This is a genomic window from Massilia oculi (assembly GCF_003143515.1).
GTDB lineage: Bacteria > Pseudomonadota > Gammaproteobacteria > Burkholderiales > Burkholderiaceae_D > Telluria > Telluria oculi.
The window spans coordinates 3,693,547-4,154,919 of record NZ_CP029343.1 but is presented as its reverse complement, the minus strand read 5'-3'; the positions used below and the strand labels follow the sequence as shown (position 1 = coordinate 4,154,919).

Sequence of the window (461,373 nt, the reverse complement as noted above, 5' to 3'; positions counted from 1 at the left end):
ATTGATCATCGCCTCCCCCGATAGTGGACTTATTTCTATTTAAGTTCTTAACTGGCTACTCCTGGCCCCTAGCGACCGTTCTTAAGAATAACATTCTTGCCAATTTGAAAAACTCACAAATTCTCACTCCGCAGCCTGGCTCGGTGTATATCGCCCCCTGGGGGATATAGGTAGCAGAATTGAAACCAACTATTGTCCGCCCCCGACTCAGCTGCTATGGGCGCCGTCTGGGCCGATGCAGCTTGAACCGTTTGTTGAGGGGTAATCCCCCCACAAAAAGAGCGCGATCAAAAGTAGAATTTTCTACTTGGGACACAGAAAGCTCTACATGAAGACGTCCCGTTTTACCGACAGCCAGATCATTGCCATGCTCAAGCAGGCCGAAGCCGGCAGCCCCAGTACCGGAGCTGTGCCGCGAGCACGGCATCAGCAACGCCACGTTCTACAAGTGGCGCTCCAAGTTCGGCGGCATGGACGCCTCGCTGATGGCACGCATGAAGGAGCTGGAGGAGGAAAACCGGCAGCTCAAGAAGATGTACGTCGAAGAGCGCCTGAGGGCTGAGATCGTCGGGGAGGCGCTCACAAAAAATCTATGGTCACCCTCCTTTTTGCAACCCTGATTTTTGTATGCAGTAGTGGCTTGCTCAAATCTATCCGGCGTCATTTTGAAGACTTGCTCCGCGCCATGATGAGAATTCGCGCCTGTCGGTCCTAAAAAGTGGTTCGGCTTTGCAAAGCCGTTTTTTTGTTCAGGGTATCCGTCAGGCCGGTGTGCCGTTCACGTCATCCAATTTCAGCAGTCGCAAAACCAGGTAGGTGTTGATAAGCAAACTCAAGAGGTCAAGTTTGTGGAACTTGGCGAAGAACTCGATCAACTGCTTACGGTTGAATTTCATGCGCAGCAGGGCTTTACCGTGCCGATCCTGGCCGTGCACATGGAAGCTGTGTTTGCCGAGATCTATGCCGATGAGCGTAACGTCTTGCATGATGACCTCCGTTCAGAAAGGACGAAACCCTCTAAGCATAGTAACTTTTAGGGTGGAGGGTGACCATCTCATTAATGGTAGCGCCATCTCAGCGGCGGGAGATGGCGCAGTGGGCCGTGGCGCAGCGGTCAGCCACGATTAACCTGGCTTGCCGAGCGTTTGGCATCAGCCAGACCTGATAGCGCTACAAGGCGAAGCTGGACGAGGAGAACAACGTCATCGCCGACTGGCTGGTGCGGCTGACGAACAACCAGCGCAACTGGGGCTTCGGGCTGTGCTCCCTGTACCTGCGCAACGTCAAGGGATTCAAGTGGAACCATAAGAGGGTCTACAGGATCTACCGCGAACTCGAGCTAAACCTACGGATCAAGCCGCGCCATCGTCTGGTGCGCGAGAAGCCACTGCCATTGGCCGTGCCGACCGCATTCAACCAAAGCTGGTCGATGGACTTCATGCATGACCAGCTTGCCGACGGCCGCAGCATCCGCCTATTCAACGTCATCGATGACTTCAATCGTGAAGGCTTGGGAATCGAGGTCGACTTCTCGTTGCCATTCGAACGCGTTATCAGATCATTGGACCGGATCATCGAAAGGCGCGGCAAACCGGAGGCGATCCGCTGCGACAACGGCCCCGAATATATCAGCGCCATGACGTTGGCTTGGGCCGCCAGGCACGGCATCCGCATCGATTTCATCCAGCCAGGCCAGCCTCAGCAAAACGCCTACGTCGAGCGATACAACAGGACCGTGCGCTACGATTGGCTGGCGCACAACCTCTTTGAAACGCTCGACCAAATCCAGGAATTTGCCACCCGCTGGCTGTGGACCTACAATCACGACCGGCCCAATATGGCGCTCGGCGGCATCACACCAAAACAGAAACTTGCACTTGCCGCTTAACCTTTACTTTTAGCGCGCTCTAAAAATGGGGGGATTACCCCTTCGCTCGACAGGTTGGATGACTTGGCGAGCTACTTGAAGGTTTCGCTCTCTTCTTTTGGGGACAGCGCGAAATCCTAAGCCTTTGGTGAGCTATTCGGAGAGGCCGTCAAGGACCTCCCCCTTCGTGAGAAGGAGTTCGTCTACGGCTTTGCCGTGCAGTATGCGCAGCACTGGCGCGCTGGTAAGAAGAAGTAACGCCTGCCTCCTCCGTCGTTATCTTAGAATCAATTAGTTAATATATGCACGAAGCTTTAGCTGATTCGACGCACATAGTATTTCGTGTCGGTTGTTTAACTTGGAGGTAGGCTGAAGTGATATCCTTCCTGAGTACCGATTTTCTCTACATGTGATTTCAAAAAAAAATATCCCGGGACAATTTCTAACAAATTACTGCAACGTATTTCCTCATTCTCATGCATTTACATAGTCTGACTTTAAAAAATATTCGCCAGTTCAAGCAACGCACTTTTGTATTTCGACCTGGTTTCAACCTGCTTGTAGGTGAGAATGGAGCCGGTAAGACAACGATCCTTCGTAGCTTGCTTGCAGCATTGGGGAGCGCACAGCAAATGGGAAGGCGTCCTAGATTAGAGGACAGTGACATTCGATTGCGCACTCGTTATGCCGAAATCAAGGCAGTAATTCGCCACAAAAATAACAGACTTGAGGATTTTCAATTCCAAAAAGAGCTTTGGGAACCGGCTAAACGCTCAGCTCCCAGAGCAAAACTACCTCTAATTTTGCTCTATTCTTCAAACGAAGCGATCTGTTCGGCCCTGAAGGTGAAGTCTTCTAAGCACTCGCGAAACTTCGATAGAAATCCGTCTCGCCGTAATGAAGAATTTCTTTATGCTTCAGAGAGATATGCCTTCCAAGAGCCTGTTCCAGAAAACGAGCGGCGTTTCGGAAATAGCGGATGGGTGAGAGATTTTGTTGGAAAAATGATGTCTAATTTCTCAGCTGACATGAGCCAATTCTATTGGAGATTCGAGCCCTATGATTGTTCCCTAGTGCCGGAAAAAGATATATCAGAGAATTTTCCATTAGATACCGAACTACAAAATCTGGCTCGCGCTTTTGCGATGCGCTGGTTTGAGGAAGAGTCGGAACATCGAAAATTGCCATATGTCTGGCCCGATCAAGAAAAAATCGTACTTGCGCCGGATTTTTATAGTAAAAAGCGAAGCTCTAGAGATTTACCAAACCTCCGCGACATTTGGAGAGGTATGAAAATTTCCGCGCCGGAACGAAAATTTCTAGAATCGTGTTCGTTGGAGGTAAAGCTTACACCGCGAATCATGATTCAGCGCAAAATCGGCACGCTCAGCCTCAATCAACTTTCCGATGGCGAACAGAGGCTGTTTTCACTATTTGTCGATATCGCGAGACAACTCTCGATCAATGACCCTAACAGTGGCTTTGGCGAAGGCGAGGCAATTATTCTTATCGATGAAGTCGACGTACACCTCCATCCGAAATGGCAACGCCGCATAGTACCTGCATTGGAGGACTTGTTCCCTAACTGCCAATTCATCGCCACTACTCACTCTCCGTTTGTAATTCAAGCGACACGTCGCCAGCAAATCACACCTATAGACCCTAATTCAACAGCACACTTAAGTGGCGGCAATAGCATTGAAGATATAGCTGAGGAAATTCAAGGTGTTCCGGTGCCTCAACGGAGCGTTCGAGCTGAAAACTTAAATACAGCAGCGAACCGATATTTTATGCTTCTTGAGAAACAGTCAACTGGCAAGCAACGGGTCTCCCGCGCCGCGTTGCGTACCGCCGAACAGTCTTATCGAGAGGCAAGCGAACCATTTACCTCAGATCCTGCGATACATGCATTTCTTAAACTTATGACAGTAAAGGGTAGAGATCAATGAGGCCGGTTACCCGGGTGGCAGCACCGAATACTTATGCGAAGTACCAAGAAGCAATTGGCGATCTGGAAGACTGCTTTGGCTACTACTGCAGTTACTGTGAACGTCGCTTCCCTGCTCTTTTAGCTGTGGAACATGTATCTCCGAAGAGCTTAGATCCTCTGCGTGAGACTGACTGGACGAACTTTCTTCTTGGCTGCGTCAATTGCAACTCAGCCAAAGGTAATAAACCAACAAACGACCAAGATTTTATTTGGCCAGATAAAGATAATACTTTAATGGCCATCGAATATAGGGCTGGTGGGATAGTAGCCACTTCCCCGACGCTAGCTCCTAGAATCAAGAGAAAGGCAACCTCCCTAATAAACCTCGTAGGACTAGATCGCCACCCTGGTCAACCTAAGAATAAGCGGCCTAAAGACCGCGATAAGCGTTACTTGGAACGTGAAGAAAAATGGAAGCTGGCTCAAATAATGCGCGCTACTCTCGCGCGCAACGATAATATAGATTTTAGAGAAACACTCGTTCATCTGGCCAAAGAATCGGGTTTTTTCAGTATCTGGATCGATGCCTTCCACGACGATCCAGACATGCGCCGTCGATTAGTAGAAGCTCATGTAGGAACCGCGAAAGACTGTTTCAAAGGTGACTGGTCTCTGGCAGCGAGACCCGGGGGGAAAATCTAGCGGCTGCGAATCTGGTGCTGGACGACTTACGTGTAACAATAGGACTCCGGTCGATCGACGGTCCCGCTCTCTTATCTGGTCCACTTCTGGTCCCATTCAGGCAGCACAAGCGCCAACGGATATGACGTATAATGAAGGAACTGAGGGGTAATGATCAAATCTCTCTGTAAATCCTAACGGACTTTTAATCCGTTGGTCGCGTGTTCGAGCCACGCACGGCCTACCACGAATTACCAGGAAGCCCACGCATTTCGGTGCGTGGGCTTTTTGCATTCCGGTCCCTCCCTGCGTTCCTGGAGGGCGGCCTGCCCTAGCCGAACCTAGCATCGGTTTGCTGGAGCAGGTACGCCCCTCCCCCGGACCACGGCATGCAATAGCCGGACAGTGGCCACGCGACAGCGTCATGCGAACATCCCCCCGCGCGCAATTAATGTTAAAGTATTTACAACTCTTTGAATACTGTCCCATCGTGAAAGCCATCTCCAAATTCTTCGAACTCGGCTACATCCTGATCGTCGCCATGTTCTTCTCCTGCGGCATCGGCCTGATCGTCCTGGCGGGCGTCGAAATCTGGAGCGCCCTGAACCCTGCCTCCGACACCTCGGCACGCGACCGCTTCGACCTGATCCTCGAATGCATCGGCATGCTGACCATCTCGGTCGCCGCGCTGGGACTGGGGCAAACCGTGCTGGAAGAAGAAATCCAGCGCGAAGCCAACATCAGCTCGCCAACCCGCGTGCGGCGCTTCCTGTCGCGCTTCCTGATCGTGGTCGTGGTGTCGCTGTCGGTCGAATGCCTGATCGGCGTGTTCCAGTACGTCCATGGCAGTCCGCAATATCTGCCGCATGCGGCGGCGATCGGCCTGGCCGCCGCCGCCCTGCTCGCCACCTGGGGACTGTTCGTCCGCCTGAACACCAGCGCCGAGGAACTCGAACCGCACGCCATGCACGATGTGCAGGCCGAAGACAAGGAAATCGAAGGCGAGGACGTCAAGGAAGACGGCAAGCGCCATGCGGCCGACACCGGCCAGGATTATCACGGCGACATCGAGACGCCGAACAAGGCGCCGACGCGGGAACCGACGCCGACTTCTCCGCGAGAATCGAAATGATGATTCAAAGCACTTGGCAAGGCCGGCCAAGTACCGCTATAATCTCGTCTTCTTCGGGTCGTTAGCTCAGTTGGTAGAGCAGCGGACTTTTAATCCGTTGGTCGCGTGTTCGAGCCACGCACGGCCTACCAGAGATTCAGACAACAACGCCAGCCTTCGGGTTGGCGTTGTTGTTTTCACTTTCCGAACGCCATGCCCCAGACGATCGCCAGCGCCGTTCAGCACGAACTGGTCATCAAGAAAAGCCGCTTCATCGCCTGCGTGCAGCCGATGCCGGACCGCGCCGGGGCGGTCAAGATCGTGGCCGAGCTGCGTGCCCGGCATCCGGGCGCGGCCCATGTGTGCTGGGCCCTGCTGGCCGGCGGCCAGTCCGCCGCGATCGATGACGGCGAACCCAGCGGCACCGCGGGCCGCCCCATGCTCGACGTCTTGCGCCATCAGGACCTGGAAGGCGTGCTGGCCACCGTGGTGCGCTACTTCGGCGGCGTCAAGCTCGGCGCGGGCGGACTGGTGCGCGCCTACACCGACAGCGTGGCCCAGGCCCTGTTGACGGCGACCAAGGTCCCGATCATCAAGCTGCGCCAGTTGCGCTGCACCGCCCCTACGCGTTGGAAGGCATGCTGCGGCGCGAGCTCGACGGCGCCGGCGCCAGCCTCGATGCGGTCGAGCACGGCGACGACGTGCGCTTCACCTTCAGCCTGCCGGCAGACGCCGCCGATGCGCTGCGCGCCCGCCTCGACGATGCCGGCCACGGCCGCATCGACTGGCCGTCCGACGCCGGGGACGAGGACGGGGCCCAGGCCTGAAGCCATTCCGGCGCCCTATACCCGTCATCACGACACGAAAGCGGACGCATCCGCCTACTGCCGGTATAGTGCCAGACCCGGCCGCGCATACGCTTCGGCCGGCTTTCCTCTTTCCACCCCGAACAACAACATTCCCCCGTGATCAAGAAAAGCCTACTACCACTCGCCCTTGGCGGCTTCGGCATCGGCATGACCGAATTCGTCATGATGGGCATCCTGCCCGATATCGCCAGCGGCCTGCACATCACCATCCCGCAAGCGGGCTACCTGATCACCGCCTACGCGCTGGGCGTCGTGGTCGGCGCGCCGACCCTGGTCAGCCTGGTGGCGGGCCGCCCGCCGCGCAGCGTGCTGGTCTGGTTCATGCTGATGTTTGCCATCTTCAATGCGATGTCGGCCTTCGCGCCGAACTTCGAGATCATGATGGTGTCGCGCTTCCTGGCCGGCCTGCCGCATGGCGCCTTCTTCGGGGTCGGCGCCGTCGTGGCCAGCCGCCTGGCCGACGAGGGCCGTACCGCCGCCGCCGTCGCCACGATGTTCACCGGCCTGACCCTGGCCAATGTGCTGGGCGTGCCGCTCGGCACCTGGATCGGCCACGTCATCGACTGGCGCCTGGTGTTCCTGATCGTGGCCGTGATCGGCGTGCTGACCATGCTGAGCCTGCGCCAGTGGGTGCCGCACATCGAACCGGTCAAGCGCACCGGCATCATGCAAGACCTGCGCATCTTCCGCCACCTCGACCTGTGGCTGGCGCTGGGCATCGTCTCGATCGGCACCGGCGGCTTCTTCGCCTGGTTCAGCTATATCGCGCCATTGCTCACCGATGTCACGCGCTTCGATTCGACCACGATCCCCCTGATCATGACCGCGGTCGGCGTCGGCATGACGGTCGGCGTGCAGTTCGGCGGCCGCCTGGCCGACCGCGTGCACCCGCTGCCCGCCCTGCTGATCCTGATGATGTCGATGACCGCTCTGCTGCTGTGCAATGGTTTCCTGGCGGAGTCGAAGCTGGCGATGGTCGTGCTGGCCTTCCTGACCGGCGCCAATGCGCTGGCGATCGGGCCGCCGATCCAGCTGTTGCTGATGGAGCACTCGCGCGAAGCCGAGATGCTCGGCTCTTCGCTGGGCCAGTCCGGTTTCAATATCGGCAATGCGCTGGGCGCCTTCCTTGGCGGCGTGCCGCTGACGCTGGGTTATGCCTACACGGCGCCGCAGTGGGTGGCGGCGGCCCTGGCGCTGTGCGGCGTGGGATTGACGGCGCTCATGCTGGCGCGACACCGCACGCAGACGCGCATGCTGGCGGCCGGCTGCACCTGATTGGAAAATGAAAAACGGCGGCTCCCGGCCGCCGTTTGTCCTTCATGAAAACCGCTTCAGGTGCGACGGCGCCGCAGTGCGATTCCGCCAAGCAGCCCCGCCATCATCAGCATCAGGGTGCCCGGCTCGGGCACCTCTGCCGGCGGCTCGACCGGCGGATCGTTCTTGACCAGTTCGAAGCCCGGGACGTCGACCGGCTTCCAGTAGTTTTCGGCATCCACCTGGACGCTTGAATTCCAGGCATCGGCGATCACCTGGCCCTTGACGACGCCATTGCCGGGAACGACCGTCGCATACGGCGCCAGCACGCTGCCGAGGATGCCTTTTACGTCGACCGTCTCGGCCTCGTAGAAATTAAACAGCACGTTGTAGCCGCTCAGCGGCTGCATGCCGCCATTGAAACCGCCGTGCTTGCCACTGATATTGAAGATCAGCGTCTGGTTCGCGGTCAGGCCGGAGAGCACCCAGTTATTCCCGCCACTCAAGAAATCGGCAGAGACATTGAATATGTCCACGCCGCCCTTGCCGCTGCCGATGAGCTTGTTGGCACTGTACTCGCGCTCGACCCGGCCCGTAGCGTCGACCAGGCTCAGTCCGGCGGCGATATCCTTGAATTGCTTTGTTGCCGAGGAAAAGTCCACTGGATTGACCGCCGAACGCGGCGGGGTGGCGGCGCTCTGCATGGTCACGGTACCGCCGGCATACACCGGACCGTTGTGGATGCTACCGCTCGTCAGCGAGATATCGCCGCCTGCGACGATCGAATAACCGGCATAGGCCGCCTGGTTCTTGAGATTGACTGCGTAATTCTGGATCGTGACGTTACCACCAGAAACGATCGACCCTTCGACGTCGCTCGAGATCGCCTTGAAGTCGCGCGCCGTATAGACGTTCGCGCCGCCCATGATCGCTCCCAGATCGATGACGCCTGCCTGGGCAACCGTGCTGGCCAATGCCACACCTAACAATACCGCAAGCTTGATCATGAAAATTCCACTTGGAAATTAATAATGATCAATATTATCATTTCCGCACCGTTGTTTGGTTGCAGGAAAGATACGTCTCTCGGTAAATCTATCGAATGATCACACCAGCGCGATGTCGCCCATCGCCTTCGCGGTCTCGGCCGCTTCATCCAGGATCTCTTGCAGCGTGAATTCGTCGAACACGAAATCGAGCGCGCTCTCGCCATGTTCCGGCAAGTTGGCGCGGCGGCTGTCGAGGGGCGACGCCACCGGCGCATACTGGTTCGCAAGCAGCAAGGTATCGAGCAAGGTACCCGGCGGCATATTCATCCAGCCGCCGCGCATGTCGGCGATCGCTTCCGACACCGCCGGCGGAATCGACAGTTTCTTCATCACCTCGGCACTGACCACGTCTTCGCACAGGGCGCCCCAGTTTTCGGGATCGTCGTCCAGCAGGCCGGGAAATTCGTCGGCCCGCGCCAGCAGGTAGAAGGCGCCGACCTCGTGCACGATGCCGGCGAACAGGGCGGTATCGGGATTGACGCCGGTGACGCGGCGCGCCAGCGAATGGGCAATCGAGGCGACGTGGGTCGTGTGCGCCCACAATTGCTCTGCCTTGGCGCGCAGGCCGGGATCGTTGATGCGGTTGCCGAATTGCCGCACGACCAGGCTGGCCACCAGGGCCTGCAGGCGCCGGTAGCCGATGCGCGCCACGGCGGCACGGACATTGGTCACCGGCGTCGCGCTGCTGCCGCCGAAGGCGGGCGTGTTGGCGATGGCGACCGTACGCGCCGCCAATTGCGGTTCGGCCAGCACCAGGCGGATCGCCTCGTCGATATGACAATCCGGGTCGTCGAGGGCGAGCTGCAGGCGCAGCACGGCATTGACGCTGGTGGGGAAAGTGATCTCACCGCGAACGGCCTGCGCCGCGATGTATCCGAATGCTTCAAGTTTATTCACGTCGGCAATTATAGCCCCGGCCGGATGCCGGACCGGGGGCCACGGCGGCCCCATCCCCGCCGGCTACCTAAACTGTGGCGCGTCATCCACACCGCATATGCATGAGCCGGATGCAATCAGGCCAGCATTACTTGACCTTGATTGCGCTCTTGACGTTGGTCACGCCATCCACACCCTTGGCCACTTGCATGGCTTTATCGGCTTCGGCCTTCGATTCGACGAAGCCGCTCAGCATCACCACCCCGCCTTCGGTGTCGACGTTGATTTCCATGCCCTTCAGGACGGGATCGGTCACCAGGCCGGCCTTGACCTTGGCGGTGATGGTGCCGTCCGAGGCCACGCGGGCGGTCTTCGCGCCGGCGCGCTCGGTGGCGTTTTCCACCTTGTGGGCGGCATTCGACGCCATTTCCCTGGTGCGGTCGAAGGCGGCCGCGGTCTTTTCCTTCATGGTGGCGACCGCTTCCCGGGTGTTGGCGGAGACGGCCGCGCCGGTGGTGGCGGCCACGTTGGTGGCGGTGGTGACGTTGCCGCGCCGGTCGACCACGCAGGCGGTGCGCGCATCGCCGGTCATCTGTTCGCACTTCTGGACGGCGGCGGCCGTCGCCGGATCCTTCGAGTCGATGCTGCTCACCAGCTCGCCACTGCTGCTGTGGCCGACGGCGCGGTCGATATTGCGGTCGTCCAGGCGGGCCAGCGCGGCATCGCGGATCGAGCCGGCGGTGGCCTTGCAGCGGTCCTTGTCGCCGGCCGCGGTGGCGTCGCACTGGGTGTCGGCCAGCGCATGCTCGGCGCGGATCACCTTGGCGCGCGCGTCGCGCAGATTGCCGCCAGTCGTATCGTATCTGGTATAGGCATCGAGTTCGGCGCGCGCCTGGACCAGCTTCGCCTCGTCTTCGCACACTTCCTCGGCATTGCCCTTCATGGCGTCGCACTTGGTCTTGGCAGTGCGGTAGTCGGCGGCGGCCTTGTCCATCGCGGCGCGATGGGCGTCCTTGTCGACGGGGGCGGCGCTGGCTGGAGCAATGGCGACGGCCGACACGGCGGTCGCGATCAGGGTGGCGATGAGGGTTTTCATGGTCGGATTCCCTTGCATGCGTTGTTAGGATGGCATCCATTAAACGCCCCGCTCCGTTCAACATCTGTGCGACAACGTACCTTGCCCGGACAAACCGGATTGCGATACCTGTCTCCAAATATTCACGCCGTAAACGCAAGAACGTCGTACCGCCTTCGCGGAAACGACGTTCGGATGCAGTCACACGCGTTACCGCGCGCGCGCGGCAACGCGATCAGCGACGATTACTTGGCCTTGTTGGCATCGCGCGCAGCGTCGCGAGTGGCCTTGGCCTGGTCTTCGCATTTGTCTTCGGCATCACCTTTCAACGCATCGCATTTTTCGTCGGCCAGCTCGTACTCTGCATCGATGACTTTGTCGCGTGCCTTGCGCACGTTGTTGCCGGTATTGTCATGCTTCATGGTTGCATCGAGCTCGGCTTTCGCGCGAGCCAGCTTGGCCTCATCTTCGCAGATGTCTTCGGCATTGCCGCTCATGGCGTCGCACTTGTCCTTGGCAACACGGTAGTCGGCCTTGGCCTTGTCCATTGCCGTCTTGTGGGCATCCTTGTTGGTCTGTGCCGCGGCAGGAGCGATGCCGATGGCGGCGACGGCGGCGGTGGCGATCAGCGTGGCGATGAACGATTTCATGTCGAGTCCCTCTATTGAGTTATTGGTGTACTCATTAGACGCCTGTACTGACGAGCACTCTGTGCGTCATCGAACACTTATAAAAAAATCAATTAACCTTATGCGGACGATAGCATCGTCGGCGCCCAGCCGCCATCAGTGGCTCAGCAGTAACCCCGCGCGCCATATTGCATCGGCGGCCTCGAACGGCGACAGGCGGCTGTCGAAGTGGCGGCCGTTGCCGGCCAGCCTGACCCAGGCGCGCGTGTCGTGGCCGCTGCCCGGCACCGCGACACCGGCGCGCACCCCGCGCAACCAGTCGTGCACGCGCGCGTATTCTCCCGGATGGGTGCGCTGGATCCAGGCCAGCGCCACCAGGTCGGCGAAACCTTCCTCGCGCCGGGTGTCGCGCATCGCCTTCGCGGCCGCCAGCAGTGCGGGATCGTGCGAGGTCTGGTCGCCCGTTTCGACGAAGCCCGCCGGCAGCAGATGCCATTCTCCCTGGGCATAGCGCCAGCAATGCGCCAGCTCGTGCGCGGCCATGGCTTCGATCAGCAGCGCCTGCTCGTCGGCAGGGACGTCGGCCAGCACCTTCTCGGCCTCGGGATTGCCGCGCATCGACAGCACCAGCTTGCAGCGGCCCTTGTCGAAGCCCATCGCCAGCGGCACCGCGCCGGCCGGCGCCCGCGGCTGGACGACGATGTCGACCGGCAGGGAGATCGATGTCGAGTACTCCAGCACGGGGGCGGCGGCGCGCAGCCAGCGCGATTCCTGGGACGTGAGTTGCGCCGTGAGCTGGGATGCGTGGGAGGGAAGCGAAGCGGATGCGGCAAGGACGGCGGCCGCATACAGGAGAGTCGTGTACATGGTGCTACTCCGGGGATGAGCGAAATTCCTATTGGAAATTCTAGCCCCGAACTGCTCACTGCTCTCAGGAAAATATTTCTGTATGTTCAAAAAGGCAAGGGCCGCAATGAGCGGCCCTTTTCGCGATCAGGCGGTCAACGCCGGCCGCGTCCGCCCAGCCGGCAAGGCCTGCGCGGCGGCGCCGTCGAGACGGAAAATGCTCACCAGCTGCGCCAGGCGCTCCGCCTCATCTTCCAGCGAAACCGCGGCCTGGCTGGCCTGCTGCACCAGTTCCGCGTTCTGGCGCGTGGCGTCGTCGATCTGGCCGATCGCACCGTTGACCTGCTCGATGCCGGCATTCTGTTCCGCGGACGCATGGCTGATCTCGGCCATGATGTCGGTCACGCGCTTGACGCCGGTAACGATCTCGTCCATCGTCGCGCCGGCCTGGTCCACCAGGCGCGCGCCGGCATCGACCCGCTCGACCGAGCTGCCGATCAGGACCTTGATCTCCTTGGCCGCCGCCGCCGAACGCTGCGCCAGGTTGCGCACCTCGGTCGCCACCACGGCGAAGCCGCGGCCCTGCTCGCCGGCGCGGGCCGCTTCCACCGCTGCATTGAGCGCCAGGATATTGGTCTGGAACGCGATGCCATCGATCACGCCGATGATGTCCACGATCTTCTTCGACGATTCATTGATCGCCGCCATCGTGCCCACCACCTCGGCCACGACCTTGCCGCCGCGCTGCGCCACTTCGGAGGCCGATTCTGCCAGCATGTTCGCCTGGCGCGCATTGTCGGCATTCTGGCGCACGGTGCCGGTCAGTTGCTCGACCGAGGCGGCGGTCGCCTGCAGGGTGCCGTTCTGGCGCTCGGTGCGGCTGGCCAGGTCGCGGTTGCCGTCCGCGATCTCGGTCGACACGGCGCCGATCGCCAGGGTGCCGTTGCGCACTTGTGCCACGATGCGCACCAGGCTGTCGCGCATGCCCTGCATCGCGAACAGCAGGCTGCCGCGGTCGCCAGGGCGGGTGACGATCTCCACGCCCAGGTCGCCGCTGGCGATGGCGCTGGCGATCGAGGCCGCATAGTCCGGCTGGCCGCCGAGCTGGCGCAGCAGGCCGCGGCTGATGTACCAGGCCGCCGCCGAGCCGGCCGCGATCGCGCCCGCGCACAGCAGCGCCATCCACCCGAAGAAGCCGTTGGCCATGCGGCGCGCCTCGGCGGCCGCCTCGTTGCTCAGCTTTTCCTCGAGGTCGATCAGGCGGTTGATGCTGGCCAGCCAGGCAGTGAAGGCCGGCGCCGCCTCTTGCGCCAGCAGCGCGTTCGCCTCGAGGAGCTGGCCGGCCGCGTGCAACGCCACCACGCGCGCGATCAGCGGCTTGGTGCGGCTTTCCTGGGCCTTGATCGCGGCCAGCGCTTCCTTTTCTTCCGGCAGGATGTCCTTGCGCTCATTGAACAGCGCGTCCAGCGGGCCGGCCGAGCGCGCATAGTTGTCGTCCAGCGTGCCGATCAGGGCGATCGGCGCGCTGGCGCCGGCCGCGTCCGCCGCCAGCGCCACGTCGCGCAAGGCGATCGCGCGGTCATGCACGCTGCCGCGGAAATTGATGGCGTGGCGTTGCTTGACTCTGTTGACTTCGTTGATATGGTTGAGAACGCTCTCGATCCGGCCCACGCGGTTCACGGCCAGCGCGACGAGTGCGATCATCAACAGGAAAACGGCGCCGTAGCCGATTGCCAGGCGGGCGCCGATGGTCAGGTTCTTGGTCTTCATGTTGGCTACAAAATCGGTGAATTAATCAAAAACAAACAAGTGTTTCCGTTTGACAATCATCCGACTATAGCATGGCAATCTAAACCTTGCTTACAGGCATCTTACTATCGTGCGTGACCTACTTCAGCAGGCTCTCTGCCGTCACGAACGCCGGCCGGATATCGTTCGGCACCGTCTTCAGCTTGTCGAGCGCCCTGCGCACCTCGGGACGGATCACCACGTATTGGTCCATCATCGCCTTGGCGCGCGCATGGTCGCCGGTGGCCTCGATGGTCAGGAATTCGCGGTCCAGGTCGATCACGGCCCCCTTGATCTTCTTGAAGTCGACCGAGAAGGTGCCGTCGTCGTGGGCGACGAAGCCGCCCTTGTCGAGCAGGTAGTTGACCTGGATCGCCATGCCGCGCGCGTGCGAAGAGCTCAGGCCGAAGTGCAGGGTGCGAAAGCTCGAGGCCAGGAAGGTGTTGTACAGCTTGCGCTCGGCCGCCGCGCCCTGCCCCAGCGTGTCCTTCAGCAGCCCCTTGTCCATCATGTACTGCAGCGCCCACAGGCCGGTGATGTCGGCCTTGGCTTCCTCGATGGTCGAATAGGTTTCCTTCAGGTCCTGGCGCGGGGTCGAGTCCCTGCCGTCCTTCTTCGTGTGGTGCGGTCCCAGGCCGTGCATGATCTCGTGCGCCAGGATGTGGGTGAAGAAGGAATCGAAGTCCAGGTCCTTCTGGTCCGCTGGCTTGAGCACGTGCTTGCTGATCGGGGTGAGCGTCGACGCGAACTTCGCCTGCTGCACGTTCTTGAGCATCACGCGCTTGGAGCCGCGCTCGCGGATCACGCGCTCGTCGTTCGGCAGGTTGTAGGCCGCGGTCTGCACGCCCATATTGCCGTCGCCGGCGCCATAGACCTCGTTGACCACCACCATCGGCGCGATGGCGCCGACCTTCGGGTTGCGGTACTGCTTGTCCAGCGGGAGGTTGTCTTCGAGTTCCTGCAGATGCTTGCCGAAGAAGTCCAGCTTCGCCGTTTCCTTCGGATCGCGGATGCTCACATAGGCTTCGAAGGCGGCCTTGTAGCCAAACAGCTCGTCGTTATAGGTTTCGTAGGGCCCGATGGTCACGTCGACCGGCGAGTCGAGGTCCATCCAGGCGAAGTCCGAGGCCAGGTAGTCGTTGGACAGAAAGGCGTCGGCGCGCAGGCTCAAAAATTTCTTGAGCGAGGCGTTGTCGGTGGATGCCGCCGCGTCGCGCAGCAGCTTCGCCAGCTTTTCCAGTTCGGGGCGGTACTCGTCCGAATATTTCACGGTGCGCAGCTTGCCGTCCGGGCCGGTGCGGATGACGGTGAAGAACCACTGCGCCTCTTTCTTCTGCTCCGGCGCCAGGCCGTTCATCCAGTTCTCGAGCGACGCCTTGGCAGCGCCTTCCGGATAGAAGTTGGCGCCCTCGGGCTTCTTCGCCGGAATCCTGATGCCCGCATACTCGGCCGGCATGAACGAGGCATTGTTGTCGAGGTTCGACCACGGGCCCTTGTTGAGCCAGAAGGCGTCCAGGCGCGCGCGGCCGAGCGGCGTGGTGTCGTTCTTGAGCGCATTCCACAGCGCCTCGTTGTGGGCCCAGCGCTGGCGCAGCTGCAGCGTGTCGATGATCCTGGCCGCTTCGATCAGCAGGGCGATGGCGGCGCGGTCGCCTTTCGACAAGTGCGGCACATCGGCGCGCAGCTCGACCGGCGCGAAGCGTTTCGACATGGCTTGCAGCTGGTCGGCGCTGGCGGCCGTCGGCGCCGTTTGCGCGTACGCAGCCGGGGCAACAGCGGCGCCGATCGCGGCGCACAGCACGAGTGGTGCGAGGATGGTTTTCATGGTCTCTCGGGTCGTGGATGACAACCGCACCATTATCGCACCGTCGCCAGCGCCTCCCCCTGCTCCCAACCGCCGCCGAGCGCGCGCGCCACCGCCACCGTCGCCAGCAGGCGCTGGGTGCGGATCTGGGCCGCGGCGCGGTCCGCCGCCAGCGTGCTGCGCTGGGCGTCGGTCACGTCGAGATAGGTCGACACGCCGCGCTCGTAGCGCGCCTGCGCCACCAGCAGCGCGCGCGCCGCGGCCTGTTGCGACCGGGCCTGCACATCGCCCTGTTGCTGGCGCTGCTGCAGGTCCGACAGCGCGTCTTCCACCTCGCGCAGCGCCGTCAACAACTTCGTCCGATGGTTGGCCAGCGCCTCGTCATAGCGTGCCTGGGCCAGCGCCAGGTTGGCGCGATTGCGTCCGCCATCGAAGATCGGCAGCGACAGCGCCAGCGGGCCGGCCGAGAACTGGCGCGCGTCGCCGTTCGTCAGGTCGTTCAGGCTTTGCGAGGCGTAGCCGAAATTCCCGGTCAGCGACAGCGCCGGATAGAAGGCGCCTTCGGCCACGCCGATCTGCGCATTGGCCGCCTTCAGTTGCGCCACGCTGGCCGCCAGGTCGGGCCGCTGGCCCACCAGACTGGCCGGCAGGCCGACGGGAATCGCGGGCGGCTGCGGCAGTTGCGCGGCCGTGGTATCCATCTGCGCCGCCAGCAAGGGCGCACTGGGCGTGCTGCCCACCAGCGTGGCCAGCGCATGTTCCACCAGGTTGCGCTGGCGCTGCACCTCGTGCAGGTCGGCTTCGGCGTTGGCGCGCTCGATGCGCGCGCGCGACACGTCCAGTTCGTTCGACAGGCCGGCATTGAAGCGGGCCTCCACCAGTTCCTGCGACTCGCGGCGCGTGGCCAGGGCGCCCTCCAGGATCGCCCGCTCGGCGTCCAACCCACGCAGCTGCCAGTACGACGAGGCGACCTGGCTCGACAGCAGCAGGATCACGCCGTCGCGGTCATCCTGCGCCGCCAGCGCCTGCGCATCGCTGGCCTCGACGACGCGGCGCACGCGGCCCCACAGGTCGAGCTCATACGACAGCGAGGCGCCGACGCTGTAGTTATTGCCCTCGATCGAGCGGCCGCCCAGGGCCAGGCCCTGCGAGGTTTCGGCCGAGGTGCGGGCATTCGACACACCGGCGCCGACCGAGACGCCCGGCAGCTGGCCGGCGCGCACCACGCCGAGTTGCGCCTGCGCCTGCAGCAGGCGCTGGGCCGCTGCCTGCACGCCCGGATTATCGCGCAGCGCGCGTGCCTCGAGGCTGTCGAGGGTGGCGTCATGGAATACGGTCCACCAGGCGGCCGGCAGGCGCGCGCTGTCGCTGCCCGCGTCGAGATGGCGGAACGCCGTTTGCGCAGGCGCGTCGGGCGCCTTGAAATCCGGGCCGAGCGTGGTGCAGCCGGCGAGCAGTGCGCCGATCGCGATGACGGTGGCGAGAGGTTTGAACATGGTTGGTCTCTTCATTCGATTCAGTATCAATGGACGCATCAATGGACACATCAATGGGCGCCTGAGCCGCCACCCGGCGACTTGACCTTGTCGGCCATCCAGATCGCCGCGATACAGCCGAGCAGGATCATGCCGATGATCCAGAAGCCGTCGTTATAGGCCATCACATAGGCTTCGCGCCGCACCAGGCGGTCGACCACGGCCAGCGCTTGGGTTGAGGCGCTGGCGGGATCGATGCCCTTGGCGATGAAGCCCTGGGTCAGCATATCGAGGCGTTCCTGGGTCGCGGGCGCATAGCTGGAAACCGCTTCGCCCAGGCGCGCCGAGTGGAAGTGTTCGCGGTTGGTGAGCGAGGTCGCCAGCAGCGCGATGCCGATCGAGCCGCCCAGGTTGCGGGTCATGTTGAACAGGCTCGAGGCCGAGCCCATGTCGCGCGGCTGCAAGCCCGACATCGCGAAGTTCGACAGGGTCAGCATCACGAAGGGCTGGCCAATGGCGCGCACGACCTGCGTCCACATCAGCTGGTCGTAGCCGGTGGTGGCGTCCATGAACGAATTCATGATGCACGAGATGCCGAACATGAACAGGCCGAAGCTGCACAGGATGCGGTTGTCCACTTTCGAGGACAGCCTGGCCGCGAACGGCATCACCAGCAATTGCGGCAGGCCGACCCAGGCGATCACTTCGCCGATCTGCATCGGCGTATAGCCGGCGATCTGGCCCAGGTACAGCGGCAGCAGGTAAGAGGAACCATACAGGCCCATGCCGATCACCGCCGACAGCGTGGTCGCCACCAGGAAGTTGCGCTGGCCGTAGAGGCGCAGGTTGACGAACGGTTCCGGCTTCGAGAAGCTCAGCGCCACCCAGCCCAGGAGGCCCGTGAGCGACAGCGCGGCGAAGGCCACGATGAAACTCGAATCGAACCAGTCCTTCGAATTGCCCTCTTCCAGGAAGATCGTCAGGCAGGCCAGGCCCATCGCCATCAGCGCGATGCCCAGCCAGTCGGCCTTCACCAGCGTCCTGAGGTTGGCCTTCTCGGGATGCAGGCCCCAGGCCATGCCGGCGATCAGCAGCACGCCCGGCACCCAGTTGATGTAGAAGATCGACGGCCAGCCATACAGCTCCGACAGGTAGCCGCCCAGGGTCGGACCCATGGCCGGCGCCAGCGTCGCGGTCAGGCCAAAGATGGCCATGCCGGTGGCGCGCTTCGACGGCGGCAGCAGCGTCATCACGAGGGTCATCGCCATCGGGATCAGCGCGCCGCCGGTGAAGCCCTGCAGCATGCGGAACACGATCATGCTTTCCAGGCTCCAGGCCGCGCCGCACAGGGTCGAGAACACCAGGAACAGCGCGGTGGTGCCGATCATGTAGTTGCGCACGCCGAAAGCGCGCGTAAACAGCGCCGTCAGCGGGATCACGACGATTTCGGCGCACAGGTAGGCGGTCGAGATCCACGAGCCTTCTTCCTGCGTGGCCGACAGGGTGCCGAGGATGTCGCGCAGCGAGGAATTCGTGATCTGGATGTCGAGCACCGCCATGAAGGCGCCCAGCATGCCAGCGGCGATCGCGATCCAGGTGCGCAGGTCCACCGGGCCGCGCAAGGCCGCGGCGCCGTTTGCAGGCGCGCCGGGGACTGCCCCCGAGGTCGGGCCGACTGCGGCGGGTTTGCTCAGGGTCGTCATGGCAAGCGCTTAGTGGACGGCCGCGGTCTGGGTCGGCTTGACGTCCTGGCCCAGTTCCACCTCGGCCACCACCGACATGCCGGGCACCAGGCGGCCGGCGTATTTCTTCACGTCCTGCGGATCGAGCGTGATCTTGACCGGCACGCGCTGCACGATCTTGGTGAAGTTGCCGGTCGCGTTATCGGCCGGCAGCAGCGCGAACTGGTTGCCCGAGGCCGGGGCGAAGCTGTCCACGCGGCCCACCAGATGATGCTCGGGCAGCGCGTCGACGTCGAGGCTGACCTGTTGTCCCGGCGCCAGGCCGGCGAGCTGGGTTTCCTTGAAGTTGGCGACCACCCACACGTTGTCCTCGACCACGGCCAGCATCGCCTGGCCCGGCTGCACGCGGGCGCCGACTTCGACGCTGCGGCGGCCGACGCGGCCGTCCACCGGCGCCACGATGCGGTTGTAGGCCAGCTGCTGCTGCGCTTCCTTCCACTGCGCCTGCAACACCTTCACCTGCGCCTTGAGCACGTCGCGGCCCGCCTCGGCAGCGCCGATCTGGGCTTGCGCCGCCGCGGCGTTGTCGCGGCGCGCGGCCAGGTCGGCCACGGCGGCGTCGCGCGCGGCGCTCGAGGCATCCACCTCGGCCTTCGAGACCGCCTTCATGGTCTCGTTGTACAGCTGGCCGAAGCGTTCGGCATCCTGGCGCGCCCGCAGCAACTGGGCCTGGGACTGCTTGACCTGGGCGCCGGCGGCGGCGGCCTGCGCGCGCACCTGCTCTATCTGGGCCTCGGCCTGCTTGAGCTGCTGCTGCACGCTGGCGATCTGGGCTTCGATCTGCTCGACGCGCACGGCATGGTCGACCGGATCCAGCTCGGCGATCACGTCGCCCGCCTTCACCAGCTGGTTGTCGTCCACCGCTACCCGCGTCACCACGCCGGCCACGCGCGACGACACCTGGTGCACGCGCCCGGTGACGTAGGCATTTTCGGTCTCGACGAAGTGATGGCTGCGGTACCACATGCGTCCGCCAGCACCGATCGCGGCCAGCGCGATCAGGCCGACCACCACCAGCACACGCTTGTTGGGCCCGCTCTTGCCGGGTCCGCTGCCTGGCGCCCCGCCCGCTGGGGTTTGTGCCGCGGGCGCCTGCCCTGCCGTGCTGTGCATCTCTGCCATGGAAAAGCTCCGGAAAAATGAAATGAAATGGATTCATCGCATTATTTGCCAGCAATACGCGGAAGTCAAGAAAATGAAACGGTTGCGTTTCATTTTGGTTTGCACTAGAGTCCTTGCCATGAGCAAAGCACAGAATGAAACAGTGGCGGCCGTCAAATCCGCCGGACGTCCGAAGGCGTCGGAAGTCGAGGCCCGCACCCAGGAATTGATCCACGCCGCGGGCTGCCTCATCCTGCGCCATGGCTATACCAAGGTCAGCCTGGAAGCCATCGCCCGCGAGGCGCGGGTGGCGGTGCGCACGATCTATGTGAAATTCGGCGGCAAGGCCGGCCTGCTCAGGGCTGTGCTCGCCTCAAGGCGCGAACGCCTGTTTGCCGGGCACGACATGGACGTCGACACCCGGCCGCTGCGCGCGATCGTCGACGACTTCGCGCGCAGCTTCTACGATTTGCTGGTCGACCCGGATACGATGGCCATGCAGCGCGTGGTGATCGCCGAAGCCGGCAGCAATCCGGAACTGGCCGAGGCTTTCTATGAAGGCGGGCCGCGCCTGACGCGCGAGATGCTGTACCGCTTCTTTTCGCGTCCGGACATCCGCAGCCAGTTGCGCGACGACGTGCCGCTGGAATTGCTGCCGACCCACCTGATCGGCTGCATCTGCGGCGATCCGATCGGGCGCTTCCTGTTCCCCGATACGCAACCGTCGCGCGAGGAAGCGCGGCGCGAGCTGGCGGCGCGTCTCGAGCTGTTTTATGCCAGTGTGCTGAAGAATTGTTAAATGATTGTCAAGTCACGAGACTAAGTGCGGCATCGCACGGACACAAGGGATGATTTTGTGGCAATCTGTAAGCCTTCACAGAGGGTGTCGTGAATATCAATAACAGCGGTGTGACCGCGAGGAGAAAGCATGAGCAAGTCGTCCAGATACGAATGGCGTGATCAACAGGCATCGCTGCAGGAACGCATGAAGAACTTCATCGAAAATCCCGGCGCCGACCAGATGGAAGCGGTCATCGCTGAAATGCGCACCTATGCCGCCGCCGCCAAGGCCGGCACGATCGATATCCCGGAGCGCTTTGTCAGCTTCGGCTGAAGCAAAATCGCCTTCATCGCAATGCCGCCTGGCGCAAGCCGGGCGGCATTTTTTATTTCCAGGGCTCTTCAGACGGTCGACACCGGCACTGGCCTGGCCTGCTCTTCCACGTCGTGCACGCGCGTGAGCAGGTGCACCTTGCGCGGCGCCCGGTGGCGCTCGTGCAGTTCGCGGGTCAGCACCTCGACCCGGCGCGGTCGCAGCGCCACCTGCTGCGGATCGACGGTGCCGATCGCGCCCGGCACGTACTGGCTGAACTGCGAGGCCAGCAGCTGGGAAACCGTGCCCGTAATGGTCGCCGGCGCGCCATGGACCGTGGTATGGAGTTCGAAACAGCGGGTTTCCGGTAACACGTAGACGGTCCCGACGTACTCGTTGCAGTGCTCGTCCATCATGCCCTCCTGAGCTGAACACGGACGCGGCAAGTCAGCTTGCCGCCGCATTCCCTCATCATAGGCTTTTGGCAGGCGCTGGCAAGCGGCGCACGCGGGCATGGCAACTGGCGCCACACGCCTGCAACTCGCGCCGCCAGGCGCCGCTTCGTCGCAAACCGCGGCGGACTCCGGCTTGCGCTTCCAGAATGGCCCTGACGACCACGCGACCGGAGACTTCCATGAACCGCCTTGCCCTTCTGCTTGCCCTGCTGTCCAGCGCTGCCGCCAGCCACGCCGCCGACCTGTCGATCCAGGTCGACGGCGCGCGCGGCGCCGGCGGCAGCGTGAAGATCGCCCTGTTCGACAGCGCCGACCGCTTCCTCAAGCGCCCCTTGCACAGCGCCAGCGCGCCGGTCCGGAATGGCGGCGCCACGTTCGCGCTCAAGGACCTGGCGGCCGGCCAGTACGCCATCGCCGCCTACCATGATGCCAACGACAACGACAAGCTGGACCAGAACATGATGGGCGTCCCGGTCGAAGCGACCGGTTTCAGCAACGATGCGCTGGGCAATATGGGCCCGCCGGCGTTCGAGGCCGCCCGCTTCGCGTTGCCGGCCAAGGGCGGCGCCACCCACATCACCCTGCGCTGAGGCCAGCATGGACCGCCGCTCCTTCCTGCATGCAGGCGCCGCCCTCGGCGCCCTCGCCCTCGCACCAGGCGCCCGCGCCGACGAGGCCACCTACCAGCGCTTCCACGCCGCCCTGGCGCGCGACCCGTCGCTGGCGGTCTACGCCAACCAGGCCGGCAGCCAGGGAGGCGATGCCGTCATCAAGGGCCGCCTACCGCGCGACCTGCGCGGCACCTTCTACCGCAACGGGCCGGGCCGCTTCGAGCTGGGGGGCGAACGCCATCACCACTGGTTCGACGGCGACGGCTTCGCCCAGGCCTGGACCGTGGCCGACGGCAAGGTGCGCCACCGCGGCCGCTTCGTCGAGACCCAGCGCTACGCCGAAGAAAGCGCGGCCGGCCAGTTCCTGTATCCGGCCTTCGGCACCCTGGTCACGCGCCGGGGCGTGCGCGACAACGACACCATGAACGCCGCCAACACCAACCTGCTGCCCTACGACGGCCGGCTGTATGCGCTGTGGGAAGGCGGCTCGGCGACCGAACTCGATCCGGAGTCGCTGGCCACGCGCGGGCTCAAAACCTGGAGCGACGACTTGCGCGCGATGCCGTTCTCGGCCCACCCCAAGCTCGATCCGCAGGGCGGCATGTGGAACTTCGGCACGCTGCCCGGCGCCAACCGGCTGGCGCTGTACCAGATCGGCGCCCAGGGCCAGGTGCTGCGCACCGCCCTGCTGCCGGCGCCGCAACTGGCGCTGGTGCACGACTTCGTCATCAGCAGCAAGCACCTGATCTTCGTGGTGCCGCCCTATGACCTGAAAAAGGATCCCGGCCTGAGCTTCGCCGAACGCCACGCGTGGGCCGGCGGCGCCCGTGGCGCGCGGGTGCTGGCGATCGCCAAGGACACGCTGGCGCTGCGCCAGGTATTCGAGCTGCCGCCCCATATGGTGTTCCACTTCGGGAATGCCTGGGAAGACGGCGACTGCACCCGCTTCGACGTGGTGCTGCACGAGGGCGATGCGCTGGCCGAGGTGGGCAGCGTGATGCATGGCGAGCACACGCCGCCGCGCAGCCGCACGGTGCAGGTCACGCTGGACTATGCCAGCGGCCAGGCGCGCACCGAGCGCCTGTTCGGCACCAGCGAATTCCCGCGCGTGATGCCGCAGGTGGCGATGGCGCGCCACCGCCGCCTGGCCCTGTTGGGCGCCAGCGGCGCCTCGCCCGGCCTCAGGCTCGACAGCGTCAACCTGGTCGATACGGATAGCGGCAAGGTCGATGGCTACGTCTTCGGCGCCGGCTGGCAGGTGGAGGAACACGTGCTGGTCCCGCGCCGCAACGCGCGCTCGGAGACTGACGGCTACCTGGTCGGCGCGGCCCAGGACTTGCGCGCCAGGCAGACCGTGATGACGGTGTTCGACGCCGCCGGCGTCAAGGATGGTCCCGTGGCGCTGGCGCGACTTCCCTATCGCGCGCCGCACTGCTTTCATGGTAATTTCTTAACAGCATGAATACAGCTCCCCCGACCCTGGCGCGCAGGCGCGGCCACCCTCTGGAACTATTCCCGGTGTTCCGGCGCTGGCCGCGCTCGACGGTGCGCGACCTGCTCTACACCGCGTTGTGGAACTCGCTGATCGCGTTGGGAATAGCGGTAGGCTTGACGACCTTCGGCAACTGGCGCGCGCCTTTTCTCACCTTGTTCAGCTATAGCCTGCTGGCATCGCAATGCGTCGGCTTTCCCATCCATGGTGCGCTACGGATGCTGGAAAAGATGGTGCCGCCGACCACGGGCCGGCTCAATGCGCGCCTTCTCGACCTGGCCGCGATTGCGTTGTGCGCCGCCCTTGGCCTCGCTGTCTCGGGCGCCATCCTGCGCGGCACATTACCCAGTTTGACTACCAGTGCACTTGGCGAACAGCTGACCTTCGGCCTGGTCATCGGCGCAGGTATCCTGGCTGTGTTGGTCGCCGGCGAGCGCCGCATCGAACGCCAGACCCTGGCGGCGCGCCAGCATGAACAGATGGCGACCACGGCGCGACTGCTGGCTGAAGCCCAGCTACGCGCACTGCAGGCCCAGATCGAGCCGCACTTCCTGTACAACACGCTGGCCAATGTGGTCAGCCTGATCGACAACCAGCCGCTTGATGCGAAACGCATGCTGGAACGCTTCATCGACTACCTGCGCGCCAGCCTGGCCGCCAGCCGCGCCGGCAGCGCCACGCTCGGCGCCGAGCTGGATCTCGCTGCAAGCTATCTCGACGTGCTGGGCGTGCGCATGGGCCGGCGCCTGCGCTGGCGCATCGAGGCGATTGATGCCTGCCGCGCCCTGCCCATTGCGCCGATGCTGATCCAGCCGCTGGTGGAGAACGCCGTCATGCACGGGCTGGAGCCCAAGGTGGAAGGCGGCGAGATCGTGCTGCGCGCGGCCGTCGATGAAGGCGTGCTGCGGGTCGAGGTGCGCGACAGCGGGCGCGGGCTGGTGGCCGCGCCACCGCGGCCCGGCGGCGGTGTCGGCCTGTGCAACCTGCGCGAGCGCGTGCGCCAGCTGCATGGGCCAGGCGCGCGCCTGGAGCTGCTCGACAATCCCGGCGGCGGCGTGATCGCGCGCCTGCTGCTTCCCCTTTCACGGACCGAGGTGACATCATCGACCGCTGCCTTGCCCTGATCGCCGACGACGAGCCGCATCTGCTCGACTATCTCGCCACCCAGCTGCGCGAGGCCTGGCCCGGGCTCGAGGTCGTAAGCGCGCCGAACGGCATCGAAGCGCTGCGCCTGATCGACGAGCTGGGGCCGCAGGTGGTCTTCCTCGACATCCAGATGCCGGGCCTGACCGGGATCGACCTGGCCGCGCGGCTGTGCGCCGGCGGCAATCCGCCGCGCGTGGTGTTCACCACCGCCCACGAGCATTACGCGGCCCAGGCCTTCGAGCACGAGGCCTTCGATTATTTGCTGAAACCGATACGCCAGGAGCGGCTGGCGCGCACCGTCGAGCGGCTGCGCGCCGCGCTGTCGGCGCCGGCTCCGGCGCCCGCGTTGCCGGCGGATGCGCTGCAAGCGCTATTGCGCCAGCTGGGTGCCGGCGTTCCCGCTGCCCCTGCCGCGCCGGCGCCGCTGCAATGGATCCGCGCCGCGGCGGGCCAGGAAACGCGCCTGATTGCGGTCGAGGAAGTGATCTACTTCCAGAGCAACGACAAGTACACCAGCGTGTTCCTGCCGGATGGCGAAAGCCTGATCCGCACGCCGCTGCGGCAATTGAAGGAACAGCTGGACCCGCAGCAGTTCTGGCAGATCCACCGCGGCGTGATCGTGGCGGCGCGCCACGTTGCCGGCACGCGCACCGACTTTCGCGGGCGGCTGTACGTGAAGCTCAAGGGACGGGAGGAACAGCTGGTGGTAAGCCGCAACTACATGGACGTATTTCGGCAGATGTAAAAAAACAACAGCGGGGTCAGGTCTGACATTCGGACACAGGCTCTACAACACCGGTGTACGAATATCAGCTTTTGACCCAGCTGTTGCTTGATGAATGCTGAGGCCGTGTCCGAATGTCAGACCTGACCCCAGCTTTTTGCGGCTTAGCGCTTCTTCGGCGGCGGCAAATCGGTGCAGACGCCTTCGTAGGCCTCCGCCGCCATGCCGATCGACTCGCCCAGGGTCGGGTGCGGGTGGATGGTCTTGCCGATGTCCACGCCGTCCGCGCCCATCTCGATCGCCAGCGCGATCTCGCCGATCATGTCGCCGGCATTGGTGCCGACGATGGTGCCGCCGACGATGCGGTGCGTCTCGGCGTCGAACAGCAGCTTGGTGAAGCCTTCGTCGCGGCCGTTGGCGACCGCGCGGCCGCTGGCGTTCCACGGGAAGTGGCCCTTCTCGACCTTGATGCCCTTCTGCCTGGCTTCATCCTCGGTGAGGCCGACCCATGCCACTTCGGGATCGGTGTACGCGACCGACGGAATGACCTTGGCGTCGAAGTGGGTCTTCTTGTCCAGGGCCGCTTCGGCCGCCACGTGCGCCTCGTGCACCGCCTTGTGCGCCAGCATCGGCTGGCCCACCAGGTCGCCGATGGCGAAGATGTGCGGCACATTGGTGCGCATCTGGCTGTCGACCGCGATGAAGCCGCGATCGCTCACCGTCACGCCGGCCTTGTCGGCGGCGATCTTCTTGCCGTTCGGGCTGCGGCCCACGGCCACCAGCACCAGGTCGTACAGCTGCGGTTCCGGCGAAGTGGCGCCCGCTTCGGCCGCTTCGAAGGTGACCTTGATCCCTTCCGGCAGCGCTTCCACGCCGACGGTTTTCGTTTTCAGCATGATGTTGTCGAAGCGGTGGGCATTGAACTTCTGCCAGACCTTGACGGCCTCGCGATCAGCGCCCTGCATCAGGCCGTCCATCATCTCGACCACGTCGATGCGCGAACCCAGCGACGAATAGACGGTCGCCATTTCCAGGCCGATGATGCCTCCGCCGATGACCAGCATCTTCTTCGGCACCTGGCGCAGCTCCAGCGCGCCGGTCGAATCGACGATGCGCGGATCTTCCGGCACGAACGGCAGCTTGACGACCGACGAACCGGCCGCGATGATCGCCTTCTTGAAGGCGACGACCTTCTTGCCGCCATCGGGACCGGTGACTTCGATGTGGTTCGGGCTCAGGAACTGGCCCACACCCTGCACCACATTGACCTTGCGCGCCTTGGCCATGAAGGCCAGGCCGCCGGTCATCTTCTTGATCACGCCATCCTTGTGCGCGCGCAGCTTGTCGATGTCGACCTGCGGCTTGGCGAACGAGACGCCCAGGTCCGCCATGTGCGCGGTTTCATCCATGATGTGCGCCACGTGCAGTAGCGCCTTCGATGGAATGCAACCGACGTTCAGGCACACGCCGCCCAGGGTCGCGTACTTCTCGACCAGCACGGTGTTCATGCCGAGGTCGGCGGCGCGGAAGGCGGCCGAATAGCCGCCAGGGCCCGCGCCCAGCACCATCATCTCGCATTCGATGTCGACCTGGCCCGAGTAGCTCGACGCATTCGGCGCAGGAGCGGCAGCGGCCGGAGCAGGCGCCGGCTTGGCTGGCGCTTGCGATTCGGTCGGCGCGGCTGGCTTTTCGGCTGGCTTTTCGGCCGGCTTCTCGGTAGCTTTTTCAGCCGCAGGCGCGGCAGCGCCGGAGCCCGACTCTTCCACCGTCAGCAGCAGCGTGCCTTCATTGATCTTGTCACCGACCTTGACCGCGATGTCCTTCACCACGCCCGCGTGGGTCGATGGGATCTCCATGCTGGCCTTGTCCGATTCGACGGTGATCAGGGACTGGTCGACCTTGATCGTGTCGCCGGCCTTGACCATCAGCTCGATCACTTCGACGTCCTTGAAGTCGCCGATGTTCGGGACTTTCACTTCAACAGTGCTCATCTGGGCGCTCCAATCACAGAAGGGTCTTGCGCAGGTCGGCCAGCACGTCGGCCAGGTACGCGGCGAAGCGCGCGGCGCCGGCGCCGTCGATCACGCGGTGGTCGTACGACAGCGACATCGGCAGCATCAGGCGCGGCTGGAAGCTTGATCCGTCCCAAACCGGCTTCATCGCCGACTTGGACAGGCCCAGGATCGCCAGTTCCGGCGCGTTGATGATCGGCGTGAAGTTGGTGCCGCCGATGCCGCCCAGCGACGAGATGGTGAAGGTCGCGCCCTGCATCGCGGTCGGCGGCAATTTGCCTTCGCGCGCCAGGCCCGACAGCTCGCCCATCTCGGTGGCGATCTGCGAGATGGTCTTCTTGTCCGCATCCTTGACGACCGGGACCACCAGGCCGTTCGGGGTGTCGGCCGCGAAGCCAATGTTGTAGTACTGCTTGGTGATCAGGGCCGCGCCGTCTTCCGACAGCGACGCGTTAAATTGCGGGAACTTCTTCAGTGCCGCGACGCTTGCCTTGATCACGAAGGCCAGCATGGTCAGCTTGACGTTCGATTTCTGCTTGGCCAGCGCGGCGTTCGAATCGACGCGGAACTGTTCCAGGTCGGTCACGTCGGCTTCGTCGAAGTGCGTCACGTGCGGGATCATGACCCAGTTGCGGTGCAGGTTCGGGCCCGAGATCTTCTTGATGCGCGACAGCGGCACGGTTTCGGTCGGACCGAACTTCGAGAAGTCGAGCGATGGCCATGGCAGCAGGTTGATGCCGCCGATGCCGGCGCCCGAGCCGCCTGCAGCCGCTGGAGCCGCGGCCGGCGCAGCCATCACGCCCTTGACGAAGTTCTGCACGTCCTGCTGGGTGATGCGGCCTTTCGGGCCGGTGCCCGGCACGCGACCCAGGTCGACGCCCAGTTCGCGCGCGAACTTGCGGATCGATGGCGAGGCGTGGGCTTTCGAGCCGGTCACGCCTGGCGCTGCAGCTGGAGCAGCAGCAGGTGCTGGCGCCGATGCTTGCGCCGGCGCGGCTGCGGGCGCTGCGGCAGGTGCAGGTGCAGGTGCAGGCGCTGCAGCAGGAGCCGCGGCAGCAGGCGCGCCACCAGTCGCTTCCACGACCAGCACAAGCGAGCCCTTGGCGACCTTGTCGCCGACCTTCACTTTCAGTTCTTTCACCACGCCGGCATGGCTCGACGGGATCTCCATGCTGGCCTTGTCCGATTCAACCGTGATCAGCGACTGGTCGACCTTGATCGTGTCGCCGACCTTGACCATCAGTTCGATGACTTCAACTTCCTTGAAGTCGCCGATGTCCGGTACGGTCACGTCGACCGGGCCAACCGACGCCGCAGGGGCGGCAGCGGCCGGCGCTTCGGCAGGCTTGTCAGCCGGTTTTTCGGCGGCGGCAGGTGCGGCTGCAGGCGCAGCGGCAGGCGCTTCGACCGCGCCGCCGGCTTCCTCGAGCAGCAGCACCAGCGAACCCATGGCGACCTTGTCGCCGACATTTACCTTGATCTCTTTAACTACGCCGGCATGGCTCGATGGAATCTCCATGCTCGCCTTGTCGGATTCGACGGTCACCAGCGACTGGTCGACCTTGATCGTGTCGCCCGGCTTGACCATCAGTTCGATGACTTCGACTTCCTTGAAGTCGCCGATATCGGGGACTTTGACTTCCACAACGCTCATAGTGTTAGCTCCGTTATTGTTCGTTTGCCTTGCAACCGCCGTTCCCGGGAACGGCGGCGGCGAGCATTACTGGGTCACCGGATTCGGCTTGTTCTGGTCGATGCCGTACTTGGCGATCGCCTGCGACACGATGGCGCGGTCGATCTTGCCTTCGTCGGCCAGGGCGCGCAGGGCGGCGACCGTGACGTAGTAGCGGTTCACTTCGAAGAACTCGCGCAGCTTGACGCGCGAATCCGAGCGGCCGAAGCCGTCGGTGCCCAGCACTTTATAGGTGCGGTCCTTCGGCATGAAGGCGCGGATCTGCTCGGCGAACATGCGCATGTAGTCGGTGGTCGCGACGATCGGGCCGCTGGTGTTTTGCATCAGCTCGGTCACGTACGGCACGCGCTGCGGCTGCTCCGGATTGACCATGTTCCAGCGCTCGGCGTCCTGGCCGTCGCGCGCCAGCAGGGTCAGCGAAGGCGCCGACCACACGTCGGCGGCGATGCCCCAGTCGTTCTTCAGCAGCTCGGCGGCGAACATCGATTCGCGCAGGATGGTGCCGCAGCCGATCAGCTGGACGCGGTTCGAGGCTTCCTTGTCACCCTCCTGCAGCAGGTACATGCCCTTCAGGATGCCCTCTTCCTGGCCCGGCTTCAGGCCCGGATGCGGGTAGTTCTCGTTCATGATGGTGATGTAGTAGAACACGTCTTCCTGTTCTTCCACCATGCGACGCAGGCCGTCCTGGATGATGACGGCGACTTCGTGACCGAAGGTCGGGTCATACGGCAGGCAGTTCGGCACGGTCGCGGCGATCACGTGGCTGTGGCCATCTTCGTGCTGCAGGCCTTCGCCGTTCAGCGTCGTGCGGCCGGCGGTGCCGCCCATCAGGAAGCCGCGCGCACGGATGTCGCCGGCCAGCCAGACCAGGTCGCCCACGCGCTGCATGCCGAACATCGAGTAGAAGGTGTAGAACGGGATCATCGTGCGGTTGTTCGACGAGTACGAAGTCGCCGCCGCGATCCACGAGCTCATGCCGCCCGCTTCGTTGATGCCCTCTTGCAGGATCTGGCCTGCCTTGTCTTCACGGTAGTACATCACCTGGTCGCGGTCGACCGGCTCGTACAACTGGCCCTGCTGGTTGAAGATGCCGATCTGGCGGAACAGGCCTTCCATGCCGAAGGTACGCGATTCGTCGACCAGGATCGGCACGATGCGCTGGCCGATGCTTTCGTCCTTCAGCAGGCTGGTGATCACGCGCACGTACGACTGGGTGGTCGAGATCTCGCGGCCTTCCGCGGTCGGCTCGAGCACGCCCTTGAAGCTTTCGAGCTTCGGCACGGTCAGCTGCTCGTCGGCCTTCTCGCGGCGCTGCGGCAGGTAGCCGCCCAGGGCCTTGCGGCGCTCGTGCAGGTACACCATCTCGGGCGCGTCGTCGGCCGGCTTGAAGAACGGGATGTCGGCCAGCTTGTCGTCGGGGATGGCGATGTTGAAGCGGTCGCGCATGTCGCGGATCGCCTGGTCGTCCAGCTTCTTGGTCTGGTGGGCGGTGTTGCGCGCCTCGCCCGACTTGCCCATGCCGAAGCCCTTGACGGTCTTGACCAGCAGGACGGTCGGCGTGCCCTTGTTCTCTTGCGCGTTCTTGAACGCGGCGTAGATCTTGTGCGGATCGTGGCCGCCGCGGGTCAGGCGCCAGATGTCGTCATCGCTCATCTTCGAGACCATCTCGAGCAGCTTCGGATGCTTGCCGAAGAAGTGCTTGCGCACGTAGGCGCCGTCCTTGGCCTTGTAGTTCTGGTATTCGCCGTCGACGGTTTCCATCATCACGCGCTGCAGGATGCCTTCCTTGTCCTGGGCCAGCAGCGGATCCCACTGCGAACCCCAGATGACCTTGACGACGTTCCAGCCGGCGCCGCGGAAGTCGGCCTCGAGTTCCTGGATGATCTTGCCGTTGCCGCGCACCGGACCGTCCAGGCGCTGCAGGTTGCAGTTGACGACCATGACCAGGTTGTCCAGCCGCTCGCGCGCGGCCATGCCGATCGCGCCCATCGATTCCGGCTCGTCCATCTCGCCGTCGCCGCAGAAGACCCAGACCTTGCGGTTGTCGGTCTTGGCGATGCCGCGCGCGTGCAGGTACTTCAGGAAGCGCGCCTGGTAGATCGCCATCAGCGGACCCAGGCCCATCGACACGGTCGGGAACTGCCAGAAGTCCGGCATCAGTTTCGGGTGCGGGTACGAAGACAGGCCCTTGCCGTCGACTTCGCGGCGGAAGTTCAGCAGCTGTTCTTCGGAGAGGCGCCCTTCGAGGAAGGCGCGCGCGTAGATGCCGGGCGACGAGTGGCCCTGGATGTACAGCAGGTCGCCGCCGTGGTCTTCGGTCGGGGCGTGCCAGAAGTGGTTGAAGCCGGTGCCCAGCATGTTCGCCAGCGAGGCGAAGGACGAGATATGGCCGCCCAGGTCGCCGTCGGCGCGGTTGGCCTTGACGACCATCGCCATCGCGTTCCAGCGCATCCACGAGCGCAGGCGCTCTTCGTATTCGAGATTGCCCGGCGAATTCTGGTTCAGGTGGGCCGGGATGGTGTTCACATAGGCGGTATTGGCCGAGAACGGAACGTGGGCGCCGCGGCGGCGCGCCAGGTCCACCAGGCGCTCCATCAGGTAATGGGCGCGTTCGGTCCCTTCATGTTCGATCACCGCTTCCAGCGCATCGAGCCATTCCTTGGTCTCGATCGCGTCCGGATCATTGGCGGCTTGCGCGGTCAACTGGTCGAGTTGAGCTGACATGTCATGCGTCTCCTAGAGTGGTGCGCCCCGACCCGATCCCTGCGCAGGCTGGCGGCGAGTAGTGAATTTTCAGACTAACTTTTTGATAAACCAATGGATTCTACCAGTGGATTTTGGCATTTTCAAATTGCGATATGCGATTTCACAATGCAAAATGCTATGCTGCAAGTGCACAATTTTTATAGGGAAACACTGCATTTCCAATCAACGGACATCGTATACCGAAGCACATCCGGAACGGCGGAAAACGGGCCATTTATAGGCTGAACGGAGGAGATTGCATGCGTGGGTCGTATAATTCTGTTTTTGCCCAGCGACGAGCCTTCACCATGCCTGCACAACTGATCGACGGAGTTCTCCTTTCCAAACAACTGCGCGAAGATATCGCCGCGCGCGCCGCCACACTCGCCGCCGCCGGCATGCAGCCCGGCCTGGCGGTCATCCTGGTCGGCGAAGACCCGGCCAGCCAGGTCTATGTGCGCAACAAGGTGAAGGCCTGCGGCGACGTGGGCTTTCATTCGGTACTCGAGAAATACGAGGCCGACCTGTCCGAGCAGGCCCTGCTCGACCGCATTGCAGCATTGAACGCAGATCCGGCCGTCCACGGCATCCTGGTGCAGATGCCGCTGCCCAAGCACATCGACCCGTCGAAAGTCATCGAGGCCATCTCGACCGCCAAGGACGTGGACGGCTATTCGGTGCTGTCGGCCGGCGAGCTGGTCGCCAACCTGCCGGGCTTTCGCCCGTGCACCCCGTATGGCTGCATGAAGCTGATCGAGACCACCGGCATCGACCTGCGCGGCAAGCACGCAGTGGTGATCGGCCGCTCGAACACCGTCGGCAAGCCGATGGCCCTGTTGCTCTTGCAAGCCAACGCCACCGTCACCATCTGCCATAGCGCAACGCCGGACCTGGGCTACCACACCCGCCAGGCCGACGTGATCGTGGCCGCCGTCGGCCGCCGCAATACCCTCACCGCAGAGATGGTCAAGCCGGGCGCGATCGTGATCGACGTCGGCATGAACCGTGACGACGCGGGCAAGTTATGTGGCGACGTCGATTTCGCGGGCGTGTCCGAAGTGGCATCGCACATCACGCCGGTGCCCGGCGGCGTCGGTCCGATGACGATCACGATGTTGTTGATGAATACCCTCGAGTCCGCGGAGCGCGTGCACACCAGCGGCCAGCCGCCAGCGGGGCAGGCGTCGGGCATGGAACCGAAGCCAGGCTTGGCGTAAGCCGGTCATGGCGCCATGGCCGCTGATTGGCTGCTGACTGGCCATGGCATCTGCACGAGCGTTCGGCGTACCAGTGATTAACGATATGGAAGGACTACGATGACGACCGCTACCAATCCCCTCCTCGACTTTTCCGGCCTGCCGCGCTTCGACGCGATCAAGCCCGAACACGTCACGCCCGCCATCGAGCAGCTGATCGCGGAAGCGAACGCCGTGGTGGCCCAGCTCGAAGCCCCGGTCACTGATGTCACCTGGGACACCCTGGCTCCGCTCGACGACGCCAGCGAACGCCTGGGCCGGGCCTGGGGCGTGGTCGGCCACCTGAACCACGTGGTGGACACGCCCGAGCTGCGCGCGACCTATAACGAGAACCAGCCGAAGGTCGTGGAGTTCTCTACCTCCATCGGCCAGAACGAGGCGCTGTTCGCCAAGTACAAGCAGCTGCGGGACGGCCCGCATTGGGACAGCCTCAATCCTGTGCGCCAGCGCATCGTCGAAAACGCCCTGCGCGACTTCCGCCTGGGCGGCGCCGAACTGCCGGAAGATAAAAAGCCGCGCTTCGCCGAGATCCAGGAACAGCAGTCGCAACTGTCGACGCGCTACTCGGAAAACGTGCTGGACGCGACCAACGACTACAAGCTGGTGGTCGAGAACGAAGAAGAACTCGCCGGCCTGCCCGACGATGTCAAGGCAGCGGCCAAAGCCGCCGCCGAGCGCGACGGCAAGGGCGGCTGGCAGTTCACCCTGCACTTCCCGTCGTACTTCCCGGTGCTGCAGTTCGCGGACAACCGGCAGCTGCGCGAAAAAATCTACCGCGCCAGCGCCACCAAGGCGTCCGACGCCGGCATCATGTTCACCGAAGTCGAGAAGTGGGACAACTCGTCGAACATCGTCAACCTGCTCAAGCTGCGCAACGAAGAGGCGCGCCTGCTCGACTACGGCAGCTTCGCCGACGTCTCGCTGGTGGCCAAGATGGCGCAGAGCCCCCGGCACGTGATCGAATTCCTCGAAGACCTGGCGCGCCGCGCGCGTCCGTACGCCGAGAAAGACCTGCTTGAACTGCGCGAATTCGCGCGCACCGAGCTTGGCATCGATGATCTGCAGTCCTGGGACGTCACCTATGCCTCCGAAAAGCTGCGCGAGAAGCGCTATGCCTTCTCGGCCCAGGAAGTGAAGGAGTACTTCCCCGAACACAAGGTGCTGCAAGGCCTGTTCGGCGTGATCCGCCAGCTGTTCGAAGCCGAAGTCATTCCCGAGGACGCTCCCGTGTGGCACCCGGACGTGCGCTTCTACCGCATCGAGCGCAATGGCCAGCTGGTCGGCCAGTTCTACCTCGATCCGTATGCGCGCGCCGGCAAGGCGCAGGGCGCCTGGATGAACGATGCGCGCGGCCGCCGCCTGCTTTCTGGCGGCACGGTGCAGACGCCGGTCGCCTACCTGGTCTGCAATTTCACGCCGCCGGCGATGGTGGACGGCGTGCTGCAGCCGTCGCTGTTCACGCATGACGAAGTGACCACGCTGTTCCACGAATTCGGCCATGGCCTGCACCATATGCTGACCGAAGTCGAAGAACTGTCGGTGGCCGGCATCTCGGGCGTCGAATGGGATGCGGTGGAGCTGCCGTCCCAGTTCATGGAAAACTTCTGCTGGGAGTGGGACAAGCTGCAGCAGATGACGGCGCACTACAAGACCGGCGAGCCGTTGCCGCGCGCGCTGTACGACAAGATGCTGGCGGCGAAGAACTTCCAGTCCGGGATGCAGACGCTGCGCCAGGTCGAGTTCTCGCTGATCGACATGCACCTGCATTACGATTTCGATCCGCACAACCAGGAAGTGCAAAGCCTGGTCGACGACATCCGCCGCAACTTCGCCGTCATCACGCCGCCGTCGTTCAACCGCTTCCAGCATTCGTTCAGCCATATCTTCGCGGGCGGCTACGCGGCCGGCTACTACAGCTACAAATGGGCCGAGGTGCTGTCCGCCGACGCTTATGCCGCGTTCGAGGAAGCCGTCGAAGGCGGGGCCGACCTGTTCGAGACCGGACGGCGCTTCCACCGCGAGATCCTCGCCGTGGGCGGCTCGCGTCCGGCGCTCGAATCGTTCAAGGCCTTCCGCGGCCGTGAACCTTCGATCGACGCCCTGCTGCGCCATAGCGGCATGAATGCCTGAAGAATAAAAGAACTGCACCGGAGGGCGAAAGCCCTCCTCTTTTCAGTGATGACATGACCCGGATCGACTTCCACACGAATATTCCCGATAAGCTTTCCTATGCCTGCCGGCTGGCGCGCAAGGCATATGGCGCGCGCGCCAAAGTCGTGGTGCTGGCAGAAAGCACTGAACAGGCCGAGGCATTGAATGCGGCGCTGTGGAACGTGGGGGATACCGATTTCATTCCACACGTGCTGGCCAGCGATCCGCTGGCGCCGCAAACGCCGATCGTGATTACCGATAATGAAGACGCGACGCTGCCGCACCACGATATGCTGGTGAACCTCACGCGCCGCACGCCGAACAATTTCGCGCAATTCGCGCGCGTGTTCGAAATCATTTCGCTCGATGAAGACGATGCCGCCGAGGGACGCAAACGCTATGTCGCATATAAAAGGCAATCCTATCCATTGACCCACTTCGTCGCAGGACAGACATGAACCCGGATCCCGCTTTCGATGCCAGCATTCCCGTATTGACCGAGGTCGTCGCCGACTCGTCGGCGCCAGTGGCGTCCAGCGCTCCCGCTGCTGCCGCGACCGTCGCCGTCGGCGCCAGCGACGACGACGCCCAGTCCCCGGAAGCACTGGAACGGCGGGCCGCCGACCGCTGGAGCGGCGAGCAGTGGAGCGTCATGGAACGCCGTCTCACCGAACGCGTGCTGCAGCAATTGCAGGGCCGGATCGATTTCGTGCTCGAACAGGGTCTGCGCGACGGTATCGTCGTAGCAGTGGATAAAGCGATGGCGGGTTTTTCGGCCGACATTCGCACAAGCCTGCATCAATCGCTGGGCGAGGTCGTGAGCCGCGCCGTTTCACAAGAAATTGCCCATCTCAAGACCTTGGGAAAATAACCCCATATGCATTGGCGGTTTGCCATGGATTTGATTCGAAATCACCCCGCGCACGATTGTCATTCAACTTTGACGATTAAATAGTAAAATCCCTGCGCGGCACTTCGAAACGAATCGAATCACCTAATCAAGGATGAAACAAAATGGCAAACATCGATCTGTCGGGTTATAACCTCGCCGAGCTGAAGGGTCTTCAATTCGATATCGAAAAGGAGATCAAAAACCGCCAGCAGCAAGACGTCAAGAAAGCGCGCGAGCAGATTCTCGAGATCGCCCAGAATATGGGAATCTCGGTGGAAGAATTGCTGGCCAAGGGCACTGGCAAAAGCAAGAAAGCGGGCAGCGGCGCCAAGGTGAATCCCCAGTATCACAACCCGGCCGATAATTCCCAGACCTGGACCGGCCGCGGCCGCCAGCCAAAATGGGTAGTCGAGGCGTTGGGTAAAGGCAAGTCGCTGGACGACCTGCGCATCTGATCCTTTCTGGGTAATTCGTGGGGTGGACCGGGGCGCGTAGCCGGCGCAACCGTCCACCCCACGTGCATTTAAGCATCCTCTCTTAGGTCTCGTGAAACGAACTTCCCTCCTCGCCGCGCTCGTGGGCGCCGCCGTCCTGGCCATCGGCACGGCCATCTACTTTACCGACACCATCGAACGACGCCCCGGCGCCCTGGCCATCCTGACGCCGCCCGTTGCGAAGACCACGCCATTCTGGCCGGCGCGCGTGAGCCTGCTGGCGGGCGACGGCCGCGACGGCGTGATCGACGGGCCGGCCAGCGCCAGCCGCTTCAGCGATCCCTATGGCGTGGCCATCGGCGCGCGCGGCGTGGTGTACGTCGCCGACGGGGGCGAAGCCAACCGCATCCGCCTGATCCAGCCCGACGGCGCGGTCTCGACGCTGGCCGGCGGCCAGGAAGGTTTTGCCGACGGCATCGGCGCGGCGGCCGCCTTCCACACCCCGTCCGCCCTCGCGCTCGACCATGAAGGCAATCTGTACGTGGCCGACACCGGCAACCATGCGATCCGCAAGGTGACGCCCGACGGCACGGTGACCACGGTAGCCGGCAGCGGCAGCCCCGGCTACCTGGATGGCGTTGGCCGTGCGGCCCAGTTCAACGGCCCGGTCGGCATCGCGGTGGACGATGCCGGCATCGTCTACGTGGCCGACACCTACAACGACCGCATCCGCCGCATCGCGCCCGACGGCACGGTGACGACGCTGGCCGGCAATGGCAAACCCGGCCTGCTGGACGGCGCGTTGCCGGACGCCGGCTTCGACACCCCGAGCGCGCTGGCGGCCGGCCGCGACGGTACGCTGTATGTGGCCGATACCGGCAACCACGCGGTGCGCCGCATCAAGACCGACGGCACGGTCGACACGCTGGCGATCCCGCTCGAAGGCGAGGTCCGTCCGCCGCTGCGGCGCCCGGCGGGCCTGGCGCTCACGCGCGACGGCTACCTGTACATCGCCGCCAGTTCCGGCGGCCGCATCCTGCAACTGACGCCGGATGGCGAGATGCGTCCGCTGCAGGACGTCGACCGCCCACTCGAACCGAACGGCTTCGGCAGCGACGGCACGGTCCAGCTGTACGGCCCGCGCGGCATCGCGGTCGGCCGAGACGGCAGCCTGGTGGTGGCCGACGCCAGTGCCCATCGCGTGCACCGGCTGGCGCCGCCGCGCGAGGGCGAAGCCGCGCCGGTAGTGGCGCGGCCGGCCCTCGTCACGCGCACCGAGCCGATGCCGTGGCCGGTCGGTCCCCAGGACATGGTCCATGAAGTCGTCGGCGTGATGGGCGAGGTGCGCGGCGCCTACAACGGCGACAGGCGCCACCATTTCCACGCCGGCCTGGACGTGCGCGCCGACGTCGGCGCGAAGGTGCTGGCGGTATTCCCGTCGAAAGTGACCGACCCGCACGCCAACTGGGGCTTCAACACGCTCAGCGAAGGCCTGAGCGTGGGCCCGCTCTCGTACATCCACATGCGCGTCGGCCGCGACCCGCAGGGCCGGCCGCTCGATCCGCGCTTCCAGGTCCTGCGCGACGCCAAGGGCAAGGCCGAACGCGTGCGGGTGCCGCGCGGCACCCGCTTCGCGGTGGGCGATGCGCTCGGCACCATCAATGCCATGGCCCACGTCCACCTGGATTACTACCAGGGCGGCACGGTGGTCAATCCGCTGACCCTGCCGTTCACGGGGTTTACCGACACCGTCCCGCCGTTCATCCAGCGCATCGCGCTGTACGACGGCGCCGGCAAGCGCATCACGGCGAAGAAGGGCCAGCCGATCCGGTTGAACCGCAGCCTGGGCGACGTACAAGTGGTCGTCAACGCCTACGACCAGGTGAACGGCAACCTGGCGCGCCGCAAGCTCGGCCTGTACAAGCTGGGCTACCAGCTATTGCAGGCCGACGGCACGCCCCTGCCCGGCTTCGGGCAGCCGGTCATCACCCAGGTCTTCGACCGCCTGCCGCGCAACCAGGATGCCGTCAAGGCCGTCTACGCGCCGACCAGCGGCATCACGGTCTATGGCAGCAAGTCGACCCAGTTCGACTACGCGCTCAACAACCGCCTGCAGGACGGCGAGATCGAGACCGGCAGCTGGCGCATCGGCGAGCTCGCGCCCGGCCGCTACACGCTGCGCATCCACGCCGCCGACTTCGCCGGCAATCTGGCGCAGGAGGGGCGCGACCTGGCATTCGAAGTAGTTGAGTAACAGGCAGAGGCGGTGAAACTCACCGCCAGCATCTTCAACGGCAGCCAGATACAGGCGCGGATGGTCATGTCTCGCTCGGGCCGTCCGACGTCGTCATCATGTTGTCCTGTACCGACCATCGGCGCGGCGCGCCTGAAGGCGCAGAACATCGCGCGCGGCATCGGCGCCAGGCTGGGGCCGGCGAACGGCGTGGCGCTGGCGCCGCTCAAGAACCTGTCGAACGCCATCGGAATGGCCACTGCCGGGCGGCGTTACAGCCCGGTTTCCACGCCAGGCGATCCGCTGCTGGTGACGGTACGGAAGCTGGTGCAGGGCGTGGACGTGATCTACCGGATCGGGAAGTGATCGGGAAGTGGTCGGAAAGTAATAGGAAAGTAAGTCTGCAAGCGAGCATCAACGCGTCGGCGCCGGCCCGTGCCCGATCTTCATGCGCAGCAGCCGGTACGGCTTGGCGCGCAGGTCCTTGCCGTCGTTGAAGCCGGCCTGGCGGTGCAACTGGTTGGCGGTGACGTACAAGTAGCCATCCGGACCGGCGGACAGCGTATCGGGCCACAGCAGCTCGGGGCTTTGCGCGATGGTGCGCCAGCTGCCGTCGGCTTCCAGGCGGCGGATCGCATTGTTCTCGTAGTCGGTCGCATACAGGTTGCCGGCGGCATCGGTCTCCAGCCCGTCCGACGCGCCTTTCTCGCCCAGGTCGCGCACGGCCAGCGCCAGCGCCGCCTCGCTGACCGCCGGATCGCGCAACAGGCGCGTGGCCACCGCGTAGCCATGACGGCTGGAGAGCGGACTGAAATACAGGGTTTCACCGTCGGGCGAGAGCGCGATGCCATCCGACGCCACCCGGAACGGCGCGGTCCTGCCATCGGCCGCACGACTCTGCACCACCCGGCCTTCCACGCGCGGCACGAAGCGCGGGTCGGCCGAGGTGGAGCGATCCCCTTGTAGACGGCGCTGCGCCTTGCCGGTGGCCAAGTCGAGCACGATGATGGCGCCCGGCCCGCTCAGGGACGAATCGGTGACATAGGCCACGCCCTCGCGGCCGACGCGGAAATCGAAACGCACGTCGTTGACGTAGGTGCTCGGCAGGATCACTTCGGGCGGAAACACCACGGTCCTGACCACCTTGTCGGTCTTCAGGTCGACCGCCACCAGCTTGGCGCCGCCCAGCCTCGGCGCGGCGAAGCCCGGTGCGGCGGTGTCCAGGATCCACAGGCGACCCTGGCCATCCGCGACCACGCTTTGCACGCTCTCCAGGCCGCGGGCCGGATCGCCCGGATCGGCGCGGTTGATGGCGGCGTCGGGATACGGGACAGGCCTGCCGTCGCGGATTTCCGCCACCGTATAGGGCATGTCATCGCCCCAGCGCGGGAAGTTCACGAAGATACGGCCGCCTCCTGCCACCGTGACGCCGGTGGGCATCGGGCCGTGGAAGGCGGCCACGCGTTCGAGCTGGCCGATGGTCGGCACGGGCGCGGCGGCCGGCGCCGCCTGGGCCGCGCCCGGGACGGCGATGGCGATCGCGATGGCGGCGCACAAGCGCGCGAAAGTATTTGGATGCATCATGTCATTCTCCTGTCATGTGTCGGCGAGCTGGACGGTTCCCCGGCGTATGATCGATCTGTCCAGCTCGTTGTCAGGAGAAGCATAGGATTTCTCGTGGCAGCGAAACAGCCAGCGGAGTGGGTAGCACTTTCACGCTTGCAGTGAAAATCGACACAGATTTCTTTGCGATCCGCCTTGCCGCTGTGCTTCCCTACCGTGAAAGGAACCAGCATGAGTAAGCAACAAAAAGCAAAACCGGCGCCGGAAGGCAAGGAGGCGGCGATCGCGCCGACCGAACAGCAAGTCCAGCAGCAGACCGCACCGGTGGCGCCATCCGAGCCCCAGCAGGATCAACCTTTGCCGAAGGACGAGCCGATCCGCCCGGTCAAGGCCGAACCGGTGCGCCTGCGCGGGCGCATGACGCTGGAAGACGCCTTCCAGTCCATCGGCCTGAATTGCGTGCGCCAGATCGAAGCGAACTTGCCGGGCGTGCTGAAGCAAAACGTCGAAAGCCTGCACCAGATGCGGGTCGGCCTGCGCCGCCTGCGCGCGCTGCTTGCCATGTTCGAAGACCTGGCCGCGCCGCCGGTCGCCCTGCATGCCGACATCGAATGGCTGTCCGGCGAACTGGGACCGGCGCGCGACTGGGACGTGCTGGCCGACTCGACCCTCGACCGGGTCCAGGGCTTCGACGCGACGGCGCTGCGCCAGGCCGCGCACGAGCGCGCGAACGCACATCACGCGCACATCCTGAACGTGCTGCGCGAGCCGCGCTATGCCGAGCTGATGACGCAGCTGAACGAGTGGCTCGGCGAACGCCGCTGGCGTCCCGACGCCACGCTGGACAAGGATTCACCCCTGGCCGAGCGCGCCGCCAGGGCCGCCCTGCCCCTGCTGCGCAAGGCCGAGAAGCGCCTGGCCAAACGCATCGACGGCCTGGACGAGGGCGACGCACCTGGCCGTCACCGGGTGCGCATCGCCGCCAAGAAGGCGCGCTACGCGGCCGAATTCTTCCGCGACCTGCTGCCGGCGCGCCGCGTCAAGCGCTACGTCGGCCACCTCGAAAAGCTGCAGGACCGCCTTGGCCTCCTGAACGACATGGCGGTGGCCGACCAGCTGCTCGAGGAACTCAAGGGCGGCAACAGCCAGGTCGCCAGGCAGGCCTCCTACGTGCGCGGCTACATGGCCGCCAGCAGCGAGGCCGGCACCCAAGGTCTGTCAAAGACGCTGGCGGATGTCGCCAAGCGTCGCATCACGCGCTGAACGACCCTGTCCTTAGCGCTTTCCGAAGAGCGCGATTTGCTGTGACGCTGCCCTGCAATTCACGACTGCGGGGCCGCGACATTACCGCAGTCGCTGCCCAGCCATTTGCCCGAGCCGGTGGTTTTCTGGGTCACCGTCATGCCGTTCGGACCGGCCACGGTGGCAGTCGAGTCGAAGGTATAGGCGGTCTCACTGGGGGTCTTCACCACGGCGTCGATCTTCATTTGCGGCTGCGTGCACTGCATGCTCACATTCATGCCGCCGGCGGTGGGGGTCGCGTTCCTGGTGCAGCCGTCAGGACCTTTTTTACCAAATACGTCGAACTTCGCGATGTCGTCTTTCGTGATGCACTGCTTGGTGCGCACGCCATCGTCGGTGAATTCCGTGCCACCGGCGCCCAGCCTTTTTTGTATTTCCGCGCGCTGGGCCGGCGACATCGAGGCCATCTGGCTCTTCATCAATGCGACGACACCGGCCATCTGATTGCCCCCTCCCTGGCCGGGCAGGGTCATGTCGATCTGCCACAGTCCAGGCTTGATGTTGACTTGCTGGGCGAACGCATTCGCTGCGCACAAGGTTGCCATGCTCAATGCAATGCTGGCGGTCCGAATCAGTCTCATGGTCGCTCCTCGTGAGTGGGCCACCAGTGTAGCCGACCTGGCTCTGCAGCCGCGCGCACAGTGCGGCGGTCGTATTCCAGGCGTGGTCAGCACGCCCGCGAATGCGCAAACAGAAAGCGCGCCATGCTCACGCAGACGCGCTCCTATCGCATGTCCCCATCCCATCAGGGTCAGTGTCAAATTAATTGGCAATTTCCCTAAAACCTTACGAATCAATTGGGGTCGGAGTCGAATTATTGAACAATTTTCCCGCGCCGGCTGTCGTCCCAATGGCGCGTTGCCATACCAGTCCGCCACAGTTTGACTTTGCACAAGCGATCGTCAGGCTGATTTGATTTCGCCCAAAGCAATCATGCTCTGCCTAGGGAGCTACGTCTTCACGGCATCTGAAATCAACAGCGCCCTTCGTTTGCGGAATAAGTTGTCAAAGAATTCGACGCTGACCCTCATTAATTCGTAAGGTTTTGTGGAAATTGTCGATCAAATCGACACTGACCCTCCTGGGACGGTCGTCGATGAATTGCGGTTCGTGCTTGGCCTGGACAGAGGCCGGCGGCCTGCCGGCAGTTGTAATGCGCTGCGCGATCCCGCACAAGGACTGAAGCCGGGTCGTAAACGACAAAGCGCGCCCCGCTCACGCAGGCGCGCTTTTTTCGGATAAGGCGTGACGCTTACTTGGTCGCCAGCACCCACTTGACCAGCGAACGCGCCTCGGCCTCGCTCACCTGCGGATTGGCCGGCATCGGGATCGGGCCCCAGGTGCCCGAACCGCCTTTCAGCACCTTCTGCACCAGCTTGTCCTCGGCGCCCTTCTGGCCCGCGTACTTTTCCGCGACGTCCTTGTAGGCAGGACCGACCAGCTTGGTGGCGACGGTGTGGCAAGCCATGCAATTCTTGGCCTTGGCCAGGTCGGCCTGGGCGAACGCACCCGACGACGCGAAAGCCGACAGCACCACACACAACATCAGGGACCGCTTCATTTGTTTCTCCGAGTTTATGACTGATTGGATTCTACCCCCTTTCCCAGCAGGGCAAGAAGGCCGATACACTCTGTAACGCGATCGCCACGTTTACCAATATCCTGTAACAAGAAAATAGCAACTTTTGCCCTTAGGCATTCTTTTCTTTGTAAAATGTGAGCCCTGAAGAAGCTTTTTACATCATGCCACTCATCCTCTTGATCGTCGCCCTGGCCGCCCTGCGCTTCTTCGAGGTCTGGCGTTTTGCCGAACTGTCCTGGTGGGTCATTGCCGGGCTGTTCGTACTCGCCTTTATCTGGTTCGAATACATCGAAAAGATGCTCGGGCTCGACAAGAAAAAGGATCACGAGCTCCAGGACAAGCGTCGCAACGACCGCGTGAAGAAGACCCTCGACAAGCGCCGCTGAACCGCCCCAGCAGATCCATTCGGTCCTGTGATACATTGGATATATCACAGTATCGTTCAATCATCCCCCATGCATCCCGAACTGCGCCAGCTGCGCCATTTCGTCACCGTGGCCGAAGAGCTGCATTTCGGCCGCGCCGCGCGCCGACTGCACATGACCCAGCCGCCGCTGTCGCAGAGCATCGCCAACCTCGAAGAACTGTTCAAAGTCCCGCTGTTCGTGCGCAACCGGCGCATGGTCGGCCTGACCGCGGCCGGCGCCGCCCTGCTGCCGGAAGCGCGCCGCATCCTGGAGGAGGCGGCCGCGCTGCCCGAGCTGGTGCGGCGCGCGGCCAGCGGCGAAGCGGGCCGCCTCGCCCTGTCCTTCGTCTCGACCGCCGGCCTGGGAATGCTGCCCGACGTGCTGCGCCGCTATCGCGCCGCCTATCCGGCCGTACGCCTGGTGCTGCAGGAAGCGACCTCCGACGTCCAGTTCGACGAGCTGCTCTCCGGTCGTATCGACGCCGGCTTCGTGATTCCGCCGCAGCCGGGCGCCGCGGACGTCATGGCCGACGGCGCCCTGGACTACCTCAAGATCGTCGACGAACCGCTGGTGCTGTGCGCGCCGAGCGGCCTGGCGGCGCTGCAAAAACCGGGCCCGGTGCGCCTGCGCGACCTGCCGCCGCTGCCGCTGGTGATCTTCCCGCGCACGGTGGCGCCCAGCCTGCACGATGCGATCCTGGCCTGCTTTCGCGCGGCCGGCGTGCTGCCCACCATCGGCCAGGAAGCGATCCAGATGCAGACCATCGTCAGCCTGGTTTCCGGCGGCATGGGCTTGGCACTTGTGCCACAATCCGTGTCGAACCTGATGCGTCCCGGCGTAGAATACCGTGCCCTGATCGATCCGGCGCCGCTGGCCGAAACCGGCCTGGCCTGGCGGCGCGACAACGATTCGCCCGTGCTGAGGGGCTTCCTGGAATGTTTGAAGAATTGAAGAGAGACTGACTATGCTGATTCATCCGCAGCCGGACCCGATCGCGATTTCGCTCGGCCCGGTGCAAATCCACTGGTATGGCCTGATGTACGTGGTCGCCTTTGCCCTGTTCATCATCCTGGGCCGGGTGCGCATCCGCATGCCACACGTGGCGGCGCAGGGCTGGACCCGCGACGACCTGGACGACATGCTGTTCTACGGGATGCTGGGCGTGATCGTGGGCGGCCGCCTGGGCGAAGTGCTGTTCTACCAGCCGCTGTACTTCCTCGCGCACCCGCTCGAGATCTTCATGATCTGGAAGGGCGGCATGTCCTTCCACGGCGGCTTCCTGGGCGTCCTGATCGCGATGTCGCTGTGGGCGCGCAAGCGCAAGCGCAACCTGCTCGACGTCTACGACTTCATCGCGCCGCTGGTGCCGCTCGGCTACGCCGCCGGCCGCATGGGCAACTTCATCAACGCCGAGCTGCCTGGCCGGCTGGCCGATCCGAACCTGCCGTGGGCCATGCTGTGGCCCGGCGTGGCCGGCCCGCGCCATCCGTCGCCGCTGTACCAGGCGCTGGTCGACGGCGTGCTGGTGTTCGTGATCCTGTGGCTGTTCGCGCGCAAGGCGCGTCCACGCCTGGCGGTCGGCGCCATGTTCACCCTGCTGTATGGCTGCGCGCGCTTCTTCACCGAGTGGTTCCGCGTGCCGGACTGGGAAACCACCGTGTTCGGCCTGCCGATCACCTCGGGCCAGGTGCTGTCGCTGCCGATGATCGTCGCCGCGCTGGTCATGCTGGCCTGGGCCTATCGCCAGGCGCCGGGCCGGCCTGTGACGGCCTAGCGTGAGCGAGCGCACAGAGCGCTCACTCTCTCCTCCCCGACAATGGGGCTCCAAGCAACGGAGCCCTCATGAATCGACCCAGGCGCAGGCGGCATATCGGATGGTGGCTGCTCCTCGCGGCCATCGTCGTATTGATGGGCATCGCCTTCGCCATCATGTGGCGCCCCGCGCTGGCGCCGCAGAACACCATCCCCTCCTTCGACCAGGCACGCATCGAGCGCGGCGCCAATCTCGCCCACCTCGGCATGTGCGCCTCGTGCCACACGGCCGACTTGTCGCGCCCCTTTGCCGGCGGCAAGCCGATGGAGACGCCGTTCGGCACCGTCCACAGCACCAATATCACGCCCGATGCCGACACCGGCATCGGCGCCTGGAGCCCTGGCGCTTTCACCAGGGCCATGCGCGAGGGCGTCTCGCGCGACGGCCACCTGCTCTATCCGGCCTTCCCCTACAACCACTACGTGCGCATGACGCAGGCCGACATCGACGACCTGTACGCCTGGTTCATGACCCGGCCCGCGATCACCTCCCCGGCGCGCGACAACGACATGACCTTCCCCTTCGGTTTCCGGCCGCTGGTCGGTTTCTGGAACGTGCTGTACCTGAATGATGCGCCGTGGCGGCCCGACCCGCGCCAATCTGCCGAGTGGAACCGCGGCGCCTACCTGGCCGACGCCGTCGCCCACTGCGCGGCCTGCCACACGCCGCGCACGAAGCTGGGCGGCCCGGATCTGAAGCGCCAGCTCGACGGCGGCGAAGCCGAGGACTGGTACGCGCCCGCCCTGAGCGCGACATCGCCGTCACCGCTGCCGTGGACGCGCGCGCAGCTGCAGGCCTACCTGCGCACCGGCATGGCCGAGGATCATGCGGTCGCCGGCGGACCGATGCAGGACGTGGTGATGCACCTGGCCCAGGCCGATGAAGGCGACGTCGCCGCGCTGGCAGCCTGGACCCACAGCCACCTGTCGCAGGCGCCGCCGCGCGCGACGCCGGCGCGGCGCGATGGGCCGCTGCCCCAACCCGTTGCCGACGATCCCGACCTGTCGCGCATGCGCCTCGGCTACGAGCTGTACGCCAATGCCTGCGCGCGCTGCCACGACGTCGGCCGCGCCCCGAGCTCGGGCACCGCCCTGCCCCTGCAGAAAGCGATCGCCCTGTACGACCCCGACCCGCGCAGCCTGATCCACATCGTCGACACCGGCATCCTGCCGCCGGATGGCGAGCCGGGGCGCTGGATGCCCGGCTTCGGGGCGATCCTGAGCATTGAACAGGCCGGCGCGCTGGCCGCCTACCTGCGCAAGTACGGCGCCGGCCAGCCGGCCTGGCCGGAACTGGACGAGCAAGTGAGCAAAGCGAGAGCACCATGACGACCTACCGCCTGCAGGTGAACGGCAAGCGCCATGCCGTCGATATTGACCCCGACACCCCGCTGCTGTACGTGCTGCGCAACGAGCTGGCCCTGAACGGCGCCAAGTTCGGCTGCGGCCTGGGCCAGTGCGGCTCCTGCACCGTGATCATGGACGGCAAGCCCGTGATGTCCTGCCTGGTTCCGGTGTCCAGCGTCGGCGCGCGCGCCGTGCGCACCGTCGAAGGCCTGGGCGACAGCGACAAGCCCGGCGTACTGCAGCAGGCCTTCATCGACGAGCAGGCGGCGCAATGCGGCTACTGCATCGCGGGCATGATCATGCAGGCCACCGCGCTGCTCGAACGCGAACCGAATCCCAGCGACGCCCGGATCCGCGCCCACATGGCGCCCAACCTGTGCCGCTGCGGCACCCATATGCGCATCCTGCGCGCGGTGCGGCGCGCGGCGGACCGGCTCGCCGCGGGAGGCGAGCGATGAGCCTCGACCAGGGTCGGCGCCGCTTCCTGGCCGCGGGCGGCGCCTTGACGCTGACATTCGCCATGCCCGCGTGGTCCGCGCAGGATGCATTACCGAAAAGCCTCGACAAGACGCCCTGGCTCGACGCCTGGATCCGCATCGGCGCCGACGAGCGCATCACGGTCTTCACCGGCAAGGCCGAGCTGGGACAAGGCATCAAGACCGCGCTGCTGCAGGTCGTGGCAGACGAGCTGCGCATCGCACCCGGGCGCCTGACGCTTGTGACGGCCGACACCGCGCGCACGCCGGACGAAGGCATGACCGCCGGCAGCAACTCGATGAAGGACAGCGGCGCCGCGCTGCGCCATGCGGCGGGCCAGGTGCGGATGCGCCTGGGCGAACTGGCGGCGGCGCGCCTTGGCGCGCCCGCGGCCGGCCTGGCATTGAAGGATGGCGCCTTCGTCGCCCCTGACGGCCGTCGCGCCAGCTTCGGCCAGCTGGTAACCGGCCAGGAATTGCACCTGCGCGCCACGCCGCAGCCGGCGCCGCCCGCGCCTGGCGCAAAGACCGCGATCGGCCGATCGCTGTCTCGCGTCGACATCCCGGCCAAGGTCACGGGCGGACCCGCCTACGTGCAGGACCTGCGCCTGCCGAATATGGTGCATGCACGCGTGGTGCGTCCACCCGCGCAGGCGGCGACCTTGATCGAGTTGGATACGGCCGCCGTCATGCGCCTGCCCGGTGTGTTGAAAGTCGTGCGCGACGGCCGCTTCCTGGCCGTGATCGCGGACGGCGAATACCGCGCCGTGAAGGCCGCCGCGCTGCTCGCGCGCGCCGCGCGCTGGGAGACGCCGGCCGCGCTGCCGGTGTATCCCGACATCGAAGCGCTGGTGATGGCGCAGCCGGCCGAGCCAACGACCATCCTAGAACGGGGCGCGCGGGCGCCGGAGGGCATGCACTTCAAGGCCACCTATACCCGCCCCTTCCAGCTGCACGCTTCCATCGGCCCATCCTGCGCGGTGGCGCAGCTGGTGGAGAACCGCTACACGGTCTGGACCCACTCGCAGGGCGTGTTCCCGCTGCGCAGCGCGCTGGCCGAACTGCTGGCGACCCGGGAGGATGCGATCCGCTGCATCCACGTCGAGGGCGCGGGCTGCTATGGCCACAACGGCGCCGACGACGTGGCGGCCGACGCCGCCCTGCTGGCGCGCGCCTTCCCGGGCCGGCCGGTGCGGGTGCAATGGATGCGCGAGGACGAACACGGCTGGGAGCCGTTCGGCGCGGCGATGGTGGCGCAGGTGGCGGCCACGCTCGGTCCCGACGGCCGCATCACCGACTGGCAGTACGACGTCTTCACGCCTTCGCACAACACCCGCCCCGGGAAGGCCGGCAACCTGCTGCCGGCGACGCATCTGGCCAAGCCGTTCACGCCGCCGGTGCCGAAACCCAGCCCGCAGCCGGAAGGCAGCGGCGACCGCAATGCGATCCCCTATTACCGGCTGCCGAACGCGCGCGTGACCCACCACTTCCAGCCGAAGGCGCTCCTGCGCACCTCGGCCATGCGCGGCCTGGGCGCCTATTGCAATGTGTTCGCGATCGAGAGCTTCATGGACGAACTGGCGCGTGCGGCGAAGCTCGACCCGGTCGCTTTCCGCCTGCGCCACCTGGAAGATCCGCGCGCCATCGACGTGGTGAAGCTGGCGGCGGCGAAGTTCGGATGGGAAGGCTACAACAGGACTGCGCGGCGCGGCCGCGGTTTCGCCTTCGCCCGCTACAAGAACCTGGCGTCGTATTGCGCGCTGGCGGTCGAGGTGGAAGTGGCGCGCGAAACCGGAATGGTCCGCGTGACGCGCGTATCGAGCGCCGTCGATTGCGGCGAGATCGTCAACCCTGACGGCGTGCGCAACCAGATCGAGGGCGGCGTCATTCAGTCGGCCAGCTGGACCTTATTGGAACAGGTGCGCTTCGACGCCGAGCGGGTGCTCACCGTGGACTGGGCCTCGTACCCGATCCTGCGCTTCGGCCAAACGCCGGAGAAAATCGATGTGCACCTGATCGACCGCCCCGGCCAACCCTTCCTGGGCACCGGCGAAGCGGCGCAAGGCCCGGCCGCTGCGGCGATCGCCAACGCGGTGTTCGATGCCTGCGGCCTGCGGATGCGCGACCTGCCGCTGGATCGCGCGCGGGTCAGGAATGGCTAGTTGAACGCCTTCCAGAACATATAGGCCGCCAGCGCATACAGGATCACGGCGAAGATACGCTGCAGCTGGCGCACCGGCATCTTGTGCGCGGTGCGGGCGCCGAGCGGCGCCATGGTCACGCTGGCCAGGACGATGATGGCCAGCGCCGGCAGGTAGACGAAGCCCAGCGACCATGCCGGCAGGCCCGGCTCGCCCCAGCCATAGAACATATTCGACAGCGTGCCCGAGAGCGCGATCGGGAAGCCCAGCGCCGCGCTGGTGGCGACCGCGTTATGAATGCGCACATTACAGCGCGTCATGAACGGCACCGAGACGAAGCCGCCGCCGGCGCCCACCAGTCCCGACAGGATCCCGATCAGGCCACCGGTGGCGAACATGCCGGCCCGGCCCGGCAATTCGCGCGCCGCCTTCGGCTTCTTTCCGATCAGCATCTGGGTGGCCGAGAAGGCGACGAAGCAGCCGAAGAAAAAGGCCAGCACCGCGGTATTCATCTGCTTGCCGATCCAGGGTCCGATCCAGGAGCCGATCAGGATGCCCGGCGCCAGCAGGCGCACCACGGGCCACAGCACGGCGCCGTGCTTGTGGTGGGCGCGCACCGAGGACATCGAGGTAAACAGGATGACGCCGAGCGCGGTGGCGATCGCCATGTGGACCACGAGTTCGTCGGCGAAGCCGCGCGCGGTGAAGATCATCGTGATGAAGGGCACCAGCACCATGCCGCCGCCGATGCCGAGCAGGCCGGCCGCGAAGCCGCCGAAGGTGCCCATCGCCAGCAGGGCCAGGATCAGCCAGGGATCCATTCAGGCCTCCCTGGCGCGCACGAGCTCGACGACCGCATCCCATTCGGATCTGGTGACCGGCGAGATCGACAGCCGGCTCCCCTTCTGCAGCAGCACCATGCTTTCCAGCGCGGGAATGGTGCGCATCTCGGCCAGCGGCAGATAGCGCCCCGCCTCCCGCGCGCGGACGTCGATCGAGATCCAGCGCGGTGTTTCGTGGGTGGCTTTCGGGTCGTGGTAATGGCTGGCGGGGTCGAACTGGGTGGCGTCGGGATAGGGTCCGCTCGCGATCTCGGCCAGCCCGGCCACGCCGGGCACGGCGCAGCTGGAGTGATAGAACAGGACGCCGTCGCCGACGGCCATCGCATCGCGCATGAAGTTGCGCGCCTGGTAGTTGCGCACGCCGAACCAGGCCACGGTCTGGCCGGGTGCGGACAGGACGTCGTCGAAACTGACTTCGTCCGGTTCGGATTTCATCAACCAATAGCGCATCGCGCCGTTCTCCCTGCAAGGCGCCGTCACGATTGACGCGCGCACAAAAAAAGCGGCTGCGTACAAAGTGCGCAACCGCTTGTGTGTCCTAGCCCCGCCAGTGCCGTTTTTGCCGGCATCCTGAACCAAAACGGTTCAAGGCGGTCACGGTCAGATCAATTTCGGGTTCGTCAAACGAGTGACGCTCACTCCCATCGAACTTGTTCCACGACCTATGCGTAAGAATGGTTCAAGGAATATATGGCAAATCTCGAACACCGCAGGGTAGAGCGCAGTTTACTCTTTTGAAGCGGCATGTCAAACGGATTCGGCTTGTCAGAAAAGATTTTCCTGGGGTGCCAGCGCCTTGTCGAGCACGGTATGCATCGCTTCCAGCTTTTGCTTGACCTCGAGGATCGACATGTCCGACAGCGGCCCCTGTGGCGACTTCACCGACAGGAATTCCGCGGCCACGCTCAGCGCGGCCATGACGGCGATGCGGTCGGTGCCCCGCACCTTGCCCGAATCGCGCAGCTGGCACATCTTGCCGTCGAGGTAGGCTACGGCCTCGCGCAGCGTGCGCTCTTCGCCGTCGCGGCAGGCCAGGCGGTAGGGCTGGCCCATGATGGTGACGTCGAGATGGATCATCGTGCTGCCTCACTATTGCCTGGTGCGCCGCTCGCCGCGCCGGCCGAATCGCCGGCGGCCTCGTCTTGCCCGCCCTCTTCGCCTTCCTCGGCCGGTGGCTTGGGCAAGCCGTCGAGCAGGGCCTCGACCCGGCGCTGGGCCTCGACCAGGCGCTCCTTGAACGCCAGGTTCTCGGCGCTGAGCAGGGTATTGGCCTGGCGCAGCAAATAGTTCTCGGCGCGCAGCGACTGGGTCAGCTGGGCGAGCCGGTCGATTTTGTCTGAGAGGTCTTGGAATTCGGAAATCATCCGACACTATAGGATCGAGATGGATTTTCCGTCAACCGAATCACGCTGCGGTGCGACGAAGCAGGTCCCGGCGGCCCTGCCGCGATGGCCTGGCGTGCGGCAGGAAAGCGCCAGGCAGTGTACGCTGCCCGCCTCTTGTCTGTTCTGTATGTGTCGGCAAGAGATGCCAAAAACACATTGCGCTAGCGTTGGTTGGTTTGCGTTTGCTCAGACGCACAAAACTATTTAGCGATCTTGCCGCTTGAAATGGCAAATTATCGTCCCTATAATTAGCACTCGTTAGTAGAGAGTGCTAACAACTCTTTGCAGACCGCCCCGGTGCTTGATACCCAGGCCGCGGCGGTGTCAAAAAAACGCTAGTTAAACCACTGAATATTAAGGAGTTTTGCATGAACCTTCGTCCTCTGCACGATCGCGTAATCGTCAAGCGCCTCGACCAGGAAACCAAGACTGCGTCTGGCCTGATCATCCCTGATGCCGCGGCAGAGAAGCCAGACCAAGGCGAAGTCCTCGCCGTCGGTAACGGCAAAGTGCAAGACAACGGCCAGGTTCGCCCGCTGGAAGTCAAAGTCGGCGACCGCGTGCTGTTCGGTAAGTACTCCGGCCAGGCCGTCAAGGTCAATGGCGAAGAACTGCTCGTGATGCGCGAAGAAGACATCATGGCCGTCGTCCAGCAGTAATTCCCTGACCCCATTCACGAAAACATTCGGAGAAATAACAAATGGCAGCTAAAGAAGTAGTGTTCGGCGACGCAGCGCGCGCCAAGATGGTCGAAGGCGTCAATGTCCTGGCCAACGCAGTCAAGGTCACCCTGGGCCCGAAAGGCCGCAACGTCGTGCTCGAGCGCTCGTTCGGCGCCCCGACCGTCACCAAGGATGGTGTCTCGGTCGCAAAAGAAATCGAACTGAAAGACAAGCTCCAGAACATGGGCGCGCAGATGGTCAAGGAAGTCGCTTCCAAGACCAGCGACAACGCCGGTGACGGCACCACCACCGCGACCGTGCTGGCACAAGCCATCGTGCGCGAAGGCATGAAGTTCGTTGCCGCCGGCATGAACCCGATGGACCTGAAGCGCGGCATCGACAAGGCCGTCGCAGCGACCGTCGAAGAACTGAAGAAGATCGCCAAGCCAACCACCACCTCGAAAGAAATCGCGCAAGTCGGCGCGATCTCGGCCAACTCGGAAACCTCGATCGGCGAGCGCATCGCTGAAGCGATGGAAAAAGTGGGCAAGGAAGGCGTCATCACCGTGGAAGACGGCAAGTCGCTGAACGACGAGCTGGACATCGTGGAAGGCATGCAGTTCGACCGCGGCTACCTGTCGCCGTACTTCATCAACAACCCGGACAAGCAAGTCGCCGTCCACGAGCAGCCGTTCATCCTGCTGTGCGACAAGAAGATCTCGAACATCCGTGACCTGCTGCCGGTGCTGGAGCAAGTCGCCAAGGCCGGCCGTCCGCTGGTCATCATCGCCGAAGACATCGAAGGCGAAGCGCTGGCGACCCTGGTCGTCAACAACATCCGTGGCATCCTGAAGACCGTCGCCGTCAAGGCCCCTGGCTTCGGCGACCGCCGCAAGGCCATGCTGGAAGACATCGCCATCCTGACCGGCGGCCAGGTCATCGCCGAAGAAGTCGGCCTGACCCTGGAAAAGGTCACCCTGGCGGAACTGGGCCAGGCTTCGCGCATCGAAGTCGGCAAGGAAAACACCATCATCATCGACGGCGCCGGCCAGGCTGAATCGATCGAAGGCCGCGTCAAGCAGATCCGCGCCCAGATCGAAGAAGCGACCTCGGACTACGACCGCGAAAAACTGCAAGAGCGCGTGGCCAAGCTGGCCGGTGGCGTTGCCGTGATCCGCGTCGGTGCAGCCACCGAAGTCGAGATGAAAGAGAAGAAGGCACGTGTCGAAGACGCGCTGCACGCAACCCGTGCTGCCGTCGAAGAAGGCATCGTGCCAGGCGGCGGCGTGGCCCTGCTGCGCGCCCGCGCTACCCTGGACGTCAAGGGCGACAATCCTGACCAGGACGCCGGCATCAAGATCGTCCTGCGCGCCATGGAAGAGCCACTGCGCATGATCGTCCAGAACGCTGGCGACGAGCCATCGGTCGTGGTCGCAGCCGTCCTGGCCGGCACCGGCAACTACGGCTACAACGCCGCCAACGGCACCTATGGCGACATGGTCGAAATGGGCGTGCTGGATCCAGCCAAGGTCACCCGTTCGGCCCTGCAAAATGCAGCGTCGATCGCCGGCCTGATGCTGACCACCGACTGCATGGTCTCGGAAGTCGTCGAAGACAAGCCAGCCGGCGGCATGGGCGGCATGGGTGGCATGGGCGGCATGGGCGGCATGGACGGCATGATGTAATTCATCCGGTCGCCTGGCGCGCCGCGGCAACGCCGGCGCGCCAGTCCTCCACGACAAAAAGCCCGCGAGGTTCACGCCTCGCGGGCTTTTTGCCGTGCAGCGCACCGGAAAACCGGGTGTGGTGAATCAGCTCCTGGCGGCCGGTCTCTTGCGGCGCAGCCACAGCATGGCCGCGAAGGCCACGCCGCCCAGCCATAGGGAACCTGGCTCCGGCACTTCGACCGGATCGTTCGGCTCGACGTCGGTGTCGTCCGGAGGGCCACCTGGCGTGCCGGGAATGCCGGGAATGCCGGGAATGCCGGGATTCCCCGGAGTGCCCGGAGTACCAGGCGTACCAGGCGTATCGGGGCCGTTCGGCGTGCCCGGCACGCCCGGCGTGGCTGGCAGCTCCGGATTGGGTCCCGGGCCGGGATCGGGGTTCGGGACGGTGCCGGTGTCCGGCGTCGGATTGGACGGGGTTGAGGCGCCGGGCAGGCTGCCGCCAGGACTGTCGCCGCTGCCGGTATTGCCATTGCCGGCGCCGCCCGGCGTCGGGGTGCTGCCGCCAGGCGTCCCGGTCGAAGGCGTCGTCGCACCATCGCCGCTGCCGCCGCCCAGCGTGCCGCCGTTCGACACGCCGGATCCATACCTTGCGGGCGCGCTGCCCATGAGGCTGGACAGGCGCGGCTGCGCGGCCGGAGCGGCGCCCGCCAGCAGGCCGGCGCCGTTCGGGAACACCTCGGTATGATAGCGCTGTCCCGCGGAGGGATCGTCGTCGAGCCCCTCGATGCCGGCCGCCACGGCCATCAACCCGCCGCCATCCTCGGCGACGAAGGAATCGAGTTCCGACTCGGTCGGCCCATGGGCTTCGACCGGATACATCGGCACGTCGGAAATCCGGTTTGCGCAGCGCGCCCGCATCTCGTTCCTGCCGTCCGTGAACAAGGTTTCTCCAGGCGCCAGCATGAGTTTCTTGCTGGTCCAGTAGACCTGGTTTCCCTTGCGGTACGACACGTAGACGGCGCGCGGCGCGGTGACGGTGACAGCGCGCGCGTTGGCGACGTCGAAGTCCGCATAGTGCGCCGCCACCACGCGATCGGTCCTGATGACGCGCGCCAGCTCATGCCTGTCCGCCACGCCGCCCGGGATGATCGAAAACGGGTAGATGCGACGTGCGGCGCCCTGCCCGGCGGGCGCGGACGCGACCGGCGTTGCGACCGCGGCGGGATTGGCGCCGAAGTGCGTGACCTCGCCGCCCTGGCGGTCGAGATTCGGCCAATCGATGTCCAGCGGCGGCGCAAGCACGCCCGCCACGCCGACGGCGACGCCGAGTACGGCGAGGGCGACCAGCCGCTTCTCGCGTTGCGACGATTTTTCGAGACGGTGGGCGTAGGTGGCGCGGCGGCGGTCCATACAATGCTTCAGGTAGGAGTGATCCTACAGCGTAGCATTATTTCTATGAATAAATTTGCTTTCTGAAGTGAAAAAGTTGATTTCGTGGCGTAAACACCGAATTACTTTCTGTGTGGAAATATTGAATCACAGGGATGCTGGCCCACCCGACAACATCAGTTTCTGGCCGGAATTAGCCGACGCTGGATGCCGGCTGTGTTGCCGCTAAAACACCCATGGTTTACCATGACCACCTGCCTTCATGAGACCCGCCATGTCCACACGCACCGCATCTTCTCCCCCCTTGCGCCTGACCATCGCCGCACTGATGCTGTGCTGCGCCGTTGCCGGCTGCAAGCGCGCCGGGCGGGAAGCACCATTGACGCCCGCGCCCGCCGAGCCCACGGTCCAGGCGCCCGCGCACACGAAGCAGGACGCGATGACTTCGCTGCTGGCGCTGCCGGAACTGCAGGCCTGGTCGCGCCAGATCGAACAGCGCAGCCAGGGCAAGGCGCACGGCGCCGTGATCGAAGACGATCCGGTCCCGCGCGAAGTCAACGGCAAGAAGTATTACCAGCTGAGTTTCGTCGAGAACCGCGCCGAGAATGCGCACCGCCGCGAGAGCTTCCTGGTGGCCCAGGACGGCAGCGAGATCCTGGTCGACGACACCGATTCGGACACCCTGCTCAGCCTCCAGGAATGGCGTCGCACCATCGAGCGCGTGGACCTCAAGAGCGCCAACTGACGGCGCCCCGCCGGCGATGCCGGCGAATCGTCAGCTGTCCAGGTGCGAGATGAGCAGCCGGCGCGGATCCTTCCCCGCCTCCGGCCCATGCTGGCCGTCGACCGAAATCCCCACCGCCATGATGTCGATCAGCAGCAGCTGCAGGATGCGCGAGATCATCGACAGGAAGCTGGTGCTGTCCTCGCTGTGATCGACCGCCAGGCACACGCTGGCCTTGCGCGCCAGCGGCGACTGGCTGTTGCTGATGGCGATCACGTCGGCGCCGGCGGCGCGTGCGATGTCCACCGCCTGCAGCAGCTCCGGCAAGCCGCCCGAATTCGATACCGCGATCACCACGTCGCCCGGCCCCAGCAGCCCCGCTGCCAGGGTGAACAGGTGGGCGTCGCCATACAGCGCGGTCGGGATCCTGAAACGGAAGAATTTGTGCTGCCCGTCCAGCGCCACCGCGCGCGAGTTGCCCAGCGCGTAGAACTCGACGCGGCGCGCGCGGCTCACCAGTTCGATCGCGCGATCGAGCGAGCGCACGTCGAGCTGATCGCGGAAACGCAGGATCGCCGACACCGTGTTGTCGATCACCTTGGCCGACAGGTCGTGGGTGCTGTCGCTCATGCGCACCTGGCTGTGGCGCACGGGGATCGCGCCGGTCAGGCTGCTCGCGAACTTGAGCTTGAATTCGGCCAGGCCCTGGAAGCCCAGCGAGCGACAGAAGCGGATCACGGTCGGCTGGCTCACGTCGGCCAGGCGCGCGATCTCGGCGATCGGCTCGTTCAGCACCGTGCGCGGATGCTCGAGCACGAGCGTGGCCACGCGCGCCTCGGCCGGCGACAGTTCCTCGCGCAGCTGCCCGATGCGTTCCATCAGCGTGTTGGCGCCGCTGCGGCCGCGCAGGTGCTCGGCCAGGATGGTCGCCACGCCATGGAAGGCGGGGTTCGGCGTGGTGATCACATAGGTCGGGATGTCCGCCAGGTAGTCCGAAAAACGCCCCTTCGCCTCGAACCGCGTGCGGAACGGCGAGCGCGCGAACCATTCGCCGAGACGCGGCACGATGCCGCCGCCGATGAAGATGCCGCCGAAAGCGCCCAGGGTCACCGCCAGGTTGGCGGCGGCGCCGCCCAGCATGCCGCAGAAGCATTCGAGCGTTTCCAGGCACAGCGGATCGTCGGACTCGAGCGCGCCGGACACGATGGCGGCCGCGCTGCGCGCCACGGCGTCGACGCCGTTGCGGTCGGCCAGCGCGCGGTAGATGACTTCCATGCCGGGGCCCGAGATCAGTCGCTCGTTCGACACGTGCGGCCACTCGCGCCAGGCGTATTGCAGGATCGCGAACTCGCGCTCGTCGGCCGGCGCGAAGTTGACGTGGCCGCCCTCGCTGCCCAGGGTGACGAAGCCGTCCGCGGTCGGGATCCCGCCCGACACGCCCAGGCCGGTGCCCGGTCCCAGCACGCCGATGACGGCGCCCGGCACGGGCGTACCCGGACCCACCTGCATCAGGTCCTCTTTGGCGAAGCCCGGCAGCGCGGTGGCCAGCGCGGTGAAATCGTTGACGATCAGGAGGGTCGACAGGCCCAGCTCGCGCCGCACCGCATCGGTGGAGAACTCCCAGGCGCGGTTGGTCATGCGCACGTAGTCGCCATTGATCGGGTTGGCGACCGCGAACGCGCCGTGGTTCAGCCGCACATTCTCAGGGGCCGCATGATCGCGCAGGTAATGGCGCAGCAGCGGGACGATGCCCTCGAAGTCGTCGCAGCGCAGCACCTGGACCGAGCGGAACACGCCCGGCGCGGTCTGCAACGCGAAGCGCGCATGGGTCGCGCCGATGTCGGCCAGCAGGCGCGGTCCGTCGGCGAACGCCGTGCGCGCGAACTTTTCAGGCTCCTGCCCCTGCTGGGTATCCATCAACCCTCCGCGCGGACCAGGCCGAACCAGGCGCCGTACGGCGGCAGGGTCACGCGGCCGCGCTGGGCTTCGCCGGCCAGGCCCGCGACGGCCATGTGGTCGGCGCCTTCGGTCGCCGGCCAGTCGAACGTCACTTCCGCGGTCGACAGGTTGAACGCCGCCAGCACGCTGCGCTCGCCCTCCAGGTCGCGGCGCAGGGCCAGCACCGGTTCCGGCGCGTCGATGAAGGCGATCTCGCCGCGCGTCAGCTGCGGCATGGTGCGGCGCAGGGCGATGAAGCGGCGCTGGAAGTTCAGCATCGAATCGGGGTCCTTGTCCTGCAGGTCGACCGCGGCGGCGGCGTGCGAAGGCTCAACCGGCAGCCAGGGCGTGCCCGCGGTGAAGCCGGCATGCGGCGCGCCGGCCTGCCATGGCATCGGGGTGCGACAGCCGTCGCGGCCCTTGAACTCGGGCCAGAAGGTGATGCCGTACGGGTCTTGCAGCAGTTCGAACGGGACGTCGGCTTCGTGCAGCGCCAGCTCGTCGCCCTGGTACAGGCAGGGCGTGCCCTTGAGCGAAAGCTGCATCGCCAGCACCATCCTGGCGAAACCGGCGGTGGCTTGCGGGCCGCCCCAGCGCGTCATCACGCGGATCGCGTCGTGGTTGCCGACCGACCAGGAGGCCCAGCCTTCCTCCACGCGCCGTTCGAAGTCTTCCACCTGCGCGCGGATATGGGCGGCCGTGAACACCGGCGTCAGGAAGTTGAAGCTGTAGGCCATGTGCAGCTTGTTCCCGCCCGCCATGTACTCGTTCATCTGGGCCAGCGCGTCGTCCGAGCTGATCTCGCCGATCGAGACCGCGCCGAATTCGTCCAGCTGGGCGCGCAGCTGCTCCAGGAAGGCGATGTTCTCGGGCTGGGTCTTGTCGTAGATGTGGGCCTGCATCCCGTACGGGTTCACGTCGGTCACGGTCGAGGTGTCGCGCACCAGCGCCGGCGGATTGCTGCGCAGCTGGCGGTCGTGGAAGTGGAACACGCAGGCGTCCAGGCGCACGCCGTCGACGCCGCGCTCGAGCCAGAAGCGCTGGGCCGCCAGGTGGGCCCTCTGCACCTCCGGATTATGGAAGTTCAGCTGCGGCTGGCTCACCAGGAAGTTGTGCATGTAGTACTGCTTGCGGCGCGTATCCCATTGCCAGGCCGAGCCGCCGAACACCGACAGCCAGTTGTTCGGCGGGTTGCCGTCCGGGAGCGGATCGGCCCAGACATACCAGTCCGATTTCGGATTGTCGCGGCTGGAACGGCTTTCCACGAACCAGGGGTGGCTGTCGGCGGTGTGCGACATCACCTGGTCGATCATGATCTTCAGGCCCAGGCCATGGGCCTTGGCGACCAGGCGGTCGAAGTCGGCCAGGTTGCCGAACATCGGGTCGACGTCGCAGTAATCGGCGATGTCGTAGCCGAAATCGCGCATCGGCGACTTGAAGAACGGCGACAGCCAGACGATGTCCACGCCCAGGCTCGCGATGTAGTCGAGCTTCTCGGTGATGCCGGCCAGGTCGCCGATGCCGTCGCCGTTCGTATCGAGGAAGCTGCGCGGATAAACCTGGTAGATGATGGCGTCGCGCCACCAGTTCGGATTCGTCGTGGTCGGGATCTGGGTCATGGCTGGTCCGTGGTTTGGAATTCTAGGCAATATACAGGACGCAACAAAACTTGACAATTCCGGAAGTTTTCCGAAAATTCGCAATTTATCGTTACAATTCAACGACTTGAAACATCGAAAACGTTTCCAGCGCCGCCATCGCCGTAACTAAACTACGTCGATATGTTTCTCGTTTGTTTCACAACAATATTTTTATTGCAAAGAGATACCCCCTCGTCATAGCATCGCGTCTGTTTGACATTTCAAGGAAGCGGTCGATGACTGATCTAGCAAAACCAGGTTCCGGGCGAATGCCGCGGCAGATTCCCTACATCATTGCCAATGAAGGCTGCGAGCGCTTCAGCTTCTACGGGATGCGCAACATCCTGACGCCCTTCCTGATCACGACGCTCCTGATGTTCCTGCCGGAAGACATGCGCACCGGCGAAGCCAAGCACGTGTTCCACACCTTCGTGATCGGCGTCTACTTCTTCCCGCTGCTGGGCGGCTGGCTGGCCGACCGCTACTTCGGCAAGTACAACACGGTGTTCTGGCTCAGCCTCGTATACTGCGCGGGCCACGCCTGCCTGGCCATCTTCGAGGACAACGTCAACGGCTTCTACTTCGGCCTGTTCCTGATCGCGCTCGGCTCGGGCGGCATCAAGCCGCTGGTGGCGTCCTTCGTCGGCGACCAGTTCGACCAGACCAACAAGGACAAGGCGAAGATCGTGTTCGACGCCTTCTACTGGATCATCAACTTCGGCTCCTTCTTCGCTTCGCTGCTGATGCCGCTGCTGCTGCGCGACTACGGTCCGGCCTGGGCCTTCGGCGTGCCCGGCATCCTGATGTTCATCGCCACCATGGTGTTCTGGAGCGGCAAGAAGAAATACGTGCACGTGCCGCCGTCGCCGCCGAACCCGCATTCGTTCATGCAGGTGGCGAAGACGGCCCTGCTGGCGCGCGAACCCGGCCAGGGCCGGCCCGGCCTGAACGTCGCCCTGATCGGCGCCGCGGGCGCCGTGGTCTCGCTGGCGATGTCGGTGCAATGGGGCTTCGTGATCGGCGCCTGCACCGCACTGGTGCTGCTGATGGCCTTCGGCGGCATCGGCGCCTCGATGCAGCTGGACCGCGCCCGCGGCCTGCATCCGCAAGAAGCCGTGGACGGCGTGCGCGCCGTGCTCCGCATCCTGATCGTGTTCGCGCTGGTGACGCCGTTCTGGTCGCTGTTCGACCAGAAGGCCTCGACCTGGATCGTGCAGGCCAATGCCATGACCACGCAGGTCAGCATCTTCGGCTGGAGCTTCGACGTGATCCCTGCGCAGATGCAGGCACTCAATCCGCTGCTGGTGATGATCCTGATCCCGTTCAACAACTTCGCCCTGTTTCCGCTGCTGCGCAAGTTCGGCATCGAGCCGACGCCGCTGCGCCGCATGACGACAGGCATCGTGCTGTCGGCCGCCGCCTGGATCGTGGTGGGCAACCTGCAGGTCGCGCTCGACGCCGGCGACGCCGTCTCGATCGCCTGGCAGATCGCCCCGTATGCGCTGCTGACCCTGGGCGAGGTGCTGGTCTCGGCGACCGGCCTCGAATTCGCCTACAGCCAGGCCCCGGCCTCGATGAAGGGCGTGATCATGGCCTTGTGGTACCTGGCCGTCACCGTCGGCAACCTGTGGGTGCTGATCGTGAACGCGAGCGTCAAGAACGAGGCGGTCGAAGGGTATATCGCCAGCTCGGGCGTCGGCGTGATGGCGTTCCAGATGTACTTCTTCGCGGCCTTCGCGCTGCTGTCGGCGCTGGTGTTCGGCTGGTATGCGACGCGCTACAAGATGGTCGATCATTATCGCGGCAACGCGGCGTAATTTGCGGGATGGGCGGCTGCGCCGCCCATGCTCCCTCTTAACTCCCTCAATGCGGTGGTCCTGCACCGGCGCCTGAACGCGTCGGCGCAAGACCCGCCAACCCACCATGAACAAACTCCAACTTGCCCTCGTCGCGGCATCGCTGTCCTCGACCGCCTACGCTGCGGTTCCACTTGAAGCGTGCAATGGCGCCGGCTTCCAGGAAGTCCTGCAAGCCAACGTCGAGCAACTCGACGCGCGCGCCGTCTGGCTCGACAAGCGCCTGGTGCGCTGGCCCGGCGCCGCCGCCGACGGCGTCTATCGCCTGTACCACTCCCCTGCCGCATCGATCGTCGCCAAACCAGGCGGCAAGGTCGCCGGCGCCGCCGGCTCGCTGAAGCTGGACATCTCGCCCACCGCCGTCCCGCAGGCAGCGGCCGAGCGATTCAAATGGGTCGCCACCGGCCCGACCCTGCGCGTGGCGGACGGCGACCTGTCGCGCCTGCCCGCCCTGCACCGCGAACAGCTGGTGCTGGTGCAGGAAGACGCGCACGGCGCCGTTATCTCCGCCACCCGCATCCAGTCGGCCAGCGCGCTCGACGAGCTGTACGCCGCCGCCGAAGCCATCCCTGACCTCGGCGCCACGCCAACCGCCAAGAAGACGGAGTTCAAGCTGTGGGCGCCGACCGCGCGCCAGGTGGCGGTCTGCACCTATGACGGCCCGACGGCCAGGGCGAACGCCGTGCACGCGATGAAGCTCGACGAAAGGACCGGCGCCTGGTCGGCCAGCCTGCCGCGCGACCTGGCGGGCACCTATTACCGATACGCGGTCGACGTCGTCGTGCCCGGCGCCGGCCTGGTGCGCAACCTGGTCACCGATCCGTATTCGGTGAGCCTGAACGCGGATTCGAAGCGCAGCTACATCGCCGACCTCGATGCGCCGAACCTCAAGCCGCGCGGCTGGGACGACACCCGTGCGCCGGCCACGGTGCAGGCCCCGACCGACATGGTCATCTACGAGCTGCACGTGCGCGACTTCTCGCTGATCGACGAGACCGTGCCCGCGCCCAAGCGCGGCAAGTACACCGCCTTCTCCGAGACGAACTCGAACGGCATGAAGCACCTGCGCGCGCTGGCGAAGGCCGGCCTGACCGACGTGCACCTGCTGCCGGTGTACGACATCGGCAGCATCCCGGAAATCGGCTGCGCACTGCCGCAGCCGTCCGGCGCGCCGGATGGCGAAAGCCAGCAGGCGCTGATCGGCAAGACCGCGCACACCGACTGCTTCAACTGGGGCTACGACCCGCAGCATTTCAATGCGGTCGAGGGCAGCTATGCCAGCGACCCGCAGGATGGCGCGCGCCGCATCGTCGAGTTCCGCGAGATGGTGATGAACCTGCATAAGGCAGGGCTGCGGGTCGGCACGGACGTCGTCTACAACCACACCTTCATCGCCGGCCAGGAAGAAAAATCGATCCTCGACCGCGTGGTGCCGGGCTACTACCACCGCCTGGACGAGAAAGGCGGCATCGAGACCTCGACCTGCTGCTTCAACACGGCCACCGAGAACACGATGATGGCCAAGCTGATGATCGACTCGTCGGTGCTGTGGACCCGCCACTACAAGATCGATTCCTACCGTTTCGACCTGATGGGCCACCAGCCGCGCGCGGCGATGGAGCGCCTGCAGAAGGACGTGAACGAAGCCGCCGGCCGCCATGTGCAGCTGATCGGCGAGGGCTGGAATTTCGGGGAGGTAGCCGACGGCGCGCGCTTCGTGCAGGCCTCGCAGCTGTCGCTGAACGGCACCGGCATCGGCACCTTCAGCGACCGCGCGCGCGACGCCGTGCGCGGCGGCTCGCCTGGCGACTCGGGCGAGGCCGTCATCCGCCAGCAGGGCTATATCAATGGCCTGGTGTATGACCCGAACGCGCTGGGCGGCGCGGCCAGGCCCGCCGATCTGCTGCGTACGGCCGACATGATCCGCGTCGGCCTGGCCGGCTCGGTGCGCAGCTTCCCGATGCAGACCTTCGACGGCAAGGTGCGCCAACTGCAGGACATCGTCTACGGCGGCGGCCAGCCGGCCGGCTATGCGAGCCAGCCTTCCGAGGCGGTGAATTACGTCGAGAACCACGACAACCAGACCCTGTACGACATCAACGCGCTCAAGCTGCCGGTGGCGACCAGCGCAGCCGAACGCGCGCGGGTGCAGGTGCTGGGCATGGCGATCAATGCCTTCAGCCAGGGGGTGGCCTACTACCACGCCGGCATCGACGTGCTGCGCTCGAAATCGATGGACCGCAACAGCTTCAATTCGGGCGACTGGTTCAACCGTCTCGACTGGACCTACCAGGATAACTTCTTCGGCACCGGCCTGCCGCCCGCCGCCGACAATGCCAGGGACTGGCCGCTGTTCAAGCCGCTGCTGGCCAATGCCGCCTTGAAGCCGGCGCCCGCCGACATCGCGTTCGCGCGCGACGCCTTCCGCGACCTGCTGCGGATCCGCGCCAGCTCCACGCTGCTGCGCCTGCGCAGCACCGAGGACATCAATGCCCGCCTGCGTTTCTTCAACACCGGTCCGGAGCAGGTGCCGACCGTGCTGGCGGCCTGGATCGACGGCCAGGGCTATCCCGGCGCGAACTTCGCCGGCCTGGGCTACCTGGTGAACGTGGACAAGAAGGCGCACACCATCGACGCCATGCTCCTGCGCGGCAAGAAGCTGCGCCTGCATCCGGTGCATACCGCGACTGGCGCGGCGGACCAGCGCGCGCTCGAGGCGCGCTTCGACGGCGCCCGCGGCACCATTACCGTGCCGGCGCGTACCGCCGTGGTGTTCGTGGAGTAGAGTTGGCCGGGGCGCGCAGCCGGCTTCGCCGCCGACCCCAGGGGTCAGGCGGCGTCGAGCGCCAGCGCGTCAGCCAGCCTTGCGATGGCAAAGGTATTGCGGCCCATGCCCTTGGCCTCGTACAGCGCGCCGTCAGCCAGCTCGCTGATCGCCTGCGCCGTGACGCCCGGCGCGTCGGCCAGGCCGACGCCGATGGTGGCGCCCACGGGAATCGCATGGTTGCCGACCACAAACGGCGCTTCCATTGCCTGCATGATCTTCTTGGCCACCAGCTCGACGTCGCGCGGCGAGCCGACTTCGTCGAGCAGCACCGTGAATTCGTCGCCGGCCAGGCGCGCCACCAGGTCGGAGCTGCGCACCACGTTGCGCACGCGGCGCGCGAACTCCACCAGCACCATGTCGCCCACCGCATGGCCGTGGCTGTCGTTGATCTGCTTGAAATGGTCGATGTCCAGGTACAGCAGGGCAAAGGCGCGCTCGCGCTGCGGCGCGCGCTGCACCGCCGCCTGCAGCGCCAGCTCGAACTGGCGCCGGTTCGGGATGCCGGTCAGCGCGTCGGTGTGGGCCAGCGCGTGCAGGTTACGCTCGTGCATGCGCGCCGCGGTGGCGTCGGTGGTCAGGATGTAGACGCCGATCACCTTGCCATCGCGTAGATGCGGCAGGAAGGTCGTGTGCACGATGCGGATGTGCTTCTTGCGCACGATGTCGTGCTCGCACTGCGAAGCCTTGCCTTCCCAGGCATCCCTCAGCGCTTCCTGCTGCTGCGACCAGTATTCCTCGCCGAAGGCCTCGACCATGGTCTGGCCCACCACCTGATCGGACGCCTTGCCCAGCCAGGACTGGTGCACCGCGTTGGCGAAAACGTAACGGTGGTCCTGGTCGAGATGGGCGATCAGCACCGGCAGGTTGTCGGTGATGGTGCGCAGGCGCTCTTCGCTCTCGATCAAGCGGTCTTTCGAGGCCTTCAGTTCGGTGATGTCCTTCATCGCCACCACCGCGCCGAGGGTCTTGCCCTGGGCATTGCGCAGCGGCCGGCCGCTGGCCATCAGCGTATAGGGATCGCGTTTGCTCGGCGCGATCACCATCGCGCCGTCGCGCACCACCTCGCCCTTGAGCGCGCGCACCAGCGGCACCTCGTCCATCGTCAGCGGCGTGCGGCCGTCGGCGTGGTAGAGCGAGTAGTACTGCGACCATTCGCTTGGCGCGACCGCCTTCAGGTCGAGGCCATGGAAATCGCGCGCGGCGCGGTTGAACAGCGTCAGGCGGCCGTCGGCGTCGCAGGCGACCACGCCGACGTCGATCGATTCCAGCACCGCGTCCAGCAGCTCCTGCTTTTCTTCCAGCTGCTGGCGGATGCGCATGGACTCGGCCACGCGCTCTTCCAGCTCGGCGGTGCGGGCGGCGATGCGGGCTTCGAGTTCGGTGTTGAGCGACTTGAGCGCCTGCTCGGCGAGCATGCGCGCCATCACCGCCTTCATGTGATTCAGTTCGGTTTCGACCAGCACGGCCAGGTCCTCCAGCACCTGGCGCTCCTCGGCGCTGAAGCCGCGCGGGACGCGATCGATGATGCATAGCGTGCCCACCGCCTGGCCATCGCTGTAGACCGGCTGGCCGGCATAGAAGCGGACGTGCGGCTCTCCCGTCACCAGCGGATTGTCGGCGAAGCGCGGATCGCACGCCGCGTCTTCCACCACCAGCAGTTCGCGCGCCTGCACCGCATGGCTGCAGAACGAGATCGAGCGCGGCATCTCCTGCGCTTCGAGCCCGGCCCGCGACTTGAACCACTGGCGCTCGGCATCGACCAGCGACACCAGCGCGATCGGCACGCCGAAGGTCATCGCGGCAAGCCGGGTGTACCGGTCGAAGCGCGTTTCCATGGGCGTGTCGAGGATTTGAAGCGCGGCCAGCGCGGCAAGGCGGGCCTGTTCGTTGTGTGCGTAGGTGACGATGATGGTGCTCTTCCAAATACCGGTTCAGGGGCGGCGGGTCGAGGCCGGGACGATCGTGGAGCGCCGGGGATGGGGACGTCCATGGCCGAATCTTACATGGGGTTCCTAGTGGAAACTACTGTTTCCACTGCGAGCGTTGCGTGGCGTAGACGCTTTTACGCACGGCCCTGTCAAACGTCAATACGATCTGCTGTCAAAAGGAATTATCAAATGAAGCTAATGTTTCCTTAGTGCATCTATTGCAGCACGCCCGGTCGCCGGATCGTCGCTGAATACCGCGTCCACGCCCGCTTCGAGATAAGCGCGAATCTCTTCCGCCGCATCGCCGCGCTGGCTGGGCGAGGCGGCAGGCGCGGCGCGCAAGCCGGTCGGCAGGAAGGGATTCTCGGGCCGCATGGTCCACACGTGGACCGCCAGCCCGGCGCCGCGCGCATCCTGGACAAAGCGGGTCGGCATGCCCAGCGCGCCGGCCGCGTCGCGCGGGATGACGATGGTCTTGTACGGCGCCACCACATCGGCATAGCGCGCGATGGCGCGCAGTCCGTCCGGCGTGATCATGTCGGCATAGGTCAGGCCGCTGCCGTCCTCGATCGCATCGTGGGGCGCGCCGCTCGGACCGACCAGTTGCACCAGGCGGTAGCCGGCCATCGTGCGTAGTTCCTTCAGGTTGCCGGTTTCGAAAGACTGGATGAACACGGCCGCATCGCGACCGCGGTAGCCGTTCGCCTCCAGCAGGTCCACCAGGCGCCGCTCGAGCGGCAGGCCGATCGACTTGAAATAACTTGGGTGCTTCAGCTCCGGGACCAGGCCGATGGTCTTGTTGCGCGCATGGCTCTCGCTGTCGACCAGGTCGATGATTTCCTGCAGTGTCGGGATCGCGTTCTGGCCGTCGTATTTCACGTTGCCCGGCCGGTTGGCGGGAATACGCTCGCGGGCGCGCAGATGTTTGAGTTCGGCCAGGGTGAAGTCTTCGGTGAACCAGCCGCTGACCACGACGCCGTCGATGGCCTTGCTGGCCTTGCGGTGCGCGAATTGCGCCAGTTCAGCAACGTTGGTGGTGCCGGATATCTCGTTCTCGTGGCGCGCCACCAGCACGCCGTCGCGGGTCGCCACCAGGTCGGGCTCGATGCTGTCGGCGCCGTCCTCGATCGCCTTGCGGTAGGCGGCCAGCGTGTGCTCGGGACGCAGGGCCGATGCGCCGCGGTGGGCGATGACGCTGGGCGAAGTGGGCCAGGCCGGGCCCGGATTCTTCAGGTCGTGGCTGGCGCAGCCGGCCGCCAGCAGCGCGACGAATACGCAGCCGAGGATGCGCGGGGATGGTGGGTGCCACATGGGCTGTCTCCAGTTGCCTGACTTGTCCGCATTGTCACGGCGCGCCGTGACAATGCCATGACAGAGTTAGATATCCAGGTGCGAGATCAGCAGCCGGCGCTGCTCGATGTCGTTCTGGCTACCCTGGCTGCCCTCCCCTTGCGCCCCAAGCGAGATCCCGACCGACATGATGTCGATCAGCAGCAGCTGCAGGATGCGCGAGATCATCGACAGGAAGGTGGTGCTGTCCTCGCTGTGGTCGACCGCCAGGCACACGCTGGCCTTCTTCGCCAGCGGCGACTTGCTGCTGGTGATGGCGATGACGTCGGCGCCTTGCGCGCGCGCGGTGTCGACCGCCTCCAGCAGGTCGGGCAGCTGGCCGCCGGTGGAGATCGCGATCACCAGGTCGCCCGGTCCCAGCAGGCCGGCGGCCAGGTTCAGCAGGTGCGAATCGCCATACAGCGCGGCCGGGATGCGGAAGCGAAAGAACTTGTGCTGGCCGTCCAGCGCCACCGCGCGCGAATTGCCCATCGCGTAGAACTCGACCCGGCGCGCGCGCCGCAGCAGCTCGATCGCGCGGTCGATCGCATGCACGTCGAGCGCGTCGCGGAACTTCAGGATCGCCGACACCGTGTTGTCGATCACCTTCGCCGACAGGTCGTGGGTGCTGTCGGTGACGCGCACCTGGCTGTGGCGCACCGGGATGGTGCCGGTCAGGCTGCCGGCGAATTTCAGCTTGAACTCGGCCAGGCCCTGGAAGCCCAGCGAACGGCAGAAGCGGATCACGGTCGGCTGGCTCACATCGGCCAGGCGCGCGATCTCGGCGATCGGTTCGGACAGCACCTTGCGCGGATGGTCGACCACCAGGCTCGCCACGCGCTGCTCGGCCGGCGACAGTTCGTGGCGCAGTTGCTGCACGCGGTCCATCAGCGTGTTGGCGCCGCTGCGGCCGCGCAGGTGCTCGGACAGGATCGCGGAGACGCCGTACAGGGCCGGGTTCGGCGTCATGATGACGAAGGTCGGGATCTGGGCGATGTAGTCGGTGAAGCGGCCCTTGGCCTCGAAGCGGGTCCGGAACGGAGAACCGGCGAACCACTCGCCCATGCGCGGCACGATGCCGCCGCCGATGAAGATGCCGCCGAAGGCGCCCAGGGTCACCGCCAGGTTGGCGGCGGCGCTGCCCAGCATGCCGGCGAACGTTTCCAGCACCTCCAGGCACAGGGCGTCGCCGCCGTCGAGCGCGCCGCCCATGATGTCCGCGGTGCTGCGCGCTGGCGCCTCCACACCGTTCCTTTGCGCCAGCGCGCGGTAGATCAGTTCGATGCCCGGTCCCGAGATCAGGCGCTCGTTCGAAACGTGCTTCCATTCGCGCCAGGCATATTGCAGGATCGCGAATTCGCGCTCGTCGCTCGGCGCGAAATTGACGTGGCCGCCCTCGCTGCCCAGGGTCACGAAGCCGTCGATGGTCGGGATCACGCCCGACACGCCCAGGCCCGTGCCGGGACCGAGCACGCCCGACACCGCATGCGTCTGCGCCTGCCCGCCGCCCACCTGCAGCAAGTCCTTCGGCTGGAAGCCGGGCAGCGCCATCGCCAGCGCGGTGAAGTCGTTCACGATCAGGAGTGTCGACAGTCCCAGCGCGCGGCGCACCTCGTCGGTCGAGAACTGCCAGTCGCGATTGGTCATGCGGATGAAATCGCCGCTGATCGGATTGGCCAGCGCGAAGGCCGCGTGGCTGATGCGCTGGTTGGGATGCTCGGCCAGGTAGGCGTGCAGCAGCGGGACGATGCCGTCGTAGTCGTCGCAGCGCAGCACGGTGACCTGGGAGAGGACCCCGGGCGCGGTCTCGAGACCGAAACGCGCATGGGTCGCGCCGATGTCTGCCAGCAGGCGCGGGCCGTCGGCGAAGGCGGCGCGCGCGGGTTTCAGTTTGGTGTCTGGGTCAACGGTCATCGTGCAAGGATACCATTGAACGAATTACAAGAGAATGGGGCCGGCGGCCGCTCCCGCAGCGCCGGCCAGGCATGGTCAGGCGGCCGTCAGCGCACCAATCCTTCCACCAGCGCCTTGTGGAACTTCACCGGATCCTGCATCTGCGGCGCATGCCCCATCTCGGGGAAGGTCACCAGCGTCGAACCCGGAATCGCCTCCTTCGTCTTCTGCGCCAGCACCGTGTAGTTACCCAGCTTCGGACGGATCGCGGCCGGCGCCGCGTCCTTGCCGATCGCCGTCGTGTCCTTCAGTCCCATCAACAGGAAGGTCGGCACTTTGACGAGCGGGAACTCGTGGACCACCGGCTGCGTATAGATCATGTCGTAGATCAGCGCCGAATTCCAGGCCACGATTTCCTTGCCCTTGCCGCGGTACATACCGGCCAGCATCTGCACCCACACCTCGTACTCCGGCTTCCACTGGCCGTTGTAATAAGTGGTGCGCTCGTACTCGCGCACGCGTTCGGCCGAGGTCTTCAGCTCGCGCTCATACCATTTGTCCACGCCCAGCGACGGCACGCCGAGGTTTTTCCAGTCTTCCAGGCCGATCGGGTTGATCATCACCAGCTGGTCGGTCAGCTCCGGATACATCAGCGCATAGCGCGTGGCCAGCATGCCGCCGGTCGAGTGACCGATGACGATCGCCTTCTTCACGCCGATCGACTCGAGCAGCTTGCGGGTATTGTCGGCCAGTTGCTGGAAGCTGTACTGGTAGTGTTGCGGCTTGGTCGACTTGCAGAAGCCGACCTGGTCGGGCACCACGACACGGTAGCCGGCCTGGGTCAGGGCCTTGGTGGTGCCGTCCCAGGTCGCGCCGCAGAAGTTCTTGCCGTGCATGAGCACCACCGTGCGGCCGTTCGGCCTGGCCGGCTTGACGTCCATATAGGTCATCGAGAGATCGACGCCCTGCGACTTGAACCGGTATTGCTGCGTCGGTTCGGGGTACTTGAACTCTTCCAGCTCGGGACCATAGACCGGCTCGGACGCGGATTGGGCGAACGCCTGGACCGGCAGCAGCGCGAGGGCGAAACTCATTCCCGCGGCAGCGCGGGCAATGCGTGTAAAGACTGGCATGGCAATCTGTGCAAAGTCGACGGAGTCACCAGTCTAACCCGGATCGCCACTGATTCGATATGCAAGAAAGTCAGGCCAGCAAGGCGCGCATTGCGGGCACCGACAGCGGCGCCGCCTGCGCGTGCTGGAAGCGCTGCAGCACCTCCTCAATCGCCGGCGCCGGCTGCGCGCGGCTGAAATACCAGCCCTGCACGCAGTGCACGCCGCGCTCGGCCAGCCAGGACAGGTCGGCCTCGTCCTCCAACCCCTCGCACAGCAGCTCGGCGTCGAACACGGCGGCGATGCCCTGGATCAGGGCGAACACGCCGGCGGTGCGGGCGTCGCTCGCCACGCCGTGCACGAAGCGACGGTCGGCCTTGAGGCGGTCGAAGGGGAAGCTGTTGAGGGCATCGAGATTCGAATAGCCGGTGCCGAAGTCGTCGACCGCCACCCGCACCCCGAGCGCGCGCAGCGCCGACACGCGCTGGTGCAGCAGTTGCGGCGAATCGAGCAGCAGGCTTTCGGTGACCTCGAATTCGAGCAGATCGCCCGGCACGCCGGTCGCCTCGAGGATGTCGGCCAGGCGCGCGAAGATCTGGGAATGCATCAGCGAAGCGCGCGAAAAATTGAGCGCCACCGGCGGCACTACGCGGCCGCGCGCGCGCCATCCCATCAGGTCTTGGCAGACCAGGTCCAGCACGTGCATGTCGAGTTCGAAGATGCGGCCCGAGCTCTCGGCCTGCGGCACGAACATCGCCGGCCCCACCAGGCCATACACCGGATGGCGCCAGCGCACCAGCGCCTCCAGTCCGATCAGGCGCCCCTGGGCGACGTCGACCTGCGGCTGGTAATGCACTTCCAGGCGGCCGAAGCGCAGCGCGCCGCGGATCGCCTCGCGCAGCTCGTAGCGCAGGCGCGCGCGCGCCATCAGCGCCGCGTCGTACTCGTGCACCGCGCTCGCGCCCTGGTGCTGGCGGATCGTGGACGCCGCGATATCCGCGGTATCGAGCAGGCCGCCGGCGTCTTCCTCGCACGGAAGCGCCTGGCGTCGCAAGCCGATGCGCGCGTGCAGCGTGTGCATATTGCCCGGCTCGACCTCGAACGGCTGGTCGATGGCGGCGCACAGCCGCTGCACCCAGGCCGGCTCGTCCTGCGGCGGCGACAGCAGCGCGAACGCGAACTGGTCGGCGCCCAGGTGGCCGAACAGCGCGCCGTCGACCCAGCCTTCGAGACGCTTGCCCATCAGGCGCAGGATGCGGTCGCCCGTCTCGCGCCGGAACAGCTCGTTCACCTGGCGGAATCCGATCAGATCGACCAGGCCGACCGTGACCGTCTGCCCATCGCGGCCGGCCAGCAGGCGCTGCAACTGATGCAGGAATACCGCGCGGTTGAACATGCCGGTCACCGGATCGCAGTAGCGCAGCTCCAGCATGTCGACCACGATGCGGCCCATCAGCCGCAGCTGCTCGGCCTGGGCGGCGTCGAGGGTGCGCGGCACGGTGCTCATTACCCACAGATTGCCCAGCAGGTGCTCGCTCTCGCTGCGCAACGGCACGGCGGCGTAGTGGCGGTAGTGCGGCGCCCCGGCCACCAGCGGATTGGCGGCGAAGCGCGGATCGAAGCGGGCGTCTTCCACCTCGAACCAGTCGTTGCCGTCCGCGACCGCGCGATCACAGAAGGAACCGGCGCGCTGGACGTAACTTTCCCTGATGCCGATATGCGAAGGCAGCCATATCTGCGACTTGAACATCAGGCTGATGCCGCCGATGCCGGCGCCGGTGGCCTGCACCGCCAGCCGCGTGATGTAATCGAGCTTGGGATCGGGCGAAGCGGTCAGGCGGGCATGCGCATCGCCTGCCTGCGCCAGCCGACGCGCCGTGCCCCGTACCGGGCGGTAGCTCATTCCTGCTCTTGCATTGCTGCCCATGCTCGCTCCCCCTTCCGCGCCAGCGCACATCAGCGGCGCGCCACGGCCGCGCGCTCGGTCGGCGCGCGGTTCCGTAAAAATTGACTGTGTTGCCAGCTTAGCAGTCTTCGAACGCAGGCAGCGGCCGCGCGGCTGGGAATTCCGCGCGGCAGGATTCATGCAACAGGCATGGGTCGACTGCTCAATCCTGGGCGATCAGCGCCACCGGCGCGGCGGTGTCGAAGCGCACCTGGCCGCCCTTGACCACGGCGGTCTTGCCGGTGTACCAGTCACGCACCGTGGCGCCGTCGTGGAACACGCCGCCGACCTGGATCGTGGCCGGCTGGCCGCCCGGCAGGTCGAGCGCCACCACCACGCGGTCGCTCACGCCGCTGCGTTCCCAGGTGCGCTTGAAGGTGTAGGGGCTGTGGCTGATCATCTGGTGCACGCCGGCGCCGACGGCCGGGTGGGCGGCGCGGAAGCGTCCCAGGCGCGCCCAGTGCGCGCGGATGTCGGCCACACGGTGCATGCCGCGCCCGGCGTTCGTTTTCAGCTCGTCCCAGTTCATGAACGAGCGCAGGGTGGCGTCGCCCTCGGCGCCTTCGACGCGCAGGATGCGCGCGGTCTCGTCGCCGTAGTAGATCTGGGCGGCGCCCGGCGCCAGCAGCAGCTTGTTGGCCGATTCGAACGGGCGCTCGCGCAGCGGATCGAAGGGGCTGCCGTCGTCGTGCGAGCTGATGTAGTTCAGGACCGAATAACCCTTCATCTCGCCTTGCAGGATCTTCGAATAATCCGAGAAGATTTTTTCGTAGGGCTGCTTGGCGTCGCTGCGCAGGCTGAAGCTGATCATGCTGTCGAAGCCCTGGTCCAGGTAATCGACGAAGTCGCCGCCGCCCAGGTCGAACTTGCGCGCGTGCTTGATCTCGTAGTTGTAGACCTCGGACACCATCCAGAACTTGTCATCGCCCAGGCGCTGCTTCGGATTGGCGCGCTTCCAGTCTTCGAAGGCGAGGCTGGCTTCCTGCTTGAGTTCCTTCCACAGGCCAGGCTCGGTGTGCTTGACGGTGTCGGCGCGGAAGCCATCGATGCCGTACTTGCGCACCCAGTCCGCATGCCATTTCATCAGGTAGTAACGCGGCGCGCGCGGATAGCCGGTGCGCTTGAAGAAGTCGTCCAATTCCCTGACTTCGCGCTCGTAGCGCCCTTCCTTCTTCCATTTCGCCACCAGGTGCGGCGGCAGCTCGACGCTGGCATTGCTGCCGGTGAGGAAGTCCGGCAGGTTCGCCACCAGCGTGCAATCGATCGTGGTGCGCGCATCCTTGTAGGTGCACTGCGGACCGGTGCGCACCCACGATGCCGGCCACACCGGATCCTGCGGCGTGACCGGGCCGGTGTGGTTCATCACCACGTCGAACACGATGCGGATGCCGTTCGCGTGCGCCGTGTCGACCAGTTCCTTCAGTTCGGCCTCGGTGCCGAAGGCCGCGTCCAGCGCGGTGAAGTCCTTCGCCCAGTAGCCGTGGAAGCCATAGCTCTTGCCGGTGCCCTCGTCGGTCGAGCCGTGGATCTGCTCGACGACCGGCGTGAACCAGATCGCGTTCACGCCCAGGTCGGTGAAATACCCTTCCTTGATCTTCGCCGTGATGCCGGCGATGTCGCCGCCCATGAAGCCGCGCATGACTGCTGCGTCGTCCTTGCGGCCATACGCCTTGTCGTTGGCCGGATTGCCGTTGTTGAAGCGGTCCGTCAGCAGGAAGTAGACGGTCGCGTTTTCCCAGACGAAGGGTTTTCCGGCAGGCGCTTTCGTCTGTGCGGTGGCAGACGAGGCGGACGACAGCGCGCCGAAGGCGATCAACATGGAGGCGGCAAGGACGGGTAATTTCATGCGGTTTCCTGTGTGGTTGGTTGGGTGTCAGGTGATGACGGTGGGTTCGCCCCGGCCGGTACGCTGGCGCAGGCCCGATACGCTCTCGGCCACGCCGATCAGGCCCTGCAAGGCTTGCTGGGTGTCGAGGTCGTGGCGCGCCGGATCGGCCTCGAAGCGTTCAAGGTAGAGGCGGACGGTGGCGCCTTCGGTGCCGGTGCCGGACAGGCGCAGCACGATGCGCGAACCGTCGCTCATGATGATGCGGATGCCCTGCCTGCTGGCGACCGAGCCGTCGACCGGATCGGCATATTCGAAGTCGTCGGCCTGCGCCACGTGGTGGCCGTCGAGCGTCTGGCCCGCCAGCTCGGGAAGGCGCGCGCGCAGCGCGTCCATCATGGCGGCTGCTGTCGAGGCGTCGACCGCCTCGTAATCGTGGCGCGAATAATAGTTACGGCCGAAGCGGGCCCAGTGCGCGCGCAGGATCTCCCCGACCGACTGGCGGCGGGCGGCCAGCAGGTTAAGCCAGAACAGCACGGCCCACAGGCCATCCTTCTCGCGGATGTGGATGGAGCCGGTGCCGTAGCTTTCCTCGCCGCACAGGGTGGCCAGGTTGGCGTCCATCAGGTTGCCGAAGTACTTCCAGCCGGTGGGCGTCTCGAAGCAGGAGATGCCGAGCGCCTCGGCCACGCGGTCGGCCGCTTGTGACGTCGGCATCGAGCGGGCGATGCCGGTGATGCCGTTCGCGTAGCCCGGCGCCACGGTGGCGTTGGCGGCGATGATGGCCAGGCTGTCCGACGGCGTGACGGCGATGCCGCGGCCCACGATCATGTTGCGGTCGCCGTCGCCGTCCGAGGCGGCGCCGAAGTCCGGCGCATCCGGCGCCGCCATCGCCGCGATCAGGTCGGCCGCATTGACCGGGTTCGGATCGGGATGTCCGCCACCGAAGTCTTCGAGCGGATGGCCGTTGACCACGGTGCCGGCGGGGGCGCCCAGCAGGTCTTCGAGTACCGCCTTTGCGTATGGTCCCGAGACCGCGTGCATGGCGTCGAAGCGCATCCGGAAGCCGCTCGCGAACAGCGCGCGGATCGCATCGAAGTCGAACAGGCGCGCCATCAGCCCGGCGTAGTCGGCCACCGGGTCGATGACCTCGATCGCCATGTCCTCGATGCGGGTCGTGCCCAGCCGGTCGAGGTCGACCGGCGGCGCATCGCTGATGCGGTAGGCGCCCAGCGTCCTTGTCTGTTCGTAGACGGCGTCGGTGAACTTCTCGGGAGCCGGGCCGCCGTTCTCGATGTTGTACTTGATGCCGAAGTCGCCATCCGGGCCTCCCGGGTTGTGGCTGGCCGACAGCACGATGCCGCCATGGCAGGCGTGCTTGCGGATCACGCAGCTCACGGCCGGCGTCGACAGGATGCCGCCACGGCCCACCAGCACCTTCTGGACGCCGTGCGCGGCGGCCATGCGCAGGATGGTCTGGATCGCCTCGCGGTTGAAATAGCGGCCGTCGCCACCCACCACCAGATGACGGCACTTGCCCTCGCCCAGGGTCAGGAAGATGGATTCGACAAAATTCTCGAGGTAGCCGGGCTGCTGGAACTCGAACACCTTCTTGCGCAGGCCCGAGGTGCCGGGACGCTGCCCGGCGAACGGGGTGGCCGCGACGGTCTGGATGGTCATGCTGTGCTCCTGTCTGGGTAAGTTTGCGCTCACATAGGCACCCCAGGCCGGATCTGGCCGGGGCGAATATGTTAGTAAAACATTACGATACGACAGCCGCAAAAATGACGGCGCGCGTGGGCGGGTTGTGAGCGCAATCCGCGCGGATCAAGCCTTGGAGACCGGCGCCGCCTTGTCGGTGACGAACAGGGTCAGCACCGCCGCGACCAGCATGCAGCCGCCGCCCAGCATCAGGGTCAGCACCGCGTGGCCGCCGAACAGGTACTTGGTGGCGCTGCCCAGCAGCAGGCCGCTGACGATCTGCGGGATCACGACGAAGAAGTTGAACAGACCCATGAAGTAACCCATCCGCTTGGCCGGCAGGGAGCCGGCCAGGATCGCGTACGGCATGGTCAGGATCGAGGCCCAGGCGATGCCGATGCCGATCATCGGCAGCACCAGCGTTTCTTTATCGGTGATCAGGAAGACGCTGGCCAGCGACAGGCCGCCGATGACCAGGCAGGTCGCGTGCACGATCTTGCGCGAGGTCATGCGGGCGAACACCGGCAGGATGAAGGCGGCCAGCGCGGACACGCCGCTGTACACGGCGAACATGATGCCGACCCAGTTGCCGGCGTCCTGGTAGGCGGCCGACTGGGCGTCGACCGTGCCGTAGACGTTGTCGGCGATCGCGGTGCCGGTATAGATCCACATCGCGAACAGCGCGATCCAGGTGAAGAACTGCACGAAGGCCAGCTGCACCATGGTGCGCGGCATCTTGCCGAAGCCGCCCAGGATCTCGACGAACATCGTTCCCACGCCGCGCGAAGCCTTGCGCTCCTTGTGGAAGGCTTCCAGGTCGGGTGGCGGCAGCTCGTCGGCGAACAGCACGGTCCAGCTCACGGCCAGGAAGAATACCAGGCCGCCGGCGTAGAACGAGTAGCGCACGGTGTCCGGGATCGTGCCGCCGACGGCGGCGTTCGAGACACCCATGCTTTCGAAGAAGGTCGGCAGGAGCGAGGCGATGACGGCGCCGCAGCCGATGAAGAAGGTCTGCATCGCGTAGCCGGCGGTCTGCTGGGCCGGATCGAGCTTGTCGCCCACGAAGGCGCGGAACGGCTCCATCGACACGTTGATGGCCGCGTCCAGCATCCACAGCACGGCGACCGCCATCCACAGCGCGGTGGAGTTAGGCATCAGGAACAGCGCGATCGCGGCCAGTACCGCGCCGACGAAGAAGAAGGGACGGCGGCGGCCCCATTTCGGGTGCCAGGTATTGTCGCTCAGGTAGCCGATGATGGGCTGGACCAGGAGACCGGTGACCGGCGCGGCCAGCCAGTACAGGGCCAGGTTGTCCGGATCGGCGCCGAGGGTGGCGAAGATGCGGCTGGTATTGGCGTTCTGCAGCGCGAAGCCGAACTGGATGCCGAAGAAACCGAAGCTCATGTTCCACAGCTGCCAGAACGACAGGCGCGGCTTCCCCACGGTCGATTGCATATCCATTGTGTGTCCCCAATCTGGCCCGGCTGGCGGGCTTCTCTCTTGTGTGAGTGCACGGCCGCTCGCTGAAGAGCATGCCGTCGGTGCCTTGTGCAGGATGCGGTGCAGGACCGGAAGGGACGAAAAAAGACGACTACAGTCCGGCCAGCGTATCTGTAGCAAAATAACATGGTGGTTTCTGAGTGTCAATCGTGGCGTTCCCATAGCGGGAACGCCACGACGACTCAGGGTGAATACTCGATTTTGTAGTCAAACAACAGCGAGAGCCATTGTTTGACCTGAAAATTATGCCTGACCCTTGCGGTGCGGCTTCTTGCCGGCCGGCTTTTCGCCGAGGCGACGCTCGACGCCCTTGGCGGCATACGGCTTCTTGGCCGGCGGCGTGGCCGGGGTGTCGCCGTCACGCGTAATGGCCAGCTGGCGGCCCGCGACCCAGATCGTCTTCAGGTGCTCGACCAGGTCCTTCGGCATGTCGTCCGGCAGGTCGAGGGTACTGTAGTCGTCATAGATCTCGATGCGGCCGATATGCTTGGACGGGATGTTGGCTTCGTTGGCGATCGCGCCGACGATATTGCCCGGCTTGGCGCCATGGGCAAAGCCGACTTCGATGCGGAAGGTCGCCATGCCCGGTTCGGGATCGCGCATCACGCGCTCTTTCTTGAAGCCCGGTTCGCGCGCCGGACGGGCTGGACGCTCTTCCCAGTCGCCACGCGGTGCGCGCGGCGCGCGCTCCTGGGCGCCGCCACCGAACTCGCGCTGCGACGGCACGAACTCGGGACGCGCTTCGCGATCGGGCTTTTGCAGGAGCAGCGGCTCGTCGCCGCGCGCCAGCTTGGCCAGCGCGGCGGCGATATCGATCGCCGGCACGTTGTCGTCGCGCTCGATGTCTTCGATCAGCGAACGGAACACTTCCAGGCCGCCTTCGGCCAGGGCCGTGCGGATCTGGTCCTTGAAGCGGGTAATGCGCACTTCGTTGACCACCTTGATGGTCGGCAGTTCGAGCGGCGCGACCGGCTGGCGGGTGGCGCGCTCGATGGCCTTAAGCAGGCCACGCTCGCGCGGGGTGATGAACAGGATCGCGTCGCCGCTGCGCCCTGCCCGGCCGGTGCGGCCGATGCGGTGGGTGTAGCTCTCGGGATCGGACGGCACGTCGTAGTTGATCACGTGGCTGATGCGCTCGACGTCGAGGCCGCGCGCGGCGACGTCGGTCGCCACCAGGATGTCGATCTTGCCGTTCTTGAGCTGCTCGATGGTGCGCTCGCGCTGTTGCTGGGCCATGTCGCCATTGATGGCGGTGGCCGCGAAGCCGCGCGCCTGCAGTTTGGTCGCCAGCTCTTCGGTGCCCAGCTTGGTGCGCGCGAAGATGATCATGCCGTCGAACGGCTCGGCTTCGAGGATACGGGTCAGCGCGTCGAGCTTGTGCATCCCGGCCACCAGCCAGTAGCGCTGCTTGATATTGTCGGCGGTGCCGGTCTTGGCGGCCACGGTCACTTCGGCCGGATCGCGCAGATAGGTCTTGGCGATGCGCTTGATCGCCGGCGGCATGGTGGCCGAGAACAGCGTGGTCTGGCGGCCTTCCGGGGTTTGCTGCAGGATCTGCTCGACATCGTCGATGAAGCCCATGCGCAGCATTTCGTCGGCTTCGTCCAGCACCAGGGTGGTCAGCTGCGACAGGTCGAGCGAGCCCTTCTCGATGTGGTCGATGACGCGGCCCGGGGTGCCGACCACCACGTGCACGCCGCGGCGCAGGCTCGACAGTTGTGGGCCATAGCTCTGGCCGCCGTAGATGGGCAGCACGTGGAAGCCCTTGATATGGGCGGCATAGCTCTGGAAGGCTTCGGCGACCTGGATCGCCAGTTCACGCGTCGGCGCCAGCACCAGCGCTTGCGGCGCCGTTTTCTTGACGTCGATATTCGACAGGATCGGCAGCGCGAAGGCCGCGGTCTTGCCGGTCCCGGTCTGGGCCTGCCCCAACACGTCGCGCCCTTCCAGCAGCAAAGGAATGGTGGCAGCCTGGATCGGCGACGGCGTTTCGTAGCCGACGTCTTTCAATGCTTTCAGGACAGGCGCCGAAAGATTGAGGTCGGAAAACGATGGGATTGGGGTGTCAGACATAAAGAAGTTGCTCTTAAATAAGTAGAAACGAAAGCGATAGTTTACACCGTCGCCCCGCGCAAAGCGCTAAATAGGACGATGCATGGACTAAACAGGCGTGGATTATGGGGCCAAAACCACAAAATCCGAAAAAACAAAAAGCCCCTGCAAGCAACACCTGCAAGGGCTGGCAGCTGCCGCGGTCTGGCGGCGTGCCCATATTGAACCGCGATACTTACAGCTTGTAGTTCAGGCCGAGCAGCATCTGGCGGCCATACTTGCTGTAGCCGCGCGGACGGTCTTCGGTGCCGGCGTAGCTGCGGAAGGCGGTGTCGGTCAGGTTATTCACCTGGAACAGCACCGACAGGCCCTCGATCTGCTTGAAGTCGTAACCCAGCTGCAGGTCGACCACTTTATCAGCTTTCACGTAGGTCAGCTCGGTCGCACCGCCGATGCCGCCGATTTCACCCACGAAGTCGCTGCGGTAGCGCTGGCTGACGCGGGCCGAGAAACCGTCCTTCTCGTAGTAGGCGGTGACGTTGAACACGCGCTTGGACAGGCCCGGCAGCGGGATGTTGACGCCGCTGAAGCGCTGGTCGAGGATCGTGATCTGGCTGTTGGTGAACGAGGCATTGGCGGTGACGCCGAAACCGTCGAGCATCGGATGCAGCATGTCGAGCGGCGCCGAGACGGCGAACTCGAGGCCGCGGATGCTGCCGCCCTCGCCGTTGCGCGGCTGGGTCAGCGTGCCGATGTTCGTGGTGGCGCCTTCCAGGCGATACTCCGAGAAGTCGCGCGGCATGGTCACAGTATAGATGTACGAGGACAGATCCTTGTAGAAGCCGGCGGCCGAGATATAGCCCTTGTTGCCGAAATATTTTTCGTACGACAAGTCAGCCTGCTTGGCGCGCCATGGATCGAGCTGGGCGTTGCCGCCGTTGCCCCATGGGGTGCCGGTGGTCTGCGCGGTCAGGCCCACTTCCAAGGCGGCGTTCAGCTGGTTCAGCTTGGCGCGCGCCATGGTCTTGCCGGCGCCGAAGCGGATGAACTGCTGGTCGGGCAGGCTCCAGGCCAGGTTCAGGCTCGGCAGGTAGTCGGTGTACTTCTTGCCGTCGGTCAGCGGCACCAGGTCGGCGAACGGCCAGGCGCGCAGCGTGTTCGCGGTCGAGCTCTGGTCGGTCTCGATCACCTGGATGCCGATATTGCCGCGCAGCGGCATTGCCATCAGTTCGGTGTCGATGTTCAGCTTGGCGTAGCCGGTCTTGACCTTCTCTTCGATCGACCAGTTCTTGGTCGCGCCCCACGGCACCAGGATCGCCGGGGTGAATGGACCGAAGTTATTCGCCAGCACGGCGTCGATGTCCCAGCTCAGCGAGTTCTGGAGCGCATACAGGCCCTGCGAACCGTTGAGCACGTTAGGTGCGAAGGTGCCGTCGCCAAGCTTCGAGAAGCCGGTCTCCAGGTGTTCCTTGTCCTTCTCGCGCTTGGAGTGGTTGTAGCCCACTTCCAGGCTGCTGAACGGACCGTCGGCGAACTTGCGCTCGACGCTGACGCGCAGCGCGGTCATCTTGTCGGTCATGTTCGGGGCGTTGACGTAGCCTTCGCCGAACTGGCCGCCGATGGCGATCTGCGACGGGTCGTCGTAGACGCCCGACAGCGACAGTTGCGGGATGGTGCCGCCGTTGTAGCTGTAGCCCAGGGTCTGGCGCGCGGCGCGGCCGGCGTTGATCTCGACCAGCTGCTCCTTGTGGTCGGCCTTGGAACGGCTGATGTCGATGACGCCGACCCAGTCGCCGTTGCTGTAGCGGTTGTTCCAGCCGAAGGCGGTCAGCTTGTCGTCGCGCGTCATGCGGTTGTTGCGCACCACCGGATTGACGTTGTTGGCGGTGCCGGCGATCGCGGTGCCGTTGACCACGGTGGCGTTCGAGAAGCGCACTTCGCCGTCGTCCTTCAGCGGCATCTCGATGCCGCGGCGGATTTCTTCCTGGTCGAAGCGCGAGTGATAGACGTCGAAGGTCGAGCTGAAGTTACGGTTCGGACGCCATTCGAGCACGCCCATCAGGCCGTCGCGCACCTGGTCGCCGGTGATGGCCATCGACTTCATGCCCTTCGGCACCTTGACGGTCGTGCCCGGCACTACATTGGTGTCGTCCACCCAGTCCCAGGTCTCGAACTGCTGGTGCACGTTCGGCTTGTCCTGGCGCGCATAGCCGATCGCCACGCCGAGCGTGCGGTCGGCGAACTGGTCGATGTAGGAAGCGCTGATGCGGCTGCCGGTGTCCGGCGAGCCGGCGCTGACCGAGCCCTTCGAATTCTTTTCGCCACGCACGTTGACGCTGATGGCGCGCTCGCGCAGCGACAGCGGCTTGATGGTCTGCAGGTCGACCGTGCCCGACAGGCCCTGGCCGATCACGCTGGCGTCGCCGGTCTTGTACACGGTGACGGCGTTGATCAGTTCCGATGGGTACTGGTCGTATTCGACGGTGCGGTCCGAGCTGGTGGTGACCTGCTCGCGGCCGTTGAGCAGCGCGGTCGACAGGTCGCCCGAGGTGCCGCGGATGCTGATCGACTGGGCCTGGCCGTTGACGCGCTGGGCCGACAGGCCCGGCAGGCGAGCCAGCGACTCGGCGATCGACACGTCCGGCAGCTTGCCGATGTCTTCCGAGGAGATGGCTTCGACGATGCCGGTCGATTCGCGCTTGACGGCGATCGCATCTTCGATCGCGCGGCGGATGCCGGTCACGGTCACGGTGGTCACCGGCGCGTCCGGATTCAGGGTGGCGGCTTCACCCGTGCTGGCGGTCTGCGCCTGGGCGCTGCCGGCCAGGACCGTGACAAGGATGGCGCAGCCGGCGGCAACCGGGCTCAGCTGGAATGCGGCACGCTTGGTGGCGATGTTTTTCATGTGTCCCCTCAGATAGAACGATATGGTCCCGACGTCACCTGCTCAGACCGGGATCGGCTTTTTTGCGACAAAATCAACGTTGGTCGGAATTTTGTATTAAAACTAGATGCACTGTCAACGGGAGTTATTTAGAGCAACGATTCGGCGATGGATTTCGCTAATACATTGTAATTTAACGGTTTTTTCGTTGTTTAAGAGAGACAAGGCAATACAGCGCCTCTGTAGTCGGGCTACAAATGCTCTAAAAACCGGCACGTCCTTACTGAAATGCACCATCGTGGTGCGCTTCCTGTAGTAAATCATTCAGATCGATGACAACGGGGCCGGCAGACTGAAAATTTGCTACATCGATAAGTTGAGCGGACTGATGCGGCCATACAACAGACGAAAAAAAGCCGCCTCATGGGCGGCCGTGCGGCGGAGTTGGCGAGGCGGCTAGGATTTCCTGGCGGCGCAATGCTTCGCAATGTAATCGTCATGCGACGGCATCACGTCCACGCATTTGCGAATCACGTCGCGCACGCTGGCCATGTAGTCGGCGATATCCGCCTCGGACTGGGTGTCTGCCAGCGGGTGGTAGCCGTCGATCGGCATGTTCTGCCCTTCGAACACCTGCAGCCAGCCCACTTCCGAGAACAGCTCGTTATCGACCCGCACCACCTTGCCGCGCGACTTGTACAGGTCCATCTTCTGGCGCAAGGTCTCCGGGATCGCCATGTTCGCGCATTCGGTCCAGTAGGCCGAGTCGGTGCGCTGGTTCAGGTGGTAGTGCAGGATGATGAAGTCGCGCACGCGCTCGTACTCGAAACGCGACTGGCGGTTGAACTCGATGCGGTCGACGTCGCTGAAGCGGCGGTCCGGGAACAGCTCGACCAGGCGCGCGATGCCCGACTGGATCAGGTGGATGCTGGTCGACTCGAGCGGCTCCAGGAAGCCGCCCGACAGCCCGAGCGCCACCACGTTGCGGTTCCAGGCCTGCTTGCGCATCCCGGTCTGGAACTTGATCAGGCGCGGCTCGGCCAGCGCGCGGCCGTCGAGATTGGCCAGCAGCGTGGCCGCCGCCTCGTCGTCGCTGATGAAGCGGCTGCAATAGACGTGGCCGTTGCCGGTGCGGTGCTGCAGCGGGATGCGCCACTGCCAGCCCGATTTGTGCGCGGTGGCGCGGGTGAACGGCGTGATCGCCGGCGCCGACTCGCAGGGCACGGCCAGCGCGCGGTCGGCCGGCAGCCAGCCGGTCCAGTCCTCGTAGCCGGTCTCGAGCGCCCCCTCGATCAGCAAGCCCCGGAAACCCGAGCAGTCGATGAACAACTCGCCTTCGATGCGCTGGCCGCTTTCGAGTTCGACCGCATCGACGAAGCCGTCCGGCTCGCGCAGGGTGGCGCGCGCGATCTTGCCCTCGATGCGCGTGACGCCGCGCGCCTCGGACAGTTTTCTCAGGTATTTCGCGTACAGGCTGGCGTCGAAGTGATAGGCGTAGGCGATGTCGGCCAGCGGCGAATTGGGTACGTCCGTGCGCGCCGGCATGAACTTGCCGGCCTTGGCCGCCATGCGCGTGATCGAATATTCCTCGAGCGGCGCGGCCAAGCCTAGCCCCCGCATCTTGTGCCAGTACTGCTCGAACGGCACGGTGGCCAGGTCCTGGCCCATGCGGCCGAAGCCGTGCATATAGCGCTCGCCCAGCTTGCCCCAGTTGACGAACTCGATGCCCAGCTTGAAGCTGCCCATCGTCTCGCGCATGAACTCGTTCTCGTCGATGCCGACCACGCGGTTGAAGCGCTGGATCATCGGGATCGTCGCCTCGCCCACGCCGACGATGCCGATCTCGTCCGACTCGACCAGCCGGATATTGTAGCGGCCGTTCAGCATGCTCGAGAGCGCCGCCGCCGTCATCCAGCCGGCGGTGCCGCCGCCGACGATCACGATGTCCCTGATTGCCTGGTTTTCCATATTATCTATTCCTGCCGTCTCTTCCAAGAAAAACAACCCCCGGGGCCGAAGGCCGCGAGGGTTGCATTGTAGTCCTGCCCGCCTTAGAACCTATCCCGGCAGGTGAGAGTCGTTCCTGCCGCGCCTGGCAAACGTGCGCTGTGCTGCTCACGCTCGCCATGCATCGGCATGAACTTCCTCCCACCTACCGGCACAGGTTCTCAGAACTTGTAGTTGGCGCCGAACTGGTAGGTGCGGCCGTACTCGACGCGGCGAGTGACCGAATCGCGGTTCTCCGTGTATTCCTGGTACGGCGCGTTGTTCCAGTTGTTGGCCTGGGCGAACACCGACAGCCCCTTGGCGAAGCCCTTCTGGATCTCGTACGACACCTGGAAATCGACGATGGTCTCGCCCTTGACGAAGGTGTACTGCAGCGTGTCCGAGAAGTCCGGCGACTGGCCCAGGAAGTCCGAACGCTTGCGCGCCGCGGCGGCGACCTGGAAGCCGTTCTTTTCGTAGTACAGGCGCAGGTTGCTGACCTTGCGCGACAGGCCCGGCAGCGGGATCGACTGCGCCGGCACCTGCACGTTGCCGAAGCCCAGGGCCGGCAGGTCGATCTTCGAGCGGGTATCCGAGTGGTTGGCCAGGATGCCGAAGCCGTCCAGCCACGAGCTCACCATTTCCAGCGGAATGTTCACCGCCAGCTCGTAGCCACGGATGCTGCCGCCCTCGCCGTTCTCAGGACGGTTCAGCACGCCGATGGTCGAACCGGCGAATGGACCGGTGGTCGGCAGCGGGGTGGTCGACGTGACCCATGGCGCGAAGTCGTATTCGGCCGGGGTGCGCAGGATGAAGCTGTCGAGCTTCTTGTAGAAGCCGGCGACGCTGACGTAGCCCTTCTTGCCGAAGTATTTTTCGTACGACAGGTCGAACGACTTGGCCTTGAACGGTTCCAGCATCGGGTTGCCGCCGCCGCCGCTCAGGAAGGGATTGGCCACGCCGGTGTTGACGCTGAAGCCGAGACCGCCGCGCAGGTCGTCCAGGGTCGGACGCGACAGCACTTGCGCCACGCCCATGCGCAGCAGCTGATCGTTCTTCAGGTCGAACGACAGGTTCAGGCTCGGCAGCACGTCCCAGTAGTCGTGCTCGCCGACGGCGCGCACGACCGGGCAGGTGTCGGCGGTCTCGCCGGTGCAGTTGCCGCTGTTGTAGCCGCCGCCCATCTGCTTGGTGTGCACGAACTGGGTGCCGACGTTGCCGCGGTATTCCAGGCCGAACAGTTCGCCGTTCAGGTTACCCATGACATAGGCGGTCTGCACGGTTTCCTTGACGTCCCACATCTTGGTGAGGATGTCGGCATTGACCTTCGGCGCCAGCTCGTACACGGTGCCCAGCGAGCCGAGCGGGTTCCAGGTGGCGATCGGGATGCCGGTGGTGCCGGCGGTGTTCGCGGACGCGCCTGGCATCGGCACGGCGCCGAAGCGGTCGCCGCCGATGATCATCAGGCGACCCTCGTCGCCCGAACGGGTCTTTTCGCGGTCGGTGTAGTTGTAGCCGAACTGGATCGCCGAGACCGGGCCCCACTCGAGGTCGCGCTTGGCGTTCAGGCGGATCGATTTCAGCTTGTCGTCGATGTAGGGCTGGGCCAGGTAGCCGGCCTGGGCCAGCGGATTGTCGGCCGTACCCGACCAGCCGTTGACGTCGGTCAGCCGCGCGACGTTCGGATCGGCGTAGTTCAGGCCGGTACGCCACGCGATGTCGGTGAAGTTGCCGCCGTTGAAACCGGTCCACGAGATCGTGTCCAGGTTGGCCGCATTGCCCGGCAGGCCGGCGGTGGTCTCGTAGCGCGAGCTCAGCTTGGTCGCCTTGGACCAGGTGATGTCGGCGCTGGTGTCCCACTCGCCCACGCGCAGCTCGTTCTTCCAGCCGACGGTCTTGAGGTCGTCCTCGGCCGCTTCGATGTGGTTGCGCACCACGGCCTTGTAATTGGTCAGGGTGCCGCTGGTGGCCACGCCGTTCTGCACCACGACGTTCTGCAGCACGCCGGCCGGGTCGTACAGGCCCGAGGTGTTGGCGCCGACCGCGCCCTCCAGGCCGCTGCGCTTGAAGCCGGTTTCGCCGGCCGAATAGAACAGGTCGACCGTCGAGCGGAAGTTGCGGTTCGGACGCCATTGCAGCGAGGCGAAGGCGCCGTCGCGGTTGTGGTAGCCGGTTTCGGTGTCGGCGGTGAAGCCCAGCGGCACGCGCACGTTCTGGCCGTTGTACGGCAGCTCGGCCACGCTGCCGCCCCAGGCGTCGTACTTGCGCTGCTCGCCGCCGGTCTCGTCGTACGAGGTCAGGCCGACCGCCACGCCGATCGTGCGGTTGGCGAACTGGTCGATGTACGACAGCGAGAAGCGGTCGCCGTCGCCTTCTTCGGCGGTGCGCACGCCCAGGCGGCTCTTCTTGTAGTTGACGGCGATGACGCGCTTGCCGAAGTCGAGCGGCTGCACGGTCTTGAGGTCGATGGTCGCGGCCAGGCCCTGGCCGATCACGCTCGCGTCCGGCGTCTTGTAGATCACCACGCCGCCCATCAGCTCGGACGGGAACAGGTCGAATTCAGGATTGCGGGCGTTGCCGGTCGAGGCCATCTCGCGGCCGTTGAGCAGGGTGCCGTTGAAGCTCGGCGACAAGCCGCGCACCGAGATTTCGGAAGCGCGTCCCGAGCCGCGGCTGCGCTGGGCGGTCACGCCCGGCAGGCGCGCGATCGATTCGGCCACCGAGGAATCGGGCAGCTTGCCGATGTCTTCGGCCGAAATCGCTTCGACGATGGAATTGGAATTGCGCTTGACCGAGATCGCCGCCTCGATGCCCTGGCGGATGCCGGTCACGGTGACGGTGGAGACGCTCGGCGTCGGCGCCGGGGTGGCGATGACTTCGCTGGTGGCGGCGGCGGTCGGGGTATTCGGTGCGACGGCGGTCTGCTCTTCGCTGCCCGATGCCTGCGCGAAGGCCTGGCCAGCCAGCGCCGACAGCAGGACGGCGCAGCCCGCGGCGAACGGGTTCAACGGGAATGCGGTACGCGCCGGCTTGCCGGCGCGCCTGGTGGCGGTAGCTTTCATGTGTCTCCTCGGTGAAAGGCGATTACCTGCGGCGCGGCGTTGCCGCTGCCGGGGTCATTGCCTCGACAATTTTTATCAGCTTCGACAGAACGCCTGTACTAAAACTAGATGTTGCAATCGAAAAACTGTGTGTATCGACAATAATGGCAGGTTTCGTAAAAAACAGTATCGCGCGCGTTGTAGCTGAGCTACAGAAATGTGCATATTCGTCCACGTGGTAAGGAATTTCGTGCCGTTTCTGAAGGAAACCTTAAGATTCAGCGATGAATTGTCCGTGTAGTTCCACTAGAGACGGTCGAGGTGTATTGATTGTTAGCGCCCGTTTTCTTTGGTACTCTTTCGCCAACACAACAACACTTCGCGTCCTATCCGTATTCATCCTGCATGGATTTGTAGTCTTACTACCTGAGCAGGTGACAACGGCAGCGGCGCCCAATAATCATGAGACAACTCCTCGCCAGCATCGTGCTTGGCGGCGCTTCGCTCGCCGTCCACGCCCAGACTCCCGACATCGCCCGCATGGAGCCGCCGTTCTGGTGGGCCGGCATGCAGCACGCCCAGGTGCAGTTGATGGTGTATGGCGACAAGATCGCCGATCTGGACCCGTCGCTGGCGTATCCGGGCGTGCGCATCGCCTCGGTGACCCGCACCCCGAACCGCAACTACCTGTTCATCGACCTGGCGCTCGACCCGAAGGTCAAGCCCGGCAGCTTCGACATCGCCTTCAAGGGCGCCAACCGCACGGCCAGCTATACCTATCGCCTGCTGGAACGCGAAGCCGGTTCCGCCGAGCGCCAGGGCTTTTCCAGCAAGGATGCGATCTACCAGATCATGCCGGACCGCTTCGCCAACGGCGACCCGTCCAACGACAGCGTCGAGGGCATGCCCGATAAACTCGACCGCAAGGGCGGCCTGGGCCGCCACGGCGGCGACATCAAGGGCATCATCGACCGCCTCGACTACGTCGCCGGCATGGGCTTCACCCAGCTGTGGCCGACGCCTCTCGTCGAAAACAATATGCCGGGCTACTCCTACCACGGCTACGCGGCCACCGACCTGTACAAGATCGACCCGCGCTACGGCAGCAACGAGGACTTCAGGCGCCTGTCGCAGGAAGCGAAGAAGCACGGCATCGGCATCATCCAGGACGTCGTGCTGTCGCACATCGGCAGCCAGCACTGGTGGATGAAGGACTTGCCGGCGCCGGACTGGATCAACTACAACGACAAGTTCGTGCCGACCCAGCACTACCACACGGCGGTGCAGGACCCATATGGCTCCAAGGAAGACGCCGACAACTTCACGCGCGGCTGGTTCGTCAAGAGCATGCCCGACATGAACCAGTCCAATCCGCAGGTAGCGAACTACCTCATCCAGAACAACATCTGGTGGATCGAGTATGCGGGCCTGTCCGGGCTGCGGATCGACACCTTCGGCTATTCCGACAAGGCCTTCCTGGGCGAATACACGAAGCGCCTGATGGCCGAATACCCGAACCTGAACCTGGTCGGCGAAGAATGGAGCACCAAGGTGCCGGTGGTGGCCTACTGGCAGCGCGGCAAGCAGAACTTCGACGGCTTCCAGGCCTACACGCCAAGCCTGATGGACTTCCCGGTGGCCGAGGCGATGCGCCGCGCGCTGGCCGATAAAAAAGGCGGCAACGTCTTCACCGACGTCTACGAGACGCTGTCGCTCGACTACCTGTATCCCGAGCCGGGCAACCTGGTTCTGTTCGCCGACAACCACGACATGTCGCGCATCTACAGCGAAGTGGGCGAAGACTTCGACAAGTACCGCATGGCCATGATCTTCATGATGACGGCGCCGCGCATCCCGCAGTTCTACACGGGCGACGAGATCCTGATGACCAGCGCCGTCGGCGAGCGCAACGACGCCACCTACCGCACCCCGTTCCCGGGCGGCTGGGCCGGCGACAAGGTCGATGCGTTTGCGGGCGGCGGACTCACGACCAGGCAGCGCAATGCACAGGACTTCGTGCGCAAGCTGGCCAACTGGCGCAAGGGCCAGTCGGTCATCCACAACGGCAAGATGATGCATTACGGCCCGCAGGACAACACCTGGGTCTACTTCCGCTACAACGACGACAAGAAGGTGCTGGTCGCGTTTAACAACAACGGCAAGGAAAAGGCGCTCGACGTCGACCGCTTCCGCGAGATGCTTTCCGGCGTGGCCGGCGGCACCGACGCGCTGACCGGCAAGACCTATGACTTGCGCGAGAAGTTGACGCTTCCCGCACGCGCCGCCATCGTCCTCGAGCTGGACGCGCCACGATGAAGCGCCATGCCATCGCCCTGGCCGCCCTGCTCTCCTGCGGGTCTGTCCTCGCCCAGAACGTCGACGGCCTGTACGTGCGCGGCGCCTTCAATGGCTGGGGCACCGCCAGTCCGCTGGCGGCCAGGGGCGATGGCATCTACCAGGCCGACGTCGAGGTCATGCCCGGCAACCACGCCTTCAAGCTGGGGACCAGCGACTGGGGCGCCGAGTGGGTGATCGACCCGGACAAGAGCACGAGCGTCAAACCGGAAACCGATTACCGCCTGGAGCGGCAGTCCGGTCCCGAGACCTTCCTGTTCGTGCGCCAGCCCGGCACCTACCGCTTCACGATCGATGCGCGCGATCCTGCAAAGCCCGTGCTCAAGGTGACGCGCATCGCCGACACCCAGCGTGGCGCCGGCCCCGATCCGCATGCCGGCCACGCGGCCCAGGCAACCCAGCAATGGCCGACCTGGGACGGCAAGGTGGAAACCGTGCGCTACTCGACGCCGGATGCGAACGCGCGGCTGCGCCACTACGTCCAGTCGAGCACCATGCTGCTGCGCGACCCCGGTCCGCAGCACGTCGACTACGCCGAAGAAGAAGGCCTGCCGCGCGTACGCAGCGGCAACCTGGCCTTCGATGCCCTGTTCGCCATGGCGGGCCGCGAGATGCGCCAGAACTCCGTCAGCCAGATCAACGACGGCAACTACAACGGCGGCAATGCGATCGACTGCGCGTGCTTCGCCACCGGCGAGAAATGGGCCTATGTCTGGACCCGCGACCTGTCGTACGCGGCCGACCTGGGCCTGGCCCTGCTCGACCCGCAACGGGTGCGCAATTCACTGGATTTCAAGCTCTCGGGCTGGCGGCCTGGCATCACCGCCGCCCCGCAGATCCCGGGCACGCCGGACGGCCTGCAGATCGTGCAGGACACCGGCAGCGGCGGCAGCTGGCCGGTCAGCACCGACCGACTGACCTGGGCCCTGGCGCTTGATGCAACGCTGCGCACCCTGCCCGCTTCCGAACGCACGCCGTTCGCCGCGCGCGCCTTGAAGGCGCTGTCGAACACGATCGAGATCGACCGCGTGGCGGCCTTCGATCCAGTGTCCGGCCTGTACACGGGCGAGGAATCCTTCCTCGACTGGCGCGACCAGACCTATGCCGCCTGGATCCCGGGCGACCTGGCCTCGATGGCCAGCTCGAAAGCGCTGTCGACCAACGTCGTCTACTACCAGGCCCTGAATCTTGCGGCCAAGCTGGCGCGCGAGCACAACGATGACGACAAGGCTCGGCGCTACGCGCGCTGGGCCGCGGAACTGAAACAGGCGATCAACGCGCGCCTGTGGTTGAAGGAAGAAGGCATGTACAGCAGCCTCACCGCCGGCCACCTGGACGACGCGCCGCTGCACAAGTTCGACTGGCTGGGCCAGGCGCTGGCCATCGTCAGCGGCGTGGCCGACGAGAGCCAGGCGCGCTCGATCCTGGCGCGTTATCCGCATGGCCCGCTGGGCGCGCCGATGATCTGGCCGCAGCAGATCGGGGCGCCGGTCTATCACAACCGTTCGAGCTGGCCGTTCGTGACCGCCTACGGCCTGCGCGCAGCAAGCCGGGGCAAGAACACGGCGGTGGCCGACGCGGCCTACGCTGGACTGATGCGCGGCGCGGCGGTGAACCTGTCGAATATGGAGAACCTCGAGTGGCTGTCCGGCCAGCCGCTGCTGCTCGACGAGAACAATCCGGGCTTGAGCGGTCCGGTGATCAACTCGCGCCGCCAGCTATGGTCGGTGGGCGGCTATCTCGGCATGGTGGTCAGGAATGTGTTCGGCGTGGAGACGCTGGACGACGGCATCGCGCTGCGTCCGTTCATCACGTCGACACTGCGCCGCGAAACCTTCGGCGCCACGAACGAGATCGCGCTGCACGACCTGCGCCTGCACGGCAAGCGCATCGACGTCCGCCTGAAGCTGCCTGCCGTGAGCGAGAAGGATGGCTATTACGCCGTCGAGCGCATCGTCCTGAACGGGAAGCGGGTCGGCGACACCATCCGCCTGAGCGACCTGGCCGACGGCAACCGCATCGAGATCACGCTCGGCAAGCTGGTGGCCGGCCAGCAGGACATCCGCCGCGTCAACGCCAATCCCTATGAGGAAGCGAGCGCCGTCTTCGGCCCGCGCGAGCCGACCATCGACAGCCTGGCGCGCGCAGCCTCGGGCCCCGTCACCTTGCAGATCGGCGCCAACGGCAATGCCGCCAACGTGAGCTACCGCGTCTACCGCGACGGCAAGCTGGTGGCCGACAAGCTGCCGGCCGGGGCCTGGGTCGATCGCGAGGCCGGCGCCGCCTCCTGCTATGCGGTCGAGGCGCTGTACACCGATAGCGGCAACGCCAGCCACCACAGCCAGCCGCGCTGCGTCGACGTGGGCATCGAGATTCCCGTGACCGATGCGCGTGTTCACGCGAACCTGAAGGCGACGGCCCCCGACGCGCGCTTCACCCAGCCGCACCTGAAGAACTGGGGCAAGCCGGGCGACCGCTTTGCCGTCGATGGCATCCGCATCGAGCGGGCGGGCGATTACCGGATCCAGGTGCGCTACCACAACGGCGCCAACCAGGTGAACCTGGGCATCAGCGGCGGCGTCAAATGGCTGGCGTTGAAGGATGGCAGCGGCCGTGTCGTGGCCCAGGGCGTGATCCAGCTGCCGCATGCGCCGCTGCTGCAGAAGGACACGCCGAGCGTGTATTCGACGCCGCTGGCGGCGCGCATCGAGGTGGGCGACGAGGTGGGCAACGAGGTGGGCAACGAGGTGGGCAACTACCGTCTCGAAATGACGGACTTCTACAATATGAGTTATCTCGACAGTAACCGCAGCTTCACCGGCGCCGGCGGCGCCGCGCCGTCGAACCGGTTCGACATTTATGGCGTGCGGTTGTTGCGGGTGAAATAAGTCAGGCCGTTTCGAGCGTGCCCTTGACGGGACGCGGTGTGCCGCGCCCCTTCCCGGACACCAGCAGCTTGAGCCGCCCTTCGAGCACCCGGAATTCGAAGGGCGTCGCCATCTTGCTCACCTCGCCGTCAGCCGCCACCTTCAGACGCTTGCGTCCATAGAGCGACGGCGTGCGCACCGTCATGCTCTTGAACGCGAAGGCGATCACGTCGTCGCCCGCGCCGAGCTTGCCGAAAGCGCCGCGGATCAGCAGCCCCAGCAGCCCGAGCTTGCCCATCGGCTTGGGCGCCAGCGCCACCAGCTGCCCCTCTTCCACCGCCTCGGTCAGGTCTTCCATGCCGACCTGCTCCATCTGCAGACGATTGTTACCCACGAACAAGGTCGTGGTGCGCAGACGTTTTTCCTTGCCATCGAGTTCGAGCGTGATGCGCAGGTGGCGGTGGGGCCGCAGCGCCATCTTGATCGCCGACAGGAAGGCCACGACGCGGCTGCGGCCATATTCGCGCTTGTCGTGCTCGCGCTCCTCGAGCAGCGCCGGATACAGGCCCACGCTGGCATTGACCAAAAAGATCTTGTTGTTGAGCATGCCGATCTGTACCGGCCTCACCTCGGCACGCAGCATCGCGTACACCGCCTCGGCCAGGTCTTCCGGGATGCCGTGGGTGCGGCCGAAGTAATTGAAGGTACCCTGCGGCAGTACGCCGAACAGGCAGCCGGCCAGCACCGCCTGGTGCGCGACCGTGTTGATGGTGCCGTCGCCGCCGGCCGCGACCAGCACGCCATTGCTGGCGACCGCCTTGCCGGCCATCTCGCGCGCGATGTCTTCCAGCCGATCAGGCTTGTCGACCACCTCCAGGTGGCAGACCCGGCCCGACCTGTCCATGACCTCGCGGATCGTCGAGATGCGCTCTTCGGTCTCGGAATGCCCGGAACCGGCATTCAAGACAATGTAGAAATGGGCGTCTGGCGGCAGCTCGTCGGGTGGCATCGGTGTCGTTTCGGTCAGCAGGCGTTGGGGATGGCGCCATCGTACCACCGTCAATACCCGCACAAGGTGCGCTACTCAACCTTCGAGGTCGGCCAGGTAGACGTCGACCTCCGGCTGGCCTGGGGCCAGGCAGGCGCGGCGTTCCAGGCGCAGTCCCAGGCGCCGCAGGAGCGCGATCGAGGCCGCGTTGCCGGGAGAGACGATCGCCGCCAGGCGCCGGATGCCCATCCGCGCCGCAAGGCGCACCACCGCCTGCCCCGCCTCGAAGGCGTAGCCGCATCCGCGGTAGTCGGGCAGGAAGGCATAGCCGATGTCGACGTGCTCCAGGGTATCTCGCTTGACCAGGCCACTCAAGCCGATCGGAGCGCCATCCGCCAGCCGCTCGACCAGGTACAGCGAATGGCCGTGTTTCTCCTGCATGGCGATCGGTCCCTCGCGCAGGCCGCTGCGCGCGGCGTCGACGCTGCGCAGCTTGCGGTCGCCGATATGCTCGATGAAGGCGGGGTCGTTCGCCAGCGCCAGGTAGAACGGGGCGTCGTCCTCGGTGACGAGGCGCAGGCGCAGGCGGTCGGTGGTGAGGATCTCGGTCATGGCCGGGATCATATCGCGCTTATGCGGTCGTTTTCACTACTCGTCCGCGGTCGGCCAGTGGTCGGGGTCTTGCAGCAGCTGGTACATCACATAGGCGTCGACATAGCCCAGGCGCTTGTGGCGGAAGGCCTTGGGCAGCGTGCCGACGATGGAAAAGCCCAGTTTCTTCCACAGCCCGATGGCGGCGGCATTGGTGCTGACCACGTGGTTGAACTGCATCGCCAGGAAGCCCAGGCTGCGCGCTTCGACCAGGCTGTGTTCGCCCATCAGGCGGCCGATGCCCGCGCCTTGCGCCGACTGGCTGACCATATAGGACGCGTTGGCCACGTGGTGGCCGCGTCCGGCCTGGTTCGGCACCAGCCGGTACATGCCCAGCACGCGCCCCGCCGGGCTCACGGCGACGAAGCTGTGCACGCCCTGGCCCAGCCAGTAATGATGGCCGGCCTCGCGCGACGTCGCGGTAGTGAAGACATAGGTTTCACCGGCCACCACGTGGGCACAAAAAATGGTCCAGATCGCCTCGAAGTCGGCTTCAACGGCGGGACGGATTTCAATATCTCTCACAACAATCAGTATGCAAATGCCAGAACCCGGCGGTCAGTTATTTTGCCTGAAAACTCACAAATAATCACGGAGCGTCCTGGTTTGCCAGATTGTTGCCCTGAGGCAGCCGGAAGTCGACGCCATCGGGGCGCCCGTCGAGATAGAGGCGGCTGGCGGCAGGCGGCGCCTCGGCCACCACCCGGCCGCGCCGCAGCACGACGCGGCGCGCCGCACGCAGGCGGATCGCCTCGACCGGCGAGCTTGCGTCGAGGATCACCAGGTCGGCATGGCAGCCTGGCGCCAGGCCATAGCCTTCGAGGCCGAGGATGCGCGCGGGCGTCGCGGTGATCGCCTCGAAGCAGGCCTGCATCGCCTCCAGCCCGGTCATCTGCGCCACGTGCAGGCCCATGTGCGCCACTTCGAGCATGTCGCCCGAGCCCATGCCGTACCAGGGGTCGAGCACGCAGTCATGGCCGAAGGCGACATCGACGCCGGCCGCCATCAGCTCGGGTACCCGGGTCATGCCGCGCCGCTTGGGATAGGTATCGTGGCGGCCCTGCAGGGTGATGTTGATCAGCGGGTTCGCGATCGCCGCCACCCCGCTTTCCGCGATCAGCGGCAGCAGCTTGCTCACGTAATAATTGTCCATCGAGTGCATCGAGGTCAGGTGCGAGCCGGCCACCCTGCCCTGCAGGCCGAGGCGCTGGGCCTCGTGCGCCAGCGTCTCGATATGGCGCGACAGCGGGTCGTCGCTCTCGTCGCAGTGCATGTCCACGCGCAGGCCGCGTTCGGCCGCGAACTCGCACAGCAGTCGCACCGACTCGGCCCCTTGCGCCATGGTGCGCTCGAAATGGGGTATGCCGCCGACCACGTCCACGCCCATGCTGATCGCGCGCTTCAGGTTGTCGAAGGCGGTCGGGCTGCGCAGCAGGCCATCCTGTGGAAATGCCACCAGCTGCAGGTCGAGATACGGCGCCACCCGGCGCTTGACTTCCAGCAGGGCTTCCACCGCCAGCAGGCGGTCGTCGCAGACGTCGACGTGGCTGCGGATCGCCAGCAGGCCGCGCGCCACCGCCCAGTCGCAATAGCGCAGCGCGCGCTCGACCAGGGCGTCCTGGGTCAGCGCCGGCTTCAGCTCGCCCCACAGCGCGATACCTTCGAGCAAGGTGCCGCTGCGGTTCACGCGCGGCAAGCCGTAGCTGAGCACCGCATCCATATGGAAATGGGCGTCGACAAAGGGTGGGCTGACCAGGTCGCCGGCGGCGTCGATCTCGCGTGCGCCCCGGGCGGGCAGCCGCGGTGCGAGGACGGCGATGCGCCCGTTGGCGATGCCGATGTCGATGCCTTGCCGGCCGTCGGGCAGCGTCGCATTGCGAATCACGAGGTCCATGTCATCTCCTGTTGATCGGCAAATTGTAGCAATTCAGGAACATGGTCTTTGAGAAAAATCAAACAATGCTGCGATGCAATATTACCCTTGATAAATAAGCTATCTTTGTGCGTTGCAACACCCGCAAATCGTGGGTACACTGGCCGATATTGCAGCGCGCCATACTTGACCGATAGGAAATCCAATGACCTCACTTCCCGAGCAATTGTCCGCAGCATCTACCAGGCAACTGAGCGCCCAGTGGGATGCGCAGTTTCGCTTCTTTCATACCTTCGCCACGCAGACGCTGGACAATGCCAGCCGCATCATGTCGCTCAACCTGTCGGCCTCGCGCGATTCGGTCGAGCGCTCGTCGCACACCCTGCGCCAGCTGATCGAGGCGACCCAGCCGCGCGACCTGCTGGTGCTGCGCACCCACGCCGAAGAACAGGTGCGCAGCCTATTCAACTACGGCCGCGAACTGTTCAACATCACCGCCAATGCCCAACCGGTCGCCTTGCGCACGATCGCGCACGAGGCGCCGGGCGCGCCGCTGACGCTGGCCGCTCCTGTTTCTGCACCGATCGAGCAGGCCGCGACCGTCGCCGCTGCCGCGACGACGGCCACGATCGACGCTGCCGCCGACACCGGCGCCAAGGTCACCGAGGCGGTCCAGGCTGCGGCGGCGCCGGTCGTGCAGGCGCAACCGCCAGCGCCGGCCGAGCCGGTCGTCGTCCAGGAAGGACCGGCGATCGTGAGCGCGGACGAGATCCAGGCGACGATCGGCGACGATCCAACCCCGGTCGCCAGGCCCAAGCCGATCGCCAGGGCCGCCGGCAAGGGCGCCCCGAAAGCGGCCACCGCGCCGCATCCGATGGCGGCCCCGGTCGAGGACAAGGATTCGGCCACCGTCACCCGCATCGACACCCCGCCAAAGCGTCGAAAGTAAGCACATCAACAGCGCCGGATAGGCAAAACGACTACACTAGCGGGCTCTGGCCCGCTTTTTTTTCGGGCGCATTTCCAAGGATTTCGAATGAGTTTGTCCAGGCTGATCGGCGGCTTCGTGCGCCGGCATTGGCAATCCTATGCCTCGTCGGCCGCCATGCTGGTCGGCGTCGCGATCTGCACCGTCCTCATCCCACGCAAGGTCGGCGCCATGGTCGACGCCCTTGCCGCCAACCGTCTCGGGCAGCACGACCTGCTGCTCGGGATCGCCGAACTGGCCGCGCTGGGCGTGGCGATCTACGTGCTGCGGGTCTGCTGGCGCATCCGGCTGTACTCGGCCGCCTACAACCTGGGCGTCGAGCTGCGCACCCGCTTGTACGCGCGCCTGGCGGCGCAGGGCCCGGCCTTCTACCAGCGCCAGCGCACCGGCGACCTGATGGCGCTGGCCACCAACGACATCGACGCCATCGAGATGGCGGCCGGCGAAGCCTTGCTGGCCGCCTTCGACGGCACGCTGACCCTGGTGATGGTGCTGGGGATCATGATGCTGGGCGTCGACTGGCGCCTGGCCCTGGTCGCGCTGCTGCCGTTCCCGCTGATGGGCCTCGCGTTCTGGTACATCTCGACCCATATCCACACGGCCGAAGGCGATGCGCTCAAGTGCTTTTCAAAGCTCAACGACCACGTGCAAGAGTCGCTGTCCGGCGTGCGCACCCTGCGCGCCCTGGGCCTGGAAGGACGCAGCGCCAGCCAGTTCGGCGAGCTGGCCGGCAAGGCCGCGCAAGCCAGCCTGACGGCGCAGAAATGGGAAGCCGCCTACGAGCCGGCGGTCGGCCTCACGCTCACTGCCGCCACCGGCCTCACGCTCGGCCTGGGCGGCTACCTGGTGTGGCAGGACGAACTCACGGTGGGCGCCCTGACCAGCTTCACGATGTACCTGGGCCAGCTGATCTGGCCGATGTTCGCGGCCGGCTGGGTGCTGACCCTGATCGAACGCGGCCGCGCCGGCCTGGCGCGCCTGCAACCGCTGCTCGACGCCCCGCTCTCGGTCGAGGACACCGGCGTCATCGAACAGGTCGGCCAGGGCGCGCTGGTGCTGGACAAGGTCACCTTCGCCTACGGCGGACAAGGCAATCCGCAACAGCCGGCGCTCGACGGTGTGTCGCTGCGGCTCGAGCCGGGCCAGACCCTGGGCCTGGTCGGCCCGACCGGTTCCGGCAAGTCGACCCTGCTGCGGGTGCTGCTGCGCCAGGCCACGCCGCAGGCCGGCCGCGTCGAATGGGCCGGCCAGCCGCTCGACGCCTATCGCCTGTCGGCCCTGCGCAGCGCGACCAGCTGGGTGCCGCAAGAGTCCTTTTTGTTCTCGGCCTCGATCGCCGAGAACATCGCGCTGGCCCGTCCCGGCGCCTCGCGCGCCGAGGTGATCGCGGCGGCGCAGATGGCCGACATCCACGACGACATCCTGCGCTTCCCGCACGGCTACGACACCCCGGTGGGCGAAAAAGGCATCACGCTGTCGGGCGGCCAGCGCCAGCGGGTCGCGATCGCGCGCTCGCTGCTGGCCGCCAGTTCCCTGCTGCTGCTGGACGACGCCCTGTCGGCAGTCGACACCGGCACCGAGACCCGCATCCTCGAACACCTGGCCGAGCTGCGCCAGGCGCAGCCCGGACGCGCCGCCATCATCGCCAGCCACAGACTGTCGGCGGTGGTCGCGGCCGACCACATTATCGTGCTCAAGGCCGGCCGCGTGGTCGAAGCGGGCACCCACGATCAACTGCTCGCGCTGGATGGCTGGTATGCCAGCCAGTGGCGTTACCAACAACTGGAGGCCAGCCTCGATGCCATCTGACGCAAGCACGGACAAGTCCGTCGAACGCGGCGAATTGCGCCACCAGGCGAAGCTCGCCACACGCCTGCTGCGGCGCGCCGCAGCGCCCGAGACGCGCCACCTGGTCGTCGCCACCTTGTGGCTGATCCTGGCCGCGGCATTCGAGGTCCTGGGCCCGCTGCTGGGCAAGGCCCTGATCGACGACCACCTGCTGCCGCGCGACCTCGACTGGCCGCGCATGGCGCTGCTGCTGGGCGGCCTGGTCGTCACCGGCTGGATCGCGAGCTGGGTGCGCTACCTGCAGCTGATCCGCCTGTCGGGCCTCGCGATGCGCTCGGTGCAGCGCCTGCGCGAATGGGTCTATGGCCACGTGCTGCGCCTGCCGATGGCCTTCTTCGACCGCGCCATCACCGGCCAGTTGGTCAGCCGCGTGACCAACGACACCGAGGCGGTCAAGACCCTGTACATCCAGGTCCTGTACGTCATGCTCGACAACTCGATCGTCCTGATCGGCACCATGATCGCGATGGCCTGGCTCGACTGGCGCCTGATGCTGATCGTCCTGACCCTGGTGCCGGCGGTGGTGGGCATCGTCTGGCTCTACCAGCGCCTGTCGGCGCCGGCGGTCACGCGCGCCAGGGCACTGCGCAGCGACATCAATGCCCAGATGGCCGAGTCGATCGGCGGCATGAGCGTGCTGCAAGCCAGCAATGCCGAAGTGCGTTTCGGCGAGCGCTTCCTGGGCACCAACCGCAACCACTACACGGCGCGCTTGGCCGAGCTGCGCGCCAACGCCTTCCTGCTGCGGCCCGCGCTCGACCTGCTCAACGTCGCCCTGCTGGCGCTGGTGATCTTCGCCTTCGGCCAGCGCGAGGTCGGCGCGGTCGAGGTGGGCGTGCTGTATGCCTTCGTCAGCTACATCGCGCGCGTGGTGGAGCCCCTCATCCAGATCACGATGCAGTTCAGCGGCCTGCAGCAGGCGGTGGTGGCGGCGGCGCGCGTGAACACGCTGCTCGACGAAGCGGGCGCGCCGGAACACGATCCCAGGCGCGCGCACGACGAAAGCGCCTTCTCGGCGACCGCGCCGGCGGTGCGGGTACGCAACGTGGAATTCGCCTACGTGCCGGGCCAGCCGGTGCTGCACGACCTGTCGCTCGACGTGCCGCAAGGCGCCTTCTTCGGCATCGTCGGTCACACCGGCAGCGGCAAGTCGACCCTCCTGTCGCTGCTGCTGCGCTACTACGTGGCCGACAAGGGCACCATCGAGATCGGCGGCCTGCCGCTGGCCGGCATCGGCAACGAGCGTTTCCGCAACGAGGTCGGCCTGGTGCCGCAAGACCCCTTCATCCTGGCCGCCACCGCGCGCGAGAACATCGACATGGGCCGCGGCCTTTCCTTCGCCCGCCTGCAGGCCGCGGCGCGCGCGGCCCACGCCCACGACTTCATCGCCGCGCTGGAAGACGGCTACGAGACCCAGCTGGGCGAAGGCGGTTCGCGTTTGTCGTCCGGCCAGAAGCAGCTGATCGCGATCGCGCGCGCGCTGGCGGGCGAGCCGCGCATCCTGCTGCTGGACGAGGCGACCTCGCGCATCGACAGCGCCACCGAGCAGATCGTGCAGGAGGCGTTGGAAGAATTGCGCGGCAAGGTGACCATCATCGCCATCGCGCACCGCCTGTCGACCATCCGCGAGGCCGACCGTATCATCGTGCTCAATCACGGCAAGATCACGGAAGCTGGACCGCACGAGGAACTGATGCGGATCGAGGGCGGCTTGTATCAGCGGCTGTATCTGTTGCAGCAGATCGCGGTGTAAGTCCTGGGCGGTGTTGGCGGCTGTGGGGTGGACGGCGCCGTCCACCCCACAGCCCGGATTCACATCCTGCTCCAGTTGAAACAACCAGCCGGCGCACCGCTGCCGCTCACCTCTTGTCCCGGCGGCGGCGTCGCGCATCCCCCGCCGCCCTGGCGGCGCAGCCAGCGCCAGCCGAGCAGCAACGGCACGACGCCGAACGCGACCCCAGCCAGAGCAAAGCCGGCGCGGATGGCGGTCGCACCGCCGCGCACAACATTCTGGTGCGCGATTTTGGCTGTTGGTTACACCAGATCGGCCACATTCAGTTTTTTTACTCGACAAGTGGTTCACTCCTGTTTGCCTGGATCACCGGGCTTACCGGACCGCTCACCCTGCCGCCGCGCCAATGTCCTCGATTCGCCTGTGTCTTTTTTGTGACATTTGAAGAGAAAGTGAAATTTCTGCTTTGCAACAGCCATATAATGGTCCAAACAACTTCCGCCGGACCGCCCGGCGCGACGAGAAACGGCATGTTCGCTGTCCTGCATTGCGCATTCGCGCCTTCCCGCTCCCTCGCGCTGGCCCTGGCATTGTGCGCGGCGTCGCCGCTGGCCTTTGCCAGTGACGGCCTGCCGCTGGACCAGCGCATCGCGGATATCCGCGAACTCAATCGCTTCGTGCCCGAGCGCGCGCTGCCGAAGCTGGAAGCGCTCGAGCAGGAAGCCCGCAACGCACCGCTCACGCAACGCATCGAGTTCCTGAACCAGCTTGCCATGGCGCGCCACGGCCTCGGCCACCATGGGCAGTCGTTCACGCTCGCCAACGAGCTGATCGCCCTGGGCCGCGAATACGATCATGCCGGCGCGCTCGCCAAGGGCCTTCTGATGCAAGGGTATTCGGCCTTTGCCCAACATCGTCCGAGCGAAGCGCACCGCCTGGTCTGGGAAGCGGAAAAGCTGGCCAACACCACCAACGACATCGACCTGCGCGTACGGGCGGCGATTTCGTCGGGCGAATCGCATGCCGAGGAAGGCAATCTGCCACGCGCCCTCGAGCGCCTGCAGTCGGCGGCCGCACTGGCGCGCAGGCATGGCGAGCCGGTGCACGTGGTCATGGCGCTCAATTCGCTGGTGCGCCTCTACTCCCAGATGCGCGAACCCGAAAAGGGCTTTGGCCTGCTGGACGAGGCGCTCGCCGCCGCCCGCAAGGCGAATTCGCCGGGCCGCATGGCGACCATCCGGAACGCCGAGTACTGGCTGGCGATCGATACCGGCCAGCGCGAACGCGCGCTGCGCGCGTTGCAGGAAGGACTGGCGCTGGAACGCTCGATTGGCGCCACCAAGCGGGTCGCGGTGTCGCTGATCAACCTGTCCGACTTCTATCTCAAGACCGGCGACTTCAAGCACGCGGCGAGCTACGCCGAACAGGCGGTGGCGGCGACGCGTCCGCTGAACGACCGCAAACTCGATGCGACCGCTCACCTGAACCTGGGCCAGGCCTATCTGGGCACCGGCCGCCTGGCCGACGGCAAGCGCCAGATCGAGCTGGGCATGGCCGGCTACGAGGAAATCGGCGACAAGCCGGAACTGCAGAACGCCCTGGTCGAATACGGCCTCGCGCTGGAGCGCGTCGGCGACCTGCCCGGCGCGCTGCAAGCCTATCACCGCGAACGCAAGATCTCGAACGAGCTGTTCGAGCGGCGCCGCCAGCAGGCGATGCTCGACCTGCAGGAAAAGTACGAGGGCGACAAGAAGCAGCGCCAGATCGAGCTGCTGCGCAGCGAAAACCTGATCAAGTCGACCGAGATCGACAACCGACGCCTGCAGCAGCGCGTGTGGTGGCTGCTGGTCGCGGTGTTCGCGCTGGCGGCGACCGTGGTGGGTCTGTTGTACCGCAAGGTGCGCCAAGCGAACGCCCAGCTGCATGAAAAGAACCGCGAACTCAAGCAGCAGAGCGTGCGCGATCCGCTGACGGGGCTGTACAACCGTCGTCACTTTTTGGAATACATGCGCACGCCGCCGGCGGCGCGCGCACCGGACGATGCGCCGGGTGGCGCCTTGTTCCTGCTCGACGTCGACCACTTCAAGAACATCAACGACACCTATGGTCACGCGGCGGGCGACGCGGTGCTGACCACGATCGCGGCGCGCCTGTGCGAGATCCTGCGCGAGACCGACATGATCGTGCGCTGGGGCGGCGAGGAATTCCTGGCCTACCTGCCGACGGCGCCGGCCGGTAAATCAGGACTGGACGAGGTGGCCGAACGCATCCTGGCCGGCATCGGCGCGACCGTCGTCGACCATGGCGGCATGGCCCTGAGCGTGAACGTGTCGATCGGCCATGCGCCCTTCCCGCTCGCGGTGGGCAAGCAGGAGCTGGCATGGGAACGGGTGGTGAACCTGGTGGACATGGCGCTGTACCTGGCCAAGTCGCACGGACGCAACCGGGCGTATGGCGTGCGCGGCTTCGCCGACGACAGGCTGACCAGCATCGATGCGATCGAGCAGAACCTGGAGCATGCGTGGCGTGCGGGGCAGGTCGATCTGTCGGTCGTGATGGGAGAGCGCGACCTGCCGCGCGCCGTGAACGGCTGAGCGTTCGCAGCGCGCTGGACGTACGCCTTAGAAACCGTACTGCAGGCCCACCGACACGACGTCGGCCTTGGCGCCCGCTTCCTTCTTCCTGCCATAGCGCTCGTATTCGCCGAACAGCGACACGTTCGGGGCCAGGGCATACTGCACGCCCAGCGCCGCGTAGGCGCCGGTGTCGCGATCCGTGTAGCTGTCGCCCATGAGCGAGAACTTGGTTTCGTTATAGGAGGCGCCCAGCTTGCCATAGGCCGAGAGCTCGGCGTTCACGGGCATCGTGTATTTCGCCGCAATATAGGTGCGCGAGCTCTTCACCTCTGCCGTCGTGAATCCCGACCCTGAGAACGCGTTGATGTCCTCATTGCCGAAGCGCGAGTGGCCGGCTTCCAGCGCCCAGTTCTGGTCGATGTTGTAGCCGCCGAACAGCTTGCCGCCGGCCTGCCAGTCATCGCTGGACTGGTTCTTGACGCCGGACACTGCTGCGCCGATATAGGCGCGCGACGCCGGGCTGACGTCGGCGACGCTGGTCTGGGCCTGTGCGGAACCAATGGCGGCCAGGCTGGCCGCGAGCGTAATGATCAGTTTGTTCATGATGTCCTCTGGTCTGGTTCGCAATTCGTCATTGAATTGCGTATCGGAAAGGTAGCATCAATGCCAACTCGACATGAACCGCGGATGCGTAAGCGGTTGTAACGAGTTTCAGTCCGCTTCGCCGGCAGGCCTGCTGCTGCTGCGACTTGTCATGCGGATGCGTGCCGTTTGCCGCATGAACCGGGCAGAAGCCACGTATGCATTGGGTTACTTCTGGATACAACTTGGCGTCGATGACGCCGTTCGATGCCCGTGCCAATCCCCCAGCCCCCGCTGGGACGACGGATGCCACCGTCCGGCTGGCGATCACCATGTGCGTGGGATCGGGCGTGTTCGCGGTGCGGTAGCCGGTGAAGACCTGGCCTTTCGCCAGCGGTCCGGGCGGCTTTCGATCGGCGATCAGCCTGCGCGCCGCCCCGTTCGCGATCGCCACCACCGCGATCGGGCGGGCGCCGCCGACATCGCCCTGGGCGAATGCCGGCAGCGACAGGGAGGCCAGCAGCCCGAGGACGGTGCAGAGCACGCGTGCATTGGCGCCCGTGGTCGATCTTCTCACCTCCATTTGGCGACGTCGAGGACGGCCTGTGCAAAGTCCCGAGGCGCTTCCTGCGGCAGGTTATGGCCGACACCATTGGCGATGTGGCGGTGTTCGTACTTCTTCAGGAACTTCCTGGCGTAGTTCTTCGGATCGGGATGCGGCGCCCCGTTGGCCTCGCCCTCCATCGTGATGGTCGGCACCGCGACGTCGGGGAACGTCGCCAGGCGCCGCTCAATGTCTTCGTATTGCGGCTCGCTCGGCGCCAGGCCCAGGCGCCAGCGGTAGTTGCTGATCGAGATGGCGACGTGGTCCGGGTTGTCGAGCGATCTGGCGGAGCGGGCGAAGGTCGCGTCGTCGAACTTCCACTCGGGCGACGCCAGTTCCCAGATCAGGCGCGCGAAGGCATGCGTGTTTTCGCGATAACCGCGTTCGCCGCGCGGGGTGGCAAAGTAATACTGGTACCACCATTGCAGCTCGGCCTTCGGCGCCAGCGGCACGATATTGCCTTCCTGGCTGCCGATCAGGTAACCGCTGACCGAGACCAGCGCATTGAAACGCTGCGGCCACAGTGCGGCCAGGGTGGTGGCGATGCGGGCACCCCAGTCGAAGCCGGCGACGATGGCGTGCTCGATCTTGAGTGCGTCGAGGAAGGCGACGGCGTCGGCCGTGAAGCTGGCCTGCTGGCCATTACGCAGCGTGTCCGGCGACACGAAGCGCGTGCTGCCGTAGCCGCGCAGGTGCGGCACGATCACGCGATAGCCGGCCGCGGTCAGGATCGGCACTACATCGATGAAGGCGTGGATGTCGTAGGGCCAGCCGTGGAACAGCACGATCGGCGTGCCGGTAGGCGGTCCGGCATCGACATACCCGACGTCGAGCACGCCGGCGCGGATCTGGCGGATGTCGGTGAAGGTGTTGCTGGCAGGGGAAATCCCGCTGCCGGCGCCTGGCCTGGCGCCGGCAGGCGCCGCCTGCGCGGCGCCCATCAGGCTGGCTTGAAAGGCGGCGATGCCCAGCGCCGCGGTGCCCAGGAAGTCCCTGCGTTTCAGGTTGGTATTGTCGTTCATGACGTTCTCCTGGGATTACAGCGACATGCCGCCGATGGTCCGGCTGGCGCCCGTCATATGGCCCGAATCCGGGCCGGTCAGGCAGGCCACCAGCGCCCCGATCTCGGCCGGCCGGCCGACGCGCTTCACCGGGATCAGGGGCGTGATCGTCTCGAGCATGTCGGCCGTCATGTCGGTCGCGATCGGGCCGGGCTGGATGTTGCCGATGGTGATGCCGCGCTCACCGGTCAGGGCGACGCCGGCGCCGGCGCCGCGCGAGCCGACGGAGACGAGTGCGATCCTGTGTTGTGCGGTGCTGGTGTTCATGGTGATTCTCCTTCGCGGGTTGGACTGCCTGGGTTGTGAATGCATGACGCCATTAAAAGGCCGTCACGTCTCTCCACTGTGTCTGGAATGACTCCTTACGCAATGGCGTGTGTACCGCCCGAGGCTGGATACACCGGGATACAAAAACTGCTACGCGGCTTCGGCCAGCAGGGCCTGGATCCTGGCTTCGGTCTCCCGGTAGGCCCCTTCGCCGAAGTGCGTGTAGACGATGCGTCCGCGCTTGTCGATCAGGTAGACGGCCGGCCAATACCGGTTCGAATAGGCTTCCCAGGTGGCGTAGCGGTTGTCCTGGGCCACCGCATACGGGATGCCGAAGCGCTTGATCGCGGACTGCACGTTCGCGGTCGAGCGTTCGAACGGGTACTCGGGGGTATGCACCCCGACCACGACCAGGCCCTGGTCCTTGTACTTCTCGTGCCAGCGCTTCACATGCGGCAGCGTGCGGATGCAGTTGATGCAGGTGTAGGTCCAGAAGTCGACCAGCACGACCTTGCCGCGCTAGCCCTGCATGGTAAGGGGCTGCGAACCCAGCCACTTGTCGATGCCCGTGAATTCGGGGGCGGTCTGGCCCCTGGCGATCGGCGCGCCATGGGACGAGGCGGCGTTGAAGAAGGTGGCGCCGGCGAGCAGCATGGTGAGCAGGCATTTCATGATGGTTCCTTTCAGAGCGAGATGAAGTTGGCGAGGTGGGCGTACAGCAGGACGTCGTACTGGAAATGGATGGCGGCGGCGGTGGCCAGGATCAGCGCGCCGAACAGTTGCTGCAGGCGGTCGGCGTGGCGCGCCACGGCGCGGATCCGGGTGCGGACGAACTGGCCGCCGTAGGCGATGACGAGCATCGGGATGCCGGCGCCGATGGCGTACAGCAGCAGCAAGCCGGCCGAGCGGCCGAGATCCTGGGCCTGGGCCACCAGCACCAGGATGGAGGCCAGCACCGGGCCGGCGCAGGGCGTCCAGACGGCGCCCAGCGACATCCCCAGCAGCAGTCCTCCGAGGTTGCCGGCGCGCTCGGCGCCGCCGGCGGGCATGGCGCGGCTCACCAGGGCGCTCAGGTGGTTCATCAACCACCTCATTAGCCCGACATACGGCGCCTTCCACAGCATCGCCACGCCCAGCATGGCCAGGATGGCCAGGCCCACGTAGCGCAGGGTTTCATGGGCCAGCACGACGTGCTGCGAGGCGCTGGCCAGCAGCATGCCGAGCGCGGCGAAGGAAATGACGAAGCCGGCCACGATGAACAGCGGGCGCGTGTTGCGCTGTCCTTCGGTCCGGTCTTGCAGGGTGCCGCCCAGGACGATGGGCAGGATGGGGAGCACGCAGGGCGAGGCGATGGTCAGCACGCCGCCGAGCAGGGCGAGCGGTGCGTCGATGAGAGCGGTCATGGTACGGTCCTCCTGTTGGAATGACCGTATTGGACCGCCGTGGCGTATCCCGGATGTGTCGGGAATGGGCGTTCTTGCAATGTACTGTACCCGGTCCGGGGCCAGATACATTGGCATACAAAAGCAGGCGGCATTTGCGATATAAAGACGGCACTGCTACTGTCGAACAGACCTTCTATCCGGTGCCGACCATGGAACATACCGACCATATCCTGATCGTCGACGACGACCTCGAGATCCGCGAACTGCTCGCCAGCTATCTGGAAAAACAGGGCATGCGCGCTTCCACCGCCGCCAACGGCCGCCAGATGCGCGCGCTGATGGAACAGCACCAGTTCGACCTGGTGATCCTCGACCTGATGCTGCCGGGCGAGGACGGCCTGACGCTATGCCGCGACCTGCGCGCCGGCAAATGGCGCGCGTTGCCGATCCTGATGCTGACTGCGCGCGACGAAGAGACCGACCGCGTGGTGGGGCTCGAGATGGGCGCCGACGATTACCTGACCAAGCCGTTCGCGGTGCGCGAGCTGTTCGCCCGCATCCGCTCGGTGCTGCGCCGCGCGCGCATGCTGCCGCCGAACTTCGAGGTCAAGGAACCGGGCCGGTTCCTGGCGTTCGGCGACTGGCGCCTCGACACCGTCGGCCGTCACCTGCTGGATGCTCAGGGCACGATGGTGGCCCTGAGCGGCGCCGAATACCGCCTGCTGCGGGTCTTCCTCGAGCATCCGCAGCGCGTGCTGTCGCGCGACCAGTTGCTGAACCTGACCCAGGGCCGCGACGCCGACCTGTTCGACCGCTCGATCGACCTGCTGGTGAGCCGCCTGCGCCAGCGCCTGCGGGACGATGCGCGCGAGCCGCGCTACCTCAAGACCCTGCGCAGCGAAGGCTATGTGTTCTCGTGCGCGGTCGAGGTGGCGGACGGTCCGGCATGAGCGCTCCCCTCCCGCGCTGGCCGCGCACCCTGTTCGTGCGCCTGGTGCTGATCCTGTCGCTCGGCCTGGCGCTCGCGCATGCGCTGTCCTATGTCCTGATCATGAGCGAGCGGCGCGAAGCCACGGTGGGGCTGATGCTCGGCTACCTGGAGCAGGACGTCGCCAGCTCGGTGGCCCTGCTCGACCGCTTGCCAGGCGCCGAGCGCGCCGCCTGGCTGCCGCGCCTGGAGCGCCGCACCTACAGCTTCTCGCTTGGCCCCGGCGACCTGGGCCATCTGCCCGACACCGCGCATGCGCGCCGCATCGCCGAGGCCTTCATGGATGCCATCGGCAAGCAGTACCAGGTCACCGCGCGGGCCGTGCCGGGCCATCCGGACCGGGTGCAGGCGACCGTCATCCTGGGCGATGGCACGCCGCTGACGATCGACATGCGGCCCGCCGGCCTGCCGGTGTCGAACTGGCTGCCCGCCGTGCTGCTCGGCCAGCTGATCCTGCTGGCGGCCTTCACCTGGGCCGGCGTGCGGCTGGCGACCCGTCCCCTGGCCCGGCTGGCCGACGCCGCCGACAGTCTCGGGCCCGATCTGAAATCCGAGCCGTTGCCCGAGTCCGGTCCCCAGGAAGTCACGCGTGCGGCGCGCGCCTTCAATGCGATGCAGGCGCGCATCGCCGGCTACATGAGCGAGCGCACCCAGATCCTGGCCGCGATCTCGCACGACCTGCAGACGCCGATCACCCGCATGCGCATGCGCGCCGACATGCTGGACGACGCGGTCCAGCGCGACAAGATGAACCGCGACCTGCGCGAGATGGAGGCGCTGGTCAAGGACGGCGTGGCCTATGCGCGCACCCTGCACGGCACCCTGGAAGCGCCGTGCCGTATCGACGCCGACGCCCTGCTGTGCAGCCTGGTCGGCGACTACCAGGACGCGGGGCGCGCCGTGACCCTGCGCGGCAAGGCCGGCGCTTCCATGGCGACCCGTCCCCACGCGCTCCGGCGCATCCTCGGCAACCTGGTCGACAATGGCCTCAAGTATGCGGGCGCGGTCGAAGTCAGTGTCGGACAAGCTGCGGCCGGCAAGCTCGCGATCCTGGTGCGCGATTTCGGCCCCGGCATTCCCGACGAAGAGCTGGAAAAGGTGTTCGAACCGTTCTACCGCCTGGAAGCCTCGCGCAATCGCGATACCGGCGGCACCGGGCTGGGCCTGGCGATCGCGCGCCAACTGGCGGCCACGCTGGACGGCACGCTGGATCTGGCGAACCATCCCGAAGGCGGGCTGGAAGCCAGGCTGGTGATCCGCGACCTAACCTAGGCCTGACCGGCGGCAAGCGGCACGGTCAGGCGCACCGTCGTGCCGCGGCCGGCTCTGCTATCGAGGGTGAGCTGCCCGCCGATCTGGGCCGCCCGCTCGCGCATCCCGACCAGGCCCCAGTGCCCATCGCGCCTGCCGGCCCGCAGCACCGCCTCCGCAATGCCGCCGCCGTCGTCGGCCACCTCCAGCGCCAGCCGGCGCCGGCCATACGTCAGGCGCACGTCGATGCGCGTGGCGCCGGCGTGGCGGAAGGCATTACGCATCGCCTCGCGCGCGATCTCGGCGACTTCCTCGGCCAGCGCCGGCGCCAACGACATGGCGCTGCCGTCGACCTCGAAGCCAACCGCCACCCCGCGATGGTCTTCCTGCAGCCTGCGCAGGGCGTCGTCGATCACGCAGTCCAGGGTGACGTCGTCGCCCATGCGCAGTTCCTGCAGCCGGTCGCGGCCCTCGGCGATGGCCTGGTCGGCTTCGTCCAGCACCTGTTCGAGCCGGGCGCGGGCCCGGTCTTCATTCGGCATGGCGCGCACCACGGTGTCCAGGCGCAGGGCCAGCGCCTCGACCGTCTGCAGGAACGAATCGTGCAGGGTGCGGGCAATGCGTTCGCGCTCGGCGGTGCGCATCCGCAGTCGCTCGGCCACGCGCCGCGTCAATTGGCGCACGCGATAGCGGTACAGCAAATAGCCCAGCGCCAGCGCCGCCAGCGCGCACGCGACCTGGAACGGACGGCTTTCGAACAGGGTCGGCGCGATCTCCAGCTCGAGGACCGCGGTGTTGGGGCTGGCCACGCCGTCCTCGTTGCGCGCGCGCACCTGGAAGCGGTAGGCGCCTGGCGCCACGTTGGTGTACCAGGCGGCGCGCCGGTTGCCGGCGTCCTGCCAGTCGCGGTCGACGCCGTCCAGGCGATATTCGAAGCGCAGGCCGTCCGGCCGGCGCAGGCCAAGCGCGGTGAACGTGATGCCGAAGTCGTTCGATCCCGCCGGCAGGGACAGTGCTCCGGCAGCGGCAATGGCCACGCCGTCGGCCTCGGCGCCGAGGATCGCGACCCGCGGCGCGTGTCCGTTGCGCGACGAAGGCTTGTTGTCGATGCTGACCACGCCGCCCGACGTCACCAGCCAGATGCGCCCTCCTCCGTCGGCCATCGCGGTGGGCATGCGGATCTCGGTCATCGCCTTGCCGGTGTAGCCGTCCTGCACGCCGAACTGCCGGTAGCGCAGCGGCAGGCCGGGGTCGGCCATGCTGCGCCGCCAATCCTGGGCGCGTACGTGCACCGCGCCACCGGCCCCGTTGAGCCAGCGGTCACCGTCGGGCGTGACGTGCATGCCGGTGACGTTGCGCAGCACGTCCGGATCCTGGGCGCGCAAGAGCTGGACCCGGCCGTCCTTGAGCACACCCATGCCGCGCGCGCCGCTGATCGTGACGTCGCCTTCGGCGAAGATGCGTGACGCCATGCCGACCGCGGACGCTTCGTACACCTGCCTGACGCCGTTGTCGTAGAACACCAGTTTACCGTCGCCCAGGCCCAGCCACTGCTGGCCCGGTCTGGCGCCCGCCGTCGACACGCTGATCCTGGGCGGCAGCGGAAAGGCGCTGCGCGGCAGCCACTTGCCATCGACCAACCCCATCAGGCCGGTCGGAACCGAGAATATCCACAACACCTTGCCGTCGTGCCCCATGCCGCCAAGGCGCAACGCGGCCGGCTTACCGTCCGGCCCCGACGGAAACGGTATCCGTTCGACCGCGCCGCGATAGCGCACCTCGATGCCATGCGTCCCGGCCAGCATCAGCGCGCCCCGGTGATCGTTGGCGACCATCGTCGCATGCCGCCCGCGCTCGACTTGCGGCGCACGGCCTGGCGCGATGCGCCACAGGGAGCCGTTGCTGCGGTCGGCGGCCCAGACCACGCCATCGGCGTCGCGCGCAAGGGTGAAATAGTAGCCCGCCCCCGATAGCGGCGAACGATGCACCCGCTGCTCGCGGAAGCGGTCCAGGCCATGCTGCGTCGCGATCCAGACATTGCCCTCGAGGTCTTCGAGGATGTACTCGGGATCGTCGCCCGACAAAGGCGGGGAAGCGACGACATCGCCCTCGCCCAAGCCAGCGTCGAAGGCGGCATCCGGCAGCGCGCCGGCGCCATAGCGCAGGCGCAGTTCACGGCCGGCGCCGAGCGACCACAGCGTGCCGTCCCGGTCGAACAGGGCCGCGGGCCGCACCTCGGTGCGATTGAACCCTTGCGGCGGCGGCAAAACGCGGCCATCCGGCGCTCCCGGCAGCAGCGACATCCGGCCCCCGTTCGCCAGCCACAGCCGGCCGTCGGGCGACATCGCGAAGAATCCGCCATGCATGGCGATGCGCATGAAACGGCCACGCTGACGGTCCAGGCGCCAGGCGCCTTCACGGTCCGACACCCACATCTGCCCATACTGGTCGAGCAGCATATTGTGTACGCCGCCCGCCTCCGGCACGCCGTCGAACGGGACCGGCTGCCAGCGCTGGCCGTCGAAGCGGTGCACCCCGTTTTCCGCGCCGGCCCAGATGCTGCCATCGACATCGACCGCCGTGGACAGGATCTGGCCGAGCGGTTGCCCGGCGACGGGGAGGTCTTCCAGGCGGCCGTCCGGATGCAGCATCGACATGCCAAAGCCGGCGTAGGTGATCGTCAGCCTGCCGTCGCGCTCCGCTCCCAGAGCATAGATGCGGTCGCGGGGCAGCATGCCGCGCTGAGGCAGCTCCACGCGCGTGAAACGCAAGCCGTCGAAGCGGTACAAGCCATCGTAGGTGCCAAGCCAAAGCCAACCGTCGCGCGTCTGTGCCATTGACGTGATCTGTGCCGGCGCGCCATCGAGCGCGGTCCAGCGGGTGTGATGGATATTGGCCAAGCCGACCTCGCGGTCCAGTGCCCGTGCCGGCAGGCCGGATGACAACAACAGGCACAGGGCGCCGACGCTCTTGAACAGGTCTAACGGCAAGGATATGCGGCGCATGGCTTCCAGGCGATTCCAACTTGTGGTAGCAGAATTTAATACCGGAAATATACCTCATGCGTGGGATATGCAGGGCAAATGATGGACGACGACTTCGCGACTTCACGACTTCGCGACTTCGCGACTTCGCCTCGCCAGGATGCGCGCTCGCTCACCACCTGGAGTCAACCATATTCCGCCTTCGTGCCGCCCTATCCTGCGTCAGCCTGGCCCTCACCCGGGCCGCGCCGCGGTGGTCCGCATCGCTACGACGCCATCGTGCTCGACTGGATGATGCCGCGCATGGCTGGCGATGACGCCGGTGCGGCGCAAGGCGGTCGACGGCGACGCGCCGCGCAAGCTGCACGAACTGCCGCCGGCCGCGACCGCGCCGCTGGCGCGCATCGAATCGACCGCCGAGAACCTCACCGGGATCATGGCGGCGCTGCTGTTCCTGTCGCGCGAGGATGGCAAGGCGCCGCTGGAAACCACCCGGCTCGATGCGCTGGTGCTGACGCTGATCGACGACCACCGGCATCTACTCGATGGCAAGGACGCGCACTTCATCGTCGAAGCTTTGCCCCGCCCCGACCGTGAACAGCCGGGAAGCGATCGTGCGCATCGTGGTGGGCAATCTGATGCGTAACGCGGCCGAGAACAGCTACCAGGGCGCCATCCGCGTCAAACTGGTTGAGGGGCGCCTGAGCATCCAGGACAGCGGCGCAGGCTTCGACACGGTGGCCGCGGCCCGGCACCATACGCAGGCGCTCCGAAAGTCGGCCAAGCAGGGTGGCGGCCAGGGTCTGGGATTGTTCCTGACGCGCCGGGTGTGCGAGCGCTTCGGCTGGACCCTGACGATTTCATCCAACCCCGCGCACGGCACGCCCGCGGAAATGACCTTTACTTAGTCGTCTTCCTTGATCTCATCGGCTTTTTCCTGGATCTTCTCGCCCGCGCGTTCCACCGACTTGCCGACTTCCCCGGTCGCGCGCTCCAGGCCACGGCTGGCTTCCTCGGTCGCGTCCCTGACCTTGTCGCGCGCCTCGTCGACCGCATCGTCGACCCTGGCCAGTTCGTCCTTCACCGAATCGGTCACCCTGGCGCTGGCCTCGTCCATCGCCTTGCCGATGCGTTCCGCCGGGCCGGCGCCGTCCTCGTCGCGGCTGCAGCCGGCCAGCGCCATGAGCATCACCGGCACCAGCAGCGCCCCGGTCATGGTTGCTTTCATTCCTTACTCCTTGCGGTTTTCTCAACGCTTTTCATGATACACCGCGTCATCCCGCCTGGTCAGCCGCCGCGCTTCGGATCAGCCAGCGGATGGCTGCGCCGGCGCCGCTCCTCGCGCGTGCAGGCGGCGGCTGCGGCATTGAGCGCATCCTGCACCTTGCGCAACTGCTCTTCGCTGGCGCGCGTCGTGCGCAGCGCGATCAATTCGTCCTGCGCCTGTTTCGGCTTGCATTCCTTGGCCAGGGCGATCGCCGCGCTCATGCGACGTTCGATGCGCGCCTGGGTCGGCTTGGTCAGCATCCAGGCCAACCACAGGATACCGAGGGCGATCAGCCACCAGCGCAGGCGGATCGGTTTGCGTGCCGGCGCGGTCGACCGGGGCGCAGCGCTCGGGCGGATCGGTGGCGGCACTGGCGGCACTGGCGGCACTGGCGGCCTGGGCGGCGGTGGCGGTGGCGGTGGCGGTGGCTGAATTGGCGCCGCAGGCGCCGGAACAGGCGCCGGCGGCGGGACGACGACCGGCTCCGGCCGTTTCGCCAACTCCGGCGCCGGGGAAACGAGCGGCGCGGCGACGGGCCGCTGCGCCGTGCCGCACCACGGACAGAAATCGACCCGGCGCGGAAAGGCGCGTCCGCAGCCGACGTTCACGCAGCGGTGGAGGGACTGGGCTTTCTCCATGCCTGTTCCTAGTCCGGATCCGGCACGCCGTCGTCGGGATCGGGTATTCCCTCATCCCGCGTCCGGCCAAGCGCGATTGCCAGTTCCGGCAGCTCCCCCACCGTACTCCACTTGCCGATCTTCGGATGCCAGCGCATGTCCCAGGCGCGGGTGGCGTGGTCGATCTCGCCGCGCGTGGCCAGCTCCGCGATCTCGTCGACCGTGAACGGCCCGCGTTGGGCGCCGCCGAAGAAGAGTTTGAAACGCGGCGACGTCGCTGGCAGCGGCGGGGGGGCGACGGGACGCTGCGCCAGCGCCTGCGCCGCCGCTTCCTCGTCCGCCAGCAGCGCCGGCAGGATCACGCGCTTGTCGACCGCGCGCTCGACTTCCCAGCTGTAGGCGTCCTGGCTCGAGCCGGGAACGGCCTCGGTCCAGCGCTCGACATGGCCCAGCAGGGCGTCGATGCGCGCCTGCCCCAGGGCCGGGTCCAGCGCCTGCGCGCGCCGGAACCAGCCGTCGTACAGGCGGCGCGCGGTAATGTTCGGCAGCGATGGCGATGGCAGCTGGGCGCCCGTCTCGTCGACTTCGAGCCGCGGTTCGTATACGCGCAGCTGGTAGTAGCGCATCAGCGCCGCCAGCAGCATCAGCCGCTGCGGGCCGACATGCGTCAGGCGCGCCTGGACGGCCGCGATGATTCCCTCGCGATAATAAGGCGGCAGGCCATTGGAACGGACCGCGAACTCGTTGCCGACCTGGAGCCATTCCCCAGAACCGGCTTCGACCTCGAACAGGTACTGGCCGCGCGGCTGGAAAGCCGCCTCGCGGTCGCCCAGCTCCGGCTTGCGCCGGATGACGCCCAGCGCGATCGCCTGCAAATACCATTCGTAATCGTCGGCCAGCCGTCCCAGCTCGTCCATCGACGGCGAAATCGGATGGCGAAAACGCGTGGCGTCGAAGTGCAGGTGAGTCGGGATCTTCGGGTTCTCGATCTGGTACGAGGCGCGCCAGGTCGGCAGGCCGCGCAGCACCGTCATCGGATAGCCGGACAGCTCGATATAGCACACCGCCCTGCCGCTCACCCCGGTGTTGACGATCGAGACCAGCTCGCCATGGAAGTAACCGGTCGGCACGGCGGCGCGGATCTCGGCCTCCATGCGCCGCCACGCGATCGGGTCACCCACGCCGATGAAGCACTTGAACTGGTCGGCGTTCGGCGTGAACTCGGCCGAGAAGCGCGCATTCACCCACGGCATCGCGCTGCGGATCCACTCGGCGAAAATGCGCTGACGCTCCTGCGGCGACAGGCTCGATAAACGTTCGAGCAGCGGATCGGCGGGTTCCTGCTGCTCCAGATCCTGGCTGGAAAGCTGCAACTGCGCTCGGCGGAACAGCTTGAGCAGCAGCTCGGCGCGCAGGCGTTCGTCGCCCAGCTGCGGAAACAGGCGCGCCGAACCGCCGAATTCGAGCAGCACTTCCTCGCTCCAGATGCTGGTGTCGCCGCTCAAGCGCACCGGCGCCGGCGCCGGCGCCGTATCGTAGCCAAGCTTGATCGTGGTCGCATGTTCCTGGCGCGCGTCGGCGCGCAGCTGCAGGATGCGCTGGTCCACCGCCCCGAGCATCGCCTGGACGGCGCGCCGTCCTTCCTGGAACTCGCCGGCGATGCCGCTCCACTGCGCATGGCCCTGTTCGTCGGTCGATTGAGGATCGCCCAGCCAGCCGGACAGGGAACGCATCACCTCGATCGCCTGGCCGGCCGCCACCGCGAGCAGGTGGAAGCGCAGGTAGTCGGCCAGGTCGCGCTTGAGGTGGCCCATCACTTCGCGCGCCTGCGGTTCCTTGCCGAACAGGCGGCCGGCAGCCTGGCCCAGGTTGTTCAGCGATTCCTCGACCTGGCGCGTGCGCAGCGCGTCGCGGATGTCGCGGTAGCGCCGGCCATTGCGCTCGGCGTGCGCCAGGTCGCGCTGCGCCAGCCGCGACTTGACCTGCTCCAGCAGCGACAGCACGAATTCCAGTCCGCCCTGGCGGCGGTCGTCGAGCAGGGCATACAGGCGCTCGCGCACCCTGCCCTTCAGGCGGTTCGACAGCTCGCCGGTGTGGCGCTTGATGCGATCCTCGCTGGTCTCGGCGGTGGCGCCGGCCTCGCGGATCGCGTCGCGTTCGAGCTGCGGCAGCAGTTCGGACACTTTTTCGCGCCACAGCTTGATGTCGTAGGACGCCATGATGCGGTCCATCTCGAGCTGGACCCGGCTTTCCACGCGCTCGAGCAGCGAGCGGCCGTCGCGGTCCTGCAGCAGCGCGGTCGTCAGCGCGTACTCGGTGAATGGCGTCACGTCCACCGACCCCTTGCGCAGGTCGGGGAACTCGTCGAACGGCCGCTCGGCCATCTCCATCTGCTCGCGCATGAAGGCGTCGCGCTCGGCGTCGCCGGCGCGCCGCGCCGCATTGTTCCCCGCATTGTTCCCCGCATTGTTCCCCGCATTCTTCCCGCTTACGCCATCGGTGCCGGCCAGTCCGAAGAACGCCTTCACCATCAGCGCCGCCAGCTCATAGGCGCGGATGTCTTCATGCAGGCTTTGCTGGGTGTCGAGCACCGACTGGCCGAAGCTGGAATACACCTTCGAGTACGACAGCCGCATGTCGCCGAAGCGCGCCTCGGGCACGCGCGGGTTGTACGGTCCCAGCTTGTGCTGCTGCTGGTTGACCGCGACCGAACGCTTGCGGTTGGCGAAATCGGCCGAGGCGAAGTCTTCGAACAGCGTGTCGGCCACCATCTGGTAGACGTCCTTGACGTCGAGCGTCGCCTTATTGGCCAGGTTGGCGGTGTCGACGAAATACACGTCGTCGTAGGGCGCGCCGCGGCCCGCGATGCTGTCCGGGTCCAGCCACGTGATATTGGCGTTCATGTCGCGCATCGCCGTCTCGAGTTCCATCAGGGTGGCGTAGGCATTGGCCTCGGTGCGCTCCTTGTTGGCCTTGGCGAAACCGGACGGCATCAGCAGCACCAGGTCGACCTGGCTGTCGGACACTTCCTGGCGCGCGATCGCCTTCGACAGCCAGCCCAGGTCGAGCACGCTGCCGGCGCCGGTGCCGCCGGCGGCGGAGGCGATGACCACGATCCTGAATTTCGAGGTATCGACCTGCAGCCCGAGGCGCTGGTAATTCTCCTTGCGCTCGATGCCGGCGTTGCTGCTCAGGTAGTTCAGCGCACCCTTGATGCGGCCGCGCAGCTTCGGATACTTGTCGAACAGGTAGAGCCGCGCCAGCGCGCGGATCTGGCCCGCGCCGTTCGATGGGTCGATGCCGAGCGAGCGCAGCTTCTTGGGCCGCAGCGGCATCCAGCTCTCGATCAGCGGGAAGCGCGCCAGGCTGTCGTCGGACTCATGGTATTGCGGCAGGTCGAGCGCCTCGACCAGGCGTTCCTCGTCGGAGAGGCGCACCAGCTCGTACCAGGGATCGGTGCGCTGCGACTTGCCCTCGTCGATGACGGCATTGCTGTCGAGGTCGAAGTGCAGGAAGCGCGCCACCGGGAAATCGGCGATCGATTCGACCCGGGTCGGATGGCGCCGGTTCCAGACCGCCGACAGGATGCGGCGCCGGATGCGCATCATGACTTCCATGCCGGTGCCGCCGGCGCCGATGAACAGGGTCGGCCGCAGGTCGACCTTCAGCTCGGCCGGACGGGCATTGACGGTCGATGGGTTCGGGAATTCTGCCATGGTGTGGGGACTCCCTTTGTTAGCGACGGCCGATGAACAGCGAGGCGACCAGCGCCACCAGCCCCACCGCCACCAGCGGGCCGGTGACGGCGAAGGTCAGGAAGCGGCTGGCGTTGATGATGGCCAGCACCGCCGCCGCCGACAGGAAGCCGAGGCCGACGAACAGCAGCCAGCCCGCATTGCCGGCCGAGGAAGGCGCCACGCGCTTGCGAACCAGGTGATGCACATACGCGCCGCGCACGAAGAAGTAGACGCTGATCAGGATCAGGAACACGATGCCGCCGATCGCCAGGTCGCGGTCGGATGTATCCGCGACCGGCAAGGCGTGAGGATCGACCGGCATCACCTCGACCGGGCGGGTGGCGGTGTCGGGTAGAGTCTGCGGCAAGGTCTGCTTGACTGCGTCCTGCGGCGATGCCGACTCCTCCGGCAGCTTGAAGCCGGGATCGGCGGGCGACGGGGCATTGCTTGGTGGCTGGGTTGCCTGCATGGCGTTTTCCTTTCTTGTCTTCAGCGGCCGAGCCGCACCTGCGCGCCTTCGCGCACGGCGATCAGCCGATGGCCGAACAGCGTTGTCTTCAGTTGCGCGACCTGCTCGCCATGGCGGTCATGGATCGCCTGCGTGGTGCCGGCGCGGCCGCGCATGGTGCGCATCTCCTCGTCCACCGTCACTTGCACCTTGCGCGGCCGCGCCCAGGCCCAGGCGGCGGCCGCGAGCAGCGCCAGGAGCGCGAGCAAGGCGCCGACCAGCGCCAGCAGCGGCCCCATGCCGTAATGGACGCGCACCTCCAGCGGCAGCACCGCCGTCGACGCCTGCACCCGCGCCGGCGGGGTAAAAATGTCGGGCAGCGGATCGCCCGGGAACAGCGCCGCCATGCGCTGGCGGAAGGCCTGCGACAGCGCGAGCTGCTGGTCGGCCAGGTGCAGCTCGATCCGGCCCGGCAGCACGTAGGCCGAGCCGGCGGACTTGAGCGCGGCCAGCGACCATTTGTCGGGAATCTGCGCCACCGGCAGCGCCATGCTGGAACCCAGCGGCGCCGGCTGGCCGGGCGCCAGCGCGCGCACGCGCTGGGTATCGAGTGCGATCGGATGGCTTTCGCCGGCAAGCAGCGAGCGCGCGCTCAGGGTGGCGGAACCGATCGTGTACGGATAGATCGTGTTTTCCAGATTCCACTCGATGCGCGCCTGCGGCATGCGCGCATCGGGAGCGACGTCGGCGCGCAGCACGCCGCGCGCGTCCGAGGCGAACGACACGCCGGGCGCATTGACGACGCGGCGCGGCGCCAGCCGCACCGTGTCGCGGTCGAGCGGCTTGAGGCGCGCCGGCGGCTCGGTGATCACCCGGGCGATGCGTCCGGAGGCCAGCAGCGCATCGAGCGCCGCCGCGCCTTGCGCTCCGACGGCGAAGGCATACACCATCAGACCGTTCGCGCTGTAATGCTTGCCCGCTACCTGCATGCGCAGCGGGAAGGCCAGCGCCTTGGTGATCGCATCGCCGGTGTGGATCAGCGCATAGAACTCGCGGTTGCGGGTGGCCGTGGCCTGGTCGTTGTCGGGGCTGTTGCGGTTGTTCGTCACCAGCCAGACGATGCCTGGCCGGCCCTTGAGCACCTGCCCCGTCGCGGCGCGCACCGCTTCGCCCAGGTCGGTGTCGGCCAGCGCCGAGCCTCCTGGTTTACGCGCCGTGTCCAGGCTGGCGATGGCCTGCGCCACGCGCGCGCGGACCGGCTCATCGCCTGCCTTGAACGACAGCAGCGCGCGCGGCGACGGCGCCCCCGCCCGCGCCTGATTGAAGCTCGCCAGCACCAGCGCGTCTCCCGGCCGGACCACGCTGCCCGCCAGCGCCGCCACCAGCGGCTTGAACGGCGACTTGGGATCGCTGTAGAACGGCTCCATCCAGCCCGAGTTCTGCACCAGAAATACATGCGGTATGGGCGGTGATGCGGCCTGCGCGCACAAGGACGCGCCGGCCAGCAGGGCCGCCGCCAGTTGACCTGCGATGGTCTTCATCATCGTCGCGATCACAACGGCTCGTCCAGGCGCCAGCCGCGCATCTGGTTCCAGTCGGGGTGGTGCAGCCACAGGCAGCCGCCCGCCACCACCGGCACGCAGTCGAGCGGACGGGCCAGGCGCGCGATCTCGTCCAGGATCACGTTGCGGCGTCCGATCCATTCGACGGTGGTGCGCGGAATGACGCGCGCATCCTCTCCGACCCCCAACGCTTCTTCGGCGCGGAAGTTCGCCTTGTGCAAGCGCAGCACCAGGCCGCTCGGCTGGCTGCGGTTATTGTTAAAGCTGCGCAGCAGCGGCAGCACCAGCGTGTCGTCGTGGTGCGGGTCTTCGACGTGCTCGTTCGACCACGGCTCGTCAAGCACCGGATGTCCGCGCCGGAACAGGAAGTTGGCGAAACCCAGGCGCGCGCCGTCGATCGCCATGCGCGCCGGCAGATGGTCCGTGCCGGCGCCGAGTTCGAGGTAGGAATACCCCTGGCCATCGTGCCCGATCTGCCACAGGCGACCGTCGCGGCTCTGGGTCGGCCCGCCGAAGTCCAGGCGCGGTTGCCAGTGCAGCGGCCATGGCGAAAATTGCGGCGCCTCGCCCGGGCGCCAGGTGAGCTGGCCCTGGGCGTGCAGCCAGAACAGGCGTCCGTCGTAGCCGAGCGGACGGCTCCAGCCGGAGGCCGGCGCATCGGGGCAGGCATATTCCTGCACTTCATCAAGGTCGAGGCGCATGCTCCACAGGCGCACGGCATCGACGCCGCCCGCGAGGCAGGCCAGGTGACGCCGCATGAGGCCGGGCGCCGCCACGATGGGCGCGGCCAGCACGCTCTCGGTGCGGTAGGTTTCGCTGACCGGATCGATCCAGAGGCGCTGCAGGCCGTCCAGGCCGGGGACCACGCCGGCCTCGCCGCGGCGCGGATCCAGCGCCGGAATCCAGGCGTGGCTGGACGCGGTGAACACCAGGCTGGCGGCGCCCGCTTCGGGCGTGAGCACATGCCAGCTGGCGCCCAGCGGATCCCAGTACTGCAGCACGCCGCGGGTATGGGCCAGCGCCAGCAGGCGTTCGCCGGGAAAGCCGAAGCCGGCGGCGGCGAACACCGAACAGGCATTCGGCGGCGCCGGCATGGTCAGGTCGCAGCGTCCCGGCGTCGGTGCGGCCGGGCGTTCTTCGAGGCTGTCGCCGAGCGGCGTCGAGGTGACAGGCAAGCCGTGCGGCACGTGGCGCGGAAGCAGGTCGTCGCCGCCCGGCCCCCACCATCCGCGCGCTCGCGCCGGTGCGCCGCCAAGGCGCAACAGCGGGCGCCCGCAGCGCGGGCAATAGGCGAATCCTTCCGGATAAATTGGAGAACAGCGGCAATCGAGGGGCAGCGAGGCGCCGAGCACATGGGCGACGTCGGTCAGGCGCTGGCGCGCACGGCCCTGCCAGTCGACCGGGCCCAGGCCCTCGCTGGCGAGCAGGGCGAATTCGCCGCTTGCCTCGTCTTCCTGCCAGATGCTGGCAGGCGTTTCCCATCTGTACGCCATTGCTGTCTTTCGCTCTGCCAAATAATTTGTCGAAACACGACCCGTGGGGCGCGTCCTTGCTATTGCTCAAATGATAGCTCCGTGAACTGCCGCGCGGCGCGCCGTTCACGAGGTAGCGTTGCACGATCCCGGACGCATCAATAATCGAACTCATCGCGCGCCCTGGCGGGGAACTTTCGGCCGACCTACGTATAATGGCCGCCTGCCTTTCCACCCTCTCTTGCGCTTTCCCATTCCGCCATGACCGCTGCCGATCCCCACGCCGACCTCCCTTCGCACGCCGTCGATGCCGCCGCAAGGCATCTGCATGACGTGCTGACGATCGCGCTCGAACACGGCCCGGGGCAGCGCGCGCTGGTGGTGTACGACACCCGCACCGGACTTTCTCGCGCGCTGCTCGAGGGCTACCGGCGCAACCTTCCGGATGCAACCTTTGTCGACTTCGACGCCGTGACGCCGGAAGCGGTGCTGGCGGCCTTCCGCACGATGACGGCGGGCGACCTTGTCGTGCTGCTGCAATCGTCGAACTTCCGCCTCGACGGCTTTCGCATGCGGGTCGAGCTGTTCAAGCTCGACCTGAAAGTGATCGAGCACGTGCACCTGTCGCGCATGCCGGGCATCCAGGGTGAGCACTACATCGACGCCCTGGCCTACGATCCGGCCTATTTCCGCGGCACCGGCCGCGCGCTCAAGGAACGCATCGACCGCGCGCCGCACGGCCGCGTGGTCGGCGGCGGCGAGACGCTCACCTTCGCCTCGCCGTTCGAGCCGGCCAAACTGAACATCGGCGACTACAGCGACATGAAGAACGTCGGCGGCCAGTTCCCGATCGGCGAAGTGTTCACCGAAGCGCTCGACCTCGAAGCCGTGCACGGCCGGGTGCAGATCCACGTGTTCGGCGACACCAGCTACCGCTCGAACCATCCGGACGTGCCGGTGACCCTGGTGATCGAGGCCGGCCGCGTGGTCGCCACCGAGAACGCGACGCCGGCTTTCCGGCAGGTGCTGGACAATATTCGGCTCGAGGAAGGCGAAGTCTGGGTGCGCGAGCTGGGCTTCGGCCTGAACCGCGCCTTCACGCGCGAGCTGCGGGTGGACGACATCGGCACCTACGAGCGCATGTGCGGCATCCACCTGTCGCTCGGCGCCAAGCATGGCGTGTACCCGAAGCCCGGCTTCAAGCGCAAGGATGCGCGCTACCACATCGACGTGTTCGCGGTGACCGACGCGGTCTGGCTGGGCGATGAAAGGGTGTACCAGGACGGTCGCTGGCTGGCCTGACGCACCGGTTCGCCAGAGGGCGACAGCGGTCACGGCAACGTGCTAGGATGAATTTTTAATAACATCCGCATCATGCCCGACAGCGTTCCTCTCCACGTCAGCGAAATCCAGGCGATCGAGTCCGTGCCACGGGTCCTGGAGACCGTCGCGGCGCTGACCGGCATGCGTTTCGTCTGCATCGCCCACGTCACGCCGGGATGCTGGATGGCGTGCGCGGTCCACGACCGGCTCGGCCTGGGCGTGCGGCCAGGCGCCACGGTCGACCTCGACCTCACCCTGTGCCAGGAAGTGCTCGAGTCGCACCAGCCGGTCGTCATCGACTGCGTGCCCGACAGCGCCCGCTACCGCGATCATCCGGCGCCGCGCGCCTTCGGCTACCAGAGCTATTTTTCGATCCCGATCTTCCGCCCGGACGGCGCCTACTTCGGCACGCTGTGTGGCCTCGATTACGCGCCGGCGCGCCTGAGCGAAGGCCCGCTGGTGCCGGCCATCACCCTGTTCGCCGAACTGGTGTCGCGCCAGCTCGAGACCGAACGCTCGCTGCGCGACGCCCAGCGCGCCCTGTTCACCGAACGCGAGACGGCCGAGCTGCGCGAACAATTCATCGCCGTGCTCGGACACGACCTGCGCACCCCCCCTGACCTCGATCCTGGGCCGGGTCGACCTGCTGGCGCGCCACAACCAGGATCCGGTCACCGGCCACGCCCTGGAGCGGATCCGCCGCAGCGCGCTGCGCATCGACACCCTGGTCGACGACGTCGTCGATTTCACGCGCGGACGCATGGGTTCCGGCATGGCGCTCGACCTGCGGCTGCATGAAGGCGTCGAGACCGTGCTGGAACAGGCCATCGACGAGCTGCGCGGCGCCTATCCGCAGGCGCGCGTGGACAGCACGATCGCGCCAGGCCTGCAGCTGCGCTGCGACCCGCAACGCCTGGCGCAGATGCTGTCGAACCTGGTCAGGAACGCACTGACGCACGGCGATCCGATGCGGCCGGTCGAGGTGCGGGCCGGGATCGCCGACGGCCTGTTCGTGCTGGCGGTGAGCAACCACGGGCCGCACCTGGACGCGGCGGCGCTCAAGCAGCTGTTCAAGCCCTACTGGCGCGCGGTATCGCGCGTCGGCGACGACGGGCTGGGACTGGGGCTCTACATCGTGGACCAGATCGCACGCGCGCACGGCGGCGCGATCGGCGTGCAGTCGAGCCAGGAGCGCACCACCTTCAGGTTCAGCATGCCAGCCGCATGATCGCCCAGGCAGATCGCGACGGCCATGTTGTTCAAACCGCATGTTTCAGGATTTTTACAAATCCGCTGAGCAGTTGATTAATATCAGGATTAGAATTCTTTTCTAATATCAATTACAAATCCAGGGGAATCATGTTTCGTTTGCCTATCGGCGTGGCAGCGCTATGCCTCGTCACGTCAGCGTTCGCGGCCGCGCCCTTCGACGACAAGTTCCGCCAGCTCGACGAGCTGCTGCCGACGCCGGGCGCGATCCGCACCGCGTCCGGCGCCCCGGGCCACGCCTACTGGCAGCAGCGCGCCGACTACACGATCCGCGCCACGCTCGACGAGAACAAGCGCGCGCTTTCCGGCGCCGGTACGGTGACGTACCATAACAATTCGCCGGATACCCTCAAGTATTTGTGGCTGCAGCTGGACCAGAACATCTACAAGCCGGGTTCGGACGCGCGCCAGAGCGCCACCCTCCCCTCGCGCAATGCCTGGACCGGCGCGACCGCGCAGACCGGACTGAAGTTCGACGGCCTGCGTTCGCTGCTCGAGCAGCAAACCTTCCCCGGCGGCTTCGACATCCTGGCGGTGAAGGACGCGAACGGCCGCGCGCTGGCGCACACCATCAACAAGACCATGATGCGGATCGACCTGCCGCAGCCGCTCAAGCCGGGTGCGCGCGTGACGTTCAGCGTCGACTGGCGCTACAACATCAACGAGCAGAAGGTGCTGGGCGGCCGCGCCGGCTACGAGAAGTTCGACGACAATAACGACCTGTTCGAGATCGCCCAGTGGTTCCCGCGCATGGCCGCCTACTATGACGTCTACGGCTGGCAGCACAAGCAGTTCCTGGGCGCGGGTGAATTCACCCTGGAATTCGGCGACTACGACGTGCGCATCACGGTCCCCGCCGACCACGTGGTCGCGTCGACCGGCGAGCTGCAGAACCCGGGCGAAGTGCTCAGCGCCGCCCAGCGCGAGCGCCTCAAGCAGGCGCGCAGCGCGAAGAAGCCGGTCATCATCGTGACCCAGGCGGAAGCCGAAGCGGCCGAGAAGGCGCGCAGCGCAGTGGGCAATGGCGCCACCAAGACCTGGCACTTCAAGGCGAAGAACGTGCGCGACTTCGCGTTCGCCTCGAGCCGCAAGTTCATCTGGGACGCGCAGGGCGTCAAGAGCGGCGACGTCGACGTGCTGGCGATGTCGTACTACCCGAAAGAGGGTAATCCGCTGTGGGAGAAATACTCGACCCAGGCGATCATCCACACCATCGAGCAGTACAACAAGTACTCCTTCGACTACCCGTACCCGACCGCGATCTCGGTCAACGGCCCGGTGGGCGGCATGGAATACCCGATGATCTCGTTCAACGGCCCGCGGCCGAGCAAGGACAAGAAGACCGGCGAGATCACCTATTCGCAGCGCACCAAGTATGGCCTGATCGGCGTGATCATCCACGAGGTGGGCCACAACTACTTCCCGATGATCGTCAATTCGGACGAGCGCCAGTGGACCTGGATGGACGAGGGCCTGAACACCTTCGTGCAATACCTGGCGCAGCAGGCCTGGGAAGAGAACTGGCCGGACAGCCGCGGCGAGCCGCGCCGCATCACCGACTACATGAAGAGCCGCAACCAGGTGCCGATCATGACCAACTCGGAGTCGCTGCTGCAGTTCGGGAACAACGCCTACGCCAAGCCGGCCGCCGCGCTGAACGTGCTGCGCGAGACGGTGCTGGGCCGCGAACTGTTCGACTTCGCCTTCAGGGAATACGCCCAGCGCTGGAAATTCAAGCGCCCCACCCCGGCCGACTTCTTCCGCACCATGGAAGACGCGTCCGGCACGGACCTCGACTGGTTCTGGCGCGGCTGGTTCTATACCACCGACGCCGTCGACGTGAGCGTGGACGGCATCACCGAATACACGGTCTCGAGCCAGGATCCCGAAGTCGAGAAGGCATTGCAGCGCGCGCGCCGCGCGGAGGAACCGGTGTCGGTCACGAAACAGCGCAACGAGGGTATGGCGCGCCGCGTCGATGCGCATCCCGAGCTGAAGGACTTCTACAACGAGAACGACGACTTCACCGTCACCAACAAGGACCGCAACCGCTACCAGGAAAAGATGGCCGGCCTGGAGGACTGGGAAAAGGCGCTGCTCAAGGAAGGCAAGCACCTGTACCTGGTCGACTTCACGAATGTGGGCGGGCTGGTGACGCCGCTGGTGGTCGAGATCGAACTCAAGAGCGGCAAGAAGACCATCGAGCGCATTCCGGCCGAGGTGTGGCGCTATTCGCCGGCGAAGATCACGAAGCTGTTCGTGCTCGATGAGCCGATGGTTGGGCTGACCCAGGACCCGTATTGGGAGACGGCCGACGTCGACGTCAGCAACAACAGCTGGCCGCGCAAGGCCACGCCGTCGCGGCTAGAGCTGTTCAAGACCGAACGCGATCCGAACAACCTGATGCGCGACTTTAATACCAAGCTGAAGGCCGGCGAGAGCAGCAGCACGCCTCCGGCTGAATGATCGGCTGCCCGTCTTTTCGTTGAACGCGTGGAGTAATTCGGTCCGGTGGGCCGAATTACGAGCCGTCCACCCTACGGTGTTTCACCTTCTGTCGTCACCCATATGATTCTCAAGCACCTGCAGGCGGCCTTCGCCGCCTTTGTACTTTCCGCATCCGCCAGCGCCGCCGGTCCCGTCTTCGACGACAAGTTCCGCCAGCTGGAGGAATTGCTGCCGACGCCGGGCGAGACCCGCAACGCGGCCGGCGCGCCCGGTCACAAGTACTGGCAGCAGCGCGCCGACTACCGGCTGCGCGTGACGCTCGACGAGAACAAGCGTTCGCTATCGGGCTCCGGGACCGTGACTTACCATAACAATTCGCCGGATACCCTGTCCTACCTGTGGGTGCAGCTGGACCAGAACATGTTCCGCAGCGATTCGGACAACCGCAACATCTCGACCCTGCCGTCGCGCGACGCCTGGCAGCCGCGAGGGAACGATGGCGTCAAGTTCGATGCCCTGCGCTTCACGCTCGAGGCGCGCAAGTTCGACGGCGGCATCCACATCGCCAGCGTGACCGGCAGCGACGGCAAGCCCCTGCGCCACACGATCAACAAGACCATGATGCGGATCGACCTGCCGCAGCCGCTCAAGCCGGGCGCGCGCACTTCGTTCAATGTGGCCTGGAGCTTCAACATCCCCGAGATGAACGTGCTGGGCCGCCGCATGGGCTTCGAGCGCTTCGACGACGGCAACGACATCTTTGAGATCGCCCAGTGGTTCCCGCGCATGGCGGCCTACTACGACGCGGCCGGCTGGCAGAACGCGCAATACCTGGGCGACGGCGAGTTCACCCTCGAATTCGGCGACTACGACGTCCAGATCACGGCGCCCGCCGACCACGTGGTGGCCTCCACCGGCGAACTGCAGAACCCCGGCGACGTATTGAGCCCGGCGCAGCGCGACCGCCTCAGGCAGGCACGCACGGCGAACAAGCCGGTCATGATCATCACCCAGCTTGAGGCGCAAGCCAACGAGAAGGGCCGCGCCACCGAGACCAAGACCTGGCGCTTCAAGGCGCAGAACGTGCGCGACTTCGCCTTCGCCACCAGCCGAAAATTCATCTGGGATGCGCAGGGCATCAAGAGCGGCAAGCAGGACGTGATGGCAATGTCCTACTACCCGGCCGAGGCCAATCCGCTGTGGGGAAAGTACTCGACCCCGGCCGTGATCCACACCATCGAGCAGTACAACAAGTATTCGTTCGACTACCCGTATCCGGTCGCGATCTCGGTCAACGGCCCGGTGGGCGGCATGGAATACCCGATGCTGTCGTTTAACGGGCGCCGTCCGGTGAAGGATGCGAAGACCGGCGAGATGACGTATTCGAAGGCCGCCAAGTATGGGCTGATCAGCGTGATCATCCACGAGGTGGGCCACAATTACTTCCCGATGATCGTCAATTCGGACGAGCGCCAGTGGACCTGGATGGACGAGGGCATGAACAGCTTCCTGCAGTTCCTGGCCGAGCAGGCCTGGGAAGAAAACTACCCGTCGCGCCGCGGCGAGGCGCGCGACATCGTCTCCTACATGCGCAGCACCAACCAGGCGCCGATCATGACGAATGCCGAATCGACGCTCCAGCGCGGCAACAACGCCTACGCCAAGCCGGCCACCGCGTTCAACATCCTGCGCGAGACCATCCTCGGCCGCGAGCTGTTCGACTTCGCCTTCAACGAATACGCCGAACGCTGGAAGTTCAAGCGCCCCACCCCGGCCGACTTCTTCCGCACGATGGAAGACGCGTCCGGCACGGACCTCGACTGGTTCTGGCGCGGCTGGTTCTACACTACCGACGCGGTCGACATCAGCGTCGAGGGCATCACCGAGTACACCGTCAGCAGCCAGGACCCGGAGGTCGAGAAGGCCCTGCGACGCGAGCGCGCCAACGGCGAACCGGTGTCGGTCATGGACCAGCGCAACAAGGGGATGGCGCGCCGCATCGACGCCCATCCCGAGCTGAAGGACTTCTACAACGAACACGACGAGTTCACGGTCACCAACAAGGATCGCAACAAGTACCAGGAAACCATGGCCGGCCTGGAGGATTGGGAAAAGGCCCTGCTCAAGGAAGGCAAGCACCTGACTCTGGTCGACTTCGCCAACAAGGGCGGCCTGGTGATGCCGCTGATCGTCGAGATCGAACTCAAGAGCGGCAAGAAGATCGTCGAGCGCATTCCGGCCGAGGTGTGGCGCTATTCGCCGAAGCAGATCACCAAGCTGTTCGTCACCGACGAACCGGTCGTGGGCCTGACCCAGGATCCGTTCTGGGAAACCGCCGACATCGACACCAGCAACAACAGCTGGCCGCGCAAGACCGCGCCATCGCGCCTGGAGCTGTTCAAGACCGAGCGTGACCCGAACAACCTGATGCGCGACATGCAGACGCCGCTCAAGGGCGCCCCGGCGCCGAAGGCAGCGCAATGACGCTGCGCGGTTTCAAGACACTGTGCGTCGCCCTGCTGCTGTGCGCCAGCACAGCGGCGAGCGCGCACCGCTTCCACTTCGGCATGACCGACATCTCGTACAACGAGCGCACCAGGAGCACCGAGATCGTCCACACCTATACGGCGCACGATATCGACGCCCTGCTGCTGAACCTCTACCAGCGCCAGTTCGACCTCTCCGACCCCGAGGACCAGGACGTGCTGCGCCAGTACGTCGAGCGCCAGTTCTGGCTCGCCGGCGCGGATGAGAAGCGCCTGCCGGCCAGATGGATCGGCATGACGGTCGACGCCAACAGCGTCGTCATCTACCAGGAAATCGAGAACACGCCGCTCACCCGCGCGGCCACGATCCGCCAGGGCGTGCTGATCGACTTCCTGCCCGAGCAGGTCAACACCGTCAACCTGGGCGCGGGCGGCGCGGTCCGTTCCCTCACCTTCACCCGCCAGGCGCTCGAGCAGCCGGCGCAGTAACACATACCTTTCCAAGAGTTCCATGATCCTCCGTCCTATCGCCTGTGCGCTGGCCGCGCTGTCCGCCACGTCCGCCGTCCACGCCGACGACTTCCAGCTCCAGCGCGTGCTGGTCGAAGGCGCCCGCGCCTCCCAGCTCGGCATCGCCGATTCGGCCGGCGCCGGCAGCGCGGGCGCGAAAGACCTGGCGGGCCGCATCGCCTACCGGCCGGGCGAACTGCTCGAAGTCACGCCCGGCCTGATCGCCAGCCAGCACAGCGGCGAAGGCAAGGCCAACCAGTTCTACCTGCGCGGCTTCAACCTCGACCACGGCACCGATCTCGCCACCTGGGTCGACGGCATGCCGGTCAACCAGCGCAGCCACGCCCACGGCCAGGGCTGGACCGACCTGAACTTCCTGATCCCGGAGCTGGTCGGACGCCTCGACTACCGCAAGGGGCCGTATTCGGCGCGCGAAGGCGACTTCTCGTCGGCCGGCGTGGCCTCGCTCACCTATGCCAACCGGCTGGTGAAGGACCTCGCCTCGGCCAGCGTCGGCCAGGACGGCTACCGGCGCGCCATGATCGCCGGCTCGCCCGAAGTGGCGGGCGGCAGCCTGCTGTACGCGCTGGAGGCGATGCACAACGACGGTCCGTGGGCGCGGCCGGACGACTACCGCAAGTTCAATGCCGTGCTGCGGTTCAGCCAGGGCTACGCCAACAATGGCTGGAGCGTCACCGCCATGGGCTATCGCGGCGACTGGAATTCGACCGACCAGATCCCGCTGCGCGCGGTGCGGGACGGCCGCCTGGGACGCTACGACCTGATCGACGACAGCGATGGCGGCGAGGCGCGGCGCTTCAGCCTGTCGGGCATCTGGCGCCGCACCGATGCCGACTCGGCCAGCAAGGTGAGCGCCTACGCGATCCGCAACCAGCTCGCGCTGTTCTCGAACTTCACCTATTTTCTGAACGACCCGGTCAATGGCGACCAGTTCGCCCAGCCCGACCGCCGCGTCACCACCGGCATCGATGCCACCCACACCTGGCACATGCACCGCACCGAGACGTTGTCGTCCGACCTGACGGTGGGCTTTCAAGTCCAGAACGACAATATCTTCAACGGCCTGTACGACACGCGCCGGCGCCAGCGCATCGCGACCACGCGCGAAGACCACATCGTCGAGACCAGCGGCGCCGTCTTCATCGAAAGCGCGACCCGCTGGAGCGATGCGCTGCGCACGGTGGCGGGTGTCCGGGCCAGCAACTACCGCTTCCGCGTGGACGGCGACCGGCCGGAGAATGCCGGCAAGGCGCGCGACACGCTGGTCACGCCGACGCTGAACATCGTCTATGGTCCGTGGGCGGCGACCGAGCTGTATGCCAACTACGGCCACGGCTTCCACAGCAACGACGCGCGCGGCACGGTGGCGACGGTCGATCCGAACACCCTCGACGCGGTCGAGCCGACGCCCGGCCTGGTGCGTTCGCGCGGTGTCGAATTCGGCGTGCGCACCGAAGCCATTCCGAAGATGCAGACGTCGCTGGCCGTGTACCGCCTCGACTTCGATTCCGAGCTGACCTATATCGGCGACGCCGGCAATACCGAGGCGGGCGATCCGAGCCGGCGCTACGGCATCGAGTTCTCGAACTATTACCGCCCGCTTAAATGGCTGTCGATCGACCTCGACGCGGCCTGGGCGCGCGCCCGCTCATGCGCCGCCTCATGCGGCGGCAATCCGGATGGCGACCGGGACGCCGGCCGCCGGATCCCCGGCGCCATCGAAGGCGTCGCCCAGCTGGGCGTGACCGTCGACCCGAGCGGTCCATGGTCGGGCTCCCTGCGCCTGCGCTGGTTCGGCCCGCGTCCGCTGATCGAAGACGACAGCGTGCGCTCGCGCTCCAGCCTGACGCTCAACGGCCGCATCGGCTACCGGCTCGCGAACGACCTGCGCCTGGAACTGGAGGGCTTCAACCTGACCAACCGGCGCGCCTCGGCCATCGACTACTTCTACGAGTCGCAGTTGCAGGGCGAAGCCGCGCCGGTGGCCGACGTGCACTTCCATCCGATCGAGCCGCGATCGCTGCGCCTGACCCTTGTCAAACAGTGGTGACCACACCCGATCCGGCGCATCTGTCATTCGGCGGGGACGGTCACCGGTAAAGACGAAAGGTGCTACGCTAACGGGATGACTACACCGCAACTCCCCTATCTCGAGCCGTCGCAGCTGACCGACGCCCTGCGCAGCACCGGTTACGCCGTGCTGCGTCCTGCCGACGTGGCCGCCCTGGCCGGCTGCGGCCTCGACGAGCTGGACTCGCTCGTGCCGAGCTGGGACCGGCTCGAGCTGGACGAATACCTGAAGGACGGCGGCCGCTACCGCCGCCGCCGCCATTCCTGCTTCATCGACGACGCCGGCCAGCTCGAGCAGACGCCGCACCGCGCGCACTGGCAGCCGGTCGAATACAACGCGCTGCATGGCGGCATGCACCGCCTGTTCGCGCCGATGGAAGCCGCCACCGTCGCCAATCCGGCCTGGGGCCGGCTGCTGCGCGCGCTGGGCGGGGTCTGTTCCAAGGTCGCGGGCCAGCAGCGCTGGTTCGTCGAAGCGCACCAGTTCCGCATCGACACCGCCGACGGCATCGGCCGCCCGACCCCCGAAGGCGCGCACCGCGACGGCGTCAACTTCGTGGCCGTGATACTCATCAATCGCAAGGACATCAAGGGCGGCGAGACGCGCGTGTTCGACGCCGACGGCCCGGCCGGCCAGCGCTTCACCATGCTCGAGCCCTGGACCCTGCTGCTGCTGGACGACGCCGCCGTGATCCACGAGTCGACGCCGATCCAGCCGCTGGGCGCACACGGCTACCGCGACACGCTGGTGCTGACCTGGCGCGCCAACGCCTTCCAGGGCGAAGACGCCTGAACTCTTCCGCAAGCAAAAAAACGCCCGCGAACCTGAAGGTTGGCGGGCGGGAATCCAATTTTCGGAGAAAACTGGAGGAGACAGTTCCAATATAATCCTTTTTATTGTGCAGTGCAATACGGTAGAAGTACTGTAGTTGTTTCAATAGAGGAAGCCCTCTAAACGGGGCTGGCGGCCCGGGCGTTTGCGGCGGTGCGCCAATTCCTTTTCTGCCACTTTCCCTCATCTTCGGCCATCCTTTGGCCTGAAAAACCCCGCTGGCTGGCGAGCTGCGCCGGCCATGCCACGGCGCGTGCGCACCTGTCTGCCGTATCGCTTTTGCTACACTTCTTTGCTATAGCCAAAAGACATAGAGACCATGATAAACATTCGCGCTTCGCGTACGCTCGTCATCGCCCTGGGCGCCGCCGCCCTGTGCGCCACCGTCGCACTGGCCACGGCCAACCGCGCCACCGCGGAAGATCAAAAAGCGCCGCCACGCCCCGCCCTGAGCGTCACCACCGCCCGCCCCGCCACCACCAGCCTGCCGATCAACCTCACCGCCAACGGCAGCATCGCCGCCTGGCAGGAAGCGGTGATCGGCAGCGAATCGAACGGCCTGCGCCTGGCCGAGGTGCGGGTGAACGTCGGCGACGTGGTCAAGAAGGGGCAGGTGCTGGCGGTCTTCGCCGACGAGACGGTGCGCGCCGAGATCGAAGGCGCGCGCGCCGCGCTGCTCGAAGCCCAGGCCAACCGGGACGAAGCGAAGGCGAACGCCGACCGCGCCCGCGCGCTGGAAAGCTCGGGCGCGCTGAGCGCGCAGCAGGTCACCCAATACGTTACCGGCGAAATGACCGCCGCGGCGCGCGTGAAATCGACCCAGGCCACCCTCACCCAGCAGCAGTTGCGCCTGAAGTACACGCAGGTGGTCGCGCCCGACAGCGGCGTCATCTCGGCGCGCAACGCCACCGTCGGCGCCGTGGTCGGCGTCGGCACCGAATTGTTCCGCATGATCCGCCAGGGCCGCCTCGAATGGCGCGCCGAAGTCGTGGCGCAAGACCTGGGCCGCATCAAGCCCGGCGCCAGGGCCGTGGTGCGCGCCGCCAGCGGGGCGGAGATCGCCGGCAAGGTGCGCACCGTCGCGCCGTCGGTCGATCCCCAGACCCGCATCGCCCTGGTCTATGTCGACCTGCCGCCATCCCTGTCCAGCGACATGCCGCTCAAGGCCGGCATGTTTGCCAGCGGCCGCTTCGAGCTGGGCGCATCGAACGCGCTGACCGTGCCGCAGCAGGCGGTCGCCGTGCGCGACGGCTTCAGCTACGTGTTCCGGCTGAATGCCGGCAGCCGGGTGAGCCAGGTGAAGGTCAACCTCGGCCGCCGCCTGGGCGACCGGGTCGAGGTGGTGAGCGGCCTGAATGCCGACATGGCCATCGTGGTCCAGGGCGCCGGCTTCCTCAACGACGGCGACCTGGTGCGCAATATCGCCGGTACGGCGCTCCGGGCGCCGCCGGCGGCCACCCGCGCCACGGCCGCGCGCTGAGGACAGGACGATGAATTTTTCCGCCCTCTCGATCCGCAACCCGATCCCGGCGATCATGCTGTTCGCCCTGCTCACCGTGGCCGGGCTGCTGGCCTTCAATGCCAGCAAGGTGCAGGACTTCCCGGACATCGAGCTGCCGATCGTGACCGTCACCGCGACCCTCGACGGCGCCGCCCCGGCCCAGCTCGAGACCGAGGTCGCGCGCAAGATGGAAGACTCGATCGCCACCCTGCAAGGCATCAAGAACATCTATACCCGCGTGCTGGACGGCGTGGCCACCATCACGGTCGAGTTCATCCTCGAGCGCGATCCGGCCGATGCCGTCAACGACGTGCGCGACGCGGTCTCGCGCGTGCGCGCCGACATGCCGGCCGAGATGCGCGACCCGACGGTGACCAAGACCGCCACCGCCGGCCGTGTGGTCTCGACCTTCACCGTGGAGGCGGCGAAAGGTTCGAGCCTGGACGACCAGGACTTGAGCTGGTTCGTCGACAACGACGTCTCCAAGCGCCTGCTGAGCGTGCCCGGACTGGGCGCCGTCAAGCGCGTCGGCGGCGTCACGCGCGAAGTGCGGGTCGAACTGGACGACCAGCGCATGGCCGCGCTGCGCGTGTCGGCGCTGGACGTTTCGCGCCAGCTGCGCAATGTGCAGCGCGAAGCGCCGGGCGGACGCGGCGACGTGGCCGGGGTCGAGCAATCGGTGCGCACCCTGGCCACCGTGCAGACTGCGCAGCAGCTGGCGGCGATGGACATTCCGCTGCCGGACGGCCGCCACGTGCGCCTCGACCAGGTGGCCAAGGTGATCGACACGGTCGAGGAGCAGCGCGCGCTGGCCGAGCAGGATGGCCGCAAGGTGGTCGCCTTCGAGGTGTTCCGCACCCGCGGCGCCGGCGAGATCGACGTCGCCACCGGCGCCCGCGCGGCAATGGAACAGCTGGGCAAGGAAAATCCCAGGCTGGTCATCAGGGAAGTGATCGACAACTCCTACTCGGTCGAAGAGAACTTCGACGCCTCGATGCACATGCTGTACGAAGGCGCGCTGCTGGCGGTGCTGGTCGTGTGGTGGTTCCTGCGCGACTGGCGCGCGACCCTGATCGCCGCCGCCGCCCTGCCGCTGTCGGTGATCCCGGCCTTCCTGGGCCAGTATCTGTTCGGCTACACGCTGAACATGGTCACCTTGCTGTCGCTGGCCCTGGTGGTCGGCGTGCTGGTGGACGATGCCATCGTCGAGATCGAGAACATCTCGCGCCACCTCCACATGGGCAAGACGCCGATGCAGGCGGCGCTGGAAGCGGCCGACGAGATCGGGATGGCGGTGATCGCCACCACCTTCGCCCTGGTCGCCGTGTTCCTGCCGACCGCCTTCATGGGCGGCATCCCCGGCAAATTCTTCAAGCAGTTCGGCTGGACCGCGGTGCTGGCCATCCTGGCGTCGCTGCTGGTGGCGCGGCTGCTCACGCCGATGATGTGCGCCTACCTGATGAAGGCGCCGAAGAACGCCGGCAAGGAAGGACATGCGCCGCAGGACGGCCCGCTGATGCGCCGCTATCTGGCCGTCATGCAGTGGTGCCTGCGCCGGCGCGGCCTGACCATGCTCGGCGCAGCCGTGTTCTTCGTGGGTTCGCTGGCCCTGGTGCCGCTGCTGCCGACCGGCTTCATGCCCCCGGCCGACCGCTCGCAGAGCCAGGTCAACGTCGAGCTGCCGCCGGGCGCCACCCTGGCCCAGACCCATGCGGTGGCCGAGCAGGTGCGCCGGCGGGTCATGAAGGTGGCCGGCGTCAAGAGCGTGTTCAGCTCGATCGGCGGCGGCTCCAGCGGCGACGCCTTCTCGCCCGGCGCGGCGGCCGAGGCCCGGCGCGCCGTCCTGACCATCACCACCGTCGACCGCAGCGATCGCGACGTGAAGCTGGGCGTGATCGAGAACCACATCCGGCAAGCGCTGGTGGACATCCCCGGCGCCCGCTTCACGGTCGGCATACCGGACGCCGGCACCAAGATGCAGCTGGTGCTGCGCAGCGACGACGCGCAGGCGCTCACGCTTGCGGCGCGCCAGGCCGAGCGCGAGCTGCGCACCCTCTCCGGCATCGGCAACGTCAGTTCCAGCGCCTCGCTGGTGCGGCCCGAGATCATCGTGCGCCCCGACTTCGCGCGCGCGGCCGACCTGGGCGTGACGGCGGCCTCGATCGGCGAGACGGTACGCGTGGCCACTGCCGGCGACTACGAACAGTCGCTGGCCAAGATGAACCTGGACGAGCGCCAGGTGCCGATCCGGGTCAAGCTGCCGGACGCGGTGCGCGCCGACCTGGACGCCATCGGGCGCCTGACGGTGCCCGGTGCGAACGGCCCGGTGCTGCTGTCCACCGTCGCCGACATCACGATGGAAAGCGGTCCGGCCCAGATCGACCGCCTGAACCGCAGCCGCAACGTGACGCTCGACGTCGAGCTGTCCGGCCGCGCGCTGGGCGAAGTCAATGCCGAGGCGCGCGCGCTGCCGGTGTTCCAGTCGCTGCCGTCGTCGGTGACCATCGCCGAGCTGGGCGACGCGCAGGAGATGCAGGCGCTGTTCAACAGCTTCGGCGTGGCCATGCTGATCGGCGTGCTGTGCATCTATGGCGTGCTGGTGCTGCTGTTCTCGGACTTCATGCAGCCGGTGACGATCCTGGCGGCGCTGCCGCTGTCGATCGGCGGCGCGTTTGTCGCTCTTTTAATCACCAGCAATGCGCTGTCGATGCCGACCATGATCGGCCTGATCATGCTGATGGGGATCGTGACCAAGAACTCGATCCTGCTGGTCGACTACGCGATCCTGGCGCGCGAAGCCGGGATGGAGCGCTTCGACGCCCTGGTCGACGCCTGCCACAAGCGCAGCCGCCCGATCGTGATGACCACCATCGCGATGGGCGCCGGCATGCTGCCCCTCGCCCTGGGCTTCTCGGGCGACCCGAGCTTTCGCTCGCCGATGGCGGTGGCCGTGATCGGCGGCCTGATCACCTCGACGCTATTGAGCCTGCTGGTGGTGCCGGCCGTCTATACCTATATCGACGACCTGGAGCACTGGTTCAAGCGCCACGGGCGGCGGCTGCGGCGCCAGCCGGCGCCGGCGCCCGTAAAGGCCGATGAGCACAGTCCTGCCAAGTGAAAAACAGCGGCAGGACGAGCACACCCCAGGTCAGGGCAGCGAGCATGACGGCCAGCGCGACGGCCGCGCTGCCCAGGTCCTTGGCGCTCTTGGACAAGGGGTGGCGTTCGAGCGAGATGCGGTCGACTACCGCCTCGATGGCGGAATTGAGCAACTCGACGACCAGCACCAGGAGCAGCACAGCAACCAGCGCCAGCCTCTCGAGGGCCGGCAGCGGCAGCAGTGCCGCCACCAGCATGGCAGGCAAGACCACCAGCAGCTCCTGGCGAAACGCCTGTTCCGATTGCCAGGCGAACTTCAGGCCTTCGGCCGAATAGCGGGACGCGGACAATATCCGCCCGAGGCCCTGTCTGCTCTTGAATTCACTGATCTGCGGTTGCGGCATGGACGGATTCCGACAAGGGGTTGGATGGCGCCTTGCGGCGGGATGGCCCCGTCCGCAGGACAGCGACCAGGAACAGGACGATGGCGCAGGCGATCCAGATCGACCATAGGGTATGGGTCATGAAATGGGCGCCGCGCAGCTGCTGCAGATAGCCGACCGCCGCGCCGGTCGCGAGCGCGAGGGCAGCCACGGCGCCTGCCATGCGCGGCCGCGCCGGCAGCCAGTACACCGCCAGCGACAGCAGCCACAAGGCGCTCGACGCATGCCCGGCAGGCAGGCACTGGCCGGCGACGGCGCCGGCTGGCAAGGCCTCAAACAGCCGCACATAGGGCTGGTCGCCGCCATAGCGCAGCAAGTCCCATGGACAATGCGAAGTGCTGAAGTGTTTGAGCACGCTGATCGCCAGCGGCACCAGCAGCGCCGACAGCGCGACGATGCGCAGCCGTTGGCGCGCGCCAGCGCGCATGCCGGCGCGCGGCCAGGCCAGGTCGGTCATTGCGCAGGCGATGAAGCCCAGCGCGAGAAGCATCAGCAGCCATTTGAGAATGACGTGGCTGAAGGTTTCGGCCAGCCAGGCGTGGCGCCAGGGGAAGACGCCGCTGGCTGCATCGAATACTGCATCGGCCAGCGCCAGGTCGGCGTCGGTGCAGCGACCGATCCAGAGGATCACCGGCGCGGCGACTGCCAGCGCCGCGGCCATGCGCCGGATCGCCCGCGCCGGCAGCAGCGCAGTCACCATGGTGGCGGCGCCCATCTCAAGCTCCGCGCACGCAGGCATGGAAGATATCGAGCCGCGGATTGAGCACCGCCGTATTCACGCCGAGCATGCCGAGCACGGAGTGGAACACATTGTCGTGCGAGAGCGGTTCGTTGCGGCGCTGGCCCAGGCAGCGGCGGTCGATGCGAAAGCGCTCGCTGAAGCCGTCCGACATCCACAGCATCATCGGCACCTCGGTCTGCTCGCGCGGCGCGAACATATAGGGCGTACCATGCAGATAGACGTTGTTCTCGCCCAGCGATTCGCCGTGATCCGAGAAGTACAGCATCGCCGTATCGACGTCCTCGCCCTGGGCCAACGCGCGCAGGCGGTCGATGGTCGTGCTCAGAAAGTAATCGGTGTACAGGATGGTGTTGTCGTATGCGGCGCGGATCGATTCACGCGTACAGGTCTCGAACTGGTTACTGGTGCATACCGGACCAAAGCGGCCGAAGGCGCGCGGATAGCGGCTGGCATAGGCCGGACCATGACTGCCCTTCTGGTGCAGCACCACTACCATGTCCTTGCCGCCGCGGCGCAGCAGTTCGGGCAAGCCGTCGAGCAGGACTTCGTCATGGCATTCGTCGCCTTCGCATCGGCTACCCGGCTTCGGCCGCGACAGGTCCTCGTAGCGCACGCGGTCGCACACGCCCTTGCAGCCCGAATTATTATCGCGCCAGACGACGTCGAAGCCGGCGTGCGCGAGCACGTCGAGCAGGCCTTCCTGGCGCTCGGCCTTTGACTGGCTGTAGTGCTCGCGGCCGAAGGCCGAGAACACGCACGGCACCGACACCGCGGTCGCGGTGCCGCAGGAGCTCACGCGAGAGAAGTTGATCAAGCCGCCTTGCCGCGCCAGTAGCGGATTGGTGTCGCGGGGGTAGCCGTTGAGCGAGAAATTCGCCGCGCGCGCCGTTTCGCCCACCACGATCACGGTCAGCGTGCGGCGCTGCGCGCCCTTCCATGCGGCGCCCTTGACGGCGTCGCGCCCGAGCGGCGCGACCACGATGGGCGCGGCCCAGCGCGCGCGCAGGTAGCTGTGAGTCGCCTGGATGAAGTTGGTCGGTGTGAGCAGAAAGCGTAGTTCGCGGTGTTCATGCAGCGCCGGCGCCAGGCTCTTGTAAAGCAGGCCCAGCAGCAGGAGCGCCGCCAGCAGCGAGCCGCCGGCGATGCCGGCGCGTTCGAGCAGCCCCTGCGCGCCGCGCGGGAACGCGATCCGGGCGCGCCAGATCGCCCAAGCGGGCAGCACGCCCAGGAGGCCGATCCTGCCCGCCATCTGCCAGCTGATCAGCTCCGTGGCTTCGCGCGCGTCGGTCTCGAACACGTTCTGGATCATGGCCTTGTCGATGACAATGCCATAGGTCGCGATGAAGTAGCCGGTGGCCGACGCGGCCAGTACCAGCACGATCAGCACCGGCTTGGCGACGGGACGAAAGCTGGCCAGCGTCAGGCAGGCGTTGAAGAACAGGACCACGATCAGGAACGAGCCCGCCAGCAGCGGCACGCTGGCTAGCGAGGCGCCGCCCGCGGCACTGCACAGGACCGACCAGAATTTGACGTTGCCCACGCTGGCCAGCAACAAGGCCACCGCCAGCACCAGCACCGGCGCCTGGATGCGCCTGCTGAACAATCTCTCCACGCTTTCCCCTCATGCAGCGCGGTCCGACACGGACCGCAGCACTTGAAGAGTAAGCAGTGACCCTTCATGCCAACGTCAGGCCCGCGTCAGGATTGCGTGAACTCGCCTGGAAACACGATCGTGAAGCGGCTGCCGCCGCCCGCGCGCTGTTCATGGATCAGCGTGGCGCCGAGGTATTCGCAGATACGCTTGACCAGCGACAGGCCCAGGCCGGTTCCGGCCGAGCCGCTCGACGGGATCGCGGCGGCATCCCGGTCCAGCGTCTGGCGCACCGCGTCCGGCAAGCCGGGGCCGGTGTCTTCCACGCTGATGCGACCGGGTTCCAGCACCACCGTCACCTCACCCTGTTCGGTGTACTGGCAGGCGTTGCGGATCAGGTTGGCGATCGCCGACACGCACAGCTCGGCCGGCGCGCGCACGTCGATGACAGCCGAGCCGGTGCAGCGCAGGACCACCGGTTTATCGGCCACCATGGGCTGGTAGCGTTCGGTCTCAAGGCGCGCGATGTCGCCCACCGAGACCGGCGGAAACAGGCCGAGTTCGGGCGTGCGCGCCAGCAGCAGCAAGACGGTGACGCACTCGGTGGCTTCCTGGGCGGCGCGGTAAATGCGCCGGGCCGGCGCCCGCACCGCGGGGTTGTCGGTGTTCTCGACCAGGATCTCGGCCGCGCCCATGATGACCGTCAGCGGCGTGCGCAGTTCGTGGCTGACATCGCCCGTGAAGAAGCGCTCGCGGTCGAGGAAGGCGCGCAGCTCGCTGGTATGCGCGTCCAGCGCGCGCGCCAGGATGCCCAGCTCGTCCTCGCGCGCCGTGTGCGGCAGCGCCAGCGCACCCCGGCCGACCGCGTCCGCCAGTTCGCGGATCGGGGTGACGATCCGCATGCCCACGAAGCGGCCCAGGAACAGCGCCAGGATGACGAAGCCGGCAAAGAAGGCGGCGAACATCGAATACACCAGCAGCTCGATCTGCTCGTAGTCGCTTTCATGGTCGACCACGACGTAGGGGCCCGCCTCGTCGCTGCCCGCCAGCACGTGCAGGCCGACGCCGTCGATCTCGGCCTCGGACACGCCGGCCGGCAGGCCGCGCAGCGACAGCGGAATGTCGTCGCCGCGGTGGAAGCGCAGGCCGGCCGGCAGGTCGGCGGGCAGCCCGGCGGCGGCGCGCGGACGCGCCCATTTCTCGACTTCGGCCAGGCGTTCGTCGACCAGGTGCACCTCGATGCCCTCGACCACCAGCGCCGCCAGCACCGCGAAGAACAACGACAGCACGACGCCGAACAGGATGAAGGCCCTGGTGATCGGCCGGCTCAGCGAACTAGCCTCGCGCATCTGGCAAGGCGAGCTTGTAACCCACGCCGGCGATGGTGTGCACCATGGGGAAGGCGAACGGCTTGTCGATCGCCTGCCGCAGCGCATGGATATGCGTGCGCAAGGCATCGCTTTCGGGACGGTCCTCGCCCCACACGGCTTGCTCGAGCGTCTCGCGCGGCACGATGCGCGGGGCCGCCGCCATCAGGCAGCGCAGCAACACGTAGCCGGTCTTGGTCAGGGCGACCTTGACGCCGTCGCGCGCGGCCTCCTGCTGGTCGGGATCGAACACCAGCGGGCCGAAGCGAAGTTCGCGGCTGATCACGTGATGACCGCCGGCACGGCGCGCCAGGGCTTTCAGGCGCACGTCGAGTTCGACCAGCGAGAACGGCTTGACCAGGTAGTCGTCGGCGCCGCTGTCGAAGCCGGCCACCTTGTCGTGCAGGGCGTCGCGCGCGGTCAGCATCAGCACTGGCGTAGTCGACAGCAGTTCGGCACGCAGCTTCTGGCACAGCTCCAGGCCATTCAGGCCGGGCAGCATGACGTCGAGGACGATAACGTCATAGGTGTTCTCGGAAGCCAGCGCCAGGCCGCCATAGCCGTTGCGGGCCGAATCGAGCGTGTAGCCCTTGGGCTCCAGGAAACCGTAGAGGTTGGCGAGGATGTCGGGATTGTCTTCGACGATGAGGATGCGCATGCGGGTATTGTAAGACGGCGTCAGCGCGGCCGGTAGCGTTGTTCGCGATACAGCAGCGAGGGCAGCATCGCGTGCGCCATCGCCTGGTCCGCCCGGGCCCGGGTTGGCGCGCCCGCGCCAGGATCGAAATGCCCACTGGCCGCGTCATAGCGCGCCGCCAGCGGCGGCTGACCCGGACGCAGCACGGTTGCATTGGCGCCTTCCAGGTAGGCGAAGTAATCGTTGAACTGGATCAGGGCGCGGCCCGGCGTCGTGGCATCCTTGACGAAGTCGCGCCCGATCATCGGGTGGTTGCTGGACACGCCCAGCAGCGACAGCAGCGTGGGGCCCAGGTCGACCTGGCTCGCGATGGCGCCGATGCGTCTTGCTTCGATGTCGGCGCCCAGGATCAGGCCGGGAATATGAAATTTCTTGATCGGCATCAGCGCATCGCCATAGACACGGTTGTCGTGGTCGGCCACGATCAGGAATACCGTGTCTTTCCAGTAGGCTTGCCGCTTCGCTTCGCGGATGAATTTTCCAAGGGCGTAGTCGGCGTACTTGACGGCGTTGTTGACGGTCTGCTTGTCCGGGTCATGCAATGCAATCTTGCCATCCGGGAATTCGAACGGCTCGTGGTTCGATGAAGTGAAGATCAGGCTGAAGAACGGCTTGCCGCCTTCATGCAGCTTGTTCAGGCGCTCGAGCGACTTGTCGAACAGGTCTTCGTCCGAGGCGCCCCAGCTGCCGACGAATTGCGGCTTCATGTCGCCGATGTCGACGATGTTCTGGAAGCCGTTGCCGGTAAAGAAACTGCGCATATTGTCGAAGTGCGCCTCGCCGCCGTAGACGAATTCGGTGTGGTAGCCCTGGCGGCCCAGCCCGTCGGCCAGTGTATAAAAATTATTCTGCGACAGGGACAGTTTCACCGTGCTGCGCGCCGGTGTCGGCGCATAGCCGGCCACCACCGCCTCGATGCCGCGCACCGAGCGGGTGCCGGTGGCGTACAGCTGCTCGAACCACCAGCCCTCGTCCTTGAGTTTTTCGAGTTCCGGCGTCACCGGCAGGCCGCCCAGCGACTTGACGAAGGTGGCGCCCATGCTCTCCTGCAGCACGATCACGAGATTGAGCGGTTTGCTGCGCGCGATCGCCGCCTGCTGGTAATGCATGGTCGGCAGCTCGGGATTCGGGAAACGGTGGTCGCGCAGCCACGGCGCCGCCTTGACCTCGGCAAACACCCGCTCGCGCGGGAAGTCGCCATAGATTTCCGAGGACTTCGCCTCGTTGCCCATCGAGCGGATGGCATCGAGCACCGACCAGGCCGAGTTGATGACGAGGGAGTTGACCATTGCATCGCCGGTCAGCGCGAACATGGCCGGGTTCGCCGGACGATGGCCGGTGGTGGAGCGGATCTGCACCAGAACCAGCAGGCACAGGATGGGCCAGACCAGCAGCAGCTTGCGGCTCGGCCACAGCGTCATGCCGGCCGCGGTTCTCTTCAGCAGGCGCACCAGGGCGATGCCGAGCACGATGGTCAGCGCAAAGCCCAGCAGCAAAGCGGTGCGAAAGCCATGCCACAGTGTCGAAAACACTTCTTGCGGATAAGCCAGGTATTCGATGAACAGGCGGTTCGGCCGCGCATCGTATTGCATGATAAATTGTGGCGAGGCCACTTCCATGAACACGATAAAGATGAGCGCGAGCCCGGTCCAGGCCACGCTGGCCCTGCGCCACAAGCCGGCGCTGCGGGCATGCGCCAGCAGGGGCGCCAGCAGCAACGGAACCGCGATGAAGTAGCCGAGCAGGATCAGGTCGGCGCGCACGCCCTGCAGCAGGATCTCGGGCACGATGCCGGTCGCCGCCACGCGCGGCCATTGCCAGGCAATCAGTGCGAGGCGGAATCCGGAAAGAATGAGCAGGCCGATGAGCAGGAGATCAACCAGCGGGGCGAAAGGGCCGGCCCAGCCGGTGAGGCGCGCCGATCCGGTGGCAGGAAGCGGTGACGTCGTCGATACGCCACTGATACTTTCGGGCAGGTGAAGTTTCTCGATGGTCATGCTATGCATGCTAGGTTGCATGCCGTCATCGAGATGTTAGTCAGGCGTTAAGAAAGCGTTAAATCGCGGGTGAAAGAAGCCGGGACGAAAAAAGCCCGGCCAGCGAATGCCGGCCGGGCTATCGGCAGGCGCGCCTCGCGGCGCGCCAGACCGGGACCGTATCAGTCGCGGTAATCGCGGTAGTTACGATATTCGTGACGGTCGCTCGAACCACCCAGCAGCTTGGCCAGGATGAAGCCCACGCCCACCGCGGCCAGCAGTGCGCTGCCCGGATTGTTCTTGACGTATTCCTTGCCCTGGGCCGACAGGTCCGAGCACTTTTCGCTCAGCTGGGCCGAACCGCCGCCCAGTTTTTCTTGAGCCGAGCTCAGCATGCCGGAGACCTTGTCGACGCCGGCGTGCGCGCGCGAAGCCAGGTTGTCCACCATCGGCTGGGCGGCTTGCGCTGCCTTGTCGATGCCTGCGTGCACTTTGTCTGGCGAGATCGACGAGATCGCGGCCTTGATGCCGCCGACGGTCGATTGATCGCCGTTGGACGAGTCCGACGACGCAGCCGACGACGGGGTCGACGATGCCGACTGGCTCGACGACGATGCGCCCAGGCCGTTATTGCCCAGCGAACCGCTGTTGCCTGCGGCCGAGTTCAGGTTCGACGACGAGGACGACTGCGAACCGATCGACGAGCCGGACGACGAGCCGGTGCTGCCCATATTGCCGCTCGACGAAGCGCTTTGCAGGCTCGACGACGATGGCGACGGGCTGGTGCTGCTCAGGTTCGACGATGCGCTCTGCTGGCTGCCCGACGAAGCGGTGGTGCCCTTGTTCAGGCTGGAATCCTGGCTCTTGCCAATGCTCGAACCGGCCTTGTTGGCGTCGATGCCTTTACCCTCGGTAGACTTTTGATTATCCATGGTGTATCCCTCATAAAATGTGTGACCAACGCGGAGTAGACCGATATTCGACTATCACCACATTCTTCCTTGAATCAGTCCGATACATGACGCGGGAACGAAAGCTGCCTGCGGTACATCAATGGCAGCGCGGCTTCATGCCCAAGATCAGTTTCTTTTCTCAACGACCTCAAGCCAACGCAACGATTTCATCGATTTCCCAGGCTGCCCGTCCCTATCTCGGGACGACGCCCATCCAGGGCTTCGCCACGAGCGCAGTATCGAACCAACTGCGTCGCGATACAAAAAATACAATGGACAGGCATTCAGAGACCGTGCGCTGACTAACAGAGCCGTTCCATCCGCAGTAAAAGCTGCTGTTTCTCAATGGATGAAGGGATGAAAGGCATGTTGGCGAGTACCATACGTGGTTTCGCCCGACCCGGGCGTCCAGTACGAGATCCCATGGCAGTAGAAAACATCACAGGCAAGCGCCTGCCGCCGCGCCCCGCCCTGCCGGCGGCGGTGGATGCGGCCGCGAAGAAACAGGCCGAAGCGGAGAAAGCGGCGCAGGTGCGCGGCGTCGCGTCGATCGCCGCCATGCGCGACGCCATCCGCCAGGCCGCGCGCCAGCTTCCCCCGTTCACCGCGGTGCCGCGCCTCGCCCGGCTGGATGCGGCCGGCTTCCGTGCGCGGGCGGCGGCCGGCATGCCCTTCCTGGTCAGCGGTATCGTCAAGCGCTGGCCGCTGGCCGCTCTTACCCCGCACGACCTGCGCGAACGATACGGCCACCTGCCGGTACGCGCGCGTATCGGCGACTACGTCAATACGGCCTTCGCGCCGGATCGCGCGATGCAGGACATGCTGCTGCGCGACTACCTCGACCTGACGCCGCCCGACGCCGCATCCGGCCTGCCGCCCTATGTGGGCAACCTGTCCCTGCGCGAACTGAACCGCCTGTGCCACTGGCCGGCCTGGTTCGACAAGATGGGGCCGCCCCGCTTCTGGATCGGACCGGCGCGCACGGTGACGCCGCTGCATTGCGACTACGACGACAATATCTTCGCCCAGCTGTGGGGCACCAAGCGGATTTTCCTGGCGCCGCCGCACCATGACGCCTTCCTGTATGCGCGCGAGGCCAATCCGCTGCTGTTCGGCTCCCCGGTCGACCCGGAAGCGCCCGATTACGACGCCTTCCCGCTGGCGCGCCAGGCGGCGCTGGTCGAGATCGTCGTGGAGCCCGGCGACATGCTGTACGTGCCGGCCGGCTGGTATCACCAGGTGCGGGCGCTGAGCTTTTCGCTGTCGTCCAACCGCTGGGCGCGCGGCCAGCCGCTCGCGCTCCTGAAGAACTAGGCCGCGCGGCCTATGCGGCCCGATGCGATTCCTCGGCCGCCGGGGTGGCGGCATCGGTGTCCGCCGGCAGCAGGAACTCGGTGGACGGCCGGCCATCGGCATTGTGCTGCACGATGCGACGCGGGCGGCCGTGGGCGTCGAGCCATACCTGGCCGATGCCGGCGCCGTTCCACAGGCGCTCGCCGCTGGTGCGCTGGTCGGGCAGGCGCGGGCTGAGGGCCAGGTCGCGCCGCTTGGTGAACCAGTTCAGCGGCGAGCGCGGCGAATACAGCCAGCGGTTCAGGCGGTCGAGCCAGTCGAGCAGGCGGCGCGGGAATTCGTTCTTGATGCCGCTGCTGGTGATCTGCCACACATGCTGCGGCCGGCCCGACTGGCGCACCTCGACGTCGTAGACGAAGGAATAATGCACGTCGCCCGACAGGATCACGTAGTTGCCCGGCGTGCGCGAGTGGCGGAAGATATTGAGCATGCTGCTGGCCGCGCCGCGGTGCGCCATCCAGTTCTCGGCGTCGACCGTGAGGGCCAGGCCGGCGAAGGTGGCGATCCGCTGCACCACCTCGATCAGCTTGACGCCGAACATCGGCGCCGCCGAGACGATCACGGCCGCCGTCTCGTCGAGCAGTTCATGCTGCAGCTCGGTCAGCGACTCCCAGTCCATCAGGCCCGACGGATGGCCGGGGGTGCGCCGGTTGCGCCAGCGCCGCGTGCGCGTATCGAGCACGATGATGGCCGGCTGGGTGCGCAGCATGTAGTCCCACTGGCGAAACGCCAGCAGCCGGTCGATGAGCGCGTCCTGCGCGCCCGGCGCCAGCCGTCCCCCGGCGTCCGGCGTGGCGCTCAGGTCCGCCATCGCGTCGAGCGCCTCGCTGAACACGTCGGGACGGTTGCCCCAGCCCTGGCACAGCATATAGGCCACCAGCGCATTGCCGATGATGCGGCGCGAGAACGGATGCTCGTAGGCCGTGGTCTCCCACTTCGCCGACAGGTTCCAGTCGTCGGTGATGTCGTGGTCGTCGAAGATCATCAGGGTCTGCACGTGCGCCAGCAGGCGCGCGGCGCGCGGCAGGTCGGCGCAGAAGCCCTGCAGCGCCGCGCCTTCGCGCTGCCAGCGCTCGACGTGCTTCGGTTTCAGGGGCGGCATCGCCGGCTCGCCGACGATGCGCCATGGCGCCGGCGACCACGCCAACAAATACATCGCCATCACCTCGGCCAGGGTCACCAGGTGGTTATGGGCGTTGGCGGTGGTGAAGATCGGCTTTTCCGAGCCGCCGAAGAAGCGGTCGCGCAGGTCGTCGTTCGACTTGAATGCGGGCAGCAGGTCTTCGCGCCGGTAATAGCCTGCCGGGTGAGCATACAGCGCCTCGCTGTCTTCCACCACGGCGCCTTCCAGCCATTCGCCGTACAGGCCCAGGCGTTCGATGAGCGCGTGGATCGCCGCCAGCATCGGGCCGGCCACGTCGTCGGCATACACCTGGTCGCCGCACAGCATGAGCATGGCGGGCCGTGCCTCGGCCTGCCGGATGGAATCGGCCAGCAGCGCGTCGGCGCAGGCCAGGCCGTCGCGCGAGGGGTGGTGCGGCTTGCGGCAGGAGCCGTAGAGGATGTCGTCCATGCGGCTGCGCAGCACGAAGCTGGGCCGGCTCGCCCCTGCGTGCAGCAGGTGCGGCGCCCAGTGCGCGATGCCCTGCCGGCCGTCCAGCAGCAGGTCGTACTCGATCAAGGTGTCCTGCGGCAGCGGTTCATCGAGGGCGACGTCGATCAGGTGCACGTAGGCATGGCGGCCGACGCGGACGGCGCGGCAAGCCGCGCGGCCGGGCTGCACGTCGAGCCGCAGGCGGCGCGCCGGACCGTCCCGCGGCGCCAGCTCCAGGGTCAGGTCGAGCGCCTCGCTGCCGACGAGCCACAGCACCAGGCGACCCGGTTCGAGGCGGCGCAGGATGGGGCCGGCCAGCACTGGCGGCAGGTCAGCCTTGGAAAGAATCTGGATCAACGAAGCTCGGTCTACTGAAGGAAAGATTGGGCGAGTGTAGCAGACGGGGTGCGCGCATCCGCGCGCGATCACCCTCTGCTCCCGTGCCGGGCGGCGGCGCGCGCGTGAAGATTTCGCTTGCGCGGCGCCGTGGGTGAGATAGAATAATGAATGAGAATCATTATCATTTAACGCCACAGCTTGCGTCGAGAGGAACGATATGTGCGACAAACACGCTTCGAATGTCCCCTGCCCTGCCGACGGCCTGCAGGGATCGCGCCGGCGGCGCGTGTGGGAGCTGTCCCATGCCTGCCATTGCCCGCTGGTCGGGGTCGGGTTGCCGCTGGGCGGCTTGCGCAGGCTGGTGGAGAAGGTGACGGGCGGGAAGGTGCTGCACGACGATTACGACATCCATGTCGGCACCGTCAGCGAGTGCGCATTGCGCACGCCGGTCGCCGATGCGGTGCAGAAGGAACTCGAGCGCCGGTATGCGCAGCATGTCCAGCGCTTCCGCGCCGCCAAGACCACCGGACAGGTCGAGGCCATGTGGGATGCCGCGGTGGCCGCCGGCGACGTCGCCGGGGCGTTCTGGGCCGGGCTGTCGCATCCGCGCTGCACCACCGCGCTCGAAGAAAAGATGTGCCGCGACATCCATATGGTGCAGCACCAGGCCGGCGCCTGCGCGCGCGCCGACATCAACAAGTTCAATGCGGTCGTCGCCGACAACACGCGCCTCGAACGCGAAGTGGCGCGCCTGCAGGAGCGCTGCAATGCGCTGGGACAGGAAAAGGCGCTCGAGAGCGAACGCCTCGAGAACCAGCTGCGCGCGGCGCGGGCCGCGACCATCGCGCGCGATGGCGACGTCCAGGCCTTGCGCGCCGAACTGGCGCGGCTGCAGGCCAGCATTCCCGACCTCGACACGCGCGAACGCCTGGCCGAGCGCCTGGCGCAGATGGAGACGCGCGAGCAGGCGCTGCGCGCGCAGCTGGCCGAGCTGAAGGCGGCGCGCGCGCCCGCGCCGGCGCCGGAAGCCGAAACCGCGCCCGCCCCGATCCACGTGGCGACGGTCGCGATGCCGGTGCGCCTGGAAAACCGCAGCGTCCTGTGCGTCGGAGGCCGCAGCAGCAGCGTGCCGATCTACCGCAACATGATCGAGCGGGTCGGCGCCCAGTTCGCCCACCACGACGGCGGCCTGGAGGACAGCAGCAGCCAGCTCGACGCCAGCCTGGCCGCGGCCGACCTCGTGATCTGCCAGACCGGTTGCATCAGCCACAGCGCCTACTGGCGCGTGAAAGACCATTGCAAGCGCCACGGCAAGCGCTGCGTCTTCGTCGACAACCCGAGCGTCTCGAGCCTGGTGCGCGGACTGCAGGAAGCCGCTACCGAGGACACTCAAGCCTGAGCCGACAACGCGCGGATCGCCGCCACCAGGCGGTCCAGCTGCGCCGTGGTCGTGAAGTACGACGGCGTGACGCGGATGCAGCTGCCGCCGGCCGGGCCTTCGCGCGCCACCGTGAAGACGCCATGACGATCAAGCAGCGTGCGCGCCAGCGCCACGTTGTCCTCGAACGACGTCTTTCCTTTGAGGCGGAACGACGTCACCGCGCCCGTCATCCCCGCGTCGTCCGGCGTCAGCACCTGCACGCCCGGCAGCGCGCGCACCCGTGTCACCCAGTAGTCGCGCAGTCCGCGCAGGTGCGCCGCGCGTGCCGCCAGCGGAATGCGCGCATGGAAGGCCAGCGCGCCGGGAATCGTCATCACCGCCGCCACGTTGAGGGTGCCGGCGTTCACGCGCGCGCGGATATCGGTCGGCGGATGCTCGGTATTGCCGCAATCGATGTCGATGTCCTGCAGGCGGCCCTCGCGCACGTAGAGGAACCCCAGCCCGAGCGGCGCCCCGATCCACTTGTGCAGGTTGGCCCCGACGAAGTCCGCGCCCAGTTCAGGGATGCGGAAATCGAGCTGGCCGAACGATTGCGCGATGTCCACCACGACGTCGACGCCGCGTTCACGGGCGATGCGCGCGATCTCGGCCACCGGCAGCACCAGGCCGGTGCGATGGTTGATGTGGGTGAGCAGCAGCAGCCGCGTGCGCGGATGGCGCCGCAACGCCTCGGCATAGGCGTCGATCACGTTCTGGCGCGTGGCCGGCTCGGGAATCGTCACCGAGACCAACCCCGCGCCGCGGCGTTGGGCCAGCTCGCGCATGGCGTCCATCACCGTGCCGTAGTCCAGGTTGCAGATCATGACCGCCTCGCCCTCCTTGAGCAGCCGGTAGTTCAGGATCAGGTTCTGCAGCGACTCCACCGCGCTGCGCGTGATCGCGATCTCGCCGGGCGCGACGCCGGCATACGCCGCCAGCTGCGCGCGGATCGCCGTCATGTCTTCGCGGTCGAAGCGCGTGCGCAGGTAGTGCGTGTTGTGGCGGTTCAGGTAGTCGAGATTGCGCTTGTAGTCTTCCAGCACCGGGCGCGCCATGATGCCGTAATAGGCGTTCTCCAGGTTGACGATGTCGCCGGCCACGTCATAGCTGGCGCCCAGGCCGGCATCGCCGGGCGCGGCGGCCGCCGGCCAGGGCAGCGCCGCGCTCCCGATGCTCAAGCCTGCGGCGGTGCGCAGCAGCTTGCGGCGGCGATAGGCGATCGGTTTCATGGAAGCTCCCGCGAAAATGGATGTGCAGGAAAGTATAGGCAGGCCAGCGCAGTGCGCCTGCCCGCGGGCTGATCACCCCATAAGCGGCATTGATACCCCGGGCCGGCAGGGATGGCGCCGGGTTAGAATCGGGACCACCTTCACCACCGCACAATCGCCATGCTCAGCCGCGACATCGAGATCTTCCGCACCGTGATGACCTCGGGCTCCGCCACCCGCGCCGCGAAGGTGCTGGGGCTGTCACAGCCGGCCGTCAGCATGGCGCTGCGCCGGCTGGAAGAGCGCGCCGGCCTGGAACTGTTCCAGCGTCCCGGCGGCAAGCTGCGGCCCACCCAGCAGGCGCAGGCCCTGCTGGCCGAGGTCCAGCGCCACTTCGTCGGCATGGACGTGATCGAGCAGCGCATCCGCAGCCTGAAGCAGTTCGGCGCCGGCCGCGTGCGGATTGCCGCCTTCCCCGGCCTGGGCGCCGGTTTCGTGCCGCGCGTACTGGCCGACCTGGCGGCCGCAGGTGCGGGCACAGGCGCGCGCAGCATGGTGTCGCTGCAGGTGATGGGTTCGCAGGACGTGCGCAGCCAGGTGCTGCGCGACGAGGTGGAGCTGGGCATCGCGGCCCAGGACATCTCCACCAGCGGCGTCGAGCACGCGCTGTTCGCGCACTACTTCGGCGTGGTCGCCCTGCCCGCCGGGCACGCGCTGGCGCGCAGCAGCGTGGTTACGCCGAAACAGCTGGCGCGCCATCCCTTCGTGGCGCTGCAGCCGGACGACGCGGTCAGCCTGCGCCTGGATGCGATTCTGCACGCCCACGGCGTGCAGCTGCAGACCGCGGTCGAAACCTCGTACACCTTCAGCCTGTGCGAACTGGTGCGCAACCGCATCGGCGTCGCGCTGGTCAACCCGGTCACGGCGGTCGACTACCTCGATGCGGGCCTGGTGTTCCGCCCGTTCTCGGAGCGGCTCGCATTCACGGCCCTGACGATGTGGCCCGCAGGCCGGCCGCCGTCGCCCTTCGTGCGCCAGATGCTGGGCGCGATGCGCGTGCGGTTGCAGGCCGACATGGAGCGGCTGCGTGCATCGATGCCGCCCGGCGCGGGCAAGGTCGCGCTGCACCAGTTCCATCCTGTCATCGATTAAAAATCGATAACATTATCCGAATCACCATCGAATCGGCGCAAGATGGCGGCTCCTGGGACATGAATACAACGATGTCGGCAATCCGATCGCGCACGATTGCAATTCTATTTGCCATTGAGAAACTCAGCCCCTATAGTGGCCTCCTGTTCCAATGTGACAATTCGCGCTTTTCAAATCACGATTCTATGAAACTCAACCGCATCGGCATGATCCTGATCGCGTGCGCACTGGCGGCGATCGCCATGGTCGTGGCATTGCTGGTCATGCGCCAGCAGGAAAGCCAGGCCGCGCAGGTGCGGATCAAGGGCGTCGGGCTGGTGAAATCGCTCAGCACGGTGCCGATGGCGCTGCTGACCGACAAGGGCGCGAGCGGCGGCCTGCTGGCCGCCCTGCTGGCCTACCACGACAACGGCGATTTCGCCTATGCCACGATCGGCGACGCGGGTGGCCGCACGCTGGCCGAAGTCGCGGGACGCGGCAGCATGACCCCGGCCGTTCCGCTCCCGGCCAGCGCCGCGAGCGGTTTCGGCGAACGCGACCTGCCGGCGAGCAACGGCGCCGCCGCGCTGCGCGAGTTCTACGGTCCGCTCGCCGACCGCAGCATGGGCACGGTGTTCGTCCGGGTCGGCTTCTACCAGCCGGGCGTCACGGTGCTGGCCCAGGACGTGTCCTTCCTCGCGGTGCTGGCGCTGGCGATGTTCCTGGTCGTGCCGGTGGTCTACCTGGTCATCAAGCGCGAGATGCGCCCGCTGGCCGCGCTGTCCACCCAGCTGCGCGAACTGGCCGCCCCCGCCAGGCGCGACGATGGCGAGAGCGGCGACATGCGCGAACTCATCGCCAGCATGCGCGATTACCTGGGCCAGGCCGGCGCGCGCATCGCCCGGCTCGAGCAGGGCGCGCTGAACGCCACGGCCGACAACCGGCTGCTCCAGTACGGCAGCAAGAAGCTCAACGCCGCCCTGCAGTCGCTGCCTGACGGCCTGTTGATGCTCGACCCGGCCGGCGACGTCACTTTCGCATCCGGCAAGATCGAACCCCTGCTGGGCATTCCGATGGAACGCATCGTCGGCCAGCCGGTCGACGCCTGGTGCTGCGACCCGGCCCTGCGCGGCCTGCTGGGCCGCTACGGCGGCGACCAGCGCGACAACGCGCGCTCCCATGCGGTCGCCTTCGCCCCCTCAACGTCGAGGGCCGCCAGCTGCACGCCTCGGCCCAGCCGCTCAGCGGAGGCCATGGCACGATGTCGTTCGGCACCCTGGTCGTCGTGCGCGACGTGACCCGCGAACACCTGGCGCGCCAGGCCGGCAACGACTTCGTGGCCCACGTCTCGCACGAACTCAAGTCGCCGCTGAACGTCATCGGCATGTATGCCGAGATGCTGGCCGACAGCGACGACGAAGGCCTGCGGGTGGAATCGCTCAACGTGATCCAGGACGAGATCGAGCGCATGAACGCGCTGGTCGGCAACCTGCTCAACGTCAGCAAGCTGGAAACCGGCAGCATGAGCCCGGAACGCAACCGCGTCCGCCTCGACGACCTGCTGCGCGACGCCTATGACCAGGCCCTGCCGCGGGCCGAGGGCAAGCAGCTGCGCGTCCTGCTCGACCTGCCGCGCGAACTCGAGGCGGTGGCCATCGACAAGGACCTGTTCCGCATCGCGCTCAACAACCTGCTGACCAACGCCATCAAGTACAACCGCCCGGGCGGCAGCGTGACGCTGGCCGCCCGCAACGAGGACAATGAAATCGTGATCAGCGTACGCGACACCGGCATCGGCATCGCTCCAGGCGACCAGGGCCGCATCTTCGACAAGTTCTACCGTGTCAGCGAGAGCGGCGCGGCGGTCAAGCGCGGCGGCCACGGCCTGGGCCTGTACCTGGCGGCCCAGATCGTCGAGCTGCACCATGGCCGCCTGCTGCTCGAGAGCGAGCCGGACGTGGGCAGCACGTTCTCGGTCCACCTCAAGACCGTGCCGGCCCCCGCCGGCGCCGCCGTGCTGTGAGCGCGCGCCGCATCCTGCTGGTCGACGACGAGCCGCATGTGCTGCGCGTGCTGCGCCTGGCGCTCGAACGCGAAGGCTATGCGGTGGTCACCGCCAGCGACGGCCATGCGGCGCTGGCGTGCATGGCCGAGCAGCTGCCCGACGTCCTGATCAGCGACATCCAGATGGACGGCATGGACGGCCGCACCCTGTGCCCGCTGGCGCGCGCCACCTATCCCGACCACCCCTTCCTGATCCTCGTCATGACCTCGATGACGGCGCTGGACGAACGCGCCTGGGCGCGCGAGCTGGCCAACACCGAGTTTCTCGAAAAACCCCTCAGTCCGCGCCAGCTGGTGGCGCGCCTGTCCCGCCATTTCGCCGCCCTGTCGTCCACGCCGGGCCAACCGCCGGAGCCTTCCCATGCCGCATAAGCTGTTGCCGACCATCGAGTTCACCCGCCACGCGCGCTGGCTGCGGCGCAGCACCGGCGGCGAGCATGCGCTGGTCGTGTGCGACGCCGCCGGCGCGCCGTGCTGGATCGCGCCCGGCCACGAAGGCCTGGCCGACTGGCTGGCGCAGCTGAACGCCGGCGGCTTCGCCTGGCCGTGCGACGGCGACGGCATGCAGCGCCATGACAGCGGCGATTCGAGCCTGCTGTACCTGCCGATCAAGGCCAAGGGCCAGCCGATCGGCTACCTCGCCGTGCGCAGCGCGGCCGACGCCGAGGGCGCGCCGTTCGCATGGGACGCGCTGGCCGAGGCGCTCGAAGACGTGGCCGCCGCCATCGGCGACGAGTGCGGCATGCAGGGCGAACTCGACGCCATGGCCGACGAACTGTCGGACCGCTACGAAGAGCTGCACCTGGTGTATGCGATCGACCGCCAGGTCCAGGACATGACCAGCGGCGAGGACATCTTCGGCAACCTGCTCGAAAGCTGGGCCGAACACATGGACGCCGACGTGGCCGCCTTCATCAAGCCGGGCGACAACCTGTGCGTGTCGGCCACCAACCTCTCCAAGCCGATCCACAACCTCGACCTGGTGCTGGTGGAGATGCGGGGCGACCTGTACCGCTTCGCGCACTCCTCGCGCCAGCCGATCGTGATGAACGAGGCGGCCGACCCGCGCCGCGCCTACATCTTCACCGACATGCCGTTCAAGATCCTGTGCTGCCCGGTGTTCCAGGACAAATCGGTGGTGGCGATCCTGGTGCTGCTCAACCACGCGCACAAGGAAGACTTCAGCAACAGCGACCGCAAGCTGGGCGAAGTGCTGGCCAATCACCTGTCGAGCCTGTCGCGCATGCACAGCATGCTGGCCGAGACGAGCAAGTTCAACCAGCAGATGGCGGCCGCGCTGATCGAGGCGGTCGAAGCGAAGGACCCCTACACCCGCGGCCACAGCGAGCGCGTGCACCACATTGCGATGGAAATCGGGCGCGCGCTGCGCCTGCCGGCGCGCGAACTGGACAACCTGTTCTGGGGCTCGCTCCTGCACGACGTCGGCAAGATCGGCATTCCGGACGCCGTGCTGTGCAAGCCGGGGCGCCTGACGCGCGACGAATTCACCTTCATCATGGTGCATCCGGAGCGCAGCTACGAGATCCTGCGCCACATCGACCGCCTCAAGGGCGCGGTGCCCGGCGCGCGCCATCACCAGGAAAAATACGACGGCACCGGCTATCCGCACGGGCTGGCGGGCAACGACATTCCCTACAACGCGCGCATCATCGCGGTGGCCGACACCTACGATTCGATCACCAGCTCGCGCGCCTACCGAGCGGGACGCAGCCACGAAGTGGCGATGGCCGAGATCGCGCGCTGCGCCGGCACCCAGCTCGACCCGGGCGTGATCGCCGTGTTCGAGCAGCTCTGCCACGCCGAGCCGGACTGGATCGCCGCCTTCGGCATCGCGCGCGACCCGGCGCCGGCGGCCTGCGCCGCATGAGCGTGGACGGCGCGGCATCGTCCGAACGGATCACCCGCAGCCGCATCGGCGCCATGACCTACCTGGCGCCGCTGACGGCGCTGGTGGCGGACGACGCCGTCCAGACCCTGCGCGCGGCGCTGGACGAATGCGTGGCCCGGCACCAGGTGTCGATCGTGATCGACCTGGGCAAGGTGACGCTCCTGTCGGGCCATGCGCTGGCCATGATGGCCGACATGGGCGAACGCCTGGCGGACCTGGGCGGCTGGCTCAAGCTGGCCTATCCCAATCCGCTGCTGCAGGAAATCCTGGCCGCCACGGGCCTGCTCGAGCAGCTGCCCCTGTTCGACGCCCGCCCGGCCACGCCGCGCCGCCCGCGCGAGCCGGGCAGCAAGCTGGGCGACATCCTGGTCGAACGCGGCGCCGCCAGCGCCGAGCAGGTGGCCGAGGCGGCGCGCCTGCAGGACCAGACCGGCAAGCGCATGGGCCTGATCATGGTCGAGCGCAAATGGATCACCGAAGCCGCCCTGTACCAGGCGCTGGCCGACCAGCTCGCGCTGCCCTACGTGAACCTGCGCACCGGCCTGTACGATCCGGGCGCGCTGGCGCTGATCGAGCGCGACGTCGCGCGGCGCCTGAACGTGCTGCCCCTGTTCCGGGTCGGCGACACCCTCACGCTGGCCAGCGCCGAGCCGCAGGCCATCCACGCCATCGACGAGATCCGCGCCCGCACCGGCAACCGGATCCGCGTCGTGGTGGCGCCGCCGGCCGACATCCGGCGTCTGGCCGACGAAGCCTATGGCGGCGCCCTGCCCGACTTCATCCATACCGAAGCGAGCGACCTCGAGCTGATCGAGTCGACCATCCCCGACGACTACACGCAGATCGACGAGATGGCCGGCGCCAGCCCGGTGATCAATATGGTCAACGCCGTGATCCAGCGCGCGATCCGCGATGGCGCCAGCGACATCCATATCGAGATCTCGCGCAACCGCGCCCGCATCCGCCTGCGCATCGACGGCGTGCTGTACGAGGTCATGTCGCCCAAGGTCGACCAGCATCCGGCCATCGTGTCGCGCCTGAAGGTGATGGCCAACCTCGATATCGCCGAGCGGCGCCTGCCGCAGGACGGGCGCATCCAGGTCGCGACCCAGGGCCGCACGGTGGACCTGCGTTTTTCCTCGCTGCCCGGCATCTATGGCGAAAAGGTGGTGCTGCGGGTGCTGGACAAGAACCAGTCGATCCTCGACGTCGACAAGCTCGGCATGCAGGCGCAGGCGGCCACCTCGTTCAAGCGCCTGCTCGGCCGCAGCCATGGACTGATCCTCGTCACCGGCCCGACCGGCAGCGGCAAGACCACCAGCCTGTACGCCGCGATCAGCCACCTCAAGAGCATCGAGAAGAACATCGTCACGATCGAGGACCCGGTCGAGTACCAGCTCGACATCATCAACCAGAACCAGGTCAACGACGCGATCGGGCTGACCTTCCCGAAGATCCTCAAGCACGTGCTGCGCCAGGACCCCGACATCATCATGATCGGCGAGGTGCGCGACCGCCAGACCGCCGAGATCGCGGTGCAGGCGGCGCTGACCGGCCACTTGGTGCTGACCACGCTGCACACCAACGACACGCTCGGCGCGGTGTCGCGCCTGGTCGAGATGGGCGTGGAGCCGTACCTCCTCTCGTCGGCGCTGATCGGGGTGATGGCGCAGCGCCTGGTGCGGCGCGTGTGCCAGGGCTGCCGCACCAGCTACCTGGCCACGCCCGAGGCGGCGGCCGCCTGGCGCTGGAAGGGCCAGGGCGACCTGCGCCTGATGCGCGGGCGCGGCTGCCCGGCGTGCTACGACTCGGGCTACAAGGGCCGCATGGGCATCTATGAACTGCTGGAAGTCGGGCCCGAGCTGCAGCGCATGATCGTGGCCAACGCCAGCAAGGACCAGCTGGCCGCGCACGTGGCCGCCAGCGGCCACCACGACCTGTACGCCGACGGCATGGCGCGCGCCTTCGACGGCCACACCACGCCGGAAGAGATCGCGCGCGTGGTCCATTCGCTCTGAGCCCTGCGCGCCATGCCGATCGAACTCGACTCCACCGTCGCCGCCCCCCGCCCCGCGCCCGCCCCGCGCCTGTTCGGCGCGCGCGCGCCGGGCCTGCGCGAGCGCACCCTGTTCACCGAGCGCCTGGCCTTGCTGCTCGAGACGGGCGTGCCGCTGCACGCGGCCCTGCAGTCGCTGCTCGAGCAGACCGGCCATCCGCAACTGCGCGCGATGATCGCGGCGATGTGCGACGACATCCTGGCCGGCGAACGCTTCTCGACCGCGCTCGCCAGGCATCCGCTGTTTCCCGTCACCTACGTCAACCTGATCGCGGCCAGCGAGGCCGGCGGCTTCATGGCCGAGGTGCTGGTGCAGCTGGTCGAGATGGACGAGAAGGAAGAACGCCTGCGCGCCACCCTGGTGGCGGCGCTGTCGTATCCGCTGATCCTGCTGGCGTTCTCGTGCGGCGTGGTGCTGTTCATCCTGGTGTCGGTGTTTCCCAAATTCGCCGCCATGTTCGCGGCGATCCACGACCAGCTGCCGTGGACCACGCGCGCCCTGATGGTGGTGAGCCGGCTGCTCACCGAGCACGGCGCGCTCGCCGCGGCGCTGGCCGCGGCGCTGGCCGGCGGCATCTGGATGCTGATGCGCCGCCCGGACGTGCGCACCGCCGTCGACCGCGCCAAGCTGCGGCTGCCGGTGCTGCGCGAGGTGTTCGCCAGGATCTACCTGACCCGCCTGCTGCGCGTGATGGGGATCTCGCTCGAGCGCGGCGTGACCATCCTGGCCACGCTGGAAGCCTGCCGCGCGGTGGTGCCCAATGCCGACGTGCAGCGCTTCATCCGCGACCTCGAGGACGACGTCACCGAAGGCAAGGGCATCGCCGCCGGCTTCCAGGACAGCGGCTTCGTGCCGGTCGCGGTGCGCCAGATGATCGCCACCGGGGAACAGACCGGCACCCTGGGACGGGTGATGAGCCGCATCGCCGACTCCTACGACCGCGAACTCACCCGCTACCTGGCGCGCCTGTCGAAGCTGGCGGAGCCGGTGATGCTGCTGGTGATGGGCATCCTGGTAGGGACGATCGTCAGTTCGCTGATCCTGCCGATATTTAAATTATCACGAAGCGTGCACTGAAGCGTTAACCAAAAACCACACGCCCCACGCACGATTGAAAATTGATGATGCATGGAAACGTTCGCGTGTTACTCTTTGGAATTAATAATTTCAATAAGTAAAGTTGACAATTCGACTTTATCTACCGGGCGGAAAACACATGACCATCTCCTTCAAGCGCGCCGCAGCGGCCGGCTTCACCCTGATCGAACTCCTGATCGTCGTGATCATCCTGGCGATCATCTCGGCCATCGCGATTCCCCAATTTTCGGCGGCCACGTCCGATGCGCAGCAATCGGCGGCGGACGCCAACCTGGCGGCGGTGCGCAACGCGATCGAGCTGTATCGCGCCCAGCATGCGGGCAACGCGTATCCTGGCGTAAAGATTTCCAGTGGAGGCACGGGCTGCAAGGGTGAAGAAGGCGAAGGCGCCGCCAATTCGGCAAAGGCATTCGAGGAACAGCTCTCGTACGCCTCCAACAAGGACGGACAGACCTGCAGCGTCGCGGATGAAAACTACCGCTACGGACCATATCTGCGCATGGGCATCCCGGCCGATCCGTTCGAGAACAGCAAGGACGTCGCCGTCCAGACCACCGCCGGCGCGCTTACCGCCGACGAGGACGCAAAAGGCTGGAAATACAGCCTCACCTCCGGCGAGTTCATCCTGAACCGCAAGCCGGAAACGACCACCGAAACGGACGCCGGCACCGGCGGGGCGTAAGCCGCGCCCATGCGGCAACACACAAGCGCCGGCTACACGCTGCTCGAGTTGCTGATGGTGGTGGCGATCCTGTCGATCGTCGCGCTCGTCGCCCTGCCCGTCAGCCAGCGGGTGACGGAGGCCGGCGCCGACGTCGCGGCCGACGAATTCGCGCACGCGCTGCGCTTCGCCCGCGACGAGGCCCGCCGCAAACGGGAACAGCGCCTGGTCAGCTGCGATCCGGACACCGGCCAGCTCAGGGTTGGCGCGGTGGATACCGACAAGGATACGTCGACTCCGCGCAAGAATACGGCCTACCTGGTGGCGCCCGCCGCCCTACCCGCAGGATCCGCCATGACTATCCTGAGCTGCAGCTTCACCTTCGCCGATAACGCAACGGCCGACAGTGTCGTCTTCGACGCCACTGGCAACCCCGTGCGCGGCATCGGCAAGGGCCCCATGCGCGACAAGGCATTGCGCACGGGAGCCATCGTCCTCGGCGCCGGCCATGTCCGGCGCAGCGTGCATCTTGCCACTACCGGCCGCATCACCCAATCCTGACCATGCCAGTCCCGATGTCCACCAACCGATGGCACCAGCAGTGCGCCGGCCTGACGCTGTTCGAAGCGGTGCTCGCGCTGCTGCTGCTCGCCGTCTGCCTGGTGCCGGCCAGCGAAGCGCTGCGCGACGCCGTCGCGCATTCGCCCGCCGCCGAGACGGCCGCGCGCGACCTCGATTGCGTCAGCTCGCGCATGGAGACCGTGCTCGCCGAGCCGTACCAGCGCCTGCTGGCCAGCGCCGGCAATGCTACTACGCCATCGAGCCATTCCACCGCCGCGGATGGCGAATGCCCGGCCGTGGCGGTCTATATCGCGCGCTACGGCAAGGACAAGGCCGGCACGATCGGCCCGGACGGCGACGGCGAGCACCTGCTGTACGTCGGCGCCGAACTGGCCGATGCGAACGCCGGCAACCGCTTTCCCCTGGCCACCCTGGTGACCCGATGAGCACGCGCCGCGCATCCAATGGATACACCCTGGTCGAGTTGCTGCTCGCCATGGCGATCGCCGCCATCATCCTGCTGCCGCTGGCGGACCTGCTGCGCACCAGCGCCGACAGCGCGCGGCTGGTCCGCGCCCGTGTCGACCTGGGCGCCGAGGCCGGCTTCGCCCTGGACAGGATCGCGGGCAAGGCGGCCGCCGAGACGGGCACGGCGGCCACGTCGGATGACTGGCTCAAGCGACTGGGCTTCGAAGCGTGCAAGAGCACGCGCGAACTGCTGGAAGGCGCCAGCTGCAACGCCCCGGATCGCAGCGCCGTGGTCGCCGCCAACGTCGACAAGGTCGAGCTCGGGATGCCCGACAGCGCCGCACGGACGCTGCGCATCGCGCTCACCCTGAGCCACCCCGACGTGCCCGAACCGGTCTTGCGCGCACGCACGGTGCGCATCGGAGCCAATCCATGACGCCGCGGCGCCAGCATGGCGCGGTGCTGCTGATGGTGGCGATCGTGCTGGCCACGGTCGCCGCGCTCGCGGTGGGCGTCAACGGGCTGACGCGCTTCGAGTCTGGTTCGGTGCGCGGCGACTACCAGGACCGCGCGGCCTCCTACCTGGCCGACGCCGGCGTGGCGGCGGCCCGGTGGAAGAACCAGGTCGCCGGCTGCACCAGCCAGGCAATCGCGCCCACGGCGCTCGGCGGCGGCACCTTCAAGGCCGATGTGCCCGTACAGAAAGGCACGGTCAAGAAGATCGACATCGTCGCCACGGGCGCCGTCGATGGCGTCGCGCTGCGCACCCTTGAGCGCAAGCAGGTCACGCTGCACGACCTGACCAGGACGGAGACGGTCAGGCTCACCGAGGATGCCCTCGACCTCACGATCGACCGCACGGACGATGACGACGACAACGAAGACGACGAGCAACTGTGGCTGGCGTTCGACGAGGCGCATGCCCTGCTGTATTGGGCCATGGACGACATCAAGAAGGATGCACTGGTGCTGTCCGCCACCCTGACCCTCACCCCCGACGGATCGAACGGCGCCGGCGCGGTCGTGGCCGTGCAGCGCCTGACGACGCGCTGGGACGACGACGCCACCTGGAAGGAACCGCGCGATGACGCCACCCCTTGGCACGGCGGCAACTACATCGCGCAGCCCGCGGCCACTGCGTCCGTTGCCGGCCTGTCCACTGCCCAATGGGACGTGACGGACCTGGTCAGCGGCTGGTTCGGCGGCCAGTTCCCTAACCACGGCATGCTGCTGCGCCTGGCCAGTCCCGGCCCCACCGTGCGCTTTTACAGTCTTGACGCCTCGTCCAGCCGGCGTCCGGTGCTGCAGGTGCTCAGTGCCAGGCACTGCTGAACGGATGACACCATGGAACAGACCACACCCGTGACCCGGCTTCCCACCGCGTCGAGTGCGCCGAGCACGACGCCGCCGCAGCGCCTCGCCCACACATTCTGCGCGCTCTGGTCGCCGACCAGGTTCGGCGCGCCGGAACTGGCCGACTACGCCATCGGGCACATCGAACGCGCCACCCGCCAGGGGGTCAGCCTGCTGGCGCTGGCGGCCCTGCTGTTCCTGGCCCAGACCGCGGCCTTCGCCTCCTGGTTCGAACTCGGGCCTGGCTACAGCTACACCTACCTGCTGCTGGCCGCGCTGGCGCTGCACGTCTTCCTGTCGGCGCGCCAGGTGCGCGACGTGAAGGCGCTCAACCTGCTCGCCATGCTGCTGCTGATCGTGTGCGCCTCGGCGCTGGTGCTGCTGGCGCGCCGCGCTGGCACGCTGCACGGGGTGGTGATGCTGAGCGTGGCGATCCTGCTGATGCTGGTCCCGCTGATGCCATGGGGCCTGCGCGAGGCCTTCCTGACCTGCGCCGCCATCTACGTCATGTTCACCTCGCTGACCTTCTTCACGCGCCTGGAGTTCGGCCAGGTGGAGCCATGGACGCTGCAGCTGGCGATGCTCACGTCGACGCTGCTGTCGCTGGTGCTGGTCGGACGCGCACTGCGCATGCGCAAGGACGACCTGGCGCTGCGCTACCGGCTCGAACGCGCCGGCGCCGAGATGGCCACGCTGGCCGAGCGCGACCACCTGACGGGCGCATGGAACCGGCGCTTCCTCGAGCGCGAGTTCGATCGCGTGGACGAGCTGCACGCGCGGCGCGGCGCGCCCGCCTGCTTCGGGCTGCTCGACATCGACCAGTTCAAGCCCCTGAACGACACCCATGGCCATCGCCAGGGCGACAGCGTCCTGCAGGCCGTCGCCGCCGCCTTCGGACGGCTCGATGGCGAACTGGAATACCTGGTGCGCCTGGGCGGCGACGAATTCGCCTTCGTGCTGTCCGGCGCCGGCGAGCCGTACGCACGGCTCGAGGCGATGCTCGCGGCGGCGGCCAGTCTGGCCGCGCGCGGCGGCGAGCGCGAGATCCCGGCGCCGTCGTTCAGCGCCGGCCTGGTCCTGCTGGACCGGGCATGCACGCTCGACGCGGCCTATGCGCAGGCCGACGCGCTGCTGTACCAGGCCAAGCGCGCCGGCGGCAACGGCATCCGCTACGGCAGCATGACGCAGGGCGCAACGCCATGAGCCTGGGACAGTGGATCGCATCCTTGGGCCGACGCGCGGGCGCCGGCGCCTCGCCGGCGCGCCCGATCGGCGCCGACTTCGCCGCCACCAGATTGAACCTGGTGCAGGCCGAGCGGCGCGGCGAACGCTGGCACCTGCAGGCCGCGGCCTCGCGCGCCTATCCGATGCCGCGCGAGGCCTTGCTGGCCAATCCCCGGGAATTGCTGCGCTTCGTCAACGCCACGCTGGCCCAGGCGCCGTTCCAGGGCCGCCGCGTGATCTCGGCGCTGGCCCCGGCCGACGTGCGCATCCTGCCGCTCACGGTGCAGGTGGCGCAGGGGCAGACCGAAGCGCAGGCGGTGGCGCGCGCGGCCGCCGAGCAGCTGGGCGAGCGCGCGGCCCAGCACGTGATCGACTACTACCAGGTGCGCGGCGCCGACCAGGACGGCGGCGAACGCCAGGTCCTGCTGGCCGCGGCGCCGAAGGCCGGCGTGCTGGACTTCCTGGCGATGCTCGAGCGCGCGCGCCTGACGCCGGTGGCGCTCGATATCGGTCCCGCCGCCATCGGCCGCCTGCTGGCCGTCCTGCACGGCAGCGACGTCGGCCAGTCGGTTGCCCTGCTCAACTTCGGCACCAGAAAGAGCTACCTCACGGTGATCTGGGGCCGGCGCCTGATGCTGGACCGAGAGATCGCCTTCGGCGAAGACATGCTTGCCGGCGCCGTGGCCGACGCGCTCGACCTGCCGCCGGACACCGCGGCCAGCCTGCTGCGCGACCATGGCATCGGCGCGCGCGAAGCGGGGCCCGCCGCCGATCCGCACGGGGAGCTGCGGCGCGCCATCCGCGCCATCCTGCACCCGGCCTGCCAGGCGCTGGCCGATGAGCTGGCGCACACCCAGGTGTACGTCGCCTCGCGCACGCGCGGCAGCTCGATCAGCCGCCTCTACCTGAACGGCAGCCTGGCGCGCTATCCCGACATCGGCGCACGCATGGCCGAACTGATCGACGTGCCGGTGCACCTGCTCGATCCCCATGACGCCTTCGCGGGCGCGGCCGCGGACGGCGCCCAGCGCGCCGAGAACGCGACCGCGATCGCACTGGCCACAGGCCTTGCGCTGAGGGAGGATGCGCATGGCTGACATCGACATGATTCCGCGCAGCTACCGCGACGGCGTGCGCCTGCGCCGCACCGCGCGCCGCACTGCCTGCGCGCTGGCCGCGGTGGTCGTCGCCGCAGCCGCGGGACATGCGGGCCTGCGCTGGAGCAGCGCCGCCATGGAACGCGAAGCCACGCGCTTGCGCAGCGCCGCCAGCGTCGCGCAGACCGACTTGCAGCGCGCCGCCGCGCAGCGCGAGGCGTTGCTGCGCGAGCAGCAACGCGCGGGCCTGCTGGGCGCGGTGCGGCGCGAAGGCGAGCTGGCCGCGTTCGCGCGGGCCATCGACAGCGCCCTCCCCGCCGACGCCTGGCTGACCGCGATCACGCTGCGGCGCTCCACGCGGACCGCGTCGCCCGGCGCGGCGCCGGCGCCCGAAGGCAGCGCGCAGGACACGTTCGCGACCGGCAATGCGCAAGGCGATACCCTCCTGCTCGACAGCCATGTGGAGCTCACCGGCCAGGCCGCCAGCTACGAAGGCATGACCGACTTCCTGGCGCGCCTCGGCCGCGCCCCCGGCCTGGCGAACGTCCAGTTGCAGTCCAGCGGCGCCAATGCCGACGCCGGCGCGATCGACTTCCGGGCGACCCTCTCGCTCACGCAGCGCAGGGAGGGCGAATGACGCCCGGCCCGCGCGAGGCGCTGGCCGCGCTGCCGGCGCGCCAGCTGAACCTGATCGCGATCGGCGCGGTCGGCGTCGCGCTGGCGCTGGCGTGGAGCGTCGGACTGCGCGCGCCGCTCGCGGCCCATGCCCAGCAGCGCAAGGCGCTGGCCACGCTCGAAGCGCGTGCCGCCAAGGCAAGCACGGCGCCGCCGGCCGCGCCCGCGCACGCGGCGGCGAGCGGGGATCCGGTGGCCCAGCCGGTCGCCGCGCCGACCGCGCCGGCGCCGCTGGCGCTGATCGCCGCCGTCAGCAGCAGCGCCGCCCAAGCCGGCGTGACCGTGTCGTCCGCGGCGCAAGGCGCGGAGCAACAGGTCGCCGGCCTACGGCTGCATACCGTCGACATTTCGGCCAGCGGCAGCTATGCGGCGATCCTGGCCTGGCTCGCCGACATCGAGGCCAGCCAGCCGGCCGTCGGCATCGTCCGGCTTGCCCTGTCGGCGGACGAAGCCGGCGACAGGCGCAGGATCTCGCTGCAGCTTGCCATCTACGATACCGAAGGATTGCCATGACCTACCGGCTCCTGCCCATGACCGCGCTGCTGCTGGCCCTGACCGCCGGCGCCGAACCGCTGCGCGACCCGTTCCAGCGTCCGGCCGCGAGCCGGCCCACTGCCGCCGTTGCTGCCGCTGCCGCGGAACCCGTCAAGCCGCCGCGCCTGCGCGCGCTGGTGCTGGGCGGCGCGCGCTCGCTGGCCAATATCGATGGCCAGGTGCTGGCCGCCGGCGAGCAGTTTTCAGGCTATACCGTGCTGCGCATCGATGCCCGCGGCGCGCTGCTCGCGCGCGCCGGCAGCGAAGTGCTGCTCACCATGCAAGACAAGGATCCCCAATGATTCAACGCCATCTGGTGTGCGCGCTGCTGGCGCTGCCGGCATTCGCCTTCGCCCAGGGTTCGCCGGCGGGTGCTGCGATCGTCGGCGCCACGAGCGCCGGCGTGACGACCTCGCAGCCGGCGACCGCCCCCGCCGCCCCGGCCGCCCCGGCCACGATGTCGTACACGTTCCGCGACACCCCGGTGAGCGAACTGTTCAACATGATCGCGCGCAGCGCGCGCGTCAACATCATGCTGGGCCGCGGCGTGAGCGGCAACGTCTCGATCAACCTGTACGACCTGACGGTTCGCGAAGCCATCGAGGCGGTCGCGCAGGCAGGCGGCTTCGTCGTGAGCGAACGGGCCGGCGGCTTCCTGGTCGAAGACCCGCGCGCCGCCCCGCAAGAGGTTCCCGAGGCGCTCCAGGTGAAGGCGCTCAAGGTGCGCTACGCCGACGTGACGAAGGTCGGCGCGATCCTGGCGCGCCAGGTGGGGCCACTGGGCGCGGTCACGGTGCTCGACCAGACCAAAACCGTGGTGATCGAGTCGACCGAGGCCGGACTACAGCGTGCGGCAAGCGTCCTGCGCGAGATCGACCGGGCGCCGCAGCAGATCCTGATCGAAGCCAAGATCCTTGAGATCACGCTGGACCGCAACGAGAACTTCGGCGTCGACTGGTCGCGCGTCTTCAGCGAGGGACCGGACGTGTTCGGCGCCACCGGCTTCGCCACCCGCGCCGGCCCGCGCTTCTACCTGAACGTCGTCAACAGGAATATCGAAGCCTACCTGAGCGCGCTGAGCAACAAGGGGCGCGTGCACACGCTGGCCACGCCGCGCCTGCTCGCGCTCGAGGACCAGGAAGCGACCACCAATGTCGGCGACCAGCTGGGCTACCGGCTGACGACGACGATCAACAACGTCACGTCCGAGTCGATCCAGTTCCTCGACACCGGCGTGATCCTGCGCGTGACGCCGTCGGTCGACGCCGACGGCCGCATCATGCTGAAAGTGCGGCCGGAAGTGAGCTCCGGCTCGGTCTCGGCCGGCATTCCGTCGAAGAAGACCACCGAGGTCAATACCCAGCTGGTGGCCGACGACGGCCAGCCGGTGCTGATCGGGGGCCTGATCAAGCGCAGCGCGACCTACCGCCGGCTGGGGGTGCCGCTGCTGTCGGACATCCCGGTCATCGGCGGCATCTTCGCGAGCACCGACGACGGTGGCTCGGCCACCGAGACGATCGTGGTCATCACGCCGCGCATCGTGCCTGCCGGCGGCGCGGCGATCGACGGCCCGACCGAGCGCACCCTGGAGCAGGCCGAGCAAGCCATGCGCGCGCGCAGCGAGATGCTCGACCGCAAGCTGGACAGCATCGTGCCCTGAGCCGGTCGGGCAGGCGGCAGCCTAGCTGGCCGATATGGACCGGCCGCCGGGCGCGGCCAAGGTCGCGCTGCACCAGTTCCAGCCCTTGCCGGCGCCTCCGGCTTGAGACGACGGCTTCAGAGCAGGTCGATCGAGGTACTCATCACCCCGATCAGCTCGGCCATCTCGGCCGAATTGGCGATGCCGAGCAGGACGTCGCCGCGATTGAGCGTGCCGTCGTCGATCAAGGCGGCCCAGCCCGCGACCTCGGCCTGGCTGGCCGTGCGCTCCAGTCCCGCCTGGTACAGGTGGGCGACATACTGCGCATTGCTCATGCCGCCGAACTGGCCTTCCGCCGCGTTGACGAAGGTGTCGGCAATAGCCGCCATGCCGATGCCGTTTTCACTGGCCGCGATCCAGTGGTTCAGGCCACCCTGGTCCGGCGCGCGGTCGAACAAGGTGTCATACATGCGCACCAACATGCCGACATCGGTGTCCGCGATCCAGGCGCTGGACCCGTACCAGTCCATATACTGCAGCATGGCGAAGTGGTCGGCGAACTCCAGCAGGACATCGGCCCGCGTGCGCGCACCCGCGTCCAGTCCGACCAGCCAGCCGTATAGCTCCTTCAGGTTGCCGTCTTGCTCCATGCCGTTCTCGTACAGCGACCTCACGAAATCGTCGTCGCTCATGACATCGTCGGCGCCGCTCGCCGCGAGCAGGCTGGCCGAGATCTCCAGCAGCGACATGCCGGCGGCATGTTGCGCCTCCCAGGCATCGAGTTCGACGCGGGTCGCCACGCGATCCTCGAGCGACTCGATCATGCGCGTGACGGTGCCGCGCACCGAGCGCTCGGCGCCGTCGCCGCCGAAATTCAGGATCTCGACGTTCGCGAGCGAGTCGCTGCCTTCGATGCCGTCGCGGGCCGTGACCACCACGTGCCCCTGTTCGACCCGGAGCGTGTAGTCGGCCCGGCTCCCCGCCAGGCGCACGGTGTCGATGCCCGCGCCGCCGTCGATCCAGTCGTTGCCCGCACCGACGATGATGTTGTCGTCGCCGTCTTCGCCATGCAGGCGGTCATCGCCCGCCCCGCAGTCGATGACGTCGTCGCCGCCGCCGGCATACACCACGTCGTTGCCCTCACCCAGCTCGAGAGTCTGGGCGTCGGCGTCGGCCACCACGTGCTGGCCGCCGGCGCCGCCCCTGACCGTGACTTCGCCGGCCAGCGCGGCGAAGCCGATATGGTCCAGGGTGACGCTGCTGTTCCACAGGCCGCGCGTATCGATGACCACGGCGACCAGCGGATTGCCGGCGCCGGCCTCGACGCCGACTAGTGCCAAAGGACTGTATGCCTGCGGCGCCACGCCGAAAGCCACCGTCGGCGCGATTGTCTGCAGCAGCAGCGGCGTGTTCCCAGCCTCGGCAACGAAGCGGGTGGCGCCGGCGAGCAGGCTGGCCTGTGAAGCGGAGCCGGCCTCGCTGTGCTGGCGCACCTCGCGCAGCACGTCGGCTAGAACCGCGCCGGCGGCTTCCGGCACCACGCTGCCGCTGGCCGTCATGCCCGCTTCCATCGGCAGGTCGGCGCGCAGCAGGACCCGGCCGCTGCCGTCGACGGCGATCGGCACCGCGCTCGTGAGGCTGGCGCCATTGGTGTCCGGGCCGGCCACGCGGGCGGTGCCGGCAATGAGCACCTGGCGCTGCGTGCCGTCGGCCTCGGTGACCGTGTTCACCCGCACCTCGCGGTTATCGATCACGCTGACCTGCGGCGCCGTGCCGGGACGCTCGTCGACGTCCGTGACCCAGATCGTCAACAGCTGCGCGGCGGTGCCGGCGCTGTCTGTGCGCGTGACCTCGACCTGGTAGGTATTGTTGCCCGCGCCGGCGCCGCGGTCGCGCGGCGACTCGTAGTCGGGCGCCTCGATGAAGCGCAGCAGGCCGGTAGCCTGGTCGACCGTGAACAGCGCGGCGTCGGCGCCGCCGGTGATCACGTAGTCGTTGTAGATCGGGCCGGACGGGCCCTGGGAGATGATGTCGACGGTGACGTCGCGGGTATTTTCGGCCACCTGCATCACGTCCCCGTTGGGATAGGAAAAGCGCGGCTCGATCGGCCAGGTGGATTCGGCGGCGCTGACCTGAGATGTGAATGCGGTTGCCATGATCGTCCCTCGGTATCGGATACCGGAAGTATAGCCACCCGGTGCGGCGCACGATTCGAAACCCGCCCACATGGCGCGATTCCATGCCGGCCGCATTGCACGGACCTTTCCGCATCCGGAAAACAAAAAAGGTTACCTGCTTGCGCATGTAACCTTTTGGACCTGCTGAATTTTGGTGCCGCTGACCGGAATCGAACTGGTGACCTTCGCATTACGAATGAGAAGTTCTATGCATATCGATGTATTCAACACCGTTACCTTCACACGTAAAAATTCATATATTTCAGTATGTTACAGTATTTTTCGGCCAGCCTTGTGTTGATGACGATTGGCAAATATACTGATAGCTGGGTTACACAGCGGTTACACAACACTCAGCTATATGGCGAAAATCAAATTCACTGCTGCGCGGGTCGATGGCTTCACTTGCCCGCCCAACAGCAAACAAGCATTCATGTGGGACGCTACCGCGCCATGCCTCGGCCTGCGCGTGGTCTCCAGCGGGGCCAAGGCTTATGTCTTCCAGGCCAAGCTCAACAATCAAACCATCCGCACCACGATCGGCTCCCCATCGACATGGGACATCGCCAGTGCCCAGGCGGAAGCGCGCCGCCTCAAGGTGCTGGTCGACAGCGGGCACGACCCGAGGGTGCAGAAAGCGGAGCTTGTCGCTGAGCAGGCAGCGAAGCGCGACGCCAGCCGCCGCGCCGAGACCCCCGCGCGCGAAGCGTGGGATGCCTATATGACGGCCCGGGCAAGCCGGTGGAGCGCCCGCACCCTGCTGGACCACCAGAGGCTGGTCGATCCGGGTGGCCGTCAAAAGAAACGTGGGCGCAAAAAGGGGGAGGGAGAAACCACGCTGCCCGGCGTGCTGGTCTCCGTGCTCGCCCGCCCTCTCCGTGAAATCGACGCCGAATATGTGCGGAAATGGCTGAACGGGGAGACACATAGGTCCACCGTGGCAATGAACGCTTTCGTGCGCTTGCGCGGGTTCCTGAATTGGTGCGCCATGCGAGCCGAGTACAAGACCGACGTCAGCCCCAACGCATGCGCTTCATGCGTGGCCAAGGATGAGCTCCCCAAGCCTGCGGCGAAGTCGGATTGCCTCCAGCGCGAACAATTGGCCCCGTGGTTCAAACAAGTCCGGGAAATCCAGAACCCTGTCGCCAGCGCCTACCTGCAAGCCCTCCTGCTGACGGGCGCGCGCCGTGAGGAAATGGCTGGGCTGCGCTGGACAGATGTGGACTTCAAGTGGGGCACGATGGTCTTGCAGGATAAGGTAGAGGCCAACCGGACGATTCCGTTGACTCCCTACGTGTCCGCGCTGCTGGATGCCCTGCCGCGCACCAATGAGTGGGTATTCAGCAGCCGCACCGCCGCAAGCGGACGCATCCAGGAGCCACGCAAGGCCCATAACAATGCACTGGAAGCGGCCGAGCTGCCGCATGTGACAATCCACGGCCTGCGCCGCTCGTTTGGCACGTTGAGCGAGTGGGTGGAGTGCCCGGCCGGCGTCGTGGCCCAGATCATGGGCCACAAGCCTAGCGCCATCGCGGAGAAGCATTACATCCGCCGCCCGATCGACCTGCTGCGGATGTGGCACACGAAGATTGAAGTGTGGATGCTTGCTCAGGCGGGGGTTGAAGTGCCGGTGATTGATGCTCGGCTGAGTGCCTGATTGGAAGAAATTCCCGCCGGCCCCGGCGGTACTTTCTCGTCTTATTGCAGGGCTTCGAGGGTGGGGGTGAAGCGCCAGGAATCTTTTTGTGTTTTGTCTCGCGTGATCCTGCCCTGCCCCTCCAACGCCTCGATGACGGCTTTTCGCTGGCTCTGGGTTGCATTCTTGTACGAACGGCAGCGATCACGCAAGGTCCCCTCTGCCACGCCGCATTTCTCGTCGATGTAGTATTTCTTGATGTACTCCAGCACCTTCGTTTCCAGCTCCGCGAATTTGCTGTCGAAGACATTCTTGCGCATGTCATTCAAGAACACGTCGGCAGCGTAGCTGACAATGTCCAAGGCGAGCTGCAAGTGCTCAACGCCGACTTCGGTTGCATGCGGATTGTCAGCCAAGGCCAAGGTCAATGCGACGCGCCCCGCATTCTCGACGGTGCGCGACATCATGTTGCTTGCCAGGCCATCAACGCCAGAATTCCTCCGTTCGCAGATCGCCAGCATGTGCGCGTTGCGCAGCTCCAGTGCCTCAGCCGAGAACGGCACGTGCACCGGGCAATATGACTGGACACCGTGCAGATCCCCGCCGACACCCAGCTCCTTCTGGCGCAGTGCCGCGCGCGATTTGACGGTCTCCAGCCATTCAATGACTACAGCCGGCACCGGCTCCTCATTCTGCACGAAGTTCGGAACCGGCACCCTGTCGGGCGCACGGAATGGCAACAGGCGCGGCAAGAAGCCGTTGTCGACCGTGGCAGCACTCAACGCGGCATAGAAGGTCGACGGAGTCGTCGCGCCGAAGATCGAAGGGCACGGGCTTTTGATGTCGGCTCGTTTGCGGGCGTCGGGACCTGTCTGCTTGGCATATTCCTGCCCCAAGAATTCAGTTCCGCCTTTGGTGTACAGATCCATGAGGATGGGTCCGATCGCCGCTTTGAAGCCCGCAGCCTTGGGGTCGAACACACCCTTGAGGTACTCGCCGAGTTCATCGATGACGAGGCAGCTTGCCGGATTACGTTCCAACGCAGCCAGCACGCCCCCTTGACTCGTTGGGGCACCAGCACGTCGCTGATCGCCATAGGCAGTGACAATGTCATTAATGCAGCGCAGCGCAGCTTCTTTACCAGTGGCGGTCGGCGCGATCAGCACCCAGTACATATTGGTAGAAGCCTTGCCCTCGCTCGTGAAATCGCGGGCCAGGACCGCGCCGCACGCCGCCAGGGCGATCGGCAGCACGAACGTCTCCTGGTAGTAGAAGGCACGATTCTGATACCAAGCTGCGATCTGCTGCATGACGGACGGGAGCCTCGGGAGGAAGTCAGTCACCCGGTTCTGTTTGGCCTGGACCTTAAGCCGGGCGTCGAATGCCGCAAGCCGCGCATTCTCGAGAGCCTCCTGTTGTGCCAGTTGCAGGGCACCCTGGCTGGACTTCAGTGCGCTACGCACGATCGTCTCCACTTCGCTCAGCGGCAACGGGTCAACGCATTTGATTTCGTTTTCCTTGGTCAGAGCCGCACGGATGCTCTCTTCTGCCATCCCGGCGGCAACCAGATCGCCAGCGAGCTTGAACAACGTCAGGTTGCGCCCGCCTTCGACGATAACGAGGGAGGATTCGCTAGTCGAGGAATTCAAAATGGCGACCGGCGCAGCATCGTTCACCCAGGCGTTGAGCAGCGCATCCGGCAAGACCGGCAACTTGGTGAAGTCGCCTGCGCCGCCCCACTTGTATTCGCACCCCGTCTTCGGGTGAATCGTGGGCGGCAGCACATCCTGGCATCCGTCGCTGTCGCTGGCGGCGCAACGGAACTCGATGATCATGGCACCATTGCTTTTGATTTGCTTGGTGACGGGCGGCTCCACCCCTTCCGGCAGGCGGTACAGCAACTTGGAACGGTTCGGGCGCCCCGAAATGATCTGTACTGCCTCATCATCGGCGAGCAACTCGCGCAACTCGATACCGCGCGCACCGAGGTAAGCCTCTGCCGCCTGGAGGTCGTCGAGGTCGATTGCACAGGTACCCGAGAGGGCGTGGATCAGCCCGAGTCCGTGGTCACCGATCATGTTCTGTGCCAGGGGCTTGTTCTGCCACCCTTTCAACTTCGGGCCTTTAGTCCCCTTGGCAATGGCGCACAGGCTGAAACCGCACTCCTCCATATACTGCTTTGCAAACTGGCGAGTGCGATTGATCCGGGCCGTCGCCTCCGCCGCAGTGCGTGCCAGGTTGCTGACGGTCGAGGCTGCGGGGTCACCTTCCGAAATGTCAGTCATCGTGCCGTGAGCAATCATCACGCCTTCTTCTGGCACCTTGCTACCTTGCGGTTCGGCCAGCGGGCTGTGGGCAATCAGCGCGCTCATTAAGCGCACTCCATTTTCAGCAGGCGCAGGATGCCATCGACTGGCCAGGCCAGGCGGCCCTGCACGCGGATGGGGCGAATCGGCCCGTTCTCAAAGCACGCCCACGAGCGGAGCGTTTGCGGGGCGCGGTTCAGCCAGTGCGCTGCGCACGCGGTTGGGACGTGAGTACGGGTTTCTTTGATCAGCGCGGGGTAGTGCGCAGTCACTGAGGTGGATGCAGACATGGTCTTTATAGTCCGGGTCTTGTTAAGGGAAACCCATTATTTGTCTGCCAAAAATAATTCGACTTCGTTTATTTTCGTTGCTTTTGGTCGACTGCCGGTGGTGGGGGGGGAACCCAAAGTACCCCCTGGCTCCTACTCTTGTATAGGTGAATCCCTCAAAATTTTTTCGCGCGCAAAACAGAAATTTAACTATTTGTCGCCTGCTGTTATCCACTGCCACTCATGTATAGTGTTTGCCATATGAAAAACACAAGACTTTCTCGTGCACTCTGCAAGGTCGTTGGCGATGTGATTCAGACCACCGGAGGTCATCCAACTTTAGATGCCTTATTCGCCTCCTCAGGAGCGCCCGGCGAACCACCTGCGTTGGCCCATCACTCGAAGTGGAAGGAATGGCTTTTTAGGACCGGCCAAGACCCGGCCGTCGATAGCCTTCAAGTCCTCGGCAGTGTGCTTGAAGAATACATGGACACCCGCCCTGCCGATGCAGCCGATGAAGCGCAGTGGAACGAGAACAGGGCACGTATAGAAGCCGCGTTAGCGGAAGACGGGCTGCGCTACTTTCGGCTCGGCAGGGTGCTGCCGGTAGGTCAATCCACGCGCACCCAAGATGATGGTCAGATCGCCGTGCGCCTAGTGCCTGCAAGGCCTCATAGTGTGGACGAGGTAATTTCTGTTGTCATCCAAGGGCTGCGTCGAGCCATGCACCCATTAACCTATCGGCGTAAGGGAGCAGAACAACTTCGCTTTACCAACGAGTACGATGTACAAGATTTGTTGCACGCCTTGTTACGTCCTTGGGTTCAGGACGTCAGGCCTGAAGAGTACACCCCAAGCTACGCCGGCAAGAGTACGCGCATGGACTTCCTCTTGCCCGCTCACGAATTGGTGATTGAAACAAAATGTGTTCGAGACAGGCAGCATGCCAAAGGGGTCGGTGATGAACTCATGCTTGACATCGGTCACTACGCAGCGCATCCCACCTGCAAGAAGCTATGGTGCGTCGTCTACGACCCAGAACATCGGTGTTTGTCAACGTAGCTGTCGCGTCACCTCAAGCGGCGCGCTGTAATGCTTCTGGCCGAATCCGTTCCGGATTCAACCAGACCTGACTTCCCATTTTCCAGTTCCTGGTGCCTCTCGACCAGCGCTGCGGTTTGCGGCTGCGGGCATCGTCATAAACCTGCTCCCGGCGTTTCAGGATCGCCGCGTCCTGGCCGCTGTGGCGCTGTGCTGGCGTCACGAATTTCAGGCCACTGTGCTTGTGCTCCTGGTTATACCAGCGCACAAATTTCTGCGTCCATTCCTGCGCCTGTTCCAAGCTCGCAAACGGTTTGCTCGGGTAGTCCGGGCGGTATTTGCAGGTACGGAACAGCGATTCGGCATAGGCATTGTCGTTGCTCACACGTGGCCTGCTGAACGACGGCGCCACGCCCAACTGCTCCAGGGTCGCCAGCATGGTCGCGCCTTTCATTGCGCTGCCATTGTCCGAATGCAGCACTAGGGAACGGCCTGCCAGTCCTTCTGCCAAGCTTGTCCGGCGCATCAGCCGTGACGCCAATTCCGACGATTCCGCCACGTGCACCTCGTGCCCGACGATCTTGCGGCTGAAGACGTCCAGTACCATGTACCAGTAATAAAACTGGCCCTTCACGGCAGCTGGCATCCACGTAATATCCCAACTCCACACTTGGTTCGGCCCAGTGGCGCAATGGCTTGTGAGCACGCGGTCGGAAGGCTTCTTTGCACGGCCGCGATGGTGCTGCTGCGATGCTGCCTTCAAGACGCGGTAGAAGCTCGATTCCGACGCCATGTACACGCCTCGATCAGCCAGAGCCGGCACGATCTGGCTCGGTGGCAGGCTGGCGAACTCCTCGCTATTGGCAACGGCCAGGATCTCGGCCCGCTCATCCTCGCTCAGCTTGTTGGCCGGTTCTGGCCTCACAATGGTTGGACGGCTGTCGCCGGCCACGGCATCGTCGCCTTCGCGCACCCCAGCGCTGGAATGTGCGCAGGGTGATACCCAGCTCGATGCAGGCCGGCGCAAGACGGCTACCTGCTGCCTGTGCCTCACGGATCAACTCGACACACAACAGGCGATCTGGGACGCTGATCAGTCTTCCTCTTTGTCCCCCCAGATTGCCTGGGCTTTTTTTCGCAGGATCAGCAGTGCTGCTGCCTCGGCCAGCGCTTTCTCCTTGCGCTGCAAGTCCTTCTCCAGTTGCCGGATGCGCTTCTTGTCTTCCTTCGATTGCGCCTGCTGGCCCCGCGTTTGCTGCGTCGTGCTCGCATTGGCTGCCATGCAGGCGGCGCGCCATGCGGTAATCTGTTCGGCGAACAGGCCCTTGCGTCGGCAATACTCGGCCAGTTCGCTCGCGTTCAGCGCAGCCGTTTCCAACACCACTGCGAACTTGTCTTCCGAGGTCCATTCCTCAGAATTTTTCCCACTACCTGGCACTGCGATTCCCTGATTACGAAGTTGACGGCGCCAAGTATAAAGGGTCTGCTCGGTGATCCCGCTCTCGCGAGCCAATTCTGACACCAGCCTGTTCTGCGGCGGCATCATCTGCCGCAGTAGCGCCTCTTTCCGTTCTGTTGAATACTGCCTCACTTGATCTCTCTTGCCCGTCCCCGGTATGGTTTTATCTCATCAGGTGACGCGACAACTATTCTGACACCGGGGGATCAGTTGCGAGCAATACCGGTAAGTGCTCCAGAAGAAATCCGCGATCGTCTCTGGAAGGTCAAAGCAGAGCAATGCATCGCTGGCTGTGCCGATCTTCGGCAACTTGGCACAACGACGCTCTTGATTGCACTGACTTCGACTCTACGGCTTTTGGCAAGACGATGGTTGATGCTTAAGGCTGAACTCAAGGAGCTCGATTCACAGCTAAAACAGCTGACGCTCCAATTTGCTCCGAATCTTCGTGAACAATTCGGCGTCGGACCTCTCACTGCAGCAACATTGATTATCACCGCCGGAGACAATCCCGAACGTCTACGCAGTGAAGCTGCGCTCGCGGCGCTGTGCGGTGTGAATCCAATACAGGCATCCTCTGGCAAGACGACACGTCATCGACTAAACCGAGGAGGCAACCGTCAAGCCAACAACGCATTGTGGACTATTGCGATGGTACGAATGCGCAGTGAGCCCCGAACCCGCGCCTACGTCGAAAAACGAACGACAGAGGGCTTGTCGAACAAGGAGATCCACCGGTGTGTAAACCGGTATGTCGTCAGAGAGTTATATCCCTACATCTTGGCGGACCTGACGGCGACGGCGCTACCCAGTTGACATAGGAGCGTCAACGCTGTCGCAGAGAGCTTTTTCCAGCTACTGAAACGGGAGCGAGTTCGCCGTCGGATCTACATTACCCGCGACGAGGCCAGGCAGGACATCTTCGACTATATCGAGATGTTCTACAATCCGAAGCGCCGGCACAGCTTCAGCAATGACATGTCGCCAGCTGAGTATGAAAAGCAGTATTTCCAGCGGCTCTCGAGTGTCTAGAAAAGTCGTGGCGATTCAGTCCGAAAGATCAGGCAGCAGTTGCGTCAAGCTTTACGATAGAGTGTTCACTCGGTTGCACTGCAACAAATTATCTCCTAACATACACTTTCATGATACTTTTAATGCAACTTTTTAAGGAGTGTCACTGTGCGTCCTTTGCCCTATGCCCCTGATGTAGAAACGGTTTCTGAAGACGAAGCACACCTCACAGACCAGATCGTCGAACAGATGGCGGCCGCCAACCGCTGCGCGTTCGAGCGCCACCGTCACGCAGTCCGCGACGCCCATGCCAAGTCCAATGGCCTGCTGATTGGCGAACTAGCGGTGCATGCGAATTTGCCGCCCGAGCTGCGCCAGGGGATTTTCGCCGAGGCGCGCAGCTACCACGTTGTCGCGCGCCTATCCTCGGCACCCGGCGACATCCACTCCGACAAGATTCCGGCACCGCGCGGCTTTGCGCTCAAGGTGATGGGCGTGGAGGGCGAGCGCCTGTCGCCCGGCATTGCTGGCGCCAACCAAGACTTCCTGATGGTGAACTTTCCGGTGCTCGCCTTCGGCACCATCCCCAAGTACAAGCAGATGCTAGCGCTGCTCGAAGCCAATTCACATGCGCCGGATACCTTCCAACGGCTGGTGGCTGGCACCGCGCGTGGCGCGAAAGAGCTAGTGCAGGCACTGGGTATGGAACCAGGCGCAACGCTCGAAGGATTGGCGCGCGATAATTACCATCCGCTCGGCGAGACTTACCACACGCAGGCGGCGATCCGCTTTGGCGACTACATTGCCAAGCTCGCGCTCGCGCCCAAGTCTGCGGAGGTGCGTACGTTAACAGGGCAGCCTCTGACAGAGGTGCATGATGCCTGCATGCGCGACGCCGTCAGCGCCTTCTTTGCCGAGCATGGCGCCGAATACGAACTGTCGGCGCAGTTGTGCGTTGACCTGGCGGCGATGCCGGTCGAGGACGCCGCCGTACGGTGGAGCGAGGAGCGCTCCCCGCACCGCCCCATCGCCACGCTGCGCTTCCCCCCACAGCCCACTGCGACGCCGCAGCGCCAGGTGTATGGCGACGACATCCTTTCCTTCAACCCCTGGAACGCCATCCAGGCGCACCGGCCGCTGGGCGGCATCATGCGCATCCGGCGTGCAGCCTACGAGCGTTCGAGCGCGTATCGCCATGCGATGAACGCGCGACCACGCACGGAGCCATCACAGCCTTCCGACATCCCAGACTGAGGAACCCGAACCATGACCGACAAGACCACCGACCCACGCCTGGACGACGAAACCTGGCTGCAGGAAGTCCGGCGCCGCATCGATGCGGTGGCGCACGACGCGCCGCATCTCGCCAAGATCGCACTTGAAGCGATGGTGCGCAAGCACAATCCCGACCTGAAGGGCAGCGCCAAATCGGCGGGGCGCGCGGGCAAGCAGTCCGGCAACGTGTCCGAACTGACCGCGATCGCGCCGCTCAAGCCGGGCGGCGCCGACCGTCTGCGTCGCATCTTCGATCTCACCAACGGCAATATGGATGGCGCCCAGCGTGTCTCCACCTTGCACGACATGCGCTTCGTCTTCTTCGACAACGACACCCGAATCCTGTTTGCTACCACCTATGACGGCGACTGGGACAGCTATATCAATGACTTCGCGACCAAGATTCCGGAACTGATGGACCTGCTGTTCGCGAACGTGGAAGGCTGGCCGGGCATCGCCAGCCCGCAGGTGAAAGACTTCATCGCATCGCACCAGATCGATGCCGCCGGCTGGTTTGTCGCCAACCCGCAGGTGACCGTGGTCGACACCCGCCGCTACCAGCGTATGGAAAAGGCGCTGGACACCTTCTTCGACGCCATGGCCGCGCATCCGCCTACGGACGAGGCGACACGCAAGGCGCTGGACACGCTCAGCGCCACGATCTCGCAGCCGGAAGGAGTCGATTACTGACATGGGCCTGCTCAACGATTTGAAGGCGCGCTTCCAGCGCGAACGGGTGACGCTGGCTCTGGACGACATCCAGGCCCTGATCTTGCGTTCGCGTCCCGAACCCTATGTCGGCATCCACGCGATGCTGCATTTCGACGATGCGGAAGGAGGACGCGACCTGGTGCGCCGCCTGGCCGCCCATATCCCTTCCGCAGCCGGTTGGACCGACGACCGCGACGCCTGGACCGGTGCCGCACTCAGCTTCCAAGGCTTAAAGGCCCTGGGCCTGCCGGAGGCCTCGCTCAAGAGTTTTCCGCTGCCCTTCCAGCAAGGCATGGCGGCGCGCGCCGAACAGTTGCGCGACGTCGACGTCAATGCGCCCGAACACTGGGACGAAGCGTTCCGCCCCGGCGCCTGCCATCTAGCGCTGACGATCTATGCGCGCGACGCCGCCGCGCTCGAAACGGCGCGCACCAAGGCCATGGACGAACTGGCGCGCTCGCACGGTGTAACCTTGGTCGGCACCCACGCATTTGGCGCCGATGCCGATGCCAAAAACCCCTTCGGCTTCCGCGATTCGATTTCGCAGCCCGCGGTTGCCGGTAGCGGCGTCGATGCGCTACCGGGCCAGGAGCGCGCGATCGCGGCCGGTGAATTCATCCTCGGTGAGAACAGCGAGACCGGGGCCCCGGTGGCGATGCCGGATCCGCCCGAACTGGGACGCAACGGTTCTTTCGTGGTGCTGCGCAAGTACGCCAGCCAGGTCGGCGCGTTCAACGACTTCGTGCGCAGCCATGCCGCCAATGAATCCGATGAAGAGCTGCTAGCGGCCAAGCTGGTCGGCCGCTGGCGCAGCGGGGCGCCCCTGATCCTCGCCCCCGAGCGCGACGATCCGGAACTGGGCGCCGACCCGGCCCGCAACAACGATTTCGATTTTTCGAAGGACCCGCGCGGCTTCGTCTGCCCGCACGCGTCCCACATGCGGCGCCTGAATCCGCGCGACAGCAGGCTAACGATCCTGACCGATGTGAACATCCACCGCATTATCCGGCGGTCCTCGACCTTCGGCCCCAAATGGAGTCGCGAGGTAACGGCGGCAGACGATGCACGGAGTGAGCGCGGCATCTTCTTCATCTTCATCAGTGCACGCGCCTATGACACCATCGAGTTTCTTCAACAGGAATGGATCAACCGCGGCAATTTCATCGACTTGGGCACGGAGCGCGACGCTATCGTCGGCCTGCACGAGACGCCTGGCAGTTTCACGCTGCCACAGTCGCCAGTGCGGCGCCGGTTGGACGGCGTGACTACTTTCAACCAGCTCAAGGGCGGCGAGTACCTGTTCATGCCCTCGCTGGCAGCGCTACGCTGGATCGGCGAGGCCGGTTGGGCACGTTAATAATCTGCGGAACAGGAAGCTGTAACCGTTGGCCCGCAGGCGTAGGAAGACTGCTTCACGGATGCGCCGCCAACCGTCGGCTTGCAGCCACTCTTGAAGAGGATTCTAGTGAATACCTCGAATTTAAACTCCATACACTAGAGAACCCGATAATATGGTTTCTAATGTCGAAGAAGAACGAATGCGTCCTGAGCGAGAGCTTGGGCTGGTAGTACAGGCGGAATTCTTCGTGTTCGATGGCTTGCCACAGGGCGGTTTCCATGTCCAGCCGATGCTCGACCTAGCGCGCCATGGAACTGTCGAAGAACTGCCAGCCGTTGCGCCCGGCGGCCTTAGCGCGGTACAGGGCGGTGTCGGCGTTGCGCACCAGGGCCTGGTAATCCAGCCCGTCCTGTGGGAACAGGGCAATGCCCATGCTGAGCGTCAGGTACAGCTCGCGCCCCTCGACCGCGATCTTGCGCCGCAATGCTGTCCATATCGCCTACACTGCCCACGAGGCATGTCATGCATGGATGCACATGAAATCTCAGGGTTGCGTATGGATGAACGAGAAGATGACGAATCAAATGGTCGCCAGTTGGTTGCCGTCGTAGTCAGTAAAGAGTTCGGGCATCTCCGCTACTAGCTTGCGAAGTAACGGAGCGAGAGACCGGCTGCGGTCGCTTAAGAGAAAGTGCAAATCCTCTCGTTCCGGATGCTTTTCTAAGGCAATGTCCACAAACATCCACACAATATCCACGCACCGAATTCCTTGTAACCCGCATAAACAGTGGGTTTGCGTGATTTCGAGCATGAATATCCACATCAATCGAATGACAGCGTGCTCAATGCAGATAGCTGTTGAAATTTTTACAGAGGGTGGGGGGTAGAGAAGGAGAGAAGATATACATATAAATCTTCTAAAACCTAGTATCCATGCGGGTTTCAGCCTTCTCTACCTTGGAGAGAATGTTATGAGAAGGTAGAGCTGGTTCAACGCGGCGCTGGTTAGTGACCACTCACAAAAACGTCCCTGGAAGACCATTGTGTCCTGACCATAGGCTTCGCACGCGCGCGATGGAGCTCGTACACATGAGTCGGTTGGTTCCATGTCCGCTTCGCCCGCTGCCGATCAAACATGCGGTCCAGATCGGGCCGTGCCATGGCCGAGTTGGCTGGCTTGCCCGACAAGGCCACGATTCGCGCTCTTGGACAGTTGCATGATGCGGGCATGGTCGACAGAATCGGTTGCAAATACAAGGCCACTGGGACGCTGTGAGGCCGCTTACTGCCTTCCGGCCTGATCCAATCGTCGCCCTAGAGGTACTATGGCGAGGTCAGGCGAGCATACCCAGCCTCCCCCCCCCACCCCACCGGGGGAAAACCAAAGCGGTACCCCCGTCTCGCGCAGCCTTATAGGTCCGGTCCTTCAAAATTTTTCGGTGTACATATAGGCGAAACCGATTGGTCGGCGGCAGGTTCATATTCCCCTTTTGCTTTCGAGCTCTACCGGCACTGCTATCATTGTCCTTAATTCTGACCCTCAGGATAGCCGCTCATGAACCTCTCCTTCTCCGACGCGTTCCGCGCTTTCGGCGCGACCCTTACCAACCCGCAGTGGGCGTACTCCTCAATCGCCTCCAATGGATCGATGGTGATCAGCTGCTGGGCTCACAAGCTCAAGCTCGCGAATCGCGTGCTCACCTACACCGACCGGCTCTCTCGCTGGCACCTGAACGCGCCCGAGAAGAACCTACTCACGGAGCACCTGCGGAAGGCCCATGACGAGGACCTAGACGTCAGGCTGGTCATCGACAAAACGAACCAGCCCGAGGTCGTTGAGCGCGGGGAGGAGGCGGCAAGCCTCAAGAAGGAGTTCTACATCAAGGAGAACGTGGCCGGGAAGGTGACGGTGTTCGACGGCAATAACTTCGTCATCGAGTTCCGCCAGCGCTAGTAGCCCCTTGCTACGCCCTTGGTCGCGGAGCGCTTCTGTTCCACGCTGGCATGGTACGGCGGCTTTGCCCAGCACCTTTATGGAGCACCTAATTCATCGCCACGATTTGTTAGTCAAAAATCAAGTGCCATCAGAATGGCTCAGCACTACTCAATGAAAGGAATATTATGGCTAATGTCAACAAAGTCATTCTCGTCGGCAATCTCGGCCGCGATCCAGAAATCCGTTATATGCCGTCGGGCGACGTCATTGCAGCAATTTATGCTGAGTACAGAGTTAGCCGGGCGTCGGCTGCATTCAAAAAGAAAGCTGGGTTCGCTGGCCCAGAATCAAAACAGAACGCCAAGGAAATGGCGTCTACCACCACTTCAGCTGGTACTGCTGCACCAGGTGCAGACGATGCAAGCGGTTCTGGGGATGATGACGGCGGGGATGGCGACGGCGACGGCGACGGCGACAGCGATGGTCCTCGACGTCTTTCTCAGTCCAACCGCTCCCCCGCTACACCCCTTTCCCCTCGCGCCCACCGGCGCCTAAATCTCCCAAAACCGTTAACCCGCCGCGCCTTTGCGTGGTTGCTTGCGCTCGCCCTACTTTTGGCTTACATAGGCCCACCAGGCTTCGCCCTGCTATTTGTTCAGGTCGGGCACCCTGAACTCGCCGGTGAGATGCTAAGGTACAAACCTGTCTTGATACTCCCTACTCCACCAGGATGGTTACCGTCCGGCGAGAGGGATGGCACGATAACTGGTATATCTCCGGCGAAATCTGGTGCCGGAGCCGCCCCAACCGACTTAAGAGCCGCGTCGACGACGCCCGCAATATGCACGAGTAGCAATCACAGCAGAGTGAACACACCAGTCAGACGTTCGGGCGAAACCCGTGTTCACGAGTCAACAAGTCCGCGCCGCACTATGACAACTCGAGTTCGCAGGGCCTCGCCGGCCGCAAAGGACCGCTCGAATAATTCCTGTACCGGCACGCAAGCTGTAGCTACCGATGTTAGTGTTTTGGAGCCGCCCGTCCAGCCCTGAGTCGGTAGTGGCGCGGAGCGCGGCAGCATAGCCTCACCAATTCGGAGCGGTCAGCTCCCGCACTTGCGCGTCACCGCTTCGCGCCAGTCTTTCGATCTGCACCGCTCGGACCTCGCTATGTCCGTCCGCCGGTACAGCCTTGAGCAGAGCGATCGCTTCGTCGAAACGGCCCAGCAACCGCAACAGCTCCCCTTGCTGGATCATGCTGCCCGGCTGTTGCGCGCCATCCCGCAGAATGTCCAGGATGACCTCCATGTTGGATCGCTCTGCGGCGGCTGGCCAGCTCGGCGCGTCGGGGACAGGGGACCCATCGGATCGGCTGCGGTAGCGGTCGTTCAAACCCCACCAGATGCGATTCCTGAGCCAAAGCAACCGGTCCCTGTCCACGCCCTTCGAGCGTGACAACACATACACCACGTCGTCGAAATTGACGCGGCCGACATGCTGCGCCTGTCCCCATGACTTCATGGCCTCGGTCCATTCTTCGTGAGCCTGAAGTTGCCTTCCCGGGTCGCCGCGCCATCGCAGCCAAGCCCTCGTCAACCGACGAATGGGTCTCGCCGCTTCGGGCATGATTCCGACATGCTCGATATCGTCCAGCCAGAAGAGCGCAGCGCACGCTTTACACTGGACCAAGGGTTCCTGCCGCCACCACATGCTTGGCGCGCCATCGGACCAGTCGCGCATGCCGAAGAAGTTGATAGTGCGAAGCCGCCGGCGAAGAAAGAAAGCATCACAGCTGGGGCATACGTGGACAGAGGGAGCAGAGTAGCTAGTCATGGCACTATCGTACCGCCACAATTGGGGCATGAGCAAAGACCAAGCACTGCCCCAGGGCGCATAGACAAAAACGTAGACGAAGCTGGGTTACACAGCGGTTACACAACCGAACGGACGCCGCGAAAAAGAAAAAAGGGTTACACGCCGAAGCCTGTAACCCTTTGATCTTACTACTAATTCTTGGTGCCGCTGACCGGAATCGAACTGGTGACCTTCGCATTACGAATGCGCTGCTCTACCGACTGAGCTACAGCGGCGAAACCTGTGCTTCGCCTTGCCTTTCGGCGCACGACGACGTAGCCGCCGTGACGAAAGAACCATATTCTAGCAAACAATGCGGCAAACTTGCTAGTGTGTATCGCTAGCGTGCCGCATTATCGGCCGAAAACAGGAAATTCAGGCGCCGTGATAGCCTGTGACGATCTCGACTTCTTCCTTCGAGCCCAGGAACACCGGCACGCGCTGGTGCAGCTTGGTCGGCGGGATGTCCAGGATGCGGCCCTTGCCGTCGGTGGCGGCGCCGCCGGCCTGCTCGACGATCATCGCCATCGGGTTGGCCTCGTACATCAGGCGCAGCTTGCCCGGCGAAGCGGGATCGCGCAGGTCGGCCGGATACATGAAGACGCCGCCGCGGTTCAGGATGCGGTGCACGTCGGCCACCATCGAGGCGATCCAGCGCATATTGAAATCCTTGCCGCGCGGGCCGGTCTCGCCCGCCAGCAGCTCGTCCACGTAGCGCTGCACCGGCGGATTCCAGTGGCGCTTGTTGGACATATTGATGGCGAACTCCTTCGTCGAGACCGGAATCTGCATGTCGCTCTGGGTCAGCACCCACGAACCCATCTCGCGGTCCAGCGTGAAGCAGTGCACGCCGTTGCCGGTGGTGAGCACCAGCATGGTCTGCGGGCCATAGACCGCATAGCCGGCCGCCACCTGGGCGGTGCCGGGCTGCAGGAAGTCCTGCTCGGTCGGCTGGTTCATGCCTTCCGGGGCCTTGAGCACCGAGAAGATGGTGCCGATCGAGACGTTGACGTCGATGTTCGACGAGCCGTCCAGCGGATCGAACAGCAGCAGGAACTCGCCCATCGGATAGCGGCTCGGGATCTGGCGGATGGTTTCCATCTCTTCGGACGCCATCGCCGCCAGGTGGCCGCCCCACTCGTTCGCCTCCAGCAGGATCTCGTTGGAGATCACGTCCAGCTTCTTCTGGACTTCGCCCTGGATGTTCTCGGTCTCGGCGCTGCCCAGCACTTCGCCCAGCGCGCCCTTGCTCACCGAATAGCTGATGCGCTTGCAGGCGCGGGCGACGACCTCGATCAGCAGGCGCAGCTCGGCGTTGATGTTCTGGTGCAGGCGCTGCTCTTCGACCAGGTATTGCGTCAGACTTACGCGTTTCATGACTTCCTCAGGTTTGGTTTAAATATTGTTATCAATTCGCGAGCGCTTTGCTCACCACTTCGCGCACGTCGTTGGACAGCTTGCCCTGCCCCGCCACCCGCTGCAGCGCGGCCTGCATCTGCTGCTGCAGCGCCGGCGCGTAACGGCGCCAGCGGTCCATGGCGCGCGCCAGGCGGCTGGCGACCTGCGGGTTGAGCGCGTCGAGCGCGATCACCTGCTCGGCCCAGAAAGCGTAGCCGCTGCCGTCCGGCGCATGGAACTGCACCGGATTGTTCATGCAGAAGGCCGCGACCAGGCTGCGCGCGCGGTTCGGGTTGCGCAGGGTGAAGGCGGGATGGCGCATCAGCGCGCGCACCGCCGCCACGTCGGTGGTCGGGGCCGTGGCCTGCATCATGAACCACTTGTCCACCACCAGTGCCTCGCCCTGGAACTCCTGGTAGAACACGTCCAGCGCGTCGGCCGCTTCCGGCACGCGCGATGCGATCAGCGCGCCCAGCGCGGCGGCGCGGTCGGTCATGTTGTCGGCCTTGTCGAACTGGCGCTGGGCCAGCGCCACGCTGTCTTCGTCGGGCGCCGCGTTCAGGTAGGACAGCGCCAGGTTCTTGAGCGCGCGCTTGCCGGCGGACGCCGCGTCCGGACTGTACGCTCCCGGCGTCAGGTTGGCCTGGTACTGCGCCAGCAGCTCGCCGCGCAGGCGCGCGCCGATGTCGGCGCGGATGAACTGGCGCGCGATGTGCACGGCCAGCGGGTCGACGCCGTCGATCTGCTCGGCCACCATGCCCTCGGAAGGCAGCAGCAGCGCCTGCTCGCGGAAGGCCGGGTCGAGGGTCTCGTCGGCCAGCACCTTGCGCATCGCCTCGATGAAAGTGTCGTCCAGATTCAGGCTGGCGCCGCTATTGCCCTTGGCCGCGGCCTCGCCGGTCAGCTTGAGCAGGCGGCTCATGGCCAGGCGCTGGCCCGCTTCCCAGCGGTTGACCGGGTCGCTGTCATGGCTGAACAGGTGCAGCAGGTCGGCATCGGTATAGCTGCCCTGCAGGATCACCGGCGCCGAGAAGCCGCGCAGCACCGACGCCACCGGCTGCTCCGTCACGTCGGTGAAGACGAAGGTCTGCTCGGCCTGGGTCAGCTCGAGCACCGCCGTCGTGCCGCGGTCGACGCCACCCTCTACCAGGCGCATGTCGTTGCCGGCGGCGTCCAGCAGGCCGACCGCGACCGGGATGTGGAACGGCAGCTTCTCCGGCTGGCCCGGCGTCGGCGGGCAGGACTGGATCAGCTTGAGCGTGTAGGTGTGGACGGCCTCGTCCCAGCGGCCCTCGAAACGCAGCACCGGGGTGCCGGCCTGGCTGTACCAGCGTTCGAACTGGGTCAGGTCGCGGCCGTTGGCGTCGGCCATCGCGCGCCGGAAATCGTCGCACTCGACCGCCTGCTCGTCATGGCGTTCGAAGTACAGGTCCATGCCCTTGCGGAAGCCGTCGACGCCGAACAGCGTCTGGTACATGCGCACCACTTCGGCGCCCTTCTCGTACACCGTCACCGTATAAAAATTATTGATCTCCACGAAGGAGTCGGGACGCACCGGGTGCGCCATCGGGCCGGCGTCCTCGGGGAACTGGTGCTGGCGCAGCGTGCGCACCTGGTCGATGCGGGTCACGGCGCGGCCGGTGTCGGTGCCGATCATGTCGGCCGTGAATTCCTGGTCGCGGAATACCGTCAGGCCTTCCTTCAGCGACAGCTGGAACCAGTCGCGGCAGGTCACGCGATTGCCGGTCCAGTTGTGGAAGTATTCGTGCGCCACCACCGCCTCGATGCCCTGGAAGTCGACGTCGGTCGCCACCCGCGGGTTGGCCAGCACGAACTTGGTGTTGAAGATATTGAGGCCCTTGTTTTCCATCGCGCCCATGTTGAAGTCGCTGGTGGCGACGATCATGAAGCGGTCCAGGTCGAGCTCGAGGCCGTATTTTTCCTCGTCCCAGCGGATGCTGTGCTTGAGCGACTGCATCGCATAATCGGTCTTGTCCAGGTTGCCTTCTTCGACCCACACCTGCAGCAGCGCGTCGCGGCCGTCCGCCAGGCGGAAGGTCTCTTCCTGGCACACCAGTCTGGCGGCCACCAGCGCGAACAGGTAAGAGGGCTTCTTGAACGGGTCTTCCCACAGCGCATAGTGACGCCCATCGTCGAGATCGCCTTCCTGGATCAGGTTGCCGTTCGACAGCAGCACCGGATAGCGCGCCTTGTCGGCGCGCAGCATCACGGTGTACTTGGCCATCACGTCCGGGCGGTCCGGGAAATAGGTGATGCGGCGGAAGCCTTCGGCCTCGCACTGGGTGAAGAAGTTGCCATTCGATACATACAAGCCGCTGAGCGTCGTGTTCTGCTCGGGCACGCAGACCGATTCGATCTCGAGCACCACGTCGTCCGGCGCCTCGTGGATGGTCAGCAGATTGTCGGCCAGCGTATAGTCGGCCCCGCCCAGGGTCTTGCCGTTGAGGCGCAGCGCCACCAGCTCGATCTCCTCGCCATGCAGCTCGATGGCCCGCCCGCTTGCCGCCGGGTTGCGGCGCAAGGTCAGACGGTTGGCCACGACCGTCCGCACGGGATCCAGGTCGAAGCCGAGCTCGACAGTATCCACAAGGTAACTTGGCGGGGTATAGTCTTTGCGGTAAATGGTCTGGGGCGTATCGGTGCGCATAGGAAGAGTCCAAGAACACAGTGGAGAAGTGCTTATTTTACCAACAAGCTTTTCCGGTGCTTCGTTCGATTCCATGTATCGCAGTGTATGCACGGTAACGGGGTGTAAAACCTGGTTCATTGATCCTGAACAAGCGGTAAGCTTGATCATCGGGGAAATTCCGCACAAATAATCTGGAGATTGTATGAAACGCCTCATCATGGTCGCCGCCGGCACGGCGCTCGCACTGCTCCTGGGCGGTTGCGCGACCACCATCCGCAGCGACGTCACGACCTTCCACCAATGGCCGGCCCAGATGGAAGACAAGAGTTATGTATTCGAGGTGCCGTCGCCGCAGGACGACACGCTGGAATGGCGCAGCTACCAGGAACTGGTGCGCGCCCAGCTGGCGCGCCAGGGCTTCCGCGACGCCGAGGGCGCCACGCCGGCGCTGACGGTGGCGATGCGCTTCACCACCACCGACCTGCCGGTGCGCGTGCTGGAGCCGATCATGACGCCGTATTTCTATCCGGGCGCACGCTACGGCTACGGCTACCGCGGCTTCCATCGCCGCTATTGGGGCGGCTGGTACAGCCCGTTCTACGATCCGTTCTGGGGTCCGTATCCGGCCTACCAGACCTCGATCGAGCACCACTACCGGCGCGAGCTGCAGGTCTCGATCAAGTCGGCGCGCGACGGCAAGCGCCTGTTCGACGTCACGGTGCACAACACCAGCCGCAATATGTCGACGCCGGAAATCATGCCGGCGCTGGTGCACAGCGCCTTCGAAGGGTTCCCGGGCCCGTCGGGCGTGGCGCGGCGGGTCGAGGTGAAGCAGGAACCGAAAGGCTGATCGCAGTCGATCGGGTTCACGAAGCCGGGCATTGCCCGGCTTTTTTCATGGGACCGCAGGAAGAAAAAAGACCCGTCACGCGCGCCGCATGACGGGTCAACGAGAGACAACGGGTCAGCGCACCATGCAAGGTTTCTTGCTATCGAACTTCCAGTTCGGAACCAGGTACTGCATCCCCACCGCATCGTCGCGCCCGCCCAGCCCCATCTGAGAATAGCGCTGGTGCGCGGCCTCCACCGCGTCCATATCGAGTTCCACGCCCAGCCCCGGCGCCGTCGGCACGGTGACCATGCCGTCCACGATGCGCAGCGGGTTGCGGGTCAGGTGCTGGCCGTCCTGCCAGATCCAGTGGGTGTCGATCGCCGTGATCTCGCCCGGCGCCGCCGCCGCGCAATGGGTGAACATCGCCAGCGAGACATCGAAGTGGTTGTTCGAATGCGAGCCCCAGGTCAGGCCCCAGGCTTCGCACATTTTCGCCACGCGCACCGTGTCCTGCATGGTCCAGAAATGCGGGTCGGCCAGCGGGATGTCCACGGCCCCCAGCTGCACCGCGTGCGCCAGCTGGCGCCAGTCGGTGGCGATCATATTGGTGGCGGTGCGCAGGCCGGTGGCGCGGCGGAATTCGGCCATCGTCTCGCGGCCCGAATATCCGCCTTCCGGCCCGCAGGGATCCTCGGCATAGGCCAGCACGCCCTTCATGTCGCGGCACAGCCGGATCGCGTCCTGCAGCAGCCAGCAACCGTTGGGATCGAGCGTGACGGCGGCCTGCGGGAAGGCTTCCTTGAGCGCGCGCGCCGCCTCGATTTCCTGTTCGCCGCGCAGCACGCCGCCCTTGAGCTTGAAGCTCTTGAAGCCGTAGCGCTTCTGGGCGGCGCGGGCCTGGGCCACGATGGCGTCGGTGTCCATGGCCGGCTCGTGGCGCAGGCGCAGCCATTCATCTTGCGCATCCGGCTCGCTGGCATAAGGAAGATCGGTGGCCTTGCGGTCGCCCACGTAGAACAGGTAGCCCAGCATCTCGACCTGGTCGCGCTGGCGGCCGTCGCCGAGCAGGTCGGCCACCGGCACGCCCATGAACTTGCCCAGCAGGTCGAGCAAGGCGCACTCGACGCCGGCCACCGCGTGGATCATCACGCGCAGGTCGAAGGTCTGCTGTCCGCGCCCCGCCGCATCGCGTCCGGCGAACGCCGTGCGCATCGAGCGCAGCACGCCGTTCCAGGCGCCGATCGGCTGGCCGACGACCAGCGCGCGCGCATCCTCGAGCGTCTGGCGGATGCTCTCCCCGCCCGGCACTTCGCCGACGCCTTGCTGGCCGCTGCTGTCGGTGAGGATCACCAGGTTACGGGTGAACCACGGCGCGTGGGCGCCGCTGAGGTTGAGCAGCATGCCGTCGCGGCCCGCGACCGGCACCACGCGCATCGCGGTGATCGTTGGCGTGCCGCCCTGCGTCGAAGATTCGATGGTCATCATTCTTCCCTAAGATATGTTACCGGTATCAAGATGGGACGATGATACCGGTATCTTGACGATGAAGTCAACGCACCGCAGGCGGTTTTTGACGGTTAACTGCTGCCGCGTTCGACGATGACGAAGCCGACGTCGCGCACCGGCGCCTCCACCGGCCGGCCTTCCGCGCGGTCGATGATCAGCTGTGCGGCGGTGGAACCGATGGCGGTGCCGTCGATGCGCACCGTGGTCAGGGGGGATGGAGGTCGCGCGAGAACGCCAGGTCGCCCAGGCCGACCACGGCCAGCTGCTCGGGCACCTTGATGCCCAGCGCCAGCGCTTCGAGCAGCACGCCCTGGGCCATCATGTCGGAGCTGCAGAACACGGCGTCGATGCCGGGATCGCGCGCCAGCAGCTCGCGCAGGCCCGCGCGGCCGCTGCCAAGCGACGTCGGCGCCGGCACGATGCAGGTCGGCACCGCCGCCCGGTCCGCGCCCAGCCCCGGCTGCAGCGCCAGCACGGTGTCGGCGAACTGGCGGTTGCGGCGCACCGCGCGTTCGTCGTCGGCGCTGATGGCGGCGATCCTGCGGCGTCCGCGCCCGTGCAGGTATTCGGCCACCGCCTTGCCGATCTGTTCGTGCGAAAAACCCACCAGCATGTCGATCGGGGTGTCGGTCAGGTCCCAGGTCTCGACCACCGGGATGCCGCTGGCCAGCAGGCGGCGCCGGCCCTGCTCCGAGCGCATGATCCCGGTCAGCACCACGCCGTCCGGACGACGGCCGATGATGGCCTCGAGCAGCGCGTCCTCGCGCGAGTTCTCGTAGCCGGCCTGGCCCAGCATCAGCTGGTAGCCGCGCGCGGCCAGGCCGTCGGTGAGCGCCTGCACCATCTCGAGGAAGACCGAGCCGCTGATGGTCGGCACCACGGCCGCCACCATGCGGCTCTTCTTGGAGGCCAGGCCGCCGGCCAGCAAATTCGGCACGTAGCCCACCCGGTCCACCACCTCGCGCACGCGCCGCAGGATCTCGGGCGAGACCGAATCGGGATTGTTCAGCGCGCGCGAGACGCTCATCGGGGCCACGCCGGCCAGGCGGGCGACGTCGCGCACGGTGGGCGTGGCGCCCTTGCGGCTCTTGCGGGCGGTAGCTGGTGCGTCCTTCGGGGCGGGGGGTTCCATGGCCGCGATTCTAGCACCGCACCATGCCCGGCCTGCTATCGGTATTTCTGCTGCATGCCATCGTAAAAGCGCTTCAGGGTATGGAAGGCTTTCTTCTTCTGGCCGGTGTCCGAGATCAGGCCCTTGCGGTTCCAGAAATCCTGGTATTGCGGATGCGGGCGGCGCGGCGAGCGGAAGTCGGCCAGGATCCACGGCGTCATGCCGCGCAGGCCGGGGATCGCGGTCAGCAGCTTGAACTGGTTCTGGTACAGGCGTTCCTGGTATTCCTCGGTCCAGCGGGTCGTGGCGTCGCCGTGATGGCCGCCCAGCGCATCGGCGCCGAACTCGCTGACGACCACCGGTTTGTTCACCTTGATGTCGAAACGGTAGTTCAGCATGTCCTCGGGATCGCTCCAGTACCAGCCGGCGTATTCGTTGAAGCTGGCCAGGTCCAGCTTGCCGGCCAGCGGATCCTCGACCACGACACGCTGGCCCTCGCGATGCACTTCGAGCGCCGCCGCCACCAGGCGCGTGTCGTCCAGGCCGCGCACGGCGTCGGACAGCCGGCCCATGAAGACGTTGCGCGGCTCGCCCACCGGCGTCTCGTTCCCGATCGACCAGACGATGACGCTGGCGCGGTTCTTGTCGCGCACCACCATGTCGGTCAGCTGGCGCTCGGCGTTGCGGTAGGTGTCGGGATTGGTCCACGAGATGGTCCAGTACACCGGCACCTCGGCCCACAGCAGCAGGCCCATCTCGTCGGCCAGGCGCGACATCCGTTCGCTGTGCGGATAGTGGGCCAGGCGCACGAAGTTGGCGTTGAGCTCGCGCGCCCACTGCAGCATCATGCGCATATCGCCCTCGCCGCGCAGGCGTCCCTGGGCCAGCGGGTTCTCGTCGTGCAGCGAGATCCCGCGCAAAAAGATCGGCTTCCCGTTGAGCAGGATGTCCTGGCCGCGGGTCTCGATGGTGCGCAAACCCACCCTGTCCTTCACCGTGTCCGACCCGGCCGCGATCTCGACGTCGTACAGGATCGGCGTTTCGGGCGACCAGTAGCGCAGCTTGCCGGCCGCGTGATCGATGTCGATATCGATGGCGGCGCGGCCGCTGGCGTCGGCCTGCACCGTGGTGCTGATGCCTGCCGCGGGAATCGTCACGCTGACGCTTTGCCGCGGCTGGTCGCCGGCCAGCTGGACGTAGCCCTGGATGCGCTTCAGGTCGCCCTTGGCCAGCTGCACCTTGTAGTCGGCGATATGGGTGGCGGGGACTTCGGCCAGCAGCACGTCGCGCGTGATGCCGCCATAGTTCCACCAGTCGGTGTTCACGGTCGGGATCTCGTCCTGGTGACGCATATTGTCGACCTTGACCACCACGACGTTGCGGCCTTTATTCAGCTTGCCGCTGACGTCGAACTGGAATGGCGTGAAGCCGCCCTTGTGCGTGCCCAGCTTCTTGCCGTTCAGGTAGACGTGGGACTCGTAGTTGACCGCGCCAAAGTAGAGGAAATAGCGTTTGTCCTCCTTCGGCTCGGCATTGAACACCCGCCGCATCCACACCGTGCCTTCATAGAACACCAGTTTCTCGTCCTGCGAATTCCAGTCGCCGGGAGTCCTGAGCGTGGGGGACAGGTCGAAGTTGTACTCGACCAGTTCGCCATTCTGCGGCGGGCCCAGGTCGTCATAGAAGCCGCCCTTGCCCGAGGGCGTCGCGTCGAACGGCTCGCGCCGGTAGTTGTAATAGCCCGTCTCGTAGGGGTCGACGATGTAGTTCCAGCGGCCGTTCAGGCTCAGATGCTGGCGGCCGTAGATATTCTGCAGCGGCGCGGACGCTTGCGTTTTTTCCGCGGCCGAGGCCGAGGCCGAGGCCGGGGCTGCCGGCGCTTGCGCCGTTGCGTTCAGATGCCAGGACAGGACCAGCGCCCACAGCGCCGCCCCCAATGCATTGCCAAAATGCTTCATGGTTGTCTCCCGCTCTGCGGCTGGCGCCGTCCGGTGTGGTTTTTTGGTTACCGGTATCTGGTGCTGGGTAATGTAGCGGGACAGTTTTATTGTGTCAATAAAATGCTGGGCGACGAAACCTCTGAAAATACAGGCCTAGAGCTGCGGCAGAATCTCGGCGCCCAGCTCGCGCAGGACGTCCTCCGCCGGCCGCGCACCCCGGTGCAGGTTGAACAGGATGTGGGCGACGCCGAGTTCGCGCATGCGTTGCAGATAGGCGGCCAATGCATGGCGGCCCGTGCGCAGGCCAAGCTCGATCGCATCGAGCGGCGCCGCCGGATCGTCCAGCAAGTCCAGCTGCACCGACTGGATGAAGGGCTTGCGCATCCCGGGCGAACGCTGGTCCTGCGCCATGTGCCAGAGCGCGATCCGGCCTTTTTGCCGGTCTTCCTCGCGGTGATAGCTGGCCCAGCCATCCGCATGTTCGGCGATCCACTGCAGCGACTGTCTCGCGCTGCCCACCGCGAGCATGGGGATGCGCGCCTGCGGCGGGGGCAGCACGCGGTATTGCTCCGGGTCCGCGACCGGCGCCGGCGCCAGCGCGGTGTGCAAGGCGCGCCAGTGCTCGCGAAAGGCCAGGTCGCGCGTCTCCAGGTCGGCCCCGAAACGGGAGAATTCCTCGGGACGGTCGCCCGAACCCAGGCCCAGCAGCAGGCGGCCGTGGCTGATCCGGTCCAGGGTCAGCGCCGCCTTGGCCACGTGCAGCGGATGGCGCAGCGGCAGCACGATGGCGCCGGTGGCAAGCACGATCCGCTCGGTCACCGCCGCCAGCGCGGCCAGCCACAGGAAGGGGTCGTCCAGCGCCGCGGTCTCGTTGGCGCTGCCCTGCGGGATCATCAGCGGCACGTCGCGGGTCCAGAGGGCGGCGAAGCCCAGCGCATCGGCCAGGCGCGCATGCGCTTGCGCCGATGCGAGATCGGCCAGGGCGCCGGACTGTCCCGCCAGGGGCGTCATCAGCCCGACCGTCAGGCGGCCGGGGACGAAGACTTGCCCGTATGCGCGGTTGAAGTCCTCCATGGGCTCAGGTGAAATACGCTTCCGAGCCAAAGGTGAGCGCCACCACCACCAGCATAGCCAGGACCAGCACGATCAGCAGGCGCCCGAACTTCGGCTCGCCGTCGCCCGACGGCTGCGCCGACGGCGGCAACTGCGGCAGCGGGTCGTCGTCGCGCGTGTCTCTCATGGCAGCAGCACCGTCGAACCGGTCGTGCGGCGCGCTTCCAGCGCGCGGTGCGCCTCGCCCGCCTCGGCCAGGGCAAAGGTCTGGCGCACCTCGACCTTGACCTTGCCGCTGCCGACCATCTCGAACAGCTCGGCCGTCATCGCCTCCTGCTCTTCCTGGTTACTCATGTAGTCGAACAGGGTCGGCCGGGTCAGGAACAGCGAGCCGCGCCTGGACAGCTCGGCTGGCGCGAACGGCTCGACCGCGCCGGAGGCGTTGCCGAAACTGACCATCAGGCCGCGCCGGCGCAGGCAGTCGAGCGAGGCGGTGAAGGTGTCCTTGCCCACCGAGTCGTACACCACGGGCACGCCCTCGCCCCCGGTGAGCTCGCGCACGCGCGCGACGATGTCCTCGTCGTTGTAGTCGATGACGTGGGCCGCGCCGTGGCGCAGCGCCAGCTCGCCCTTCTCCTTCGAGCCCACGGTGCCGATCAGGCGCACGCCGAGCGCGCGCGCCCACTGGCAGGCGATCAGGCCGACGCCGCCGGCCGCGGCGTGGAACAGGATCGTGTCGCCGGCCTTGACCGGATACGTCTGGCGCAGCAGGTATTGCACCGTCAGGCCCTGCAGCATCATGGCGGCCGCGGTCTCGAAGCCGATCGCGTCGGGCAGCCTGACCAGGAAGCGCGCCGGCATGGTGCGCACGCTGGCATAGGCGCCCAGCGGTCCGCCGGCATAGGCCACGCGGTCGCCCGGCTGCACGTGGGTCACGCCCTCGCCCACCGCCTCGACCACGCCCGCGCCTTCCTTGCCGAGAAAGCCGGGCAGCGGCTGCGGATACAGGCCGGTGCGGAAGTACACGTCGATGAAGTTCAGGCCGATCGCGTGCTGGACGATGCGCGCCTCGCCCGGTCCGGGCGCCGGCGCCTCGACGTCGACGTATTCCATCACTTCTGGGCCGCCGGTGGCGGCGATCCGGATCGCTTTGGCGAGCATGGCTACTCCCTTGTCAGGTGGGTCAGGCGGCGCTGCGCGCGCCCATCAGTTGCGACAGCACCAGGCGCGCGGTCGAGACATTGGTCGCGCACGGGATATTGTGCACGTCGCAGGCGCGCACCAGGGCGTTGATGTCGGGCTCGTGCGGCTGCGGCGTCATCGGGTCGCGCAGGAAGATCACGCAATCGATCAGGCCGTCGACCAGCAGGGAACCGATCTGCAGGTCGCCGCCGACCGGCCCCGAATGCTTGCGCTCGACGGAGAGGCCCAGCTCGTTGATCAGGCGCCCGCCGGTGGTGCCGGTGGCCGACAGGGCGCAGCCCTGCAGGAACGTGCGGTACTCGGCGGCGAGCGAGATCATGTCGTCCTTCTTCTTGTCGTGGGCGATCAGGGCGATGCGTGGGGCGGCGGTCGTGATGGTCATGTCGTGGGCGGCGGTTGGTGTGGTCGGGACGCTCATAAGAATACCGCATTCGACCACGCGGTCATATAAATCACGATGGCGCTGAAACGTTCTGAAAGCGATCAAGTGCGGCGCAAGACTGTGGCGGCGGCGCCGAAGTTCAGCGGCGCGACGGGCGCGATCGCGGCGATGCAGCACCGCGCGCGTGGTAAAGGAGTTGCACCGCTGGCGTCATCTCCAGGGCTCACCCGGCAACGGCGGCCTCGGCGTCGAGACGCATCCGGCCGCGCCCGCCGAACGGGGGCGAGGCGCGACCGGTCGAAACCATGCATCTCAACCAATATGGAGAATCGATCATGACCTCGAAGACTGAGCGCACGGGTCCACCGGGAGCGCCGCAATGAACCTGAGCGACGTCGAAGCACGCCTTGGCCGCGACCGCTTCCTGCTGCTGGCCCTGATCGTCGTATCGCTGCTGGCCAGCCTGTGCTGGGCTGGCCTGGTGCTGGGTGGACTGGTGCTCGGCGGCGCGCCCCTTGCCGCACCCGCGGCGGCCGGCGGCGCGGGCGCCGCGGGTGCGGCCGGCGCGGCCGGCGCGGCCATCGCGGCGCCCACCCTGGCCTACCAGGCCGGCCAGCTGGCCCTGGTGTTCCTGACCTGGGCCGGCCTGTGCACGGCCATGATGCTGCCGCTGGCCAGCCGCGCCACGGTGCTGTTCGCGCGCATCGCCGGGGAGCGCGCGGCCCAGCGGGCGCGCCTGCGCACCTGGCTGTTCGTGCTCGGCTACCTGGGCGCCTGGACCGGTTTCGCGCTGCTGGCCGCGATCGCCCAATGGACGCTGCACGAATCCGACCACGGCGGCGCCGTGCGCCACCCCCTGCTGCTCGGCCTGGCCATGGTGGCGGCCGGCGTCTACCAGTGGACACCCGCCAAGCATGCCTGCCTGGAGCACTGCCGGGCACCCCTGCCCGGCATCCTGGCCGGCTGGCGCGACGGCCTGCCCGGCGCGTTCTGGCGCGGCGCCGCCCACGCCCGCCAGTGCCTGGGCTGCTGCTGGCTGCTGATGCTCCTGCTGCTGGCCGCCGGCCCGGACAACGCGGCCGCGATCGCGGTCGTCGGCCTGTTCGTGGTGGCCGAGATCCGCCTCCTCAGCGGCCACTGGATCGCCTGCGCGGGCGGGCTGGCGCTGCTCGCCCTGGGGACCAGACTGTTGTTTCCATGACGGCGCCTCGAAAATGCAACGCGCAACAGGTTTTTCGATGTGCCCAGCGACGAATTTGCAAGGGGGGCCTATGCTAGAATATCGGCCACTCTTGCATACCGTCTAAGGAATTCTCGACATGGCTGGACACAGCAAATGGGCCAATATCAAGCATAAAAAAGCCGCTACCGACGCCAAGCGCGGCAAGATCTGGACGCGCCTGATCAAGGAGATCACCGTGGCCGCGCGCATGGGCGGGAGCGACATCGCTTCCAACCCGCGCTTGCGCCTGGCGGTCGAGAAGGCCGCGGACGCGAATATGCCGAAGGATAACGTCACCCGCGCGATCCAGCGCGGCTCGGGCGAGCTCGAAGGCGTCAACTATGAAGAAGTGCGCTACGAAGGCTATGGCATCGGCGGCGCGGCGATCATCGTCGACTGCCTGACCGACAACCGTGTCCGCACCGTGGCCGAAGTGCGCCATGCCTTCAGCAAGTTCGGCGGCAATATGGGCACCGAAGGCTCGGTCGCCTTCATGTTCAAGCACACCGGCCAGTTCCTGTTCGCGCCGGGCGTCGACGAGGACAAGCTGATGGAAGCCGCGCTCGAAGCCGGCGCCGACGACGTCATGGCCGACGAAGAGGGCGGCTTCGAAGTGCTGTGCGATCCGCACGCCTTCTCCGCCGTGAAAGAAGCACTGGAAGCAGCCGGCTTCAAGGCCGAAGTGGCCGAAGTCATCATGAAGCCCGCCACCGAGACCGTGTTCACGGGCGAGGACGCGGTCAAGATGCAGAAACTCCTCGATGCGCTGGAAAACCTGGACGACGTCCAGGAAGTCTTCACCAACGCCGTGATCGAAGAATAATTGGTAGCGAATATGAAAATCCTCGTAGTCGGCTCGGGCGGCCGCGAACACGCGCTGGCGTGGAAACTGGCCCAATCGGAACGCATCCAGACGGTCTTCGTCGCGCCCGGCAACGGCGGCACCGCGCTCGACGACCGCCTGGTGACGGTCGACGTGACCGAACCAGAGGCGCTGGCCGACTTCGTGGTGGCGGAGGGCGTGGCCCTGACCCTGGTCGGCCCGGAAGCGCCGCTGGCGGCCGGCATCGTCAACCTGTTCCGCTCGCGCGGCCTCAAGATCTTCGGCCCCACCCGCGAGGCGGCCCAGCTCGAGAGCTCGAAGGATTTCGCCAAGGCCTTCATGCACCGCCACGGCATCCCGACCGCCAGGTACGAGACATTCTCCGACGCCGCCGCGGCCCACGCCTACATCGACGCCAACGGCGCGCCGATCGTCATCAAGGCCGACGGCCTGGCGGCCGGCAAGGGCGTGGTGGTCGCGATGTCGCTGGAAGAAGCCCACGCTGCGGTCGACCACATGTTGTCCGATAACGCCTTCGGCGACGCCGGCGCCCGCATCGTGATCGAAGAATTCCTGGCCGGCGAGGAAGCCAGCTTCATCGTCATGTGCGACGGCAAGAACGTGCTGGCGCTGGCCACCAGCCAGGACCACAAGCGCCTGAAGGACAACGACCAGGGCCCGAACACGGGCGGCATGGGCGCCTACTCGCCGGCGCCGATCGTGACGCCGTCGATGCATGCGCGCGTGATGCGCGAGATCATCAACCCGACCATCCAGGGCATGGCGCGCGACGGCATCCCATTCACCGGCTTCCTGTACGCCGGCCTGATGATCGACGCCGACGGCAATCCACGCACGCTCGAGTTCAACTGCCGCATGGGCGACCCGGAAACCCAGCCGATCATGGCGCGCCTGAAGAGCGACTTCGCCACCGTGCTGGAACACGCCTGCAACGGCACCCTCGACACGGTCGAGCTGGAATGGGACCGCCGCACCGCCGTGGGCGTCGTGATGGCGGCCGCCGGCTATCCGGACAGTCCGCGCAAGGGCGACGTCATCGACGGCATCCCCGCCGAAGTACCGGAATGCGTCACCTTCCACGCCGGCACCAAACTAGTGGACGGCAAGCTGCAGACCAGCGGTGGGCGCGTGCTGTGCGTGGTGGGCCTGGGCGACAGCGTCAAGATGGCGCAGAAGCAGGCATATGAAGGCGTCGAGAAGATCCACTTCAATGGCGCGCAGTACCGGCGCGACATCGGCTGGCGCGGCGTGAAGTAAACGCCTGCAATAGCAGGCCCCAAGCCTTTCCCAACCAACGCCAGATGTAGACATTCGGTGGGCCGGTGTACAATCGGCCCACTTTTCATTCCAAGCCGGTCATTCTTCATGTCTTCCCCCAATCCCGCCGCCATCAAGGCCTGGCTGCTCGAGCTCCAGGCGCGCATCGTCCACGGTCTCGAACAGGTCGACGGCAAGCCGTTCCTGCGCGAGGAATGGCAGCGCCCCGAGGGCGGCGGCGGCATCTCGCGCCTGGTCGAGGAAGGCAACGTCCTCGAACGGGGCGGCGTGAATTTCTCGCATGTGCGCGGCGCCACGCTGCCGGCGTCGGCCACCGCCGTGCGTCCGGAACTGGCGGGCCGCGCCTGGGAAGCGATGGGCGTGTCGCTGGTGCTGCATCCGCGTAACCCCCATGCGCCGACGGTGCACATGAACGTGCGTTTCTTCGAGGCGACCGCGCCCGGCAAGGAGCCGGTCTGGTGGTTCGGCGGCGGCATGGACCTGACCCCGTACTACGGCGAAGTCGAAGACGCGCGCCACTTCCACCAGGTCTGCCACGACGCGCTGGCGCCGTTCGGCGACGGGTTGCATCCGCGCTTCAAGACCTGGTGCGACGATTACTTCTACCTGAAGCACCGCAAGGAACCGCGCGGCGTCGGCGGCATCTTCTTCGACGATTTCAACGAGCTCGGCTTCGAGCAATCGTACGCCATGGTGAGGACCGTCGGCGAGCGCTTCCTGGACGCCTACCTGCCGATCCTGGCGCGCCGCAAGGACCAGCCGTATGGCGAACGCGAGCGCGACTTCCAGGCCTACCGGCGCGGCCGCTACGTCGAGTTCAACCTGGTGTGGGACCGCGGCACCCTGTTCGGCCTGCAGTCGGGCGGACGGACCGAGGCGATCCTGATGTCGATGCCGCCGATCGTCAAATGGCGCTACGACTGGCATCCCGAACCCGGCAGCCCTGAAGCACGACTGTATTCCGACTTCCTGGTGCACCGGGACTGGCTGGCGCCGTGACCGGCACCAGGAGCGCGCCGGGACGCAACCGCTGCATCGCCGTCCTCGGCGGCAGCTTCGATCCGGTGCATCAGGGCCACGTCGCGCTGGCGCGGCTGTTCGCCGGCCTGTTGCGGCCGGACGCCTTGCGCATCCTGCCGGCCGGCCAGCCGTGGCAAAAGAACGGCCTCCAGGCCAGCGACCGCGACCGGGTCGCGATGCTGGAGCTGGCGTTCGAGGCCTTGAAGAGCCCGAGCCTGCCGGTCACGATCGACCTGCAGGAAATCGAACGGAACACGCCAACGTATACGGTCGAGACGCTGCGCGCGCTGCGCCAGGAACTTGGGCCGCGCACCTCGATCGTGTTCCTGATGGGCGCCGACCAGTTGCGCAAGCTCGATAGCTGGAACGAATGGCGCGAGCTGTTTGCCCTTGCCAACCTGGGCGTGGCGACGCGTCCCGGCTACGACCTGGCGCAGGAAGCATTGCCACCGATGGTGGCCCAAGAACTGTCGACGCGGCTTGCAACGCCCGACACCGTGCGCCTGCTGGCGCACGGAAAAGTCTGCCTTGCGCCGACGCTGGATGTGGACCTCTCGTCCAGCCAGCTCCGTGCGGCCTTGCAATCCGGCGCGGATGCAAGCGCGCTCGGGATGGCGCAAGTGCTAGACTATATTCAACAACATAACCTGTACAAAAACTAATGGATATCAAGAAACTGCAAACCCTCGTCGTCGACGCCCTGGAAGACGTGAAGGGCCAGGACATCGTCCTGTTCGACACGACCCACCTGACCAGCCTGTTCGACCGCATCGCCGTGGTCTCGGGTACGTCGAACCGCCAGACCAAGGCGCTGGCCGCATCGGTGCGCGACAAGGTCAAGGCGGCGGGCGGCGACGTGGTCGGCCTGGAAGGCGAAGACACCGGCGAATGGGTGCTGGTCGACCTGGGCGACATGATCGTCCACATCATGCAGCCGGCCATCCGCCAATACTACCGCCTCGAAGAAATCTGGGGCGAGAAGCCGGTCAAGCTGGGCGCCGCCAAGCGCAAGTCGACCGTCGAGGGCATCGAAGCCGACGCCGCCAAGCCGAAGTCGAAGCACCTCGCCGCCAACCAGGCGCAGGAAGAAGCCAAGCCGGTCAACGAACGCAAGCCGGCCGCCAAGCGCGCGACCAAGGCCGCCGCCGAGACCGCCGCCAAGCCTGCCGCCAGGAAGCCGGCCGCCAAGAAAGCCCCAGCCAAGGCAGTCCCGACCGGCAAGACCGTGAAGGTCGCGCCGAGCAAGACCGAAGTCGCCGCCGTCGAAGCGACCAAGGCCAAGCCACCGAAGCGCGTGAGCAAGACTGCCGCACCGAAGGCCGCCCCGGCCGCCGATGCGCCGGTCAAGAAGGTGATCCGCCGCATCAAGAAGGACGCTGAGTAAGGGTCTTCATGCAGTTGATCATTGCCGCGGTCGGCCACAAGATGCCGGCCTGGATCGAGTCCGGCTTCACCGAGTACACGAAGCGCATGCCGCCCGAGCTGCGCATCGTGCTCAAGGAAATCAAGCCGGTCGAGCGCTCCGGCAGCAAGACCGCCGCCACCGCGATGGCGCTCGAGCGCGAGCGCATCGAGGCCGCCCTGCCGAAGGGCGTGCGCATCGTCGCCCTGGACGAACGCGGCAAGGACCTGACCAGCGTCGGCCTCTCGCAACAACTGGAAACCTGGCAGCGCGACGGCCGCGACACCGCCTTCCTGATCGGCGGGGCCGATGGCCTCGATCCCGAACTGAAGGCGCGTGCCGAAGGACTGATCCGCATCTCCAGCATGACCCTGCCGCACGGAATCGTCCGGGTCATGCTGGCGGAACAGCTCTACCGCGCCTGGTCGATCACCCAGAACCACCCTTACCATCGGGTCTGAAGCGGCCAAGTATCGGTCAAGAACAAGCGATCAAGAACAGCGATGAAAAACCAGCACAATAAAATCTATCTCGCTTCCAAGAGCCCGCGCCGGCGCGAACTGCTGCGCCAGATCGGGGTCGACTTCGAACTGATGCTGCTGCGCAGCGACCCGGGCCGCGCGGTCGACGTCAGCGAGGACGTGCTGCCTGGCGAAGACGTCCACGATTACGTGGCGCGCGTGGCCCGCGCCAAGGGCGCCTTCGCCTTCAACCTGCTGTTGCAGCGGCGCCAGCCGCTGCGCCCGGTGCTGACGGCCGACACCACCGTCACGATCGACGGCGAGATCCTCGGCAAGCCGGCGGATAACCGAGAAGCGGTCGCCATGCTGGAGCGCCTGTCCGGGCGCACCCACCAGGTGCTGACCTCGGTGGCCGTGCACTCCCAGCACGTGGCCGAGCAAGTCACGCAAGTGTCGAACGTACGCTTCGCTACCCTCACCCCGGCCCGGATCAGGGCCTATTGCGCCACGCTGGAGCCCTACGACAAGGCCGGTGGCTACGGCATCCAGGGCCCGGCGGCGCTGTTCATCGAGCACATCGAGGGCAGCCATTCGGGCATCATGGGCTTGCCCCTGTTCGAGACCGCCAACCTGCTGCGCAAGGCGGGTTTGGCAATCTGATCGCCCGCTTCGGCCGCAGGGCCGGCGCGTGTATCATGTCACCCTGAACAATACGCACGGCAGGGTCCATGAACGAAGACATCCTCATCAACATCACACCGCAGGAAACGCGCGTCGCGCTGATCCTGCAGGGCGCGGTACAGGAGCTGCACATCGAGCGCACGCTCACGCGCGGGTTGGCGGGGAACGTCTATCTGGGCAAGGTGGTGCGCGTGCTGCCGGGAATGCAGTCGGCCTTCATCGACATCGGCCTGGAGCGCGCCGCCTTCCTGCACGTGGCCGACATCTGGGAAGCGCGCAGCCACGACGGTGGCAACGCCCCGCCCACCCCGATCGAAAAACTGCTGTTCGACGGCCAGGTGCTGACCGTGCAGGTCATCAAGGACCCGATCGGCACCAAGGGTGCGCGCCTTTCCACCCAGATCTCGATCGCCGGCCGCATGCTGGTGTATCTGCCGCAAGACCACCACATCGGCATCTCGCAGAAGATCGAGAAGGAAGCCGAGCGCGAACGCCTGCGCGCCCACCTGCAAAGCCTGCTGCCGGCCGAGGAAAAAGGCGGCTACATCGTGCGCACGATGGCCGAGGAAGCCTCGAGCGACGACATCGCCGCCGACGTCGACTACCTGCGCAAGACCTGGGGCGCCATCGTGCAAGGCGCGCGCACCCTGCCGCCCACCACCCTGCTGTACCAGGACCTGAGCCTGGCCCAGCGCGTGCTGCGCGATTTCGTGCACGACGAGACGGCCAGCATCCAGGTCGACTCGCGCGAGAACTTCCTCAAGCTGGCCGAATTCGCCCAGGTCTACACCCCGAGCGTGCTGTCGCGCATGGCGCACTACACCGGCGAGCGGCCGCTGTTCGACCTGTACGGCGTGGAAGAGGAAATCCTGCGCGCCCTGGGCCGGCGCGTGGACCTCAAGTCCGGCGGCTACCTGATCGTCGACCAGACCGAGGCGATGACGACCATCGACGTCAATACCGGCGGCTACGTCGGCGGACGCAATTTCGCCGACACGATCTTCAAGACCAACCTGGAGGCGGCGCACGCCATCGCGCGCCAGCTGCGCCTGCGCAACCTGGGCGGCATCATCATCCTCGACTTCATCGACATGGAGAACAACGAGCACCGCAACGCGGTGCTGGCCGAGCTCAAGAAAACCCTGGCGCGCGACCGCACCAAGGTCTCGGTGAGCGGCTTCTCGGCGCTGGGCCTGGTCGAGATGACGAGGAAGCGCACCCGCGAATCGCTGGCCCACATCCTGTGCGAGCCCTGCCCGGCCTGTTCGGGCAAGGGGCAGGTGAAAACCAGCCGCACGATCTGCTACGAGATCCTGCGCGAACTGCTGCGCGAAGCCAAGCAGTTCAACCCGCGCGAATTCCGCATCGTCGCCGGGCAGGAGGTGATCGATCTGTTCCTGGAAGAAGAATCGCAGCATCTCGCCATGCTGGGAGACTTCATCGGCAAGCGCATTTCGTTGCAGGTCGAAAAGGGTTATCACCAGGAGCAATACGACGTCATTCTCATGTGAGCGCAATGGAAGTTGTCGCCACACAATGCGATAGTTCTTCCCTATTTTTATAATAGCGACAATATATCGTTCAATCCGCGCTGTGTGTGTCATCCCACAGTTCGTTTCATCCTGGCTGGGCTATGTTGTTGAGGTTATTGATTAACCCCACAACCAACGAGGACCAGGATGACCAATTCCAAGCACACCAGCCCGGTAGACGGCGCCGGCTCGATCCTGAGCACCGTCTCCGGTCCGTCGGACGCCAATCCACCGAAAAGCCTGGGTGTCAGCAACCCGGTCGCCGACCGCCTGCTCGACAAGATTCCGTCCGAACAGGAACTGGCGGCCGACCGCCCCTACAACGCCACCAAGGCCAGCGAATACGGCGACGCCGCGCGCACGCCGACCGAGGGCGAGACCTTCCAGCCGTCCACCCATGCCGCCACCGGCAGCACCGCCAGCGAGATCATCGCCAACGACAAGGTCGGCGACGGCAATCCGCCGGAGGGCGAGAATCCGACGACGGACCCGCTCGACCGCGTGCGCGTCGATCCGGCCAAGCGTCACCTGACCACCAACCAGGGCGTGCCGGTGGCCGACAACCAGCATTCGCTCAAGGCCGGCCTGCGCGGCCCGACCCTGCTCGAAGACTTCATACTGCGCGAGAAGATCAGCCACTTCGACCACGAACGCATCCCCGAGCGCGTGGTGCATGCGCGCGGCTCGGCCGCCCATGGCTACTTCGAGGCCTATGACGACTTCAGCGAACTGACCCGCGCGGCGCCGTTCTCGAAGAAGGGCAAGCGCACCCCGGTATTCCTGCGCTTCTCGACCGTGGCCGGCGAGCGCGGCTCGACCGACACCGCACGCGACGTGCGCGGCTTCGCCGTCAAGTTCTACACCGAGGAAGGCAACTGGGACCTGGTGGGCAACAACATGCCCGTGTTCTTCATCCAGGACGCGATGAAGTTCCCCGACCTGGTGCACGCGGCCAAGCCGGAACCGCACCACGCGATGCCGCAGGCGGCCACCGCCCACGACACCTTCTGGGACTTCGCCTCGCTGTCGCCCGAGATCGCGCACATGCTGATGTGGACGATGTCCGACCGCGCCATCCCGCGCAGCTACCGCACCATGCAGGGCTTCGGCGTGCACACCTTCCGCCTGGTCAACGCCCAGGGCGAATCGCGCTTCGTCAAGTTCCACTGGACCCCGATGCAGGGCACCCATTCGCTGGTATGGGACGAAGCGGTGCGCATCTCGGGCGCCGATCCCGACTTCCACCGGCGCGACCTGTGGGAGGCGATCGAAGCCGGCAACTTCCCCGAATGGGAACTGGGCCTGCAGATCTTCACCGAAGAACAGGCCGCGGGCTTCCCGTTCGACGTGCTGGACCCGACCAAGATCGTGCCGGAAGAGCTGGTGCCGCTCACGCCGGTGGGCAAGATGGTCCTGGACCGCAACCCCGACAACTTCTTCGCCGAGACCGAGCAGGTGGCGTTCTGCACCTCGCACGTGGTGCCGGGCATCGACTTTTCCAACGACCCGCTGCTGCAAGGCCGTAACTTCTCCTACCAGGACACCCAGCTCACCCGCCTGGGCGGCCCGAACTTCCACGAGATTCCGATCAACTCGCCGATCGTCCAGATCCAGAACAACCAGCGCGACGGCTTCCACCGCCAGGCGATCAACCGCGGCCGCGTGAACTACGAACCGAATTCGCTCGGCGGCGGCGCTCCGTTCCAGGCCGAGAAAGCGGGCTTCACCAGCTTCCCGGAACGCATCGTCAGCGAAGACAAGGTACGCGGCAAGCCCGAGCTGTTCGCCGACCACTATTCGCAGGCGCGCCTGTTCTGGCAGAGCCAGACCCCGGCCGAGCAGAACCACATCGTCAACGCCTTCCGCTTCGAGCTGACCCGGGTGCAGACGCCGGCGGTGCGCATCCGCACGCTGGCACTGCTGGCCAACGTCGATGACACCCTGGTGGCGCGCGTGGCCGAGGGCCTGGGCCTGGAGGTGCCGGCACCGCTGCCGCTGGCGACCGATGCGCCGATCCCGAGCTATCCGCCGTCGCCGTCGCTGTCGTTGCTGAGCCGTCCGGGCCAGACCGGCATCAAGGGCCGCCGCGTCGCGGTCCTGATCGCCAGCGGCGTGGACGACAAGGCGGTCAAGAAACAGTACGCGAGCCTGCTCAAGGACGGCGCCGTGCCGCGCATGGTCGGCAATATGCTGGGCAAGGTGACGGCGCGCGATGGCGACCCGATCGACGTCGAGATCTCGGTCGAGGCCGGGCCGTCGGTGATGTACGACGCCGTGATCGTGCCGGACGGCGCGCCCGCGGTCGAGGCGCTGGCGAAGAATGCCCAGGTGCTGGAGTTCCTGCGCGAACAGTACCGCCACGGCAAGCCGATCCTGGCCTACGGTTCCGGTTCCGACCTGCTGGCGAAAGCCATGATCCCGCAGAAGCTGCCGGACGGTTCGGCCGATCCGGGACTGGTCATGGGCGACCCTGCCAATGCCGAAGCGGCGCTCGACGCCTTCAAGACCGCGCTGGCCGGCCATCGCGTGTTCGCGCGCGAGACCGATCCTCCCTCGGTCTGATCCCGGCCACGGTGGGAAAGAGTTAGTTTCCCACCCGCGCCGATCGTTATAATCGACCAGCGGCGCCGCGAAGTTCGCGGCGCCGTTTTCTTTGTCAATACGATTTTTCAACCAGCAGGAAAGTCTCCGATGTTCTGTTCACATTGCGGCGCGCAGATGGCGCCCGACGCCGCCTATTGCTCCGTGTGCGGCAAGGCCGCCGGCACGGCCCCGGTCAACCTGGACAAGCCTTCCGCGCCCGCGCCGCACGCGGAAGGCGACATTCCCGAAGGGGTGAAGGGCTGGAGCTGGGGCGCCTTCCTGCTCAACTGGATCTGGGCGATCGGCAACCGCAGCTGGATCGGCCTGCTGGCGATCGTTCCCTACGTCGGCTGGATCATGGCGTTCTGGCTCGGCTTCAAGGGCCGCGAGATGGCCTGGAAGAACAAGCAATGGGAGAGCCTGGAACATTTCAACCGGGTCCAGAGAAAGTGGTCGCAGTGGGGCATCGGCATCACGATCGCCGCCATCGTCCTTGGCGTGATCGCGGCCATGCTCGCGCCCGATGTGGAGGTGGACCGCACGGTCACCGTGCAGCGCAGCGAAGCGCCGGCGCGCGATGACGACGCCGCCGTCACCGCGCGCGGCATCGTCGACAGCAATGCCGACAACCTGCCGGCCTCGCTGTCGACCGTCGCCGGCCTGCTCGACCGCCGTACGAATGCCGACGGCAGCCGCGCCGTCACCCTGGGCGGCAGGGTCTTGTTCAGCGGCGAAGACGCCGGCTGGCAGTTCCCGCTGCGCAGCTTCGCGCTGTCTGGCGGCAAGGAGGCGATCCTGATGGCCAGCAGCGGCGGCCGCGGCGCCAGCTGCGACACCCTGTTTTTCTTCCTGCTGGCCGATGCGTCCGGGCTCAGGCCGACGCCGATGTTCGGCACCTGCGCCGCGCGCGGCAGCTACGTGCAGCGCGGCGACACGATCGAGCTCGAACTACCGGACGTCAACGGCGCCTCGACGTTCGTGCTCGAGGATGGCGTCGTGGCCAAGGATGGCCAGGTCGTGAGCATGACCGGCATGAACGATCCTTCGCGCTGAAGGGGCGGACGATCAGGGTCAGCGCAACGGCGCGAAGAACAGCTGCTCGCCGGCCGGCTTGAACGAGGCGATGCGCGCCTGCCCTTCGGGCGAGGTGATCCACTCGATCAGCTGTTTCGCGCCCTTGTAGTTCACGCCGGCGTGCTTCGCGGGATTGACCGCGATGATGCCGTAGGGGTTATACATGCGCTTGTCGCCTTCGACCACGATCGCCAGCCCGGTCTTCGCTTTGTACGCGCCATAGGTGGCGCGGTCGGTCAGCGTGTAGGCGCGCATCTCGGCCGCCATGTTCAGCACTTCTCCCATGCCCAGGCCGGCCGATACGTAGTTGGCGCCCTGCGGCTTGACGGCGGCGCGCTGCCAGTAGCCCTTTTCCATCGCGTCGGTGCCCGAGTTGTCGCCGCGCGAGATGAACTTGACGTTCGCGCCCGCGATACGCTGGAAGGCGTCGATCACGTCCTTCGAGCCCTTGATGCGGGCCGGGTCCGATTGCGGACCGACCACGATGAAGTCGTTGTACATCACGTCGCGCCGGTCCACGCCCCAGCCTTCCTCGACAAACTTGTCTTCCATCGCGCGCGCATGGACCAGGGTCACGTCGACGTCGCCGTTCTTCGCCAGTTCGAGCGCCTTGCCGGTGCCGACCGAGATCACGTGGACCCTGGTATTGGTTTTCGCTTCGAACACCGGCAGCAGGTGCTTGAGCAGGCCCGAGTTCTCGGTGCTGGTGGTGGTCGACAGCTTGATCACTTCCTGCGCCAGCGCCCATGGCGAGGCGAAGGCGGCGCATGACAAGACGGCGAGCAGTGAACGGCGTTGCATGTTGATCTCCCTGGGTTATCGTACTTCGAGTTGCCCGTCGCGCAGCTTGAGCCGCCGCACGCCGGGCAGGTTGATCAGGTCGCGGTCATGGCAGGCCATCACCACGCTGCCGCCCTGCCCGACCAGGGTCGGGATCAGCCCGATCACCTGCTCGCGCGCCGCGCCGTCGAGGTTGGCCGTCGGTTCGTCCAGCAGCAGCAGGCGCGGCTGCAGCACGCGCGCGCGCGCCAGCGCCACGCGCTGCTTCTCGCCGCCCGACAGGCGGGCCGGATCGTTGTCGCGCAGGTGCAGCACGCCGGCCCAGGCCATCGCCTCGTCGACCAGGCCGCGCACCAGCTGCCTGTCCACACCGCGCGCCAGCAGGCCGTAGGCGATGTTATGGCCGACGCTGGTCGAGAACATGATCGGATGCTGGTGCACGTAGACGATGCCGCGCCGCAGCGCCGGTGGATACGGGTACAGCGGCAGGCGGCTGCCTTCGAACTCGACCGTGCAGGCATCGCACCGTTCCAGGCCGCCGAGCATGCGCAGCAGCGTGCTTTTTCCGGTGCCGTTGGCGCCGGTCAGCACGTAGGCGCCGCCTTTCTCGATGTCGAGCCGGGCGACGTCGAACAGCAGGCGCTCGCCGTAGGCCTTGCGCAGGCCGTGCACGGTCAATAGCGCCGTCATAAGCGTGCTCCCGGATTGTGCGCCTCGCCCTGCAGCAGCACCAGCACGCCGTTCATCAGCAGCGCCAGCGTCACCAGCACGATGCCCAGCGCGATGCCCTGGGCGAAATCGCCCTTGCTGGTCTCGAGCGCGATCGCGGTGGTAATGGTGCGGGTCTCGCCCTCGATATTCCCGCCCACCATCAGCGCGCAGCCGACTTCCGAGATCACGCGCCCGAAGCCGCTGATCACGGCCGCCATCACGCCATAACGGGCCTCGTGCAGCACGGTGAACATCACGCGCATGCGCGAAGCGCCGTGGGCGATCGCGGTCTCGGCGTAGCGCGGGTCGAGCGCCTGCACCGCCGCCAGCGTGAAGGCCAGCAGCACCGGGAGGCCAATGATGAGTTGCCCCAGCACGATGCCCGGCTGCGAGAACAGCCATTCTAGCCCGCCCAGCGGCCCGCGCCGCGACAGCATCAGGTAGAGCAGCAGGCCGATCAGGACGGTGGGCAGCGACAGCGCGGCCTGGGCCAGCCAGACCGCGATGCGGCGCCCCGGAAAACGGTGCATGGCGATCAGGTAGCCGAGCAGCACCGCCGGCGGCGTGGCCAGCATCAGGCCCAGCAGGCTGGTCTTGATCGAGATCCAGACGATGTGCCACAGCGCCGGGTCGCCGCTGAACAGCAGCGCGAAGGCGTGCGCGGTGGCGTCCAGCAGCGCCATTACTCGCGGAGTTCGGTGTCGGCGCGCAGGTCGGGACGAACGTAGGGCGTATCCAGCAGCTGCGGCTCGAACACCAGGCGTTCATGCCCGGCCAGCAGCAGGAAATGGCGTCCGCTGCAGCGCGCCAGCAGCGACATGCCGACCCGCTCGGCCACCATCTGGCCCATCTGCGTCGTGCCGGAGCGCGACAGCAGGAAGGGAATGCCCATCTGGGCGCCCTTGATCACCATCTCGGACGTGAGCCGGCCGGTGGTATAGAACACCTTGTCGGCGCCATCGACGCCGTCGAGCCACATCAGGCCGGCGATGGCGTCGACCGCGTTGTGGCGGCCCACGTCCTCGACGAAGTACAGCAATTGTCCGTCGCCCGTGAACAGCGCGCAGCCGTGCACCGAGCCGGCCTGCTTGTACACAGACTGCTGGGTTCGGATGGTGTCGACGATGCGGTAGACGCTCGCTTGCGCCAGGCGCGCGTCGGCGGGCAGCGCGATCCGGTCCACCTCGTCCATCAGGCCGCCGAACACCGAGCCCTGGCCGCAGCCGGTCGTGACCACCTTCTTCGCGGTGCGCGCCTCGACGTCGTCGATGCCGTGGCGGGTGACCACGGCCACCGCGTCCACCGACCAGTCGACCTGGATCGACACGAGGTCTTCCAGTGCGCGCACCAGGCGCTGGTTGCGCAGGTAGCCCAGCACCAGCGCCTCGGGCGCGCCGCCCAGGGTCATCAGGGTGACCAGTTCGCGCCGGTCGACGTAGATCGTCAGCGGCCGTTCGGCCGGGATGGCGATGGTGGAACGGCGTCCGCGCTCGTCGATGGCCAGCACCTCGTGGGTCAGGACGGCGCGCGCCTCGGACAGCGCCGGCCGCCCGGCTCGAGACCCATTGCGCGCATCGCTGCGCATCACGCTGTGCACCCCGTTGCCGCTTGCGTCCTTCCTGGCCAAGACACTGTCTCCTGTCGGTTGTTGGCGGTTTTACAAGAACAGTATAAACCTCCAGGGACGGCGCACGGCTGAAACCATTTACTTTCATGCAAGTTCGCTTGCGATGCGCCGCGCCAGGCGGTATAACATCTGCCCCTGTCGATCCACTCACCGTCATGCATTCCACTGACTATCGCCGCATCAGCGACATCCTGCGCCACGGCGCCGCCCGCGCCCCGGACGACCCGGCGCTGATCGAGGACGGCCGCGCATGGTCGTACGCGCAGCTGGCGGACATCGCCGATGCCTGCGCGGCGCTGCTGCGCGAACTCGGCGTGCGTCCCGGCGACCGCGTGATGGTGGTGGCCGAGAACGGCGTGGCCCAGGTGGCGCTGCTGTTCGCCGCCGCCGCCATCGACGCCTGGAGCGTCAGCGTCAACGCGCGCCTGAGCGAGGGCGAGCTGGAAACCATGCGGGCGCACAGCGGCGCGCGCCGCGTGCTCTATGTGACGGGCAATTCGGCGGATGCCGCGCGGCACGCGGCGCGCGCCGGCGCCCTGCCCTGCACCGACGGCGTGGACGGCCTGCTGGCCGGCCCGCTGATCGATGCCTGCGCGCCCGAGCCGGTGGACGCCGGCGGCGACCAGGTCGCGGCCCTGGTCTACACCACCGGCACCACCGGCCAGCCAAAAGGCGTGATGCTCAGCCACGCCGGCCTGCTGTACGTGGCCGCCACCTCGAGCCGCCTGCGCGGCCTGACCCCTGGCGACCGCGCCTGGGGCGCCCTGCCGTTCTCGCACGTCTACGGCCTGGCTTCGGTGCTGCTCGGCACCCTGTACGCGGGCGCCTGCCTGCGGCTGGCGCCGCGCTTCAACGCTTGCGCCCTGCTGGCCTCGATCCGCGCGGGCGAACTGACGGTCGTGCAGGGCGTGCCGGCAATGTATGCGCGCCTGCTGGCGCAGGCGCAGGCGGATGGTGGCGCCACGCCGATTCCGTCGCGCCTGCGCTTTTGCTACGCCGGCGGCTCGCCGCTCGATCCCGTCCTCAAGCGCGCGGTCGAGGCCTTGTTCGGCCTGCCCCTGCACAACGGCTACGGCCTGACCGAAGGCGGCCCCACCGTCAGCCAGACCCGGCTCGACGCGCCGCGCGCCGACAGCGCGGTCGGCCTGCCGATTCCCGGCGCCGAGGTGCGCATCATGAGGCGCGACGGCCTCGAGGCCGGGCCGGGCGAGGCGGGCGAACTGTGGATGCGCGGTCCGGGCCGGATGCGCGGCTACTACCGCGATCCGGCCGCCACCGCGGCCGCGCTGAAGCCAGGCGGCTGGCTGGCCACCGGCGACCTGGCGCGCCAGGATCCCGACGGCGCCATGTTCCTGCTGGGCCGCACGCGCGAGCTGATCATCCGCTCCGGCTTCAACGTCTACCCGGTGGAGGTCGAGATGGCGCTGAACGCGCATCCGGCGGTCGTGCAGTCGGCCGTGGTGGGCCGCCCGCTGCCGGCGGCCGAGGAAGAAGTGGTGGCCTTCGTCGAGGCGCGCGGGGTCGACGAGGCGACGCTGCAGGCCTGGCTGCTACCGCGCCTGGCGCCCTACAAGCGCCCGGCCCGCATCGTGTTCATGGACGCGCTGCCGGCGGCGCCGAGCGGCAAGATCCTCAAGAGCCGCCTTCCCCGCTAGCGGCGCCGCTTCTTCCAGTCGTAACCGGGGCCGGTGACGTCCACGCCGGGATGGCCCACCATGTCCGGATGCTCCGAGCACATGGTGATGAAGCGCACGCCTTCGCCGGCGCGCTGGCGCTGGCGCAGCTCTTCCATGAACCGCATCGCCGGCACCATCTCGCTGGTGTCGAAAGGCCGGGCATGGGGCGCGCTCGCGGTGGCGCCGACGACGGTCCAGTACACCATATACATCGCTATTCTCCTTGCTGAACGTGCCGCCATTTTAATGCCGACAGAAAGTAGGATTTGTCCGAAAAAAGCCGATTGTGTGGGCCACTTCACATAAGCGCTCGCATCGGGCCGTTAGGCTGGCATCTGTGTTCATTACGCAGGTACCGACTTCATGAATATTTCAACCGGCCCTTCCACGCAAGACCTTGCCCTGTGGGGCGGTCTCGAATGCACGGTCAACCGCGTACGCGACAATTACTTCAGCCAGATGGACCGCAATGGCCACGCCGGCCGCCTGCAGGACATCGAACGCTTCGCTTCCCTCGGCATCGGGGCGATCCGCTATCCGGTATTGTGGGAACGCACCGCTCCCGACGGCGTCGACAAGGCCGACTGGTCGTGGCCTGACGAGCGCCTGTTGGCGCTGCGCCAGCTGGGCATCAATCCGATCGTGGGCCTGGTCCACCACGGCAGCGGCCCGCGCCACACCAGCCTGGTCGATCCCGCCTTCCCCGAGCTGCTGGCCGACTACGCCGGCGCGGTGGCGGCGCGCTATCCCTGGGTCGAATACTACACGCCGGTCAACGAGATCTGCACCACGGCGCGCTTCTCGGGCCTGGCCGGGGTCTGGTATCCGCATGGCGGCGACGAAGCCACCTTCATCCGCGCCCTGCTGGTGCAGTGCCGCGCCACCGTGCTGTCGATGCGCGCGATCCGCGCCGTCAATCCCCATGCCAAACTGGTCCAGACCGACGACCTGTCGAAGACCTATGGCACGCCCGAGATGGAAGAGATCAGCGGCTTCTTCAACGAGCGCCGCTGGCTGGCCTGGGACCTGCTGTGCGGGACGATCGACGAGCACCACAAGCTGTGGACTTACCTGCGCGACTCCGGCGCGGGCGAGGAAGAGCTGCGCTGGTTCCGCGACAACCCCTGCCCGCCCGACGTGATCGGCGTGAACTACTACATCACCAGCGAGCGCTGGCTCGACCATCGTCCCGAACGCTATCCGGAGACCCATCGCCACGTGTTTCGCGGCGTGCCGCACGCCGACATCGAGGCGCCGCGCGCGCTGGCCACGCCGACGCCGGGCATCGGCCCGCTGCTGATGGAAACCTGGGAACGCTATGGCCTGCCGATCGCGGTCACCGAAGCCCATATCGACGCCAACCGCGAAGACCAGATGCGCTGGCTGCTCGAGATCTGGAACGCCGCGCTCAAGGCGCGCCAGCAAGGCGCCGACGTGCGCGCGGTCACGGTATGGGCCCTGCTCGGCTCCTTCGACTGGAACTGCCTGGTGACCGAATGCCGCGGCTACTACGAGCCGGGCCCGTTCGACGTGCGCGGCCCGGCGCCGCGGCCGACCGCGCTCGCCACCCTGATGCGCGAGCTGGCCAGCAAGCGTCCGCTGTCCAATCCGGTGCTGCAGGGCGAAGGCTGGTGGCGCCGGCCGGGCCGGTTCTGGTGCAAGCCGGTCGCGACCCGCACGGCGGTGGCCGACATCGCCGTGCGCAGCCAGTTCAAGTCGACCCCCGTGCAGCCGATCCTGATCTCGGGCGCCAGCGGCACCTTGGGGTCGAGCTTCAAGCGCATCTGCGAGAAGCGCAACCTGGCCTGCCACGTGCTGACGCGCCAGGAGATGGACATCACCGATCCGGCCTCGGTGGAAGCGGCGATCGTGCGCTTCAAGCCGTGGGCGATCGTCAATGCCGGCGGCTACGTGCGGGTCGACGAGGCCGAAGCCGATCTTGACCGCTGCATGCGCGAGAACACGCTGGGCCCGACCGTGCTGGCGCTGGCCTGCATCCGCCACGCGCTGCGCTTCATGACCTATTCGAGCGACCTGGTGTTCGACGGCGCCAAGGAACAGCCGTATGTGGAATCCGATGCCGCCAATCCACTTAACGCCTACGGCCGCAGCAAGCTCGAAGCCGAGCAGCGCGTGCTGGAAGCCGACCCGCAGGCGCTGGTGATCCGCACCAGCGCCTTCTTCGGTCCCTGGGACCAGCACAACTTCGTGACCCAGGCCCTGAACGCGCTCGACGTCGGCCTGCCGTTCCAGGCGGCGCACGACGCGACGGTGTCGCCGACCTACGTGCCGGACCTGGTCAACGTGTCGCTGGACCTCCTGATCGACCGCGAGCGCGGGATCTGGCACCTGACCAATGGCGAAGCGCTGAGCTGGGCCGAATTGGCCCGGCGCGCCTGCGCGGCGGCCGGAGTCTCGAGCGAGCGGCTGCAGGAAGTCTCGGTCGAAGAGTACGGCTACGCCGCCCGCCGGCCGGGCTACAGCGCCATGAGCAGCGAGCGCGGACTGCTATTGCCGTCGCTGGACGATGCGCTCAAGCGCTATGTGGAAGCGGTGCAGGATCGGGCCAATGGCCACAGTCTCGGTCATGAGCATGCGGGGGAAGCGGCGCATTACGCGCGTTGATGCCGCGCACGCGCGGCATCAAGGTGGGTTCATTACGCCTCGGCCGCCGTGAACTGCAGGTGATACAGATTGGCATACATGCCCTTGTGCGCCAGCAGTTCGTCATGCGTTCCCTGCTCCACGATGCGCCCGGCCTCCATCACCACGATGCGGTCGGCGCGCTCGATCGTCGACAGGCGGTGCGCGATCACGATCGTGGTGCGGCCGGCCATCAGGGTATCGAGCGCCGCCTGCACCGCGCGTTCGCTCTCGTTGTCCAGCGCCGACGTCGCCTCGTCCAGGATCAGGAGCGGCGCATCCTTGTAGATCGCGCGCGCGATCGCCACCCGCTGGCGCTGGCCGCCCGACAGGCGCGAGCCGTTCTCGCCGATGCGGGTGTCGATGCCGTCCGGCAGGCGCGCCACCACGTCCGTCAGGTGCGCGGCGCGCACCGCCGCCGCCAGGCGCTCGTAGTCAACCTGCTCGGCGCCATAGGCGATGTTGGCCGCCAGCGTATCGTCGAACAGCACCACGTTCTGGCTCACCATCGCCAGCTGGCCGCGCAACGAGGCCAGCCTGATGTCGGTATACGGCACGCCGTCGAGCAGCAGGCGGCCTCCTTCCGGATCGTAGAAACGCGTGACCAGGTTCACGAAAGTGGACTTGCCGCCGCCCGACACGCCCACCAGCGCCACCGTCTGCCCCGGCTTTACTTCCAGAGAGACGCCGTTCATGGCCGGGTTCAGTGCGTTCGGATAGCGGAACACCACGTTTTCCAGCACCAGGTGGCCGCGTGCGCGGCCCAGTTCGCGGTTGCCGGTATCGACCTCGGGTTCCGAATCGATGATCCCGAATACCGTCTCGGCCGCCGCCATTCCGCGCTGCATCGGGCCGTTCACCTCGGCCAGCGATTTCAGGGGCGTGAGCAGCATCAGCATCATCGTCACGAACTGGGTGAATTCGCCCACCGTCATGTCGGCCTGGATCGCCAGCACGATCACCAGCGACAACGCCAGCGAGGTCGCGATCTGGGTCACCGGGGTGGTGGCGGCGAAGGCCACCGTCATGCGCTGCGAGAAGCCGCGCAGGGCTTCGCTGCGCTGGTGGAAGCGCTGGCGCTCGTACTTCTCGCCCGCGAACACGCGGATCACCTGGTGGCCGCGCGCGGCTTCCTCGACCACGCCGGTCATCTCGGCGGTGACGCGCTGGCTCTCGCGGTTCAGGTTGCGCAGGCGCTTGGTGGTGGTGCGCACGATGACGGCGGTCAGCGGGATCACGATGATCGCGACCAGGGTCAGCTTCCAGTTCAGGTACAGCAGGGTGCCGAGCAGGCCGATCACGACCAGCACGTCGCGCACGCAGGCCACGAACACCGACTGGATCATGTCGACCACCTGGCGCACGTCGTTGACCACGGTGTTGATGATCTTGCCCGTCGATTCGTCCTGGTAGCGCGCCACCGGCAGGCGAAGGACACGTTCAAAAGCAAGTGCGCGCATGTCGTTGAGAACCCGCGACAGCACCCAGTTGTTGAAATAGGCGGTGCCGAAGGTGCCGATGCCGCGCAGGATGAAGATCGACACCAGGATGGTGGGGATCCACCACAGGCTGAAGCCGACGTTCTCCTTGAAGCCATCGTCGAGCAGGACCTTGAGCGCCTCGCCCAGCAGCGGCTGGGTGGCGGCCGTGACGGCCATCGACAGCAGCGCCATCCAGGCGCGCGATTGATACGGTTTGACCAGCGCGAGCAGGCGCCGGACGATCACTTTAGTTTCCACGTTGTTCAACCTTTGCTTCCCTCGCCGGGCCGGCGGCCAGGCAGAATCCCATGAGCAGGAACACCATCAGCGCATAGAACATGCTGCCCTTGAGGGACCAGAAAATGACTTCGGTCAGGCCGAAGCTGAAGTAGCACAGCACCACCAGCATGCCGGCCAGCGCCGGCGCAAAGCGCCCTTTCGCGTCCAGGCCGACGCGGCCCATCTGGCGCGCGAAGAAGATGAAAGGCGCCGCCAGGATGCCGATCCAGGCCGCCAGCCCGAACACGCCGCCGGTGGCGAGCGCCTGCAGGGCGTCATTATGCAGGTGTTCAAGCGACAGGATCGCCGGATCGAGCGTGCCCTGCTCCACCAGGCGGCGGATCTCGGCGCGCACCGTGTTGCGGTCCAGGCCGAACAGCGGCCGTTCCTCGATCAGGATCGCCGCGCCCTTCCACAATTCGAGCCGGGTGCCGACGTTGGTGAAGACGTTGCCGCCGTCGACCCAGGTCTGGACGTCGTCCACGCCCTGCAGCGCGCGCTCCTGCATGCCGGTGGCCGGCACGAGGAAGGCGGCGCCGACCAGGGCGAAGCTGCCGGCCAGCAGCAGCCGTACCTTGCGGCTCTTGAGCAGCTGGGCATAGGAGAAGAGCAGCAGCGCGGCCAGCGCCAGCGCGACCCAGGCGCCGCGGGTGCCGGTCAGCATGCAGGCGGCCAGCCCGGCCACCGTCCCGACCCCCGCCAGCAGCGCCTTGCGGGTATGGTGGCGATAATCGATCGCCGCCGTCAGCGCCACCAGGCCCAGCACCAGGGCCAGGTCGCCGAAGGTGATCGCATTCAGGAAGCCCCCTGGCCGCTCGACCTGCAGCACGATGCGCTGCCAGGCGACGAAAGGCAGCGCGGCCACGCTGCCGGCCACCACGCCCCACCACAGGACGGCGGGAGACGGCCGCGCCAGCAGGACCAATGCCATGCAGCTCATGCCGAGCAGCATGCGCGAAGGCTTGTCCAGGGTATCGAGACCGGCCTCGGGCCGGACCAGCACGGCGACGACGGCCAGCGCGAACTGGAGCCAGAAGGCCGCGACCACCCAGCGGATCTCCTTCCAGTGCGGCGTCAACGCGGCCCAGGCCTTGCGCGGCACGCACAGGGCCGACAGCAGGAACAGGAGGCTGGAAAATCCGATGCCGGAAGGCGTGGTCAGGCTAAGGAAGGGAAACAGGAAGACCTGGAAGCCGATCCAAACCTGCATTGGCTCCCGGGACATCATCGGCTTATTGTTCATTCAGGTTCTTGTGGGATATTCTTGCGACCTAGTCGGCTATTGAATCGGACAGCAATGCAGCAAACACAGACAATTTCGGTCGTGATCACCACGTACAACCAGCCCGACGCCCTGCAGGCGGTGGTGGAAGCCTGTTTTTTCCAGGACGACAAGAATTTCGAAATCATTATCGCTGATGACGGCTCGACTGCCAACACGCGGGACTGCATCGAACGCCTGGCCGCCAGGTCGCCGGTGCCCTTGAAACATGTCTGGCAGCCGGACGACGGCTTTCGCGCCGCCATGGCGCGCAACCGCGGCACGCTGGCGGCAACAGGCGACTATATCATTTTCCTGGACGGCGATTGCGTCCCGCAGCGCGACTTCATCCGCCGCCACCGGGCGCTGGCGCAACCCGGCTTCCTGGTTTCCGGCAGCCGCATCCTGCTGAGCCAGGGGCTGACCGAGCGCGCGCTGCGCGAGCACATCGACGTCGCGGGCATGTCGGTGGGCGAACGCCTGCGCCATCGCCTGTCCGGCGACATGAACAAGGTGATCCAGACGATGCTGCGCTGGCCCGACCTCGGCCGCGTGCGCCGCAAGTTCAGCTGGCGCCGCATCAAGAGCTGCAACCTGGCGGTATGGAAGTCGGATCTGGTGCAGGTGAACGGCTTCGACGAGAGCTTCACCGGCTGGGGCCACGAGGATTCGGATCTCGTGGTGCGCCTGTTCCACGCCGGCGTGCTGCGCAAGGACGGCGCGCTGGCCACCGAGGTGCTGCACCTGTGGCACCGCGAGGCGCAGCGCGATCAGGAATCGAGCAACCGCAAGGTGGTGCTGGAGCGTGCGGCGAACGGGACGACGCAGGCGACGATTGGACTGCGCGAGCACCGTTCGTGAAGGCTGCCGGCGAGGCGCCGACAGCCCTTCCGCGCCGCGGTGCGGCGGGGAATATCAGGAGAGGTTGATCAGACCAAGCCGACAGGAAGTTCCGTTGCCTGGGCCACGCCGACGATGTCGATCGCAACCGGCGGCTTGTAGACGTAAGGGATGAAGTCCATGCCGTCGGACGTGCTGGCGAGCACCTGGGCCTTGTTCTCGACGCTGTCGCTGAATTCGAGCATGATCTGCTCGCGGCTCGAATCGTCGACCCGGGTCAGCCAGTAGGCGTAGCCGTCGGGGTCCGGCGCACGGTTCAGGACGTTCTGGTACAGACGATCCAGGAAGATTTCGTCGGTCGGATTCTCGCCATACTTTTCCTTGAATTCCGGCGCCCAGGTGAATTCGTGGGCGATCTGCTGCAGCGAAGCGCCCTTGTCGACACGGTCGATCCAGTAGCCCAGGCCGAACGGTTCGGCCTCGCGGCCAAGCGCGGCCTGGTACAGGCGGAACACCGAGGCCGCGGTTTCGTCGATCGCCACCCAGCCATCGCTGAACTGCAGGCGCTCGACGTTGTACAGGCCGTCCACGCCGCCGCTGCGGTCCGTCACCGCATGGCCCCAGCTCTGCTGGGCGATCGCGTAGTCGGCGCGCGCGCCCTGGAACACGGCGATGTCGATGCCGGCGCCGCCGCTGATCGCGACATTGTCCGCAGTCATGGTGAAGGTATCGGCGCCGCTGGTGCCGACCTTGTTGAGGGGATTGTCCACCGTGAAGTCGATATTGCGCGTCGCACTGGTGGCATTGCCCGCCACGTCGACCGAGGCGCCGATCACCTTGTACACGCCATTCGGCAGCGGCTTCGAGTTCAATTGCCAGGTGCCATCGGATCGCACCTCCGCCTTGCCGATCGTGATGAAATCGCCGTCGCGGTACAACTCGATGGTGCTGCCGGCCTCGCCGGTGCCGGCGAAGATCGGTTGATTGCTGCCTTGATTGAGCCCGATGGTGACTGAGGGCGCCACCGGCGCCGTGGCGTCGACGTTGAAGGTCACCGTATCGCTCGGCGCCGACACGTTGCCGGCGTCGTCGGTGGCCGTCACGTAGGCGCGATAGCCCAGGCCATCCTTCAGCGAGATCGACGACTTGGCCCCCACAAACCATTGGCGTCCGTCTTGACGGTGGCGACCAGCTGGTTGTCGATGTACACGCGCACCGTCGAATTGGGTTCGGCGGCGCCGGTCATCGTCGGCATATTGCCGCGCGCGTAGTCCTTCGCGTTGAGCGTCAGGCTCAGCACGGGCTTCCCGGGCGCCAGCAGGTCGGCCAGGTTGGCGCGTTCGACGCTCATGTCCGCGAACTGCAGCACGTCGATATTGCGCAGGGTGGTAGTGCCTTGTGTTGAGTGCGATACCGCCAGCGCGCCATTGCCCAGATCGCTGAACGAATAAGCGCTGCGATCTGCATTGAATACTGCCGTGTCCCGGCCCGATCCTCCGTCGATCATGTCGTTGCCTCCGTTGCCTTGTAAAATATCGTTGAATGCGGTGCCCGTCAGGGTGTCGGCCCTGTCGGTGCCCGTGATATAGCGTCCTCCGGTGGTGCTGTTGATGCCGAGCGCACCGCGCAGGCCATCGCCGCCATACAGCCAGTTCAGCGCCGCGATATCGTAGGGGCTGTAGGTGCTGTGGACGCGGCCGTCCGGGGTGTACGACATCAGGGTATTACCGGTGTGGTCTTCATTACGGCTCAGCACGATCTGCGCTCCGTCGCCGCCTTCCTCGTAGAACGGGTGTTTCAAGCCCAGCACGTGGCCAAGTTCGTGCAACAGGGTTTCATAACCCTGGCCGCCGGGCGTCAGATTCTGCGTCATTCCCCGGTACTCGGCGTTATCCAGGTACAGGTAGGCGTTGGCGCTATAGCTGGCCAGGGAACTCGAACCACTGTAGCCCGCGCGCCAGCTGGCCAGGCCGGTGGTGTAGGCGCCTTCGATGTCGAGATTGGCGAGATGAATCTGCGCCAAGCCGCCATCGCCCGTTTCCTCGAAAATAATCCCGGTCACCTGGTGCAGGTAATCGAACGCGGTGCGCGTCGCCGCCTGCTGGGGCACCGAAAACATCTCCTGTCCACTGCGCCCGGCTTCATTGCCCGAGGCGATGGAGAAGGTGTAGTACAGGGTATTTCCGTAAGGATTAGGAGTAAGGAAGTTCCAATCCGGACCCTTGTCCAGGAGGGCATCAATATGATTCAAGCCCGAAAGCGGTGTGACGGTGATGTCGGAAATGCTGGCCATGAGGGTGAAGATCGTTTCTACGTGGAAATTGGTATGAAGAACTCGCTAACAATGGAGTATTTCCTGCTCAACAGTTCAAGTCAAATCCGATTTTCAATCGTGCGCACCTCTTGCATACTCATCAAGGCTCGTATGCAACACTTGCCGGCACGTGCTTCCCCATGCAGGGCGCTCAGCGTGAAAAAAAGGCGTGTCCGCAGACACGCCTTTTTTTCACGCTGAGCGGCTCGTCAGTATTCGACCGCGACGTCCTTCGCGCCAAGGCCCAGTTCGAGCGCCTGCTTGAGCGTATCCGACGGCCCCACGCGCCAGTCGTCGCCCAACTGCACGACATAGGGGATCCCATTGGTGACCAGGCGCAGGCTCACCGGCATCCCGTCCTGCACCCGGTAAGGTTGCAGCACTTCGGCGATCTTTGCCGGATCGACGGTGGTAGCCAGATCCATCTCGAGCTTGTGCCCGTACTGGATGCGCGACGCCGCGATGTCGAACACCTTCTCGGCCGTGATGCGCAAGCCGCCGTTGAAGCGGTCTTCGGACACCTTGCCGACCACCAGCAGGAACTCGTCTTCCTTGAGGGCGTGCTTGTTGGCCTCGGCCACCTCGCTGTAGATCGTCACCTCGTGCACCGCGGTCTTGTCGTCCAGCGCCACGATCAGGATCTTGCCGCGCTGGGTCATCTGGGTGCGCACGCCGGTGATCACGCCGCACATCATGCGCGGGTCGCGCGACGGTTCCAGGTCTTTCAGCTTGGTCTTGGCGAAGCGCCGCACCTCTTGCGCATACGAGTCGAACATATGGCCCGACAGGTAGTAGCCGAGCGCGATCTTTTCTTCGGACAGCTTCTGGCGGTCGGTCCAGGGCGTGGCCTTGACGTACTCGGGCGGCGCCACCAGGTCGGAATCGTCGCCGCCGAACAGGCTGACCTGGTTGGCGGCCGCCGCCGCCTGGCCGGCCGCTTCCATCGCGAAGGCGACGGAGGCCAGCAGCACCGCGCGGTCGACGCCGAAGGCGTCCATGGCCCCGGCACGGATCAAGGACTCGATGGTGCGGCGGTTGATCTGCTTGCGGTCGACCCGCTTGCAGAAATCGAACAGGTCCTTGAACTTGCCGCCTTCCTTGCGCGCGGCGATGATGGCCTCGATCGCGCCCTGTCCCGCGCCCTTCACGCCGCCCAGGCCGTAGCGGATATTGGTCACCTGCTTGCCGGTCCTGGACTTCGGCTCGCCTTCGGGCGTGAAGCGGAACTGCGATTCGTTGACGTCCGGCGGCAGGATCACGAGCTTGCAGACCTCTTTCGCATCCTCGACCAGGATCTTGATCTTCTCGGTGTCTTCCATCGCCAGCGACATATTGGCTGCCATGAACGCGGCGGTATGGTGCACCTTGAGATAGGCGGTATGGTAGGACAGCAGCGCATAGGCGGCCGCGTGCGACTTGTTGAAGCCGTAGCCCGCGAACTTTTCCATCAGATCGAAGATCTCGTCGGCCTTCTCGGTCGACAGTCCGTCCTTGGCTGCGCCGGCGCGGAAGATCTCGCGGTGCTCGGCCATCTCTTCGGCTTTCTTCTTGCCCATCGCGCGGCGCAGCATGTCGGCGCCGCCCAGCGAGTAGCCGCCCACGATCTGCGCCATCTGCATCACCTGCTCCTGGTAGACCATGATGCCGTAGGTCTCGGACAGGATCGACTCGGTGCGCGGATCGGGATAATCGAACTTCTCGCCGTGCTTGCGCTTGCAGAAGTCGGGGATCAGGTCCATCGGGCCCGGACGGTACAGCGCCACCAGCGCGATGATGTCCTCGAAGCGGTCGGGACGCGCGTCCTTCAGCATGCCCTGCATGCCGCGCGACTCCAGCTGGAAGATCGCGACCGTCTTGGCGTCGCTCAGCAATTTGTACGAGGCGCGGTCGTCCAGCGGCAGCTTGGCCAGGTCGAATTCGCTCTCGGCCGGGTCAAGATCCTTGATGTAGTTGACGGCGCGGTCGAGGATGGTCAGCGTGGTCAATCCCAAAAAGTCGAACTTGACCAGGCCCACGGCCTCCACGTCGTCCTTGTCGTACTGCGACACCACGCCGGCGTCGCCGCCCTGGGTGTACAGCGGGCAGAAGTCGGTGAGCTTGCCCGGCGCGATCAGCACGCCCCCGGCGTGCATGCCGATGCCGCGCGTGATGCCCTCGACCTGTTGCGCCAGGTCGAGCAGCTGTTTGACTTCTTCTTCGTTTTCGAGGCGTTCCTTGAGCAGCGGTTCTTCCTCGATCGCCTCGGCGATCGAGACCGGTTTGCCCGGCTTGAACGGGATCAGCTTGGAAATGCCGTCGCAGAAGTTGTAGCCGAAGTCGAGCACGCGACCGACGTCGCGGATCGCGCCCTTGGCCGCCATGGTGCCGAAGGTGGCGATCTGCGACACCGCGTCGCGGCCGTACAGGTCCTTCACGTGCTGGATCACCAGTTCGCGCTTTTCCTGGCAGAAGTCGATGTCGAAGTCGGGCATCGAGACGCGTTCCGGGTTCAGGAAACGCTCGAACAGCAGGTTGTACTTGAGCGGATCGAGGTCGGTGATCTTGAGGGCATACGCGACGAGGGAACCCGCGCCCGAGCCGCGGCCCGGGCCGATCGGCACGCCGTTGTTCTTGCCCCACTGGATGAACTCCGCGACGATCAGGAAGTAGCCCGGGAACTTCATGTTGATGATCGTCTTGTTCTCGAACTCCAGTCGCGCCTCGTAGCGCGGACGCTCCTGCTCGCGTTTCACGGGGTCGGGATACAACTGCACCAGGCGTTCCTCGAGCCCCTTCCTGGTCTCGGCGACCAGGAATTCGTCGATCGTCATGCCCGGGGTCGGGAAATTCGGCAGCTGCGGCTTGCCCAGCGTGAGCGTGACGTTGCAGCGCTTGGCGATCTCGACCGAATTGGCCAGCGCGCCCGGCAAGTCCTTGAACAATTCAAGCATCTCGTCCTGCGACTTGAAGCACATATTCTCGTTGAAGCGGCGCACGCGCTTGGCGTTGGCCAGCATCTCGCCTTCGGCGATACACACACGCGCTTCGTGGGCGATGAATTCGCTCTTGTCCAGGAACTGCACCGGATGCGTCGCCACCACCGGCAGCCCCAGGCGGCCGGCCAGCGCCACCGAATGGCGCACCTGCTGCTCCTGGTTGGGCTGGCCGGCGCGCTGGATCTCGATGTAGAAGTGGCCCGGGAAGATCTTCGCCCAGCGCGCGGCATTGGCCTCGGCCTTTGCCAGGTCGCCGTTCTCGATCGCCTGGCCGACGTCGCCGAAATGGGCGCCCGACAGCACGATCAGGGCATTGGCCTGGGGCTCCTCGGGATGCAGGGTCGAGACGGACGTCGCCAGCGCTTCCAGCCACTCGGTGCGGATCTCGGCGCGGCCCTTGTGCTGGTTGGTGAGCCAGGCGCGCGCCAGCAGGTCGCACAGCTGCAGGTAGCCGGTGTGGTTCTTGGCCAGGATCAGCAGGCGGTGCGGCTTGTCGCGGTTGTCGTCGTTGGTGATCCAGGCGTCGACCCCGACGATCGGCTTGATGCCCTTGCCGCGCGCCGCCTTGTAGAAACGCACCAGGCAGAAGGTATTGGCCAGGTCGGTCACGGCCAGCGCCGGCTGGTTGTCCTTGACGGCCGCCTTGACCAGGTCGTCGATGCGGACCAGGCCGTCGACGATGGAGTATTCGGAGTGGACGCGCAGGTGGGTGAAAGTCGGGGAAGTCATCCGGGTATTCTACCGCGCCACCGGCGGTGACTGCACGGCTGCGTTACTATCCAGCATATCCGCGTGGTGATTTCGCTAACGCCGCCGCTCTGAGGAAAAAAGGGGGGGCAATCGCCCGCGCCATGCAGCCGACCGGGCCCGCTGACTTATAATATCGCCCTACCTTTTCTACAGCCTTTGCAAGGCCTACGACCATGTCCTCCGATACCCAGTACGTCAACATTGCCGCCTATAAATTCATCACGCTCGACAACCTGGAAGCACTGCGTCCGCAATACCAGGATCTGTGCAACGAGCTCGACTTGAAGGGCACCGTACTGCTGACGCCGGAGGGCATCAATATGTTCCTGTCGGGCACCCGTGAACATATCGACCAGTACCTGGCCTGGGTCCGTAGCGACGCCCGCCTGAGCGACCTGGAATGGAAGGAAAGCCTGTCGCGCGAACAGTCGCACAAGCGCATGCTGGTGAAGATCAAGAAGGAGATCATCACCATGCGCATGCCGCTGATCAAGCCCGAACTCGGCCGCGCACCGGCCGTGGACGCGCACACGCTCAAGCGCTGGCTCGACCAGGGACACGACGACGATGGCGTCGAGGTCGTGATGATGGAAACCCGCAACGCCTTCGAGGTCGATGTCGGCACCTTCAATAACACGCTCGACTACCGCATCGACAAGTTCACCGAGTTCCCGGCCGTCGCGGCCGAGCACAAGGAAGAGCTGGCCGGCAAGACCGTGGTCACCTTCTGCACCGGCGGCATCCGCTGCGAGAAGGCCGCGATCCACATGAAGGAAATCGGCTACGACCGCGTGTTTCAGCTCGAAGGCGGCATCCTGAAGTATTTCGAGGAAGTTGGCGGCGACCATTACACGGGCGACTGCTTCGTGTTCGACTACCGCACTGCGCTCAATCCAAAGCTGGAGCCGACCGAGACCGTGCAGTGCTTCGCCTGTCGCGCCGTGGTCACGCCGCGGCAGCAGCTTGCGCCCGAGTATGTGGTGGGGGTATCGTGCCCGCATTGCGCGAACAAGAAGGTGCAAAGCGATCAGGCCGCCGGCGCGCCGGCCTGAACGGCGTTTCATGAAAAGGCGCCCGGGTCCGCATGAGGCGGCCCCGGGGCCTAATGGTTCAGCTGGTAATCGCCAGCCCCTTGAGCAGGTCCAGGCGCAGCTCGCTGAAATTGACCGCCTGCTTGCGCAGTTCGTCCAATTGCTGTTCCAGCGACTCGACCGGCTTCCCTTCGACGAGGACGCGCTGGTTCTGCGCTTCCAGCAGATCGGCGGCGAACCTTGCCCATTCACCTGGCTGCGTCAAGCCGGAATCCCGCGCCAGCATGAACAGCTGTTCCAGGCGCGTGACGAACATGCCGCCGCCGGTAACGGGCGAAGCCAGGTAGCTGGTCTCGGTGGAGTACCGCGCCTGCCCGCACAGGCGGGCGTTCAGCGCGTCGGTCGCCGGGCGCGCCTGCTGGATTGCCGTGTCTTCCTGGGCCGGATACACGGTGCCGTTGCCCGCCAGGATGACCAGCGCCTGCAACAGGTGGTTGAGCGTGACGCCGTTGCCCGCCACGGCCCGCTCGATGTCGCTGACATAATGCGGCTGGTAATCGCTCAGCGCCTTCAGGATCGGCCGGTAGATGTCTTCTTTCAGGTCAGCATTGACCAGCAACCCCTTGGCCTTCAGCTCGACCTTATCGAAAGGCATGCCCATCACGATCCGCTGGGCGCGCAATCTTTCTGCTTTTTCGAGCGGCGCCAGGCGGCGCGGACCGCGAATCCAGTAGTCGCGCCGGAAACGCTGGTTCACCATGAAATCCATTGCCGTTTCGCGGAAGCGCCGGTCCGGGATCTCGTTGAGGAAGGTCGCCTGGTCGGCGGTCATGTTCAACGCATCGACGTGATCAAGATAGTGGGCGGAACCCGCGAAGCTGAGCTTTTGCGATTCCATCCACTCGGCCATCCGGGAAAACGGCATCGGCATCCAGTCACGATTGAAGTATTCGTGGGCCAGGTAGTTGCTGGGATGTTTGCTCAGCTGCTTCAGTTGCTCCGCCACCGGCGGGTTGGCGCGGCCATACATGGCGCCGGTGTCCAGCAGCCGGCTGGCGAAATCGAGCGCCGACTCGATGCGCTGGCTCGTGTCGGTGCCGGGCGCCACCAGGGTGTCGCTATAGCCCGTCAACAGATCGCGCAATGGCGCCATCGCGGCCCAGCCGGGCTGGGTGTTATAGCTGATATAAACCACCCCGCCGACCTTGAGCTTGCGCCGGATGAAATCGGCGATGACGGCGCGGTTGCTGTCGGACACCCAGCTCCAGATGCCATGCAGCCCGATGAAATCGAAGTCGGGTAAATCGCTGCGGTTGCAGAAGGCGTCGAAGGCGTCATCGAAGATGCGGGCCGCCCTGGCCGGATCGCCGGACAGGTCTTTCGCGAACGCGGCCTGGGTCGGATTGAAATCGGTACCATACCACTCGGTCGACGATGCGGCGCCGTGGATATTAATGCTCAAGCCCTGGCCGAACCCCAATTCACATGCCGTGCCGATTTCGGGATAGGCATAGCCTGAGTTCAACATTACGAGTCGGGTGCGCAGGGGATTCAACTCTGCGTAGTACCCGAATGTGTATTCAACATCCGTCATGTAACCATCAGACCAAGCTTGCATGGAGATTCCTGTACTGGTGAATAAATCGGTTCGCGCAGCGGACATGCGCAGCTGCAAACTTTAACATCGATTCAGACGAAATTTCGCGTAATCATCATCTTTGCCGTCGTTCTCGAACGGATAAAGAAAAACGGGCGCATGCCATTGGCATACGCCCGTCGATCCGAGGCGACGTCCTGTCAGCGGAAGTAAGCAGCGACTTCGCGCACGGCGTCCGGATTGAGCGTGCCCGCGTCCGCGCGCAGGCGCAGCAGGCCGAGCAGATAACTGTAGCGCGCCTGCGCCAGGTCGCGCTGGCTCGTGTACAACTGCTGCTGGGCGTTCAACAGGTCAAGGTTGATGCGCACGCCGCCAGCGACGCTTTTCTCGGTAGCGACCATCAGTTCCTTGCCCGAGGCGACCGCCCTTTCCAGCGCTGTGATCATCGCCACGCTGTTCTCCACCAGGTCGTAGGACTTGCGCAATTCGACCATGATCCGGTTGCTCTGGGTGTCGAGTTCCGCCCTGGAGCGTTCCAGGTTGGCTGCGGCCTGTCGCGTGGTGGCGCTGATCGCGCCGCCCTGGTAGATCGGGATGTTTACCTGGACGCCGACCGTGCGGTTGATGGAATCCTGCTGGTAATTCTGGAGCGAGGCCGCATCGTCGCGGCTGTAGCCGGCGACCAGGTCGACGGTGGGCATGTGCCCGGCCTTCTGGCGCTTGATTTCCAGGCGGGCATTTTCGACCGCCAGCCTGCCGGCGGCCAGCAGCGGGTTGCGCTCTTCTGCGGTGCGGCGCCAGTCTTCGAACGATTTGAGCGGCAGGTCCTGGAAGCGGAACTCCGGCCCCAGCTTGTCGAGCGTGCCCGGGTCCATCCCGATGATGCCCGCGAGCGTATTGCGCATCGCGATCGCATTGTTCCTGGCCTCGACCAGTTGCGCCTCGGCCAGGTCCAGCCGCGCCTGGGTCTCGAGCATGTCGGTCTTGGTGCCCTCGCCTTTTTCGAACAGGCGATTATTGACCTTCATCTGCTCCAGATACATATCGCGCTGCACGCGCGACAGTTCGACCTGGTCCTCGGCGAACAGCGCGTCCGCATAGGCCCCGACGACGCGGATAATGACGTCGTTGGTGTCGGATTCGAACTTTTTCGCGCCCTGGGCGGTCTGCACCTTCCCCTGGCGGTAGCGGAAAATCGAATCCAGGTTCAGGATCGGCTGCTGGAGGTTGATGGACGCGGAGCGGCTGATATAACGGGGATGAGCGGGAATGTCGACACCAAACCGATCGCAACAAGTGAATGTATCGGCAATATTCCGGCTCGCCCTGTACCCGCCGGACAGCCGCGGCAGCAGGTTCGACCGTCCAAGATTCACGCTCTCCTTGGCCGACTCGTTCTCGTAGTAGTTCATGCGGTATTGAGGATCGTTCTTCAATGCCGCTTCATAGGCCTGCTGCAGGCTGACCGCGCCGGCATTGCCGGCGGCAAAAGCCAGCAATGCGGCGACGGCCAGTCCGCTCCGGCGAAGCACGCCCGGTTTCCTGATCGCTTGCGCCATGATCAATCCTCGCTCATCGACGACCGGCTACGGTCCATCAGGGGCTTGAGCAGGTAGCTCATCATCGTCCGCTCGCCGGTCTTGACGAACAGGTCCACCGGCATGCCGGGACGGATCGACATATTGTGCTGCGCGATCATCTTCGCGCCTTCCGGCGACACCTTCACGCGCACGTGGTAATACGGCGCTCCGGTGCGTTCGTCGACGCTGCGGTCGGCCGACACGGTTTCCACGATGCCCGGAATGTGCGGCGTGCGGTTGGCATTGAATGCCGAGAAGATCAGTTCGGTCTCCAGCCCTTCGTACACCTTGTCGACCAGGTTGACCGGCAGCTGTCCTTCGACGATCAGCATGTCGTTGGTTGGAACGATGTCCATCATCTTGAAGCCCGGCTGCACGACGCCGCCATTGGTGAACACGGCCGAGCCGACCACCGTGCCGCTGACCGGCGCCCTGACCTCGACGTTCGACAGCTCGAATTGCTGGGCGCTCATACGCGCCCCTTGCGACTCCGATTCCTTCTGCGCTTCGGCGAGCGCGGCGCGCACTTCCTTCTGGTAATCCTGCACGCGCTGAGATTTACGCAGCGTCAGCTCCATCACCTGGCGCTGGGCGCGGCCGATATTGCCGATATCTTCGGAGATCTGTCCCTGCAACTGGGCATAGGTGCGCTCCAGGTCCAGCAGGCGGTTGCGGGCGATATAGCCTTCCTTGGCCAGGTCGCGCATGCCGCCGAGCTGTTCCTTCAGGAACCCGATCTGCTCCTTCTTGCTGTCGCGCGATTCCTGCAAGCCCTGTATCTGCATTTTGAGGCCGGCGATGTTCTCGTCCACGCCGCCCAGTTCGTTCTGCAGCGAGGCCTGGCGCGAGGCCAGCAACTGGCTTTGCAGGGCCATCATCTCGGCCACGCGCGCATTGTCGGCGTGCCTGGTCAGGTCGTCGGGGAAGCGGATCGTTTTCTGTCCCGCCTGTTCCGCCATCAGCCGCGCCTCGGTCGCGCGCGCGGTGAGGAATTGCGCCTCGGTGATGTCGTAGCCGGCCTTGGCGGTGATCGGGTTCATGCGCACCAACACCTGGCCTGCCTTCACCACGTCGCCGTCGCGGACCAGGATTTCCTGGATCACGCCGCCGGTCGGGTGCTGGACGCTCTTGCGGTTGGTCTCCTTGGCCACCGTGCCCGACATGGGAACGCCCTTGTCCAGCGGGGCGAATGACGCCCACAGCAAAAAGCCGAGCACGCCGAACAGCACGATCAGCCAGCCGATGCGCGCATAGGAGCGCGCGTCGGTGTTCACGGTCAGCGGCGCGACGTCATGGCTGATCACTTCAGTAGCCGGATCCTTCTGCGCATCGTTCCTTTGAATCAGCTTCATTTATTTGCTTCCTTGTTCAGTCGTTGCAGCAGCAGCGGCAGCCTGCGCCTGCAGTTGTGCCTGGCGCGCCTGCGCCTGGGCTTGCGCCGCCTTCTGGTTCGCGTCCTGGAGAGCGGCCAGCACCTGGTCGGTCGGGCCGAAGGCCTGGGCCACGCCGTCGCGCAGCATCAGCAATTTGTTGGTCGCGCCGATGATGCTGGTGCGGTGCGTGATCAGTACGACCGTCTTGCCGCGGCGGCGCATGTCGAGCACGGCCTGGACCAGCGCCTGTTCGCCCACGTCGTCGAGGTTCGAATTCGGCTCGTCGAGCACCAGCAGGGCCGGATCGCCATACATCGCGCGGGCCAGGCCCAGGCGCTGTTTCTGCCCGCCGGACAGGCCGGCGCCGCCGTCGCCCAGCGGGGTGTCGTAGCCCTTGGGCAGATGCAGGATCATGTCGTGCACGCCGGCGCGCTTGGCCGCCTCGACGACTTTTTCGGCATCGACTTCACCGAAGCGGGCGATGTTGTCGCTCACGGTGCCGCCGAACAGCTCGATGTCCTGCGGTAGGTAGCCGACGTTGGGACCGAGTTCGGCCTTGTTCCAGTGATAGATGTCCGCGCCGTCCAGGCGCACCTTGCCGCCGGCGGCCGGCCACACGCCGACCAGCAGGCGGGCCAGGGTCGACTTGCCCGATCCCGACGGGCCGATCACGCCCAGCGCGTCGCCCGGGGCGATGGCGAACGACAGGCCGCGCAGGACGGCCTGGGTTGCGCCCGGAGGCGCCGCGGTCACGCTTTCGACCGTTACCATGCCCTGCGGTTTAGGCAGTTCCATGCCGACATTGCGCTCTGGATTGTCATTGAGCATCTTGGACAGGCGGTCGAAGGCGCTGCGCGTGGTGCTCCACGTCTTCCAGACCGCGATCACCTGCTGCACCGGCGCCAGCGCGCGGCCGATCAGGATCGACGCCGCGATCATCATGCCCGGGGTGATATGGCCTTCGATCGCCAGCAGGGCGCCCAGGCCCAGCACCAGCGAGGTCAGCGAGGTCTGGAAGAACTTGGTGATGGCGCCGATGACGCCGGCCTTCTGGCTGGCCTCGGCCTGCAGGTTCAGGAAGCGGCTGTGCAGCTTGAACCAGCGGCGCATCAGGTTGGGCAACATGCCCATCGATTCGATGACTTCCGCGTTGCGCAGGTTATTGGTCGCCAGGTTGCCGGAAGCGATCGACACCGTATTGGCTTCGCCGAGCGGCCCACGCGTGACGCGCTCGTTGATGACGGCCAGCACGACGAGGATGATCGTGCCGCACAGGGCGAACACGCCGAGCCAGACGTCGAAATAGAAGATCACGGCCAGGTAGATCGGGAACCATGGCGCATCGAAGAACGCGAACACCGCGTTACCGGTCAGGAACTGGCGCAGGTTGGTCAGGTCGCCCAGCGCCTGCCCGGCGTTGCCGCCGGCTTTCTTGAGGTTCTGCTCGAACGCCGCGGTGTAGACCCGCTTGTTGAGCAGCATGTCGAACTTGGCGCCCACGCGCACCAGCACAAAGCTGCGCATCATCTCGAGCGACGACATCAGCACGTAGGCGCCGAGCATCATCACGGTCAGCATGAGCAGGGTGAATTCGTTGCGGCTGGCCAGCACGCGGTCGTAGACCTGCAGCATGTACAGGGACGGCGTCAACGCCAGCAGGTTCGTGATGGCGCTGAAGACGCCGACGGTGATGAACGTGCTTTTGAACCCGCGCAGGGCGAGCCCGATTTCGTTTTTCGAGTCGAAGAATTTATTGAGCATTTTAGGCCGTCGTGAGAGTGTGCCTGACGACCGGCATTGAGCCAGCCTCAGCCAGAGCGCACATTATCGCCCAAAAGCCTAATGAAATGTGATGAGCATCACATTTTTTAAAAAGATTAGTTGCGGTGATGCATCAGGTGTCACGACTAGCCAAGAAAAAAGGCCACGCTCTCGAGCATGGCCCTTGGGTCGATGCCCATCCCGGGAAAGGCGTCGCGTTATCCATTCGTGCCGAAACTCAGCAGAGCATGCTCCGCATTCGACAGCACTGCAGAAGTCGATCCTGCCTGTCCAGGCCGGTGATTGCTCACATGGCGGGACGGAATCGCTTGTCTTGACTCATTGCGATACGCAAAAAAACCCTGACCACAAGAGCCAGGGTTCGCGTGGCCGCGACCCCTTGCCGAGGCAAGGGGCATTTCCGGTAAAGGAAATTAGGCGGCTGGAGCCGAGTTCAGAGCGGCGACCAGCATGTCCAGGTCGATCGCGCCGGTCAGCTTGATGACGACGTCGTTATCGGTGAGACCGTTGGCACCCACGTCCGAGTAGATGTAGGTGTCGCCGCCGTACTGGAACACGACGTTGTCGGCGGTGGTGCTTGCGCCGAGTTCGGTCAGTGCCAGGCCGAAGGTCGAAGCCGTCGAGGTTGCTTTAGCAAAGGTGGTGATGCCGGCAACCGAGATGTCATCCGAAGCAGCCGCGTCCAGCGCGCCAGCGGCGGTCTTGACCAGGCTGAAGCCTTCGATGGTGTCCATCGACGAGTAGGTCGACGACGACGCCGTGAAGCGGATGATGTCGTGGCTTGCGCCCAGCTTGATGGTTTCAGCAACGTTCGAGCTGGCGGTGTAGTCCAGGCCAGTGGTCACTGCTGCGCCGCCGAAGGCTGCTTTGCCGGTCAGGCCGGTTGCATCGACGGTAGCCAGCGAACCGGTGGCGCCGTTGACGATCTTTGCATTGCCGTTGCCGGTCAGGGTCAGCGAGGTCAGGTTGCCCAGGTTGGTGGTCGCGCCTGCGGTGGCTGCATCGCTGGTGGTCAGGGTGAAGGTAGCCACTGCATCAGCGGTTGCGGTGCCGCTGGTTGCCGCGTTCACGCTGTTGGTCAGGTTGACGGTTGCCGACTTGACGTCACCGGTCAGCTCTGCGAAGGTTGCCTTGCCGGCTGCGCTCGAGGTAGCAGCGGTGGCTTTCACGTTCAGGACGATCGAGTCAGCGTATGCGTCGACGATGACGTTGTTCTGCGGGGTCACGACTGGCGGATTATTAACTGGATCCACTGGGTCAGGCGTCGAGGTGCTACCAACGCCGCCCATCACATCGACCATCAGCTTGCCAGCGTAGGTTGCGTCGGTGGTGGCGGTGCCGGCCTTGTAGCCTGCTGCGACCACGTCGATGTCAGCGGTGGTGGTCACGGTCTGGGTATCGGCGACCTTGGTGATGACGCTGCCATCGGTGGTGAACGAGAAGGTGCTGAACTGGTTCAGCGCGGCTGCGTCGACACCGGTCACGGCCTTCGAGAACTTCAGGGTCTCGACGTTGCTCACGGCTGCTTTCAGGATTTCCAGATCGGCGGCAGCGATTGCGGTGTTGCCGATGGTCAGGGTGTCCTTGCCTTCGCCGCCGTTGACGACGTCGGTAGCGGTGATAGGGCGCTCGAAGACGATGCTGTCATCGCCAGCGCCGGCGTTGATGTTGACGTTCAGTGCGGTGGCTGCGACGGTGATGGTGTCGTTGCCAGCGCCCGAGTTGACGGTCGCGGTCTTGCCGGCGGTGGTCAGGCCCACGGTGAAGGTGTCGTTGCCCGAACCGGTGGTGATGGTTTCAGCAGCGGTGAAGGCAGTGGCGCCCAGGTTCACGGCGGCGGTCGAGCCGGCTGCGTTGATGGTTTTGATCGAACCAGCTTCGCCTGCCGACACGCCCAGGGTCAGCGAACCGGTGGCGTTGACGTTCAGGGTTTCGACAGCAGCGCCGGTCGCGTCGATGGTAGCGCGGCCGCTACCGTTGACGGTGACGGTCTTGATGCCGGCGCCAGCCAGGTTGACGATTGCGTTGCCAGCCGTTGCAGCAGCATCCGAAGCGCCGTTCAGCTGCACGGTTGCCAGGCCAGCGGTACCGAAGTCACCGGTGACGGCAGCAGCGGTCTTGCCTTGCACGCCCAGGGTCTTGCCCGACAGGCCGGTGACGGTTGCGGTGGTGCCGCCTGCAGCGATCAGGTTGACGGTGGTCGAACCAGCGAAGTAGCCAGCATCGATGGTGGTGCCGGTGATGTTTTCCACGCCGGTCACATTGATGATCTCAATGTTCTTGATAGTTGCCACACTTGGCAGGGTCGAACCGGCTTTGCCGACGATCAGGTTCATAGTGTCGATACCTGCGCCGCCATCGACCGAGTCACCGGTGTTCAGGGTGGTCGTGGTGCCGTCTGCGCCCACCAGTGCCGTGAAGGTGTCGGCGCCGTTGGTGCCAACCAGGGTGTCCACGGTGTCGGTCAGTGCGAAGTTCGAGATCGGCGCCGAGCCGCTCACGATGCCGGTGATGGTCGAGTTGATGGTCGCTTGGTAAGCGGTCACGTTGGTCGACGAGTTGACGCCGGCCAGCAGGCCACGGCCGGCAGCAGCAGCTGCGTCGCCCGAGTAGGCGTTCAGTTCAGCCGGGGTATCCAGGGCGGCGGTGAAGGCGGTAGCGACGGCAACCTTGTTGGCCACGGTCTGCGCGTCCAGCATGCCTTGTGCCGAGGTGTTGGCGGTAGCGGCTTGCGAGATGGCGGCAGCGGCGTTGGCCTTGCTCAGGGTGCCCGAGGTGATGGCGGCGACCCAGAAGTTGAAGCCGGCCAGATCGGCTGGGCGACCCAGCACGTTCATGTAAATTGCTTCGACGAATTTCGAGACGCCGATCTGGCTGTTGTCGCTGCCGTACAGGGCGACCGACTCAGCCGAGTTGCTGAAGGTGTTCACCAGCTTCGACAGCGCGGTGGTGCCGGCGGCGTCGGCGCCCACGGCAGCCTGCACGCCAGCGAAGGTCTTCGGTGCGCCCATTGCGTCGAGCTGCGCCGAGAAGTTCTGCAGGCCGTAGAAGTCAGCCGGACGGCCGAAGTACGACATGTACAGTTGTTGTACTACGGCGGTGTAATCTTGAGCTGCCATGATGTTTAAATCCTTTAAAGATTGTGGTTATAACCAAGTCTGCTACAGGACAATACTGATGAGTGTCCTATGGGCTATTGCAGAACTGCGAAGTATATTGCCAGATTATGAGTTCAAGGTTGTGATCGCCATCACAAAGCCCAACTTTTTTACGTTATCGATACATCTTTTTTACAAATTCTTTCAAAAAACCACCAATTACGGCTACAAATCTTTCAGTTTCAGCGGCTCCACGACGTAGCGCCGCTGACGACCACGCCCGGATTGGCGTAATTCTTGAAGATATATCCGGCCTGGTCCGCATTCGCGCCACCCAGGTATCCCCGAATGATCGTATCGGAGCTACGGTCCTCGTACAGCATGCCTTTGTCCGTCATGATTCCGCTACCGACGACATTCGCGCGGTCGCCATCGGCATTGACCACGAGCGAGGTAGCGAATGTTTTCTTTCCGAAATCCATCGTCAATTGGCCCGCATCGATCGTGGCGAATCGATCGCCATCCGAATTGGTCATGATCGCCTCCCCGCCCATCAATCTGAAAGCCGCGGTTCCTTCTTTTGGCATCACCAATGCCGAATTGGACAGGCGCGTGATCGCATATGGCCCATAATAAGTGGCAATATCGACATCGGCGTCACCGATCCGGCCGATCGCCGGCGCCCGGTTGAGCACAGCCTGCCAGCGCCCCCAGAAAACTTCCGGCACGGCGGCCACCGGAGGCCGCGGCGGCTCGATTACCACGGGGGCGGGATACCCGGACCGGTCACCGGTGGGGGCAGCGGCTGCACCGGCGTCGGCTCCGGCGCCGGCGCAGGAGCAGTCGGCACCGGCCGCACGTTGCGCAGCGCCTGCGCCGAACGCTGCGGATCCAGGTTTACCTGCGCCAGGGGCGCCGCGGTCGGCTTGGTCGCGGGTTCGTCGCCACGCGGCTTCTCGGCCTGATCGGGCGCCAGCGCCGGATTCGCCAGCAGCTGGGGAATGCTGTTGCCGCGCTCGACCTGCAGCAGCATGCCATCCTGCCCTGCGAACAGTTCACGCGCATTGCGTCCCTCGCAGGGACCCGTTCCCGCCGCCGCGCAGCCGGCGCCGAAGCCGCTCATCACCACGCCGCCCGACAGCACCGTCACGCGCGTCGTCTGCTGGTCGGTATAGACCGTGAAGTCGGTGCCGCGCACGCCGATCGCCGCCACCGGCGTATTGAAACGGAAATTCTGGCGCGCGCGCTTGACGCCCTCGCCCGAAATCGCACGGGCCACGCCTTGCGATAGCTCAAGCTTGACCTGGGTTTTCGATGGATCGTTCTTGTCGATCGCATACGCCGCCACGCGCGCGACGGTATTGGGGCGCAGGATCAGGAAACCGTTGTCGACGGTCTGTACATAGACATAGCCGTCAGACCCGGTCGAAATCTGGTCACCCTCTTCCACCACTGCATCCTTGACGGCGGCATGACGGCCGAGCTGGGCATCGCCGGTGACGAACACGACGCGGCCTGCCTCGGCTGCCAATGCATTGCCGACCAGCGACCACACCACAGCAACAGCCATAGCGATTTTTTTCAACATAGAGTCCTCCATTCCTAGCATTGTCCAGCGTCAACAGATAAAATCTGTGACGCTCATCACAATACGTAATGTATATCGACGCTTGCGGACGGCAAATTATTTCTGCCAGCGAATGCAACCCGATATACTGCATGTTTTACTTGTCCCAGCACACTCCTGGTTTCAGTCCTGCCAATGCCGCTCCCCCGTTTCTTGCGCACCGACCTGCGCCATTCAGCCGTCCTGCGCGGCCTGATCGCGCTTGTCGCCCTGGTGCTGGCGGGATGGCTGCAATGGTATGGCGGCACGCGCTTCACCAGGGCTGCGGACGAGTGGCTGCGCGACAGCTTCATCCAGCTGCAGGCTAGCCCGGCGCCGGAACAGCGCATCCTGGTGATCGATATCGATGAAAGCAGCATGGCGGACATTCCCTGGCCCTGGCCGCGCGCCCGCATCGCCGACCTGGTCGAACTTGCCCTGGCCGATGGCGCGCGCGGGGTGGCGCTCGATATCTTGATGGAAAAGCCTGCCGATGCCGGCGGCGATATGCGCCTGGCCATGCTGGCCGGCCACGGCCCGGTGGTGCTCGCGCAAATGTTCGACTACCTGCACGCCGATGCGCCGCTGGCGAGCGGCCGCCTGGTCGGTGGCGTTCCCGCGCCGGCGACCGCCAGCGCCCTGCCTGCGCTCGGCTATCTGGCCAACCACGCCGGCCTGGCCGAGTCACGTCACGCCGGCAATATCGGCGTGCTGCCCGACGCCGACGGCACCCTGCGCCGCCTGCCCATGTTTACCAGTTACCGGGGCCGAGTCTACCCTACCCTTTCGCTTGCCCTGCTGCAGTGTTGTGGTGATGCCACAGATGCCCTACCGCTGCGCGCAATCGAGCGCGTGCCCTTCGCACGCGACTGGGCCGCCTACGACGTCGTCAAGGCGGCCGACCTGCTGGCCGGAGACATGCCGGAAGGCATGGCGCGCGGACGGCTGGTGCTGATCGGCTCCTCGTCGCTGAGCATCGGCGACCGCATCGCGACGCCACTGGGCGCCTCGAGCGCCGGACTGCTGGTCCATGCCTCGATGCTCACCTCGCTGCTCGACCGCCAGCAGGGCCGCGCGCCGGCCGCGCTGCCGGGCAAGGTCATTGCGTTCGCCTTCGTGCTCGCCGTCGTACTACTGACCGGTTATACGCTGCCGCGCATCTCGGCGGCCGCGAACGCGCTGCTGCTGGGCGCCAGCGCCCTGCTGTGGCTGGCCATCGCCTGGCTGCTGGCGCCGCGCGACCCCGACTTCGCGCCGGCGGCGCCGTTGCTGTGCTGCCTGTACCTGCTGGCGGTGGCCGTGCCATTCCAGTGGGAACTGGCGCAGCGCCGCTCGCGCCAACTGCTCGGTACGCTGCGCCAGTATGTGGCCGGCGAAGTCGTCGACGAGTTGCTGCGCAGCGACCTGAAGGACCCGCTGGCGCCGCGGCGGCTGGAAGTGACCACCCTGGTGGCCGACATGCAGGGCTACACCAGCCAGGTCGAGGCGTTGTCGCTGGAAGAGGCGTCGCGCCTGACCACAGAGTTCCTGGAATGCCTCACGCGCCCGGTGCTGGCCCATCGCGGCACCCTCGACAAGTACACGGGTGACGGCCTGGTGGCTTTCTGGGGGCGCCGTTGCCGAATCCCGAGCACGCCGACCTGGCGCTCGACGCGGCGGCGCGCATCCTGCGCGAAGTGGCGCAATTTTCCAGCCAGCGCGTCGCCATCGGACTGCCGCCGCTGCGCGTACGCATCGGCATCGAGAGCGGCGTGGCGATGGCCGGCGACTACGGCACCGCGGCGCGCAGCATCTACACCGCCGTCGGCGACAGCGTGAATACGGCGGCGCGCCTGGAGCAGGCGGCGCGCGACTATCCGCACGACGTCATCGTCGGCGAGGGGACTGCCGCGCTGGCCAAGCGCCATCACCTTCAACTGCTGGGCGAACGCCAGCTGCGAGGCAAGGGAAGACCGACGCGCGTCTATACACTGGAGCAGGGCGAATGAGGCGCCTGGTCGCAAGCGTCGCGCTGGCGGCGGCATGCTGGTCGTGCCACGCCTTGGCGCAGGACGGCCCGGCCACCGATCCAGCGGCGATTGCGCAAGAAACGGACCAGCAGGAAGCGCTGTACCGCGCGGCACTGGGCGCGCTATCCGACGGGCGGATCGAGGAAGCGGCGGCCTTGCTCGAGCGGGTGGTGGCCGCACAGCCGCGCCACGCCGGCGCCTGGCTCGACCTCGCGATCACCCATTGCGAACTAGGCAATTCGGATGAGGCGGAGCGCCTGTTTGCCGGCTTGCAGCAACGCTTCGCGCTGCCCGAGCCGATCGTGGAGACGATCGCACGCTACCGCGCCACCGGCTGCGGCAGCAGGACCGCGCGCGAGGGCGGCGCCTGGCTGCTGGCGGCCACCCGTGGCCACGACGACAACGTCAACCAGGGCGCGAGCGATCCCAGGTTCACGATCGGCACCGGCAGTGCGCAGACCGAGTACGAACTGGACCCGTCCTTCCTGCCAAAGGAAGACAACTTCAGCCAGCTGACGCTGTCCACCGTGCACCCCCTCGGCGTTGGCGGCACGAACGCCATCGTCCAGGCCTATTCGCGCTGGCATGACCGGGAACGCAACCAGGACACTGCACTGGTGGTGGGGGCTCTCGAGCAGACGTGGAAGCCGGGCGGCTGGCTGCTGCGCGGCACGGCGGCGCTTGGCTACGTGACGCTGGACCGCATCCTGTACCAGCGCCAGAAGCAGCTGCAGATGCGCTTGTCGCCACCATGGAAGATGCCCAAGGGTGCGGAATTCGCCTTTTCGGGCAACCTCAGCCGCGTTGAATACCCTACCCGTCCCGCCTACGACGGCACCACCGTCGAACTCGGCGGCATAGCCGGATACCGTAGCGGGCGCAGCCTGACGCAGGCGACGCTGACCCGCCTCCACGACGACAGCAGCGACGGCCGTCCAGGCGGTGACCGCGACGGCTGGTTTGGCAGCCTGCAATGGTATGGCGCAGCCACCAGCCGCTTGAGCCTGGAAGGCGGCGTCGCCTGGCAACGCTGGCGCAGCCAGGCGCTGTATTCTCCCGGACTGATCAACACGCGGCGGCGGCAGGACACGGCGACCTTGCGCACCGCCGTCAACTGGAAGTTGCATCCACGATACAGCGTCATCGTGGAGTGGCGCAGCACTCTCAACCGCGAGAACATCTCGCTGTTCCAATATAATAGTCACGCCCTGCAGATGAGTTTGCGTTGGGATAATTTCTAACGCCAGGATTGGTGTACAAGCAATAGGTCGATATGTCCTGGGAATTGATTGTCTTCGTGGCGGCCGCTGGCGCCGTCGCGCTCGGCTGCCTGCTGCCGGCGCGCTGGCTTCCGCTGCTTCCGCACGATAAGCTGCTGCACTTCATCGCATTCGCGGGACTGAGCACCCTGGCGCTGCTGATCGAGCCATCCTGGCCGCGCCGTGCCGTGTGGCTGCTGGGTTTGCTGCTGGCCGGACTGGCCATCGAAATACTGCAGAAACTGGTTCCGGGACGCAGTTTCTGCTGGCGCGACATGGGAGCGAATACGGCCGGCATTGCCGCCGCCACCGCAGCGTTCGGACTGTTACAGGTGATTTGAGAACCGCATGACATCGTCGACCAACCGCAAGAACGACCCAGAAAAAGACGCCGCTCCCGGTGCCCTGACGCCCGCGCCAGCCGCTCCCGCGGCCAACGAACCGGCGACCCAGGAACATGAAGTCCAGATCCATCTGCGCAAGATCCCCTTGCTCGCCAATCTCAACGAAGAGGACATGCTGCAGGTAAAAACGAACCTGCGCATTCGCGAGTACGCCAAGCGCGACATCGTGCTGCAGAAGGGCGCGCCGGGCGACAGCCTGCTGTTCCTGCTGAGCGGCTCGCTGCAGGTCATCGACGTCACCGAGGATGGGCGCGCAATTGGCCTGCGCATGCTGCAACCGGGCGACTTCTTCGGCGAGATCGCCGTCATCAGCGGCGCCATGCGCTCGGCGTCGGTGGTGGCGCTGACACCCGTGCTGGTCGCCCTGCTGCCGCGCGCGGTCGCACTGCACTTGTTCACACATTCGCCATCGGTGGCCCATCAGATGCTGCGCTTCCTGGCCGAGAAGGTGCAGCGCGACTCGGAGTTCCGCGCCCTGCTCAGCATCCACAATACCTCGCGCCGCATCTTCACTTTCCTGAACCTGCTCAAGGAGAAAAAGGAAGGCGACGTCCATGTGGTGGAAAACCTGCCGACGCACCAGGACATCGCCAACATGATCAATACCAGCCGCGAGACCGTGACCCGTGCCTTGCTGACGCTGGTACAGCAGGGAATCATCAAGAAGGGTTCGCACAGCATCACGATCATGAAGCCGGAAGAACTCCAAAAACTCATCGAGGGCAATGGCTGACCGAATGCTGCCCACCGCACGTGCACGACTCCCTTCCGAGTTACCACAAGGCAAAAGTAACAACTGGTAACTCGTAAATTCCTAGTCAGCATCATGTTATAATCAGCAACTTATCTTCGGGGCCATCCCGAATAAGGACGCTCATCGCGCGTCCCGATTCCTGATCATGATCAAGCCCCACACCTATGATTTCCCGTAATATGCTGGGCGGCGTCTGGCGCTACCGCGGTTTCATCGCGGGCAGCGTGCGCCGCGAATTCCAGGCCAAATACCGCAATTCCCTGCTCGGCGCCGCCTGGACCGTGCTCAATCCGTTGGCCATGATCGTGGTCTACACCGTGATCTTCTCGCAGGTAATGGGTACCCGCCTTCCCGGCGGCACCGGCAATTTCGCCTACAGCATCTACCTGTGCGCCGGCGTGCTGACCTGGGGCCTGTTCGCCGAAATCACCACGCGTGGCCAGAACGTTTTCCTCGAACACGCCAACCTGATCAAGAAGCTGCAGTTCCCGCGCATCTGCCTGCCCATCGTGGTCGTGCTCAACGCGCTGGTGAACTTCGCCATCATCTTCGGACTGTTCCTGGTGTTCCTGGTCGCCACCGACGCTTTCCCGGGCTGGAGCGCGCTGGCCCTGCTGCCGGTGCTGGCGATCCAGATCCTGTTCGCGATCGGCCTGGCCATGGTGCTGGGCGTGCTGAACGTGTTTTTCCGCGACGTCGGCCAGTTCTTCGCCATCCTGCTGCAATTCTGGTTCTGGTTTACGCCGGTGGTGTACCCGGTCACCGCGCTGCCGGCCGAGGTGCGGCCGCTGCTGGTGTGGAACCCGATGGCCTCGGTTGTCCAGGCCTACCAGGGCATCCTGCTGCGCGGCGAGCTGCCGCACTGGCCGAGCCTGCTTCCAGTCACCGTGCTTGCCCTGCTGCTGTGCGCCCTGGGAATGCACCTGTTCCGCAAGCGCGCCGGCGAAATGGTGGATGAACTCTGATGGGCTCGATTATCGTCAAAGACCTGGGCAAGGCCTACAAGCAATACGGAAACCGCTGGAGCCGGCTGGCCGAATGGATTATTCCCGGAAACAAGCCACGCCACAAGCTCAAGTGGGTACTGCAGGACATCAATTTTCAGCTGGCGCCGGGCGACGCGGTCGGCATCATCGGCATCAACGGCGCCGGCAAGAGCACCTTGCTCAAGCTGATCACCGGCACCGCCCAGCCTACCACCGGCGGCGTGGCGATCCATGGCCGGGTCGCCGCCCTGCTCGAACTGGGCATGGGCTTCCATCCCGATTTCACGGGCCGCCAGAACGTGTTCATGTCGGGACAGCTGCTCGGACTCGCGGTCGACGAGATCGCCCGGCTGATGCCGCAGATCGAATCCTTCGCCGAAATCGGCGACTACATCGACCAGCCAGTACGGGTGTATTCGTCGGGCATGCAGATGCGGCTGGCCTTTTCCGTGGCCACCGTGGTCCGCCCTGACGTGCTGATCGTCGACGAGGCGCTGTCCGTCGGCGACGCCTATTTCCAGCACAAGAGCTTCGAGCGTATCCGCGAGTTCCGCAAGCAGGGCACCACGCTGCTGATCGTCAGCCATGACCGCGCCGCCATGCAGTCGATCTGCGACCGCGCGATCCTGCTCGACAGCGGCCGCCTGGCCAAGCAGGGCACGCCAGAGGAAGTGATGGACTACTACAACGCCCTGATCGCCGAGCGCGAAGGCAGCACCGTCGAACAGGTGCGCACGCCCGAGGGCCGGGTCCAGACCACGTCGGGCACCGGCCACGCCAGCGTGCTCGAGGTGGCGCTCGAGAACGAGGATGGCCAGGCGCTCGAGGTGCTCAATGTCGGCGTGCCGGCCCAGCTGCGCATCCGTGTCAGGATCAACAAGGCGGTGCCGCGCCTGGTGCTTGGCTATATGATCAAGGACCGCCTGGGGCAGCAGATCTTCGGCACCAACACCCATTACCTCGACCAGGCCCTGACCGGCCTGCGCGCCGGCGAACTCATCGAATACCGATTCCGGTTCCCGCTCAACCTGGGCCCGGGCAGCTATTCAGTGACCACCGCGCTCACCAGCAGCGAGACCCACCTCGCCGACAACTACGAGTGGCGCGACCTGGCCGCCATCTTCATGGTCATGAACATGAACCGGCGCGAATTCGTCGGCAGCAGCTGGCTCGAACCGCAAGTGGAGATCCAACGATGAACCAGACCTCGTTCTACCGCGCCTTCGAGGACCGCTACCGCGGTTCGCGCGAGACCATCAAGGACCGGCTGCGCGCCTATGCTCCGTTCACCGCGCCGTTACGTGGGCCCGGCCGAGTGGCTGCCGCGCTCGACCTCGGCTGCGGCCGCGGCGAATGGCTCGAGCTGCTGGGCGAACAGGGCTTCCAGGCCCAAGGCGTCGACCTGGATGACGGCATGCTGGCCGCCTGCCTCGAGCGCGGCCTGGCCGCGCGCCGCGACGACGCCCTCGCCGCGCTGCGCGCGCGTCCCGACGCCAGCCTGGCGCTGGTGTCGGCCTTCCACCTCGTCGAACACCTGCCGTTCGACCTGGTGCGCGAGCTGATCGCCGAATCGCTGCGTGTACTGCAGCCGGGCGGGCTGCTCGTGATGGAGACGCCGAACCCGGAAAACCTCACCGTCGGCGCCACCAGTTTCTATCTCGATCCGTCGCACGAACATCCGCTGCCGCCGGGCCTGCTCGGCTTCGCCGCCGAGCACGCAGGCTTCATGCGCCAGCGCATCGTGCGCCTGCAGGAAGACCCGCGTCTGCATACCGACGCGCCGGTGGGCCTGATCACGGTCCTCGAAGGCGTCAGCCCCGACTATGCGGTGGTGGCGCAGAAGGCCGCGCCGCAGGCGGTGGTGGCGCCGTTCGACGACGCTTTCGAGGCGCCGTGGGGCATCACGCTCAGCCAGCTCGCCCAGCGCTACCAGGAACAGCTGGCGGCACAGCACGCCGAGATCCACCAGATCCTTGGCCGGATCGGCGAACAGGGCGTGCAGACGGCCATCGCGCTGGCCGACGAACGCAAGCATGGCAGCGAACTGGCGCGCGCCCAGGCCCGGGCGGCCGAGCAGCAGGCCCAGCTCGCGCAGCAACTCGACGAGCTGCGCCAGCAGGCGGCGCGCCAGGAGGCGCGGCTGCTGCAGGCCGAAGCCCACGCGGCCGAGATGGGCCAGCGCGTGGTCGACCTGCTGTCGAGCACCTCGTGGCGCATCACCGCGCCGCTGCGGCGCGCAATGTCGCTGGCCTACCGCCTGCGCAATGCGCAGCGCGAAGGACGCCTGGGCAGCGCCGCGAAGTCGCGCGGCCTGCGCCTGGCGCGCCGCCTCGGCGGCGTCGTGCTGCGCCGCCCGGGCCTGAAGCGCGTCGTGCGCGCCGCGCTGCGGCGCGTGCCGGCGCTCGAGGCGCGTCTCTACAAGCTCATGCTCGACAACAGCGGCGCCGCCCGCGTGGTGGTCGACCAGCAACCAGGCGAACTGTCGCCGCGCGCGGCGCGCGTGTACCACCAGCTGCAGCAGCTGCAGAAACAGCAGCATTCATCGAAACAGGAACAGGCAAGGACCAGCGATGCGGATAGTCATTGATCTCCAGGGCGCCCAGTCGGAAAGCCGCTATCGCGGCATCGGGCGCTATTCGCTGGCCCTGGCCCTCGGGGTCGCGCGCAACGCCGGCGGGCACGAGGTGTGGCTGGTCCTGAACGCGGCCCTGGGCGGCGCGATCGAGGATATCCGCCAAGCCTTCGACGGACTGGTGCCGCGCGAACGCATCTGCCTGTTCGACGGCGCCGGCGCCAGCGCCGAGGCGCATCCGGTCAATTCGCCGCGCGCGCGCGCCGGCGAACTGCTGCGCGAATACGCGATCGCCCAGCTGCGTCCGGACGCCGTGCTGGTCACCAGCCTGTTCGAGGGCTATGTCGACGACGCCGTGGTCTCGATCGGCCGTTTCGGCGACGGCGTCGCCACCGCCGCCGTGCTATATGACCTGATCCCCTTCCTGAATCCCCAGCAGTACCTGCGCCAGCCGGAGCAGCGCAGCTACTACGAGCGCAAGATCGCCTCGCTGCGCCAGGCCGGCCTGCTGCTGGCGATCTCGGACTACTCGCGCCAGGAGGCCATCGATGCCCTCGGCCTGGATCCGGAGCGCGTGGTCTCCATCTCCACTGCGGTGGACGAGACCTTCTGTCCGGCCGAACTCGACCCTGCCCACCTGGCGGCGCTACGCGCGCGCTTCGGCATCAATCGTCCGGCGCTGATGTGCGCCCCGGGCGGCTTCGACGCGCGCAAGAACATCGACGGCCTGGTCGCGGCCTGGGCGCTGCTGCCGGCGCCCGTGCGCGGCGCGCACCAGCTGGTCATCGCCGGCAAGATCAACGACGGCGAACGCCAGCGCCTGGCGCAACTGGCGCGCCAGCACGGCCTGGCGCCCGACGAGATGGTGCTGACCGGCTACCTGAGCGACGCCGACCTGGTCGACCTGTACCGCAGCGCGGCGCTGTTCGTGTTCCCGTCGCTGCACGAGGGCTTCGGCCTGCCGGCGCTGGAAGCGATGGCCTGCGGCGCGCCGGTGATCGGCGCCGACAGCACCAGCATCCCGGAAGTGATCGGCCACCCCGACGCCCTGTTCGACGGCCGCCAGCCGGCCGCCATCGCGCAGCGCATTGCCGAGGTGCTGGGCGACCCGGCGCTGCAGGCGCGCCTGCGCGCGCATGGCGCGCTCCAGGCGCGCAAGTTCAGCTGGGACCGCAGCGCGCAGCGCGCCATCGCCGCACTGGAAGCCCATGTGGCGCAGGTGGCGCGGACCGCGGTGCAGGGCGCCACCAAGGATGCGCCCGCGCGCAAGCCGCGCATCGCCTTCCTGTCGCCGCTGCCGCCCGAGCGCACCGGCATCGCCGATTACGCGGTGCGCGTGCTGCCCACCCTGCTGCCCCACTTTGAGGTGGAACTGATCGTGCAGCAGGCCGAGGTGGCGCTGCCGCCCGAACTGGCGCACCTGCCGCAGCATCCGCCGGCCTGGCTCGACCAGCACCCCGGGCGCTATGAGCACGTCGTCTACCAGTTCGGCAACAGTCCTTATCACAGCCACATGATGCCGCTGCTGCAGCGTCATCCGGGCGTGGTGGTGCTGCACGACTTTTACCTGAGCAGCATGATCTCGTACGAGCAGATCACCGGCGCGATGCCGGGCGCATGGACCCGCAGCCTGCTGCATTCGCACGGCTATGCCGCGGTGCAGGCCAGCGTGGCGCCGGATGGCCTGGAGCAGGCCAAGCATGACTGGCCGAGCAACCTGGAGATTCTGCAGGACGCCAGCCACGTGATCGTGCATTCCGAGTATGCGCGCCGGCTGGCGCGCGACTGGTACGGCCCGCAGGCCGGCGCCGACTGGAGCCCGGCCCAGCTGCCGCGCGCGGCGCCGCTCGAGAACGACCGTGCGGCCGCGCGCCGTGTCCTCGGCATCGGCGCCGACGATTTCTTGGTCTGCAATTTCGGCTTCATCGCGCCCACCAAGCACTGCCTGGCCCTGCTGCAGGCCTGGCTGGCGTCGGCGCTGCATGCCGACCGCCAGTGCCACCTGGTGTTCGTCGGCGCCAACCATGGCGGCGACTACGGCCGCCAGATGAGCGAGACCATCGACGCCGCTGGCGGCGGGCGGGTGCGCATCTCGGGCTGGACCTCGGACGAGGATTATTTCCGCTACCTCCAGGCCGCCGACGTCGGCGTGCAGCTGCGCACCGGCTCGCGCGGCGAGACCTCGGGCACGGTGCTCGACTGCATGATCTACGGCCTGCCGACCATCATCAACGCCAACGGCGCGATGGCCGAGTTCCCGCACGACGCGGTCTGGATGCTGCCCGACGCCTTCGAGCAGCGCGAGCTGGTGCAGGCGCTGGAAACGCTGCGCGCCGACGACGCGCGCCGACTGGCGCTGGCCGCCGCCGGCTTCGCCCTGATGGGCACGCGCAACAGCCCGGAACGGGTGGGCCTGATGTACAAGGCGGCGCTGGAACGCGACGCCGTGCGCCGCCGCCTGGGCCAGCGCGCCCTGCAGGACGCCCTGCTGGCCACGCCCGGCCTCGAGCTCGACGACGCCATGCTGCAGCACCTGGCGCGCGCGGTGGCGCGTGCGCCCGATCCGCTGCAGCCGCGCCAGTTGCTGATGGACGTGACCACCATCGCCCGCAACGATCTGAAGACCGGCATCGAGCGCGTGGTGCGCAACCAGCTGATGGAGCTGCTGCAGCTGCGCGCCAGCGGCTACCGCGTCGAGCCGGTGTACCTGGACAACAGCGGCGAGCATCCCCAGTACCGCTATGCACGCAACTACGCAGCGCGCCTGCTCGGCATCGAAGGCGTGCTTCAGGGCAAGGATCCGGTGGTCGACGTGCTGGCCGGCGACATCTACTACTGCGCCGACCACTCGCCGCACGCCGCGATGGAAGCCGCGCGCAGCGGCCTGTACGCCGCCTGGCGCGCGCGCGGGGTGTCGCTCAACTTCGTGGTCTATGACCTGCTGCCGGTGCTGCGTCCCGAATTCTTCCCGCCCCACGCCGATGTCACCCATGCGGCCTGGCTCGAATGCGTGGCGGCCGAGGCCGACCGCCTGATCTGCATTTCGCACGCGGTATGCGCCGACCTCGACGCCTGGCTGGCCGAACGCGGCCTGGCCACGCGCGCAGGCCAGGTGCGCACCGGGCTGCACCTGGGCGCCGACCTTGAGCTCGCGGCGCACGCCTCGGCCGCCGAGTCGCCGCTGGTGCGCCAGGTCGCCGCGCGCCCCAGCTTTTTGATGGTGGGCACGATCGAGCCGCGCAAGGGCCACCTGCAGGCACTCGAGGCCTTCGAGCAGCTGTGGGCCGAGGGCGCCGACCTGAACCTGGTGATCGTCGGACGCGAAGGCTGGAAAGGCCTGGCCGACGCCGACCGCCGCACCCTGCCCCGCATCCTCGAGCGCCTGCGCGCGAGCCCGGAGCTGGGCCGCCGCCTGCTATGGCTGGACGGGATCGATGACGACACCCTGCAGCAGGTTTACCTGGCCAGCAGTTGCCTGCTGTTCCCTAGCGAGGGCGAGGGCTTCGGCCTGCCCCTCATCGAAGCCGCCCACCATGGCCTGCCGCTGATGGCGCGCGACCTGCCGGTGTTCCGTGAGGTGGCTGGCGATCATGCCCATTATTTCGCCGGCATGCAGGGCGCCGACCTGGCCGCTGCGGTGCGCGAGTGGCTGGCGCTGCACGCCGCGGGCCGCCATCCTACGCCGCAGGGCATGCACTGGATGACCTGGCGCGAACAAGCGCGCGCGCTGCTGGCCCTGCTGGACCCGGCGTCGGCGCCGCCCGCGCCATGACGCCGCTGCAGCACGTGCGCGCCCTCCAGGCGCGGCCCGGCCTGCGCCGCGCCGACTGGTGGCTCGACATCCACGGCCCCGCCGGCCTGCTGATGGCGGCCGCGCTCGGCCTGGGATACGCCTGGTGGCTGTACGGCTACCCGATGCTGCGCGGCACTGCCCCTTTCTGGTGGCGCGACAACGCCGACATCACCCAGTACCTGGCCGGCTTCAATGCCTACGCCAGCGACGCCTGGCGCTGGCCGCTGCTGCGATTCGAAACCCTTAATACCCCCGAGGGCACGGTCGCAACCTTCCTCGACACGGTGCCTTTGTACGCGCTGTTCCTCAAGCTGGTGCGCCACGGCGCGCCCTACTGGAACCCGTACGGCCTGTGGATCGCGCTGTGCTTCACCCTGCAGGGCGTGGGCGCATGGTGGATCTGCCGCGAGGCCCGCGTGCGCAACTGGGCCGCGCTGGCGGCGCTGGCCGTGCTGCTGGCCAGCTTCCCGGCGCTGACCTTCCGCATCTCGCACACCAGCCTGATGTCGCAATGGATCCTGGTGTTCGCCTTCGCGGCCTACCTGCGCGGCTCGCGTCTTGGCCGGCTCGACACGCTGGCCTGGATGGCGCTGCTGGTGGCGGCTTTCTACGTCAATATCTATCTGTTCGTCATGGCGTCGGCGATCTTCGGCGCCGATGTGCTGCGCCAGTTGCTGCGCACCCCGGCCACGGGCGCCACGCTCGGACGCGCGCTGCTGGCGCCGGTGGCCGTCTACGGCCTGCTGTTCGCGACGATGTGGCTCACCGTGCTCCCCTTGCCGTCGGGCGCGGGCAGCCGCGAATGGGGCTTCGGCCATTTTTCGATGAACCTCCTCGCACCGCTGCATGGCGGCCACCTGCTGCAGCTGGAGCATCCGGTGGCGCACGACGGCCAGGGCGAGGGATTCAACTACCTCGGCGTCTTCGTGCTGATGCTGACGGTCGTCGCCTACAAGGTGCTGCAAGGCCGCGATCCGGGCTTCTGGCGGCGCCATGGCGCCCTGCTGGGCGTGCTGGTTGTGCTGTGGCTGTTCGCGCTGTCGAACATCGTCTGGCTGGGCAACGCCCGGCTGTACGCCCTGCAGCTTCCGGAATGGATGGAGACCGTGACCACCACATTCCGCGCCTCCGGCCGGTTCTTCTGGCCGGTAGGCTATGCCGTCATTCTGTTCACCGTCATCGGCGTCGCGCGCCACGTGCCGGCATGGCGCGCCGCGGCCTTGCTGGCGGCGGTGACGGCGCTGCAGATGTGGGACCTGCAGGCACACCACCATTATGTGCGCAAAGTGGCGGCGCAGCAGTCGGTTCCAGCGATCGACGAGGCGCGCTGGAACGATTTCCTGGGTGCGCACACGCGGGCCTTGCATTACTATCCGCCGTTCCGCTGCAACGAGACGGCGGGCGCCAATGGCCTTCTGCCCGTGATGGCGTATTCGGTCAAGCACGGCTATCCGTTCTCCACCGGGTATATCGCGCGTGCGACCAAGGCCTGCGACAACTACGGCGCCACGATCGCCGGCCTGCCCGCCACGACTGCGATCGCGTTCGAGAAGCATTACTTCAGGCAGCAGCAGGAAGCCGAGCGGCTGGCCGGCCCGGGCGCCGTCTGCGCCGATATGGACATCGTTTTCCTGTGCCGAAAAAGTACCCATCCTGACACCGACAGACAATGAAGAAACGTGTATCCCTGGTCGCTCCGTTCTATAACGAATCGGGCAATGTATCCGAGTTCTTCCGGCGCATCGCCGCGATCGCCGTCGAACTGCCGCAGTACGAGATCGACGTCGTCGCTGTCAACGACGGCAGCCGCGACGCCACCTGGACCGAACTGCAGGAGGCACGCGCCAGGTATCCCTGGGTGCACCTGGTCGACCTGTCGCGCAACTTCGGCAAGGAGGCCGCGCTGACGGCGGGGCTCGACCGGGCGACCGGCGATGCGGTGGTGCCGATCGACAGCGACCTGCAGCATCCGCCGGAACTGCTGCGGGAGATGCTGGCGCAGTGGGAACAGGGCGCCGAAGTGGTGCTGGCGCGCCGCACCGACCGCTCGACCGACGGCCGGTTTCAGAAGCTGTCGGCGGTATCGTTCTACCGCTTCCACAACATGATCTCGAGGGTCGAGGTGCCGGTCGACGTGGGCGACTTCCGCCTGATGGACCGGCGCGTGGTCGAAGCACTGCGCCAGCTGCCGGAAAACCACCGCTTCATGAAGGGTCTGTTCGCCTGGGTGGGTTTCCGTACCGTGACCGTGCCCTACACGCCGGCGCCGCGCCATGCCGGCGCCTCCAGCTTCAATGCCTGGAAACTGTGGAACCTGGCGCTGGAAGGCATTACCAGTTTCTCGACCGTCCCGCTCAAGATCTGGACCTATATCGGCTTGGGCGTGTCGCTGCTGTCGCTCATATACGCCACCCTGATCGTGCTCGACACCCTGGTCGACGGCGTCGACGTGCCCGGCTATGCTTCGCTGATGGCGGGCGGCATGTTCATCGGCGGCGTGCAGCTGATCGGCATCGGCGTCCTGGGCGAGTATGTCGGCCGCATCTACCACGAAGTCAAGCGCCGTCCGGTCTACCTCGTGCGCGAAGAGCATCCCGGTGAAGACGTCGATGAAGCTCGTTGAGCTGTGCCGGCGGCTGCTGGCGCGTCACCACGCCTTCGTCACGTTCGGGCTGATCGGTGTCGTCAACACCTTCCTGCATTCGGGGCCGTGATCGCGCTCGTCGAAACCGGGCTGGCCGGACCGGTCGCGGCCAACGTGGCCGGCTTCGCCCTGGCCAACACCTGCTCGTTCTTCGCCAACTGCCGCTTCACCTTCAGGCAGCCGCCGAGCTGGAACCGCTACCGCAAGTTCCTGGCCGTATCGATGCTCAGCCTCGCGCTGACGGTCGCGCTGTCGGCGCTGGCCGAGGCGCTGCGCTGGCATTACCTCATCGGCTTGGCGCTGGTGCTCCTGTGCGGTCCGGTGCTGACCTTCGCGCTGCACAAGGCGGTGACCTTCCGCCATCAGGCCTGACGCCATGACGCCCTCCTCCGCCCCGCCACGCGACCACGCGCTCGACACCATGCGCGTGGTCGCCACCCTGCTCGTGATCGTCATCCATGTCAGCGCCAAGGGGTTCGGCCTGATGGGAGAGCGCAACTGGTGGGCCGTAAATGCCTGGGAAAGCGTGGCGCGGGTGGCGGTGCCGCTGTTCTTCATGATCAGCGGCGCGCTGCTGCTGACCCGCGCGCCCACGGTGACCGCGATCGGCCGCCGCGAATGGCGCATCCTGCTGCCGCTGGTGGCCTGGTCGCTGCTGTACCTGCTGTGGTTCCGCCATACCGGTCAGCGCCAGGACGATTGGCTGGCGCTGATCGTGAACGGGCCGGTCGCCGGCCACTTGTGGTACCTGTACGCGCTGGCCGGAGTCTATGTCTTCCTCCCGGTGCTGGTCGCGTTCCACCAGCACGTCGCCCCGCGCACCCAGCTGTTCTGCCTGCTGTTCTGGTTCATCGCCGCCAGCGTGGTGCCGCTGGAGATTGCGCTGACCGGACGCCGGGTGGCCGGCATCGACTGGGCGGCGCTGCATCTCTATCCTGGCTATATGGCAGCGGGGGCCCTGCTGTACCACCGCCTGCCGGCCGTGCCCAGGCAACTCCACCTCGCCTGCGCCTGGGCCGCCTGGGCCCTGCTGGCGCTTGCCATTGCGCTTGCAACCTGGTGGCGAAGCCATACCCTGGCACAGGCCAACGAAGCCTTCTATGCCTATTCGAGCCCGCTGGTGCTGCTGGCCAGCCTGGCCGCCTTCGTTGCCCTGCGCGCGCTCGGCGCGACCTGGGCGCCGCCGGACAGCCGCAGGATGCGCGCCGTGGCCTGGTTCGCGGCGACCAGCTTCGGCGTCTATCTGATCCACGTCTGGGTGCTGTTCGTGCTGGAGACGGTGGGGATCGACTACCGCTACGTCAATCCCTGGTTTGGCATTCCGCTGTTGGCCCTGTGCGCGGCCGCCATCTCGGCCGTGCTGGTGCGCGGCCTGCAGGCGATTCCCGGCGTGCGCGCGATCGTGCCGCGCTGAAGGGACGCCGGACGGCGCGCTAGAATGGGAGCCTCGGCCGCGCTTGCAGCCGCTTTTCCAGTCCCTGTCCAGCACATCCGACTTCGATGCATACCGACGGCGCCGCCCTGTTCCTGTTCGCGCACCAGGACGATGAATTCGGGGTCCTGCAGCATATCGCCGACTACCGGCGGGATGGCGTGCCGGTCGCCTGCGCCTACCTGACCGACGGCCAGGCGCGGCGCGCGCGCGCGGCGCGCCGCAATGCGGAGTCGCGCGCCGTGCTGGGCCGGCTCGGCGTGGCGCCCCGCGCCATCGTCTTCGCCGGCGAAGCGCTCGGCATCGCCGACGCCAGCCTTCCACTCCAGCTGGCCGCCGCCCATGCCTGGATCGCGCGCTGGCTCGATGCCCATGGCCCGGTCGCCGCCCTTCACATCCCGGCCTGGGAAGGCGGCCACCAGGATCATGATGCGCTGCATGCGGTGGCGGTGGCGCTGGCCCAGCAGCGCGGCCTGCTGGAGCGCACCTGGCAATTTTCACTTTACCGTGCGGCCGGCCTGTCCGTTCCGCTGGCGCGCGTGCTGGCGCCGCTCGCCGCCAACGGCCGGGTACTTGCCAGGCATATTCCCTGGCATGACCGCATGCGTAATCTGCATTGCTGCCTCTCGTATCCCTCCCAGGCGACCACCTGGCTGCTGCTGTTCCCACCGGTGCTGTGGCATTACCTGGTGTACGGCGTCGAAGCGCTGCAGCCGGTCGCCCCTGCGCGCACCCTGGAACGCCCGCACGAAGGGCTGTTGTACTACGAGAAAAGGCGCTTCTTTACATGGCCGAAGATGCAGCTGGCGCTGGATGCCTGGCGTGCAGGGTGCTCGTCGGATCAGCTTCCGGGAAGCTGAGCGGAGTTCAAGGATCTTCTTGTGCGCAATCTCAAGAAGATTGCCTTGGCAGCTGCACTGACCACCTGCTATCCGGTGCCGGCTTCGTCCGCAGTCTACGTCGTCGCCCATCCCGATGACGACATCCTGTTGATGCGACCGAACCTGTTGAACGACATCATCCACGGCTACCCGACGGCGATCCTCGTGGTCACTGCTGGAGACGCGGGAAATGGTCATGGCGCAGCGTCACCGTATGGATTGTCTTAGGGCCACTTCAGCAACCGGAACCAGCAGTACCATTGCACCAGACTCAGCGCACGCCTCAATGCACTGACCTCCTGCATTCCAGACTCCACGAAGACGTCGTGCCGGGACTGGACCTGGATCGATGAGAATTTCGGCAGCCATACGCCAGCGGTCGATCGTTGGTTCTTGGGAAATGTCGTCGCCTACCATCTGGACGTGTCCGACAATCCAGAAGCGGCGGCAGCCAAGCTGACCAACCTGTACGATGGCCGCACCGCCGCACTCGACGACATCCGCGGCATCAACACCCATACAGCGCCGCAGTTGCGCGAGGTAATCCGTCAAATTACAGCCGCAACAATCGCAACAGGCCCACGCTGGTCGTGAAGCACCACGAATACCGTGCGGACGGCGATCATCCCGATCAAACCACCGTGGGACGCTTCTTCCACCAAGTCATTGGCTAGGCTCCAGACTACGGATGCATGTCGCAGGCAATCTATTATCCGGGATACTCAATGACAAGGAGCAACCCTCGGCCAGGCCCGCTCGACAGGTAGCGGGTCGGCTACGAGTTACTGCACCAGACATTGCTTCAAAGTGCCAACACCACGCCGATCAGCGAAGGGCCGGTCGACAACCGTTGCGCATCCGGCGTGAACACCGACCACGGTCCAGCACGGCGCGCTGTGAAGAGGAACCATGGACGCGTTTCATCCCAAGTTTTATGGCAAGACCGACTTTGTCGGAGCTCGAGCGAATCCGCAGCCATGTGGTTTCGAGGGTCCCTTCACGCATGACGCCGTCAGCGGGTTCCCCATGCAGACAGGCACGCGGCCCCGGCCACATGGGCGCCTCTGTGCGCTTACGAACGGAGCATCGACCGGTCTACGATTACAGTCGAAGTGCCTGCTTCTGTCCGTGGAATACGGGCAGGCCGGCTGCCCAAACTCGCAAGGACACCCCATGGTACTCGGACCGCCGAAAGACGATTCACTCAAGAAAGAGCTCGACGTGCAAGGCGGCGGCCAGAGCCGCGGCGTGCCGGCGAATGCCGAGGTCGAAGGCAATGCGGTCAACCCGATGGGGCCGGTCGAGGACAGCCCCGGCGTCCACCACTGGCAGTCGGGCTACATCGAGCACGGCGGACTGGACGAGCGCGGCAACATCTTCTTCGCCGCGGTCGAGATGACGCGCATGCCCATGCTGATCACCGATCCGCGCCAGGACGACAATCCGATCGTGTTCGTCAACGGCGCCTTCGTCGACCTGACCGGCTACCCGGAAGAACAGATCCTGGGCCGCAACTGCCGCTTCCTGCAGGGGCCGGATACCGACCGCGCCACCGTGGCCGAGCTGCACCGCGCGGTCGAGGAACAGCGCGCGGTGGCGGTGGACATCGTCAACTACAAGGCCGACGGCACGCCGTTCTGGAACGCGCTGTTCTTCGGTCCCATCTTCGACCAGCAAGGCCAGCTACTGTACTTCTTCGCCTCGCAGATGGACATCACCGAGCGCCGCAACAACCAGGAATCCTGGCTGCAGGCGCAGAAGATGGAAGCCATCGGCCAGCTCTCGGCCGGCATGGCCCACGACTTCAATAACCTGCTGCAGGTCATCAACGGCAACCTCGAAGTCGCCCTGCTGGGCGCCGGACCCCAGCACAAGGCGGCCGAACCGATCCGGCGCGCCCAGCGCGCCACCATGCAGGCCGGCAAGCTGACCCAGCAGCTGCTGACCTTCGCGCGCAAGCAGCGGCTGGAGCCGAAGCGCCTGAGCCTGAACAGCGTGGTGGTCGAGTTTTCCGACATGCTGGTGCGCACCCTGGGCGAGAAGATCGACCTGCAGCTCGACCTCAAGCCCGGCTTGCCGGTCTGCACCATCGACCCGACCTACCTCGAGATGGCGCTCCTGAACGTGGTGCTCAATGCGCGCGACGCCATGCCGGGCGGCGGCGCCGTCAAGGTCGGCACCGCGGTGCTGGGCGAGGATCGGCGTCACCTGCTGGGCCTGCCGGACGGCGATTACGTCTGCATCTGCGTGCTCGACGAGGGCGAAGGCATGACGCCGGAGGTCAAGCGGCGCGCCACCGAGCCCTTCTTCACCACCAAGGGACCGGGCACCGGCCTGGGCCTCGCGATGGTGCATGGCTTCGTGCAGCAATCGCACGGCAAGCTCGACATCGAGAGCGAGCCGGGCCGGGGCACCCAGGTGCGCATGGTGTTCCGGGTCGCCGAGCAGGCCGCCGGCATTGAGCCCTCGCTGGCAGAGCGGCGCGGCGGCACGCAAGATGAGCCGCAGCAGCGGCGCTGCCGCATCCTGGTGGTCGAGGACAACGACGACGTGCGAGAACTGGCCGAGAGCATGCTCGTCATGGCCGGCTACGACGTGCTGTCGGCCCCCAGCGGCGAGCGCGCGCTCGGCCTGCTGGAAAGCGGCGAGCAGGCCGACCTGCTGTTTACCGACGTGATCATGCCGGGCGGGATGAACGGGCTGGAACTGATCGAGCGCGTGCACGCCAAGCGCCCCGGCCTGCCGGTGCTGGTCACCACCGGTTATATGGACGAACTGCCCGGCCCCGGCAAGCCCAGCGGCACGCTGGACGTGCTGTCCAAGCCCTACCAGCACCAGGACTTGCTCGACCGGGTCGGGGCGGAGCTCGAGCGGGCCGCGTGAGGCGCCGCCTGCATCGCTGACCTCGATCGCGGCCGACGCCACGGCGCCGGCCAGGGCGGCGCCGAGGAGCGCGCTCACGGCGACCAGCGCCATCTTGCGGGATGTGTTCATCGTCGTTTCTCCTTTGACCCGGACTATCCGCCAGTCCGCCTTTCCGGATACTTACCGAAGCGGTGTCGCGCCGACGTTGTCGCGCCGACGTTGTCGCGCCGACGTTCTCGCGCCGACGTTCTCGCGGTAAGTGTCGAGTAAGGCGACCGGGCCGAGCATGGCGCTTTTCGACAACCCGAAAGCGCTTCCATGCCACTCTCCGACCGCTACTTCCCGCGCCGCCTGGCGCAGATCCCGCTGTTCGCCGCCGCCATGCTCTGCACGCTGCCGGCCCTGGCCCGCACGGGCGACGCCGCCGCGCCCACCTCCTCCTGGGCGCTGGGTGTCGGCGCCATCGCGTTCGACAAGGCCTATGCCGGCATCGACCGCGAGTACCTGGCGCTTCCCTTCGTCCAGTACGAAAACCGCTGGCTCTCGATCGCCGGCCCGCAAGTGGGCGTCAAGCTGCTCAGCCTCGACCCGGCGCCGGCGCACACCGTGAACCTCGACCTGGTCGTGCGCTACGACGGCAGCGGCTACGACGACGACGATATCGACGACACCCCGATCCTGGCCGGCATGCGCGAACGGAAAAGCGGCGCCTGGGCCGGTGCTAGAATCGAATGGAAGAGCCGGTGGGCCGACGTCAGCGCCGAAGCGCTGGGCGACGCGTCCGGCAACAGCAAGGGCAAGCGATTCAATCTCGGCGTGGAGAGAACATGGCATATCGGCGAGCGCGTGACGATCACGCCGCGAGTGACCGCGAGCTGGCACGACGACAACTATGTCGACTATTACTACGGCGTGCGGGCCGACGAAGCGCGCGCCGGCCGCGCCGCCTACCGTGGCGAGTCGGGCGTGAATGCCGAAGCGGGACTGCGCGCGATGTATATGTTCGACCGCCGCCATTCCATCCTGGTCGACCTCGAAGTGTCGCGCCTGGCCGACGAGATCAGGGACAGCCCGCTGGTCGACCGCTCGACCGGGAACCGGGTGCTGGTCGGCTACCTGTACCGCTTCAGGTGAGCCGATGAGCCGCGTCCTCCTGATCGAAGACCACGAACGCCTGGCCCAGCTGATCGCCAAGGGCCTGGCGGCGGCCGGCATCGCCGTCGACGTGGCCACGCGCATCGACGGCGCCTGGGCGTCCCTCCAGCAGATGCCCTACCAGGCCCTGATCCTCGACCGCGGCCTGCCCGACGGCGACGGCCTGGCCCTGCTGGGCCGGATGCGCGCGGCCGGCCTCGGGCTGCCCTGCCTGGTGCTGACGGCGCGCGAAGCGCTGCACGACCGGGTCCAGGGCCTCGAGGCCGGCGCCGACGATTACCTGGCCAAGCCGTTCGCGATGGACGAGATGGTGGCGCGGGTGCGCGCGCTGCTGCGCCGGCCGCAGGAATTCCGGCCGCTCGACCACGCCCGTGGCGACCTGGCGCTGCAGCCGGATGCCGACCTGCTGTGCTGCGGCGCCGAGCGCATCACGCTGGCGCCGGCCGAGATGCAGATCATGCTGCTCCTGCTGCAAAAGCACGAGACCACGGTGCGGCGCGGCGCGCTGGAAGCGGCGGCCTGGGGCCTGAACGACGCCGTCACCCCGAACGCGCTCGACGTCGCCCTGCACCGCCTGCGCCGCAAGCTGGCGGCGATCGGCTCGCGCCAGCGCATCGTCAACCTCAGGGGCGTCGGCTACGTGCTGCGCGCGGACGATGCGGCTCAATAGCATCCGCCTCAAGATCGTCATGGCCTTCGTCGCCGGCACGCTGCTCAGCGTCATGCTGGTGGTGCTGGTCGCGGCCTTCGTCCTGCAAACCAATGTGCTGGCCCGGACCGACCTGTCGGACATGGCGCACGACCTGTCGGCCAAGGTGCACGTCGAGCGCGACGGCAGGCTGCGCCTGGGGACCGACGACCACCATGCGATCAAATGGGTCTTCGACAGCCTGGGGCGCGAAGTCGCCTACCGCGTCGTCGACCGCGCCGGCAACGTGGCCCTGCTGTCCGAGGCCGGCCCGCGCTTCTGGCCCGACGGCGTGCTGCCGGCCGGGGCCGGGCGCGACCGCTTCGAGTTCACCCGCGACGGCGTGACCTTCTTCGGCGCCAGCGAGCCGCTCGCGTTCGAAGGAGGCCGTGGACTGTACCTGCAGGTGGCCGCCAGCAGCCGCATGATGTACCTGCTGCACCGGGTCGCCCTGCCGCTGGTGGCCTACGGCATCGCCCTGGTCACCCTGGTGCTGCTGGTCGCCTTCGGCCTGTGCACCTGGATCACGCTGCGCTATACCCTGCGGCCGTTGCAGGACGTATCGGCATCGGCGGCCGGCATCTCGCTGCAGTCGATGCATGCGCGCCTGCGCACCGATGCCGTGCCGGGCGAGATCGCGCCGCTGGTCGACAGCTTCAACCGGGTGCTCGAGCGCCTCGAGCAGGCCTACCGGGTGCAGCAGGAATTCCTGGGCAACGCGGCGCACGAACTCAAGACGCCGCTGGCGATGATCCGGGCCCAGGTCGAGCTCGGGATCGACGGCGAGGAGGACCGCGCCGCGCTGTTGAAGGACGTCGCCTATATGTCGCGCCAGGTGCAGCAGTTGCTGCTGCTGGCCGAGGCCAGCGAGGCGACCAACTACGCGTTCGGCACGGTCAGGGTGGGAGAGGTGGCCGACGAGGCGATCGGCTACCTGCGGCGCATGGCCGAGGCGGCCGACGTGAAGCTGGCGGTGTCCAGCACGGACGATGGGCTGACGTGGCAGGCCGACCGTGGCGCGCTGTTCACGCTGTTGAAAAACCTGCTGGAGAATGCGATCGAACATGCGCCGGCCGGTTCCATCGTCAGCGTGGAGATCGCCCGCGACAGCATCTCGGTGCGCGACCATGGTCCGGGCGTCGAGGCGTCGCAGCTGGCGCTGCTGTTCGACCGCTTCTGGCGTGGGCCGCACCGGCGCGATCTCGGGGCGGGATTGGGGCTCCCGATTTGCCAGGAGGTGGCGCGGGCCCACGGCTGGCGGCTGATCGCGGAGCCGGCCGAACCGGGATTGCGCTTCAAATTATCGGCCTGAAGATCAGGCCTGCGCCTTTGGTCCGCCACCCAGCAGGAAAGCCAGCTTCTGCTTGGCCGGCTTGGCGGGCGCGTGCGGCGCCACATCGGCATCCTTGCGCGGGCTGCTGGTCGGTTCGTAGGGCTTGAGGAACCACGGATCGACCTTCTCGCGGCGCGCGCCCGGACCGAGTCCGGAGCGCGGCGCACGCGCGGCGCCGCCACGCTCGCCATCACTGCGGCGGGCGCCGCGTTCGCTGTCGCGCGAACCGAAGTCGCGTCCGGTTTCGCGGCTACCCTCGCGCGCGCCGAAGTCACGGCCACCTTCGCGACCGCGCGCGCCTGGCGCGACGAAGCCTTCCAGCGTGCCGCGCGTGATGGTCTGCTTGATCAGCTTCTCGATGTCGGCCAGCAGGCGTTCGTCCTTGTCCGAGTACACGGACAGCGCATCGCCCGAGGCGCCGGCGCGGCCGGTGCGGCCGATGCGGTGCACGTAGTCTTCGGCGTTGTACGGCAGGTCGTAGTTGATCACGGCCGGCAGGTCGGAGATGTCGAGGCCGCGCGCGGCGACGTCGGTCGCCACCAGCACTTCGACGCTGCCGTTCTTGAACGCGTCCAGCGCCGCCATGCGCTCCTGCTGGGTCTTGTCGCCGTGGATCGCCGACGCCTTGACGCCGCGCTTCTCGAGGTGGCTCGACAGGCGCGAGGCGCCGATCTTGGTGTTCGAGAAGATGATCACCTGCTTCATGCCGCGCGAGCGGATCAGGTGCTCGACCACGTCGCGCTTGGCTTCCTCATCGACCTTGTACACGATCTGCGTGACCTTCTCGGCGGTCGCGTTGCTGCGCGCGACTTCGATGGTCAGCGGATTGTTCAGGAAGGTGTTGGCCAGCTTCTTGATCTCGGGCGAGAAGGTGGCCGAGAACATCAGGTTCTGGCGTGCTTTCGGCAGCAGGTTGATGATGCGCTGCAGGTCGGGCAGGAAGCCCATGTCGAGCATGCGGTCGGCTTCGTCCATCACCAGCATCTGCACCTGGCCCAGGCTGACGTTCTTCTGCTCGATGTGGTCGAGCAGGCGGCCCGGGGTGGCGATCACGATCTCGACGCCGCGGCGCAGGATCTCGGTCTGCGGCTTCATGTCCATGCCGCCGAACACCACGGTCGCGCGCAGCGGCGTGTGACGGGCATAGGCCTTGACGTTGTCGGCCACCTGCACCGCCAGTTCGCGGGTCGGCACCAGCACCAGCGCGCGCACCGGATGGCGCGCCGGCGACATGCTGGCGTTCGCGTGCGGCATCAGCAATTGCAGGATCGGCAGCGAGAAGCTGGCGGTCTTGCCGGTGCCGGTCTGGGCCGCGCCCATGACGTCGCGGCCTTGCAGCACCACTGGAATCGCCTGGGCCTGGATCGGGGTCGGATGGACGTAGCCCTGGTCCGAGAGCGCGCGCTGGATTTCCGGCGCCAGGCCGAAGTCGGCGAACCGTACCGTGGAAGCCTCGGCGGCGGCCACGACTGGCGCGGCTGGCGCGGCGCCCGGGACGGCGGCGACGTCGTTGTTGTTCGCGTTATTGCTCTGAGAATCAGACATATTTTTTAGTTGCATTCATTCGTTCAGCTCTACGATCGGGCATATTCTTCCCGTCACGGGTCGACGGACGCGCAGCGAAGGGAAGAACGGGAATAAGCCGGCGGACGGAGCTACCCGGCGGCAAGCCGGCCGGCGGGCCGAACAAAGCGGACGTAGAGACACTTTTAGCGGGTGACACGATACCCGAAATCGCCACCCATGTATATGCCGGCCTATTTTTTAGACAGTTTACCAAAAGAAAACCGATCCCTGCCGCAATGCAGCATCCGCCTGTTTGAGCGGTCACCGTCTCACCGCGTCCAGCCGCGTTGCTGGGCCGCGCGTTCGGCCACCGGATCGAGCACGGTGCCGGCAATGCGCGCGTCGATCGCCTCGCGCACCACGGGCGGCGGCTGGCTGCCATCGACCCAGGCGGCGCCGCCGCCATCCTGGGCCAGCACCGGGATGCTCCAGCGTCCGCCCTTCAGGCAGGCCAGGCCGGCGGTGGTGTCGACCACGAAGCTGCGGCAATAGCCGCCATCCTTCGCGACGAAGGTCACGCCGATGCGCACCCCGCTGTCGGACGGTCCGGGGCTGGCCAGCTGGTCGTCCAGCGCCGCCACCAGCGGCCCGCGCGCCACCAGGGTGCCATCGACGTGGTCGAGCGTCGCCAGGCCGGGCGCCTGCGCCAGGCTGTGCCAGCCGAAGGCGCCCAGGGCCGCGCCCGTCAGCAGCGCCGCGCCGACCGCCACCCAATGGCGCTTGCACCAGTTACTGTAGGCGATCTGCGGCGGCGGCACCGTGCGGCCGGGGCGCAGGCTGTTGAGCTGCACCACCTTGGCGCCGCAGGGCGGCGCCGCGCGCTGGGCATGGTTGGCATCAATGCCGTTGGCCGAGACGCCGATACGCCCGTTGCGCGTACTGCCCTTGAGCTGCAGCTCGGCCCGGTGATGGGCGATGCGCGCCGCCAGCACCGGATCGGCGCGCATGGCCCGTTCGACCGCCGCGCGCGCCGGCTCGGCGAGTTCGCCGTTGATGTACCCGATGAGAAGATCGTCAGAAAATTTCATGCCGGGCCCCTGCGCTACTTCCCTATGAAGTGATCAAGCCATGTTCATCCAGCACGTCATGCAGCAATTCGAGCCGGATCACGGGGTTGTCGAGCATCAGCATATGATGCTTTTGCTGGTTCGGCAGCGGCAGCAGCTCGCACCAGCGGTTGGCCACCCAGCCGCAGTCGTCGAGCCGGAACGGCGGCTGCACCGGCCAGCGGTGCTGGGGAACGTCGTGCAGCGAATTCAAGACCCGGTCGAGCGCGTCGGAGGCGCCCTGCAGCTCGGACGGGATGTTGACGCTGCGGTCGTCCTCGACCAGTTGCGCCTCGGCCATCCACAGGCCGTTGACGCGCTGCTCGGCGGTGACGACGGAAAAGCGCGCGCCGCCGCGGCACAGCACCTGCAGCAGGCCGGGGGTCTCGGCGGTGGTCTCGGTGACCGAGGCGATGGTGCCGGCGGCCACGAAGCGTTCCTGTTCGGCATCGGCCCGGCGCACCTCTTGCCCATGCGTCAGCAGCACCACGCCGAACGGGGTGCCTTCGAGGATGCAGCGGCTGATCATGTCGAGATAGCGCACCTCGAACACCTGCAGCGGCAACACCCCGTCCGGAAACAGCACCGTACTGAGCGGGAACAGTGGCATGGAAATCGTCGACATGGTTCCCATGATGACAGAATCGGGGCCATCGCGGGTGTGCGATTGCGGCCGCCGGCAACAGCTTCCTAGCCGTCCGGCGACCTCAGCGGCAGGTAGCGCACCCACTGGCGCAGCTCATCGAGGCGCCAGCCAAGCCGGCCCCAGCCGGGGCCGGGCGCGTCCACCACCCTTACCCGCACCACCTTGCCCGCGACCGGCGGGCAGGCGTAGGTATACAGGCCGGCCTCGCCGAAGGGCAGGCGCAGTTCGCGCCCCGGGCCGATCTTGAGCGGACCGAACACCACCGGCGCCCTGCTCTCGTTGCGCAGCAGCAGCACGTCGCGCACGCCGCGCGTCAGGCGGAGCTCCGACGGCAGCGTCAGCTCTCCCCCCACCGTGGACGGAAAGGCCAGCAGCAGTTCGTGGCTGCCGCCCCGCAACGGGGCCAGCATGCCCAGCAGCAGCGCCAGGCCGCACAGGACGGCCAGCATGGTCAGCGGCCAATGGCGCGTCAGGAAGGACGAAAAGGCGGAACTCATCCCGCTTTGGTACTTTTGCAAGGAAGATATTTCAGATTAGAATGTTTCATTTAGCAGGGAGCATCCTTGTGCCCAGTTGACAAACTCCGTTGACAAAGGCGCAAAGTCGCGTGCGCCTCATCAATCCAAGGATGCGTATGCTACGGAGTCCGGTGTCTCCGATCAACCCCGCCGCCACGGCTGCCACGCACAAGGACATGCAGCAGACCGCCAATTCCTCCCCAGCCCATCAGCCGGCATTCGTTGCCGGCCACGCGCCGCTTCTGATGGCATTGCTGGTGCTCGTACTGACCCTGCTGGTGACCTTCGCCGCCTGGTCCAGCGCCCGGCGCAGTGCGGAAACCCAGTTGCACGAAGCGTTCGGCTACCACGCCCGCGACATGGGCTACAGCATCGAACGCCGGATGCTGATCTACGAGCAGGTACTGCGCGGAACGCGCGGCTACCTGCGCGGCTCGGTCGACCTGAGCCGGTCCGAGTTCGCCGAGTATTTCGAGGTGCTGCGCCTGGACCAGTCCTTTCCCGGCCTCGAGGCGCTGGCGATCGCCACCCTGATCCCGCCGGGCGCGCTCGCCGCGCACGAGGACCGGGTGCGCGCCGAGGGCTTCCCGAACTACCGTGTCCATCCGGCCGGCGATGCCCGGCCGCAGACGGCGATCTCGCATATCGAGCCGTTCAATGCGCGCAACCTGCGCGCCTTCGGCTACGACATGTACAGCGAGCCGGTGCGGCGCGCGGCGATGGCGGCGGCGCGCGACAGCGGCCAGGCCGCGCTCAGCGGCAAGGTGGTGCTGGTGCAGGAGGGCGCCGCCAGCCGCGATGCCGGATTCCTGATGTACCTGCCGGTGTACCGCAGAGGGCGCGACGTCGCCACCGTCGAGGACCGCCGCGCGGCGCTGGTCGGCTGGATCTATTCGCCGTTTCGCATGACGGACCTGATGCGCGGCGTGGGCGGCATCGCGGCGCCCAAGCTCGACGTCGAGATCTTCGACGGCGAGCGCATGACCCCAAGTGCGCTGCTGTACCGCTCGCCCGGCGCCGGGCGCGGCGAGACGCCGCGCTTTTCCACCGCCAACCGCATGGAGATGGCCGGCCGCACCTGGACCGTGCGCATGGCGTCCAGCGCCAGCCTCGAGGCGACGCTCGACCGTGATCGCCCGCAGATGGTGGCCGCCACCGGGCTCGTGCTGGGCTCTCTCGTCAGCCTGGTGGTGTGGCTGCTGGCCGGCTCGCGCCGCCGCGCGCTGCAACTGGCGCAGGCGATGACGTTCGAATTGCGCGAATCGCACGACCGCATCGCGGCCGACGAGCGCCGCTTCAAGGCGATCCTCGAGACCGCCTACGACGGCTTCGTCGCCATCGACCGCCAGGGCCGCATCACCGACTGGAATGCGCAGGCCACGCGCATCTTCGGCCTCGACGCCGCGCAGGCGATCGGCAAGCCGGCCGAGGTGCTGCTGCCGGAAGAACGGCGCGCCGCCTTCCGCACCACGTTCGACGCGTTTACGCGCGGCGGCGGCGGGCCCTTGGCGGGACAGCCGACCGAGACCGAGGTGCTGCACGCCAGCGGCCGGCGGGTGCCGGTGGAGCTGGCGGTGGCCCTGCTGCCGCCGGGCGACGGCGCGGGCGCCACCGTGTTCGTGCGCGACATCACCCCGCGCCGCGAAAGCGAGGCGCGCGAGCTGCAGCGCCAGCAGCGGCTGGATGAAGCGCGCCAGGCCCTGGCCCGGGCCCAGAAGCTGGAAGCGGTCGGCAAGCTCACCGGCGGCGTGGCGCACGACTTCAACAACATCCTGCACATCATCAGCGCCAACGTGCAGCTGATGCTGCGCGCCGATGGTCCGCCCAGCCGCAAGCGCCTGCACAACGTACTCGACGCGGTGGAGCGGGGATCGAAGCTGGCCGGCCAGCTGCTCGCCTTCGCCCGCCGCCAGCCGCTGCATCCGAGCGTGGTCGACGTGGCCCAGCTGCTCGAGCGCAGCGACAGCCTGCTGCAGCGCGCCGCCGGCGACGACATCGTGCTCGAACGCAGCGCCGCGCCGGATCTCTGGCCGACGCTGGTCGATCCGAACCAGCTCGAACACGTGCTGTTGAACCTGGTGATCAATGCGCGCGACGCGATGGAAGGCAACGGGCGCATCGCGCTGCGCCTGGCCAACCTGACGGTCGCCCCCGGCGCCAGCCAGCTCGAAGGCGAACCGGCGCCCGGCGACTACGTCGTGATCACGGTGGCCGACGACGGCCACGGCATGCCGCCCGAGGTGATGGAACACGCCTTCGAACCCTTCTTCACCACCAAGCCCGAAGGCAAGGGCACGGGGCTCGGGCTGTCGATGGCGCACGGCTTCGTGCGCCAGAGCGGCGGCCAGATCCGGCTCGAGAGCGCGCCGGGCGCCGGCACCACGGTGACCATCTACCTGCCGCGCCACACGGCGCCGGTACTGCCGGCGCTGGCGGAGCCGGACATCGGCGCGCATCCCTGACGCGGCGAGGCAAGACCTATCCCGGTAGGTGGGGGGAAGTTCATGGCGATGCATGGCGGGCGTGAGCAAGGCGCGAGGAGGCCGCATGGCGAGCCATGCAACGACGAGCAACGCAGCGCACGCTTGCCAGGCGCGGCAGGAACGACTACCACCTAGCGGGACAGGTTATTAGCCGACCCGCGTGCGATAGCTGCCCGAGATGCGGTTGCGCCCATGCGCCTTGGCGTCGTACATCGCCAGGTCGGCGCAGTGCAGCAGCGCCTCGGCGGCGGCCGCGGCGTCGCCGTCGCCGGCGCCGCAATCGGGATACAGCGCGTAGCCGAGGCTGCCCGAGATGCGCAGGGTGCGCTCGCCGTCCTCGAACGGCTGCTCCAGCCGCGCCAGGATGGTGGCCGCCACCCGCTCGGCGTCCTGGAGCTGCTGGCAGCGCGGCAGCAGCACCGCGAATTCGTCGCCGCCAACCCGCGCCAGCGTGTCCGATTCGCGCAGCACCGCGCGCACCCGTTGCGCCACCATGCGCAGCAGGCGGTCGCCCACGGCGTGGCCATGGCTGTCGTTGACCGGCTTGAAGTTATCCAGGTCAAAATAAACCAGGCCGACCTTGTGCCCCTCGCGGTCCGCGGCAAGGATGGCCTGGCGCATGCGGTCGTGCAGCAGCACGCGGTTGGGCAGGCCGGTGAGCGCGTCCTCGTGCGCCATGCGCCGCATGCGCTGCTCTTCCTGCTTCCTCGCGTCGATGTTGGAGAAGGTGCCCACCATGCGCAGCGGCTCGCCGCGCTCGCCCCGCTCGGTGACGGCGCCGCGCGCCTCGATCCAGCGCCAGCGCCCGTCGCGCGTGCGCAGCCGGTGTTCCATCGCATAGTCGGCGGTAAGGCCGTCGATGTGGGCGCGCAGGGCCGCGCGCACCGTTTCCAGCTCGTCCGGGTGCACCAGTTCGGCCAGGCCCTGGTCGCCGAACCAGGACACGGTGGGATGCTCGCTGTCGAGAATGCGCTGGGCGCTCGGCGACAGTGTCGCGATTCCCGTCGTGACGTCGCAGTCCCAAACCCCGTCGCCGGCCGCGTTCAGGGCCAGCTTCCAGCGCGCCTCGGCCGCGGCCAGGGCCTTGAGCGCGCGCCGGCGGCGGTCGGCGGCGCCGATCGCCGCCCAGCCAAGCACCGCCAGCACCAGCGACACCACCAGGCCGGTGCTGTGCATCACCGCGCGCTGCTGGGCGAAGCGCGCCTCGGCATCCGTCACCGCCTGCCCCACCGTGACGATCAGGCCGTACTCGGGCAGTTTGCGCCAGGCATAGAAACGCTCGATGCCGTCCAGGCGGCTCGCCTTGCGGAAGGCGCCGCTGGCGCCGGCATCGCGTGTCTGCGGCGCGTCGGGGATCGCCGTACCCATGTGGCGGTTGCCGTCCGCGCGCGAGCTGCGCGCGATCACGGTGGCGTCCAGCCGCATCAGGCTGACGGCGGCGTCCGGGCCGAGGTCGATGCTGTCGTAGAAGCGCAGGAAGTAGTCGGGCCGGATCGCCACCGCGATCACGCCGGCCAGGCGGCCGTCCGCGGCGCGGATCGGGCGCGTGAACTGCACCACCCACTGCTGCGAAAGACGGCTGCGCTCGGGGCGGCTGACGTAGAGCCGGTCGCCGCCGCGCTCGCGGTGGACCGCGAACTGGCGCAGATCGCCCAGCGCCAGGCCCTGCGGCGCCGTGGCGCCACCGACCGCGGCGTCGGTGTACAGCAGGCGGCCATCGGCGTCGGTGACGGTGAGGTGCATCGGCACCCGCAGGTGGCGCGCATGCTCGGCTGCGCTGCGGGCGAAGTTGGCGGGATCGCGCTGCCAGGTGCCGCGCAGCTGGACCAGCGACAGGTCGACCAGGGCGACGGTGGCCTTGACCTCTTCGGAAAAGGCGCGCGACAGGTTCCGCACATTGGCCTGGGCGCCATTCTCGGCCAGGGCGGCGAAGCGCGCCTGTTCCACCGCCACCCCACCCCACACGAGCGCCAGCATTAGCGCCAGGTAGAGCGCGAACTGGCGCAGCACGCGCCGGCGGAAATAGCCGCCGAAACTGGCCATCATGGAATTCGAGGATGTGGGATAAGGCATGAAAAGGCAATGGCCGGCGCGAGCCAGGCGACTATCGGACAGCAGGCGGAAAAGGAGTCGGGCGTAGAACGATTCCTGCCACTGCCGAACAGACGCGCCCGTCGTCGAGCCGGACATTATACCGAGTTTGCCATTAAAGTTGCACGGCAGAACCTAAAAGTTCCAGTTTGATATGCTCGACGATATCTTTTTTGCATAACCGGATCGATGACAGGGGTGTTCCCTGTTCTTGCCGCGCCGGATGCTAGAGTGACGGTATGAAACTGTTCTATAACGTGGCCGGCGTACTGGCCGTCCTGCTGGGCATCCTTGGCATCTTCCTGCCGCTGCTGCCGACCACGCCCTTCCTGCTGCTGGCCTCGGCCTGTTTCGCGCGCGGGTCCGAACGCCTGCACCGCTGGCTGCTGGCCCATCCCGTCTTCGGAAAATACCTTGCCAACTTCGAGGCCGGACACGGCATTCCGCTGAAGGGCAAGATCGTCGCCACCGTGATGCTGTGGGGCTCGATGGCGTGGTCGACGCGCCATTTCGACAGCGTCGCCATCCTGATCTCGATGGTCGTCATCGGCGTCTGCGTGAGCACCTATATGTGGTGGTACCTGCCGACGCTCAAGCTGCCGCCGAAGACCGGGCCGGTCGAGGAATCTCCAGCGGAACGTTAGAAAATTTCATGTTGCCGCCGATTTTGTACTATTATTAGTTACATGAAACGCGACAGCAAACTCTCTTCCGTCCTCCACGTGCTGCTGCACCTGGCCCATAGCGACCGACCGATGACCTCGGAGCAGATGGCCGCCATGCTCGACACCAATCCGGTGCTGGTGCGGCGCGTGCTCGCCGGGCTGCGCGAGCGCGGCTACATCAGTTCCGAGCGCGGCCACGGCGGCGGCTGGACCGTCACCTGCGACCTGGCCACCGTCACCCTGCGCGACGTCTACGACGCGGTCGGCGCCCCCACCGTGTTCGCGATGGGCAACCGCAACGAGCACAGCGCATGCCTGGTCGAGCAGGTGGTCAACGCTTCGCTCGCGGACGCCTTCCAGGAAGCCGAGGCGCTGCTGGTGCAACGCCTGGGACAAGTGACGCTGGCCGACCTGTCGCGCGATTTCAACCTGCGCTACGACAACCATCCCCACAGGAGGCCACAACATGAACACGAATGACTACGACGCCATCGTCATCGGCGGCAGCTATGCCGGCCTGTCTGCCGCATTGCAGCTGGCGCGGGCGCGCCGCAAGGTGCTGGTGGTCGATGCCGGCCAGCGCCGCAACCGCTTCGCCAGCGACTCGCACGGCTTCCTGACCCGCGACGGCCAGCCGGCGGCGGCCATCGCCCACGAGGGCCGCGCCAACGTCGCCGCCTATCCGAACGTGGCCTGGCATGACGGGCTGGCGCAGGGTGCGCGCCCGGACGCCGACGGTTTCATCGTCGACCTCGACGGCGCAGGCAGCGTGCGCGGCAAGCGCCTGGTGCTGGCCACCGGCGTGCGCGACGAGCTGCCGCCGATCGAGGGCCTGGCCGAGCGCTGGGGCCGGAGCGTGTTCCACTGCCCCTACTGCCACGGCTACGAACTGGACGAAGGCCGCATCGGCGTGGTGGCCAGCGGCCCGCTGTCGGTGCACCAGGCGCAGATGCTGCCGCACTGGGGCCAGGTGACGCTGTTCACCAATGGCGTGTGCCCGCTCGACGAGGTGCAACGGGCCGACCTTGCCGAACGCGGCGTGCAGGTGGACGAGACCCCGGTCGCGCGGCTTGCCGACCACGCCACCGTGGTGCTAACCGATGGCAGGCGGGAAGCGATGGCCGGCCTGTTCACCTTCGGCCGCGTGCACATGGCCAGCCCGATCGCCGGGCAGCTCGGTTGCGCCTTCGAGGAAGGACCGCTGGGACCTTACATCCGCACCGACGAGACCCGCCAGACCACGGTGCCGGGCGTGTTCGTTGGCGGCGACGCCATGCGCGCCGCCAGCTCGGTGGCGCTCGCCGTGGCCGATGGCGCGATGGCCGGTGTCGGCGCGCACCGTTCGCTGCTGTTCGGCCTGGCCCCGCAGCACTAGCGGCAGGCGCTAGCAGGCGTCGACGTAGCGGCCGCGCGCGTCGGCCGGATAGCTGACCACGATGCGCTCGGTGTCTTCGTCGGCTTCGTAGCGCACCCATACCAGGCCGTCGCGCGATTCGAAGCGCTCGGGCGCGGTGGCCACCAGCGGGACCTGGTGCCAGCGGCCGAAGTCGGCCACCACCTGCTGGTCGCTGGCGGCAATGCCGAGCTTCTGGCCGTTGGACAGCCGGTAGACGCCGTCGATCGACTCGATCACTTCGGCGCTGGGCGTGACGCGCTGCGGCGGCGGCCCGATCCGCGAACAGCTGATGCCGGCAACCGGGACTTGCATCTCTTGCAGCGCCGGTGCGGCAGCGGCGGGAGATGGTCCAGGCAATGCAACAACGCCAGCCGCGAACGCGGCGGCAACGACACTCTTGCGCATATCGTTCTCCTCGCTTGAAAGTGGACATGGCCGCGCCATCGGCGGCGTTCCCACCCCGTATGACACCAGCCTGCCCCCTGAGTTCTGGCTGCGCGCCGGCCAGGGCCGTGTTGCCGGATAATGGAGCCCGTCATCCCACGAGAAGCACGCATGGAGCTCATCTTCCTCGGCACGTCGTCCGGCACGCCGACCCGGCAACGCAATATGTCCGGCCTGGCGCTGCGCCTGCGCGGCGCGCGCTCGTGGGTGCTGGTCGACTGCGCCGAAGGCACCCAGCACCGCATCCTGCGCACCCCGCTGTCGGTGATGAGCCTGCGCGCCGTGTTCATCACCCATATGCACGGCGACCACTGTTACGGCCTGCCGGGTCTGCTGGCCAGCGCCGGCATGCTGGGCCGTAGCGAACCCCTGGCGATCGTCGGCCCGCAGCCTCTGCGCGCCATGATCGAATGCATCATGCAGGCCAGCGAACTGAACCTGCCCTTTCCGCTTGCCTGGCTGACTCCCGACGACCTGGCGCATGGCCCGCTGCTGCCGGAATTCGCGGTCGACGCCACTGCGCTGTCGCACCGTATCCCGTCCTGGGCCTATGGCTTCACCGAGGCCGCGATCGAACGCAGGCTCGACACCGAGAAACTGCGCGCCGATGCAGTGCCATCGTCGGCGCTGTGGGGCGAGATCCAGCAGAGCCGCGACGTGGTCCTGCCGGACGGCCGCGCGATCAAGGCGCTTGATTACCTGCTGCCGCCGCGGCGCGCGCGCCGCATCGTGGTGGCCGGCGACAACGACAGCCCGGAACTGCTGACCGCCAGCGCCGGCAGCGCCGACGTGCTGGTGCACGAGGCGACCTATACCGAGGAAGTGCTGCAGAAGATCGGTCCCGGCCCGCAGCACAGCTCGGCCATGCGGGTCGCGCAGTTCGCTGCAGGGGCGGGCGTGCACAATCTGGTGCTGACGCATTTCAGTCCGCGTTACCAGGATGGCGGGCCGCTGCCGCTGGCGCTGCTCGAGGAGGAGGCGCGCGCGCAGTATGGCGGCAAGCTGCTGCTGGCGCGCGATCTCGATCATTACGTACTGGATCGCACTGGCGAACTGCGGCTGGCGGTTGAGTAAATCTACAGCGCTCGAAAACCTTGCTGCTACCCCATGGATGCAGCAACCGCGTACACTGGGCCGTTCCGGACGGCCGCTATCGGGACAGAAACGGTCGTTGCGATAATCCGAAATTACCCCACCCGAGGAAATTCAGGACTGGCAGCACGCCGTGGACAAGCTGCTCGCGGACCTGAGGGGCGAGGCGATACTCGAATGCATGGAGCCCGAGATTGCAGTGACGTTAAGGGCGAAATCTTTGGGCGCAATCGAAATGGAAGTGCGGATCACGCCAGACCAATCGACTCAAGAGCACCGGTTTATTTTTGCCATCGACCAAAGCTATCTTGAGCCGATATCATCGCAACTTGTGCGATTGCTAACCGCCTTTCCAATACGCGGCTCCTGAAGGTTTGCTTTGGGTCGCAGCTCAGCGTTAACCTGTCGCAGGACAGCCGGATGATTACTGCTTTGCTGGCCTTGATGTTCAGGTTGCCGTCGACCGAGCCGACCATGCTGCGCGCATCCATGCTCTGGGTCGTCGCGTCACGCGCCTGGTCGGTCGTCGTGGTGCGCTCACCGTAGCTGATGCCAAAGCCTCCCCCACTCAGGAAGCCGCTTTCCTTGACCTCCGTATGGTGCTTCTCCGTCAAGGTGTTAATGCCGGCCACGATGTTGACGGGCCCGCCCGCGACGAGATCGACATCGCCGGTGCCCGCGATGAAGCTGCCGCGCACATTGATATCGTTACCTGCATCGACAGCGATCGTATTGCCTGACAGGCTTCCAGCGACCGACTTGCTCAAGTCGATGTAATCCGTCTGTTGCGTCGTCTTGTCGCGCAACATGCTGCTCGATGTACGGTTGATCGCCGTGTCCGACAGATGTCGTTCCTGGGCAGAGATCAGGTTCACATCATCGGCTGCCGATACCTGCAGCGCATCGCCGGCCTTGAGGCCGCTGGCCACGATATTGAGCGAACCCGCACCGCCAGTGCCCGCCTTGACTGCCAAGTCACCTGCGGAAGCCACGTTAGCGCCAACCACTGTCTGGTTCTGATGCACCTGCCTGTCATGCATCTTGCTCGATGGATCGTTGTACTGGCTGGTATTGACCTCGTTGACCACCGCCGCGATGTTCACATCCTTGCCCGCAGAAAGCCAACCCGTCCCGCTGCCGCTCGCCCGGATCGCCACCTGGGTGCCCGTCAGGTTCAGGCTGCCCCCCGCCTTCATCCCCAGATCGCCGCCAATGTTGATCTGGCTAAGCTCGTGCTTGATGCTGCTGTCGTTCTGCGTATAGCCGCTGATCTGCGACTCATAGGTGCTGCCGGTTTTGATCGTGTCGAAGCGAATGTCGTTGCCCGCCGTGATGAACGCATTACCAGCAGTGATCTTGCCGGCCAGGTCAACCAGATCCCGTCCCGCCTCGATGACCAGGTCACCAGTGGCGACGATGCCGGCCGGGTCCGACAGAGACGTGTGGCTGCCGCCGTTCTGCGACGTGGCCCAGCTCTCCTTGACGGTCAAGGACTCGTTGCGTACGTCACCGCCAGCCTTGATGGAGACGCTGCCGCCAGCAATGGTGCCGCCGCTATTGACGATATCCCGCCCCGCCACCAGCACGGTCCGACCGCTCCCTCCATCGATCACCCCGCCCAGATTGGCGATGCTCTCGGTCACATTAATCGACACCCCATCACCGGTCACCAGCGCGCCGCCGGCCTTCACCGCGTCCTTGCCGGCGTGCGCCACATACACCTTCGGCACCAGCACGGTCTCGACGCGGCCGTCCGGCAGCTGGACGTTCTCGCTCACCATCCACACGATGTCGCTGGTCAGGCGCGCCACCTGGTCGGCGCTCAGGCCGATCCCCGGGCGCAGGCCGAACTCGTGCGCCGCGCTGGCGCCGTTGGTCAGGAGTTCCTTGTACACACTGTCGTCGCTCGCGCCCGACGACGAGTGGCCGGTCAGCTCGGACAGCTGCTCGCGCACCAGGCGCTGCTCGTAGAAACCGTCGCCCAGTCGCTTGTGGGGCGCGTTCAGATCCATGCCGATCTAATTCAGCAGATGGTCGCTGCTGGTCCACTGGCCCTGGTTGGCAAATTGCGGGCGGGCTTCGAACACGTAGTCGCCCGAGGCGTCCGGGTTCTGGATGAACAGGCCGCCCGCCGCCACCTGGCGGGCGCCGGCCACGCCGGCGCCGCTGGCGCTGCGCACGTCGCCGATCCGGGCCTGGTTGTTTCCACTGACGGATGTGGTCCATCCATCGTAGCCTGCACGCTGGCTAGCGCCGCCTTACGCAGCTAGGTCGTGGCTAACGCCGCAGGCCACAGCGCCGCTAATCCGCTCAGCCCATCACTCACGACAGAATCGCGAGGTAGGTCTGACATTCGAAACTCACAGCTGAGGTCGTGTCCCAATGTCAGACCTGAGACCGTTGTCCACTCTTGTCGACTTATTGTTTCCGACAGGCTTCTTATTGCTCCGCGTGATTTAAAATATCTAATCGCTATATACAGGCTTGTATTTTAGCTCCTCACAGGCAGCCTGTATATAATCACCTCGAAGGGAACAAGTTCCTCCCCATCCACTTTTGTATTTAAATCCTTTACCAAACATGCACTGCTCCGCCCTGATTCTGTCAATAAGCTTAACATCTCGACCATTAATCCCCACAAAACCAACTGCATCAGGATAACCGCAATCCAATAGCTGCCTTAACACCTCCTGGCGTTCAGCGCCTGACTTTATCCACGCATCTACCGCAGCTGGTGGTGGCTGAAACGGCTTCGCACAACCTACGATTAATGAAATTATTAAATAATATAGAGGAAAAAAATTACGGACTACCATTCGATCTCCTCATTGTTTTTTATATTCACTAACTGGCTTAGGCTGTGCGATTCCATTTTTACTGTCGCCCCAGTATTTTTGACATTCCTCGCCACCAGTCCCATAACAATTGTGGGCAGTTACATCGCCAAACATTACATTAAGAAATTCTTTGAATGTGAAGCTCCCTTCTGGAAGCGTCCCACCGGTACTGGGATTTTTTCCATTTAAATTACCTACTGGATCAAGATAGTGATTTTCAAATGTCACCTCTAAATCTTTGCTCTCAAATCGATCATTTAAATCTCTCCCTTGAAGCATACTCAGTAGCGTATCTGCACGCTCAACATTGAACGCTGGCCCAAAAAGTTTAATTGTAGTTTCCGAGAGCATTCCTCTAGTATCGCCTCTGTTCAGGTATGACTCAAGAGCGTTTCCAATTGTCATTGAGCCTCTGCTATGTCCATCCAAATGCAACCCAGATTTTCCGTAAATATCAAATATGCCTTTTAGTTCAGTAGTAGCATTTGTCAATCCGGCAATATCTCCCTCCAAATATTTTTGATACCCGGCAATCATGAGTTCAGAAGAAACATTATCGGCTTCTGGGAAATGAATATAATATTGCTCACCTTCCGCCTTACTATGTTGCGATGCATATTTTGCGGCTGCACCCTCATCGTTGAAGATGCCATTATTCGCAATATGAACTTTACCATCAGCACCTGCTTTCAAATGATATTTCTCCTCTTCAGAAATTTTCCGCCGAAGTGGACGATTATCTTTATCAGTAATAACTTTACCACTCTCATCTCTGATCAACACATAAATCTCAGCCTGCTCAATGAACATTGTTCGATAAGCCTCATCAGTAAACTTAGTCGCCTCTTTAAAGATCGCCTCTCTATTAGAACGGACGTTATTAACCGCTTCCTGCATGGAGGCGACATCATGCTTCTCCGCAGACCGGTTCGCATCATCAGTATCGCGATTGAGCTCGGCAATCATTTCCCCTGCCGTCCGGTCAGTAAGTTCAAGTTGCTTTTCCTCATCCCTTACGAAAATTTTCCCTTCGCTAACAGCACTGTGAGTTTTCCCAGCCGAAGACGCTGAAAGATCAGCACTATTTATCGCATTCCCTAGCAGCGCTTTTCCTGTCTGATATTTTCCTTCAAGCATGTTGCTGCTCAAACCAAAACCGCTACTACTGGCATCAGCCTCAGATCTATTGACGATATCGCTCGTCGTCAGCGTACCTGTGCCCAAGAAATTCCGGCCATCAGCAGTCGCAGCATCAGTGGACGAAATAATTCCCCCTTTTAAATCAGTGTTACCTCCGACGGTGATTTGGAAACCGCCATCGCCAGCTTTGATACCGCTCTGATCAACAACACTGAGGTATTCCCCACTTGCGTTCGACTTGCCTACGTTTCCGCTGACAGAGCTAGTGCCCGTGCAGAAAGGCGGAATACAGATGCTCGCACTAATACCAGCTGTCTTCTGCTTACTCTCATAAGTGCTTCGATCCTGAAGACTCTCGATGTTGAGATCTCCGCCGACATTTGCCTGCACCGACTTACCGTCGATCGAAGCTCCCTTTAGGGTTGTGTCCCGCCCACTAATGACCTTGACAGTTCCCCCACCCGTAACGTGGGTGTTCTGGTAAACCAGATCGTCGCCATCGGCCCTGCCTTGTGCCTTGTTCGCCCCCACATTGAGTGAGAAACCATTCTGCTGGCCCCCGAAGCTGAAACCGATTCCGATACTTGCACCACTGGATTTGTTATTGCTGTGCTGACTGGCTGTGCTCTCACCGGCGACCAGATTGACGTCATTATCTGCAGCGAGCGTGACATCACCGCCTGCCTTGATACTGCTGCCGATGACGCTCAAGTTGCTATCCACGCCGCCGCCCGTGGCAACGATGCTTATGTTGCCCCCAGCGGAGATGCTTGAGCCAACGCTAGTCTCCGATTTGCGGTCCATATGGCTTTCTGACTTCGAGCTGCCCAAACTGACGCTGACGCTGACACCCTTTTTAGGGTCATCAGACAATCCCTTGAGCGCGCTTGCTCCATCGATGATATTAAAACCGGCATTTAGGGTAGCCAATGCTTTCATGCGGCCGTCTCCCGCATTGTCGCCAGCCTTCTTCATGTTGGAGACCGCCTGCACATTCTCCAGCAACGGTACGCTCACTGAGATTCCAATCGCAGTCTTGCTGTAACTGCTGTCCTCACTCCCTTGGCTTCTGTCGATTCCTGCATTGACCAAAACGTCTTTAGCCTCGATCGCGATATCGCCCTTCGGCGCCATCACGATACTCGCCGTTTGCATGTACTGGTTTCCCGCGCTCAGGTTGATGTTGCCGCCAAGGCTCGCGATCTGACTCCCGACCTGAGTCACCTCTTCCAGCGTCCGATCCTGTGTCGATTTGATCGTGCCAATCGAAGCCCCGCCGACCAAGCCTGACTTCTTGCTGCTGCTCGACGAGCGCTCGCTGGTGGTGCGTTCAGCGCTTACGATGCTCAGGTCGCGTCCGGCATTGATATCGATGTTATTGTCTGCCACGACGGTGCTTCCAGATAGAAGAGCATCCCGGCCACTGCTGATCATGACGCTGCCGCCACTGACCGTGCTGCCCACGACCTCCGTCCTGTCGCTGTATTGGGCCGCTGTCGTGCTGCTGCTCTTCAGGAAGCTACTCGATTCACGGTGGATTGCTGTGTCCGACAAATGACGTTCGGCGAGGCCGGTAATGCGAACGTCATTGCCTGCTTCCAGCACCAGATTCCCGTCCCCGACCAGGACGCTACCAGTCACATTCAGGTCACCACCGGTCTTGATCCCGGCGCTGACCAGCAGATCACCGCTGGAGGCGACGCCGGCACTGACGATAGTCTGATTTGCATGCACCTGTCTGTCATACATCTTGCTCGCCGGATCGTTGTACTGGCTGGTATTGACCTCATTGACCACCGCCGCGATGTTCACATCCTTACCCGCCGAGAGCCAACCCGTCCCGCTGCCGCTCGTCCCGATCGCCACCTGGGTGCCCGTCAGACTCAGGCTGCCCCCCGCCTTCATCCCCAGATCGCCGCCAATATCGATCTGGCTCAGCGCATGCGTAATGCTGCTGTCGTTCTGCGTATAGCCGCTGATCTGCGATTCGTAGGTGCTGCCGGTCTTGATCGTCTCGAAGCGAATGTCATTGCCCGCCGTGACGAACGCATTGCCAGCGGTGATCTTGCCGGCCAGGTCGACCAGGTCCCGCCCCGCCTCGATGACTAGGTCGCCGGTGGCGACGATGCTGGCCTGGTTCGACAGCGACGTGAAGCTGCCGCCGTTCTGCGCCGTGGCCCAGCTTTCCTTGACCGCCAGCGACTCGTTGCGCACGTCACCGCCGGCCTTGAGGCCGACGCTGCCACCGGCGATCACGCCGCCCTGGTTGACGATATCCCGCCCCGCCACCAGCACGGTCCGACCGCTCCCTCCATCGATCACCCCGCCCAGGTTGGCGATGCTGTCGGTGACGTTGATCGACACCCCATCCCCGGTCACCAGTGCGCCGCCGGCCTTCACCGCGTCCTTGCCGACATGCGCCACGTACACCTTCGGCACCAGGACGGTCTCGACACGGCCGTCCGGCAGCTGGACGTTCTCGCTCACCATCCACACGATGTCGCTGGTCAGGCGCGCCACCTGGTCGGCGCTCAGGCCGATGCCCGGGCGCAGGCCGAATTCGTGCGCCGCGCTGGCGCCGTTGGTCAGGAGTTCCTTGTACACGCTGTCGTCGCTGGCGCCCGACGACGAATGGCCGGTCAGCTCGGACAGCTGCTCGCGCACCAGGCGCTGCTCGTAGAAACCGTCGCCCAGGCGCTTGTGGGTCGCGTTCGGGTCCATGCCAATCTGGTTCAGCAGATAGTCGCTGCTGGTCCACTGGCCCTGGTTGGCGAACTGCGGGCGGGCTTCGAACAGGTAGTCGCCCGAGGCGTCCGGGTTCTGGATGAACAGGCCGCCCGCCGCCACTTGGCGGGCGCCGGCCACGCCGGCGCCATGCACGCCGGTCGCGCCCTGGACCGCGCCGGCGCCGCCGCTGCTGCGCACGTCGCCAACGCCGATCCGGGCCTGGTTGTTTCCACTGACGGACATGATCCGCCCATCGTTGCGCGCACCACTGGCGTTCGCATCGCCCTGCGCGGCCAGGTCGTGGCCGGCGCCGCTGGCATCAGCCGTGCCGCCGGCCGCGAGGCCGTTCTGCACGCCACTGGCGCCGCTGGACGCAGCCGCCGCCAAGCCGCTCAGCCCACCACTCGCGGCCTGGGCGCCTGTGATATGCACGCCCGCACTACCGGCCCCGCCCCGGACGCCGTCTTCCACCGCGCCGCCGCCGCGCCCCGTCGTGGCCTGGGTCCCGGCGCTGCCGGCGCCGCTCTGGCCGCTGCCGAGCACCTGCACCGAATCGCGGATATTGCCGGCAGTGCCGGCCGTCACGTCGACGTTGGTGAAACTGCGGCCGGTGATGCTCACGCCCTGCTCGCCCTTGATGGTCCCGGCTGCCGAGCCGATCTCTTCCGACAGGCTGGGATGCGTGTACGCCACCTTGTCGCCGGCCGCCGTGTACCAGTAGCCATCGAAGGTGTGCTTGCGATACAGCGTCGCTCCTTCGTTGCGAATATCCGACGTGCCCAGGATGTCGAGCCGGCCGCGCGCCTTGATGTCGCCATACTGGTTGTCGAGCGTGCTGTTGACTGTCAGCCGCATATTCCCGCCCGACAGGATTTGCGACAGCGGGCCGGAGCCGGGGGCGATCTGGTCCTCGACCGCCGTATGATGGGCTTCGCGCCTGACTTCGAGCTTGTCCTTCACCGGCGCCAGCGCTTTCAATTGATCCCGCAGCAGGGTCGAGGACGGGTCGTAGTAATCGGGCTGAGTGATCAGTCGCACGCATTGACTACTGCAGTTGCCGTAGTCGCTCGAGAACTCCACCTCGTTTTCCCACTTCGTCACGGTAGTCAGGCCGGCCCTGATATTGCTCTTGGCGCCATTCTGATCCGGGTTGGCCATGGCGTCCTTCGAGAAGTAGTAGATCACCTGCGTGCCGTCCGAGCTCGACAGGCGCTCCTGCATGCCATACGCGGTGTGCAGGCCGCTGGCCGCCACATAGAAGACCGAATCGTTGGCATGCGTCCTGATCACTGCCCGAATCACGGTATAGCCATCCGGCGTCACGTAAGGCGTCTCTTCCAGGATGTCGCTCTGGTCGACGAAATACACTTCGCGCGGAATATAGTTGGCCGCACTGGTCTCGAAGCTGTCGTGGTTATCCCCTTGCGAGTACCACCCCGGCAAGGACATCTGGAAGGTATCGTTCACGGTCTGGACCTGGTGGATACGCACGTTCTCGCGGATGTTCCTGAGCGTGTCGACGTTCATCGCCAGGTCGCCGCCCGCCTCGATGGTCGATGAGTGGTTGTTGACCAGGCCTGCGGCGCCGACGCCGACGCCGCCGATGGAAAGGCTGCCGCTGCTGTACAGTGTCGCGCCGCCTGTATTGTTCAGCGCGCCGGATACGCCCAGGTCGAGCGAGCGCGTGGCGCCGACCAGCGCCTGGCCGCCTGAATTGTCCAGGTTGACGGTCTCGATGCTGACCTCGCCGCCAATGATCGCATTCGTGTTGCGCACGTTCGCCGCTTCGATGTCGAGCTTGGCGTCGCCCTGGATCTCGCCGGCGTTATCCAGGTCGCCGCTCGCCTTGATCGCCACGCCCTGGCCGCCAATGGTGGCGCCGGCATTGTTGGTGATCTGCTGGCCCGACAGCGTCAGCGTGCCGATCGCCTCGAAATTGGCGGTATTGGTGATGTTGCCGGTCACGGTCAGGCTGAGGTCGCGGTTCGACTGGAACTGCTGCTCGCCGCTGCCATGCACGTAGTCGCCGTCCATCGTCAGCGCCAGGTCGCGGCCGCCGAACAGCTTGCCCATGCCGGCCATGGCGCCGGTCGTCACCACCAGGTCGCGGTCGGTCGCGATGCGGCCGTCCTCATTGCTCATCTGCTGGGCCGTCAGGGTCAGGTCGGCGCCCGAGCCGTTGCCGGTGCCGAGCTGGCCGCCATTGTTGTTCACCTGCTGGGCATTGATCACGACATTGCCGCCCGCCAGCACCTGGCCGCTGTTGACGAAGGTCGCGCCGGCCTGGTCGAAGGTCAGCGTGCCGGCGCTGTTCACCTTGCCCTGGTTGGCCCACTGGCGCTCGATCGCAAGCTGGGTGTTGGCGCCTGAAGCGATGACGCCCGCCGCCCCGTTCTGCAACTCCTGGCCGGTGAGCAGCAGGTTGCCCATGGCCGCGATCGTGCCGTTGTTCAGGATGCCGGCCTGGCTGGTGAGTTTGGTCTCGCCCTTGCCCAGGTTGGCGATCCGGCCGCCCCCGTTGTCGATGGCCGCGCTGTCGATCGTCACGCTGGCGTTGGCGCCGATCGCCTCGATCGTGCCGCCGTCGTTGTTCAGCGTGCCTTTCGCGGTCGCGCTCAGCTCACTGCCCGCCTGCAGCGTGCCGCCGCGGTTGTCGAGGGCGCCCTCGAGGGTCAGGCCGGCCTTGCCGTCCGCCAGGATCGCGCCATTGCGGTTGCTTAGGCCGGACGCGGTCACGATCACGTCGGCGCCAGAGTTCTTCACCGTCGAGATGCGGCCGCCATCGTTGTTGAAGGTATTTACCTTGAAGTTCGCATGACCGCCGGCGTCGACCTGGCCGCTGTTGACGAAGCTGGCCCCCGACTGCTCGAAAGTCAGCGTGCCGGCGCTGCTGACGTTGCCGGCATTGGTGAATTCGCGGCTGGCCTCGATCATCATCGCGCGGCCGGCGCCGATCTGGCCGCCGGCGCCGTTGCGCAGGCTCAGGGTGTCGAGCGTGAGCGCGCCGTTGCTGGCGATCGTGCCGTCGTTGACGATGCTGGCGCTACCCTTGACCAGGGTGTCGCCGGCGCCGCCGTTGACGATGCGGCCGCTGCTGGTGATGGAAGCGGCCCGCACGTCGAGCGCGCCGCTGGCGGCCTCGATCGTGCCGCTGCCGTTGAAGATGTCCCGGCCCGCCTCCAGCACCAGGCCGCGCCCTCCGTGCAGGGTGCCAGCGTGGTTGTCCACGCCGCCGCGCACGTCGACATCGAGCCGGCCGTCGGCCGCCACCTTGCCGCCGATATTGCGCAGGTCTCCCGCCGCGAGCGCGATGCCAGCGCCCGAGCCGCTTGCGGTATACAGCTCGCCGCCATTGTCGATGTCGGCGGCGCGGATATCGATCGTACCGCCGGCGCCGATACGGCCGCTGTTGATAAAGGCGGCGCCGGCCTGGTTGAAGCGCAGGGCGCCGCCGCTGCTGATCGTGCCGCCGGCATTGTCCAGCCGCTGGCGGATCGCCAGTTCGAGCCCGGCGCCCGCGATGACGGTGCCGCTCGCGCTGTTGTCCAGCGTCAGGCCGCCCAGGTCGAGCGCGCCGTTGCCGCCGATCGTGCCGCTATTGACGATGCCCGCCACGCTGCGCACGTCCGTCAGCCCGGAACCGCTGTTGACGATCCTGCCGCTGTTAGCGATCGATCCGGCCTGCATGGCAAGCGTGCTGGCCGCGCCGGTCGCCTCGAAGGCGCCGCCGGTGTTGACCAGCGCGCCGCCGGCGCTCACCGTCAGCCGGCCCGGCGTCTGAACCTGACCGCCGCTGTTGTCGATGGCGCCGCCGGCCGCCAGGCTGGCGTTGCCGGCGGCGACGATCTGGCCGCCCCGGTTGCTCAGCTGCGTCACGCTGTCCAGCACGATGTCGGCGCCGTCCGCCGTGGCGATCTGGCCGCCGTCGTTGACGATCGCCTGCGCATGCAGCGCCATGCGCTCGCCGGCGACGATCTTGCCGCTGTTGGCAAGGCGGGCTGCAGCCTGGTCCATGTCGAGCGTGCCGGCGCTGCTGATGCTGCCCGCATTGTCCAGCACCCGGGTCACCTGCAAGTCCATCGCGCCGCCCGACGCAACGGTTCCGGCGGCGCGGTTGTCGACCGTCTGCGCCAGCAGGTCCAGCCGGCCGTTGCCGGCCACCAGTCCGCTGTTGACGATGCTCGTGGCGGCCTCGATGCGGGTGGCGCCGCTGCCTGCATTCACCAGGCGCCCGTTGCCGTTGTCGATGGCGTGGGCGGTCACGTCGAGCAGGGCGGCGGCGTCGGTCGCCTCGATCGCGCCATCGTGGTTGAGCAGGCTGCCGCTGACCGCAACCTGCAGCGCCTCGACGGCACGGATCGTGCCCTTGCCGTTGTCGAGCGTGCCGTCGGTGTCGATGCGCATGGCGCCGGCCGCCACGATGGCGCCGCCGGCATTGACGACGTCGCCCGTACGCAGCGCGATATCGCCGCCGCCTTCCGCGGTGGTAACCAGTTGTCCGCTGTTTTCGAAGGCGCCGGTGTCGAGCGTGGCGTCGGCCCCGCTGACGATCTGGCCGCTGTTGCGCACGTTTGCCGTCGCGGCGCGCACCATCAGCGCGTCATGGCTGCTCACCAGGCCGGCGTTGACGATGCTGGCGCTGGCGTCGATATCGAGCCCGCGCCCGGCGGCGATGGTGCCGGCTGCGGCGTTGTCGATGCTGTCGGCGGCCAGGGTCACCTGGCCGTTGCCGGCCACCAGGCCCCGGTTTGCGATACTGCCGGCATCGATGCTGGTGGCGCCGGCGCCGACGTTGACCAGCCGCCCGCTGCCATTGTCGAGCTCCCCCGCGCGCAGCGCCAGGGTGGCGGCCGGGTCCAGCGCCTCGATCACGCCGGCATCGTTGTCGACCTTGCCGGCCGCATCCAGCGCGAGCGAGCCGGCGGCCTGCAGCGTCCCCTCCCTGTTGTCGATGGCGCCGCTGCTGGCAATCGTCGCATCGGCGTCGGACAGGATCACGCCCTTGCGGTTGCTGATATCGCCGGCCTCGATGCGCAGCGCGGCGCCGGAACCTCCTGCCGTGGCCAGTTGGCCGCCATCGTTGTTCAGCTCACCGGCGCGCATGGCCAGCGCGCCGCGCGCGACCACCAGGCCGCTGTTGCGCACCACCGCGTCCTGGGCGCCGATGTCGAGCGTGGCGCCGCTATTGACGGCGCCGCGGTTGTCCATTGCGGTCCCGATATCGACCCGCATGGCGCCGCTGGAGGCGATCGTGCCCACCGCCTCGTTGAGCAGGGTGCCGGCCGAGAGCTCCAGAGTGCCGTTGCCGGCGATCAGGCCGTTGTTGACGACCGTGTCGCCAGTCACGGTGGCGGCGCCGGCGCCGACGTTGACGATGCGGCCGCGGCCATTGGCGACGACGTCGGCCTGCAGCGCCAGGGTCGACGCCGGCCCGCTCGCCTCGATCAGGCCGGCGTCGTTGTCGAGGGTGGCGCCGACGGCCACGTTCATGCGGTTGACGGCCTGCAGCGTGCCGCCGGTGTTGTCGAACCCTTCCGCCACCTGCACCGCCATCGCATCTTCGGCCATGATGGCGCCGCCACGGTTGCTGAGGCTGTCGGCCTGCAGCGCCAGGCTTGCGCCGGAACCGAGCGCGGTCACGATGCGGCCGCCGTCGTTGTCGAGCCGTCCCATCGCCAGCGTGGCGTCGTCGCCGGCGACGATGACGCCGCGGTTTTTTACTACCGCCGTCGTCGCGTCCATGTCCAGCGTGGCGCGGCTGCTGATCGTGCCCGCGTTGTCGAGACTGCCATGCAGCGTGAGTTCGAGCGCGGCGCCCGCGGCGATGACGCCATCGGGGCTGTTGCGCGCGTCGTGGGCCTCGACCGCCAGCTTGCCATTGCCGGCAATCAGGCCGGTATTGTCCAGCGTGGTGGCGGCGCGCACGGTGCTGTCGCCGCTGCCTGCGTTCACGACGCGTCCAGCGATGTTGTCGATCGCGCCGGCGTCGATCGCCAGGGTCCCGTGCTCGCCCAGCACCTCGATGGTGCCGGCCGCGTTGCTCAACTTGCCGCCCACCCGCGCCCGCAGCGCGTCGCCCGCCTGGACCAGGCCGCCGTCATTGTTCATCTCGCCCGCGATATCGAAGCGCACCGCATCGCCTGCCATCACGCGTCCGCCGCGGTTGTCCAGGGTATTGGCCGCCAGCGCCATGTCGGCGCCATCGAGGGTGAGGATTGCGCCGCCCTGGTTGTCGATGATGTCCACGCGCATGCGCATGTCGCCGCCTGCGGTGATCGTGCCGCGGTTTTCCAGCAGCGCGCCGCCCTCGTCATAGGCCATGGCGCCGCCGCTGCTGATGGCGCCGTGGTTCACCAGACGCTCGCTCACGCCCAAGTCCAGGGCGCCGTGCGCGGCGATGTCGGCGCCGGCACGGTTCTCGAGGACGCGCGCGTCGACCGTGAGCGCGCCCCGGGCGCCGATGCTGCCGCCGTTATCGATCGTGCCCGCCGCCTTCACGACCGAGTCGCCGTGGCCGGTGCTGACGATCCTGCCATCCAGGTTGTCGATATTGCGCGCCGCGACGTCGATCCGCTGGCCGCCGATGATGTCGCCGCCTGTATTGTCGAGATTGCCGCCGGCTTTCAGTCGCAGCTCGTCCGCCGCGTCGATGGCGCCCTCGACGTTGCTGACGCGGCCCTCCACCTCGATGTGGGCGTTGGCGGCGGCCTGCAGCGCACCGCCGTCGTTGTCGAGGCGCCCGGTGTCCACCAGCAGCGCGCCCACGCCGCCGCTGGCGGTCGCGATCGTGCCGCGGTTGACGATCGCCCCGTTGTCGATGAGCAGGTCGTCCTGCGCCAGGATGCTGCCCTGGTTGTCGAGCACCGCGCGCGCGCCGCGCACCGCCAGCTCCGCGCCGCTGGCGATGCTGCCGCGGTTGGTCAGCAGGGTATCGACGGTCAGCGTCATGGCGGCCGCGGACACGATGCGGCCCTTCTCCTCGTTGGCCAGCCGTCCGGCCTCGATGTCGAGGCTGCCATTGCCGCCGATCAGGCCATCGCTGGTGATGACCCCGGCCACGATCCTGGCCGCGCCGTCGCCGACATTGACCAGCCGGCCGGAGGTGTTGTCGATCGAGGCCGCTTCGAGCGCCAACGTGGCGTGCGCGCCGAGGGTCTCGACGGTGCCTGCCCGGTTCAGCAGCCGCCCGCCGGCCGCGACCTCGAGCGCGCTGTCGGCCTGGATCAGGCCGCGCGAGTTGTCGATCGCGCCATCGGCCCGCACCGTCGCCTCGGTACCGGCGACGATGCGCCCGTCGCTGTTGTCGATCGACTTGCTGGCCAGCGCCAGCGCACCCTCGGCGCTGACGATGCCTTCGCTGGCGTCCAGGTCGCCGGTCGCGATGCGGGCGTCGCCGCCAATGCGCCAGACGCCCTGCGTCGCGCTGGCGGCGCCGCTGACCAGGTCCAGGTCGCCGCTGACGTTCAGCGTGCCACGCGCGCCGCTGATGCTGCCGGCGCGCAGGTCCAGCGCCGACGCCGTGTGGATCGCGCCGGCCTGCTGTTTCAGTTCGCCGTCGACCGCGATCATGGCCGGCGCGGCGCCGAGGTGGCGCAGCATGCCGCCGTCATTGTCCAGCGTGGCGGCATGCAGTGCAAGGCGGCCGGCCTGCAGCAGGCCGTCGACGTTGTCGAAGCCGCCAGTGACGACGTCGGCCGCGCCGCCCACCAGCAGGCTGCCCGCGCGGTTGCCGAAACTGCCGGTCTCGACCTGCAGAGCGCCGCGTACCTGCAGGGAGCCCCCGGCGTTGTCGAAGCGTGGGCCGCGCACTTCCAGGCTCTCCAGGTGCGCCTCGCCGCCGAGGTTCAGGAATTGCCCGGTACGCACGCCGACGCCGCCGCTGGCTTCGATCCGTCCGCCATCGTTGTCGAGCAGGTCTGCCTTCAGCATGCCATCCACCGTGACCGGCGCCGGCGCGCCTGGCACGATTGGCGCACTGCCGGCATCGACGCCTGGCGCGCTTTCCGGCGCGGTCGCTGGCGTTCCCGCGCCGGCATCCGCCGGCGTGTCCGCCCCGGCCGGCGCTGCCGGTGCCGGCGATACTGTGGAAGGCGCGGCGGCGGCCTGGCCCAGGGTGCCTGCGCCGTTCGACACGGCCTGCGCCTCCAGGCCGAGGGCCATGCCCCCGGTCTGGACGATGCTGCCGTCGCGGTTCGTCAGCGTGGTGGCGGCGATCTCGATGCGATTCGCCTCGAGCGTGCCCATGCGGTTGTCGAGCGCCCCCTCGAGGACGATCCGGGCTTGGCCGTGGGTGGCCAGCTCGCCCGCGTTGCGCAGCTCCTGCGCCGCCAGCAGCAGACCGGCGCCGGCGAGCATGCCGCCCTCGTTCTCAATCGCCCGTGCTTGTGCATCCAGGCGTTCTTTCGCCTCCATCGTGCCGCGGTTTTCCAGGCGGCCACTGCTGGTGACGACCAGGTCGCCGGCGGCGGCGCCGATCTCGCCGGCATTGCGCACGCCGACCCCTGCTTCGGTGCCCACCAGCCAGATATGGTTGGCGTACATGCCGCCCAGCCGTGCGACGTCGATCGCGTAGGACGGGGCGTCTGCGCGGCTGGCGCCCGCCGGCGTCACGCTGGGAGTTGCTGCCGGCGTGTCGTCCAGGCCCACCTGGTTGACGCCGGCGACGACGTCCAGGCGCTGCGCCCACAGGCCGGCGTTGAGCTGGACCGAGCGCGCGATGAGCGCGGTGTAGTCGGTCTGGCTGGCGTTCAGGCCCGCGCCTTCGATCGCGATCAGGCCGCGCTGCACGTCGAAGCCGGTGAGCCGTCCATCCACCATCTGCGGCGCGCCGGTGCTGAGGGTGGCGCGGCTGACGTTGATGAAGCCGCCGCCGTCGACCACGATGCCGGCCGGGTTGGCGATCACGGTTTCGGCGCGCGGTCCGGCCACTTCGACGAAGCCCTGCAGGCGGCTCGGATTGCTCGAATTGACCTCGTTCAGGATGACCCGCGCGCTGCCCTCCTTCATCCACGGATTGGCCTGGACCCAGCCGCCGAGCTGGGTCTGGACGTCGGTGCGCGCGTTGTTCAGGATAGCGCCGCCGTGCGGCACGTCGAACTGCGCATAGACGTTGCGCGACACCCCGGCGGCGCTCGGGGTCTGCACGTTCACCTGCAGCACGCCGTTGGCCGTGCGCAGGACGGTCGCCTGCTGCTGGCCGGGCGCGCGCGGATCGGCCACGATCTGGGCCTGCGCCGCCCCGCACAACAAGGCGCCGCCGAACGCCGTCCCCAGCAGCAAGGCCAGGCGCCGCAGCAGCGGCTGCGGGCCCAGGCCGCGCAGCCCGGCCGGCGCGCCGGTCTCGCCCGGGCCCTTGCCCTGGCTGCGTGCGGTTTCCTGGACGGCCATCAGCATGCCGCGGGCCTGGTTGAAGACGAGACGGTATCGGAGCTTGTTCATGGCAGTCAGTAGTCGTAGTTCAGGTTGAAGCCGGTGGTCACGCTGGCGCTGCGGAAGCCGTCCGGACGATCGATCGGGGCGCCGCCGAACAGGTCGCCCTGCAGCCGTCCCCACGCAAAGCGCCAACCGATGGCGGCGCCGCTCAGGCGGGTACCCAGCAGGCGCTCGGCGCCTGGGCCGGAGACCTGGCCGTGGTCGATCGCCGCATACAGCTGCTGGCGGGTGCCGGGAAGCGTCCAGGCCAGGTCGTTGCGCAACAGCCAGCCGCGCTCGGCCGACAGGCTGGTTTCGCCGTCGAAGCCGCGCACGGTGTAGCGGCCGCCGATGGCGAAGCGGTCCTGCGGCACCAGCGGCGTGCGGTTCCACTGGCCGCGCCACGAGGACGACCAGGCGAGGTCGCGCGTCAGCGGCAACTGCAGGGCCAGGTCGGCGGTCAGGAGTCGTGGGCGAGCCGTGCCTTCGCCATAGGGCTCTTCCGGCGCCGCCAGGGTCCCGAAGGCGCCGGTGCCGATCTTCCAGCCCAGCGCGGCGTCGAGCGTGGCGCGGCCGATGAATTCCTTGTGCGCGATGCCGAGCACGAAGCCGCCCATGCGGCGGCGCTGCACTTCGACTTCGGTGTCGTCGATGAAGTTGTGGCTGCGGCGCTGGTAGGCGCGCACCGAGAGCGTGGTCTTGCGCACGGCGTCGCGATACACCAGGCGCGACGCTTTCAACTCGGTGTTCAGGCTGCTGCCGCTGTAGATGTAGTCCTGGTTGGCGCCGGCCACGCTCTGGTGGTAGCGATAGTCATTGACCTGGGCCGAGAACAGCCAGTATTGCCATGGCACCGAGTAATGTGCCGCATAGCCGCGCGTGCCGTAGTCGCCGGACGGGCTGTCGCCGGGCAGGTTATGGTTCAGCGTGAGATAGAACAGGTCCTGCGAGCCGGTCGGATTGTCGACCGACAGCGTGACCCCGCCCTGGTAGGTGCCGGTGGCCTGACTGCCGCTGTCGTCGAGCGACACGGCAAGGCGATAGGCGCGGCCGCCCCGCCACTTTACTTGCAGGTCGCTTTCGCCGGGCAGGTCGGCCGGCACGATCTGGATGTCCGCTTCGGCGCCCGGCACCCGCTTGAGGTTCTCCAGGCCCTGCTCGATCGCACGCAGGTTCAGCAGGTCGCCCGGGCGGGCCGGCAGCGCGGCGCGCCAGTGTCCCGGCTCGGCGCCGGCGAAGCGGATCGCCCGGATCCGCCCGCGCACCAGGGTCAGCTGCAATCGGCCGTCCCTCAGGTCTTGCGGCGCGGCGACCACCCGGGTGGTCACATAGCCGCGCGCGACCAGTGCATTCTGGACTTGCCCGACCAGGACGTTGATGCCGGCGCTGCCCAGGCAACGACCGCGGCCGGGATGCGCGGCGTCCAGCGCCGACGCAAAATCCCTGGCGCCTTCTCCTTCGAGCTCGACCGTATCAATGACGAAGCAGGGAGACTCGGCGACGGGATAGCCGGCCGGCGGCGTCGGCGCGCCCTGCAGGCGCACGTCCGGCTGGGCCTCGTCCCGCTTGCGGCGTGCATCCTCGCGCTGCTGCTGGAGCTGCAGCTGTTGCTCGGCTAACCCCGACACATCCTGTGCAAGCGCGGGAAAGGAGAAGCTGGCGACGAACAGGGCGATCGGCGCACAAAGGCGAAAATAATGCGGAAGGACTGACATTTGTTTCCATGCAACAACTTAACCGCGGGGAGTATATGCACTAAGTTGCCACATGGAAATACATCTAATTACAAATTAACGACAACCTATCGGACTTACCAGTTTTTTGTGACTTTTTAGCCACACGATTGTGACAATTGGCGAGAGTTCGCCGGAATCAGGGCTTGCGCTTGCGCCAGCGCGCAATGTGCTCCTGCAGGCCGACGACGAACACGAAGAAGGCCGGCACGAACAGCACCGCCAGCACAGTAGCCGCCACCATGCCGCCGAACACGCCGGTGCCGATCGCATGCTGGGTCTCGGCGCTGGCGCCCGAGGCGAGCATCAACGGCACCACGCCCAGCGCGAACGCCAGCGACGTCATGAGGATGGGCCGCAGGCGCAGGCGCGCCGCCTCCACCGCCGATTCGAGCAAGCCTTTTCCCTCGTCGTGCAGCTGCCTGGCGAATTCGACGATCAGGATCGCGTTCTTGGCCGACAGGCCGATCACCGTGATCATGCCGACCTTGAAGAACACGTCGTTGGGCAGGCCGCGCAGCATCACCGCCGCCACCGCGCCGATCAGGCCCAGCGGCACCACCAGCATCACCGAGAACGGGATCGACCAGCTCTCGTACAGCGCGGCCAGCACCAGGAACACGACCAGGATCGACAGCGCCATCAGCAGCGGCGCCTGGGCCGCCGTTTCGCGTTCCTGCAGCGACTGGCCGGTCCACTCGACCGCGAAGCCTGGGCCCAGCTGGCCGGCCAGGCGCTCCATCTCGTCCATCGCCTCGCCACTGGATGCGCCCGGCGCCGCGGCGCCCGCGATGCGCACGCTCGGATAGCCCAGGTAGCGGATCAGCTGCGGCGGCGCCTCGGTCCAGACGGGCTTGACCACCTCGGCCAGCGGCACCATGCCGCCGTTCACGTTGCGTACATTCAGCTTGAGGACGTCGGCGACCTGCATGCGGGCGCTGGCCTCGGCCTGCACGATCACCTGCTGCATGCGCCCGGCGTTGGGGAAGTCGTTGACGTACACCGAGCCCATGGCGGCCGACAGGGTGTCGCTGATGTCGGCGAACGCCACGCCCAGCACCTGCGCCTTGGCGCGGTCGATGTCGAGACGCACGCTCACGCCGGGCGGCAAGCCTTCGGGATAGACGCCGGCCACCAGCGGGCTTTGCGCGGCCAGCGCAAGCAGCTTGTCCTGGGCCGCCATCAGCGCCGCCTGGCCCTGGTTGGAACGGTCCTGCAGGCGCAGCGCGAAGCCGGACGAGTTGCCCAGGCCGTCGATGGCCGGCGGCATCAGGCTCATGATCATGCCTTCGCGGCTGGAGTTCATCGCTTCCTGGGCCGCCGCCACCTCGCCCTGGGCGGTGGCGCCGTCACGCTGGTCCCAGTCCTTGAGCATGGTGAAGGCCATGGCCGCGTTCGGACCCGAGCCCGAAAAGCCGAAGCCGAGGATCGCTTCATTGTCGCCCAGGCCGGGGCGCGAGGCCACGTGCGCTTCATAGGCCTTGACCACCTCGAGCGTGCGTTCGACGGTGGCGTCGCCCGGCAGCTGGAACGAAGTCATGAAATAACCCTGGTCTTCCTCGGGCAGGAAGGCCGACGGCAGCCTGCCGAAGGCGAAGGCCAGCGCGATGCCGATCGCCAGCCAGGCCAGCATCATGCGGCCGGCGCGCCTGACCAGCGCCGTGGTGGTGGACGAGTAGCGCGCCGTGAGACGCTCGAAGCCGCGGTTGAACCAGCCGAAGAATCCCTTTTTCTCATGATGGCCGCCCTCGACCGGCTTGAGCAGCGTGGCGCACAGCGCAGGCGTGAACGACAGCGCCAGGAAGGCCGAGAACAGGATCGAGACCGCCATCGACAGCGAGAACTGGCGGTAGATCACGCCCACCGAACCGCTGGCGAAGGCCATCGGGATGAACACGGCGGTCAGCACCAGGGTGATGCCGACCACCGCGCCGGTGATCTCGCGCATCGCCTTCATCGTGGCCTCCTTGAGCGACAAGCCCTCGGTCGCCATCAGGCGCTCGACGTTCTCGACCACCACGATCGCATCGTCGACGATGATGCCGATCGCCAGCACCATGCCGAACATGGTCAGCACATTGACCGAGAAGCCGGCCATCATCATCACCGTAAACGTGCCCAGCAACGCGATCGGCGCCACCAGCGCCGGGATCAGGGTATAGCGCACGTTCTGCAGGAACAGATACATCACCAGGAACACCAGCACCATGGCTTCGAACAGGGTCATCACCACCTTCTTGATCGAGATCTCCACGAATGGCGCGGTGTCGAAAGGCACGCTGACCTTCATCCCGGCCGGCATCGCCTTGCCCAGTTCGGCCAGGCGCGCACGCACGCCGGCGGCGGTGGCCACCGCATTCGCGCCGGGCGCCATTTGGACGCCGGCGGCGGTGGCGACGTGGCCGTTCTCGCGCGTGCTGAAGCCATAGCTCTGCGCGCCGAGCTCGATGCGCGCCACGTCCTGCAGCAGCAAGGTGGAGCCGTCGGGGTTCGCGCGCAGCACGATGGCGCGGAACGCTTCCGGCGTGGACAGCTGGCCCTCGGCGGTCAGCGGCACCGTGATCTGCTGCCCAGGCGGCGCCGGCGCGTCGCCCACGCGGCCCGGCGCGATCTGCGCGTTCTGGCGCGCGATGGCGGCCGTGACGTCGGTCATCGACAGGTTGTAGGCCACCAGTTTGGCCGGATCGACCCAGACCCGCATCGCCTTCTCAGCGCCGAACAGCTGCACCTTGCCGACACCCTCTACCCGGCGCAACTCCTCGACCACGTTGCGCGCCATGTAGTCGCCCAGGTCGGTCTCGTCGAAGGCGCCGGTATCCGACGTCAGCGCGATGAACATCAGGAAGTTCGAAATTGTCGACTCGACGATCAGGCCGTTCTGGCGCACCGTCTGCGGCAGGCGCGGCTCGACCGCCTTGATGCGGTTCTGCACGTCGACCTGGGCCATGTCGGGATCGACGCCGGGCCGGAAGGTGGCGGTGATCTGGGCGGTGCCGGTGGTATCGGTCGACGACTCGAAGTACAGCAGGTTCTTGACGCTGGAGAGTTCGCGTTCGATCAGGCCGACCACGGCGTCGTTCATGGTTTGCGGCGTCGCGCCCGGATAGACGGCGGTGATGCTGACGGTGGGCGGCGCCACGTTGGGATAGCGTTCCACCGGCAGCTGCGGGATGGCGATCACGCCCAGCAGCACGATGAACAGGGCGATCACCCAGGCGAACACGGGGCGGTTGATGAAAAACAGGGGCATGGGTAGAGTAGCGGGTCGGGCAAACGGCGATTGTGCGGTGTGCACGTTGGCATTCGGTTGCCCTTGTATGGAGATTCGATGGAGATGACCGCGCAATCGGGCGCTGGAGCGGCCCTGGTGCTGATCGCCGAGGACGACGACGAGATCGCGGTCATCCTCACCGCCTATTTCTCGCGCGGCGGCTTTCGCACGCTGCGCGCGCAGGACGGCCATCAGGCCCTCGCGCTGCACCTGTCCGCGCGGCCCGACCTGGTGCTGCTCGACGTGCAGATGCCCGGCCTCGACGGCTGGATGGTGCTGTCCGAGATCCGCCGCCGCGGCGGCACGCCGGTGATCATGGTGACCGCGATGGACCAGGACGTCGACAAGCTCACCGGCCTGCGCATCGGCGCCGACGACTACGTGGTCAAGCCCTTCAACCCGGCCGAGGTGGTGGCGCGCGCCCAGGCAGTGCTGCGCCGCACGCTGGCCCATGCGGCGGGCAATGGGGCATCCGTGATCCGCGTCGACGACCTCGTCATCGACCTGGACAAGCACGAGGTCACGCTGGCCAGCGCACGTGGACCGGCGTTGGCGCTGACCCTGACCGAATTCAAGCTGCTGGCGTATCTGGCGCGCTCGCCGCGCCAGGTGTTCAGCCGCATGGACCTGCTCACCCACTGCCTGCCCGAGGGCGACACGCTGGAACGCACGGTCGACAGCCATGTGAGCAAGCTGCGCCGCAAGCTGGAAGAAGCAGGCGTGACCGACGTGCCGCGCGGGATCCGCGGCGTCGGCTACAAGTTCGGCGGCAAGACGTGAAACCCGTCCATGGCCTGAGCCGCCAGATCGTGGTCACCATGACGCTGCTGGTGCTGAGCGTGGTGGTCGCGATCACGGTCGGCTCCTATGTGTTCTATTTCGTGATGTTCGCCTACGCTCCCGGCCATTTGGCCCCAGCCGGCGCCTGGATGCCCTCGGGCCCCGAATGGGGCTGGATCGTGCTGTCGACCCTGAGTGCGGTCGCGCTCGCGATCTTTGCCGCCGCCAAGCTGTCGCGCCGCATCCTGGCGCCATTGACCTCGGTCGCCAGCAGCTTGCGCCGGGTGTCGAATGGTGATTTGACGGCACGCGCGACAAGCGACGACCGCTCCCTGGGCGAAGCCTCGCTGCTGGTGGAAGACTTCAACGTCATGGCCGAGCGGCTCGAGCGCATGGCGAAAGAGCAGGTGTTCTGGAACGCCGCCATCGCGCACGAACTGCGCACCCCGATCACCATCCTGCGCGGCCGTATCCAGGGACTGGCCGAAGGCGTGTTCATGCCGGATGAGAAGCTGTTTCGCAACCTGCTGGCACAGGTGGAGAACCTGGGACGGTTGATCGAGGATTTGCGGGTGGTGGGCCTGGCCGACAGCGGCCACCTGACCCTGCAGATGGAACGCTGCGACCTGGCGGCAGGGATCCGCGACGTGCTGGCCCTGACCGAACCGGAGCTGCGTGCGAAAGGCCTGCTGCCCGCGCTGCGGCTGAACGAGGACCTGGTGGAGTGCGATCCGGCGCGCATGCGCCAAGCGCTGCTGGCGCTACTGGAAAACGCGCGCTGCCATGCGGCGCCGGGCTGGCTCGAGATCGGGCTTGCCTGTAGCGGCGGCGAATGCCGGCTCACCGTGACGGATAGCGGACCGGGGATCGACCCATGCTTTGCGGCCAAGCTGTTCGACGCTTTCCAACGCGGCGATGCGGCGCGCCTGCAGGGTGGGTCGGGCAGTGGCCTGGGACTGGCCGTGGTCAGGGCGATCGCGCTGGCGCATGGGGGCGAGGCGCGCTGCCACGCGGTTGGCGGCGGCACCTGTTTCGAGCTGGCATGGCCGGATCAGGCCAGGGTTGGACGCGTGGACGGCACAGCCGTTCACCCTGCACTGGAACGCCGCCCTTGATCCTTGCGTGGCAGCAGGCCGCGCGCGCCCGCGCGATGGCGGCGTGCCCAATGGCGCGCTGTCCATCAACAACCGCGGCCAAGAGCTGGCGAAACCCGTGCCCCAGTGACTCATACCGCTTCGGTGGGGCCGGCCGCTTCGGCCCTGGCCGCCTTGACCCGCCCAAGCGCGGTTTCCGGATCCAGGCCGGCCATGATCAGGTTGATGATCTCGTGCTTGTCTTCTTGCCCGATCCACTCGCACGCCTTGCGGTGCGAGCAGAAATAGGCATACCAGGACACATCGGCCGGGCGCTCCTTGCGCGGCTTCAGGCGGGCCGGCACGGCGGCCCGCTGCGCGCTGGCGAACGCCGGCATTTGCGCATCGGCGCCCGACCAGTCGAATGCGGCGGCGGCGCGCCGGTCGGCTTCCCAGTCGCCATCGTATCCCCTGGCCGGCAGCATGCTGTCCTGGCCCACCGCGAGACTCGACAGCCTGGGCCAGGCATGGGCGGCGCAGAAAGCATCGACGAAGCGCAGCTTCATGCCGATGCCGATCGGGACCGCCCGGCCGAGCACCGCGTCCTTCGGGTGCAGCGAGCGCGCCAGCGTCAGCAAGTCCTTGTAGCCGATCGGCGCGCCCTGCCCCGTCCTTGCGTGGTGCGCCAGCGCTTCGTAGACGCGCATGCCGACCTCGATGTCGTTGACGGTGATTTGCTGCTCTGCTCTGGCGTTGCCGGTCATGCGCGCCTTCTCGGGACGGGTGGTCGATGGGCGTCATTATGCATCAGTGCGACCTCGACCTCTCCCCGGCTCAGCGCTTGACCGTGCGCCCAAGGAAGTCGCGCATCAGGCGTGCGATCTGCTCGCCGTCTTCTTCCAGCGCGAAGTGGCCGGTGTCAAGCAGGTGCAGCTCCGCCTTGGGCAGGTCGCGCAGATAGGGGCTGGCGCCTTCGGCCGGGAAGATCTTGTCGTTCTTGCCCCAGACGATCAGCATTGGCGGCTGGTGCTTGCGGAAGTAGGCCTGCCAGCCCGGATACAGCGGCGGGTTGGTGCCGTAGCTATAGAACATCTCGAGCTGGATCGCCTTGTTGCCCGGGCGGTCCATATAGGCCTGGTCGATCACGGCGGAATCGGGACTGACGTGGCCGGCCGGGTCGCGGTAGCCTTCGGAATACTGCCAGCGTGTGGCGTCGAACTCGAACAGGGGCCGCAGCTTGGCCGCGTTGGCTTCGCTCTTGTCCTTCCAGTAAGCCTTGGCCGGCACCCAGAACGGGTTGTCCAGGCCCTCGTCATAGGCGTTGCCGTTCTGGACCACGATGGCGCTGATCCGTTCGGGATGGGCCGCCGCCAGCCGATAGCCGATCGGCGCGCCATAGTCCATCACGTACATGGCGTAGCGGGTCAGGCCGACCTTGGCGGTGAACTTGTCGATCGTCGCGGCCAGGTTGTCGAAGCTGTAGGTGTAGCGGTCCATCGGCGGCTGGTCGCTCTGTCCGTAGCCGGGATAGTCGGGCGCGATCACGCGGTAGCGGTCGGACAGCTTCGGGATCAGCTCGCGGAACATGTGGGACGAGGTCGGAAAACCATGCAGCAGCAGGATGGCCGGGGCGTTCTTCGGGCCGGCTTCGCGGTAGAAGACCTTGACGCCGTCGACGTCGACCTTGTGGTAGCTGACGGTGGCGGCGGCCCGGGACGCCGGCTTGACCGGCGCCGGCGCGGCGCCGTGCGCCGGCTGGATCAGCGCGGCAAGCAGCGTCGCGCCGGTTGTGAGCGCGAGGCCCATGCGATGGAAACGAAGAGCGGTCATGATCATCCTCTTTCAGGTTCATTAGCGGGAACGGCGCTGATGGGGTTACCCGTGACAGGTAACGCTAGCAGTGTGGCGCGGCCGGGCTGGGAGGAGAATCGGCGCCCGACGCAATTGACTGTTACGTCTTGGGCAATGGCGTCGCGTGGCGCATCCAGTGGCGGCATGCCTGCGTATCTGGTTGTGACGTTGCGTGTCTTCGCAGCCCCAACTCGATTGAGGGAGTATTACGTGTCAGGATCCATTTCTCACCGCATCCACGAACTTGCTCGCGCCGCCCGAATGCTGGCGGTGATCGGCGCGGCGCTCAAGCTGCGTTCCGGCGCCGGCGTCGATACCGCCATCGAGGAGCAGATCAGCGACGGTGTGCGCCTGGCGTTGGGAGATGCCTTGACGGACCTCGACCACGCGGAAATCGCGCCGCTGCTTGTCGAGATCGAGATGGCGTTCGTGGAAAGCAGCGAATTGTTCAGGGAGCCCGATCGCACGGCTTCGTGGCAAGTCGAAGACCCCGACCTCCTCCAGGCGATGGGGCGTGCCTCCAGCAATGCATTCGACCGCATCCTTGGCCTTGCCAGCACACGGCCTTCCTTGCAGGCGGCGCTGGATGGCGTGTTTCTCGATGTCGGCACCGGGGTCGGCGGCGTTGCGCTGCGGGCCGCGCAGACGTGTCCTGACCTCGATATCGACGCGATCGACATCTGGGAACCCGCGTTGCGTCTCGCCGCCGGGAACGTGGCTGCCAGCGAACATGCCGGGCGCATCCGGCTGCAACGTCTCGACGTGACCGCGCTCGATCCTGGTCCACGCTACACGCTGGCGTGGCTTCCCACCATGTTCATGAAACTGTCAGTGCTCGAGCAAGCGATCGACCGTATCGCGGCCGCTTCGTGCAGCGGGGGCTGGCTGATTGCGCCGCTGTATACCAGGCCGGACGATCCGTTCATGGCGATGATGTCGTCGCTGCGCACGCTGCGTAGTGGAGGCGAAGTCACGCAATCCGCGCAACTCGAGGCACTGCTTCGTGCGCGGGGGTATGTCGATGTTGAAGTGGAGGTGGGGCAGATAGCGACCTTTGTCATGGGCAGGCTTGCCTGAACCTGAGGCGTTCGCCTTCGGCACTGTCAAAACATGAAGCTTGGTTTGCTCCGTAATGCGCGGGGTAATCGTTTGGGTCAGATATTGCGCGGCGGAGCGGCTACTTGAGCCAAGGGGAACGTTCTGGTTGAACTGCCGTTTTGCCTTATGGCATCATTGATGCCCGACCTTCATCCTGATGCCAATGAAAAGACGTTCACTCCTGCAGCTTGCGACTGCACTGTATGCAACCGGCGCTAACGCATTTACCGCCCCGCCCGCAAAAAGCAGCGACGCCGAATTGCGACACCGGTTCTGGTCCGGTCATGGCCCGGTGATTGACCGCTTATCTCTCGATCCGCTCAGTCCGTTCCATACCCGCCATCCTGCCTTTCCCGGTGGAATGCGTAATTTCCAGTTGATCGACCGTGGCGCCACCAGGCTGGTGACCACTGACGGATTGTCGGACTCTGTGGCGGGAGACGAGCGATTTGCTGACCGAAATGGATTTGAGCTCGAGCTATATATTGAAACCGATGAGGCGCTGACCACGCTGGAAAACACATGGACCGGAGGCGTCCTGCTCGAACTGGCAACGCTCGCCATCAATCATGGACGCTTGGCAAACACCGTGGAACGAGAGCGGTATGTCACCGTCCAACTGAAAATGGACGGCGTTCCTGAGGAATGGTCGCTGGCACATGAGGATGGCAATGTCGGCATGTTTCTCGGTCTTGAACAAACCAGTATGCCGGGCCGCGTCGTGCTGTCGAAAACCCATTTCGCGCCCGTGAATGCGAAGCTGATGCGCCCTGCCGAGCTGCAATATGCGATCGACGCGAAGAGCCGCGCCAGAGCCGACCTTGCTGCGCGATATGCCCGTCAGACCGGAAAAGCTCAGCTATCGAATATCGCGCGTGCCTCGGTCGTGTAAGTGACCTATTTGCTCGCGGCCCTTGGTTTGATGTCGCCGCAGTCACTGCTCAGCCACTTGCCGGTGCCGCTGCCCTTGAGAGTCATGGGCTGATTATCGACACCAGGCATTGTTGTCACCGATTCCACGTCGAACGCTTTTTCGCCGCGGTATCTCACGCGCATATCCATAATCATGCGCATGTCCGGATCAGTGCACGTCATACTGACGTCAACCCCATCCGGTCTCGGCGATTTTTTCGTTGAGCAAGACTTTAACGTTTGCTCGCCGAGAATGTCGTACTTGGCAATCTGCTCCTTCGTGATGCATTCTTTCGTGCGCAAGCCAAGTCTGTTCCCTGTGGTTTCCATGCCTTTGGCAGCGAGCGCGGCGTCCGACTCCGCGATTTCTCTACGAGTCTCGGGCGTCGCCACACTGTCTGCCCACTGTTGAATGCTATCCCCGAGCGGATTGATTTGCGTCCCGGCAAGGGGCAGCAGCTCGACCTGCCACAGTCCAGGTTTGATCTGTGCCTGTTGCGCCATTGCGTTCGGAACGACGATAGCGGCCAGGCCAAGCAGGATCGTCGAGGTCAGGATGCGTTTCATGGCAGTGTTCGGACGGGAATGCAATGCAGTCTTGCTCTTTGACGCCAAAATCGCCATTGAAGTAATTGGTAGGCCTCCCGTGAGTCGAACACGGCACCAACGGATTATGAGTCCGCTGCTCTAACCAAGCATGAGCTAGAGGCCCAGAAACTGGTACGGTGGAAAGCGAACTCGCCACCTGCTCACCGGCTGGACACCGGATGAACGAAGTGGCGAGAGCATATTGCCTTTACTGCAGGTAAGTCAAGCCTGTACGACCAATCAGCTGCTGCCTTCGAGGAAGCTCTTCAGCTTGTCCGAACGCGATGGGTGACGCAGCTTGCGCAGCGCCTTCGCCTCGATCTGGCGAATCCGCTCGCGGGTCACGTCGAACTGCTTGCCCACTTCTTCCAGCGTGTGGTCGGTCGACATCTCGATGCCGAAGCGCATGCGCAGCACCTTGGCTTCGCGTGGCGTCAGCGAGTCGAGCACGTCCTTCACCACGCCGCGCATCGAGGCGTGCAGGGCCGCATCCGACGGTGCCAGGGTGTTGTTGTCCTCGATAAAATCGCCCAGATGCGAATCGTCGTCGTCACCGATCGGCGTTTCCATGGAGATTGGCTCTTTTGCAATCTTCATGATCTTGCGAATCTTATCTTCCGGCATTTCCATCTTGATCGCGAGCGTTGCCGGATCCGGTTCGGCGCCGGTTTCTTGCAGGATCTGGCGCGAGATCCGGTTCATCTTGTTGATCGTTTCGATCATGTGCACCGGAATACGGATCGTGCGCGCCTGGTCCGCGATCGAGCGGGTAATCGCCTGGCGAATCCACCACGTCGCATACGTCGAGAATTTATAGCCGCGACGGTATTCGAACTTGTCCACCGCCTTCATCAGGCCGATATTTCCCTCCTGGATCAGGTCGAGGAATTGCAGGCCGCGGTTGGTGTACTTCTTGGCGATCGAAATTACCAGACGCAAGTTGGCCTCGGTCATTTCGCGCTTGGCCTTGCGGGCCTTCATTTCACCGGCCGCCATTTGACGGTTGATGTTGCGCAGGTCTGGCAGCGGCAGCACGACGCGCGCTTGCAGGTCGATCAGGCGTTGCTGCAGTTCCTTGATCGTCGGGATGTTACGGCCCAGGATGGCGCTATAGGCGTGGCCGGCGTTGACTTCGCCGTCGACCCATTCCAGGTTCGTTTCATTGCCCGGGAAGACCTTGATGAAGTGGGCGCGCGGCATGCCGCAGCGGTTGACCGCGACGTCGAGGATCTGCTTCTCGATGTGGCGCACTTCGTCGACCTGGCCGCGCAGGGTGTCGCACAGCTTCTCGACCACCTTGGCCGTGAAGCGGATGCCCAGCAGCTCGTTCGAGATTGCTTCTTGCGCCTTGACGTAGGCTTTCGAGTTGTAGCCGTCCTTCTCGAAGGCCTTGCGCATCTTGTCGAATTGCTGGCCGATCTCGTCGAACTTGCCGAGGGCGGCCTGCTTGAGCGCTTCGAGCTGCTCGGCCGAGTAGCCCGCGGCGGCGCCGGTGCCGGTCGAGGCTTCTTCTTCCTCTTCCTCTTCTTCGGCGTCCTCTTCGTCTTCCTCGTCGTCGTCGGAATCGGTGGAGGTCGGGGCGACCGCGCTCGGCGAAACGTCTTCGCCTTCTTCGGGGTCGACCATGCCGTCGACGATCTCGTCGATCTTGATCTCGTCGCGCTCGATCTTGTTGGCGGCGTCGATGATCTCGGCAATGGTCACCGGGCAGGCGGAGATCGCCTGGATCATGTCCTTCAGGCCGTCCTCGATGCGTTTCGCGATCTCGATCTCGCCTTCGCGCGTCAGCAGCTCGACCGAGCCCATCTCGCGCATATACATGCGGACCGGGTCCGTTGTGCGGCCGAAGTCGGAGTCGACCGTCGACAGCGCGGCCTCGGCGGCAGCCTCGGCTTCGTCGTCGCTCGTGACGTTCGGCACGCTATCGGACAACAACAGGGTCTCGGCATCGGGCGCGTGTTCGTACACGGCGATGCCCATGTCGTTGAAGGTGCCGATGATGCCTTCGATCGCTTCCGGATCGACGATATTCTCGGGCAGATGGTCGTTGATCTCGGAATACGTGAGGAAGCCGCGCTCCTTGCCCGACTTGATCAGGGCCTTGAGCTTGTTGCGGCGCAGCTCGAGTTCTTCTTCGCTGGCCTCGGTATCGGACGAGAACGCATCTTTCAGCAGCGCTTTTTCTTTGGCTTTGCGGTCCTTGGCCTTGGCCTTGTCCGCCGCCTTCAGCTCGGCGCGCTCGACCGCGTTTAGTGCCGCGATCTCGTCGTTCTCGGGGGTGAATTCTTTCGGCTTGCGGCCACGGCGTCCCGGCACCTTGACGGAAGGCAGGACGTAGCCCGACGTGTCGATCGCGGCCAGGGCAGCTGCATCGGTCGTCTGACTGACAGGCGCTGGGTTCGCCGTACGAACCTCGGCCTTGTCTTGCGAATTGTCCGCCTTGGCGGCAGACGCTCTCGTGGTTTTCGCAGCCACTTTGGTTTCGGGTTTCTTGGTTGGCACAGGCGCTTTCGATGTCACAACGACTAACTTTACGATGGTTAAAAATAAAGTTTTGTTACCTTACATCATCCTGCAGGCACAAATCCATGGGCCTCGCTAACTGAAACACCACGCGTCAAATTGAACCGAAAATGGTTTCAACAGTTGCAATAGTTAGCGTTTTATTATAGCACGCACCCCACCTTTTTCCAGTTGCGAGCGCCTGGGCGTCCAGGGCGGAGCCAGGTGATCATCGGGGCGCCATCTCGGCAGCGGCCTCGCGGGCCAGAAGGTCCTGCTGAGCAACAATCTCGCGATAGCGAGCACTTACCTGATCTGGGGTCAGTCCCGAAGAAAACAACTGGTTTAGCTCCTGTTTCAGACAATCCACCTTGATCTGGCGCACAGAACTTAACAGAACAATGCGGTCTCCATCGACCTCATTTTCCGGTTCCGCGGCGATTTCGGCGATCATCGCATCGTATTCGTTCGTCACTTCCCGCAGTTGCTGGGACAGGGCCGCGAAGGTCCCGTGTTCACCCAGCGCCTGCGCGGTCTCGACCAGGTGGCGCAGGCGGTCGGCGCTTTCCTCTCCAAAATAATCGAAGGCCGTCAAAGCCTGCTCGTCGAGCAGCAAGGCCAGGTGCGGGTGCGCAACCAGGATGCGCAGCATCTTGAGCTCGAGCCCCACCGGCTCGGGCCGCCCCTGGCGCGGCGGCGCGCGGCGCGCGGTCGCTACCGGCTTGGACAACTCGAACAGGCTTTCGATCTCCGCCGGCGTCGATTGCGTCATGCTGGCCAGGCCACGCACGATCTGCAGGCGCAGGCTCGACGGCGTCATCGCCTGCAACAGCGGCTTGGCCTCGAACTGGGCGTGGGCACGCCCCTCCGGCGTGTCGAGGTCATGTTCCTGCGTCACTTCGCGCAACAGGAATTGCGACAGCGGCATCGCGTCGGCAATTTCTTGCTCGAAGGCTTCGGCCCCGCGCTCGCGTACGAAGCTGTCCGGGTCGTGTTCCTGCGGCAAGAACAGGAACTTGATCGTCTTGTCGTCGCTCACCTGCGGCAGGCAGGCCTCCAGGGCGCGGCGCGCGGCGCGGCGGCCGGCCTTGTCGCCGTCGAAGCTGAAGATCACGTCGTCGGTCTGGCGCAACAGTTTTTGCACGTGGGTCGTGGTGCAGGCGGTGCCGAGGGTGGCGACCGCTTGCGGGAAGCCGAGCTGGGCCAGCGCGACGACGTCCATATAGCCCTCGGTCACCAGCACGTAGCCGGCGTCGCGGATCGCCTGGCGCGCCTCGAACAGGCCGTACAGTTCCAGTCCTTTCTGGAACAGCGGCGTTTCGGGGGAATTCAGGTATTTCGGTTCGCCACCGTCGAGCACCCGGCCGCCGAAGCCGATCACCTGACCCTTGGTATTGCGGATCGGGAACATCACACGCTCGCGGAAGCGGTCGTAGCGGCGCTGGTGGTTGCCCTGCTCGTCGACCTTGTCGATCACCAGGCCGGACTCGACCAGCACGTGCGCATCGTAGTCGGGAAAGATCGAGCGCAGGCCGTCCCAGCCGGATGGCGCGTAGCCCATGCCGAAGCGGGCCGCCACTTCGCCCGTCAGGCCCCGGTTCTTGAGGTAGGCGATCGCGTTCGGCGCTTCGCGCAACTGGGCGCGATAAAAATTGCAGGCCTGGGTCAACGCATCGGTCATGGCCAGCGTCTGCGCCTGCTGGGCGGCGCGCTGGGCCGGCGGGATGCGGTCGTCGGCGTCGGGCACGATCATGCCCACGTTCTGGGCCAGGTCCTTGACGGCATCGACGAAGCCCATGCCCGAGTACTCGATCAGGAAGCCGATCGCGGTGCCGTGGGCGCCGCAGCCGAAGCAGTGGTAGAACTGCTTGGTTGGACTGACCGTGAAGCTGGGGGATTTTTCGTTGTGGAATGGGCACAGGCCCATGAAATTGGCCCCGCCCTTCTTGAGCTGGACGTAGCGGCCGACGATGTCGACGATGTCGACACGGTTGAGCAAATCGGTGATGAAAGTTTGCGGAATCACTTGGCGTTACACAGTGTTTGTCTAAATCAGACTATACCGCAGCGCTTGCTGCAAATTGATATGCAACAAGATGATGTCCCTGCACGGCAACGTGCCGGGGCATCATGTGGCTGATGCAGCAATCAGGCGCCGGCCAGGGCCTTCTTGACCAGCCCCGACACGACGGTCATGTCGGCACGGCCCGCCAGCTTCGGCTTGAGCACGCCCATCAGCTTGCCCATGTCTTGCGGACCGCTGGCGCCGGTGGCAGCCACGGCGGCGGCGACTTCGGCGGCGATTTCCTCGTCGGACAGGCCGGCAGGCATATAGGTCGACAGGATGGCCATCTCGGCCTTCTCGATGTCGGCCAGGTCGGCGCGGCCGCCGGCTTCGAACTGGGTGATCGAATCCTTGCGCTGCTTGATCATCTTTTCGATCACGGCCAGCACCTGGGTGTCGTCCAGCTGGGTCTGCTCGTCGAGTTCCTTGCGCTTGACTTCGGCGATGATCAGGCGCACGGCGGCCAGGCGGCCGCTTTCCTTGGCGCGCATCGCCGCTTTCATGTCTTCGGTCAGTTGTTCTTTCAAGCTCATGGAATCTCCGTATTCGGTGGTTTGACTGGTTCGACGACGCCACTGACGAGACCGCCTGTGGCGTGGCACAAACGACAAAACCCGCTGCGGCGAAACCGAAGCGGGTTTGCGGACATCAGCGACTCGCCGGGACAGACATGGCCGTCACCGGGTCTTGGCCGGCTGAGCTGTAATTAGTACAGTTTCTTCGGCAGTTGCTGGCTGCGGATGCGCTTGTAGTGGCGCTTCACGGCAGCGGCCAGCTTGCGCTTGCGCTCTGCGGTTGGCTTTTCGTAGAACTCGCGTGCGCGCAGTTCGGTCAGCAGACCAGTTTTTTCGATGGTGCGTTTGAAGCGACGCATTGCGACTTCGAACGGCTCGTTTTCTTTAAGGCGGATAGTGGTCATGTAAAAATCAAACCGTTGGATTTAGATAAGAACGAAATTCTAGCACCGTTTTGCAATCATTGGAAGCGTTTATCACTCCACCAATGAGGGTGTGCCACAATTGACACATCGGCCAGTTCAGCTTCCAGCCAGCGCCAGGCCTGCCGCCACGCCGGACGCCCAGGCCCACTGGAAGTTGTAGCCACCCAGCCAGCCGGTGACGTCGACGGTCTCGCCGATGAAGTACAAACCCGGCACTTTATTGGCCATCATCGTCTGCTGCGACAGTTCCCTCGTATCGACGCCGCCCAGGGTCACCTCGGCCTTGCGATACCCTTCCGATCCGGTCGGCACGATGGACCAGCGATTGATCGCGTCACCCAGCTTGCGCAATTTCGCGTCGGCCATGTCGGGCAGGCGCGCGGCTGGATCGAAACCATTGGCGGTCAGTAAGCCGTCGGCCAGGCGCGCCGGCAGCCATTGGGCCAGCACATTGCCCAGCTGCTTTTTCTCGGTCTTCTTCAGACCGATCAGGGTCTCCGCCACGTCCATTTCGGGCAGGAGGTCGAGCACGATCGGCGTGCCCGGCTGCCAGTAGCTCGAAATCTGCAGGATCGCCGGACCCGACAGGCCGCGGTGCGTGAACAACAAGTCTTCGCGGAAGTGACCACGCAGAGCGCCCTTCCCCTTTGCGCTGCCCGTGCTCACCTCGACCTCGAGCGCGATGCCGGCCAGCGGCACGAAGGGCTCCCAGCTGGGGCCATCGAAGGTCAGCGGCACCAGGCCGGGGCGGGTTTCCACCAGTTTCAGGTCGAATTGCCTGGCGATGCGGTAGCCGAGGTCGGTCGCGCCGATCTTCGGGATCGACAGGCCGCCGGTGGCGACCACGACATTCCCGACCAGCAGTTCGCCGCCATCCGTGTCGATGGAAAAGCCGGTTTCCAGCTTCTGCACGCCGGCCACCTTGCACGGCATGCGCCAGTCCACGCCACCCAATTCGCACTCGGCGCGCAGCATGGCGATGATCTGCTCGGCCGAATCGTTGCAGAACAATTGACCCTTGTGCTTTTCATGGTGGCTGATGCGGTATTTCTTCACCAGCGCCAGGAAATCCTGGGCCGTGTAGCGCGACAGCGCGCTCTTGCAGAAGTGCGGATTCTGCGACAGGTAGTTTTGCGGGCCGGCATTGATATTGGTGAAATTACAGCGGCCGCCGCCCGAGATGCGGATCTTTTCGGCGAGTTTGGCCGCATGGTCGATCAGGACCACGCGCTTGCCGTTCTGGGCAGCCACGGCCGCGCACATCATCCCGGCCGCGCCCGCGCCGATCACCGCCACATCGTATTGTTTTGCCATGCCTGCCGCTTCCTGCGCTTTACCGAACCCGTCATTGTAATGCCAGTGGCGGGCTCGGGTCAGCAGCTATTCCAGCGGCTGGCTGCGCGCGCGGATCTTGCGCGACACCTCCACGCAGTACGCCACCTGGGTTGCGATCGAGGCCGGCACCGGCACTTCTGCGCGCAGCGCGGCGCCGATCCAGGCTGCGGTGGTGGCCGCGTCACGGCCATCTGGCACGTCGGACAACTCGTCGGTCGGCGCATCGCGCTCGACCAGCAGCGCGCGCTGGCCGGCGTGGAACCAGTCGATGCGCTGGGCGCGGTGCGGGTGGGCCACGGTCTCGCCCTCGGTGCCGCGCATCAGGAAGGCGTCGCCTTGCGTTTCGCTGTCCACGCCCTCGAAGAAGCCGCCCAGGGTTTCCAGGTATTCGGGGTGGGTGTAGGACACCAGGCGCAGCGCCGGGCCATCGAAAGGCTGCAGGATCTTGACCAGGGTGTGGGTCGAATTGCGCACGCCCAGCACGCGCCGCAGCGACAGCATATGCGCCAGTCGCGGGGCCAGGTGCTCGATCGGCATGAAGGCCGGGCGCAGGTGGGCAAACTCGTTCTGCACCTCGGCCGTGGTGGTCGCCTCCCCAATGCCCAGTTGGTGCAGGATCTCGGCGGTGGTCACGCGGCCGGGGTCGGTGCGCACGCCATGCACCAGGGTCGGCACGCCCTCGCGCGCCAGCAGCAGGGCCAGCAGCGGCGTCAGGTTGGCCAGCTTGCGCGCGCCGTTATAGGTCGGGATCAGCACCGGGGCGAATTCGCCGCGCGGCGTGGGCAGCGGCGCGAACGAGGCGGCGGCGGCGTCCATGAAGCCGCCGAGTTCGTCCACCGACTCGCCCTTGATGCGCATGGCGAGCAGGATGGCGCCCAGTTCCAGGTCCGAGACCCGGCCTTCCAGCATGGCGGCGTAGAGCGCGCGCGCATCCTCGCGCGTCATGCTGCGCGCGCCCTTGACGCCGCGGCCGATTTCCTTGATGAAGGGGCGGCGACAAAGCGCTCGATGTCATTCGTGTCGGTAGTCATGGCAAAAGGATACACGGGAACCCGATTGGCCTGCAGCACGGGCGGCGACGACCTAGGGTTTTTGCGCTATCGCTTGTGCACGTGCAGCAATTTCCGTCTACACTGGCCGATCCACCTGAAAAAAACCAGACAGCATCATGACCAGCACGCCTCAAATCGAAAATACCAACGTCAGCTCGTTCACCCGCATGCCCACGCCGGTCGAACTGCATGCGGCACTGCCGCTGAGCGAGCGCGCCTATGCGACCGTCATGGGCGGTCGCGAGACGCTGCGCAACATCCTCGACCGCCAGGACAAGCGCCTGTTCGTCGTGGTCGGCCCCTGCTCGATCCACGATCCGGAGGCCGGCCTCGACTATGCGCGCCGCCTGAAGGCGCTGCAGGACGAAGTCAGCGACACCATGGTGCTGGTGATGCGCGTGTATTTCGAGAAGCCGCGCACCACCACCGGCTGGAAGGGCTATATCAACGATCCGTTCATGGACGACTCGTTCCGCGTCGACGTCGGCATGGAACGCGCGCGCCGCTTCCTGCTCGACGTGTGCGAGCTGGGCCTGCCGACCGCGACCGAGGCGCTGGACCCGATTTCGCCGCAATACCTGGGCGACCTGATCGCCTGGACCGCGATCGGCGCGCGCACCACCGAATCGCAGACCCACCGCGAGATGTCGTCCGGCCTGTCCACGCCGGTGGGCTTCAAGAACGGCACCGACGGCGACGTCAGCATCGCGATCAATGCGGTGCTGTCCTCGGCCAATCCGCATGCCTTCCTGGGCATCAATGGCGAAGGGAAAGTCGCGATCGTGCGCACCAGCGGCAATGCCTACGGCCACGTGGTGCTGCGCGGCGGCGGCGGGCGGCCGAACTACGACTCGGTGTCGGTGGCGATCGCCGAGCAGGCGCTGACCAAGGCCAAGCTGCCGGCCAACCTGGTGGTCGACTGCTCGCATGCGAACAGCTACAAGAAACCGGAACTGCAGCCGCTGGTGATGTCGGACGTGATCCAGCAGATTCGTCATGGCAACAAATCGCTGGTGGGCGTGATGATCGAGTCGAATATCGTCAGCGGCAACCAGGCGATTCCCGCCGACCTGTCGCAGCTGACCTATGGCTGCTCGGTGACCGATGGCTGCATCGGCTGGGAAGAGACCGAGAACATGTTGCGCCAGGCGCACAAGGAGTTATTGCAGCGTCCGTGAATTCGAACGAACCGTACGGTAAAATCGACGGTTCTGCCCAATTCAAACTGCTCCTTCCATGATCGTTCTCGGCGTCGAATCCTCCTGCGATGAAACCGGCTTTGCTCTGTATGACACCGAGCGCGGCCTGCTGTCCCACGCCCTGCACTCGCAGGTCGCCATGCACGAGGAGTATGGCGGCGTGGTGCCCGAACTCGCTTCGCGCGACCACATCCGGCGCGCCATTCCGCTGCTGGACGAAGTCCTGAAGCGCGCCGACCTGCCGGCCTCGAACATCGACGCCATCGCCTACACGCAAGGCCCGGGCCTGGCCGGCGCGCTGCTGGTCGGCTCCTCGGTCGCCTGCAGCCTGGCGCTGGCGCTCGATAAACCCGTGCTCGGCGTGCACCACCTCGAAGGCCACCTGCTGTCGCCGCTGCTCGCTTCCGAGCGTCCGGAATTCCCCTTCCTCGCCCTGCTGGTCTCGGGCGGGCATACCCAGCTGATGCGGGTCGACGGCGTCGGCAGCTATACGCTGCTGGGCGAGACCCTGGACGACGCGGCCGGCGAAGCCTTCGACAAATCGGCCAAGCTGCTGGGCCTGGGCTACCCGGGCGGACCGGCGATTTCCCGCCTGGCGGAGTTCGGCGATCCGACCGTCTATTCCTTGCCGCGTCCTATGCTTCATAGCAAGGATTTCAACTTCAGTTTCTCGGGCCTGAAGACGGCGGTGCTCACCGTGGTCAAGAACCACGAAGAAAAAGTCGTTGCCAATATCTGCGAGCAGGACAAGGCGAACATCGCGCGCGGCTTCGTCGATGCGATCGTCGACGTGCTCACCGCGAAATGCGTCAATGCGATGAAGCACACGGGCCTGACGCGACTCGTGATCGCGGGCGGTGTCGGCGCCAACAAGCAATTGCGTGAATCGCTCAACGCGGCGGCCGCCAAACGCAAGTTCAAGGTCTATTATCCTGAGCTGGAATTCTGCACCGATAACGGTGCCATGATCGCCTTCGCCGGCGCCATGCGCCTCGAGCGCAACCCGGCGCTGGCCCAGCGCGACTATGCCTTCACGGTGCGCCCGCGCTGGCCGCTGGACGAGCTCGAAGCTGCATAAAAAACAAGGAAAGTGCTCGAATTCGGCGTTGAACTTGCCAGCCTGACATCGATCCTACCGTGTGACCGTTGCTCGCCAAACGGTGGCAATATCCGTCGATCAAGATTTACGGAGGTGAACAATGCGCGTAGTAAGCTGGAATATTCGCTGGGGCTGCGGCAAGGACGGTCGAATTCGCATCCATGCGATCATCGACGTGCTGCGCCGGCTGAACCCCGATGTGATCTGCCTGCAGGAGGTGGCCGCCAACCACCCAGAGCTCGAGGGCAGCGCCAGCGCCAACCAGTTCAAGCAGCTCAGCGGCGCATTCGGCGGCTACCACGCGATGGAGCACGCCCCGAGTGAAATCTACAAGAACAACGTTCCGCGCCTGTTCGGCAACCTGATCCTCTCGAAATACCGTATCTCGCAGGTGCACCGCCACCTGTTGCCCTGGCCGGCCGATCCGGAGCACCCCGCCGGCATGCCGCGTGGCCTGCTCGAAACCGTGGTCGATGCCCCGACCGGCAAGCTGCGGCTCCTGACCACCCACCTGGAATACTATTCGCCGCCGCAGCGCATGGCGCAAGTGGCGCGCATCCGCGAGCTGCACGCCGAAGCCTGCGCACGCTCGCGCCTGTTCCAGCCCGATCCGAACCTCGATGCGCCGTTCCAGCTGGGCTTCCGGCCCGGTTCGGCGATTCTTTGCGGCGATTTCAATTTCGCGCCCGATGCGCCGGACTACCAGGCGCTGCTGGCGGCGCCGGAATCCGGCGCGCTGCCGCTGGTGGACGCCTGGCGCGCGGTGCACGGCGACATGGCGCGCGCACCGACCACCGGGCTGCACGGTTTCCCGTGGCCCGAGCGGCCTGAGTGCTACGACTATTTCTTCGTGACCGACGACCTGGCCTCGCGACTGACGGCAATCGACGTGCAGTCGGAGACGGCGGCGTCGGATCATCAGCCGGTGGTGCTGGAACTCACGTAGGGTTGGCGTCCGGCTCGAGCCCCGGAATCTCGCGCAGCGCCCGCTCGAACACTTCCGGCGGCTGGCCGCCGGAAATCAGATGGCGCTGGTTGATGATGATCGCCGGCACCGACTTGACGCCGGCGCGCTGGAAGAATTGCTCGCGCGTGCGCACGTCGCTGGCATACTCGTCGGACTTCAGGATATGCTCCGCCGTTTCACGGTCCAGGCCGACGCTTTCGGCCGTGCGCAGCAGCACATCGTGGTTGCTCGGGTCTTCGCAGCGGGTGAAATAGGCTTCCAGCAGCGCGGTCTTCAGTTGGCGCTGCTTGCCCTCGTCCTCGGCCCAGGCCAGCAGGCGGTGGGCGTCGAAGGTGTTGTAGATGCGGCCGCGCCGCTCCATGTCGAAGGTAAAACCGACGGCGGCGCCGCGTTCGCGGATCGTCTCGCGGGTGGCGGCCTGCTGCTCGGCCGTGGCGCCATATTTCTGCGTCACGTGCTCGACGATGTCCTGGCCGTCCGGGCCCATGTCGGGGTTCAGCTCGAAGGGCTGGAAATGCAGGTCGACGCGCACCTCGTCGCCGACCTTCAACAGCGCCTGTTCCAGCGATTTCAGGCCGATCGCGCACCATGGGCACGAGACGTCCGACACAAAATCGATCCTGAGTTGCTTGCTCACGGCTTACCACCTTTCTGTCCGGCGCGGCACGGATGCGCCGCTGTTCGAGACGAATGGTAACGCCTGCCAGAAAATCCGGCGCGCGCCGGCGTTATTTTGCCTTCCTGGCGCCGGCCGACTTGCTGCCGATCTTCGATTCCTTGCCGGCGATCAGGTTGCCGATATTGCTGCTGTGACGCCACAGCAGCAGCGCGCTCATCACGAACACGGCGAACAGGATCGCATCGACGCCGAACAGCAGGCCGTAGTAGAACGGCGCGAAGATCGAAGCGACCAGGGCCGCCAGCGAGGAGTAGCGGAAGGCATAGGCGACGATCAGCCAGGTGGCCAGGGTCGCCAGGCCGAGCCATGGATTGATGCCGAGCAGGACGCCCAGCGCGGTGGCCACGCCCTTGCCGCCCACGAAACGGAAGAACACCGGCCACAGGTGGCCGATGAAGACGGCGATCGCGACCAGGGCGATGCCGGTGTCATCCAGGCCGAACTCGGCGCCGAACTGTACCGCCAGCCACACCGCCAGCCAGCCCTTGGCGGCGTCGCCGACCAGGGTGGCGATCGCGGCCTTCTTGCTGCCGCTGCGCAGCACATTGGTCGCGCCGGGGTTCTTGGAGCCATAGGTGCGCGGGTCGGACAGGCCGAAGACGCGGCTCATCACGACGGCGAAGGAAATCGAGCCGAGCAAATAGGCGGCAATGGTGGCAATCAGGGTGTTCATCTGGTCTCTCAGTGGGCTCCGGCTGGTGTCGTTACCGGAAATCGGTCGGGAATATACACCATCGGATCGCGAAGGATAAAGTTACTCGGCCAGGGCGCATTGCACGGGGCGCGCCTTCAGCACGTCGACCAGCACGGTCGGATCGATGCCGACCAGGTAGCCGCGGCGGCCGCCATTGATGTAGATCTTGTCCAGCGCCAGGATGCTTTCCTCGACGTAGACCGGCATCGCCTTGCGGATGCCGAAGGGAGAAGTGCCGCCAACCAGATACCCCGAGTGGCGCTGGGCGACGTCCGGCCTGCACGGCTCGACCGACTTGCAGGGGATGGCGCGCGCCAGGTTCTTGGTCGACACCTTGCAGTCGCCATGCATCAGCACGATGAGCGGCCTGGCGGCTTCGTCCTGCATCACCAGGGTCTTGACCACGTCGTGTTCGGGCACGCCGAGCGCGCTCGACGAGACTGCCGTGCCGCCATGTTCTTCGTACTCATAAGGATGTTCGGAAAATGCGACGGCATGCTTGCGCAGGAATTGGGTGGCGGGTGTCTCTGAGACGTGCTCTTTCTTGGCCATGCGTGTTACGCTAAAGACGAACAATAGGGGTTTCTATTATGCAGGAAGAACTTCGGTTTGCCACCTTCAACACTTTCAACCTGGCCCCGCCCGGCGCCCGCCTATACGACAATCTCGCGCCCACCACGGCCGCGGAGTACGAGGCCAAGCTCGACTGGACTGCGCACCAGCTCGACCTGATCAATGCCGACGTGATCGGCTTCCAGGAAATCTTCTCGCAGGGCGTGCTGAAGGAAGTGCTGCGGCGCAGCCGGCGCTACCGCGACGCCGACCACATCGGCTTCGACCCCGACCCGGCCGCCCCGCGCCTGACCCCGAGCGTGGCCCTGGTCTCGCGCCTGCCGCTGGCCGAGCCCGGGTCACAGCTGCCCCTGTTCCCGGCCAACGTCGCGATGCCGCCCGGCAGCCGCGATCCGGACCGGTTCACCCGCGCGCCGCTGCATGCGGGCGTGATCGCGGCGCCGGGGGTGGTGATCGACGTGATCGTGGTCCATCTCAAGTCGCGCCGGCCCGACTACCGTTCGGGCGACACCGGCGCCGACCCGCACCTGTATGCGCTGGCCTGCCTGCGCTCGCTGGTCCGGCGCGGCACCGAAGCCACCGCGCTGCGCGTGCTCCTGACCGACATGGCCCACGCCCACCGCCGGCCGCGCATCGTGCTGGGCGATTTCAACGACGTGGCCGATTCGGTGACCACCGAGATCGTGCTGGGCGAAGGCACGCCGGTCGGCGAGCGCATGTTCGACGCCAGCCAGGTGCAGCGCCGGCTCGACCACCAGCGCCACGTCGGCTTCTCGATCCTGCACGACACGCGCCACTCGACCATTGACCACATCCTGGTGTCGCCGGAATTCAATCCGGCGCTGCCGGGGGCGATCGGGGAGGTGGTGGACGTGGTGTACCTGAACGATCACCTCAATCTCGGCTTGCCCGAGGCATCGGATCATGGGCAGGTGCTGGCCAGGATACGGTTGTTCGGGCAACGTGATTGACGTGACCGCAATGGCCCGATAACCGTATCAGCCAGGATGCGGCGACAGGTCGGGCTTCGCCATGGCCGCACCGGCATAGAAACCCTGGTAATCGTCGCAGCCATGTCGGCGCAAAAAATCCAGCTGCTCGGCCGTCTCCACGCCCTCTCCCACCACCCGCAAGCCCAGGCTGCGCGCCACCGCGATGATGGCCGGCACCATGGCCGCATCGACCGGGTCATGCCCGACGTCGCCCACATAGCTGCGGTCGATCTTGAGCTTGGTGAGCGGCAAGCGGCGCAGCGCCTCCAGGCTCGACAGGCCGGTGCCGAAGCGGTCGATGCTCAGCTGCACGCCACGGGCGCGCAGCGCCATCGCCGTCTCGAAAGCCGGTTCGCCGCGCACCAGCGCATCCTCGTCGATCTCGAGTTCGAGCGCTCCCGGCGCCAGGCCGGCGCCCTGCAAGGCGGCATCGATTGCCGGCAGCAGTCCCGCGTGCGCGAGCTGGGCGGCGGACAGGTTGACCGCGACCGCGACCGGAAACCCCGCATCGCGCCAGGCGCGCGCCTGGCGGCAGGCTTCCATCAGTACCCACTCGCCGATCGGGACGATCAGGCCGGATTCTTCGGCCTCCGGCAGGAAGTGCCGCGGCAGCAGCAGGCCGCGCTCGGGATGGCGCCAGCGCAGCAAGGCCTCGACCGTGCCGACGCGGCCGCTCGCGACCTCGACTTCGGGCTGGTATTCGAGCACGAACTCCTGGTTCTCGATCGCCTGGTGCAGCCGGTTCTCGAGCTCGACCCGCTCGATCACATGCGCGTTCATGGCCGGATCGAAGAAGCGGAAGGTGTCGCGTCCATCCTGCTTGGCGTGGTACATCGCGACGTCGGCGTGGTGCAGCAGGGCCTCGACATCAATGCCGTCGTCGGGGCACAGGGCGATGCCGATCGAGACCGACAGCGCCACCTGCTGCCCGCCCACGTCGATGGGACGCGCCACCGCATGGGTGACGGCGCCGGCCACGTGCGCGGCCTGGTCGGCGCCCTTGATGTCGGCCAGCAGCACCACGAATTCGTCGCCGCCCAGGCGGCTGATGGTGTCGACCCGGCGCACGCAGGCGCGCAGGCGCGCGGCCACCTCGCGCAGCACGGCGTCGCCGGCCTGGTGGCCGTGGGTGTCGTTGATCGCCTTGAACTTGTCAAGGTCGAGGAACATCACGGCGCAGCAGTCGCGCTGGCGGCGCCAGGTGGCCAGCGCCTGGTGCAGGCGGTCGAGGAACAGGATGCGGTTGGGCAGCCCGGTCAGGGCGTCGTGCTCGGCCTGGTGACGCACCTGCTCCTCGATCCGCTTGCGCTCGCTGATGTCGGTCAACATCGCCATATAGCTGGACACGTCGCCGTGGGCGTCGCGGATCGCCGTCAATGCCACCCGCACCGGATAGCGCTCGCCATTGCTGCGCACGCTCGCCAGTTCGCCTTCCCAGTGGTCCTGGCCGTCGAGTTCGGACCAGATGCGCTCGTAGAAGCCGTCGGCGGCATCCCAGCCCAGGCTGGCCAGCGACTGGCCGAGGATGTGCTCGGGCGCGTGGCCGGTGATGCTGGTGAAGGCGCCGTTGACGGCGCGCACTCGGTAGTCGGCATCCATCATGATGATGGCGTCGCGCGCGTTCTGGAACACCTGGGCCGCCCGCGCCAGGTTGCTCTCGGCCTCTTTGCGCGCCGTGATGTCGACTTCCATGCAAAAGATTTCTTGCGTCGCGCTGTCGTGCCTGACCGGGTAGTGGCAGGAATAGACCCAGTGGCGCCGGCCGGTGCGCGATTGCACCTGCCAGTCGCGCGCCGGCGGCGCGTGACCGCTGCGCCAGATCGCGGCGATCGCGTCCTCGAACTCGGCCTGGTGGTCGAGATGGAACACCAGCTCGCGGAAAGGCATGCCAACCGCCTCGCCCGACGGGATGCCGTACAGTTCTTCGCTGGCGCGGTTCCAGAAGCGGATGATGCCGGCCTGGTCCATCGAATGCACGGCGACCGCCGGCGCCAGCTCGAGCGCCGTGACGAAATGGTGGAGCCAGCCGAAGGCTTCGGGCCCCACCTCGGCGCGCGCCGGAAAGTCGCTTGCGGGAATGGCCTTCTCTTCCCCGGCAAGCGGAGGATCGGATAAAGGCGCGGATGACGGCGCAGATAAAGGCGCGGATGACGGCGCAGATAAAGGCGCGGATGACGGCGCAGATAAAGGCGCGGATGACGGCGCAGCCGTCGGCGCGGATGTGGGCGCCGCTGGCTTTGGCGGTGGTTCGTTCAAAGCAACGGCCTTTCGCTATGGAAACAACAATACGCAGGCAGACAACACCGACATTGTTATACCGTGGCGGGCCATGCCGTTTGCGAGCTCGCAAACGGCGGGCGGCATGCACTCTGTCGCGCCATACCGCCATTCACACCGGCCAACTGACAGCTTGTCGCATTCAGATGGCTCAGACCGTTGTGGATGTTTATAGTTCCATCATGCGCCAGGGGCTCCATCGACCGCGACGGAGCACGCGCGCAATCCTCTTGACGGGCCGGCCGCTCAGGCGAGGCTCGGCGGCGCCGCGGCGGAGGTATGTTCTTCGCCCGGCGCAGCGCCCTCTGCTTCGCCGTCCGCATCGCCGTCCGCAGCGCCATCGGGCTGCACCGCCCCGGCGCCATCGGCCGGCGCGTTCTTCGCTTCCAGCTTGCGCTTGGCCTTTTCCTCGGCCTTGCGCTTCTTTTCGAGTTCCCGTTGACGCTTTTCGTATGAAAAATTGTTCCGTGCCATAGTCACCTCGACGTGTTGAATTCAAGGAAATGCTGCATCTGCACAGCCATTATGGACTACTCCGCGTTTCGCGACTTACGCTATCCACGTGGATGATGCTGTGCGTGCAGCCGCTTCAGGCGCTCGCGCGCCACATGGGTGTAGATCTGGGTCGTCGAAATGTCGGCGTGGCCCAGCAGTAACTGCACCACGCGCAAGTCGGCCCCGTGGTTCAGCAAATGGGTGGCGAAGGCGTGGCGCAGCGTGTGCGGCGACAGCGGACCGGTGACGCCGGCCTTCGACGCGTGTTTCTTGACCAGGATCCAGAACATCTGGCGCGTCATCGGGCCGCCGCGGCCCGTGACGAACAGGGCGTCGTCGACCTGGCCGTTCAGGATGATGCCGCGCGCTTCCTTCAGGTAGCGTTCGAGCCAGCGCCGCGCTTCTTCGCCGAACGGCACCAGGCGCGTCTTGCTGCCCTTGCCGGTCACGCGCAGCACGCCATCGTTCAGGCTCACTTCGACCAGTTTCAGGGCCACCAGTTCCGATACCCGCAAGCCGCTGGCATACATCAGCTCCAGCATCGTGCGTTCGCGCAAACCCAACGGCGTCGAAGTATCGGGGGCGGCCAGCAAGGCCTCGACCTGGTCCTCGGTCAGTGTATGCACGAAGCGGGTCGGCTGGCGCGCCGACGGCATCTTGAGGCAGGGATCGGTCGCGATCTGTCCACGGCGGAGCAGCAGGCCATAGAAGCGCTTGAACACCGACAGCCGGCGGTTGGCCGTGCTCGGCCGCGACTCGGGATGCCGGTCGGCGAAATAGGCGGCCAGGTCTTCCGGCCCCACGGCCAGCAGGCCGCGGCCGGGGCGCCTGGCGTCCAGCCAGCCGGCGAACAGGCGCAGGTCGCGCCGGTAGGCGTCGAGCGAGTTCTTCGCCAGGCCCTGTTCCAGCCAGAGCGTGTCGCAGAACTCGTCGATCAGGGCCAGATCGACTGCTGCTGCCATGGAGCGGCGGTCGCGCCTTCGTGCCGCAGCAGCCAGCGCTTGACCGAAAGATGAAAACCGTTCTCGTCGTTCTGGTTCGAGAAGCCGCCCAGGCCGCCGGATGCCGTCACCCGGTGGCATGGCTGGATCAACGGGAACGGATTGGCGCCGCAAGCCTGGCCCACGGCGCGTGGATGCGAGCCGATCACCTTGGCCAGGTGGCCATAGGTGCGCACGGCGCCGCGCGGGATGGCGCTGATTTCTTGCCACACCTTGCGCTGGAACTCGGTGCCGACCGCCACCAAGGGCAGGTCGAAGGTGAAATCGGGGTCGGCCAGGTAGCGTGCGAGCTGCTCGGCGCTCCGCTGGGCAATGGCGCTGTCGCCGCTTTTTTCTTCGAACGACGGCGGCAGGTAGACCACTTCGCGCAGCTTGTCGTCGGCGGTGCGGATGCCCAGCGCGCCGAAAGGAGCGGGCACGATGGCATTGAAAATCTGGCTGGCAGGATTGGTCTTCATGATGGGTCTACTGAGCAATGTGTTGCCCAGGCATCTTAACCGGGCGGCGCACACCCGGCCAGCGATTGGCGTGTTGGGCGAAAAAAAAGCGCACCCTCGGGTGCGCTCCAATTCGGGTCACGTTTCCGGTCGCGTGGTCATTGCCAGCGACTTCTGTCAAACGTGGTGTCTCCTCGAATGTCTCCGGTATGGATTACCGTGCTTTTATCAATGCTCCCCCAAAAACCTTGCATGCCGCTACTGTTGCTTGTTCTTGGCACTGCTGCGCACCATGACAGTGCGAATGAGCCCCATCATAACGCAAGTTCTTATAGAAAATGTATCTTTTAGGCCACAAATTTGGAAAATTATTTTACTTATAAACAAAACGCCATTGCCCATATGCTGTAGGCGCATGTCCGTGTGTGCCATCCAAAAGCCTGATCCCTGCCCCCCGTCACCGCCCAACTTCACGCAAGATGGCACGCACGGTTTCCTTGCCGATCCGGCTCTCCATCTGTCCGTATACCGGCTGCATGGCACGCCGCCACTCGGCCTGCTGGGCCGGTGTGAGCGTGTGGATCGTCGTGGTGCCGGCCTGGCGGATGGCTTCCATGGCGTCGTCGTTGGCGCGCTGGGCGATCTTTTTCTCGTATACCGTGGCTTCGCGCATCGCGCGCGCCAGGGTGTTGCGGGTGGCTGCCGGCAAGCCATCCCAGAATTTTTTGTTAACGATCACCGCGTAACCCAGATAGCCATGGTTGGACACCGTCAGGTGGCTTTGCGTCTCGTGCATGCGCTGGGTGTACATATTCGACGGCGTGTTCTCGGTACCCTCCACCACGCCATCACGCAGGGCGGGTGCGGCCTCGGAAAAAGCCAGCGTCATCGGCTGGGCGCCCAGCGCACGCATCTGCGCATCCAATACCTTGGACGCCTGAATACGCATGCGCAATCCCTCGAAATCCTTGAGCGAGGTCAACGGTTGGTTGGCCGACATGATCTTGAAGCCGTTATCCCAGAACGCCAGTCCGGTGATGCCCTTGGACTCGAGCTTGCGCAGCAGGTCGCGCCCTATCCTTCCCTCGGTCACCTTGTACAGCGCCGCCTTGTCCGGGAAAATATATGGCAGGTCGAACGCCTCGAACTCCCGCACGCCCAGCGGCGAGAACTTGGCCAGCGACGGCGCCAGCATCTGCACCGCGCCCAGTTGCAGGGCCTCGAGTTCCTCGCGGTCCTTGTAGAGCTGGCTGTTGGGATACACTTCCACCCTGACCTGGCCGCCTGTCATTTGCTCGGCCAACTCCTTGAAACGCTCGGCGGCCCGGCCCTTCGGCGTGTCGGGCGCCACCACGTGGCTGAACTTGATGACGATCGGTCCCTGCGCCAGGGCGTCGACACTCGCGGCGGCCAGCGCGAACAGCGCTGTGACGACCAGGGTCTTGATCTGCATGACGGTCTGATTCTTTCTAATAGACGCTAAAACCTTGGAAAGCATCGAGGCGCTTCCCTTACACTGGCGGATGCACTGCCGCACGCAAGTCTGTGCCGCACCGTGGTCGACCGCCATCGTGGACTTCCACAACAGCCGGACAGTTTAACCAATACAGGACTCATGCATGAAAATTCCGTTCGCCCAGCCCATATCGGAACCGCGCGCGCGCATCCGCGCCTGGCGGTTCTGGCGCTGGCTGGTGCCGATGCTGCTGGTGCTGCTGTTCCTTGCGGTGCTGATCTGGCTGCCCTGGCAGGCGCGCCAGATGGAAAGCACCGAGCGCCAAGAGCAATTGATTGCGGACACGCTGTGGGTCGAGCAGACCCTGCGCTTCGAACTGGCGCGCAGCGAGGACGCCCTCAGCGCCCTCGGCGCCGACCTGGTGGTGGCGCCGCTGCCGCCGGAGAAATTGCAGGCGCGTTTCCGCCAGATGTTCGTCAACGGCCCAGAGCTGGTGCGCGTGGTGTGGAGCGACGCTTCCGGCGCGGTGCTGGACAGCCATGGCGCCGACCTGCCCGCCGCCGGCCTGCCCGAGACCACGGCGCTGGCCGGAGAAATGGCGCGCTCGATCCGGCGCGGCCGCTACAGCGAACCGTATGGCGCCACGCCCTCCACCCATGGCCTGATCGACTTCTACCTGCCACTGTTTCGCAATGGCCAGTTCGTGGGCAGCCTGGTCGCGACCTACAGCCTGCAGGTGCTGCTCGACGAAACCGTGCCCTGGTGGTTCGCCCAGGACAATGCCCTGGCCCTGGTGGACCGCGACGAACAGACGGTGGCGCGGCGCGCCGCCGGCGGTCCGGGGCGCGGCGTCTACACCCACCAGCGCGAGCTCGACCTGCCCGGCGCCCAGCTGGTGCTGTCGACCAATAGCGTCAAGCGCGCGCCGCAGCTGCTGCCAAACCTGCTGGTGGGCTCGGTGATCGTGCTGGCCCTGGGCCTGTTGGCCAGCCTGGCCGCGCTGTGGCGCCACATCTCGCGCACGCTGGCGGCCGAAAGCGCGCTGCGCCAGCAGATGGCGTTTCGCACGGCGATGGAAAACTCGCTGCTCACCGGATTGCGCGCGCGCGACCTGAAGGGCCGCGTCACCTATGTCAACCGCGCCTTCTGCCAGATCGTCGGCCATCCGCCGGAAGAACTGGTCGGCAAGAAGCCGCCGATGGCGTATTGGGCGCCGGAAGCGACCGCCGAATACGAGGAACGCTTCCAGGGCATCCTGTCGGGCAAGGTCACGCCGCAATTCGAGACCGTGTTCCAGCGTCCGGACGGGACCCGGGTGCCGGTGCTGGTGTTCGAGGCGCCGCTGGTGGACGTCGACGGCCGCCATACCGGCTGGATGAGCTCGGTGCTCGACATCACCGACCGCAAGCGGGTGGAAGAGCTCAACCGCCAGCAGGAAGAAAAGCTGCAGGCCAGCGCGCGCCTGGCCACCATGGGCGAGTTGTCGTCGATGCTGGCGCACGAGCTGAACCAGCCGCTGGCGGCGATTTCCAGCTACACGGTGGGCGCCCTGAACATGCTCGAGCGCGCCGCCGGCACCGGCGACGACCTCAAGCCGGGCATGCTGCGCCACGCACTGGAACAGGCGCGCCAGCAAGCCCAGCGCGCCGGCCAGATCATCCGCAGCGTGCACGAGTTCGTCAAGAAGCGCGAACCGCTGCGCCAGGAGGTGACGATCCGCAGCATCATTTCCAACGTGCACGCCCTGATCGAGCTGCAGGCGCGCCAGGCCGGCGTGGCGCTGCGCGTGCAATTGCCGCCCGGCTTGCCGCCGGTGCTGGCCGACCGCGTGATGCTGGAGCAAGTGCTGCTCAACCTCACCCGCAATGCGATCCAGGCCATGCAGGACACGGCGCCGGACCAGCGCGTGCTGCGGATCGAGGCGACGCATACGGACGGGCAGGTGGCGGTGGCGGTGATCGACCGCGGCCACGGCATCGCCCCTGAAGTAGCAGAGCGGCTGTTTTCTCCGTTCTACTCGACCCGGGCCGAGGGCATGGGGATGGGCTTGTCGATCTGCCGCACCGCGATCGAGTTCCATGGCGGCACCCTGAGCCATGCGCCGCATCCGGCCGGGGGCACCGTGTTCACATTTTCGTTGCCGGCCCAAGCGGCCAGCCGGGCGCTGGGCTAAAATCCGGTCTGCGGCGCGTCGGTGTTCACCCGATGCGCCATCTTTACTAGAAAAGCAACGAGGCGGGAAGCCTATCCCGCCACTACGGAGACCTGCATGCTGCACATCGTCGACGACGAAGAAGTCATTCGCGATTCGCTCGCCTGGCTGGCGCAATCGCGCGGCCTGCCAGCGCGCGGTTACGCGGGCGGCCAGGAATTCCTCGACGCCCTGCAAGACCTCGACGTCAGCGGCGACTGCGTCCTGCTCGACGTGCGCATGCCCGGCATGAACGGCATCGCCGTGTTCGACGACCTGATCAAGCGCGGCCTGCTGCCGCGCCTGCCCGTGATCTTTCTCACCGGCCACGGCGACGTGCCGATGGCGGTCGACTCGCTCAAGCGCGGCGCTTTCGATTTCTTCGAGAAACCTTTCAACGACAACCAGCTGATGGACCGGGTCGAGGAAGCCCTCGCCGCCTCGCGCAAGGCCGCCGCCTCGGCCGGCGTGCAGGCCCGCCTGGCCACCCTGTCGGCGCGCGAACGCGAAGTGCTCGACCTGATCCTGGCCGGCATGATGAACAAGGTGGTGGCCGATAAACTGGGCATCAGCATGCGCACGGTCGAAGTGCATCGGGCCCATATCTTCGACAAGATGCAGGTCAAGACGGCTGTCGAACTGGCCGGGCTGTTGAAATAAATCGGCCGCGCATTCGCGCGGCCTCTCCCTTTTTGCCGACCTTGTCGCGAGTCAAGCGTTCCAACCTCTCAATGGAAGCCTTGTAAAATAGTCTTGAACGCGCCGCGGCCCCGGGCGCCGCGATGCCACTCTCTTTCAGGAAACCCCAATGAACGAAAAGACAGTTGCAGACAAGATGTTTTTACGAACGGCGAAATCGATGCTGGTGCTCAATGGCCAGGTCAATCCAAATGTGACGGCCCAGATGCCGGCCGAGATCGTCAAGGAGGGCGACGGCCCCTTCGACGTGATCCTGATGTTCTGCATGCACCGCAAGGATCTCGAGCATTATTTCGACGTCGCCAAGCGCAAGCTCGGCGAGAAGGGTTCGCTGTGGATCGCCTATCTCAAGCAGACCGCCTCCAAGGCCACCGACATCAACCGCGATTCGATCAATGCCTATGCCAAGGAGAACGGCATCACCGGCGTGGCCATGATCTCGATCGACGGCGACTGGTCGGCCCTGCGCCTGAAGCGCATCGAGATCTGATGGCCTGATGCATACCGGCTCAGGCGGCGTGGCGCGCCAGGGCCCAGGCGACGTGTTCGCGCACCAGTTCGGATGGATGATCGCGCCGGGATTGCAGGGCAGCCACGATGGCCGTATCTCCGCGCTTTTTCTCGGCGGCATTTCCCAATCCCACTGCCAGGTTGCGCAGCCAGCGTTCATGGCCGATCCGGCGGATCGGGCTGCCTTCCATGCGGCGGTTGAATTCTTCCTCATCCCAGGCGAACAGGCCAACCAGGTCGCCTTCGCCGAGGCCGTTGCGCTCGTCGAAATCCGGTACTGAAGCACGCTGGGCGAACTTGTTCCACGGACAGGCCACCTGGCAGTCGTCGCAACCATAGATGCGGTTGCCGATCAGGGGCCGCAACGCTTCCGGAATACTGCTTTTGAGCTCGATCGTCAGGTAAGAGATGCAGCGCCGTGCGTCAAGCTTGCCCGGCCCCAGGATCGCCCCGGTCGGGCACAGGTCGATGCAGGCCTGGCACTGTCCGCAATGGGCGCCGGTGGGCGGATCGACGGGCAGCGGCAGGTCGACCAGGATCTCGCCGATGAAGAAGGTCGAGCCGGCCGCGCGCGACAGCAGCAGCGTGTGCTTGCCGCGCCAGCCCAGGCCGGCCTTCTCGGCCAGCGGCAACTCCATCACCGGCGCCGAATCGGTGAACACACGAAAGCCGAACGGGCCGATCGCGTCCTGGATGCGGCCGGCCAGCGACTGCAGGCGGTTGCGCAAGACCTTGTGGTAGTCGCGGCCCCGGGCGTAGACCGAGACCACGGCGGCGTCCGGATCCTGCTGGCGCAGGCGCTCTCCGGCGCGCCAGTCGCCGTCGCCGTTGGCGGGCAGGTAATCCATGCGCGCCACGATGGCGCGCACCGTGCCCGGCACCAGTTCGGCGGGACGGGCACGCTTCATGCCATGGCTTGCCATATAATCCATCTCGCCGTGGTAACCCGCGTCCAGCCAGGCTTGCAGGCCGGCCTCCAGGTGGCCCAGGTCGACATCGGCGATGCGCACGTCGGCAAAGCCCAGTTCCTTGCCCCACGCCTTGATGGCGCGCGCAAGCTGGGGCAGGTCGGGGGCAGGGTCGGGGGAAGTGGGCATACCGCAAGAAATCACGCAGAACAACTCGCTATTTTATTCGATGCAGCCTTTTAAATCGCGCTTGCAGCGCTATCTGCCGGACGAATCCGCCACTTCCGCCCTCGGCGCCGCCCTGGCGTGCGCCCTGCAACCGGGCCTGGTCATCTACCTGCACGGCGACCTCGGCGCCGGCAAGACCGCCCTCACACGCGCGCTGATCCAGGCGGCGGGCCACACCGGCACCGTGAAGAGCCCGACCTATACCTTGTCGGAACCGTATCGGGTGATGCTCGATGACAAGCCTTTGAACGTCATCCACTACGACCTGTATCGCATGGCCAGCCCGGAAGAATTCCTGGACGCGGGCTTTCGCGAGGACTTCGACGGGCGCAATGTGTGTATCGTCGAGTGGCCCGAAAAAGGCGATCCGGTGTTGCCGCCGCCCGACTTGCGTGTCTTGCTCAACGTTAGCGGACCCGGCCGTGATGTAGAATTGCAGGCGTTGTCCGAATTAGGCCTGCTATGCCTCGACCGTCTCGCCCCCCTTCTGCCGCCCCAGCCGCCCGCGTGACGCCTTCGTCCTCGCGCCGCCGTGTCCTGCTCAAGGCCGGCGGCACGCTGCTGCTGTCCGTCATCCCGCTGCACGCCAGCGCCAATGAAATCCTGGCCGTCCGTGTCTGGCCCGCCCCCGACTATACCCGGGTGACGCTGGAAAACGACACCGACCTCAAGGCCGAACACTTCCTGATCCCCGATCCGCCGCGCCTGGTGGTCGATATCGACGGCCTCGCCCTGAGCAACACGCTCAAGAGCCTGGTGGCCAAGATCGAGCCGAACGATCCGTACATCAAGCTGGTGCGGGTGGGCCAGAACCGCCCGAACGTGGTGCGCCTGGTGTTCGACCTGAAGGCCGAGATCAAGCCGCAGGTGTTTACGCTGGCCCCGGTGGCCGGCTACCAGCACCGCCTGGTGTTCGACCTGTATCCGGCCGCCCCGGTCGACCCGATCGCCGCCCTGATCGAACAGGGCGACTGGAGCCCGGGCCCGACCACGACCCTGGCGGCCAACCAGCCGGCCCTGGGCGATCCCGTCGCCAGCACGCCGGTGGCCGGCGCGCCGGCCTCGCCCAATCCCGTCACCGGCACGCCGCCGGTGCAGATTCCCGTGCCGCCGCCCGCCGTCCCGCGCACCCAGCCGAATGCCGGCCCGGACGCGATCGCCAAGCTCGAAGCCGAGATGTCGGGCCTGAAGGGCACGGCCCCGGCCGTGGCGGTGCAAGCGCCGCCAACGCGCAGCCCGGCCCCGCAGCCTGCCCAGAAGGTGGCGCGCATGATCACCATCGCCCTCGATCCCGGCCATGGCGGCGAAGACCCGGGCGCGATCGGCGCCAAGGGCAGCCGCGAAAAGGACATCGTGCTGGCGGTGGCCAAGCGCCTCAAGGCCAAGCTGGAGCAGATGCCGAATACCCGCGTGATGCTGACCCGCGACGGCGACTTCTTCGTGCCGCTGGGCACGCGCGTGCAAAAGGCGCGCAAGGTGCAGGCCGACCTGTTCGTCTCGATCCACGCCGATGCCTGGATTTCGCCGACCGCGCGCGGCTCATCGGTGTTCGTGCTGTCGGAAAAAGGCGCCAGCTCGAGCGCGGCGCGCTGGCTGGCGAACGACCAGAACAAGGCCGACCTGATCGGTGGCGCCAACCTGACCGGCACGGCCGACAAGCACCTGGCCAGCGTGCTGTTCGACCTGTCGACCACGGCCCAGATCAACGACAGTCTCAAGCTGGGCAAGGCCGTGCTGAGGGAAATCGGCGGCATCAACCGCCTGCACAAGGCCTCGGTCGAGCAGGCCGGCTTCGCCGTGCTGAAGGCGCCGGACATCCCGTCCATCCTGGTCGAGACCGCCTTCATCTCGAACCCGCAGGAAGAAGCGCGCCTGAACGACGACGCCTACCAGGACCAGCTGGCCAATGCGATCACGAACGGCATCCGCCGCTATTTCGCCGATAATCCGCCCATGGCCAAGAGCCGCCAGACCTGAGCCCGACCCCATCATGGAAAACATCACCTTCGGGCAACTGCCCGCGATTCGCATCACGGCGCCGGACGGCGCCAGCGCCGTCGTCACCCTGTATGGCGGCCACCTGGTGTCGTGGCATGGCGCCGATGGCGGCGAGCGCATGTTCCTCAGCAGCCGCTCGGCCCTGGACGGCAGCCGCGCGATCCGTGGCGGCGTGCCCGTCATCTTTCCCCAGTTCGGCGAGCGCGGCGACGGCATGCGGCATGGTTTTGCACGCGTCAGCACCTGGCGCCTGGAAGGAAACGGCATCGAGGGCGATGCGGCGTGGGCGGAGTTCGGCCTGAGCGAGGCCGACCTGGCGCCGGCCATGGCCGCGGCCTGGCCGCATCGCTTCGCGCTGGCGCTGCGCGTGACCGTGCGCGCCAATGCGTTGGAGATGGCCCTCAGCGTGCGCAACACGGGCGAGGCGCCCTTCCCGTTCGCGGCGGCGCTGCACACCTATCACCTGGTGCCGCACCTGGCGGACGTGCGCATCGAGGGGCTCGAGGCGGGCACGCTGTCGATCGCCGACAAGCTCGATGTGGTCTACGAGAACGTGGGCGACGGCATTACCCTGGGCACCTGGGCGCGCGTACTGACGCTGGAACAGGAAGGTTTCAGCGATGCCGTGGTGTGGAATCCGGGCGCGGCGGATACGGCCGCGCTGGTCGACATGGAAGACGACGAGTACCAGCGCTTCGTGTGCATCGAGCCGGCGCAGCTGGCCCCGGTCGACCTGGCGCCGGGCGCCGTGTGGGAAGGGCGTTACCGCGTTTCCTGACGATCCGCACGCGAGTCCGGATCATGAAAAACGCGCCTCGGCGCGTTTTTTGTTCTACATCGATTCCTTGACCATCCGCCCATTCGCCTGCTGCACCGGCCGCGAATTGAACGGATACAGCCGCGAGAACAAGGCCATCTGCTGGGGCGACGCCGTCATCGGCTGCTTCATCACCAGCCACAGCACGTTCTCGGTGCACGGCGGCTCGCTCAGCGAGCCCATATAGGTGAAGTAGTCGCGCCGCGCCGGCAGGATCTCGTTCACGTCGAGCACGATCGACGGCGTCACCGTCATGTGCTTTTCCAGCGGCAGGTTGTTCCACACGGTCTGGATCATCGGATTGGCGTCGCCGCGCTCGAGCAGCACCGCCAGAATGGCGATCTTGTTGTCGTAGCTCTTGTGTACCAGATGCACGACCATCTCGGTGCCCTTGCCGTTGATGCGCTCTTCGCCCGGGCGATGGAAGTGGAATTGCTGCAGCTCGTAGGTCGTACCACCCACGCTCAGGAAGTTCCCGCCGGCGACGTTCACCTGGATCGTGTGGCCATTGTCGATCTCGTTGAACGAGCTCGGGTGATAGTCGAAGTTGATCTGCTCCAGGTCGACCTTGATGCCGTCGCGCAGGTCGATCGGCGACTGGCGGTTGCCGGTATTGCAGGCCGCCCAGGCGGTATTGATCTTCGACCAGTTCTCGGGGCCGAACTCGCCCTCATAGGTCCAGTGGGTGCCGTTCTTCGGCTTGGCGGCTTCGACGGCCGCGGCAGCGGCAACGGCGGCTTCCTTCTTGCGGCGGGCGTCCGCGGCGCGGCGCGCGCGTGCGGCGTCCTCGGCGCGCAAGGCTTGCTTGGCGCGCAGCTCGGCCAGTTTTTCGGCGATGCGGACCGACAGGTCGACTTCCGCATCCTCTTCGGATTTTTGGGCGGCAGCAGGGGTAGCCGCGCCAGGCCGCAGATTCGGCTTGATCGAGGCGATCGCCATCGGTTTCTCAACCGCCGGCTTGGTCGTGGGGGCTGCATCGTTCGCATTCGCCAGAGCGGTGACCAGGCTCAGGCAGAATAGGGCGATCAGGTTACGCATGGGTGTCCAGATAGTGTGCTTACCCTATCCTTATCGGAACCGGCGCCGCTAACTTGAGTGCGCAGCAGCAACAAAGGGCGCACAATTTGCACCCTTTGCCACCTTATTTACACCAATTGTCAACTAAGGCACAGGATGTGCCGGCCAAGTTTGTACAGACCTCACGCTCGACTACAATTGCCTGATACACATAACCAAACGGAGAATCCATGAAGGCAGCGACCACGATCCACGCAATCACCGCCATGGCGCTCCTTGCCGTGCTCGCGCACGACGCCGGCGCCGCACCGCTTGGGTCCGGCAAGGAATTGCCGCCCAAGCCCTCGGTGGCGGACGTGGTCAAGGCATCCAAGCCGGGCGACTGGCGCCCCCTCGATCCCGAGAACACGCTGTACATGGAATTGCCGGCCGGCCGCGTGGTCATGGAGTTGGCGCCGAACTTCGCGCCAAAGACGGCCGCGAACATCCGCGCGCTGGTGCGCGAGCGCTATTTCGACGGCTTGTGGATCATGCGCGCGCAAGATGGCTTCGTGGTGCAATGGGGCGACCCGGACGAGGAAACGCCGCGCCCGTTCAAGGCCGCCAGGACGGTGGACGCCGAATTCACCGTGCCCGCCAAGGGCACCGGCGCGTTCACGCAGCTCAAGGAGCGCGACGTCTACGCGCCGCAGGTGGGCCACGTGGACGGCTTCCCGGCAGCGCGCGACCCCAAGGCCGGCCAGACCTGGTTGCCGCACTGCTACGCCATGGTCGGCGTGGCGCGCGACGAGGGGTCGAATACGGGCAACGGTTCGCAGCTGTACACGGTGATCGGCCACGCGCCGCGCCACCTGGACCGCAACATCACCGTGGTCGGCCGCATCGTGTCCGGCATGCCGCTGCTCACCGTGATGCCGCGCGGGACGGCCGCCGCCGGCTTCTACGAGAAAGCCGAACAGCGCACGCCGATCGCCAGCGTGCGCCTGGCGGCCGACGTGCCGCTGCCTGAACGCAGCAAGCTCGAGGTGATGCGCACGGAGAGCGCCGCCTTCCAGGCCGTGATCGAGGCCCAGCGCAACCGCGGTGGCCCGTGGACCAAGGTCGCGGCCGGCGCCATCGACCTGTGCAATGTGCCCATTCCCGTGCGCGAACAGCAATAAGCCGTTGACGATCCGGGGGCGTGGCAGCGCGATATAATCGCGGTATGAACGCCCCTGCCCCGACCCACCGTCCCATCCAGCAGCTCCCCGACCAGCTCATCTCGCAGATCGCCGCCGGCGAAGTGGTCGAGCGGCCATCGGCCGTCGTCAAGGAACTGCTGGAAAACGCGCTCGACGCGGGCGCGACCCAGATCACCGTGCGCCTCGAAGAAGGCGGCGTCAAGCGCATTGCGATCACCGACAACGGCCGCGGCATCGCGCCGGAACAACTGCCGCTGGCGCTGGCGCGCCATGCGACCTCCAAGATCTCTTCGCTGCACGACCTCGAGAACGTGGGCACGCTGGGCTTTCGTGGCGAGGCGCTGGCCTCGATCGCCTCGGTGGCGGCAGTGCGCATCACCTCGCGCACGCCCGATGCGGCCCACGCCTTCGAGATCGTCGGCTCGCACGAAGGCACGGTCGCGCCGTCGTCCGGCGCTTTCGGCACCACGATCGACGTGCAGGACCTGTACTTCAACACGCCGGCGCGGCGCAAGTTCCTGAAATCCGAGCAGACCGAATACGGCCACTGCGCCGAAGTCGTGCGCCGCATCGCGCTGGCGCGTCCGGACGTGTCGTTCAGCCTGTCGCACAACGGCCGCACGATCGACCACTGGAACGTGAGCGAGGCGGCCAAGCGCAGCGCCCACATCCTCGGCAGCGATTTCGCCGAGGCGCGGCTGGCGCTCGACGAATCGGCCGGTCCGCTGCACCTGCACGGCTACGTCGGCCTGCCGACGGCCTCGAAGGCGCGCGCCGACGGCCAGTTCTTCTACGTGAACGGGCGTTTTGTCCGCGACAAGGTGCTGGTGCACGCGGTGCGCGCCGCCTACCAGGACGTACTGCACGGCGACCGCTTCCCCTCGTACGTGCTGTCGCTCGACCTCGATCCGGCGCTGGTCGACGTCAACGTCCACCCGTCGAAGATCGAAGTGCGCTTCCGCGACAGCCGCGCGGTGCACCAGTTCGTGTTCCACGCGGTGCAGCGCACGCTGGCCCAGACCTCGGCCACGGCGCACGGCAGCGTGCCGGCGCCGATCACGGCGGCGGAAGTCAGGCCGAGCGGCACGCCGCTGTGGCAGATGTCGCCGTCACCATCGCAGCCGCAGATGCGGCCGCACGAGCAGACCTCGTTCGGGTCGCAGTTGTCGACGCAGTTTTCAACATTCTCGCCGTCGCCCTATCCGGCGGGCAGCCGCTGGGATGATCCTGCAACCAGCGGCGGCGTGGCGCAGCGCACCGAGGCATATGGCGCGCTGTTTAAGTCGGATGCGACAGCCACGGCGCCCGCGCCTTCGTCCGCGCCGATGGATGTGCCGCTCTCGGCGTCGGACCGCCCGCTGTCGAACGACGACTTCCCGCTCGGCTTCGCGCTGGCCCAGCTGCACGGCATCTACATCCTGGCCCAGAACACGCGCGGCCTGGTACTGGTCGACATGCACGCGGCCCACGAGCGCATCCTCTACGAGCAGATCAAGAATGCGCTCGACGCCCAGGCCCAGGGCCAGGAGATGCAGGTGCAGTCGATGCTGATCCCGGTGACCTTCTACGCCGACGCGATCGAAGTCGCCACCGCGACCGAGCACCAGGATACCCTGAAGGCGCTGGGCTTCGACATCGCCGCCCTGTCGCCGACCACCCTCGCCGTGCGCAGCGTGCCGACCCTGCTCAAGAATGCCGACGCCCAGACCCTGGCGCGCGACGTGCTGCGCGACGTGCGCGAATACGGCGGCTCGCGCGTGCTGATCGAGCGCAGGAACGAATTGCTCGGCACCCTCGCCTGCCATACGGCGGTGCGCGCCAACCGCATCCTGGCGGTGCCCGAGATGAACGCACTGCTGCGCCAGATGGAAAGCACCGAGCGCGCCGACCAGTGCAACCACGGCCGCCCGACCTGGGTCCAGCTCGAGATCTCCGCGCTCGATAAACTGTTCTTGCGCGGCCAGTAAGATGAACGAGATGAAGAAACCAATGGCTGTGGCCATCATGGGCCCGACCGCGTCCGGAAAGACGGCAAGCGCCCTGCGCATCGCGCAAACGCGGCCTTGCGAAATCATCTCGGTCGATTCGGCCCTGGTGTATCGCGGGATGGACATCGGCACCGCCAAGCCCACGCCCGATGAACTGGCCGCCGTGCCGCATCACCTGATCGACATCCTCGATCCGCTCGAGGCGTATTCGGTGGCGCAGTTCCGCGCCGACACCATCCGCCTGGTGGCCGAGATCACGGCGCGCGGCAAGCTGCCGCTGCTGGTGGGCGGCACGATGATGTATTTCAAGGGACTGGTCGACGGCCTGGACGACCTGCCGACGGCGGATGCGGGCGTGCGCGCCGCGCTCGATGCGGAGGCAGCGCGCATCGGCTGGCCCGGCATGCACGAGAAGCTGCGCGCGGTCGATCCGGCGACGGCCGCGCGCCTGGCGCCGAACGACGCCCAGCGCATCAACCGCGCGCTGGAAATCTTCGAACTGTCCGGCCAGCCGATGTCGGCCCTGCTGGCAAAGCGCTCCAAGCCCGCGCTGCCGTTCGAGCTGGTGTCGTTCGGCCTCGAGACCGATGACCGCGCCGTGCTGCACAAGCGCATCGCGCTGCGTTTCGACCAGATGCTGGGCGACACCGACGACGGAGGATTGGTGGCGGAAGTGGCGCGCCTGCGTGCGCGCGGCGACCTGTCGCCCGCGCTGCCGTCGATCCGCTGCGTCGGCTATCGCCAGGCCTGGGACTACCTCGACGGGAACATCGACCGTGCAGAATTACGTGAACTGGGCATCATCGCCACCCGCCAGCTGGCCAAGCGCCAGATCACCTGGCTGCGCGCGATGCCGGACCGGATCGTGATCGACTGCCTGGGGCCAGACCCGGCGGGAGCGATGCTGGACCACCTCGAAGCGTTGGATAAATGACATCGACGCGACATTTTTACGCGCAGAACACGCCGCGATCTTGACACGCAACCGGTCGCGCCCGATAATATTGGTCGTTGCGGTGATATAGCTCAGCTGGTTAGAGCACAGCACTCATAATGCTGGGGTCGGTGGTTCAAGTCCACCTATCACCACCAAGAATTCCAGGCGAATGGCTTGGCTCTACAACGAGTCAAGCCATTTTTGCTTTGTCAGCGTTTGTCAGTTTCAGGTGATATAGCTCAGCTGGTTAGAGCACAGCACTCATAATGCTGGGGTCGGTGGTTCAAGTCCACCTATCACCACCAAGAATTCGATAAGCCGTTGATCCGAAAGGTTCAGCGGCTTTTTCATGTCCGCTCTACTCGCATGGTGTTGCACAAAGGTGCTACACATGGCAGGTAAATTCCTAATAAAATCGCGGCACGGAACCATCTATTATTTTCGGCGGCGAGTTCCCGACGCTGCTCAACACATCATCGGACGGCGAGTATATGTGCAGTCACTGGAAACGAGTGACCGCCGCCTTGCGGTCATTCGAAGTCGGGCGCTCGCAGCTCAAACCGACTCAGTTTTTCATCGCATCGCAGTGGCAACAAAATCAAACGATACCGACGGCTTTACCTACAACTTCGAAATCAAGCTCGACTTCAACGAGCTTGGCTTACCGTCGTCATTTTACGTCAAGGCCGAGCCAGAAGAAAAAGAAGCGGTCAATTCTGCGATTAAAGCCGCGCTGGCAGCGTGCGCGAGCCTAGCAGCAAGGACACTCGCCCAAGCGCATAAAAGCCCTTCAGCGAGGCTATAACCGAATATTTCAATAAGTCGCAGACTAAGGCCCAGACGAAAGCGACCTATCGCAGCAAACTTGACCATGCTCGAAAGTTTTTCGGCGATACCAAAGACGTGCTGAGAATTGACCAAGCGGATTTCGTGGGCTACTGCGATCACGTGATGGCGACTGTGCCGAACACCACGTCACCGGGTCATTACATGACCACCGTCGCAACCTTCCTGAACTGGTATCGCGTCAGGTCAGCGGGCCTGCCTACGCTCACGACAAAAACGCTAGTGCCGAAAAGGGATTCGCCCGAGTCAGACGACAGGGACGCTTTCAGCCTGGAACAGCTAGGCTTCGTGTTCGAGAACGCTAAGCAGTATCGGCGGAATAATCCGCATAAATTTTGGGTTTCGATTGCGCCCGCCTTCCTAGCATGCCGCATTGATGAGCTTTGCCAAATCCATTTAAAGTCCGACTTGGTCAACGACGAAGAAACCGGTATCTGGCATCTGATATTTGACGGCCGAACTGATCCCGATGGTGTCGTTCGGAAGTCGATGAAAAAGGTGTCGAGCTGGCGGCATGTGCCGATACATTCAGCACTGGTCCGGCATGGCTTCATTGATTTTTCGCAGAACCAAAAGAAAACAGAATTTCAACGCCCCTTTGAAAAGGAGTAGAAACCTTGCGAAGTAAAATCCGACCTTGGCAAGATTATCAAATGGAGCCGTTACATCAGCCGTTGGGGCGGGCGGGAATTAAAAGTGATCGCAAAGCATGCTGGATTCGATGTCGAACGACTTGCTTATTTCCACTCGATGCGACACACGCTTAAGCAAGTCTTGGGCGATGCCGGAATGTCTAGCGAAATATCAGAAGCCTTATCTGGTCGCCGATATGCTGGCGCTGACGCAGAGCGATATGAAAAGCTGAAGCAGAACCACCGCAGCCTCGCTGCCGACGGTATCGAAGCGGGTCTGGATGCGCTCGCAGCGTTACTCAACAAAGCATTGGGTGACTGACAGAGTGCGACTCCAGCGACCGAGATAAATCCGTGGTGGAGATGGCGGGAATCTGCAATCTCCACCATCAGCACACGTAAGCTATTGATTCTACAACGCCCGTCGCCCCGATCTGGCCCAACTTCGCACCCAGTTTGGGGTGCAGACTCGGGATATTTTAGCATCCGGACGGCTGGCACATAACTTAGCTATTCCGAAATGGGAAACGAACTAGAGTCCGCAGGTGCACTACTGCGAAGTATCCTCATCGTTACAGCGACCCATTCTCATAATCGCCACTGCTCGGTCTCACTGACCGCCGCCACCGCTAGGCTTGTGAGATTTCGTGTATTTTTCGGCTAAGCAAGATGCTATTCTCTTGCCACTGGCCGAGTTCACCAATAGAGGCCAGTCAGATTGAAGGGAAGAAGAATTATATTTCTTGGATGGGTAGTGATGGACACTGTGGTGCAAGTGATCAGCGTTGGCTTTTCGCACTCAGTCGATTTAGTTCGCTAGAACTTTTTATTTTATAAAACTTTGTGATTTTTAAAATTCTTATAAATTAGGTTTGTGTAATGACAGCATATATTAATGAAGAGATACTTTGCGAAGCTTACACAAAGCTTGATATCGATATCTTCCATGACAAAAAAAGGTTGGCTCAACTTGAGAAGGAATTGGTCGGCTTCTTCACTGAACGCGCGAAATTTTACATAGGTAACGATGTTGAAATTCGGATCGAGTTCGAGGAAGGCAGCCTTATTACGAAGCTCAAGGTTGTTGGCAGTGCGGCAGCGCTAGTTGCCTCAGCCATTGCGGGATACGGTTCTTTCCGTGATGGGATATCTCAAATGTCTCAAGATGCGGCGACTCTGGCGCAGAGTGCCAATTTAGAGGTCACATTCAGAACTCGTGCGGCCTACTGTGATCGAATCTCGGCTGAGCGTCGAAAGGGAATCTTTGGCCGTGTAGACGATTTGATCGGGCGGTTGGATAACATGCATGCTGACTTGGCGAATTCTAAAATTCCGACCAGTTCTGCTGCGGTAAAAAAGTTCAACGCGATTACCGACAAGCTTTTAGACTGGGACCGTTCCTCCGATAAATTTTTTGGTAAGCTGACGGACGGGCCAACAATTGCATGTCTGTCTGCGGGTCTGTTGGAGGAGCTTGAGAAATTACCAGAATCGGCACCTTGGTCGGACGAGCTAAAAGGTAAGTCTTTTAGGAATTCCGTCGCTAATTCTAGCGCTACTCTCGGTGGAGATGTAGCCGGTGCGGCTGCGCGATATGAAGCCACGATAAGGGAAGTAAAAAAAAGCATGAGGAGGCGGGTAGAGCCATACGATGTGAAAAAGGCCTAATATAAAGGTCCACAACACGGCGGAAGCCGACTGCCAGGACCGACAGCAGGCAATCACTGAACCGCCTCAGGTTTTGTAGAGGCTCCATTCTTTGAGAAAATGGAGCTATGAAGAAGCAACCCAAGTATTCTCCGGAAGTTATTGAGCGCGCTGTGCGCACGGTCAGCGAGGCTGTCAACGAGCATGAATCGCAATGGGCGGCCATCACGTCGATCGCGGCCAAGATCGGCTGCACGCCAGAGACGCTGCGTCGCTGGGTACGCCAGCAGGAGCGCGATACCGGCCAGCGCCCAGGGCCGACCACTGCTGAGGAAGAGCGCATCAAGGCGCTGGAGCGAGAAGTGCGCGAGCTGCGCAAGGCAAACGAGATCCTGCGTCTGGCGAATGCGTTTTTCGCCCAGGCGGAGCTCGACCGCCGCCTCAAGCCGTGGGGGCATTCATCGACCAGTACCGCCATGCTTACGGCGTCGAGCCGATCTGCCGGGTGATGCAGGTCGCGCCGTCCGGCTACTGGCGTTACGCCGCGCAGCGGCGCAATCCTGAGTTGCGTTGTGCACGTGTCCGGCGTGACGACGTGCTGAACGTCGACATCGAACGAGTCTGGCAGGCGAACATGCAGGTCTATGGAGCTGACAAGCTTTGGCGCCAACTGCGGCGTGAGGGCACTGATGTAGCCCGCTGCACGGTGGAGCGCTTGATGCGCAAGGCCGGCCTGCGAGGCGCCATGCGCGGCAAGGTCGTACGCACAACGGTTCCCGATGCAAAGGCGCCGTGCCCGCTCGACCGGGTCAATCGCCAATTCAAGGCGCAGCGGCCAAACCAGCTTTGGGTCAGCGATTTCACGTACGTCTCAACGTGGCAGGGTTTCGTTTACGTTGCCTTCGTTATCGACGTCTTTGCTCGACGTATCGTCGGCTGGCGGGTAAGCAGCTCGATGCGTACCGACTTCGTGCTCGACTCGCTGGAGCAGGCACTGTACGCGCGTCAGCCCGAGCGAAATGCCTTGGTCCACCATAGCGATAGGGGCTCGCAATACGTGTCGATAAAGTACAGCGAACGTCTGGCAGAAGCCGGCTTTGAGCCCTCTGTGGGCAGCTAAGGCGACAGCTATGATAATTCCCTGGCCGAGACCATCAACGGGCTCTACAAGGCTGAGTTGATCCACCGCCGCGCTCCTTGGAAAACACGTGAGGCCGTTGAACTGGCCACGCTAGAATGGGTTTCCTGGTTCAACCACCACCGCTTACTGGAGCCGCTCGGCTATATACCGCCAGCGGAAGCTGAGGCAAACTATTACAAGCAGGTGAGCAGTCAGGCTGTTCCGGCCTGACTCACACTAACCGGCCTCTACGAAAGCCGGGGCGGTTCATCCGGCGTAGTGCTGGGAAACCGAACGAATCTGAGGGACGCACAGGCCAAGGGCCGCGAGGCTCGCGAACTTGCCTCTATGGAGTTCGCCAATAAGATGATGGGGCACTTCGAGAACCTTCGCGAAGGCGTGAGTTTGAACGCGATTGTTGCCCATCTGAATCAGATGGGCGTGCCAACCATACGAGGTGGCAAGTGGACTGCGAAGGCCGTAAGTCGAGTTCAAGAATGGGCAGCCTGATCTGTTTTCTTGCCACTTAATCGACCTTATGATGACAACTACCGGGGATCGCAACTTCAAGTTATTGACCCATTTCGGGGAATCAACTATCGTGTAACTGGGAGAACCCGGCTAATGGACAATTGGGGCGCGCGAAAGCCTCGAACCCATAGCACGCTGAACCCCGGCGTGGGTAGCACCCGCGCCGTCAGGGCGTCAATGGAAAGTCGCTAACTGCCGTTCGCGCGCGCAGCAATGGGGGCTGGAAAGTAACGACCGAAGCGAGGCCATCGACATCAGCGGCCAAGCAGCGCTGTAAGGCCGCTTTTCTATGGAAATTATCATGGACAAGCGGAAGTCGTTCACTCTGGTCGAAGTCGCTGCCATTCTCAACGCCCTCACGGGTCTGCTGAGAGTGGCACACGAATGCGGCTGGCTGTGATTTAGAAGGACGGCCTGGGGCATCCCGGGCCGTTTCTCTTTGCCGGCGACCCATATTGGCTAGTCCCGAACTGAGTGCTACCAAAACGGGGGATTGACTTGGTAATTGATAGCTTTGCTGACTTTCACAGTATCTTCTGTAAATATCGACGTGACAATCGGTGGATTTTTCGTGGACAAGCGGATGCCAATTGGGGCGTTTTCCCGAAGGCTGGACGTGCGCCTTACTCCGCATCCAAAGACCTAACCAATTTAGAAGCATGGAAGCGTAGAGCTTCGGAATTCGTCTCGATCAAACCCACTAACGATTGGGAATGGATGGCCGTTGCACAGCATCATGGACTTCCAACTAGGCTCTTAGATTGGTCATATAACCCGCTTGTTGCCGCGTTTTTCGCCTGCTTAGAAGCGCCAACTCAAAATGCCGCCATCCATTGTCTTTTGCCAAATTGGATGCTTTATCCGGATAAGTCGAAGCCTAACAAAATTTCGAATATTAGCCTGTTTAAGCCAAACGTAACGGCAACCAGGATTGCACGTCAAAGCGGACTATTCACTGCCCATCCTGATCCAACCATTGAACTGAAGACAGCTTTGCATGAGAAGGATAAATACGCTCAGCATATCATTTCAGCACGCTATAGGCGTGAAATGCTTTTCGAGCTTAGTTATTACGGAATCAATAGATTGACCCTTATGGGAGATTTGGACGGCTTGTCTGCTCACATGAGATGGACTCAAGAAAATAGAGCATATTGGTCTAATCATGATGAGTTCATGCGCGAGCTTCAGTTGCAGGAAGCCAAGGAGAGCTAACTGTGAACGTGAATCATTGCTGAGCGCCGCTTCCCCGAAATCACCAGCCCATGACAGATCATGGTCTAGCGGGCGCAGAAAATTTTGCTTACACTGGCTCACGGTTGTTCGGGAGTGCGACGCTTAGGTGTTGCACATTCATTGAATCTCGACACCACGCGGTAAGAGAACGGCTTATAAAACAAATAGTTACAAGTTATAGGTGATGATCGGTGCGATTCCACCTATCACCACCAGATACAGGACGGCCCGGCTCTCGCGAACCGGGCCGTTGTTGTTTCCGGCACCATCGTTCAATGCTTCCTGCCGCCGCCCGAGACCTTGTTCCCGGTGGCCCAGCTGCGGCGCTCTACTCAGCCTTATGCCACTCGCCATCCGGCGCGTGTTCGTCGAGCGCGAAGTCGCCCCGCGCCAGCGCTTCGAGCACCGCATACGCCTGCTGCACGTGTTCGGCGTCGACCAGCAGGCGCACGCCGCCCAGGGCCGGCGCCAGCAGCAGGTCGGTCTGCATCAAATGGGCATCGGCCAGCATCGCCGGAATGCCGGAAGCTTCCAGGCAGCCCTGGGCCAGGGTGGCATCCATGGGAACCATATAGCGCGCCACCACGTACAGGTCGCGCTCGGGGATGCGCTCGACCTCGGGGTGGGCGGCGAGCCAGTCGTTCAGTGCGAGCGTGTGCATGGTGGAGGCCTTCAGTTCAAAAGCGCGGGCAGGTGGGACAGCAGGTACAGGGTCACGCCGATCATGCCGCCCACGATGGTGCCGTTGATGCGGATGTACTGCAGGTCCTTGCCGATATTGAGTTCGATCTGGGCCGACATCTCGCGGTCGTCCCACTGCTTGACGGTGTCGGCGATGTGGCGCGTCAGGAAGCCCGCGAACTCGGGCGCGACGCCGCGCGCGGCCGCTTCCAGGTTCTCGTGCAGCGACTGGCGCAAGGCCGGGTCTTCGCTGAGCACCTTGCCGATCCAGGCGCCCATGGCGACGATGCGGCGGCGCAGGTTGGAGTCCTCGCTCTCCAGGTCGCGCTTGAGCCAGGCCTTCAGTTCGGCCCACAGCGAACCGAGATAGGCGTTGAGGGTCTCGTCCTCGAGCAGGTAGCGCTTGACGTCGTCGGCTTTGGCCAGAAAGGATGCATCGGTTTTCAGGCGTTCGATGAAGCCGGCCACGTAGTCGTCGAAGCGGTGGCGCAGCGGGTGCTCGGGATCGGCCGCCACCTTGTTCAGCACCCCGGCGGCCAGGCGCACGGCGATGTCGGCGCCCTTGCGGCCGATGAGGTCCGACGGCAGCATCTTCTCGATGAAGGCATAGTCTTCCTTGAGCCATTCGACGATGCCCTGGGCGATGTAGTCTTGCGTATCCGCGTTGTCCAGCAGCCGCGCCAGTTGCCGGATGCCTTCGTCGAGCAGTTCCTGGTGGCGCCGGCCGCGCGTCAGGCTCTCGAGGATGGCGCCGCTCGACTTCGACAGGTCGACGCTTCTCACCATCGTGTGCACGCCGCGGCGGATGAAGTTCTGCACCGCCGCATCCTCGATGAAGTCGAGCATGAAGGTCGCGGCGCGCACCAGGTAGGCGCCCATCAGCTCCGTATTGGCCGGCTTGACCAGCCACTCGGCCACCTTCTGCACCGGATCGTGGCGCCGGATCAGCTTGATGATGGAATCGGTGTCGAGGAATTTTTCGCGCACGAACAGGGCCAGGTTGTCGGCGATCTTGTCCTTGTTGCTGGGGATGATGGCGGTATGGCGCGACACGATCGGGATCGGCACGCGCCTGAACAGCGCCACCACCGCGAACCAGTCGGCCAGCGCGCCAACCATGGCCGCTTCTGAAAAGGCGCGCAGCAGGCCGGTCCACCAGGTGGTCGGCAGCAGGAGGCTGATCACGAACAGCGCGGCCGCGCCCACGAAGAAGCCGAGGGCGATCCGTTTGGAACGGCGCAGTTCATCCTGTTTTTGCATGCGGCGCTGGCCTGGAAGTAGCAATATGCCAATGCTATCGCACTTCAGGCGTGGACGACGCGCCGGCGTCGTCTGGTCTTTTTACAGTCCGTACATACTGCTGACTTATACTGAAGACCTTCCCACCTGCTCAAGAGTCCCTCACTGCATGCACCACGAATTAAGCCTGATCACCACGATCGCCGCCGCGCTCGGCTTTGGCCTGATATTCGGCATGCTGGCGGTGCGCCTCAAACTGCCGGCGCTGGTCGGCTACCTGGCCGCGGGCGTCTTCATCGGCCCCGCCACGCCGGGCTTCGTGGCGGACATCGGCCTGGCTTCACAGCTGGCCGAGATCGGGGTCATGCTGCTGATGTTCGGGGTCGGGCTGCACTTCTCGCTGAAGGACTTGCTCGACGTGCGCCGCATCGCCCTGCCCGGCGCCCTGCTGCAGATCGGCGTGGCCACCGCGATGGGTATGGCGCTGTCGTGGTGGTGGGACTGGAGCCTGGGCGCGGGCATCGTGTTCGGGCTGGCGCTGTCGGTGGCGAGCACCGTGGTGCTGCTGCGCGCGCTCGAGGCGCGCGGCGTGCTCGACTCGATGAACGGCCGCATCGCGGTGGGCTGGCTGGTGGTCGAGGATCTCGTCATGGTGCTGGTGCTGGTGATGCTGCCGGCGCTCGCCGGCCCGCTGGGCGGCAAGGGCGAGGCCGGGCTCGATCTGTGGCCGGCGCTGGGCATGACCCTGCTGCAGGTGGGCGGCTTCATCGCCTTCATGCTGATCGTCGGACGCAAGGTCTTCCCATGGTTCCTGTGGCGCGTGGCCAGGACGGCCTCGCGCGAACTGTTCACGCTAGCCGTGATCGCGGCGGCGGTCGGCATCGCCTATGCCTCCTCGAACCTGTTCGGCGTGTCGTTCGCCTTGGGCGCCTTCTTCGCCGGCATGGTGCTGCGCGAATCGGAACTGAGCCACCGCGCGGCCGAGGAGTCGCTGCCGCTGCGCGATGCGTTCTCGGTGCTGTTCTTCGTCTCGGTCGGGATGCTGTTCGATCCAATGGTCCTGGTCGACAATCCGCTGCACGTGCTGGGCGTGGTGCTGGTGATCGTGGTCGGCAAGTCGCTCGCCGCTTTCATATTGGTGCTGGCGCTGCGCTATCCGCTCAATACGGCGCTGACGGTGTCGGCCAGCCTGGCGCAGATCGGCGAGTTCTCTTTCATTCTCGCTGCGCTGGGCATGCAGCTCGGGCTGTTGCCGGAGCTGGGCCAGAACCTGATCCTGGCTGGCGCCATCATCTCGATCGCCTTCAATCCGCTGGTGTTTTCGTCGATCGAGCCGGCGCAACGCTGGTTCGGCAAGCAGCATCACCTGATGCACCTGGCGCGCAAGCTGGAACGGCCGGCCGACCCGCTGGCGGAGCTGCCGATGACGACCTCGCGCGAAAAGCTCAGCAACCAGGTGGTGCTGGTGGGATTCGGGCGGGTCGGGCGGCGAATCGCGGACGACCTGACGGCGCGCGGGATTCACTTCGTGCTGGCCGAGCAGCACCGCGAACTGGTCGAGGAGGCGCGCCAGCGCGGCATCCCGGCGGTGGTGGGCAATGCGGCGGAACCGGCGGTGCTGATCCAGGCGCATATCCACAAGGCGGCGATGCTGGTGATCGCGACGCCGGATACCTTCGACGTGCGCAAGATGGTGGAGATTGCGAAGGCGCTCAATCCGTCGATCCGCTGCGTGGTGCGCACGCATAACGACAAGGAGGCGGAGTTGTTGCGGGCGGAGACGGGTGGGCGGGTGTTCGTTGGTGAGGAGGAGCTGGCCAGCAGCATGACGCGGCATGTGCTGGAGACATTGCTGGAGCGAGAGCGTGCGCCAATCGAGCATTGAGCAATGTCGCTGCCGCCAGCGGAAGGCGGACCTTCCTTCAGCAGAGCCCCAGCAAGCGAACGCGACAGCATAGGAAGTTACGGCAAAATATGGCGAGGTGGTTACTAAATTATTGACTCACTATCCCAGGAGCAATCATCATGAGTGTGCGCGACGCCGTGTTCCCCGCTGGCCGGCATGACCTTTACGTGAAACAGACCTATTCGGCGGCAATCAGGTCAGGCGACCTTCTCTTCGTGTCGGGCCACGTCGGAAGCCGCGACGACGGTTCGCCCGAGCCTGAGTTCGAGGCCCAGGTTCGCCTGGCATTCGCGAATCTCCAGGCGACGCTGCAAGCGGCCGGGTGCGGGTTTGACGATATTGTCGACGTCACCACGTTTCATACCGATCCCGAGAAACAGTTTGCATCGGTGATGAAGGTGAAAGGTGAAATCTTCCATGAAGCGCCTTATCCGAACTGGACTGCCGTCGGCGTCACCTGGCTCGCAGGTTTCGACTTCGAGATCAAGGTCATTGCCCGCATTCCAGCCTGATCATCGGATTGGAAGAGTCGGGTCCGGCGACCACTACTGACCCGATTTGGCAACCAGTCACGAATCATGCGAACGCAAGCTGCATGACACCATCAACTGGCAGCATCCGCCCAACAATACGTCAGTGCTGTCACGGATTCTGTTCGAGGCCGAGAAGAACATCGTATTTTTGACTCCCACTCTGGCGTCCGGCCTGTATCCGGACGACCGCGGACGTACCTGGATACTGCCACTCGCACGCTATGTCATGCCGCCCAAGATTGGCGCGCAGGCAGGATCAACAGCCGCTGCTCCCTTATTTCATCGTGGATGAATGCAACCAAACGGTCACTTTTGAATAATAAAAAACCCGTCCGGCTTGCGCCGGACGGGTTTCATGAAAACGAACTTGCTGATCAAGCGGCGACTTCTTCCTCACACAAGGTCAGCTTGGCCGCCCGATGCCCATGCAATTGCGGCATCAAGAGTTCACTCCGCTCTTCCAGCAGCGCAAACACCTCATCCTTCGACAGCACATACTGTTCCAGCAACGTATCCTTGAGCGACTCCATCACCAGCTTGTAATCGCGGATCGAATCGAGCGTGTAGCTATAGAGCGCATCCGCCTTCTCTTCCACCAAACGCACGGTGTGCTCGCCGCTGGCGTCCTGCTGCAACTGACTGTAATCGATCTTCGAGCGCGAATACATCGACAGGCGGCTCACCATCAAATTGAGCATCTTGGTGATCTTTTCGATATCGTTCTGGCTGCCGACCGAAATACCGCGCGCGCCATAGAACATCTCTTCCGCTGCCACGCCGCCATACAAACCGACCACGTCTCGCTCCAGCTCTTCCAGGGTGCGCAGCGACATGTCTTCGCCCGACTGCAGCACGTACCCCAGCGCGCCGATCTTCGACACCGCCTCGGTGCTGATCTTGAGCAGATGCGACTTTTCCTTCACTTCGGCCAGGCTGAGACCGGCGCGCAGGTAAGGATCGATCTGCATGAAGAAGTGACCCAGCTCGTGCAGCGCGATGCGCTCGCGCTGCTTATGCTTCTCGGCCGTGGTGGCGCGGTCGGTCAGGCCGATGGTGGCGCGCTCGTAAGCGCGGAACATCAGGTTGGTGTTGATGATCGCTTTTTCCTGGATCGACAGCATGCTCGCGCGCTCGACCACGGTTTCCAGCAGCGCCGGGCTCAGGTTCTGGGTGATCTCGGCCACCTGGTCCAGGTTCAGGTCTTCCCAGTCGACCAGGCCATCTTTCTTGCGCGCCAGGAAGCTGCGCAGCAGTTCGCGGCGCTCGGCCTTGTTCGGCAGGCGGAAGTTGATCTTCACCGAGAAGCGGCGCAGCATCGCTTCGTCCATTTCCGTCGCGTTGTCGTCGAAGTTCGAGGCGACGATCCAGATCACGCCTTGTCCCTTGTCGCTCTTCACGCCGTCGAGCAGGCCGAGCATGGTGTTGGCGGTGTCGTCTTCCCATTTCTTTTCGCTGCGGCCGCGCGGCATGAACAGGCTTTGCGCTTCATCCAGGAAGATGATGCACTTGCCCTTGGCGCAAGCCTTGCGGTACAGGGCGTTCAGGGCCTTCGAGCCGCCGCCGACGTAACCCGACTCCAGCGCCGAACCCGAGGCCGAGATCATCGGCATGTCGAGGCGCTTGGCCAGGTAGCCGACCAGCTTGGTCTTGCCGGTACCGGCAGGCCCGGTCAGCATCACATTGAACGGCTTGTCGATATTGTGCGACTGGTATTCCGCACGGTTGCGGATCATGTCTTCCAGGTGCAGCACTTCCTGCTTGATGTCGTCCATGCCGATCAGGTCGTCCAGGCTGCCCTTGAGCTTGTCGGGGGTGATCATCGACACGCTGGTGCCCATGCCCGGAATGCCGAATTTCATGACGTACAGGATCATCAGCACCAGGATGATCGGGAAGGCATTGCGCTTGAGGAAGTCGCCGGTCTGGTCGAGCATGCTCACGCCCTCGTCCATCACCGCCTTGTGGCTGGCCAGGTAATCGTCCTTGGCGATCGAATACGGAATCGCGTTCTTGAGCAGCACTTCGCGCTCGAGCGACAAGTGCGAGGTGCTCGGCACCTTCACCACGTGCAGGCTCGCCGCGTCCTTGAATTTGTAGATGTAGCGCGGCGCCTCCGACAGCGGCTGCGCGATCAGGAGGTAGTCCAGGCGCGCCTTCTGCTCGGCCAGCGACGTGATCTCGGCGATGTTTTGCGAGTGGATCACCGGGCTCGGGTCTTGCGGCACGTCGGACTTGAAGATCGCCAGCGCCACCAGCATGCCCAGCAGGATGGCGGACAGGATGCGGACGTAGACGTTCTTGAAGGCAATCTGAAGTCGGGCGAAGTTGGGCATCTAATTACTCGTCGAAAAGTGCGTGCAAAAATCGGGGTGCTGTTGCCGTATCGCGGAAGGCAGCGAGCGCGGCGTCGGCCGGGGCCGAGGGTTTCAGACGTGTTGATTGGGACGTTGCTGTGATGCCCGAGGGCAAGGGGATAAGGAGACTATACCTTCAAAAAAAACCGCAGTGAATACCTTACGGTTAAAAAAATGCGGAATTTGACGATGATGAAAAAGCTGATAACGGTTTTAATTATCCAGGTGACAGCAATAATGATGAATATGCCAATCAATCAGCGATTTATTGCGAAACTCGCATTATCAATCTGTCCAAACCTGCATTATATTTACTGCTGAGCGCTGTTTATTTACCACAGTCAACTTTTTCCTTGATTGAACGCAAGGTGCTCGTATCTTTCAGCAAAAGCATGACTTCTTTCGACAAGCTATCTACTCAATTGCGCGCAGTGCGGCCTGCGGATTTGCTATCCTGATTTGGCATGGCGACCGTGGATGAAGTTTCAACCCATCGAAAGCTCGGTGGCATTCAGCTTGTGAAGAGGAAATGTTATGAAAAGACATGCTCTGACGGCGGCGCTTGCGCTCTTCCTCGCCAATGCGGCCCAAGCCGCCGTTACCGATCTTGCTCCTGGCAATGGTGTCGGCGACTTTTCTACTCCGCAAGCGGTGCCCGACCTGGCAGTCACGGGCCACACGCACATCGTCACCCCACCGTCCCACCTGTCCGAACTGCCCGAGCCGGAAGTGTTCGCGATGATGCTGGTCGGCCTGATCCTGATCGGCTACCGCGCCGGCCGCGACAGCAGCGACAAGTTCAGGTAGGCGGCCGAGCGCTGGGGATGCGTGGCGCGGCCGGTCAGCACCCGGCCGGATGGCTGCACAAGCCGTGCAGCTTGGTGATCGTGCGCCAGTTGCGCGAAGTCGTGCCATCGCCCAGCCCCTTGCCAAGGGCCGCGGCGGCGGCGCTGTCGAGCACGCCTTGCGGGCACCAGACATAGGCGGCGCGGCGGCCGATCGCCAGCGCCTCGGGCTGCCAGTCCTGGCCACACAGGCAGGCCGCCACCTCGCGCTGCGGCTCGCCCGCCAGCAGGAAGGCGAACAGGCGCGCATGGTCGTCGGCCAGGTCGAGCAAGGGATTGTCGTCGATGATGTCGGCCAGTTCCTGGCGCTCGAGCACGAACACGCGCGCCGCCACGCCAAGACGCAGCACCATCGCTTCCTCGATCGCCTCGGCCGCCTGGGTGGATGGCACGTCGGCGTCGAAGATCACATTGCCGCTGTTGAGCAGGCTGCGCACGCCGGTATAACCCATGCTTTCGACCAGCTTGCGCAAGTCGGCCATGGCAATCCGTTTGGCGCGGCCAACATTTACGCCGCGCAACAAAGCAATGTAGCGTTGGCTGGTCATGGGATCATGCTAACGTGGCGCGGGCAATCGGTGCGCGCGTCTTGACGCATCTGGCAGGCGGAACAGAGAAACGATTGCGCATGCTTACAGAAATTCATCCGCGCCAGTGATAACATCGGCGCAGAATTGAATGGAGGTAATATGAGCGATGACCACACGATGGTCCCCGTGACCCAGGCGACGCCGGGCATGGTGCTCTCGGACGAGCTGCTGGACAATCATGGCCTGGTACTGCTGGCCAAGGGCGCCGTCCTCAGCGAGGCGACCATCGCCTCGCTGCAGCGTCACCATATCGAGGCGGTGCCGGTGGCGCGCGTCGAAGCGCACCGCGCGCCGGACGAGGGGACGGTTGTTGCCCGGCTCGACCACCTGTTCCGCAAGCACGATCTCGAAGGCGACAACGACTGGGCCGGCAAGCTGCTGCGCCGCTACGTCGAGGATTACCGCCTGGAACGGCAGGTGGCGCCATGATGATCACTTCGGAACAGCTGGTCCAGGGCCTGGAAGACCTGCCCTCGCTGCCCGCCGTCGTGATGGAGCTGCTCGGCAGCATCGACCAGGAAGACGTCGACATCTCGGTGCTGGCCAGGAAAGTGTCGGCCGACCAGGCGCTGACGGCGAAGACGCTGCGCCTGGCCAACTCGTCGGCCTTCGGGCTGCAGGTCAAGGCCACCACGATCCAGCAGGCGATGACCTATCTGGGCTTCCAGGCCACGCGCAACCTGATCATGGCGGCGGCGATGACGGGATGCTTCCCGAGCGGACGCTGCCCCAGCTTCGACGACAAGGCCTTCTGGCGCCTGTCGATCGCCACCGCCGCCTGCGCGCGGGTGCTGGCGCGCCATATGCGCTTCAACCAGGACGTGGCGTTCACGGCCGGCCTGCTGCACGGCATCGGCCGCCTGGTGCTGGTGACGCGCTATCCCGAGCAGTACGACGCCGTCCTGCGTGAACGCAAGCGCCTCGATGGCGACCTGCTCGATACCGAGCGGGCGATGCTGGGCGTGGACCACCTGCTGGCCGGCGCGGCGCTGGCCGAGCACTGGCAGTTCTCGGGCACGATGCAGCAGGCGATCGCGTTTTATCATGCGCCGGAAACGCCGGGCGCCGGCTTCCTGGCCACCATCGTCCATGTGGCCCATGCGGTGGCCCATGCGCTCGACCTGGCCGGCGACGCGGACGAGCTGGTGCCCGTCGTGTCCAGCGTGGCCTGGACGGCGCTCGGTCTGACTGAGGAAACATGGCTGCACGTGTTCCGCGAGACGGAACTGCAGTTCGAGGAAATGACAGCCATCCTGATGGCCTAGGCCGCAGGACGGTGCATGATGAATCAATAGAAGTGAGTGCGGCGCCGCTGCTGCAAAGTCAGCATGGCGGCGCCGCAGCCCGCCAATACCGGAGGCATGACAGATGCGGCTGTCATGCCCACGGCATCAGTGCGCATAATTGCCGGAGGTCTTGTTCGACGCTTCGTTGGTCTGCGCGCCCTGGCCTTGCGGCTGGGCTTGCTGCTGGGCGGCAGCGGCTGCGGCTTGTGCAGCTTTCTCCTCTGGCTTCGGGCGGCCCTGGGCATCCGACAGGCGGTATTTGGTGCGGCGGTCGCCCATCAGGTCGCGCAGGTCGCGGATGCTCATGCCGGTCACTTCGTGCATGCGGATCAGCAGCGAGGCGCCGACCGGCAGGCGGTGGTGGCGGATCTTGCTGATAACGGGCGGCGCTACTTCCAGCATGCGCGACAGGGCAGCGTCGTTCTTGAGCTGCATCTTGCCGAGCAGGATGTCCAACAGATGGTTCGGGTTGTAACTTTCCTGCGAAGATAGAGCGTGATGTTGTTGTGCCATGATAATTACCTCACGAGTTTGGTTAAAATAGTTCCTTTACGAACTTTTGTTAAAGACTACATTTCGTCAACATAAGTTCCCGGAACTTGTTCAGGGATTTAACAGCGCTAATCTGAACATTCCCTTAAGAATTCCGGCCCACAGTGCTCCATGTTTCTTTCCACATGCGCACTTGTCTTTCCAACAAATTATCTGCCTCCTACGCCGGTGCGATGACGAAGCGGCGCATGTGACTCCTTGTCGGAAATCAAGCTATCGTGTGGAAAGCTTGTCACGTTTGCATTTCAGCACATGGGGCTCAATTGTGGCGCACGCAAGAGATTTCTTGGATAAATTTTGTAAATCGGAATCCAGTCAGAAGTCATTGATTTACATAGGGAAACACTTCATGACAGTGAAGCTATGTGTCATGAATAATAAAGTATGTTCGCTAACGGACATTTAACAATCTGAGCATAAATACAATTACTTTAGGTAAAGAAATTAACCATTCCTAGCGGCACCAAAGAATAGCCATCCCCGTGGCCAAACAGGGGTCATTATCAAAGTACGGTAAACTGGCCTCGCCCATACCTTGTCGATGCCGCGCTCGCCCCCAACTAGCAATTCCATGCAAAAAAAAGTATTCATCAAAACCTTCGGCTGCCAGATGAACGAGTACGACTCGGACAAGATGGTCGACGTCCTTGGCGCCTCGGATGGACTGGTGCGCACCGACACGCCCGAAGACGCGGATGTGATCCTGTTCAATACCTGTTCGATCCGCGAAAAATCACAAGAAAAAGTGTTCTCCGACTTGGGCCGTATCAAGGAACTCAAGCGCAAGAATCCTGAGCTGGTCATCGGCGTGGGCGGCTGCGTTGCGTCGCAAGAAGGCGACGCCATCGTCAAGCGCGCGCCCTACGTCGACGTGGTGTTCGGCCCGCAGACCCTGCACCGCCTGCCCCAGCTGATCCAGGACCGGCGCCAGTCGGGCAAGGCGCAAGTCGACATCAGCTTCCCCGAGATCGAAAAATTCGACTTCTTGCCACCAGCCAAGGTCGAAGGCCCGGTTGCCTACGTCTCGATCATGGAAGGCTGCAGCAAATACTGCAGCTACTGCGTCGTGCCCTACACCCGCGGCGAGGAAGTCTCGCGCCGCTTCGAGGACGTGCTGACCGAAGTCGCCGGCCTCGCTGCCCAGGGTGTGAAGGAAATCATGCTGCTGGGCCAGAACGTGAACGCCTTCCGCGGCGCCATGGAAAGCGGCGAGACGGCCGACTTCGCCCTGCTGCTCGAATACATCGCCGAGATCCCCGGCATCGAACGCCTGCGCTTCGTCACCAGCCATCCGAAGGAATTCAGCCAGCGCCTGATCGACGCCTATGCGCGGATCCCGCAACTGGTCAGCCACCTCTACCTGCCGGTGCAGCACGGCTCCGACCGCGTCCTGGGCGCCATGAAGCGCGGCTATACCGGCCTCGAGTACAAGTCGATCATCCGCCGCCTGCGCGCGGTGCGACCGGACATGACCTTCTCGTCCGACTTCATCGTCGGTTTCCCGGGCGAGACCGAGGCCGACTTCGAGGCCATGATGAAGCTGGTCGAGGACGTGAACTTCGACAATAGCTTCAGCTTTATCTTCAGCAAGCGCCCAGGCACGCCGGCCGCGAACCTCGAAGACGACACCCCGCACGAAGTCAAGCTGGCGCGCCTGCAGCGCCTGCAAGCCCTGATCGATGCCAATACCCGCAAGCACAGCGCCGCCATGGTCGGCACCGTGCAGCGGGTGCTGGTCGAAGGCGTCGCCAAGAAGGACGCCACCCAGTTGCAGGGCCGCGCCGAGAACAACCGCGTGGTCCTGTTCCCGCTGGACGAGACGAATGCTTCCCTGATCGGCCAGCTGGCCGACGTGCGCATCGCCGCCAGCCACGATTACTATTTGCGCGGCGAACTCGTCGCCAACCTCGATACGATAGCCAAAGCCAGTTGAAAACACAGCCAACCCTGCCCTCGTACTTCATTCCCGAGCCGCTCGACAATACGCGGCTCGCCCACCTGTGCGGCCCGCTCGACGAGAACCTGCGCCAGATCTCGGCCGCGCTCGACGTCACGGTGTTCCGCCGTGGAGAAAAATTCATCGTCAGCGGCGCCAATGCCGAACGCGCCGTCGAATTGCTGGAACGTTTCTATGCGGTCGCCAACAAGGTCGTGCCGATCGAAGAGGTGCAACTGGCGCTGGTCGAGCAGCGCGCCGGCCTGAAGCCGCGCGCCGGGGCTGACGAAGCGCCGGCCGACACGGCAGCCAAGGCCGGCGACAGCGGCGAAGACGACGCCGCAGCGGCGCCGGAAAGCCTCGAAAGCCCGATCCTCAAGACCCGCCGCAGCGACCTGCGCGGCCGTACGCCGCACCAGATCCAGTACCTGAACGCGGTGCTGAACCACGACATCAGCTTCGGCATCGGCCCGGCCGGCACCGGCAAGACCTACCTGGCCGTGGCCTGCGCCGTCGACGCCCTCGAGCGCGACGCCGTCAAGCGCATCATCCTGACCCGTCCGGCGGTCGAGGCCGGCGAGCGCCTGGGCTTCCTGCCGGGTGATCTGGCGCAAAAGGTGGACCCCTACCTGCGTCCTTTGTATGACGCGCTGTACGACTTGCTCGGTTTTGACCGCACGCAGAAACTATTCGAAAAACAGGTGATCGAGATCGCGCCGCTGGCCTATATGCGCGGCCGCACCCTGAATCACGCCTTCGTGATCCTGGACGAAGCCCAGAACACGACCGTCGAGCAGATGAAGATGTTCCTGACCCGCATCGGCTTCGGCAGCAAGGCCGTCGTCACCGGCGACGTCACCCAGGTCGACCTGCACAAGACCCAGCGCAGCGGCCTGGTCGACGCCATGCACGTGCTGAAGGACGTGCGCGGCATCGCCTTCACCCAGTTTTCGAGCGCCGACGTCGTGCGTCACCCGCTGGTGGCGCGCATCATCGACGCGTATGACAAAGACATGTCCGTCCAGGAACTGGGCGCCCTCCCCAAACCGACCCCGGTGAAAAATGCAAGAAAAAAAATATCCACTTGAACTGGAAATCCAGTTCGCCGATGACCGCCTGGAAGGCGAGATCACCGAAGCCAAGCTGCAGCGCTGGGTCGAGGCATCCCTGCTCGGCCCGGCCGAGCTGACCATCCGCTTCGTCGATGCCGAAGAAGGCCAGGCCCTGAATAAGGCCTACCGGGGCAAGGACTATGCCACCAACGTCCTCACCTTCGCCTACAACGAAGAAGAGGAACTGGGCGAGGACGACCCGACCCAGGCCGACATCGTGCTGTGCACCGACGTGCTGCAGCGCGAGGCCGAGGAGCAAAAGAAAACGGTCGAGGAACACGCGGCCCACCTGGTCGTGCACGGCGTGCTGCACGCCCAGGGCTGGGACCACGAAAACGATGACGATGCCGAAGAAATGGAGCAGTTCGAGCGCGACATCATGGAGGTGCTGGGCTATCCGGATCCCTACGCCGATTGACGCAAGCAGCCGGGTGCGCACCCCTGTAAATATCGGGTGCGCCACCTTTTGGTGTATCCTACCCCCCATTGCAACAACGGCTTCCCGCCAACTATGCCCGAGTATCCCAGTGACGTCCGACCGGACGCCAAACCCCACAGGTCACTGCTTGAACGGCTGACCGCCTTCATCTCCCCCGAGCCCGAAAATCGCGCAGAGCTCCTCGAAGTGCTGCACGATGCCCACGAACGCAACCTCCTCGACGCCGATGCGCTGTCGATGATCGAGGGCGTGTTCCAGGTTTCCGACCTGTCGGCGCGCGACATCATGGTTCCCCGTTCCCAAATGGACGTGATCGACATCACGAAACCGATCGAGGAATGGATGCCCTACGTGCTCGAAACCGCCCACTCGCGCTTCCCCGCCATCGAAGGCGAGCGCGACAAGGTGGTCGGCATCCTGCTGGCCAAGGATTTGTTGCGTTATTACGCTGAAGAATCTTTTGATGTGCGCACAAAATTGCGCCCGGCGGTGTTCATTCCCGAATCGAAGCGCCTCAACGTGCTGCTGCGCGACTTCCGCGCCAACCACAACCACATGGCCATCGTGGTCGACGAGTATTCCGGCGTGGCCGGCCTGATCACGATCGAGGACGTGCTCGAGCAGATCGTCGGCGACATCGAGGACGAATACGACTTCGATGAAGAAGAAGACAACATCATCTCGATCCGCGAAGGCCAGCACGGCCCGCGCTGGCGCATCAAGGCGCTGACCGAGATCGAGCAATTCAACGAGGAACTCGGCACCGAGCTGCCGGACGACGAAGTCGATACCATCGGCGGCCTGATCGCCAGCCACCTGGGGCATATGCCGCACAAGGGCGAAGTGGTCGACCTGCATGGCCTGCGCTTCGAAATCCTGCGCGCCGACGCGCGCCAGATCCACGTCCTGCTGGTCGAACAGCTCCCATCGGTCGAAGACGAACGCGATTGATGCTGCGCCGCCGGACCCAGACCACGACGGCGCCGCCTGACCCGGCGCTGCGCGGCACCCGCCCGTCGGTGCTGCTGCTCGTTACCGCCGCGCTGGCCGGCGGTTCTTCCATCCTGTCGTTCCAGCCCTTTGGCTGGTGGCCGCTGCAGTTGCTGTCGCTGGCCTGGTTCTTCTACCAGGTCGGCATGGGCAGTTCGGTCAAGCGCGCGACCCTGATCGGCTGGGCCTTCGGCTTCGGCTGGACACTGGCCGGCGTGCACTGGCTGTACGTGTTCGGCACCCGCTTTGCCCACCTGCCGGCCGCGCTGGCGGCGGCGGGCCTGGTCCTGTTGTGCCTGTACATGGGCCTGTTCGGCGCCCTCACGGCCGGCGTGGCGAGCTGGTTGCGCAAGCGCTGGTCGCTGCCGGTGGCCGCCTTCCTGCTGCTGGTGCTGCCCACATTATGGGGCGTAACCGAATGGCTGCGCGGCTGGGTGTTCACGGGATTCCCCTGGGCCTCGTCGGGCTATGCCCACGACCTGGCGCCACTGGCCGGCTACGCGCCGCTGATCGGCGTGTACGGCATCGGCATCCTGGCCGGCGTCGGCGCCGGCTGCATCGCGATGCTGACCCAGCGCGCCCGCTGGCCGGCGATCGGCCTGCTGGCGGGCCTGATGCTGGTGGGCGCTGGCCTGCGCACGGTCGAATGGACCCAGGAAACCGGCCAGCCGATCACGGTGCGCCTGCTGCAAGGCAATATCCCGCAAGACAGGAAATTCGATATGGAATTCCTGACCAGCATCGTCACGCGCTACCAGGCCATGATCACGGCGGCCCCGGCCGACCTGATCGCGACGCCGGAAACCGCCCTGCCCGTCTTCCCGCACAATCTGCCGGACGGCTACCTGGATGGTTTGCAGCGCTATGCCGCCACCACCGGCAGCACGCTGGCGATCGGCATGCCCTTGTTCGACGGGCCGGAAAAATACGGCAACAGCCTGATCGCGATGAGCCCTCAGCCCAAGCCCTATCGCTATGACAAGGCGCACCTGGTGCCGTTCGGCGAATTCATCCCGCCGGGTTTCCGCTGGCTCACCGACATGATGAACATCCCGCTGAACGACGCCACCCGCGGCGCCGCGCTGCAGGCCCCGTTCCAGGTCAAGGACCAGTGGGTGCTGCCGAATATCTGCTACGAAGACGTGTTCGGCGAAGAGATCGCCTACCAGCTGCGCAATGCGCCGCACCCGGCGACCCTGCTGCTGAACGTGTCGAACCTGTCGTGGTACGGCCAGTCGGTGGCGATCCCGCAGCACCTGCAGATCTCGCGCATGCGCACCCTGGAAACAGGCCGCCCGATGCTGCGCTCGACCAACGACGGCGCCACCGCCGTAATCGACCACCGCGGCAACATCAGGCAAGTGCTGCCCTTCTACACCGACGGCGTCCTGAGCGCGACCGTGCGCGGTGCGAGCGGCATGACGCCGTTCATCCGGCTTGGCAATGCGGCCTTCCTGATGCTGGGAGGCGTGATGCTGCTCGGAGCATGGTTCGCCGGCCGCCGCTACCGCCAGAAATCGTAGGGTGGACGGCGAAGCAGTCCACCCTACAATCGCTCCCCAGCATATGGGAAAAATTCAGTAGAATTAGTCATTTGGCAAACATACCGTGTTCGCGGCCCACCAGCCCCGTCCCATTCGAGATGCTCACATTCCAACAAATCATCCTCACCCTGCAGTCCTACTGGGACAAGCAGGGCTGCGCACTGCTCCAGCCCTACGACATGGAAGTCGGCGCGGGCACCTTCCACACCGGCACCTTCCTGCGTGCGATCGGCCCGGAGCCGTGGCGCGCCGCCTATGTGCAGCCGTCGCGCCGTCCGAAGGATGGCCGCTATGGCGAGAATCCGAACCGCCTGCAGCACTACTACCAGTACCAGGTGGCGCTCAAGCCGGCGCCCGAGAACATCCTCGACCTCTACCTCGGTTCGCTCGAGGCATTGGGCCTGGACCTGAAGAAGAATGACGTGCGCTTCGTCGAGGACGACTGGGAAAGCCCGACCCTGGGCGCCTGGGGCCTCGGCTGGGAAGTCTGGCTGAACGGCATGGAAGTGACCCAGTTCACCTATTTCCAGCAGGTCGGCGGCCTCGATTGCAAGCCGGTGCTGGGCGAGATCACCTATGGCATCGAGCGCCTGGCCATGTACCTGCAGGGCGTCGAGAACGTTTACGACCTGGTGTGGACCGAGTGGGAAGAGAACGGCGAAAGGAAGACCCTGTCGTATGGCGACGTCTTCCACCAGAACGAGGTCGAACAATCGACCTACAACTTCGAGCATTCGAACACCGAGATCCTGTTCCAGGCTTTCAACAACCACGAATCCGAAGCCAAGCGCCTGGTCGAGCTGCAACTGACCCTGCCGGCCTATGAGCAGATCATGAAGGCCTCGCACAGCTTCAACCTGCTGGACGCGCGCGGCGCGATCTCGGTAACCGAGCGCGCCGCCTACATCGGCCGCGTGCGCACCCTGTCGCGCCTGGTGGCGCAAGCCTATTACGATTCGCGCGAGAAGCTGGGCTTCCCGATGGCGCCAGGCGCCGCGAAAGCCGCCGCCTGAGGCCCACGGAACAAGAACAGAACAGACCATGAACCAAACACTCCTCGTCGAACTGCAGACCGAAGAACTGCCGCCGAAGGCGCTCGTCAAGCTGGGCGCGGCCTTTGCGACCGGCATCGCCAATGGCCTGAAGGCGCGCGACTTCCTGGAAGCCGACAGCGTCGTCACCACCCACGCCACCCCGCGCCGCCTGGCCGTCACGATCACCAATGTGCGCGGCACGTCGCCCGACAAATCGATCCGCGAGAAGGTGCTGCCTGTCTCCGTGGCCCTCGACAAGGAAGGCAATCCGAGCGCGCCGCTGGCCAAGAAGCTGGCCGCGCTGGGCTTCCCCGACCTCACCGTCGACCAGCTCGAACGCGCCCAGGACGGCAAGGCCGAGAGCTTCTTCTACACCTTTACCGCCGCCGGCAGCGCCCTGGCAGGCGCCCTGCAGGACGTGCTGCTTGATACGGTGTCCAAGCTGCCGATCCCGAAGGTCATGAGCTACCAGCGCCCGAACGGCGATACCGTGCAGTTCGTGCGTCCGGTGCACCTCCTGACCGCGCTGCATGGCGACCAGGTGCTGCCACTGTCGCTGCTGGGCCTGGCCGCCGGCCGCACCACGATGGGCCACCGCTTCCTGTCGCACGGCGGCCCGATCGTGATCGACCATGCGGACCACTACGCGCAGGTGCTGGAAGCCGAAGGCAAGGTCCTGTCGTCGGCCCAGGCACGCAAGGACAGCATCCGCGCCCAGCTGCTCGACAAGGCCGGCGCCGACCAGGTGCTGATGCCCGAATCGCTGCTGGACGAAGTGGCGGCCCTGGTCGAATGGCCGGTGGTCTATGAATGCCGCTTCGAGGAAGAATTCCTGGCCGTGCCACAGGAATGCCTGATCCTCACCATGCAGACGAACCAGAAATACTTCGCGCTGACCGACAGCGAAGGCAAGCTGCGCTCGCGCTTCCTGATCGTGTCGAACATCGCGACCGATGCGCCCGAGGCCATCGTCGGCGGCAACGAGCGCGTGGTGCGTCCGCGCCTGTCGGACGCCAAGTTCTTCTTCGAGCAGGACAAGAAGAAAACCCTCGAGTCGCGCCTGCCGCAGCTCGCGAGCGTGGTCTACCACAACAAGCTGGGCTCGCAGGCCGAGCGCAGCGAGCGCGTCACCAAGCTGGCGACCTATATCGCCACCCGCCTGGGCTTCGACGCGGCGCTGGCCGAACGCGGCGCGCGCCTGTCCAAGGCCGACCTCCTGACCGACATGGTCGGCGAGTTCCCCGAGCTGCAAGGCATCATGGGCACGTATTACGCGCGCCACAATGGCGAGCATGACGACGTCGCGCGCGCGGCGTCCGAACATTACCAGCCGCGCTTCGCCGGCGACGCCCTGCCAGCCACCAATACCGGCCTGGCGGTCGCCCTGGCCGACAAGCTGGAAACCCTGGTCGGCATCTGGGCCATCGGCCTGCAGCCGACCGGCGAGAAGGATCCGTTCGCGCTGCGCCGCCACGCGCTGGGCATCATGCGCATGCTGGTCGAGAAGCGCCTGCCGCTGTCGATCGCCGACATGCTGGCCGACGCGATGACCACGTTCGCCGACGAACCGGCGCGCTTTGAATCGCTGCGGGATCCGCGCGCGGAAGTCACCGCCTTCATGCTCGACCGCCTGCGCAGCATGCTGCGCGAGCGCGGCTTCTCGCCGAACGAGGTCGAGGCGGTGCTGGCCCAGAACCCGGACCGCGTCGACGACGTGGTGCAGCGCCTGGAAGCGGTGCAGGCCTTCGCGGCGCTGCCCGAGGCGGCCTCGCTGGCCGCCGCCAACAAGCGCATCACCAACATCCTCAAGAAGAACGAGGAAGCGATGCCGAAGGACGCCGCGGTCGACCCTGGCCTGCTGCAGGACCAGGCCGAGAAGGACCTGGCGGCCGCCGTCGCCCGCGTGCAGCCCGAAGTCGATGCGGCCTTCGCCGCGGGCGACTTCAGCGGCACGCTCAAGACCCTGGCCCAGTTGCGCGACCAGGTCGACGCCTTCTTCAACGACGTGATGGTGATGGCCGACGACGTCGCGCTGCGCAACAACCGCCTGGCCCTGCTGGCGGTCTTGCATGGCATGATGAACCGCGTGGCCGACATCTCGAAGCTGGCGGCCTGAGATGGGCAAGGAGCGCGACAACCAAGAGCGGGCGATGAAGCTCATCATCCTCGACCGGGATGGGGTGATCAACCACGATTCGCCGGACTTCATCAAGTCGCCGGCCGAGTGGATCCCGATCCCAGGCTCGCTCGAGGCGATCGCGCGCCTGAACCAGGCGGGCTACCGAGTCGTGGTCGCGACCAACCAGTCGGGCATCGCGCGCGGCCTGTTCGACATCACGACCCTGAACGCCATCCACGCCAAGCTGCATGCGGCGGCCCAGCTGGTGGGCGCCGACATCGACGCCATCTTCTTCTGCCCGCACGCGGCGATCGACGCCTGCGATTGCCGCAAGCCCAAGTCGGGCATGTTCGAAGAGATCGGCAAGCGCTTCAAGGTCAATCTCAAGGGCGTGCCCACCGTGGGCGACTCGCTGCGCGACCTGCAGGCCGGCTTCAACCGCGGCTGCACGCCCTACCTGGTGCTGACCGGGAAAGGCGAGAAGACAAAGGCCACCGGCGGCCTGCCGCCCGGCACCCAGGTGTTCCCGGACCTGGCGGCGATGGTGACGGCCTTCCTCAAGCCGGGATCTGCAACGAGCGCCACCTCTGGCACAACCGGCGCGCAGCCTGCATAATCAATAAAACACAACAGTCCAGAACCAGATCGATTTGTCCGGAGCCCCTTTGCGTAACTTCAGTTTGTTCCTGCGTTCCCTGCTGTTCACGATCGTCATGATCGTCGCCACCGTCATCTGGGCCTGCCTCTGCTTCCTGGCGGCGCCGCTGTCGTACAACAAGCGCTTCTGGTTCACCTCGCGCTGGAATGTCTTCATCATCTGGTGCGCGCGCGTCATCTGCGGCATCCGCTACGAATTCAAGGGCTACGACAACCTGCCCGACGCGCCGGCCATCGTGCTCTCGAAGCACCAGTCGGCATGGGAAACGATCTTCCTGCTGCCCAATCTCACGCGGCCGCTGGTCTACGTCTTCAAGAAGGAAATCCTGTACATCCCCTTCTTCGGCTGGGCCATGGGCTTGCTGCGCATGATCCCGATCGACCGCAAGCAGGGCAAGAATGCCTTCGGCGCCGTCGTGCGCCACGGGAAGCGCCGCCTGGCCGACGGCCAGTGGATCATCATGTTCCCCGAAGGCACCCGCATCCCGGTCGGCCAGAAGGGCAAGTACAAGAGCGGCGGCACGCGCCTGGCTGTGGAAACCCAAGCGGTCGTGGTGCCGATCGCGCATAATTCGGGCGAGTGCTGGCCCAAGAATTCATTCATCAAACGGCCCGGATTGATCACGGTCTCGATCGGCAAGCCGATCTCGCCCGAAGGCCATACCCCCGACAGCCTGATGCAAGAGGTAGAAAATTGGATAGAATCCGAAATGCGCGTCATTTCGCCCCACGCCTACAAAGGTGGTTGAGCGACGTCAGCGCCCAGATTCGTGAGTCGAGGCCACAGACCATGGCCTCGGCGAAGGTCGACGGGCATCAGCTGGAGTTGTTCGCGCAAGAATTCTTCGCGGCGCTGAAGCCTTCCGACAGGCCTCTCCCGCCTGCGCAGCCGCTGTTCAAGGCGCCGCCGGCGCCGCCCCGCATCAAGCTTCCCTCGCCGCCCGTCGGCCCGCAAGACCCTCCCCTGAAACGCATCATCCTCGGCCACCACACCATCGAGTACGCGCTGCGCCGTTCAACGCGGCGCTCGATCGGCTTCACGATCGACGACGACGGCCTGCGCGTGACGGCGCCGCGCCGCGTGACGCTCGAGGAGATCGACAACGCGCTGCGCGCCAAGCAGCGCTGGATCGTCACCAAGCTGCTCGAACGAGGCGAACGGCGCGATCAGCGCCAGCAGCGCCAGCCGATCGAATGGAAGGATGGTGCGCGCCTGCCCTACCTGGGCGGCGACATCGTGCTGCGCCTCGAGGAAGCGGCGCGCAGCCACTGCCGGTTCGACGCCGCCAGCAACGAGCTATGGATCGGCGTGGTGCCTGGGCTGTCCGAATGGCAGCTCAAGGAAAGGGTGAAAATCTGGTTCCAGGCCGAGGCCAAGCGCCTGTTCCGCGAGCGCCTCGACCATTTCGCGCCGCGACTGGGCGTGGCCTACAGCAGCTTCACGCTGTCGTCGGCCGGCTCGCGCTGGGGTTCGTGCACCGTGGGCGGGAGCATTCGCCTCAACTGGCGCCTGATCCACTATCCGCTGTCATTGATCGACTACGTGGTGGCGCACGAACTGGCCCACCTGCGCGAGATGAACCACAGCCCTGCGTTCTGGGCCACGGTGGGCGAGGTCTATCCGGATTACGACGGCGCGAGACTGGCGCTGCGTCGGCGCTCGCATGAGATGCCGGTGCTGTTCGAGGAGTGAACCGAATATTCGTGCGGGCGGGCTAGATGTGAAGTTGCAAGAGGTTCCCGCCAAGGCGCCCGGCGAGGGCGGGACCGACGTTTCAAGCGTGAGGGGGCAGACGAACAGCCGTAGTCCGCTACCGCTGCACGTCGTTCCCGCGGAGGCGGGAACCCAAGTCTCCTAACGTACCACGTGCACCAATCAGCGCAGCGCCAACTCGTGCCGCGCCGCCGCCAGCTCGCGCATGGCGGTCACCTGTACATCGGACAGGCAACGGAAGGGAATCGGCAAGGTCCCGCGCTTGAGCACCATCATGAAGCCGCGCGAGTAGGTGCGCACGGCGGCCACGTCGTCCCAGCCGATCAGGGTCACGCCGCCGCTGGTGCGCACGATGCCGTGTTCGTCGATGGTGAATTCATAGGTGCGCCGCCCACGTCCGAGCAGGACGAAGTTGAGGGCCGCGCTGAAGGTGCTTTTCAGGCGCAGGAGCAGGCTGGCCGGCCAGCGCACGCGCCGGCGGCGGATCAGGAAACCGCCATGCTGCCACATGAAACTGGTGTACTCGCGCAGCGAATAGCGCACGAAAAAGTGCAGCGCATCGGGCGCGAGCGCGGCGTCAGCGCGTGGCGGCGCCGGGACTTCGGTCGGTGCTGCGGTCATGATCGCCTCCAGCGCCTCTGCCGCCTGTTCCTGAACCAGTACCGCAGTTGGGAAAACCGCGGGCTTTCCGCTACCGACCGGCCTCGGGCGATTGAACGACAACATGGCGCATCCCCTTTTGTTTTGTACCGTGCAGTTTGGAATGGTAACAAAACCTACCGGATATGCCGTTGCACGAGTTCAACAGTGCGCAGGGTCGCCCCGCGGTGGCGGCGGGCGAAGGCCAGCGCCTTTTCCCCCATCGCCACCCGCGCCGCGCCGTCGCCCAGCAGGTGCACGGCCGCCGCCACCAGGGCGTCGGCGCCTGGCACCCGCAGCGCGGCGCCGTCGCCCACCGCCTCATTGGTGGCGTCGAGGAAGTTGAAGGTGTGCTCGCCCACCAGTACCGGCTTGCCCAGCGCGCAGGCTTCGATCAGGTTCTGGCCGCCCAACGGCAGCAGGCTGCCGCCGATATAGGCGCAATCGCAGGCCGCGTAATAGGCGAACATCTCGCCCATCGAGTCGCCCAGCAGCACGTCGGCGCCGTCCACGCCATGATCGAGATCGAGTTGCGAACGGCGCGCCAGCGTGAACCCGCGCGCCGGAACAAGGGCAGCGACTTCGTCGAAACGCTGCGGATGGCGCGGCACGATCACCAAGAGCGCGCCGGCCGGCTTGCCAGGCATCCGCTGCCAGGCGTCGAGGATCAGCGCCTCCTCACCCTCGCGCGTGCTGGCGCACAGGAACACGGGCCGCTCGGGGCCGCCGGAACGGATGCGGCTGCGCAGCCAGTCGCCCTTTTCCAGCGCCGCCGGCGGCGGCGTCACGTCGAACTTGACGCTGCCGGTGACCACCACGTTCGGCGCACCGAGCGAGCGGATACGCTCGGCATCGAGTTCGGTCTGGGCCGCGACCAGGGTGAAGCCGCGCGCCGCCTCCAGCATCACGGCGCCCGCCTTGCGGCCACGCTTGAGGGATTTGTCGGACAGCCTGGCGTTGGCCAGCACGACCGGCACCTCGAGCTGCTTGCAGGCGTGGATCAGGTTGGGCCAGACCTCGGTCTCCATCAGGATGCAGGCCCGCGGCCGGTGGCGGCGCAGGAAGCGCCGCGTCATCGCGCCCGTGTCGTACGGCAGGTAGCTTTGCACCACGCGTTCGCCATGATGGGCAAACAGGGACTTGCCGGTGGCGCGCCCGGTCGGCGTCATATGGGTCAGCAGGATGCGGCAGTCGGGGTAGGCCGCCAGCAGCGCATCGACCACCGGTTCGGCGGCGCGCGTCTCGCCGACCGAGACGGCGTGCACCATGATGGTGGGACGTTCGCCCGGCGCCGGCCCGTCAAGGGCCAGGCGTTCGCCCCAGTGCGCGCGGTAGCCCGGCTCCTTGCGGCCACGCCACCACAGGCGGCCCAGCACGGCCGGCAGGGCCACCCACCACAGGGCGGAGTACAGCGCGCGGTTCATGCCGATGCCAGCAGGCGGCGCGCGGCCGCCACCACCTCGTCGCTTGATGGCGGCGTGCCCAGCTCGCCCAGGTTGACGATGCGCTCGGACCAGTTGCCCTCGGTCTTCCACTTCGGCGAATCGCAATAGATCTCGATCGTCGGCCGCACGAAGGCGGCGGCGATGTGGGTCAGGCCGGTGTCGACGCCGACCGCGAGCCGCGCATGCTGGGCCAGGGTCACGGCGTCCATCATCGACAGCCGGGGCAGCACGCGCGCGTTCGGGATGCCGGCGGCCAGCGCTTCGGCATCGACGCGTTCGGCCTCGGAGCCCCAGGGCAGCAGCACCGGCATCGGCGCCAGCGCCTTGCCGAGCGCGATCCAGTTGGCGTCCGCCCACTTCTTGGCGGCGCGCGCCGTACCGTGGAAGAATACCGCGTAGTCTTCCTGGGGCAGGAAGGCCGGACGCTGCGACGCGTCCGGCGCCGGCAGGCCGAAATCGGGCGCCGTATCGACCGGATAATCGAGGGCCGCGCCGGCCACCATCCGTCCGCGCGCCACCGCGTGGGTGCGCGGGTTCAGGGGAATGCTGTCGGTATGGAAGATGCGCGAGATGCCTTCATAGCCCGAGCCTTCGCTGCCGTTGGCCAGGCCGACCTTCTTGCCGCCCTTGCGGACCCTGGCCGCGCCCATGATGATGCCGGTCTTGAGCAGGCCCTGGGTGTCGAACACATAGTCGTATTCTTCCTCGCGCAGGGTGCGGAAGAAAGCGCGGATCTCGGCGCGCGTCTCCTTCTTGCCCAGGCGCTTGCGCCAGCGCCGCAGCGCCCAGGGGATCACCTTGCGCACGTGCGGATTCAGGCGCACCAGGCTGACGTAGCCTTCTTCGACCACCCAGTCGACCGTGGCGCCCGGATGGCGGCGCAGCAGGTCGGCCACCATCGGCAGGTTGTGCAGGACGTCGCCCAGGGACGACACCCGCACAAGTAAAATCTTCAAGCAATCACCTCAGAAAGGCAGGTGAGCATCCGGCTTGGCGGCCAGGATCACGCTCTTGAACTCGGACTGGATGCGCGCCAGCGCTTCCGGATTCTCGCCCTCGAAGCGCAGCACCACGACCGGGGTCGTGTTCGACGAGCGCGCCAGGCCGAAGCCGTCCGCGTACTCGACGCGCAGGCCGTCGATGTCGTTGATCTTTTCCGAGGTCGGGAATGTCGCATCACGGCGCAGCTGGTCGATCAGCGCGAAGTTCTCGCCTTCCTGCAGGTGCAGGTGCAGTTCCGGGGTGCTGCTGGCGATCGGCAGGCCGTTGAGCAGCGCCGACGGGTTCTGCCCTTTCGTCAGGATCTCGAGCATGCGCGCGCCGGCATACAGGCCGTCGTCGAAGCCGTACCAGCGGTCCTTGAAGAAGATGTGGCCGCTCATCTCGCCGCCCAGCGGGGCGCCGGTTTCCTTCAGCTTGGCCTTGACCAGCGAGTGGCCGGTCTTCCACATCAGCGGCTTGCCGCCATTCTTCTCGATGTAGGGCGCCAGGTGGCGGGTGCACTTGACGTCGTACAGGATTTCGGCGCCCGGGTTGCGCGACAGGACGTCGGCCGCGAACAGCATCATCTGGCGGTCCGGGAAGATGATCTGGCCATCCTTGGTGACCAGGCCCAGGCGGTCGCCGTCGCCGTCGAAGGCCAGGCCGATCTCGGCGTCGGTCTCTTGCAGCGCGCGGATCACGTCCTGCAGGTTTTCCGGGTGGGCCGGGTCCGGGTGGTGGTTCGGGAAGGTGCCGTCGACGTCGCAGAACAGCTCGACGACTTCGGCGCCCATGCGGGTGAACAGCTCGGGCGCGAAGGCGCCGGCGACGCCGTTGCCGCAGTCGACCACGATCTTGATCGGACGCGCCAGCTTGACGTCGCCGACGATGCGCTCGATGTAGGCGGCGCGGATGTCGTGGGTGCTGTAGGCGCCGCGTTGCTCGGCCACCTTGCCGTCATAGGCAGCGATGCTGTCGTGCAGGCCGGTGATGGCGTCGCCATAGATCGCCTCACCCGCCATCACCATCTTGAAGCCGTTGTAGTCGGGCGGGTTGTGGCTGCCGGTGACCATGATGCCCGAGCGGGTTTCCAGGACGTTGGTGCCGAAATACACCATCGGCGTGGCGACCATGCCCAGGTCGATCACGTCGACGCCGGCGTCGCGCAGGCCTTCGCTCAGGGCGGCGCTGAGCTCTGGACCCGACAGGCGGCCGTCGCGGCCGATCACGACCTTGCGCTCTCCCTTGGCCAGCGCGGCGGCGCCGAAGGCACGGCCGATGTGGCGCGCGATGCCCGCATCCAGGGTCTTGCCGATGATGCCGCGAATATCATAGGCCTTGAAAATCGTTTTCGAGAGAGCAACCATGTTCTTCCTTGGAATTCTTGAGAGGCATGCACCGGTCGCTTGATCGACCGTGGTCATCGCCGGATGTTGGAGGAATGATAAAAAATTGCTTGCTATTGTACCGGCAAGCGCTGGCGCCGTGGGATCGGCGCGCGGAGATCGGGCGGCGTGAAATGCGTCCGGTGCCTGACGGAATGCTGCTTTCCGCCTGCGCTGCGGAAGTGAGGTTCCTTAGCGCAGGGGAAATGGAATCAGACGCGCAGATCGTCGATCGACTTGCCGCCTTCGACCCATTCCTTGACCCACTTCGGCTGGCGGCCGCGGCCGGTCCACTGCAGGTTGGAATCGTCCGGGTGGCGATAGCGCACGGCGACGGTGGCGCCTTTCGAACCGCGGCCGGTGGCGGCCATCAGGTCTTTCAGCGGCACGCCGACGCTTTGGGCGATGGCCAGGATTTGCTCGCGTGCTTTCTGCACTTCCTGGACTTCGCGCTTTTTCATCTCCTGCTTGATTTGTTCCTGCAGGTTGCGCAAATCGCCCAGCGACATATTCGACAGATCCATCATCATTCCTCGTTCGTTAAAGATTAAATGCAGATTCAGAAATTATTGATTCTAGTGAATTCTCACCAATTCTCGCAATATAATACATCAATAAACTGTGGCTAGTCTTTCTTGCTTAAAAAAAGCCAGCGCGGAGACTTGAATCGAACAATACGGCCATACAACCAGAGGTAACTGATTATGAACAACAAACAGAAGAACATCAGGGCCGTCGTGTTTTTCCAGAACACCGTTGCCGGTATCACCGCCAGCAGTGAAAACAGCCATAGATAAGGAGAAGTCCGCGCATTGCGCTTCATCAATGCGCGTGCTTCGCGCGGCCCCACCGTCCATTGCACGATGCGGCGGAATATCAAACTGTGCAGGTGAATACCATCCGGCATCGCCGGCGACTTACCGCGCACAAACATGCGGCGATAAGCGGAGAATATCGTTTCGAAAGCCGGATAAATCAGCAACAGCGCCGCATACCAGGTCGATACGCCGGGATTGCGCATCACCAGCAGCAGCGCCAGCTCGCCCAGCAGGAAACCGATGAAGTAGGCGCCGCCGTCGCCCAGGAAGATCAGCCCCACCGGATAGTTCCAGATCAGGAAGCCGGCGGTGGCGCCGGCCACGATCAGCGCCGCCACCAGCACGAACATATCGCCCACCTGCAGCGCCACGTAGGACAGCGACAGCAGCATGAAGATGCTGATCACGCCCGCCAGGCCATTGAAGCCGTCGATGATGTTGATGGCGTTGGCGATGCCCGCCACCGCCAGCATCGTCAGCGGCAGCACGATCCACAACGCCTCGATCGGCAGCACGGTCCACGGCAGGTCGAGCCGGCCGACGCGCGCGTCGAGCAGCCAGTAGCCGAGCGCCGCCGCGACCATCGTCAGCGCCAGCCGGCGCAATGGGGAAACGTGGCCGGTGTAATCCTCGGCGATGCCGCCGGCGAGCGCGATCGTGGCGCAGGCAATCAGGGTGGCGAGCCACGCCATCATTTGCGGCTCGCGCAGGATCGATATCCCGGACGCCACCACGACCGCGAGAAAAATCGGAATGCCGCCAATACGCGCGACCGCGTGCGAGTGCACTTTTTGCACGCCGCCAAAATCGCCATCGAGCCCCAGCCCATGTTTTCGCGCGGCCTTGATAACAAGCAGCGTCAGCAATGCGCAGGAAAGGAAGCTCACGAAAAACGAGAACATTTTTGTTTTCTTTCGATGCCTGTATGTGGAGCCTCGGGCAGCGGCGCCTGGCAAATGGAACGGCCAGTCCCCGCTATTCGCGGGGAAAAGCCGCGCAGTAAGCCGTATTCATTGTACCGGAATGGATGGGTATTTCCGGGCGCACGGTTTTACCATGCCCGCGGTGTTCGCTTGCAGTGTTGGAACCGAGTCAAAAAATGTCGATGCGCACGCATTTCGGACACGAGACAGGCGCGGGGAACCACAAGCGCCGGGCCGGCGACGGGGCCAGCGGGTAAAATCATTCAGCATCCGCAAAAACAACGACAGCTTCACCGGCCAATCCAAAAACATGAAAACCTATGCCATTGGCGACCTACAGGGCTGCGCACATGAAGCGCAACTGCTCCTGGACCGAATCTTCGAGACGGCAGGCCTCGATGCGCGCATCCTGTTCGTGGGAGACCTGATCAACCGCGGCCCCGATTCGCTCACCGCGCTGCGGCGCATGAAAGCGCTATCGGAATCGAGCGGCGGGCGCATCGACGCCCTGCTCGGCAACCACGACCTGCACCTGATCGCCGTCGCGGCCGGCGTCCAGCGCCTGAGCCGCTCCGACACGCTCGACGACATCCTGGCCGCGCCCGACCGCGACGAATTGATCGCCTGGCTGCGCCAGCGCCCGCTGGCGATGTTCGTCGACGCCCACCTGCTGGTGCACGCCGGCGTGGCGCCCCAATGGGATGCGCGCCAGACCATGGCGCTGGCCGGAGAAGTCGAAGCCGCGCTGCGCGGCGACGGCTGGATCGATTTTTTGAGCGCGATGTACGGCAACCAACCGGACCGCTGGGACGACGGCCTGGAGGGCATCGACCGCCTGCGCTGCATCGTCAACGCCCTCACCCGCATGCGCCTGTGCGCGCCCGACGGCACGATGGACTTCAAGCACAAGGAAAGCGACGCCGGCCCGGCCGGCTCCGGCCTGCTGCCCTGGTTCGACCTGCCGCAGCGCGGCACCCAGGACGTGACGGTGGTGTTCGGCCACTGGTCGGCGCTGGGCCTGGTGCAGCGGCCGAACCTGATCGGCCTCGATAGCGGCTGCGTGTGGGGCGGCAAGCTGACGGCGGTGTGCCTGGACGATCGCACGCTGTTGCAGGTGGACTGTCCCGAGTACCGGGAACACGGCGGCAAGAAGCGCTAGACCCTCACGGCGGCCGCCACCGCCTCCTGGGCCGCCAGCGCCAGCTCGCGCCGGTGCGCGCCGCTGCTGTCGAGCGGCGCCAGGCAGGCCAGGCGCGCCGTCACCGGCGGGCCCTGCAGTATCCTGAACAGGCTGTCGACGAAGGTGGTGTCGCCGATGTACTCGATCGACGGATGATGCCGGCCAGCGGCGTCGACATAGGCCAGCGCATACGGCTGCACCGGCACGCCGGCATCGATCGCGGCCTCGAACAGGTTGGCGTGGAAGGGCAGCACCGCGCCCTGCAGGCCGGTCGTCCCTTCCGGGAACAGGGCAACCCTTTCCCCTTGCTGCAGCACCTCGACCAGTCCCTTGAACACGTGGCGCAGCTCGCGCCGGTTGCCGCGCGCGATGAACACGGTGCCGGCGCCGGCCGCCAGCCAGCCCATCACCGGCCACGAGCGGATCTCGGCCTTGGCCACGAAGCGGCACGGGTCGAGGGCGTTGATGACGAAGATGTCGAGCCAGGATACGTGGTTGGCGACGACCAGCGCGTGTTCCAGCGCGGGGACGCCGCCGCGATGCTCGACCTCGACCCGGCACAGGCGCAGCAGGCGGCGCGACCAGGCGCGCGTGAGGCGCATGCGCGAGCGGGACGAAGCGAAGGGAAACACCAGCGCGCAGGTCGCCAGGCCCTCGCACAGGTGGACGACGACGCGCGCGAGGCGCCAGGCTAGGCGGATCTTCAAGATAGTAAAACCGGTGAGGACGGCGGCTTCATGGCAAGCCCGCCGTCCCGGGTGGATCAGCGCTGGTACGCCACGCGGCCGCGCACGATGGTGGCCTTGACCTGTCCGGCCAGCTCATAGCCGAGGAAAGGCGTGTGCTTGCCCTGGCTGGCCAGGGTCTTGCCCTCGACCTTCCAGCGCGCGTTCGGATCGAACAGCACCACGTCGGCCGCGGCGCCGACGCCCAGGGTGCCTGCCGGCAGGCCGGCGATGCGGGCCGCGTCATGCGTGATGCGGCCGAGCGCCACGGCCAGTGCCTTATCTGCATCCTGCTGGTCCTCGGCCCACTTGAGCGTGAGGCTGAGCAGCAGTTCCAGGCCGGTGGCGCCGGGCGAAGCTTCGCCGAACGGCAGCAGCTTCTCGTCGTCGTCGACCGGGGTATGGTCGGAGCAGACCGCGTCCACGGTGCCGTCCAGCACCGCCGCACGGATCGCGTCGCGGTCGCGCTGCGAGCGCAGCGGCGGGGTCAGGCGCGCGTTGGAGTCGAAGAAGCCGATGTCGGCGTCGGTCATGTGCAGATGGTGCACGCCGACGTCGACGCTGACGTCCAGGCCTTCTTTCTTGGCGGCCTTGACCAGCTCCAGGCCGGCGGCGGACGAGATGCGGCACAGGTGCACGCGCGCGCCGGTGGCGCGCATCAGTTCGAAGATCGTGTGCAGCGCGATGGTCTCGGACATCACCGGCACGCCCGACAGGCCCAGGCGCGAAGCCAGCGGTCCGCTGTGGGCCACGCCGCCGCGGCCGATGTGGGCGTCCTGCGGACGCAGCCACACGGTGTAGCCGAAGGTTTTCGCATACTGCATGGCGCGCAGCAGCACGGTGGTGTCGAGGATCGGTTCCTCGGCCTGAGCGAAGCCGATGCAGCCGGCTTCGGTGAGTTCGGCCATCTCGGTCAGCGCCTGGCCCTTCAGGCCCACGGTCAGCGCGCCCAGCGGGTGCACATTGGCCTGGTCGAGCATGCGCGCGCGGTGCTTGAGCATCTCGACCAGGCCCGGCTCGTCGAGCACCGGATCGGTGTCGGGCGGGCACACCAGCGTGGTCACGCCGCCCTGCATCGCGGCCTGCAGCTCGGATTCGAGCGTTGCCTTGTATTCGTAGCCCGGCTCGCGCAGGCGCGCCGACAGGTCGACCAGGCCGGGGGCGACCACCAGGCCGGCCGCATCGATGGTCTGGTCGGCGGTAAAGCCCGCGGGCGCGGCGCCGAGCGCCGCGATCTTGCCGTCGACGATGAACAGGTCTTGCGCTGCGTCGATGCCGTTCGCCGGGTCGATCACTCGCCCGTTCTTGATATGAAGTTTCATGCGTGGGTTCCTGCCAAAATGCTCATCACCGCCATCCGTACCGCGATCCCGAAAGTCACCTGCGGCAGGATCACCGCCTGGGCGCCGTCCGCCACCGCCGAGTCGATCTCGACGCCGCGGTTCATCGGGCCCGGGTGCATCACGATCGCGTCCGGTTTCGCCAGCGCCAGGCGCTCCGGCGTCAGGCCATAGCTCTTGAAGTATTCCTGGGCCGAGGGCAGCAGCGCGCCGCTCATGCGCTCGTTCTGCAGGCGCAGCATGATGATGACGTCGACGTCCTTCAGGCCTTCTTCCATGTTGGTGAAGGTGCGCACGCCCATCTGATCCAGACCACCCGGCAGCAGCGTGTGCGGACCGATGGCGCGCACTTCGGGCACGCCCAGCGTGGTCAGCGCGTGGATGTCCGAACGCGCCACGCGGCTGTGCAGGATGTCGCCGACGATGGCCACGCGCAGGTTGGTGAAGTCCTTCTTGTAGTGCCGGATCGTGTACATGTCCAGCAGGCCCTGGGTCGGGTGGGCGTGGCGGCCGTCGCCGGCGTTGACCACGTGCACGTCGGAGCGGGTGCGGTTCAGGTGCTGGGCGATCATGTAGGGCGCGCCCGATTGCGCGTGGCGCACCACGAACATGTCGGCGTGCATCGCCGCCAGGTTGTCGATGGTGTCGAGCAGCGACTCGCCCTTGGTGGTCGACGAGGCCTGGATGTTCAGGTTGATGACGTCGGCCGACAGGCGCTTCGAGGCGATCTCGAAGGTGGTGCGGGTGCGCGTCGAGTTTTCGAAGAACAGGTTGAACACGCTCTTGCCGCGCATGAGCGGGACTTTCTTGACTTCGCGGTCGGAGATGCCGACGAAGCTCGATGCGGTGTCGAGGATGTGGTCGATGTGCGACTTCTTGAGTCCCTCGATGGTGAGCAGGTGTTGCAGCTCGCCGTTCTTGTTCAGTTGCGGATTATTGTGCAGGGTCGGCATTGTCTTCTTCGATGGTCAGCGAGAGTTGGCCTGTTTCGTCGCGCTGCAGGCACAGCGACTGGTTTGCCGCGAGCGACGCGCGGGTGCCGACGAAATCGGCCGCCACCGGCAGCTCGCGCCCGCCGCGGTCGGCCAGCGCGGCCAGCTTGATGCAGCTTGGCCGGCCGTAGTCGAACAGCACGTTGATCGCGGCGCGCGTGGTGCGGCCGGTCTGCAGCACGTCGTCGACCAGCACGACCGTCGCGCCGTCGACGGGGAAGCGGATGTGGGTCGGCTTCACGTCGGGGTGCAGGCCCTTGCGCGCATAGTCGTCGCGGTAGAACGACACGTCGATCGAGCCCAGGCGGGCGGTGAGATCGAGGTCGCGCGCCAGCCGCTCGGCCAGCCAGGCGCCGCCGGAATGAATGCCGACGATGGCGGCGTCGGGCACGCCGTCCAGGCCCGCGCGGACCTGGGCCAGCAGCTCGCGGTAGAGCGCCTCGGCATCTAAATCAAGGTTAGTTGTGGACATAAGGTTGAGCAAATGAGTCAAAGTATTGCTGCAAAATAATGGCAGCCGCCTTGTCGTCGATGACTTCGCCGCGTTTCGACGCGATCACGGCCGACGAATAGCGCTCGTCGACCAGCTCGACCGGCAGGTTGAAGCGGCCATGCAATTGGTTGGCGAAGCGGCGGCTGCGCAGGGTCATGTCGTGCTCGGCGCCGTCGGGATGGCGCGGCTCGCCCACCACCAGGCGCGCCGGGCGCCACTCGGCGATCAGCTCGCCGATGATCTTGAAGCGGGTGGCGTTGTCGATGGCGGCGATGACGCGCAGCGGCTGCGCCTGCCCGGTCAGGGTGTTGCCCATGGCGATGCCGATCCGCTTGACGCCGAAGTCGAAGCCGAGAACGATATCCACCATCATGCGTCGCGGTGCAGGTACAACGAACTACGCATGGCCGGCTTCGGTGGCGAGCATGAAGGGATCGATCCCCAGCAGTTTGATGGCGGCGTTGTAGCGCTCCTCGATCGGCAGGTCGAACAGCACGCGCGCGTCGGCGCCCACCGTCAGCCAGCCGTTGCGCGAGATTTCTTCTTCGAGCTGGCCGGGGCTCCAGCCGGCGTAGCCGATCGAAACCAGCATGCGCGCGGGGCCGCCGCCGCTGGCGACGGCTTCGAGCACGTCGATCGAGGTCGTGAAGGAGACGTCGTCGGTGACGTTGAGGGACGAGGAATAGCGCCCGCCAGGCGAGTGCAGCACGAAGCCGCGGTCGTCCTGGACCGGCCCGCCGAACATGATCGGCTCGTCCACCACGGTCGCGCGCAGGCCTTCGGCCAGCTTCAGGTCGACGCGGTCGAACAGGGTTTCCATCGTCATGTCGGTCGGCTTGTTGATGACCACGCCCAGCACGCCCTTGTCGTTGTGCTCGCAGACATAGACGACGGTGCCGCCGAAGATCGGATCCTGGATCGATGGCATGGCGATCAGGAAGTGGTTCGCAAGGTTGAGCCCGGATGCTGCCGGACCGGCCTTGGCGAGCCCTTCATCCTGCTCCCGGGGCATGCCGGGCATCGGTAGAGTTTTGCCAACTTTGCTTTTTTTCATACGGATACTCTCAAAAGGCGCACTCTTGCGTTAAAACATGATCGACTGCCAACGTTCTGCAGCACAACGTTACGCTTTTCCCTAGTTTACACCCATTTGGCCGGAGCACCCCCGGAAGCATCACGACACGCACGCCACGGTCCGATCCTAGACAGTAAAATCTGCTCCCACCTTGACCACGCACACAGCAATGAATTTGAGCAAATCTTTAGTCTGGTTCCGGCGCGACCTGCGCGCATTCGACCACGCCGCCCTCCACCATGCCTTGCGCAGTTCGCAACAGGTGTTTTGCGTCTTCGTCTATGACACCGAGATTCTCGACGGCTTGCCGCGCGACGATCGGCGCCTGCGTTTCATTCACGCCAGCCTGGCCAGCCTGGATGAGGAATTGCGTCGTCTTGGAGGCTACCTCATCGTGCGCCACGGCAGCGCCCGGGATGAGGTGGCGGCGTTGGCGAACGCACTCGATGTTGACGCAGTGCATGCTTGCACCGACTATGAACCGCTGGCGATCGCGCGCGATGACGAGGTGGCCCAGCTGCTGGCGGGGCAAGGCCGCGCCTTCCATGCGTACAAGGACCAGGTCATCTTCGAGAAGGAGGAAGTGCTGACCCTGGCGGGCCAGCCATTCTCGGTCTTCACCCCCTACAAGAACGCCTGGCTCAAGCGGCTGGCGGCGCGTCCCGACACGCTGGCGGCGTATCCGGTCGATGCCTATGCGCATGCGTTCGCGCCGCCTGCATCATCATCTGCCCTGCCTTCGCTGGAAGACATCGGCTTCGAGTCCGGCGAACCGCCGCTGCCGACCGGGATGGAAGGCGCCGAAGCGCTGTTCGAGGCCTTCGTGGAAGACATCGCCGACTACGGCCGCGCGCGCGATTTCCCGGCCGAGGATGGCACGTCGAGGTTATCGGCGCATCTGCGCTTCGGCACCACCTCGATCCGCCATTTGGTGCGCACGGCCCAGCAATTGATGCTGTCTGGCGCCGGCGGCGACGGCGCCTCGGTATGGCTGTCCGAACTCATCTGGCGCGATTTCTATGCGATGGTGCTGGCGCAGAACCCGCACGTGGTCGAGCGCTCCTTCAAGCCGGCCTTCGACGCGGTGCGGTGGGACGAAGGGCCCGAAGCCGATGCGTTGTTCGCCGCCTGGTGCGAAGGCCGCACCGGCTATCCGCTGGTCGATGCGGCCATGGTGCAGCTGAACACGACCGGCTTCATGCACAACCGGCTGCGCATGGTGACGGCCAGTTTTCTCACCAAGGACCTCGGCATCGATTGGCGCCGCGGCGAGCGCTATTTCGCGCTGAAGCTGAACGACTACGAGATGGCCTCGAACAACGGCGGCTGGCAGTGGGCGGCGTCGACCGGCTGCGATGCCCAGCCATGGTTCAGGATCTTCAATCCGGTGACGCAGTCGACGCGCTTCGACGCGCGCGGGGAATTCATCCGGCGCTACCTGCCGCAACTGGGCAAGCTGGATGCGAAGCAGATCCACGCGCCCTGGCAGGTAGAAGCGGAAGCGCTGACCGAACGCGGCGTGGTGCTGGGTGAGAATTATCCGGCGCCGGTCGTGGACCACGACGCGGCGCGCAAGCGTACGCTCGAGCGCTTCGCCGTGGTCAAAAAAGACGTCAGCGCTTGAGCAGCTCTTCGATCGCCGCCAGCAGCACCGGCTCCTGGTACGGCTTGCCGTAATAGGCATTCACGCCCAGCCCCATCGCCACGTTGCGGTGCTTGTCCGCCGTGCGCGAAGTGATCATGACGATCGGGATGTCCTTGGTCGCCTCGTTGCCGCGCACATTGCGGGTCAGGTCGAAGCCGTCCATGCGCGGCATCTCGATATCGACCAGCATCAGGTCGGGCGCGCCCTGTCCAATGAGTTCGAGCGCCTCGACGCCGTCCTTGGCCAGCTGCACGCGATAGCCTTCGCGCTCCAGCAGGCGCTGGGTCACGCGGCGCACCGTGAGCGAGTCGTCGACCACCATCACGGTCGGGAGCCGCACCTGGCGCGCCACTTCCTTCTTCACCTGCGCGGCAGCCTGCGGCTGCTGCGCCAGCGCCAGCGGATCGAGAATCAACACGATCTCGCCCGAGCCCAGCACCGTCGCGCCGGCGATGCCCGGCACCCGCGACAGCTGCGGGCCGATGTTCTTGACCACCACCTCGCGGTTGCCCAGCACCTCGTCCACGCGCAGCGCGATGCGGCTGGCGCCGCCGTTCAGCACCAGCACCGGCGTCGAGCGCTGGCCCGCCGTCCGCGCATCCTCGTCTTCGCCCAGCAACCCGGGCAGCGCATGCAGCGCCAGGGTTTCGCCGGCCAGCGCGATGCTGCCGGCCTCGATCGCCGCCGCCAGGTCCGGCGCGCGCACCTGCTCCACCCGCTCGACCAGGGTCGACGGCACCGCATGCGTGCGCCCGCCGGCGGTCACCAGCACCACCTGGGCCACAGCGAGCGTCAACGGCAGCGTGATCGTGAAGCGCGCGCCCTGTCCCGGTTCGGACACGACGGCCACGCGTCCGCCCAGCGCCTGGGCCTCGGAGCGCACCACGTCCATGCCGACGCCACGGCCGGCCAGCTCGGTCAGCGTGTCCGCCGTCGAGAAGCCCGGCTCGAAGATCAGTTCCGTCACCTCCTGGTCGGAGGCGTCTTCGCCGCCCTCCAGCAGGCCGATGGCCTGCGCCTTGGCGCGGATGCGCTCCAGGTCCAGGCCGGCGCCGTCGTCGCCGAACAGGATCATGACTTCGTTGCCGTGCTGGCTGACCTGCACCAGCAATTCTCCCGTCTCCGCCTTGCCCGCTTCCTGGCGCGCCGCGCGCGGCTCGATGCCGTGCACGATCGCATTCCTCAGCAGATGCTCGAAGGGCGCGGCCATCTGTTCCAGCACGCCGCGATCGATCTCCACGGCGCCGCCGCGGATGTCGAGGTTGACGCGCTTGTCGGTTTCCTTGGCGGTCTGGCGCGCAACGCGGAACAGCCGTTCCGCCAGGCTCGCGAACGGCACCATCCGCACCCGCATCAGGTCGCGCTGCAGGTCGCGCGTCATGCGCGCCTGGCTGGCCAGTTCCTCGTTGGCGCCGTCGAGCGCGCGCGCCAGGCTTTCCTGGAACGAGGCGACGTCGTCGACGCTCTCGGCCAGCATGCGCGTGAGTTCCTGCAGACGCGTGAAGCGGTCGAATTCGAGCGGATCGAATTCGCGCTCGCCCGAGATCGACAGCTTCGATGCGATCTGCGATTCGGCCTGCATCTCGATCTCGCGCAGCTGGCGCCGCAGGCGCGCCACGTTGTCCGAGAAGTCGCCCAGCGAACCCTTGAGCGCGCCCATCTGGTTTTCCAGGCGCGAGCGCGTGATCGACACCTCGCCGGCCTGGTTCACCACGCGGTCGAGGATGTCGGCGCGCACCCGCACCAGCGGCGAACGGGCAGGCTCGGCGGGTGGCGGCGTGTGCGCCTGCTCCGGCGCCGACGCGGCTTCGGCCTGGACCGGTTGCTGCAACTGCTCGAACAGCAGCATCGCCGCGTCGTAGTTGGCCAGCAGCTCGTCGAAGGCGGTGGCCGGCAAGGTGGACGTGCCGGCGTGGACCATGTTCTCGATCTGGGTTTCCAGCTCGTGCGCGTGCTGGCCCAGGCGCATCGCGCCGGCCATGCGCGCGCTGCCCTTGACCGTGTGCAGGTCGCGCTGCATGCCCTGCGCGATCGCGGTATTGGTCGGCGCCGAGCGCCACTGGCGCAGGTCGTGGCCGATGCGCGGCAACAGGTCCGCGGCTTCTTCCAGGAACACCGGCAGCAGGTCCGGGTCGATCTCGTCGGCATAGCTGGCGCCGACCAGCCCGACTTCCGGTTCGGGCTCCGTTTCGGGCTCGGATTCCTGCACCGCCTCGGCCAGCACCGCTTCGTCCGGGGTGACGGCCACGAAATCCGCAACGGGCGCGGCAACGGGCGCGGTAGCCGGCGCGCTAGCCGGCGCGGCATCCTGCGCCTGCGGGGCCGCCTGGTCGAGTTCCGGCGCGGCGAAGGCGTCGTCGAGGAAGGAGTCGAACAGGTCGTCGATGTCGTCCTTCACGGCCGGCTTCGGCGGGGCCTCCGGCGCCTGGCGCGCTTCGAATGCGGGGCGCGCGACCAGCAACTGCTCGTAGGCGGCCGCGAACAGCGCGTCGAGCTGGCTGGCCAGGGCCGGATCGGCCTCGCCGTACAAGGCCGCCGCCTGCTGGCTGGCCAGGCGCTCGCGCAGCGCCGCCAATTGTTCCGCCAGGTCGGGCTGGCTCGGGGCCAGCTCGCCCAGGGTGAACACCTGCAGCATGGTGCGCATGCGCGACAGGGTCGAATCGAACAGGTCGCACTGGCCGTCTTCGAGCTTCGCGCCCGGCGCCGCCAGCTTCTCGAGCGTCGTCTCCAGCTCGTGCGCGAGGTCGCGCAGGGCGCCGTAGCCGACCGTGGCCGAGGTGCCGGACAGCGTGTGCGCGGCCGTGACCGCGTCCTGCAATGCGTTCTTGTCCAAACCGCTGCGCAGCGCATCCAACGCCTGTTCCAGGTTGGCGCACAGCGTCTCGGTTTCGCTCAGGTAGACGTCGTGCAAGGCCTGCGGAATGGCCAGGTCGCCGACGCGCTTCACGCCATCGTCGCCGGGCATGGCCAGCGGGTCGTCGAGCAGCGGAATATCGTCGAGCGCCGGCGCTTCGATGATGTCGTCCAGCACCAAAGGCTCCTCGCCCGGTGGCTCGAACGTGAGCGGTTCGAACGTCAGCGGTTCGAACGGCCCGCCCTCCTGCACCCGCGCGGCAGCCTCGATCAGCGCCGCGCCATCCCGGGCGGGCAGGTGGCCGGCGGCCAGCTCGGCCACCCAGGCATCGAGTTCGGCATAGGCATGGGCCAGCAGGGCCAGCAGGTCGGCGGTGGCCGAGCGGCCGTCGGCCAGCCACACGTTCATCACGCGTTCGATGGCGGCGGCGGTGGCGGCGAAGGCCTCCAGGTCCACCATGCGGCTGCTGCCCTTGAGCGTATGGAAGGCGCGGCGCAGCTGGGTCAGGATTTCCTGGTTGGACGGCTCGTCGGCCGCGCGCGGCAGGGTCTCGACCACGAAGGCCAGCACTTCCTGCGCCTCGGCGATGAAGATGCCGAGCAGTTCGGCGTCGACGCCGTCCGCGGTCTCCGCTGCCGGCGCCTCCGCCGGCTCCGCCGCCGGCGCGGCCTCGGCCGGCGCCTCGACGAACTCGAACGGCAGCTCGCGCAGCAGCAGCTTGTCGAGGTCGAAGGTGAAGCGACCACGCGCGGCCTCGCTGTCCTGGGCCAGCAGGTCGGCGAAGAAACCGAGCGCGCCGATGTTCTGGGCGATGTTGTGCAGCGACGCGTGCTGGCTGGTCACGTCGGCATCGCTGGCGGCCAAAGCGCGCACCGCTTCCTCGACGTGGCGCACGGCCAGCACCGCCTGGTCCTGGTCGAGGATGGCGAACGCCCCCTGCAGCTGGTGCAGGATCGGCGCCGCCTGTCCGAGCACCTGGCGCTTCGAGGGGTCGTCGTAGTAGTCGTCGAGCAGCTTCTCGATCTGGCGCAGGCCTGCCTTGACCTCGTTCGCCAGCACGGCCACGGTCTGGCCCTGCTGGATCTGGCGCGCCAGCTCGCCCTGCCAGTGCGGGGCGTCGGGCGGCGTCTCGCCGGCGGCCAGCGCCAGCAGGCGCGCGCCGACGGCTTCGGCATTCTCCGAGAAATCGGCGGGCAACTGACGCAGCTGGTCCAGGCCGTTCTCGACGAACAGCATGGCGGCCGCCATCTCGAGTCCGAACTGGTCGTCGCGGCCCGACTGCACCGAGTCGCTGGCCGCGCGGCCCAGTTCGCGCAACAGCTGGGCCAGCGCGGGGGCGCCCAGTTTTTCGCTGGCGCCCGCCAGGCGCGCCAGCGCGTCGTTGAAGTCGTGTTCGACTTCGGCGTCCGGCTCGCCCTCGGCGGCGATGCGGTCCCAGTCCGACTTGGTGCGCGCCAGCGCTTCGCGCGCCTCCTGCAGGGCTTGCGGGTCGAGCTTGCCGTAGCGGCGCTCGGCATAATCGGGCGGCACGGCGCCGTCCAGGCCCAGGGCCCCGCGCAATGCGGCGGCTTCCTCGCCCGGCGCGCGCGCGGCGGCGATGAAGAACAATGCGTCGCGCAGCATCGCTTCCGGCGCGTCCGTCTCGCCCTTGGCCAGGCGCCGCAATTGCATGTTGATCTGGCCAAACAGCTGTTTGAACAATAGGGTAACCTGCAGATCGCTCTCGACCTGGCCGTCCGCCACCACGGTGGCGAAGGCATGCATCGCTTGCCAGAACAGGCGCGCGCGCGGATCCTGCTGGACCGCGGGAATCGGCGCGATCGCCGCAGCCAGGTCGGCGGCATGCGCCCGGCGGCCAGGGTCGGCATCGGCCTTCAGGTAGGACAGCAGCGCTTTCTCGAAACGCGCACGGCAGGCCGCGATGTCGGCCTCGCCCAGCGCGCCCGGCGCAGGCAACTCGGGCAGCGTGGACAGGTCGAGCGGCATCAGGTCGGAGGGATGCACCTTGCGCTCGCCCTGGCGCTCGACCATGTCGCGGTAATACGGGAACAGGCGCGCCGGCTGTTGCGGCATGCCGGCCAGCAGTTCGTCGAGGTATTCGCCGAGCGCCCCGAAGGCGTCGAGCACCACCTGCACGCTATCCACGGTGCATGGTAGTTCCCCGTTCTTGAAGCCATCGAGCACCGCCTCGGCCGCGCCGGTGTACACCCCGACACCCTCGACGTCGACCAGCTGCAGGGCGCCGTGCGCCTGGTGCAGGTGGGTCTTGGCGTGCAGCAGCAGGGTCGGCTGGGCCTCCGGCGAACGCCCGGCGGCCTCGCGCAAGGAGGTGGACGCGCGCGCCAGGGCATCGCGAATTTCGCCGATGACCCAGGACAGCGGGCCGGTGTCGAAGCTGGGACGATTCAAGGTCGGACTCGGAGTAGCCATGGGCCGTTCAGGATACCACGCGGAAGCGCGACACCGAATCCTTGAGCTCCTGGGCCAGGGTGGCCAGTTCATGAATCGACTGCGCGGTCTGGCGCGTTCCCTGCTGCGTATGTTCGGTCACCGACAGGATTTCCTGCATCTTGTCGGCCACGCCAGTGGCCTTGGTGGCCTGGCGCTCGGTGGCGTTCGACATGTCCCCGATCAGTTCACCGAGGCGGTTCGACACGCGCGAGATGTCCAACAGCGCGGCGCCGGCGGCGTCCGACAGGCGCGCGCCCTCGACCACGCCCTGGGTCGATTTTTCCATGGCCGCCACCGCGTCATGGGTGTCGGTCTGGATGGTGCGCACCAGCGCGCCGATCTGCTTGGCCGCCTCGCCCGAGCGTTCCGCCAGGCGCTGCACCTCTTCCGCCACCACGGAGAAGCCGCGACCGGCCTCGCCGGCCGATGCGGCCTGGATCGCGGCGTTCAGCGCCAGCACGTTGGTCTGCTCGGTAATGTCCGAGATCAGCTCGGTGATCTCGCCGATCTCCTGCGAGGATTCGCCCAGGCGCTTGATGCGCTTCGAGGTTTCCTGGATCTGCTCGCGGATCTCCTGCATGCCTTCGATCGCGTTCTGCACCGCGGTCGCGCCCTGCTCCGCCGCCGCCACCGACTGGCGCGCCACGCTGGCCGATTCGAGGGCCGAACGCGACACGTCGGTGATCAGGCCGGCCAGTTTCATCGTGGTGCTGGACGCTTCCTGGATCTCGCGCGACTGGCGCTCGGCCGCGCCCAGCAGCTCGGTCGAGACCTGCTGCGCGCCGTTCGAGGCGCGCGCCACCTGCTCCGAAGTCTTGATGACGCGCACCACCAGTTCGCGCAATTCCTCGACCGTGTAGTTGACCGAGTCGGCGATCGCGCCGGTGATGTCTTCCGACACCGTGGCCTGCACCGTCAGGTCGCCGTCCGCCACTTCTTGCAGCTCGTTCATCAGGCGCAGGATCGCGGCCTGGTTCTGGTCGTTGGTGGCCTTGGCTTCTTCTTCCTTGGCCTGGGCCAGCTGGCGCATCGCTTCCGCTTCGCGGCGGCGCTCGTCGGCGGCGCGCGCGCGGGAGGCGGCGTCCTGCAGCATGGCACGCGAGATGCCCAGCGCCGCCACCAGGGTGAACAGGGCGGCGCCGACCGTCAGCCAGAACCAGCCGCTGGTGCCGGCCTGGTCGCTTTGGTAATCGTGGTGCAACTCCGCCAGCATGACGCGCAGCTGTTCGCTGTCGCGCGAGATCACGCGCTCGGCGGCGCGCGCGCTGGCGTAGTTGGTCAGGTTGCCCAGCAGCGGGGTGATGGTCTTGACATACTCGTCGAAGCTGTCACGGGTGCGCGCCAGGCGCATGCGCTGTTCGAGGTCGGTCAGCGGCGCCAGGCCCAGCTTGCCGCCGCCATCGAGCAGGCCGTCGATGATCGCGCTCAGCGACTCGATGTCGCCCATGATGTAGGTCACCGCGTTCTGGGCCGAGCCCGGGGTGGTGAAGGTCTGGGTGCCGGCCGACAGGCGCTGGGCCAGCGACTGCATGCTCAGCGCCGCCACCTGGCGCCGGGCGTCGCTCGACGCGTCCTTTTGCAGGCGCTCGGCGATCGCGGTCAGCTCTGGCCCCACCTCTTCGTACTGGCGCAGGCTGACGCCGAAGGCCAGCAGGTTGCGCTTGTTGGCGATGATGTTGGCGGCAGCCTTGGACGAGGCGTTCCACAGCACGATCGCCTTTTGCAGGCGCTCGGCGCGCGGGCCGCTGGCGGCCGGGATGCGGCCAGTCGGCGACTGGCCGCCGCGCGCCAGCAGGTCCAGTTCGCGGCCCAGCTGGGTGCGGCTGTCCTCGAGCTGGTCGAAGGCGGCGGCGTCGCCGCGCAGCGCGATCGGCGCCGCCTTGGCGAAACGCTGGGAGTGCATCACGGCGTCGCCGGTCACCTGGCTCTGGCCGGCCAGGCGGGCATCGATCGCCGAATTCTGCCAGGCCGCCAGCATGGTCAGCAGCACGCCGCCCACAAAAGCGCCGAGCAGCAGGTTCAGGCGGCCGGGCTGGAACTGCCCGCCGATCGGGACGGCGCGCAGGTCGTCGGCGCTTTCCGCCGCCAGCGCCTCGGTCGCGCTGCGGCTGCGAAAGCCACCGAGCCGGCGCGCGGCCGCGGCGGCCGACCCGCCGCCGTCGGGGTCCAGCGGGGACTCGCCGGGCATGGCCGCATCGATGGCGGCATCACCCTTGGCGAAAAAATTCGTGGTCAGTTTCGAAGCGAATCCCATTGCTGCTCCCTGTTTCCTGCTGTGAGTGTGGTTGTTGTAGCGTGCAAGTTAGCCTGCGAGTTAGCCTGCAACCCGCAGGAAACGCTCTTCCCGCACCAGCGCCGCGAGCGACAGCGGCGTCCATGTGTTGCCGTCGGCGTCGCGCAGGGCGTCGCCCGCGCGTTCCATCGCGCTGGCCTGGCGCAATCCGAAAACGTTCGAGGCCAGCAAGGCGCAGTTGAAGCCGAGCTGCGGAGCGAACACCACCAGGCGCGGCGTCGCGGGACCATCGGGCGCGGCTTCCTCGCCCAGGTAGCGCGCCAGGTCGATCACGCCCAGCAGGCTGCCGCGCACATTGGCCAGGCCCAGGTACCAGGGCTGGGTCAGCGGGACGGCGGTCAGGGGCGCGGGCGCGACGATTTCGCCGACCTCGAGCAGGTCGACCAGGTAGCGCGTGCCGCCGATCGCCAGGCCCAGCTGGCCGGCGCCGCCGCCGCCGCCCGCTTTGGCGGCCTGCATCTTTTCCAGCAGCTGTTCCTGGTACTGGCGCAGGCGGGTACGGCGCGCCGCGGGATCGCGCCGGCCGCCCTCGTCGCTCTCCTTGCCCGCCTCCGCCACGCCGGTCATGCGTTCACGCCGCCGGCGGTCGCCATGGCCGCGATGCTGGCCAGCAGGCGCTCGGGATCGACCGGCTTGACCAGGTAATCCTTCGCGCCCTGGCGCAGGCCCCAGATACGGTCGGTTTCCTGGTTCTTGCTGCTGCAGATGATGACCGGCAGCGCCGCCAGCTCCGGGTCGCGCGCGATGGCGCGCGTCACCTGGAAGCCGTTGGAGCCCGGCATGACCACATCCATGAGGATCAGTTCGGGGCGTTCGGCGCGGATGCGCTCGATCGCTTCGTCGCCATTCACGGCGGTGCTGACGGCGAAGCCGTTCTTCACCAGGATGTCGGTCAGGTACAGGCGTTCGGTCGGGGAATCGTCGACGATGAGGATCTTGTTGATGGCCACTTACGGCTCCGGCTCGGTAGAAAGGTCGGGTCAGGCCTGGGGCATGGCGTGCTCGCGCACCGCCGCCAGCAGGCTGTCTTTGGTAAAGGGTTTGGTGAGATAGGCGCTGGCGCCGACCATCGCGCCGCGCGCGCGGTCGAACAGGCCGTCCTTGGACGACAGCATCAGGACCGGCGTCGCGCGAAAGCGCGCGCTCTTCTTGATCAGCGCGCAGGTCTGGTAACCGTCCAGGCGCGGCATCAGGATGTCGCAGAACACCAGCGCCGGATGATGGTCGTTGATCTTGGCCAGGGCGTCGAAGCCGTCGTCGGCCAACACCACCTGGTAACCGGCCTGGTTCAGGAAAATCTCGGCGGAGCGGCGGATCGTGCTGCTGTCGTCGATCACCATGATGGTCAGGGCCGGGGATTGCGGCGATGTCGTCATTTTCGTTTCACTTCGGCTTGAAGCGCCACGATAGCACAGCGCATCTTTCTTGTGCGCAAAGTGTTGCAGCGAGTCAACTACTGCGTAACATGGCATCCCGAGAGTGGACGAGATGCCATTATCAAGCTGATCACACTGTGATCATTCTTGCATGTTGGCTGTTTCAGATTGCCGTCATTTCGAAGTCGTCCTTGCGCGCGCCGCATTCCGGACAGGTCCAGTTCATCGGGACGTCGGCCCAGCGCGTGCCGGGAGCGATGCCATCGTCGGGCGCACCGACAGCCTCGTCATAGACCCAGCCACAAATCAGGCACATCCAGGTCTGGAAAGGCGCGGTGGATTCGGTACTCACAGTATTGGTCCTTGTATCTAGTAAAATGTGGAATCGGAATCCGGCATCTTAATCTACCCGACGTGCAAAACCAAACGTTCCCCCTCATCCTGAGCTTCGGCGTCTGCGATCCGGTCGGCGCCATCGGCGTGCAGGCGGATTGCGCCGCGTTCGCCGCCCTCGGATGCCACGGGCTGTCGGCCATCGCCGGCCTGCTGGTGTCGGACAGTGCACGCATCGAAAATATGTATGAGCTCGACAGCGACTGGATGGCCGAGCAGGCGCGCACCTTGCTGGAAGACATGCCGATCGCCGCCTTCAAGGTCGGCGCCGTCGGCTCGGCCCTGCACCTGGCCGCGATCGCCGAGATCGTGTCCGACTACCCGGACGCGCCGCTGGTCCTCGATCCCTTCCTGTCGGCCCTGCCCGACGCCGGCCTGGGCGACGAGGAAATGCTGTCCGCGCTGCGCTCGATCCTGACGCCGCAGGCCACCGCCCTGATCCTGTCCCAGTCCGAACTGGGCCGCATGGCCGAGCTGTGGCGCGATGGCGCCGACGGCAAGGACGGCGACCTGGAAGAAGACGTGGCCGAACTCACATCGAGCGGCCTGCATTACGTGCTGGTGACCGGCAGCCGCGACGAACAAGGCGCCTGCTCGAACCGCCTGTACGACGCCGGCGGCGAAGTCGCGCGGGTCGAATGGCAGCACCTGCCCGGCCCCTTCCTGGGCGCCGGCAACACCTATTCGGCCGCCTTCACCGCCTGCCTGGCGCGCGGCATGGACGCGCCGCAGGCGCTGGTCCTGGCCCAGGAATACACCACCGGCGCGCTCGAGCATGCGCAGCGCTTCGGCATGGGCAAGTTCATTCCCAGTAAATTCTTCCGCCCCTAGGCGTTCTGCGCCGGGACGGGTTCTTTTCAATCACGAAGCAGCTATCATGACCACTGAACAATCCACCTCGCGCAACGACACCCTGTTCGCCCGCGCCCAGCAATCGACGCCCGGCGGCGTCAACTCGCCGGTGCGCGCCTTCCGCTCGGTGGGCGGCACCCCGCGCTTCATCGAGCGCGCCAAGGGCCCGCATTTCTGGGACGCCGACGGCAAGCGCTATATCGACTACATCGGCTCCTGGGGCCCGGCCATCCTGGGCCACGCCAGGTCCGAAGTGGTCGAGGCGGTGCAGGCCGCTGCTGCCAACGGCCTGTCCTTCGGCGCGCCGACCGAAGGCGAGATCGAGATCGCCGAAGAGATCTGCCGCCTGCTGCCGTCGATCGAACAGGTGCGCCTGGTCTCGTCCGGCACCGAGGCGACCATGAGCGCGCTGCGCCTGGCGCGCGGCGCCACCGGCCGCGACAAGATCGTCAAGTTCGAAGGCTGCTACCACGGCCACGCCGATTCGCTGCTGGTGAAGGCCGGCAGCGGCCTGCTGACCTTCGGCAACCCGACCTCGGCCGGCGTGCCGGAAGACTTCGTCAAGCACACCCTGGTGCTCGACTATAACAACGTCCCGCAACTGGAAGACGCCTTCGCCTCGATGGGCGACACCATCGCCTGCGTGATCGTGGAGCCGGTGGCCGGCAATATGAACCTGATCCGCGCCACCCCGGAATTCCTGCAGCGCATGCGCGAACTGTGCACCGAACATGGCGCGGTGCTGATCTTCGACGAGGTGATGTGCGGCTTCCGCGTGGGCCTCGAAGGCGCGCAAGGCATGTACGGCATCACCCCCGACCTGACCGCGCTGGGCAAGGTGATCGGCGGCGGCATGCCGGTGGCGGCCTTCGGCGGGCGCGCGGACCTGATGCAGAAAATGGCCCCGATCGGCCCGGTGTACCAGGCCGGCACGCTGTCGGGCAATCCGGTGGCGGTGGCGGCCGGCATGACCACCCTGAAGCTGATCCAGGAAGAAGGTTTTTATGAAAAGCTGACCGCGACCGCGGATCGGCTGGTGACTGGCCTGACCGCCGCCGCCCAGGAAGCCGGCATCGACTTCTGCGGCGACTCGGTGGGCGGCATGTTCGGTTTCTACTTCTCGAAGGACGTGCCGTCCAGCTATAGCGAGATGATGGCGGGCGACAAGGAGCGTTTCAACCGCTTCTTCCACGGCATGCTGGAAGAAGGCGTGTATTTTGCGCCGGCCATGTTCGAAGCGGGGTTTGTGTCGATCCAGCACGATGATGCCGTGATCGATGCCACGATCGAGGCGGCGCGGCGGGTGTTCAAGCGGATCGGCTGAGAACGCTTCAACGCTAAAAAACACGGCGCACCGAGGTGCGCCGTTTTCATTGCCGCTTCACTTCAACCATCCTCGCCGCCGGAAGTACAACAGCGGCGCCACAGCGCTGGCCGCCATCAGGGCGATCGCGAACGGATAGCCGAAACGCCAGTTCAGTTCCGGCATCAGGGCGAAGTTCATGCCGTACAGGCTGGCGATCAGGGTCGGCGGCAGGAAGGCGACCGAGGCCACCGAGAAGATCTTGATGATCTTGTTCTGGTTGATGTTGATGAAGCCGACGGTGGCGTCCATCAGGAAGTTCACCTTGTCGAACAGGAAGGACGTGTGGCCGTCGAGCGACTCGATGTCGCGCAGGATCTGGCGCGCTTCCTCGAACTGGTCGGAGTTGAGCAGCCGGCCGCGCATCAGGAAGCTGACCGCGCGCCGGGTGTCCATCATATTGCGGCGGATGCGGCCGTTCAAGTCTTCCTCGTGCGCGATGGCGTTCAGCGCGGCGGCGGCGTCATTGTCGGTGAATTCCTTCTGCAGCACCCGGGTCGAGACTTCCTCCAGGCTTTCGTAGATGCCTTCCAGCGCGTCGGCCGAATACTCGGCGTCGGTCGCGTACAGGTCGAGCAGCACGTCCATATAGTCTTCGATCGAGCCGGGCCGCGAACGCGCGCGCATGCGCACCAGGCGGAACACGGGCAAATCGTCGTTATGGACCGAGAACAGGATTTTGCCGGACAGGATGAAGGCCACCGTGATCACCCGCGACGGGCCGTCTTCTTCTTCGAGCAAAAAGTCGGTGCGCAGGTGCAGGTCGCCGTTTTCGGCCTCGTAGTAGCGCGCCGAGGCTTCGATGTCCTGGACTTCGTCCTCGCCCGGCAAGATGACGCCATATTTGGACTTGACCCAGGTGCGCTCTTCTTCGTCCGGATCGGTCAGGTCGACCCACACCGGCGCGACGTTTTCCAGGTCTTGCCGGGAAGCGATCGTTGCCTGGTTCAGGCGGCCATTCTGGAGGACAAATACGTTGATCATGCGCGGGTCTCGTTCGCTATTTTCTGGCCGGGTGAGAAAAATTAGCGCAAGTGTAACCGTTCGCCGTGCACTGAGCCAACTCAGTAACGACATTTCGCGTCAAGGCACCTCGGCGAAACGCATCTGGCGCAGGATGGCGTTGGTGCGCCGTTCCAGGTAATTGGTCGAGCGGTGCTTGTCGTAATAGCGCGGATTGGGCAGCATCACCGCCAGCCGGGCGGCCTGGGCCTGGGTCAGGTTGGCCGCCGAGGTCTTGTAGTAGTAACGCGCCGCCGCCTCGGCGCCGAACACGCCGCGGCCGAATTCGACCACGTTCAGGTAGAGCTCGAGGATGCGCTCCTTGCTCATCACCGTCTCGAGCATGAAGGCGATCACCATTTCCTGTCCCTTGCGCACATAGCTGCGCGAGCCGGACAGGAACAGGTTCTTGGCCAGCTGCTGGGTGATGGTCGAGCCGCCGCCGACCACCTTGCTGCGCCGGTTGTTGCGCTCGTAGGCGCGTTCGATCGCTTCCCAGTCCACGCCGCCGTGGACGCTGAAGTTGGCGTCTTCCGAGGCCACCACCGCGCGCTTCAGGTTGCGCGAGATGCGCTCGTACGGCACCCACTGGTGCTTGAGGGTCGCGTTCGGATTCTTTTCGCGCAGCTGGGACAGCTGCTCGCGCATGAAGCTGGTCGAGCCGGGGTTGAACTGCGCATACCAGCACACCATCGCAAAGAAATACAACTGGACCAGCAGCACCAGCAGCAGCGGGGCCAAAAAAATCCACTTGATCCAGCGGCGCCGCGTCGGCGCGGCCTTGCGCGACCTGGCCATGGTCAGCCCGCCTGGCGCATCGCGGCCAGCACGGCGCCGGTCTCCGGCCGCACGCCGCGCCACAGCAGGAAGGCTTCGGCCGCCTGCTCGACCAGCATGCCCAGGCCGTCGCGCACATCGGCGCCATGGCGCGCGGCGAATGTCATGAACACGGTCGGCTCCTTCCCGTACATCATGTCCAGCGCCAGCACGCCGGGGCCGAATACCGCCGCCGGCACGGGCGGCACGTCGGCCGCCAGGCTGGCCGAGGTGGCGTTGATGACCACGTCGAAGCCGCCCTCCACGTCCTGGAAACCGCTCACCGCCAGCCGGTGGGCATGCGCCGCGAAGTCGGCCGCCAGCCGTTCGGCCGTCGCCAGCGTGCGGTTGGCGATGACGATCTGGCGCGGGTCTTCGCTCAAGAGCGGCAGCAGCGCGCCGCGCGCGGCGCCGCCGGCGCCCAGCAAGAGGATGCGCTTGCCGGCCAGCGGCACGCCGGCATTGCGCACGATGTCGGCCACCAGGCCGGGGCCGTCGGTGTTGTCGCCGACGATCTCGCCCTGGTCGAACATCAGCGTGTTGACGGCGCCGGCGGCCTGGGCGCGCGGCGCCAGCCGGGTCGCCAGCCGCGCCGCGTCGAGCTTGAACGGCAGCGTGACGTTGGCGCCCCGATAACCTTCGGCGACCAGGCGCCGCACCGTCGCCTCGAAGCCGTCGGGCGGCGCCAGGCAGCGTTCATACGCCAGATCCTGGCCGGTCTGCAGCGCGTAGGCGGCGTGAATCTGCGGGGATTTGCTGTGGGCGATCGGATTGCCGATGACGCAGTATTGATCGGTCACGGGGCGGCTCATTTGGCGGCTTCTCCAAGGGTTGCCTGCATCTTGTCCTCACGGGTGAAACGGAATCGGGTGAACACTTCCCACAGGTCGTCCTTGCCCTGGGTGCGCATATTGGCCGGGAAGGCGCCGAACGGGGCCGAGCGACGCACGATCTCGAGCGCCGCCTTGTCGAGGGCCGGGTTGCCCGAGCTGCGCTCGACGCGCGGGCCGCCATCGCCCAGGTACAGGGTGCCGTCCTGGAACACGGGGATGTAGACCACCAGGTCGCCATACAGCTTGCGGCCGGCCTGTTGCGGGAAGTTCAGCGTGCCGACTTCCTCGATGCGCTTCTGCATCGCCTTGTAGTACAGCGCATAGCCGACCTGGCGCGTGCTGGGCGTGATTTGCGTGCGCTTGGGGCGGCGGTTTTCTTCCTCGATACGCTCGAAGATCTCGGCGCTGGTGCGCGAGATGGCGCGCGTGGTGTCGAGGTTGTCGGCGCCCTGGCGGGTCGGATCGGGCTTGTCGCGCTCGGTGACCGGCGGCGCGGTGAAATCGCCGCCGCTGCGGGCGCGCGTCAGCACGTTCTGCTGCAGCCGCTCCAATTCGGCAATGCGCCGCTGCAGGGCCTTGATGCTGTCGCCATCCTCGACCTTGCGCAGGTCGGGCAGCGGCGACTTGGCGCGGCCCGCCTCGGCCGTGCCGCCGCCATCCAGGTTGGCCTGGGCCAGCGCATCGGCCCTGGCTGGCGCCCGGTCGTGCTTGGCATTGACCAGCACCACTTCCAGCCCGGGATCGGCCGGCTGGTGGCGGAACGCCTCCGGCGCGGCGAACCGCAGCGCCAGCAGCCCGGCGTGGGCTGCCACCGATACGGCCAGGGCGATCATCAGGGGACGGTTTTCGAGAAAGGACTTCACGCGCTACGGGTGGCCTGGTGGGGCAATTGAATCAGAGAATTGATCCATTCTAACCCGGCGCGAACGGATGAGGGAGGGTGAACAATGCGGGGGATGCGGAACGTGGTTGCTTCGATAACAGCTGTGGTGAACGGTGCAACCGTCCACCACGATCCATGCCCTACTTCGCCGATTACTGCGCCGACGCCGGCGCCGGCTGCGGCGCATCCCCGGTATCGACCGCCGCCACCGCGCCTTCGGCCTCGACCACCTCGGCCACGGCCGCTTCGCCGGTGTCCGCTTCTTCCTCGTAGTCGAGCGATGCATCCGGTTCGGCGGACGCCACTTCGAGCAGGCGCGCTTCGAGCTGCAGGTCGATCTCGTCCCAGCGCACGATGTCGAGTTTCACCTGGGCGCCGCGCGGCGCTGAGGGCATGCCGGTCAGGCGCACCACCAGCGGCACGTCGACCAGGCGCACCAGCTCGTCCTTCAGCACGACGGCGTCGGCCTGCTTGACGTTCTCCTGCCCCAGCCAGCGCAGGCACCAGTAGCGCTCCATGTTCTGCTGGAAGTCGTTATAGGCCGAATAGGCCGCGTCGAAGCTCGAGACGATCGCGAACAGGGTCGCGTCGCGGTGCTTGAACGGGGCCACCAGCGGCGCCGTCACGCCGTGTTCGGCGGCGGCCAGGATCTGCCACTGGTTGACCAGGTCGGTGTAGCGGCGCAGCGGCGAGGTGCTCCAGGCGTACTGGTCCACGCCCAGGCCCTGGTGCGGCGCCGCGTGCGTGACCATGCGCACCTGCATCTTGGCGGCCCAGCCGCCGGCGCCCGGCGTCTGCGAGCGGTAGATGCCCGGCACGCCCGAGTCGTGCAGCAGCTTGCCCCAGGTGCTGTTGGCGAAGATCATCAGCTCGGCCACGATCTTGTCCAGCGGCGCGCCGCGCTTGCGGCGCACGATCGAGACCACGTCGTCCTCGACGTAGAAATTGAAGTCGACCCGGTTCGCCTGTTCCGGCTTGAGGCCGAAGGCCTCGCGCTTCTTCATGCGGCCCGCTTCCAGCTGCAGCGCCCACTTCCACAGCAGGCCCAGCTCGTCCTTGTGCGGATAGTCGCCCGCGCCGCTCTCCAGCGTTTCTTCATTGACCACGTGATCGAGGTCGTTGTGGCGCAGGTTGTTCTTGACCGGCACGCGCTCGGCGCGGGTCGTGGTCGACTTGACGCTCCAGTCGCTCGGATCGAGCACGGCGTACAGCGACAAGGCCGGGCAATCGTTGCCCTCGGCCAGGGTGAAGGCATTCACCACCTCGTCCGGCAGCATCGTGATCTTGTCGCCAGGCATATACACGGTCGACATGCGCGCGCGGGCGATCTTGTCGATCGCGTCGTCCGGGCGGATGCCCAGGCCCGGCGCCGCGATGTGGATGCCGACCTGCACGCTGCCGTCGTCCAGGCGCACGACCGAGAAGGCGTCGTCGATCTCGGTGGTAGTGACGTCGTCGATCGAGAAGGCGGCCACGTTGGCCAGCGGCAGGTCGCCCGGCGCCTTCGGGATCTCCACGGGCGCGAAACCGGCGCCGCGCGGGAAGTGCTCGAACAGGAAGCGGCCCATGTGCAGCTCCTTGGGCGAGGCCAGGCCGCCGACGTCCAGCATCAGGCGCGGCGCGCTGGTCTGCAGTTCGCTGGCGGCCGTCTCGAAGGCCTTGTATTCGATGGTGTTCTTGTCGGGCTTGAACAGCAGCTGGTGCACGATCTGCTGCATCGAAGCGGGCAGCTTGCCCGCTTTCAGTTCTTCCACATAGCCGGCCTGGACGATGGCCTGCTGCTTTTTCTTTTCGATGCCGGCCAGCGCGGCTTTGAGCGACTGTTCCGGCGCCGCCTTGTAGCGGCCGCGGCCCTTCTTGTAGAAATAGATCGGCGAACCGTGCAGGGCCAGCACCAGGCCGGCCGCTTCGTGCGGCAGCGGCGCGTGGCCGAAGTATTCGGCGCCCAGCTCGGCGAAACCGAATTCTTCTTCGCCCGCGACTTCCCACAGGAAGTCGAGATCGACATCAAGAACGATCGCCTTGGCCGCATCCAGCAGGGCTTGCGGCTCGGGCTTGTCGAACTGCAGCAGCACGTCGCGCGTCTTGACCTTGGTGCGCTTACCGCTCGGCATCTCCACCTGGTAGGCCTCGCCCGCTTGCGACAGGATGGCGCCGACCTTGAAGTCGCCCGATTCCTCGAAAAATACGTTCATATTAAGTAATGTTCTTCATGGTTGCAGCCGCTCCCAGGGTCAGTACCGCCGGCAAGAATACCTCGGTGACCAGGAGCAGGCCTTGACGGCGGCGATAGACGCAGCGCCGCGCATAATAAATAGTCGTGTCGGTGGCGCCTTGCCCGCCGAGCGCCGCGTGCGCACGGCGCACCAGCGGATGGTCGGCAGACAAGCGCGCAAATTCCAGTTGTCCACGCCGCACCAGCGGATCGTAGAACAGCGTGGTGCCCAGCGAACGCTCGCCCAGCGCCGAGAACAGCGGCCAATCGGTGGCGTCGCAATCCATCGGCACCACCGTGTGGGCGAACACCACCGGCTCGCCGTCGCACTCGAGCAGCACTTCGCGTTCCCAGGCCCGCTGTGGACGCGCCAGGCCGATCGCCTGCGCCTCGTCTGCCAGACAGGTGGCGCTGCGCTGGTGCAGGCGGCGCACGCGGAACGCGTCGCTGCTGGCCACCAGGCGCGCCGTCAGCGAACCGGGTGTGACCAGCCAGTCGTGCATGCCTTCAGGCGCGCGCACCGCGCGCGCATGCGGCTGCCAGGCAGCCAGGCGCAACGATTTCCCCTTCACTGCGCCGCGCCCACCGGCCCGAGACCGCAAAACGCCAGCACTTCATCCACATACTGCGGGAATTCCGAGATCGCATGGTCGCTGCCCTCGATCACGTGCTGGCGCGCTCCAGCATAGTGGGCCACCATGTCGCGGTAGTCCAGCACTTCGTCGCCGGTCGCGGCCAGCAGGAAGTAACGCTCGGGGCGGGTGATCCGCGCCACGCGCAGGTCGTGCAGCTCGCCGATGTACTCCTGGCGGAATTCGAACGGTTCGTCGGAGTGCCAGGCGGTGGTCACGCCCACGTGCTTTTCCAGATTGCGGGTCGGATCGACGGAAGGATTGATGACGGCCGCGCGCACGCCCAGGCGTTCGGCCAGCCAGGTCGCATAAAAGCCGCCCAGCGACGAGCCGACGATGGCCAGGTTGGCGGGCGCGAGTCGTTCCACCAGCGCCAGCGCGAGGTCGATCGCCGCCTTCGGCGACGCCGGCAGCTGCGGGCAGATCAGTCTTTCGCCCAGGCCGGCCTGCTCGAGCTGTTCCTGCACCACGCGCGCCTTGAACGAGCGCGGCGAGGAACGAAAGCCGTGCAGGTACAGCAGGTAAGGCGACGAGCTCATGGCGCCAGGGCGTCCAGAAGCTTCTGGTGCACGCCACCGAAGCCGCCATTGCTCATCACGAGGATGTGGTCGCCCGGTTGCGCCTGTTGCACGATGGCCTGCACCATATAGTCGATCTGGTCGAAGCTGTGCGCGATCTTGCCCAGCGGTGTCAAGGCGTCGGCCAGCGACCAGCCCAGCGCCTGCTGGCTGCCGAAGCCGAACACCAGGTCGGCATCCTTCAGGCTGCCCGGCAGCGCATCCTTCATGGCGCCCAGCTTCATCGTGTTCGAGCGCGGTTCGAGCACGGCCAGGATGCGCCCGCCCGTGCCCAGCTTCTGGCGCAGGCCGCCGACCGTGGTGGCGATCGCCGTCGGATGATGGGCGAAATCGTCGTACACCGTAATATCGTTGACCACGCCGCGCACTTCCATGCGGCGCTTCACGTTCTGGAAGCGCGCCAGCGAGTCGATTGCCTGGGCGGTCGGCACGCCGACGTGGCGGGCGGCGGCGATCGCGGCCAGCGCGTTCGAGCGGTTGTGCTTGCCCGTCAGGTCCCAACCCACGGTGCCTTGCAGTTCGCCCTTGAAAAGGACGTCGAAGCTGGCGCCGCCCGGATGCTCGACCATGGCCCAGTCGACGCCGTCGGCCGAGCCGAAGCTTTCCTTGTCGCTCCAGCAGCCGCGTTTGAGCACGCGGCCGATCGACGCCTCATCGCCATTCACGACCAGCCGGCCCACGCCCGGCACGGTGCGCACCAGATGGTGGAACTGGGTCTCGATGGCACCGATGTCGGGGAAGATGTCGGCGTGGTCGTATTCCAGGTTGTTCAGCACCGCCGTCTTGGCGTGGTAGTGCACGAACTTGCTGCGCTTGTCGAAGAAGGCGGTGTCGTATTCGTCGGCCTCGATCACGAAGAAGTCGCTCGGTTTGTCGCCATGCAGGCGCGCCGAGACCCCGAAATTCATCGGCACGCCGCCGATCAGAAATCCAGGCGCATAGCCCGCGTCTTCCAGGATCCAGGCCAGCATCGAGGTGGTCGTGGTCTTGCCGTGCGTGCCGGCCACGGCCAGCACCCATTTTTCGCGCAAGATGTGTTCGCCGATCCACTGCGGGCCGGAGACATACGGCAGGCCGCGGTTCAGGATCTCTTCGATCAGCGGATTGCCGCGTGTCATGACATTACCGATCACATACAGGTCGGGATTCAGCGCCACCTGTTCCGGGCCATAGCCCTGGATCAGTTCGATCCCCTGGGCTTCCAGCTGAATGCTCATCGGAGGATAGACGTTGGCGTCGCAACCGGTCACGCGGTGGCCCGCCTCCTTGGCCAGGACGGCCAGGCCGCCCATGAAGGTGCCGCAGATGCCGAGGATATGAATGTGCATGGATAAAATAGCTAACCGGAAGTGAATTGACGAATACGCGATTCTACCCGAGCCGCTGTCATTTTCCGTTCAAGAGTATGATCCAAGGCATGATGCCGAATCTGAACACCGATCTCCTCCAGTTGCGTAACGAGATCGCCCTGCTTGCTGCGCGCCTGGTCGCGCAGGACGGCGCCGATCTCGATACCGCCCGCCGCAAGGCCGCCCGCCAGGTCCTGGGCGTGACTGCGCCGAAACCGAATATGCTGCCCGACGACGGGCAAGTCGAGGAAGAGGTGCGCAAATACCTGGCCCTGTTCGGCGGCGCTGCGCACACCGGGCGCCTGGCGCACCTGCGCGCGACCGCGCTGCAGGCGATGGAAGCCCTGGCCGACTTCAACCCCTATCTCACCGGCGCCGTCCTCAACGGCACCGCAGGCGAGCACGACGACATCCACCTCCAGCTGTTCGCCGACAGTGCCAAAGAAGTAGAGATCTACTTGCTCAACCGTAATGTTAATATCGACATCTCGGAAACCCCGCATTTCAAGGGCGGCCGCCATGCGCCGGTCGAGACCGTGACCTTCCCCTGGATGAAGGAAACGGTGCATGCCGAACTGTATGAATATCAAGACCTGCGCGGCGCCCTCAAGCCGCGCCCCGACGGCCGTCCGCAACGCATCGACATGAGCGGCCTGCGCGCCCTGATCGCGGCGGACGACCGGAGTGGAAACTGATGGAAGCTGACGAATGAACAAGAAACATCTGGCCGCGTATGCGGCAGTCGCCGCGCTGTTCGGCGTGATGGGCGCCGTGGTGGCGGTCTACAAGAAACCGGCGCAAAGCGTGCTGCCAGCCCCGACCACCGTCGCCCGCGACGGCCAGGTCACCAACCCGGCCGTCAACCTGTATGCGCAGTCGCTCAACGACCTCGAAGGCAAGCCCCAGCCGCTGGCCCAGTGGAAGGGCAAGCCCCTCCTGGTGAATTTCTGGGCCACCTGGTGCGGTCCCTGCGTGCGCGAAATGCCCGAACTGATGCACCTGGCGAGCGAGGATGGCGGCAAGCGCTTCAACGTGATCGGCATCGGCATCGATTCGCCCACCAATATGAGCGAGTTTGCCGCAAAAATGAACGTCACCTATCCGCTGTACGTGGGCGGCATGGGCGGCACCGAGCTGTCGCGCGGGTTCGGCAATACGAATGGCGGCTTGCCGTATACCGTGTTGATTGGCGCCGATGGGCAGGTGATCAAGACTTATCTGGGCGAACTGAAGTTCGATGAATTGCGCGCCGATCTCGCCAAACTGGGATCGTGACGCGCCAAATTGTGAACGACCGTACGATTATAACTGCCGCCAACTTCCCCTATCGACTGGCAATTTTACTGCTTGCCAATAGCTGAGCTAGGCGGCACAATGCCTGACTTTCGGGCAACCAGACTCTCACCATGGCGAAAAAGCTACTGCTGCTGAACGGCCCCAACCTCAATTTATTGGGGACGCGGGAACCGGCGGTGTACGGTACGACGACGTTGGCCGACATCGAACAAGCGGCAGTCACGCAGGCCAGCCAGGCCGGCGCGGCGCTGGAGTATTTCCAGAGTAACCATGAGGGAGCGTTGATCGACCGCATCCATGCCGCGCGTGCCGAGGGCGTGGATTTCATCGTCATCAACCCTGGCGGCCTGACCCATACCAGCGTAGCCCTGCGCGATGCGTTCGCCTCGGTGGCCATTCCCTTCGTGGAGGTGCATATTTCAAATGTCCACCAACGCGAGTCCTTCCGGCACCACTCCTATTTGTCCGGCATTGCGCGCGGCGTGATCTGCGGACTGGGAGCGGACGGATATCGGTTTGCCATCGACTTCGCACTTAAATAGCGTTAATCTACGTCAACTTCATGTAACAGCGGCCGCGCGACCCATTCCGACGCAGCGGCCTGCTCTCTAAAACGAATAATTCCAAGGGGTTTCACATGGATCTACGAAAACTCAAGACCTTGATCGACCTGGTCGCTGAATCGGACATCGCCGAACTCGAAGTGACCGAAGGCGAAAGCAAGGTTCGCATCGTCAAGTCGTCCGCAATCCCGCAGAACCAGATGGTCATGCTGCCGCACCAGGGCGTGCAGCAATACTCGGCGCCCGCCGCTGCTCCAGCCGCCGCGCCGGCACCGGTCGCCGCGCCGGCCGTGGCCGCCGAACCGACCGGCCACGTGGTCAAGTCGCCGATGGTCGGCACCTTCTACCGCTCGTCCGCGCCTGGCGCCGCCGCCTTCGTCGAAGTCGGCCAGAGCATCAAGGAAGGCGACACCCTGTGCATCATCGAAGCGATGAAGCTCCTGAACGAAATCGATGCCGACGTGTCCGGCACCGTCACCAAGATCCTCGTGGAAAACGGCCAGCCGGTCGAATTCGGCCAGCCACTGTTCGTGATCGGCTGATCTGCTTCTCCAAGCCGGCCAGCGCTCACGACGCGCGCCGCCGGCTCACCCATGACGTGTCCGGCGCCGCCTGTTCTTTCAGCCGCGCCGGTTTTCACTGAATACCGGACCTACCATGTTTGAAAAAATCCTCATCGCCAACCGTGGTGAAATCGCGCTGCGTATCCAGCGCGCCTGCCGCGAGCTGGGCATCAAGACGGTCGTCGTCCACTCCGAGGCCGACAAGGACGCCAAGTACGTGAAACTGGCGGACGAATCGGTCTGCATCGGACCGGCGCAATCGACCCTCAGCTACCTGAACATGCCCGCGATCATCAGCGCGGCCGAAGTGACCGACGCCGAAGCGATCCACCCGGGCTATGGCTTCCTGTCCGAGAACGCCGACTTCGCCGAGCGCGTCGAAAAGTCCGGCTTCGTCTTCATCGGCCCGCGTTCCGACTCGATCCGCCTGATGGGCGACAAGGTCTCGGCCAAGCAGGCGATGATCAAGGCCGGCGTGCCGTGCGTGCCGGGTTCGGACGGCGCCCTGCCGGACGATCCGAAGGAAATCGTGCAGACCGCGCGCCGCATCGGCTACCCGGTCATCATCAAGGCCGCCGGCGGCGGCGGCGGCCGCGGCATGCGCGTGGTGCATACCGAAGCCGCACTCCTGAACGCCGTGCAGATGACCAAGACCGAAGCCGGCACCGCCTTCGGCAATCCGGAAGTCTATATGGAGAAGTATCTGGAAAATCCGCGTCACGTGGAAATCCAGATCCTGGCCGACGAACATAAAAACGCCGTCTGGCTGGGCGAACGCGACTGCTCGATGCAGCGCCGCCACCAGAAGGTGATCGAGGAAGCGCCGGCGCCGGGCATCCCGCGCAAGCTCATCGAGAAGATCGGCGACCGCTGCGCCGAAGCCTGCCGCAAGATCGGCTACCGCGGCGCCGGCACCTTCGAATTCCTGTACGAGAACGGCGAGTTCTACTTCATCGAGATGAACACCCGCGTCCAGGTCGAGCACCCGGTCACCGAGATGATCACCGGGATCGACATCGTGCAGGAGCAGATCCGCATCGCCTGCGGCGAGAAGCTGCGCTTCCGCCAGCGCGACATCATGCTGTCGGGTCATTCGATCGAGTGCCGCATCAATGCCGAGGACCCGTTCAAGTTCACCCCGTCGCCAGGCCGCATCACCGGCTGGCACCCACCGGGCGGCCCTGGCATCCGTGTCGATTCGCACTCGTATGCGGGCTACTATGTGCCACCTCATTACGACTCGATGATCGGCAAGGTAATTTCTTACGGTGCGACCCGTGAGCAAGCGATCCGCCGCATGCAAATCGCGCTCTCCGAAATGGTGGTCGAAGGTATCCTCACCAATATTCCGCTGCACCGCGAACTGATGGTCGACGCCCGGTTCATCGAAGGCGGCACCAATATCCACTACCTGGAGCAGAAGCTGGCCGCCAAGCCCGACCTGCCGAAGGAAACGGCGCTCGGCGCCAAATCGGAAGCCAAGGTACAAGAATGAGCTGGACTGAAGTCGTCATCGAGATCGCCCGCGACCACGCGGAAGCGCTGTCCGACGCCCTGATGGAAGCCGGCGCGCTGTCGGTGTCCGTCGAGGATGCGGACGAAGGCACCGAAGACGAAAAACCCCTGTTCGGCGAACCGGGCATGGAACCGACCCAGGCCGCATGGGACCACAGCCGCGTCGTGGCCCTGCTCGAGGCAGACGCCGACCAGCTGGCGATCGTCACCGAGGCCGCGCAGGCGGTCAAGCTGGCGGTCGTCCCGGCCTTCACCACCCGCAAGGTGGAAGACGCCGACTGGGTGCGCCTGACCCAGTCGCAGTTCGAGCCCATCCACATCGGCAAGAACATCTGGGTCGTGCCGAGCTGGCACGAGGCGCCAGACCCGAATGGCCTGATCCTCGAACTCGATCCGGGCCTGGCCTTCGGCACCGGCAGCCATCCGACCACCCGCCTGTGCATGGAATGGCTCGAGGCCCATCCGGCGCCGGGCAAGTCGGTGCTGGACTACGGTTGCGGCTCGGGCATCCTGGCGATGGTGGCCAAGAAGCTGGGCGCGCACGACGTCGCCGGCGTCGACATCGATCCGCAGGCGATCGAGTCGGCGCGCGCCAACGCCGAGCGCAACGGCGTCGAGATCGACTACTACCTGCCCGACACCTTCGCTGCCTCGGGCAACGCGCGTCATGCGGGCGGCAAGTTCGATATCGTCGTGGCCAACATCCTGTCGAGCCCATTGAAGCTGATGGCGCCGATGCTGGCCGGCCGCGTGGCCGATGGCGGCAACCTGATCCTGTCGGGTGTGCTGGCGCGCCAGGCGGAAGAAGTCGCCGCCGCCTACGCACCTTTCATCAAGCTGGGCGTCTGGGCCGAGCAGGACGGCTGGGTTGCCCTTCACGGGACGCTCGGCCAGGACAGCGCGCCGCCGCCCCGCTCCGGCGGCTAGGCAGGCATGGCGCTCGCCACCCAATGCCCCCACTGCGGCACGCTGTTCCGCGTAGCCGCGGACCAGCTCAAGCTGCGTGGGGGCATCGTGCGCTGCGGCGCCTGCCAGCAGGTCTTTGACGGCAATACGGGGCTGGTCGACCTGAACGCCCCGCCGTCTTCCCCTTCTCCCGCCCCAGACGCCGAGCCGGCCGTCACGCAAGACGCGCCCGGGATCGACGCTGCCGGAGCGCCGGATACCGCTCCGGACACCGAAGAGCCGATCTACACGCTCGAATTCGACCGCACGCTGTCACCGTACGGCATCCTGCCCCATCCCCTGACCGAACGGAACGAAGAACAGGATGTGGCGGTAGAGGCCGAAGCCGCACCCGCTCCTGTGGCCGACATCCAGGCCGACGAGGAGATCGTGGCGGCTCCTGCGCCGGACGATGGCCACGACGAGCCCGAACCGGTCGCGCGCCCGCCGGCGCCCGACGCGCCGCCGCTGCTGCTGCGCGAATCCGCCGGCGGCTCGCCACCGATCGTCTCGCCTGCGCCGCCGCTGCCGCCGAAATCCCCGCGCGCACGCGCCGCCGACGCCCGTTCGCGCCGCTCCAAGCTGACCCCGACCCGGATCGAGGACACGCCCAGGCTGCGCGTGCCCGAGATCGACGAGCCCGATTTCGTGCGCCGCGGCCGCCAGCGCGAGCAGTCGAACAAGGCCGTGCGCATCGCGATGGTCGCCGGCAGCATCCTGCTGTTGCTGGCGCTCGCCGTGCAGGCCATGGTGAGCTCGCGCGACCTGCTGGCGGCGCGCTATCCGGCGCTGCGTCCGGTCCTGGTCTCGACCTGCGCGCTGTTCGGCTGCCAGGTCGGCCTGCCGGCGCGGCCGGACGCGCTGGTCATCGAGACCGGAGAACTCATTACCCTGGGCGGCAACGCCTACACCCTGAGCACCGTGCTGCGCAACGGCGGCGACCTTGCGCTGGCCTGGCCCAGCATCGAGCTCACCCTGAACGATGCCGACGACAAGCCGCTGGTGCGGCGCGTGTTCGGTCCGCGCGACTACGCGCCCCGGATGGCCAACGCTCCCGCCGACGACTTCGCCGGCTTCGGCGCGCGCGCCGAGCAGCCGGTCAAGATCCATTTCAGGCTGGAAGGACTCGAACCTTCCGGCTACCACATTGCCGTTTTCTACCCCTGAAGGCTCACCCATGACCAAAACCGCCCTGATCTGCGGCTCGCTCGCATTCGACAAGATCATGCAATACCACGGCCGCTTCGGCGACACCCTGCTGGCCGACCAGCTGCACCGCGTGAACGTGTCGTTCCTGGTGCCGACCCTGCGCACCGAGTACGGCGGCTGCTCGGCCAACATCGCCTACAACCTCAAGCTGCTGGGCGGCGAGCCGCTGATCATGGGCACCATCGGCATGGACGGCGGCGACTACCTCAAGCGCATGGAAGAGCAAGGACTGCAGACCCGCGGCATCCGCACCATCGCCGACGCGTATACCGCGCAGTGCTTCGTCACCGCCGACGAGGACAACAACCAGATCAACGCCTTCCACCCGGGCGCGATGCAGTTCTCGCACGAGAACAACGTCGGCGACCAGGGCCCGCTGGCGGTCGCGATCATCTCGCCGGATGGCCGCGACGGCATGATCAAGCACGCGCGCGACTGCGCCGAGCTCAAGGTGCCGTTCATGTTCGATCCGGGCCAGCAGCTGCCGATGTTCTCGGGCGACGAGCTGATCACCTTCATCGGCCAGGCCAGCTACCTGGCGTGCAACGACTATGAATTCGAGATGGTGATGGACCGCACCGGCCTCTCCCAGGCCGACATCGCGGCGCGCCTGGATGCGCTGATCATCACGCGCGGCGCCGAAGGTTCGGATATCCACGCCGGCGGCGAGCATCATCGCATCCCGGCCGTGCAGGCGGCGAACGTGGTCGACCCGACCGGCTGCGGCGACGCCTACCGCGCCGGCCTGCTGTTCGGCATCACCAATGGCCTCGACTGGCCGACCAGCGGCCGCATCGCCAGCCTGCTGGGCGCAATCAAGATCGCCTCGACGGGCGGCCAGAACCACAGCTTCACGCCGCAGGAGTTCGACCAGAAGTTCGAGGCGGCGTTCGGCTTCACCTTCCGCTGATTTTCCCGGCTGCGTGAGATAAAAAAATGGCCCTGCGATGCAGGGCCGTTTCGTTGTGGGGGTCGACCGTCAGAAGCCGAACACCTGCCGCAACACGAACAGCAGGATCTGGATCAGCACCAGCGCCACCAGCACCGACAGGTCGATGCCGCCGATCGGCGGGACCACGCGCCGGATCGGGCACAGCACCGGCTGGTTCAGGGCGTGCACGAACGGCGCCAGCGGCGCGTTCGGATTCACCCAGCTGAAGATCGCCTCGATGATCAGGAGCGCCATGAAGCCGTACAGGATCCAGTTCAGGAAGCGGTGCAGCGCATACAGCAGCACCATCTCGCCGCTGCCGCCTTGCAGCAGCAGGAGCGTGCTGGCCACCAGCACCACCAGGAAGGCGCCGATCAGGCTCGCCCAGTCGTAGCCCCGGGTGCCCGGCACCACGCGCCGCAGCGGCATCACCAGCCAGTCGGTGATGGTGTGCACGAACTGGCGGATCTGGTCGGGGAGGCGCACGCGGATGGCGTTCGTCCAGAAGCGCAGCAGCAGCACCCCACCCAGCAAGCCTGCGATGATATCGACGATAAACTGAAGAATGGACAGCACGGACTCTCCTCAAAAAAAAAACCGCTGTGCGAACAATCACACAGCGGCATTGTGCCTGAAGCAGGCCCGACTTGCCATGCGCACATGGCGCATGGCAGGTTGGGCGACGTCCGGTATTAAGGACGGCTGCTGGTCGGGAACGGCCATGCGGTCGGCGCCAGCACGGTCTTTGCAGCAGGAGCGGCGCTTGGCGCTGCCGGAGCGGCCGCAGGCGCGGCTGCCGGCTGGGCGGCGGTGGTCGTCGCTGCCGGCTTGGCGGCCGGTTTCTTGGCTGCCGGCTTTTTCGCTTCCGGCTTGGCGTCGACCTTGGCGTCGGCCTTCACTTCCGGCTTGGTATCGGCCTTGGTGTCGACTTTCGCTTCCGGCTTGGCGTCGGCCTTGGCCACGACTGCTGGCTTGGCTTCTGGCTTGGCGGCAACGGTCTTGGTTGCTGCAGCTTTCACTGGAGCAGCTTTTTTAGCGGCTGGATTAGCCTTGGTTGCAGCCGGCGCAGCTTTATTAGCGGCCGGCGAGGCTTTTTTTGCTGCGGGCGACGCTTTCTTCACAGCTGGTTTTGCGGCGGTTTTGGTGGCGGTCGCTTTTTTCGCTACCGGTTTGGCGGCGGTTTTGGTCGCGGTTGCTTTCTTCGCTGCCGGTTTGGCGGCGGTTTTGGTCGCGGTCGCTTTCTTTGCTGCCGGTTTGGCGGCGGTTTTGGTTGCGGTCGCTTTCTTTGCTGCCGGTTTGGCGGCGGTTTTGGTCGCGGTCGCTTTCTTTGCCGCCGGTTTGGCGGCTGCCTTGGTGGCGGTCGCTTTCTTCGCTACCGGTTTGGCGGCTGCCTTGCTTGCAGTCGCTTTTTTGGCTGCAGGTTTAGCTGCGGCTTTGGTCGCGGTTTTAGCGGTCGACTTGGCGGCTGGTTTAGCGGCGGCCTTTTTCGCTGCCGGCTTGGCTGCTGGTTTAGCTGCGGCTTTCTTGGCTGCCGGTTTTGCGGCGGCTTTCTTTGCAGCCGGCTTGGCTGCCGGTTTAGCAGCGGCTTTCTTTGCTGCCGGCTTGGCTGCCGGTTTAGCGGCGGCTTTCTTCGCTGCCGGCTTTGCTGCCGGTTTAGCGGCGGCTTTCTTTGCTGCCGGCTTGCTTGCCGACTTGGCTGCCGGTTTAGCGGTGGCTTTCTTCACTGCAGGCTTTGCTGCCGGCTTGGCTGCCGATTTGGTCGCGGTTTTGGCCGTTGCTTTGGTAGCAGTGGTTTTGGTCGCGGCGGTCTTGGTTGCAGTAGCTTTCTTTGCAACAGGCTTGGCAGCGGTTTTCGCTGCCGGCTTGGCTACCGCCTTGGTGGCGGTGGTCTTGGTCGCGGCTTTCTTTGCGACTGGTTTCTCTGCTGCAGCCTTTGCGTTCGACTTCGTCGTGGACGAAGGCGCGCTCTTTGCTGCTGCCTTTGCTGCTGGTTTCTTAGCGGTTGCCATTCTTGTTCTCCTTCATCTGCGATGAGAAATACGCTCAAGGTTTAAAACCCGCCGGATCAAACCCGGCGAATTATTCATCGGACCAAAGCAAGCGTCGATTTAGGCCAATGAATCCGGCACCGGCTGAACTGCTGCAACTCCTCACAGTTGCAGCGCTTCAGCCAACGTCGACAGGTCACCGTTCCAGCGTTTCACATCGCTACCCTTGCGGGTGCGAAAAGAAAAAGCCGCCTTGCCTGAGCAATTGGTCAGACAAGCCGGCTTGTTCTTTTCGCTTCGCTTCCGTGCATACTGTTTGGTTCAGCGTCCTATTATTCGATCGATTTTGCCCGATGCCCGCGACAATATCACATCTTCTCGATTTGACAAATTCAATCACGTAAAGTACGCGCATTCTTTGTGAGCGCGCAACCGTGAATGCCAAAAAAAGTCGTGTGATTTGGACGGTGAATTGCGCACCCGCGCGCCAATCAGCGGCATGCCCGACATGCGCTACCGCCTTTACCTATCGCATTTCACCCGATCGATAAGCGTCACGACAGCGGCCGCGGCGCGCCGCAATCCCGGCCTGCAATTCAGTTTCCAGGTTCACATAGCCACAAAGTGCCATGCACCTGCACCTTCGATCCGCGCACTGCATCTGAATCGACAGCATCCGAGTAAGTCTGGCCATACGCGACCGCATTCTTCCGCCCTATTCACGCCAGCCGAAAAGACAGACCATGAAACGCCATCCCACCCAGCAACACCCTTCCGCCGTCCCGGCGCTCGGCCGCGTCATGATGGCCATCCTCTTCATCTTCAGCGGCATCGGCAAGGTGGTCGATCCCGCACACACCATCGAGGAAATCCGCGCGGCGGGCCTGCCCTTCGCCCACCTCGGCCTGGCCATCGCGATCGGGCTCGGCTTTGGCGGCGGAGCGATGCTCGCCCTCGGCATCAGGACGCGCATGGTGGCGACCGTCCTCGCGCTGTACTGCGTCGTGGCCGGCCTCATCTTCCACAATCCGGCTGGCGGCATCCCTCAACTGGTCCACCTGATCAAGAACTTCGCGATCGCGGGAGGACTGCTGCAGGTGGCGGCCTTCGGCGCGGGCAGCTACGCGTTGGATTTGAGGCGCTCGATGAACCAGCGCCCGGCCGGCCCGGGCGGCTGATCCTTCATGAAGATCGCGTGCATCGAAAAGCCCGATCCGAGCACGGGATGCGTCTCGAGTTCGATGCGCACCAGCGCGCCACTCTCCAGGTCTTGCTCGACCATATGCAGCGGCATATTCCCCCAGCCCAGGCCAGCGCGCAGGAAGGCGCGCTTGGCGCCGAGATCGGCCAGGCGCCACACGCGCGGCGACAGCACGCCGAAGTCGCGGCCCCGGGTCAGCGTCGAGCGGTCGGTCAGCACCAGCTGCACGTAACGCCCCGCCTCCGCGCGCATCACCGTGCCTTTGGCGCTCGCCAGCGGATGGGCGGGCGCGACCACGGTTGCCGCCGGCACGCCGAGCAGGTACTCCGAGGCGCAGGCGGCCGGCACTTCCGGGAACGAACCGATCACCGCGATACGGCACTGCCCATCGAGCAGCGGCTGCACCACGGCGCCGAGCGCCTCGACGTACAGGCGCAGCGGCGTCGATGGAAATTCGCGATGGAAGGCCTGCACCGCCCCGGTGAGCTTCGCGATCGGATACATCACGTCGACCGCCACCGACAGCTCCGGCTCCAGGCCTTCGGCCAGGGTGCGCGCCCGCGCCTTGAACGCATCCATGCTGTCGGCCGCGCGGCGCGCCTCGGCCAGCAGGGCGCGTCCGGCCTCGGTCAGTTGCGGATAACGGCCCGAGCGGTCGAACAGGGCGAAACCCACCTGCGCCTCGAGATTGGCCAGCGTGTGGCTCACCACCGACTGCGCGCGCCGCAGCTTGCGGCCGGCGGCGGAAAAACTGCCCTCATCGGCTGCGGCGATAAAGGTGCGCAGCTGGTCCATGGACATCCCGTCGAGCATCCATCTACTCCATCGATAGTTGATATCGAATTATATAGGCTTCTTGGATCGATCAGCCGGGCCTAAGATGATCTCCATGGACGCCGCACACGAGATGGCGTCAACCACGACAACCATTCGAAAGGAACGACCATGACCGCCAACGCCACCCACACCAGCCAATCCATCGTCCCGGCCATCGGCCGCATCCTGATGGCCACGATCTTCGTCTTCAGCGGCGTCGGCAAGGCGCTGGCGCCGGAGGGCACCCTGGGCTACATCCAGTCGGTCGGCCTGCCTTTCGCCTCGCTCGCCCTGATCGGCGCGATCGCCATCGAGGTCGGCGGCGGCGCCCTGCTGGCTCTCGGCTACAAGACCCGCCTCGTCGCGGCTGGCCTGGCGGCGTTCTCGCTGGTGACGGCCTTCGTGTTCCATAACGCGATCGGCGACCAGAACCAGCTGATCCATCTGCTGAAGAACGTCGCGATGGCCGGTGGCCTGCTGCAGGTGGTGGCCTTCGGCGCCGGCGCCTGGAGCCTGGACGCCGCCGCCGGCCGCAAGGGCGCGCCGCTGGCAGCCTGAAAGTTCACAGGCCGAACGGGCCGTACCAGTAAGTGATGTCGATGACGCCGCCACGCTTTGAAACATAAGCCTGGCGCGTCTCGCAGTTGACGAACAGCGAGCGGAAGGTACCGTCCAGCTGGGGCGCCAGCAAGCCGGTCGGATGGCTACCGAGGGGCACCAGCGGCATGTCCGGCGTGGCCCTCACCTTCGACTCCCCAGGTTTCGGATAGGTGTTCGTGTTGAGCATGCCGGCCAGCTTGAACGCGCCATGGAGCTCACGCTCCACGGCCTGGGCAATCAGGCTGGCGCAGGCTTCGCTGCGCGGCGTGCCCCTCACATAGTCGCCGAGCACCAGCGGCGGCGCGGGAGGTTTCGGCTTCTCGGTGGCGCAGGCGCCGAGGGCGATGGCAACCAGCACGGTCAGGCAAACGTTGGGGCGCATGCGTCTACTCCGGGATCGATGCGGCGGCCGCCGCGTCGATCCATGTTAGCGCAAGCCCCGGCGTCGAGCTAGCGTTTCGCGGCGTTCTTGGGCACGATGCGCCACACTATGCCGCCGGCATCGTCCACCACCAGCAAGGCGCCGTCGGCCGCCACCTCGACCGCAGCCGGGCGGCCCCAGACGTCGCGGTCGCTGATCACCATGCCGCTCATGAAATCCTGGTACTGCCCGGTCGGCACGCCATCCTTCATGAACACGCGCGCCACCTTGTAGCCGGTGCGCACGCCGCGGTTCCAGGAGCCGTGCAGCGCGACGAAGACCTCGCCCTCGTACTCGTTCGGGAAGGCGTGCCTGGCGCCCTTCGGCGCATGGTAGACCACCATGCCCAGCGGCGCCGAGTGGGCCTGCAGCAGCACGTCCGGGGTGATCGTCTTGCCCTTCAGGTCGGGACGGATGCCCTTCAGGCGCGGGTCTTCGTTGTCGCCGATGTAGTACCACGGCCAGCCGTAGAAGCCGCCCTGCTTGACGCGGGTCAGGTAGTCCGGCGGCAGGTTGTCGCCCAGCGCGTCGCGCTCGTTCACATTGCACATCACGTCGCCGGTGGCCGGATACACCAGCAGGCCGACGCAGTTGCGCAGGCCGGTCGCATAGGTGCGGCGGTTCTTGCCGTCCGGGTCGAAGGCCATCACGGTGGCGCGGTCGGTCTCGACGCCCCAGGCGGCGCCGAAGCCGTGCTTTTTCTCCCACTCGGCGAGCGGCAGCGGCGGCTTTGGACCGATGTCGGCGGCGACGTTGGTGGCCGAGCCGATCGACAGCAGCATCGTCTTGTCGTCCTTCGAGAACACCAGGGTGCGGGTGGTGTGGCCGCCGCTGGTCTCGGACAGCTCGGGGATCACGACCTCGGCTTGCCCGCGCGCCTTCAGGTCGCCGTTGCGGTAAGGGATGCGCACCACCGAATTGACGCCCGCCACGTACAGGTATTGCGGGTTGGCGCCGGAAGGCCAGAACGCCATGCCGTAGGGACGCGCCAGGCCGGTGGCGAACACTTCGGCGGTATCGGCCTTGTCGCCGTTCTTCGAGCGCAGCACTTTCACTTCACCGGCGCCGGTCGCGGCCAGGAACACGTCGCCGTTCGGCGCGCGCAACGCCACGCGCGGCTTGTCGGCATCCTGGGCGAACACGCTCACCTCGAAGCCCGGCATCACGGTCGGCAGCGTGCCGTTCGGACGCGCCTGCAGGCGCGGGCTGTTGCCGGCGCTGTCGGTGGCGAATGGCTTGGCCAGGTCGCCCGGCTTGATGTGGAAGACCTTGCCGGGCTGGGTGTCGTCCCAGGAGCCGGCGCGGTCCGCCGGCTTGGCCGCCGCTACCGGCACGGCCGGCGCGGCTGCGGCGGTGGCCGGGCCTTGCAGGCTGGCCAGGTAGTCGATCAGCGCGGTGCGCATCTTCTGGTCCGGCAGGCCGACCGGCATCGTGGTGCCGGGCACGCGCTTGGCCGGGTCGAGCAGGAACACGTCCAGTTCTTCGCGGGTCCAGACCAGGCCTGCGGCGCCGGCCTTGGCCAGCGCGCCCGAATAAGCGAAGCCGGGGACGCCGGCGGCCTTGCGGCCGACGACGCCGAACATGCCGGGACCGGCCAGCGGCGACAGCTTCGCATCGACCGTGTGGCAGCTGGCGCAGTTGTTCTGGAAGATGGTGCGGCCGGCGGCGATCTGCGGTGCGGAGGCGGCATGAGCGACGGATACCGTCGCCAGGCTGGCGAGCATGAGGGCATGCAGCGTCAGGGTGTTGGCTTGCAAGGTTGTCTCCTGGTCAGGCGTGAAAAGCCGCCATGATAGGCCAGTTCAGGCCCGCACGCGCAAGGAACCGGCATCGGCCAGCCTGGCGCCGTAGTCGCGCAGCAGCGCCGCGCGGCGCGGCCTGAAGCTGATGCCGGTGGCCGCGACCGAGGCGATGCGATCGGCGCGGAACATGCGAAAGTCGTCGCGCAGGCAGCAGCGCGCCAGCACCACCAGCATCCGGTCGAGATAGACGATGGCGAGCGGCCAGATCGTCCGGCTGCTCGCGGCCCCATCGCGGTCGACGTAGTCGATCGTGAGCGCCTCTTCGCGCCAGCAGCAGGCGCGGATCAGCGCCATGTCGGGCAGCAGCGCGAACCGTTCGCCGAAATGGTGGACCCGCGACACCGCATGCAGCAGGTGCTGCTGGCCCAGCGACGGCAGGGTCGCGGCCACCTTGGCCAGCACCGCCTCCGCCGCCGCGGCGAGCTGGGGGTCGCCCATGCCGCGCACTTCGGCGAGGCCAAGGGTGAGCGCCTCGATCTCGATGCGGCTGAAGGTCTGTGGACGCAGGGTGCCGTCTTCGACCAGCGTATAGCCGAACCCACGCTCGCCGCCGATCTCGGCGCCGCCCGCGCGCAGCGTCTCGATGTCGCGGTAGACCGAGCGTACCGAGACGCCGGTTTCCCGCGCCAGCTGGGCCGCCGTGACCGGCGCGGGCAGGCGACGCAGGGCATCGAGGAGGCGAAACAGGCGGTTTGTGCGCGACATCTTCTACTGACAAAAACTGGCAGGACGGGTGGCTATAGTAGCACCCGTCTTCCACACCCCACCAAGGAGTTATCGATGTCCGTCCAGGTAGTCACCCACCTCAACTTCCAGGGCCAGGCGCGCGCCGCGCTGGCCTTTTACCAGTCCGTGTTCGGCGGCGACCTCGCGCAGGTCACGTATGCGCAGTTCGGCCGCGTCGCCGATCCGGCGGATGCGGAGCGGATCGCCTGGGGCCAGGTGGTCGCCCCCAACGGTTTTCGCATCATGGCCTTCGACGTGGCCAGCGGCACGCCGTGGCATCGGGGCGAGAACGCCTTCTACGTGTCGCTGCGCGGCGGTTCGGAACAGGAGATCAGGGCGCTGTGGGAGGGACTGGCGCAGGAAGCCAGCATCGTGCAGCCGCTGGCGCCGGCTCAGTGGTCGCCCTTGTACGGCATGCTGAAGGACTGTTTCGGCGTGACGTGGGTGATCGATGTCGCCGCCACGCGAGGCGCCTGAGTCGCGTAAAAAAAGAAACCCCGCAGCTGCGGGGTTTTGTCACTCAGGCGATCCGATGGCAATCAATCCCAGCTCAGGGTGCCGCCGGTCTGGTACTCGGTCACACGCGTCTCGAAGAAGTTACGCTCCTTCTTCAGGTCGATCATCTCGCTCATCCACGGGAACGGATTCTCTTCGTTCGGGAACAGCGCGTCCAGGCCGATCTGCACGGCGCGGCGGTTGGCGATGAAGCGCAGGTAGCCCTTGAACATCGGGGCGTTCAGGCCCAGCACGCCGCGTGGCATGGTGTCTTCGGCGTAGCGGTATTCCAGGTCGACCGCCTGCAGGAACAGGGCCTTGATCTCTTCGCGGAATTCCGGGGTCCACAGCTGTGGATTTTCCATCTTGATCGTGTTGATCAGGTCGATGCCGAAGTTCACGTGCATCGACTCGTCGCGCAGGATGTACTGGTACTGCTCGGCGGCGCCGGTCATTTTGTTCTGGCGGCCCAGCGCCAGGATCTGGGTGAAGCCGACGTAGAAGAACAGGCCTTCCATCAGGCAGGCGAAGACGATGATCGACTTCAGCAGCTTCTGGTCGTTCTCGGTCGTACCGGTCTTGAAGTCCGGGTTGGTCAGGACGTCGATGAACGGAATCAGGAACTGGTCCTTGTCGTGGATCGATTCGATTTCGTTGTAGGCGTTGAAGATCTCGCCTTCGTCCAGGCCCAGCGATTCGACGATGTACTGGTAGGCGTGGGTGTGGATCGCTTCTTCGAAGGCCTGGCGCAGCAGGTACTGGCGGCACTCGGGCGCGGTGATGTGGCGGTAGGTGCCCAGCACGATATTGTTCGCGGCCAGCGAGTCGGCGGTCACGAAGAAGCCCAGGTTGCGCTTGACCAGGCGGCGCTCGTCTTCCGACAGGCCGTTCGGGTTTTTCCACAGCTCGATGTCGCGCTGCATGTTCACTTCTTGCGGCATCCAGTGGTTCGCGCAACCGGCCAGGTATTTGTCCCATGCCCACTTGTACTTGAACGGCACCAGCTGGTTCACGTCGGTTTCGCCGTTGATGATGCGCTTGTCGTCGGCGTTGACGCGCTTGGCCACTTCAGCGGCGGGGGCGGCGTCAAGGTTGGCGGCTTGTGGGGCGCGCTGGGCGCTGGTTGGTTCGTCGTCCCAAGAGAGCATGATGATTTCCTTCCGTGGTGGCCTGTCGCGTTGGGCGCGGTGAGGTCACGTGTGTGTGTTGATAATTTTGTCGGCCGACGAGGGGGAACCTGTGGGGGTTCGCGTGGTGCTGGCGAACTTGGGTTCCCGCCTGCGCGGGAAGTCGTTTCCGCCAGTGGCGGGAACGACAAACTGACTTGATCTGGGGTGCGAGCGAACCATTCGGTCGGCCCGCACCTGGTTACAGCATTACTGGCAGGCTTCGCATTCCTCGAAACCGTCGTCGCCCGGACGCAGGTAGCAGGCGGCGCCTTCGGCTTCCGGTGCGGCTGGTGCTGCTGCCGCGGCGGCGGCGACCGAAGCGGCTGCCGGTGCTGCATGACCTGCCTGCAGGCCGCCCGAGACCGGCACGGCGTTCAGGGCGCCGGTGCGGGTGGTCGACTTCTCCAGGTGGGTCGCGGCGATGGTGCGCAGGTAGTAGGTGGTCTTCAGGCCACGCAGCCACGCCAGCTTGTAGGTCTCGTCCAGCTTCTTGCCCGAGGCGCCGGCCATGTAGATGTTCAGCGACTGCGCCTGGTCGATCCACTTCTGGCGGCGCGAGGCGGCTTCCACCAGCCACTTCGGCTCCACTTCGAAGGCGGTCGCGTAGATGTCGCGCAGGTCTTGCGGCACGCGGTCGATCTTCGAGAGCGAACCGTCGAAGTACTTCAGGTCGGCGATCATGACTTCGTCCCACAGGTCGCGCGCCTTCAGGTCGCGCACCAGGTAGGAGTTGATCTCGGTGAATTCGCCCGACAGGTTCGACTTCACGTACAGGTTCTGGAAGGTCGGCTCGATGCAGGCCGACACGCCGATGATGTTCGAGATGGTCGCGGTCGGAGCGATCGCCACGCAGTTCGAGTTACGCATGCCGAACTGCTTGATGCGCTCGCGCACCACGGTCCAGTCCATCGATTCGCTGGTGTCCTGCTCCAGGTAGCCGCCGCGTTCCTCGGCCAGCAGCTTGATCGAGTCCTGCGGCAGGATGCCGCGGTCCCACAGCGAGCCGGTGTAGGTCTCGTAGCGGCCGCGTTCCTCGGCCAGCTCGGTCGACGCCAGGTAGGCGTAGTAGCAGACCGCTTCCATCGAGGTGTCGGCGAACTTGACGGCCTGCTCCGATGCGAACGGGATGCGCATCATGTGCAGGCAATCCTGGTGACCCATGATGCCCATGCCCACCGGACGGTGGCGCAGGTTCGAGTTGCGCGCCTTTTCCACCGCGTAGTAGTTGATGTCGATGACGTTGTCCAGCATGCGCATCGCGGTGCGGATGGTCTTCTGCAGCTTGACGTGGTCCAGGCCATCGCCCTTCATGTGCTGCGGCAGGTTCACCGAGCCCAGGTTGCAGACGGCGATTTCGTCGGCGCTGGTGTTCAGGGTGATCTCGGTGCACAGGTTCGACGAGTGCACCACGCCCACGTGCTGCTGCGGCGAACGGATATTGCATGGGTCCTTGAAGGTGATCCATGGGTGGCCGGTCTCGAACAGCATCGACAGCATCTTGCGCCACAGGTCCATGGCTTCGATCTTCTTGAAGACCGCCATTTCGCCGTTGGCGGCCTTGGCTTCATAGGCCAGGTAGGCTTTTTCGAAGGCCTTGCCGGTCAGGTCGTGCAGGTCTGGCGTCTCGGATGGCGAGAACAGGGTCCAGGCGCCCTTTTCCATCACGCGCTTCATGAACAGGTCGGGAATCCAGTTCGCGGTGTTCATGTCGTGGGTGCGGCGGCGGTCATCGCCGGTGTTCTTGCGCAGGTCCAGGAATTCTTCGATGTCCAGGTGCCAGGTTTCCAGGTAGGCGCAGACCGCGCCCTTGCGCTTGCCGCCCTGGTTCACCGCCACGGCGGTGTCGTTGACCACTTTCAGGAACGGGACCACGCCCTGCGAACGGCCGTTGGTGCCCTTGATGCGCGAACCCAGCGCGCGCACCGGCGTCCAGTCGTTGCCCAGGCCACCGGCAAACTTCGACAGCAGTGCGTTTTCCTTGATGGCGTCGTAGATGCCTTCCAGGTCGTCGCCGACGGTGGTCAGGTAGCACGACGACAGCTGCGAGCGGCGGGTGCCCGAGTTGAACAGGGTCGGGGTCGAGCTCATGAAGTCGAACGACGACAGCAGGTTGTAGAACTCGATGGCGCGCGCTTCGCGGTCGTCTTCGCGCAGGGCCAGGCCCATCGCGACACGCATGTAGAAGGCCTGCGGCATTTCGATGCGCACGTCGCGCACGTGCAGGAAGTAGCGGTCGTACAGGGTCTGCAGGCCGATGTAGCCGAACTGCAGGTCGCGGTCGGCGACGATGGCTTTCGCCAGGCGCTCGAGGTCGTACTTGCCGAGCTCTTCGTCCAGCAGCTCGTTGTGGATGCCCTTGGCGATGTATTGCGGGAAGTAGGTCAGGTATTCGGCGGCGGCGCCGGCTTGCGGCACTTCGTGGCCGAAGACTTCTTTACGGATGGTGTGCAGCAGGATGCGGGCGGTCACCTGGCTGTAGGCCGGGTCCTTTTCCATCAGGGCTCTAGCCGCAAGGATGGCGGACTTGTACAGCTCTTCGACCGGCACGCCGTCGTACAGGTTCTTCAGGGTCTCGGCGACGATCGCGTCGGCGTCGACGTGCTTTTCCAGGCCCGAGCAGGCGGCGCCCACCAGGGCGTGGACGTCGTTGATGTCCAGCAGGCGGCGCTCACCGCCATCGACCACGTGGATCTGCGGCGCGGCGACCGGGGCGCCGCCGGCGGCTTCCTTGGCCGCGCGGCGCTCGTCCATGCGCTTGGCGCGGTACAGCACGTATTCACGCGCGACGTCGTGCTCGCCCGAACGCATCAGCGACAGCTCGACCTGGTCCTGCACGTCTTCGATGTGGAAGGTGCCGCCGTTCGGCTGGCGGCGCACCAGCGCGGCCACGACGTTACCGGTCATCTGTTCCACCAGCTCGCGGATGCGCGCCGAGACCGCGCCCTGGCCGCCGGCCACGGCCAGGAAGGCCTTGGTCATCGCGACCGAGATCTTGTGCGGCTCGAAAGCGACGACGGCGCCGTTGCGGCGGATGACGCGGTAGTCGCCGCGCGCGACGATCTCGGCCGGGGTTGGGCTGGTCGACGCCGATCCTGGGGTGACGTGCTGGTTGATCGAGATGTTCTGTGCTGTTTGCATTGAGCCTCCAGGATGAGCGGTCGGGACCACTACTTGTTTACACGGGGACCGTCTTGCGTCTTCCGCGCCCCGGTCCGTCAACAAAATTGTAGAAAAACGATACCCCGCCAATCGGTAGCCCAGGCTGGCAAACCAGAAAAGCAGGGTACAAATAAAATTAAATAAAGCGTGTCGGCAAGTGACTGATTGACTGTCCGATGAACAAACTTGTGGGCAACTTGTGGACAACCCGCGGACAACTCGCTGCTAGCGACTCCGCTAGTATCTTTCAGTCTGCTACCACTACATCTAGTGCCGAGCTTTGATATCAGACTAATTGTAGTACCTGATTTGCCGTACAGGCAAGCGAATAAATGCCCAAAATTTTTGGTTTTAACGTTCGCGAGCCTTGACATTTGGCGGTCGCCCAACAGAAGGGGACGTCGCTGTGAGCGAGTACTAACATCAGGGAAATTTCCGGAAAAGCGAGCAGGCGGCCATCCGTTTTCTCACTCGTCAATATAGGGCAGCGCTGCCCTGTAGCGGTGCATTGTGCACCAGTTTAATTACCGGAAAGTAACAACAAGTGGGACATCGGCCATCGGCAGGCGATCAGTCCTCGGGCGCGCAGATCTCCAGCTTCTGCATCTGGTAGCGCAACTGGCGTACGCTGATCCCGAGCAGGGCTGCCGCCTGGGTGCGGTTGAACTGGGTCTGCTGCAGCGCGCGCCCGATGATGTCGCGTTCGACCTGCTCAAGATATTCGGGCAGGTTGCTCGGCAGTTCGGCCGGGCCGAGGGCGACCGGCGCAGCTACCGGCCTGGGATCGGGTAAAGGAGGCAGTTCAATGGAAGGAATCGCCGGCGCCGGAGCCGGCTCCGCCGCCGCGACCGGCGAAGCCGTCTCGCTCCGCCCTCCTTCCGCCGGCCGCGCCGCCTTGAGCGACAGGTCCCCGACCTGGATCACGCCATCGTTGGCGAACGCCAGCGCCCGCTCCAGCACGTTCTCCAGCTCGCGCACATTGCCAGGGAAGGAATACGCCTTCAATGCCTCCAGCACGCCCGGCCCGAGCGAGGCCTGCCCCGGCCCGGCCAGCCGGTCCAGGATGCCATTCGCCAGCAGGGCCAGGTCGTCCAGCCGCTCGCGCAGCGGCGGCAGCGCCAGCTCGATCACGTTCAGGCGATAAAACAGGTCTTGCCTGAACTTGCCCGTCTCGACGCAGCGCGCCAGGTCCTGGTGGGTGGCGCTGATGATGCGCACGTCGACCGGTTCCTCGCCCGTGGCGCCGATCTTGCGCACGCGCCGCTCCTGGATCGCGCGCAGCAGCTTGACCTGCATCGCCAGCGGCAGGTCCGCCACCTCGTCCAGCATCAGGGTGCCGCCGTTGGCGGCCTGGAAGAAGCCATCGCGCTCCTCGGCCGCGCCGGTGAAGGCGCCCTTGCGGTAGCCGAAGAACTCGGCCTCCATCAGGGTTTCGGGGATGGCGCCGCAGTTCACCGCCACGAAGGGTTTGCCGGCACGCGAACTCTGGGCGTGGATCTCGCGCGCCGCCAGCTCCTTGCCGCTGCCCGATTCGCCGGTGATCGAGATCGGCGCCATCGAGCGCGCCAGGCGCGCGATCTGGGCGCGCAGCGACTGCATCGCCGGCGAATGGCCGATCATGCGCGAGGCCAGCGCGCCGCCGTCGGCCGCCGCGGCGCCCCCTTCCGACAATTTCAGGGCCGAGCGCACCATCACGCGCAGCGCGTCGAGCGCCACCGGCTTGGCGATGTAGTCGAAGGCGCCGGCCTTCAGCGCCACCACCGCGTTCTCGGCGCTGCCGTAGGCGGTGATCACGGCGACCGGCGTGCCCTTGCCCGAGGCGGCGACCTCGCGCACCAGTTCCAGCCCCAGGCCATCCGGCAGGCGCATATCAGTGAGCACCAGTGCGTACTGGTGCTCTTCAAACAGACTACGCGCCTGGCGCAACGTGGCGGCGCTGTCGACGTCCAGGCCCATCTTGAGCAGGGTGATCTCGAGCAGCTCGCGCAGGTCGGCTTCGTCGTCGAGCACCAGGATGCGGGGCGCGCTCATGGGGCACCTCGTGGCTTATTCGAGGGCAAAGGTGATGACAAAGCGGCCGCTGGCCTTGCGCGGTCCCAGCGCGGACGGATCGAACCGGTATTCATAATCGAGTTTCGCATCGTTGTTCAGGCACAGTTCGCGCGCCAGGTAGAGTCCCAGGCCGGTCCCCTTGCTCGACGTAGTATAGAAGGGCTCGAACAGGTGGTCGCGCACTTCAGGCGTGATGCCGGGGCCGTCGTCCTGCACGTGCAGCTCGCGCCGGCCGGCGGCGTCGCGCGCCGGGAAGATGCGGATGCTGGCCGGCTGGCGGCTGGCGTAACGCACCGCATTGTTCAGCAGGTTGAGCAAGACCTCGTGCAGGTGCAGCGGATCGAAGCGCACCGCGCTGCCGCCCGGGTCGCCTATATAGACTATATCACCGGCCAGGCCGTGGATTTCGCAGAATTCGGCCTTCAGCTCTTCCAGGAAAGGGCCGAGCGCCACCGGTTCGCCGTTCGGCTGGGCCTTGCGCGACAGTTGCAGGATGTCTTCCACCATGCGGTTCACGCGCGTCACGTTGTCACGCACGATCTTCAGCAGGCGCACCTCGGCCGGGCCGTGCAGGTCTTCGGCCAGCAGATCGGTGGCGTGGCCGATCGCCGACAGCGGGTTGCGTACCTCGTGCGCGATGCTGGCGGTCAGGCGGCCCATCGAGGCCAGCTTGAGTTGCTGCGCCTGGTTTTCGATGGCGCTCACGTCCTGCATGAAGATCACGCTGCGGCCGGCCGCCTCGCCGCCGTCGGCCACGCGCGCGAAGCGCAGCTTGAGGTGCACCGGCTGGTCGCGCCGCCCGCGCACGTCACCGGCGCCGTCGCCTTCGCGATAGGGTTTGAGGGTGACGAAGGCCTTGTCGTTGTCGGGACCGGCCAGCCAGGCGTCGAAGGCCAGCGCCACCGGCTCGAAGGCGGGCGCAGCGCGCAGCGAGAACACCGAGGTATCGGCCAGGCCCAGCATGCGCCGCGCCGCCGGGTTGCCGGTGAAGACGGCGCCGTCCTCCCCCACCACCAGGATGCCGTCGCCGACGTCGGCGATCACGATCTCGTTGATCGCCTGCTGGATGCGCAGGTCGGCGCCGCGCTGGGCCGCCAGTTCTTCCTGCTTGAGCAGGCGCGCCGCCAGGCGGTTGACCATCAGCACGCCGGCGAAGAAGGCGGCGCCGAACAGGCCGGCCTGCATCAGGGGCGGGTCGCGCCCCTCGATCACCAGCTGCCAGAGGTTCAGGCCGAGCAGGAACAGGGTGGCGACCGCCGCCGAGAACAGCGCCAGCACCAGCGGCGCCAGGATCGCGGCGCCGGCCAGCGGAAACAGATACAGGATGCCCAGGCCGCTGCGCATGCCGCCGGCGGCCAGGTACAGCAGCGAAATCACCAGCAGGTCGACCGCGATCTGCAGCCCGAGCTGGATCAGGAAGCGGCGCTGCCAGCGCGCCGCCAGCGCGAACATCGCCGCGGTCAGCACATAGAAGACGCAGGTTTCGGTGTTGACCGGGTCGGGGCGCAGCGTGCCGCTTTCCACGTCGACGCCCAGGTACAGCAGCAGCACCAGGGCGATGACGATGCGGGTGACGGTGAAGGTCTGGAGCGAGCGCCACAGGGTCACGCGCGCGCCCGCCGACAGCGTGCCGGTGGCGGCCTTCAACTACTTGGGCGGCAGGCGCACGTGGCCTGGCGAGCAGTAATCCAGGCCGTCGGCCTTCACCGTCTCGGACGCCGGGAAGTAGACGCCGCAGTGCGCGCACTGGGCCATGGCCTCGATCTGGCCGGGCGCCGCGGCCGGCCCGCGCCCCATGTCGGGCGGAACCCCATGGCGTTTGACCATCGCGCGCAGCTTGCTGCGCACGGCGAAGACGATGAGGACGATGAGGGCAATCCAGAACAAGATACGCATCAGTAGACTCCCCGGTGCAGGACGACTTCGAGCACGAAGCGGCTACCGACGTAGGCCAGCGCCAGGGTGGCGAAGCCTGCCAGCGTGAAGCGCAGCGCGGTCTTGCCGCGCCAGCCCTGCCACTTGCGCCCGGCCAGCAGCGCCGCGAACAGCGCCCACGAGAGCAGCGCGAACACGCTCTTGTGGTCGAGCAGCAGCGGCCGGCCGAACACCTGTTCGGAGAACACGAAGCCCGACAATACCGTCAGGCTGAGCAAGACGAAGCCGATCCAGATCACACGGAACAACAGTTTTTCCATGGTGAGCAACGCCGGGAGCTGGTCGAGCGCGGAGCCAAACCAGCCGCCGCCGGCGGTGCGGGTATGCAGCCGCGTCTCTTGCAGTGCCATCAGCACGGCGTGGAACGCGGCGATGGTCAGGGTGCTGTAGGCCAGCACCGCAACCGCGATATGCCAGCCGAAGGCGGCGGTTTTGCCGGCCAGCGGCGTCAGGGTGCCCGGGAACAGCAGCGGCAACAGCGTGGCCGCCGCCGCGAACGGCATCACCAGGCGGCGCAGGCCGTCGAGGGCGAAATTACGGTTCTCGAACCAGTAGGCGGCCACCGACACCCACAAGGCGCTGGAAATCATGATGGCGAAGCCGACCCGCAGCCGTCCCGGCACCGTCACGTCCATGCCGAGCGCGACGCCATGCAGGGCCCAGGCCCCGGCGGTCACGCCCGAGATGACGGCGCCCAGCCGCGTCGGCAGCAGGGCGCATACCGCGTACAGGAAGGCAGCGGCAAGGAAGAGGGAATTCTGCATAACAGGAGTCTACACCATCGGCGAACGGCGGGGGTAAGGCCCCCAGGTGGAAGCCCCCCTTCCGCCGATGGCGCCGCCACATATATATATGGCGGACGTTCAATCGACCGCCGCCATGCGCAACTCGTCGTTGTGATGCCGCTCCTGCTCTTCCATCACCATCAGCCCCAGCTCGCGCTTGAGCTGGTTGAATTCCGGCGCCGCCGGGTCGCGCGGACGCGCGATCCCGACCAGCAGATCGCGCTTGATCGTCCCCGGCCGGTACGTCATCACGACGATGCGGTCGGCCAGGTAGATCGCCTCCTCGATGCTGTGGGTGACGAACAGGATCGTCTTTTTCAGCTCGGCCCACAGGCGCAGCAGTTCGTCCTGCAGGTTGCGCCGGGTGAGCGCGTCGAGCGCGCCGAAGGGTTCGTCCATCAGCAGGATCGGCGAATCGAGCGCCAGCACGCGCGCGATCGCCACCCGCTGGCGCATGCCGCCGGACAGGTCCTTCGGATAGCGGGTGCGAAAATCGGCCAGCGACAGCAGCTTGAGCAGCTCGTCCACCCGGCGCTCGATCTCCGGTCCGCGCATGCGCTTGATCTCGAGGCCGAAGCGGATGTTCTGCTCGACCGTCATCCAGGGAAACAGCGCGTATTCCTGGAACACCATGCCGCGCTGCGGACCCGGCCCGGTGACCGGGCGGCCGTCGACCAGGATCTCGCCGGAGGACGGCGGCGCGAAGCCGGCCACCGCATTGAGCAGGGTCGACTTGCCGCAGCCCGAAGGGCCGAGCAGGCAGGTGAACTGCCCGCGTTCGAGCGCCAGGTCGATGCCCTGCAGGGCCACCACCGGATGGTCTTCGGCGCCGAACACTTTATGGACGCCTTCGATACGGATATGGATATCGCTCATGTCAGTGCTCCAGGCCGCGGTGCCAGCGCAGCAGATGATTGTTCAATCGAGTCACGCCGATGTCGATCAGGAGGCCCAGCACGCCGATGCTGATCATTCCGGCGATGACCTTGTCGGACCAGAAGTACTCGCGCGCTTCCGAGATGCGGAACCCCAGGCCGCTGTTCACGGCGATCATCTCGGCCACGATCACGACGATGAAGGCGGTGCCGATCCCGATCCGCACGCCGGACAGGATGTAAGGCACCGCCGCCGGCAGGATCACGCGCAGGAACGTCGTCAGCCTGCCGGCGCCGAGGTTGTGCGCCGCGCGCAGATAGATGCCGTCGACCTGGCGCACGCCGGCGATCGTGTTCATCAGGACCGGAAAGAAGGCCCCGATCGCAATCAGGAACACCGCCGGCGGATTACCGAGCCCGAACCACAGCATCGCCAGCGGGATGTAGGCGATCGGCGGGATCGGCCGCAGCACCTGCACCAGGGGATTCATCCAGGCGTGCACGCGCCCGCTCGCCCCCATCGCCAGCCCGAGCGGCAGCGCCAGCCCGGCGCCGATGGCGAGGCCCACCACCACCCGGTACAGGCTGGCGATGACGTCCACCGGCAGCTCGCCCGACAGCGCCCATTTGAGCCAACTGAGCCAACTGAGCCAACTGAGCCAACTGAGCCAGCCGCCGCCGGTGTACTGCGCGAACGGCTCCAGCGGAAGCAGGAGTCGACCCACTTGCGCCACACGTCCAGCGGCGCCGGCAGCACCTGGCGGTCGACCAGGCCGCTGGCCGCCACCCATTGCCAGAGCGCGATGGCCAGCACCGGCACCACCAGGCCGGTGGCGGCGTCGTTCCATCGGAGCCGCCGATCGTGCGCCCCCCGTCGCGGCCTCTTGTGTCGTTCGATACGTTCCATGATCGATGCTCCCTTACTGGATGTTCAGGCTTTTCTTGGCCGAAGCCAGCAGGTCGGTACGGACCCAGTCGCTGGCCAGCGGCGGACGCGCCATGCGCCCCACCCCGGTCTGCGCCATGACGTCGGTCGTGACCTGGATGTGCTGGGGCGTGATGTCGTAGGAGTACGGCGAATTGGCCATCGCCGCGCGGAAGTCGGCGGTCGTGATCTGGCCCTTGAACATCGACTGGCGCACATACTGCTCGGCGATGTCGGGCCGGTCGATGAAGGTGCGCGTGGCTTGCACGAAGCAGCGCATGAACTTCTCGGCCAGCGGCCGGCGCTCGCGGTAGAACTTCTCGGTCATGACCATGGTGCGCACCGGCTCGCCGATCGGCGTCCCGTAGGGTTTCATGACCTCCACCCCGAAGCCCATATTGATCGCCTGCGACGATTGCGGCTCGGATTGCATCATCGCGTCGATGTGCCGGCCCAGCAGCGCCTGGTTCAGCTCGGGATAGGACAGGTAGACCAGCTGCACGTCCTTGCGGCCGGTGGTGTCGGCGCTCAGCCTGTTGCGCGCCAGCTCGGCCATCAGGAGCACTTCCTGGATGCCGCCGCGGGTGACGCCCACTCTTGTCCCCTTGAGCTGAAGGATGGACGCGATCTTCAGCTCGGGCCGCGCCACCAGCCGCGCCCCGCCGCGCGCGAACCCTGCCACCACCACCACCGGGGCGCCGCCGGCGCGGCCCTGGATCGCGGCCTCGGACGCGGTGGCGCCCACGTCCAGTTCGCCGGCGATGATGGCCTGCATGATGTCCAGTCCCTTGGCGAACATCTTTTCCTCGACCCGAATGCCGCAGCCCGGCGCGATTTCCTTGATATAGGACACCGCGCCGAAATGCGCCAGCTTCAGGTTGCCCAGCCTGATTACTTCTTGGGCCTTCACCGGACTACACAACGCAAGCCAGGTGATAACAACCGGAATCCACCTCATGCTTTTCTCCTGGAGATATGAACGACTTCTGCTTGAAATTACCAGAAGGCAAGATGCATTCAGAGGAAGCTTTTGTCATTGCGAAATAGCAAGAGAAGAAGAATCATTTTTTAAAAAACTGGTCATTCGCGTGACAATTAACGTCATTTCGATTGCTTCGAGATGGGCATAATCTGTTTATACCGTGCCAATCCCAACATTTTTGAACGATCCATGATGATCTTCCGACCTCTATTGCTGTGTTTGATGCTGACCGCCTGCGGCAGCGGTAGCGACGACGATCGGCCATCCGATTCGCCGCCGGTTTCCGGCGCCACGATGAGCCTCGCCAGTCCAAGCCTGCGCACGATCGCGGGTGGCACCCCGATTCCCATCAATGCCACCTTGTCCAGCGGCGGCGCTGTACGCTGGCGGCTCTCGGCCGGCGCACCCGGCTCGCTCAGTGCGAGCACTGGCGCCTCGGTCAGGTATCTGCCCCCGGCTGGCGCGATCGCGACCGAATCGATCGTCACCGTGACCGCCAGTGGCGACGGCGCAACCGCCTCGCTCAAGCTCGCGGTGACGCCGGATCCGGGGCCGCCGGGATTGCGCCTGATCGCCGGCAGTGGCCAGCGGCTGACCCAGGACGGTATCGGCGCCGCGGCATCTTTCGCCTCGCCGAATCAACTGGCGCGGGATCGGCCCGGCAATATCTACGTAATGGAGTACTTTTATATAGGCAACGCAGTTTGGCCGGCCCCACGCTTACGCAAGATAGCGCCCAACGGGGCCGTGACGACGCTCGCCGCTATCATCAACGGTACCTACACCTGGTTCGGCCAGCCCGATACGAACGGAAATGGCGCCAGCCTTGACGGCGCCAACGGCATGGAAGGGGACCTCGAGGGGAATCTGTATATTGCCGTCGCTCGAGGTCATGGCCATACCGGCGAAATCCCGGGGCGCGCAGGGGCCATTTTCAAGATTGCGCCTTCGGGCGACATGCGGCTGCTGGCAGGGACCACGGAAGACCTGCATCTCGGTGTCAACATCAAACCGATTGACGGCACCGGCGGCGAAGCGCGCTTTGTGCGCCCCTCGCTCATCGGCGGCGATCTCGATGGCAACCTGTTTGTGTTCGACGGTACTAATATTCCAGGATTAGGTTTGCCGCTCAATTCCCATGTACCCCGTAAAGCCACCTCGTCCGGCGTAGTCACCACCCTGCAAGCCTTCCCTGCCCATCTGAATGCGGACATGAATGGCAATACCTACCGCTTCGACCAGGCCACCAATACGATCGTCCGGACGACCCCGAAGGCGTCACCAGCAAGGAGGCAGACGCGCCCTACTGCGACGACTATCCATCGAACGTCACATCGACCTGCGTGACCGACATCATCCCGGAGGGGGGCGCGTCATATCTGATCATTAGTGGCTATCGCGTGGTCCGCATGGTGGTGCGCCACTGACTCGAGCGTCAGACAGGCGGAATCGACAGCGCCGCACTAAGGTAGAATGACGTTTTTCCCGCAGCCCGCCGCCATTGGTCCGGGCTGCGACTATATGCACGTTATTTTTCCTGAGACGCGACATGCTAGATAACCTCACCCAACGCCTTGCCAAGGTCGTCAAGACCATGCGCGGCGAGGCCCGCCTGACCGAGGCGAACACCGCGGAAATGCTGCGCGAAGTGCGCATGGCCCTGCTCGAGGCGGACGTGGCGCTGCCGGCGGTGCGCGAATTCATCGCCAAGGTCAAGGAGAAGGCCCTGGGCGAAGAAGTCGTCGGCTCGCTGTCGCCCGGCCAGGCCCTGGTCGGCGTGGTGCAGAAAGAGCTGGCCGCCCTGATGGGCGCCGACCTCGGCCCAGAGGCTACCCAGCTCTCCTTCGCCCAGCAGCCGCCCGCGATCATCCTGATGGCCGGCCTGCAGGGTGTGGGCAAGACCACCACCACCGGTAAACTGGCCAAGTACCTCAAGGAACAAAAGAAGAAGAAAGTCCTGACCGTCTCGGCCGACGTCTACCGTCCCGCCGCGATCGCCCAGCTCGAATCGGTGACCAAGCAGGTGGGCGCCGACTTCTTCCCCTCCACCGCCAGCGACAAGCCGGTCGACATCGCCCGCAACGCGCTGGACTGGGCCAAGAAGCATTACCACGACGTCCTGATCATCGACACCGCCGGCCGCCTGGGCATCGACGAGGCGATGATGCAAGAGATCGCCGCCGTGCACGGCGCCGTCAAGCCGGTCGAGACCCTGTTCGTGGTCGACGCCATGCTGGGCCAGGATGCGATCAACACCGCCAAGGCCTTCAACGACGCCCTGCCCCTGACCGGCATCGTGCTGACCAAGCTCGATGGCGATTCGCGCGGCGGCGCGGCGCTGTCGGTGCGTCACGTGACCGGTAAACCAATCAAGTTCGCCGGCGTGTCCGAAAAACTCGACGGCCTGGAAGCCTTCGACCCCACCCGCATGGCCAACCGCGTGCTGGGCATGGGCGACATCCTGGCGCTGGTCGAAGAAGCGCGCAAGGGCGTCGACGCCGAGGCGGCGGCCGAACTGGCCAACAAGATCAAGGTCGGCGGCCGCTTCGACATGAACGACTTCAAGGCGCAGCTCACGCAAATGAAGAAAATGGGCGGCATGGCCGGCCTGATGGATAAACTTCCAGCCCAGTTCCAGCAGGCTGCGAGCGGCGCCAATATGGACCAGGCCGAGAAATCGGTGCGCCGCATGGTCGGCATCATTGATTCGATGACCCCGGGCGAGCGCGCCAAGCCCGAGCTGATCAAGGCCAACCGCAAGCGCCGCATCGCGGCCGGCGCCGGCGTGCAGGTGCAGGAAGTGAACCGCATGCTGAACCAGTACGACCAGATGCAGACCATGATGAAAAAGCTCAAGGGCGGCGGCCTGATGAAGATGATGCGCGGGATGAAGGGCATGATGCCCGGCATGCGCTAATCTGCATGTCAATCGGCGAGAACCGCGCAAGGTATCAGTTTGCGCGGTTTTTTTTCGCCGCTTGTCAGCGTTTTTTCGTTCTCATGCGTTGTTGTGTGCGATAGCGCCCATTTGGCGGGTTTTAAGAGTGAAAAAGTTTTGAAAAAGACTTGCACGTTCTGTAAAACGCTACCAATATAGGCGTGCGATAAATTACGCACTTTTCCACGTGTTCGTTTTAGGAGGCTCGAAGATGGCAACAGCCAAAAAAACCACTGCAGCGCCAGCAAAAAAAGACGCTGCCAAGCCTGCTGCAGCGGCCAAGCCGGCAGCAAAAAAGGCAGCACCAGCAGCGAAGTCGGCCGATAAGCCGGCAGCCGCGCGCAAGCCAAATGCTGCTTTCATGAAAGCCATGACCCCGTCCGCCACGCTGGCCGCCGTCGTCGGCGACAAGCCGCTGCCGCGCACCGAAGTGACCAAGAAGGTCTGGGATTACATCAAGTCGAAAGACCTGCAAGACGCAGCAAATCGCCGCATGATCAATGCCGACGACAAGCTGAAAGCCGTTTTCGGCGGCAAGGCACAAGTCTCGATGTTCGAAATGACCAAGCTCATTTCGGATCACCTGAAATAAGCCACTCCTTATTTCAAAAGCTTCGAGCTTAAACAAAAGCCCCGGTTTCAAACCGGGGCTTTTGTTATTCAGCTGTAAATAATAGTGGCAAGTGGTTGATGACTCGCGGGATCGACGCGGCGCGCCGATCCGGATCCATTACAAACCGGCCGCCGCTTTCATCAGGTGAAACACCTGGGTATTCTCGATCGTGCCTTTGAACGGCGCCGATCCGGCCCCGGTCGCATACAGTTTGACGTCGCCGCCGCCATGGGTTTCCGATGACTTGTGCACGCCAGTTTCCTGATGGTAATCGTCGCTCTGCGCCACCACGCTGTCGACGTCGGCGCGCGCATCTGGACGGTTCGGGCCGTTGCCGAATACCAGGGTCGTGAAAGTCTTGCCGTCCGCATCCTTCTTCGGCTCGCCCGACGCATAGTCGCGCACGATGTCGGTGATCGGATTGCCGCGCTTCGGATAGCCGTTGATCTGCATCGTGTGGTCATGGTCGGCGGTCAGCACGATCAGCGTGTTCTGCAGGCCTGGATCGATGGCGCGCATGCGCTCGATCGCCAGCTGCAGGGCGTCGTCGAAGGCCACCGTCTCTTCCAGCGCATGCTTGGCGCGGGTGTCGTGCAGGGCGTGGTCGATCTTGCCGCCTTCGACCATCAAGAAGAAACCGTTCGGATTCTTCGACAGCAGGTCGATCGCCTTGCCGGTCATTTCGGCCAGGGTCGGCTGCTCGGGACGGCGCTGGTACGCGTAATCGAGGTGGCTGGTGGCGCTGAAGATGCCCACGAACTTGCGGCCTTCCTTGGCCGACATCATGCCGGCGCGGGTGCCTGCCACGTAGTAGCCGGCGCCGGCGAATTCGGCCATCAGGTCGCGCCCGTCGGGGCGACCCTTCGGATTGGTGGCGGGATCGACCGGCGTGAAGTGGTTGCGCCCTCCTCCCATCAGTACGTCCACGCCGTCGCCCAGCGCCGGGTTGTAGCCGGCGCCGCCGGGCACGATCTGCTGCGCGATCGTGTACGCGGCGTCGCGGCTGCAGGTATGCGCAAAGGTCGATGCCGGCGTGGCGTGGGTCAGCTCGGTGGTGGTGATGGCGCCGGTGGCCTTGCCCTGGGCCTTGGCCAGCTCCAGGATCGTCACGGCCGGCGTGCCGTTGTTGGCGCCGCACATGTCGACGCCTTCTTTCGTTGGATTGATCGTCCGCGCGCCGGCCTGCGAGATGACGTCGTTGTTCATTTTGACGCCGGTCATGTAGGCGCCCATCGACGGCGCACTGTCGGTGGTCTGGTAATCGAGCGAATAGGTCTTGATGCGCGCGGTGCGCTCCATCAGGCGCTCGAAGTGCAGCAGACTGTCTTCGCCGCCGCGGTGGATGCGGGCGGCGGTGATGACGGACGGGCCCATGCCGTCGCCGAGGAAGAAGATGATGTTCTTCGCCTTTTGCTGGGCGGCGGCCGGAGTCGAAAAGGCAGCGGCGCAGCAAGCAGCCAGCAGCAGCGGAGTAAAGCGTTGGAAAGTCATGGTGGCTCCTGGTCGCGGCTTACAGGCCGGCGGCGGTCTTGATCAGATTGAACACGCGGGTGTTGTCGATGGTCCCGCGGAACAGTTCGGCGTTGGCGCCGGTCGCGCCCAGGTAGACGTCGCTGCCGCCATGGGTCTCGGCACCTAGGCGGGTGCGCACCACCGCTTCCTGGTGGTAGTCGTCGCGCGTCACGATCTCGTCGGTCAGGTGCGCCGTGCGGTCGCCCGCGTGACGCTGCTCGCCGGTGCCGAAGCCGATGATGGTGTACGGCTGGCCCTTGCCGTCCAGGCTGGGGGTGCCGTCGGCGTTGCGCACCAGCCCGATCACGCCGGGGTTGGTCGGCGTGGTCTTGCCGGTGCGGGCCGCGTAGCCGTTCAGGATCAGGGTGTGGTCATGGTCGGCGGTGGCGACGATCAGGGTGTTCTTCAGGCCCGGATCGAGCGCTTCCATGCGGTCGATCGCCGCCTGCAGCGCCGCGTTATACGCCACCGTTTCTTGCAGGGCGCGCTTGCCCAGGGTCGCGTGCAGCGCGTGGTCGATCAGGCCGCCCTCGACCATCAGGAAGAAGCCGTTCTTGTTCGGCGCCAGCAGGTCGATCGCCTTGGTGGCCATGGCCGGCAGGGCCGGCTGGCGCGCCGGGTCGCGGGTGGCGTCGAAGTCCATGTGATTGGTCGCGAACAGGCCCACCGCCGGCTGGCCCGGGCTCAAGGCATTGAATTGCGCGGTGTCGTTGACCACACGGAAACCTTTGGAGCCCAGCTCGGCCAGCAGGTCGCGATTGTCGGCGCGCTTGCCGCCGCGTGCGAACGGCGTGAAGTTCTGGGCGCCGCCGCCGAACAGCACGTCCAGGCCACGCTCGCCGAGCGCCTTGTTGTAGCCGGCGCCGCCCGGCACCAGGCTGGCGGCGATATCGGTTTCCAGCTTGCGGTGGCAGGCATGGGCATAGGTCGAGGCCGGGGTGGCGTCGGTGACGCTGGTATTGGTGACCACGCCGACCGCCATGCCGCGGCGCCTGGCCAGTTCGAGCAAGGTGGTGGCGGCCGCCCCGTTCTCGCAACGGCTCACCAGGGCGTTCCCGTTGGCGTCCTTGCCCGGTGCGACCGAGCGGGTGCCGAAGGACATCGAGACCACGCCGTTATTGTGCTTCACGCCGGTCATGTAGGCCGCCATCGAGGCGGCGCTGTCGGTGACTTGCGCATCGTTCGAGAAAGTCTTCACGAAGGCCGACTCGGGCAGCTTGTCGATCGCCAGCTCGCCGTCTTCGCCGGCGGCGAAGATGCGCGCCGCGGTCAGGGTGTTGATGCCCATGCCGTCGCCGAGGAAGAAGATGACGTTCTTCGCGCGGTGGTCGACGGCATTGGCCACGACGGCGCCTTGCGCGGCGGTGGTGGATGGGTTCGACGCGGGCGGCGTCGTCGCGCAGCCGGCGAGTGCCGCCAGCAGCGCGGCGGTGGCAAGAGTGGTCGGTCGCATGCAGTCCTCTGCTTGGGAAAGCGGAAAGTCTACACTGCTAACGTGACACGCAGGTGAACTGAAATGTTGGGGTTTTGTACAGCATGCCCGGTCTAGATACCGTGCTTGAACTCCCACTTCTTCCACGCCGCCAGCACCGCGTTCGGGTACTGCGGCTTGCCCCGGCTGCCGTTGTAGCGGCCCAGCGCCAGATACAGGTCGCCGCGCTCCATGTCGATATACATGCGCAGGATGGCGCAGCCGTAGCGCAGATTGGTCTGCATGTGGAACAGGCGGCGGCGGTCGCCGTCGCCGATCACCTTGGTCCAGAACGGCATCACCTGCATATAGCCGCGCGCGCCGGCGATCGAGATCGCATACTTGCGATAGGCCGATTCGACCTGGATCAGGCCCAGCACCAGCCCCGGATCGAGGCCGGCGCGCGTCGATTCGTACCAGACCGTCTCGAGGAATTCGGTGCGGGTCTGGACGTCGGGCATGCGTTTCGCAAGGCGGCGCGACATTTCATCGAACCAGCCGTGGTAGCGCGCCCGCGCCGCCTCGGTGCGAAAGCTCGGCCGCGGCGGGCGCGCGTCGGCGATGGCATTGGCCAGGGCCAGGCGCACCGAATCCGACAGCGCTTCTTCCTTCTGGTTGCCGGCGAACGCCTCGCCCCCACCCAGGCCGAAGGCGCACGCCAGCACGGCGCCTCCGATCCGGGAGGCGAGGCGCAGACGCATCACTTGCCCAGCTTGCCCTTGATGAAGGCGACCATCTCGGCCACGGGCACGCTGCTCGCCGCTTCGTCGCGGCGGCCCTGGTATTCCAGGTTGCCTTCCTTCAGGCCACGCTCGCCGATCACGACGCGGTGCGGCACGCCAATCAGCTCCCAGTCGGCGAACATCGCGCCCGGACGCAGGCCGCGGTCGTCGACGATGACGTCGATGCCGGCTGCCTGCATCTCGGCGTACAGCTTCTCGGTGGCTTCCTTGACCATCTCGCTGCGGTCCAGGCCCATCGGGCACAGCACCAGCTCGAACGGCGCGATGGCGTCAGGCCACACGATGCCCTTGTCGTCGAAGTTCTGCTCGATCGCCGCGCCCAGGATGCGGGTCACGCCGATGCCGTAGCACCCCATCTGCAGCGGCGCGGGACGGCCACCCTCGTCGAGGAAGGTCGCGCCCATCGCTTCCGAGTAGGCGGTGCCGAGCTGGAACACATGGCCCACCTCGATGCCGCGCTCGATCGCCAGCACGCCCTTGCCGTCCGGCGAAGCGTCGCCCTCGACCACGTTGCGCAGGTCGGCCACCACCGGCTCCGGCACATCCCGGCCCCAGTTGGCGCCCGTGTAGTGGAAATCGGCCTCGTTGGCGCCGCACACGAAGTCGGCCATGTTGGCGACGATGCGGTCGGCCACGACGGTGACCGGCAGCCTGGTATTGATCGGCCCCAGGTAACCCGGCACGGTGCCGAACACCTCGAGGATCTCGGCCTCGGTGGAGAAGCGGAAGTCCTTCAGGCCCGCCACTTTCGACACCTTGATCTCGTTGAGCTCATGGTCGCCGCGCAGCAGCAGCACCCAGAAGCTCTTCTTGCCTTCTTCGCTCTCGACGGTCAGGGCGATGGTCTTGACGGTCTGCGCCAACGGCAGGTTGAGGAGCTCGGCCACGCTTTCGCACTTGGTCTTGCCCGGGGTCGGGGTCTTGGCCAGCGCCTGGGTCGCCGCGCCGCGGGCGCCGATGGCGACGGCTTCGGCCGCTTCCATATTGGCCGCGTAGTCCGAGGTCGGGCAGTACACCAGCGCGTCTTCGCCGGTGCTGGCGATGACGTGGAATTCATGCGAGCCGGTGCCGCCGATGGCGCCGTTGTCGGCCGCCACCGCGCGGAACTTCAGGCCGAAGCGGTTGAAGATCTTCGTGTAGGCGTCGAACATGGTCTGGTAGGACTTCTGCATGCCTTCCAGGTCGCGGTCGAAGGAATAGGCATCCTTCATCGTGAATTCGCGGCCGCGCATCAGGCCGAAGCGCGGACGGCGCTCGTCGCGGAACTTGGTCTGGATGTGGTAGAAGTTGATCGGCAGCTGGCGGTACGATTTGAGTTCGCTGCGCACGACGTCGGTGACCACTTCTTCGGAGGTCGGCTGGATCGCGAAATCGCGGCCGTGACGGTCCTTGACGCGCATCAATTCGTCGCCCATCTTGTCCCAGCGGCCCGTTTCTTGCCACAGTTCGGCCGGCTGCACCAGCGGCATCAGCAGTTCGATCGCGCCCGCGCGGTTCATTTCTTCACGGACGATCGCCTCGACCTTGCGGATGACGCGCAGCCCGACCGGCATATAGGTATAGATGCCGGAACCCAGGCGCTTGATCATCCCGGCGCGCATCATCAGCTTGTGGCTGACGATCTCGGCATCGGAAGGCGCTTCTTTGAGAGTTGAAATAAAAAATCGTGAGGCGCGCATATCAGTGAATTCTTTTTAAAAAGAGAGGGTTATAATCGACCTAATTTTAAAGGATTAGCCGGCTGATGCGTCCAATCTTTCTACAAACAGGGTCCGCAACCAGCAGCATCCACCGCGCAAGCGGTGCGGAAAACCCACGGGCGTACAGAATTTGTAGGTAAAAACGCAAGGGCACCTCGAAAAACCGTCGCGAGCGGCAGCAGTTTCGGACGAGAAGCGCAGTCGTACGGTCGTACGACGAGCATCGCAGTCCGAAAATGCAACGCGCAGCAGGTTTTTCGATGCGCCCATAAGGGACGATCCGCCGGCAGAAAGTATCGAGGTGCACTTATGCTCGACCGTGAAGGGTTTCGCCCCAACGTCGGCATCATCCTGCTGAACGCTAACAACGAGGTCTGGTGGGGCAAGCGGGTGCGTGAGCACTCATGGCAATTCCCTCAAGGGGGTATCAAGTACGGGGAGACGCCAGAACAGGCAATGTACCGCGAGCTCGAGGAAGAAATCGGCCTGCGCCAGGAGCACGTCAAGATCATGGGGCGAACCCGCGACTGGCTGCGCTACGAGGTGCCCGACCACTTCATCAAGCGCGAAATCCGCGGCCATTACCGCGGCCAGAAGCAGATCTGGTTCCTGTTGCGCATGGTTGCGCGCGACAACGAAGTCAATCTGCGCCTGACCGACCACCCGGAATTCGATGCCTGGCGCTGGCACGATTACTGGGTGCCGCTGGACGTTGTGATCGAGTTCAAGCGCGACGTCTACCAGCGCGCCCTGCAGGAACTGTCGCGCTTCGTCACCTGGCCCGCCAGGGGCCAGCACGGCGAGCGGCGCCACAGCGCGCGCTACCTGCGCCAGCCGCATGGGAGGTCGCAAGCGGCCAAACCGGCCCAGGACATGGTCGCGGTCAACGGGCCTGGTCCCACAGGACCGGAATCGCTGGTGCTGGCGCCGAACAAGTAATTTTTGTATTGACGGAAACGGTGGTCCACGCCGCCGTTTCCGTCGCATTCTCTTCCTGCGCATCATTTCATGCGCAAAGCATTGATTTATAAGCAACCCCAGCCGGTAGAATGGGCGCATGACTTTCATCGCCCCAGCGCTGCGCGTTTTTCTCGCCCCCCTTCTCTTTCTCCTGCCTCTGCATGCTGCGGCGCAAACCGCATGCCAGTTCCTGCAGGTGGCCCAGGTGCCGCTGCACTATGCCGGCTCGGGCCTGGGGTTGACGATGACCGGCGAGATCAATGGCAAGCGCGCCACCATGCTGCCCGATACCGGCGCCGGCGTCACTTACCTGACCCGCACCGGGGTCGAGCGCCATGGACTGACCCAGCGGCCCACCGGCCGCTACGTCCACGGCGTGGCCGGCAAGTCGCGGCTGTACGAGGCCAGGGTGGCGGAGTTGGTCGTCGGGCCGGTGCGTGCACGCGACCTGTACCTGTCGGTGGTCGGCGAAACGTCGTTTACGCCGCCGTTCGACGCCATCGTCGGCGCTGCCTTCCTGCTGCAGGGCGACCTCGAATTCTCGCTCGCCACCAAGGAGCTGCGCTTCTTCCGCCCGCAACGCTGCGCCAGCACCTGGCTGGCCTACTGGGACAAGAACGCGAGCGTGATCCCGTTCCGCCAGCACGACGAGCTGACGGCGAACCCGCAGTTCTCCGTCCACATCAACGGCACGCGCCTGACCGCCTTGATCGACAGCGGCGCATCGGTCACGACCATCACCAGGCGCGCGGCGCATCGCGCCGGCATCGACCTCGATGGCCCGCGCGCGCAACGCGTGGCCAATGCCCACGGCGTCGGCAAACAGTCGGTGGGCGCCTGGATCGCCAGGGCGGATACCTTCAAGATCGGCGACGCCACCGTCCACGATCCCGAGTTCGACGTGATCGACAGCCAGTTGAGCGTCGACGTGCTGCTGGGCGTCGACTTCCTGCGCGCGCACCGCGTGCTGTTCGCCATGAGCCAGGGCAAGCTGTACGTGTCCTACCTCGGCGGCCAGCCCTTCGATTCGCGGCGCGAGGTCAGGCCCTGGATGCGCCAGGAAGCCGACGCCGGCAATGCCGACGCCTGGTACACGATGGCGGGCATGGCCGTTTCCGAGCGCAGCAGGCAGAAGGATCCGGGGGCTGCGATCGCCTACCTGGAGCGGGCGGCAGCGCTGGGCCACCGTGAGGCCAGCCTGTCGCTGGGCGTACGGATGCTCGTGCAGGGCAAGCCGGAGCAGGCAACCACGCACCTGCGTGCGAGCCTGGGCGAGGGGCACACCGGCCGCAATGGCGCCCTGTGGCTCTACCTGGCCCAACTGCGCGCCGGCGACCCGCAGGCCCGCGCCGAACTGGAAGCGCGTTTCAGGGAACGCAGCGACTGGCCACGCCCGGTGGTCGATTACTTCCTGGGCAAGATCGACGGCGACAAGCTGCTGGATGCCTCCGATACGCCGGCACGGACCTGCTTTGCCGCCAACCTGGTCCAGCTGCACGAGGAAACACTGGGCAAGCCGGACAGCGTTGCCCTGCCCAAGGATTGCAAGCCGATGCGCGAGCAGTACCAGAGCCCAGTGGCGGGCGCGGACATGGCGCTGTGACGGCGGGCCGGCATCGCGCTACAATGCCGGCTCCCTTCCCTTCCTGCCGCATTCGACATGTTCACTCCGTCCTCGCACGACGTGCGCCGCTTCTTCTGCGAAGCCTACCGCAAGCACCGCAATGGCGAGATCCTGACCCCGATGGACGCGATCGCGGCCGACTGGATCGCCCAGCACCCCGAATACCATGACCAGTTCGAGGACGTCGAGGCGGCGATCGCGGCCGACTATTCGGTCGAGGGCGGCAAGGCGAATCCCTTCCTGCACCTGTCGATGCACCTGTCGATCGCCGAGCAGATCTCGATCGACCAGCCGCGCGGCATCCGCGCCGCCCACGACGCCCTGGTGGCCCGGCGCGGCGAGCACGACGCCCACCACGAGATCATGGAATGCCTGGGTGAGATGATCTGGGCCTCGCAACGCAACGGCGTGCCGCCCGATACCGAAGCCTATATCGAATGCGTGCGTCGGCGCGCATTCGCGTGATCCGCTCCGCGATTCACCCCAGCTTGTCGTCCGCCACCCGGTAGCGCGGGTCTTCCACCACATTCACCTCCACCATGCCGCGCGCCTTGTCCAGCAGCTCGCGGCAGTCCGGGCTCAGGTGACGCAGGTGCAGGCGCTTGCCCAGCAGGCGATAGCGCTCGGCCAGCGCGTCGATCGCCTGGATCGCCGAGTGGTCGACCACCCGCGCATGCAGGAAGTCGATGACGACGTCCTGCGGATCGTCTTTCGGGGCGAACAGCGCCTGGAACGGCGTCACCGAGGCGAAGAACAGCGTGCCTTCCAGCGCATACACCTTCCAGCCCTGCTCGTCGTGCGAGACGGCGGCCCGTACTTGCTTGGCATGCTGCCAGGCGAACACCAGCGCCGACACGATCACGCCGGCGATCACCGCCAGCGCCAGGTCGTAGACCAGGGTGATGCCCGCCACCAGCACGATCACGAACAGGTCGGCGCGCGGCACTTTTCCCACCAGGCGGAAGGTACCCCACTCGAAGGTCTTTTCGCACACCACGAACATCACGCCGACCAGCGCCGCCAGCGGGATCGCCTCGATCCAGCTGGATGCGAACAGGATGAAGACGAGCAGGAACAGCGCGGCCGCGATGCCCGACAGGCGCCCGGTGGCGCCGCTGTTCACGTTGATCATGCTCTGGCCGATCAGCGCGCAGCCGCCCATGCCGCCGAACAGGCCGGCCGCGACGTTGGCGGCGCCCAGCGCCAGCGACTCGCGGTTCGGCTGGCCGCGGGTGTCGGTGATCTCGTCGATCAGGGTGAGCGTCAGCAGCGACTCGATCAGGCCGACGCCGGCCATCACGAGGGCATAGGGAAAGACGATGCGCAGCGTCTCCAGGTTCCATGGCACGTCGGGCAGCGCGAAGCCCGGCAGGCCGCCGGCGATCGAACCGAGGTCGCCCACGGTCCTGGTCTCGATGCCGAGCAGCGCGCAGCCGACGCTTGCCACCAGGATGCCGACCAGTGTCGACGGCACCGCTTTCGTCAGGCGCGGGGTCAGGTAGATCACCGCCATCGTGACGACGATGATGCCGGCCATGACCGCCAGTTCGGGACCGGCCATCCACTCCACGGCGCCATCCGCGCCCGTCTGCTTGAAATGGTTGAACTGGGCCAGGAAGATCACCAGCGCCAGGCCGTTGACGAAGCCGAGCATCACCGGGTGCGGCACCATGCGGATGAATTTGCCCAGGCGCGCGGCGGCGAACAGCAGTTGCAGCACGCCCATCAGCACCACGGCGGCCAGCAGGTATTGCGCGCCATGCTGGACCACCAGCGCCACCATCACCACCGCCAGCGAACCGGCGGCGGCCGAGATCATGCCGGGCCGGCCGCCGAAGCACGACGTGATGAAGGCGACGATCACCGCCGCGTACAGGCCGGTGAGCGGGGACAGGTGGGCGACCAGGGCGAAGGCGATCGCCTCGGGCACCAGGGCCAGCGCGACGGTCAGGCCGGCCAGCAGGTTGATCTTCAGGTAAGCGGGGGTAAGGGACGGCACGGCGGCTCCAGCGGCAAGAATGACAATCCCCTCGCTGCACTGCAGCAGAGGGGACAGCATGTTACCAGTTGGCGCCCAAAGGCGTGTCGCGGCCCTGCTACTTCCTGACCACCAGCTGCGACGGCAGGCTGGCGAGATACGCGCCGAGATCGGCCATGTCCTGGTTCGACAGCGGCTGCACGATGCCGGCCATGATCGGATTCACGCGGCCATTGGCGCCGGCGCCGCGCTTGTAGGCGCGCAGCGCATGCGTGAGATAGTCGGCATGCTGGCCGGCCAGCTTCGGATAGGTCGGGTCGATCGGCTTGTTGAAGTCGGCGCCGTGGCAGGAAGCGCAGTTGTATTTCTGTGCCAGGGCTTCGCCGCGCTTGACGTCGTTGGCGCTGGCGCCGAGCGAGATGGCGCCAAGCACCAGCAGGAGCATCGTGTTCTTCATGGCGGTCCTCATCGCTTGGCGGTCGCCTGGACCGACGTTTGCTGGGAATAATAGGCCGCCACGTCGGCGATGTCCTGGTCGCTCATCGAGCGCGCGATGCCGGTCATGGAAGGATGCTTGCGGTCGCCCTTGCGATAGGCCTTGAGTGCCGATTCGATGTACCTGGCCGACTGGCCGCCGATCATCGGCACGCGATACACCTCGGGGAAGGCCGTCTTGTAGCCGCCGGGGATGGCGTGGCAGCCGATGCACATCTCGATCTTGGCGGTGGCCGCCTGGGGATTACCGACCACTTCCGCGGCGGATGCGCTGCCGGCGGCGCCGGCAAGGAGCGCCAGCGCCAGTGGTACCAGAGTTTTTTTCATGGGCGTCTCGTTAGTTATATTTCGAAAACCGCAACCGCACAAAAACTTAGCAAAGGCTTACCAACGGGCCGATTCTATCTGAAGACTTGACACCAGTCTACAAACCGGCGTCCGGCGCAGGACCGGCTGCAGGCACAAATTTTTGTCATATACTCGGCCCATCTTCTTCGATTTCGCTCCTACCCGCCATGCATGCCTCTCCCCGCTTCGAAGGCAGCGACACCTACGTCGCCACTCCCGACCTGAAACTGGCCGTCAACGCCGCGCTCACGCTGGGCCGCCCGCTCCTGATCAAGGGCGAGCCGGGCACCGGCAAGACCATGCTGGCCGAAGAGGTAGCAAGCGCGCTGAACATGCCGCTGCTGCAGTGGCACGTGAAGTCGACCACCAAGGCCCAGCAGGGCCTGTACGAGTACGACGCCGTCTCGCGCCTGCGCGACTCGCAGCTGGGCGACGAGCGCGTGCGCGACATCCAGAACTACATCGTCAAGGGCGTGCTGTGGCAGGCATTCACGTCGCCCGAGCCGGTCGTGCTCCTGATCGACGAAGTCGACAAGGCCGACATCGAGTTCCCCAACGACCTGCTGCGTGAACTCGACCGCATGGAGTTCTATGTCTACGAGACGCGCGAGATGGTGGTGGCCAAGCACCGCCCGCTGGTGATCATCACCTCCAACAACGAAAAGGAACTGCCCGACGCCTTCCTGCGCCGCTGCTTCTTCCATTACATCCAGTTCCCCGACCGCGAGACGATGGCCGACATCGTGGGCGTGCACTTCCCGACGCTCAGGCAAGACCTGCTGGCGGCCGCGCTGCAAAGCTTCTATGCGCTGCGCGACGTCCCCGGCATCAAGAAGAAACCGTCGACCTCGGAATTCCTCGACTGGCTCAAGCTGCTGCTGGCGGAGGATGTGCCGGCCGAAGCGCTGCGCGCCGAGAACGCGGCGCCGCCGCTGCACGGCGCGCTGCTCAAGAACGAGCAGGACATCGCCCTGTTCGACCGCCTGATGGCCATGGCAAGGAACCGGCGATGATCACCGTCGCGCCCATCACCCTGGAATGGAACGGCGTGCGCCTGGAGCCGCTGGCGCCGCACCACGCCGACGGCTTGCGCGCGGCGGCCAGCGATGGCGAGCTGTGGAAGCTGGTCGTGACCAGCGTGCCGGCGCCGCAGGACGCCGGCGCCTATATCGACACCGCGCTCGGCATGTCCAACCGCCGGGCCTGGGCCGTGGTCGATGCCGCCAGCGGCGCCGTCATCGGCAGCACCAGCTACCACGACATCGTGCCGGACGTCGACCGGGTGGAGATCGGCTATACCTGGTATGCCAAACGCGTGCAGCGCAGCCACGTCAACACCAGCTGCAAGCTGATGCTGATGCGGCACGCCTTCGACACGCTCGGCTGCGCCGTGGTGGGCCTGCGCACCGATGGCGAGAACTTCGCCTCGCAGGCGGCCATCGAACGCCTGGGCGCGCACAAGGACGGCGTGCTGCGCCATCACGCCGCGCGCCGCAACGGCCAGCCGCGCGACACCGTCATGTACAGCATCCTGCGCGCCGAATGGCCGCGCGTGAAGGCGCACCTGGAGGCGCGCCTCGCGCATCACGCCAAAGGCTAGACCATGCTGATCGACTTCTTCCGCGCCCTGCGCGAGGCCAAGGTCCCGGTCTCGATCCGCGAATTCCTGACCCTGCTCGAAGCCCTGCAGCGCCAGGTGATCCTGCCCTCGCTCGACGAGTTCTATTACCTCGCGCGCCTGACGCTGGTGAAGGACGAAGCGCATTTCGACAAGTTCGATCGCGTGTTCGGCCTCTGGTTCAAGGGTGTCGATGCGGTATTCGACAAGGACGCCGAGATCCCCTTGGAGTGGCTGATCAAGCGCTTCGAGCGCGAGCTGACGCCGGAACAGAAGGCCCAGCTGGAAAAATTCGGCTACGACAAGCTGCAGCAGCGCCTGCAGGAGCTGCTGAAAGAACAGAAGGAGCGCCATGCCGGCGGCAGCAAATGGATCGGCACCGGCGGCACTTCGCCTTTCGGGCACGGCGGCACCAATCCGGAGGGCATCCGCATCGGTGGCACCGGCCGCAACCGCAGCGCGGTCAAGGTATGGGAACAGCGCACCTTCCGCGACTACGACGACGAGCGCGAACTGGGCACGCGCAACCTGAAAGTCGCGCTGCGCCGCCTGCGCCGCTTCGCGCGGCAAGGCGCGGCCGACGAACTGGCGCTGGACGACACCATCCGCGCCACCGCCAGCAATGCCGGCTGGCTCGACATCCGCATGCGGCCCGAACGCAAGAACCGGATCAAGGTGGTGATGCTGCTCGACGTGGGCGGTTCGATGGACGACCACATCGAGCGCACCGAAGAACTGTTCTCGGCCGCCAGCAGCGAGTTCAAGAACATGGAGTTCTACTACTTCCACAACTGCGTCTACGACTACCTGTGGAAGAACAACCGGCGCCGCCACAGCGAGCGTTTCGACACCTGGGACGTGCTGCGCAAGTATCCGCTTGACACGCGGGTGATCTTCGTCGGCGACGCCACCATGAGCCCCTACGAGGTGATGGCGCCGGGCGGCTCGGTCGAGTACAACAATGAAGAGCCGGGCGCGGCCTGGCTGGCGCGCTTCGTCTCGACCTTTCCCAGGTTCGCCTGGCTCAATCCGGAGCCGGAACATCTGTGGCAATACCGGCAATCGATTGCCCTCATTCGCCAGATCATGAACAACCGCATGTTTCCCATTACGCTCGACGGGCTGGAGCGGGCGATGCGTCTTCTCAGCAAGTAAGTCCCTTCTACAATTAATGTCTTTACGCACTGTGTTAGTGCGGACACGGACGACCGTGCTGGAATCGCTATGATCGAGCCACTCGCCCGCCGCTCGCCGTGCCTCAACACAAGGCGCGTGGACGGGCGAGCCAGAACAATCGTGCGCGCCTCGTCCGCTTGTAGAATCCGCGAACGCCGGCGGCAAGCGCGCACCAACTAAAAGATCATGGGGGAAAACGAATGCCAGACCTGCTGTCCTTGTTGACTAGTCTCGCGTGGCCGCTGGCGATCGCGCTTGCCTGGCTGGCCGGCGAATTCGGCCAGCGCTGGACCGGCCTGCCGCGCATCAGCTTCTATGGCCTGGTCGGGTTTGCCCTCGGCAGCACCCAGATCGGCGCCCTGCCCGCCCCCGACATGGGGCCGGTGTCGCTGCTGGCCAACGTCGCCTTTGGCCTGATCCTGTTCGAACTGGGCAACCGCATCAACCTGCGCTGGCTGGTCAACAATCCCTGGATCGGCGTGGCCGGCCTGGTCGAGGCGGCGCTGACCTTCATCCTCGTCTATTTCGTCGCCAGCGCCTTCGGCGTCGGCCGCCTGACCGCCCTCCTGATGGCCGCGCTGTCGATGGCGACCTCGCCCGCCACCGTGGTGCGGGTGGTCAACGAACAGAAAAGCTCGGGCCAGATGACGGAGCGGGTGCTGCACCTGTCGGCCCTGAACTGCGTGCTGTCGGTATTCGCCTTCAACGCCATCATCGGCATCTGGCTGTTCCAGACTTACGCCGCCGTCGGCGAAGCGCTGTGGCAAAGCCTGGTGATGCTGGCCGGCTCGATCCTGATCGGGGCCGTCTTCGGCGTGGTCGTGCCGGCCCTGCTGCGCGCGATCGGCAATCAGCAGCAGGACACGACCGTCGCCTTCGCCCTCGCGATCATCCTGCTGGTGGCCGTGTGCGACAGCGCCGGCCTGACGCCGGTGGTGGCGGCGCTGGCCTTCGGCCTGACGGTGCGCTACCGGCGCGTCGCCTTTACCCAGACCCAGCGCAACTTCGGCGCGCTGGGCGAAGTGCTGACCGTGCTGCTGTTCGTGTACGCCGCCTCGACCCTCGACTGGCGCCTGGTCACCGCCGGCGCCCTGCTCGCCATCAGCGTGGTGCTGGCGCGCATGTTCGCCAAGGTGGCGGGCGTGACGGCGTTCGCCCACCTGTCGGGCGTCACCTGGCGCAAGGGAGCGCTCACCGGCCTCGGGCTGGCGCCGCTGGCCGTGTTCGTGATCCTGCTGCTCGAGCACGCGCGCTATGCGGGCCTGAAAGTGGTCGAAGAACTGTATGCGATGGCGGCCGTGACGATGCTGCTCGAAGTCTTCGGCCCGATCATCATCCAGCGCGCGCTGATCTGGGCGCGCGAAGCACCGGAGTCGAACCATGCCGCTTGAAGCCTTCAACCCCTCGCAGCCGCTCACCTTCGGGGTCGAGCTGGAACTGCAGCTGGTCAGCCTGTCGGATTTCAACCTGACCGCGGCCAGCCCCGACCTGATGCACCTGCTGACGCGCAAGCCGTTCCCGGGCAACGTCACGCCGGAGATCACCGAGAGCATGATCGAGATTAACTCGAGCGTGCACACGGCCTACGCGCCGCTGCTGGCGGAACTGACCGAGATTCGCGACACCCTGGTGGCGGCCAGCGACGTGCTCAATATCGGGATCGCCGGCGGCGGCACGCATCCGTTCCAGCACTGGTCCGACCAGCGCATCTCGGCCAAGCCGCGCTACGAGTACCTGTCGCAGCTGTACGGCTACCTGGCCAAGCAGTTCACGGTGTTCGGCCAGCACGTGCACATCGGCTGCGCCAACGGCGACGACGCCCTCTATTTGCTGCATGCGCTGAACCGCTACCTGCCGCACTTCATCGCGCTGTCGGCCTCGTCACCCTATGTGCAGGGCCACGACAGCCTGTTCGAATCGGCGCGCCTGAATTCCGTGTTCGCCTTCCCGATGAGCGGCCGTGCGCCGTTCACGCTCTCCTGGCAGGAGTTCACCGACGTCTACTTCGCCAAGATGGAACGCACCAACATCATCAAGAGCATGAAGGATTTTTACTGGGACCTGAGGCCCAAGCCGGAGTACGGCACCATCGAGCTGCGCGTGTGCGACACGCCGCTCACGGTGGAGCGGGCGGCGGCGCTGGCCGGCTACCTGCAGGCGCTGTGCCGGCACCTGCTGGAGCGCAGGGAAGAGGCGCCGGTGGAGGACGATTACCTGGTCTACAACTACAACCGCTTCCAGGCCTGCCGCTTCGGCCTGGACGGCAGCATCACGCATCCGAAGTCCTACGACAACGTGCCGATGCGCGACGACATCCTGGCGACGCTCGACACCATGCTGCCGCACGCCGAGGCGCTGGGCAGCGTGGATGCCCTGAAGCACCTGGCGGGGGCGGTGCACGACGGCAGCGACGCGACCATCCTGCGCCGCCACGTGGAGCGCGAAGGCAGTGTCGAAGGCATGGTCAATGCGGCGATCGGGCACTTCCGGGGCGGCCGCACGGGCTGACAATTTTCTCCACATTCAGTATCCGAATTGCATGATAATGGGAAATTGCCTACCTGCAGTTTTTCATTATTCATGCCCAGATGGTTAAACTGACCGCCACCCTGCTCCTGCTTCCCGCCCTGCTGTGTTCCAGCCCGCTGTCGACCGCGGCGCCGTGGAGCGCGCCCACCTCGACCATTCCCCAGCCGCGCGACCGCGCCTTCCCCGGCACCTTGCAGCTCGAGGTCGACGCCAGCGACACCGCGCAGCGGATCGTCCGCGTCAAGCAGCGCGTGCCGGTGCAGTCGGCCGGCCGCCTGACCCTGCTGTACCCGAAGTGGGACGGCGGCAGCCACGGCCCGACGATCCAGGTCCAGCGCCTGGCCGGCCTGGCGATCCAGGGCGGCGGCGAGCGCCTGGCCTGGCGCCGCGATCCCCTCGACGCGCATGCCTTCCACGTGCAGGTGCCGGCGGGCGTGCGCGAGCTGGCGCTGGAATTCCAGTACCTGGCGCCGCTCGGCCGCATGAGCCACATCGCCCCGGACATGATCAATCTGCAGTGGCAGAACGTGATCCTGTATCCGGCCGGCTGGTTCGCCAGCCGCATCCCGGTGGCGGCCTCGCTGACCCTGCCCGCGGGGCTGGCGCCGGGCACCTCGCTGGTCGAGCAGGGCCGGGCCGGCGCGACCGTCACCTTCGCGCCCGTGCCGCTCGACCTGCTGCTCGACTCGCCGGTGCTGGCCGCGCCCCATGTGGAGCGCCGCACCGTGGCCGGCGGCCCGGTCCCGGTGCGCGTGACCTATTTCGCCGGCGAGGCCGCACAGCTTGCCGGCGCGGCGGCGATGGACGCGCCGCTGCGCGCCATCGTCGAACAGACCGCCAGGGTATTCGGCCAGGCGCCCTTCCCCCACTTCGATTACCTGGTGCCGCTGACGGACCGCCTGCCCGGCCCAGGCGGCCTGGAACACATCCGCTCCGCCGAAGTCACGCTGCCGCCCGACTTTCTGGCCAACCGCGCTGCATCGGCTGCGGACATCGATCTGTTTGCCCACGAATACATCCATGCCTGGAACGGCAAGTTCGCCCAGCCCGCCGACCACCGCACGCCCACGCCCAACGTGCCCATGCAAAGCACGCTGCTGTGGGTGTACGAGGGACAGTCCGAATTCTGGGGGCGGGTGATCGGCGCACGCTCGGGCCTGCGCGGTTTCCAGGACACGCTCGACGCCCTGGCCCTGGATGCGGCCGCGATGGCGAACCGCCCGGGCCGCGCCTGGAAGGCGCTCGGCGACAGCGCCCTCGATTCGATCACGATGCCGGGCGGCGCCGGCGTCAGCTGGACCGACTGGCAGCGCCGCAAGGATTATTATGCCGAAGGTGTGCTGCTATGGCTGGACATCGACGGCATCCTGCGCGAACGCAGCCAGGGCAAGCATGGGATGGACGACTTCGCCGCCAGGTTCTTCGCCGTGAAGAGCAAGGCCGGCAAGGACTACACCTTCGATGACGTCTGCGCCACCTTGTCGAAACTCGCGCCCTTCGACTGGCGCGGCTATCTCGAGGGGCGCGTGCATGGCAACAGCGACGCCGGCCTGCTCGACGGCCTGGAACGCGCCGGCTACCGGCTGGTCTACACACCGACGCCGAGCCGCTACGTCGAGCGCGCCCTGCAGGGCGAAGGGGTCCCCGACTTCAGCTACGGCCTCGGGATCGGCGTGAACGGCAAGGGCGTGGTGCGCTCGGTCGGCTGGAACAGCCCCGCCTTCAAGGCCGGGCTGGCGCCGGGCGCGGTGGTAGTGGAGGTGGAAGGCGAGCCGTTCAGCATGGAGCGCCTGGCCGCGGCGGTGTCGCGCCGCGATCCGGCCGGCATCGCGCTCACCGTGCAACTGGATCGGCAGAAGCGCGCGCTCACGATCGCCTACGATGGCGGCTTGCGCTATCCGGCCTTGGAACGCATTCCGGGCCGGGCCGACCGCCTGAAGGGGCTGCTGCAGCCGCGTTAGCCCGCGAGCGGCGCCGTCTTGCCGGCCCAGCCGCCTTTCATGAAGCGCGCCAGCAAGGGCTGGCGCGTCGGCGCCGGCGGCGGCAGCTTGGCGTCGACCACGACCGCCCACTGGTCGGCCAGCTGTTCGCAAGTGGCGCGCAGGACGGGATCGATATTCGGCAGGCGCGACAGCGCGCACAGGTGGCGCTCGATCACCGAAGCCAGCTTGACGCATGGCTGCTCACCGTCGACGCGTGTCGTGTAGTTGGACATCAGGTGCAATAGCGAAGCGACCAGCAACGCGTCCTGGCTGCGCGGCGCCGGCGGCGTCGTGTCTGCGGTGGAAATAGTCATGCAAGCGTCTCCCAAAAGCGGTTGCGGTGCGCAACAGTCAAACGTGTGATGAAACGAGATTCGCAACACAATGCGAATGATTCTCATTTCATTATTCACGCCTCACACGGCGAAAGCAAGCGTTTTCGGCAAGCGAATCACGGCTTGATTACAAGCAAGATTTAAAGCCGGGTTTCACGCGCAGCGCGCAGGAATTCGTCGAGCACCGGCGTGCAATCGAGCAGGTCGACGCCGCCGGCGCGGTGGAATTCGGGGTGCCACTGCAGGCCCATGACGAAGTTGGCGCGCTGGTAGCGGATCGCCTCGACGATGCCGTCAGGCTCGGACATGGCCTCGATGCGGATGTCGCGTCCCAGATCCTTGACCGCCTGGTGGTGGATCGAATTGACCATCGCCCGCTCGACCTTGGGGAACATGCGGCCCAGCGACGAGCCCTTGGGAAAGACGATGGCGTGACGGTGCGCATCGTAGACATCGTGCACATGGGCCAGGGCATCCGGCATCTCGGTGGCCACGTCCTGGTGCAGGGTACCGCCGAAGGCGACGTTGATCAGCTGGCAGCCGCGGCACACGCCGAGCACCGGTTTGCCGGCGTCGACGAATTCGTGCAGCAGTTCGAGCTCGTAGACGTCGCGCGCGCGGTCGCCGCTCCATTCGGGCTTGGTCGGGGTTTCGGAATAGGTTTGCGGCGCCACGTCGGCCCCGCCCTGCAGCACCAGGCCGTCGAGGTGGCGCGCATAGTGGCGCAGGGTGATGTTGCTGGGGTGTAGCAGGCCGTTGGTATTCACGGTGGGAATCATGAACACCAGCACGTCGCGCGACATCACCCACTGGGCGATCGATTCCTCGAGATACTGCAGGTTCTTGCTGAGCAGCCCCTTGGCGCCGGCGGCAGGGTGAAAGATGCGGGCCGAAACGCCGATGTGCAGCGTGCGCTGCATGAAGTCGCGGTTGAAGCGCTCGCGCAGCGAGCGAAAACGCGAGGTGATGACCCGGCCGGCCAGGGCGACGGCATTGTCGCCATCGCGCAGGTAGCGGGCGGGACCGCGCGACTGGCCGCCGCTGGCGCGGCGTTCGGGCACGCGCACGCGGGTCTCGCGGCGCTCGTCCACGTCCGCCGCGGGATCATCGTCGCGCTTGATTTGATCGTCTTCAGCCATGGCTATTAATATAACTTCGCCACCGCTGCGCACAATATAAAGTTGTTACAAAACGTCGCGTTCCGCCTACACCGGAAGGTCGAGCAGCTTCTGGAAGGTCAGCATCCAGTGGCGGCCGGCGACCGGCGTCGTGAGCAGGCCGCGCGCCCCGGCGCGGCGCGCACGCACGCTATCGTAGTGAAAGGATTGCTCGACCAGGAACACCACCGGCGTGCGCTGGGCCCCGTCCTGCGACTTGATCGAGCTGCACACCTCATACGGTTCGATGCCGACCGCCGCCGTGTTGATCAGCACCAGCGCTACCTTCGTTTCGTCGCACAGGCGCACCGCTGCGCACAGGCTGTCGGTCCATTCGACCGGCACCCGGCGCGGGCCGAGCACGCGCGCCACCTCGTTACGCAGCTTGCATTCCTGGTCGACGATCAGGACGGCCCCATTGACGGGACCACGGCGCAGGCGCGTGTAGAATGCCGGCGTCTCGCCGTCCGGCGCCAGGCGCGGACGGCGGCGGCGCTCGGCCAGCACGCGCCGGGTGGCGCGGGTGTTCTGCTGCACCAGCACCTGGACCCGGGTATCGAGCAGATCGGCCAGGGCTTCATGCAGTTGCAGGGGGTCGACCGGCCGCGCCAGCGTGCGCCAGTTCCCGGCGCCGGGGTTGCCGGGTTCGCCAGGGTTGCAGATAACGAGCGCCGGCTGCAGCGATCCGGGCGGCAGGCAGCCGATCCGGGTCAGCGTGGTCGGGCTGTCGCCGTTGGCAATATACAGATCCGGCTCTTGCAAACTGTCGTCGTGCAGGCAAGAATACGACGGCCCCACGCCCCGCGCGCGCGCCAGCAAGGCTTCGAGCCGCGCGCTTTCGCCAGGTGGGAACCCGATCAGGCGAACGGTAAACGGATGGCTGGATAAGTGCATCGGTAACGCCCCTCCCTGGCATTGCCGTAGTTATCCAGCTTAATCTAGCACAAACGTGCGAAGCGAAAAGCACGTCATAGCGCAAACTACTGTATATTTAAACAGTAAAAAAGCCTAACCTTTTCCTCCCGACAAGTTAGAATGCCGGAGCATTCGACAAACAATCTTCAAGATGGCCTCCAAGAAACCCGCTCCAGACTACAGCGAATCATCCATCCGCGTCCTCAAGGGACTCGAACCTGTGAAACAGCGCCCGGGCATGTATACCCGGACGGAGAATCCGCTCCACATCATCCAGGAAGTGATCGACAACGCCTCCGACGAAGCGCTGGGCGGTCACTGCAAGAACATCGGCGTGACCCTGAACCCGGACGGTTCGATCACGGTCGAGGACGACGGCCGCGGCATCCCGGTCGGCATCCACCCGGAAGAAGGCGTGTCCACGGTCGAGATCGTGTTCACCCGCCTGCACGCCGGCGGCAAGTTCGACAAGGGTTCGGGCGGCGCCTACGCCTTCTCGGGCGGCCTGCACGGGGTCGGCGTCTCGGTCACCAATGCGCTGTCGAAGCGCCTCGAGATCGAGGTGTGGCGCAAGGACGACCAGGGCAATGGCCAGCACCGCCTGGTATTCGCCGACGGTGACGTGATCGAGCCGCTCACGTCCAGCCCTGCAGAACGCGGCGGCAAGAAGAACGGCACCCGCGTCACCGCCTGGCCGGACGGTAAGTATTTCGATTCCCCAAACATCCCGCTGGGCGACCTGCAGCGCCTGCTGCGCTCGAAGGCGGTGCTGCTGCCGGGCGTGACCGTCACGCTCACCAACGGCAAGACCGGCGACGTCCAGACCTGGCGCTACGACGAGGGCCTGCGCGGCTACCTGAACGAAGCGCTGGCCCAGAGCTCGAACGGCGAGACCCTGATCCCGCTGTTCGAAGGCGCGCAATTCGCAGCAAGCGGCGACGACAGCTTCGCCGAAGGCGAAGGCGCCGACTGGGTCGTGGCCTGGACCGAGGAAGGCGGCGTGGTGCGCGAGTCCTACGTCAACCTGATCCCGACCGTCAGCGGCGGCACCCACGAAGCCGGCCTGCGCGACGGCCTGTTCGGCGCGGTGAAGAACTTCGTCGAGCTGCACGGCCTGCTGCCGAAGGGCGTCAAGCTGCTGCCCGAGGACGTGTTCGCGCGCGTCTCGTTCGTGCTGTCGGCCAAGGTGCTGGACCCGCAATTCCAGGGCCAGACCAAGGAACGCCTGAACTCGCGCGACGCGCTCAAGCTGGTGTCGACGTTCACGAAACCGCCGCTCGAACTGTGGCTGAACCAGCACGTCGAATACGGCAAGAAGCTGGCCGAACTGGTCATCAAGCAGGCGCAGTCGCGCCTGCGTTCGCTGCAAAAAGTCGAGAAGAAGAAATCGTCCGGCGTGGCGGTGTTGCCGGGCAAGCTGACCGATTGCGAATCGACCGACATCACGCGCAACGAGCTGTTCCTGGTCGAGGGTGACTCGGCCGGCGGCTCGGCCAAGATGGGCCGCGACAAGGAATTCCAGGCCATCCTGCCGCTGCGCGGCAAGGTGCTCAACTCCTGGGAGACCGACCGCGATCGCCTGTTCGCCAACAACGAGATCCACGATATCTCGGTGGCGATCGGCGTCGATCCGCACGGACCGAACGACTCGCCCGACCTGACCAGCCTGCGCTACGGGAAGATCTGCATCCTGTCCGATGCGGACGTCGACGGTTCGCACATCCAGGTGCTGCTGCTGACGCTGTTCTTCAAGCACTTCCCTGCCCTGTTCCGCAACGGGAACATCTGCATCGCGCGTCCGCCTTTGTATCGCGTGGATGTGCCGGCGCGCGGCAAGAAGCCGATCCAGAAGCTGTACGCGCTGGACGACGGCGAGCTGCTGGCGATCGAGGACAAGCTGAAGAAAGAAGGCCTGAAGGAAGGCGTGTGGAGCATCTCGCGCTTCAAGGGCCTGGGCGAGATGAACGCCGAGCAGCTGTGGGAAACCACCATGAACCCGGACACGCGCCGCCTGCTGCCGGTCTCCTTCGGCCAGTACGACGTGGCCGAGTCGGCATCGCGCTTCAATATGCTGATGGGCAAAGGGGAAGCCGCGGCACGCCGGGCCTGGATCGAGGAACACGGGAACGAGACCGAGGCGGATATCTGATCCGCGCTACTGGCGAGCAACCGAACACACATCATGACGAATCAACCAAGTCTCTTTGAACAACAACACGAGCCCTCGGACGTCGAGACGCTCACCCTGTCCACCTTCGCCGAGCGCGCCTACCTCGACTACGCCGTCTCGGTGGTCAAGGGCCGCGCGCTGCCGGACGTGTCGGACGGCCAGAAGCCGGTCCAGCGCCGCATCCTGTACGCGATGAACGAACTGGGCCTGGGCCCGACCGCCAAGCCGCGCAAGTCGGCCGCGGTGGTCGGCGACGTGCTCGGCAAACTGCACCCGCACGGCGACCAGTCGGTGTACGACGCGCTGGTGCGCATGGCGCAGGACTTTTCGCTGCGCTACCCGCTGATCGACGGCCAGGGCAACTTCGGCTCGCGCGACGGCGACGGCGCCGCGGCGATGCGATATACCGAAGCCCGCCTGACCCCGATCTCGCGCCTGCTGATGGACGAGATCGACATGGGCACGGTCGACTCGCAACCGAACTACGACGGTTCGACCACCGAGCCGCGCACGCTGCCGGCACGCCTGCCGATGGTGCTGCTCAACGGCGCCTCGGGCATCGCGGTCGGCCTGGCCACCGAGATCCCGTCGCACAATCTGCGCGAGGTCGCGGCGGCGGCGGTGGCGATGATCCGCAACCCCAGGATCACCCACGCCGAGCTGATGGCCCATATCCCCGGCCCGGACTTCCCGGGCGGCGGCCAGATCATCACCCCGGCATCAACGATCGCCGACATGTACGCGGTCGGCCGCGGCTCGATGAAGGTGCGCGCGCGCTGGAAGATCGAAGAGCTGGCGCGCGGCCAGTGGCAGGCGGTGGTCCATGAACTGCCGCCGGGCTGCTCGTCGCAGCGCGTGCTGGAAGAAATCGAGGAACTGACCAATCCGAAGGTCAAGGCCGGCAAGAAAGCGCTGCTGCCGGAACAGCTGGCGCTGAAAAACACGATCCTGGGCGCGCTCGACGCGGTGCGCGACGAATCGGGCCGCGACGCCCCGGTGCGCCTGGTGTTCGAGCCGAAGTCGAAGAACGTCGACCAGGCCGAGTTCATGCTGATGCTGCTCGCGCATACCTCGCTCGAGAGCTCGGCGCCGATCAACCTGGTGATGATCGGCGGCGACGGCCGTCCGCGCCAGAAGGGTCTCACGGCGATCCTGCAGGAGTGGATCGACTATCGCTTCGTGACGGTTCGCCGCCGCACCGAATTCAAGCTGGGCAAGGTCAACGACCGCATCCACATCCTGGAAGGCCGCGAGACGGTCCTGCTGAACATCGACAAGGTGATCGCCATCATCCGCAATTCGGATGAGCCGAAGGCGGCGCTGATCGAGGAATTCAACTTGAGCGAACGCCAGGCCGAGGACATCCTCGAGATCCGCCTGCGACAGCTGGCGCGCCTGGAAGCAATCAAGATCCAGCAGGAGCTGGCCGAGCTGCGCAATGAGAAAGAAAAACTCGAGGACATTCTCGAGAATCCGTCGTCGATGAAGCGCCTGATCATCCGCGAAATCGAAGCGGACGCGAAGCAGTACGGCGACGAGCGCCGCACCATCATCGAGGAAGCGCAGCGCGCGGTGGCCGAGCAGAAGGTCATCGACGAGCCGGTGACCGTGATCGTGTCGGAAAAAGGCTGGGTGCGCGCGCGTACCGGCATCGGACACGATCCGGCGCAGTTCACCTTCAAGGCCGGCGACTCGTTGTACAAGGCCTTCGAATGCCGCACGGTGGATCATTTGCTGGGCATAGGCGACAACGGCAAGGTGTATTCGGTGCCGGTGAATGCGCTGCCCGGGTCGCGTGGCGATGGCGTGCCGATTACCACCCTGGTCGATTTGTCGGGCGGCGCGCAAGGCAAGCCTGTACGTCTGCTGCACTACTTCGCCGGCAATCCGGAGACGCGCCTGTTGATTTCGACGTCGGACGCGTTCGGGTTCATTACCAAGGCCGGCGATATGGTCAGCCGCCTGAAGGGTGGCAAGTCGTTCATTACCCTGAACGAAGGCGCGGCGCCGTTGCCGCCGCGGGTCGTCACCGACACCGCCGGCGCGGTTGCCTGCCTGTCGGAAAAAGGCCGCGTGCTGGTGTTCGGCATCGACGAGATGAAGGTGCTGACCAATGGCGGTCGCGGTGTGATCCTGATGGAGCTGGAGCCGAAGGAGAAGATGCTGGCGGCGCAGCCGATCAACCAGAAGGGTGTGAATGTGGTTGGCACCTGGGCCGAGGGCAAGGCGCGGACGGTGGAACTGTTCGCGTCGGGGCTGGAGCCGCACTTTGGCAAGCGGGCGCGCAAGGGCAAGGCGTTGTCGGCGAGGTTGAAGGCGCAGGATTTGGCGATGCGGGCGGCTGAAGGTTGAGTCAGGGAACCATTATTTTGTTGTTATTTTAGTCAAGACGCCGGCTGATGCCGGCGTTTTCATTTCTTCTGATAGCTCCACATTCATCGGCCCTCTCCGCTTTTTCGACGTAGACGACCTGGCTCTACATTGCTCTGAAATTTCATGTCAAATTTCAGCTCAAGAGAGTTCACTTTCATCGCCTGGGCGGCATTGTAACCAGCAACCTGAAAAAAATATGCGCGCCCCGGCGTGACCATCGGGGCCTGGATGCGCGCAGTCAGATTGTTGTGCATCAGGTGACGCACCCGCGTCACGATGAAACGGCGCGCGTCGCGCCCCGTTTCCTTGTCGTGGCAGGCGTGACCGGTCAACGCAAACACCGATCCCGGCGCCATCGTGCGCACGGTCCCGGCGCCGACGAAGCATTCGCTGCGGGTTTCCAGCGCTTCCATCTGGTTGTCGGCGATGCGCTGTCCCCGATTGCGGCTTGGATAGGCGTTCTGTCCCGGCGCATCGCTGCTGACCATGCCGATCGGGCTCGCCTACTCCGAAACCGATGACTTGCGCTGCCGCATGCCTCCCGCCAAAACGCCGCTCGCGCAACACCCAACAAAAAAGCCCCAAAACCGTCATCCGGCTTTGGGGCTCGATGCGCCCGAAGGCGCGGTGTCAACTCGGGTGCTTAGTTGCGGGCAGCAGCCTTGTGCACATCGGCTTGCGCTTCAGCACGCACCTGCTCGGTCTTGGCCGCAGCGGTGGCCTTGTCGGCTGCCGCATCGACTTGTGCCTTCAGCACTTTTTCGTCGGCCTTGATCATCTTCTTCTCGGCTTTCAGATTGGCATCGGCCACTTTCTCTTCAGCCTTGGCCATTGCCTTGGCGCGGTCTTCCGGGTCGGCCTTGGCCACTTTCGCAGCCGCATCGGTGTGCGACTCGACCAGGTTGGCATGGGCCTTCGACTTGGTCTCGGCGGCCTTGGCCATGGCCTTGTTCACTTTCTCGTCCGCCTTGACGGCAGTCTTGATTTCTTTCTGTTCCGCCTTGATCACGTCTTTCTCGGCATTGGCTTCCGCCTTGACGATGCGGTTGTCCGCAGCGGTCGTGGCTGGTGCGGTGGTTTGAGCGTGAGCAGCGGTAGCCATCAGGCCGGCGATGAGGGTTGCGATCAGTTTGTTCATGGTGTGTTTCCTTTCTGGTAGGTCTCTGCACAGATCGGGTTGCCTGTGCAGTCGTTGTTGTTCTTCAGTGATTCCAGAATAGGCGTATCGCAGCGTCGGGTCTGTTAGGCAGCCCACAGTCAAATTGTCAGAGTTGTAAGCAAAGATTACCGCTGAACAGAGCCCGCATAGAGATCGATGATGTCCTTGACACCGTCCTGGCACACCGGACAGAACTTGTCGCTGCGATCGAACATCAGGCATTGCATCGCCGGCCGGTAGTAGCCGCTGGCTTCGTAGTTCGCGCCTTCGAAGGCGCCGATCGTGTGCCGGTGCGGCTGTTGTGCAAACAGCGCATTGGTGCGCTCCAGGTCTTCGTGGAACAAGGCGCTCATCTCGGATTCCGGACGGTTCGCGGCGCGCAGCGCGGCGCGCTTCGTCTGGTAGGCGCGCGACTCTTCCTCGTACCGCGCCTTGGGCCACGGCGTCGGCAGCGGCGTGCCGTCCTTCACGTGGCGCTTCCATTTGAGCCTGGCCGGATCGCGCAGCGCGGTGACGTTCGGCTCCCACGGTTCCATGCGGCCGCCGGCCGGCTGATAGGCCACGGGCGAGGTGTAGTACTCGTCGGCCAGGCCGGCGAAGTGGTGGCCGAATTCGTGCACGAACAGGTAGTCGGCCCAGTCGTTGCCCGCCGCCGCGGTGCTGAACTGGCCGAAGATGCCGCCCCCGCCATAGGTCTCGTTGTTCACCAGGATCTCAATGAATTCGTAGGGCGCGTGCTGGGCGATGTCACGCAGCGCGCGGTTGTCGAGCGTGAGCACGTAACGTTCGCTGCCGAAGATGTCGTAGCGTGTGCCCAGAGCGGACGGATGGTGCACGCCGGTCGAGGGCCGGGTGATGCCCGGTTTCTCGGTCGGCACCGCCATCGCCCATACATTGAAATCCCCCGCACGTTCACGGAACGGCGATACCGAGAACAGGTGCTTCGTCAGGCGGCGCGCATCCTGCTCGAACTTCTTCATGTCCTTCTGCGTGTAGCCGTCGCCCAGGATCAGGAGGTCGACCTTGTCGGGCGAAGGTCCGCCGGAGTGGATCGCGATCGGCTTCGCCGGGGCCGGCGGCTGGCGCCGAATGACGTCCTGCGCATGCGGATCGACCTCGATGCTCCAGGCCACCGAGAACCCGTTGCGCTCGTCGCGCTTGAGGATGCGCACCCGCACCGGCTGCGCGAACTGCGGGAAGCGCACCGATTCCTGGAACGAGCGGCTGATGCGGTTCGCCTCCTCGGTGGTGCGCCATTCGCCGAATACGGTCGAGAAGCCGCGCGAGTACAGCAGGTCGCCGGTCTTGGCATCGACCACCTCCACGCGGTTCTGGCCACGGTTGGTGTCGTCGAGATTGCGCGCCATGCTGCCCGGCCAGGGCAGCGGTTCGATCACCACACGCTCGATCGCGTACTGGTCGGACAGCGCGTTGCCGCTGTGGGTGTAGTCGAGACGCACGGTGGCCGGCTGGGCCGCCTCTACCTGCGGCAAGAACGTCACGCCCAGCAGCAGGGCGGCAAGACACTGGATCAGGAGACTGCGCATCGCGATTCCTCGGCAACAAGAAGATCGCGCTATTCTAAGCTCATCGGTATTGATTCATCGGTATTGACTCATCGGTATTGACTCATCGGTATTGACTCATCGGTATTGATTCATCGGTATTGATACAGCGGCCTTTGCACCACGATCGGCCGGATGTCGAGCCGCACGTTGTACACCGAATAGGCTTCGCTGAACGCCGACTGGTAGCCGACGCTCTCGCCAACCCGACTGAGCTTGAACTCGAAGCCCAGGTCGGGACGCTCGGCATTGGGGCTATCCAGCGACAGCCCGATCGCTTCGACCTGGTCGCTGTCGATCAGCTTGGCCATCAGGTCGACCACCGTGCCGTTACCGAGGATGTCGGCCGAAAACAGCGGGCCGCGCCAGTACGGTTTCTTGGCGTCGACCTTGCCATGCGCCTTCTCGGGCGCCGGCGTGAACGTCTTGGTGGCCAGGTTGAAGCGGTCGCCATTGTCGAGGTAACTCAGGCGCCCATTGGCGAGATTGAAGCTGCCGTCGCGGGTGGCGGCCTCGCTCAGGTCGACCAGCAGCGCGCCGCGGTAGCCGATCACCTCGACGTCGCGCTTGGCATTGACCACCATCGCCGTGTTCTCGTCGATCCCGAGGCCGATCTTGTAGCCCTTGGCCAGCATGGCCGGCAACATGCGCGCGAAGCGTCCGCGCACCAGCAGGTGCTGGTCGATGAAGACGTCGTCGCCGATGAAGCCCAGGCCGCGCGTGATCTGGCGGCCGTCGTCGACGCCATGCTGGAGGGTGGACAGGATCGAGCGCGGATGGCCGAACATCGTGCTGCTCATGATCGCGGCGCCGGCGCTCGAGCCGGCGATCACGCCGCCGCGCCGGTACATGTCCCACAGGGCGTCGAGCACCTGCGTGTTGCTGCCGTCGGGCCGGCGCAGGACGCCCGTGATGCGGCCCTGGTCTCCGCCCGAGAAATAGGCGCCGCCGGCCGTGCGCACGGCCTCGGCCAGCCTGGGATCGTCGGCCGCGGCGCGCCCGTCGACGCCGTCCAGGCGCTCGGCGACCGGGACGAAGAAGGCGTCGGCGCCATAGCGGTTCAGGCGCTCCACGAGATAACTGCCGGCACGTTCGGGACTGGCCGAGGCGGAGGCGAACACGGCGATGCGAGCGCCCTTGCCGCCCGCGAGCTGGACGATGCGTTCCCACACGGCATCATTGTCGGCGCGCAGGGCGCCGCCGATGATGACGAGCGAGCCTTTCGGCTGGACCGGTTCTTTATCGGCGGCATGGCTGGCGCTACTCGCCAGCAATGCCAACGTGATTACGGCATGGACGACGAATCGGAACATAGGGCTTCCTCTGATGAGCCATCAGCTTAAGCCTGATTCCAGATTCACGTCGCCATGTTGAGTACGCTCAGGATAGATAGATGTTGGGAAAGTAACGCTCCATCAATGTCTCTGGGTGCAACGGCGCGGTAAAGCCGAAGCGCTCGTACAAGCTGTGCGAGTCCTTGGTGGCCAGGGTAAAACGGCGCAGCTTCTGGAGACTGGGGTGGCCCAGCACCACGCCGATCAACTGTTTGCCGTAGCCACGCCCCCGGTATTCCGGCACGACGAACACGTCCACCAGGTTGGCAAAGGTGGCGTAGTCGGTGATCACACGTGCGAACGCGATCTGGCGACCGTCGAGAAAACCGCCGAAGCACAGCGAATTCTCGATGGCGCGCTCGACGGTTGGACGGGAAATGCCAACGGCCCAGGTCGACTGCTCACTGAGGAAGCGGTAGATCATCGGGATGTCGAGCCGGGACTGGTCGGTACTGACCTGGAAGCTGGAATCGTTCGTAATCATTGGGCTTGCAAAGCTGGCAAAAAAACCATTCTAGCGCCGATTGCTCCCCGCATCCGCTTCGATTGGGGGCTTTACGCGCTTTTTTTCGCGTGCTTTCCCTGGGTAATCTGCCTACCGGATGGCATGGCGGCGACGCGGTTTATAATCGATGGATCCCCAACCGGAATTCCACCATGACCGAACAATTCTCCAAAAAAGCCGAAGCCTGGTCGGCCCGCTTCTCCGAACCCGTATCCGATCTCGTCAAGCGCTACACCGCGTCCGTGTTCTTCGACAAACGCCTGGCGCAATACGACATCCAGGGCTCGCTGGCGCACGCCGAGATGCTGGCGGCCCAGGGCATCATCAGCGAGCACGACCGTGCCGAGATCGAGCGCGGCATGGCCCAGATCCGGTCCGAGATCGACGCCGGCAACTTCGAATGGCTGCTCGACCTGGAAGACGTGCACCTGAACATCGAGAAGCGCCTGACCGAACTGGTCGGCGACGCCGGCAAGCGCCTGCACACCGGCCGCTCGCGCAACGACCAGGTGGCGACCGACATCCGCCTGTACGTGCGCGCCGCCATCGATGACATCCTGGCCCTGCTGGCCGGCCTGCGCGGTGCCCTGACGGATCTCGCCGAACGCCACGCCGACACCATCATGCCGGGCTTCACCCACCTGCAGGTGGCGCAGCCGATCACCTTCGGCCACCACATGCTGGCCTATGTCGAGATGTTCGGCCGCGACGCCGAGCGCATGCAGGATGCGCGCCGCCGCGTCAACCGCCTGCCGCTGGGCGCCGCCGCCCTGGCCGGCACCACCTTCCCGATCGACCGCCTGCGCGTGGCCAAGACGCTGGGCTTCGACGACGTCTGCCACAACTCGCTCGACGCAGTATCCGACCGCGACTTCGCGATCGAATTCACCGCCGCCGCCTCGATCCTCATGATGCACATCTCGCGCTTCTCGGAAGAGCTGGTGATGTGGATCAGCCCGCGCATCGGTTTCATCGACATCGCCGACCGCTTCTGCACCGGCTCGTCGATCATGCCGCAAAAGAAGAACCCGGACGTGCCGGAACTGGCGCGCGGCAAGACCGGCCGTGTCTACGGTCACCTGACCGGCCTCCTGACCCTGATGAAAGGCCAGCCGCTGGCCTACAACAAGGACAACCAGGAAGACAAGGAACCGCTGTTCGACACGATCGACACCGTGCTCGATACGCTGCGCATCTTCACCGACATGGCGTCGGGCATCACGGTCAAGGCCGAGAACATGCGCTCCGCTGCGCTGCAGGGCTATGCCACCGCGACCGACCTGGCCGACTACCTGGTCAAGAAAGGCCTGCCGTTCCGCGACGCCCACGAAGCCGTGGCGCACGCGGTGCGCGCCTGCGACCAGGCGGGCTGCGACCTTTCCGAGATGTCGCTCGAGACGCTGCAGGGCTTCTCGCCGCTGATCGGGCAGGACGTGTTCGAGGTGCTGACCCTCGAGGGTTCGGTGGCGGCGCGCGACCACGTGGGCGGCACGGCGCCGAACCAGGTACGCGCGGCAATCGTGCGCGTGCGCCAGCAACTGGCCGAGTAAGCTTGTCCCCGCGCAGGCGGGGACCCAGGTTTTTTTCCAAAGGCGGGCCGGCGCTTTTCGCGTCCCGGCCCGCTTTTCATTTCTTCTACTATCGATATCTGAACCAATGACCGCCCTGCCCGCACGCGACTACGCCGCCTTCCTGTTCGACATGGACGGCACCATCCTCACTTCGATCATCGCCGCCGAGCGCGTCTGGGCCGCCTGGGCCCGCAGCCATGGCCTGGACGTCGACGTCTTCCTGCCGACCATTCACGGCAAGCGCAGCATCGACACGGTGCGCGGCGTCGGCCTGCCCGATATCGACGTGGAAGCCGAGGCGCAGCGCATCACGCTGGCCGAGATCGAGGACGTGGAAGGCATCGAGGCGATCGCCGGCGTGGCGGCTTTCCTCGCCACCCTGCCATCCGACCGCTGGGCCATCGTGACGTCGGCCCCGCGTGCGCTGGCCGAGGCGCGCATCGCCGCGGCCGGGCTGCCGACGCCGCCCGTGATGGTGGCCGCCGAAGACGTCCAGCGCGGCAAGCCGGCGCCGGATCCCTTCCTGCTGGGCGCCGAAAAGCTGGGCATGCGCCCGCAGGACTGCCTGGTGTTCGAGGATACGCTGGCCGGCCTGCAATCGGCCGAGGCGGCCGGGATGGACAGCATCGTCGTCACCGCCACCCATCACGAGCCGCTCGAGACGGAGGTGACCGGCGTGCCGGACTACGACGACCTGCGCGCGATCCGCACGCCGGAAGGCCTGCTGCGGCTGCAGCGCACGCGCTCCTGAATCGTGCTCCTGCCTGATGCTGAACGTGATCCCATGGCGATAACAACGGGATTGTGGAGAAGGATCATGCAGCGCTACGCCAACCGAAGCGGCCATGCCGGCGTCGTCGCCTATGAATTCGCGGCGGATTCGATCACGGTGAAGTTCACGGGCGGCGATCGCTACCTGTACACCGCGGACAGCACCGGCGTCGAGCACATCGCAAGGATGCGCGAACTGGCCACGGCGGGCCAGGGCTTGTCGACCTACATCAGCCAGCATGTGCGCGAACGTTACGCACGCAAGCTGGACTGAAGCCGAGCGTCAGGCGTCCCGTTTCGGATAAGGCGTTCCGTCCTTGTGCAGATAGGCGTTGGATGCCTGCTCGTAGCGCATGTCGATGTCGGCATAGGTCACCACGTCGGCCTTGTCGCGCGAACCGATCACGAGGAACACGCCCGGCCCCCAGCTGCGGTTGACCAGTTGATGGCCATTGGGACGCCCGGCCGGGAAGGCGGCGTGGTCACCGGCACGCATGACGGTCTCACCCTCGTCCGTGACGAGCACGAGCTCCCCCGAGATGATCGTGACGAATTCGTCCTCGTGCGAGTGCCAATGGCGCTGCGACGATGCGGCGCCAGGCTGCAGCTCGACCAGGTTGACGCCGAACTGCGTCAGGCCGCCTGAATCCCCCAACGCCTGGCGCGTGCGGCCGTCCACCGCCTCGTGGAACGGCGCCGGATAGCCGGTGCCGCTCAACACCGGAATACTGCTCAGATCGAGTCTCGACATCGCACGTCCTTTCGGTTGCCCTGAATGATTGAGGCGCCGGATCAGGCGCGCTTCAGTACCAGTGTCAGGATATCGTAACTCGCCACCAGCTCGTCGCGCTGGTTGGTCACCTGCACATCCCACGCTACCACGCCCTGTCCCCTGCCCTGCTCGTCGGTGCGGTTGCGATCGACCTTGCGCTTGCAGGTCAGGCGCGCGCGGATGGTGTCCCCGATCGCCACCGGCGCCACGAAGCGCAGGTTGTCCAGGCCGTAGTTGGCCAGCACCGGCCCCGGCGCCGGCGACACGAACAGGCCGGCCGCCGCCGACAGCACGAAGTAGCCGTGCGCGATGCGCTTGCCGAACTGCGTGTCTTTCGCCGCGATCTCGTCGAAGTGCATGTAGAAGTAGTCGCCCGAGACGCCGCCGAAATTGACGATGTCGGCTTCGCTCACCGTGCGGCGGTGGGTCAGCAGCGAGTGGCCCATCTCCAGGTCGTCGAAGTAGCGGCGGAACGGGTGGATCTCGCTTTCCTTGACGGCGCCGCCGCGCACGTATTCGCCGGTCACGGCGCCGAGCATGGTCGGCGAACCCTGCACTGCGGCGCGCTGCAGGAAGTGCTTGACCGCACGGATGCCGCCCAGCTCTTCGCCGCCTCCGGCGCGGCCCGGGCCGCCGTGCTTCAGCTGCGGCAGCGGCGAGCCGTGGCCGGTGCTGTCCACCGCTGCTTCGCGGTCCAGGATCAGCACGCGGCCATGCGAGGCCGCCGCCACCGGCACGGCATGGGCGGCGATCGCAGGGTCCTTGGTGGCGAGCGTCGTCACCAGGCTCCCCTTGCCGCGCGCGGCCAGCTCAAGGGCTTCATCGATGTCGCGGTAGGTCATCAGCGTGCTGACCGGGCCGAAGGCTTCCACGTCGTGCACGGCGTCGTTGTCCATCGCGTGTCGGCACAGCAGCAAGGTAGGCGAGAAGAAGGCGCCGCTGGCGACGTTGTCGCCGACCGGATTGAAGCCGTCGCGCGCGCTGAACAGGACTTCGTTGCCGCGCGCGAGCAGCTCGACGCGCTCGCTGACGTCGCGGTGCTGCTCCATCGACGCCAGCGCACCCATGCGCACGCCCTCCACTTTCGGATTGCCGACCGTGGTCTTGGCCAGGCGTTCGCGCAGGCGTTCGCCGACCGCATCGACCAGCGTTTCCGGCACGATCACGCGGCGGATCGCCGTGCACTTCTGGCCGGCCTTGCCGGTCATCTCGCGCGCCACTTCCTTGACGAACAGGTCGAACTCCGGATCGTCGGGCGTGACGTCCGGCGCCAGGATCGCGCAGTTGAGCGAGTCGGCTTCGGCCGTGAACGGCACCGATGCGCGGATCAGGTTCTGGTTCGAACGCAGCCTGGCGGCGGTGTCGGCCGAGCCGGTGAAGGTGACGGCGTCGAAGCCGCCCAGGCGGTCCAGCAGGTCGCCGGTGCTGCCGATCACGAGCTGCAGCGCGCCGCTCGGTAACAGGTTCGATTCCATCATCATCCTGACCACGGCATGGGTCAGGTAGCTGGTGGCGGTGGCCGGCTTGGCGATGCAGGGCATGGCCGCCAGGAAGCTCGGCGCGAATTTCTCGAGCAGGCCCCAGATCGGGAAGTTGAAGGCATTGATGTGCACCGCCACGCCGCCGCGCGGCACCAGGATGTGGGTGCCGGCGAAGCCGCCGCGTTTGCCCAGCGCCATGGCCGGGCCTTCGTGCAGCACGTTCGACGACGGCAGCTCGCGCGAGCCCATGCTGGCGTAGGCGAACAGGGTGCCGATGCCGCCTTCGACGTCGACCCAGCTGTCCTGGCGCGTGGCGCCGGTGAGGTGCGAGATCTCGTACAGTTCTTCCTTGCGCTCCATGAGGTAGAGCGCCAGCGCTTTCAGGCATTGCGCGCGCTTCTGGAAGTCCTGGCCCATCAGGCTCTTGATGCCGGTCTTGCGTGCAAACGTGAGCGCCTCGTCGAAATCGATTGGTTCAAGATGCGTGTGATAGATCAGCGCGTTGTCGAGGGCGCTGTGCAGCGCGGTGTGCGCTTCGTGGCCGTGCCAGCGGCCGGCGATCAGGCTTTGTAGTGTCGGGATGTCACCCATGTTCTGTCTCCTCGTTTGTCTCTTCAGGCTTTCGGCTTGTGCATGCCGTCGGGGTCGAATGCGATGCGCTGCCGGTCCGGTTGTACCTCGAGGTCCGCCTCGACTTCGCGCATGGTCTGCAGCGAGCGCACGGCCAGTTCCTGGTACTGGCGGGTGCCGAAGCTTTTCCATTGCACATCCTCCTCGCGGAGTTCGCGCATCACCCTGGCCGGCGCGCCCATCACCATCGAGCGTGGCGGGATCACCATGCCCGCCTTCACGAAACTCATCGCGGCCACGATCGACTCCTCGCCGACCACCGCCTTGTCCATCACGACGGCATTCATGCCGACCATGGCGTTGCGCTTGATGCGGCAGCCGTGCAGCACGGCGCCGTGGCCGATATGGCCGTCGACTTCGACCACCGTGTCCTCGCCCGGGAAGCCGTGCATCACGCAGGTATCCTGCAGGTTGGCGCCCTCTTCCAGGATCAGTCGGCCGAAATCGCCGCGCAGGCTGGCGCAGGGGCCGATATAGCAGCGCGGGCCGACGATCACGTCGCCGATCAGCACCGCCGACGGGTGCACGTAGGCGGTCGGGTGCACGACCGGCCGCACGCCGTCGATTTCATAGACCTTGACCATGCCCTTACACTCGCTCCACGATCAGCGCGATGCCCTGGCCGACGCCGATGCACATCGTGCACAAGGCGTAGCGTCCGCCCGTGCGGTGCAGCTGGTTCACGGCCGTCATGACCAGGCGCGCGCCGGAGGCGCCCAGCGGATGGCCGATGGCGATCGCGCCGCCGTTCGGGTTGACGCGGGCGTCGTCGTCCGCCAGGCCGAGGTCGCGCGTGACGGCCAGGCCCTGGGCGGCGAAGGCTTCGTTCAGCTCGATCACGTCCATCTGGTCGAGCGTGAGGCCGGTCTGGGCCAGCAGCTTCTTCACGGCCGGCGCCGGGCCGTAGCCCATGATGCGCGGCGCCAGGCCGACGGTGGCCATGCCGACCACGCGGGCGCGCGGGGTCAAGCCGTAGCTGGCGGCGGCTTCGCCAGAAGCAAGCAGCAGCGCACAGGCGCCGTCGTTCAGGCTCGAGGCGTTGCCGGCGCTGACCGAACCGTCCGGCGTGACCACGCCTTTCAGTCTGGCCAGCGCTTCGAGGCTGGTGTCGGGGCGCGGCTGCTCGTCGGTGTCGACCACACGCGATTCGCCTTTTTTTCCATGCACCGTCACCGGCACGATCTCGTCCTTGAAGAAGCCTTCTTGATTCGCGCGCGCCCAGCGCTGCTGGCTGCGCAGCGCGAAGGCATCCTGGTCGCCGCGGGCGATGCCGAATTCGCGCGCCACGTTCTCGGCGGTCTCGGGCATCGAGTCGATGCCATACTTCGCCTTCATCGCCGGATTGACGAAGCGCCAGCCCAGGGTCGTATCCTCCATCCTGGCCGCGCGCGAGAATGCGCTGTCGGCCTTGCCCATCACGAACGGCGCCCGGGTCATGCTTTCGACACCGCCCGCGATCACGAGTTGCGCCTCGCCGGCCTTGATGGCGCGCGCGGCGGTGCCCACGGCATCCATGCCCGAGCCGCACAGGCGATTGATCGTGTTGGCCGGCACGTCTTGCGGCAGGCCGGCCAGCAGCGCGGCCATGCGACCGACGTTGCGGTTGTCTTCGCCGGCCTGGTTAGCGCAGCCGTAGAACAGGTCGTCGACCGCCGTCCAGTCGACGTTCTCGTTGCGGGCCATCAGCGCAGCGATCGGCAGCGCGGCAAGATCGTCGGCGCGGATGCTGGACAAGGCGCCGCCGTAGCGGCCGAAGGGGGTACGGACGGCGTCAACGATGAAGGCGTCGGTCATGAATCTCTCCTGTGATTGCATTGGTCATGGTCGTGGACGGCGGTCGACCACGCGCCGGGCCTTGCCGGTCAGCGTGCGCTCGATGCCTTGCGGCGGCAGCAGGGTCACGCGGGTTGTCACGCCGACATAGGTCTTGATGCAGTGCTGGAGCTCGCGGCACAGCGCATCCACGCTGTCCGGCGGCAGAGAGGCATCACGCAATTCGCCCAGCACTTCGAGCATGTCGAGATGGCCGTCGCGCGCCACCACCAGCTGGTACTGCGGCGCCAGCGCCGGCATCTTGAGGATCAGTTCTTCGATCTGGCTCGGGAACACGTTCACGCCGCGGATGATCAACATATCGTCCGAGCGGCCGGTGATGCGGCCCATGCGGCGCATCGCGCGCGAGGTCGGCGGCAGCAAACGGGTCAGGTCGCGCGTGCGGTAACGGATGATCGGCAGCGCTTCCTTGGTGAGCGAAGTGAATACCAATTCGCCCTCTTCGCCGTCCGGCAGCACTTCGCCGGTATCGGGGTCGATGATCTCGGGATAAAAGTGGTCTTCCCAGATCAC

At 65.6% G+C, this 461,373-nt stretch carries 374 protein-coding genes, 5 tRNA genes, 1 other RNA gene, 16 pseudogenes and 1 other annotated feature (2 of these 397 cut by a window edge); of the genes and pseudogenes, 200 read left to right on the top strand and 196 right to left on the bottom strand.

Going from position 1 to position 461,373, the window contains the following annotated elements; genetic code table 11:
* Positions 1–9, bottom strand: partial view of an AAA family ATPase gene (locus DIR46_RS18765; RefSeq protein ID WP_109346593.1) — the 5' end (the start) only. It extends 2,418 nt beyond the left edge of the window; only the first 9 of its 2,427 coding nucleotides appear in the window; its start codon is at positions 7–9; its stop codon lies beyond the left edge, outside the window.
* A gap of 319 nt (positions 10–328) precedes the next feature.
* Here DIR46_RS18765 and DIR46_RS18760 point away from each other — a divergent pair.
* Positions 329–605: pseudogene (locus DIR46_RS18760) on the top strand (transposase); the annotation flags it as partial.
* Positions 606–851: 246 nt separating this feature from the next.
* Here the strand turns inward: DIR46_RS18760 and DIR46_RS18755 are convergent.
* Positions 852–986 (bottom strand): annotated as a pseudogene (locus tag DIR46_RS18755) (IS110 family transposase); the annotation flags it as partial.
* Between the two features lie 74 nt (positions 987–1,060).
* Here DIR46_RS18755 and DIR46_RS18750 point away from each other — a divergent pair.
* The 7 genes and pseudogenes from DIR46_RS18750 to DIR46_RS18720 form a co-directional block, all read left to right on the top strand.
* Positions 1,061–1,888, top strand: a pseudogene (locus tag DIR46_RS18750) (IS3 family transposase); the annotation flags it as partial.
* 455 nt (positions 1,889–2,343) lie between these two features.
* Positions 2,344–3,816: an AAA family ATPase gene (locus DIR46_RS18745; protein WP_109346592.1), complete on the top strand. Its 1,473-nt coding sequence runs from the start codon at positions 2,344–2,346 to the stop codon at positions 3,814–3,816.
* A 14-nt stretch (positions 3,817–3,830) separates the two neighbouring features.
* Positions 3,831–4,499, top strand: coding sequence for an HNH endonuclease (locus DIR46_RS18740; RefSeq protein WP_162819571.1), 669 nt, complete (start codon positions 3,831–3,833; stop codon positions 4,497–4,499).
* Positions 4,500–4,968: 469 nt separating this feature from the next.
* Entirely contained in the window at positions 4,969–5,610 is a 642-nt protein-coding gene (locus DIR46_RS18735; RefSeq protein ID WP_229446309.1) for a hypothetical protein, read from the top strand.
* A gap of 55 nt (positions 5,611–5,665) precedes the next feature.
* Positions 5,666–5,741: transfer RNA gene (locus tag DIR46_RS18730), tRNA-Lys, on the top strand.
* A 61-nt stretch (positions 5,742–5,802) separates the two neighbouring features.
* Positions 5,803–6,416, top strand: a pseudogene (locus DIR46_RS18725) (IMPACT family protein).
* A 138-nt stretch (positions 6,417–6,554) separates the two neighbouring features.
* Positions 6,555–7,733, top strand: coding sequence for an MFS transporter (locus DIR46_RS18720; protein WP_109346590.1), 1,179 nt, complete (start codon positions 6,555–6,557; stop codon positions 7,731–7,733).
* Between the two features lie 56 nt (positions 7,734–7,789).
* Here the strand turns inward: DIR46_RS18720 and DIR46_RS18715 are convergent, their stop codons facing one another.
* From DIR46_RS18715 to DIR46_RS18670, 10 genes are all read right to left on the bottom strand, one after another.
* Positions 7,790–8,719 carry a choice-of-anchor A family protein gene (locus DIR46_RS18715; RefSeq protein WP_109346589.1) on the bottom strand — a complete coding sequence of 310 codons (930 nt, stop codon included), beginning with the start codon at positions 8,717–8,719 and terminating at the stop codon, positions 7,790–7,792.
* 99 nt (positions 8,720–8,818) lie between these two features.
* Positions 8,819–9,658 (bottom strand): HDOD domain-containing protein, encoded by an 840-nt coding sequence (locus DIR46_RS18710; protein WP_229446308.1) that lies wholly within the window; start codon positions 9,656–9,658, stop codon positions 8,819–8,821.
* A 127-nt stretch (positions 9,659–9,785) separates the two neighbouring features.
* Positions 9,786–10,733: a BON domain-containing protein gene (locus DIR46_RS26980; RefSeq protein WP_205289002.1), complete on the bottom strand. Its 948-nt coding sequence runs from the start codon at positions 10,731–10,733 to the stop codon at positions 9,786–9,788.
* Positions 10,734–10,957: 224 nt separating this feature from the next.
* Positions 10,958–11,362: a cell envelope biogenesis protein TolA gene (locus DIR46_RS18700; protein WP_109346587.1), complete on the bottom strand. Its 405-nt coding sequence runs from the start codon at positions 11,360–11,362 to the stop codon at positions 10,958–10,960.
* Positions 11,363–11,497: 135 nt separating this feature from the next.
* A complete protein-coding gene (locus DIR46_RS18695) occupies positions 11,498–12,208 on the bottom strand; it encodes a hypothetical protein (protein ID WP_109346586.1) in 711 nt (236 codons plus the stop codon).
* A gap of 126 nt (positions 12,209–12,334) precedes the next feature.
* A complete protein-coding gene (locus DIR46_RS18690) occupies positions 12,335–13,957 on the bottom strand; it encodes a methyl-accepting chemotaxis protein (RefSeq protein ID WP_109346585.1) in 1,623 nt (540 codons plus the stop codon).
* 118 nt (positions 13,958–14,075) lie between these two features.
* Positions 14,076–15,800 carry a DUF8614 domain-containing protein gene (locus DIR46_RS18685; protein WP_109346584.1) on the bottom strand — a complete coding sequence of 575 codons (1,725 nt, stop codon included), beginning with the start codon at positions 15,798–15,800 and terminating at the stop codon, positions 14,076–14,078.
* Positions 15,801–15,832: 32 nt separating this feature from the next.
* On the bottom strand, positions 15,833–17,275 hold the full coding sequence (locus DIR46_RS18680; protein WP_109346583.1) for an efflux transporter outer membrane subunit: 1,443 nt from the start codon (positions 17,273–17,275) through the stop codon (positions 15,833–15,835).
* A 50-nt stretch (positions 17,276–17,325) separates the two neighbouring features.
* Positions 17,326–18,957 carry a DHA2 family efflux MFS transporter permease subunit gene (locus tag DIR46_RS18675; RefSeq protein WP_109346582.1) on the bottom strand — a complete coding sequence of 544 codons (1,632 nt, stop codon included), beginning with the start codon at positions 18,955–18,957 and terminating at the stop codon, positions 17,326–17,328.
* A gap of 9 nt (positions 18,958–18,966) precedes the next feature.
* The gene (locus tag DIR46_RS18670; protein WP_109346581.1) at positions 18,967–20,118 is read right to left on the bottom strand and encodes an HlyD family secretion protein; all 1,152 of its coding nucleotides are present in this window, start codon (positions 20,116–20,118) and stop codon (positions 18,967–18,969) included.
* A gap of 118 nt (positions 20,119–20,236) precedes the next feature.
* Between DIR46_RS18670 and DIR46_RS18665 the strand changes: the two genes are divergently transcribed.
* Positions 20,237–20,896 carry a TetR/AcrR family transcriptional regulator gene (locus DIR46_RS18665; protein WP_109346580.1) on the top strand — a complete coding sequence of 220 codons (660 nt, stop codon included), beginning with the start codon at positions 20,237–20,239 and terminating at the stop codon, positions 20,894–20,896.
* Between the two features lie 129 nt (positions 20,897–21,025).
* Positions 21,026–21,211: a hypothetical protein gene (locus DIR46_RS18660; RefSeq protein WP_109346579.1), complete on the top strand. Its 186-nt coding sequence runs from the start codon at positions 21,026–21,028 to the stop codon at positions 21,209–21,211.
* A 68-nt stretch (positions 21,212–21,279) separates the two neighbouring features.
* Here the strand turns inward: DIR46_RS18660 and DIR46_RS18655 are convergent, their stop codons facing one another.
* Positions 21,280–21,606: a hypothetical protein gene (locus DIR46_RS18655; RefSeq protein WP_229446307.1), complete on the bottom strand. Its 327-nt coding sequence runs from the start codon at positions 21,604–21,606 to the stop codon at positions 21,280–21,282.
* A gap of 218 nt (positions 21,607–21,824) precedes the next feature.
* On the opposite strand from DIR46_RS18655, the gene DIR46_RS18650 reads away from it, so the two are divergent.
* The 4 genes from DIR46_RS18650 to DIR46_RS18635 are packed head-to-tail and all read left to right on the top strand — an operon-like array spanning position 21,825 to position 25,639.
* Positions 21,825–22,235, top strand: coding sequence for a DUF2141 domain-containing protein (locus DIR46_RS18650; protein WP_162819570.1), 411 nt, complete (start codon positions 21,825–21,827; stop codon positions 22,233–22,235).
* A 7-nt stretch (positions 22,236–22,242) separates the two neighbouring features.
* Complete coding sequence (locus tag DIR46_RS18645) at positions 22,243–23,718, top strand: carotenoid oxygenase family protein (RefSeq protein WP_109346577.1); 1,476 nt, start codon at positions 22,243–22,245, stop codon at positions 23,716–23,718.
* Complete coding sequence (locus DIR46_RS18640) at positions 23,715–24,872, top strand: sensor histidine kinase (protein ID WP_109346576.1); 1,158 nt, start codon at positions 23,715–23,717, stop codon at positions 24,870–24,872. The genes DIR46_RS18645 and DIR46_RS18640 overlap by 4 nt, the downstream gene beginning before the upstream one ends.
* A 20-nt stretch (positions 24,873–24,892) precedes the next feature.
* Positions 24,893–25,639, top strand: coding sequence for a LytR/AlgR family response regulator transcription factor (locus DIR46_RS18635; protein WP_229446653.1), 747 nt, complete (start codon positions 24,893–24,895; stop codon positions 25,637–25,639).
* A 143-nt stretch (positions 25,640–25,782) separates the two neighbouring features.
* Here DIR46_RS18635 and lpdA read toward each other — a convergent pair whose 3' ends face one another.
* From lpdA to aceE, 3 genes are all read right to left on the bottom strand, one after another.
* A complete protein-coding gene (gene lpdA, locus DIR46_RS18630) occupies positions 25,783–27,609 on the bottom strand; it encodes a dihydrolipoyl dehydrogenase (RefSeq protein WP_109346575.1) in 1,827 nt (608 codons plus the stop codon).
* Positions 27,610–27,622: 13 nt separating this feature from the next.
* The gene (aceF, locus tag DIR46_RS18625; protein WP_109346574.1) at positions 27,623–29,284 is read right to left on the bottom strand and encodes a dihydrolipoyllysine-residue acetyltransferase; all 1,662 of its coding nucleotides are present in this window, start codon (positions 29,282–29,284) and stop codon (positions 27,623–27,625) included.
* A 66-nt stretch (positions 29,285–29,350) separates the two neighbouring features.
* Positions 29,351–32,047: a pyruvate dehydrogenase (acetyl-transferring), homodimeric type gene (gene aceE, locus DIR46_RS18620; RefSeq protein ID WP_109346573.1), complete on the bottom strand. Its 2,697-nt coding sequence runs from the start codon at positions 32,045–32,047 to the stop codon at positions 29,351–29,353.
* A 329-nt stretch (positions 32,048–32,376) separates the two neighbouring features.
* On the opposite strand from aceE, the gene folD reads away from it, so the two are divergent.
* The 7 genes from folD (at position 32,377) to DIR46_RS18585 (ending at position 39,400) form a co-directional block, all read left to right on the top strand.
* Positions 32,377–33,285 carry a bifunctional methylenetetrahydrofolate dehydrogenase/methenyltetrahydrofolate cyclohydrolase FolD gene (gene folD, locus DIR46_RS18615; protein ID WP_229446306.1) on the top strand — a complete coding sequence of 303 codons (909 nt, stop codon included), beginning with the start codon at positions 32,377–32,379 and terminating at the stop codon, positions 33,283–33,285.
* Between the two features lie 99 nt (positions 33,286–33,384).
* Complete coding sequence (locus DIR46_RS18610) at positions 33,385–35,454, top strand: M3 family metallopeptidase (protein WP_109346571.1); 2,070 nt, start codon at positions 33,385–33,387, stop codon at positions 35,452–35,454.
* Positions 35,455–35,507: 53 nt separating this feature from the next.
* The gene (locus DIR46_RS18605; RefSeq protein WP_109346570.1) at positions 35,508–35,933 is read left to right on the top strand and encodes a DNA polymerase III subunit chi; all 426 of its coding nucleotides are present in this window, start codon (positions 35,508–35,510) and stop codon (positions 35,931–35,933) included.
* A complete protein-coding gene (locus DIR46_RS18600) occupies positions 35,930–36,346 on the top strand; it encodes a DUF2486 family protein (protein WP_109346569.1) in 417 nt (138 codons plus the stop codon). The genes DIR46_RS18605 and DIR46_RS18600 overlap by 4 nt, the downstream gene beginning before the upstream one ends.
* A gap of 143 nt (positions 36,347–36,489) precedes the next feature.
* Complete coding sequence (locus tag DIR46_RS18595) at positions 36,490–36,822, top strand: H-NS histone family protein (protein ID WP_109346568.1); 333 nt, start codon at positions 36,490–36,492, stop codon at positions 36,820–36,822.
* Positions 36,823–36,913: 91 nt separating this feature from the next.
* A complete protein-coding gene (locus DIR46_RS18590; RefSeq protein WP_109346567.1) occupies positions 36,914–39,055 on the top strand; it encodes an NHL repeat-containing protein in 2,142 nt (713 codons plus the stop codon).
* A gap of 12 nt (positions 39,056–39,067) precedes the next feature.
* Positions 39,068–39,400 carry a hypothetical protein gene (locus DIR46_RS18585; RefSeq protein WP_109346566.1) on the top strand — a complete coding sequence of 111 codons (333 nt, stop codon included), beginning with the start codon at positions 39,068–39,070 and terminating at the stop codon, positions 39,398–39,400.
* Positions 39,401–39,448: 48 nt separating this feature from the next.
* On the opposite strand, the gene DIR46_RS18580 is transcribed toward DIR46_RS18585, so the two are convergent.
* Entirely contained in the window at positions 39,449–40,618 is a 1,170-nt protein-coding gene (locus DIR46_RS18580; protein ID WP_109346565.1) for an L-dopachrome tautomerase-related protein, read from the bottom strand.
* A 210-nt stretch (positions 40,619–40,828) separates the two neighbouring features.
* Between DIR46_RS18580 and DIR46_RS18575 the strand changes: the two genes are divergently transcribed.
* Complete coding sequence (locus DIR46_RS18575; protein WP_109346564.1) at positions 40,829–41,860, top strand: CHAD domain-containing protein; 1,032 nt, start codon at positions 40,829–40,831, stop codon at positions 41,858–41,860.
* Positions 41,861–41,919: 59 nt separating this feature from the next.
* Here the strand turns inward: DIR46_RS18575 and DIR46_RS18570 are convergent, their stop codons facing one another.
* Positions 41,920–42,480 carry a DUF3617 domain-containing protein gene (locus tag DIR46_RS18570; RefSeq protein WP_162819569.1) on the bottom strand — a complete coding sequence of 187 codons (561 nt, stop codon included), beginning with the start codon at positions 42,478–42,480 and terminating at the stop codon, positions 41,920–41,922.
* A gap of 671 nt (positions 42,481–43,151) precedes the next feature.
* A complete protein-coding gene (locus tag DIR46_RS18565; RefSeq protein WP_109346562.1) occupies positions 43,152–43,460 on the bottom strand; it encodes a c-type cytochrome in 309 nt (102 codons plus the stop codon).
* Between the two features lie 182 nt (positions 43,461–43,642).
* Between DIR46_RS18565 and DIR46_RS18560 the strand changes: the two genes are divergently transcribed.
* The 6 genes from DIR46_RS18560 to DIR46_RS18535 all read left to right on the top strand — a co-directional run bounded on the left by DIR46_RS18560 (position 43,643) and on the right by DIR46_RS18535 (position 49,685).
* Positions 43,643–43,867: a TIGR04438 family Trp-rich protein gene (locus DIR46_RS18560; protein ID WP_109346561.1), complete on the top strand. Its 225-nt coding sequence runs from the start codon at positions 43,643–43,645 to the stop codon at positions 43,865–43,867.
* Positions 43,868–43,936: 69 nt separating this feature from the next.
* Positions 43,937–44,839: a LysR family transcriptional regulator gene (locus tag DIR46_RS18555; protein WP_109346560.1), complete on the top strand. Its 903-nt coding sequence runs from the start codon at positions 43,937–43,939 to the stop codon at positions 44,837–44,839.
* A 13-nt stretch (positions 44,840–44,852) separates the two neighbouring features.
* Complete coding sequence (gene lgt / locus DIR46_RS18550) at positions 44,853–45,662, top strand: prolipoprotein diacylglyceryl transferase (protein ID WP_109346559.1); 810 nt, start codon at positions 44,853–44,855, stop codon at positions 45,660–45,662.
* A gap of 68 nt (positions 45,663–45,730) precedes the next feature.
* A complete protein-coding gene (locus DIR46_RS18545) occupies positions 45,731–47,029 on the top strand; it encodes a c-type cytochrome (RefSeq protein WP_109346558.1) in 1,299 nt (432 codons plus the stop codon).
* Complete coding sequence (locus DIR46_RS18540) at positions 47,026–47,505, top strand: (2Fe-2S)-binding protein (protein WP_109346557.1); 480 nt, start codon at positions 47,026–47,028, stop codon at positions 47,503–47,505. Before DIR46_RS18545 ends, DIR46_RS18540 begins: the two co-directional genes overlap by 4 nt.
* Positions 47,502–49,685, top strand: coding sequence for a xanthine dehydrogenase family protein molybdopterin-binding subunit (locus DIR46_RS18535; protein ID WP_109346556.1), 2,184 nt, complete (start codon positions 47,502–47,504; stop codon positions 49,683–49,685). Before DIR46_RS18540 ends, DIR46_RS18535 begins: the two co-directional genes overlap by 4 nt.
* Here DIR46_RS18535 and DIR46_RS18530 read toward each other — a convergent pair.
* The 5 genes from DIR46_RS18530 to DIR46_RS18510 all read right to left on the bottom strand — a co-directional run bounded on the left by DIR46_RS18530 (position 49,682) and on the right by DIR46_RS18510 (position 51,870).
* A complete protein-coding gene (locus DIR46_RS18530; protein ID WP_109346555.1) occupies positions 49,682–50,485 on the bottom strand; it encodes a sulfite exporter TauE/SafE family protein in 804 nt (267 codons plus the stop codon). The genes DIR46_RS18535 and DIR46_RS18530 overlap by 4 nt on opposite strands.
* Positions 50,486–50,956 carry an EVE domain-containing protein gene (locus DIR46_RS18525; protein ID WP_109346554.1) on the bottom strand — a complete coding sequence of 157 codons (471 nt, stop codon included), beginning with the start codon at positions 50,954–50,956 and terminating at the stop codon, positions 50,486–50,488.
* 87 nt (positions 50,957–51,043) lie between these two features.
* Positions 51,044–51,225: non-coding RNA, 6S RNA (ssrS, locus tag DIR46_RS18520), on the bottom strand.
* Positions 51,226–51,271: 46 nt separating this feature from the next.
* Positions 51,272–51,583 (bottom strand): cell division protein ZapA, encoded by a 312-nt coding sequence (locus tag DIR46_RS18515; protein ID WP_109346553.1) that lies wholly within the window; start codon positions 51,581–51,583, stop codon positions 51,272–51,274.
* The gene (locus tag DIR46_RS18510; RefSeq protein ID WP_109346552.1) at positions 51,580–51,870 is read right to left on the bottom strand and encodes a hypothetical protein; all 291 of its coding nucleotides are present in this window, start codon (positions 51,868–51,870) and stop codon (positions 51,580–51,582) included. Before DIR46_RS18510 ends, DIR46_RS18515 begins: the two co-directional genes overlap by 4 nt.
* A 389-nt stretch (positions 51,871–52,259) precedes the next feature.
* Between DIR46_RS18510 and groES the strand changes: the two genes are divergently transcribed.
* Positions 52,260–52,550 (top strand): co-chaperone GroES, encoded by a 291-nt coding sequence (groES, locus tag DIR46_RS18505; protein ID WP_109346551.1) that lies wholly within the window; start codon positions 52,260–52,262, stop codon positions 52,548–52,550.
* A 41-nt stretch (positions 52,551–52,591) separates the two neighbouring features.
* Complete coding sequence (gene groL, locus DIR46_RS18500) at positions 52,592–54,238, top strand: chaperonin GroEL (RefSeq protein ID WP_109346550.1); 1,647 nt, start codon at positions 52,592–52,594, stop codon at positions 54,236–54,238.
* 126 nt (positions 54,239–54,364) lie between these two features.
* Here the strand turns inward: groL and DIR46_RS18495 are convergent, their stop codons facing one another.
* Positions 54,365–55,630 carry a PEP-CTERM sorting domain-containing protein gene (locus tag DIR46_RS18495; protein WP_109346549.1) on the bottom strand — a complete coding sequence of 422 codons (1,266 nt, stop codon included), beginning with the start codon at positions 55,628–55,630 and terminating at the stop codon, positions 54,365–54,367.
* Positions 55,631–55,883: 253 nt separating this feature from the next.
* On the opposite strand from DIR46_RS18495, the gene DIR46_RS18490 reads away from it, so the two are divergent.
* Positions 55,884–56,354 carry a hypothetical protein gene (locus DIR46_RS18490; RefSeq protein ID WP_109346548.1) on the top strand — a complete coding sequence of 157 codons (471 nt, stop codon included), beginning with the start codon at positions 55,884–55,886 and terminating at the stop codon, positions 56,352–56,354.
* Between the two features lie 30 nt (positions 56,355–56,384).
* Here the strand turns inward: DIR46_RS18490 and DIR46_RS18485 are convergent, their stop codons facing one another.
* The gene (locus tag DIR46_RS18485; RefSeq protein WP_109346547.1) at positions 56,385–58,250 is read right to left on the bottom strand and encodes a glucokinase; all 1,866 of its coding nucleotides are present in this window, start codon (positions 58,248–58,250) and stop codon (positions 56,385–56,387) included.
* Entirely contained in the window at positions 58,250–59,890 is a 1,641-nt protein-coding gene (locus DIR46_RS18480; RefSeq protein ID WP_109346546.1) for an alpha-glucosidase family protein, read from the bottom strand. The genes DIR46_RS18485 and DIR46_RS18480 overlap by 1 nt, the downstream gene beginning before the upstream one ends.
* Before the next feature lie 257 nt (positions 59,891–60,147).
* Between DIR46_RS18480 and DIR46_RS18475 the strand changes: the two genes are divergently transcribed.
* Both DIR46_RS18475 and DIR46_RS18470 read left to right on the top strand, forming a co-directional pair.
* Positions 60,148–61,728: a POT-type proton-dependent oligopeptide transporter gene (locus DIR46_RS18475; protein WP_229446305.1), complete on the top strand. Its 1,581-nt coding sequence runs from the start codon at positions 60,148–60,150 to the stop codon at positions 61,726–61,728.
* A gap of 106 nt (positions 61,729–61,834) precedes the next feature.
* The gene (locus DIR46_RS18470) at positions 61,835–64,552 is read left to right on the top strand and encodes an alpha-1,6-glucosidase domain-containing protein (RefSeq protein WP_109346544.1); all 2,718 of its coding nucleotides are present in this window, start codon (positions 61,835–61,837) and stop codon (positions 64,550–64,552) included.
* 44 nt (positions 64,553–64,596) lie between these two features.
* Here DIR46_RS18470 and DIR46_RS18465 read toward each other — a convergent pair whose 3' ends face one another.
* From DIR46_RS18465 to DIR46_RS18410, 12 genes are all read right to left on the bottom strand, one after another.
* Complete coding sequence (locus DIR46_RS18465) at positions 64,597–66,429, bottom strand: sensor domain-containing diguanylate cyclase (RefSeq protein WP_109346543.1); 1,833 nt, start codon at positions 66,427–66,429, stop codon at positions 64,597–64,599.
* Positions 66,430–66,717: 288 nt separating this feature from the next.
* Positions 66,718–67,833: a glycerophosphodiester phosphodiesterase gene (locus DIR46_RS18460; RefSeq protein ID WP_109346542.1), complete on the bottom strand. Its 1,116-nt coding sequence runs from the start codon at positions 67,831–67,833 to the stop codon at positions 66,718–66,720.
* A gap of 66 nt (positions 67,834–67,899) precedes the next feature.
* The gene (locus DIR46_RS18455; RefSeq protein ID WP_109346541.1) at positions 67,900–69,765 is read right to left on the bottom strand and encodes a glucokinase; all 1,866 of its coding nucleotides are present in this window, start codon (positions 69,763–69,765) and stop codon (positions 67,900–67,902) included.
* Between the two features lie 86 nt (positions 69,766–69,851).
* Positions 69,852–70,877, bottom strand: a complete 1,026-nt coding sequence (locus tag DIR46_RS18450) for an alpha/beta fold hydrolase (RefSeq protein ID WP_109346540.1) — start codon at positions 70,875–70,877, stop codon at positions 69,852–69,854.
* 70 nt (positions 70,878–70,947) lie between these two features.
* Positions 70,948–72,759: a putative bifunctional diguanylate cyclase/phosphodiesterase gene (locus DIR46_RS18445; protein WP_229446303.1), complete on the bottom strand. Its 1,812-nt coding sequence runs from the start codon at positions 72,757–72,759 to the stop codon at positions 70,948–70,950.
* 205 nt (positions 72,760–72,964) lie between these two features.
* Positions 72,965–74,647, bottom strand: a complete 1,683-nt coding sequence (locus DIR46_RS18440) for an alpha-amylase family glycosyl hydrolase (RefSeq protein WP_109346539.1) — start codon at positions 74,645–74,647, stop codon at positions 72,965–72,967.
* A gap of 27 nt (positions 74,648–74,674) precedes the next feature.
* On the bottom strand, positions 74,675–76,306 hold the full coding sequence (locus DIR46_RS18435; protein ID WP_109346538.1) for an alpha-D-glucose phosphate-specific phosphoglucomutase: 1,632 nt from the start codon (positions 76,304–76,306) through the stop codon (positions 74,675–74,677).
* 147 nt (positions 76,307–76,453) lie between these two features.
* On the bottom strand, positions 76,454–77,788 hold the full coding sequence (locus DIR46_RS18430; protein WP_109346537.1) for an MFS transporter: 1,335 nt from the start codon (positions 77,786–77,788) through the stop codon (positions 76,454–76,456).
* Between the two features lie 282 nt (positions 77,789–78,070).
* Positions 78,071–79,900 (bottom strand): DEAD/DEAH box helicase, encoded by a 1,830-nt coding sequence (locus tag DIR46_RS18425; protein ID WP_109346536.1) that lies wholly within the window; start codon positions 79,898–79,900, stop codon positions 78,071–78,073.
* Between the two features lie 214 nt (positions 79,901–80,114).
* Positions 80,115–82,784 (bottom strand): TonB-dependent receptor, encoded by a 2,670-nt coding sequence (locus DIR46_RS18420; RefSeq protein ID WP_109346535.1) that lies wholly within the window; start codon positions 82,782–82,784, stop codon positions 80,115–80,117.
* 435 nt (positions 82,785–83,219) lie between these two features.
* On the bottom strand, positions 83,220–84,731 hold the full coding sequence (locus DIR46_RS18415) for a tryptophan halogenase family protein (RefSeq protein WP_109346534.1): 1,512 nt from the start codon (positions 84,729–84,731) through the stop codon (positions 83,220–83,222).
* Between the two features lie 200 nt (positions 84,732–84,931).
* Positions 84,932–87,811, bottom strand: a complete 2,880-nt coding sequence (locus DIR46_RS18410) for a TonB-dependent receptor (RefSeq protein ID WP_109346533.1) — start codon at positions 87,809–87,811, stop codon at positions 84,932–84,934.
* A gap of 441 nt (positions 87,812–88,252) precedes the next feature.
* Here DIR46_RS18410 and DIR46_RS18405 point away from each other — a divergent pair, with 441 nt between their 5' ends.
* Together DIR46_RS18405 and DIR46_RS18400 are read left to right on the top strand one after the other, a co-directional pair.
* Positions 88,253–90,106, top strand: a complete 1,854-nt coding sequence (locus DIR46_RS18405) for a glycoside hydrolase family 13 protein (protein ID WP_109346532.1) — start codon at positions 88,253–88,255, stop codon at positions 90,104–90,106.
* Positions 90,103–93,033, top strand: a complete 2,931-nt coding sequence (locus DIR46_RS18400; RefSeq protein ID WP_109346531.1) for an alpha-L-rhamnosidase-related protein — start codon at positions 90,103–90,105, stop codon at positions 93,031–93,033. The genes DIR46_RS18405 and DIR46_RS18400 overlap by 4 nt, the downstream gene beginning before the upstream one ends.
* A gap of 1 nt (position 93,034) precedes the next feature.
* Here the strand turns inward: DIR46_RS18400 and DIR46_RS18395 are convergent, their stop codons facing one another.
* The 4 genes from DIR46_RS18395 to DIR46_RS18380 all read right to left on the bottom strand — a co-directional run bounded on the left by DIR46_RS18395 (position 93,035) and on the right by DIR46_RS18380 (position 96,545).
* Positions 93,035–94,021: a diacylglycerol/lipid kinase family protein gene (locus DIR46_RS18395; protein ID WP_109346530.1), complete on the bottom strand. Its 987-nt coding sequence runs from the start codon at positions 94,019–94,021 to the stop codon at positions 93,035–93,037.
* Positions 94,022–94,096: 75 nt separating this feature from the next.
* Positions 94,097–94,612 (bottom strand): GNAT family N-acetyltransferase, encoded by a 516-nt coding sequence (locus tag DIR46_RS18390; RefSeq protein ID WP_229446302.1) that lies wholly within the window; start codon positions 94,610–94,612, stop codon positions 94,097–94,099.
* 36 nt (positions 94,613–94,648) lie between these two features.
* Positions 94,649–95,176: a GNAT family N-acetyltransferase gene (locus tag DIR46_RS18385; RefSeq protein WP_109346528.1), complete on the bottom strand. Its 528-nt coding sequence runs from the start codon at positions 95,174–95,176 to the stop codon at positions 94,649–94,651.
* A gap of 64 nt (positions 95,177–95,240) precedes the next feature.
* A complete protein-coding gene (locus DIR46_RS18380) occupies positions 95,241–96,545 on the bottom strand; it encodes an amidohydrolase family protein (protein WP_109346527.1) in 1,305 nt (434 codons plus the stop codon).
* A gap of 184 nt (positions 96,546–96,729) precedes the next feature.
* Between DIR46_RS18380 and DIR46_RS18375 the strand changes: the two genes are divergently transcribed.
* The 4 genes from DIR46_RS18375 (at position 96,730) to DIR46_RS18355 (ending at position 103,686) form a co-directional block, all read left to right on the top strand.
* A complete protein-coding gene (locus DIR46_RS18375; protein WP_109346526.1) occupies positions 96,730–97,473 on the top strand; it encodes a phasin family protein in 744 nt (247 codons plus the stop codon).
* 87 nt (positions 97,474–97,560) lie between these two features.
* Entirely contained in the window at positions 97,561–99,321 is a 1,761-nt protein-coding gene (locus tag DIR46_RS18370; protein ID WP_109346525.1) for an ABC transporter ATP-binding protein, read from the top strand.
* Entirely contained in the window at positions 99,311–101,113 is a 1,803-nt protein-coding gene (locus DIR46_RS18365) for an ABC transporter ATP-binding protein (protein WP_109346524.1), read from the top strand. The genes DIR46_RS18370 and DIR46_RS18365 overlap by 11 nt, the downstream gene beginning before the upstream one ends.
* Positions 101,114–101,622: 509 nt before the next feature.
* Entirely contained in the window at positions 101,623–103,686 is a 2,064-nt protein-coding gene (locus tag DIR46_RS18355; protein ID WP_109346522.1) for a diguanylate cyclase, read from the top strand.
* Between the two features lie 27 nt (positions 103,687–103,713).
* On the opposite strand, the gene DIR46_RS18350 is transcribed toward DIR46_RS18355, so the two are convergent.
* The 6 genes and pseudogenes from DIR46_RS18350 to DIR46_RS18325 all read right to left on the bottom strand — a co-directional run bounded on the left by DIR46_RS18350 (position 103,714) and on the right by DIR46_RS18325 (position 107,585).
* Complete coding sequence (locus DIR46_RS18350; protein WP_109346521.1) at positions 103,714–104,271, bottom strand: porin family protein; 558 nt, start codon at positions 104,269–104,271, stop codon at positions 103,714–103,716.
* A gap of 28 nt (positions 104,272–104,299) precedes the next feature.
* Positions 104,300–104,827, bottom strand: a complete 528-nt coding sequence (locus DIR46_RS18345) for a DUF6130 family protein (RefSeq protein WP_162819568.1) — start codon at positions 104,825–104,827, stop codon at positions 104,300–104,302.
* Entirely contained in the window at positions 104,824–105,876 is a 1,053-nt protein-coding gene (locus DIR46_RS18340) for an alpha/beta fold hydrolase (RefSeq protein ID WP_109346519.1), read from the bottom strand. The genes DIR46_RS18345 and DIR46_RS18340 overlap by 4 nt, the downstream gene beginning before the upstream one ends.
* A 15-nt stretch (positions 105,877–105,891) precedes the next feature.
* The gene (locus tag DIR46_RS18335; protein ID WP_229446301.1) at positions 105,892–106,182 is read right to left on the bottom strand and encodes an SDR family oxidoreductase; all 291 of its coding nucleotides are present in this window, start codon (positions 106,180–106,182) and stop codon (positions 105,892–105,894) included.
* A 150-nt stretch (positions 106,183–106,332) separates the two neighbouring features.
* A pseudogene (locus DIR46_RS18330) lies at positions 106,333–106,854 on the bottom strand (thioredoxin family protein).
* A gap of 11 nt (positions 106,855–106,865) precedes the next feature.
* On the bottom strand, positions 106,866–107,585 hold the full coding sequence (locus DIR46_RS18325) for a cytochrome c biogenesis CcdA family protein (RefSeq protein WP_109346517.1): 720 nt from the start codon (positions 107,583–107,585) through the stop codon (positions 106,866–106,868).
* Between the two features lie 191 nt (positions 107,586–107,776).
* Between DIR46_RS18325 and DIR46_RS18320 the strand changes: the two genes are divergently transcribed.
* Both DIR46_RS18320 and DIR46_RS18315 read left to right on the top strand, forming a co-directional pair.
* Positions 107,777–108,517: a response regulator gene (locus DIR46_RS18320; RefSeq protein WP_109348065.1), complete on the top strand. Its 741-nt coding sequence runs from the start codon at positions 107,777–107,779 to the stop codon at positions 108,515–108,517.
* Positions 108,514–109,827, top strand: a complete 1,314-nt coding sequence (locus tag DIR46_RS18315) for an ATP-binding protein (RefSeq protein WP_109346516.1) — start codon at positions 108,514–108,516, stop codon at positions 109,825–109,827. The genes DIR46_RS18320 and DIR46_RS18315 overlap by 4 nt, the downstream gene beginning before the upstream one ends.
* On the opposite strand, the gene DIR46_RS18310 is transcribed toward DIR46_RS18315, so the two are convergent.
* Complete coding sequence (locus tag DIR46_RS18310; RefSeq protein ID WP_109346515.1) at positions 109,824–112,811, bottom strand: sensor histidine kinase; 2,988 nt, start codon at positions 112,809–112,811, stop codon at positions 109,824–109,826. The two genes, DIR46_RS18315 and DIR46_RS18310, sit on opposite strands and share 4 nt — an antisense overlap.
* 292 nt (positions 112,812–113,103) lie before the next feature.
* On the opposite strand from DIR46_RS18310, the gene DIR46_RS26725 reads away from it, so the two are divergent.
* Complete coding sequence (locus tag DIR46_RS26725; RefSeq protein ID WP_162819567.1) at positions 113,104–113,436, top strand: hypothetical protein; 333 nt, start codon at positions 113,104–113,106, stop codon at positions 113,434–113,436.
* The gene (locus DIR46_RS26720; RefSeq protein WP_205289001.1) at positions 113,405–113,698 is read left to right on the top strand and encodes an ATP-binding protein; all 294 of its coding nucleotides are present in this window, start codon (positions 113,405–113,407) and stop codon (positions 113,696–113,698) included. The genes DIR46_RS26725 and DIR46_RS26720 overlap by 32 nt, the downstream gene beginning before the upstream one ends.
* On the opposite strand, the gene DIR46_RS18300 is transcribed toward DIR46_RS26720, so the two are convergent.
* The 6 genes from DIR46_RS18300 to DIR46_RS18275 are packed head-to-tail and all read right to left on the bottom strand — an operon-like array spanning position 113,695 to position 121,914.
* On the bottom strand, positions 113,695–114,018 hold the full coding sequence (locus DIR46_RS18300) for a hypothetical protein (protein WP_109346514.1): 324 nt from the start codon (positions 114,016–114,018) through the stop codon (positions 113,695–113,697). The genes DIR46_RS26720 and DIR46_RS18300 overlap by 4 nt on opposite strands.
* 59 nt (positions 114,019–114,077) lie before the next feature.
* Entirely contained in the window at positions 114,078–114,695 is a 618-nt protein-coding gene (locus DIR46_RS26975; protein ID WP_205289000.1) for a hypothetical protein, read from the bottom strand.
* Between the two features lie 8 nt (positions 114,696–114,703).
* On the bottom strand, positions 114,704–118,390 hold the full coding sequence (locus tag DIR46_RS18290; protein WP_109346513.1) for a tubulin-like doman-containing protein: 3,687 nt from the start codon (positions 118,388–118,390) through the stop codon (positions 114,704–114,706).
* Positions 118,391–118,409: 19 nt separating this feature from the next.
* Positions 118,410–118,880: a hypothetical protein gene (locus tag DIR46_RS18285; protein ID WP_109346512.1), complete on the bottom strand. Its 471-nt coding sequence runs from the start codon at positions 118,878–118,880 to the stop codon at positions 118,410–118,412.
* A 20-nt stretch (positions 118,881–118,900) separates the two neighbouring features.
* On the bottom strand, positions 118,901–120,415 hold the full coding sequence (locus DIR46_RS18280; protein ID WP_229446300.1) for a hypothetical protein: 1,515 nt from the start codon (positions 120,413–120,415) through the stop codon (positions 118,901–118,903).
* Positions 120,412–121,914: a hypothetical protein gene (locus DIR46_RS18275; RefSeq protein WP_109346511.1), complete on the bottom strand. Its 1,503-nt coding sequence runs from the start codon at positions 121,912–121,914 to the stop codon at positions 120,412–120,414. Before DIR46_RS18275 ends, DIR46_RS18280 begins: the two co-directional genes overlap by 4 nt.
* A 240-nt stretch (positions 121,915–122,154) precedes the next feature.
* Here DIR46_RS18275 and DIR46_RS18270 point away from each other — a divergent pair, with 240 nt between their 5' ends.
* The 11 genes and pseudogenes from DIR46_RS18270 to DIR46_RS18230 all read left to right on the top strand — a co-directional run bounded on the left by DIR46_RS18270 (position 122,155) and on the right by DIR46_RS18230 (position 137,471).
* Positions 122,155–123,195: a M29 family metallopeptidase gene (locus DIR46_RS18270; RefSeq protein WP_109346510.1), complete on the top strand. Its 1,041-nt coding sequence runs from the start codon at positions 122,155–122,157 to the stop codon at positions 123,193–123,195.
* A gap of 72 nt (positions 123,196–123,267) precedes the next feature.
* Positions 123,268–123,660, top strand: a pseudogene (locus DIR46_RS27360) (GAF domain-containing protein); the annotation flags it as partial.
* 172 nt (positions 123,661–123,832) lie between these two features.
* Positions 123,833–123,916, top strand: a pseudogene (locus DIR46_RS27770) (hypothetical protein); the annotation flags it as partial.
* 60 nt (positions 123,917–123,976) lie between these two features.
* Entirely contained in the window at positions 123,977–124,444 is a 468-nt protein-coding gene (locus tag DIR46_RS27350) for a sensor histidine kinase (RefSeq protein WP_229446299.1), read from the top strand.
* Between the two features lie 131 nt (positions 124,445–124,575).
* Complete coding sequence (locus DIR46_RS18260; protein ID WP_109346509.1) at positions 124,576–126,951, top strand: M1 family metallopeptidase; 2,376 nt, start codon at positions 124,576–124,578, stop codon at positions 126,949–126,951.
* Between the two features lie 102 nt (positions 126,952–127,053).
* Positions 127,054–129,417, top strand: a complete 2,364-nt coding sequence (locus tag DIR46_RS18255) for a M1 family metallopeptidase (RefSeq protein ID WP_109346508.1) — start codon at positions 127,054–127,056, stop codon at positions 129,415–129,417.
* On the top strand, positions 129,414–129,908 hold the full coding sequence (locus DIR46_RS18250) for a DUF6702 family protein (protein WP_109346507.1): 495 nt from the start codon (positions 129,414–129,416) through the stop codon (positions 129,906–129,908). Before DIR46_RS18255 ends, DIR46_RS18250 begins: the two co-directional genes overlap by 4 nt.
* Positions 129,909–129,930: 22 nt before the next feature.
* The gene (locus DIR46_RS18245) at positions 129,931–132,000 is read left to right on the top strand and encodes a TonB-dependent receptor (protein ID WP_109346506.1); all 2,070 of its coding nucleotides are present in this window, start codon (positions 129,931–129,933) and stop codon (positions 131,998–132,000) included.
* A gap of 75 nt (positions 132,001–132,075) precedes the next feature.
* The gene (locus tag DIR46_RS18240; protein WP_109346505.1) at positions 132,076–132,813 is read left to right on the top strand and encodes a 2OG-Fe dioxygenase family protein; all 738 of its coding nucleotides are present in this window, start codon (positions 132,076–132,078) and stop codon (positions 132,811–132,813) included.
* Positions 132,814–133,171: 358 nt separating this feature from the next.
* Positions 133,172–134,332, top strand: a complete 1,161-nt coding sequence (locus tag DIR46_RS18235; RefSeq protein ID WP_109346504.1) for an efflux RND transporter periplasmic adaptor subunit — start codon at positions 133,172–133,174, stop codon at positions 134,330–134,332.
* 10 nt (positions 134,333–134,342) lie between these two features.
* Positions 134,343–137,471 (top strand): efflux RND transporter permease subunit, encoded by a 3,129-nt coding sequence (locus DIR46_RS18230; protein ID WP_109346503.1) that lies wholly within the window; start codon positions 134,343–134,345, stop codon positions 137,469–137,471.
* 1 nt (position 137,472) lies between these two features.
* Here DIR46_RS18230 and DIR46_RS18225 read toward each other — a convergent pair.
* From DIR46_RS18225 to DIR46_RS18195, 7 genes and pseudogenes are all read right to left on the bottom strand, one after another.
* Positions 137,473–137,856 (bottom strand): annotated as a pseudogene (locus DIR46_RS18225) (diacylglycerol kinase); the annotation flags it as partial.
* Entirely contained in the window at positions 137,834–138,610 is a 777-nt protein-coding gene (locus tag DIR46_RS18220) for a phosphatase PAP2 family protein (RefSeq protein WP_109346502.1), read from the bottom strand. The pseudogene DIR46_RS18225 and the gene DIR46_RS18220, both read right to left, overlap by 23 nt.
* Position 138,611: 1 nt before the next feature.
* Positions 138,612–140,249, bottom strand: coding sequence for a phosphoethanolamine transferase (locus DIR46_RS18215; protein ID WP_109346501.1), 1,638 nt, complete (start codon positions 140,247–140,249; stop codon positions 138,612–138,614).
* An 86-nt stretch (positions 140,250–140,335) separates the two neighbouring features.
* The gene (locus tag DIR46_RS18210; RefSeq protein WP_109346500.1) at positions 140,336–141,577 is read right to left on the bottom strand and encodes a sensor histidine kinase; all 1,242 of its coding nucleotides are present in this window, start codon (positions 141,575–141,577) and stop codon (positions 140,336–140,338) included.
* On the bottom strand, positions 141,564–142,253 hold the full coding sequence (locus tag DIR46_RS18205; protein ID WP_109346499.1) for a response regulator transcription factor: 690 nt from the start codon (positions 142,251–142,253) through the stop codon (positions 141,564–141,566). Before DIR46_RS18205 ends, DIR46_RS18210 begins: the two co-directional genes overlap by 14 nt.
* Before the next feature lie 20 nt (positions 142,254–142,273).
* Positions 142,274–144,298, bottom strand: a complete 2,025-nt coding sequence (locus DIR46_RS18200; RefSeq protein ID WP_229446298.1) for an LTA synthase family protein — start codon at positions 144,296–144,298, stop codon at positions 142,274–142,276.
* 152 nt (positions 144,299–144,450) lie between these two features.
* Positions 144,451–145,200 (bottom strand): ElaB/YgaM/YqjD family protein, encoded by a 750-nt coding sequence (locus DIR46_RS18195; protein WP_109346497.1) that lies wholly within the window; start codon positions 145,198–145,200, stop codon positions 144,451–144,453.
* 444 nt (positions 145,201–145,644) lie between these two features.
* Between DIR46_RS18195 and DIR46_RS18190 the strand changes: the two genes are divergently transcribed.
* Entirely contained in the window at positions 145,645–146,535 is an 891-nt protein-coding gene (locus DIR46_RS18190) for a cupin-like domain-containing protein (protein ID WP_109346496.1), read from the top strand.
* A gap of 10 nt (positions 146,536–146,545) precedes the next feature.
* On the opposite strand, the gene DIR46_RS18185 is transcribed toward DIR46_RS18190, so the two are convergent.
* Positions 146,546–148,489 (bottom strand): metallophosphoesterase family protein, encoded by a 1,944-nt coding sequence (locus DIR46_RS18185; protein WP_109348063.1) that lies wholly within the window; start codon positions 148,487–148,489, stop codon positions 146,546–146,548.
* Between the two features lie 235 nt (positions 148,490–148,724).
* On the opposite strand from DIR46_RS18185, the gene DIR46_RS18180 reads away from it, so the two are divergent.
* Entirely contained in the window at positions 148,725–149,906 is a 1,182-nt protein-coding gene (locus tag DIR46_RS18180; protein ID WP_109346495.1) for a DUF2325 domain-containing protein, read from the top strand.
* Here the strand turns inward: DIR46_RS18180 and DIR46_RS18175 are convergent.
* Positions 149,897–151,156 carry an aminotransferase class V-fold PLP-dependent enzyme gene (locus DIR46_RS18175; protein WP_109346494.1) on the bottom strand — a complete coding sequence of 420 codons (1,260 nt, stop codon included), beginning with the start codon at positions 151,154–151,156 and terminating at the stop codon, positions 149,897–149,899. The genes DIR46_RS18180 and DIR46_RS18175 overlap by 10 nt on opposite strands.
* 159 nt (positions 151,157–151,315) lie before the next feature.
* On the opposite strand from DIR46_RS18175, the gene DIR46_RS18170 reads away from it, so the two are divergent.
* The 18 genes from DIR46_RS18170 to DIR46_RS18095 all read left to right on the top strand — a co-directional run bounded on the left by DIR46_RS18170 (position 151,316) and on the right by DIR46_RS18095 (position 167,627).
* A complete protein-coding gene (locus tag DIR46_RS18170; protein ID WP_109346493.1) occupies positions 151,316–152,287 on the top strand; it encodes a LysR substrate-binding domain-containing protein in 972 nt (323 codons plus the stop codon).
* A gap of 185 nt (positions 152,288–152,472) precedes the next feature.
* Complete coding sequence (locus tag DIR46_RS18165; RefSeq protein ID WP_109346492.1) at positions 152,473–153,564, top strand: PAS domain-containing protein; 1,092 nt, start codon at positions 152,473–152,475, stop codon at positions 153,562–153,564.
* Positions 153,528–154,289: a sensor histidine kinase gene (locus DIR46_RS18160; protein WP_109346491.1), complete on the top strand. Its 762-nt coding sequence runs from the start codon at positions 153,528–153,530 to the stop codon at positions 154,287–154,289. Before DIR46_RS18165 ends, DIR46_RS18160 begins: the two co-directional genes overlap by 37 nt.
* Positions 154,286–154,702 carry a response regulator transcription factor gene (locus DIR46_RS18155; protein ID WP_109346490.1) on the top strand — a complete coding sequence of 139 codons (417 nt, stop codon included), beginning with the start codon at positions 154,286–154,288 and terminating at the stop codon, positions 154,700–154,702. Before DIR46_RS18160 ends, DIR46_RS18155 begins: the two co-directional genes overlap by 4 nt.
* Positions 154,692–156,218, top strand: a complete 1,527-nt coding sequence (locus DIR46_RS18150) for an HD domain-containing phosphohydrolase (RefSeq protein ID WP_109346489.1) — start codon at positions 154,692–154,694, stop codon at positions 156,216–156,218. Before DIR46_RS18155 ends, DIR46_RS18150 begins: the two co-directional genes overlap by 11 nt.
* A complete protein-coding gene (locus tag DIR46_RS18145) occupies positions 156,215–158,257 on the top strand; it encodes an ATPase, T2SS/T4P/T4SS family (protein ID WP_109346488.1) in 2,043 nt (680 codons plus the stop codon). The genes DIR46_RS18150 and DIR46_RS18145 overlap by 4 nt, the downstream gene beginning before the upstream one ends.
* Before the next feature lie 12 nt (positions 158,258–158,269).
* Positions 158,270–159,373, top strand: a complete 1,104-nt coding sequence (locus DIR46_RS18140) for a type II secretion system F family protein (protein WP_109346487.1) — start codon at positions 158,270–158,272, stop codon at positions 159,371–159,373.
* A gap of 139 nt (positions 159,374–159,512) precedes the next feature.
* Entirely contained in the window at positions 159,513–160,076 is a 564-nt protein-coding gene (locus DIR46_RS18135) for a type II secretion system protein (protein ID WP_109346486.1), read from the top strand.
* Positions 160,077–160,085: 9 nt separating this feature from the next.
* Positions 160,086–160,616, top strand: a complete 531-nt coding sequence (locus DIR46_RS18130) for a pilus assembly FimT family protein (RefSeq protein ID WP_109346485.1) — start codon at positions 160,086–160,088, stop codon at positions 160,614–160,616.
* Positions 160,617–160,630: 14 nt separating this feature from the next.
* The gene (locus DIR46_RS26715) at positions 160,631–161,062 is read left to right on the top strand and encodes a hypothetical protein (protein WP_162819565.1); all 432 of its coding nucleotides are present in this window, start codon (positions 160,631–160,633) and stop codon (positions 161,060–161,062) included.
* On the top strand, positions 161,059–161,520 hold the full coding sequence (locus tag DIR46_RS26710) for a PulJ/GspJ family protein (RefSeq protein ID WP_162819564.1): 462 nt from the start codon (positions 161,059–161,061) through the stop codon (positions 161,518–161,520). The genes DIR46_RS26715 and DIR46_RS26710 overlap by 4 nt, the downstream gene beginning before the upstream one ends.
* Positions 161,517–162,416, top strand: coding sequence for a DNRLRE domain-containing protein (locus DIR46_RS18120; RefSeq protein WP_109346483.1), 900 nt, complete (start codon positions 161,517–161,519; stop codon positions 162,414–162,416). Before DIR46_RS26710 ends, DIR46_RS18120 begins: the two co-directional genes overlap by 4 nt.
* Positions 162,417–162,428: 12 nt before the next feature.
* Positions 162,429–163,640 carry a GGDEF domain-containing protein gene (locus tag DIR46_RS18115; protein WP_109346482.1) on the top strand — a complete coding sequence of 404 codons (1,212 nt, stop codon included), beginning with the start codon at positions 162,429–162,431 and terminating at the stop codon, positions 163,638–163,640.
* A gap of 23 nt (positions 163,641–163,663) precedes the next feature.
* Entirely contained in the window at positions 163,664–164,758 is a 1,095-nt protein-coding gene (gene pilM / locus DIR46_RS18110; protein ID WP_162819563.1) for a pilus assembly protein PilM, read from the top strand.
* On the top strand, positions 164,751–165,395 hold the full coding sequence (locus DIR46_RS18105) for a PilN domain-containing protein (protein WP_162819562.1): 645 nt from the start codon (positions 164,751–164,753) through the stop codon (positions 165,393–165,395). Before pilM ends, DIR46_RS18105 begins: the two co-directional genes overlap by 8 nt.
* Positions 165,392–165,946, top strand: a complete 555-nt coding sequence (locus DIR46_RS18100; protein ID WP_109346479.1) for a GspMb/PilO family protein — start codon at positions 165,392–165,394, stop codon at positions 165,944–165,946. Before DIR46_RS18105 ends, DIR46_RS18100 begins: the two co-directional genes overlap by 4 nt.
* Complete coding sequence (locus DIR46_RS26705; protein WP_162819561.1) at positions 165,943–166,269, top strand: hypothetical protein; 327 nt, start codon at positions 165,943–165,945, stop codon at positions 166,267–166,269. Before DIR46_RS18100 ends, DIR46_RS26705 begins: the two co-directional genes overlap by 4 nt.
* Positions 166,266–167,627, top strand: a complete 1,362-nt coding sequence (locus tag DIR46_RS18095) for a type II secretion system protein GspD (protein ID WP_162819560.1) — start codon at positions 166,266–166,268, stop codon at positions 167,625–167,627. Before DIR46_RS26705 ends, DIR46_RS18095 begins: the two co-directional genes overlap by 4 nt.
* A 116-nt stretch (positions 167,628–167,743) precedes the next feature.
* Here the strand turns inward: DIR46_RS18095 and DIR46_RS18090 are convergent, their stop codons facing one another.
* Positions 167,744–169,762, bottom strand: coding sequence for a DUF4214 domain-containing protein (locus DIR46_RS18090; protein ID WP_109346477.1), 2,019 nt, complete (start codon positions 169,760–169,762; stop codon positions 167,744–167,746).
* Positions 169,763–170,144: 382 nt separating this feature from the next.
* On the opposite strand from DIR46_RS18090, the gene DIR46_RS18085 reads away from it, so the two are divergent.
* Complete coding sequence (locus tag DIR46_RS18085) at positions 170,145–171,440, top strand: tyrosine-type recombinase/integrase (RefSeq protein WP_109346476.1); 1,296 nt, start codon at positions 170,145–170,147, stop codon at positions 171,438–171,440.
* 41 nt (positions 171,441–171,481) lie between these two features.
* Here the strand turns inward: DIR46_RS18085 and DIR46_RS18080 are convergent, their stop codons facing one another.
* Entirely contained in the window at positions 171,482–173,791 is a 2,310-nt protein-coding gene (locus DIR46_RS18080) for a DUF3987 domain-containing protein (RefSeq protein WP_109346475.1), read from the bottom strand.
* Between the two features lie 689 nt (positions 173,792–174,480).
* Here DIR46_RS18080 and DIR46_RS18070 point away from each other — a divergent pair.
* Positions 174,481–175,056 (top strand): PD-(D/E)XK nuclease domain-containing protein, encoded by a 576-nt coding sequence (locus tag DIR46_RS18070; protein WP_162819559.1) that lies wholly within the window; start codon positions 174,481–174,483, stop codon positions 175,054–175,056.
* A 13-nt stretch (positions 175,057–175,069) separates the two neighbouring features.
* Here the strand turns inward: DIR46_RS18070 and DIR46_RS18065 are convergent.
* Positions 175,070–176,626 (bottom strand): annotated as a pseudogene (locus DIR46_RS18065) (IS3 family transposase).
* Positions 176,627–176,698: 72 nt separating this feature from the next.
* Here DIR46_RS18065 and DIR46_RS18060 point away from each other — a divergent pair.
* The 5 genes and pseudogenes from DIR46_RS18060 to DIR46_RS18040 all read left to right on the top strand — a co-directional run.
* A pseudogene (locus DIR46_RS18060) lies at positions 176,699–177,310 on the top strand (transposase); the annotation flags it as partial.
* Between the two features lie 12 nt (positions 177,311–177,322).
* A pseudogene (locus DIR46_RS18055) lies at positions 177,323–177,526 on the top strand (IS3 family transposase); the annotation flags it as partial.
* Positions 177,527–177,673: 147 nt separating this feature from the next.
* On the top strand, positions 177,674–178,759 hold the full coding sequence (locus DIR46_RS18050; RefSeq protein ID WP_205288999.1) for a catalase family protein: 1,086 nt from the start codon (positions 177,674–177,676) through the stop codon (positions 178,757–178,759).
* 12 nt (positions 178,760–178,771) lie between these two features.
* Positions 178,772–179,470: a hypothetical protein gene (locus tag DIR46_RS18045; RefSeq protein WP_109346472.1), complete on the top strand. Its 699-nt coding sequence runs from the start codon at positions 178,772–178,774 to the stop codon at positions 179,468–179,470.
* Position 179,471: 1 nt separating this feature from the next.
* Positions 179,472–180,848: a Dyp-type peroxidase gene (locus tag DIR46_RS18040; protein WP_109346471.1), complete on the top strand. Its 1,377-nt coding sequence runs from the start codon at positions 179,472–179,474 to the stop codon at positions 180,846–180,848.
* Positions 180,849–181,128: 280 nt separating this feature from the next.
* On the opposite strand, the gene DIR46_RS18035 is transcribed toward DIR46_RS18040, so the two are convergent.
* Positions 181,129–181,314: a diguanylate cyclase domain-containing protein gene (locus tag DIR46_RS18035; protein ID WP_162819558.1), complete on the bottom strand. Its 186-nt coding sequence runs from the start codon at positions 181,312–181,314 to the stop codon at positions 181,129–181,131.
* 96 nt (positions 181,315–181,410) lie between these two features.
* Positions 181,411–181,641, bottom strand: a complete 231-nt coding sequence (locus DIR46_RS18030; RefSeq protein ID WP_162819557.1) for a hypothetical protein — start codon at positions 181,639–181,641, stop codon at positions 181,411–181,413.
* 744 nt (positions 181,642–182,385) lie between these two features.
* Here DIR46_RS18030 and DIR46_RS18025 point away from each other — a divergent pair.
* Together DIR46_RS18025 and DIR46_RS18020 are read left to right on the top strand one after the other, a co-directional pair.
* Positions 182,386–182,784: a hypothetical protein gene (locus DIR46_RS18025; RefSeq protein WP_109346468.1), complete on the top strand. Its 399-nt coding sequence runs from the start codon at positions 182,386–182,388 to the stop codon at positions 182,782–182,784.
* 167 nt (positions 182,785–182,951) lie between these two features.
* Positions 182,952–183,038 (top strand): annotated as a pseudogene (locus tag DIR46_RS18020) (single-stranded DNA-binding protein); the annotation flags it as partial.
* 813 nt (positions 183,039–183,851) lie between these two features.
* On the opposite strand, the gene DIR46_RS18015 reads toward DIR46_RS18020, so the two are convergent.
* The 4 genes from DIR46_RS18015 to pepN form a co-directional block, all read right to left on the bottom strand.
* Complete coding sequence (locus tag DIR46_RS18015) at positions 183,852–184,505, bottom strand: hypothetical protein (protein WP_162819556.1); 654 nt, start codon at positions 184,503–184,505, stop codon at positions 183,852–183,854.
* A 274-nt stretch (positions 184,506–184,779) separates the two neighbouring features.
* Positions 184,780–184,855, bottom strand: a tRNA-Thr gene (locus DIR46_RS18010).
* A gap of 139 nt (positions 184,856–184,994) precedes the next feature.
* A complete protein-coding gene (locus DIR46_RS18005; protein WP_109346466.1) occupies positions 184,995–185,996 on the bottom strand; it encodes a class 1 fructose-bisphosphatase in 1,002 nt (333 codons plus the stop codon).
* 31 nt (positions 185,997–186,027) lie between these two features.
* A complete protein-coding gene (pepN, locus tag DIR46_RS18000; protein WP_109346465.1) occupies positions 186,028–188,685 on the bottom strand; it encodes an aminopeptidase N in 2,658 nt (885 codons plus the stop codon).
* A gap of 184 nt (positions 188,686–188,869) precedes the next feature.
* Here pepN and DIR46_RS17995 point away from each other — a divergent pair, with 184 nt between their 5' ends.
* Positions 188,870–189,517, top strand: a complete 648-nt coding sequence (locus tag DIR46_RS17995) for a DUF4136 domain-containing protein (RefSeq protein WP_109346464.1) — start codon at positions 188,870–188,872, stop codon at positions 189,515–189,517.
* 114 nt (positions 189,518–189,631) lie between these two features.
* On the opposite strand, the gene DIR46_RS17990 is transcribed toward DIR46_RS17995, so the two are convergent.
* The 7 genes and pseudogenes from DIR46_RS17990 to DIR46_RS17965 form a co-directional block, all read right to left on the bottom strand.
* Positions 189,632–190,984, bottom strand: a complete 1,353-nt coding sequence (locus DIR46_RS17990) for an enolase C-terminal domain-like protein (protein ID WP_109346463.1) — start codon at positions 190,982–190,984, stop codon at positions 189,632–189,634.
* A gap of 92 nt (positions 190,985–191,076) precedes the next feature.
* Positions 191,077–192,137: pseudogene (locus DIR46_RS17985) on the bottom strand (LacI family DNA-binding transcriptional regulator).
* Between the two features lie 35 nt (positions 192,138–192,172).
* Positions 192,173–194,074, bottom strand: coding sequence for a glycoside hydrolase family 2 protein (locus DIR46_RS17980; RefSeq protein WP_109346462.1), 1,902 nt, complete (start codon positions 194,072–194,074; stop codon positions 192,173–192,175).
* Positions 194,075–194,209: 135 nt separating this feature from the next.
* Entirely contained in the window at positions 194,210–195,130 is a 921-nt protein-coding gene (locus DIR46_RS17975) for a TIGR03571 family LLM class oxidoreductase (RefSeq protein WP_109346461.1), read from the bottom strand.
* Between the two features lie 4 nt (positions 195,131–195,134).
* Positions 195,135–195,296, bottom strand: coding sequence for a hypothetical protein (locus tag DIR46_RS26970; protein ID WP_205288998.1), 162 nt, complete (start codon positions 195,294–195,296; stop codon positions 195,135–195,137).
* Positions 195,293–196,270 (bottom strand): quinone oxidoreductase family protein, encoded by a 978-nt coding sequence (locus DIR46_RS17970; RefSeq protein WP_109346460.1) that lies wholly within the window; start codon positions 196,268–196,270, stop codon positions 195,293–195,295. The genes DIR46_RS26970 and DIR46_RS17970 overlap by 4 nt, the downstream gene beginning before the upstream one ends.
* 22 nt (positions 196,271–196,292) lie before the next feature.
* On the bottom strand, positions 196,293–196,730 hold the full coding sequence (locus tag DIR46_RS17965; protein WP_229446295.1) for a methylglyoxal synthase: 438 nt from the start codon (positions 196,728–196,730) through the stop codon (positions 196,293–196,295).
* A 343-nt stretch (positions 196,731–197,073) separates the two neighbouring features.
* Between DIR46_RS17965 and DIR46_RS17955 the strand changes: the two genes are divergently transcribed.
* The 11 genes from DIR46_RS17955 to DIR46_RS17905 all read left to right on the top strand — a co-directional run bounded on the left by DIR46_RS17955 (position 197,074) and on the right by DIR46_RS17905 (position 208,770).
* Positions 197,074–197,895 carry a DUF2182 domain-containing protein gene (locus DIR46_RS17955; protein ID WP_162819555.1) on the top strand — a complete coding sequence of 274 codons (822 nt, stop codon included), beginning with the start codon at positions 197,074–197,076 and terminating at the stop codon, positions 197,893–197,895.
* A gap of 118 nt (positions 197,896–198,013) precedes the next feature.
* Complete coding sequence (locus DIR46_RS17950; protein WP_005665525.1) at positions 198,014–198,739, top strand: YebC/PmpR family DNA-binding transcriptional regulator; 726 nt, start codon at positions 198,014–198,016, stop codon at positions 198,737–198,739.
* A 12-nt stretch (positions 198,740–198,751) separates the two neighbouring features.
* Complete coding sequence (gene purD, locus DIR46_RS17945; protein WP_109346457.1) at positions 198,752–200,017, top strand: phosphoribosylamine--glycine ligase; 1,266 nt, start codon at positions 198,752–198,754, stop codon at positions 200,015–200,017.
* Between the two features lie 108 nt (positions 200,018–200,125).
* A complete protein-coding gene (gene hemF / locus DIR46_RS17940; RefSeq protein WP_109346456.1) occupies positions 200,126–201,037 on the top strand; it encodes an oxygen-dependent coproporphyrinogen oxidase in 912 nt (303 codons plus the stop codon).
* Complete coding sequence (locus tag DIR46_RS17935) at positions 201,034–201,720, top strand: nicotinate-nucleotide adenylyltransferase (RefSeq protein ID WP_109346455.1); 687 nt, start codon at positions 201,034–201,036, stop codon at positions 201,718–201,720. The genes hemF and DIR46_RS17935 overlap by 4 nt, the downstream gene beginning before the upstream one ends.
* Positions 201,720–202,442, top strand: coding sequence for a ribosome silencing factor (rsfS, locus tag DIR46_RS17930; protein WP_109346454.1), 723 nt, complete (start codon positions 201,720–201,722; stop codon positions 202,440–202,442). The genes DIR46_RS17935 and rsfS overlap by 1 nt, the downstream gene beginning before the upstream one ends.
* An 8-nt stretch (positions 202,443–202,450) precedes the next feature.
* A complete protein-coding gene (rlmH, locus tag DIR46_RS17925; protein WP_109346453.1) occupies positions 202,451–202,921 on the top strand; it encodes a 23S rRNA (pseudouridine(1915)-N(3))-methyltransferase RlmH in 471 nt (156 codons plus the stop codon).
* A 42-nt stretch (positions 202,922–202,963) separates the two neighbouring features.
* Entirely contained in the window at positions 202,964–203,581 is a 618-nt protein-coding gene (locus tag DIR46_RS17920) for a Maf family protein (RefSeq protein WP_109346452.1), read from the top strand.
* A 68-nt stretch (positions 203,582–203,649) separates the two neighbouring features.
* Positions 203,650–205,113, top strand: coding sequence for a ribonuclease G (rng, locus tag DIR46_RS17915; protein ID WP_109346451.1), 1,464 nt, complete (start codon positions 203,650–203,652; stop codon positions 205,111–205,113).
* 168 nt (positions 205,114–205,281) lie between these two features.
* On the top strand, positions 205,282–207,696 hold the full coding sequence (locus DIR46_RS17910; protein WP_109346450.1) for a catalase: 2,415 nt from the start codon (positions 205,282–205,284) through the stop codon (positions 207,694–207,696).
* A gap of 129 nt (positions 207,697–207,825) precedes the next feature.
* A complete protein-coding gene (locus DIR46_RS17905) occupies positions 207,826–208,770 on the top strand; it encodes a zinc ribbon domain-containing protein (protein WP_109346449.1) in 945 nt (314 codons plus the stop codon).
* A gap of 18 nt (positions 208,771–208,788) precedes the next feature.
* Here the strand turns inward: DIR46_RS17905 and DIR46_RS17900 are convergent, their stop codons facing one another.
* From DIR46_RS17900 to DIR46_RS17885, 4 genes are read right to left on the bottom strand one after another with little or no spacing between them, the layout of a single operon-like run.
* Positions 208,789–209,592 (bottom strand): ABC transporter substrate-binding protein, encoded by an 804-nt coding sequence (locus DIR46_RS17900; protein WP_109346448.1) that lies wholly within the window; start codon positions 209,590–209,592, stop codon positions 208,789–208,791.
* A 15-nt stretch (positions 209,593–209,607) separates the two neighbouring features.
* The gene (locus DIR46_RS17895) at positions 209,608–210,261 is read right to left on the bottom strand and encodes an ABC transporter ATP-binding protein (RefSeq protein ID WP_109346447.1); all 654 of its coding nucleotides are present in this window, start codon (positions 210,259–210,261) and stop codon (positions 209,608–209,610) included.
* Positions 210,258–210,965, bottom strand: a complete 708-nt coding sequence (locus DIR46_RS17890; protein WP_109346446.1) for an ABC transporter permease — start codon at positions 210,963–210,965, stop codon at positions 210,258–210,260. The genes DIR46_RS17895 and DIR46_RS17890 overlap by 4 nt, the downstream gene beginning before the upstream one ends.
* The gene (locus DIR46_RS17885; protein WP_205289179.1) at positions 210,965–211,867 is read right to left on the bottom strand and encodes a formate dehydrogenase accessory sulfurtransferase FdhD; all 903 of its coding nucleotides are present in this window, start codon (positions 211,865–211,867) and stop codon (positions 210,965–210,967) included. The genes DIR46_RS17890 and DIR46_RS17885 overlap by 1 nt, the downstream gene beginning before the upstream one ends.
* Positions 211,868–212,064: 197 nt before the next feature.
* Here DIR46_RS17885 and DIR46_RS17880 point away from each other — a divergent pair, with 197 nt between their 5' ends.
* On the top strand, positions 212,065–213,564 hold the full coding sequence (locus DIR46_RS17880; protein WP_109346444.1) for a class I adenylate-forming enzyme family protein: 1,500 nt from the start codon (positions 212,065–212,067) through the stop codon (positions 213,562–213,564).
* Here the strand turns inward: DIR46_RS17880 and DIR46_RS17875 are convergent.
* Positions 213,561–213,797, bottom strand: a complete 237-nt coding sequence (locus DIR46_RS17875; protein ID WP_109346443.1) for a hypothetical protein — start codon at positions 213,795–213,797, stop codon at positions 213,561–213,563. The genes DIR46_RS17880 and DIR46_RS17875 overlap by 4 nt on opposite strands.
* Before the next feature lie 151 nt (positions 213,798–213,948).
* Here DIR46_RS17875 and DIR46_RS17870 point away from each other — a divergent pair, with 151 nt between their 5' ends.
* A complete protein-coding gene (locus DIR46_RS17870) occupies positions 213,949–216,210 on the top strand; it encodes a family 1 glycosylhydrolase (RefSeq protein WP_109346442.1) in 2,262 nt (753 codons plus the stop codon).
* A 32-nt stretch (positions 216,211–216,242) separates the two neighbouring features.
* Here the strand turns inward: DIR46_RS17870 and msbA are convergent, their stop codons facing one another.
* Both msbA and DIR46_RS17860 read right to left on the bottom strand, forming a co-directional pair.
* Positions 216,243–217,967, bottom strand: coding sequence for a lipid A export permease/ATP-binding protein MsbA (gene msbA, locus DIR46_RS17865; protein ID WP_109348061.1), 1,725 nt, complete (start codon positions 217,965–217,967; stop codon positions 216,243–216,245).
* Positions 217,957–219,198, bottom strand: a complete 1,242-nt coding sequence (locus DIR46_RS17860; RefSeq protein ID WP_229446294.1) for an O-antigen ligase family protein — start codon at positions 219,196–219,198, stop codon at positions 217,957–217,959. Before DIR46_RS17860 ends, msbA begins: the two co-directional genes overlap by 11 nt.
* Before the next feature lie 87 nt (positions 219,199–219,285).
* Between DIR46_RS17860 and DIR46_RS17855 the strand changes: the two genes are divergently transcribed.
* Positions 219,286–220,110, top strand: a complete 825-nt coding sequence (locus DIR46_RS17855) for a glycosyltransferase family 2 protein (RefSeq protein WP_109346440.1) — start codon at positions 219,286–219,288, stop codon at positions 220,108–220,110.
* 68 nt (positions 220,111–220,178) lie between these two features.
* Here the strand turns inward: DIR46_RS17855 and DIR46_RS17850 are convergent, their stop codons facing one another.
* The 3 genes from DIR46_RS17850 to dnaE all read right to left on the bottom strand — a co-directional run bounded on the left by DIR46_RS17850 (position 220,179) and on the right by dnaE (position 226,107).
* The gene (locus DIR46_RS17850; protein WP_109346439.1) at positions 220,179–221,246 is read right to left on the bottom strand and encodes a DUF4214 domain-containing protein; all 1,068 of its coding nucleotides are present in this window, start codon (positions 221,244–221,246) and stop codon (positions 220,179–220,181) included.
* Positions 221,219–222,382 carry a reprolysin-like metallopeptidase gene (locus tag DIR46_RS17845; protein WP_109346438.1) on the bottom strand — a complete coding sequence of 388 codons (1,164 nt, stop codon included), beginning with the start codon at positions 222,380–222,382 and terminating at the stop codon, positions 221,219–221,221. The genes DIR46_RS17850 and DIR46_RS17845 overlap by 28 nt, the downstream gene beginning before the upstream one ends.
* A 230-nt stretch (positions 222,383–222,612) precedes the next feature.
* Positions 222,613–226,107, bottom strand: coding sequence for a DNA polymerase III subunit alpha (gene dnaE, locus DIR46_RS17840; RefSeq protein ID WP_109346437.1), 3,495 nt, complete (start codon positions 226,105–226,107; stop codon positions 222,613–222,615).
* Between the two features lie 194 nt (positions 226,108–226,301).
* Between dnaE and DIR46_RS17835 the strand changes: the two genes are divergently transcribed.
* A complete protein-coding gene (locus tag DIR46_RS17835) occupies positions 226,302–227,180 on the top strand; it encodes a sulfurtransferase (RefSeq protein ID WP_109346436.1) in 879 nt (292 codons plus the stop codon).
* A 58-nt stretch (positions 227,181–227,238) separates the two neighbouring features.
* Here the strand turns inward: DIR46_RS17835 and DIR46_RS17830 are convergent, their stop codons facing one another.
* From DIR46_RS17830 to DIR46_RS17800, 7 genes are all read right to left on the bottom strand, one after another.
* The gene (locus DIR46_RS17830) at positions 227,239–228,834 is read right to left on the bottom strand and encodes a methyltransferase regulatory domain-containing protein (RefSeq protein WP_205288997.1); all 1,596 of its coding nucleotides are present in this window, start codon (positions 228,832–228,834) and stop codon (positions 227,239–227,241) included.
* A 122-nt stretch (positions 228,835–228,956) separates the two neighbouring features.
* The gene (locus tag DIR46_RS17825) at positions 228,957–230,315 is read right to left on the bottom strand and encodes a TolC family outer membrane protein (protein WP_109346434.1); all 1,359 of its coding nucleotides are present in this window, start codon (positions 230,313–230,315) and stop codon (positions 228,957–228,959) included.
* A gap of 2 nt (positions 230,316–230,317) precedes the next feature.
* Positions 230,318–231,688 (bottom strand): HlyD family type I secretion periplasmic adaptor subunit, encoded by a 1,371-nt coding sequence (locus DIR46_RS17820; protein WP_109346433.1) that lies wholly within the window; start codon positions 231,686–231,688, stop codon positions 230,318–230,320.
* Positions 231,689–233,470 (bottom strand): type I secretion system permease/ATPase, encoded by a 1,782-nt coding sequence (locus DIR46_RS17815; protein ID WP_109346432.1) that lies wholly within the window; start codon positions 233,468–233,470, stop codon positions 231,689–231,691. It lies immediately after the preceding gene.
* A 434-nt stretch (positions 233,471–233,904) separates the two neighbouring features.
* Positions 233,905–236,610 carry a DUF4214 domain-containing protein gene (locus DIR46_RS17810; protein WP_109346431.1) on the bottom strand — a complete coding sequence of 902 codons (2,706 nt, stop codon included), beginning with the start codon at positions 236,608–236,610 and terminating at the stop codon, positions 233,905–233,907.
* 221 nt (positions 236,611–236,831) lie between these two features.
* Complete coding sequence (locus DIR46_RS17805; protein WP_109346430.1) at positions 236,832–237,326, bottom strand: hypothetical protein; 495 nt, start codon at positions 237,324–237,326, stop codon at positions 236,832–236,834.
* A 20-nt stretch (positions 237,327–237,346) separates the two neighbouring features.
* Complete coding sequence (locus DIR46_RS17800; protein ID WP_162819554.1) at positions 237,347–238,159, bottom strand: FecR family protein; 813 nt, start codon at positions 238,157–238,159, stop codon at positions 237,347–237,349.
* Between the two features lie 192 nt (positions 238,160–238,351).
* Here DIR46_RS17800 and DIR46_RS27340 point away from each other — a divergent pair.
* From DIR46_RS27340 to DIR46_RS17710, 20 genes and pseudogenes are all read left to right on the top strand, one after another.
* Positions 238,352–239,269 (top strand): annotated as a pseudogene (locus tag DIR46_RS27340) (CHASE2 domain-containing protein); the annotation flags it as partial.
* A 602-nt stretch (positions 239,270–239,871) separates the two neighbouring features.
* A complete protein-coding gene (locus DIR46_RS27335) occupies positions 239,872–240,183 on the top strand; it encodes an adenylate/guanylate cyclase domain-containing protein (RefSeq protein WP_441295130.1) in 312 nt (103 codons plus the stop codon).
* Complete coding sequence (locus DIR46_RS17790) at positions 240,180–241,445, top strand: tetratricopeptide repeat protein (protein ID WP_109346428.1); 1,266 nt, start codon at positions 240,180–240,182, stop codon at positions 241,443–241,445. The genes DIR46_RS27335 and DIR46_RS17790 overlap by 4 nt, the downstream gene beginning before the upstream one ends.
* Positions 241,446–241,477: 32 nt before the next feature.
* Positions 241,478–241,804 (top strand): VanZ family protein, encoded by a 327-nt coding sequence (locus DIR46_RS17785; protein ID WP_109346427.1) that lies wholly within the window; start codon positions 241,478–241,480, stop codon positions 241,802–241,804.
* 7 nt (positions 241,805–241,811) lie between these two features.
* Positions 241,812–242,600 carry a Crp/Fnr family transcriptional regulator gene (locus DIR46_RS17780; protein WP_109346426.1) on the top strand — a complete coding sequence of 263 codons (789 nt, stop codon included), beginning with the start codon at positions 241,812–241,814 and terminating at the stop codon, positions 242,598–242,600.
* A 185-nt stretch (positions 242,601–242,785) separates the two neighbouring features.
* Positions 242,786–243,586, top strand: coding sequence for an ABC transporter permease (locus DIR46_RS17775; protein WP_109346425.1), 801 nt, complete (start codon positions 242,786–242,788; stop codon positions 243,584–243,586).
* The gene (locus tag DIR46_RS17770; protein ID WP_109346424.1) at positions 243,586–244,806 is read left to right on the top strand and encodes an ABC transporter ATP-binding protein; all 1,221 of its coding nucleotides are present in this window, start codon (positions 243,586–243,588) and stop codon (positions 244,804–244,806) included. The genes DIR46_RS17775 and DIR46_RS17770 overlap by 1 nt, the downstream gene beginning before the upstream one ends.
* Positions 244,803–246,194: a class I SAM-dependent methyltransferase gene (locus DIR46_RS17765; RefSeq protein ID WP_109346423.1), complete on the top strand. Its 1,392-nt coding sequence runs from the start codon at positions 244,803–244,805 to the stop codon at positions 246,192–246,194. Before DIR46_RS17770 ends, DIR46_RS17765 begins: the two co-directional genes overlap by 4 nt.
* A complete protein-coding gene (locus DIR46_RS17760; RefSeq protein WP_109346422.1) occupies positions 246,178–249,951 on the top strand; it encodes a glycosyltransferase in 3,774 nt (1,257 codons plus the stop codon). Before DIR46_RS17765 ends, DIR46_RS17760 begins: the two co-directional genes overlap by 17 nt.
* Positions 249,948–251,645, top strand: a complete 1,698-nt coding sequence (locus DIR46_RS17755; RefSeq protein WP_109346421.1) for a DUF6311 domain-containing protein — start codon at positions 249,948–249,950, stop codon at positions 251,643–251,645. The genes DIR46_RS17760 and DIR46_RS17755 overlap by 4 nt, the downstream gene beginning before the upstream one ends.
* Complete coding sequence (locus DIR46_RS17750) at positions 251,642–252,595, top strand: glycosyltransferase family 2 protein (RefSeq protein WP_109346420.1); 954 nt, start codon at positions 251,642–251,644, stop codon at positions 252,593–252,595. The genes DIR46_RS17755 and DIR46_RS17750 overlap by 4 nt, the downstream gene beginning before the upstream one ends.
* An 87-nt stretch (positions 252,596–252,682) precedes the next feature.
* Positions 252,683–252,988 (top strand): GtrA family protein, encoded by a 306-nt coding sequence (locus DIR46_RS17745; protein WP_162819553.1) that lies wholly within the window; start codon positions 252,683–252,685, stop codon positions 252,986–252,988.
* Between the two features lie 4 nt (positions 252,989–252,992).
* Positions 252,993–254,030 (top strand): acyltransferase, encoded by a 1,038-nt coding sequence (locus tag DIR46_RS17740; protein ID WP_109346418.1) that lies wholly within the window; start codon positions 252,993–252,995, stop codon positions 254,028–254,030.
* Between the two features lie 86 nt (positions 254,031–254,116).
* Positions 254,117–254,908 (top strand): PIG-L family deacetylase, encoded by a 792-nt coding sequence (locus DIR46_RS17735; RefSeq protein WP_109346417.1) that lies wholly within the window; start codon positions 254,117–254,119, stop codon positions 254,906–254,908.
* 21 nt (positions 254,909–254,929) lie between these two features.
* Positions 254,930–255,157 (top strand): PIG-L family deacetylase, encoded by a 228-nt coding sequence (locus DIR46_RS17730; RefSeq protein ID WP_109346416.1) that lies wholly within the window; start codon positions 254,930–254,932, stop codon positions 255,155–255,157.
* A 165-nt stretch (positions 255,158–255,322) separates the two neighbouring features.
* A complete protein-coding gene (locus tag DIR46_RS26700; RefSeq protein WP_162819552.1) occupies positions 255,323–255,523 on the top strand; it encodes a hypothetical protein in 201 nt (66 codons plus the stop codon).
* 579 nt (positions 255,524–256,102) lie between these two features.
* Positions 256,103–257,812: a PAS domain-containing protein gene (locus DIR46_RS17725; RefSeq protein ID WP_109346415.1), complete on the top strand. Its 1,710-nt coding sequence runs from the start codon at positions 256,103–256,105 to the stop codon at positions 257,810–257,812.
* A gap of 300 nt (positions 257,813–258,112) precedes the next feature.
* Positions 258,113–258,928, top strand: a complete 816-nt coding sequence (locus tag DIR46_RS17720; RefSeq protein ID WP_109346414.1) for a MipA/OmpV family protein — start codon at positions 258,113–258,115, stop codon at positions 258,926–258,928.
* A 4-nt stretch (positions 258,929–258,932) separates the two neighbouring features.
* Entirely contained in the window at positions 258,933–259,619 is a 687-nt protein-coding gene (locus DIR46_RS17715; RefSeq protein ID WP_109346413.1) for a response regulator, read from the top strand.
* Positions 259,606–260,949 carry a sensor histidine kinase gene (locus DIR46_RS17710; RefSeq protein ID WP_109346412.1) on the top strand — a complete coding sequence of 448 codons (1,344 nt, stop codon included), beginning with the start codon at positions 259,606–259,608 and terminating at the stop codon, positions 260,947–260,949. The genes DIR46_RS17715 and DIR46_RS17710 overlap by 14 nt, the downstream gene beginning before the upstream one ends.
* A 3-nt stretch (positions 260,950–260,952) precedes the next feature.
* On the opposite strand, the gene DIR46_RS17705 is transcribed toward DIR46_RS17710, so the two are convergent.
* The 4 genes from DIR46_RS17705 to DIR46_RS17690 form a co-directional block, all read right to left on the bottom strand.
* Complete coding sequence (locus DIR46_RS17705; RefSeq protein WP_109346411.1) at positions 260,953–262,515, bottom strand: DEAD/DEAH box helicase; 1,563 nt, start codon at positions 262,513–262,515, stop codon at positions 260,953–260,955.
* Positions 262,516–262,805: 290 nt separating this feature from the next.
* A complete protein-coding gene (locus DIR46_RS17700; RefSeq protein ID WP_109346410.1) occupies positions 262,806–263,564 on the bottom strand; it encodes an anti-sigma factor in 759 nt (252 codons plus the stop codon).
* 22 nt (positions 263,565–263,586) lie between these two features.
* Positions 263,587–264,207 carry an LON peptidase substrate-binding domain-containing protein gene (locus DIR46_RS17695; protein WP_205288996.1) on the bottom strand — a complete coding sequence of 207 codons (621 nt, stop codon included), beginning with the start codon at positions 264,205–264,207 and terminating at the stop codon, positions 263,587–263,589.
* A 65-nt stretch (positions 264,208–264,272) separates the two neighbouring features.
* Positions 264,273–264,725 carry a hypothetical protein gene (locus DIR46_RS17690; protein ID WP_109346409.1) on the bottom strand — a complete coding sequence of 151 codons (453 nt, stop codon included), beginning with the start codon at positions 264,723–264,725 and terminating at the stop codon, positions 264,273–264,275.
* 152 nt (positions 264,726–264,877) lie between these two features.
* On the opposite strand from DIR46_RS17690, the gene DIR46_RS17685 reads away from it, so the two are divergent.
* Positions 264,878–267,208 (top strand): CHASE domain-containing protein, encoded by a 2,331-nt coding sequence (locus DIR46_RS17685; RefSeq protein ID WP_229446292.1) that lies wholly within the window; start codon positions 264,878–264,880, stop codon positions 267,206–267,208.
* Between the two features lie 168 nt (positions 267,209–267,376).
* Here DIR46_RS17685 and DIR46_RS17680 read toward each other — a convergent pair whose 3' ends face one another.
* Positions 267,377–269,275 carry a sensor domain-containing diguanylate cyclase gene (locus DIR46_RS17680; protein ID WP_229446291.1) on the bottom strand — a complete coding sequence of 633 codons (1,899 nt, stop codon included), beginning with the start codon at positions 269,273–269,275 and terminating at the stop codon, positions 267,377–267,379.
* 284 nt (positions 269,276–269,559) lie between these two features.
* Between DIR46_RS17680 and DIR46_RS17675 the strand changes: the two genes are divergently transcribed.
* Genes DIR46_RS17675 through DIR46_RS17665 form a run of 3 tightly spaced genes read left to right on the top strand, consistent with a single transcriptional unit; the run spans position 269,560 to position 271,360 of the window.
* Positions 269,560–269,964 (top strand): YbaN family protein, encoded by a 405-nt coding sequence (locus DIR46_RS17675; protein WP_109346406.1) that lies wholly within the window; start codon positions 269,560–269,562, stop codon positions 269,962–269,964.
* 42 nt (positions 269,965–270,006) lie between these two features.
* Positions 270,007–270,465 (top strand): Rrf2 family transcriptional regulator, encoded by a 459-nt coding sequence (locus DIR46_RS17670; RefSeq protein WP_109346405.1) that lies wholly within the window; start codon positions 270,007–270,009, stop codon positions 270,463–270,465.
* Positions 270,452–271,360, top strand: a complete 909-nt coding sequence (locus tag DIR46_RS17665) for an NAD(P)/FAD-dependent oxidoreductase (RefSeq protein WP_109346404.1) — start codon at positions 270,452–270,454, stop codon at positions 271,358–271,360. Before DIR46_RS17670 ends, DIR46_RS17665 begins: the two co-directional genes overlap by 14 nt.
* Before the next feature lie 9 nt (positions 271,361–271,369).
* On the opposite strand, the gene DIR46_RS17660 is transcribed toward DIR46_RS17665, so the two are convergent.
* Positions 271,370–271,786, bottom strand: coding sequence for a hypothetical protein (locus DIR46_RS17660; RefSeq protein WP_162819551.1), 417 nt, complete (start codon positions 271,784–271,786; stop codon positions 271,370–271,372).
* A 150-nt stretch (positions 271,787–271,936) separates the two neighbouring features.
* On the opposite strand from DIR46_RS17660, the gene DIR46_RS17655 reads away from it, so the two are divergent.
* Positions 271,937–272,899: an MBL fold metallo-hydrolase gene (locus DIR46_RS17655; protein WP_109346402.1), complete on the top strand. Its 963-nt coding sequence runs from the start codon at positions 271,937–271,939 to the stop codon at positions 272,897–272,899.
* A 151-nt stretch (positions 272,900–273,050) separates the two neighbouring features.
* Positions 273,051–273,287: a WapI family immunity protein gene (locus DIR46_RS28055; protein ID WP_441295129.1), complete on the top strand. Its 237-nt coding sequence runs from the start codon at positions 273,051–273,053 to the stop codon at positions 273,285–273,287.
* Here DIR46_RS28055 and DIR46_RS17650 read toward each other — a convergent pair.
* The 6 genes from DIR46_RS17650 to DIR46_RS17635 all read right to left on the bottom strand — a co-directional run bounded on the left by DIR46_RS17650 (position 273,199) and on the right by DIR46_RS17635 (position 294,015).
* A complete protein-coding gene (locus tag DIR46_RS17650) occupies positions 273,199–274,929 on the bottom strand; it encodes a hemagglutinin repeat-containing protein (RefSeq protein ID WP_109346401.1) in 1,731 nt (576 codons plus the stop codon). The two genes, DIR46_RS28055 and DIR46_RS17650, sit on opposite strands and share 89 nt — an antisense overlap.
* 6 nt (positions 274,930–274,935) lie before the next feature.
* Positions 274,936–275,097, bottom strand: coding sequence for a hypothetical protein (locus tag DIR46_RS26695; RefSeq protein WP_162819550.1), 162 nt, complete (start codon positions 275,095–275,097; stop codon positions 274,936–274,938).
* A gap of 285 nt (positions 275,098–275,382) precedes the next feature.
* Positions 275,383–275,733: a hypothetical protein gene (locus tag DIR46_RS26690; protein ID WP_162819549.1), complete on the bottom strand. Its 351-nt coding sequence runs from the start codon at positions 275,731–275,733 to the stop codon at positions 275,383–275,385.
* A 9-nt stretch (positions 275,734–275,742) separates the two neighbouring features.
* Complete coding sequence (locus DIR46_RS17645; protein WP_109346400.1) at positions 275,743–289,059, bottom strand: two-partner secretion domain-containing protein; 13,317 nt, start codon at positions 289,057–289,059, stop codon at positions 275,743–275,745.
* A 5-nt stretch (positions 289,060–289,064) separates the two neighbouring features.
* Positions 289,065–290,747 carry a ShlB/FhaC/HecB family hemolysin secretion/activation protein gene (locus DIR46_RS17640; protein ID WP_109346399.1) on the bottom strand — a complete coding sequence of 561 codons (1,683 nt, stop codon included), beginning with the start codon at positions 290,745–290,747 and terminating at the stop codon, positions 289,065–289,067.
* Between the two features lie 157 nt (positions 290,748–290,904).
* On the bottom strand, positions 290,905–294,015 hold the full coding sequence (locus DIR46_RS17635) for a multidrug efflux RND transporter permease subunit (RefSeq protein ID WP_109346398.1): 3,111 nt from the start codon (positions 294,013–294,015) through the stop codon (positions 290,905–290,907).
* A 78-nt stretch (positions 294,016–294,093) separates the two neighbouring features.
* Here DIR46_RS17635 and DIR46_RS17630 point away from each other — a divergent pair, with 78 nt between their 5' ends.
* Positions 294,094–294,816: a response regulator gene (locus tag DIR46_RS17630; protein WP_109346397.1), complete on the top strand. Its 723-nt coding sequence runs from the start codon at positions 294,094–294,096 to the stop codon at positions 294,814–294,816.
* A 38-nt stretch (positions 294,817–294,854) separates the two neighbouring features.
* A complete protein-coding gene (locus DIR46_RS17625; protein WP_109348059.1) occupies positions 294,855–295,931 on the top strand; it encodes an ATP-binding protein in 1,077 nt (358 codons plus the stop codon).
* A gap of 110 nt (positions 295,932–296,041) precedes the next feature.
* Here the strand turns inward: DIR46_RS17625 and DIR46_RS17620 are convergent, their stop codons facing one another.
* Both DIR46_RS17620 and DIR46_RS17615 read right to left on the bottom strand, forming a co-directional pair.
* Positions 296,042–296,653 (bottom strand): hypothetical protein, encoded by a 612-nt coding sequence (locus DIR46_RS17620; RefSeq protein ID WP_109346396.1) that lies wholly within the window; start codon positions 296,651–296,653, stop codon positions 296,042–296,044.
* Between the two features lie 70 nt (positions 296,654–296,723).
* Positions 296,724–297,719: an alpha/beta fold hydrolase gene (locus tag DIR46_RS17615; protein WP_229446290.1), complete on the bottom strand. Its 996-nt coding sequence runs from the start codon at positions 297,717–297,719 to the stop codon at positions 296,724–296,726.
* Between the two features lie 282 nt (positions 297,720–298,001).
* Between DIR46_RS17615 and DIR46_RS17610 the strand changes: the two genes are divergently transcribed.
* Together DIR46_RS17610 and DIR46_RS26685 are read left to right on the top strand one after the other, a co-directional pair.
* Entirely contained in the window at positions 298,002–298,817 is an 816-nt protein-coding gene (locus DIR46_RS17610) for an SAM-dependent methyltransferase (protein ID WP_162819548.1), read from the top strand.
* 184 nt (positions 298,818–299,001) lie between these two features.
* Complete coding sequence (locus tag DIR46_RS26685; RefSeq protein ID WP_162819547.1) at positions 299,002–299,730, top strand: hypothetical protein; 729 nt, start codon at positions 299,002–299,004, stop codon at positions 299,728–299,730.
* 5 nt (positions 299,731–299,735) lie between these two features.
* Here DIR46_RS26685 and DIR46_RS17595 read toward each other — a convergent pair whose 3' ends face one another.
* From DIR46_RS17595 to ybiB, 8 genes are all read right to left on the bottom strand, one after another.
* Positions 299,736–300,317, bottom strand: coding sequence for a DUF3617 domain-containing protein (locus DIR46_RS17595; RefSeq protein ID WP_162819546.1), 582 nt, complete (start codon positions 300,315–300,317; stop codon positions 299,736–299,738).
* 66 nt (positions 300,318–300,383) lie between these two features.
* Positions 300,384–300,462 (bottom strand) — tRNA-Ile (locus DIR46_RS17590).
* A gap of 116 nt (positions 300,463–300,578) precedes the next feature.
* The gene (gene rpoD / locus DIR46_RS17585) at positions 300,579–302,840 is read right to left on the bottom strand and encodes an RNA polymerase sigma factor RpoD (RefSeq protein ID WP_109346390.1); all 2,262 of its coding nucleotides are present in this window, start codon (positions 302,838–302,840) and stop codon (positions 300,579–300,581) included.
* 229 nt (positions 302,841–303,069) lie between these two features.
* Positions 303,070–304,866, bottom strand: coding sequence for a DNA primase (gene dnaG / locus DIR46_RS17580; protein WP_109346389.1), 1,797 nt, complete (start codon positions 304,864–304,866; stop codon positions 303,070–303,072).
* Between the two features lie 122 nt (positions 304,867–304,988).
* Entirely contained in the window at positions 304,989–305,438 is a 450-nt protein-coding gene (locus DIR46_RS17575) for a GatB/YqeY domain-containing protein (RefSeq protein WP_109346388.1), read from the bottom strand.
* Positions 305,439–305,611: 173 nt separating this feature from the next.
* Positions 305,612–305,824 carry a 30S ribosomal protein S21 gene (gene rpsU / locus DIR46_RS17570; protein ID WP_005665410.1) on the bottom strand — a complete coding sequence of 71 codons (213 nt, stop codon included), beginning with the start codon at positions 305,822–305,824 and terminating at the stop codon, positions 305,612–305,614.
* A 117-nt stretch (positions 305,825–305,941) separates the two neighbouring features.
* A complete protein-coding gene (locus tag DIR46_RS17565; protein WP_109346387.1) occupies positions 305,942–307,159 on the bottom strand; it encodes a BaiN/RdsA family NAD(P)/FAD-dependent oxidoreductase in 1,218 nt (405 codons plus the stop codon).
* Between the two features lie 66 nt (positions 307,160–307,225).
* Positions 307,226–308,125, bottom strand: a complete 900-nt coding sequence (ybiB, locus tag DIR46_RS17560; protein WP_229446288.1) for a DNA-binding protein YbiB — start codon at positions 308,123–308,125, stop codon at positions 307,226–307,228.
* Between the two features lie 223 nt (positions 308,126–308,348).
* Here ybiB and DIR46_RS17555 point away from each other — a divergent pair, with 223 nt between their 5' ends.
* From DIR46_RS17555 to DIR46_RS17545, 3 genes are all read left to right on the top strand, one after another.
* A complete protein-coding gene (locus DIR46_RS17555) occupies positions 308,349–309,410 on the top strand; it encodes a 3-deoxy-7-phosphoheptulonate synthase (protein WP_109346385.1) in 1,062 nt (353 codons plus the stop codon).
* A gap of 58 nt (positions 309,411–309,468) precedes the next feature.
* Positions 309,469–310,509, top strand: coding sequence for a tRNA (adenosine(37)-N6)-threonylcarbamoyltransferase complex transferase subunit TsaD (tsaD, locus tag DIR46_RS17550; protein WP_109346384.1), 1,041 nt, complete (start codon positions 309,469–309,471; stop codon positions 310,507–310,509).
* Positions 310,510–310,630: 121 nt separating this feature from the next.
* Positions 310,631–311,476 carry an endonuclease/exonuclease/phosphatase family protein gene (locus tag DIR46_RS17545; RefSeq protein WP_109346383.1) on the top strand — a complete coding sequence of 282 codons (846 nt, stop codon included), beginning with the start codon at positions 310,631–310,633 and terminating at the stop codon, positions 311,474–311,476.
* Here the strand turns inward: DIR46_RS17545 and DIR46_RS17540 are convergent.
* The 3 genes from DIR46_RS17540 to DIR46_RS17530 all read right to left on the bottom strand — a co-directional run bounded on the left by DIR46_RS17540 (position 311,469) and on the right by DIR46_RS17530 (position 313,422).
* Positions 311,469–312,134, bottom strand: a complete 666-nt coding sequence (locus DIR46_RS17540; protein ID WP_109346382.1) for a DsbA family oxidoreductase — start codon at positions 312,132–312,134, stop codon at positions 311,469–311,471. The genes DIR46_RS17545 and DIR46_RS17540 overlap by 8 nt on opposite strands.
* 91 nt (positions 312,135–312,225) lie before the next feature.
* Positions 312,226–312,849, bottom strand: coding sequence for a glycerol-3-phosphate 1-O-acyltransferase PlsY (gene plsY, locus DIR46_RS17535; protein WP_109346381.1), 624 nt, complete (start codon positions 312,847–312,849; stop codon positions 312,226–312,228).
* 81 nt (positions 312,850–312,930) lie between these two features.
* Positions 312,931–313,422 (bottom strand): aminoacyl-tRNA deacylase, encoded by a 492-nt coding sequence (locus DIR46_RS17530; RefSeq protein WP_109346380.1) that lies wholly within the window; start codon positions 313,420–313,422, stop codon positions 312,931–312,933.
* A gap of 38 nt (positions 313,423–313,460) precedes the next feature.
* Between DIR46_RS17530 and DIR46_RS17525 the strand changes: the two genes are divergently transcribed.
* On the top strand, positions 313,461–314,414 hold the full coding sequence (locus DIR46_RS17525) for an endonuclease/exonuclease/phosphatase family protein (protein ID WP_109346379.1): 954 nt from the start codon (positions 313,461–313,463) through the stop codon (positions 314,412–314,414).
* Between the two features lie 27 nt (positions 314,415–314,441).
* Here DIR46_RS17525 and DIR46_RS17520 read toward each other — a convergent pair whose 3' ends face one another.
* Entirely contained in the window at positions 314,442–316,481 is a 2,040-nt protein-coding gene (locus tag DIR46_RS17520; RefSeq protein ID WP_229446287.1) for a putative bifunctional diguanylate cyclase/phosphodiesterase, read from the bottom strand.
* A gap of 31 nt (positions 316,482–316,512) precedes the next feature.
* On the opposite strand from DIR46_RS17520, the gene DIR46_RS26965 reads away from it, so the two are divergent.
* Positions 316,513–316,887, top strand: a complete 375-nt coding sequence (locus DIR46_RS26965) for a hypothetical protein (protein ID WP_205288995.1) — start codon at positions 316,513–316,515, stop codon at positions 316,885–316,887.
* A 71-nt stretch (positions 316,888–316,958) separates the two neighbouring features.
* On the opposite strand, the gene DIR46_RS17510 is transcribed toward DIR46_RS26965, so the two are convergent.
* The 4 genes from DIR46_RS17510 to DIR46_RS17495 all read right to left on the bottom strand — a co-directional run bounded on the left by DIR46_RS17510 (position 316,959) and on the right by DIR46_RS17495 (position 320,098).
* Complete coding sequence (locus DIR46_RS17510) at positions 316,959–317,186, bottom strand: hypothetical protein (RefSeq protein WP_109346378.1); 228 nt, start codon at positions 317,184–317,186, stop codon at positions 316,959–316,961.
* Between the two features lie 80 nt (positions 317,187–317,266).
* Complete coding sequence (gene xerD / locus DIR46_RS17505) at positions 317,267–318,169, bottom strand: site-specific tyrosine recombinase XerD (RefSeq protein ID WP_109346377.1); 903 nt, start codon at positions 318,167–318,169, stop codon at positions 317,267–317,269.
* Positions 318,142–318,666, bottom strand: coding sequence for a methylated-DNA--[protein]-cysteine S-methyltransferase (locus DIR46_RS17500; RefSeq protein ID WP_109346376.1), 525 nt, complete (start codon positions 318,664–318,666; stop codon positions 318,142–318,144). Before DIR46_RS17500 ends, xerD begins: the two co-directional genes overlap by 28 nt.
* A gap of 436 nt (positions 318,667–319,102) precedes the next feature.
* The gene (locus DIR46_RS17495) at positions 319,103–320,098 is read right to left on the bottom strand and encodes a TRAP transporter substrate-binding protein (RefSeq protein WP_109346375.1); all 996 of its coding nucleotides are present in this window, start codon (positions 320,096–320,098) and stop codon (positions 319,103–319,105) included.
* Positions 320,099–320,264: 166 nt separating this feature from the next.
* On the opposite strand from DIR46_RS17495, the gene DIR46_RS17490 reads away from it, so the two are divergent.
* The 3 genes from DIR46_RS17490 to DIR46_RS17480 all read left to right on the top strand — a co-directional run bounded on the left by DIR46_RS17490 (position 320,265) and on the right by DIR46_RS17480 (position 323,481).
* On the top strand, positions 320,265–322,274 hold the full coding sequence (locus DIR46_RS17490; protein WP_109346374.1) for a two-component system sensor histidine kinase NtrB: 2,010 nt from the start codon (positions 320,265–320,267) through the stop codon (positions 322,272–322,274).
* Between the two features lie 96 nt (positions 322,275–322,370).
* Complete coding sequence (locus DIR46_RS17485) at positions 322,371–322,952, top strand: response regulator transcription factor (protein WP_109346373.1); 582 nt, start codon at positions 322,371–322,373, stop codon at positions 322,950–322,952.
* A gap of 148 nt (positions 322,953–323,100) precedes the next feature.
* Positions 323,101–323,481 (top strand): DUF3052 family protein, encoded by a 381-nt coding sequence (locus DIR46_RS17480; RefSeq protein WP_109346372.1) that lies wholly within the window; start codon positions 323,101–323,103, stop codon positions 323,479–323,481.
* Between the two features lie 19 nt (positions 323,482–323,500).
* On the opposite strand, the gene queG is transcribed toward DIR46_RS17480, so the two are convergent.
* Positions 323,501–324,598 carry a tRNA epoxyqueuosine(34) reductase QueG gene (gene queG / locus DIR46_RS17475; protein WP_109346371.1) on the bottom strand — a complete coding sequence of 366 codons (1,098 nt, stop codon included), beginning with the start codon at positions 324,596–324,598 and terminating at the stop codon, positions 323,501–323,503.
* A 40-nt stretch (positions 324,599–324,638) separates the two neighbouring features.
* Here queG and tsaE point away from each other — a divergent pair, with 40 nt between their 5' ends.
* Genes tsaE through DIR46_RS17460 form a run of 3 tightly spaced genes read left to right on the top strand, consistent with a single transcriptional unit; the run spans position 324,639 to position 327,413 of the window.
* Entirely contained in the window at positions 324,639–325,148 is a 510-nt protein-coding gene (gene tsaE / locus DIR46_RS17470) for a tRNA (adenosine(37)-N6)-threonylcarbamoyltransferase complex ATPase subunit type 1 TsaE (protein ID WP_109346370.1), read from the top strand.
* A complete protein-coding gene (locus DIR46_RS17465) occupies positions 325,100–326,614 on the top strand; it encodes an N-acetylmuramoyl-L-alanine amidase (RefSeq protein ID WP_109346369.1) in 1,515 nt (504 codons plus the stop codon). The genes tsaE and DIR46_RS17465 overlap by 49 nt, the downstream gene beginning before the upstream one ends.
* A gap of 13 nt (positions 326,615–326,627) precedes the next feature.
* Positions 326,628–327,413, top strand: coding sequence for a D-hexose-6-phosphate mutarotase (locus DIR46_RS17460; protein ID WP_109346368.1), 786 nt, complete (start codon positions 326,628–326,630; stop codon positions 327,411–327,413).
* Positions 327,414–327,467: 54 nt separating this feature from the next.
* On the opposite strand, the gene DIR46_RS17455 is transcribed toward DIR46_RS17460, so the two are convergent.
* On the bottom strand, positions 327,468–328,490 hold the full coding sequence (locus DIR46_RS17455) for a carbonic anhydrase (protein WP_109346367.1): 1,023 nt from the start codon (positions 328,488–328,490) through the stop codon (positions 327,468–327,470).
* 209 nt (positions 328,491–328,699) lie between these two features.
* On the opposite strand from DIR46_RS17455, the gene DIR46_RS17450 reads away from it, so the two are divergent.
* The 12 genes and pseudogenes from DIR46_RS17450 (at position 328,700) to DIR46_RS17410 (ending at position 338,566) form a co-directional block, all read left to right on the top strand.
* Positions 328,700–329,629 (top strand): peptidylprolyl isomerase, encoded by a 930-nt coding sequence (locus tag DIR46_RS17450; RefSeq protein ID WP_109346366.1) that lies wholly within the window; start codon positions 328,700–328,702, stop codon positions 329,627–329,629.
* Positions 329,630–329,673: 44 nt separating this feature from the next.
* Positions 329,674–331,617 carry a DNA mismatch repair endonuclease MutL gene (gene mutL / locus DIR46_RS17445; RefSeq protein ID WP_109346365.1) on the top strand — a complete coding sequence of 648 codons (1,944 nt, stop codon included), beginning with the start codon at positions 329,674–329,676 and terminating at the stop codon, positions 331,615–331,617.
* Positions 331,618–331,639: 22 nt separating this feature from the next.
* Positions 331,640–332,572, top strand: a complete 933-nt coding sequence (gene miaA / locus DIR46_RS17440; RefSeq protein ID WP_229446286.1) for a tRNA (adenosine(37)-N6)-dimethylallyltransferase MiaA — start codon at positions 331,640–331,642, stop codon at positions 332,570–332,572.
* Between the two features lie 81 nt (positions 332,573–332,653).
* Positions 332,654–332,730: transfer RNA gene (locus tag DIR46_RS17435), tRNA-Met, on the top strand.
* A 73-nt stretch (positions 332,731–332,803) separates the two neighbouring features.
* Positions 332,804–332,880: transfer RNA gene (locus DIR46_RS17430), tRNA-Met, on the top strand.
* An 86-nt stretch (positions 332,881–332,966) separates the two neighbouring features.
* Positions 332,967–333,380, top strand: a complete 414-nt coding sequence (locus tag DIR46_RS26680; protein WP_162819545.1) for a DUF6538 domain-containing protein — start codon at positions 332,967–332,969, stop codon at positions 333,378–333,380.
* 185 nt (positions 333,381–333,565) lie between these two features.
* Entirely contained in the window at positions 333,566–334,033 is a 468-nt protein-coding gene (locus DIR46_RS17425; RefSeq protein WP_162819544.1) for a site-specific integrase, read from the top strand.
* A gap of 84 nt (positions 334,034–334,117) precedes the next feature.
* A complete protein-coding gene (locus DIR46_RS26675; RefSeq protein ID WP_162819543.1) occupies positions 334,118–334,375 on the top strand; it encodes a site-specific integrase in 258 nt (85 codons plus the stop codon).
* Positions 334,376–334,932: 557 nt separating this feature from the next.
* Positions 334,933–335,721 (top strand): hypothetical protein, encoded by a 789-nt coding sequence (locus DIR46_RS26670; protein ID WP_162819542.1) that lies wholly within the window; start codon positions 334,933–334,935, stop codon positions 335,719–335,721.
* A gap of 107 nt (positions 335,722–335,828) precedes the next feature.
* A pseudogene (locus DIR46_RS17420) lies at positions 335,829–337,051 on the top strand (IS3 family transposase).
* Positions 336,107–336,223: a sequence feature (AL1L pseudoknot), on the top strand. (Overlaps the previous pseudogene by 117 nt.)
* A gap of 117 nt (positions 337,052–337,168) precedes the next feature.
* Entirely contained in the window at positions 337,169–337,330 is a 162-nt protein-coding gene (locus DIR46_RS27960) for a recombinase family protein (RefSeq protein ID WP_109346362.1), read from the top strand.
* A 519-nt stretch (positions 337,331–337,849) separates the two neighbouring features.
* Positions 337,850–338,566: an FRG domain-containing protein gene (locus DIR46_RS17410; RefSeq protein WP_162819541.1), complete on the top strand. Its 717-nt coding sequence runs from the start codon at positions 337,850–337,852 to the stop codon at positions 338,564–338,566.
* Between the two features lie 349 nt (positions 338,567–338,915).
* Here DIR46_RS17410 and DIR46_RS17405 read toward each other — a convergent pair whose 3' ends face one another.
* The gene (locus DIR46_RS17405) at positions 338,916–339,248 is read right to left on the bottom strand and encodes a putative signal transducing protein (protein ID WP_109346360.1); all 333 of its coding nucleotides are present in this window, start codon (positions 339,246–339,248) and stop codon (positions 338,916–338,918) included.
* An 11-nt stretch (positions 339,249–339,259) separates the two neighbouring features.
* Positions 339,260–340,528: a DUF445 domain-containing protein gene (locus tag DIR46_RS17400; protein WP_109346359.1), complete on the bottom strand. Its 1,269-nt coding sequence runs from the start codon at positions 340,526–340,528 to the stop codon at positions 339,260–339,262.
* A gap of 148 nt (positions 340,529–340,676) precedes the next feature.
* Between DIR46_RS17400 and DIR46_RS17395 the strand changes: the two genes are divergently transcribed.
* Complete coding sequence (locus DIR46_RS17395) at positions 340,677–342,392, top strand: cation:proton antiporter domain-containing protein (protein WP_109346358.1); 1,716 nt, start codon at positions 340,677–340,679, stop codon at positions 342,390–342,392.
* Positions 342,393–342,532: 140 nt separating this feature from the next.
* Positions 342,533–342,925, top strand: coding sequence for a RidA family protein (locus DIR46_RS17390; RefSeq protein ID WP_109346357.1), 393 nt, complete (start codon positions 342,533–342,535; stop codon positions 342,923–342,925).
* A gap of 395 nt (positions 342,926–343,320) precedes the next feature.
* Here the strand turns inward: DIR46_RS17390 and DIR46_RS17385 are convergent, their stop codons facing one another.
* A complete protein-coding gene (locus tag DIR46_RS17385; protein WP_109346356.1) occupies positions 343,321–345,279 on the bottom strand; it encodes an AAA family ATPase in 1,959 nt (652 codons plus the stop codon).
* Positions 345,280–345,834: 555 nt separating this feature from the next.
* Between DIR46_RS17385 and DIR46_RS17380 the strand changes: the two genes are divergently transcribed.
* Positions 345,835–346,107 carry a hypothetical protein gene (locus DIR46_RS17380; RefSeq protein ID WP_109346355.1) on the top strand — a complete coding sequence of 91 codons (273 nt, stop codon included), beginning with the start codon at positions 345,835–345,837 and terminating at the stop codon, positions 346,105–346,107.
* A gap of 34 nt (positions 346,108–346,141) precedes the next feature.
* Here DIR46_RS17380 and DIR46_RS17375 read toward each other — a convergent pair whose 3' ends face one another.
* A complete protein-coding gene (locus DIR46_RS17375; RefSeq protein ID WP_109346354.1) occupies positions 346,142–346,693 on the bottom strand; it encodes a DUF1697 domain-containing protein in 552 nt (183 codons plus the stop codon).
* 141 nt (positions 346,694–346,834) lie between these two features.
* On the opposite strand from DIR46_RS17375, the gene DIR46_RS17370 reads away from it, so the two are divergent.
* Positions 346,835–347,164, top strand: a complete 330-nt coding sequence (locus DIR46_RS17370; RefSeq protein ID WP_109346353.1) for a hypothetical protein — start codon at positions 346,835–346,837, stop codon at positions 347,162–347,164.
* Positions 347,161–348,000, top strand: a complete 840-nt coding sequence (locus DIR46_RS17365; RefSeq protein WP_109346352.1) for an HDOD domain-containing protein — start codon at positions 347,161–347,163, stop codon at positions 347,998–348,000. The genes DIR46_RS17370 and DIR46_RS17365 overlap by 4 nt, the downstream gene beginning before the upstream one ends.
* Before the next feature lie 126 nt (positions 348,001–348,126).
* Here the strand turns inward: DIR46_RS17365 and DIR46_RS17360 are convergent, their stop codons facing one another.
* Entirely contained in the window at positions 348,127–348,534 is a 408-nt protein-coding gene (locus DIR46_RS17360) for a hypothetical protein (protein WP_109346351.1), read from the bottom strand.
* A 610-nt stretch (positions 348,535–349,144) separates the two neighbouring features.
* Between DIR46_RS17360 and miaB the strand changes: the two genes are divergently transcribed.
* From miaB to DIR46_RS17310, 10 genes are all read left to right on the top strand, one after another.
* A complete protein-coding gene (gene miaB / locus DIR46_RS17355) occupies positions 349,145–350,506 on the top strand; it encodes a tRNA (N6-isopentenyl adenosine(37)-C2)-methylthiotransferase MiaB (protein ID WP_109346350.1) in 1,362 nt (453 codons plus the stop codon).
* Positions 350,503–351,597 (top strand): PhoH family protein, encoded by a 1,095-nt coding sequence (locus DIR46_RS17350; protein WP_109346349.1) that lies wholly within the window; start codon positions 350,503–350,505, stop codon positions 351,595–351,597. The genes miaB and DIR46_RS17350 overlap by 4 nt, the downstream gene beginning before the upstream one ends.
* Positions 351,572–352,039 (top strand): rRNA maturation RNase YbeY, encoded by a 468-nt coding sequence (ybeY, locus tag DIR46_RS17345; protein WP_109346348.1) that lies wholly within the window; start codon positions 351,572–351,574, stop codon positions 352,037–352,039. The genes DIR46_RS17350 and ybeY overlap by 26 nt, the downstream gene beginning before the upstream one ends.
* Positions 352,040–352,132: 93 nt before the next feature.
* On the top strand, positions 352,133–353,011 hold the full coding sequence (locus DIR46_RS17340) for a CorC family transporter (RefSeq protein ID WP_109346347.1): 879 nt from the start codon (positions 352,133–352,135) through the stop codon (positions 353,009–353,011).
* A complete protein-coding gene (gene lnt / locus DIR46_RS17335) occupies positions 353,011–354,573 on the top strand; it encodes an apolipoprotein N-acyltransferase (protein ID WP_109346346.1) in 1,563 nt (520 codons plus the stop codon). Before DIR46_RS17340 ends, lnt begins: the two co-directional genes overlap by 1 nt.
* Before the next feature lie 119 nt (positions 354,574–354,692).
* Complete coding sequence (gene glyQ / locus DIR46_RS17330) at positions 354,693–355,607, top strand: glycine--tRNA ligase subunit alpha (RefSeq protein WP_109346345.1); 915 nt, start codon at positions 354,693–354,695, stop codon at positions 355,605–355,607.
* A gap of 28 nt (positions 355,608–355,635) precedes the next feature.
* The gene (gene glyS / locus DIR46_RS17325) at positions 355,636–357,744 is read left to right on the top strand and encodes a glycine--tRNA ligase subunit beta (protein WP_109346344.1); all 2,109 of its coding nucleotides are present in this window, start codon (positions 355,636–355,638) and stop codon (positions 357,742–357,744) included.
* A 34-nt stretch (positions 357,745–357,778) separates the two neighbouring features.
* A complete protein-coding gene (gene gmhB / locus DIR46_RS17320; protein ID WP_109348057.1) occupies positions 357,779–358,363 on the top strand; it encodes a D-glycero-beta-D-manno-heptose 1,7-bisphosphate 7-phosphatase in 585 nt (194 codons plus the stop codon).
* Between the two features lie 49 nt (positions 358,364–358,412).
* Complete coding sequence (locus DIR46_RS17315; protein WP_109346343.1) at positions 358,413–359,153, top strand: lysophospholipid acyltransferase family protein; 741 nt, start codon at positions 358,413–358,415, stop codon at positions 359,151–359,153.
* 41 nt (positions 359,154–359,194) lie between these two features.
* Positions 359,195–360,097 (top strand): M48 family metallopeptidase, encoded by a 903-nt coding sequence (locus tag DIR46_RS17310; protein WP_109346342.1) that lies wholly within the window; start codon positions 359,195–359,197, stop codon positions 360,095–360,097.
* A gap of 183 nt (positions 360,098–360,280) precedes the next feature.
* Here DIR46_RS17310 and DIR46_RS17305 read toward each other — a convergent pair whose 3' ends face one another.
* From DIR46_RS17305 to DIR46_RS17280, 6 genes are all read right to left on the bottom strand, one after another.
* Positions 360,281–360,739, bottom strand: a complete 459-nt coding sequence (locus DIR46_RS17305) for a YcxB family protein (RefSeq protein ID WP_229446284.1) — start codon at positions 360,737–360,739, stop codon at positions 360,281–360,283.
* Positions 360,740–360,894: 155 nt separating this feature from the next.
* Positions 360,895–362,181: a lipid IV(A) 3-deoxy-D-manno-octulosonic acid transferase gene (waaA, locus tag DIR46_RS17300; RefSeq protein ID WP_109346340.1), complete on the bottom strand. Its 1,287-nt coding sequence runs from the start codon at positions 362,179–362,181 to the stop codon at positions 360,895–360,897.
* Positions 362,178–363,158 carry a lipopolysaccharide heptosyltransferase I gene (gene waaC / locus DIR46_RS17295; protein ID WP_109346339.1) on the bottom strand — a complete coding sequence of 327 codons (981 nt, stop codon included), beginning with the start codon at positions 363,156–363,158 and terminating at the stop codon, positions 362,178–362,180. Before waaC ends, waaA begins: the two co-directional genes overlap by 4 nt.
* 9 nt (positions 363,159–363,167) lie before the next feature.
* Positions 363,168–364,550: a phosphomannomutase/phosphoglucomutase gene (locus DIR46_RS17290; RefSeq protein ID WP_109346338.1), complete on the bottom strand. Its 1,383-nt coding sequence runs from the start codon at positions 364,548–364,550 to the stop codon at positions 363,168–363,170.
* A gap of 230 nt (positions 364,551–364,780) precedes the next feature.
* A complete protein-coding gene (locus DIR46_RS17285) occupies positions 364,781–365,092 on the bottom strand; it encodes an H-NS histone family protein (protein WP_109348056.1) in 312 nt (103 codons plus the stop codon).
* Between the two features lie 101 nt (positions 365,093–365,193).
* Positions 365,194–366,288 carry an MraY family glycosyltransferase gene (locus DIR46_RS17280; protein WP_109346337.1) on the bottom strand — a complete coding sequence of 365 codons (1,095 nt, stop codon included), beginning with the start codon at positions 366,286–366,288 and terminating at the stop codon, positions 365,194–365,196.
* Positions 366,289–366,619: 331 nt separating this feature from the next.
* Here DIR46_RS17280 and DIR46_RS17275 point away from each other — a divergent pair, with 331 nt between their 5' ends.
* On the top strand, positions 366,620–367,468 hold the full coding sequence (locus DIR46_RS17275) for a symmetrical bis(5'-nucleosyl)-tetraphosphatase (RefSeq protein ID WP_109346336.1): 849 nt from the start codon (positions 366,620–366,622) through the stop codon (positions 367,466–367,468).
* Here DIR46_RS17275 and DIR46_RS17270 read toward each other — a convergent pair.
* Genes DIR46_RS17270 through DIR46_RS17245 form a run of 6 tightly spaced genes read right to left on the bottom strand, consistent with a single transcriptional unit; the run spans position 367,465 to position 372,051 of the window.
* The gene (locus DIR46_RS17270; RefSeq protein WP_109346335.1) at positions 367,465–368,196 is read right to left on the bottom strand and encodes a lysophospholipid acyltransferase family protein; all 732 of its coding nucleotides are present in this window, start codon (positions 368,194–368,196) and stop codon (positions 367,465–367,467) included. The two genes, DIR46_RS17275 and DIR46_RS17270, sit on opposite strands and share 4 nt — an antisense overlap.
* A 56-nt stretch (positions 368,197–368,252) precedes the next feature.
* The gene (locus DIR46_RS17265) at positions 368,253–369,536 is read right to left on the bottom strand and encodes a dihydroorotase (RefSeq protein WP_109346334.1); all 1,284 of its coding nucleotides are present in this window, start codon (positions 369,534–369,536) and stop codon (positions 368,253–368,255) included.
* Positions 369,533–370,507, bottom strand: a complete 975-nt coding sequence (locus DIR46_RS17260; protein WP_109346333.1) for an aspartate carbamoyltransferase catalytic subunit — start codon at positions 370,505–370,507, stop codon at positions 369,533–369,535. The genes DIR46_RS17265 and DIR46_RS17260 overlap by 4 nt, the downstream gene beginning before the upstream one ends.
* Complete coding sequence (gene pyrR, locus DIR46_RS17255) at positions 370,488–371,018, bottom strand: bifunctional pyr operon transcriptional regulator/uracil phosphoribosyltransferase PyrR (RefSeq protein WP_109346332.1); 531 nt, start codon at positions 371,016–371,018, stop codon at positions 370,488–370,490. Before pyrR ends, DIR46_RS17260 begins: the two co-directional genes overlap by 20 nt.
* Entirely contained in the window at positions 371,005–371,409 is a 405-nt protein-coding gene (gene ruvX / locus DIR46_RS17250) for a Holliday junction resolvase RuvX (protein ID WP_109348055.1), read from the bottom strand. Before ruvX ends, pyrR begins: the two co-directional genes overlap by 14 nt.
* A 27-nt stretch (positions 371,410–371,436) precedes the next feature.
* Complete coding sequence (locus tag DIR46_RS17245) at positions 371,437–372,051, bottom strand: YqgE/AlgH family protein (protein ID WP_109348054.1); 615 nt, start codon at positions 372,049–372,051, stop codon at positions 371,437–371,439.
* 232 nt (positions 372,052–372,283) lie between these two features.
* Here DIR46_RS17245 and DIR46_RS17240 point away from each other — a divergent pair, with 232 nt between their 5' ends.
* Positions 372,284–373,738 (top strand): cryptochrome/photolyase family protein, encoded by a 1,455-nt coding sequence (locus DIR46_RS17240; protein ID WP_109346331.1) that lies wholly within the window; start codon positions 372,284–372,286, stop codon positions 373,736–373,738.
* Here the strand turns inward: DIR46_RS17240 and DIR46_RS17235 are convergent.
* The 6 genes from DIR46_RS17235 to DIR46_RS17210 form a co-directional block, all read right to left on the bottom strand.
* A complete protein-coding gene (locus tag DIR46_RS17235; protein ID WP_109346330.1) occupies positions 373,728–379,043 on the bottom strand; it encodes a hybrid sensor histidine kinase/response regulator in 5,316 nt (1,771 codons plus the stop codon). The genes DIR46_RS17240 and DIR46_RS17235 overlap by 11 nt on opposite strands.
* A 7-nt stretch (positions 379,044–379,050) precedes the next feature.
* Positions 379,051–381,318, bottom strand: a complete 2,268-nt coding sequence (locus tag DIR46_RS17230) for a methyl-accepting chemotaxis protein (RefSeq protein ID WP_109346329.1) — start codon at positions 381,316–381,318, stop codon at positions 379,051–379,053.
* A 60-nt stretch (positions 381,319–381,378) separates the two neighbouring features.
* The gene (locus DIR46_RS17225; protein ID WP_109346328.1) at positions 381,379–381,924 is read right to left on the bottom strand and encodes a chemotaxis protein CheW; all 546 of its coding nucleotides are present in this window, start codon (positions 381,922–381,924) and stop codon (positions 381,379–381,381) included.
* The gene (locus DIR46_RS17220) at positions 381,921–382,307 is read right to left on the bottom strand and encodes a response regulator (protein ID WP_109346327.1); all 387 of its coding nucleotides are present in this window, start codon (positions 382,305–382,307) and stop codon (positions 381,921–381,923) included. The genes DIR46_RS17225 and DIR46_RS17220 overlap by 4 nt, the downstream gene beginning before the upstream one ends.
* A gap of 30 nt (positions 382,308–382,337) precedes the next feature.
* On the bottom strand, positions 382,338–382,733 hold the full coding sequence (locus tag DIR46_RS17215; protein WP_109346326.1) for a response regulator: 396 nt from the start codon (positions 382,731–382,733) through the stop codon (positions 382,338–382,340).
* Positions 382,734–382,896: 163 nt separating this feature from the next.
* On the bottom strand, positions 382,897–383,049 hold the full coding sequence (locus DIR46_RS17210) for a rubredoxin (RefSeq protein WP_040775196.1): 153 nt from the start codon (positions 383,047–383,049) through the stop codon (positions 382,897–382,899).
* Between the two features lie 98 nt (positions 383,050–383,147).
* On the opposite strand from DIR46_RS17210, the gene thiD reads away from it, so the two are divergent.
* Together thiD and hemL are read left to right on the top strand one after the other, a co-directional pair.
* The gene (thiD, locus tag DIR46_RS17205; RefSeq protein ID WP_109346325.1) at positions 383,148–383,957 is read left to right on the top strand and encodes a bifunctional hydroxymethylpyrimidine kinase/phosphomethylpyrimidine kinase; all 810 of its coding nucleotides are present in this window, start codon (positions 383,148–383,150) and stop codon (positions 383,955–383,957) included.
* A 46-nt stretch (positions 383,958–384,003) separates the two neighbouring features.
* On the top strand, positions 384,004–385,302 hold the full coding sequence (gene hemL / locus DIR46_RS17200; RefSeq protein WP_109346324.1) for a glutamate-1-semialdehyde 2,1-aminomutase: 1,299 nt from the start codon (positions 384,004–384,006) through the stop codon (positions 385,300–385,302).
* A 57-nt stretch (positions 385,303–385,359) separates the two neighbouring features.
* On the opposite strand, the gene corA is transcribed toward hemL, so the two are convergent.
* The 8 genes from corA to mpl form a co-directional block, all read right to left on the bottom strand.
* Positions 385,360–386,325, bottom strand: coding sequence for a magnesium/cobalt transporter CorA (gene corA / locus DIR46_RS17195; protein WP_109346323.1), 966 nt, complete (start codon positions 386,323–386,325; stop codon positions 385,360–385,362).
* 99 nt (positions 386,326–386,424) lie between these two features.
* Positions 386,425–387,141, bottom strand: a complete 717-nt coding sequence (gene mtgA / locus DIR46_RS17190) for a monofunctional biosynthetic peptidoglycan transglycosylase (RefSeq protein ID WP_109346322.1) — start codon at positions 387,139–387,141, stop codon at positions 386,425–386,427.
* A 2-nt stretch (positions 387,142–387,143) separates the two neighbouring features.
* A complete protein-coding gene (aroE, locus tag DIR46_RS17185) occupies positions 387,144–387,971 on the bottom strand; it encodes a shikimate dehydrogenase (protein ID WP_109346321.1) in 828 nt (275 codons plus the stop codon).
* Positions 387,968–388,825, bottom strand: a complete 858-nt coding sequence (locus DIR46_RS17180) for a TonB C-terminal domain-containing protein (protein ID WP_109346320.1) — start codon at positions 388,823–388,825, stop codon at positions 387,968–387,970. Before DIR46_RS17180 ends, aroE begins: the two co-directional genes overlap by 4 nt.
* Before the next feature lie 202 nt (positions 388,826–389,027).
* Positions 389,028–391,070 (bottom strand): ribonuclease catalytic domain-containing protein, encoded by a 2,043-nt coding sequence (locus tag DIR46_RS17175; RefSeq protein WP_109346319.1) that lies wholly within the window; start codon positions 391,068–391,070, stop codon positions 389,028–389,030.
* A 1-nt stretch (position 391,071) separates the two neighbouring features.
* On the bottom strand, positions 391,072–391,647 hold the full coding sequence (locus DIR46_RS17170; protein ID WP_370659946.1) for a chorismate--pyruvate lyase family protein: 576 nt from the start codon (positions 391,645–391,647) through the stop codon (positions 391,072–391,074).
* 11 nt (positions 391,648–391,658) lie between these two features.
* The gene (locus DIR46_RS17165) at positions 391,659–392,261 is read right to left on the bottom strand and encodes a YqiA/YcfP family alpha/beta fold hydrolase (RefSeq protein ID WP_109346317.1); all 603 of its coding nucleotides are present in this window, start codon (positions 392,259–392,261) and stop codon (positions 391,659–391,661) included.
* Positions 392,258–393,628, bottom strand: coding sequence for a UDP-N-acetylmuramate:L-alanyl-gamma-D-glutamyl-meso-diaminopimelate ligase (mpl, locus tag DIR46_RS17160; protein WP_109346316.1), 1,371 nt, complete (start codon positions 393,626–393,628; stop codon positions 392,258–392,260). The genes DIR46_RS17165 and mpl overlap by 4 nt, the downstream gene beginning before the upstream one ends.
* Before the next feature lie 89 nt (positions 393,629–393,717).
* On the opposite strand from mpl, the gene DIR46_RS17155 reads away from it, so the two are divergent.
* The 8 genes from DIR46_RS17155 to DIR46_RS17120 all read left to right on the top strand — a co-directional run bounded on the left by DIR46_RS17155 (position 393,718) and on the right by DIR46_RS17120 (position 400,650).
* A complete protein-coding gene (locus tag DIR46_RS17155; protein WP_109348053.1) occupies positions 393,718–394,344 on the top strand; it encodes a hypothetical protein in 627 nt (208 codons plus the stop codon).
* A 13-nt stretch (positions 394,345–394,357) separates the two neighbouring features.
* Positions 394,358–394,924: a TlpA family protein disulfide reductase gene (locus DIR46_RS17150; RefSeq protein WP_109346315.1), complete on the top strand. Its 567-nt coding sequence runs from the start codon at positions 394,358–394,360 to the stop codon at positions 394,922–394,924.
* A gap of 131 nt (positions 394,925–395,055) precedes the next feature.
* Positions 395,056–395,487, top strand: a complete 432-nt coding sequence (aroQ, locus tag DIR46_RS17145; RefSeq protein WP_109346314.1) for a type II 3-dehydroquinate dehydratase — start codon at positions 395,056–395,058, stop codon at positions 395,485–395,487.
* A 95-nt stretch (positions 395,488–395,582) separates the two neighbouring features.
* Positions 395,583–396,050 (top strand): acetyl-CoA carboxylase biotin carboxyl carrier protein, encoded by a 468-nt coding sequence (accB, locus tag DIR46_RS17140; RefSeq protein WP_109346313.1) that lies wholly within the window; start codon positions 395,583–395,585, stop codon positions 396,048–396,050.
* Positions 396,051–396,165: 115 nt separating this feature from the next.
* The gene (gene accC / locus DIR46_RS17135; RefSeq protein ID WP_071361381.1) at positions 396,166–397,566 is read left to right on the top strand and encodes an acetyl-CoA carboxylase biotin carboxylase subunit; all 1,401 of its coding nucleotides are present in this window, start codon (positions 396,166–396,168) and stop codon (positions 397,564–397,566) included.
* Positions 397,563–398,513, top strand: coding sequence for a 50S ribosomal protein L11 methyltransferase (gene prmA, locus DIR46_RS17130; protein ID WP_109346312.1), 951 nt, complete (start codon positions 397,563–397,565; stop codon positions 398,511–398,513). Before accC ends, prmA begins: the two co-directional genes overlap by 4 nt.
* A 6-nt stretch (positions 398,514–398,519) precedes the next feature.
* On the top strand, positions 398,520–399,698 hold the full coding sequence (locus DIR46_RS17125) for a DUF3426 domain-containing protein (protein ID WP_109346311.1): 1,179 nt from the start codon (positions 398,520–398,522) through the stop codon (positions 399,696–399,698).
* Positions 399,699–399,708: 10 nt separating this feature from the next.
* Complete coding sequence (locus DIR46_RS17120; RefSeq protein ID WP_109346310.1) at positions 399,709–400,650, top strand: carbohydrate kinase family protein; 942 nt, start codon at positions 399,709–399,711, stop codon at positions 400,648–400,650.
* Between the two features lie 69 nt (positions 400,651–400,719).
* On the opposite strand, the gene DIR46_RS17115 is transcribed toward DIR46_RS17120, so the two are convergent.
* Together DIR46_RS17115 and DIR46_RS26960 are read right to left on the bottom strand one after the other, a co-directional pair.
* A complete protein-coding gene (locus DIR46_RS17115) occupies positions 400,720–401,247 on the bottom strand; it encodes a YggT family protein (protein WP_109346309.1) in 528 nt (175 codons plus the stop codon).
* A 116-nt stretch (positions 401,248–401,363) separates the two neighbouring features.
* On the bottom strand, positions 401,364–401,690 hold the full coding sequence (locus DIR46_RS26960; RefSeq protein WP_205288992.1) for a hypothetical protein: 327 nt from the start codon (positions 401,688–401,690) through the stop codon (positions 401,364–401,366).
* Here DIR46_RS26960 and DIR46_RS26955 point away from each other — a divergent pair.
* Positions 401,671–402,705, top strand: coding sequence for a hypothetical protein (locus tag DIR46_RS26955; protein ID WP_205288991.1), 1,035 nt, complete (start codon positions 401,671–401,673; stop codon positions 402,703–402,705). The genes DIR46_RS26960 and DIR46_RS26955 overlap by 20 nt on opposite strands.
* Before the next feature lie 697 nt (positions 402,706–403,402).
* Positions 403,403–403,837: a DoxX family protein gene (locus tag DIR46_RS17105; RefSeq protein ID WP_109346308.1), complete on the top strand. Its 435-nt coding sequence runs from the start codon at positions 403,403–403,405 to the stop codon at positions 403,835–403,837.
* Here the strand turns inward: DIR46_RS17105 and DIR46_RS17100 are convergent.
* Positions 403,780–404,673 carry a LysR family transcriptional regulator gene (locus DIR46_RS17100; RefSeq protein WP_109346307.1) on the bottom strand — a complete coding sequence of 298 codons (894 nt, stop codon included), beginning with the start codon at positions 404,671–404,673 and terminating at the stop codon, positions 403,780–403,782. The two genes, DIR46_RS17105 and DIR46_RS17100, sit on opposite strands and share 58 nt — an antisense overlap.
* A gap of 132 nt (positions 404,674–404,805) precedes the next feature.
* On the opposite strand from DIR46_RS17100, the gene DIR46_RS17095 reads away from it, so the two are divergent.
* Complete coding sequence (locus tag DIR46_RS17095) at positions 404,806–405,234, top strand: DoxX family protein (RefSeq protein WP_109346306.1); 429 nt, start codon at positions 404,806–404,808, stop codon at positions 405,232–405,234.
* Between the two features lie 4 nt (positions 405,235–405,238).
* Here the strand turns inward: DIR46_RS17095 and DIR46_RS17090 are convergent, their stop codons facing one another.
* The 3 genes from DIR46_RS17090 to DIR46_RS17080 form a co-directional block, all read right to left on the bottom strand.
* The gene (locus DIR46_RS17090) at positions 405,239–405,658 is read right to left on the bottom strand and encodes a hypothetical protein (RefSeq protein WP_109346305.1); all 420 of its coding nucleotides are present in this window, start codon (positions 405,656–405,658) and stop codon (positions 405,239–405,241) included.
* 68 nt (positions 405,659–405,726) lie between these two features.
* On the bottom strand, positions 405,727–407,454 hold the full coding sequence (locus tag DIR46_RS17085; protein WP_109346304.1) for a PQQ-dependent sugar dehydrogenase: 1,728 nt from the start codon (positions 407,452–407,454) through the stop codon (positions 405,727–405,729).
* Positions 407,455–407,499: 45 nt separating this feature from the next.
* On the bottom strand, positions 407,500–408,204 hold the full coding sequence (locus DIR46_RS17080) for a helix-turn-helix transcriptional regulator (RefSeq protein ID WP_109346303.1): 705 nt from the start codon (positions 408,202–408,204) through the stop codon (positions 407,500–407,502).
* A 75-nt stretch (positions 408,205–408,279) separates the two neighbouring features.
* On the opposite strand from DIR46_RS17080, the gene DIR46_RS17075 reads away from it, so the two are divergent.
* The gene (locus DIR46_RS17075) at positions 408,280–408,702 is read left to right on the top strand and encodes a VOC family protein (RefSeq protein WP_109346302.1); all 423 of its coding nucleotides are present in this window, start codon (positions 408,280–408,282) and stop codon (positions 408,700–408,702) included.
* Between the two features lie 62 nt (positions 408,703–408,764).
* Here the strand turns inward: DIR46_RS17075 and DIR46_RS17070 are convergent, their stop codons facing one another.
* The 9 genes and pseudogenes from DIR46_RS17070 to DIR46_RS17030 all read right to left on the bottom strand — a co-directional run bounded on the left by DIR46_RS17070 (position 408,765) and on the right by DIR46_RS17030 (position 420,578).
* A complete protein-coding gene (locus tag DIR46_RS17070) occupies positions 408,765–409,868 on the bottom strand; it encodes a ribonucleotide-diphosphate reductase subunit beta (RefSeq protein ID WP_205288990.1) in 1,104 nt (367 codons plus the stop codon).
* 228 nt (positions 409,869–410,096) lie between these two features.
* The gene (locus DIR46_RS17065) at positions 410,097–413,027 is read right to left on the bottom strand and encodes a ribonucleoside-diphosphate reductase subunit alpha (RefSeq protein ID WP_109346300.1); all 2,931 of its coding nucleotides are present in this window, start codon (positions 413,025–413,027) and stop codon (positions 410,097–410,099) included.
* A 591-nt stretch (positions 413,028–413,618) separates the two neighbouring features.
* Positions 413,619–415,079, bottom strand: a complete 1,461-nt coding sequence (locus DIR46_RS17060) for a sigma-54-dependent transcriptional regulator (protein ID WP_109346299.1) — start codon at positions 415,077–415,079, stop codon at positions 413,619–413,621.
* A 15-nt stretch (positions 415,080–415,094) separates the two neighbouring features.
* Positions 415,095–416,747 (bottom strand): sensor histidine kinase, encoded by a 1,653-nt coding sequence (locus DIR46_RS17055; protein ID WP_109346298.1) that lies wholly within the window; start codon positions 416,745–416,747, stop codon positions 415,095–415,097.
* Positions 416,748–416,996 (bottom strand): PP0621 family protein, encoded by a 249-nt coding sequence (locus tag DIR46_RS17050; protein WP_205288989.1) that lies wholly within the window; start codon positions 416,994–416,996, stop codon positions 416,748–416,750. It lies immediately after the preceding gene.
* A complete protein-coding gene (locus DIR46_RS17045) occupies positions 416,996–417,799 on the bottom strand; it encodes a cytochrome C assembly family protein (protein WP_109346296.1) in 804 nt (267 codons plus the stop codon). The genes DIR46_RS17050 and DIR46_RS17045 overlap by 1 nt, the downstream gene beginning before the upstream one ends.
* A gap of 99 nt (positions 417,800–417,898) precedes the next feature.
* Positions 417,899–418,696, bottom strand: coding sequence for an ABC transporter ATP-binding protein (locus tag DIR46_RS17040; RefSeq protein WP_109346295.1), 798 nt, complete (start codon positions 418,694–418,696; stop codon positions 417,899–417,901).
* Position 418,697: 1 nt separating this feature from the next.
* A pseudogene (locus DIR46_RS17035) lies at positions 418,698–419,602 on the bottom strand (ABC transporter permease).
* A 13-nt stretch (positions 419,603–419,615) separates the two neighbouring features.
* A complete protein-coding gene (locus DIR46_RS17030; RefSeq protein WP_109346294.1) occupies positions 419,616–420,578 on the bottom strand; it encodes an ABC transporter substrate-binding protein in 963 nt (320 codons plus the stop codon).
* Positions 420,579–420,791: 213 nt separating this feature from the next.
* Between DIR46_RS17030 and DIR46_RS17025 the strand changes: the two genes are divergently transcribed.
* From DIR46_RS17025 to DIR46_RS17015, 3 genes are all read left to right on the top strand, one after another.
* Positions 420,792–421,949 carry an NHL repeat-containing protein gene (locus DIR46_RS17025; RefSeq protein WP_109346293.1) on the top strand — a complete coding sequence of 386 codons (1,158 nt, stop codon included), beginning with the start codon at positions 420,792–420,794 and terminating at the stop codon, positions 421,947–421,949.
* Positions 421,950–422,151: 202 nt separating this feature from the next.
* Positions 422,152–423,519 (top strand): signal recognition particle protein, encoded by a 1,368-nt coding sequence (gene ffh / locus DIR46_RS17020; RefSeq protein WP_109346292.1) that lies wholly within the window; start codon positions 422,152–422,154, stop codon positions 423,517–423,519.
* 232 nt (positions 423,520–423,751) lie between these two features.
* Positions 423,752–424,132, top strand: coding sequence for an SWIB/MDM2 domain-containing protein (locus tag DIR46_RS17015; RefSeq protein ID WP_109346291.1), 381 nt, complete (start codon positions 423,752–423,754; stop codon positions 424,130–424,132).
* Between the two features lie 138 nt (positions 424,133–424,270).
* Here DIR46_RS17015 and DIR46_RS17010 read toward each other — a convergent pair whose 3' ends face one another.
* The 4 genes from DIR46_RS17010 to DIR46_RS16995 form a co-directional block, all read right to left on the bottom strand.
* Positions 424,271–425,644 (bottom strand): alkaline phosphatase, encoded by a 1,374-nt coding sequence (locus DIR46_RS17010; protein WP_109346290.1) that lies wholly within the window; start codon positions 425,642–425,644, stop codon positions 424,271–424,273.
* Between the two features lie 19 nt (positions 425,645–425,663).
* Positions 425,664–427,118, bottom strand: coding sequence for an alkaline phosphatase (locus DIR46_RS17005; protein ID WP_109346289.1), 1,455 nt, complete (start codon positions 427,116–427,118; stop codon positions 425,664–425,666).
* Positions 427,119–427,210: 92 nt separating this feature from the next.
* On the bottom strand, positions 427,211–427,837 hold the full coding sequence (locus tag DIR46_RS17000) for a lytic transglycosylase domain-containing protein (protein ID WP_109346288.1): 627 nt from the start codon (positions 427,835–427,837) through the stop codon (positions 427,211–427,213).
* Complete coding sequence (locus tag DIR46_RS16995) at positions 427,837–429,558, bottom strand: proline--tRNA ligase (RefSeq protein WP_109346287.1); 1,722 nt, start codon at positions 429,556–429,558, stop codon at positions 427,837–427,839. Before DIR46_RS16995 ends, DIR46_RS17000 begins: the two co-directional genes overlap by 1 nt.
* Before the next feature lie 330 nt (positions 429,559–429,888).
* Here DIR46_RS16995 and DIR46_RS16990 point away from each other — a divergent pair, with 330 nt between their 5' ends.
* The 3 genes from DIR46_RS16990 to DIR46_RS16980 all read left to right on the top strand — a co-directional run bounded on the left by DIR46_RS16990 (position 429,889) and on the right by DIR46_RS16980 (position 432,628).
* Positions 429,889–430,518 carry an RNA pyrophosphohydrolase gene (locus DIR46_RS16990; RefSeq protein WP_109346286.1) on the top strand — a complete coding sequence of 210 codons (630 nt, stop codon included), beginning with the start codon at positions 429,889–429,891 and terminating at the stop codon, positions 430,516–430,518.
* A gap of 118 nt (positions 430,519–430,636) precedes the next feature.
* Positions 430,637–432,142: an aspartyl protease family protein gene (locus DIR46_RS16985; RefSeq protein WP_109346285.1), complete on the top strand. Its 1,506-nt coding sequence runs from the start codon at positions 430,637–430,639 to the stop codon at positions 432,140–432,142.
* Positions 432,143–432,199: 57 nt separating this feature from the next.
* Positions 432,200–432,628, top strand: a complete 429-nt coding sequence (locus tag DIR46_RS16980) for a DUF1841 family protein (protein ID WP_109346284.1) — start codon at positions 432,200–432,202, stop codon at positions 432,626–432,628.
* A 13-nt stretch (positions 432,629–432,641) separates the two neighbouring features.
* Here the strand turns inward: DIR46_RS16980 and DIR46_RS16975 are convergent, their stop codons facing one another.
* From DIR46_RS16975 to DIR46_RS16965, 3 genes are all read right to left on the bottom strand, one after another.
* On the bottom strand, positions 432,642–434,162 hold the full coding sequence (locus DIR46_RS16975) for a SulP family inorganic anion transporter (protein ID WP_109346283.1): 1,521 nt from the start codon (positions 434,160–434,162) through the stop codon (positions 432,642–432,644).
* 97 nt (positions 434,163–434,259) lie between these two features.
* Positions 434,260–434,598: a c-type cytochrome gene (locus tag DIR46_RS16970; RefSeq protein WP_109346282.1), complete on the bottom strand. Its 339-nt coding sequence runs from the start codon at positions 434,596–434,598 to the stop codon at positions 434,260–434,262.
* Between the two features lie 8 nt (positions 434,599–434,606).
* Positions 434,607–434,963, bottom strand: a complete 357-nt coding sequence (locus DIR46_RS16965) for a c-type cytochrome (protein ID WP_109346281.1) — start codon at positions 434,961–434,963, stop codon at positions 434,607–434,609.
* Between the two features lie 188 nt (positions 434,964–435,151).
* On the opposite strand from DIR46_RS16965, the gene DIR46_RS16960 reads away from it, so the two are divergent.
* From DIR46_RS16960 to DIR46_RS16935, 6 genes are all read left to right on the top strand, one after another.
* Positions 435,152–435,997, top strand: a complete 846-nt coding sequence (locus tag DIR46_RS16960) for an AAA family ATPase (protein WP_109346280.1) — start codon at positions 435,152–435,154, stop codon at positions 435,995–435,997.
* Positions 435,994–436,584, top strand: coding sequence for a GNAT family N-acetyltransferase (locus DIR46_RS16955; protein WP_109346279.1), 591 nt, complete (start codon positions 435,994–435,996; stop codon positions 436,582–436,584). Before DIR46_RS16960 ends, DIR46_RS16955 begins: the two co-directional genes overlap by 4 nt.
* A 3-nt stretch (positions 436,585–436,587) precedes the next feature.
* Positions 436,588–437,757, top strand: coding sequence for a vWA domain-containing protein (locus tag DIR46_RS16950; RefSeq protein WP_109346278.1), 1,170 nt, complete (start codon positions 436,588–436,590; stop codon positions 437,755–437,757).
* 221 nt (positions 437,758–437,978) lie between these two features.
* Complete coding sequence (locus DIR46_RS16945) at positions 437,979–439,169, top strand: cation:proton antiporter (RefSeq protein ID WP_109346277.1); 1,191 nt, start codon at positions 437,979–437,981, stop codon at positions 439,167–439,169.
* Complete coding sequence (locus DIR46_RS16940; protein WP_109346276.1) at positions 439,159–440,286, top strand: YbdK family carboxylate-amine ligase; 1,128 nt, start codon at positions 439,159–439,161, stop codon at positions 440,284–440,286. The genes DIR46_RS16945 and DIR46_RS16940 overlap by 11 nt, the downstream gene beginning before the upstream one ends.
* 80 nt (positions 440,287–440,366) lie before the next feature.
* Entirely contained in the window at positions 440,367–442,268 is a 1,902-nt protein-coding gene (locus tag DIR46_RS16935) for a M61 family metallopeptidase (protein WP_109346275.1), read from the top strand.
* Here the strand turns inward: DIR46_RS16935 and DIR46_RS16930 are convergent.
* From DIR46_RS16930 to DIR46_RS16920, 3 genes are all read right to left on the bottom strand, one after another.
* Positions 442,265–442,603, bottom strand: coding sequence for a hypothetical protein (locus DIR46_RS16930; protein WP_109346274.1), 339 nt, complete (start codon positions 442,601–442,603; stop codon positions 442,265–442,267). The two genes, DIR46_RS16935 and DIR46_RS16930, sit on opposite strands and share 4 nt — an antisense overlap.
* Before the next feature lie 161 nt (positions 442,604–442,764).
* On the bottom strand, positions 442,765–443,763 hold the full coding sequence (locus DIR46_RS16925; RefSeq protein ID WP_109346273.1) for a gamma-glutamyl-gamma-aminobutyrate hydrolase family protein: 999 nt from the start codon (positions 443,761–443,763) through the stop codon (positions 442,765–442,767).
* A gap of 66 nt (positions 443,764–443,829) precedes the next feature.
* On the bottom strand, positions 443,830–444,675 hold the full coding sequence (locus tag DIR46_RS16920; protein ID WP_109346272.1) for a response regulator: 846 nt from the start codon (positions 444,673–444,675) through the stop codon (positions 443,830–443,832).
* A gap of 172 nt (positions 444,676–444,847) precedes the next feature.
* On the opposite strand from DIR46_RS16920, the gene DIR46_RS16915 reads away from it, so the two are divergent.
* Positions 444,848–446,845, top strand: coding sequence for a DNA topoisomerase IV subunit B (locus tag DIR46_RS16915; RefSeq protein WP_109346271.1), 1,998 nt, complete (start codon positions 444,848–444,850; stop codon positions 446,843–446,845).
* A 33-nt stretch (positions 446,846–446,878) separates the two neighbouring features.
* Complete coding sequence (gene parC, locus DIR46_RS16910) at positions 446,879–449,218, top strand: DNA topoisomerase IV subunit A (RefSeq protein WP_109346270.1); 2,340 nt, start codon at positions 446,879–446,881, stop codon at positions 449,216–449,218.
* Positions 449,219–449,301: 83 nt separating this feature from the next.
* Here the strand turns inward: parC and DIR46_RS27330 are convergent, their stop codons facing one another.
* The 5 genes from DIR46_RS27330 to DIR46_RS16885 form a co-directional block, all read right to left on the bottom strand.
* Positions 449,302–449,727 (bottom strand): phage late control D family protein, encoded by a 426-nt coding sequence (locus DIR46_RS27330; RefSeq protein WP_229446283.1) that lies wholly within the window; start codon positions 449,725–449,727, stop codon positions 449,302–449,304.
* Between the two features lie 155 nt (positions 449,728–449,882).
* Positions 449,883–450,377, bottom strand: a complete 495-nt coding sequence (locus tag DIR46_RS16900) for a hypothetical protein (RefSeq protein ID WP_109346269.1) — start codon at positions 450,375–450,377, stop codon at positions 449,883–449,885.
* Positions 450,378–450,523: 146 nt separating this feature from the next.
* The gene (locus DIR46_RS16895; protein WP_109346268.1) at positions 450,524–451,945 is read right to left on the bottom strand and encodes an IgA Peptidase M64; all 1,422 of its coding nucleotides are present in this window, start codon (positions 451,943–451,945) and stop codon (positions 450,524–450,526) included.
* A 110-nt stretch (positions 451,946–452,055) separates the two neighbouring features.
* Complete coding sequence (locus DIR46_RS16890) at positions 452,056–453,276, bottom strand: cyanophycinase (protein ID WP_109346267.1); 1,221 nt, start codon at positions 453,274–453,276, stop codon at positions 452,056–452,058.
* Between the two features lie 67 nt (positions 453,277–453,343).
* The gene (locus tag DIR46_RS16885) at positions 453,344–453,781 is read right to left on the bottom strand and encodes a GNAT family N-acetyltransferase (protein ID WP_109346266.1); all 438 of its coding nucleotides are present in this window, start codon (positions 453,779–453,781) and stop codon (positions 453,344–453,346) included.
* 173 nt (positions 453,782–453,954) lie between these two features.
* Between DIR46_RS16885 and argH the strand changes: the two genes are divergently transcribed.
* From argH to DIR46_RS16870, 3 genes are all read left to right on the top strand, one after another.
* Entirely contained in the window at positions 453,955–455,352 is a 1,398-nt protein-coding gene (gene argH, locus DIR46_RS16880; protein ID WP_109346265.1) for an argininosuccinate lyase, read from the top strand.
* A gap of 106 nt (positions 455,353–455,458) precedes the next feature.
* The gene (locus tag DIR46_RS16875; RefSeq protein ID WP_109346264.1) at positions 455,459–456,124 is read left to right on the top strand and encodes an HAD-IA family hydrolase; all 666 of its coding nucleotides are present in this window, start codon (positions 455,459–455,461) and stop codon (positions 456,122–456,124) included.
* A gap of 66 nt (positions 456,125–456,190) precedes the next feature.
* Complete coding sequence (locus tag DIR46_RS16870) at positions 456,191–456,418, top strand: hypothetical protein (protein ID WP_109346263.1); 228 nt, start codon at positions 456,191–456,193, stop codon at positions 456,416–456,418.
* 9 nt (positions 456,419–456,427) lie between these two features.
* Here DIR46_RS16870 and DIR46_RS16865 read toward each other — a convergent pair whose 3' ends face one another.
* The 5 genes in view from DIR46_RS16865 to paaK are tightly spaced (at most 41 nt apart) and all read right to left on the bottom strand, a layout consistent with a single transcriptional unit that may run on beyond the window.
* Positions 456,428–456,895 (bottom strand): cupin domain-containing protein, encoded by a 468-nt coding sequence (locus tag DIR46_RS16865; RefSeq protein WP_109346262.1) that lies wholly within the window; start codon positions 456,893–456,895, stop codon positions 456,428–456,430.
* A 41-nt stretch (positions 456,896–456,936) separates the two neighbouring features.
* Positions 456,937–458,988, bottom strand: a complete 2,052-nt coding sequence (gene paaZ / locus DIR46_RS16860) for a phenylacetic acid degradation bifunctional protein PaaZ (protein WP_109346261.1) — start codon at positions 458,986–458,988, stop codon at positions 456,937–456,939.
* A 23-nt stretch (positions 458,989–459,011) separates the two neighbouring features.
* Complete coding sequence (locus tag DIR46_RS16855) at positions 459,012–459,611, bottom strand: phenylacetic acid degradation protein PaaY (RefSeq protein ID WP_109346260.1); 600 nt, start codon at positions 459,609–459,611, stop codon at positions 459,012–459,014.
* Positions 459,612–459,615: 4 nt separating this feature from the next.
* A complete protein-coding gene (gene pcaF / locus DIR46_RS16850; protein WP_109346259.1) occupies positions 459,616–460,821 on the bottom strand; it encodes a 3-oxoadipyl-CoA thiolase in 1,206 nt (401 codons plus the stop codon).
* A gap of 24 nt (positions 460,822–460,845) precedes the next feature.
* A protein-coding gene (gene paaK / locus DIR46_RS16845) for a phenylacetate--CoA ligase PaaK (RefSeq protein ID WP_109346258.1) crosses the window boundary here: on the bottom strand, positions 460,846–461,373 show its 3' end. The gene runs 786 nt beyond the window's last position; the window shows 528 of its 1,314 coding nt (coding positions 787–1,314); its start codon lies off the right edge, out of view; it ends in the stop codon at positions 460,846–460,848.

Bases quoted from the DNA above. Each gene is read 5' to 3' on its own strand.
- DIR46_RS18745 (WP_109346592.1), top strand. From the start codon at position 2,344: ATGCATTTACATAGTCTGACTTTAAAAAATATTCGCCAGTTCAAGCAA.
- DIR46_RS18715 (WP_109346589.1), bottom strand. From the start codon at position 8,719: ATGATCAAGCTTGCGGTATTGTTAGGTGTGGCATTGGCCAGCACGGTT.
- DIR46_RS26980 (WP_205289002.1), bottom strand. From the start codon at position 10,733: ATGAAAACCCTCATCGCCACCCTGATCGCGACCGCCGTGTCGGCCGTC.
- DIR46_RS18700 (WP_109346587.1), bottom strand. From the start codon at position 11,362: ATGAAATCGTTCATCGCCACGCTGATCGCCACCGCCGCCGTCGCCGCC.
- DIR46_RS18695 (WP_109346586.1), bottom strand. From the start codon at position 12,208: ATGTACACGACTCTCCTGTATGCGGCCGCCGTCCTTGCCGCATCCGCT.
- DIR46_RS18690 (WP_109346585.1), bottom strand. From the start codon at position 13,957: ATGAAGACCAAGAACCTGACCATCGGCGCCCGCCTGGCAATCGGCTAC.
- DIR46_RS18685 (WP_109346584.1), bottom strand. From the start codon at position 15,800: ATGAAAACCATCCTCGCACCACTCGTGCTGTGCGCCGCGATCGGCGCC.
- DIR46_RS18680 (WP_109346583.1), bottom strand. From the start codon at position 17,275: ATGTTCAAACCTCTCGCCACCGTCATCGCGATCGGCGCACTGCTCGCC.
- DIR46_RS18675 (WP_109346582.1), bottom strand. From the start codon at position 18,957: ATGACGACCCTGAGCAAACCCGCCGCAGTCGGCCCGACCTCGGGGGCA.
- DIR46_RS18670 (WP_109346581.1), bottom strand. From the start codon at position 20,118: ATGGCAGAGATGCACAGCACGGCAGGGCAGGCGCCCGCGGCACAAACC.
- DIR46_RS18665 (WP_109346580.1), top strand. From the start codon at position 20,237: ATGAGCAAAGCACAGAATGAAACAGTGGCGGCCGTCAAATCCGCCGGA.
- DIR46_RS18660 (WP_109346579.1), top strand. From the start codon at position 21,026: ATGAGCAAGTCGTCCAGATACGAATGGCGTGATCAACAGGCATCGCTG.
- DIR46_RS18655 (WP_229446307.1), bottom strand. From the start codon at position 21,606: ATGATGGACGAGCACTGCAACGAGTACGTCGGGACCGTCTACGTGTTA.
- DIR46_RS18650 (WP_162819570.1), top strand. From the start codon at position 21,825: ATGAACCGCCTTGCCCTTCTGCTTGCCCTGCTGTCCAGCGCTGCCGCC.
- DIR46_RS18645 (WP_109346577.1), top strand. From the start codon at position 22,243: ATGGACCGCCGCTCCTTCCTGCATGCAGGCGCCGCCCTCGGCGCCCTC.
- DIR46_RS18640 (WP_109346576.1), top strand. From the start codon at position 23,715: ATGAATACAGCTCCCCCGACCCTGGCGCGCAGGCGCGGCCACCCTCTG.
- lpdA (WP_109346575.1), bottom strand. From the start codon at position 27,609: ATGAGCACTGTTGAAGTGAAAGTCCCGAACATCGGCGACTTCAAGGAC.
- aceF (WP_109346574.1), bottom strand. From the start codon at position 29,284: ATGAGCGTTGTGGAAGTCAAAGTCCCCGATATCGGCGACTTCAAGGAA.
- aceE (WP_109346573.1), bottom strand. From the start codon at position 32,047: ATGTCAGCTCAACTCGACCAGTTGACCGCGCAAGCCGCCAATGATCCG.
- folD (WP_229446306.1), top strand. From the start codon at position 32,377: ATGCCTGCACAACTGATCGACGGAGTTCTCCTTTCCAAACAACTGCGC.
- DIR46_RS18610 (WP_109346571.1), top strand. From the start codon at position 33,385: ATGACGACCGCTACCAATCCCCTCCTCGACTTTTCCGGCCTGCCGCGC.
- DIR46_RS18605 (WP_109346570.1), top strand. From the start codon at position 35,508: ATGACCCGGATCGACTTCCACACGAATATTCCCGATAAGCTTTCCTAT.
- DIR46_RS18600 (WP_109346569.1), top strand. From the start codon at position 35,930: ATGAACCCGGATCCCGCTTTCGATGCCAGCATTCCCGTATTGACCGAG.
- DIR46_RS18595 (WP_109346568.1), top strand. From the start codon at position 36,490: ATGGCAAACATCGATCTGTCGGGTTATAACCTCGCCGAGCTGAAGGGT.
- DIR46_RS18580 (WP_109346565.1), bottom strand. From the start codon at position 40,618: ATGATGCATCCAAATACTTTCGCGCGCTTGTGCGCCGCCATCGCGATC.
- DIR46_RS18575 (WP_109346564.1), top strand. From the start codon at position 40,829: ATGAGTAAGCAACAAAAAGCAAAACCGGCGCCGGAAGGCAAGGAGGCG.
- DIR46_RS18570 (WP_162819569.1), bottom strand. From the start codon at position 42,480: ATGAGACTGATTCGGACCGCCAGCATTGCATTGAGCATGGCAACCTTG.
- DIR46_RS18565 (WP_109346562.1), bottom strand. From the start codon at position 43,460: ATGAAGCGGTCCCTGATGTTGTGTGTGGTGCTGTCGGCTTTCGCGTCG.
- DIR46_RS18560 (WP_109346561.1), top strand. From the start codon at position 43,643: ATGCCACTCATCCTCTTGATCGTCGCCCTGGCCGCCCTGCGCTTCTTC.
- DIR46_RS18555 (WP_109346560.1), top strand. From the start codon at position 43,937: ATGCATCCCGAACTGCGCCAGCTGCGCCATTTCGTCACCGTGGCCGAA.
- lgt (WP_109346559.1), top strand. From the start codon at position 44,853: ATGCTGATTCATCCGCAGCCGGACCCGATCGCGATTTCGCTCGGCCCG.
- DIR46_RS18545 (WP_109346558.1), top strand. From the start codon at position 45,731: ATGAATCGACCCAGGCGCAGGCGGCATATCGGATGGTGGCTGCTCCTC.
- DIR46_RS18540 (WP_109346557.1), top strand. From the start codon at position 47,026: ATGACGACCTACCGCCTGCAGGTGAACGGCAAGCGCCATGCCGTCGAT.
- DIR46_RS18535 (WP_109346556.1), top strand. From the start codon at position 47,502: ATGAGCCTCGACCAGGGTCGGCGCCGCTTCCTGGCCGCGGGCGGCGCC.
- DIR46_RS18530 (WP_109346555.1), bottom strand. From the start codon at position 50,485: ATGGATCCCTGGCTGATCCTGGCCCTGCTGGCGATGGGCACCTTCGGC.
- DIR46_RS18525 (WP_109346554.1), bottom strand. From the start codon at position 50,956: ATGCGCTATTGGTTGATGAAATCCGAACCGGACGAAGTCAGTTTCGAC.
- DIR46_RS18515 (WP_109346553.1), bottom strand. From the start codon at position 51,583: ATGATCCATCTCGACGTCACCATCATGGGCCAGCCCTACCGCCTGGCC.
- DIR46_RS18510 (WP_109346552.1), bottom strand. From the start codon at position 51,870: ATGATTTCCGAATTCCAAGACCTCTCAGACAAAATCGACCGGCTCGCC.
- groES (WP_109346551.1), top strand. From the start codon at position 52,260: ATGAACCTTCGTCCTCTGCACGATCGCGTAATCGTCAAGCGCCTCGAC.
- groL (WP_109346550.1), top strand. From the start codon at position 52,592: ATGGCAGCTAAAGAAGTAGTGTTCGGCGACGCAGCGCGCGCCAAGATG.
- DIR46_RS18495 (WP_109346549.1), bottom strand. From the start codon at position 55,630: ATGGACCGCCGCCGCGCCACCTACGCCCACCGTCTCGAAAAATCGTCG.
- DIR46_RS18490 (WP_109346548.1), top strand. From the start codon at position 55,884: ATGTCCACACGCACCGCATCTTCTCCCCCCTTGCGCCTGACCATCGCC.
- DIR46_RS18485 (WP_109346547.1), bottom strand. From the start codon at position 58,250: ATGGATACCCAGCAGGGGCAGGAGCCTGAAAAGTTCGCGCGCACGGCG.
- DIR46_RS18480 (WP_109346546.1), bottom strand. From the start codon at position 59,890: ATGACCCAGATCCCGACCACGACGAATCCGAACTGGTGGCGCGACGCC.
- DIR46_RS18475 (WP_229446305.1), top strand. From the start codon at position 60,148: ATGACTGATCTAGCAAAACCAGGTTCCGGGCGAATGCCGCGGCAGATT.
- DIR46_RS18470 (WP_109346544.1), top strand. From the start codon at position 61,835: ATGAACAAACTCCAACTTGCCCTCGTCGCGGCATCGCTGTCCTCGACC.
- DIR46_RS18465 (WP_109346543.1), bottom strand. From the start codon at position 66,429: ATGGAAACGCGCTTCGACCGGTACACCCGGCTTGCCGCGATGACCTTC.
- DIR46_RS18460 (WP_109346542.1), bottom strand. From the start codon at position 67,833: ATGTGGCACCCACCATCCCCGCGCATCCTCGGCTGCGTATTCGTCGCG.
- DIR46_RS18455 (WP_109346541.1), bottom strand. From the start codon at position 69,765: ATGACCGTTGACCCAGACACCAAACTGAAACCCGCGCGCGCCGCCTTC.
- DIR46_RS18450 (WP_109346540.1), bottom strand. From the start codon at position 70,877: ATGCCAGTCTTTACACGCATTGCCCGCGCTGCCGCGGGAATGAGTTTC.
- DIR46_RS18445 (WP_229446303.1), bottom strand. From the start codon at position 72,759: ATGAGCTACCGCCCGGTACGGGGCACGGCGCGTCGGCTGGCGCAGGCA.
- DIR46_RS18440 (WP_109346539.1), bottom strand. From the start codon at position 74,647: ATGAAATTACCCGTCCTTGCCGCCTCCATGTTGATCGCCTTCGGCGCG.
- DIR46_RS18435 (WP_109346538.1), bottom strand. From the start codon at position 76,306: ATGACCATCCAGACCGTCGCGGCCACCCCGTTCGCCGGGCAGCGTCCC.
- DIR46_RS18430 (WP_109346537.1), bottom strand. From the start codon at position 77,788: ATGGATATGCAATCGACCGTGGGGAAGCCGCGCCTGTCGTTCTGGCAG.
- DIR46_RS18425 (WP_109346536.1), bottom strand. From the start codon at position 79,900: ATGTCTGACACCCCAATCCCATCGTTTTCCGACCTCAATCTTTCGGCG.
- DIR46_RS18420 (WP_109346535.1), bottom strand. From the start codon at position 82,784: ATGAAAAACATCGCCACCAAGCGTGCCGCATTCCAGCTGAGCCCGGTT.
- DIR46_RS18415 (WP_109346534.1), bottom strand. From the start codon at position 84,731: ATGGAAAACCAGGCAATCAGGGACATCGTGATCGTCGGCGGCGGCACC.
- DIR46_RS18410 (WP_109346533.1), bottom strand. From the start codon at position 87,811: ATGAAAGCTACCGCCACCAGGCGCGCCGGCAAGCCGGCGCGTACCGCA.
- DIR46_RS18405 (WP_109346532.1), top strand. From the start codon at position 88,253: ATGAGACAACTCCTCGCCAGCATCGTGCTTGGCGGCGCTTCGCTCGCC.
- DIR46_RS18400 (WP_109346531.1), top strand. From the start codon at position 90,103: ATGAAGCGCCATGCCATCGCCCTGGCCGCCCTGCTCTCCTGCGGGTCT.
- DIR46_RS18395 (WP_109346530.1), bottom strand. From the start codon at position 94,021: ATGCCACCCGACGAGCTGCCGCCAGACGCCCATTTCTACATTGTCTTG.
- DIR46_RS18390 (WP_229446302.1), bottom strand. From the start codon at position 94,612: ATGACCGAGATCCTCACCACCGACCGCCTGCGCCTGCGCCTCGTCACC.
- DIR46_RS18380 (WP_109346527.1), bottom strand. From the start codon at position 96,545: ATGGACCTCGTGATTCGCAATGCGACGCTGCCCGACGGCCGGCAAGGC.
- DIR46_RS18375 (WP_109346526.1), top strand. From the start codon at position 96,730: ATGACCTCACTTCCCGAGCAATTGTCCGCAGCATCTACCAGGCAACTG.
- DIR46_RS18370 (WP_109346525.1), top strand. From the start codon at position 97,561: ATGAGTTTGTCCAGGCTGATCGGCGGCTTCGTGCGCCGGCATTGGCAA.
- DIR46_RS18365 (WP_109346524.1), top strand. From the start codon at position 99,311: ATGCCATCTGACGCAAGCACGGACAAGTCCGTCGAACGCGGCGAATTG.
- DIR46_RS18355 (WP_109346522.1), top strand. From the start codon at position 101,623: ATGTTCGCTGTCCTGCATTGCGCATTCGCGCCTTCCCGCTCCCTCGCG.
- DIR46_RS18350 (WP_109346521.1), bottom strand. From the start codon at position 104,271: ATGAACAAACTGATCATTACGCTCGCGGCCAGCCTGGCCGCCATTGGT.
- DIR46_RS18340 (WP_109346519.1), bottom strand. From the start codon at position 105,876: ATGAACGACAATACCAACCTGAAACGCAGGGACTTCCTGGGCACCGCG.
- DIR46_RS18335 (WP_229446301.1), bottom strand. From the start codon at position 106,182: ATGAACACCAGCACCGCACAACACAGGATCGCACTCGTCTCCGTCGGC.
- DIR46_RS18325 (WP_109346517.1), bottom strand. From the start codon at position 107,585: ATGACCGCTCTCATCGACGCACCGCTCGCCCTGCTCGGCGGCGTGCTG.
- DIR46_RS18320 (WP_109348065.1), top strand. From the start codon at position 107,777: ATGGAACATACCGACCATATCCTGATCGTCGACGACGACCTCGAGATC.
- DIR46_RS18315 (WP_109346516.1), top strand. From the start codon at position 108,514: ATGAGCGCTCCCCTCCCGCGCTGGCCGCGCACCCTGTTCGTGCGCCTG.
- DIR46_RS18310 (WP_109346515.1), bottom strand. From the start codon at position 112,811: ATGCGCCGCATATCCTTGCCGTTAGACCTGTTCAAGAGCGTCGGCGCC.
- DIR46_RS26725 (WP_162819567.1), top strand. From the start codon at position 113,104: ATGACGCCGGTGCGGCGCAAGGCGGTCGACGGCGACGCGCCGCGCAAG.
- DIR46_RS18300 (WP_109346514.1), bottom strand. From the start codon at position 114,018: ATGAAAGCAACCATGACCGGGGCGCTGCTGGTGCCGGTGATGCTCATG.
- DIR46_RS26975 (WP_205289000.1), bottom strand. From the start codon at position 114,695: ATGGAGAAAGCCCAGTCCCTCCACCGCTGCGTGAACGTCGGCTGCGGA.
- DIR46_RS18290 (WP_109346513.1), bottom strand. From the start codon at position 118,390: ATGGCAGAATTCCCGAACCCATCGACCGTCAATGCCCGTCCGGCCGAG.
- DIR46_RS18285 (WP_109346512.1), bottom strand. From the start codon at position 118,880: ATGCAGGCAACCCAGCCACCAAGCAATGCCCCGTCGCCCGCCGATCCC.
- DIR46_RS18275 (WP_109346511.1), bottom strand. From the start codon at position 121,914: ATGGCGTACAGATGGGAAACGCCTGCCAGCATCTGGCAGGAAGACGAG.
- DIR46_RS18270 (WP_109346510.1), top strand. From the start codon at position 122,155: ATGACCGCTGCCGATCCCCACGCCGACCTCCCTTCGCACGCCGTCGAT.
- DIR46_RS27350 (WP_229446299.1), top strand. From the start codon at position 123,977: ATGGGTTCCGGCATGGCGCTCGACCTGCGGCTGCATGAAGGCGTCGAG.
- DIR46_RS18260 (WP_109346509.1), top strand. From the start codon at position 124,576: ATGTTTCGTTTGCCTATCGGCGTGGCAGCGCTATGCCTCGTCACGTCA.
- DIR46_RS18255 (WP_109346508.1), top strand. From the start codon at position 127,054: ATGATTCTCAAGCACCTGCAGGCGGCCTTCGCCGCCTTTGTACTTTCC.
- DIR46_RS18250 (WP_109346507.1), top strand. From the start codon at position 129,414: ATGACGCTGCGCGGTTTCAAGACACTGTGCGTCGCCCTGCTGCTGTGC.
- DIR46_RS18245 (WP_109346506.1), top strand. From the start codon at position 129,931: ATGATCCTCCGTCCTATCGCCTGTGCGCTGGCCGCGCTGTCCGCCACG.
- DIR46_RS18240 (WP_109346505.1), top strand. From the start codon at position 132,076: ATGACTACACCGCAACTCCCCTATCTCGAGCCGTCGCAGCTGACCGAC.
- DIR46_RS18235 (WP_109346504.1), top strand. From the start codon at position 133,172: ATGATAAACATTCGCGCTTCGCGTACGCTCGTCATCGCCCTGGGCGCC.
- DIR46_RS18230 (WP_109346503.1), top strand. From the start codon at position 134,343: ATGAATTTTTCCGCCCTCTCGATCCGCAACCCGATCCCGGCGATCATG.
- DIR46_RS18220 (WP_109346502.1), bottom strand. From the start codon at position 138,610: ATGGGCGCCGCCACCATGGTGACTGCGCTGCTGCCGGCGCGGGCGATC.
- DIR46_RS18210 (WP_109346500.1), bottom strand. From the start codon at position 141,577: ATGCGCGAGGCTAGTTCGCTGAGCCGGCCGATCACCAGGGCCTTCATC.
- DIR46_RS18205 (WP_109346499.1), bottom strand. From the start codon at position 142,253: ATGCGCATCCTCATCGTCGAAGACAATCCCGACATCCTCGCCAACCTC.
- DIR46_RS18200 (WP_229446298.1), bottom strand. From the start codon at position 144,298: ATGCATAGCATGACCATCGAGAAACTTCACCTGCCCGAAAGTATCAGT.
- DIR46_RS18195 (WP_109346497.1), bottom strand. From the start codon at position 145,200: ATGGATAATCAAAAGTCTACCGAGGGTAAAGGCATCGACGCCAACAAG.
- DIR46_RS18190 (WP_109346496.1), top strand. From the start codon at position 145,645: ATGGCAGTAGAAAACATCACAGGCAAGCGCCTGCCGCCGCGCCCCGCC.
- DIR46_RS18180 (WP_109346495.1), top strand. From the start codon at position 148,725: ATGTGCGACAAACACGCTTCGAATGTCCCCTGCCCTGCCGACGGCCTG.
- DIR46_RS18175 (WP_109346494.1), bottom strand. From the start codon at position 151,156: ATGAAACCGATCGCCTATCGCCGCCGCAAGCTGCTGCGCACCGCCGCA.
- DIR46_RS18170 (WP_109346493.1), top strand. From the start codon at position 151,316: ATGCTCAGCCGCGACATCGAGATCTTCCGCACCGTGATGACCTCGGGC.
- DIR46_RS18165 (WP_109346492.1), top strand. From the start codon at position 152,473: ATGAAACTCAACCGCATCGGCATGATCCTGATCGCGTGCGCACTGGCG.
- DIR46_RS18160 (WP_109346491.1), top strand. From the start codon at position 153,528: ATGTCGTTCGGCACCCTGGTCGTCGTGCGCGACGTGACCCGCGAACAC.
- DIR46_RS18150 (WP_109346489.1), top strand. From the start codon at position 154,692: ATGCCGCATAAGCTGTTGCCGACCATCGAGTTCACCCGCCACGCGCGC.
- DIR46_RS18145 (WP_109346488.1), top strand. From the start codon at position 156,215: ATGAGCGTGGACGGCGCGGCATCGTCCGAACGGATCACCCGCAGCCGC.
- DIR46_RS18140 (WP_109346487.1), top strand. From the start codon at position 158,270: ATGCCGATCGAACTCGACTCCACCGTCGCCGCCCCCCGCCCCGCGCCC.
- DIR46_RS18135 (WP_109346486.1), top strand. From the start codon at position 159,513: ATGACCATCTCCTTCAAGCGCGCCGCAGCGGCCGGCTTCACCCTGATC.
- DIR46_RS18130 (WP_109346485.1), top strand. From the start codon at position 160,086: ATGCGGCAACACACAAGCGCCGGCTACACGCTGCTCGAGTTGCTGATG.
- DIR46_RS26715 (WP_162819565.1), top strand. From the start codon at position 160,631: ATGTCCACCAACCGATGGCACCAGCAGTGCGCCGGCCTGACGCTGTTC.
- DIR46_RS26710 (WP_162819564.1), top strand. From the start codon at position 161,059: ATGAGCACGCGCCGCGCATCCAATGGATACACCCTGGTCGAGTTGCTG.
- DIR46_RS18120 (WP_109346483.1), top strand. From the start codon at position 161,517: ATGACGCCGCGGCGCCAGCATGGCGCGGTGCTGCTGATGGTGGCGATC.
- DIR46_RS18115 (WP_109346482.1), top strand. From the start codon at position 162,429: ATGGAACAGACCACACCCGTGACCCGGCTTCCCACCGCGTCGAGTGCG.
- DIR46_RS18105 (WP_162819562.1), top strand. From the start codon at position 164,751: ATGGCTGACATCGACATGATTCCGCGCAGCTACCGCGACGGCGTGCGC.
- DIR46_RS18100 (WP_109346479.1), top strand. From the start codon at position 165,392: ATGACGCCCGGCCCGCGCGAGGCGCTGGCCGCGCTGCCGGCGCGCCAG.
- DIR46_RS26705 (WP_162819561.1), top strand. From the start codon at position 165,943: ATGACCTACCGGCTCCTGCCCATGACCGCGCTGCTGCTGGCCCTGACC.
- DIR46_RS18095 (WP_162819560.1), top strand. From the start codon at position 166,266: ATGATTCAACGCCATCTGGTGTGCGCGCTGCTGGCGCTGCCGGCATTC.
- DIR46_RS18090 (WP_109346477.1), bottom strand. From the start codon at position 169,762: ATGGCAACCGCATTCACATCTCAGGTCAGCGCCGCCGAATCCACCTGG.
- DIR46_RS18085 (WP_109346476.1), top strand. From the start codon at position 170,145: ATGGCGAAAATCAAATTCACTGCTGCGCGGGTCGATGGCTTCACTTGC.
- DIR46_RS18080 (WP_109346475.1), bottom strand. From the start codon at position 173,791: ATGAGCGCGCTGATTGCCCACAGCCCGCTGGCCGAACCGCAAGGTAGC.
- DIR46_RS18070 (WP_162819559.1), top strand. From the start codon at position 174,481: ATGGACACCCGCCCTGCCGATGCAGCCGATGAAGCGCAGTGGAACGAG.
- DIR46_RS18045 (WP_109346472.1), top strand. From the start codon at position 178,772: ATGACCGACAAGACCACCGACCCACGCCTGGACGACGAAACCTGGCTG.
- DIR46_RS18040 (WP_109346471.1), top strand. From the start codon at position 179,472: ATGGGCCTGCTCAACGATTTGAAGGCGCGCTTCCAGCGCGAACGGGTG.
- DIR46_RS18030 (WP_162819557.1), bottom strand. From the start codon at position 181,641: ATGCTCGAAATCACGCAAACCCACTGTTTATGCGGGTTACAAGGAATT.
- DIR46_RS18025 (WP_109346468.1), top strand. From the start codon at position 182,386: ATGAACCTCTCCTTCTCCGACGCGTTCCGCGCTTTCGGCGCGACCCTT.
- DIR46_RS18015 (WP_162819556.1), bottom strand. From the start codon at position 184,505: ATGCGCGACTGGTCCGATGGCGCGCCAAGCATGTGGTGGCGGCAGGAA.
- DIR46_RS18005 (WP_109346466.1), bottom strand. From the start codon at position 185,996: ATGAAACGCGTAAGTCTGACGCAATACCTGGTCGAAGAGCAGCGCCTG.
- pepN (WP_109346465.1), bottom strand. From the start codon at position 188,685: ATGCGCACCGATACGCCCCAGACCATTTACCGCAAAGACTATACCCCG.
- DIR46_RS17995 (WP_109346464.1), top strand. From the start codon at position 188,870: ATGAAACGCCTCATCATGGTCGCCGCCGGCACGGCGCTCGCACTGCTC.
- DIR46_RS17990 (WP_109346463.1), bottom strand. From the start codon at position 190,984: ATGATGACCATCGAATCTTCGACGCAGGGCGGCACGCCAACGATCACC.
- DIR46_RS17980 (WP_109346462.1), bottom strand. From the start codon at position 194,074: ATGAAGCATTTTGGCAATGCATTGGGGGCGGCGCTGTGGGCGCTGGTC.
- DIR46_RS17975 (WP_109346461.1), bottom strand. From the start codon at position 195,130: ATGGAGGACTTCAACCGCGCATACGGGCAAGTCTTCGTCCCCGGCCGC.
- DIR46_RS26970 (WP_205288998.1), bottom strand. From the start codon at position 195,296: ATGAGAGACACGCGCGACGACGACCCGCTGCCGCAGTTGCCGCCGTCG.
- DIR46_RS17970 (WP_109346460.1), bottom strand. From the start codon at position 196,270: ATGCTCGCCAAAGCGATCCGGATCGCCGCCACCGGCGGCCCAGAAGTG.
- DIR46_RS17965 (WP_229446295.1), bottom strand. From the start codon at position 196,730: ATGAGCGTCCCGACCACACCAACCGCCGCCCACGACATGACCATCACG.
- DIR46_RS17955 (WP_162819555.1), top strand. From the start codon at position 197,074: ATGAACCTGAGCGACGTCGAAGCACGCCTTGGCCGCGACCGCTTCCTG.
- DIR46_RS17950 (WP_005665525.1), top strand. From the start codon at position 198,014: ATGGCTGGACACAGCAAATGGGCCAATATCAAGCATAAAAAAGCCGCT.
- purD (WP_109346457.1), top strand. From the start codon at position 198,752: ATGAAAATCCTCGTAGTCGGCTCGGGCGGCCGCGAACACGCGCTGGCG.
- hemF (WP_109346456.1), top strand. From the start codon at position 200,126: ATGTCTTCCCCCAATCCCGCCGCCATCAAGGCCTGGCTGCTCGAGCTC.
- rsfS (WP_109346454.1), top strand. From the start codon at position 201,720: ATGGATATCAAGAAACTGCAAACCCTCGTCGTCGACGCCCTGGAAGAC.
- rlmH (WP_109346453.1), top strand. From the start codon at position 202,451: ATGCAGTTGATCATTGCCGCGGTCGGCCACAAGATGCCGGCCTGGATC.
- DIR46_RS17920 (WP_109346452.1), top strand. From the start codon at position 202,964: ATGAAAAACCAGCACAATAAAATCTATCTCGCTTCCAAGAGCCCGCGC.
- rng (WP_109346451.1), top strand. From the start codon at position 203,650: ATGAACGAAGACATCCTCATCAACATCACACCGCAGGAAACGCGCGTC.
- DIR46_RS17910 (WP_109346450.1), top strand. From the start codon at position 205,282: ATGACCAATTCCAAGCACACCAGCCCGGTAGACGGCGCCGGCTCGATC.
- DIR46_RS17905 (WP_109346449.1), top strand. From the start codon at position 207,826: ATGTTCTGTTCACATTGCGGCGCGCAGATGGCGCCCGACGCCGCCTAT.
- DIR46_RS17900 (WP_109346448.1), bottom strand. From the start codon at position 209,592: ATGCAACGCCGTTCACTGCTCGCCGTCTTGTCATGCGCCGCCTTCGCC.
- DIR46_RS17895 (WP_109346447.1), bottom strand. From the start codon at position 210,261: ATGACGGCGCTATTGACCGTGCACGGCCTGCGCAAGGCCTACGGCGAG.
- DIR46_RS17890 (WP_109346446.1), bottom strand. From the start codon at position 210,965: ATGGCGCTGCTGGACGCCACCGCGCACGCCTTCGCGCTGCTGTTCAGC.
- DIR46_RS17885 (WP_205289179.1), bottom strand. From the start codon at position 211,867: ATGCGCAGCGATGCGCGCAATGGGTCTCGAGCCGGGCGGCCGGCGCTG.
- DIR46_RS17880 (WP_109346444.1), top strand. From the start codon at position 212,065: ATGCATTCCACTGACTATCGCCGCATCAGCGACATCCTGCGCCACGGC.
- DIR46_RS17875 (WP_109346443.1), bottom strand. From the start codon at position 213,797: ATGTATATGGTGTACTGGACCGTCGTCGGCGCCACCGCGAGCGCGCCC.
- DIR46_RS17870 (WP_109346442.1), top strand. From the start codon at position 213,949: ATGAATATTTCAACCGGCCCTTCCACGCAAGACCTTGCCCTGTGGGGC.
- DIR46_RS17860 (WP_229446294.1), bottom strand. From the start codon at position 219,198: ATGCAGGTTTGGATCGGCTTCCAGGTCTTCCTGTTTCCCTTCCTTAGC.
- DIR46_RS17855 (WP_109346440.1), top strand. From the start codon at position 219,286: ATGCAGCAAACACAGACAATTTCGGTCGTGATCACCACGTACAACCAG.
- DIR46_RS17845 (WP_109346438.1), bottom strand. From the start codon at position 222,382: ATGGCCAGCATTTCCGACATCACCGTCACACCGCTTTCGGGCTTGAAT.
- dnaE (WP_109346437.1), bottom strand. From the start codon at position 226,107: ATGACTTCCCCGACTTTCACCCACCTGCGCGTCCACTCCGAATACTCC.
- DIR46_RS17835 (WP_109346436.1), top strand. From the start codon at position 226,302: ATGTCCTCCGATACCCAGTACGTCAACATTGCCGCCTATAAATTCATC.
- DIR46_RS17825 (WP_109346434.1), bottom strand. From the start codon at position 230,315: ATGGCGCAAGCGATCAGGAAACCGGGCGTGCTTCGCCGGAGCGGACTG.
- DIR46_RS17820 (WP_109346433.1), bottom strand. From the start codon at position 231,688: ATGAAGCTGATTCAAAGGAACGATGCGCAGAAGGATCCGGCTACTGAA.
- DIR46_RS17815 (WP_109346432.1), bottom strand. From the start codon at position 233,470: ATGCTCAATAAATTCTTCGACTCGAAAAACGAAATCGGGCTCGCCCTG.
- DIR46_RS17810 (WP_109346431.1), bottom strand. From the start codon at position 236,610: ATGGCAGCTCAAGATTACACCGCCGTAGTACAACAACTGTACATGTCG.
- DIR46_RS17800 (WP_162819554.1), bottom strand. From the start codon at position 238,159: ATGGCTGTTGCTGTGGTGTGGTCGCTGGTCGGCAATGCATTGGCAGCC.
- DIR46_RS17790 (WP_109346428.1), top strand. From the start codon at position 240,180: ATGAGGCGCCTGGTCGCAAGCGTCGCGCTGGCGGCGGCATGCTGGTCG.
- DIR46_RS17785 (WP_109346427.1), top strand. From the start codon at position 241,478: ATGTCCTGGGAATTGATTGTCTTCGTGGCGGCCGCTGGCGCCGTCGCG.
- DIR46_RS17780 (WP_109346426.1), top strand. From the start codon at position 241,812: ATGACATCGTCGACCAACCGCAAGAACGACCCAGAAAAAGACGCCGCT.
- DIR46_RS17775 (WP_109346425.1), top strand. From the start codon at position 242,786: ATGATTTCCCGTAATATGCTGGGCGGCGTCTGGCGCTACCGCGGTTTC.
- DIR46_RS17770 (WP_109346424.1), top strand. From the start codon at position 243,586: ATGGGCTCGATTATCGTCAAAGACCTGGGCAAGGCCTACAAGCAATAC.
- DIR46_RS17765 (WP_109346423.1), top strand. From the start codon at position 244,803: ATGAACCAGACCTCGTTCTACCGCGCCTTCGAGGACCGCTACCGCGGT.
- DIR46_RS17760 (WP_109346422.1), top strand. From the start codon at position 246,178: ATGCGGATAGTCATTGATCTCCAGGGCGCCCAGTCGGAAAGCCGCTAT.
- DIR46_RS17755 (WP_109346421.1), top strand. From the start codon at position 249,948: ATGACGCCGCTGCAGCACGTGCGCGCCCTCCAGGCGCGGCCCGGCCTG.
- DIR46_RS17750 (WP_109346420.1), top strand. From the start codon at position 251,642: ATGAAGAAACGTGTATCCCTGGTCGCTCCGTTCTATAACGAATCGGGC.
- DIR46_RS17740 (WP_109346418.1), top strand. From the start codon at position 252,993: ATGACGCCCTCCTCCGCCCCGCCACGCGACCACGCGCTCGACACCATG.
- DIR46_RS17735 (WP_109346417.1), top strand. From the start codon at position 254,117: ATGCATACCGACGGCGCCGCCCTGTTCCTGTTCGCGCACCAGGACGAT.
- DIR46_RS17725 (WP_109346415.1), top strand. From the start codon at position 256,103: ATGGTACTCGGACCGCCGAAAGACGATTCACTCAAGAAAGAGCTCGAC.
- DIR46_RS17720 (WP_109346414.1), top strand. From the start codon at position 258,113: ATGCCACTCTCCGACCGCTACTTCCCGCGCCGCCTGGCGCAGATCCCG.
- DIR46_RS17715 (WP_109346413.1), top strand. From the start codon at position 258,933: ATGAGCCGCGTCCTCCTGATCGAAGACCACGAACGCCTGGCCCAGCTG.
- DIR46_RS17710 (WP_109346412.1), top strand. From the start codon at position 259,606: ATGCGGCTCAATAGCATCCGCCTCAAGATCGTCATGGCCTTCGTCGCC.
- DIR46_RS17705 (WP_109346411.1), bottom strand. From the start codon at position 262,515: ATGTCTGATTCTCAGAGCAATAACGCGAACAACAACGACGTCGCCGCC.
- DIR46_RS17700 (WP_109346410.1), bottom strand. From the start codon at position 263,564: ATGAAATTTTCTGACGATCTTCTCATCGGGTACATCAACGGCGAACTC.
- DIR46_RS17695 (WP_205288996.1), bottom strand. From the start codon at position 264,207: ATGTCGACGATTTCCATGCCACTGTTCCCGCTCAGTACGGTGCTGTTT.
- DIR46_RS17690 (WP_109346409.1), bottom strand. From the start codon at position 264,725: ATGAGTTCCGCCTTTTCGTCCTTCCTGACGCGCCATTGGCCGCTGACC.
- DIR46_RS17680 (WP_229446291.1), bottom strand. From the start codon at position 269,275: ATGATGGCCAGTTTCGGCGGCTATTTCCGCCGGCGCGTGCTGCGCCAG.
- DIR46_RS17675 (WP_109346406.1), top strand. From the start codon at position 269,560: ATGAAACTGTTCTATAACGTGGCCGGCGTACTGGCCGTCCTGCTGGGC.
- DIR46_RS17670 (WP_109346405.1), top strand. From the start codon at position 270,007: ATGAAACGCGACAGCAAACTCTCTTCCGTCCTCCACGTGCTGCTGCAC.
- DIR46_RS17665 (WP_109346404.1), top strand. From the start codon at position 270,452: ATGAACACGAATGACTACGACGCCATCGTCATCGGCGGCAGCTATGCC.
- DIR46_RS17660 (WP_162819551.1), bottom strand. From the start codon at position 271,786: ATGCGCAAGAGTGTCGTTGCCGCCGCGTTCGCGGCTGGCGTTGTTGCA.
- DIR46_RS17655 (WP_109346402.1), top strand. From the start codon at position 271,937: ATGGAGCTCATCTTCCTCGGCACGTCGTCCGGCACGCCGACCCGGCAA.
- DIR46_RS17650 (WP_109346401.1), bottom strand. From the start codon at position 274,929: ATGGATCTGAACGCGCCCCACAAGCGACTGGGCGACGGTTTCTACGAG.
- DIR46_RS26690 (WP_162819549.1), bottom strand. From the start codon at position 275,733: ATGGTAGTCCGTAATTTTTTTCCTCTATATTATTTAATAATTTCATTA.
- DIR46_RS17645 (WP_109346400.1), bottom strand. From the start codon at position 289,059: ATGAACAAGCTCCGATACCGTCTCGTCTTCAACCAGGCCCGCGGCATG.
- DIR46_RS17640 (WP_109346399.1), bottom strand. From the start codon at position 290,747: ATGTCAGTCCTTCCGCATTATTTTCGCCTTTGTGCGCCGATCGCCCTG.
- DIR46_RS17635 (WP_109346398.1), bottom strand. From the start codon at position 294,015: ATGCCCCTGTTTTTCATCAACCGCCCCGTGTTCGCCTGGGTGATCGCC.
- DIR46_RS17630 (WP_109346397.1), top strand. From the start codon at position 294,094: ATGGAGATGACCGCGCAATCGGGCGCTGGAGCGGCCCTGGTGCTGATC.
- DIR46_RS17625 (WP_109348059.1), top strand. From the start codon at position 294,855: ATGACGCTGCTGGTGCTGAGCGTGGTGGTCGCGATCACGGTCGGCTCC.
- DIR46_RS17620 (WP_109346396.1), bottom strand. From the start codon at position 296,653: ATGACCGGCAACGCCAGAGCAGAGCAGCAAATCACCGTCAACGACATC.
- DIR46_RS17615 (WP_229446290.1), bottom strand. From the start codon at position 297,719: ATGACCGCTCTTCGTTTCCATCGCATGGGCCTCGCGCTCACAACCGGC.
- DIR46_RS17610 (WP_162819548.1), top strand. From the start codon at position 298,002: ATGCTGGCGGTGATCGGCGCGGCGCTCAAGCTGCGTTCCGGCGCCGGC.
- DIR46_RS26685 (WP_162819547.1), top strand. From the start codon at position 299,002: ATGAAAAGACGTTCACTCCTGCAGCTTGCGACTGCACTGTATGCAACC.
- DIR46_RS17595 (WP_162819546.1), bottom strand. From the start codon at position 300,317: ATGAAACGCATCCTGACCTCGACGATCCTGCTTGGCCTGGCCGCTATC.
- DIR46_RS17575 (WP_109346388.1), bottom strand. From the start codon at position 305,438: ATGAGCTTGAAAGAACAACTGACCGAAGACATGAAAGCGGCGATGCGC.
- rpsU (WP_005665410.1), bottom strand. From the start codon at position 305,824: ATGACCACTATCCGCCTTAAAGAAAACGAGCCGTTCGAAGTCGCAATG.
- DIR46_RS17565 (WP_109346387.1), bottom strand. From the start codon at position 307,159: ATGGCAAAACAATACGATGTGGCGGTGATCGGCGCGGGCGCGGCCGGG.
- ybiB (WP_229446288.1), bottom strand. From the start codon at position 308,125: ATGACGCGCGAGGATGCGCGCGCGCTCTACGCCGCCATGCTGGAAGGC.
- DIR46_RS17555 (WP_109346385.1), top strand. From the start codon at position 308,349: ATGACCAGCACGCCTCAAATCGAAAATACCAACGTCAGCTCGTTCACC.
- tsaD (WP_109346384.1), top strand. From the start codon at position 309,469: ATGATCGTTCTCGGCGTCGAATCCTCCTGCGATGAAACCGGCTTTGCT.
- DIR46_RS17545 (WP_109346383.1), top strand. From the start codon at position 310,631: ATGCGCGTAGTAAGCTGGAATATTCGCTGGGGCTGCGGCAAGGACGGT.
- plsY (WP_109346381.1), bottom strand. From the start codon at position 312,849: ATGAACACCCTGATTGCCACCATTGCCGCCTATTTGCTCGGCTCGATT.
- DIR46_RS17530 (WP_109346380.1), bottom strand. From the start codon at position 313,422: ATGGCCAAGAAAGAGCACGTCTCAGAGACACCCGCCACCCAATTCCTG.
- DIR46_RS17525 (WP_109346379.1), top strand. From the start codon at position 313,461: ATGCAGGAAGAACTTCGGTTTGCCACCTTCAACACTTTCAACCTGGCC.
- DIR46_RS26965 (WP_205288995.1), top strand. From the start codon at position 316,513: ATGGCCTTCTCTTCCCCGGCAAGCGGAGGATCGGATAAAGGCGCGGAT.
- DIR46_RS17510 (WP_109346378.1), bottom strand. From the start codon at position 317,186: ATGGCACGGAACAATTTTTCATACGAAAAGCGTCAACGGGAACTCGAA.
- xerD (WP_109346377.1), bottom strand. From the start codon at position 318,169: ATGGCAGCAGCAGTCGATCTGGCCCTGATCGACGAGTTCTGCGACACG.
- DIR46_RS17500 (WP_109346376.1), bottom strand. From the start codon at position 318,666: ATGAAGACCAATCCTGCCAGCCAGATTTTCAATGCCATCGTGCCCGCT.
- DIR46_RS17495 (WP_109346375.1), bottom strand. From the start codon at position 320,098: ATGCAGATCAAGACCCTGGTCGTCACAGCGCTGTTCGCGCTGGCCGCC.
- DIR46_RS17490 (WP_109346374.1), top strand. From the start codon at position 320,265: ATGAAAATTCCGTTCGCCCAGCCCATATCGGAACCGCGCGCGCGCATC.
- DIR46_RS17485 (WP_109346373.1), top strand. From the start codon at position 322,371: ATGCTGCACATCGTCGACGACGAAGAAGTCATTCGCGATTCGCTCGCC.
- DIR46_RS17480 (WP_109346372.1), top strand. From the start codon at position 323,101: ATGAACGAAAAGACAGTTGCAGACAAGATGTTTTTACGAACGGCGAAA.
- queG (WP_109346371.1), bottom strand. From the start codon at position 324,598: ATGCCCACTTCCCCCGACCCTGCCCCCGACCTGCCCCAGCTTGCGCGC.
- tsaE (WP_109346370.1), top strand. From the start codon at position 324,639: ATGCAGCCTTTTAAATCGCGCTTGCAGCGCTATCTGCCGGACGAATCC.
- DIR46_RS17465 (WP_109346369.1), top strand. From the start codon at position 325,100: ATGCCTCGACCGTCTCGCCCCCCTTCTGCCGCCCCAGCCGCCCGCGTG.
- DIR46_RS17460 (WP_109346368.1), top strand. From the start codon at position 326,628: ATGGAAAACATCACCTTCGGGCAACTGCCCGCGATTCGCATCACGGCG.
- DIR46_RS17455 (WP_109346367.1), bottom strand. From the start codon at position 328,490: ATGCGTAACCTGATCGCCCTATTCTGCCTGAGCCTGGTCACCGCTCTG.
- DIR46_RS17450 (WP_109346366.1), top strand. From the start codon at position 328,700: ATGAAGGCAGCGACCACGATCCACGCAATCACCGCCATGGCGCTCCTT.
- mutL (WP_109346365.1), top strand. From the start codon at position 329,674: ATGAACGCCCCTGCCCCGACCCACCGTCCCATCCAGCAGCTCCCCGAC.
- miaA (WP_229446286.1), top strand. From the start codon at position 331,640: ATGGCTGTGGCCATCATGGGCCCGACCGCGTCCGGAAAGACGGCAAGC.
- DIR46_RS26680 (WP_162819545.1), top strand. From the start codon at position 332,967: ATGGCAGGTAAATTCCTAATAAAATCGCGGCACGGAACCATCTATTAT.
- DIR46_RS17425 (WP_162819544.1), top strand. From the start codon at position 333,566: ATGACCACCGTCGCAACCTTCCTGAACTGGTATCGCGTCAGGTCAGCG.
- DIR46_RS26670 (WP_162819542.1), top strand. From the start codon at position 334,933: ATGACAGCATATATTAATGAAGAGATACTTTGCGAAGCTTACACAAAG.
- DIR46_RS27960 (WP_109346362.1), top strand. From the start codon at position 337,169: ATGGAGTTCGCCAATAAGATGATGGGGCACTTCGAGAACCTTCGCGAA.
- DIR46_RS17405 (WP_109346360.1), bottom strand. From the start codon at position 339,248: ATGCACACGCTCGCACTGAACGACTGGCTCGCCGCCCACCCCGAGGTC.
- DIR46_RS17400 (WP_109346359.1), bottom strand. From the start codon at position 340,528: ATGCAAAAACAGGATGAACTGCGCCGTTCCAAACGGATCGCCCTCGGC.
- DIR46_RS17395 (WP_109346358.1), top strand. From the start codon at position 340,677: ATGCACCACGAATTAAGCCTGATCACCACGATCGCCGCCGCGCTCGGC.
- DIR46_RS17390 (WP_109346357.1), top strand. From the start codon at position 342,533: ATGAGTGTGCGCGACGCCGTGTTCCCCGCTGGCCGGCATGACCTTTAC.
- DIR46_RS17385 (WP_109346356.1), bottom strand. From the start codon at position 345,279: ATGCCCAACTTCGCCCGACTTCAGATTGCCTTCAAGAACGTCTACGTC.
- DIR46_RS17380 (WP_109346355.1), top strand. From the start codon at position 345,835: ATGAAAAGACATGCTCTGACGGCGGCGCTTGCGCTCTTCCTCGCCAAT.
- DIR46_RS17375 (WP_109346354.1), bottom strand. From the start codon at position 346,693: ATGACCAGCCAACGCTACATTGCTTTGTTGCGCGGCGTAAATGTTGGC.
- DIR46_RS17370 (WP_109346353.1), top strand. From the start codon at position 346,835: ATGAGCGATGACCACACGATGGTCCCCGTGACCCAGGCGACGCCGGGC.
- DIR46_RS17365 (WP_109346352.1), top strand. From the start codon at position 347,161: ATGATGATCACTTCGGAACAGCTGGTCCAGGGCCTGGAAGACCTGCCC.
- DIR46_RS17360 (WP_109346351.1), bottom strand. From the start codon at position 348,534: ATGGCACAACAACATCACGCTCTATCTTCGCAGGAAAGTTACAACCCG.
- miaB (WP_109346350.1), top strand. From the start codon at position 349,145: ATGCAAAAAAAAGTATTCATCAAAACCTTCGGCTGCCAGATGAACGAG.
- ybeY (WP_109346348.1), top strand. From the start codon at position 351,572: ATGCAAGAAAAAAAATATCCACTTGAACTGGAAATCCAGTTCGCCGAT.
- DIR46_RS17340 (WP_109346347.1), top strand. From the start codon at position 352,133: ATGCCCGAGTATCCCAGTGACGTCCGACCGGACGCCAAACCCCACAGG.
- lnt (WP_109346346.1), top strand. From the start codon at position 353,011: ATGCTGCGCCGCCGGACCCAGACCACGACGGCGCCGCCTGACCCGGCG.
- glyQ (WP_109346345.1), top strand. From the start codon at position 354,693: ATGCTCACATTCCAACAAATCATCCTCACCCTGCAGTCCTACTGGGAC.
- glyS (WP_109346344.1), top strand. From the start codon at position 355,636: ATGAACCAAACACTCCTCGTCGAACTGCAGACCGAAGAACTGCCGCCG.
- gmhB (WP_109348057.1), top strand. From the start codon at position 357,779: ATGAAGCTCATCATCCTCGACCGGGATGGGGTGATCAACCACGATTCG.
- DIR46_RS17310 (WP_109346342.1), top strand. From the start codon at position 359,195: ATGGCCTCGGCGAAGGTCGACGGGCATCAGCTGGAGTTGTTCGCGCAA.
- DIR46_RS17305 (WP_229446284.1), bottom strand. From the start codon at position 360,739: ATGACCGCAGCACCGACCGAAGTCCCGGCGCCGCCACGCGCTGACGCC.
- waaA (WP_109346340.1), bottom strand. From the start codon at position 362,181: ATGAACCGCGCGCTGTACTCCGCCCTGTGGTGGGTGGCCCTGCCGGCC.
- DIR46_RS17290 (WP_109346338.1), bottom strand. From the start codon at position 364,550: ATGGTTGCTCTCTCGAAAACGATTTTCAAGGCCTATGATATTCGCGGC.
- DIR46_RS17285 (WP_109348056.1), bottom strand. From the start codon at position 365,092: ATGGATCTGTCGAATATGTCGCTGGGCGATTTGCGCAACCTGCAGGAA.
- DIR46_RS17280 (WP_109346337.1), bottom strand. From the start codon at position 366,288: ATGTTCTCGTTTTTCGTGAGCTTCCTTTCCTGCGCATTGCTGACGCTG.
- DIR46_RS17275 (WP_109346336.1), top strand. From the start codon at position 366,620: ATGAAAACCTATGCCATTGGCGACCTACAGGGCTGCGCACATGAAGCG.
- DIR46_RS17265 (WP_109346334.1), bottom strand. From the start codon at position 369,536: ATGAAACTTCATATCAAGAACGGGCGAGTGATCGACCCGGCGAACGGC.
- DIR46_RS17260 (WP_109346333.1), bottom strand. From the start codon at position 370,507: ATGCCGACCCTGCACAATAATCCGCAACTGAACAAGAACGGCGAGCTG.
- pyrR (WP_109346332.1), bottom strand. From the start codon at position 371,018: ATGTCCACAACTAACCTTGATTTAGATGCCGAGGCGCTCTACCGCGAG.
- ruvX (WP_109348055.1), bottom strand. From the start codon at position 371,409: ATGGTGGATATCGTTCTCGGCTTCGACTTCGGCGTCAAGCGGATCGGC.
- DIR46_RS17245 (WP_109348054.1), bottom strand. From the start codon at position 372,051: ATGCCCCGGGAGCAGGATGAAGGGCTCGCCAAGGCCGGTCCGGCAGCA.
- DIR46_RS17240 (WP_109346331.1), top strand. From the start codon at position 372,284: ATGAATTTGAGCAAATCTTTAGTCTGGTTCCGGCGCGACCTGCGCGCA.
- DIR46_RS17235 (WP_109346330.1), bottom strand. From the start codon at position 379,043: ATGGCTACTCCGAGTCCGACCTTGAATCGTCCCAGCTTCGACACCGGC.
- DIR46_RS17230 (WP_109346329.1), bottom strand. From the start codon at position 381,318: ATGGGATTCGCTTCGAAACTGACCACGAATTTTTTCGCCAAGGGTGAT.
- DIR46_RS17225 (WP_109346328.1), bottom strand. From the start codon at position 381,924: ATGACCGGCGTGGCGGAGGCGGGCAAGGAGAGCGACGAGGGCGGCCGG.
- DIR46_RS17215 (WP_109346326.1), bottom strand. From the start codon at position 382,733: ATGACGACATCGCCGCAATCCCCGGCCCTGACCATCATGGTGATCGAC.
- DIR46_RS17210 (WP_040775196.1), bottom strand. From the start codon at position 383,049: ATGTGCCTGATTTGTGGCTGGGTCTATGACGAGGCTGTCGGTGCGCCC.
- hemL (WP_109346324.1), top strand. From the start codon at position 384,004: ATGACCACTGAACAATCCACCTCGCGCAACGACACCCTGTTCGCCCGC.
- corA (WP_109346323.1), bottom strand. From the start codon at position 386,325: ATGATCAACGTATTTGTCCTCCAGAATGGCCGCCTGAACCAGGCAACG.
- mtgA (WP_109346322.1), bottom strand. From the start codon at position 387,141: ATGGCCAGGTCGCGCAAGGCCGCGCCGACGCGGCGCCGCTGGATCAAG.
- aroE (WP_109346321.1), bottom strand. From the start codon at position 387,971: ATGAGCCGCCCCGTGACCGATCAATACTGCGTCATCGGCAATCCGATC.
- DIR46_RS17180 (WP_109346320.1), bottom strand. From the start codon at position 388,825: ATGATCGCCCTGGCCGTATCGGTGGCAGCCCACGCCGGGCTGCTGGCG.
- DIR46_RS17175 (WP_109346319.1), bottom strand. From the start codon at position 391,070: ATGAACGTATTTTTCGAGGAATCGGGCGACTTCAAGGTCGGCGCCATC.
- DIR46_RS17165 (WP_109346317.1), bottom strand. From the start codon at position 392,261: ATGAGCTCGTCGCCTTACCTGCTGTACCTGCACGGCTTTCGTTCCTCG.
- mpl (WP_109346316.1), bottom strand. From the start codon at position 393,628: ATGCACATTCATATCCTCGGCATCTGCGGCACCTTCATGGGCGGCCTG.
- DIR46_RS17155 (WP_109348053.1), top strand. From the start codon at position 393,718: ATGATGCCGAATCTGAACACCGATCTCCTCCAGTTGCGTAACGAGATC.
- DIR46_RS17150 (WP_109346315.1), top strand. From the start codon at position 394,358: ATGAACAAGAAACATCTGGCCGCGTATGCGGCAGTCGCCGCGCTGTTC.
- aroQ (WP_109346314.1), top strand. From the start codon at position 395,056: ATGGCGAAAAAGCTACTGCTGCTGAACGGCCCCAACCTCAATTTATTG.
- accB (WP_109346313.1), top strand. From the start codon at position 395,583: ATGGATCTACGAAAACTCAAGACCTTGATCGACCTGGTCGCTGAATCG.
- accC (WP_071361381.1), top strand. From the start codon at position 396,166: ATGTTTGAAAAAATCCTCATCGCCAACCGTGGTGAAATCGCGCTGCGT.
- prmA (WP_109346312.1), top strand. From the start codon at position 397,563: ATGAGCTGGACTGAAGTCGTCATCGAGATCGCCCGCGACCACGCGGAA.
- DIR46_RS17125 (WP_109346311.1), top strand. From the start codon at position 398,520: ATGGCGCTCGCCACCCAATGCCCCCACTGCGGCACGCTGTTCCGCGTA.
- DIR46_RS17120 (WP_109346310.1), top strand. From the start codon at position 399,709: ATGACCAAAACCGCCCTGATCTGCGGCTCGCTCGCATTCGACAAGATC.
- DIR46_RS17105 (WP_109346308.1), top strand. From the start codon at position 403,403: ATGAAACGCCATCCCACCCAGCAACACCCTTCCGCCGTCCCGGCGCTC.
- DIR46_RS17100 (WP_109346307.1), bottom strand. From the start codon at position 404,673: ATGCTCGACGGGATGTCCATGGACCAGCTGCGCACCTTTATCGCCGCA.
- DIR46_RS17095 (WP_109346306.1), top strand. From the start codon at position 404,806: ATGACCGCCAACGCCACCCACACCAGCCAATCCATCGTCCCGGCCATC.
- DIR46_RS17090 (WP_109346305.1), bottom strand. From the start codon at position 405,658: ATGCGCCCCAACGTTTGCCTGACCGTGCTGGTTGCCATCGCCCTCGGC.
- DIR46_RS17080 (WP_109346303.1), bottom strand. From the start codon at position 408,204: ATGTCGCGCACAAACCGCCTGTTTCGCCTCCTCGATGCCCTGCGTCGC.
- DIR46_RS17075 (WP_109346302.1), top strand. From the start codon at position 408,280: ATGTCCGTCCAGGTAGTCACCCACCTCAACTTCCAGGGCCAGGCGCGC.
- DIR46_RS17070 (WP_205288990.1), bottom strand. From the start codon at position 409,868: ATGCTCTCTTGGGACGACGAACCAACCAGCGCCCAGCGCGCCCCACAA.
- DIR46_RS17065 (WP_109346300.1), bottom strand. From the start codon at position 413,027: ATGCAAACAGCACAGAACATCTCGATCAACCAGCACGTCACCCCAGGA.
- DIR46_RS17060 (WP_109346299.1), bottom strand. From the start codon at position 415,079: ATGAGCGCGCCCCGCATCCTGGTGCTCGACGACGAAGCCGACCTGCGC.
- DIR46_RS17050 (WP_205288989.1), bottom strand. From the start codon at position 416,996: ATGCGTATCTTGTTCTGGATTGCCCTCATCGTCCTCATCGTCTTCGCC.
- DIR46_RS17045 (WP_109346296.1), bottom strand. From the start codon at position 417,799: ATGCAGAATTCCCTCTTCCTTGCCGCTGCCTTCCTGTACGCGGTATGC.
- DIR46_RS17040 (WP_109346295.1), bottom strand. From the start codon at position 418,696: ATGAGCGATATCCATATCCGTATCGAAGGCGTCCATAAAGTGTTCGGC.
- DIR46_RS17030 (WP_109346294.1), bottom strand. From the start codon at position 420,578: ATGAGGTGGATTCCGGTTGTTATCACCTGGCTTGCGTTGTGTAGTCCG.
- DIR46_RS17025 (WP_109346293.1), top strand. From the start codon at position 420,792: ATGATGATCTTCCGACCTCTATTGCTGTGTTTGATGCTGACCGCCTGC.
- ffh (WP_109346292.1), top strand. From the start codon at position 422,152: ATGCTAGATAACCTCACCCAACGCCTTGCCAAGGTCGTCAAGACCATG.
- DIR46_RS17015 (WP_109346291.1), top strand. From the start codon at position 423,752: ATGGCAACAGCCAAAAAAACCACTGCAGCGCCAGCAAAAAAAGACGCT.
- DIR46_RS17010 (WP_109346290.1), bottom strand. From the start codon at position 425,644: ATGACTTTCCAACGCTTTACTCCGCTGCTGCTGGCTGCTTGCTGCGCC.
- DIR46_RS17005 (WP_109346289.1), bottom strand. From the start codon at position 427,118: ATGCGACCGACCACTCTTGCCACCGCCGCGCTGCTGGCGGCACTCGCC.
- DIR46_RS17000 (WP_109346288.1), bottom strand. From the start codon at position 427,837: ATGCGTCTGCGCCTCGCCTCCCGGATCGGAGGCGCCGTGCTGGCGTGC.
- DIR46_RS16995 (WP_109346287.1), bottom strand. From the start codon at position 429,558: ATGCGCGCCTCACGATTTTTTATTTCAACTCTCAAAGAAGCGCCTTCC.
- DIR46_RS16990 (WP_109346286.1), top strand. From the start codon at position 429,889: ATGCTCGACCGTGAAGGGTTTCGCCCCAACGTCGGCATCATCCTGCTG.
- DIR46_RS16985 (WP_109346285.1), top strand. From the start codon at position 430,637: ATGACTTTCATCGCCCCAGCGCTGCGCGTTTTTCTCGCCCCCCTTCTC.
- DIR46_RS16980 (WP_109346284.1), top strand. From the start codon at position 432,200: ATGTTCACTCCGTCCTCGCACGACGTGCGCCGCTTCTTCTGCGAAGCC.
- DIR46_RS16970 (WP_109346282.1), bottom strand. From the start codon at position 434,598: ATGAAGAACACGATGCTCCTGCTGGTGCTTGGCGCCATCTCGCTCGGC.
- DIR46_RS16965 (WP_109346281.1), bottom strand. From the start codon at position 434,963: ATGAAAAAAACTCTGGTACCACTGGCGCTGGCGCTCCTTGCCGGCGCC.
- DIR46_RS16960 (WP_109346280.1), top strand. From the start codon at position 435,152: ATGCATGCCTCTCCCCGCTTCGAAGGCAGCGACACCTACGTCGCCACT.
- DIR46_RS16955 (WP_109346279.1), top strand. From the start codon at position 435,994: ATGATCACCGTCGCGCCCATCACCCTGGAATGGAACGGCGTGCGCCTG.
- DIR46_RS16950 (WP_109346278.1), top strand. From the start codon at position 436,588: ATGCTGATCGACTTCTTCCGCGCCCTGCGCGAGGCCAAGGTCCCGGTC.
- DIR46_RS16945 (WP_109346277.1), top strand. From the start codon at position 437,979: ATGCCAGACCTGCTGTCCTTGTTGACTAGTCTCGCGTGGCCGCTGGCG.
- DIR46_RS16940 (WP_109346276.1), top strand. From the start codon at position 439,159: ATGCCGCTTGAAGCCTTCAACCCCTCGCAGCCGCTCACCTTCGGGGTC.
- DIR46_RS16935 (WP_109346275.1), top strand. From the start codon at position 440,367: ATGGTTAAACTGACCGCCACCCTGCTCCTGCTTCCCGCCCTGCTGTGT.
- DIR46_RS16930 (WP_109346274.1), bottom strand. From the start codon at position 442,603: ATGACTATTTCCACCGCAGACACGACGCCGCCGGCGCCGCGCAGCCAG.
- DIR46_RS16925 (WP_109346273.1), bottom strand. From the start codon at position 443,763: ATGGCTGAAGACGATCAAATCAAGCGCGACGATGATCCCGCGGCGGAC.
- DIR46_RS16920 (WP_109346272.1), bottom strand. From the start codon at position 444,675: ATGCACTTATCCAGCCATCCGTTTACCGTTCGCCTGATCGGGTTCCCA.
- DIR46_RS16915 (WP_109346271.1), top strand. From the start codon at position 444,848: ATGGCCTCCAAGAAACCCGCTCCAGACTACAGCGAATCATCCATCCGC.
- parC (WP_109346270.1), top strand. From the start codon at position 446,879: ATGACGAATCAACCAAGTCTCTTTGAACAACAACACGAGCCCTCGGAC.
- DIR46_RS27330 (WP_229446283.1), bottom strand. From the start codon at position 449,727: ATGGTCAGCAGCGATGCGCCGGGACAGAACGCCTATCCAAGCCGCAAT.
- DIR46_RS16900 (WP_109346269.1), bottom strand. From the start codon at position 450,377: ATGAACAAACTGATCGCAACCCTCATCGCCGGCCTGATGGCTACCGCT.
- DIR46_RS16895 (WP_109346268.1), bottom strand. From the start codon at position 451,945: ATGCGCAGTCTCCTGATCCAGTGTCTTGCCGCCCTGCTGCTGGGCGTG.
- DIR46_RS16890 (WP_109346267.1), bottom strand. From the start codon at position 453,276: ATGTTCCGATTCGTCGTCCATGCCGTAATCACGTTGGCATTGCTGGCG.
- DIR46_RS16885 (WP_109346266.1), bottom strand. From the start codon at position 453,781: ATGATTACGAACGATTCCAGCTTCCAGGTCAGTACCGACCAGTCCCGG.
- argH (WP_109346265.1), top strand. From the start codon at position 453,955: ATGACCGAACAATTCTCCAAAAAAGCCGAAGCCTGGTCGGCCCGCTTC.
- DIR46_RS16875 (WP_109346264.1), top strand. From the start codon at position 455,459: ATGACCGCCCTGCCCGCACGCGACTACGCCGCCTTCCTGTTCGACATG.
- DIR46_RS16870 (WP_109346263.1), top strand. From the start codon at position 456,191: ATGCAGCGCTACGCCAACCGAAGCGGCCATGCCGGCGTCGTCGCCTAT.
- DIR46_RS16865 (WP_109346262.1), bottom strand. From the start codon at position 456,895: ATGTCGAGACTCGATCTGAGCAGTATTCCGGTGTTGAGCGGCACCGGC.
- paaZ (WP_109346261.1), bottom strand. From the start codon at position 458,988: ATGGGTGACATCCCGACACTACAAAGCCTGATCGCCGGCCGCTGGCAC.
- DIR46_RS16855 (WP_109346260.1), bottom strand. From the start codon at position 459,611: ATGGTCAAGGTCTATGAAATCGACGGCGTGCGGCCGGTCGTGCACCCG.
- pcaF (WP_109346259.1), bottom strand. From the start codon at position 460,821: ATGACCGACGCCTTCATCGTTGACGCCGTCCGTACCCCCTTCGGCCGC.